The organism is Dactylosporangium vinaceum (assembly GCF_019904175.1).
Taxonomy (GTDB): domain Bacteria; phylum Actinomycetota; class Actinomycetes; order Mycobacteriales; family Micromonosporaceae; genus Dactylosporangium; species Dactylosporangium vinaceum.
Window position 1 is genome coordinate 8,382,040 of sequence record NZ_CP061913.1, and the last position, 461,373, is coordinate 8,843,412.

At 73.3% G+C, this 461,373-nt stretch carries 385 protein-coding genes, 5 pseudogenes and 1 riboswitch (2 of these 391 cut by a window edge); of the genes and pseudogenes, 151 read left to right on the forward strand and 239 right to left on the reverse strand.

Annotation, left to right across the window (positions count from 1 at the left end; genetic code table 11):
- The 4 genes from Dvina_RS37640 to Dvina_RS37655 all read right to left on the reverse strand — a co-directional run.
- Positions 1 to 11,718, reverse strand: the 5' portion of a protein-coding gene (locus tag Dvina_RS37640; RefSeq protein WP_223094318.1) for an SDR family NAD(P)-dependent oxidoreductase. It extends 8,913 nt beyond the left edge of the window; only the first 11,718 of its 20,631 coding nucleotides appear in the window; its start codon is at positions 11,716 to 11,718; the stop codon falls past the left edge of the window.
- A gap of 28 nt (positions 11,719 to 11,746) precedes the next feature.
- A complete protein-coding gene (locus Dvina_RS37645) occupies positions 11,747 to 12,889 on the reverse strand; it encodes an alpha/beta fold hydrolase (RefSeq protein WP_223094320.1) in 1,143 nt (380 codons plus the stop codon).
- Between the two features lie 75 nt (positions 12,890 to 12,964).
- A complete protein-coding gene (locus Dvina_RS37650) occupies positions 12,965 to 13,918 on the reverse strand; it encodes a chlorinating enzyme (RefSeq protein ID WP_223094322.1) in 954 nt (317 codons plus the stop codon).
- Between the two features lies 1 nt (position 13,919).
- Complete coding sequence (locus Dvina_RS37655) at positions 13,920 to 14,189, reverse strand: acyl carrier protein (RefSeq protein WP_223094324.1); 270 nt, start codon at positions 14,187 to 14,189, stop codon at positions 13,920 to 13,922.
- A gap of 232 nt (positions 14,190 to 14,421) precedes the next feature.
- Between Dvina_RS37655 and Dvina_RS37660 the strand changes: the two genes are divergently transcribed.
- From Dvina_RS37660 to Dvina_RS37680, 5 genes are read left to right on the forward strand one after another with little or no spacing between them, the layout of a single operon-like run.
- Positions 14,422 to 15,486, forward strand: a complete 1,065-nt coding sequence (locus tag Dvina_RS37660; RefSeq protein WP_223094326.1) for a PLP-dependent cysteine synthase family protein — start codon at positions 14,422 to 14,424, stop codon at positions 15,484 to 15,486.
- On the forward strand, positions 15,483 to 16,937 hold the full coding sequence (locus tag Dvina_RS37665) for an argininosuccinate lyase (protein ID WP_223094328.1): 1,455 nt from the start codon (positions 15,483 to 15,485) through the stop codon (positions 16,935 to 16,937). The genes Dvina_RS37660 and Dvina_RS37665 overlap by 4 nt, the downstream gene beginning before the upstream one ends.
- Positions 16,934 to 18,136 carry an ATP-grasp domain-containing protein gene (locus tag Dvina_RS37670; protein ID WP_223094330.1) on the forward strand — a complete coding sequence of 401 codons (1,203 nt, stop codon included), beginning with the start codon at positions 16,934 to 16,936 and terminating at the stop codon, positions 18,134 to 18,136. Before Dvina_RS37665 ends, Dvina_RS37670 begins: the two co-directional genes overlap by 4 nt.
- 17 nt (positions 18,137 to 18,153) lie before the next feature.
- Positions 18,154 to 21,330: a non-ribosomal peptide synthetase gene (locus Dvina_RS37675; protein WP_223094332.1), complete on the forward strand. Its 3,177-nt coding sequence runs from the start codon at positions 18,154 to 18,156 to the stop codon at positions 21,328 to 21,330.
- Between the two features lie 11 nt (positions 21,331 to 21,341).
- On the forward strand, positions 21,342 to 22,253 hold the full coding sequence (locus tag Dvina_RS37680; protein ID WP_223094334.1) for a GHMP family kinase ATP-binding protein: 912 nt from the start codon (positions 21,342 to 21,344) through the stop codon (positions 22,251 to 22,253).
- On the opposite strand, the gene Dvina_RS37685 is transcribed toward Dvina_RS37680, so the two are convergent.
- The 5 genes from Dvina_RS37685 to Dvina_RS37705 are packed head-to-tail and all read right to left on the reverse strand — an operon-like array spanning position 22,229 to position 39,846.
- Entirely contained in the window at positions 22,229 to 23,200 is a 972-nt protein-coding gene (locus tag Dvina_RS37685; protein ID WP_223094336.1) for a TauD/TfdA family dioxygenase, read from the reverse strand. The genes Dvina_RS37680 and Dvina_RS37685 overlap by 25 nt on opposite strands.
- Positions 23,197 to 35,730 (reverse strand): non-ribosomal peptide synthetase, encoded by a 12,534-nt coding sequence (locus tag Dvina_RS37690; RefSeq protein ID WP_246655583.1) that lies wholly within the window; start codon positions 35,728 to 35,730, stop codon positions 23,197 to 23,199. The genes Dvina_RS37685 and Dvina_RS37690 overlap by 4 nt, the downstream gene beginning before the upstream one ends.
- 1 nt (position 35,731) lies before the next feature.
- Positions 35,732 to 38,050 (reverse strand): ACP S-malonyltransferase, encoded by a 2,319-nt coding sequence (fabD, locus tag Dvina_RS37695; RefSeq protein WP_223094340.1) that lies wholly within the window; start codon positions 38,048 to 38,050, stop codon positions 35,732 to 35,734.
- Between the two features lie 18 nt (positions 38,051 to 38,068).
- Positions 38,069 to 38,917 carry a DUF6039 family protein gene (locus tag Dvina_RS37700; protein ID WP_223094342.1) on the reverse strand — a complete coding sequence of 283 codons (849 nt, stop codon included), beginning with the start codon at positions 38,915 to 38,917 and terminating at the stop codon, positions 38,069 to 38,071.
- A gap of 32 nt (positions 38,918 to 38,949) precedes the next feature.
- Positions 38,950 to 39,846: a DUF6039 family protein gene (locus Dvina_RS37705; protein WP_223094344.1), complete on the reverse strand. Its 897-nt coding sequence runs from the start codon at positions 39,844 to 39,846 to the stop codon at positions 38,950 to 38,952.
- 221 nt (positions 39,847 to 40,067) lie between these two features.
- Between Dvina_RS37705 and Dvina_RS37710 the strand changes: the two genes are divergently transcribed.
- Positions 40,068 to 40,454 carry a DUF3224 domain-containing protein gene (locus Dvina_RS37710; RefSeq protein ID WP_223094346.1) on the forward strand — a complete coding sequence of 129 codons (387 nt, stop codon included), beginning with the start codon at positions 40,068 to 40,070 and terminating at the stop codon, positions 40,452 to 40,454.
- 2 nt (positions 40,455 to 40,456) lie between these two features.
- The gene (locus Dvina_RS37715; protein WP_223094348.1) at positions 40,457 to 41,941 is read left to right on the forward strand and encodes a class I adenylate-forming enzyme family protein; all 1,485 of its coding nucleotides are present in this window, start codon (positions 40,457 to 40,459) and stop codon (positions 41,939 to 41,941) included.
- Positions 41,942 to 42,008: 67 nt separating this feature from the next.
- Here the strand turns inward: Dvina_RS37715 and Dvina_RS37720 are convergent, their stop codons facing one another.
- From Dvina_RS37720 to Dvina_RS37770, 11 genes are all read right to left on the reverse strand, one after another.
- Entirely contained in the window at positions 42,009 to 42,371 is a 363-nt protein-coding gene (locus Dvina_RS37720) for a DoxX family protein (protein ID WP_223094350.1), read from the reverse strand.
- Positions 42,372 to 42,399: 28 nt separating this feature from the next.
- Complete coding sequence (locus tag Dvina_RS37725) at positions 42,400 to 43,176, reverse strand: enoyl-CoA hydratase-related protein (RefSeq protein WP_223094352.1); 777 nt, start codon at positions 43,174 to 43,176, stop codon at positions 42,400 to 42,402.
- A gap of 5 nt (positions 43,177 to 43,181) precedes the next feature.
- Positions 43,182 to 44,414: a hydroxymethylglutaryl-CoA synthase family protein gene (locus tag Dvina_RS37730; protein WP_223094354.1), complete on the reverse strand. Its 1,233-nt coding sequence runs from the start codon at positions 44,412 to 44,414 to the stop codon at positions 43,182 to 43,184.
- Positions 44,415 to 44,433: 19 nt separating this feature from the next.
- The gene (locus tag Dvina_RS37735) at positions 44,434 to 45,291 is read right to left on the reverse strand and encodes a DUF6039 family protein (protein WP_223094356.1); all 858 of its coding nucleotides are present in this window, start codon (positions 45,289 to 45,291) and stop codon (positions 44,434 to 44,436) included.
- Positions 45,288 to 46,607, reverse strand: a complete 1,320-nt coding sequence (locus tag Dvina_RS37740; RefSeq protein WP_223094358.1) for a hypothetical protein — start codon at positions 46,605 to 46,607, stop codon at positions 45,288 to 45,290. Before Dvina_RS37740 ends, Dvina_RS37735 begins: the two co-directional genes overlap by 4 nt.
- 438 nt (positions 46,608 to 47,045) lie before the next feature.
- Positions 47,046 to 48,635, reverse strand: a complete 1,590-nt coding sequence (locus Dvina_RS37745) for an ABC transporter ATP-binding protein (RefSeq protein WP_223094360.1) — start codon at positions 48,633 to 48,635, stop codon at positions 47,046 to 47,048.
- Positions 48,632 to 49,417: an ABC transporter permease gene (locus Dvina_RS37750; protein ID WP_246655584.1), complete on the reverse strand. Its 786-nt coding sequence runs from the start codon at positions 49,415 to 49,417 to the stop codon at positions 48,632 to 48,634. Before Dvina_RS37750 ends, Dvina_RS37745 begins: the two co-directional genes overlap by 4 nt.
- Entirely contained in the window at positions 49,414 to 50,367 is a 954-nt protein-coding gene (locus Dvina_RS37755; protein WP_223094362.1) for an ABC transporter permease, read from the reverse strand. The genes Dvina_RS37750 and Dvina_RS37755 overlap by 4 nt, the downstream gene beginning before the upstream one ends.
- Complete coding sequence (locus Dvina_RS37760; protein WP_223094364.1) at positions 50,364 to 51,896, reverse strand: ABC transporter substrate-binding protein; 1,533 nt, start codon at positions 51,894 to 51,896, stop codon at positions 50,364 to 50,366. The genes Dvina_RS37755 and Dvina_RS37760 overlap by 4 nt, the downstream gene beginning before the upstream one ends.
- 234 nt (positions 51,897 to 52,130) lie before the next feature.
- The gene (locus Dvina_RS37765; protein WP_223094366.1) at positions 52,131 to 52,487 is read right to left on the reverse strand and encodes a nuclear transport factor 2 family protein; all 357 of its coding nucleotides are present in this window, start codon (positions 52,485 to 52,487) and stop codon (positions 52,131 to 52,133) included.
- A gap of 141 nt (positions 52,488 to 52,628) precedes the next feature.
- Entirely contained in the window at positions 52,629 to 53,171 is a 543-nt protein-coding gene (locus tag Dvina_RS37770) for a DUF1697 domain-containing protein (RefSeq protein ID WP_223094368.1), read from the reverse strand.
- A gap of 118 nt (positions 53,172 to 53,289) precedes the next feature.
- On the opposite strand from Dvina_RS37770, the gene Dvina_RS37775 reads away from it, so the two are divergent.
- Positions 53,290 to 54,102: a hypothetical protein gene (locus Dvina_RS37775; protein ID WP_223094370.1), complete on the forward strand. Its 813-nt coding sequence runs from the start codon at positions 53,290 to 53,292 to the stop codon at positions 54,100 to 54,102.
- Between the two features lie 51 nt (positions 54,103 to 54,153).
- Here Dvina_RS37775 and Dvina_RS37780 read toward each other — a convergent pair whose 3' ends face one another.
- Positions 54,154 to 54,969 carry a class I SAM-dependent methyltransferase gene (locus Dvina_RS37780; protein WP_223094372.1) on the reverse strand — a complete coding sequence of 272 codons (816 nt, stop codon included), beginning with the start codon at positions 54,967 to 54,969 and terminating at the stop codon, positions 54,154 to 54,156.
- Positions 54,966 to 55,391 (reverse strand): pyridoxamine 5'-phosphate oxidase family protein, encoded by a 426-nt coding sequence (locus Dvina_RS37785; RefSeq protein ID WP_223094374.1) that lies wholly within the window; start codon positions 55,389 to 55,391, stop codon positions 54,966 to 54,968. Before Dvina_RS37785 ends, Dvina_RS37780 begins: the two co-directional genes overlap by 4 nt.
- 162 nt (positions 55,392 to 55,553) lie before the next feature.
- Between Dvina_RS37785 and Dvina_RS37790 the strand changes: the two genes are divergently transcribed.
- Positions 55,554 to 56,420, forward strand: a complete 867-nt coding sequence (locus Dvina_RS37790) for a sucrase ferredoxin (protein WP_223094376.1) — start codon at positions 55,554 to 55,556, stop codon at positions 56,418 to 56,420.
- Positions 56,421 to 56,483: 63 nt separating this feature from the next.
- On the opposite strand, the gene Dvina_RS37795 is transcribed toward Dvina_RS37790, so the two are convergent.
- From Dvina_RS37795 to Dvina_RS37825, 7 genes are all read right to left on the reverse strand, one after another.
- Positions 56,484 to 57,341 carry a hypothetical protein gene (locus Dvina_RS37795; protein ID WP_223094378.1) on the reverse strand — a complete coding sequence of 286 codons (858 nt, stop codon included), beginning with the start codon at positions 57,339 to 57,341 and terminating at the stop codon, positions 56,484 to 56,486.
- Positions 57,342 to 57,690: 349 nt separating this feature from the next.
- Entirely contained in the window at positions 57,691 to 58,662 is a 972-nt protein-coding gene (locus Dvina_RS37800; protein WP_223094380.1) for an FkbM family methyltransferase, read from the reverse strand.
- A complete protein-coding gene (locus tag Dvina_RS37805; protein ID WP_223094382.1) occupies positions 58,659 to 62,336 on the reverse strand; it encodes a DUF3367 domain-containing protein in 3,678 nt (1,225 codons plus the stop codon). Before Dvina_RS37805 ends, Dvina_RS37800 begins: the two co-directional genes overlap by 4 nt.
- Positions 62,333 to 63,142, reverse strand: coding sequence for a glycosyltransferase family 2 protein (locus tag Dvina_RS37810; RefSeq protein WP_223094384.1), 810 nt, complete (start codon positions 63,140 to 63,142; stop codon positions 62,333 to 62,335). The genes Dvina_RS37805 and Dvina_RS37810 overlap by 4 nt, the downstream gene beginning before the upstream one ends.
- Positions 63,139 to 64,227: a glycosyltransferase family 4 protein gene (locus Dvina_RS37815; RefSeq protein ID WP_223094386.1), complete on the reverse strand. Its 1,089-nt coding sequence runs from the start codon at positions 64,225 to 64,227 to the stop codon at positions 63,139 to 63,141. Before Dvina_RS37815 ends, Dvina_RS37810 begins: the two co-directional genes overlap by 4 nt.
- A gap of 1 nt (position 64,228) precedes the next feature.
- Positions 64,229 to 66,325, reverse strand: coding sequence for a glycosyltransferase (locus Dvina_RS37820; RefSeq protein ID WP_223094388.1), 2,097 nt, complete (start codon positions 66,323 to 66,325; stop codon positions 64,229 to 64,231).
- Positions 66,326 to 66,554: 229 nt separating this feature from the next.
- On the reverse strand, positions 66,555 to 67,754 hold the full coding sequence (locus Dvina_RS37825) for a glycosyltransferase family 87 protein (protein ID WP_223094390.1): 1,200 nt from the start codon (positions 67,752 to 67,754) through the stop codon (positions 66,555 to 66,557).
- Between the two features lie 259 nt (positions 67,755 to 68,013).
- Between Dvina_RS37825 and Dvina_RS37830 the strand changes: the two genes are divergently transcribed.
- The gene (locus tag Dvina_RS37830; protein WP_425516479.1) at positions 68,014 to 68,892 is read left to right on the forward strand and encodes a universal stress protein; all 879 of its coding nucleotides are present in this window, start codon (positions 68,014 to 68,016) and stop codon (positions 68,890 to 68,892) included.
- On the opposite strand, the gene Dvina_RS37835 is transcribed toward Dvina_RS37830, so the two are convergent.
- A complete protein-coding gene (locus Dvina_RS37835; protein WP_223094394.1) occupies positions 68,816 to 69,787 on the reverse strand; it encodes a universal stress protein in 972 nt (323 codons plus the stop codon). The two genes, Dvina_RS37830 and Dvina_RS37835, sit on opposite strands and share 77 nt — an antisense overlap.
- Positions 69,784 to 70,767, reverse strand: coding sequence for an Acg family FMN-binding oxidoreductase (locus Dvina_RS37840; RefSeq protein ID WP_223094396.1), 984 nt, complete (start codon positions 70,765 to 70,767; stop codon positions 69,784 to 69,786). Before Dvina_RS37840 ends, Dvina_RS37835 begins: the two co-directional genes overlap by 4 nt.
- A 192-nt stretch (positions 70,768 to 70,959) precedes the next feature.
- Between Dvina_RS37840 and Dvina_RS37845 the strand changes: the two genes are divergently transcribed.
- Positions 70,960 to 71,859, forward strand: coding sequence for a universal stress protein (locus Dvina_RS37845; protein WP_223094398.1), 900 nt, complete (start codon positions 70,960 to 70,962; stop codon positions 71,857 to 71,859).
- Positions 71,860 to 71,907: 48 nt separating this feature from the next.
- On the opposite strand, the gene Dvina_RS37850 is transcribed toward Dvina_RS37845, so the two are convergent.
- The 12 genes from Dvina_RS37850 to hypF all read right to left on the reverse strand — a co-directional run bounded on the left by Dvina_RS37850 (position 71,908) and on the right by hypF (position 82,368).
- Positions 71,908 to 72,114 (reverse strand): DUF1918 domain-containing protein, encoded by a 207-nt coding sequence (locus tag Dvina_RS37850; protein WP_223094400.1) that lies wholly within the window; start codon positions 72,112 to 72,114, stop codon positions 71,908 to 71,910.
- Positions 72,115 to 72,280: 166 nt separating this feature from the next.
- A complete protein-coding gene (locus Dvina_RS55390; RefSeq protein ID WP_281428185.1) occupies positions 72,281 to 72,412 on the reverse strand; it encodes a hypothetical protein in 132 nt (43 codons plus the stop codon).
- A 111-nt stretch (positions 72,413 to 72,523) separates the two neighbouring features.
- Complete coding sequence (locus Dvina_RS37855) at positions 72,524 to 73,042, reverse strand: hydrogenase maturation protease (RefSeq protein WP_223094402.1); 519 nt, start codon at positions 73,040 to 73,042, stop codon at positions 72,524 to 72,526.
- Positions 73,039 to 74,340, reverse strand: a complete 1,302-nt coding sequence (locus Dvina_RS37860) for a Ni/Fe hydrogenase subunit alpha (RefSeq protein ID WP_223094404.1) — start codon at positions 74,338 to 74,340, stop codon at positions 73,039 to 73,041. Before Dvina_RS37860 ends, Dvina_RS37855 begins: the two co-directional genes overlap by 4 nt.
- Positions 74,337 to 75,110, reverse strand: coding sequence for an NADH-quinone oxidoreductase subunit B family protein (locus tag Dvina_RS37865; protein WP_223094406.1), 774 nt, complete (start codon positions 75,108 to 75,110; stop codon positions 74,337 to 74,339). Before Dvina_RS37865 ends, Dvina_RS37860 begins: the two co-directional genes overlap by 4 nt.
- Positions 75,110 to 75,925, reverse strand: a complete 816-nt coding sequence (locus tag Dvina_RS37870; RefSeq protein WP_246655585.1) for an FAD/NAD(P)-binding protein — start codon at positions 75,923 to 75,925, stop codon at positions 75,110 to 75,112. The genes Dvina_RS37865 and Dvina_RS37870 overlap by 1 nt, the downstream gene beginning before the upstream one ends.
- Positions 75,922 to 76,383: a Crp/Fnr family transcriptional regulator gene (locus Dvina_RS37875; protein WP_223094408.1), complete on the reverse strand. Its 462-nt coding sequence runs from the start codon at positions 76,381 to 76,383 to the stop codon at positions 75,922 to 75,924. The genes Dvina_RS37870 and Dvina_RS37875 overlap by 4 nt, the downstream gene beginning before the upstream one ends.
- Positions 76,380 to 77,492: a 4Fe-4S dicluster domain-containing protein gene (locus tag Dvina_RS37880; protein WP_223094410.1), complete on the reverse strand. Its 1,113-nt coding sequence runs from the start codon at positions 77,490 to 77,492 to the stop codon at positions 76,380 to 76,382. Before Dvina_RS37880 ends, Dvina_RS37875 begins: the two co-directional genes overlap by 4 nt.
- 97 nt (positions 77,493 to 77,589) lie before the next feature.
- A complete protein-coding gene (gene hypE / locus Dvina_RS37885) occupies positions 77,590 to 78,645 on the reverse strand; it encodes a hydrogenase expression/formation protein HypE (RefSeq protein ID WP_246655586.1) in 1,056 nt (351 codons plus the stop codon).
- Positions 78,642 to 79,757 carry a hydrogenase formation protein HypD gene (hypD, locus tag Dvina_RS37890; protein WP_223094412.1) on the reverse strand — a complete coding sequence of 372 codons (1,116 nt, stop codon included), beginning with the start codon at positions 79,755 to 79,757 and terminating at the stop codon, positions 78,642 to 78,644. The genes hypE and hypD overlap by 4 nt, the downstream gene beginning before the upstream one ends.
- Positions 79,754 to 80,014: a HypC/HybG/HupF family hydrogenase formation chaperone gene (locus tag Dvina_RS37895; protein WP_223094414.1), complete on the reverse strand. Its 261-nt coding sequence runs from the start codon at positions 80,012 to 80,014 to the stop codon at positions 79,754 to 79,756. Before Dvina_RS37895 ends, hypD begins: the two co-directional genes overlap by 4 nt.
- A gap of 5 nt (positions 80,015 to 80,019) precedes the next feature.
- Positions 80,020 to 82,368 carry a carbamoyltransferase HypF gene (gene hypF, locus Dvina_RS37900; RefSeq protein ID WP_223094416.1) on the reverse strand — a complete coding sequence of 783 codons (2,349 nt, stop codon included), beginning with the start codon at positions 82,366 to 82,368 and terminating at the stop codon, positions 80,020 to 80,022.
- Between the two features lie 214 nt (positions 82,369 to 82,582).
- Between hypF and Dvina_RS37905 the strand changes: the two genes are divergently transcribed.
- Complete coding sequence (locus tag Dvina_RS37905; protein ID WP_223094418.1) at positions 82,583 to 82,957, forward strand: hypothetical protein; 375 nt, start codon at positions 82,583 to 82,585, stop codon at positions 82,955 to 82,957.
- Positions 82,958 to 83,017: 60 nt separating this feature from the next.
- On the forward strand, positions 83,018 to 83,671 hold the full coding sequence (locus Dvina_RS37910; protein ID WP_246655587.1) for a hypothetical protein: 654 nt from the start codon (positions 83,018 to 83,020) through the stop codon (positions 83,669 to 83,671).
- On the opposite strand, the gene Dvina_RS37915 is transcribed toward Dvina_RS37910, so the two are convergent.
- Together Dvina_RS37915 and Dvina_RS37920 are read right to left on the reverse strand one after the other, a co-directional pair.
- Positions 83,592 to 84,473, reverse strand: a complete 882-nt coding sequence (locus tag Dvina_RS37915; RefSeq protein ID WP_223094422.1) for a cytochrome c biogenesis CcdA family protein — start codon at positions 84,471 to 84,473, stop codon at positions 83,592 to 83,594. The two genes, Dvina_RS37910 and Dvina_RS37915, sit on opposite strands and share 80 nt — an antisense overlap.
- Before the next feature lie 33 nt (positions 84,474 to 84,506).
- On the reverse strand, positions 84,507 to 85,022 hold the full coding sequence (locus Dvina_RS37920) for a TlpA family protein disulfide reductase (RefSeq protein ID WP_223094424.1): 516 nt from the start codon (positions 85,020 to 85,022) through the stop codon (positions 84,507 to 84,509).
- A 261-nt stretch (positions 85,023 to 85,283) separates the two neighbouring features.
- Between Dvina_RS37920 and Dvina_RS37925 the strand changes: the two genes are divergently transcribed.
- The 5 genes from Dvina_RS37925 to Dvina_RS37945 all read left to right on the forward strand — a co-directional run bounded on the left by Dvina_RS37925 (position 85,284) and on the right by Dvina_RS37945 (position 89,765).
- Entirely contained in the window at positions 85,284 to 85,637 is a 354-nt protein-coding gene (locus Dvina_RS37925; RefSeq protein WP_246656634.1) for a YciI family protein, read from the forward strand.
- A 17-nt stretch (positions 85,638 to 85,654) separates the two neighbouring features.
- On the forward strand, positions 85,655 to 86,863 hold the full coding sequence (locus Dvina_RS37930) for an RNA polymerase sigma factor (protein WP_223094428.1): 1,209 nt from the start codon (positions 85,655 to 85,657) through the stop codon (positions 86,861 to 86,863).
- A gap of 247 nt (positions 86,864 to 87,110) precedes the next feature.
- A complete protein-coding gene (locus Dvina_RS37935) occupies positions 87,111 to 88,283 on the forward strand; it encodes a hypothetical protein (RefSeq protein WP_223094430.1) in 1,173 nt (390 codons plus the stop codon).
- 121 nt (positions 88,284 to 88,404) lie between these two features.
- Entirely contained in the window at positions 88,405 to 89,280 is an 876-nt protein-coding gene (locus Dvina_RS37940; protein ID WP_223094432.1) for an MEDS domain-containing protein, read from the forward strand.
- On the forward strand, positions 89,277 to 89,765 hold the full coding sequence (locus Dvina_RS37945; protein WP_223094434.1) for an ATP-binding protein: 489 nt from the start codon (positions 89,277 to 89,279) through the stop codon (positions 89,763 to 89,765). Before Dvina_RS37940 ends, Dvina_RS37945 begins: the two co-directional genes overlap by 4 nt.
- A 67-nt stretch (positions 89,766 to 89,832) precedes the next feature.
- Here Dvina_RS37945 and Dvina_RS37950 read toward each other — a convergent pair whose 3' ends face one another.
- Positions 89,833 to 90,633, reverse strand: coding sequence for a MarR family winged helix-turn-helix transcriptional regulator (locus tag Dvina_RS37950; RefSeq protein WP_223094436.1), 801 nt, complete (start codon positions 90,631 to 90,633; stop codon positions 89,833 to 89,835).
- An 88-nt stretch (positions 90,634 to 90,721) separates the two neighbouring features.
- Between Dvina_RS37950 and Dvina_RS37955 the strand changes: the two genes are divergently transcribed.
- The 4 genes from Dvina_RS37955 to Dvina_RS37970 all read left to right on the forward strand — a co-directional run bounded on the left by Dvina_RS37955 (position 90,722) and on the right by Dvina_RS37970 (position 94,762).
- A complete protein-coding gene (locus tag Dvina_RS37955) occupies positions 90,722 to 91,480 on the forward strand; it encodes a type 1 glutamine amidotransferase domain-containing protein (RefSeq protein ID WP_223094439.1) in 759 nt (252 codons plus the stop codon).
- Positions 91,481 to 91,503: 23 nt separating this feature from the next.
- Positions 91,504 to 92,115, forward strand: coding sequence for an NADPH-dependent F420 reductase (locus Dvina_RS37960; RefSeq protein WP_223094441.1), 612 nt, complete (start codon positions 91,504 to 91,506; stop codon positions 92,113 to 92,115).
- Positions 92,115 to 92,720 carry a TMEM175 family protein gene (locus Dvina_RS37965; RefSeq protein ID WP_246656635.1) on the forward strand — a complete coding sequence of 202 codons (606 nt, stop codon included), beginning with the start codon at positions 92,115 to 92,117 and terminating at the stop codon, positions 92,718 to 92,720. Before Dvina_RS37960 ends, Dvina_RS37965 begins: the two co-directional genes overlap by 1 nt.
- A gap of 479 nt (positions 92,721 to 93,199) precedes the next feature.
- Complete coding sequence (locus Dvina_RS37970; RefSeq protein WP_380030701.1) at positions 93,200 to 94,762, forward strand: cellulose binding domain-containing protein; 1,563 nt, start codon at positions 93,200 to 93,202, stop codon at positions 94,760 to 94,762.
- A 194-nt stretch (positions 94,763 to 94,956) separates the two neighbouring features.
- On the opposite strand, the gene Dvina_RS37975 is transcribed toward Dvina_RS37970, so the two are convergent.
- The gene (locus Dvina_RS37975; protein WP_223094447.1) at positions 94,957 to 95,769 is read right to left on the reverse strand and encodes a GAF and ANTAR domain-containing protein; all 813 of its coding nucleotides are present in this window, start codon (positions 95,767 to 95,769) and stop codon (positions 94,957 to 94,959) included.
- Positions 95,770 to 95,834: 65 nt separating this feature from the next.
- Positions 95,835 to 96,542 (reverse strand): ANTAR domain-containing protein, encoded by a 708-nt coding sequence (locus Dvina_RS37980; RefSeq protein ID WP_223094449.1) that lies wholly within the window; start codon positions 96,540 to 96,542, stop codon positions 95,835 to 95,837.
- An 836-nt stretch (positions 96,543 to 97,378) separates the two neighbouring features.
- Between Dvina_RS37980 and Dvina_RS37985 the strand changes: the two genes are divergently transcribed.
- Positions 97,379 to 97,615 (forward strand): hypothetical protein, encoded by a 237-nt coding sequence (locus Dvina_RS37985; RefSeq protein ID WP_223094451.1) that lies wholly within the window; start codon positions 97,379 to 97,381, stop codon positions 97,613 to 97,615.
- A 175-nt stretch (positions 97,616 to 97,790) separates the two neighbouring features.
- Here Dvina_RS37985 and Dvina_RS37990 read toward each other — a convergent pair whose 3' ends face one another.
- The 4 genes from Dvina_RS37990 to Dvina_RS38005 form a co-directional block, all read right to left on the reverse strand.
- Positions 97,791 to 100,589: a cation-translocating P-type ATPase gene (locus Dvina_RS37990; RefSeq protein ID WP_223094453.1), complete on the reverse strand. Its 2,799-nt coding sequence runs from the start codon at positions 100,587 to 100,589 to the stop codon at positions 97,791 to 97,793.
- Positions 100,590 to 100,651: 62 nt separating this feature from the next.
- The gene (locus Dvina_RS37995) at positions 100,652 to 101,125 is read right to left on the reverse strand and encodes a universal stress protein (RefSeq protein WP_223094455.1); all 474 of its coding nucleotides are present in this window, start codon (positions 101,123 to 101,125) and stop codon (positions 100,652 to 100,654) included.
- Positions 101,126 to 101,238: 113 nt separating this feature from the next.
- Positions 101,239 to 102,153 (reverse strand): IS5 family transposase, encoded by a 915-nt coding sequence (locus tag Dvina_RS38000; protein ID WP_223094457.1) that lies wholly within the window; start codon positions 102,151 to 102,153, stop codon positions 101,239 to 101,241.
- Between the two features lie 112 nt (positions 102,154 to 102,265).
- Entirely contained in the window at positions 102,266 to 102,925 is a 660-nt protein-coding gene (locus Dvina_RS38005; RefSeq protein ID WP_223105940.1) for a DoxX family protein, read from the reverse strand.
- Positions 102,926 to 103,583: 658 nt separating this feature from the next.
- Between Dvina_RS38005 and Dvina_RS38010 the strand changes: the two genes are divergently transcribed.
- From Dvina_RS38010 to Dvina_RS38020, 3 genes are all read left to right on the forward strand, one after another.
- Positions 103,584 to 104,117: a DUF4232 domain-containing protein gene (locus tag Dvina_RS38010; RefSeq protein ID WP_223094459.1), complete on the forward strand. Its 534-nt coding sequence runs from the start codon at positions 103,584 to 103,586 to the stop codon at positions 104,115 to 104,117.
- A 68-nt stretch (positions 104,118 to 104,185) separates the two neighbouring features.
- Positions 104,186 to 104,605 (forward strand): RNA polymerase sigma factor, encoded by a 420-nt coding sequence (locus Dvina_RS38015; RefSeq protein ID WP_246656637.1) that lies wholly within the window; start codon positions 104,186 to 104,188, stop codon positions 104,603 to 104,605.
- Positions 104,598 to 105,353: a DUF4232 domain-containing protein gene (locus tag Dvina_RS38020; protein ID WP_223094461.1), complete on the forward strand. Its 756-nt coding sequence runs from the start codon at positions 104,598 to 104,600 to the stop codon at positions 105,351 to 105,353. Before Dvina_RS38015 ends, Dvina_RS38020 begins: the two co-directional genes overlap by 8 nt.
- 39 nt (positions 105,354 to 105,392) lie before the next feature.
- On the opposite strand, the gene Dvina_RS38025 is transcribed toward Dvina_RS38020, so the two are convergent.
- The 10 genes from Dvina_RS38025 to Dvina_RS38070 all read right to left on the reverse strand — a co-directional run bounded on the left by Dvina_RS38025 (position 105,393) and on the right by Dvina_RS38070 (position 117,896).
- Positions 105,393 to 107,033, reverse strand: coding sequence for an alpha-amylase family protein (locus tag Dvina_RS38025; protein WP_223094463.1), 1,641 nt, complete (start codon positions 107,031 to 107,033; stop codon positions 105,393 to 105,395).
- 72 nt (positions 107,034 to 107,105) lie between these two features.
- Complete coding sequence (clpB, locus tag Dvina_RS38030) at positions 107,106 to 109,742, reverse strand: ATP-dependent chaperone ClpB (protein WP_223094465.1); 2,637 nt, start codon at positions 109,740 to 109,742, stop codon at positions 107,106 to 107,108.
- Positions 109,733 to 110,023, reverse strand: a complete 291-nt coding sequence (locus tag Dvina_RS38035; RefSeq protein WP_246655588.1) for a chaperone modulator CbpM — start codon at positions 110,021 to 110,023, stop codon at positions 109,733 to 109,735. Before Dvina_RS38035 ends, clpB begins: the two co-directional genes overlap by 10 nt.
- The gene (locus Dvina_RS55395) at positions 110,020 to 110,991 is read right to left on the reverse strand and encodes a DnaJ C-terminal domain-containing protein (protein ID WP_223094467.1); all 972 of its coding nucleotides are present in this window, start codon (positions 110,989 to 110,991) and stop codon (positions 110,020 to 110,022) included. Before Dvina_RS55395 ends, Dvina_RS38035 begins: the two co-directional genes overlap by 4 nt.
- Entirely contained in the window at positions 110,981 to 111,556 is a 576-nt protein-coding gene (locus tag Dvina_RS38045; protein ID WP_223094469.1) for a nucleotide exchange factor GrpE, read from the reverse strand. Before Dvina_RS38045 ends, Dvina_RS55395 begins: the two co-directional genes overlap by 11 nt.
- A gap of 3 nt (positions 111,557 to 111,559) precedes the next feature.
- Complete coding sequence (dnaK, locus tag Dvina_RS38050) at positions 111,560 to 113,455, reverse strand: molecular chaperone DnaK (protein WP_223094471.1); 1,896 nt, start codon at positions 113,453 to 113,455, stop codon at positions 111,560 to 111,562.
- Positions 113,456 to 113,505: 50 nt separating this feature from the next.
- Positions 113,506 to 114,216: an Hsp20/alpha crystallin family protein gene (locus tag Dvina_RS38055; protein WP_223094473.1), complete on the reverse strand. Its 711-nt coding sequence runs from the start codon at positions 114,214 to 114,216 to the stop codon at positions 113,506 to 113,508.
- Between the two features lie 234 nt (positions 114,217 to 114,450).
- A complete protein-coding gene (locus Dvina_RS38060) occupies positions 114,451 to 116,157 on the reverse strand; it encodes an FAD-dependent oxidoreductase (RefSeq protein ID WP_223094475.1) in 1,707 nt (568 codons plus the stop codon).
- 135 nt (positions 116,158 to 116,292) lie between these two features.
- The gene (locus Dvina_RS38065; RefSeq protein WP_223094477.1) at positions 116,293 to 117,462 is read right to left on the reverse strand and encodes a zinc-dependent alcohol dehydrogenase; all 1,170 of its coding nucleotides are present in this window, start codon (positions 117,460 to 117,462) and stop codon (positions 116,293 to 116,295) included.
- Positions 117,459 to 117,896 (reverse strand): hypothetical protein, encoded by a 438-nt coding sequence (locus Dvina_RS38070; protein WP_223094479.1) that lies wholly within the window; start codon positions 117,894 to 117,896, stop codon positions 117,459 to 117,461. The genes Dvina_RS38065 and Dvina_RS38070 overlap by 4 nt, the downstream gene beginning before the upstream one ends.
- A gap of 324 nt (positions 117,897 to 118,220) precedes the next feature.
- On the opposite strand from Dvina_RS38070, the gene Dvina_RS38075 reads away from it, so the two are divergent.
- The 3 genes from Dvina_RS38075 to Dvina_RS38085 all read left to right on the forward strand — a co-directional run bounded on the left by Dvina_RS38075 (position 118,221) and on the right by Dvina_RS38085 (position 121,412).
- Complete coding sequence (locus Dvina_RS38075) at positions 118,221 to 119,381, forward strand: glutathione-independent formaldehyde dehydrogenase (RefSeq protein ID WP_223094481.1); 1,161 nt, start codon at positions 118,221 to 118,223, stop codon at positions 119,379 to 119,381.
- A gap of 442 nt (positions 119,382 to 119,823) precedes the next feature.
- Positions 119,824 to 120,351: a MarR family winged helix-turn-helix transcriptional regulator gene (locus tag Dvina_RS38080; RefSeq protein ID WP_223094483.1), complete on the forward strand. Its 528-nt coding sequence runs from the start codon at positions 119,824 to 119,826 to the stop codon at positions 120,349 to 120,351.
- Positions 120,348 to 121,412, forward strand: coding sequence for a sodium:calcium antiporter (locus Dvina_RS38085; protein WP_223094485.1), 1,065 nt, complete (start codon positions 120,348 to 120,350; stop codon positions 121,410 to 121,412). The genes Dvina_RS38080 and Dvina_RS38085 overlap by 4 nt, the downstream gene beginning before the upstream one ends.
- 42 nt (positions 121,413 to 121,454) lie before the next feature.
- On the opposite strand, the gene Dvina_RS38090 is transcribed toward Dvina_RS38085, so the two are convergent.
- Together Dvina_RS38090 and Dvina_RS38095 are read right to left on the reverse strand one after the other, a co-directional pair.
- The gene (locus tag Dvina_RS38090) at positions 121,455 to 121,883 is read right to left on the reverse strand and encodes a DUF3592 domain-containing protein (RefSeq protein ID WP_223094487.1); all 429 of its coding nucleotides are present in this window, start codon (positions 121,881 to 121,883) and stop codon (positions 121,455 to 121,457) included.
- A gap of 102 nt (positions 121,884 to 121,985) precedes the next feature.
- On the reverse strand, positions 121,986 to 122,324 hold the full coding sequence (locus Dvina_RS38095; protein WP_223094489.1) for an STAS domain-containing protein: 339 nt from the start codon (positions 122,322 to 122,324) through the stop codon (positions 121,986 to 121,988).
- A 247-nt stretch (positions 122,325 to 122,571) separates the two neighbouring features.
- On the opposite strand from Dvina_RS38095, the gene Dvina_RS38100 reads away from it, so the two are divergent.
- The 14 genes from Dvina_RS38100 (at position 122,572) to Dvina_RS38165 (ending at position 138,887) form a co-directional block, all read left to right on the forward strand.
- A complete protein-coding gene (locus Dvina_RS38100; protein ID WP_223094491.1) occupies positions 122,572 to 123,027 on the forward strand; it encodes a response regulator in 456 nt (151 codons plus the stop codon).
- Positions 123,028 to 123,435: 408 nt separating this feature from the next.
- On the forward strand, positions 123,436 to 124,734 hold the full coding sequence (urtA, locus tag Dvina_RS38105) for an urea ABC transporter substrate-binding protein (protein ID WP_223094493.1): 1,299 nt from the start codon (positions 123,436 to 123,438) through the stop codon (positions 124,732 to 124,734).
- 131 nt (positions 124,735 to 124,865) lie between these two features.
- On the forward strand, positions 124,866 to 125,750 hold the full coding sequence (urtB, locus tag Dvina_RS38110; RefSeq protein WP_223094496.1) for an urea ABC transporter permease subunit UrtB: 885 nt from the start codon (positions 124,866 to 124,868) through the stop codon (positions 125,748 to 125,750).
- Positions 125,747 to 126,841, forward strand: a complete 1,095-nt coding sequence (urtC, locus tag Dvina_RS38115) for an urea ABC transporter permease subunit UrtC (protein ID WP_223094498.1) — start codon at positions 125,747 to 125,749, stop codon at positions 126,839 to 126,841. The genes urtB and urtC overlap by 4 nt, the downstream gene beginning before the upstream one ends.
- Positions 126,838 to 127,671, forward strand: coding sequence for an urea ABC transporter ATP-binding protein UrtD (gene urtD, locus Dvina_RS38120; protein ID WP_223094500.1), 834 nt, complete (start codon positions 126,838 to 126,840; stop codon positions 127,669 to 127,671). Before urtC ends, urtD begins: the two co-directional genes overlap by 4 nt.
- Before the next feature lies 1 nt (position 127,672).
- Positions 127,673 to 128,356, forward strand: coding sequence for an ATP-binding cassette domain-containing protein (locus tag Dvina_RS38125; RefSeq protein ID WP_223094502.1), 684 nt, complete (start codon positions 127,673 to 127,675; stop codon positions 128,354 to 128,356).
- 103 nt (positions 128,357 to 128,459) lie between these two features.
- A complete protein-coding gene (locus Dvina_RS38130) occupies positions 128,460 to 130,139 on the forward strand; it encodes a purine-cytosine permease family protein (protein ID WP_223094504.1) in 1,680 nt (559 codons plus the stop codon).
- Complete coding sequence (locus Dvina_RS38135) at positions 130,139 to 130,756, forward strand: TetR/AcrR family transcriptional regulator (protein WP_246656639.1); 618 nt, start codon at positions 130,139 to 130,141, stop codon at positions 130,754 to 130,756. The genes Dvina_RS38130 and Dvina_RS38135 overlap by 1 nt, the downstream gene beginning before the upstream one ends.
- Positions 130,753 to 131,328 carry a TetR/AcrR family transcriptional regulator gene (locus Dvina_RS38140; protein WP_223094509.1) on the forward strand — a complete coding sequence of 192 codons (576 nt, stop codon included), beginning with the start codon at positions 130,753 to 130,755 and terminating at the stop codon, positions 131,326 to 131,328. The genes Dvina_RS38135 and Dvina_RS38140 overlap by 4 nt, the downstream gene beginning before the upstream one ends.
- Positions 131,329 to 131,624: 296 nt before the next feature.
- Positions 131,625 to 134,411 carry a hypothetical protein gene (locus Dvina_RS38145; RefSeq protein WP_223094511.1) on the forward strand — a complete coding sequence of 929 codons (2,787 nt, stop codon included), beginning with the start codon at positions 131,625 to 131,627 and terminating at the stop codon, positions 134,409 to 134,411.
- Positions 134,411 to 135,487 (forward strand): hypothetical protein, encoded by a 1,077-nt coding sequence (locus Dvina_RS38150; RefSeq protein ID WP_223094513.1) that lies wholly within the window; start codon positions 134,411 to 134,413, stop codon positions 135,485 to 135,487. Before Dvina_RS38145 ends, Dvina_RS38150 begins: the two co-directional genes overlap by 1 nt.
- Positions 135,474 to 136,940, forward strand: a complete 1,467-nt coding sequence (locus Dvina_RS38155; RefSeq protein WP_246655589.1) for an NYN domain-containing protein — start codon at positions 135,474 to 135,476, stop codon at positions 136,938 to 136,940. Before Dvina_RS38150 ends, Dvina_RS38155 begins: the two co-directional genes overlap by 14 nt.
- 168 nt (positions 136,941 to 137,108) lie before the next feature.
- Positions 137,109 to 137,945 (forward strand): hypothetical protein, encoded by an 837-nt coding sequence (locus Dvina_RS38160; protein WP_223094517.1) that lies wholly within the window; start codon positions 137,109 to 137,111, stop codon positions 137,943 to 137,945.
- A 396-nt stretch (positions 137,946 to 138,341) separates the two neighbouring features.
- Complete coding sequence (locus Dvina_RS38165; RefSeq protein WP_223094520.1) at positions 138,342 to 138,887, forward strand: hypothetical protein; 546 nt, start codon at positions 138,342 to 138,344, stop codon at positions 138,885 to 138,887.
- A gap of 100 nt (positions 138,888 to 138,987) precedes the next feature.
- Here the strand turns inward: Dvina_RS38165 and Dvina_RS38170 are convergent, their stop codons facing one another.
- A complete protein-coding gene (locus tag Dvina_RS38170) occupies positions 138,988 to 140,130 on the reverse strand; it encodes a hypothetical protein (protein ID WP_223094522.1) in 1,143 nt (380 codons plus the stop codon).
- 128 nt (positions 140,131 to 140,258) lie between these two features.
- Between Dvina_RS38170 and Dvina_RS38175 the strand changes: the two genes are divergently transcribed.
- Positions 140,259 to 142,103 (forward strand): M14 family metallopeptidase, encoded by a 1,845-nt coding sequence (locus Dvina_RS38175; RefSeq protein WP_380030717.1) that lies wholly within the window; start codon positions 140,259 to 140,261, stop codon positions 142,101 to 142,103.
- A 41-nt stretch (positions 142,104 to 142,144) separates the two neighbouring features.
- On the opposite strand, the gene Dvina_RS38180 is transcribed toward Dvina_RS38175, so the two are convergent.
- Positions 142,145 to 143,419 carry a glycoside hydrolase family 140 protein gene (locus Dvina_RS38180; RefSeq protein WP_223094526.1) on the reverse strand — a complete coding sequence of 425 codons (1,275 nt, stop codon included), beginning with the start codon at positions 143,417 to 143,419 and terminating at the stop codon, positions 142,145 to 142,147.
- Between the two features lie 96 nt (positions 143,420 to 143,515).
- On the opposite strand from Dvina_RS38180, the gene Dvina_RS38185 reads away from it, so the two are divergent.
- Genes Dvina_RS38185 through Dvina_RS38215 form a run of 7 tightly spaced genes read left to right on the forward strand, consistent with a single transcriptional unit; the run spans position 143,516 to position 152,214 of the window.
- A complete protein-coding gene (locus Dvina_RS38185) occupies positions 143,516 to 145,144 on the forward strand; it encodes an extracellular solute-binding protein (RefSeq protein ID WP_223094528.1) in 1,629 nt (542 codons plus the stop codon).
- A 13-nt stretch (positions 145,145 to 145,157) separates the two neighbouring features.
- On the forward strand, positions 145,158 to 146,057 hold the full coding sequence (locus tag Dvina_RS38190; RefSeq protein ID WP_223094530.1) for an ABC transporter permease: 900 nt from the start codon (positions 145,158 to 145,160) through the stop codon (positions 146,055 to 146,057).
- On the forward strand, positions 146,057 to 146,947 hold the full coding sequence (locus tag Dvina_RS38195; RefSeq protein WP_223094532.1) for a carbohydrate ABC transporter permease: 891 nt from the start codon (positions 146,057 to 146,059) through the stop codon (positions 146,945 to 146,947). The genes Dvina_RS38190 and Dvina_RS38195 overlap by 1 nt, the downstream gene beginning before the upstream one ends.
- Positions 146,931 to 149,303 carry a glycoside hydrolase family 2 protein gene (locus Dvina_RS38200; RefSeq protein ID WP_223094534.1) on the forward strand — a complete coding sequence of 791 codons (2,373 nt, stop codon included), beginning with the start codon at positions 146,931 to 146,933 and terminating at the stop codon, positions 149,301 to 149,303. The genes Dvina_RS38195 and Dvina_RS38200 overlap by 17 nt, the downstream gene beginning before the upstream one ends.
- A 27-nt stretch (positions 149,304 to 149,330) precedes the next feature.
- A complete protein-coding gene (locus Dvina_RS38205; RefSeq protein WP_223094536.1) occupies positions 149,331 to 150,071 on the forward strand; it encodes a FadR/GntR family transcriptional regulator in 741 nt (246 codons plus the stop codon).
- Between the two features lie 2 nt (positions 150,072 to 150,073).
- A complete protein-coding gene (locus tag Dvina_RS38210) occupies positions 150,074 to 151,462 on the forward strand; it encodes a D-apionate lactonase family protein (protein WP_223094538.1) in 1,389 nt (462 codons plus the stop codon).
- Positions 151,459 to 152,214: an SDR family NAD(P)-dependent oxidoreductase gene (locus Dvina_RS38215; protein WP_223094540.1), complete on the forward strand. Its 756-nt coding sequence runs from the start codon at positions 151,459 to 151,461 to the stop codon at positions 152,212 to 152,214. The genes Dvina_RS38210 and Dvina_RS38215 overlap by 4 nt, the downstream gene beginning before the upstream one ends.
- Here Dvina_RS38215 and Dvina_RS38220 read toward each other — a convergent pair.
- Genes Dvina_RS38220 through Dvina_RS38240 form a run of 5 tightly spaced genes read right to left on the reverse strand, consistent with a single transcriptional unit; the run spans position 152,201 to position 157,359 of the window.
- The gene (locus Dvina_RS38220) at positions 152,201 to 153,352 is read right to left on the reverse strand and encodes a four-carbon acid sugar kinase family protein (RefSeq protein ID WP_223094542.1); all 1,152 of its coding nucleotides are present in this window, start codon (positions 153,350 to 153,352) and stop codon (positions 152,201 to 152,203) included. The genes Dvina_RS38215 and Dvina_RS38220 overlap by 14 nt on opposite strands.
- Positions 153,353 to 153,360: 8 nt before the next feature.
- The gene (locus Dvina_RS38225; RefSeq protein WP_223094544.1) at positions 153,361 to 154,326 is read right to left on the reverse strand and encodes an NAD-dependent epimerase/dehydratase family protein; all 966 of its coding nucleotides are present in this window, start codon (positions 154,324 to 154,326) and stop codon (positions 153,361 to 153,363) included.
- Between the two features lie 2 nt (positions 154,327 to 154,328).
- The gene (locus Dvina_RS38230; RefSeq protein ID WP_223094546.1) at positions 154,329 to 155,414 is read right to left on the reverse strand and encodes a transketolase family protein; all 1,086 of its coding nucleotides are present in this window, start codon (positions 155,412 to 155,414) and stop codon (positions 154,329 to 154,331) included.
- Positions 155,414 to 156,289 (reverse strand): transketolase, encoded by an 876-nt coding sequence (locus Dvina_RS38235; RefSeq protein WP_223094548.1) that lies wholly within the window; start codon positions 156,287 to 156,289, stop codon positions 155,414 to 155,416. The genes Dvina_RS38230 and Dvina_RS38235 overlap by 1 nt, the downstream gene beginning before the upstream one ends.
- A gap of 35 nt (positions 156,290 to 156,324) precedes the next feature.
- Positions 156,325 to 157,359, reverse strand: a complete 1,035-nt coding sequence (locus Dvina_RS38240) for an alcohol dehydrogenase catalytic domain-containing protein (protein ID WP_223094550.1) — start codon at positions 157,357 to 157,359, stop codon at positions 156,325 to 156,327.
- Between the two features lie 90 nt (positions 157,360 to 157,449).
- Here Dvina_RS38240 and Dvina_RS38245 point away from each other — a divergent pair, with 90 nt between their 5' ends.
- Positions 157,450 to 158,895 (forward strand): hypothetical protein, encoded by a 1,446-nt coding sequence (locus tag Dvina_RS38245; protein WP_223094552.1) that lies wholly within the window; start codon positions 157,450 to 157,452, stop codon positions 158,893 to 158,895.
- Between the two features lie 157 nt (positions 158,896 to 159,052).
- Positions 159,053 to 160,327, forward strand: coding sequence for an aminotransferase class I/II-fold pyridoxal phosphate-dependent enzyme (locus Dvina_RS38250; protein WP_223094554.1), 1,275 nt, complete (start codon positions 159,053 to 159,055; stop codon positions 160,325 to 160,327).
- Here the strand turns inward: Dvina_RS38250 and Dvina_RS38255 are convergent.
- Entirely contained in the window at positions 160,324 to 161,067 is a 744-nt protein-coding gene (locus tag Dvina_RS38255; RefSeq protein ID WP_223094556.1) for a class I SAM-dependent DNA methyltransferase, read from the reverse strand. The genes Dvina_RS38250 and Dvina_RS38255 overlap by 4 nt on opposite strands.
- Before the next feature lie 64 nt (positions 161,068 to 161,131).
- Here Dvina_RS38255 and Dvina_RS55825 point away from each other — a divergent pair.
- Together Dvina_RS55825 and Dvina_RS38260 are read left to right on the forward strand one after the other, a co-directional pair.
- Positions 161,132 to 161,464, forward strand: a pseudogene (locus Dvina_RS55825) (hypothetical protein); the annotation flags it as partial.
- 70 nt (positions 161,465 to 161,534) lie between these two features.
- Positions 161,535 to 163,331 carry a transglutaminase TgpA family protein gene (locus Dvina_RS38260; RefSeq protein WP_223094558.1) on the forward strand — a complete coding sequence of 599 codons (1,797 nt, stop codon included), beginning with the start codon at positions 161,535 to 161,537 and terminating at the stop codon, positions 163,329 to 163,331.
- Positions 163,332 to 163,412: 81 nt separating this feature from the next.
- Here Dvina_RS38260 and Dvina_RS38265 read toward each other — a convergent pair whose 3' ends face one another.
- The 3 genes and pseudogenes from Dvina_RS38265 to Dvina_RS55835 form a co-directional block, all read right to left on the reverse strand.
- Positions 163,413 to 164,444, reverse strand: coding sequence for a LacI family DNA-binding transcriptional regulator (locus Dvina_RS38265; RefSeq protein ID WP_223094561.1), 1,032 nt, complete (start codon positions 164,442 to 164,444; stop codon positions 163,413 to 163,415).
- A gap of 13 nt (positions 164,445 to 164,457) precedes the next feature.
- Positions 164,458 to 164,610 (reverse strand): hypothetical protein, encoded by a 153-nt coding sequence (locus Dvina_RS55830; protein WP_425516580.1) that lies wholly within the window; start codon positions 164,608 to 164,610, stop codon positions 164,458 to 164,460.
- A 15-nt stretch (positions 164,611 to 164,625) separates the two neighbouring features.
- Positions 164,626 to 164,742, reverse strand: a pseudogene (locus tag Dvina_RS55835) (hypothetical protein); the annotation flags it as partial.
- Between the two features lie 35 nt (positions 164,743 to 164,777).
- Between Dvina_RS55835 and Dvina_RS38275 the strand changes: the two are divergent.
- A complete protein-coding gene (locus Dvina_RS38275) occupies positions 164,778 to 167,030 on the forward strand; it encodes a DUF8189 domain-containing protein (protein WP_223094565.1) in 2,253 nt (750 codons plus the stop codon).
- A 7-nt stretch (positions 167,031 to 167,037) separates the two neighbouring features.
- Here the strand turns inward: Dvina_RS38275 and Dvina_RS38280 are convergent, their stop codons facing one another.
- Genes Dvina_RS38280 through Dvina_RS38290 form a run of 3 tightly spaced genes read right to left on the reverse strand, consistent with a single transcriptional unit; the run spans position 167,038 to position 169,612 of the window.
- Complete coding sequence (locus Dvina_RS38280) at positions 167,038 to 167,130, reverse strand: winged helix-turn-helix domain-containing protein (protein ID WP_223094567.1); 93 nt, start codon at positions 167,128 to 167,130, stop codon at positions 167,038 to 167,040.
- A gap of 38 nt (positions 167,131 to 167,168) precedes the next feature.
- Entirely contained in the window at positions 167,169 to 168,464 is a 1,296-nt protein-coding gene (locus Dvina_RS38285) for a glycosyltransferase family 2 protein (RefSeq protein WP_223094569.1), read from the reverse strand.
- A gap of 5 nt (positions 168,465 to 168,469) precedes the next feature.
- Positions 168,470 to 169,612 carry a glycosyltransferase gene (locus Dvina_RS38290; protein ID WP_223094571.1) on the reverse strand — a complete coding sequence of 381 codons (1,143 nt, stop codon included), beginning with the start codon at positions 169,610 to 169,612 and terminating at the stop codon, positions 168,470 to 168,472.
- 35 nt (positions 169,613 to 169,647) lie between these two features.
- Between Dvina_RS38290 and Dvina_RS38295 the strand changes: the two genes are divergently transcribed.
- Complete coding sequence (locus Dvina_RS38295) at positions 169,648 to 169,905, forward strand: acyl carrier protein (RefSeq protein WP_223094573.1); 258 nt, start codon at positions 169,648 to 169,650, stop codon at positions 169,903 to 169,905.
- Here Dvina_RS38295 and Dvina_RS38300 read toward each other — a convergent pair.
- The 3 genes from Dvina_RS38300 to Dvina_RS38310 are packed head-to-tail and all read right to left on the reverse strand — an operon-like array spanning position 169,880 to position 172,757.
- The gene (locus tag Dvina_RS38300; RefSeq protein ID WP_223094575.1) at positions 169,880 to 170,551 is read right to left on the reverse strand and encodes a hypothetical protein; all 672 of its coding nucleotides are present in this window, start codon (positions 170,549 to 170,551) and stop codon (positions 169,880 to 169,882) included. The two genes, Dvina_RS38295 and Dvina_RS38300, sit on opposite strands and share 26 nt — an antisense overlap.
- Positions 170,552 to 170,559: 8 nt before the next feature.
- Entirely contained in the window at positions 170,560 to 171,486 is a 927-nt protein-coding gene (locus Dvina_RS38305) for a 3-oxoacyl-[acyl-carrier-protein] synthase III C-terminal domain-containing protein (RefSeq protein ID WP_223094577.1), read from the reverse strand.
- Positions 171,483 to 172,757 (reverse strand): condensation domain-containing protein, encoded by a 1,275-nt coding sequence (locus Dvina_RS38310; RefSeq protein ID WP_223094579.1) that lies wholly within the window; start codon positions 172,755 to 172,757, stop codon positions 171,483 to 171,485. Before Dvina_RS38310 ends, Dvina_RS38305 begins: the two co-directional genes overlap by 4 nt.
- Before the next feature lie 142 nt (positions 172,758 to 172,899).
- Between Dvina_RS38310 and Dvina_RS38315 the strand changes: the two genes are divergently transcribed.
- Both Dvina_RS38315 and Dvina_RS55400 read left to right on the forward strand, forming a co-directional pair.
- Complete coding sequence (locus tag Dvina_RS38315; protein ID WP_246655590.1) at positions 172,900 to 174,522, forward strand: class I adenylate-forming enzyme family protein; 1,623 nt, start codon at positions 172,900 to 172,902, stop codon at positions 174,520 to 174,522.
- Positions 174,523 to 174,720: 198 nt separating this feature from the next.
- Positions 174,721 to 175,890 (forward strand): LPXTG cell wall anchor domain-containing protein, encoded by a 1,170-nt coding sequence (locus Dvina_RS55400; protein WP_223094583.1) that lies wholly within the window; start codon positions 174,721 to 174,723, stop codon positions 175,888 to 175,890.
- A gap of 137 nt (positions 175,891 to 176,027) precedes the next feature.
- On the opposite strand, the gene Dvina_RS38325 is transcribed toward Dvina_RS55400, so the two are convergent.
- The 4 genes from Dvina_RS38325 to Dvina_RS38340 all read right to left on the reverse strand — a co-directional run bounded on the left by Dvina_RS38325 (position 176,028) and on the right by Dvina_RS38340 (position 180,766).
- Positions 176,028 to 178,499 carry an FtsX-like permease family protein gene (locus tag Dvina_RS38325; RefSeq protein WP_223094585.1) on the reverse strand — a complete coding sequence of 824 codons (2,472 nt, stop codon included), beginning with the start codon at positions 178,497 to 178,499 and terminating at the stop codon, positions 176,028 to 176,030.
- Complete coding sequence (locus Dvina_RS38330; RefSeq protein ID WP_223094587.1) at positions 178,496 to 179,221, reverse strand: ABC transporter ATP-binding protein; 726 nt, start codon at positions 179,219 to 179,221, stop codon at positions 178,496 to 178,498. Before Dvina_RS38330 ends, Dvina_RS38325 begins: the two co-directional genes overlap by 4 nt.
- Positions 179,218 to 179,799, reverse strand: a complete 582-nt coding sequence (locus tag Dvina_RS38335; RefSeq protein WP_223094589.1) for a PadR family transcriptional regulator — start codon at positions 179,797 to 179,799, stop codon at positions 179,218 to 179,220. Before Dvina_RS38335 ends, Dvina_RS38330 begins: the two co-directional genes overlap by 4 nt.
- A 61-nt stretch (positions 179,800 to 179,860) precedes the next feature.
- Positions 179,861 to 180,766: a hypothetical protein gene (locus tag Dvina_RS38340; protein ID WP_223094591.1), complete on the reverse strand. Its 906-nt coding sequence runs from the start codon at positions 180,764 to 180,766 to the stop codon at positions 179,861 to 179,863.
- A 51-nt stretch (positions 180,767 to 180,817) separates the two neighbouring features.
- Between Dvina_RS38340 and Dvina_RS38345 the strand changes: the two genes are divergently transcribed.
- Complete coding sequence (locus tag Dvina_RS38345; RefSeq protein ID WP_223094593.1) at positions 180,818 to 181,045, forward strand: hypothetical protein; 228 nt, start codon at positions 180,818 to 180,820, stop codon at positions 181,043 to 181,045.
- Between the two features lie 66 nt (positions 181,046 to 181,111).
- On the opposite strand, the gene Dvina_RS38350 is transcribed toward Dvina_RS38345, so the two are convergent.
- Together Dvina_RS38350 and Dvina_RS38355 are read right to left on the reverse strand one after the other, a co-directional pair.
- A complete protein-coding gene (locus Dvina_RS38350; RefSeq protein ID WP_223094595.1) occupies positions 181,112 to 181,795 on the reverse strand; it encodes a DJ-1/PfpI family protein in 684 nt (227 codons plus the stop codon).
- Between the two features lie 85 nt (positions 181,796 to 181,880).
- Positions 181,881 to 182,288, reverse strand: a complete 408-nt coding sequence (locus tag Dvina_RS38355; protein ID WP_223094597.1) for a MarR family winged helix-turn-helix transcriptional regulator — start codon at positions 182,286 to 182,288, stop codon at positions 181,881 to 181,883.
- A 66-nt stretch (positions 182,289 to 182,354) separates the two neighbouring features.
- Between Dvina_RS38355 and Dvina_RS38360 the strand changes: the two genes are divergently transcribed.
- Complete coding sequence (locus Dvina_RS38360) at positions 182,355 to 182,720, forward strand: DUF4175 domain-containing protein (RefSeq protein WP_223094599.1); 366 nt, start codon at positions 182,355 to 182,357, stop codon at positions 182,718 to 182,720.
- A complete protein-coding gene (locus Dvina_RS38365; RefSeq protein ID WP_223094601.1) occupies positions 182,717 to 184,249 on the forward strand; it encodes a multicopper oxidase family protein in 1,533 nt (510 codons plus the stop codon). The genes Dvina_RS38360 and Dvina_RS38365 overlap by 4 nt, the downstream gene beginning before the upstream one ends.
- On the opposite strand, the gene Dvina_RS38370 is transcribed toward Dvina_RS38365, so the two are convergent.
- From Dvina_RS38370 to Dvina_RS38385, 4 genes are all read right to left on the reverse strand, one after another.
- Positions 184,239 to 185,276 carry a lysylphosphatidylglycerol synthase transmembrane domain-containing protein gene (locus Dvina_RS38370; protein ID WP_223094603.1) on the reverse strand — a complete coding sequence of 346 codons (1,038 nt, stop codon included), beginning with the start codon at positions 185,274 to 185,276 and terminating at the stop codon, positions 184,239 to 184,241. The genes Dvina_RS38365 and Dvina_RS38370 overlap by 11 nt on opposite strands.
- Positions 185,277 to 185,366: 90 nt before the next feature.
- Positions 185,367 to 186,296: a M56 family metallopeptidase gene (locus Dvina_RS38375; RefSeq protein ID WP_246655592.1), complete on the reverse strand. Its 930-nt coding sequence runs from the start codon at positions 186,294 to 186,296 to the stop codon at positions 185,367 to 185,369.
- The gene (locus Dvina_RS38380; protein WP_246655593.1) at positions 186,293 to 186,673 is read right to left on the reverse strand and encodes a BlaI/MecI/CopY family transcriptional regulator; all 381 of its coding nucleotides are present in this window, start codon (positions 186,671 to 186,673) and stop codon (positions 186,293 to 186,295) included. Before Dvina_RS38380 ends, Dvina_RS38375 begins: the two co-directional genes overlap by 4 nt.
- Before the next feature lie 60 nt (positions 186,674 to 186,733).
- Complete coding sequence (locus Dvina_RS38385) at positions 186,734 to 187,351, reverse strand: DedA family protein (RefSeq protein ID WP_223094605.1); 618 nt, start codon at positions 187,349 to 187,351, stop codon at positions 186,734 to 186,736.
- 218 nt (positions 187,352 to 187,569) lie between these two features.
- On the opposite strand from Dvina_RS38385, the gene Dvina_RS38390 reads away from it, so the two are divergent.
- Positions 187,570 to 188,400: a hypothetical protein gene (locus tag Dvina_RS38390; RefSeq protein WP_223094607.1), complete on the forward strand. Its 831-nt coding sequence runs from the start codon at positions 187,570 to 187,572 to the stop codon at positions 188,398 to 188,400.
- A gap of 330 nt (positions 188,401 to 188,730) precedes the next feature.
- Here the strand turns inward: Dvina_RS38390 and Dvina_RS38395 are convergent, their stop codons facing one another.
- The 3 genes from Dvina_RS38395 to Dvina_RS38405 are packed head-to-tail and all read right to left on the reverse strand — an operon-like array spanning position 188,731 to position 191,293.
- The gene (locus tag Dvina_RS38395; RefSeq protein ID WP_223094609.1) at positions 188,731 to 189,147 is read right to left on the reverse strand and encodes a cupin domain-containing protein; all 417 of its coding nucleotides are present in this window, start codon (positions 189,145 to 189,147) and stop codon (positions 188,731 to 188,733) included.
- Entirely contained in the window at positions 189,144 to 189,983 is an 840-nt protein-coding gene (locus tag Dvina_RS38400) for a phosphoenolpyruvate hydrolase family protein (RefSeq protein ID WP_223094611.1), read from the reverse strand. Before Dvina_RS38400 ends, Dvina_RS38395 begins: the two co-directional genes overlap by 4 nt.
- A 2-nt stretch (positions 189,984 to 189,985) precedes the next feature.
- Positions 189,986 to 191,293 carry a Tm-1-like ATP-binding domain-containing protein gene (locus Dvina_RS38405; RefSeq protein WP_223094614.1) on the reverse strand — a complete coding sequence of 436 codons (1,308 nt, stop codon included), beginning with the start codon at positions 191,291 to 191,293 and terminating at the stop codon, positions 189,986 to 189,988.
- A gap of 84 nt (positions 191,294 to 191,377) precedes the next feature.
- Between Dvina_RS38405 and Dvina_RS38410 the strand changes: the two genes are divergently transcribed.
- Complete coding sequence (locus tag Dvina_RS38410; RefSeq protein ID WP_223094616.1) at positions 191,378 to 191,554, forward strand: hypothetical protein; 177 nt, start codon at positions 191,378 to 191,380, stop codon at positions 191,552 to 191,554.
- Positions 191,555 to 191,726: 172 nt separating this feature from the next.
- On the opposite strand, the gene Dvina_RS38415 is transcribed toward Dvina_RS38410, so the two are convergent.
- From Dvina_RS38415 to Dvina_RS38445, 7 genes are all read right to left on the reverse strand, one after another.
- Complete coding sequence (locus Dvina_RS38415) at positions 191,727 to 193,994, reverse strand: bifunctional lysylphosphatidylglycerol flippase/synthetase MprF (RefSeq protein ID WP_223094618.1); 2,268 nt, start codon at positions 193,992 to 193,994, stop codon at positions 191,727 to 191,729.
- Entirely contained in the window at positions 193,991 to 195,307 is a 1,317-nt protein-coding gene (locus Dvina_RS38420) for an alpha/beta hydrolase (RefSeq protein ID WP_223094620.1), read from the reverse strand. The genes Dvina_RS38415 and Dvina_RS38420 overlap by 4 nt, the downstream gene beginning before the upstream one ends.
- Positions 195,304 to 195,576: a hypothetical protein gene (locus Dvina_RS38425; protein ID WP_223094622.1), complete on the reverse strand. Its 273-nt coding sequence runs from the start codon at positions 195,574 to 195,576 to the stop codon at positions 195,304 to 195,306. The genes Dvina_RS38420 and Dvina_RS38425 overlap by 4 nt, the downstream gene beginning before the upstream one ends.
- 93 nt (positions 195,577 to 195,669) lie before the next feature.
- Complete coding sequence (locus Dvina_RS38430; RefSeq protein WP_246655594.1) at positions 195,670 to 197,268, reverse strand: alkaline phosphatase D family protein; 1,599 nt, start codon at positions 197,266 to 197,268, stop codon at positions 195,670 to 195,672.
- Positions 197,269 to 197,309: 41 nt separating this feature from the next.
- Positions 197,310 to 198,431: a Gfo/Idh/MocA family protein gene (locus Dvina_RS38435; protein WP_223094624.1), complete on the reverse strand. Its 1,122-nt coding sequence runs from the start codon at positions 198,429 to 198,431 to the stop codon at positions 197,310 to 197,312.
- The gene (locus Dvina_RS55840; protein WP_223094626.1) at positions 198,428 to 199,540 is read right to left on the reverse strand and encodes an FAD-dependent oxidoreductase; all 1,113 of its coding nucleotides are present in this window, start codon (positions 199,538 to 199,540) and stop codon (positions 198,428 to 198,430) included. The genes Dvina_RS38435 and Dvina_RS55840 overlap by 4 nt, the downstream gene beginning before the upstream one ends.
- A 308-nt stretch (positions 199,541 to 199,848) precedes the next feature.
- A complete protein-coding gene (locus Dvina_RS38445; RefSeq protein ID WP_223094628.1) occupies positions 199,849 to 200,445 on the reverse strand; it encodes a TetR/AcrR family transcriptional regulator in 597 nt (198 codons plus the stop codon).
- Between the two features lie 118 nt (positions 200,446 to 200,563).
- Between Dvina_RS38445 and Dvina_RS38450 the strand changes: the two genes are divergently transcribed.
- Complete coding sequence (locus Dvina_RS38450) at positions 200,564 to 201,301, forward strand: SDR family NAD(P)-dependent oxidoreductase (protein WP_223094629.1); 738 nt, start codon at positions 200,564 to 200,566, stop codon at positions 201,299 to 201,301.
- Between the two features lie 14 nt (positions 201,302 to 201,315).
- Complete coding sequence (locus tag Dvina_RS38455; RefSeq protein WP_223094631.1) at positions 201,316 to 202,209, forward strand: alcohol dehydrogenase catalytic domain-containing protein; 894 nt, start codon at positions 201,316 to 201,318, stop codon at positions 202,207 to 202,209.
- On the opposite strand, the gene Dvina_RS38460 is transcribed toward Dvina_RS38455, so the two are convergent.
- Both Dvina_RS38460 and eccB read right to left on the reverse strand, forming a co-directional pair.
- Positions 202,199 to 203,401, reverse strand: a complete 1,203-nt coding sequence (locus tag Dvina_RS38460; RefSeq protein ID WP_223094633.1) for a cysteine desulfurase-like protein — start codon at positions 203,399 to 203,401, stop codon at positions 202,199 to 202,201. The genes Dvina_RS38455 and Dvina_RS38460 overlap by 11 nt on opposite strands.
- A gap of 73 nt (positions 203,402 to 203,474) precedes the next feature.
- Entirely contained in the window at positions 203,475 to 204,848 is a 1,374-nt protein-coding gene (eccB, locus tag Dvina_RS38465; RefSeq protein ID WP_223094635.1) for a type VII secretion protein EccB, read from the reverse strand.
- Between the two features lie 97 nt (positions 204,849 to 204,945).
- Here eccB and Dvina_RS38470 point away from each other — a divergent pair, with 97 nt between their 5' ends.
- Positions 204,946 to 206,103, forward strand: coding sequence for a type VII secretion protein EccE (locus tag Dvina_RS38470; protein WP_223094637.1), 1,158 nt, complete (start codon positions 204,946 to 204,948; stop codon positions 206,101 to 206,103).
- Positions 206,100 to 206,747: a hypothetical protein gene (locus Dvina_RS38475; RefSeq protein ID WP_223094639.1), complete on the forward strand. Its 648-nt coding sequence runs from the start codon at positions 206,100 to 206,102 to the stop codon at positions 206,745 to 206,747. The genes Dvina_RS38470 and Dvina_RS38475 overlap by 4 nt, the downstream gene beginning before the upstream one ends.
- 20 nt (positions 206,748 to 206,767) lie before the next feature.
- Here Dvina_RS38475 and Dvina_RS38480 read toward each other — a convergent pair whose 3' ends face one another.
- Positions 206,768 to 208,732 carry a hypothetical protein gene (locus Dvina_RS38480; RefSeq protein ID WP_223094641.1) on the reverse strand — a complete coding sequence of 655 codons (1,965 nt, stop codon included), beginning with the start codon at positions 208,730 to 208,732 and terminating at the stop codon, positions 206,768 to 206,770.
- Between the two features lie 108 nt (positions 208,733 to 208,840).
- Here Dvina_RS38480 and Dvina_RS38485 point away from each other — a divergent pair, with 108 nt between their 5' ends.
- On the forward strand, positions 208,841 to 211,570 hold the full coding sequence (locus Dvina_RS38485) for a putative alpha/beta hydrolase (RefSeq protein ID WP_223094643.1): 2,730 nt from the start codon (positions 208,841 to 208,843) through the stop codon (positions 211,568 to 211,570).
- A 57-nt stretch (positions 211,571 to 211,627) separates the two neighbouring features.
- On the opposite strand, the gene Dvina_RS38490 is transcribed toward Dvina_RS38485, so the two are convergent.
- From Dvina_RS38490 to eccCa, 7 genes are all read right to left on the reverse strand, one after another.
- Positions 211,628 to 211,963: a hypothetical protein gene (locus Dvina_RS38490; RefSeq protein ID WP_223094645.1), complete on the reverse strand. Its 336-nt coding sequence runs from the start codon at positions 211,961 to 211,963 to the stop codon at positions 211,628 to 211,630.
- Positions 211,964 to 211,975: 12 nt separating this feature from the next.
- Positions 211,976 to 213,562, reverse strand: coding sequence for a hypothetical protein (locus tag Dvina_RS38495; protein ID WP_223094647.1), 1,587 nt, complete (start codon positions 213,560 to 213,562; stop codon positions 211,976 to 211,978).
- A 12-nt stretch (positions 213,563 to 213,574) separates the two neighbouring features.
- On the reverse strand, positions 213,575 to 213,916 hold the full coding sequence (locus Dvina_RS38500) for a hypothetical protein (RefSeq protein ID WP_223094649.1): 342 nt from the start codon (positions 213,914 to 213,916) through the stop codon (positions 213,575 to 213,577).
- Between the two features lie 62 nt (positions 213,917 to 213,978).
- Positions 213,979 to 214,278, reverse strand: coding sequence for a hypothetical protein (locus Dvina_RS38505; protein WP_223094651.1), 300 nt, complete (start codon positions 214,276 to 214,278; stop codon positions 213,979 to 213,981).
- A 16-nt stretch (positions 214,279 to 214,294) separates the two neighbouring features.
- Positions 214,295 to 214,615: a hypothetical protein gene (locus tag Dvina_RS38510; protein WP_223094653.1), complete on the reverse strand. Its 321-nt coding sequence runs from the start codon at positions 214,613 to 214,615 to the stop codon at positions 214,295 to 214,297.
- A 38-nt stretch (positions 214,616 to 214,653) separates the two neighbouring features.
- Positions 214,654 to 215,271 (reverse strand): hypothetical protein, encoded by a 618-nt coding sequence (locus tag Dvina_RS38515; protein WP_223094655.1) that lies wholly within the window; start codon positions 215,269 to 215,271, stop codon positions 214,654 to 214,656.
- 68 nt (positions 215,272 to 215,339) lie between these two features.
- Positions 215,340 to 219,314: a type VII secretion protein EccCa gene (gene eccCa, locus Dvina_RS38520; RefSeq protein WP_223094657.1), complete on the reverse strand. Its 3,975-nt coding sequence runs from the start codon at positions 219,312 to 219,314 to the stop codon at positions 215,340 to 215,342.
- A 126-nt stretch (positions 219,315 to 219,440) separates the two neighbouring features.
- On the opposite strand from eccCa, the gene eccD reads away from it, so the two are divergent.
- On the forward strand, positions 219,441 to 220,832 hold the full coding sequence (eccD, locus tag Dvina_RS38525; protein WP_223094659.1) for a type VII secretion integral membrane protein EccD: 1,392 nt from the start codon (positions 219,441 to 219,443) through the stop codon (positions 220,830 to 220,832).
- Positions 220,829 to 222,094, forward strand: a complete 1,266-nt coding sequence (mycP, locus tag Dvina_RS38530) for a type VII secretion-associated serine protease mycosin (RefSeq protein WP_223094661.1) — start codon at positions 220,829 to 220,831, stop codon at positions 222,092 to 222,094. Before eccD ends, mycP begins: the two co-directional genes overlap by 4 nt.
- A gap of 230 nt (positions 222,095 to 222,324) precedes the next feature.
- Here mycP and Dvina_RS38535 read toward each other — a convergent pair whose 3' ends face one another.
- Both Dvina_RS38535 and Dvina_RS38540 read right to left on the reverse strand, forming a co-directional pair.
- A complete protein-coding gene (locus tag Dvina_RS38535) occupies positions 222,325 to 222,867 on the reverse strand; it encodes a 3-hydroxyacyl-ACP dehydratase FabZ family protein (protein ID WP_223094664.1) in 543 nt (180 codons plus the stop codon).
- Positions 222,864 to 223,202, reverse strand: a complete 339-nt coding sequence (locus Dvina_RS38540) for a 3-hydroxyacyl-ACP dehydratase FabZ family protein (protein WP_223094666.1) — start codon at positions 223,200 to 223,202, stop codon at positions 222,864 to 222,866. The genes Dvina_RS38535 and Dvina_RS38540 overlap by 4 nt, the downstream gene beginning before the upstream one ends.
- Positions 223,203 to 223,368: 166 nt before the next feature.
- On the opposite strand from Dvina_RS38540, the gene Dvina_RS38545 reads away from it, so the two are divergent.
- Positions 223,369 to 224,157, forward strand: a complete 789-nt coding sequence (locus Dvina_RS38545; RefSeq protein WP_223094668.1) for a DUF4097 family beta strand repeat-containing protein — start codon at positions 223,369 to 223,371, stop codon at positions 224,155 to 224,157.
- 11 nt (positions 224,158 to 224,168) lie between these two features.
- On the opposite strand, the gene Dvina_RS38550 is transcribed toward Dvina_RS38545, so the two are convergent.
- The 22 genes from Dvina_RS38550 to Dvina_RS38655 form a co-directional block, all read right to left on the reverse strand.
- Positions 224,169 to 225,413 (reverse strand): cation:proton antiporter, encoded by a 1,245-nt coding sequence (locus tag Dvina_RS38550; protein ID WP_223094670.1) that lies wholly within the window; start codon positions 225,411 to 225,413, stop codon positions 224,169 to 224,171.
- Positions 225,414 to 225,416: 3 nt separating this feature from the next.
- The gene (locus Dvina_RS38555) at positions 225,417 to 226,244 is read right to left on the reverse strand and encodes an ABC transporter permease (RefSeq protein WP_223094673.1); all 828 of its coding nucleotides are present in this window, start codon (positions 226,242 to 226,244) and stop codon (positions 225,417 to 225,419) included.
- Positions 226,241 to 237,814, reverse strand: a complete 11,574-nt coding sequence (locus Dvina_RS38560) for a non-ribosomal peptide synthetase (RefSeq protein ID WP_223094675.1) — start codon at positions 237,812 to 237,814, stop codon at positions 226,241 to 226,243. Before Dvina_RS38560 ends, Dvina_RS38555 begins: the two co-directional genes overlap by 4 nt.
- A gap of 19 nt (positions 237,815 to 237,833) precedes the next feature.
- On the reverse strand, positions 237,834 to 238,814 hold the full coding sequence (gene sbnA, locus Dvina_RS38565; RefSeq protein ID WP_223094677.1) for a 2,3-diaminopropionate biosynthesis protein SbnA: 981 nt from the start codon (positions 238,812 to 238,814) through the stop codon (positions 237,834 to 237,836).
- A gap of 4 nt (positions 238,815 to 238,818) precedes the next feature.
- The gene (gene sbnB, locus Dvina_RS38570) at positions 238,819 to 239,853 is read right to left on the reverse strand and encodes a 2,3-diaminopropionate biosynthesis protein SbnB (RefSeq protein ID WP_223094679.1); all 1,035 of its coding nucleotides are present in this window, start codon (positions 239,851 to 239,853) and stop codon (positions 238,819 to 238,821) included.
- 114 nt (positions 239,854 to 239,967) lie between these two features.
- On the reverse strand, positions 239,968 to 241,560 hold the full coding sequence (locus tag Dvina_RS38575) for a tryptophan halogenase family protein (protein ID WP_223094681.1): 1,593 nt from the start codon (positions 241,558 to 241,560) through the stop codon (positions 239,968 to 239,970).
- Positions 241,561 to 241,610: 50 nt separating this feature from the next.
- Positions 241,611 to 242,771, reverse strand: coding sequence for an acyl-CoA dehydrogenase family protein (locus tag Dvina_RS38580; RefSeq protein WP_223094683.1), 1,161 nt, complete (start codon positions 242,769 to 242,771; stop codon positions 241,611 to 241,613).
- Complete coding sequence (locus Dvina_RS38585; protein WP_223094685.1) at positions 242,765 to 243,457, reverse strand: hypothetical protein; 693 nt, start codon at positions 243,455 to 243,457, stop codon at positions 242,765 to 242,767. The genes Dvina_RS38580 and Dvina_RS38585 overlap by 7 nt, the downstream gene beginning before the upstream one ends.
- Positions 243,454 to 244,371 carry a beta-ketoacyl-[acyl-carrier-protein] synthase family protein gene (locus Dvina_RS38590; protein WP_223094687.1) on the reverse strand — a complete coding sequence of 306 codons (918 nt, stop codon included), beginning with the start codon at positions 244,369 to 244,371 and terminating at the stop codon, positions 243,454 to 243,456. Before Dvina_RS38590 ends, Dvina_RS38585 begins: the two co-directional genes overlap by 4 nt.
- A 1-nt stretch (position 244,372) precedes the next feature.
- Positions 244,373 to 244,639, reverse strand: coding sequence for an acyl carrier protein (locus Dvina_RS38595; protein ID WP_223094689.1), 267 nt, complete (start codon positions 244,637 to 244,639; stop codon positions 244,373 to 244,375).
- A 14-nt stretch (positions 244,640 to 244,653) separates the two neighbouring features.
- Positions 244,654 to 245,916, reverse strand: coding sequence for a type III PLP-dependent enzyme (locus Dvina_RS38600; RefSeq protein ID WP_223094691.1), 1,263 nt, complete (start codon positions 245,914 to 245,916; stop codon positions 244,654 to 244,656).
- Positions 245,906 to 247,318 (reverse strand): preATP grasp domain-containing protein, encoded by a 1,413-nt coding sequence (locus Dvina_RS38605; protein WP_246655595.1) that lies wholly within the window; start codon positions 247,316 to 247,318, stop codon positions 245,906 to 245,908. Before Dvina_RS38605 ends, Dvina_RS38600 begins: the two co-directional genes overlap by 11 nt.
- Positions 247,319 to 247,327: 9 nt before the next feature.
- Entirely contained in the window at positions 247,328 to 248,254 is a 927-nt protein-coding gene (locus Dvina_RS38610; RefSeq protein ID WP_223094693.1) for a 3-oxoacyl-[acyl-carrier-protein] synthase III C-terminal domain-containing protein, read from the reverse strand.
- A gap of 143 nt (positions 248,255 to 248,397) precedes the next feature.
- The gene (locus tag Dvina_RS38615; protein WP_223094695.1) at positions 248,398 to 249,096 is read right to left on the reverse strand and encodes a 2-hydroxychromene-2-carboxylate isomerase; all 699 of its coding nucleotides are present in this window, start codon (positions 249,094 to 249,096) and stop codon (positions 248,398 to 248,400) included.
- Positions 249,096 to 249,833 (reverse strand): 3-oxoacyl-ACP reductase FabG, encoded by a 738-nt coding sequence (gene fabG / locus Dvina_RS38620; RefSeq protein WP_223094697.1) that lies wholly within the window; start codon positions 249,831 to 249,833, stop codon positions 249,096 to 249,098. Before fabG ends, Dvina_RS38615 begins: the two co-directional genes overlap by 1 nt.
- Positions 249,830 to 250,930 (reverse strand): beta-ketoacyl synthase N-terminal-like domain-containing protein, encoded by a 1,101-nt coding sequence (locus Dvina_RS38625; RefSeq protein ID WP_223094699.1) that lies wholly within the window; start codon positions 250,928 to 250,930, stop codon positions 249,830 to 249,832. The genes fabG and Dvina_RS38625 overlap by 4 nt, the downstream gene beginning before the upstream one ends.
- Entirely contained in the window at positions 250,927 to 251,895 is a 969-nt protein-coding gene (locus Dvina_RS38630) for a thioesterase family protein (RefSeq protein WP_223094701.1), read from the reverse strand. Before Dvina_RS38630 ends, Dvina_RS38625 begins: the two co-directional genes overlap by 4 nt.
- On the reverse strand, positions 251,892 to 252,722 hold the full coding sequence (locus Dvina_RS38635; RefSeq protein WP_223094703.1) for an alpha/beta fold hydrolase: 831 nt from the start codon (positions 252,720 to 252,722) through the stop codon (positions 251,892 to 251,894). The genes Dvina_RS38630 and Dvina_RS38635 overlap by 4 nt, the downstream gene beginning before the upstream one ends.
- Entirely contained in the window at positions 252,719 to 253,957 is a 1,239-nt protein-coding gene (locus tag Dvina_RS38640) for a beta-ketoacyl-[acyl-carrier-protein] synthase family protein (RefSeq protein WP_246655596.1), read from the reverse strand. The genes Dvina_RS38635 and Dvina_RS38640 overlap by 4 nt, the downstream gene beginning before the upstream one ends.
- Positions 253,958 to 253,997: 40 nt before the next feature.
- Positions 253,998 to 254,261, reverse strand: coding sequence for an acyl carrier protein (locus Dvina_RS38645; protein ID WP_223094705.1), 264 nt, complete (start codon positions 254,259 to 254,261; stop codon positions 253,998 to 254,000).
- 133 nt (positions 254,262 to 254,394) lie between these two features.
- Positions 254,395 to 255,153 (reverse strand): AfsR/SARP family transcriptional regulator, encoded by a 759-nt coding sequence (locus tag Dvina_RS38650; protein WP_223094707.1) that lies wholly within the window; start codon positions 255,151 to 255,153, stop codon positions 254,395 to 254,397.
- Positions 255,154 to 255,170: 17 nt separating this feature from the next.
- Entirely contained in the window at positions 255,171 to 255,929 is a 759-nt protein-coding gene (locus tag Dvina_RS38655) for an AfsR/SARP family transcriptional regulator (protein ID WP_223094709.1), read from the reverse strand.
- 491 nt (positions 255,930 to 256,420) lie between these two features.
- Here Dvina_RS38655 and Dvina_RS38660 point away from each other — a divergent pair, with 491 nt between their 5' ends.
- From Dvina_RS38660 to Dvina_RS38675, 4 genes are all read left to right on the forward strand, one after another.
- Positions 256,421 to 257,662: a cytochrome P450 gene (locus Dvina_RS38660; RefSeq protein ID WP_223094711.1), complete on the forward strand. Its 1,242-nt coding sequence runs from the start codon at positions 256,421 to 256,423 to the stop codon at positions 257,660 to 257,662.
- Positions 257,663 to 257,783: 121 nt separating this feature from the next.
- The gene (locus Dvina_RS38665) at positions 257,784 to 257,999 is read left to right on the forward strand and encodes an MbtH family protein (protein ID WP_379993041.1); all 216 of its coding nucleotides are present in this window, start codon (positions 257,784 to 257,786) and stop codon (positions 257,997 to 257,999) included.
- A gap of 18 nt (positions 258,000 to 258,017) precedes the next feature.
- A complete protein-coding gene (locus tag Dvina_RS38670) occupies positions 258,018 to 258,959 on the forward strand; it encodes an ATP-binding cassette domain-containing protein (RefSeq protein ID WP_223094713.1) in 942 nt (313 codons plus the stop codon).
- A gap of 21 nt (positions 258,960 to 258,980) precedes the next feature.
- Complete coding sequence (locus tag Dvina_RS38675; RefSeq protein ID WP_223094715.1) at positions 258,981 to 259,835, forward strand: winged helix-turn-helix domain-containing protein; 855 nt, start codon at positions 258,981 to 258,983, stop codon at positions 259,833 to 259,835.
- 167 nt (positions 259,836 to 260,002) lie between these two features.
- On the opposite strand, the gene Dvina_RS38680 is transcribed toward Dvina_RS38675, so the two are convergent.
- From Dvina_RS38680 to Dvina_RS38695, 4 genes are read right to left on the reverse strand one after another with little or no spacing between them, the layout of a single operon-like run.
- Entirely contained in the window at positions 260,003 to 261,325 is a 1,323-nt protein-coding gene (locus Dvina_RS38680) for a hypothetical protein (protein ID WP_223094717.1), read from the reverse strand.
- 58 nt (positions 261,326 to 261,383) lie between these two features.
- Positions 261,384 to 262,055: a sensor domain-containing protein gene (locus Dvina_RS38685; protein ID WP_223094719.1), complete on the reverse strand. Its 672-nt coding sequence runs from the start codon at positions 262,053 to 262,055 to the stop codon at positions 261,384 to 261,386.
- Entirely contained in the window at positions 262,052 to 262,285 is a 234-nt protein-coding gene (locus Dvina_RS38690) for a hypothetical protein (RefSeq protein WP_223094721.1), read from the reverse strand. The genes Dvina_RS38685 and Dvina_RS38690 overlap by 4 nt, the downstream gene beginning before the upstream one ends.
- A gap of 17 nt (positions 262,286 to 262,302) precedes the next feature.
- Positions 262,303 to 262,593 carry an ArsR/SmtB family transcription factor gene (locus tag Dvina_RS38695; RefSeq protein ID WP_223105949.1) on the reverse strand — a complete coding sequence of 97 codons (291 nt, stop codon included), beginning with the start codon at positions 262,591 to 262,593 and terminating at the stop codon, positions 262,303 to 262,305.
- 181 nt (positions 262,594 to 262,774) lie between these two features.
- Between Dvina_RS38695 and Dvina_RS38700 the strand changes: the two genes are divergently transcribed.
- From Dvina_RS38700 to Dvina_RS38715, 4 genes are all read left to right on the forward strand, one after another.
- Complete coding sequence (locus tag Dvina_RS38700; RefSeq protein WP_223094723.1) at positions 262,775 to 264,976, forward strand: MMPL family transporter; 2,202 nt, start codon at positions 262,775 to 262,777, stop codon at positions 264,974 to 264,976.
- Between the two features lie 238 nt (positions 264,977 to 265,214).
- On the forward strand, positions 265,215 to 265,673 hold the full coding sequence (locus Dvina_RS38705; RefSeq protein ID WP_246655597.1) for a flavin reductase family protein: 459 nt from the start codon (positions 265,215 to 265,217) through the stop codon (positions 265,671 to 265,673).
- 47 nt (positions 265,674 to 265,720) lie between these two features.
- Positions 265,721 to 266,743: a methyltransferase gene (locus Dvina_RS38710; protein WP_223094727.1), complete on the forward strand. Its 1,023-nt coding sequence runs from the start codon at positions 265,721 to 265,723 to the stop codon at positions 266,741 to 266,743.
- 223 nt (positions 266,744 to 266,966) lie between these two features.
- Positions 266,967 to 267,845, forward strand: a complete 879-nt coding sequence (locus Dvina_RS38715) for a DUF4352 domain-containing protein (protein ID WP_223094729.1) — start codon at positions 266,967 to 266,969, stop codon at positions 267,843 to 267,845.
- Here the strand turns inward: Dvina_RS38715 and Dvina_RS38720 are convergent.
- From Dvina_RS38720 to Dvina_RS38730, 3 genes are all read right to left on the reverse strand, one after another.
- Entirely contained in the window at positions 267,832 to 268,893 is a 1,062-nt protein-coding gene (locus tag Dvina_RS38720) for a DUF3616 domain-containing protein (RefSeq protein ID WP_246655598.1), read from the reverse strand. The genes Dvina_RS38715 and Dvina_RS38720 overlap by 14 nt on opposite strands.
- A 152-nt stretch (positions 268,894 to 269,045) precedes the next feature.
- Positions 269,046 to 270,611 (reverse strand): polysaccharide lyase family 1 protein, encoded by a 1,566-nt coding sequence (locus tag Dvina_RS38725; protein WP_223094733.1) that lies wholly within the window; start codon positions 270,609 to 270,611, stop codon positions 269,046 to 269,048.
- A 186-nt stretch (positions 270,612 to 270,797) separates the two neighbouring features.
- Positions 270,798 to 274,040 (reverse strand): fibronectin type III domain-containing protein, encoded by a 3,243-nt coding sequence (locus Dvina_RS38730; protein ID WP_223094735.1) that lies wholly within the window; start codon positions 274,038 to 274,040, stop codon positions 270,798 to 270,800.
- Positions 274,041 to 274,113: 73 nt separating this feature from the next.
- Between Dvina_RS38730 and Dvina_RS38735 the strand changes: the two genes are divergently transcribed.
- From Dvina_RS38735 to Dvina_RS38760, 6 genes are all read left to right on the forward strand, one after another.
- Positions 274,114 to 274,464, forward strand: a complete 351-nt coding sequence (locus tag Dvina_RS38735) for a DUF6916 family protein (RefSeq protein ID WP_223094737.1) — start codon at positions 274,114 to 274,116, stop codon at positions 274,462 to 274,464.
- A complete protein-coding gene (locus Dvina_RS38740; RefSeq protein WP_223094740.1) occupies positions 274,461 to 274,940 on the forward strand; it encodes a GNAT family N-acetyltransferase in 480 nt (159 codons plus the stop codon). The genes Dvina_RS38735 and Dvina_RS38740 overlap by 4 nt, the downstream gene beginning before the upstream one ends.
- The gene (locus Dvina_RS38745) at positions 274,937 to 275,458 is read left to right on the forward strand and encodes a phage tail protein (protein ID WP_223094742.1); all 522 of its coding nucleotides are present in this window, start codon (positions 274,937 to 274,939) and stop codon (positions 275,456 to 275,458) included. Before Dvina_RS38740 ends, Dvina_RS38745 begins: the two co-directional genes overlap by 4 nt.
- A gap of 10 nt (positions 275,459 to 275,468) precedes the next feature.
- Positions 275,469 to 275,960, forward strand: a complete 492-nt coding sequence (locus Dvina_RS38750) for a phage tail protein (protein ID WP_223094744.1) — start codon at positions 275,469 to 275,471, stop codon at positions 275,958 to 275,960.
- 10 nt (positions 275,961 to 275,970) lie between these two features.
- Positions 275,971 to 276,501: a phage tail protein gene (locus tag Dvina_RS38755; protein WP_223094746.1), complete on the forward strand. Its 531-nt coding sequence runs from the start codon at positions 275,971 to 275,973 to the stop codon at positions 276,499 to 276,501.
- 91 nt (positions 276,502 to 276,592) lie between these two features.
- Positions 276,593 to 278,920 carry an FG-GAP-like repeat-containing protein gene (locus Dvina_RS38760; RefSeq protein WP_223094748.1) on the forward strand — a complete coding sequence of 776 codons (2,328 nt, stop codon included), beginning with the start codon at positions 276,593 to 276,595 and terminating at the stop codon, positions 278,918 to 278,920.
- Here Dvina_RS38760 and Dvina_RS38765 read toward each other — a convergent pair.
- From Dvina_RS38765 to Dvina_RS38815, 11 genes are all read right to left on the reverse strand, one after another.
- Positions 278,891 to 279,160, reverse strand: coding sequence for a hypothetical protein (locus tag Dvina_RS38765; protein WP_223094750.1), 270 nt, complete (start codon positions 279,158 to 279,160; stop codon positions 278,891 to 278,893). The two genes, Dvina_RS38760 and Dvina_RS38765, sit on opposite strands and share 30 nt — an antisense overlap.
- A 13-nt stretch (positions 279,161 to 279,173) precedes the next feature.
- Positions 279,174 to 280,169 (reverse strand): hypothetical protein, encoded by a 996-nt coding sequence (locus Dvina_RS38770; protein WP_223094752.1) that lies wholly within the window; start codon positions 280,167 to 280,169, stop codon positions 279,174 to 279,176.
- 262 nt (positions 280,170 to 280,431) lie between these two features.
- Positions 280,432 to 280,593, reverse strand: a complete 162-nt coding sequence (locus Dvina_RS38775) for a hypothetical protein (protein WP_223094754.1) — start codon at positions 280,591 to 280,593, stop codon at positions 280,432 to 280,434.
- A 94-nt stretch (positions 280,594 to 280,687) separates the two neighbouring features.
- Entirely contained in the window at positions 280,688 to 281,371 is a 684-nt protein-coding gene (locus Dvina_RS38780) for a GOLPH3/VPS74 family protein (protein WP_223094756.1), read from the reverse strand.
- Between the two features lie 31 nt (positions 281,372 to 281,402).
- Entirely contained in the window at positions 281,403 to 282,680 is a 1,278-nt protein-coding gene (locus tag Dvina_RS38785) for a sensor histidine kinase (protein ID WP_223094758.1), read from the reverse strand.
- Positions 282,677 to 283,348 carry a response regulator transcription factor gene (locus Dvina_RS38790; protein WP_246655599.1) on the reverse strand — a complete coding sequence of 224 codons (672 nt, stop codon included), beginning with the start codon at positions 283,346 to 283,348 and terminating at the stop codon, positions 282,677 to 282,679. Before Dvina_RS38790 ends, Dvina_RS38785 begins: the two co-directional genes overlap by 4 nt.
- An 18-nt stretch (positions 283,349 to 283,366) precedes the next feature.
- Positions 283,367 to 284,647, reverse strand: a complete 1,281-nt coding sequence (locus Dvina_RS38795; RefSeq protein ID WP_223094760.1) for a cation:proton antiporter — start codon at positions 284,645 to 284,647, stop codon at positions 283,367 to 283,369.
- Positions 284,644 to 285,975, reverse strand: coding sequence for a cytochrome P450 (locus Dvina_RS38800; protein WP_223094762.1), 1,332 nt, complete (start codon positions 285,973 to 285,975; stop codon positions 284,644 to 284,646). The genes Dvina_RS38795 and Dvina_RS38800 overlap by 4 nt, the downstream gene beginning before the upstream one ends.
- A complete protein-coding gene (locus Dvina_RS38805) occupies positions 285,972 to 286,997 on the reverse strand; it encodes an alpha-hydroxy acid oxidase (RefSeq protein WP_223094764.1) in 1,026 nt (341 codons plus the stop codon). The genes Dvina_RS38800 and Dvina_RS38805 overlap by 4 nt, the downstream gene beginning before the upstream one ends.
- Positions 286,987 to 288,528: an NAD(P)-binding domain-containing protein gene (locus Dvina_RS38810; protein ID WP_223094766.1), complete on the reverse strand. Its 1,542-nt coding sequence runs from the start codon at positions 288,526 to 288,528 to the stop codon at positions 286,987 to 286,989. Before Dvina_RS38810 ends, Dvina_RS38805 begins: the two co-directional genes overlap by 11 nt.
- Before the next feature lie 5 nt (positions 288,529 to 288,533).
- Positions 288,534 to 290,024 (reverse strand): aromatic amino acid ammonia-lyase, encoded by a 1,491-nt coding sequence (locus Dvina_RS38815; protein ID WP_223094768.1) that lies wholly within the window; start codon positions 290,022 to 290,024, stop codon positions 288,534 to 288,536.
- Between the two features lie 63 nt (positions 290,025 to 290,087).
- On the opposite strand from Dvina_RS38815, the gene Dvina_RS38820 reads away from it, so the two are divergent.
- Complete coding sequence (locus Dvina_RS38820) at positions 290,088 to 291,638, forward strand: NAD(P)-binding domain-containing protein (protein WP_223094770.1); 1,551 nt, start codon at positions 290,088 to 290,090, stop codon at positions 291,636 to 291,638.
- Complete coding sequence (locus Dvina_RS38825; RefSeq protein WP_223094772.1) at positions 291,628 to 292,995, forward strand: class I adenylate-forming enzyme family protein; 1,368 nt, start codon at positions 291,628 to 291,630, stop codon at positions 292,993 to 292,995. The genes Dvina_RS38820 and Dvina_RS38825 overlap by 11 nt, the downstream gene beginning before the upstream one ends.
- A gap of 61 nt (positions 292,996 to 293,056) precedes the next feature.
- Here Dvina_RS38825 and Dvina_RS38830 read toward each other — a convergent pair whose 3' ends face one another.
- From Dvina_RS38830 to Dvina_RS38860, 7 genes are all read right to left on the reverse strand, one after another.
- Positions 293,057 to 293,356 carry a hypothetical protein gene (locus tag Dvina_RS38830; RefSeq protein ID WP_223094774.1) on the reverse strand — a complete coding sequence of 100 codons (300 nt, stop codon included), beginning with the start codon at positions 293,354 to 293,356 and terminating at the stop codon, positions 293,057 to 293,059.
- A 128-nt stretch (positions 293,357 to 293,484) separates the two neighbouring features.
- On the reverse strand, positions 293,485 to 294,147 hold the full coding sequence (locus Dvina_RS38835) for a response regulator (protein ID WP_223094776.1): 663 nt from the start codon (positions 294,145 to 294,147) through the stop codon (positions 293,485 to 293,487).
- Entirely contained in the window at positions 294,144 to 295,229 is a 1,086-nt protein-coding gene (locus Dvina_RS38840) for a sensor histidine kinase (RefSeq protein ID WP_223094778.1), read from the reverse strand. Before Dvina_RS38840 ends, Dvina_RS38835 begins: the two co-directional genes overlap by 4 nt.
- Complete coding sequence (locus Dvina_RS38845; RefSeq protein WP_223094780.1) at positions 295,226 to 296,068, reverse strand: CPBP family intramembrane glutamic endopeptidase; 843 nt, start codon at positions 296,066 to 296,068, stop codon at positions 295,226 to 295,228. The genes Dvina_RS38840 and Dvina_RS38845 overlap by 4 nt, the downstream gene beginning before the upstream one ends.
- 83 nt (positions 296,069 to 296,151) lie before the next feature.
- Positions 296,152 to 297,045 carry an AIM24 family protein gene (locus tag Dvina_RS38850; RefSeq protein ID WP_223094782.1) on the reverse strand — a complete coding sequence of 298 codons (894 nt, stop codon included), beginning with the start codon at positions 297,043 to 297,045 and terminating at the stop codon, positions 296,152 to 296,154.
- Between the two features lie 2 nt (positions 297,046 to 297,047).
- The gene (locus Dvina_RS38855) at positions 297,048 to 297,845 is read right to left on the reverse strand and encodes an AIM24 family protein (RefSeq protein WP_223094784.1); all 798 of its coding nucleotides are present in this window, start codon (positions 297,843 to 297,845) and stop codon (positions 297,048 to 297,050) included.
- A 36-nt stretch (positions 297,846 to 297,881) separates the two neighbouring features.
- On the reverse strand, positions 297,882 to 298,562 hold the full coding sequence (locus tag Dvina_RS38860; RefSeq protein ID WP_223094786.1) for a hypothetical protein: 681 nt from the start codon (positions 298,560 to 298,562) through the stop codon (positions 297,882 to 297,884).
- A 173-nt stretch (positions 298,563 to 298,735) separates the two neighbouring features.
- Here Dvina_RS38860 and Dvina_RS38865 point away from each other — a divergent pair, with 173 nt between their 5' ends.
- The 4 genes from Dvina_RS38865 (at position 298,736) to Dvina_RS38880 (ending at position 304,100) form a co-directional block, all read left to right on the forward strand.
- Positions 298,736 to 300,304: a condensation domain-containing protein gene (locus Dvina_RS38865; protein ID WP_223094788.1), complete on the forward strand. Its 1,569-nt coding sequence runs from the start codon at positions 298,736 to 298,738 to the stop codon at positions 300,302 to 300,304.
- A 65-nt stretch (positions 300,305 to 300,369) separates the two neighbouring features.
- On the forward strand, positions 300,370 to 300,933 hold the full coding sequence (locus Dvina_RS38870) for a cyclase family protein (protein WP_223094790.1): 564 nt from the start codon (positions 300,370 to 300,372) through the stop codon (positions 300,931 to 300,933).
- The gene (locus Dvina_RS38875) at positions 300,930 to 302,720 is read left to right on the forward strand and encodes a thiamine pyrophosphate-binding protein (RefSeq protein ID WP_223094792.1); all 1,791 of its coding nucleotides are present in this window, start codon (positions 300,930 to 300,932) and stop codon (positions 302,718 to 302,720) included. The genes Dvina_RS38870 and Dvina_RS38875 overlap by 4 nt, the downstream gene beginning before the upstream one ends.
- A 9-nt stretch (positions 302,721 to 302,729) precedes the next feature.
- Positions 302,730 to 304,100 (forward strand): exonuclease domain-containing protein, encoded by a 1,371-nt coding sequence (locus Dvina_RS38880; RefSeq protein ID WP_223094794.1) that lies wholly within the window; start codon positions 302,730 to 302,732, stop codon positions 304,098 to 304,100.
- A 64-nt stretch (positions 304,101 to 304,164) separates the two neighbouring features.
- On the opposite strand, the gene Dvina_RS38885 is transcribed toward Dvina_RS38880, so the two are convergent.
- On the reverse strand, positions 304,165 to 305,322 hold the full coding sequence (locus Dvina_RS38885; RefSeq protein WP_223094796.1) for an FAD-dependent monooxygenase: 1,158 nt from the start codon (positions 305,320 to 305,322) through the stop codon (positions 304,165 to 304,167).
- 112 nt (positions 305,323 to 305,434) lie between these two features.
- Here Dvina_RS38885 and Dvina_RS38890 point away from each other — a divergent pair, with 112 nt between their 5' ends.
- Positions 305,435 to 306,085 (forward strand): TetR/AcrR family transcriptional regulator, encoded by a 651-nt coding sequence (locus Dvina_RS38890; RefSeq protein WP_223094798.1) that lies wholly within the window; start codon positions 305,435 to 305,437, stop codon positions 306,083 to 306,085.
- A 136-nt stretch (positions 306,086 to 306,221) separates the two neighbouring features.
- On the opposite strand, the gene Dvina_RS38895 is transcribed toward Dvina_RS38890, so the two are convergent.
- Complete coding sequence (locus Dvina_RS38895; RefSeq protein WP_223094800.1) at positions 306,222 to 306,740, reverse strand: GtrA family protein; 519 nt, start codon at positions 306,738 to 306,740, stop codon at positions 306,222 to 306,224.
- A 70-nt stretch (positions 306,741 to 306,810) separates the two neighbouring features.
- Here Dvina_RS38895 and Dvina_RS38900 point away from each other — a divergent pair, with 70 nt between their 5' ends.
- A complete protein-coding gene (locus tag Dvina_RS38900) occupies positions 306,811 to 307,068 on the forward strand; it encodes an acyl-CoA-binding protein (protein ID WP_223094802.1) in 258 nt (85 codons plus the stop codon).
- A gap of 101 nt (positions 307,069 to 307,169) precedes the next feature.
- Here Dvina_RS38900 and Dvina_RS38905 read toward each other — a convergent pair whose 3' ends face one another.
- The gene (locus Dvina_RS38905; protein ID WP_223094804.1) at positions 307,170 to 307,880 is read right to left on the reverse strand and encodes a TioE family transcriptional regulator; all 711 of its coding nucleotides are present in this window, start codon (positions 307,878 to 307,880) and stop codon (positions 307,170 to 307,172) included.
- 775 nt (positions 307,881 to 308,655) lie between these two features.
- On the opposite strand from Dvina_RS38905, the gene Dvina_RS54785 reads away from it, so the two are divergent.
- The 3 genes from Dvina_RS54785 (at position 308,656) to Dvina_RS38920 (ending at position 311,056) form a co-directional block, all read left to right on the forward strand.
- Positions 308,656 to 308,835 carry a trypsin-like serine protease gene (locus Dvina_RS54785; protein WP_246655600.1) on the forward strand — a complete coding sequence of 60 codons (180 nt, stop codon included), beginning with the start codon at positions 308,656 to 308,658 and terminating at the stop codon, positions 308,833 to 308,835.
- A 23-nt stretch (positions 308,836 to 308,858) separates the two neighbouring features.
- The gene (locus Dvina_RS38915) at positions 308,859 to 310,451 is read left to right on the forward strand and encodes a mucoidy inhibitor MuiA family protein (RefSeq protein WP_223094806.1); all 1,593 of its coding nucleotides are present in this window, start codon (positions 308,859 to 308,861) and stop codon (positions 310,449 to 310,451) included.
- 68 nt (positions 310,452 to 310,519) lie between these two features.
- On the forward strand, positions 310,520 to 311,056 hold the full coding sequence (locus Dvina_RS38920) for a snapalysin family zinc-dependent metalloprotease (protein WP_223094808.1): 537 nt from the start codon (positions 310,520 to 310,522) through the stop codon (positions 311,054 to 311,056).
- Here Dvina_RS38920 and Dvina_RS38925 read toward each other — a convergent pair.
- Positions 311,044 to 311,862, reverse strand: coding sequence for a PH domain-containing protein (locus Dvina_RS38925; protein WP_223094810.1), 819 nt, complete (start codon positions 311,860 to 311,862; stop codon positions 311,044 to 311,046). The two genes, Dvina_RS38920 and Dvina_RS38925, sit on opposite strands and share 13 nt — an antisense overlap.
- Positions 311,863 to 311,964: 102 nt before the next feature.
- On the opposite strand from Dvina_RS38925, the gene Dvina_RS38930 reads away from it, so the two are divergent.
- On the forward strand, positions 311,965 to 312,663 hold the full coding sequence (locus tag Dvina_RS38930; protein WP_223094812.1) for a class I SAM-dependent methyltransferase: 699 nt from the start codon (positions 311,965 to 311,967) through the stop codon (positions 312,661 to 312,663).
- Here the strand turns inward: Dvina_RS38930 and Dvina_RS38935 are convergent.
- From Dvina_RS38935 to Dvina_RS38955, 5 genes are read right to left on the reverse strand one after another with little or no spacing between them, the layout of a single operon-like run.
- On the reverse strand, positions 312,660 to 314,999 hold the full coding sequence (locus tag Dvina_RS38935; protein WP_223094814.1) for a glycoside hydrolase family 95 protein: 2,340 nt from the start codon (positions 314,997 to 314,999) through the stop codon (positions 312,660 to 312,662). The two genes, Dvina_RS38930 and Dvina_RS38935, sit on opposite strands and share 4 nt — an antisense overlap.
- Entirely contained in the window at positions 314,980 to 316,917 is a 1,938-nt protein-coding gene (locus tag Dvina_RS38940; protein ID WP_223094818.1) for a beta-galactosidase, read from the reverse strand. Before Dvina_RS38940 ends, Dvina_RS38935 begins: the two co-directional genes overlap by 20 nt.
- A gap of 5 nt (positions 316,918 to 316,922) precedes the next feature.
- Positions 316,923 to 317,885, reverse strand: coding sequence for a carbohydrate ABC transporter permease (locus tag Dvina_RS38945; RefSeq protein WP_223094820.1), 963 nt, complete (start codon positions 317,883 to 317,885; stop codon positions 316,923 to 316,925).
- A complete protein-coding gene (locus Dvina_RS38950; RefSeq protein ID WP_246655601.1) occupies positions 317,875 to 318,861 on the reverse strand; it encodes an ABC transporter permease in 987 nt (328 codons plus the stop codon). Before Dvina_RS38950 ends, Dvina_RS38945 begins: the two co-directional genes overlap by 11 nt.
- A 24-nt stretch (positions 318,862 to 318,885) precedes the next feature.
- Positions 318,886 to 320,559 (reverse strand): type 2 periplasmic-binding domain-containing protein, encoded by a 1,674-nt coding sequence (locus tag Dvina_RS38955; protein ID WP_223094822.1) that lies wholly within the window; start codon positions 320,557 to 320,559, stop codon positions 318,886 to 318,888.
- A 251-nt stretch (positions 320,560 to 320,810) separates the two neighbouring features.
- On the opposite strand from Dvina_RS38955, the gene Dvina_RS38960 reads away from it, so the two are divergent.
- Positions 320,811 to 323,087 (forward strand): glycoside hydrolase family 3 C-terminal domain-containing protein, encoded by a 2,277-nt coding sequence (locus Dvina_RS38960; protein ID WP_223094824.1) that lies wholly within the window; start codon positions 320,811 to 320,813, stop codon positions 323,085 to 323,087.
- On the opposite strand, the gene Dvina_RS38965 is transcribed toward Dvina_RS38960, so the two are convergent.
- Positions 323,068 to 325,857: an AfsR/SARP family transcriptional regulator gene (locus Dvina_RS38965; protein WP_223094826.1), complete on the reverse strand. Its 2,790-nt coding sequence runs from the start codon at positions 325,855 to 325,857 to the stop codon at positions 323,068 to 323,070. The genes Dvina_RS38960 and Dvina_RS38965 overlap by 20 nt on opposite strands.
- Positions 325,858 to 326,244: 387 nt before the next feature.
- On the opposite strand from Dvina_RS38965, the gene Dvina_RS38970 reads away from it, so the two are divergent.
- The 3 genes from Dvina_RS38970 (at position 326,245) to Dvina_RS38980 (ending at position 330,272) form a co-directional block, all read left to right on the forward strand.
- Positions 326,245 to 327,060: an AfsR/SARP family transcriptional regulator gene (locus tag Dvina_RS38970; protein ID WP_223094828.1), complete on the forward strand. Its 816-nt coding sequence runs from the start codon at positions 326,245 to 326,247 to the stop codon at positions 327,058 to 327,060.
- 173 nt (positions 327,061 to 327,233) lie between these two features.
- On the forward strand, positions 327,234 to 328,643 hold the full coding sequence (locus tag Dvina_RS38975) for a cellulase family glycosylhydrolase (RefSeq protein ID WP_223094830.1): 1,410 nt from the start codon (positions 327,234 to 327,236) through the stop codon (positions 328,641 to 328,643).
- A 120-nt stretch (positions 328,644 to 328,763) separates the two neighbouring features.
- Positions 328,764 to 330,272 (forward strand): family 43 glycosylhydrolase, encoded by a 1,509-nt coding sequence (locus Dvina_RS38980; RefSeq protein WP_223094832.1) that lies wholly within the window; start codon positions 328,764 to 328,766, stop codon positions 330,270 to 330,272.
- 135 nt (positions 330,273 to 330,407) lie between these two features.
- Here Dvina_RS38980 and Dvina_RS38985 read toward each other — a convergent pair whose 3' ends face one another.
- The gene (locus Dvina_RS38985) at positions 330,408 to 330,923 is read right to left on the reverse strand and encodes a TlpA family protein disulfide reductase (RefSeq protein WP_223094834.1); all 516 of its coding nucleotides are present in this window, start codon (positions 330,921 to 330,923) and stop codon (positions 330,408 to 330,410) included.
- Between the two features lie 69 nt (positions 330,924 to 330,992).
- On the reverse strand, positions 330,993 to 331,184 hold the full coding sequence (locus Dvina_RS38990; protein WP_223094836.1) for a hypothetical protein: 192 nt from the start codon (positions 331,182 to 331,184) through the stop codon (positions 330,993 to 330,995).
- Between the two features lie 164 nt (positions 331,185 to 331,348).
- Here Dvina_RS38990 and Dvina_RS38995 point away from each other — a divergent pair, with 164 nt between their 5' ends.
- Positions 331,349 to 332,062: a GntR family transcriptional regulator gene (locus tag Dvina_RS38995; RefSeq protein WP_223094838.1), complete on the forward strand. Its 714-nt coding sequence runs from the start codon at positions 331,349 to 331,351 to the stop codon at positions 332,060 to 332,062.
- On the opposite strand, the gene Dvina_RS39000 is transcribed toward Dvina_RS38995, so the two are convergent.
- From Dvina_RS39000 to Dvina_RS39010, 3 genes are read right to left on the reverse strand one after another with little or no spacing between them, the layout of a single operon-like run.
- Entirely contained in the window at positions 332,011 to 332,742 is a 732-nt protein-coding gene (locus tag Dvina_RS39000) for an aspartate/glutamate racemase family protein (RefSeq protein ID WP_246655602.1), read from the reverse strand. The genes Dvina_RS38995 and Dvina_RS39000 overlap by 52 nt on opposite strands.
- A 38-nt stretch (positions 332,743 to 332,780) precedes the next feature.
- Entirely contained in the window at positions 332,781 to 334,301 is a 1,521-nt protein-coding gene (locus Dvina_RS39005) for an NCS1 family nucleobase:cation symporter-1 (protein ID WP_223094842.1), read from the reverse strand.
- 53 nt (positions 334,302 to 334,354) lie between these two features.
- Positions 334,355 to 335,017 carry a TetR/AcrR family transcriptional regulator gene (locus Dvina_RS39010; RefSeq protein WP_223094844.1) on the reverse strand — a complete coding sequence of 221 codons (663 nt, stop codon included), beginning with the start codon at positions 335,015 to 335,017 and terminating at the stop codon, positions 334,355 to 334,357.
- Positions 335,018 to 335,126: 109 nt separating this feature from the next.
- Here Dvina_RS39010 and Dvina_RS39015 point away from each other — a divergent pair, with 109 nt between their 5' ends.
- Positions 335,127 to 335,852: a Crp/Fnr family transcriptional regulator gene (locus tag Dvina_RS39015; protein WP_223094846.1), complete on the forward strand. Its 726-nt coding sequence runs from the start codon at positions 335,127 to 335,129 to the stop codon at positions 335,850 to 335,852.
- Between the two features lie 4 nt (positions 335,853 to 335,856).
- On the opposite strand, the gene Dvina_RS39020 is transcribed toward Dvina_RS39015, so the two are convergent.
- A complete protein-coding gene (locus tag Dvina_RS39020; RefSeq protein WP_223094848.1) occupies positions 335,857 to 336,534 on the reverse strand; it encodes a Crp/Fnr family transcriptional regulator in 678 nt (225 codons plus the stop codon).
- A gap of 126 nt (positions 336,535 to 336,660) precedes the next feature.
- Here Dvina_RS39020 and Dvina_RS39025 point away from each other — a divergent pair, with 126 nt between their 5' ends.
- Positions 336,661 to 336,987 carry a putative quinol monooxygenase gene (locus Dvina_RS39025; protein WP_223094850.1) on the forward strand — a complete coding sequence of 109 codons (327 nt, stop codon included), beginning with the start codon at positions 336,661 to 336,663 and terminating at the stop codon, positions 336,985 to 336,987.
- Positions 336,988 to 336,993: 6 nt separating this feature from the next.
- Here the strand turns inward: Dvina_RS39025 and Dvina_RS39030 are convergent, their stop codons facing one another.
- From Dvina_RS39030 to Dvina_RS39050, 5 genes are read right to left on the reverse strand one after another with little or no spacing between them, the layout of a single operon-like run.
- The gene (locus Dvina_RS39030; RefSeq protein ID WP_223094852.1) at positions 336,994 to 338,733 is read right to left on the reverse strand and encodes an Hsp70 family protein; all 1,740 of its coding nucleotides are present in this window, start codon (positions 338,731 to 338,733) and stop codon (positions 336,994 to 336,996) included.
- Between the two features lie 28 nt (positions 338,734 to 338,761).
- Positions 338,762 to 339,607 carry a PIG-L deacetylase family protein gene (locus Dvina_RS39035; protein ID WP_223094854.1) on the reverse strand — a complete coding sequence of 282 codons (846 nt, stop codon included), beginning with the start codon at positions 339,605 to 339,607 and terminating at the stop codon, positions 338,762 to 338,764.
- Between the two features lie 35 nt (positions 339,608 to 339,642).
- Positions 339,643 to 340,722 carry an alanine racemase gene (locus tag Dvina_RS39040; protein ID WP_223094856.1) on the reverse strand — a complete coding sequence of 360 codons (1,080 nt, stop codon included), beginning with the start codon at positions 340,720 to 340,722 and terminating at the stop codon, positions 339,643 to 339,645.
- Positions 340,719 to 341,555: an amidohydrolase family protein gene (locus Dvina_RS39045; RefSeq protein ID WP_223094858.1), complete on the reverse strand. Its 837-nt coding sequence runs from the start codon at positions 341,553 to 341,555 to the stop codon at positions 340,719 to 340,721. Before Dvina_RS39045 ends, Dvina_RS39040 begins: the two co-directional genes overlap by 4 nt.
- Entirely contained in the window at positions 341,552 to 343,126 is a 1,575-nt protein-coding gene (locus tag Dvina_RS39050) for an N-acyl-D-amino-acid deacylase family protein (RefSeq protein ID WP_223094860.1), read from the reverse strand. The genes Dvina_RS39045 and Dvina_RS39050 overlap by 4 nt, the downstream gene beginning before the upstream one ends.
- 6 nt (positions 343,127 to 343,132) lie before the next feature.
- Between Dvina_RS39050 and Dvina_RS39055 the strand changes: the two genes are divergently transcribed.
- Positions 343,133 to 343,513: a RidA family protein gene (locus Dvina_RS39055; protein WP_223094862.1), complete on the forward strand. Its 381-nt coding sequence runs from the start codon at positions 343,133 to 343,135 to the stop codon at positions 343,511 to 343,513.
- Positions 343,514 to 343,521: 8 nt separating this feature from the next.
- Here the strand turns inward: Dvina_RS39055 and Dvina_RS39060 are convergent, their stop codons facing one another.
- From Dvina_RS39060 to Dvina_RS39100, 9 genes are all read right to left on the reverse strand, one after another.
- The gene (locus Dvina_RS39060) at positions 343,522 to 344,385 is read right to left on the reverse strand and encodes an IclR family transcriptional regulator (protein ID WP_223094864.1); all 864 of its coding nucleotides are present in this window, start codon (positions 344,383 to 344,385) and stop codon (positions 343,522 to 343,524) included.
- Positions 344,386 to 344,407: 22 nt separating this feature from the next.
- Positions 344,408 to 345,397: an ABC transporter ATP-binding protein gene (locus Dvina_RS39065; RefSeq protein WP_223094866.1), complete on the reverse strand. Its 990-nt coding sequence runs from the start codon at positions 345,395 to 345,397 to the stop codon at positions 344,408 to 344,410.
- Positions 345,398 to 345,476: 79 nt separating this feature from the next.
- On the reverse strand, positions 345,477 to 346,469 hold the full coding sequence (locus Dvina_RS39070; protein WP_223094868.1) for an ABC transporter ATP-binding protein: 993 nt from the start codon (positions 346,467 to 346,469) through the stop codon (positions 345,477 to 345,479).
- Positions 346,466 to 347,338 (reverse strand): ABC transporter permease, encoded by an 873-nt coding sequence (locus tag Dvina_RS39075; RefSeq protein ID WP_223094885.1) that lies wholly within the window; start codon positions 347,336 to 347,338, stop codon positions 346,466 to 346,468. Before Dvina_RS39075 ends, Dvina_RS39070 begins: the two co-directional genes overlap by 4 nt.
- A gap of 11 nt (positions 347,339 to 347,349) precedes the next feature.
- Positions 347,350 to 348,381 carry an ABC transporter permease gene (locus Dvina_RS39080; protein WP_223094887.1) on the reverse strand — a complete coding sequence of 344 codons (1,032 nt, stop codon included), beginning with the start codon at positions 348,379 to 348,381 and terminating at the stop codon, positions 347,350 to 347,352.
- The gene (locus Dvina_RS39085; RefSeq protein ID WP_223094889.1) at positions 348,381 to 349,976 is read right to left on the reverse strand and encodes an ABC transporter substrate-binding protein; all 1,596 of its coding nucleotides are present in this window, start codon (positions 349,974 to 349,976) and stop codon (positions 348,381 to 348,383) included. The genes Dvina_RS39080 and Dvina_RS39085 overlap by 1 nt, the downstream gene beginning before the upstream one ends.
- A gap of 53 nt (positions 349,977 to 350,029) precedes the next feature.
- Positions 350,030 to 350,881, reverse strand: coding sequence for a fumarylacetoacetate hydrolase family protein (locus tag Dvina_RS39090; protein ID WP_223094891.1), 852 nt, complete (start codon positions 350,879 to 350,881; stop codon positions 350,030 to 350,032).
- Positions 350,868 to 351,740 carry a Gfo/Idh/MocA family protein gene (locus tag Dvina_RS39095; protein ID WP_223094893.1) on the reverse strand — a complete coding sequence of 291 codons (873 nt, stop codon included), beginning with the start codon at positions 351,738 to 351,740 and terminating at the stop codon, positions 350,868 to 350,870. The genes Dvina_RS39090 and Dvina_RS39095 overlap by 14 nt, the downstream gene beginning before the upstream one ends.
- Positions 351,737 to 352,738, reverse strand: coding sequence for a Gfo/Idh/MocA family protein (locus Dvina_RS39100; RefSeq protein WP_223094895.1), 1,002 nt, complete (start codon positions 352,736 to 352,738; stop codon positions 351,737 to 351,739). The genes Dvina_RS39095 and Dvina_RS39100 overlap by 4 nt, the downstream gene beginning before the upstream one ends.
- A gap of 134 nt (positions 352,739 to 352,872) precedes the next feature.
- Between Dvina_RS39100 and Dvina_RS39105 the strand changes: the two genes are divergently transcribed.
- From Dvina_RS39105 to Dvina_RS39115, 3 genes are all read left to right on the forward strand, one after another.
- Positions 352,873 to 354,195: an aspartate aminotransferase family protein gene (locus Dvina_RS39105; RefSeq protein ID WP_223094897.1), complete on the forward strand. Its 1,323-nt coding sequence runs from the start codon at positions 352,873 to 352,875 to the stop codon at positions 354,193 to 354,195.
- A 74-nt stretch (positions 354,196 to 354,269) separates the two neighbouring features.
- On the forward strand, positions 354,270 to 355,487 hold the full coding sequence (gene hisD, locus Dvina_RS39110; RefSeq protein ID WP_223094899.1) for a histidinol dehydrogenase: 1,218 nt from the start codon (positions 354,270 to 354,272) through the stop codon (positions 355,485 to 355,487).
- The gene (locus Dvina_RS39115; protein ID WP_223094901.1) at positions 355,484 to 356,107 is read left to right on the forward strand and encodes an SGNH/GDSL hydrolase family protein; all 624 of its coding nucleotides are present in this window, start codon (positions 355,484 to 355,486) and stop codon (positions 356,105 to 356,107) included. The genes hisD and Dvina_RS39115 overlap by 4 nt, the downstream gene beginning before the upstream one ends.
- Here the strand turns inward: Dvina_RS39115 and Dvina_RS39120 are convergent.
- The gene (locus Dvina_RS39120) at positions 356,104 to 357,117 is read right to left on the reverse strand and encodes a zinc-dependent alcohol dehydrogenase (protein ID WP_223094903.1); all 1,014 of its coding nucleotides are present in this window, start codon (positions 357,115 to 357,117) and stop codon (positions 356,104 to 356,106) included. The two genes, Dvina_RS39115 and Dvina_RS39120, sit on opposite strands and share 4 nt — an antisense overlap.
- Positions 357,099 to 357,998, reverse strand: coding sequence for an SMP-30/gluconolactonase/LRE family protein (locus Dvina_RS39125; RefSeq protein ID WP_223094905.1), 900 nt, complete (start codon positions 357,996 to 357,998; stop codon positions 357,099 to 357,101). The genes Dvina_RS39120 and Dvina_RS39125 overlap by 19 nt, the downstream gene beginning before the upstream one ends.
- Positions 357,999 to 358,025: 27 nt before the next feature.
- On the opposite strand from Dvina_RS39125, the gene Dvina_RS39130 reads away from it, so the two are divergent.
- Positions 358,026 to 359,732 (forward strand): IlvD/Edd family dehydratase, encoded by a 1,707-nt coding sequence (locus Dvina_RS39130; protein WP_223094907.1) that lies wholly within the window; start codon positions 358,026 to 358,028, stop codon positions 359,730 to 359,732.
- Positions 359,733 to 359,838: 106 nt separating this feature from the next.
- Here the strand turns inward: Dvina_RS39130 and asnB are convergent, their stop codons facing one another.
- Positions 359,839 to 361,704, reverse strand: coding sequence for an asparagine synthase (glutamine-hydrolyzing) (gene asnB, locus Dvina_RS39135; RefSeq protein WP_223094909.1), 1,866 nt, complete (start codon positions 361,702 to 361,704; stop codon positions 359,839 to 359,841).
- A gap of 91 nt (positions 361,705 to 361,795) precedes the next feature.
- Here asnB and Dvina_RS39140 point away from each other — a divergent pair, with 91 nt between their 5' ends.
- Together Dvina_RS39140 and Dvina_RS39145 are read left to right on the forward strand one after the other, a co-directional pair.
- Positions 361,796 to 363,211 carry a cytosine permease gene (locus Dvina_RS39140; protein WP_223094911.1) on the forward strand — a complete coding sequence of 472 codons (1,416 nt, stop codon included), beginning with the start codon at positions 361,796 to 361,798 and terminating at the stop codon, positions 363,209 to 363,211.
- On the forward strand, positions 363,208 to 363,867 hold the full coding sequence (locus Dvina_RS39145; protein ID WP_223094913.1) for a hypothetical protein: 660 nt from the start codon (positions 363,208 to 363,210) through the stop codon (positions 363,865 to 363,867). Before Dvina_RS39140 ends, Dvina_RS39145 begins: the two co-directional genes overlap by 4 nt.
- A gap of 4 nt (positions 363,868 to 363,871) precedes the next feature.
- Here Dvina_RS39145 and def read toward each other — a convergent pair whose 3' ends face one another.
- The gene (def, locus tag Dvina_RS39150; protein ID WP_223094916.1) at positions 363,872 to 364,414 is read right to left on the reverse strand and encodes a peptide deformylase; all 543 of its coding nucleotides are present in this window, start codon (positions 364,412 to 364,414) and stop codon (positions 363,872 to 363,874) included.
- A gap of 48 nt (positions 364,415 to 364,462) precedes the next feature.
- Here def and Dvina_RS39155 point away from each other — a divergent pair, with 48 nt between their 5' ends.
- The gene (locus tag Dvina_RS39155) at positions 364,463 to 364,939 is read left to right on the forward strand and encodes a winged helix-turn-helix domain-containing protein (protein ID WP_223094918.1); all 477 of its coding nucleotides are present in this window, start codon (positions 364,463 to 364,465) and stop codon (positions 364,937 to 364,939) included.
- Here Dvina_RS39155 and Dvina_RS39160 read toward each other — a convergent pair.
- The 4 genes from Dvina_RS39160 to Dvina_RS39175 all read right to left on the reverse strand — a co-directional run bounded on the left by Dvina_RS39160 (position 364,936) and on the right by Dvina_RS39175 (position 371,162).
- Complete coding sequence (locus Dvina_RS39160; RefSeq protein ID WP_223094921.1) at positions 364,936 to 367,029, reverse strand: diguanylate cyclase; 2,094 nt, start codon at positions 367,027 to 367,029, stop codon at positions 364,936 to 364,938. The two genes, Dvina_RS39155 and Dvina_RS39160, sit on opposite strands and share 4 nt — an antisense overlap.
- Before the next feature lie 138 nt (positions 367,030 to 367,167).
- On the reverse strand, positions 367,168 to 369,210 hold the full coding sequence (locus tag Dvina_RS39165; protein WP_223094923.1) for a beta-galactosidase: 2,043 nt from the start codon (positions 369,208 to 369,210) through the stop codon (positions 367,168 to 367,170).
- Positions 369,211 to 369,287: 77 nt separating this feature from the next.
- The gene (locus Dvina_RS39170) at positions 369,288 to 370,484 is read right to left on the reverse strand and encodes an MFS transporter (protein WP_246656641.1); all 1,197 of its coding nucleotides are present in this window, start codon (positions 370,482 to 370,484) and stop codon (positions 369,288 to 369,290) included.
- Positions 370,485 to 370,535: 51 nt separating this feature from the next.
- A complete protein-coding gene (locus Dvina_RS39175) occupies positions 370,536 to 371,162 on the reverse strand; it encodes a DUF4232 domain-containing protein (RefSeq protein ID WP_223094927.1) in 627 nt (208 codons plus the stop codon).
- A 228-nt stretch (positions 371,163 to 371,390) separates the two neighbouring features.
- Here Dvina_RS39175 and Dvina_RS39180 point away from each other — a divergent pair, with 228 nt between their 5' ends.
- On the forward strand, positions 371,391 to 372,155 hold the full coding sequence (locus tag Dvina_RS39180; RefSeq protein WP_223094929.1) for an IclR family transcriptional regulator: 765 nt from the start codon (positions 371,391 to 371,393) through the stop codon (positions 372,153 to 372,155).
- 85 nt (positions 372,156 to 372,240) lie between these two features.
- Here Dvina_RS39180 and Dvina_RS39185 read toward each other — a convergent pair whose 3' ends face one another.
- Together Dvina_RS39185 and Dvina_RS39190 are read right to left on the reverse strand one after the other, a co-directional pair.
- Positions 372,241 to 372,525 (reverse strand): hypothetical protein, encoded by a 285-nt coding sequence (locus tag Dvina_RS39185; RefSeq protein ID WP_223094931.1) that lies wholly within the window; start codon positions 372,523 to 372,525, stop codon positions 372,241 to 372,243.
- Positions 372,477 to 372,689, reverse strand: coding sequence for a glycosyltransferase (locus tag Dvina_RS39190; RefSeq protein ID WP_246655603.1), 213 nt, complete (start codon positions 372,687 to 372,689; stop codon positions 372,477 to 372,479). The genes Dvina_RS39185 and Dvina_RS39190 overlap by 49 nt, the downstream gene beginning before the upstream one ends.
- 82 nt (positions 372,690 to 372,771) lie before the next feature.
- Here Dvina_RS39190 and Dvina_RS39195 point away from each other — a divergent pair, with 82 nt between their 5' ends.
- Entirely contained in the window at positions 372,772 to 373,899 is a 1,128-nt protein-coding gene (locus Dvina_RS39195) for a glycosyltransferase (RefSeq protein WP_246655604.1), read from the forward strand.
- Positions 373,900 to 373,919: 20 nt separating this feature from the next.
- Here Dvina_RS39195 and Dvina_RS39200 read toward each other — a convergent pair whose 3' ends face one another.
- The 3 genes from Dvina_RS39200 to Dvina_RS39210 form a co-directional block, all read right to left on the reverse strand.
- A complete protein-coding gene (locus Dvina_RS39200) occupies positions 373,920 to 375,044 on the reverse strand; it encodes an FAD-dependent oxidoreductase (protein WP_223094937.1) in 1,125 nt (374 codons plus the stop codon).
- 98 nt (positions 375,045 to 375,142) lie between these two features.
- On the reverse strand, positions 375,143 to 375,814 hold the full coding sequence (locus tag Dvina_RS39205) for a TetR/AcrR family transcriptional regulator (protein WP_223094939.1): 672 nt from the start codon (positions 375,812 to 375,814) through the stop codon (positions 375,143 to 375,145).
- Between the two features lie 145 nt (positions 375,815 to 375,959).
- Positions 375,960 to 376,538, reverse strand: coding sequence for a polysaccharide deacetylase family protein (locus Dvina_RS39210; protein ID WP_223094941.1), 579 nt, complete (start codon positions 376,536 to 376,538; stop codon positions 375,960 to 375,962).
- 266 nt (positions 376,539 to 376,804) lie between these two features.
- Here Dvina_RS39210 and Dvina_RS39215 point away from each other — a divergent pair, with 266 nt between their 5' ends.
- The 4 genes from Dvina_RS39215 to Dvina_RS39230 all read left to right on the forward strand — a co-directional run bounded on the left by Dvina_RS39215 (position 376,805) and on the right by Dvina_RS39230 (position 379,989).
- Positions 376,805 to 377,884: a LacI family DNA-binding transcriptional regulator gene (locus Dvina_RS39215; RefSeq protein ID WP_223094943.1), complete on the forward strand. Its 1,080-nt coding sequence runs from the start codon at positions 376,805 to 376,807 to the stop codon at positions 377,882 to 377,884.
- 208 nt (positions 377,885 to 378,092) lie between these two features.
- Positions 378,093 to 378,617, forward strand: coding sequence for a TetR/AcrR family transcriptional regulator (locus tag Dvina_RS39220; protein ID WP_246655605.1), 525 nt, complete (start codon positions 378,093 to 378,095; stop codon positions 378,615 to 378,617).
- Positions 378,618 to 378,693: 76 nt separating this feature from the next.
- The gene (locus tag Dvina_RS39225; RefSeq protein WP_223094947.1) at positions 378,694 to 379,278 is read left to right on the forward strand and encodes a TetR/AcrR family transcriptional regulator; all 585 of its coding nucleotides are present in this window, start codon (positions 378,694 to 378,696) and stop codon (positions 379,276 to 379,278) included.
- A 123-nt stretch (positions 379,279 to 379,401) separates the two neighbouring features.
- Entirely contained in the window at positions 379,402 to 379,989 is a 588-nt protein-coding gene (locus Dvina_RS39230; RefSeq protein ID WP_223094949.1) for a DoxX family membrane protein, read from the forward strand.
- 72 nt (positions 379,990 to 380,061) lie between these two features.
- Here Dvina_RS39230 and Dvina_RS39235 read toward each other — a convergent pair whose 3' ends face one another.
- Positions 380,062 to 381,096, reverse strand: a complete 1,035-nt coding sequence (locus Dvina_RS39235; protein WP_223094951.1) for an aldo/keto reductase — start codon at positions 381,094 to 381,096, stop codon at positions 380,062 to 380,064.
- A gap of 100 nt (positions 381,097 to 381,196) precedes the next feature.
- On the opposite strand from Dvina_RS39235, the gene Dvina_RS39240 reads away from it, so the two are divergent.
- The 4 genes from Dvina_RS39240 (at position 381,197) to Dvina_RS39255 (ending at position 383,828) form a co-directional block, all read left to right on the forward strand.
- The gene (locus Dvina_RS39240; RefSeq protein ID WP_223094952.1) at positions 381,197 to 381,772 is read left to right on the forward strand and encodes a TetR/AcrR family transcriptional regulator; all 576 of its coding nucleotides are present in this window, start codon (positions 381,197 to 381,199) and stop codon (positions 381,770 to 381,772) included.
- Positions 381,773 to 381,817: 45 nt separating this feature from the next.
- Complete coding sequence (locus tag Dvina_RS39245; protein ID WP_223094953.1) at positions 381,818 to 382,324, forward strand: SigE family RNA polymerase sigma factor; 507 nt, start codon at positions 381,818 to 381,820, stop codon at positions 382,322 to 382,324.
- A 30-nt stretch (positions 382,325 to 382,354) separates the two neighbouring features.
- Positions 382,355 to 382,993 carry a hypothetical protein gene (locus Dvina_RS39250; RefSeq protein ID WP_223094955.1) on the forward strand — a complete coding sequence of 213 codons (639 nt, stop codon included), beginning with the start codon at positions 382,355 to 382,357 and terminating at the stop codon, positions 382,991 to 382,993.
- Positions 382,994 to 383,108: 115 nt separating this feature from the next.
- Complete coding sequence (locus Dvina_RS39255; protein ID WP_223094957.1) at positions 383,109 to 383,828, forward strand: hypothetical protein; 720 nt, start codon at positions 383,109 to 383,111, stop codon at positions 383,826 to 383,828.
- Between the two features lie 3 nt (positions 383,829 to 383,831).
- Here the strand turns inward: Dvina_RS39255 and Dvina_RS39260 are convergent, their stop codons facing one another.
- From Dvina_RS39260 to Dvina_RS39290, 7 genes are all read right to left on the reverse strand, one after another.
- Positions 383,832 to 384,575 (reverse strand): SDR family oxidoreductase, encoded by a 744-nt coding sequence (locus Dvina_RS39260; RefSeq protein ID WP_281428192.1) that lies wholly within the window; start codon positions 384,573 to 384,575, stop codon positions 383,832 to 383,834.
- Entirely contained in the window at positions 384,551 to 385,711 is a 1,161-nt protein-coding gene (locus tag Dvina_RS39265) for a glycoside hydrolase family 88 protein (RefSeq protein ID WP_223094959.1), read from the reverse strand. Before Dvina_RS39265 ends, Dvina_RS39260 begins: the two co-directional genes overlap by 25 nt.
- The gene (locus Dvina_RS39270) at positions 385,698 to 386,378 is read right to left on the reverse strand and encodes a hypothetical protein (RefSeq protein ID WP_223094961.1); all 681 of its coding nucleotides are present in this window, start codon (positions 386,376 to 386,378) and stop codon (positions 385,698 to 385,700) included. The genes Dvina_RS39265 and Dvina_RS39270 overlap by 14 nt, the downstream gene beginning before the upstream one ends.
- 5 nt (positions 386,379 to 386,383) lie before the next feature.
- The gene (locus Dvina_RS39275) at positions 386,384 to 387,277 is read right to left on the reverse strand and encodes a carbohydrate ABC transporter permease (RefSeq protein WP_246655606.1); all 894 of its coding nucleotides are present in this window, start codon (positions 387,275 to 387,277) and stop codon (positions 386,384 to 386,386) included.
- Entirely contained in the window at positions 387,274 to 388,176 is a 903-nt protein-coding gene (locus Dvina_RS39280; protein WP_223094963.1) for a carbohydrate ABC transporter permease, read from the reverse strand. The genes Dvina_RS39275 and Dvina_RS39280 overlap by 4 nt, the downstream gene beginning before the upstream one ends.
- 66 nt (positions 388,177 to 388,242) lie before the next feature.
- A complete protein-coding gene (locus Dvina_RS39285; protein ID WP_223094965.1) occupies positions 388,243 to 389,550 on the reverse strand; it encodes an ABC transporter substrate-binding protein in 1,308 nt (435 codons plus the stop codon).
- Positions 389,547 to 391,424: a DUF2264 domain-containing protein gene (locus Dvina_RS39290; RefSeq protein ID WP_223094967.1), complete on the reverse strand. Its 1,878-nt coding sequence runs from the start codon at positions 391,422 to 391,424 to the stop codon at positions 389,547 to 389,549. Before Dvina_RS39290 ends, Dvina_RS39285 begins: the two co-directional genes overlap by 4 nt.
- 154 nt (positions 391,425 to 391,578) lie before the next feature.
- Between Dvina_RS39290 and Dvina_RS39295 the strand changes: the two genes are divergently transcribed.
- The 8 genes from Dvina_RS39295 (at position 391,579) to Dvina_RS39330 (ending at position 401,725) form a co-directional block, all read left to right on the forward strand.
- A complete protein-coding gene (locus Dvina_RS39295; protein ID WP_223094969.1) occupies positions 391,579 to 393,312 on the forward strand; it encodes a heparinase II/III domain-containing protein in 1,734 nt (577 codons plus the stop codon).
- Positions 393,309 to 394,412 carry a substrate-binding domain-containing protein gene (locus Dvina_RS39300; protein ID WP_246655607.1) on the forward strand — a complete coding sequence of 368 codons (1,104 nt, stop codon included), beginning with the start codon at positions 393,309 to 393,311 and terminating at the stop codon, positions 394,410 to 394,412. The genes Dvina_RS39295 and Dvina_RS39300 overlap by 4 nt, the downstream gene beginning before the upstream one ends.
- Positions 394,413 to 394,461: 49 nt before the next feature.
- Positions 394,462 to 394,923 (forward strand): SRPBCC family protein, encoded by a 462-nt coding sequence (locus Dvina_RS39305; RefSeq protein WP_223094971.1) that lies wholly within the window; start codon positions 394,462 to 394,464, stop codon positions 394,921 to 394,923.
- Positions 394,924 to 395,107: 184 nt separating this feature from the next.
- Positions 395,108 to 396,217, forward strand: coding sequence for a LacI family DNA-binding transcriptional regulator (locus Dvina_RS39310; RefSeq protein WP_223094973.1), 1,110 nt, complete (start codon positions 395,108 to 395,110; stop codon positions 396,215 to 396,217).
- 228 nt (positions 396,218 to 396,445) lie between these two features.
- Positions 396,446 to 397,819 carry a glycoside hydrolase family 43 protein gene (locus tag Dvina_RS39315; protein WP_223094975.1) on the forward strand — a complete coding sequence of 458 codons (1,374 nt, stop codon included), beginning with the start codon at positions 396,446 to 396,448 and terminating at the stop codon, positions 397,817 to 397,819.
- 79 nt (positions 397,820 to 397,898) lie between these two features.
- Positions 397,899 to 398,741, forward strand: a complete 843-nt coding sequence (locus tag Dvina_RS39320) for an alpha/beta hydrolase (RefSeq protein WP_223094977.1) — start codon at positions 397,899 to 397,901, stop codon at positions 398,739 to 398,741.
- A 441-nt stretch (positions 398,742 to 399,182) separates the two neighbouring features.
- The gene (locus tag Dvina_RS39325) at positions 399,183 to 399,959 is read left to right on the forward strand and encodes an SDR family NAD(P)-dependent oxidoreductase (protein ID WP_223094979.1); all 777 of its coding nucleotides are present in this window, start codon (positions 399,183 to 399,185) and stop codon (positions 399,957 to 399,959) included.
- 89 nt (positions 399,960 to 400,048) lie between these two features.
- A complete protein-coding gene (locus Dvina_RS39330; protein WP_223094981.1) occupies positions 400,049 to 401,725 on the forward strand; it encodes a protein kinase domain-containing protein in 1,677 nt (558 codons plus the stop codon).
- Positions 401,726 to 401,780: 55 nt separating this feature from the next.
- Here Dvina_RS39330 and Dvina_RS39335 read toward each other — a convergent pair whose 3' ends face one another.
- Positions 401,781 to 402,572: an SDR family oxidoreductase gene (locus Dvina_RS39335; RefSeq protein ID WP_223094983.1), complete on the reverse strand. Its 792-nt coding sequence runs from the start codon at positions 402,570 to 402,572 to the stop codon at positions 401,781 to 401,783.
- 92 nt (positions 402,573 to 402,664) lie between these two features.
- On the reverse strand, positions 402,665 to 403,492 hold the full coding sequence (locus Dvina_RS39340; protein ID WP_223094985.1) for a patatin-like phospholipase family protein: 828 nt from the start codon (positions 403,490 to 403,492) through the stop codon (positions 402,665 to 402,667).
- A gap of 61 nt (positions 403,493 to 403,553) precedes the next feature.
- Between Dvina_RS39340 and Dvina_RS39345 the strand changes: the two genes are divergently transcribed.
- Complete coding sequence (locus tag Dvina_RS39345) at positions 403,554 to 404,153, forward strand: pentapeptide repeat-containing protein (RefSeq protein WP_223094987.1); 600 nt, start codon at positions 403,554 to 403,556, stop codon at positions 404,151 to 404,153.
- Here Dvina_RS39345 and Dvina_RS39350 read toward each other — a convergent pair.
- Positions 404,106 to 405,263, reverse strand: a complete 1,158-nt coding sequence (locus Dvina_RS39350; protein ID WP_223094989.1) for an MFS transporter — start codon at positions 405,261 to 405,263, stop codon at positions 404,106 to 404,108. The two genes, Dvina_RS39345 and Dvina_RS39350, sit on opposite strands and share 48 nt — an antisense overlap.
- Position 405,264: 1 nt before the next feature.
- Positions 405,265 to 406,434: an MFS transporter gene (locus Dvina_RS39355; protein WP_223094991.1), complete on the reverse strand. Its 1,170-nt coding sequence runs from the start codon at positions 406,432 to 406,434 to the stop codon at positions 405,265 to 405,267.
- Between the two features lie 362 nt (positions 406,435 to 406,796).
- Here Dvina_RS39355 and Dvina_RS39360 point away from each other — a divergent pair, with 362 nt between their 5' ends.
- Genes Dvina_RS39360 through Dvina_RS39370 form a run of 3 tightly spaced genes read left to right on the forward strand, consistent with a single transcriptional unit; the run spans position 406,797 to position 410,401 of the window.
- Positions 406,797 to 407,597 carry an alpha/beta fold hydrolase gene (locus tag Dvina_RS39360; RefSeq protein ID WP_281428194.1) on the forward strand — a complete coding sequence of 267 codons (801 nt, stop codon included), beginning with the start codon at positions 406,797 to 406,799 and terminating at the stop codon, positions 407,595 to 407,597.
- A gap of 3 nt (positions 407,598 to 407,600) precedes the next feature.
- The gene (locus Dvina_RS39365) at positions 407,601 to 410,051 is read left to right on the forward strand and encodes a SpoIIE family protein phosphatase (RefSeq protein WP_223094993.1); all 2,451 of its coding nucleotides are present in this window, start codon (positions 407,601 to 407,603) and stop codon (positions 410,049 to 410,051) included.
- A gap of 2 nt (positions 410,052 to 410,053) precedes the next feature.
- Positions 410,054 to 410,401, forward strand: coding sequence for an STAS domain-containing protein (locus tag Dvina_RS39370; RefSeq protein WP_223094994.1), 348 nt, complete (start codon positions 410,054 to 410,056; stop codon positions 410,399 to 410,401).
- A gap of 179 nt (positions 410,402 to 410,580) precedes the next feature.
- On the opposite strand, the gene Dvina_RS39375 is transcribed toward Dvina_RS39370, so the two are convergent.
- The 3 genes from Dvina_RS39375 to Dvina_RS39385 form a co-directional block, all read right to left on the reverse strand.
- Positions 410,581 to 411,567, reverse strand: coding sequence for a hypothetical protein (locus Dvina_RS39375; RefSeq protein WP_223094996.1), 987 nt, complete (start codon positions 411,565 to 411,567; stop codon positions 410,581 to 410,583).
- A 91-nt stretch (positions 411,568 to 411,658) separates the two neighbouring features.
- The gene (locus Dvina_RS39380; protein WP_223094998.1) at positions 411,659 to 412,036 is read right to left on the reverse strand and encodes a hypothetical protein; all 378 of its coding nucleotides are present in this window, start codon (positions 412,034 to 412,036) and stop codon (positions 411,659 to 411,661) included.
- Between the two features lie 76 nt (positions 412,037 to 412,112).
- The gene (locus Dvina_RS39385) at positions 412,113 to 413,123 is read right to left on the reverse strand and encodes a C40 family peptidase (protein ID WP_223095000.1); all 1,011 of its coding nucleotides are present in this window, start codon (positions 413,121 to 413,123) and stop codon (positions 412,113 to 412,115) included.
- 6 nt (positions 413,124 to 413,129) lie between these two features.
- Positions 413,130 to 413,275: riboswitch (cyclic di-AMP (ydaO/yuaA leader) on the reverse strand.
- Positions 413,276 to 413,452: 177 nt separating this feature from the next.
- Here Dvina_RS39385 and Dvina_RS39390 point away from each other — a divergent pair.
- The 3 genes from Dvina_RS39390 to Dvina_RS39400 all read left to right on the forward strand — a co-directional run bounded on the left by Dvina_RS39390 (position 413,453) and on the right by Dvina_RS39400 (position 415,576).
- The gene (locus tag Dvina_RS39390) at positions 413,453 to 414,016 is read left to right on the forward strand and encodes a winged helix-turn-helix domain-containing protein (protein WP_223095002.1); all 564 of its coding nucleotides are present in this window, start codon (positions 413,453 to 413,455) and stop codon (positions 414,014 to 414,016) included.
- The gene (locus Dvina_RS39395; RefSeq protein ID WP_223095004.1) at positions 414,013 to 415,215 is read left to right on the forward strand and encodes an MFS transporter; all 1,203 of its coding nucleotides are present in this window, start codon (positions 414,013 to 414,015) and stop codon (positions 415,213 to 415,215) included. The genes Dvina_RS39390 and Dvina_RS39395 overlap by 4 nt, the downstream gene beginning before the upstream one ends.
- Positions 415,216 to 415,315: 100 nt before the next feature.
- Positions 415,316 to 415,576, forward strand: coding sequence for a hypothetical protein (locus Dvina_RS39400; protein WP_223095006.1), 261 nt, complete (start codon positions 415,316 to 415,318; stop codon positions 415,574 to 415,576).
- Positions 415,577 to 415,629: 53 nt separating this feature from the next.
- On the opposite strand, the gene Dvina_RS39405 is transcribed toward Dvina_RS39400, so the two are convergent.
- The 4 genes from Dvina_RS39405 to Dvina_RS39420 form a co-directional block, all read right to left on the reverse strand.
- Positions 415,630 to 415,929, reverse strand: coding sequence for a MoaD/ThiS family protein (locus Dvina_RS39405; RefSeq protein WP_223095008.1), 300 nt, complete (start codon positions 415,927 to 415,929; stop codon positions 415,630 to 415,632).
- Positions 415,926 to 417,041, reverse strand: coding sequence for a WD40/YVTN/BNR-like repeat-containing protein (locus Dvina_RS39410; RefSeq protein WP_223095010.1), 1,116 nt, complete (start codon positions 417,039 to 417,041; stop codon positions 415,926 to 415,928). The genes Dvina_RS39405 and Dvina_RS39410 overlap by 4 nt, the downstream gene beginning before the upstream one ends.
- A gap of 166 nt (positions 417,042 to 417,207) precedes the next feature.
- Entirely contained in the window at positions 417,208 to 418,659 is a 1,452-nt protein-coding gene (locus Dvina_RS39415; RefSeq protein WP_223095012.1) for a peptide MFS transporter, read from the reverse strand.
- Positions 418,660 to 418,708: 49 nt separating this feature from the next.
- Positions 418,709 to 419,602, reverse strand: coding sequence for an alpha/beta hydrolase (locus tag Dvina_RS39420; protein WP_246655608.1), 894 nt, complete (start codon positions 419,600 to 419,602; stop codon positions 418,709 to 418,711).
- Positions 419,603 to 419,724: 122 nt separating this feature from the next.
- On the opposite strand from Dvina_RS39420, the gene Dvina_RS39425 reads away from it, so the two are divergent.
- The gene (locus Dvina_RS39425; protein ID WP_223095014.1) at positions 419,725 to 420,972 is read left to right on the forward strand and encodes an alpha-amylase family glycosyl hydrolase; all 1,248 of its coding nucleotides are present in this window, start codon (positions 419,725 to 419,727) and stop codon (positions 420,970 to 420,972) included.
- A gap of 45 nt (positions 420,973 to 421,017) precedes the next feature.
- Here the strand turns inward: Dvina_RS39425 and Dvina_RS39430 are convergent, their stop codons facing one another.
- Complete coding sequence (locus Dvina_RS39430) at positions 421,018 to 421,947, reverse strand: L,D-transpeptidase (protein WP_223095016.1); 930 nt, start codon at positions 421,945 to 421,947, stop codon at positions 421,018 to 421,020.
- A 107-nt stretch (positions 421,948 to 422,054) separates the two neighbouring features.
- Between Dvina_RS39430 and Dvina_RS39435 the strand changes: the two genes are divergently transcribed.
- Positions 422,055 to 422,789 carry a siderophore-interacting protein gene (locus Dvina_RS39435; RefSeq protein WP_223095018.1) on the forward strand — a complete coding sequence of 245 codons (735 nt, stop codon included), beginning with the start codon at positions 422,055 to 422,057 and terminating at the stop codon, positions 422,787 to 422,789.
- A gap of 147 nt (positions 422,790 to 422,936) precedes the next feature.
- Here the strand turns inward: Dvina_RS39435 and Dvina_RS39440 are convergent.
- A pseudogene (locus Dvina_RS39440) lies at positions 422,937 to 423,845 on the reverse strand (YndJ family transporter); the annotation flags it as partial.
- Between Dvina_RS39440 and Dvina_RS39445 the strand changes: the two are divergent.
- A complete protein-coding gene (locus tag Dvina_RS39445) occupies positions 423,844 to 424,557 on the forward strand; it encodes a FadR/GntR family transcriptional regulator (RefSeq protein WP_223095020.1) in 714 nt (237 codons plus the stop codon). The pseudogene Dvina_RS39440 and the gene Dvina_RS39445 sit on opposite strands and share 2 nt — an antisense overlap.
- Entirely contained in the window at positions 424,554 to 425,801 is a 1,248-nt protein-coding gene (locus Dvina_RS39450; protein WP_223095022.1) for an MFS transporter, read from the forward strand. The genes Dvina_RS39445 and Dvina_RS39450 overlap by 4 nt, the downstream gene beginning before the upstream one ends.
- A gap of 118 nt (positions 425,802 to 425,919) precedes the next feature.
- Here the strand turns inward: Dvina_RS39450 and Dvina_RS39455 are convergent, their stop codons facing one another.
- From Dvina_RS39455 to Dvina_RS39485, 7 genes are all read right to left on the reverse strand, one after another.
- Positions 425,920 to 427,320, reverse strand: coding sequence for an MFS transporter (locus Dvina_RS39455; RefSeq protein ID WP_223095024.1), 1,401 nt, complete (start codon positions 427,318 to 427,320; stop codon positions 425,920 to 425,922).
- The gene (locus Dvina_RS39460; RefSeq protein ID WP_223095026.1) at positions 427,317 to 429,089 is read right to left on the reverse strand and encodes an IucA/IucC family protein; all 1,773 of its coding nucleotides are present in this window, start codon (positions 429,087 to 429,089) and stop codon (positions 427,317 to 427,319) included. Before Dvina_RS39460 ends, Dvina_RS39455 begins: the two co-directional genes overlap by 4 nt.
- Entirely contained in the window at positions 429,086 to 429,655 is a 570-nt protein-coding gene (locus Dvina_RS39465; protein WP_246655609.1) for a GNAT family N-acetyltransferase, read from the reverse strand. Before Dvina_RS39465 ends, Dvina_RS39460 begins: the two co-directional genes overlap by 4 nt.
- Before the next feature lie 83 nt (positions 429,656 to 429,738).
- Positions 429,739 to 431,016, reverse strand: coding sequence for a lysine N(6)-hydroxylase/L-ornithine N(5)-oxygenase family protein (locus Dvina_RS39470; protein ID WP_223105958.1), 1,278 nt, complete (start codon positions 431,014 to 431,016; stop codon positions 429,739 to 429,741).
- 17 nt (positions 431,017 to 431,033) lie between these two features.
- Positions 431,034 to 432,527, reverse strand: a complete 1,494-nt coding sequence (locus Dvina_RS39475) for a pyridoxal phosphate-dependent decarboxylase family protein (protein WP_380028779.1) — start codon at positions 432,525 to 432,527, stop codon at positions 431,034 to 431,036.
- Positions 432,508 to 433,746 carry an MFS transporter gene (locus Dvina_RS39480; protein ID WP_246655610.1) on the reverse strand — a complete coding sequence of 413 codons (1,239 nt, stop codon included), beginning with the start codon at positions 433,744 to 433,746 and terminating at the stop codon, positions 432,508 to 432,510. The genes Dvina_RS39475 and Dvina_RS39480 overlap by 20 nt, the downstream gene beginning before the upstream one ends.
- The gene (locus Dvina_RS39485; RefSeq protein WP_223095030.1) at positions 433,743 to 434,453 is read right to left on the reverse strand and encodes a siderophore-interacting protein; all 711 of its coding nucleotides are present in this window, start codon (positions 434,451 to 434,453) and stop codon (positions 433,743 to 433,745) included. The genes Dvina_RS39480 and Dvina_RS39485 overlap by 4 nt, the downstream gene beginning before the upstream one ends.
- Before the next feature lie 54 nt (positions 434,454 to 434,507).
- Between Dvina_RS39485 and Dvina_RS39490 the strand changes: the two are divergent.
- From Dvina_RS39490 to Dvina_RS39495, 3 genes and pseudogenes are all read left to right on the forward strand, one after another.
- Positions 434,508 to 436,475 (forward strand): annotated as a pseudogene (locus Dvina_RS39490) (penicillin acylase family protein); the annotation flags it as partial.
- Between the two features lie 24 nt (positions 436,476 to 436,499).
- Complete coding sequence (locus Dvina_RS54790) at positions 436,500 to 437,060, forward strand: GNAT family N-acetyltransferase (protein ID WP_246656642.1); 561 nt, start codon at positions 436,500 to 436,502, stop codon at positions 437,058 to 437,060.
- 123 nt (positions 437,061 to 437,183) lie between these two features.
- Positions 437,184 to 438,791: a sensor domain-containing diguanylate cyclase gene (locus tag Dvina_RS39495; RefSeq protein ID WP_223095032.1), complete on the forward strand. Its 1,608-nt coding sequence runs from the start codon at positions 437,184 to 437,186 to the stop codon at positions 438,789 to 438,791.
- A 1,019-nt stretch (positions 438,792 to 439,810) separates the two neighbouring features.
- On the opposite strand, the pseudogene Dvina_RS54795 reads toward Dvina_RS39495, so the two are convergent.
- A pseudogene (locus Dvina_RS54795) lies at positions 439,811 to 450,649 on the reverse strand (fibronectin type III domain-containing protein); the annotation flags it as partial.
- 232 nt (positions 450,650 to 450,881) lie between these two features.
- Between Dvina_RS54795 and Dvina_RS39565 the strand changes: the two are divergent.
- A complete protein-coding gene (locus Dvina_RS39565) occupies positions 450,882 to 451,148 on the forward strand; it encodes a hypothetical protein (RefSeq protein ID WP_223095034.1) in 267 nt (88 codons plus the stop codon).
- 241 nt (positions 451,149 to 451,389) lie between these two features.
- Here the strand turns inward: Dvina_RS39565 and Dvina_RS39570 are convergent, their stop codons facing one another.
- Entirely contained in the window at positions 451,390 to 452,754 is a 1,365-nt protein-coding gene (locus Dvina_RS39570; protein ID WP_223095036.1) for a cation:proton antiporter, read from the reverse strand.
- A 336-nt stretch (positions 452,755 to 453,090) separates the two neighbouring features.
- Here Dvina_RS39570 and Dvina_RS39575 point away from each other — a divergent pair, with 336 nt between their 5' ends.
- The 3 genes from Dvina_RS39575 (at position 453,091) to Dvina_RS39585 (ending at position 455,269) form a co-directional block, all read left to right on the forward strand.
- The gene (locus Dvina_RS39575; protein WP_246655611.1) at positions 453,091 to 454,176 is read left to right on the forward strand and encodes a zinc-dependent alcohol dehydrogenase; all 1,086 of its coding nucleotides are present in this window, start codon (positions 453,091 to 453,093) and stop codon (positions 454,174 to 454,176) included.
- Positions 454,177 to 454,328: 152 nt separating this feature from the next.
- The gene (locus Dvina_RS39580; protein WP_223095038.1) at positions 454,329 to 454,532 is read left to right on the forward strand and encodes a cold-shock protein; all 204 of its coding nucleotides are present in this window, start codon (positions 454,329 to 454,331) and stop codon (positions 454,530 to 454,532) included.
- A 140-nt stretch (positions 454,533 to 454,672) separates the two neighbouring features.
- Positions 454,673 to 455,269 (forward strand): rhomboid family intramembrane serine protease, encoded by a 597-nt coding sequence (locus Dvina_RS39585; protein ID WP_223095040.1) that lies wholly within the window; start codon positions 454,673 to 454,675, stop codon positions 455,267 to 455,269.
- Here the strand turns inward: Dvina_RS39585 and Dvina_RS39590 are convergent.
- The gene (locus Dvina_RS39590) at positions 455,257 to 456,012 is read right to left on the reverse strand and encodes a helix-turn-helix domain-containing protein (protein WP_223095042.1); all 756 of its coding nucleotides are present in this window, start codon (positions 456,010 to 456,012) and stop codon (positions 455,257 to 455,259) included. The two genes, Dvina_RS39585 and Dvina_RS39590, sit on opposite strands and share 13 nt — an antisense overlap.
- Before the next feature lie 87 nt (positions 456,013 to 456,099).
- Between Dvina_RS39590 and Dvina_RS39595 the strand changes: the two genes are divergently transcribed.
- Together Dvina_RS39595 and Dvina_RS39600 are read left to right on the forward strand one after the other, a co-directional pair.
- Entirely contained in the window at positions 456,100 to 456,513 is a 414-nt protein-coding gene (locus Dvina_RS39595) for a nuclear transport factor 2 family protein (protein ID WP_246655612.1), read from the forward strand.
- An 88-nt stretch (positions 456,514 to 456,601) separates the two neighbouring features.
- A complete protein-coding gene (locus tag Dvina_RS39600; protein WP_223095046.1) occupies positions 456,602 to 457,465 on the forward strand; it encodes a hypothetical protein in 864 nt (287 codons plus the stop codon).
- On the opposite strand, the gene Dvina_RS39605 is transcribed toward Dvina_RS39600, so the two are convergent.
- The 5 genes from Dvina_RS39605 to Dvina_RS39625 form a co-directional block, all read right to left on the reverse strand.
- A complete protein-coding gene (locus Dvina_RS39605) occupies positions 457,348 to 457,923 on the reverse strand; it encodes a flavin reductase family protein (RefSeq protein ID WP_223095048.1) in 576 nt (191 codons plus the stop codon). The two genes, Dvina_RS39600 and Dvina_RS39605, sit on opposite strands and share 118 nt — an antisense overlap.
- A gap of 35 nt (positions 457,924 to 457,958) precedes the next feature.
- Positions 457,959 to 458,393: a hypothetical protein gene (locus Dvina_RS39610; RefSeq protein WP_223095050.1), complete on the reverse strand. Its 435-nt coding sequence runs from the start codon at positions 458,391 to 458,393 to the stop codon at positions 457,959 to 457,961.
- A 187-nt stretch (positions 458,394 to 458,580) separates the two neighbouring features.
- Positions 458,581 to 459,651 carry a Pecanex-like protein 1 gene (locus Dvina_RS39615; RefSeq protein ID WP_223095052.1) on the reverse strand — a complete coding sequence of 357 codons (1,071 nt, stop codon included), beginning with the start codon at positions 459,649 to 459,651 and terminating at the stop codon, positions 458,581 to 458,583.
- A gap of 251 nt (positions 459,652 to 459,902) precedes the next feature.
- Complete coding sequence (locus Dvina_RS39620) at positions 459,903 to 460,730, reverse strand: DUF1775 domain-containing protein (protein WP_223095054.1); 828 nt, start codon at positions 460,728 to 460,730, stop codon at positions 459,903 to 459,905.
- A gap of 58 nt (positions 460,731 to 460,788) precedes the next feature.
- Positions 460,789 to 461,373: the 3' portion of a hypothetical protein gene (locus Dvina_RS39625; protein ID WP_223095058.1), read on the reverse strand. 123 nt of this gene lie beyond the right edge of the window; only the last 585 of its 708 coding nucleotides appear in the window; its start codon lies off the right edge, out of view — the gene reads right to left on this strand; its stop codon occupies positions 460,789 to 460,791.

The following is a 461,373-nucleotide window of genomic DNA, read 5'->3' on the forward strand; positions in this document are numbered from 1 at the left end:
GACGAAGACACCTGTCGACGGTTCCCGGGTGCTCTCGCCGAGACGGCCGGCCCGTTCGAGGAGCTCCCAGGCCGTCTCCAGGAACAGCCGCTCCTGCGGGTCGATGTTCTCCGCGTCGCGCGGGAGGATGCCGAAGAAGGCCGGGTCGAACTGGTCGACGCCGTCGATGAAGCCGCCCCACCGGCTGTAGGTCCGCTGCGCGGTGCCCTTGCGCGGGTCGAAGTGGGTGCGCCAGTCCCAGCGATCGGCCGGCACCTCGGTGACGCCGGTCCGCCCGTCGGCCAGCAGCCGCCAGAACGCCTCGACGTCCGGCGCCCCGGGATACCGCCCGGCGACACCGACAACGGCGATGTCCTCCTCCGCCACCTGCGTCTCGACCGGCGCGCTCGCCTGCTCCCGCGCCGGCGGTTCGGCCGGCGTTCGCACGGGCTCGTCGAGCCTCGGTGCCGCCGGGGCGGGCTCGGGGTGACCGAGGACGGCCGCGAGGCGATCGGCGTGGTGCTCGAGGAAGTAGGTCGCGAGGTCGGCGATCGTCATCTGCTCGAACAGGAGGGTGGCGGGCAGGGAGCCGAGGTCGCGCTCCAACCGGCCGACGATGTCGAGGCTGACGAGGGAGTCGACGCCGTAGTTCTCGAAGGTGACCCGGTCCTCCAGGCGACCCGCATCGAAGCGGAGCACCTCGGCGAAGACGTCCCGCACGTAGTCGCGCACCGCCGCCGGGGCAGGGGCCGCGGCGTCGGACGGGACTGTCGCGGCCGTCGCCACGAACAGGCACTGCTCCAGCCGGTCCGGGTCGGTGCCGGCAAACCCGAGGGTGCGCACGCCGACGAAGCCGGCCTCGGCCAGCGACCGCTGCCACTGACGGGGGCCGAGCAGCGGGGTGTGCCGCAGGCGGACCGCGGGGTCCTGGAAGCGCCACCAGCCCGGGGTGAGCCCGAAGGTCAGGGTGAGAAAGTGCGACGACCGGGTGACCTCGTTGACCAGCAGCAGCCCGCCGGGGGTCAGCAGCCGGCGCGCGTTGCCCAGGGTGGTGGCCATCCGGGCGGTGGCGTGCAGGACGTTCGTCGCCACGACGATGTCGTAGCCGTGCTCGGCGAAGCCCTGCGGGGCCGGGTCCTGCTCGATGTCGAGCCGTTGGAAGCGCACCGAGGGGTACCGCGGGCCGAAGGCGTCCTCGCCGCGGCGCAGGAACGCGGTGGAGACATCGGTGTAGCAGTAGTCGACCGGGGTGCCGTCGACGGCGGGCAGCACGAAGGCCGTGCTCGACCCGGTCCCGGCGCCGATCTCGAGGATCCGGGCCGGGCGCCCGAGCTCGCGGTGGAATCGCGCGGCCGCCGCGGCGACCTGCTCGGCGAGGAGCCGGTGGTAGTGGTCCGCCGACCGCTGTCCCCGGTAGACGCGCTCGACCAGGTCGGCCGAGCCGCCCGGGAACAGGACCTCGGTCGCCCCGCGGCTGCCGTTCAGCACGTCGGGAAGCGCCTCGACGCTGCGCGTCAGCAGCTCGACGTGCGGTGCCAGGTCGGGGTAACGGGCCAGCAGCGCGTCCGCGGTCACCGGGGCGTCCGGGCCCGTGCCGCTGTCGGTGAGCATCTCCGCGACGGCGTCGACGAGCCCTCGCCGCTCCGGCAGGGCGCGCAGGCGGGTGGCCAGCACCTCGCCCGACGTCGCCGTCGCGGGCCCGGCGCCGGCCTCCTCCAGCCGCCGGGTCACCAGGGCGACCGACAGCCGCTCCAGCTCGGCAAACGCGGCGCGGGCACGGGCGATCGGATCGGTCGTGCCGGCCTGCTCCGAGGGTGCCGGGGGCCGGACGCCCAGGCGGGCGAGTCCCTCGTCGTTCGCCTTGATCACCAGCGCCTTCGGCAGGCCGCCCGCGAGCAGGGCGGTGAGGGCGGCCATGCCCTCCGACGGGTCGATTGACCGCACGCCGAAGCCGGCCAGGCGCTGGGCGTGCCGCTCGTCGGCGACCACGCCCACGCTGCCCCAGTACCCCCAGTTGACCACCGACACCGGGAAGGCGCACCGGCGGCGCAGCTGCATGGCGTAGGCGTCCTCGAACGTGCTGGCCGCCGCGTAGTTCGCCTGGCCGGCCGCCGCGGTGAACGACACCGCGGAGGAGAAGAACGTCAGGAAGTCCAGCCGCTCGGTCCGCAGCGTCTCGCCGAACGTCACCGCGCCGGCGACCTTGGGTGCCAGAACGGCGTCGAGGTCGCTCTCGTCCATCCGCGCCAGGGTGCGGTCGCGCAGGACGAGGGCCGCGTGGAAGGCGCCGTGCAACGCCCCGAACCGCCGCCGGGCCTGCCGCACCGCCAGGCGCAGGGCCTGCGGGTCGCTCGTGTCGGCCGACAGGTACAGCCCCTGGCCACCGAGCTGCTCGATCTCGGCGAGCAGCGCGGCGGTCCGTTCGCCGGCGGCACTGCGGCCGATGATGACGAGCTTCGCACCGACCGTCCGGGCCAGGTGACGGCACAGCGCCTGCCCGATCCCGCCGGCACCGCCCACGATCAGGTAGGTGCCACCCGCCCGGAAGCCGGCTGGAGCGGATCGGCCCCGCACCGGTGTCACGTCGGCCGGGACCAGCGTGCGGACCAGCCGGCGGCCGGCACGCCAGGCGACCAGCCGCTCGGTGCAGCGCTCGTGGCGCAGTCGTTCGGCGATGACGGTCACCGCAGCGCTGTGCGACCCGATGTCGATGCAGCCGACGGTCCACTGCGGATACTCGGCGGCGATCGTCGCCGCCATGCCCTGCGTACCGGCTCCCGACGGGGTGACCGGGCCGCCGTCCACGTCGACCGCGCCGCTCAGGACGACCTTGAGCCGCAGCGGCCGGCGGGCGAACTCGTTGGCCAGCAGGGCCTTGACTGCCCGGAAGAGGGCCTTCTCCGATCCGGCCGCGCGCCGGCCGGCGAGGAAGTACACCTCGTCCGGGGCGGTTGCCAGCGCGAGGGGTGCGTCCTGCCATGCCACAGTGCTCGCCGCGGCTCCCCCGGCTCGATGGGCGGCGGCGATCGCCTCGGCCAGATCGGGCTGCTCCGGGCCGTGGATGACAAGCGCCCGGCCGGCGGTGACCGGGTCCGTGGCGAGCGGTGCGGCGTCCGCCCAGGACGGGACGTACAGGCCGATCGGGGGCTCCGGTTCGCGGACGGGGCGCAGGGCGAGGCCGGTCAGCCGGACCAGGACGCGGCCGTCGAGGTCGGCCAGGCGAACGGTGTAGGCGGCGCCGTCGCGGATCACGTGGGCGTAGCCGTGGGCCGGGACCGGGCCGAAGACGTCAAGTGCGGCGAGCGCGAACGGGACCTGCGCCCGGCCTTCGTCAGCCGTGAGCACCATGATGACCTGCAGCGCCGCGTCGAGTGGCACGGGGTGCAGCGGCCGGGTGCCGAGCTCGCGGGCGCGGGCCGGGGGCACGGTGATCGTGCCCAGAGCCTCGTTCTCGCCGTAGCGGACCAGGTCCAGGGCCTGGAACGACGGGCCGTAGGCGATGCCGGCCGCGGCGAAGGCCGGGTAGATGTCGGTTCGGGTGCGGATGTTCGCGCACCGTGCGGCGATGGCGACGGGGTCCAGCAGCTCGGCCACCGGCGCGGCGTCGGCCGGCGCCACGCGTCCGCGGGTGCAGGCGGGGCCGCCCGGCTGGGCCGACAGCTCGAACGTGTCGCCGTTCATGACCACCGCCGGCTCGCGGCGCTGGGTGACCTCGAACGGTCGCAGCCACTGCACCGACGTCAGCCGCAGCGAGTCCGCGGGCCGGGCCGACGCGGCGGCCACCAGCTCGAACGACGCTACACCGGGCAGGAGCGGGGTGCCGCCGATGACGTGGTCGGCGACGATCCAGTCCACCGGCCCGATACCCGGCTCGACCGAGGCCGCCGGTTCCACCGATGCTGCGGGTTCCACCGGCACCGCGGGTGTCGCGGAGACGGCCGGGGTCGCGGGGCCGGCGTCGATCCAGTGGCGCTCGCGGGCGAAGGGGTAGGTCGGCAGGCTCGTGCGCCGGCCGCCGCTGTCGGCGTAGAGGGCGTGCCAGTCGATGTCCTCACCGCGGACGAATGCGGCAGCCGACTCGTGCAGCTCGCCGTCGCCGCGGGGTTGCGAACGTCCTGCGGCCTCGGACCGCAGCAGCGGTACCAAAGACGGGAGATCAGCCACGACGAACGCCGCGCGGGCGGGAAGGTGGGCGCGGCCCAGCGCGAGGGTGAACGCGGTGTCGGCCAGGGAGTCGTGGCGCTCGAGGCGGTCGGCGAGGATGGTCAGGGAGCGGACAAGCGCGGGGCGGTCCAGCGCCGAGACCGGGACGAGCCACGGGCCTTTGTGCGCGCCCGCCGGGCGGGTCGGCGCGGGGGGCTCGGCGACGATCAGGTGCGCGTTGGTGCCGCTGAAGCCGAAGCTGCTGACCGCGCCGACGAGCCGGCCCGAGCTCCCCGGCCGCCACGGCTCCGCGGCGGCGATCGGGCGCAGGCGACCCCGGGTGAAGTCGATCTCCGGGTTGGTGGTGGCGTAGTGCAGCGAGGGCGGCAGGGTCCGGTGACGCAGTGCCAGCAGGACCTTCAGCAGGCCCGCCACGCCCGCGGCCATCGTGGTGTGGCCGATGTTGCTCTTGACCGAACCGATGCCGCAGGAGTCGCCGTCGGTGCCGAGCACCATGTCCAGGGCCCGGACCTCGATCGGGTCACCGAGCGGTGTTCCGGTGCCGTGGGCCTCCACGTAGGACAGCTCGGCGGGGCCGACGCCCGCCCGCTGCTGCACCCGGCGGATCAGGTCCGCCTGGCTGAGCGCGCTGGGGGCGGTGATGCCGTTGGTGCGGCCGTCCCCGTTGACGCCGCTGCCGAGGATCACGCCGTGCACCCGGTCGCCGTCGGCAAGGGCGCGGTCGAGACGCTTGAGCAGGACGGCGCCGCTGCCCTCGCCCAGCACGATGCCGTCGGCCGAGGCGTCGAACGGGGCCGAACGACCGGTGGGCGACAGCATCCCGGTCTTGCTGGTCAGCACGTGCATCCGCGGCGTCAGCATCAGCGCCACGCCACCCGCCAGGGCCGCGTCGCACTCACCGGAGCGGATGCTCTCGCACGCCAGGTGTACCGCGACGAGCGACGACGAGCAGGCCGTGTCGACGGCCATCGTGGGGCCGGTCAGGTCGAGCAGGTAGGCGATCCGGGCGGCCAGCACGGAGCTCGAGTTGCCGAGGAAGGCGTGCGCGGTCTCGCTCTGCTGCTCGGGGCGCAGCAGGTCGAGGTAGTCGCCGGCGGCGCAGCCGACGAAGACGCCCCAGCGGCGCTTGGCTCCACCGGTCAGCGCGTAGCCGGCGTCCTCGACACAGGACCAGGCGGTCTGCAGGAACAGCCGCTGCTGCGGGTCCATCGCCGCCGCTTCGAGGGGCGAGATGCGGAAGAACTGCGGATCGAAGAGGTCGACGTCGTCGAGCAGGGCGGCCCACTTGCTGTACGTGCGGCCGGGGGTGCGACGGTCCGGGTCGAAGTAGGTGGCCACGTCCCAGCGGCCGGCCGGGACCTCGCGGACGCTGTCCCGGCCGGTGACCAGGTTGTGCCAGAAGCTGTCCAGGTCGGAGGCGTCCGGGAACCGGCCCGACATCCCGATCACGGCGATCGGCACGGCCCGGTCGTCCATCTCCGGCCCGGTGACGGGGCTCGGCGACGGCGCTACGGCCACGGTCGGCGCTTCGGCGACGGGCGGTGCCGGTGTCGGTGCCGTCGGCTGCAGGGCGACAGCAGGCGCCGGTGTCGGTGCCGTCGGCTGCAGGGTGACAGCGGGTGGTGGTGCGGCGGGCGGCGCTTCGCTGACCGGCCGGAGGCTGACCAGGCTGACCGGTGCCGCCTCCTGCGGGGCGGGCGGCACGGCCCGGGGTGCCGCCGCCGTCGCTGCCGCGCGCAGGTTGCGGTCGCGCTCCAGCAGTTCGCCGATGTGCGCCACCATCTGCGGGATGGTGGGGTGGTCGTAGACGGCGACCGAGTCGATGTCGAGGCCGAAGGCGCGGTTCACCTCGCGGACCAGCTCGACGGCGCCGAGCGAGTCCAGGCCCATCTCGTTGAAGTTGAGCTTCGGGTCGATCTCCGACTTCTCGAGGTACAGGCTCGCGCACAGCACGTCCTGGACCACGGCGGCCACCGTCGCGGGGTCAGGCCCGGCCGGCGGCGCCTCGGCCGCGGGCTGCGGCACCTGGGCCGGGACCGGAGCCGGAGCGGGAGCAGGAGCCGGCGTCGTGCGGGGGGCGAGCGTCGCGACAGGGGCCGGCGCCGGCTCAGCCCGGAACCCGTTCACCTTCGCGAAGTGCTCCTGGATGCGTGACACCGAGTCGGCGCCGAAGACCTGGTCGTGCATGGCCGACTCGCGGACGATGACCGGCCGCAGCCGTTCGAGGGCCCGGTCGGCGAGGTCCCGCTTGAGCACCCGGACGGCGTGCGGGGCCTTCTCCGCGGCGGAGCGCGCCAGCCCGAGCGCGACGGCGAGGACGTCGGCCTGGGCGGCGAACGACACGTTCGCGCCGCGGCGCTCCAGCTCCGCACCCTCCAGCGGACGGCCGGTGAAGAACATCTCCGCCGCGACGACCGGGCCGAGGCGCTGCTCGAGAATGTAGGTGGCGCCCATCCCCGGCGTGAACCCGTACTTCATGAAGTTCGCGCTGTACACGCCTTCACGCGCCATGACGACCATGTCGGCATACAGCCCGAACGCCAGCCCGCCGCCGGAGGCGTGCCCGCGCACGGCGGCGATGACCGGCCTGTCGCAGCGCAGCATGCCCTCGTAGACGAACGGCGCGTCGGTGAACCGGCTGCCCCCACCGGCCAGGGTCTCCAGCGCGTCGGCGGTGGCGCCCATGCTGAAGACGGTCTCGGTGCCGGTGACGACGACGGCCTTGATCGCGTCGTCGGCGGCGATCCGGGCGAACGCGGACTCGAGGCCTTCCATCATGGCGGCGGTGAACATGTTCCGGCCGCCGTCGTCACGCATCGTCAGCAGCGCGATCCCCGGCTCGAGGACGCGCATCTCGACGCCCTCCCCGCCGCCGGCCCCCAGCTCCGGCGGGACCGCCGGCGCGATGGGCGGCGCCACGATCCGCACGTCCTCCTCGGGCCCCGCGATGATCCGCACCGGGTCGTCGGTCCGCCGACGCCGGCCCAGCCAGCAGACCTCCCGCTGGAACGGATACGTCGGCAGCGGCCGGCGGCGTGCCTGGCCGGTGGGCCAGCGGACCTCGCCACCGGCCACCCAGTGTGCGGCGACCTCGGCCAGCCGTCCCTCGCGCAGGGCCGCACCGCTGTCGGCGAGCCCGGCCTTCCCGCCCGCGGCGGAGGTCCAGAGGGCGTCGCTCGGTCCGGAGCGCAGGAACGTCGACAGGGTGTCGCGCAGCGCGGCGACGTCGGCCGCGACGATGGCGAGGCGGTTGCTCATCGGCGTGCGCCCGACCTGCAGCGAATAGGTGAGATCCGCCAGCAGCCAGGGGTCGTCCGCCGAGCCGCCGGCGGCGAGCTCGGCGATCGTGGTGTCCAGGGTGGCCGGGCCGCTCCCGGCGCGGCCGAGGCCGAGCCCGTCGAGGTGCCGGTTCAGCTCCTGCAGCCCCGCCGCGTCCAGCCCGAGGTCGCCGAGCGGTTCGCGGTGGTCCACCGCCTCAACCGGTACCGCCAGCATCTGCGCGACAGCGACGGCCACCCGCTCCTCGGCACCGGCCGAAGGCCGCCGGTCGGCCAGGAAGTCCACGTACTGCTGGGCATGCTCCCGCAGTGCGGCGTCGCTGCGGGCGGAGAGGACGAACAGGCACGCGCCGTCGGGACGCCCGGTGCGAACGGCCGCCTCGGGTGCCTCCTCGACGAGCAGGTGCGCGTTCGCGCCACCGGCGCCGAACGCGCTGATGCCGGCCCGCCGCGGGGTGCCGCCGGCGGCCTTCGGCCAGGCCGACCGCGTCTGCTGCACCCGAAACGGCGTGCCGGTGAAGTCAATCTTGGGGTTGGTGGTCGAGGAGTGCAGGGAGGGTACGAGCTCGGCGTGGCGCAGCTGCAGCAGCACCTTCGTCAGCCCGGCGATGCCCGCGGCGCTCTCGAGGTGGCCGATGTTGGACTTCACCGAGCCGATCGGGCACGAGCCGCTCGGCAGCCCCGCGCCGGCGAACGCCTGCCGCAGCCCCTCGACCTCGATGGGGTCGCCGAGGGAGGTGCCGGTGCCGTGCGCCTCGATGTACCCGATCGTGGCCGGGTCCCAGCCGGCCTGCGCCACCGCGGCCCGGACGAGTCCACCCTGGACCGACGGGCTCGGCACGGTGAAGCCACTCGTGCGGCCGGTGTGGTTGAGCGCCGTCGCGCGGATGACGCCGTAGATGTGATCGCCGTCGGCGAGCGCCCGGTCGAGCGCCTTGAGCACCACGGCACCCACGCCTTCGCCCGGGACGTACCCGTCGCCGTCGCTGCCGAAGCTGCGACACCGCCCGTCCGAGGACAGGAACTGCCCCTGCGCCAGCTGCAGGTACTTCTGCGGGTGGATTGTCACGTTCACCCCACCGGCGAGGGCAAGGTCCGACTCGCCCCGCCGGATGCTTTCCACCGCCAGGTGTACCGCAGTGAGCGACGACGAGCACGCCGTGTCCACCGCCATGCTCGGGCCGTGCAGGTCCAGACAGTAGGAGACCCGGTTGGCGATGGACGCGTGCATGGCCGGCGGGGCGACCCCACCGTCCTGCTCGGCCAGCAGCTGGTAGTGGTTCCACATCACGCCGACGTAGACACCGACGCTCTGGGCACTGCGCGAGCCCGACGCGTACCCCGCGTCCTCAAGCGCCCGCCAGGAGGCCATCAGGAACAGCCGCTCCTGCGGGTCCATCCGCCCGGCATCCTTGCGGGAGATCCCGAAGAACGAGAAGTCGAACCGGTCGACGCCGTCGAGGAACCCGCCCCATCGCCCGTACGTACGCCCGCCGGCGCTGCGGTCCGGATCGAAGTAGGCGGCATGGTCCCACCGCTCCGGCGGCACCTCGACGATGCTGTCGCGCCCGTCGGCCAGGTTGCGCCAGAACGCGTCAAGGTTCTCGGCCCCCGGGTACTGCCCCGCAAGCCCGATGATGGCGACCGCCGTCTCCCGATCGGGCACGACCACGGGGGAAGGCTCGGCGGCCTTCGCCACCAGGTGCGGCACCCGGTCCGGGTCGCCGTGCAGCACGGCCAGCACGCTCGGCCCGCCGGCAAGGGCCTGGGTCAACAGCTCCAACGCCACGCGCGTCGGCAGGGGCGTCATCCCGGTCCGGCCGGTGGAGCGCTCGACGGCTTCGGCGGACGGCCGCATGCCGCCGTCGCTCCACAGTGGCCAGGCCATCGCCAGTGTCCGGCCCGGGCGGTCGGCGCGGGCCGCGCGCTGCCGTGCGTAGGCCAGCTGGAACGCGTTGGCGTAGGCGTAATCGGCCTGTCCCGGATTCGGCAACACGGCCGACAGGGAGGAGAACAGCGCGAAGAAGTCCAGGGGGTCCCCGGCTGTGGCCCGGTCGAGATTGACGGTGCCGGCGAGCTTGGGCGCACAGGTCGCGAGCAGGTCACCGACCGGCTTGCGGAAGAACACACCGTCCCGGACGGCACCGGCGCAGTGCAGGACGCCGTCGATGCGCCCGAACGCCGCTCGGGCCGCCGCGGCCGCGGCATCGGCCTGCGCGGGATCGGTGATGTCGGCGCGGACATAGCGGACGTCCCCGCCGCGCGCACACCAGCCCGCCATCCGACGCTCCAGGTCCGCGGTCGCGGTGGAGCGCCCCACGAGCATGACCCGCGCGCCGTACCGCTCCACGAGATGCTCGGCCAGCAGCCCGGCGATGCCGCCCGCGCCGCCCGAGACGAGGTAGCTGCCCCCGGGCCGGAAGGACTCGGCAGCACCGGACGGCAGCGGCACGTCAGCCCAGCCCGGCGCCTGCCGGCGACCATCGCGGTACCGGACCCAGGACTCCTCGGCTTCGTCGGCCAGCTCGGCCGGCAGCACGTCGGCGAGCTCCAGCTCGGAGGCCTCCACGAGACGGACCCGCAGCGCCGGCACCTCGCCGGTGATCGTGGCGGCGAGTGCGGCGATGGCCTCCAGCTCCGGCGCGGCCGGCTCGGGGGCGACGACGGCGATCCGGGTGGGCCTCGTGAGCCGCCGCTCCACCAGGGCGCCGGCCAGCACCCACAGGGTCTCGGCGGCCGCGGTGGCGGGTCCGTTCCCGGGCCCGGCATCGACGATCTGGGCGTATGCGGTGATCTCCCGGCCGTCGGCGGCGAGCGCGTCGAGGAGCCGCCCGACCTGGCCGCGGTCCGTCGGGTCCAGCCGGAACCGGTCGGGGCCCAGCCGGTCGAAGCCCGCACCGACCATGACGGTGACGACGCTGCGCGCCCCGGCCCGGAGCCGCTCCACGAGCGCGGTGCCGCCGTTGATGACCAGCAGATCGCCGGGCTCGGTGCCGGCGGCGGTGATCGGCCGGTCGGCCCACAGTTGCCGCAGGCAGAACGCGGAACCGGAGTCAGCCGGCCGCGGCGTGGTCGGGGCCGGCTGGGGGTGGGCCGGCTGCGAGGCAGTGGGGATGTGGATGGTGTGGGCGCCGGCCAGGTGCCGGGCGAGGCTCGCCACATCGCCGTGCTCGAACAGCAGGGTGGGATACAGCGTGGCGCCCGCCAGCGTCTCCAGCTCCTCGCCCAGCTCGAGCAGCGCCACCGAGTCCAGGCCCAGGTCGTAGAAGCCGACGTCCACCGGCACATCACCGGCGGCGCGGCCGAGCCGCTCGCCGATGCGGGCTCGGAGGTGCCCCACCAGCGCGACCACCGGGTCCGCCGCCGGGACTGCCGGCTCCACAACGGGGTGCACCGGCTCCGCGGCCGGGGCGGGCTGTCGCGGGGCGGCGCCGAGGCGGGTGATCAGCTCCGGGTGGCGGATGCGTTTGCAGGACATCTCGCTGAACTCGGCCAGGAGGTGCCCGGCGCCGTCGTGCACCGAGTAGTCGTTGCGCAGCAGGTCGCCGGTCTTCGAGGGGCGCTCGGGGTGCGGGATGTAGGCGTACACCGTGCCACGCAGCCGGCCGGGCGCCCGGAAGTGTCCGATGTGGAACGGGATGAACGGCTCCTCGCCGACCTCCTCGTCCTGGCCGAACGCGGCCAGGGTGGAGGCGTCCATCTTGGCCGGGTGCAGGTGGAAGGCGTCCTCGTGGTCGGCCACCGCGGGGTCGAGGCGCAGCTCGGCCAGCAGGTACTCCGGCCCGCGGTACAGCCGGCCGAGGCACGTCATCGCGGCACCGTGACGGATGCCCTCGCGGCGGGTGCGGGCATACAGCAGGTCCATGTCGTCGACACGCACGGCGCCCGACTTGAGTGCGTCGATGTCGATGCGGGACACCGCCGTGCCCGGCTCGGCGAGCTCGGCGTGGCCGCCGAGACCGTCCAGCTCGGCGCGGCAGTTCTCCTGCCACGGGCCGTCCGGGGTGCCGTCGCACAGGGGGCGGCTGTCCACGCGGACCCGGGGTACCGGCTCGGACAGCACCACGGCGATCCGCAGCTCCCGGTCGTGGTCCTCGGTCGTGGTGACCGGGGCCGCGAAGCGGACGTCGCGCAGGGCGAGGCGCCGGTGGTCGAGCCCCTGGGCCGTCAGCACCCGGTAGACGATGTCCAGGAACGTGACCCCGGGCAGCACGGACACGCCGTGCACCCGGTGGTTGGCCATGATGAAATCCGAGTGGGTCAGCTGGATCCGACACTCGATGTCCTGCTCAGACATGCCGCTGTCTCCTTGCGGGGCTGGGGGCCTACGCCGCCGAGCCGGTCCCGGGCGCGATGTCGGCCCGGGAGTCAGCCAGGAAGTCGGCCAGGATCTGGCGCAGGCGCGGGCCCGCTCCGAAGACTGAGATGTGGTCGCCGTGCGGCTCGACCCGCAGGGTCGCGGCGGGCAGTGCGTCCGCGATCCGGTGGGAGCCGCCCGGGTGGGCCGTGTGGTCGTCGTCGCTGGTGATCACCAGGACCGGCTGGCGGACGCCGGGGATCAGCGCCGTGATGTCGGTGGTCATCGTCGCGCCGGTCACCAGGCAGTAGCGGTAGAACAGCTCCGCGGTCACGTACGGGTAGACCACCAGGTGCGCGACGTCGGCCGGTACCGCGGCGAGGGCCGTCTGCGCGAGCGCGCCGTTGATGGCGGCGGCGTCGTCGCGGCTCGTCGCGGCCATCGCCATGAGGGCCTTGAGATTGTCCTGGTGGGTGGTGGTCGGGCCGGGTGTGCCGGAGAAGTCGCCGTGCCACAGGCTGAGCGACGAGACCCGCCGCGGTGCCCGCTCGGCCGCCTGCAGCGCGATGACCGCGCCGCCGCACAGGCCCATCAGGTGGGCGTCGGGCAGGCCGTAGTGGTCCATGACCGCGAGGAGGTCGTCGGCCTGGGCCGACAGGTCGCAGGCCAGCGTGTCGAAGCCGGCGTCGGAGCACCGCGGGTCGAACAGACCCCTGGTCTCCCAGGTGATCACATAGTGGGTCCCGGCGAGGTGCCGCATCCACGGCTCGCAGAGCTGGGCCGGCATGCCGCACGCGGAGGCCAGGATGATCGCGGGCCGGCCGGGGTCGCCCGCGGCATAGGTCCGCAGCGTCACGCCGTCAGTGGTCCGCACCTCGGTCCTGGACGCGAGGAAGCCGTCCACCGCGGCACCGGCGCCGGCCAGCTCGGTGGCGTGGGCGTACGGCCGCAGGACGGCGTCGACGATGGGGTCGAAGCGGCCGGCCTGACCGGCGAGGGACAGGTCCAGGCCCAGCGAGGCGGCGATGGTCCGCAGCGCCTCGACGCTCGGCCCGGCCAGGGACGTGCGAAGGGGGTAGCCCGCCTCGGCGAGCGGCCGGAGCGAGGCCACCGCCGAAACGGCCGCGGCGGCTGAAGCAGCGCCGGCCGGGCGGATGTCAACTGCGGTCATCACTGCCTCCTTGGCAGTCCCGATGCCGCGCGGAGCGGTCTCACGCGCGGCACCTCTGAGCGACGTTCGGACGGCTCACCGAGTGGTGAACGGGTGACCCGTGGTGGTCTGGGTCGCGATGCGGTTGTACGGGTACTCGTTGACGCCGGACACGACGACCGAGCCGAACCGGTCGAGGCTGACCTTGCCGCCGTACTCGACGATCTCTTCGGTGTCGGGGTAGACGTGCACCGAGGTCGGCACGTAGCGGGTCGCGAAGCCGAGGCGCATCTCGTCGGTGGTGCCGTTGTGCGGCAGCGACGCGTGCATCAGCGTCGACCAGAACATGATGGCCTCGCCGGGGCGCATGACCATCGGCACGGCGAGGGACTCGTCGGGCTCGAAGTCCTCGTCGATCTGCAGCTCGCGGTAGTCGTAGCCGAAGAAGCCGCGCTGGACCCCGTTCTTCGCCTCGCGGTTGATGCGGTTGGGGTCGTAGTGCATCTTCTTCGTCTCGTCGTACATCATCGACTGGTGGGTGCCCGGCATGAACTGCAGGCAGCCGGTGTCGAGGTTCGCCTCGGTGAAGGCGGCCCACACGGTCAGGGTCCCGCCGAAGTGGACGTGCTCGTCGCCGGCCCAGACGATCTGCGGGCTGCCGGATGCGTTGGCGAACGTGTCGGCCTGGTGCCAGTCGGTGCCCTCGTCGCCGGGGTACTTCGGGAAGAACTCGGTGCGCCAGCACAGCACGTCCGGGCCCAGCACGCTGGAGACCTTCTCGACGATCTCGGGGCGGCAGATGTGGTCGGCCAGGAAGTCCGAGTCCATGTGCCGGTCGTAGTTGGAGATGTTGGTGTTGCCCGACTGCGCCGCCTCCTCCTGATAGATGGCGTTGCTGCGGTCCATCAGGGCGAGCCGCTCGCGGCGCCAGATCTGGCGCATCTCGTCGACCTCGTAGACCTTGAACGGCCCGTAGAATCCGTTCTTCTGGAACTGGTCCAGCTCCTCGGGCGTCAGCGCGAACTGGCGCGTGCCGATGTCCTGCGTCATGTCATGCTCCCTTGCTGTCGGCCGGCGCCAGGCCGGCACAGACGGCGATGTTGCGGGGGGTGGCCACCCCGGCGAGCGCCGCCGCGGACACCGTCACGTGCAGGTCCCGGTTGATCCGGGCGAGCACGAGCACGAACGACAGCGAGGTGGCTCCGTTGTCGAAGACGTCGTCGTCGAGGCCGAGCCCCGGCCGGGCCAGGACCTCACGGACGATCTCCAGAACCGCCGCCTCGGTGGTCCCCACCGAGGCGACAGCGAAGTCGGTTTCCATGGCATCACTCCTGTGCGGTTTCGTTGCCGCGTCGGCTGGGACCGGGTGCCCGGCCCCACGTTGCACCGAACGCTAGCCACCGTCGCGGGCCATGGTCTGTTCATTCTTGAGCACTTCCAAGGGCTCGGCGAGGCCGCGTGGACCTGCGCAGAACTGAGCAGACGACCGGATCCGGGGCGGTCAGAGTGATGGCGTCACGACGATTCCGTGCGGCGACTTCCGGGAGTTGAGAATGACGGTCAGCGCATTCGCCGAAATCACCCAGGCGCACCTGCTGCCCCGGATCGTGCGGCTCGGCGAGAACCTGTACGGCGCGGTGTTCGTACTGATGAAGCTCGTCCCGGCCCGGCACATCCTGCTCAAGGCGCACGACCGCGGGGCCATCGATCCCGACACCGTGATCGTGGAGACCACGTCGGGCACCTTCGGGCTGGCCCTGGCGATGCAGTCAGCGCTGATGCGCCGGCGCTTCATCGCCGTCAGCGACCCGGTGATCGACGCCAACCTGCACCGCCGGCTCACCGACCTCGGGACCCGGGTCGAGATCTGCGACCGGCCCCTGGCCGTCGGCGGCTACCAGGAGGCGCGGCTGCAGCGGCTCGCGCAGCTGCGGGCGGAGTTCCCCAACAGTTTCTGCCCCGAGCAGTACAGCAACCCGGACAACCCGGCCTCCTACGCGATCGTGGCCGAGCATCTGGAGCGCACCCTCGGCACCGTCGACTGCGTCATCGGGCCGGTCGGCTCCGGCGGCTCGATGTGCGGCACCGTCCGGGCGCTGCGATCGGCCCGGGACGACGTGCGGGCGGTCGCCGTCGACACGCACAGCAGCATGCTGTTCGGCCCCACCGACGGTCCGCGGGCGTTGCGCGGGCTCGGCAACAGCCTCATGCCGCCGAACCTGGACCACACGGTCTTCGACGAGGTCCACTGGTCGAGCGCGGCCGAGGCGTATGCGGCGACCCGGGACCTGCACCGCACCCACGCGCTGTTCCAGGGCCCCACCAGCGGCGCGGCCTACGGCGTGGCGAAGTGGTGGGCGCAGCGGCACCCCGACGCGCGGTGCGTCGTGATGCTGCCGGACGAGGGTTACCGGTACCAGGAGACGGTGTACGACGACGAGTGGCTGGCCGCCAACCACTACACCGGGCAGCCGGTCGCGCGGACGCCGGTGCAGGTGTCGCGGCCGACCGAGCCCGGCACCGGGTGGAGCTGGTTCGACTGGCGCCGCCGTTCCTACCTCGACGCCGTCGGGCAGGCGCCGCCGGTGCGGGCGGCGGACCTGGAGCCGGCGCCGTGACGGCGTCGACGGGCCGGATCGCCGCGACCGTGGGGCCGCGGACCCGGCGGATCGTCTACGGCTGTCCCACCCCCGAGCAGGTCGCCGAGGAGCTGCGCGCGATCACCCTGATCGACCGCGCCCACCTGGTCATGCTGGCCGAACGGAAGCTGATCGCCGCCGACGAGGCGGCCGCGCTGCTGCGCCACATCGACCGCTTGCGAGCCGACGGCTTCGGGCCCCTCCTCGAGCTGGACACCCCGCGCGGGCTGTACCTGGCCTACGAGGAGCACCTGATCGCGGTCCTGGGCATCGACGTCGGCGGGCGGCTGCACACCGGCCGGTCCCGTAACGACCTGAAGGCGACGATCACCGCCATGCAGGCGCGCACCGAGCTGCACGCGCTCCTCGCCGAGCTGATCCGGCTGCAGTCCGTGCTGCTGGGCCGGGCCCGCGCCCACCGCGACGTGGTCATGCCGGTCCACACCCACTTCCAGGCCGCGCTGCCGGTCACCTACGGCTACTACCTCACCGGGCTGGCCCTGGCGATCGGCCGCGACATCCGCGCCGTCCGGCGGGCCGCCGACGAGCTGCGCCGCTGCCCGATGGGCTCCGGCGCCGCCGCCGGTTCGGCGCTGCCGATCGACCCGGCCCGGGTCGCCGCCCTCCTCGGCTTCGACGAGCCGGCCCGGCACGCCCTCGACGCCGTGGCGAGCCGCGACGTCCCGCTGCGGGCCCTCGCCGCGGCCGCCGGCGCCGCCCTCACCGTCAGCCGGCTCGCCGCCGACCTGCAACTGTGGAGTACCGCCGAGTTCGGGTTCGTCGTGTTCCCGGATCGGCTCGTCGGCGGCAGCTCGGCCATGCCCCAGAAACGCAACGCGTTCCTGCTGGAGCACCTCAAGGCCAAAGCCGGTGTCGTGGTCGGCGCGTATACCGCCGCGGCCGCGATCACCCGCGGCACACCCTTCACCAACTCGATCGAGGTCGGCACCGAGGCCGTCGCCGCGACCTGGCCCGGCCTGCGGGCCGCCCTGGACTGCGCCGAGCTCGCCCAGTCGCTCGTCCTGGGCGCCCGGCCGGTCCCGCCGCGCATGCTGGCCGGTGCCGAGCACGGCTTCGTCGGCGCCACCGCCCTGGCGAACCGGCTCGTCGCGGACGGCGTGCCGTTCCGCGCCGCGCACCACCTGGTCGGCGACGCCGTGCGCCGGGCCACCGGACGCGGCGCCACCCGGCTGTCCGAGCAGGATCTCCCGGCCGGGCTCGCCGGCACCGACCACTCCATGGCCGCCCTCGTCGCGGACCAGCGGTACGGCGGCGGGCCGGGCGACTTCGGCGGAGGCTTCACCGCCGCCTACGAGGATCTCGCCGAGCACGCCCGGTGGCACGCCACGGCCCGGGACCGGCAACGCACCGCCGGGCGGGAGCTGACCGCCGCGGTCAGTGGCATCGTCGAACGGGCCGGGCGGCGATGAGCACCCCGTGGCTCGTGCTCGTGGAGAGCAACACGACAGGCACCGGGCGGCAGTTCTGCGCCGCGGCCAGGGCCCGTGGCCTGCGCCCGATCGTGCTGGCGAGCGATCCGTCGCGGTATCCGTACCTCGACGAGGACGGCTACGACCGGCGGGTGCTCGACACCGCCGACGCCGCGGCCGTCCTGCAGGCCTGCCACCGCCTGGGTGACGTCGCCGGGGTGACGTCCAGCTCCGAGTACTTCATCGCCACGGCCGCCGAGGTGGCCACGAAGCTCGGGCTGCCGTCCCCGGACGCGCCCGCTGTCGCCCGCTGCCGGCACAAGGACCAGCAGCGGATCGTCCTGGCCGGTGCGGGCGTGCCCGTCGCCGGCTTCCGGCTCGCCCGCGAACCGGCGCAGGCCGTCGCCGCCGGCCTCGGCTACCCGGTCGTCGTCAAGCCGAGCATGGGTTCCGGCTCGGTCGGGGTACAGCTCTGCCCGGACCGGGCCGCGGTGGAGCGCCACGCCACGGCTCTGCTCGACGCGCCGGTCAACGAGCGCGCCCAGGCCGTGCCCCGGCTCGTGCTCGTCGAGCAGTACGTCACCGGCCCGGAGTTCTCCGTCGAGACCTTCGACGACCGCGTGGTCGCCGTGGTGGCCAAGCACCTGGGCCCCGAGCCGCACTTCGTCGAGCACGGTCACGACGTGCCCGCCACCGTCCCGCCCGGCGTCGCCACGGCCCTGGGCGACACCGCCCTGGCCGCGATCCGGGCGCTCGGCCTCGGCTGGGGCGCCGCCCACACCGAGCTGCGCCTGTCCGCCGGCGGCCCGGTCGTCATCGAAGTGAACCCGCGCCTGGCCGGTGGCATGATCCCCGCGCTGCTGCGGCTCGCCCTCGGCGTCGACCTCGTCGACGCCGTCGTCGGCCGCGCCGCGGGCCGGGCCGTCGACGTCCGGCCACGGCCGCTGGCCCACGCCTCGATCCGCTTTGCCGTCGCGGACACCCCCGGCGTCGTGGCCGACCGCACGGGCCTCGACGCGGCGCGCGCGACCCCGTCGGTGACCGCGGCCGAGTTCACCGTGCCGGTCGGCGCCGACCTCGCGATCACCCATTCCTTCCGCGACCGCTTCGGCTATGCCATCGCGGCCGGTGAAGACCCCAGCACCACCGCCGACCGCGCCCGACGCGCCGCGGCCGAACTTCATGTCGTCACGCGCTGAACATTCGGGAGAGAGCCATGACCAGGATTCCACGGTGGACCGTCGCAGGTGCCGAGCCGGGCGCGGGCCTCGCCTGGCACGAGGAGACCGTGCCGGCGCAGCTCGCCGGCGCGGTGCGGGACCGGGCCGCGGCCGAGGGCCTCGACGTCGGCCGGCTCCTGCTGGCCGCGCACCTGAAGGTCCTCCGGGAGCTGACCGCCGAGCGGAGCCTGGTCACGCGCTACCGCACCGATGCGACCCGGTACTACACGGCCACGCTGCCCAACGGCGCCTGGCGCGGGATCGTCGCCGCGATCGAGACGGCCGATGGTGACGCCGAGACCGAGGTGGAGCTGGACCTCCGCGCGCTCGGCGGCGCCCCGCTCGCCGACGACGGCCCGGACCCCGCCACCGTGCTGTCGTTGGCGTACGTGCCGGACGGCGAGGCATACACGCTCTTCGTGGCGTATCGGCGCGACTGCCTCACCGAGGACTTCGCGGCCAGGGTGGCCGGCTACCACCTCGCCGCACTGCGCCTGCTGGCCGAGGACCTCGACGCCGACCACACCGCGCAGAGCCTGCTGTCCGACGAGGAGTCGGCCTTCCAGCTCGGCCCGCAGCTCAACGGGCCGGACCGGCCGCTGCCCGCCGAGCTGTTCGTCGAGCTGTTCGAGGCCCACGCGCAGCGGCGGCCCGAGGCGATCGCGGCGACCCACAACGACACGCGGTGGACCTACCGCGACCTCGACGACAAGGCCAACCACATCGCCCACGCCCTGCTCGAGCGCGGCCTGCGCGACGAGGACGTGGTCGCGGTCGTCATGGAGCGCAACCTCGACTGGCTCGCCGCCGCCCTCGCCGTGTTCAAGGCCGGCGGCGTCTACCTGCCGGTGCGGCCGGACTTCCCGGCCGGCCGGATCGCCACCCAGCTGCGCCGCAGCGACTGCCGGTTCGCCGTCACCGAGCCGGGCAGCGACGCCGTCCTGCACGCGGCCACCGCCGACCGCGACTGCAGCATCGTCGTGGCCCAGGAGACCTACGGCGATGACCGCCGCGGCAATCCGGGCGTGCCGATCCGGCCCGAGCAGCCGGCGTACATCTACTTCACCTCCGGCTCCACGGGCGAGCCGAAGGGCGCGATGTGCGAGCACGCCGGCATGCTCAACCACCTCTTCATGAAGGTGGACGACATGGCCCTGGGCGCCGGGGACGTCGTCACCCAGACCGCCTCCCAGTGCTTCGACATCTCGCTGTGGCAGCTCATGGCGCCGCTGCTGGTCGGCGGCGGGACCCACATCGTCGACACCGACGCCCAGCTCGACGTCACCCGGTTCATCGACCTGCTGGCCGCCGGTGGCGTCCAGGTGATCCAGATCGTCCCGGCGTACCTCGACGTCATGCTCTCCCACCTCGAGCGCGACCGCCGGGCGCTCGGCGACCTGCGGTCGGTGTCGGTGACCGGGGAGGCGCTCAAGCTCGGCCTCGTGCAGCGGTGGTTCGCGCTGTACCCGGGCATCGCGCTCGTCAACGCCTACGGTGCCACCGAGGTCTCCGACGACACCATGCACGCGGTGCTCGACCGGGTGCCCGACCGCGACCTCGCCATCGTGTCGGTCGGGCGGAGCCTGCGCAACGTCAACACCTACATCCTCGACGAGCAGCAGCGCCTGGTCCCGCTGGGCGCGCCCGGCGAGATCGCGTTCTCCGGGGTGTGCGTCGGGCGTGGGTACGTCAACGACCCCGAACGCACCCGCCAGGCCTTCACCACCGACGCCTACCGTCCCGGCACCCGGCTGTACCGCACCGGCGACTTCGGCCGCTGGCTGCCCGAGGGCACGATCGAGTTCCTCGGCCGCCGCGACGAGCAGGTGAAGATCCGCGGCTTCCGCATCGAGATCGGCGAGATCGAGAACCGGCTGCTGCAGATGCCCGGCGTGCGCGAGGCCGCCGTCGTCATCGACGGGCAGTCCGACCAGACCAAGAACCTTGTCGCCTTCTTCACCGGCCCGGACGCGCTGCAGCCCGCCGACCTGCGGGACTTCCTCGCCGCGGCGCTGCCCGAGTACATGGTCCCGGCGTACTTCCACCGCCTCGACGCGCTCCCGCTCACCGAGAACGGCAAGACGAACAAGAAGCTCCTCGTCGGGCTCGCCGGCACCTACGCGAAGGACGGCGCCGCCTACGTGCCGCCGGCCACCGACACCGAGCGGCGCCTCGCGACCGCCTGGGCCGAGGTCCTCAACGTCCTCGTCGGGCGGATCGGCCGCGGCGACGACTTCTTCCGGCTGGGTGGCACGTCGCTCGCCGCGGTGCGGCTGGTGGTCAAGCTCGACCGGCTCATCTCGCTGCGCCAGCTGGTCGCCCACCCGGTCCTGCGTGACCTCGCCGCCGCCATCGACGGGGCCGACACCCCGGCCGGACCGTCCATGTCCGGCCTGCTGCAACCGCTGTGCACCCCGAGCGGTACCGCTGCGGCGACCCTCGTCTGCTTCCCGTACGCCGGTGGCAACGCGGTCAACTTCCAGATACTGGCCCGCGAACTGGCCGGCTCCGGCATCGCGGTCGCGGCCGTCGAGCTGCCGGGGCACGACGTCGCCCGGGCCGACGAACCCCTCGCCGGGGTGGAGGACGTGGCCCGCCGGGTCGTCGACGAGCTCGGGTCCCGGGTCACCGGCCCGGTGCTGCTGTGGGGCCACTGCGCCGGCGCCGCCTACGCGCTCGCCGTCGCCCGGAGGCTGGAGCGGGCCGAGCGCCCACCGGCCCGGGTCTACCTGGGCGCGCTGCTGCTGGACGAGCCGGGGGCGCTGCGGGCCGAGATCGCCGAGCTGTCGGCGCTGAGCAACCCCGACCTCACCGCCCGGCTGCACCAGGACAGCGCCTACATCGAGCTCGACCTGCTCAAGTCCGAGCGCGCCGAGCTCGTCGGGCGCGCCTACCGCCACGACGTCTGCTCGACCAACCAGTACCTGATCGAGGCCCAGACCGCGCCGGCGGCTCCGCGCCTGCGCACGCCGGTCGAGGTGTTCGTGGCCGCCGACGACCCGACCACCACCGGGTTCCAGGAGCGCTACGACGACTGGCAGCGGCTCGCCGAGACGGTGTCGCTGCACACCCTGCCGGAGGGCGGCCACTACTTCATCCGCAGCCGGCCCGCCGACGTCGCCGTGCTGGTCGCGGCCACCGGTCTCGGCGTCTCCGCCGGTCACGCGGCCTGAGCGCGGCCGCGATGTCCAGCTCGATCCTGCCCGCCCCGGTACAGTCGCTGTACCGGGGCGCGACCGGCGTCAGCACCTGCTTCGGCACCTTCGGGGAGCTGCTGCAGGGCGTCCTGCCGGGGCCTGACGGCCACTTCCTCGTCACGCTGCCGGTCGCCCGGTGGACGATGGCCACCTTCCAGCTCGACCCCGGCGTCGCCGACGTCGAGGTCCGCCCGGCCCACAAGCGCAAGGCGCTGCGTCTGGCCGAGACGATCCTCGCCCAGGCCGGCGCCGCGTCCGGCGGCGTCCTCACCATCGACAGCAACCTGCCCGAGGGCAAGGGCATGGCCAGCTCGTCCGCCGACCTGGTGGCGACGGCGCGGGCCATGGCCAACGCCCTGCAGCTGGACATGACGCCGCACCGCATCGAGCGGCTCCTGCGCGACATCGAACCCACCGACGGGGTCCTCTACCCGGCGGTCGTCGCGTTCGACCACCGCAACGTCCGGCTGCGGTCGCTGCTGGGCTCGCTGCCCGCGATGACGATCATCGGCCTCGACGAGGGCGGCACCGTCGACACGGTGGCGTTCAACCGCATCGCCAAGCCGTTCTCCGCCGCGGACCGCGCCGAGTACGCCCGGCTGCTCGACCGGATGGCCGTCGCCGTGGCGTCCCGGGACCTGGCCGGGGTGGGCGCGGTCGCGACCCGCAGCGCGGTGATGAACCAGGCCCTGTGGCCCAAGCGGACCCTGCCGGCCGTCCTGGACATCTGCGCAGAGGTCGGGGCACTCGGCGTCGTCGCCGCGCACAGCGGCACCATGCTGGGGCTCCTGCTGGACACCGCCGACCCGGCCTATCAGGCGAAGACCGCGGCGGCGGTACGGGCATGTGCCGCCCTCGGCGGCGACGTGTCGCTCTACCGGTCGCTCAGCTTCGACTGACGGGTCGGCCGGTCCAGCCCGACGACGATCTGCCGCGGCCCCTCGAACGCCTCACGGCTGTGCGCCATCCGGATGTTGTCGACGACGAGCACGTCGCCGGCCCGCCAGGGGGTTCGCACCGTGTGCGCCGTGTAGACCTCGTTGATGAGGTCCACGGTCTCGCGGTCGAGGGGCTCGCCGTCGCCGCAGAGCGTGTTGAACGGCAGGCCGTCGCGGCCGAACTCCAGCATGAGGTACTCCCGGACCGCGGGGTCCATCGTCCACTCGTTGAGGAACGCGACCTGGTTGAACCAGACCCGCTCGCCGCTTATCGGGTGCGTGGTCACCGCGGGCCGCAGCCGGCTGGTCCGCAGCCCGCCGTCGGCGTCCCACCGCCACTCGACGTCACCGTCGCGCAGGTAGGCCTCCACGGCGGCGCGGTCCTCGGTGCCGAACGCCACCGGCCACGGCATGCTCAGGATGTCGTTGTGCGCGCGCAGCAGCCGCCAGCCGTGCCGGTCGAACCGGTCGACGAGCTCGGCGGGCAGGTCCCGCAGCACCGCGGCGCCGTCGGCCAGGGCCGTTGCGCCGCCCCGCTCGGGGGCGGCCAGGCAGCAGAACAGCTGCCGGGCCGGGTACTGCGCGGCGTAGGTCAGCTCGTGGTGCATGCACATCGGCTGGTCCGGCGGCCAGCTCGTCGAGGAGTAGACCCCGGGGGCGTAGCGCTCCCGGGGTGCGAACGCCTCCCGCTCGGTCATCAGCTCGGTGCTCAGGGCGCGGATCGCCGCCTCGGCGCCGAGCGGGTCGGTGATGCGGAGCCCGCGGACGAGCGCGGCGCCGTGCCGGTCCACGACGGCATCGACAGCCGCCCGGTGCTCGGCGAGCCAGGCCGCCGGCTCCGCTGCCGCATCCGCCGTCACGACGGCCGGGCGGCCGGCGACGAGCTCGACGTCCAGGACTGTGGTCATGACACTGCCTCCCGTGTGACGGGTCGAAAGGTGAGGTCGAGCACCGACGCGACGAGCGGTCGCGGCCGGCTCCGGCTGCCGCCGTTGCCGTGCTGCTTCGGCGTGGTCAGGGGCTCGGGCTCCGGAGCCGCCGACGAGGCCGGGCGGTCCCACCACAGCCGGCGGCGGTGGAAGACCGGGGCGGGCAGCGGCGCGCGAGCCGGCGACGACGCCGGGGCGGCCGCGGCGATGAGGTGCGCGTTGGTGCCGCCCAGCCCGAAGGCGCTCACCGCACCCACGCGGTCACCCGCCGGCCACGCACGCGGCTCGGTCACCGGGAAGAACGGCGACGCCGCGAAGTCGAACCGCGGGTTGGGGTCCGCGCAGTGCAGGGTCGCCGGGATCTCCGCGTGCTCGATCGCCAGCAGCAGCTTCAGCAGCCCCGCCACCCCGGCCGCACTGAGCAGGTGCCCCACGTTGGACTTGACGCTGCCGATGGCGCAGTACCCGGCCCGGTCGGTGTCCTCGCGGTACACGTCGGTGAGCGCCCGCAGCTCGATCGGGTCACCGATCATCGTCGCGGTGCCGTGCGCCTCCACCATGCCGATCTCGGCGGCGCGCCGGCCGGCCCGGGCCAGCGCGGCCCGCACGACCTGGCCCTGCGCCACCGGGTTGGGCGTGGTCAGGCCCATCGTGCGGCCGTCGTTGCCGACCGCGACGGCCTCGATCACCGCGTGCACCCGGTCGCCGTCGCGCACCGCCGCCGCGAGTGGCTTCAGCAGCAGCACGCCGCAGCCCTCGCCGGGCACGAAGCCGTTGGCGTCACGGGCGAACGTGGCACACCGGCCGTCGGGTGACAGGGCCCGGGCGTGGCTGAACTCGAGGTACGGCTCCTCGTCCAGGAGCACCTCGACACCGCCGGCCAGGGCGACCGGGGTCTCGCCGGCCAGCAGGCTGCCGATCGCCAGGTGCACGCTGACAAGCGCCGAGGAGCAGGCGCTGTCGACCACGAGCGCGGGCCCGCGCAGGTCGTACTGGTGCGCGACCCGGGCCGCGATGAAGTTCTGGTCACCGCCGAGCCCGGAGGCCGCGTCGGCGGTCCCGATCCGGCGGCGGTACCCCGACATCCTGGCCCCCATGAAGATGCCGACGTCGCGGCCGCGGAGCTCGTCGTCGGTGTACCCGGCGTCGCTGAGGCACGCCGCGGTCGCCTCGAGGGTCATGCGGATGGCCGGGTCGAGGTTCTTCGCCTCGTCGTCGGTCATGCCGAAGTATCCCGGGTCGAAGTCCTCGACGCCGTCGACGAAGCCGCCCCACTTGCTGACGCTGCGGCCGGTGGCGCGCTCGCGCCGGTACAGCTCGGCCACGTCCCACCGGCTCGCCGGCACCTCGGTGACGGCGCTGCCACCCTGTCGCAGCAGCCGCCAGAACGACTCCAGGTCCGGCGCTCCCGGCAGGCGGCACGCCATCCCGATCACCGCGATCCGCCCGTCGACACGGTCAGCGGCGGCGGTCGCGGGCGCAGCCGGCGGGGTCGATCCGGCCGGCCCGGCGACGGGTGCGCCGGCAACCGTCGCGCCCAGATGGGCGGCCAGCCGGTTGAGCGTCGGGTGCTCGAGCAGCAGGCTGGGCTCCAGCGGCTGCCCGAGACCCGCCTCGATCTTGACCAGCAGCTCCCCCAGCAGCACGGACTCGACGCCGAGGTCGCTGAACGTCGCGTCGTGATCCAGCTGCCCGGCCGGGATGGCAAGGCTTGTGGCGAAGATCCCGGCCAGCCACGGCGCGGGTCGCGCGACCGGAAGGGTGTCGACATGCGTCGCAGGCGGTTGCCCTGGCGACGCCGCACGACCGAGGTCGACTGTGCCCGCAGCGTCGGCCGGCCGGATCTCGTCCGGGACGGTGCGGTTGACCCGCAGGACCGCCTCGGCGTCGAACCCGCCCGCCGCCGCCGGGCACGGCAGCGTCACCGCGGCCGCGGGCATGGTCAGGATCCGCTCGAGGACCGCGAGACCGTCCGCGTCGCTCAGTGCGTCGAGGCCGACGACCGTGGCGGCGTCCGGCCGGGCGGTACCGCCGCCGGTCTCCCGCCACACGGGCCAGTTCACCGCGCGGAACCACGGCTGGCCGCTACGGACCCGGGCGGCGGCCGTGTAGTCGAGGTAGGCGTTCGCGGCCGCGTAGTCGGTCACGCCGGCCGCGAGCCGGCCGGCCGCCGAGCTCACCGAGGAGAACAGCACGAACCGGTCGAGCCGGTCGCCGCTCGTCAGGTCGACCAGCGTGTCCAGGCCGTCGCCCTTCGGTGCGAGGGTGGCGCGGACGCCGTCGAGGTCCAGACGGGCGAACGGCGCCGGCCCCTGGCTGCCCTGCCCCGCGCAGTGGATGACGCCGGCGATCGCGCCGAGGCCGGTGCGCACCTCGTCGAGGAACCCGCCGAGTTCGGCGCGCCGATCGAGGGGCCCGCAGTACACCATCACCTGGGCGCCGAGCCGCTCCAGCTCCTGGATGTGCCGCACGGTGGCGACGGCCGGCCCGTGCAGGTCGGGCCGTGACCAATCGTGGCGCGGCGGCAGGGACCGGACGCCCAGGACCGCGAGCCGGCGGGCGCCCCAGCGCACGAGCTGGTTCGCGACGAGTGCGCCGAGCCCACGGGTGCCGCCCGTGACGACATAGACCCGATCGGGATCGGGCCGCCACGCCGGGCCGGCGGGCTCTGCGACCGGGACCAGGCACGGCCGGTACCACTTCCCGCCCCGCAGGCAGGCCTCTCCCCACGGCTCGGCGGAGCGCCAGGCGGTGACGATGTCGGCCGCGGCGGGCCGGTCGAGGTCGACGACGGTGGCGTTGACCCACGGGTGTTCGGCCCCCAGGCTCCGGACGAACCCGGCCAGCCGCGCACCGGTCAGGTCGGGCGCCGCACCGGGCGAATCAAACAGCCCACTGGTCGTCTGCAGCACCCGCAGGCCGCCCTTGGGCCGGGCCGCCACAAGCTCCTGCAGCACCGCCAGCCGAGCCAGCCACGGCCCACCGTCCCGCTCTGCACCGGCATCATCCGAGAGCGCGCAGAGGTCCAGCAGGCCCGTGACCGCCGGCTCACGCTCCAACAGCCGCCGCACGGCCGTGCGCGCGGTCTGCGGGGACGTGAGGTCCCGGCCTTCGACGAGCCGGACCACCCGCGCGGGCCGCAGCTCGGCGGCGACGGCCTCGACGAGGTCGTGCTGCGAGTCGCGGTGCAGGCAGAGGATCGTCCCGGCGGCGTCGCGACTCGCGGCCCGGACCGGCGCCGGAGCGTCGATCGGCCGCCAGTCACGAGCCAGCAGCGGCACCGCGGGAGTGTCCACCGCTGACTCACCGATCCAGCAGTGCATCCGGGCGAAGGGGTAGTGCGGCAGGTCGACGATGCGCCCTCCGCCGGCCGGCGTCCAGTCCACGGCGGCGCCGTCCACCCACTGCTGGGCCGGCCCCGATCCGTTGCCGCCCCGCGTGATGACGTCCCGGTGGACCCGCCCGGCCGCGAACGCCGCCAGGACCTGACTCAGGTGCGCGACGCTCGTCGCCAGGACCGCCAGGCGCTCCGGCAACGCCTCCCGCCCCACCCGCGACGTGTAGGCGATGTCGGCCAACGCCGACGGATCCGTCAGGCCCTCGACGTGGACCGCGAGCCGCCCCGCCAGCTGCCGGAGCTGATCCGCGGTCCGCGCCGACAGCAGCACCGGCTGCGGTCCCGCCGCGACCGGCGGCCCGGCCGGTGTGGCGGGTGTGGCGTCGCCCGCCTCGACGATGAGGTGCGCGTTGGCGCCGCCGGCGCCGAAGGAGCTGATGCCCGCCCGCCGCGGCACTCCGGCCGGCCACGCCGCCGCCTCCCGCTGCACGCGCAGCGGGCTGCGGCTCCAGTCCACGTTGGGGTTGAGCTGCTCGGCGTGCCGTGACGGGGCCAGCATGCCGTGGCGGAACTGCAGCACCACCTTGGTGAGCCCGGCGATGCCCGCCGCCGCCTCCAGGTGCCCGATGTGCGACTTCACCGAGCCGATGGCGCAGCTGCCCGCAGCGAGCCCGGCCTCGGCGAACGCCCGGCCCAGCCCGTCGATCTCGATCGGGTCGCCGAGCGAGGTGCCGGTGCCGTGCGCCTCCAGGTATCCGATGCCGTCGGCACTGACACCGGCGTCACGCATCGCCTGGAGCACCACGCTGCCCTGCGCCACCGGGCTGGGGACCGTGTAGCCGTTGGTCTTGCCGTCGTGGTTCACGGCGCTGCCCAGCACCACGGCCAGGACCCGGTCGCCGTCGGCCCGCGCCCGGGACAGGGGCTTCAGCAGCACGGCGCCGACCCCTTCGCCGGGCACGAACCCGTCGCCACCGGCGCCGAAGCTGCGGCAGCGGTGGTCGCTCGACGCCATCCTCATGTCCCGCAGCTGCACGAACTTGTTGGTGTGCAGCGAGAGGTTCACCCCGCCGGCCAGCGCGACCTCGCACTCGCCGCGCTGCAGGCTGGCCACCGCGACATGGATGGCGGTCAGCGAGGAGGAGCACATGGTGTCGACGGTCATGCTCGGCCCGTTGAGGTCCAGGAAGTACGACACCCGGTTCGCGATGCCGGCGATCGCCGACCCGGCCGCGGGCCCGTCACCGCCGGAGGCGAGGCCGAAGAACGGATACTCGTTGTACATCGAGCCGACGAACACGCCGACCCGGCCGTGGTGCCGCTCGCGCAGCCGGGTCCTGGGGTAGCCGGCGCTTTCGAGGGTGTGCCATGCCACCTGCAGGAACAGCCGCTCCTGCGGGTCCATCAGGGCTGCGTCGCGCGGGGTGATGCCGAAGAACAGCGGGTCGAACGCGGCGACGTCGGCGAGGAACCCGCCGACCATCAGCTCCCGCGGCCCGTCGACGTGCCGCCGGTCCGCGGGCACCGGCCCGATCACGTCCCGCTCGCTCAGCAGGTTGCTCCAGAACTCGTCGAGGTCGTCGGCCTGCGGGTAGCGCCCGGCGATCCCGATGACCGCGATCCGGTCGTCGTCAGGCTCGCTGCGCGGTACCACCGTGGTCGTCCGTGACACCGGAGTCTCGCCGGTCACCAGCGGCGCGATCTCGGCGGCGACGCCGGCCAGGTCGCGATGGGTGAAGAACAGCGTCTTCGACACGTCGCCCAGGTCCTCGGCGAACCGCGCGTTGAGCTGCGCGATCAGATACGACGACAGCCCGTAGTCCTCCAGCGCGACATGCGTGTCGAGGCGCTCCACCGCGATCCCGGAGATCTCGGCGTACACGCGCAGCACGTAGTCCTCCGCCGGTCCCGGTGCGCCCGGCCGTCGCCGGTCCGGCGCCGGTGCCGGCACCGCCCCGAGCCGATAGGTATCGGTGGCGAACGGGTAGGTCGGCAGCGCAATCCGGCGGGCCCGCCCGGCCGGCCAGTACGCCGCCCAGTCCACCGGCCGGCCCGCCAGCCAGTCCGTGGCCGCCGCGTAGGGGTCCGGCGCCGTCGACGCGCTGCCGCCGGGCCGCGCGGTGCCGGTCGTGACGGCGGGTGGCCGGCCGCCCCGGGCGAGGAAGCCGAGCGCGGCCGTCAGCTCCGCTGTCGTCCCGGCCCGCACGACCGCCCGCTTCCCGAGGGGCAGGCGGCCGACCTGGAGCGTGTAGGCGATGTCGGTGAGGTCGGCCGGCCGGGCGAGCAGGTGCCGGTGCAGCCGCCCGGCGAGGTCGGCGAGCTGGGCGTCGGTCTGCGCGGACAGCGGTACCACCTGCGGGGCCGCGACACGCGACGGCTCGGACGGGCGCTGCGCGGCCCGGATGACCACGTGCCCGTAGGAGCCTGTGGCGCCGACGGCATTGATGAGCGCGCGGCGGGGCGGCCCGGTCTCCGGCCAGGGCGTGAGACGGCCGGCCGGTTCGACACCCGCGCCGGACCACGAGATCAGCCGGCTCGGGCGGCTCGACAGGATCGTCGGCGCAATCTGCGCCGCGCGCAGCTGCAGCAGGACCTTCGCCAGCTGCGACAGCCCGGCGGCCGCCTCGAGGTGACCGATGTTCGGCTTGACCGTGCCGATCGGGACGGGTGTACGGCGGGCGGCGAAGACGTCCGACAGGGCCTCGATCTCGGCGGCGTCGGCGAGGGTCGCCCCGGCGCCGGCGCACTCGACGTAGCCGATGTCCTCGACGTCGATCGCCGCCGCGGCAAGCACGTCGCGCAGGGAGCGGCGCAGCGGCTCGGCCTGCGGCGTGCCGAACCGGCCGGCCCCGCCGAAGTGCCCGATCCGGGTGGTCTCGACGATCCCGAGCACGTCGTCGCCGGCGTCGGCCCGGGCGCGCAGCAGGACCGCGGCGACGCCCTCGCCGGGCGACCAGCCGGCCTCGGTGGCGTCGAACGCGCCGTCCGGCAGTCCCTCGGCGAGCAGGCCGAGATCACGCAGGAGCTGCCCGTGGTACGGGTGGGTGAGCAGGTTCACCGCCGCCACGACCGCCGACTCGCACTCGCCCCGCCGCAGGCTCTCGGCCGCGAGGTGCAGGGCCGCCAGGGAGGAGGAGCAGGACGCGTCGACTGCGATGCTGGGGCCGGTGAAGCCGAAGAAGTGCGAGACCCGGTTGGCGGCGTCGGACGCGGTGGCCGAGACCGTGGCGGCCTCCCCGGCCCCGGCCCGGTCGGCGCCGACCTGCTGGTGGTCCTGCCACATCGCACCCAGGAACACGCCTGTCGAGCCGAGGCTGCCGGGGGTGTGCCCGGCGCGCTCCAGGCACTCCCAGACGGTGTGCAGCAGCAGGCGCAGCTGGGGGTCGAGACCGGCGGCCTCCACCGGCGACACGTGGAACAGCAGGCTGTCGAAGCCGTCCACATCGGACAGGTACCCGCCTATTGCACCGGCGTCGGCACCACCGGCGACGACCTGACCGTACCGGTGGGCGGGCACGGCAGTCAGCGACCGGGTCCCGCGGCTGAGGTTGCTCCAGAGCTCCTCGGGACTGTCCGCCCCCGGGAACCGCCCCGCAAGCCCCACGATGGCCACCTCGGCGGTCGGCCGCTGCGGCACGTCGACGGCGGCGCCAAGCGGCGGTTCGGCGGGAGCGAAGAGGGGCCGCTCGCCGGTGGCCGCGACCGCCGCCACCCCGGTGCCGGACCCGCCGAGGAACGCCTGCAGGTACACGTACCGTTCGTCCAGGCCGAACCCGGCCCGGACGGCGTCCAGGGCGACGTTCCCGATCGGGCACAGGCCGACACCGCAGGCGGTCTGGCCCAGCAGCAGGAGCTGGCCGAGATACCCGGCCTCCAGCAGCAGGAACCGCTCGCTGTCGGCGCCGTAGAGCGGTTCGACCGCGTCGAGCCGCCCGAACAGGTACAGCTCGAAGCCCGCCTCGTCGAACACGGGCCGGTTGTAGACGAAGTGGACGCTGCGGTCGAGCTCCGGCCGCGCGGTGATCAGCTGCAGGTCGTGCGCCACGGGGTGGTAGTAGTAGAGCCCCTCGGGCACACCCGCGACCCCGCCCGGCCGCACGTGCACATAGGCCTGGACGCCGTAGGTGTCGCCGGCCGAGGGGTACAGCCGGCGCCGCCGCCCGTCCGTCTCGACCTCCCGCAGCAGGCCCAGCAGCCGGGACAGCTCCCGGCGCTCGACGGCCCGGGCGCCGAACTCCCGGCGGCTGGCCCGCCAGTCGTAGTGCTCGCCGGCAACGTCGGCGGGCTCCAGGGACACGCAGACGCCGGCCGGGTCGGGCGTGCGCAGGTCCCAGCGGGCCCGCTTGAACGCATCCCGATCCGCCGCGGAGAAGAAGTCCACGGGCCCGGGCCGCGGCGGTGCCGCCGGCGGCTCTGCGGGCTGAGCGGCGACCGGCGCAAACCCGGCGGCAGGCTCGGCGGCGATCGGCTCCGGGCCGGCCGAAGGCTCAGTCGAGGGCTCGGTCAGGCGCTCGGTCGAGGGCTCGGTCAGGCGCTCGGTAGGGGGCTCGGCCGGGGCGCCGGTCAGGGCGAGGGCGATGCCGCGCACGGTCGGGTCGGCCAGCAGCGCCGACACCGGCACCTTCCGGCCGTGCCGGGCCCGCAGCGCACCGGAGACCTGCACCATCGTGAACGACGTCGCGCCCTGGTTCCAGATGTCCTCGTCGGGATCGAGGGTGCCGATGCCCAGCAGCTCGGCGAAGATCTCGCACAGCTCGGCCGTCAGGTCCCCCGCCGCCACCGCGTCCACCGGCAGCTGCGCGGCGACGGGCGTGGTGCCGGCACCGCCGGCGGTCGAGAAGACGTGGCGGCTGCCGGGCTCGACCGGCCAGGGCAGCCCGTCGCGGTCGAGTTTGCCGTTCGACGTCGCCGGGAACGTGTCGACGAAGGCCACGACGTTCGGCACCATGTAGTCGGGCAGCCCGTCCGCGGCGTGCCGGCGCAGGGCCGCCACCGTCGGCGGGGTCGCGGTCGCGGGCACGACGTAGGCGACGAGCTTGCGGTCGCCGGTCCGGTCCGCGCGGGCCAGCACGACGGCGTCCTTGACCTCGGTGTGGGCGCGCAGCCGGTGTTCGATCTCGCCGAGCTCAACCCGGAACCCGCGGATCTTCACCTGCCCGTCGGCGCGGCCGAGGAAGCAGATGTTGCCGTCGGGGAAGAAGCTGGCGCGGTCGCCGGTGCGGTACAGCCGGCCCCCGGGACGCACGTCGAAAGGGTCGGCGATGAACCGCTCGCCGGTGAGCTCCGGCTGGCGGTAGTAGCCGAGGGCCAGGCACTCCCCGCCGACGAACAGGTCGCCCTCGACGCCGACCGGGCAGGGCTCCATCGCCTCGTCGAGGACGTAGTAGCGGGCGTTGGCGATCGGCCGGCCGTAGGGGATGCTGCGCCAGGCGGGGTCGATCGTGCCGACGTCGAACCAGTTGGACCAGACCGTCGCCTCGGTCGCGCCGCCCAGGCTGACGATGCGGGCGCCGCCGAACAGCGCCCGCACCTCGTCGGGCAGCGTCAGCGGGGTGTAGTCGCCGCTGAGGTACACCAGCCGCAGCGTGTCCGTGCCGGCCGCGTCGCGCCGCCCGGCGAACAGCGGAGCGAGCTGGTTGAGCGTGGTGGGCGCGGAGTTCCAGAACGTCACCGGCTCCCGCAGCAGCACGTCGAGGAGCACGTCGGGATCGCGTTGCTCGCGCTCGTCGGCGATGTACAGCGACGCGCCGTAGCTGAGCAGGCCGAGGATGTCGAAGACGGACAGGTCGAAGCCGAGCGAGGTCACGCACAGCCCGACGTCCGCAGGCCCGAACCCGTGGGTGCGCTCGCACCAGTCGAGCAGGTTGAGCAGCGGCCGGTGCGCCACCGCCACGCCCTTGGGCTTGCCGGTGCTCCCGGACGTGAAGATCACATAGGCGGTGTCGTCCACCCCGCCGACGGGCTCCGGGTCGTCTTCGGATGCATCAAGGGTCTCGAGGTGTACCGCGGCGACGCCCGCCGGCACCGGCCATCCCTGCCGGTCGGCGCCGACGAGCACGAGGCCGATCGCGGCGTCGTCGAGGATGGTCGCGGCGCGGGCGGCGGGCAGCGACGGCTCCAGGGGCACGTAGAACCCGCCGGCCTTGAGCACGCCGAAGACCGCGGCGACCATGGCCGGACCGCGGGGCACGCTGATGCCCACCGCGACCTCCGGCCCGACGCCGCGGGCACGCAAGCCGTGGGCGATCCGGTTGGCGCGGGCGTTGAGCTCCCGGTAGGTCATGGTGCCGCCGGCCCAGCGCAGGGCGATCGCGTCCGGGGTCCGGTGCGCCTGCCGCTCGAACAGCCGGTGCGCCGGGATCTCGGCCGGGAACGGCCGGTCGGTGTCGTTCCACTCGTAGAGGATCCGATGGCGCCTGACGGCCGAATCGTCAGCGGTGGCGGCCAGCAGCCGGCGGTACCGCTCGAACATCTCGGTCAGCTGCCCCGGCGGGAAGTGGGCCGGGACCGTGTCCCAGTAGAAGCGCAGTTCGTCGCCGTCGTCGATGGCGATGCAGTCCAGCGAGACGTCCGGGGTGCAGGTCAGCCACGGGCCGAGCCGGACCCCCGGCGGCAGCGGCTGCTCGGACAGGTCCAGAATCCCGGTGTAGACCACGGGGAGGTCGAAGTGGCCGCCGCGGCGCTCCCGCATGACGCGCCGGCGCAGCTCCGTCAGGCCGTTGACCGCATCGGCGTGGGTGTCCTCGTCGAGCACGGCGCGGAACCTGGCGGCCTGCTCCCACAGCGGCAGTGTCGCGTCGGTGCGCGTGACCCAGCTCAGCGCGGTGTACTCCCCCGGCCGGTACCGGGCCGTGTCGTCGGTCCACCGCACCACCGGCACGCTGAACGGCGCCGGGTAGGAGCCGGCCAGGGCCTCGGTGAACGCCGCGGCGAGGATGTCGTCGGGGTGCAGGCCGGCCCTCTCGATCCGGGCCCGGATGGCCCGCCAGCCGGTCAGCCGGCCTTCCAGACGCTCGTGCGGCAGCCGCGCGACGGGCGTCGCGGGCTTCGCCAGCGCGGGCCCGCCGGCAAGGGCCGCCACCCGGGCCCGCCAGTGCTCGATCGCCGCCGGGTCGTTGCCGCGACCGCTTCGATACTGCGCGTGCGGCGCGGCCGGCACGGATTCGGCCGACGGATCGGCGTAGAGGCGCAGCAGCTCACGGACGAGGAAATGGATGCTGCGGCCGTCGAGCACGGTGAGGTCGGTGACGAGGTGGACGATCGCGGTCGCGGACCCGTCGGTGGTCACGAACACCTCGGACTGCGGACCCCGCCCGAGCGGCATGGCCTGCCCCGTCGTCCGGTCCCGCAGCTCGGCCAGGAACGCGCCGGGGTCCGGCAGTGCGGTGAGGTCGATGACGGGGATGTGCCGGCGGCTCGGGGTGTCGGCGCCGACGGCGAGGACCCCGTCGTGGGTGACGACGGTGCGCAGCGCGTCGTGGGCCCGCACCAGCCGCAGCCACGCCGACTCGAGCCGCGCCGGGTCGAGGTCGTCGACCTCGAAGGAGTGGCTCACCTGGCAGCCGTCCCAGGGTGCGGCCTCGCCGAGGCTGCGCGGCACGAAATAGGCCTGCTGCAGCTCGTTGAGCCCGCGGAGCTCCGGCTCGGTGAGGCTCAGGTCGGCCAGCGCGTTGACGAACGTGGCGAACAGCCGCTCGAGGGTGCCCGGGGCGAACCGGCCGGTCGCGACGTCCCAGCGCAGGTGCAGCTCGCCGCCCTCCTCCCACATCTGGTGGTCGAGTGCGACGCCGGTGGTCTGGCTCAGCGCGTAGGTGGCGGCGCGGGCAGGCTGGGCGGTGCCGAGCAGGCTGGTGAACACGACCGGCAGCTCGACAGTGGGGGCGGTGCGGTCCCGGCCGCGGACCGCGCGCAGCGCCGCCACGCCGGAGACGGCGGCGTGGCCGAGCGCCTCCCACAGCTGGGCGTGGACGGCCGCGACCGCCTGCGGCAGCGGCCGGTCGAGGGTGTCGCCGAGGGGCAGCACGAGGCTGGAGGTGAAGGGCCCGGCGACGGTCTCGGCGTCGCCCGGCAGGCGGGTGCGGTCGTTGGTGGTGAGGACGACCGAGAAGGGGCGGCCGGCCCGGTGCCAGCCGAACGCCTCGGCGAACAGGGTCAGCACGACGGCGGTCGGCGACACCTCCCAGCGGCGGGCGAGGTCGTTGAGGACCGTCCACTGGGCCCGGTCCAGCTTGCCGGTCAGCGCGGTCCGGCGGTTCCCGTGCGGCTCCGGGCCGGCCGGCCGGACCAGGTCGGGGCCGCCGGGCAGGCCGGCGAGGCGCTCGGCCCAGTAGTCCAGGTGCCGGCGGTGTTCGGGGCCGCGGCGCTGCGCGGCGAGGGACAGCACGCACTCGCGCACGGTCACCGCCGGTGCGGCCGGGCGGTATGCGCTGTCGGCGTAGCAGGCCCACAGGTCATCGAGCATCAGGGCCAGGCCGTGCCCGTCGGTCAGGATGGCGTCGATGCTCACGTGGACGGTCGACGGACCGGTCGGGGGCCGGGTCACGGCCAGTGTGTGCATCGGCCATACACCCGGCTCGTAGCGGTGGTGGGACAGCCGGTCGCGGGTCGCCCCGACGTCGGCGCCGTGCTGCACGGCGATCTCGGGTGCGCTCGCCCGCTCCTGCACGCGCTGCCGGCCGTCGTCGGTGAGGACGGCGCGGAGCATGTCGTGCCGGTCGACGACCCGCTGCCAGGCCGCCCGCAGGCGGGGCACGTCGAGGTCGTCGACCTCGAACTCGCGGTAGACGTGGCAGCCGATCGGGTCGTCGCCGAGCAGCGGGTCCTTGCTGATGAGGTACGCCTGCTGCAGGTCGCTGAGCGGGAACGGCTCGTGCCGCTCGCCGGCGGCCGCGGTGCCGGTGGCCTCGGTGCTGGTGGCCGGGCCGGCCACCGGCTCCGGCCGGGCCTCCTCCTGCACGCGGGCCACCAGGTCGGCGACAGTGGCGCACCGGCCCAGCCACTGGACCGGGATGTCGACGCCGAACGCCGTGCGGAGCTGGAACCACAGGCGCGTGGCGGCCAGGGACTCCAGCCCGCGGTCGGCGAGGCTGGTGTCGAGGTCGGGGGCCGCGCCCGGCGGCAGCAGGGGGCCGAGGATGGCGAGCACCGCGGCTGGGATGTCTTCTGTCCGCACGTCATTCTCCCGAGTTCGACCAGGTCCGCAGTGTGCCGTCGAGCAGGTGCGCCGCGCCGTCCATGAGCAGGTCGGCGATGGTGTCGACATGGCGTTGCCGCCAGTCGTGCAGCGGGGTGCCGGCGACGAGCCGGTTGAAGGCGCCGAGCGCCGGCCCGCAGTGGATCTGATAGTTGACCGTGCCGCCCGATACGCCGGGCTCGCCGGCCAGGGCCAGCCGGGTGGAGTGCACGAAGTACCAGCGGAAGACGAGGGCCATCCGCGCCTTCGGGCTGCGCTCGGCCCGGTCGAGGTCGGCCGGCCGGTGCTTGCGCAGGTACTCGCGGGTCTCGTCCCACACCTCGGCGAACGTCCGGCGGAAGTACCGCTCCTCGATCGTCCGCCGGGTCTCGGGATCGATGTCGTCGAGCCCGTCGTACTGCCGGTACACCTGGTAGAGCTTGTTGGCCCGGGCCGGGAAGAGGGTGCCCTTGCGCACGACCTGGACCCGCGCGCCGAGCTCGAACAGGTCGCCGGCCGGGGCGTAGGCGGTGTCCTGCACGTCCAGGCCGGCGAGGAGGTCCTTGACCGCGTCGGAGGTGCCGGCCTCGACTGTGCACTGGTTCACCGAGCCGGTCACGACGAAGTCGGCGCCGAGCACGAAGGCGGCCGCGGCGGCTTCCGGGGCGCCGATGCCGCCGGCGGCGCCGATCCGGATCCGGGTGGGGTAGCCGTGCCGTCGCATCGCCTCGTCGCGGAGCCGGCCCATGGCGGGCATGAGGGCGTAGGGGCTGCCGGCGTCGGTGTGCCCGCCGGAGTCGGCCTCGACGCAGATGTCGGCGGCGACGGGGAGCAGGGCCGCGGCGGCGGCCTCGGCGGCGGTGAGGGCACCCTCGGCGACGAGCCGGTCGAGCATGGCCGCGGGCGGCGGGGCCATGAACGCGGCGGCGACCTCCGGCCGGGAGACCTTGGCGACGACGTGCCGGGCGGCCCGGGCGACGCCGTCGGTGCCGATGGCGGCGCCGGTGTAGCGAAAGTGCAGCAGCGCGGGGGTGAGCTGCAGAAAGCTCGCGGCCTCCACGTGCCGGACGTCGTGGCGCAGGTAGAGCGCGACGAGCTCACGTTCGGCGGCGGGGTCGTCGGGGACGGCGAGGAGGTTGACGCCGAAGCGGGCGCCGGCACCGAGCCTGGCACGGATCTCCCGGATGCCGGCGTCGATCTCGTCGAGGGTGAGGCCGCCGGTGCCGAGGAAGCCCATGAGGCCGGCCTTCGCCATCCGGATCACCAGCGCGGGCGAGGCGATGCCCTTGAACATGGAGCCGGCCAGGTAGGCGTGCCGCACGCCGTAGTCGGCCCGGAACTCGGCCGAACCCAGCGCCGCCGCGGTGATGCGGCCGGGCCGGGGCGTTGCCGCCGGCTCCGCGGGCTCGGGGACCGCGGGTGCGCCGATCACTGGCGCGCAGGCCGCGGGCGCCGGGGTGGCGGGGGCCGGGCAGGGCTGGGCCTTGGCCTCGTTCCACAACTCGGCCAGGACCCGCCCCGGGCCCACCTCGACCAGGTCGGTGACGCCCGCGGCGAGCAGGTGGCTCATGCTCTCCCACCAGCGCACCGGGCTGTCCACCTGCCGGCCCAGCAGGTCGCCGACCCCGCCGGCCGGATAGGGCAGCGCCGTCACGTTGGCGATGACCGGGATCTGCGGGTCCCGCAGGGCGAACGCCGTCAGGAACTCCCGGTACTGCGCCGCGGCCGGCGCCATGTGCCGCGAGTGGAACGGCGCGCTGACCCGCAGCTTGACGCACCGCCCGGCCCCGGCTGCGGTGATCGCCTCGGTGGCGCGTTGCAGCGCGAGGTCCGGGCCGGACAGCACGACCTGGCGCGCCGAGTTGCGGTTCGCCAGGTCGATCTCGTGCAGACCCTCCCGGTGCAGCAGGTCGGCGAGCCGGTCCGGCTCGACGCCGACGACGGCGACCATGCCGCCGTCGCCGGCCTGGCTCATCAGCTCGCCGCGGCGCTGCACGAGCCGCACGCCGGTGGCGAAGTCGAAGCAGCCGGCCGCGAACAGGGCGTCGTACTCACCGAGGCTGTGCCCGGCGAGGAAGTCCGGGGCGGGCTCGCGCTCCCGGCGGTCGAGATAGCTCAGCGCGTTGACCACGAACAGCGCCGGTTGCACATGGCGCGTGTCCTTCAGGCCCGGTGCGGCGTTGGTCAGGCAGAGCTCGCGGACGCGGTAGCCGAGGATCTCGTCCGCCTGCCGGCACAGGTCCGGATAGCGGTCCAGGACGTCGGCTCCCATGCCGCGGCGCTGTGCGCCCTGCCCCGCGAATACCCACGCTACGGCCATCTCGGCCACCTCCTCGGGTCAGGCCTGCTGCCGGGTGGCGTACAGGCCCCAGTGGTGCGGGGTGAGGGCGATGTCGCTGACCGAGCCGTCCACGAAGGTGCCGGGCCGGCCGTCGTCGGCGAACGCGTCCTGCTCCAGCAGCCGCTGGTAGGTCGTCAGGTCGCGCAGGTGGATCAGCCAGTGCAGCTGGTCGCCGCCGAAGGCCTCCTCGTAGGCGAAGGCGCTGGCCTCGCCGGCGAAGTTCTTGTTGATGTTCTCGACCAGCTCGCGGGCGATCTGCCGGGCCTCGGCCCGGAAGCCGTAGCCGACGGTGGCCGAGCGCAGCAGCACGATGCCGGCGTTGCCGGAGTGCAGCAGCTGGCCCTCGGGCTGCGCGGTCTGCTCGCCGGCCACCGGCACCGTGTCGCGGCCGGTGCGGCCGGTCCAGGTGTGCGGCAGCAGCACGTTGGAGCGCATGCTGCCGTCGACGAACAGCCGGTCCCACGCGCCGGCGCCGCTGTCGGTCTGGACCCGCTCCTTGGCGACGGACTCGCGGTAGGCGCGGTCCTGGTCGCCCATCTCGACCATGCCGTAGTAGGTGTCCAGGGACCGCAGATGGATCAGGAAGTGCAGCCGGTCCTCGTAGCCGAATGTCTCCTCGTACACGAAGGCGGTCGCGTTGCCGGCCTGGCGGGCGTTGACGTGCTTGGCCATCTCGCGGGCGAAGACGCGGCCCTCGTTGCGGTACTCCGAGCGCAGCTGGCCCACCTTCTGCACGATCACACCGGCGTTCGCCGAGTGCAGCAGCCCGGCCGCACCGGCCTCGACCTGATGCTGGGCCGGGGGCACGATCTGGGCGCGCCGCTCGGCGGTCATCGAATCGGTCATGTCCTTCTCCTCTCGTTCTCGGGTTCCGGCGCTCAGCGCAGGGGGGTCAGGGCGACGTCGACCATGGAGCCCTCGACGAAGTACCGGGCCCAGGTGCCGCCACCCTTCTCCGGTGCGATGCGCTCCCGGAAGTAGATGTCGCGGACCTCCTCGTCGCTGACGTGCAGCTTCAGCAGCCGCATGTAGGTGGTGAGGTCCTTGAGGTGGATCAGCCAGTGCAGCCGGTCCGCGGTGCCGAAGCCCTCCTCGTAGACGAAGACGGTGCATTCGCCGGGCAGGTTCTTGTTGATCGACTCGGCCACCTCGCGGCCGAATGCCCGCGCCTCGGACCGGAAGTCGTAGATGATCTGGCCGGTGCGGTGCATGACGATGCCGGCGTTGCCCGAGTGCAGGATCTGCTCGTCCGGCAGCGCCGTCTGCTGGCGGGCCGGCGGCAGCGCGACGGGTCCGGCGCTGCGGTGCACGGTGCTCTGCTTCTCCAGCTTGCCGTCGACCTTGGTGCCGTACATGCCCCAGAACTGCGGCAGCATCACGGTCTCGGTCACGCTGCCGGCCTCGAACAGCCGGTTCCAGGCCGCCGGTCCCTGCCCGGTGAGCGCCTCGTCGTCCAGGCTGACGAGCGGGTAGTAGGCGTCAAGCGAGGTCAGGTGCAGCAGGAAGTGCAGCCGGTCCTTGGTGCCGAAGGTCTCCTCGTACACGAACATGCTCGCCTCGCCGGCCAGCTTGGTGTTGATCCGCTCGGCGAGCTCGCGGGCGAACGTCCAGGCCTCCTCGCGCAGCTCGGCGCGCACCTGGCCGATCCGCTCGACGACCACGCCGGAGTTCGCCGAGTGCAGGACGTCCTCGCTCGGCAGCGACGTCTGGTGCTGGGCCGGCGGCACGATCCGCTCACGTCGCTCGTGCACCTCCACGACATGCTCAACGGTCATCTCGATGCTCCTCGCAGGTGTTTGGCTTCTGGCGGCCGATACGTCGAGACGCTAGTGAGCCGGCCCCGCCTGAGCTGCTCAACACTGAGCAAGGCCGGGCCCGCGACAGGAAGTGCTCAGTTCTGAGCACCGCCGCAGCGACTCCGGTCGCTACCGTCGGAAACGTCTATGATGGTCGGGCATTTGTCCGAAAAGAGAACCTCATCGAGGAGTGCGGTCCCATGCCCAGTCTGGCCAAGAGCTCATTCACCATCGACAACCGTGACAACACTCCGGTGGAGTGGAACGGCGGGCCGATGACCCGCGCCCGGTGGACCAAGACCTTCACCGGGGAGCTGACCGGCACCAGTGTCGTGGAGCTGATCCTGCTCGGCCCGGACGGCGACGGCCCGGCCATCTACCTCGGCGTGGAGCGGTTCGACTGCGAGCTGGCGGGCCGCAAGGGCGGCTTCCTGCTCATCCACTCGGCCTCCATGCTCGGCGAGGCGCACGAGGCCAGCTGGACGATCGTGCCGGGCTCCGGCACGGGCGAGCTGGCGGGTCTCAGCGGCCGTGGCGAGATCACGCCGGAGCACGACCTCATCCTGCATTACGACCTCGAGGAGTAACCGTGACCCAACCAGCCGGCCCACCCGCCGCTGCGCAGCTCGCCGTCGTCCCCGACCTGCTGGAGCGGCGGGCCGGGGAGGATCCCGACGGGATCGCGTTCATCGTCGACGGACACGCCACACTGTCCTTCCGCGAGTGGGAGACCCGGTCGAGGGCGGTGGCGCACTCGCTGCTCGACATGGGCGCCGGCCGCGGCCGGCGCATCGGGCTGCTGTTCGCCGGGCTCGACTGGATCGAGTATGCGGTCGCCTACCTCGGGGTGCTGCGCACCGGAGCGACGGCCGTGCACATCAACGACGCACTGCCCCCGGCCGAGGTTCGCCGCCGCTTCGACGAGTGCGGCGTGGCCCGGCTGGTGCACGCCGACCGGCTGGTGCCCCCGGCCGGGTTCGACGGTACCACCCACCCGCTGTCCACTTTGGACACCGGCACCGACCTTCCGCTGTCGGTCGCCATCGATCCGGCCGACATCTCCGACGTGCTGTACACCTCGGGTACCACCGGCCCGGCGAAGGCGTACACCGTGCCGCACGGCAACCTCACCTTCGGTAAGCAAGCCGCGGCCACCCGCGACTTCCGGGTCGCCGGTCACATGCTGGTGCCGATGACGCTCGGCACCAGCACGAGCGCGACATGCGTCAACTCCGCCCTCTCGGCCCCGGCCGTGTCGGTGGTGTGCGACCCGGACGACATCGACCGGATGGGGCAGCTCATCGAGCAGTTCGCCATCCAGTCGCTGGCCATCACACCGTGGATCGCGATCCAGCTGCTCGCGGCGGACATCGCCGGGCGCTACGACGTGTCGTCGGTGACGATGGTGGCCTCGGGGTCCTCCCCGCTGCCGCCGCCGATCGCCCGCGCCGTGCTCGCGGCGTTCCCCGGGGCCCGGATCATGAGCGCCTGCTCGCAGTCCGAGGCCGGGCCGGCGCTTGTCGTCAACATGTTCGACCCGGCCAAGCCGCTGTCGGTCGGCCGGCCCACCCCCACGACCGAGCTGCGGCTCGTCGGCGCCGACGGCGCGGAGGTGCCGCAGGGCGAGGTCGGCGAGATCTGGCTGCGCCATCAGGCACCGCGCCGGCTGTACCTCAACGCGGAGCTCCACCGGGGCGACGAGGGCTGGTACCGCACCGGCGACTACGGCCGCCTCGGCGACGACGGCAGCCTCTACTTCTTCGACCGCGGTGTGGACATGCTCCGCACCGCCGACGGGCCGGTGTCCACCATCGAGGTGGAGGCCGCCCTGTACGAGCACCCGGCGGTCCGGGAGGCGGCCGTGTTCGGCGGCCCGGACGGCGAGGTGCTGGCCGCGGTGGCGCTGAGCGACCCCGACGCCCTGGCGGAGGTCGAGGCGGCGACGGCGGGGCGGCTGGCGCCCCACCAGGTTCCGGTGCACATCCTGGCGCTCCCGACTCTGCCGCGCAGCCAGAACGGCAAGGTCCTCAAGCGCGAGCTGCGCGAGCAGGCCGCGCTCACCGCAGCGCGATAGCGCAACAGCGCAGTGGCCCCCGGAGAAGTATCCGGGGGCCACTGCTGTCGGTCGTGCTGCGAAGCGGTCAGAACCGGCCCCAGGCGACGAACGCGGCGAGGACCAGCAGGACGGCGTTGGGGGCGATGGTGGCGTACTGCTCCCGCCGGAGCATGCCCGGCACAGAGGTGAGGCACAGCAGGCCGAGGACGACCGCGGCGACCGGGGTGAGGACGGTGGCGACCCCGGCGAGCCAGGGCACCACGACCCCGATCGCGGCCAGGACCTCCACGGCCCCGAGCGCCTTGAGCGCCGGCTCCGGGAACTCCTCGACCCACGCCATCTGCGGGTTCTTGAGCAGCTTCAGCTTGGACTGCGCCAGCTTGCCGGCGCCGACGGCGATGAAGGCCGCGGCGAGCACGGCCTGGACGATCCACAGTGCCACGTTCATGGCGTTGTCTCCTAGTTTTCGTTGTCGGCTACCGGGCCTCCCACGGCAGCCGCTGGTGGCTGGCGAATGCGGCAATGCGGTGCTGGACCGCCGGTGACGACATCAGCCGGGAGAACTCCGCGACCGCCACCCGGCGCTGCTGCTCGGCCGGGAAGCACAGGTCGCCGAAGTATCGCTTCGCGGCGCCGACCGTGCTCTCGTCGAACTTGGTCAGCCGGCTGGCCAGGCGGCGCAGCGCCGGCGCCGGGTCGTCGGCCACCTCGTCGACGAGGTGGAAGCGCTCGGCCTGCCCGGCCGGCACCGACAGGGTGCTGAGGGTCATCGCGTAGGCGGGCTGGAAGCCGGTCCGCCGGATCAGGAACGGCAGGACACAGCAGGGCAGCAGGCCCCACAGCGCCTCGGGAAGACCGAACGTGCTGGCCGGGGTCGCGTACACGAGATCGCCGGCCGCGACCAGCCCGACGCCGCCGCCGGTGACCCGGCCGTCCACGAGGGACACCACGAGCCGCGGCACCGTCGTGATGCGGTGCAGCAGGTCGAAGAACGCCTCGCCGCCCCGGGCCGCGATGTCGTCGCGGTTGCTGCCGTTGCGGGAGGCGGACTCGAAGTCCATGCCGGAGCAGAACACCGGCCCGGTGGCCGCGAGGGTGACGATCCGCAGGTGCGGCGAGCGCTCGGCCAGATCCAGGACGGCGTGCAGCTCCGCGAGGAGGACGTCGTTGATGCTGTTCTGGCGCTCGGGCCGGTTGAGCACGACCCGCAGGACCTCGCGCCGCTCCTCGACGATCAATGCCTGGAAGTCCATGGTCTTCAGCTCCAGCGGTACTGACGGTGGAAGTTCTCGACCCGGTCGAGCACCAGCAGCCCCCGGCCGGCGACATGGCTGTCGTAGACGCGCCCGTAGGGCGAGACGTCGTACTTGTGGTCCTGCACGCCGCACATGCGGTGCAGGCTCAGGTCGCTGATCAGCTCGTACTCCGGCATGCTCAGCGGGTAACGGTCGGCGATGGCCGCGGCGATCCCCTGCCGGGCCAGCAGTGCCTTGCCCGCAGGTGTGACGACGCCGCTGTAGAACTCCGAGGCGCAGCCGGAGCCGTAGGAGAACAGGCCCAGCCGTTCGGGCCGGGTGATGTCGGCCTCGTCGATCAGCGAGCACAACGCCAGGTACAGCGAGGCCGAGTAGACGTTGCCGACCCGGGTGGCGTACGTCAGGCACGGCGCCACCCGCGCGGCGAAGTCCGCCTCGACCTGGGCCGGTGGCGCCGGCCGCTCCTTGCGCCGCAGCCGGCGGTAGGCGCTCTTCACCATGCCCGCGAACGGGGTGTGGAAGACGAGGTGGTCGAAGGTGTCCAGGAGGTCCGCCGCGCCGACGCGTTCGCGGTAGGCGGCGAAGCTGTGCTCAAGGCATTCCATGTAGGACATCAGCGACAGGTCCGAGTCCCCCGCCTCCAGGTCCGGGCGGGGCCGCAGCGTGTCCATGACCTCGAAGCTGTGGTACCCGTTGGCGCCCGGGTCGAGGGCGAGGATCTCGGCGTCGCGGCCGACAAGCATGGCCACCGCGCCCGCACCCTGGGACGGCTCCCAGTAGGTGTTGCGGGCCGCGACGCTTGCGGAGTCGGCCGCGATCACCAGGGCCCGCGCCCCGGGGACCGGGCTGGCGCCGATGATCGCCGCGGCCGACTGCAGCGCCGCGGTGCCGCCGTAGCAGGCGTGTTTGACCTCGAACGACCGGCACCGCCGGCCCAGCCCGAGGTAGTGCTGGATGTAGGTGCTGATCGGCTTGCCGAAGTCCAGCCCGGACTCGGTGCCGACGATGATGAGCTCGATGCGGTCCCGCTCCTCGTCGGTCAGGGCCTGCACGAGCGGGCGGGCCGCGTTCACCGCGTTGGTGACCGGGTCCTCGCACGGCAGGTTCACCGACTTGCGGTCCATCATCAGGTTCGCCGACCGCCGGTCGTCCAGCCCGCGGGCCTCGAAGAGCTGCGGTACGCCCAACGAGGCCCGCCCCACGTAGGCATTGATCGCCTCGATGCCCACTGTCATGACCGATGCTCCGCCCGGCTCAGTGCGTGCCGGTGGAGTACGGCACGAGCAGGGTGTCCTGCAGGGTGCCCGGGACGAACAGGCCGCCCCAGTTGCCGCCGCCGAGCGCCGCCGGGACACGGGTGGCGTCCAGCAGCTCGCGGTAGCCGGCGTCGCTGCGGCCGAGCTCCTCCAGCTGCGCGTAGTCCTCGAGGGAGCGCAGGTGGATGAGCCAGTGCAGGGTGTCCTGCCGGCCGAAGATCTCCTCGTAGAGGAAGGCCGTCACGACGCCGGGCAGCGCCTGGTTGACGTAGTCGGCCCACTGGACGCCGAAGTAGCGGCACTGCTCGCGCAGCTCGTAGCGGGCCTTGCCGGTCCGCAGGAGGACCGCGCCGGCCGTCGCCGTGGTCAGCTGGATCTCGGCGGGCTGCGCGGTCTGGTACTGCGCCGGGTCGGCGAACACCTCGGCCGGGTCGATCTCCCCCTCGGGCGGGTGGCCGAAGCCGTGCTGCGGGCAGAGGATGTTCTCCTGGAAGGAGCCCGGGGTGAACATCCGCTCCCAGTTGCCGCCGCCCTTGCCGGGCAGCCGGTCCAGGGTGGAGATGTCCTGGTAGTCACGGTCGTGGTCGACGAGCTGCAGCAGCCGCTGGTAGTTGTGCGGCGACTTCATGTGCACGAACCAGTGCAGGCGGTCGCGGACCCCGAACACCTCGCGGTAGAGGTAGGTCGAGATCACCCCGCTCTGCGAGTTGTTGAGGTAGCGGACCAGGTCGACGGAGAACTGGCCGCCCTCCTCGGCGAAGGCGTACTCGAGCTGGCCGGTGCGGTGCACGGTGAACCCGCAGTTGGCGGAGTGCAGCTCGCCGGTGGCCCGGTCGGCCTCCACGGCGGCGGTCATGACGCCACCGCCGTCTCGCGCAGGCGCGCCAGTCGGGCGGCCTCCCGGGTCATGGCGAGGGTGTCCCGGCGGCGGCGGTCCCGGCGGCCGCGGTACAGGCTGCGGATCCACAGGGCGACGCCCCAGCCGTTGACGCCCAGGCCGAGAATCGCGACGGTGGCGAAGTCGATGGAGTTGAACCGCGAGTCGCCGCCGGTGACGTACAGGATCGCCTGGTACAGGTAGCCCCAGAGGACCGGCAGGCCGGCGAAGAAGAAGACCCCGACGGAGATGAACCGGCCGGCGATCCAGATCAGCGAGTAGGCCCGGATGGCCCGCATCTCCCGCTTGGGGATGGCCGACTGGTCGACCCGCGGCAGCGACGGCCTCAGGCGCTTGACCTGGTTGCGCAGGAAGTCCTCGGTGTCGACCATGAGGCTCTTGCAGTTGAAGGCCGTGGCGAAGACGTAGTAGCCGTCGGTGCGCAGGAAGAAGAAGAACTGCCAGCCGACCCGGATGAGCGCGGTGAGGACCAGCGCCGTGGACAGCAGCGACAGCCAGTAGGGCAGGCTGACGTAGCCGTGCCGGCCGAACCACAGCAGTGCGATCAGCAGGGCCGCGGTCGTCGCGTCGGCGATCAGGCCGATGGTGAACGCCAGGTAGCGGCGGCGCTTCGGGGCCAGCCAGATGCCTGTCATGTCGGTCTGCGCCACCAGGACGTACAGCTGGTTGCCGACCTCCATGTTCGCGGTCACGCCGGCGGCGCGGGCGGCTACCACGTGGGCGATCTCGTGGATCATGACGCTGCCCAGCGACAGGATCATCGTGGCCCACGTCAGTGCGGCGAAGTACTCCGGGAACAGCAGGGACTTGCCCGGCACCGGCATGAGGCCGGGGTCGTCGACGGCGAACCACAACCCGGCGGCCATGATCGCGGCGCAGCCGAGCAGGACCGGCCAGCCGACCAGCTTGCGCGCGGCGCTCGGGGAGAGCCAGTGCAGGCTGACGGAGCGGCCGTGGGTGTGGACGTGCTCGGACGCCGGCACGGCCTTGACGGCGGCCTCTTCGGTGGCGTCGGCCGGCTGCAGGAAGCCCTCGTCGTTCAGCGCGGTGAGGAAGTCCTCGATGTCCGGCGCCTGGCCGTGCTTGCTCTCGAACAGCCCGGCGGTCTCCCCCACTGACTTGCCTTCGGACAGCCAGTTCAGGATGTCCAGCCCCGGGGCGGGGATCTCCAGGAAAACGTGTTGCTCGACCAAACCGATGTTGACCGTGTCGCCGTCGCGGTGGTGCGTGAACGGCCGCACCTTCACGAGAGACCCGGGCGGGTAACCGGCCATCTCCTCGACCTCATTCCCGAATGTGACTGTTTGGTGGGTACATGTGCCAGCGGGAGCCAGGCCGGATGCTCTCGGGCATCCGGGCCTGACTCCCGCCAACGGAAGGATGGTGCTGTGGTGCGCTGGGGCAGCTGTGCAGCTGTTCAGCTTCAGTTGGCCGCGGCGCAGGCGGCGGCAACCGCGCTGGTCTTCACCGACTCCAGCTTGCGAACCGAGATCTTCATCATGTTTCTTCACCTCCTTCGTTCTCACGGAGGATGGCGCTGTGGTGCGGCGGTTCAGGTGTTCAGTTTCAGTTGGCCGCGGCGCAGGCGGCGGCGACCGCGCTGGTCTTCACCGACTCCAGCTTGCGAACGGAGATCTTCATCATGTGCATTCACCTCCTTCGCTTTCTCTGTGCTGGGAACAGTTTGCCTGGCGCGCACCCCGGGCTTCTGCTCACTTGTGCGCATGCCCGGAAACTGTTGTGCGCCAGGACGTCTGCGGGCCGGACGCGACCGCGCCGACCAACGAACGCGTCCAGGGATGTTGCGGGGAAACGAGAACCTCACCGACCGGGCCGCCCTCGCAGATGGCCCCGTCGAGCAGCACGAGCACCCGATCAGCCAGCCGGGCGACCACACCGAGGTCGTGCGAGACGAACAGCAGGGCCAGATCGAGCCGGTACCGCAGGTCGGCCAGCAGGCGCAGCACATCGGCCTGCACGCGGGCGTCCAGGCTCGCCGTCACCTCGTCGCAGAGCAGCACGTCGGGTCCGGCGGCCAGGGCTCTCGCGATGCCGACCCGTTGACGCTGGCCACCGGAGAGCTGCCCGGGGTAGCGCCCGGCAATCCCGTCGTCGAGGTCCACAAGGGACAGCAGACGGGTCACCTCGGCGTCGGCGGCGTCCCGGTCCAGCCCCCGCAGCCGCCGCAGCGGCCGCGTCAGGGTGGCCCGGACGGTGCGGCGCGGGTTCAGCGACAGCGAGGTGTCCTGGGCGACGAGCTGGATGCGCCGGCGCTGCTCGACCGTCCGGCCGCGCAGCGTGGGCGGCAGGGCCTGGCCGTCGAGCTCGACGGTGCCGCCGTCGGGCCGGTGGTGGCCGGTGATGGAGCGGGCGAGGGTCGTCTTGCCGGCGCCGGACAGTCCCAGCAGGGCCACGCACTCGCCGCGCCGCACCTCCAGCGAGACGCCGGCGGCGGCCACGACCGGCCGGCGCCGGCCGTGGCCGGCCGTGAGATCGCGGACCCGCAGGATCGGTGTCCCGGTCCGCGGCGGCTCCGGCGGCCCGAGCCGCCGCTCGTGGGCCTCGGTGATGTCGGGCACCGCCCGGACGAGCTCGGCCGTGTACGGGGCGCTGGGGGCGCCGAGCGTGGCCTCCCGCGGGCCGTCCTCGACGATCCGGCCCTCGCGCATCACGATCAGCCGGTCGGCCATACGGGCCACGGCCGGCAGGTCGTGGCTGATGAACACCAGGGTGATGGCCCGGTCCTGGACGAGTGCGGCGATCTGGTCCAGGACCTGACGCCGGGTCAGCGCGTCGAGGCCGGTCGTGGGCTCGTCCAGGACGAGCACGCTCGGCTCGGTGGCCAGGACCCGGGCCAGGGCGAGGCGCTGCTGCTGGCCGCCGGAGAGCTGGTGCGGAAAGCGGCGCTGGAACGCGCGGTCCGTCGGCAGCCCGACCCGGTCGAGGTGGGCCGGCACGTCGGCGCCGGCCCGCACCTCGCGCAGCTGGCCCGCCACGCGGATGGTGGGGGTGAGCGTGGACGGCGGGTCCTGCGGGAGGTAGGCGATGACGCCGCGCCGGTAGGCGCGCAGCGCCGGGCCGCTCAGCGCCGCCAGGTCCTGCCCGCCGACGCTTACCCGGCCCTCGGCGCGGCGCAGCCCCGGCCGCACCGCGCCGAGCAGGGCGAGGGCCAGGGTGGTCTTGCCGGAGCCGGACTCCCCCACGATGCCGACCCGTTCGAGGGGCCGCACCGACAGCGTCACCCCGTCCAGGACGGCGCGGGCGTTCATGTCGACAGTGGTGAGACCCTCGATCTCGATCATGCCGGGATCCGAGCGGTGAGCCGGTCCAGGGTCAGGTTGGCCGTCACGGTCAGGGCGGCCAGGGCCACCGCGGGGACGATCATCCCCCACGGCGACAGCGTCACGCCCTCGATGTTCTGGCTGATCATGGCACCCCAGTTCGGTTCGTCGGGGCCGAAGCCGAGGAAGCCGGCGGACGCGGTGATGAAGATGGCGATCGCCAGCCGGCTGCCCGCGTCGGCGAGGATCGGCCGCGCGATGTTCGGCAGGATCTCCAGGGTCATCACGGCGACCGGGCCGTCGCCGAGCCCCACGGCCTGGTCGACGTAGCCGGTGCGCACCGCCTGCCGGGTCGCGGCCCGCGCGATGCGGGACACGAACGGCACGCCCGTCGCGACGATGACCGCGACGAGTGTGGCGGCCGAGTAGCCCCAGCCGTGCAGCAGCATGAGCAGGATCAGCACGGGCGGGATGGCCAGCAGCAGGTTGTCCAGCCGGGACACCACGAAGTCGACAGGCCCGCGCAGGTATCCCGCGAGGACGCCCAGCGCGGTGCCCAGCAGCATGGTGAGCACCGTCCCGAGCACCGGCAGGACGACGAGCATCCGGCCGCCGTGCAGCAGCCGGGACCAGACGTCGCGGCCGGCGTAGTCGGCCCCCAGCGGCAGCCCGGCCCCGCGAGTGGCGTAAGGCATGGCGATGATGCGGCCGGGTTCCCCGGTGTCGAGCCACGGCCCCGCGACGGCGACGAGCACCGCCACGAGGCCGGGCAGGAGCCACAGCCACAGCAGCCGCCGCCTCACGGCGCGGTCCGCAGTCTCGGGCCGGCGAGCGTCGCCAGCAGGTCCGCGAGCAGCAGGCAGCCGACGATGACGACGGCGAGCAGCAGGCCGACGCCCTCCAGGACCGGGGTGTCGTGGTGGCGGACCGCGTCGACGAGCGTCTGCGACAGACCCGGATAGCTGAAGACGCGCTCGACGACGGCGGTGCCGCCGAAGAGCGCGCCGATCAGCCAGCCGAACGTCTGGGCACAGGCCGGCACGGTCGCCGGCAGCAGATGCCGCAGCACCACCCGCCGCTCGGGGAGGCCGGCGAGCCGGGCCGCGTCGACGTACGGCGCCGCGTCGGCGTCGATGACGGCGGCGCGCACGATCCGGCTCGCCCAGGCCGCGGCGAACAGGGTGAGGGACAGGACCGGCAGGATGAGGATTTCCGGCCGGTCCAGCGGCGTGCCGCCGAATGGCACCAGCGACACCGACGGCAGCACGCCGAGCACTGTCGAGAACAGCAGGACCAGCAGGCCCGCGGTGACGAACTGCGGGATCGACACCACCGCCACCGCGAGCGCCGACAGCAGCCGGTCGAGCCGGCTGCCCGGGCGCAGCCCGGCCGGCACGCCGATCGCGGCGGCGAGCAGCACGGTGAGCACGGTGGTGACGGCGACCAGCAGGACGGTGTCACGCAGCGGGGTGGCCACGAGCTCCCAGACCGGCCGCCGGTCGACCAGGCTGTGCCCGAGGTCGCCGTGCAGCGCGCCGAGCAGCCAGTCGGCGTACTGCTGCGGCAGGGGCCGGTCCAGGCCCAGCTCGGTCCGGGCCGCGGCGAGGTCGTCGGCTGTCACGTTGACGCCGAGCGAGGCGCCGGCGGCGTCGCCGGGCAGCACCTGCGACCCGGCGAACAGCACGATCGAGGCGGCGCCCACAGTGCCGGCCGCGGTGGCCAGCCGGCGACCCACGGCCAGGACGAGGCTCATGCCAGCTGAGCCGTTCCGAAGGTCGGCAGCAGGCCGCGTCGCTGGACGCCGCTGATGCCGGGCTTGGACGCGTCCAGCTGGTCCTGGTAGGCCCAGAGGATGTCGCCGCCGGTGTCGTAGAGCTCGTGCTGCAGCCCGTCGAACGCCGTCGCGCGGGCCTTGTCGTCGACGATGACCTGGGCCGCCTGCAGCCGGGCCCAGTAGTCGGGCCCGGTGCCCGTCACGTTGAACACCGAGTGCTGGCTCGTCACGTTGGCCAGGTGGGTCGCCGCGGGGCGGTTGGCGTAGTAGAACGTCTGGAACGGGTTCTTCGCCAGGCCGGGCAGGTCGGCGTAGAACGAGTCGACAGGCACCGGGTTGATGGTCAGCGTGACGCCGGCCTCGGCCAGCTGCTGGCCGAAGAGGCGGGTCGCGTCGAGCATGCCCGGCACGATGTCGGCGGCCCGGATGGTCAGCTGGGTCACGCCGGCCGCCTTGAGCAGCTCCCGGGCCTCGGCGATGTTCCGGGACCGGTCGCCCAGGTCGGTGGGGTATCCCGGCAGGCCCTTGCCCACCAGGTCCTGCGCCTCGGACGCCATGCCCAGCAGAGCGTTCTTCGTCAGCTGGGGGCGGTCGACGGCCAGCCGCAGTGCGCGGCGCACCCGGGGGTCGTTGAACGGGGCCAGGTTCTGGTTCATCGCGAAGCTCAGCGCGTTGGCCGTCACCGTCCCGCCCCGCTGGAGCAGGACCGCGTGGTTGCCCTTCTCCGCGGCGGCGCCGACCGCGCTGATCCCGACGACGTAGTCGGCCTCGCCGCTCTTGAGGGCGTTGAGCCGGGCGGCCGGGTCGGCGATGCGGATGAACTCCAGGCCGCGCACGCTCGGCTGCGCGCCCCAGTACGCCTCGTTCGCGGTGAGCCGCACGTTCTGCCCGTCGACGCTCTGCAGCTTGTACGGCCCGGTGCCGATACCCGCGCTGAAGTCGGTCGTGCCGTCGGGGAAGACGAGGGAGAACGTCGACAGCACGCCCTCCTTGAAGTCGCCCCGGGGCCGCTTGAGCGGGATCTCCACGGTGCGGGCGTCGAGGGCCTTCATCCCGGCGAGGTCGACGTCGGCGTAGACGGAGGCCCGGTTGCCGGGCGGCGTGGCGAGCGAGCGGATGCTGTAGACCACGTCGGCGGCCTTGACCGGCTGTCCATTGTGGAACTTGACGCCGTCGCGGAGGCGAACCGTCCACTTCGTGGCGTCGGCGTTGGGCTCCGCGGACTCGGCCAGCACGAACAGGTACTTGTCGTTGTCCAGGGACATCAGCCCCTCGTAGAGGTGGTACGCGACCATGCTGCTGGTGCCCTGGCCGACCGAGCGGGGGTCGACACCGATGCCCTTGGTCGGGTCGGTGGACGCGATCCGCAGCCGTTCGGCGGCCTTGGGCGCGGCGGGGGCGTTGTCGCTGCTGCAGCCGGCCACCACCTCGGCGCCGGCGGCGGCGATCACGGTGGCGCCGGTGGCCTTGAGGAATGCGCGCCGGTCCAGGCGCGGGGTCTTGGACATGTCGATGGCTCCCGGTCTCGCAGGTGGACGGTCGCCGGGCGCGGACGCACAGGTCCTCACGGCCGGCGGACCGGGCCCCTCGGGCCCGGTGCTTCCACCTACGAGCCTGGCAGCCGAAAATCGGGCTGCCTGCTCAAATCTGAGCGGGCCTCACCATCACGGGAACGGGATTGCACAAAGCTCGCCCGCAAGCGGTCTGCTTGCGGGCGAGTGGCCTCGGCATGCGCCCTGCGGTCACGCCCACCAGTCCCGGACGCCGCCCTCGTCGCAGCCGAACTGGCGCCAGATCTTGTCGTCCTTGATCACGTAGGCGCCGAAGGCGACGATCTCCTCGCCCTTCACCCGCATCGTGGTCCGCGTCATGATCATGTCCTCGGAGTGGACGTACTCGTCGACCCGGACGAACTCCATCTCCAGGCCCTCGTACTGCTTGAGCAGGTCGCGGGCGGCCTCGCGCCCCTTGATGACGCCCTGGAAGCGCAGCGACTCGATCTCGGGGTGGTAGGTGTCCATCAGCGCGTCCATGTCGCCGGTCATCAGACACTCGATCTGCTTGGCGAAGACGGGGTGAAGGTCGGTCATCTGCAGCATGCTCTACTCCCTGGCCGCTTGTGCGTCGCGGCCGGAGACCCGGCCGCACTGCCACTCTGGCCGCGCGAGGGGGGCGAGGTCTGCTCACTATCGCGCAGCCGGCCCGGTCAGGTCATGCAGTCAGGTCGTGCAGTCCCGCGCTCATGCGCCGAGCATCGCGGCCAGCTTGGTGACGGTGTTCCAGTTGCGTGCGGTCACGGTGACCTTCAGCCGCTTCTCGACCTGCGGCCCGACCATCGGGGCGTCGGAGACGCCGTCGGGGCACCACTGGTAGATCACCCGGTCGCCGAGGACGATCCGCTCCGGGTCGAGCGTCGCGGGGTCGAACTCCGCGAGCAGCGCCGGTGCCGGGACGTCGGACAGGAAGTGCGCCATCATCCGCGACCCGTTGGTGGCCACCTCGGCGAGCGGGTGCCCGTCGATGACCGCGCGCAGCTCGGGACCGGTACGCACCAGGCATCGCACGGTCATCCCCAGCTCGTCCTGGATCGCCTGCTCGATCCGCGCCGCCACCTGATCGGGCGCGGCGTCGTCGGCGCAGGTGAACACCGCGTTGCCGCTCTGCAGCAGCGTGGCCACATCGGTGAAGCCCAGCGAGGTCAGCAGCTTGCGCAGGTCGGCCATGGCGACCTTCTTGTTGCCGCCGACGTTGATGCCCTTCAGCAGTACCGCATAGCCGGCCACGACCGCATCTCCCCTCCGAAGCGGCCCACCTGCTCAATTCTGACCAGGCCGGTGAGCCGTAGGACCTGACGATATACCCACGATCTCCAGCGCTCTCGCCACCGAAAGGACCGAGCCGATGACGACGCCCGACTCATACCACGTGCTGCGCAAGTCGGACAGCGGCGGGCTCATCCTCGCCGCCGACTTCGCCGCCACCGGCCGCACCACCGCCACGTTCCACGACCTGGTCGACCTCCTGGAGGCCGACCACACCATCTGGGAGACCGCGCCCCTGCCGTACGGCACCGAGCCCGGCAAGACCGGCACGGACCAGGTCGACCGTTGGGAGCGCGACGTCCGCGACAGCGGGCTGCCCGTGCATGCGGTCATCGGCTTCTGCGGCGGCGGTGTCTACGCCGCCGCCCTGACCGAGCGGGTCGCGGCCTGGCAGGAGGCCCCCCGCCTCATTCTGCTCGACCCCGGCATCGTCAAGCGCACCATGCTTGTGGAGCACGTGGAGGGCCTCCTGCGCCGCCTCGGCGGCACGTTCACCCCGCAGCTGCTGGCCGAGGCGACGGCGGCCCTGCGCACGGCGGACGAGACGGCCGCCGATCCCCTCCAGCTGGCGGCAAACCTCGCCGCGTGGTGCAACGACGTGATCGTGCCGGGACTGCGGCGTGCCTTCCACAGCGCCCAGGCCAGCACCGACTTCGTCCAGCTCATCGTCGGCTACCTGCACTGGCTCGGCGGCGCCGCGACGCTCGACCCGCGGGCGCGGTGGCGCACCGCGACGGCGCTCAACTCCGCCAGCCTCAACTTCGGCCTGCACCTGGCCTCGCCGGAGGAGCGACCCACGCTCGTGGGCAGCGCCACCTACTACGACGTCCAGCACGGCGACCTGATGCGCACGCCTGAGATCGGCCAGGCCGTCGACGCGCTGCTGGCCTGACAGTGCACGCGAAGGAGGGCGGGCCGGCCGGCCCGCCCTCCTTCGCTTGTTCTAGCGCTCGCCGAACGTATATCGGATCCGGTGCGACAGGCGGATCACGCCGTCGGCCGCCCGGAACTCCCGCAGCCGCTCGGCGGCGGCGGCGCGGACCCGCGGCCGGTCCTCGGGCGCCAGCCGCTCCCAGGTGGCGCGCTGCCCGTGGGACCAGGACCACTCGTACCACTGATCGACGTCGGCGAAGGCCACGTCGAGGTCGAACGCCTCGGTCCGCACCTTGCGGAACCCGGCGGCGGTGAACAGCCCCTCGACGCCCTCGTCGGTCGCGAACGGGCTCGGCGCGGCGAAGGCCGGCACCGGCAGGTACGGCCGGAACACGTCCTGCAGCCAGCCCGCCCCGGACTCGGCGAAGGTCGACACTCCCAGCCGGCCGCCGGGGACCAGCAGCTGGTGCCAGGCGCGCAGGGCGGCCACCGGCGCGGGCAGGAAGAACAGCACGAACGAGGCGGCGGCCACGTCACAGGAGCCGGGCGGCAACGCCGGCGCGCCGGCGTCGTCGACCAGGACGTCCACATTGGCCAGCCCGCGGGCCCGCGCGTCGGCGAGGGTCGCGGCGACCATGCGCGGTGCCAGGTCGATGCCCGTCACCCGCCCGGCCGGGCCGACCGCGTCGGCGAGCGCGAACAGCGCCGCCCCGCGCCCGCAGCCGATGTCCAGCGCCCGCTGCCCGGCCGCCGGCCCGAGCCGGGCGACCAGCTCACGCGCGATCGGCTGGAACCACGACACACCGACGCTGTCGTAGGTGTCGGCGACCCGGTCGAAGACGGCGGCGACCCGGGCCCGGCGCTCGGCCGCCCGCAGCACGCTCATCGTGCACCCCAGGCCGGCCGGGCGGCGTTGTCGAGGGTGCTGCGGATGCTCAGCGGCCGCAGCTGGAGCATGACCCGCCGCTGCGGCACCGGTGCGCGGTACGGCACACCGCGGTACCGCTGCGAAAGCCTGTCGATGTGTGCCCCGGCCCCGTCCTCGGTGCTGCACACCAGCTCGGTCTCGGCGTGGACCACCTTGTGCATGTCGTCCGGGGCGATCAGCAGCAGCGAGGCGAGGCCGTCGCGCTCGAGGTGCTCCAGCCAGCGCGCACCCCGCCAGCTGTTGAGCCAGAAGTGCCCGTCGCGGTACTCGTACCAGGCCGGGTTCATCTTCACCCGGCCGTCGCGCCGTCGCGTGCCCACCACGACCGGCATGACCTCGGCCAGGAAGGCCGCCGTCGCCTCGCTGATCTGCTCGACCATGCCACCACGATGGCTTGCGGCCGGGGTCTGCGCAGCTCAATTGTGCGCAGCCGCCACCCTCACACCGTCCTACCTTCGAGCTGCACGCGCGACGATCCCGGCCCATCGACGACAAGGTGACCACGTGTGGCAGGGGGCGAAGCGACAGCTGATAGGAGTCGTATGAGTACGCAGGTGCGGCCGGCGGCGTCCTGGGACCGGGGCTGCCCGACCGCGTGCACCCGGCTGTCGCTGGACCGCGGCGAGCAACTGAGTCTGCCCGGGCCGCCGGTCACCGGCTGGGTTCTGCTGCAGCTGCCCGGGCCGTGGGGGCCGCAAGCCGCCGGTGACAGCCCCGCCGTGCCCGAGGCGCTGCGCGCCGCCGCCCGGGACCGGGGTCTGCGCCTCGGCCTCATCCGCCGTCACGGCCAGCGGCCGTCCGGCCCTCGGCTGCGGGCCTTCCTGGCCTCGCCGAACGGGCCCGAGCCGATCCTGGAGCAGCTGCCGCTCGACGATGCGCTGCGCCTGCCGCCCCGCGCGCTGGACGCGGTCGCCGCCGGCGCTCCCAGCGGGCTCGGGACGATCATCGACCGGCCCATCTTCCTGGCCTGCACACACGGCCGCCGGGACGCCTGCTGCGCCCGTCTGGGCCGGCCGGTGGCCCAGGCGCTCGCCGCCGTCGCGGCCGACCGCACCTGGGAGAGCACCCACATCGGCGGCTGCCGGTTCGCCGCAAACGTGGTGAGCCTGCCCTCCGGTGTCTACTACGGACGGTTGTCGCCGCAGGACGCGGCGGCCGTGGTCGCGGCGAGCGACACCGGCCGGATCGCCGTGCCGTGGTACCGCGGGACCGCCGGGCTGCCGGCCGCCGCCCGGTCCGCCGACGCGTTCCTTCGCCGCTTCACCGGGCTCAGCGGCCGCGACGAGATCCACATGGTCGGCTCTCGCGGCCTCCCCGGCGGCCTCGAAGAGGTCGAGTTCGCCACGCCCCGGGGCCGCTTCGTGCTGCGCCTGCGGCAGCACGACGTCGTCTCGATGACGGTCCGCTGACATCGGCGCGTCCGCGGCCGCCCGGACGGTGGGCCGGCGATCGGTCCGCCGGCCCACCACCGCTCAGCTGTTCAACAGGGCGTAGACGTCGGCCGGCATCTCTTTGATCACCCCGGTGGGCTTCGCGACCGGCTTCTGCGCGCTGTAACCGGTTACATCAATGGCCCACGTTCCCGCCGGGAAAGTCTCCGTCGCCGGCATTGCCAGCTCGAGGTGCGCGAGCCGGCCCTTGTCGTCCAGCCGGGCGGTGAACGGCACCGACTTCGCCGCATTGCCCATGATCGTGACTTCGCGGGCCGGATAGCCGATCGTGTTCCCGGCCCGGCTCAGGTCCACCGTGCCGGTGATCTGCCGGGCGTCGCCGCCGGCCGTCAGCACCGCCGCGAACAGCTTCGTCACGCCTGTCACATCGGGGTCGCTCAGGTCGGGTCCGAGCCGGTCGTCCTTGATCCGGCTCAGGTCGGTGTGCATCCACGTCTTGCCGTCGAACAGCACCTTCGCGTGCCGCAGGCCGTCGGCGACGGGCTTCATCTGCGCGCCGCCGGCCTCGATGTCGGCCAGTTCCCGGTCGATGTCGGCCGGGTTGACGGCCAGGCGCAGCCAGTGATCGGCGCCGACCGTGCGCAGCTCCGAGGACCCGTTGTCGTCGCGGTTGCGTGACGTGATCGTCGAGCTCCGGCTGGGCAGGTGCACGACGCCCTCGGTGTGCGCGGCCGGTGTGTCCGAGGTGAACGCGTAGTCACCGGCCGCCAGCCCTGACGCGGCGGCGGCCAGCGCGGCCCTGGGGTCGGCCGCCGAGGCCGACGCCGACCCGGCCGGCTCCGGGCCGGACACCGTCTTGTCGCCGCCACAGGCGGTCAAGGCCAGCGCGGCAACCCCGGCGACGACGATCGTGAGGAGTGGATCTCGGTGCTTCTTCATGCCCGGAACCCTAGGCAGCATCCACCCGGCCGGCGGCCGAGCCCCGGCCCGTCCCGCATCCCGGTAGCCCGCGCGGGAGCGACAAGGCCCTGAACCGTTCGATCGCCTCCGACGGTCACGGGCGTCGAGCCGAAACGCATGGTCCGATCGGGCCCTTACCGTTCAGTTGGATGCCGGCGGTCCTCGCACTTTCGCCATGCCGTAGGCCGTCACGGTCGAGGTCGGAACCCGGGCTCGTCCGGTTGAATGCACATGACCGGCGCGGCGGCACGTGGCACCCGCCGGGTGTCGTCGCCCACCGCAGCACGGCAGCCGCCGCGCCGGCCTCGCTGCGCGCGCGACGCGGGCTTCAGGCGCCGCGCTCGACCCGTGCGCCCGTGACCGGCCCGGTCCGGTCCGGGCGCCGGTGCGCCTCGATGATCTCCAGGTGGGCCGGGTCGACCGCGGCGACCAGATTGAGGTTGACCCGGCGGCCGGCGTACGTCGTGAGCTGCTCGCGGGTGCAGGGCCACAGCCGCCGGCGCGGCTCGTCGATCACCAGGACGTGCCGATACTCGGCGAAGATGAGGTCGAGGAGCTCACTCGGCGCGAAGCCCGCGTTGCGCAGGTGCTCGGGCACGAACTCCACGAGCAGCGTCGGGCGGCATTCGCGCAGCACCCGGGCCGCGCCGCGCAGGACGAATCCGTCGAAGCCCTCGACGTCGATCTTCAGCAGGTCCACCGCCGACCCGGCGCCGAAATGCTCCGACAGCGTGGTGACCGGCACCGGCAGCGAGCCGCGGCCACCGCCGACCACTGCGGCGGCGAGCGAGTGGTTGCCGGCGCCCGACGCCAGGTGGATGACCGTCGACCCGGGCACCTCCCCCACCGCCGACGGCTCCACGGCGACCCGGTGGGCGCAGCCGTTCTGCGCGAGGTTGCGCCGTAGCAGTTCCAGGTTCGCCGGCACCGGCTCGAAGGCGGTCAGTCGTCCGCCGGGCGGCAGGCGCACCGCCCCGGCGCAGGTGTAGATGCCGATATTGGCGCCGACGTCCACGACGGCGATGCTCGCGGCGGCAAGCCGTTCGAACAGGTCCAGCTCGATCGACTCGTAGAAGCCGCCGAGCAGGCCCGCCGTGAAGACGTGATCGTCGGGCGGCAAGGTCAGCCGCAGGCCGCGGAAGTCCACCGTGCGTTCCTGCCCGCCCAGGGCCGCCGCCACGGTCTTTCGGTAGGCCCATCCAACAAGCGCCAGCCGTTGCGCCGGCGTGTTGGCCAGCACCCGGCGGGCCAGCTTGATCGCGGCGAGCGGCGCTCGATGCCGCAGCTTCGGCAACGTCATTGCGCCACCTCTCTCGTCGGGCGCCGGGCGGCGCCGGGACCGGGCCGGCGACGGTGCCACCCGCGCGCCACGAACGGGCCGGCGAGGAGCGCGATCACCGCCAGGACGGCCAGCATCGAGGTGAGCGACGCCAGCATGCTCCAGCGGCTGGGCGCGTAGGTCAGCGTGAGGTCGGCATCGCCGGTGCCACTGATCAGCCAGCCGTTGGCGTAGCCGGAGACCATCAGATGCCGCGCCGACCAGCCCGGCGGCAGACCCGTCACCTGCCAGCCGGGCGCGTACGACTCGGGCAGGACAAGCGTGAACCGGCCCGCCGCGGCTCGGACCTCGGCCCGGTAGCGCGATGGTGACACGCTCGTCGTCACCACCCTCGGCCCGGCCGGTGCCGCCTCGCCGGCGGGAACGATCCGCACCGTGACCAGCGCGACCCGGGCGACGGTGACGTCGCGGTACGCCATCCGGCTCGCCACCATGCCTGTCGCATCGGCGAACACCTGCGGCGTCAGGCTTGTCGTGCCGCTCGGCACCCGTACCAGTGCCGTCATGGTCTGCCAGGCGCCGCTGCGGGTAAGCGGCGGGGTGGCGGCACACCGCCCGGCCGGCCCCTGCATCAGGCAGACCTTTGGCGTCTGGCCGAAGTCGCTGCGGTAGCCGGCGACGAACCGGTAGGTCGCACCCGGGATCACCGGCACGGGGGTGAGCTGGGCGCACCGGCCGGACGTCGGCGCTTCGAGCTGGAGCGTGCCATCCGGCTGGAGCGGGATGCGGTGCCCGTCCGGGCGCCAGCCGGGCGCGGCGGCGGGATCGGCGCAGTCGGCGTACTCGGCGTCGGGGGCGGCCCCCACGACGGACCGGCGCACGGACATCGTGTGCCGGCCGGCGGACAGGGACACCGCCGACGACGGCGCCGTCGCGGGCAGGACGGCCGATCCGGCCGCGCGCAGCGGCGTCACCTCGAGGTCGCGGAACTCGGCCGACCCGGCTCCGCCCGCCGACTCGGCCCAGAGGTACAGACGGGCCGCGATCACGTCCGGCCGCAGCCGGGTGACGGCGCTGTACTGCGCCCATCCGGGCCCGCTCGGCCGGGCCGGCAGCGGTGCGCAGCGGGCGGGGCCGTCCTGCCAGAGGCACACCCCGGCCGTCGCGCCGCCGGCGGTGCGGACCTGGAACCGGACCCGGTAGACCCCCGCGTCCGTGAGCCGGACCGCGGCCGCCGCACAGACCCGACCAGTGCGCACGGGCAGCCGTAGCGGGCTCCCGGCGGCCGGCCGCTCGAGATCGCCGACCGGATCACCCGGGTCGCCGGTGCAGTCGGCGGCGGTGCGCAGCGGCCCCGCCAGCCCCGCGCCGGGCGCCGTCGCCCAGGCCGTCACCGTGGTACCGGACCCGGCGACGAGCGCGTCGTCGGCCGGCAGTGCGTGCAGTACTCCGTCGGCCTCGAGCCCTACGACGTCGGCGAGGGCGACGGGTACCTGGACCGGCGGCCGGCCCGGCACGGGTGCCCCGTCGACGGCGACGCTGTCGGCATCGGTGAGCGTCAGCCGGCCGTCGGCCGCGCGGACCCGGTAGGCGGCCTCCGCATCGGGCCGCTCGAGCCGGTACCGGCCGGCCGCCGCCAGGGTGAAGACGAGATCGGCCGGGTCCGCGCTGACGCCGGTGAACGCGTCGACCGGCTGGCCGGGATCGGCGGTGACCGCCTCGTCGGCGGGCAGCGCCGCCACCGCCCGGGCGAGCGTGCCGGCGTCCGGTGCCCGCAGCCCGCTCAGCCGGCCCGGCGCGGACACCGTCCCGGCGCTCGACACGTGGTACAGCGTGGCCACCCCGAAGCGGCGCATCGTCCCGCCGGCGTCGGCCCCCAGGGCGACAAGCGCGGCGTCGAGCCGGTCCGGGTCGGCGCTGAGCCGCCCCTCGTAGGAGGTCGACACCAGGTCGTGCCGGACGACGACGGTGTCGACGCCGAGCGCTCGCAGCGCGCCGCGCCACGTCGGCTCGTCGTGCGTGAGCAGCGCCTCCTGGGCCGCGACGAGCAACTCCTTCACCACGGGGAGGTCGTCGAAGTACCCGCCGGGCAGCAGGTGCAGCGTCGGCCGGTCGAGCAGCTGGGCCGGTATCGCGTCCACGCCCCGGTACCCCCAGTCGGTCGTCACCATGTAGTGGCTCAGGTTGACCGGCAGCGTGAGCACCTTGCCCGTGCCGGGTGCCGCGTTGACCTCGGCGGCCAGCTCGTACCAGCCGTCCGGAATCAGCACCCGCGATCCGGGCATCCCGCCGTGCGCCCGCTCCGGCAGCGCTGAGCCGGTCCACATCGGCGACGGGTACGCCAGCGCGCCCAGCACCGCCCCAGCGACGATCACCCGCGGCGCGACCCCCAGCAGGCGCGGCGGCACCCGGCCGAACACCGGATGGCCGCGCAGCCAGGGGGCCGTCGCGAGCCTCGGCGCGAGCGCGACGGCGCGGTCGATCGCGAGCGCCGCCAGCGACGTGTAGATGAGAACCGTCGGCACGCCGAGCTTGCTGGCCGGGTCGCGGATCAGCCACATGCCGGGAACGTGGTCGTACAGCCACAGGTTCACACCGCCCACCCGGGCGGACCGGACGCCTGTCGACAGGAACAGCAGGACCAGCCCGACACCGGCCACCAGCCACGCGGCCCGCCGCCGACGGCCAGGTGCGAGCAGCACGCCGGCCAGGGCCAGCAGCGGGAGCAGCCAGTGCAGCTTCACGCGCAGGCCGCCGCCCAGCGACCGGGCGTAGGGAAACAGGTCGGCGAGGTTCCAGGCCCAGTTGGCGTTCAGCGTCACGACGTTGGCCGTGCTGTTGCGGGCATGGGTCCATGCCCAGTCGCGCACGTCGGTCACCGCGGAGAACGCCAGGCCGGCCGGCGAGAGCAGCTGGTGCGCGAACGGCAGGATCCACCACAGGTTGAGCAGCAGCACCCACGGCGCCGCCCGGACCAGCAGCCGGCCCGCGCGGTGCAGCGCCGCCCGGCCACCGACCAGCCCGGCCGCGGCCGGGACGAACAGGACGGTCAGGATCGCCATCAGCAGCCACGGCGGGTTGAGCGCGACGTACGACGCCGGCAGGGTGGCCGCGGCGAAGGCCACCGGCCGGACCGGACGCCCCGCCGCCGCGCGGACGGCCATTCCCGCCAGGAGCCCCGTCAGTCCGATGGTCAGCGGCGGCAGCGGGTTGGGCAGCCACACCAGCAGGTACACGTTGAAGGCGGCGAGCAGGCCGGCCGCGCCCACCGCCGCCGGCCGGCGCACCCACCCTCCGGCCAGGTAGGCGGCGCCGAACGTGCACAGCCCGAAGCACAGCGCGTAGAGCACCCATTGTGCGGCGGGCGCGCCCAGGCCGAGGCGGGCCGAACCACGCAGCAGGAGCACCTCGACCAACTGCAGGCTCGCCGTCGAGGTGGATCCGGCGCCGGTCGCCTGGTGGCTCCACGAACCGCCGACCTCCGCGGTCAGGCTGTCGCGGACGAATGGCGCGATGTCGCCGTTGGCGACGAACCGGCCCCGGGAGAACCAGGTAAGGGTGGCCAGGACGGTGATCACGACAGGTATCTCGTACGCCACGAACGCGAACCGCCGGACCAGCCGGCGTCGTGGCGGGCCGGGCAGCGGCAGCGGCTCCACGCCGGCCCGGCCGGGCAGGGTGATCACGCCGCTCACGGCCGCACCCGTCCCTCGGACGCGCCCAGCGCCAGGCCGCTCCACTCGAACGCCTTGAGCAGCAGCAGCCCGGCGAAGTGGTGCGGGGCGCGAAGCGCCAGCAGCGGGTGCGCCAGCAGCGCGGGCCGGCCGAGCGGACGCGGCGCGGCCGAGCGGGCCTGCCGGTAGCGTGGCAGCCAGCGGCCGTAGTAGCGCTTCTTGCGAAACGCACGGCGCAGGCCTACGCGGCCCTCGTCGTGTAGGACGAGCGACGCGACCCGACCGATCCCGTAGCCCGCCGCCCGGACCCGGTCGGGCAGCTCCCAGTCCTCGAAGGCGGTGAGATGCTCGTCGTACCCGCCGAGGTCGAGCAGGACGCGGCGGGGAAAGGCCCGGGCCGCCTCCACCCGGCCGTCGCCGAGGTACAGCCGCTTCTCCAGGGCGCGGCACTGCGCCAGGAAGCCCTGGCCGAACGCGAGCTCCGGCAGGACCAGCGCGCCGATGCCCGGCTCGGCTTGGAAGGCGGCCAGGACGTCGGCGAGCACCGTGTCGGTCAGCACCATGTCGGCGTCGATGAAGACGACGTACTCGCCGCCGCTCATCCGCCAGCCGTGGTTGCGCTGCGCGCTGCGCTCGGGGCCGGCGACGACGACGGCGTCCGCGTGCCGCCGGGCGATGTCCCGGGTCGTGTCGCCGGAGTGGTTGTCCACGACGATCAGTTCGACGTTGCGGTACGTCTGCGCGCGAACGCTCGCCAGGCAGCGCTCCAGCGTCCGCTCCGCGTCGCGGGTCGGCACCACCACGCAGACGCGCGGGCCGGTGGTCATCGGGCCTCCCAGGAATGGCGGGCGCCGTCGCCGGCGATGATCTGGTCCAGGACCGCCGCGGCGACGGTGTCCCAGTCGGCCGCCCCGCCGCGCCATCCGTGCCGGGCCGAGGCGGCGGTCCAGGCGGGCAGGCCGCGTTCCAGGGCGGCGGCCAACGCGGCCGGGGTCGGCTCGACGAGCACACCGCCGGCGGCCGGGACGGAGTCACGCAGTCCGGGACGGTCGTAGCCGACCGTCGGGGTACCCATGGCGGCCGCCTCGTCCACCACCAGCCCCCACCCCTCCCGGACCGAGGTCACCACCAGCACGTGGGCCCGGGCCAGCAGCTCGTCGCGCTCGGCCCGGCCGACCCGGCCGAACAGCGTCACGCCGGGTCCCGCGGCAGCGGCAAGCGCCGCCCGCTGCGGCCCGTCGCCGATGAACCACATCTGCGCGGCCGGCACCCGGGCCCGGAGCCGGTGGAAGGCGGCGAGGGCCGCCAGCGGCCGTTTGTTGCCGGCCAGCCGGCCCAGGAACACCACTGTCGGCTCCGCCTCGCGGGACACGTCCGGCCGCGGCCGGTGCACGACGCCCGCGGGCACGACGGTGACGTCGCGCAGGCCGTATCGGCGAAGCGAGTCGCGGCTGGACGCCGAGACCGTCAACACCCGCACGTCGCGGTAGCGCCGCAGCCACGCCGGCTCCAGGACGTAGCGGCCGAGCAGCGCCACCGGCAGCGGCATCTCGTAGCGCCAGATCTCCCGGCAGACCTGGTGGATCAGGGCCACGACCGGGGTCGGGCCGGCCCACGCGGGACAGCCGAACGGCCGCGTGTTCACCTCGTCGACGACGACGTCGAACCGGCCGGAGCCGGCGCCGCGGTAGTAGTCGCGAGCCGCACCGTAGACCCCCATCCGGCTGCCCCGGCGCACCACGCGGACGCCGTCGACGTCCTCGGTCGACGGGGCGCCGTCGACGGCCGCGCAGCACAGCGTCACCTCGTGCCCGGCCGCGACCCAGCGCCGGGCGATCTCGTGGGTGTAGACCTCGGCGCCGCCGGCCCGCGGGTGCCGCAGGTCCTTCCAGTTGCAGACCAGGATGCGCATGTCAGCGGACCTCGCTCAGCGCCGGCCGCAGCGGCCCGTCGGCGCGGTTGACGGCCGACGCCCCGGACGGGCGCGGATACCGGGTCGGCATACGCAACCGCCAGGCCAGCCGTACGGTGTCGCCGAGCATCCGCACCACCGCGCCGGGGGTCACGGTGGTGCGATCCACCCGGTACAGGCTGATCGGCGCGGCCAGGATGCGGCGGTACCCCAGCCGGCTGGCCAGGGCCAGGATCTCGACGTCGAGTACGAAGCGCTGCTCCACGCAGTAGGGCAGGATGTCGGCGATCAGCTCACGCCGGAAGACCTTCAGGCCGACCTGCGTGTCGCGGACGGGCAGGGACGGGAACAGCACCTGGATCAGCAGCCTGTACCCAGCCGAGCACATGTTGCGCGTCCACGAGGCGTCGGCGTCGACAGTCGTCAGCGGGTGACTCTTGTCCCCGACCACACCGTCCGGCGCGTAGAGCTCGACCAGCCGCACGAACGAGCGCCACAGCCGCGGGTCGAGGTCGCCGTCGGCGCCGATGAACCCGAGGTACCGGCCGCGGCCGGCCAGCAGGCCACGGCGCAGTGCCGCGCCCTTGCCCTGGTGCACGGGCAGCGCCAGGCATCGCACCGTCGGCCCGAGAGAGCCGATGCGGCTGCCGCTGCCGTCCGAAGAGCCGTCGTCGACCGCGATGATCTCGTAGCTGATGCCACACCCGCGCAGCTCGTCGCGCAGGTGCAGCAGGTTGGCGCGCAGCGCTGGGCCCGGGTTGTAGTACGGCACGACGACGGTCAGGTCCACGCCCTCGTCGGTGGCCATCGGCGCACCCGCGCCGGCACGCGCGACGGCCGGCGGGATGTCGCGCAGGGCCGCCCACGTCGCGGCGGCGAGCGGCAGTACGGCCGCCGGGAGCATGACGACCGCGAGGGCCAGCGGGCTGCCGTGCCAGATCGCGGCACCGGCGGCCGCCACCGGCAGGCCGAGCCAGGCGGCCCCGGCACCGAACCGCGATCGCGCGATGTTGTACTGCACCACGACCCACAGCAGGCCGATTCCGAACGTGCCGACGGCCATGACCGCCATCACCGGTACCGGCACCTGGAAGGTCCGGCCGAAGACCAGCGGCACCAGCCACGGGCTCAGGACGGTCAGCGCGGTCATCGCGGGACCCAGGATGGCCGCCGCGGCGAGCAGCGCCCGGATGAGCAGGCGGCGGGAGCGGGCCGTGTCGAGCGCAGCGAATGCCGGCAGCAGGGCCATGGAGATCGCGTGCGGCCCGTACAGCGCACCGTGCAGCGCCGTCGCCGCCGCGGAGTACCGCCCCGCGACCACGGGATCGAGCAGCTGGCGCGCGGCGATCGTGTCGACACCGGTCAGCAGCCACAGGCCCGAGTAAGCCAGGACCCCTGTCGCGGCCGTCCCGGCGCCCAGCCGCAGCGACACCGCGGCCGAGGTGTCCGAGCGAGGCCGCCGGCTGGCCCGATACAGCGCGAACGCCTGCACCGAGTCGGCCGCGACCGAAGCGGCGACCGCCCCGCAGACGCCGAACCCGGCCTCGATGAACAGCACCGCGACGCCGAGACGCACCACTGTCGAGCCGACCGCGACGACGCCGACGACGCCGAATCGCCGCCGGCCGCACAGCAGGCCCCAGGGCACCACGGTGGCGGCGAGTGGCAGGCAGTACAACGACAGCAGCAGCGCCGGCCAGATCGAGTCGAGCCGCAGGGCGCGCATCAGCAGCGGCGACGCCAGGGCCAGCAGGCCGGTGCCGAGCGCCCCGAGGGCGAGCGCCCGGCCGAGCAGCACCCGCCCGTCGGCCTGCCGCCCCGACTCGGCCAGCCGCGCGGTGCGGGTCGTCACCAGCGACTGCAGCCCACTGGCGGGCACGGTCAGCAGCGTGATGAACACCAGGAGCGAGCCGAAGACACCGTAGCTCGCCGGCCCGAGCAGCCGGCTGACCACGACGTGGAAGCAGAAGTTCCCGCCGCCGGCCACGGCGAGCGCGAGCATGAACGCCAGGCCACCGGCGCGGGTCGCCGACCGGCCGGGAAGCCCGGGCGGCGCGGGACGGCCCCCGATGTCGTCGACTGCGGCCTTTCCGGCCATGATCCCCCCTGAGACTTCGATGAAGATGTGCGCTCACCGCCGGACCGTCGGGCGCCTCGGCGGCACACGGTGCCGCCCCGGACGGTGCGGTCCAAACCCGGCAGATCGCCATGAGCCGAAGGGCGGGGTCGCCGGGTGCCGACCGGTCCGCGGCCCCATCACCGGCAGCCTGCGAGCCGTATCCCGGGGTTCCCGCGAAGCTCGTCGCTGCCCCGCCGGGTGCGCGAGCTCAGACCGGCGACGTGGCGACCGCGGCCGGCAGCGGCTCGCGGGCAGTCGGCTGCACGGGCAGCACCGGCGGCGGCGCCGGTTCGCCCCGCCATGTCCGCAGCAGCAGCAGGGCGCCGGCAACCGCCATCCAGGCGAGCGGTTTGGCGGCCTGCCGGTAGCCCGCATGACCGCCGTCGAGGAAGTCCACACCAATGAACTGCAGCGGGCGCACCAGCGGCACCAGCGCGACCCAGAACCAGACCGAACGCGCGACCGAGCCGCGCACCGGCGCGCTCGCGACGAGGGGCAGCAGGACGATCAGCGGGTAGTAGCCGAACGCGGGCGTGCCGGCCAGGAACGTGCCGATCATGACTATCGCCGACGTGTCGACGAGGCGCAGCCGCTCGTCGCCACCGGTGCGCCAGCGCCGCGTCGCCGCGGCGACCGTGGCGGCGACCACCGCGATCCGGACCATCGCCAGCGCTACGCCGTCGATGCCGATGCGCGGCAGCATGGCGGCCAGCGACGAGTCGTACGGCCGCGCGAAGTCGTCCTGGCCGCCGAGCAGGAACGGCACGGTGCGGGTGAAGAACAGGGCCGGCTCCGGCAGCAGCGGCGTCACGATCGCGCAGATCGCGATCGGAATGCCGGCCGCCACGCCCAACGCCCGCCACTGCCGGGCGAGGAGGAAGATCAGGCCGATCGGCACCAGCATCGGCTTGACGGCGATCGACACCCCGATCACCACGCCGGCGGCGATCCACCTCCCGCGCCCCATCAGCAGCAGGGCAACCGCCATCAGCGCCGCCACCGGCGCCGTCCAGTTGCCCAGTTCGACAACGCTGACTGTGGGGGTGAACAGCGCGAACGCGGCTACGCCGGCCACGCCGAGCCAGGAGCGCAGGCCGGAGCCGAACATCCGCAGCGCTGCCCACCAGCCGAGCAGCAGCAGGGCCGCCAGCCCCCAGGGGAACAGTCGCTCCAGCCACCGGTCCGACAGCGGAGTCAGCAGCAGCACGAACGGCACGCTCGACGGCGGGTACAGGAACCGTTCGGACTCGTACGGCGAGACACCGTCGTACAGGCGGCGGACCGCGTCGACCACCAACCGGTTGTCCATGCTGTGCATCGGGCCGTACAGCGAGATGCGTACCAGTTCCTGGACCAGGAGCGCATAGGCACCTGCGAGAGCGACCCGGGGCGCTCGGCTCGTGAGCATGGCGAGACCGTAGCCATCGCCCGGGTGAGCGTGCCGGGTGAGTTTGCGTCTCACCCCGGCCGTCGACCGGCGGCGTCAGGTCGAGGTCGTCAGGATTGCGTCCGTGCATGCCCCGGCGCATCGGCCGCCGCTGTGTGCGCGGCGGCGCGACGAGGCGGTCATCGCCGCCGAATGCCGCGCCGCCGGCGAGGCGTAACCGCATCAGCACCGGGTAGCTCGCCGCGACATGGAGCCCGCGCGGCAGCGAGGGGGTTTGCGGGTGAACAGCGATCCGACGGTCGTGGTGGGTGTCGACGGCTCGCCGTCGAGCCTTGCGGCGGTGGCGTGGGCGGCGGCCGACGCTGCGCGGCGCCGGTGCCGGTTGGAGGTGGTGCACGCGTACATCTGGCCGACCGTGTATGCGCCAGTGCCCGGCCCGGTGCTCTCACCCTACGAAGACGGTGTGCGCGAAGCGGCCGAGCGAGCACTCACCGACGCCGCGGAGCACGCCCGAACGGTGTCGCCGGGGCTCGCGGTGCGCACGGACCTGCGGCTGCAGGGGCCGTCGGCGGCGCTCGTCGAGGCTTCCCGGCATGCGGTGACGGTAGTGGTCGGCAACCGCGGCCACGGCGGCTTCACGAGCCTGCTGCTCGGCTCTGTGGGTGCCGCGCTCGCCGCCCATGCGGCCTGCCCGGTCGTCATCGTCCGGCATGACGTCCGTCCGCTCAGCGCGGAGGCGGGCCGGGTTCTCGTCGGTGTCGACGGCTCCCACGATGCCGAACTGGCCCTGCGGTTCGCGTTCGAGCAGGCGTCGTACCGCGGGGTCGGGCTGACTGCGGCGCTTGCCTATCAGTGGCCGGCGTCAAGCGGGCCGGGTGACATGTTGCCGCTGCCGTACGACCAGGACGATCTGCGGGAGGACGAGCAGCGGGCGCTGGCCGAGTCGATGGCCGGGTGGGCGGGAAGGTACCCGGACGTCGACGTGCGGCACACCCCCGTCCAGGGTCGGCCCGCCGCGGTCCTGACCGCGCTGTCGGCGGGCGCGGAGCTGCTCGTCGTCGGCAGCCGCGGTCGTGGCGGCTTCACCGGTCTGCTGCTGGGGTCGGTGAGCCAGGCGGCCATCCGTCACGCTGCCTGCCCAGTCGCTGTGGTCCGGTAGCAGCGGTGTGCGCCGCCGTGACGGGGGCCGTGGACGCCGGCTGCCGGCGGATGATGAGCACGGGGCAGTCGGCGCGGTGCAGCAGCCGCAGCCCGACCGATCCCAGCAGCAGCCCGGCGAATCCGCCGTGACCACGGCTGCCGACGACGACGAGCCGCGCCCGCCGCGACCTGTCGCACAGCACGTCGGCCGCGTCGCCGGCGACGCCGTGGACTTCCCATGGCACCTGCGGATGCCGCTGTCCCGCCGCCGCCACGTGGGCGGTCGCCGCTTCCCCGAGCGTCCGGCGGGTCTCGGCAGTGTCGTACAGCAGCGGCGGCAGACCGACGGCCGGCGGCCCGATCGGCGTCTCGATCGCCCGGACCGCGACCACGTCGCAGTCCCAGCGGGCCGCCTCGATGAAGGCCGACTCCAGCGCGGCATCGGCGGACGGCGACCCGTCGACGCCGACGAGCACGCCACCGGACGGGTCCGCTCTGCCCCGCACGACCACGACCGGGCAGGTCGCGTGGGTGGCGACCTGCTGGGCGACCGAGCCGAGTACCGCGCCGACGGCCTGGTGCCGGCCGCGGGTGCCGACCACGAGCAGCTCCGCGGCGTGTCCGGCGCGGAGCAGGACCTCGGCGGGGTGCCCCAGCGCAGCCTCCGCAGTGACGTCGAGGCCCGCCGCGGCGGCCGCGGCCGCGCGAGCCGCGTCGGCCGCGAGCATCTCGGCCAGCTGCTGGGCGGTCTCGGCCAGGTCGCCGCGCGGCGCGAACACCGCCGGCACCTGCCAGTGGTAGGCGAGCACGACCCGCAGCGACGCACCCCGCCGATGGGCGGCGAGCGCGGCCCATCGCACCGCCTCCAGCGACGGCGTCCCACCGTCCACACCGACCACGACCTGACGGCTCATGACACGTCCTCACCGGCGTCCGGTGCCTCGGTGACGGGCTCAGCGGCGGGCCGGCGCAGGCTCGCCGGCGGCTCGGCCGTCGGCGCCACACCGAACCGCAGCACCAGCTGTGGTTGGCCGGGTGGCTGCAACAGGCTGCGGACCAGCACGCGGGCGCCGGGGATCTCGATGACGTCACTCATCGGCGAGCCCGTCAAGCCCTGCGCGGTCGCGGTCAGCCAGACCGCGCTCACCGCCTCACCGGCGACCAGCCAGTCCACCGGCTCGTCACCGGCGGTGGCCACCACCATGTAGACCGCGCCGGCGTCATCACCATCGCCGGGCGGCAACGCGGCTTCGCCGCCGAGGCCGAAGTCCCGCACCGGTACCGGCCGGGCGGCAGGCCCGGCCACCGTACCGGGTGGTACGCCGTCGCGGGCGTCCGCTCCGCGGTGCGTCCACCGGTGCAGCTCCGCGGCGGCCCGCGCGTCGTGCGCGCCGACCGTCTGCGCGCCCCGGGCGGCATAGCCCAGGTACACCACGTCCTGGTGCGGCAGCTGGTGCAGCCGCGCACCCTCGGACGCAGCGGCTGCCCGCAACCGGGACAGCACCTCGCCAGGCACCGGCACGCCGGCGGCGAACAACCGTCGGTCGGTGTGCCGCAGCTGCATGCTGCGGCACGTGTCGAGGCTCTCCGGTGTCGCGGGCCGCGCCCGGCAGTCGTGGATCCTGGCCAGCAGCGCCGGCCGGGCCCGGTCCGGGAGCCGGTCGACGGCCGGTTCGTATCCGGCGGCCGCGAGGGCGACCCGGGCGTGATGCAGCGCCGCGCCACAGCTGATGGTCATCAGCCGCCCGTGGCGGTCGACGTCCGGCAACCGCCGGTCCAGGTCGGCGTAGAGGTCGAGGACATCGTCGTGCACCTGCCAGCGCCACGGCTGGCTGTTGAGGACCGATGGGGCCAGCCCGGCGTCCCGCGCCGCCTGGTGCAGCACCGTGCTCATCGCGCAGTCCTCCTCAGCTCGGCTCGACGCGTGATGGGTTCCCGCGTGGGCTGCGCTGCCCGGCCGGTCGCGTTTCACGCCCGGCGCGGGACGAAATCACCTCGGCGTTCCCGCAATACGGTTTGCCGCACAACCGGATGCCGGACGCACGATGGACTGGGAACAGCGCCGCAACGGCACAGGGGGTGTGCGATGGCGTACAGGTACGGGCCGGTCGTCGTCGGTGTCGACGGATCACCGGACAGTATCGGTGCCCTGCGGTGGTCCGCCGACGCCGCGTGCCGCTGGAACCGGACCCTCATCGTCGTCACCGCGGTCAGCCACGACGACGACGAGGGCGAAGCGATCGCGGTCCGGGCCGCAGCCGAGGCCCGCCGGTGGCGGGTCGGGATCGAGACCACCGGCCGCGTGCGACGCGGCGAACCGATCGACGTCCTACGCGGTTACGCCGAAGACGCCCGGCTCGTCGTCGTCGGCGGCCGCGGCGCAGGCGGTGGCGGCGGCAGACCCCTCGGGACCGTCAGCGCGGCCCTCGGCGCCCGTGCCGATGCACCCGTGCTGATCGTCCACAACGGGAGCCGTTGGGCGGCAGCTGATGCAACCATGCCCCGGCACGGCCCGGTCGTCACCGGCTTCGACGGCTCCGACTCCGCCCGGCGCGCGCTGCGGACCGCCTTCGAGGAGGCAGCGTCACGCTGCGGCCGCCTGGTGATCCTGCAGGCGTGGCCGCACCCGGGCCTGTGGCGGCCCGGAGATCAGCGCGGCGTCGACCTCCGCGCCGAGGAGACCGCCGTCCACCAGGCGTTGCGCGAGGCGGCAGCGCCCTGGTGCCGGGAGCATCCACTGCTGGAAGTCGAGGTCCGCGGCGAGCCGGGCGATCCCGTCCCGGCCCTCGCCGCCGCGTCGCAATGGGCGTCGCTGCTGGTCGTCGGCACGCGCTGCCCGGCTGACCGGGTGCAACCGACGAGCCCCTCCGTGGCCGCTCAGATCCTGCAGCACGCTGTCTGCCCGGTCCTCGTCGCGCACGGCCCCTGCCATGCCGCCTCGCAGCACTCGGCGCCGGCCGCGGCGGGCCGCGGATCGACGCCGTGATGCCGGCGGACCGGACGCTGTGCGTCGCCGATCATCGGCCGGTGCTCGTCAGCGCGGCGGCCGGCTGCTGTGTGCCGGCTCGATCCGGCAGTCGGACCCGGGGAACAGCAGCGCCTCATGCTCGGTGTCGAGCCAGCGCACGACATATGGTGGTGTGCCGTCCTCGTGCCGCAGCGCCGTCACGACCCCGATGCGTTGATGGTCGCTGACCCGCCGGCCCTCTTCGATGATGCGGTCGCCGATGTGCGCTTTCATGTCTGGCCGCCTTCCGTGTCTACTGTGGCTACCGGGTAGGCCGGAGATTCGTCTTCGGGCATCCCGGCGATCACGCTGCCCCGCATGTCACGGCCTATTCGCCGGCCGCCGGAACTCCACCTGTCGCACCACCCGAGACCTCCGCCGCGCCACGGCGTCCGGTTGTTCAGGTGGGTGCCAGGCCGACCTCGCGCAGCGCCTCGCGGGCCAGTTCGGCGGCGCGTCGCTGCGCTGGGGTGATCGGCTGTTGCAGCAGCAGCAGGACCGCGGTCGCCAGGGCCTCGATACGTCGTTCCATGCACGCTGTTCGCAGTGCGGTGTCGCGGGTGTCAGTGGTCGGCGCCGGTGGCGCCGGAGTGGTGGTCGGCATCGTCGTCGCGCCTCGCTTCCCGATCTCGCGGGTTGCTCCTCATCCCCACTGTCCACGCCCTGACGGTGGTCGTTCAGGGTCTTTGGTCCCGCTCGCCCGGACCGCCGCCCGCGCTTCGGCGGTGACCTGCTCGGCGACCAGGCCGGCGGCCGCCTCGACAGCGGGCGACAGGTGCGTGCCGAAGCCCGTGTCGGCTGCTTCCACGGCGTACACGACCAGCCGTTCGGGAAGTCTCCCCAGCGCGGCGGCCAGGGCGATCGCTTCGCCGGGGTCGGTGGCGTGGGTGCTCGTGGCTGTGCGGTGGTCGGTCTGCAGCCATGGGACGACAAGCCGGTGGATGCGGCCCGGATGCGACGGGTCCGCGGTGATGGCGTCGATGAGGACGGCGAGGCGGCGACGCTGCCACAGCAGGATGAGTGCGCCCGCTTCGCCGTCGCTCTCGGCGAGTGTCGCTCCGGGCAGGCCGGCGGCGCGCAGGCGGTGGATGACGGCGGAGCCGACGCCGTCGTCGCGCCGGTACGGGTTGCCGACGCCGATGATCACCACGTCGGGTCTCATCGGCGCCGCACCCTGAGGTCGAGGAAATGGGTGGCACAGGAGATGCACGGGTCGTAGTTGCGGATGGCGTGTTCACAGGCGGCGGTCAGCCCTGCGTCGTCCAGGTCGAGGCGGTCCTGGACGAGGCGGCGCAGGTCGTCCTCGATCGCCGGCTGGTTCTGCGAGGTCGGTGGGACGATCCTGGCGGTGCGGACGGCACCGTCGGCGTCGAGTTCGTAGCGGTGGAACAGCACACCGCGCGGGGCTTCGGTCGCGCCGTAGCCGGTCGCGGCGCGCGCCGGCACCGGCACGCCGGCCGGCGTCGGCGGCTCGTAGGCGTCGATGATGCGTAGGGCCTCGTCGACGGCGTAGACGAGCTCGACGGCGCGGACGATGATGCTGCGGAACGGGTTGTCGCATCGCCCGTGCAGACCGGCCGCTTCGGCGGCGCCCCGGGCCACCGATGACAGTGCCGTGTGGTTGAGCGCGTACCGGGCGAGCGGACCGGTGAGGTACCGGCCGGCGCCGGCCAGGGCCGCGTGCAGCGCCGTCGAATGCGGCGCCTGCGTCTCCACGATGTGCGACTCGAAGTCGCCGACCGCGAACGCGCGGCCGGTCGACGTGCGAGGCTCGCCGCGGTCGATCGGATACCGGCCCGGATCGGTAAGCGCAAGCAGGGTGTGATCGGTGGTGAAGTCGGGGAAGTCGAACCCGGCGACCCACTCGACGGTGGCCAGGGCGTGCTCGAGCGCGGGACGCAGTGTGTCGCGGGCCAAAGCCTGCAGATCGGCCGGTGCCGGGGCGCGGTGGAACCCGCCGACGCGGACGTTGACCGGGTGGATGGCGCGGCCGCCGACGAGCTCGAGGATGGCGTTGCCGGCCTGTTTGAGCGCCAGGCCGCGTTCGACGGCGGTGCGGTGGTCCCGGGCCATCTCGACCACGCCGGGGTAGCCGAGGAAGTCCGGGGCGTGCAGCAGGTAGACGTGCAGGGCGTGGCTGGCGATCCATTCGCCGCAGTACAGCAACCGCCGGAGCTCGCCGATCGCGGCGCCGACGTCGACGCCGCAGGCGTCCTCGATCGCCGCGCAGGCGCTCATCTGGTAGGCGACGGGGCAGATGCCGCAGATGCGGGCGGTGATGTCGGGTGGTTCGGTGTGGCCGCGTCCGGCGAGGAACGCCTCGAAGAACCGGGGCGGCTCGTAGATGCGCAGCTGCACGCCGGTGACCGTGCCGCCGTCGACGCGCACGTGCAGTGCCCCTTCGCCCTCCACCCGGGCGAGGGCCGAGACGTGCAACGCGCGGTCGTGGCGGTGGCTCACGGCCGCTGCCCCTGTTCGGCGGCGGCCTGGAACTCCGGGCGGGCGACGTGGAAGGTACGGAAGACCCGCCCGACGTCCTGCGGTGACATGCCGTGGGCGCGCAGCGACCCGACGAGGGCGTCGGTGTTGGGTTCGGCCATCGGGCCGAAGCAGCCGTAGCAGCCACGGCTGTATGCGGGGCAGATGGCGCCGCACCCGGCCCGGGTGACCGGTCCGAGGCAGGGGGTGCCGTCGGCGACGGTGATGCATGTGGTGCCGCGGACCTTGCACTCCTGGCAGACGCTGTGCACCGGCAGGCCGGGGCGGCGCTCGGCGAGGACGGCGGCCAGCACCCCGATGAGCTGCCGGCGGTCGATGGGGCAGCCGGGCAGTTCCAGATCGACGCGGACGTGCGCCGAGATCGGCGTGGACTGTTCGAGGGTGTCGATGTACTCCGGTCGGGCGTAGACAAGCGACCGGAACGCTGCCACGTCGGCGAAGTTGCGCAGGGCCTGCACGCCGCCGGCGTTGGCGCACGCGCCGATCGTGACGAGCATCCGCGACTGCTGCCGGATGTCCTGGATGCGCGCGACGTCGGCGTCGGTGGTGACCGAGCCTTCCACCAGTGACACGTCGTAAGGGCCGGGCGCGTCCGCGCTGGAGGCCTCCAGGAAATGGGAGATGTCGAACCGCCGGGCGAGCGGCAGCAGTTCGTCTTCGCAGTCCAGCAGGGTGAGCTGGCAGCCGTCGCAGGAGGCGAACTTCCACACTGCCAAAGTCGGTCGGTCCATCACAGCTCCCTGATCGCCAGCAGCGGCAGCGCACGGTCGCAGCGGGCGACCGGCCCGTCCCGGCACAGCAGCAGCGGCCCGAGCTGGCAATGTCCGCAGTGCCCGGTCCCACAGTGCATGTTGCGTTCCAACGACAGCCACACCCGGTCCGGGGCAACGCCACGCCGGAGGAGGTCGCGGGCGGCGAACCGCATCATCACCTCCGGCCCGCACAGGTAGCCGGCGGTCCGGGCCGGGTCGGTGCGCAGGCCGTCGTAGAGTGCGGTGACCACGCCGACGCGGCCTGTCCAGTCGGCGGCGGCACGGTCAACAGTCGCGAGCACGTCAATATCCGCGGCGCGCCAGGTGTCGTACTCGTCGGGATAGAGCAGCCCGTCGGGGGTTCGGGCGCCGATGAGGACCGCGACCCGGCGGTAGCGTGCGCGGTCGGCGGCGGCGTAGCGGATCAGCGGCCGCAGCGGTGCCAGGCCCAGCCCGCCGGCCACCACGACGAGATCGGCGCCGACCCGGGCCGGCAGTGGCCAGCCCTGCCCGTACGGGCCGCGGACGCCGAGCATCCGACCGGGCTGCAAGGCGTGCAGCGCTGCGCTTGTCGCGCCGACGGCCCGAACCGTGTGCAGGAGGCCGGCCGGGCCGTACCGGCCGGAAACCGAGATCGGCACCTCACCGACGCCGAACGCGTACAGCATCGCGAACTGGCCGGGACGGAACACCGGCAGCGGCCGGTCAACCGGTTCCAGGGCGAGGGTGACGGTGTCGGCGGTCTCGGCAAACCGATCCATGACCCGGTACCGGGCCGGGGTCATCGTGCTCATGCCGGTTCGCGGTACAGGTCCAGCAGCCGCATCCGGGTGGCCTGCATGCGGTCCACGACAACGGCCGTGAACCGCCGGGTCAGCTCGTAGCCGAAGGCCGGATCGGCATCGCACAATCCCCGCACGCCCGGCCCGGCCAGGGCGATGGCCAGGACCGGACCGAGGGTGACCGCGCCGAAATGCCACCGGTACGGCGGGAACAGCCAGGACCAGCCCTGCACCGAGCCGGGGCCGAGGGTCTCGACGATGACGTCGCCACGGCCGGGCAGCCTGGTGTCGAGGTTCACGTACCCGTCACGGATGAGCCACCAGCGGTCGGCCCGGCCGTGCTCCTCGAAGACCCTCGTGCCGGCCGGCAACGGGACCCGGCGGGCCCAGTGCGACAGCCGTTCCACGTACGCCGGCGGCAACCCGGTCAGGAACGGGTGCGCCACCATCAGGTCGTAGGTGCTGCTCATGGCGGGCCTCCCGAGCCGGTTGGCGGGTGGGTGTGCAGGGCCTGCAGCTCGGCTGTGACATCGATGCCGACCGGGCACCAGGCGATGCACCGGCCGCGGCCGACGCACCCGGATTCGCCGAACTGGTCGTGCCAGGTGCCGAACTTATGGGTGATCCACTGCCGGTAGCGGGCGTCGCGGGACCGGCGGACAGGCCCGCCGTGCAGGTGGCTGAAGTCCAGGTCGAAGCACGACTCCCAGGTCTGCCAGCGTTCGGCGTGATCGCCGGTCAGGTCGGTGGTGTCGCTGACGGAGGTGCAGAAGCAGGTCGGGCACACCATGGTGCAGTTACCGCAGGCCAGGCAGCGGTCGGCGACATCGCCCCACTGCCGGTCCTCGCGGTGCGCGGCCAGCAGGGTGCGCAGGTCGGTGTCGGGCAGCGTGCGGCCCATCCGGTCCGCGGCGGCGCGCACCGCGCCCGCGGCGGCGCCGACATCGCCCGGCGTCGCCGTCGTGGACGGCACCTGGCCCAGCAGGGTCTCGCCGGTCGGGGTGCCGGCGGTGGCGAGGTAGGCGCCGTCCCGTCGTTCGGTGAGCACGATGTCGTAGCCGGCGTCCGCCGCGGGGCTGCCGCCCACGGACACGCAGAAGCAGGCCCCGCCCGGCTCGGTGCAGTTGACCGCCACGATGAACAGATCGCTGCGGCGGGCGGCGTACCGGTTGCCATCGCCGAGGACCTGGTCGAGCACGCCGATGGCGCGCAGGTCGCAGGGCCGCACCCCGACGAGCGCCAGCCGGCGCGGCGCCGGCGGGTCGTCGGTCATGGCGAAGTCGTCGCCGGTGCGGGTAGCTGTCCACAGCAGGTCCCGGGCCGGGTGCAGGACCTGCTTCCACGACTGCGGGCCGGAGGTGTGGGTGAACGCCAGCCGCGCGTCACCGGCGTGCAAACGGTAGGTGCCTGCCTCGACCTCGGTCTGCCGCCCGTAGGGCAGTTGTGCCGCTTCATCGATCTCGGCCAGGACGATCGCTTCGTTGCGGACGGTCGGGCCGACGATGGTGCGACCGTCGCCGTGCAAGACCCTGAACAGGGCCTGCAGGTCCGGCAGCAGCACCGGGTGCTCGTCGCTCATCGCGGCCCTCCAGGGGTTGAGCTCGTGCAGTCATGACAACGCCGACGCCGTACGCCGGCCGGGGCGGTTCGGCCCGGCCCTGCGCCGGTCGGCGGCGTCAGCAGATGCGGGGCAGTTGCTCACCGACGAGCGGGTCCACGATCCGGCGACCACCGACGACCGTGCGCAGCACCACCCGACCGGGATGCTCCGCCACCACCCGCCCGACCGCGACCGTGTGCTGACCTTCGACGGTCGACCGCATAGCGGCGAGGAGGCCATCGGCCGCGTCCGCCGCCACGATCGCCGCCAGACAGCCCTCGCCGGCCACGTGCAGCGGGTCCAGGCCGAGCAGGTCGCACGCCGCGGCGACGGGCCCCGGCACGGGCAGCGTCACCTCGTCGATCTCGACGCCCACCCGTGAGGCGACGGCGATCTCGTTGAGTGCCGATGCGACGCCGCCGCGGGTCGGGTCCCGCATCGTGTGCACCGCCGGACCCGCCGTGGCGATCATCGCGACGACGAGCCGGTGCAGGGCCCGGGTGTCCGAGACGATGGCCGAGTCGAACCCCAGGGCTTCGCGGGCGCCGATGATGGCGGTGCCGTGCGCGGCGATCGGCCCGGACAGCAGCACCACGTCCCCGGGGCGGGCGGCGGCTGCGGACACGGCGGCGCCGGGCAGCCGGCGGCCCACGCCGGTGGTGGTCACGAACAGACCGTCGGCGCCGCCGCGCCCGACGACCTTCGTGTCGCCCGTGACGATCCGCGTGCCGGCGGCCTCGGCGGCCGTGGCGGCGGAGGTACAGATCCGAGACAGGTCGGCGACGGGGACGCCTTCCTCGATGACGAAGGCCAACGCGAGCGCGACGGGCGCGGCGCCCATCATCGCCAGGTCGTTGATCGTGCCGTGCACGGCCAGAGTGCCGATGTCGCCGCCGGGGAAGAACAGCGGATCGACCACGTACGCGTCGGTGCTCAACGCGAGGTGGGCGCCGTCGACGCTGAGCAGTGCGGCGTCTTCCGGTACCGCACCGGCCGGGCCGAAGGCGGGGAGGATCACGTCGTGCAGGAGTTCGGCGGACAGTCGGCCGCCGCTGCCGTGCCCGAGGAGCACCGTGCCGGGTCCGGGCCGCGGCGGCGGACACGTCATCCGGGCCGGGTCGGCGACGCTCATCGTGGCCGCCCTTCGCCGGCGTGCAGCGGGGTGCGGCCGGCGGTGTAGAACGCAGCGCAGGTGCCTTCCGTGGACACCATCGGCGCGCCGAGCGGAGAACGGGGTGTGCACTGCCGGGCGTAGGCGGGGCAGGCGGTCGGCACCGCCGTGCCGCGCAGAATGTCCCCGGCGATGCACGCCGGGTGCTCCTGGGCGGCGGGCTCGGTGATCCGGAACCGGCGTTCGGCGTCGTAGGCGGCGAACTCGTCGGTCAGCATCAGGCCGCTGGCGGCGATGGTGCCGATCCCGCGCCAGGCCCGGTCACCGATGCGGAACACCCGCCGGATGGCGTCCTGCGCCGCGGTGTTGCCCGAGCGGCGCACCGCGCGGGCGTACTGGTTCTCGATCTCGGCTCGACCGTCCTGCAGCTGCCGTACGGCCATCAGCACTCCTTCGAGCAGGTCGAGCGGTTCGAAGCCGGTCACCACGATCGGCACCCCGTACGTCGCGGCGATCGGTTCATACTCGGTCCAGCCCATGACGGCACACACGTGCCCGGCCGCCAGGAATGCCTGCACCTGGCAGTCCGGCGCGTCGAGGATCGCCGTCATCGCCGGCGGCACCAGCACGTGGCTGACCAGCATGGAGAAGTTCGTCAGCCCGAGCTGGTGCGCGCGCAGTACCGCCATGGCGTTGGCCGGGGCGGTGGTCTCGAACCCGACGGCGAAGAACACCACGTCACGGTCGGGCCGATCGGCGGCGATGTGGACGGCGTCGAGCGGCGAGTACACCACCCGGACGTCGCTGCCGTGGGCCCGCACCGTGAGCAGGTCGGTGTCGCTGCCAGGAACGCGCAGCATGTCGCCGTAGGAGGTGAACACGACCCGGTCCCGACCGGCGATATCGAGGGCCTTGTCGATGAGCTCGAGCGGGGTGACGCAGACCGGGCAGCCGGGACCGTGGATCATCCGTAGCCCGGCGGCCAGCAGCTCGTCGATGCCTTGGCGCACGATGGTGTGGGTCTGCCCGCCGCAGACCTCCATCACCGTCCACGGCCGGCGGGCGGTGCGCCGGATCTGTTCCAGCAGCTGCCGGGCGAGGACGGGGTCGCGGTATTCGGCGAGGTACTTCACGCGCCTGCCTCCGGGGTGAGCTCGCGTTCCAGGAGATCTCCCATCGCCTGCAGCAGCTGCAGGGTCCGCAGGGCCTCGGCCTCGTCCAGCCGGCTGATCGCGAACCCGACGTGGACCACGACGTACTCCCCGATCCGGACGTCCGGGACGTAGGCAAGGCAGACCTGCCGTTGCACGCCGCCGAAGTCGACGGTGCCCATCGTCAGGCCGCTGCTGTCGTCGACGGCGCTCACCCGCCCGGGCACACCGAGACACATGGGAGTCACCCGTCCTGCAGCTGGGCGGCTGCGACGGCCGCCTGCCCGTAGCTGATCCCGCCGTCGTTGGCCGGGATCTGTTCGTTGACCAGCGGAGTGAGACCGGCGGCGGACAGCCCGGCGATGAGCGCCTCGATGAGGAGTTGGTTCTGCATGACGCCGCCGGACAGGCAGACGGTCGATGTTCCGTGCTCGGCGGCGGCGTCGCTGCACACGGCGACGGTCATCGCGGCGATCGTGGCGTGGAACGCGGCGGCGAGCAGCCCGACGGCGGCCTCGTCCCGCAGCGCCTCCAGCAACGTCAGCAGGGTCGGCACCGGGTCGTACACCACCAGGTCGTCGCGGGTGGCGAGCCGCCACGGCAGCGGCGCCGCACCGGTGTGCCCGGCCGCGAGGGCTTCGAGGGCGGCAGCGGCCTCACCCTCGTAGCCGGCGTCGTCGCGGACCCGGAGCAGTGCGGCGACGGCGTCGAAGAGCCGACCGGCGCTGGACGCCTGCGGGCAGTTGACGCCCGCGGCGACCATCCGGCGCACCGTCGCAACCTCGAGCGGTGGCAGCCGCGCAAGGAACGGCCCGGCCAACCGCCCGGCGCGTGCGAGGGAGGTGTCGTCGAACGCTTCTGCGCCGAAGAGGTAGCCCAGCGCCATGCGGGCCGGCCGGCGCACGGCAGCCGCCCCGCCGGGCAACGGTGCCCGGCCGAATCGGGCCAGCCGCCGGTAGGAGCGCAGGTCGGCCAGCAGCACCTCGCCGCCCCACAGGGTGCCGTCGTCGCCGAGACCGAGCCCGTCGTAGGCGACGCCGAGATAGCGGCCGGTGATCCCGTGCTCCGCGGCGCACGACGCGACGTGCGCGTGATGGTGCTGCACACCGACCCGGCGTACCGAAACCGTCTGGGCGTACTGCGTCGACAGGTAACCGGGGTGCAGATCGTGCACGACCACGGCCGGCTCGACGCCGGTGACCCGCGTCAGGTGCGCCAGGTGGTCGGTGAACGCCGTCATCGTCTCCTGCTGCTGCAGGTCGCCGGTGTGCGGGCCGACGATCGCGGTGCTGCCGCGGGCCAGGGTGAAGGTGTGCTTGAGCTGCGCGCCGACGGCAAGCAGCGGCTCGGGCGCGGCGATCGGCAGGCCGAGTGGGGCCGGGGCGTAGCCGCGGGCCCGGCGCACCAGCGACGGCCGGCCGGCCACGACGCGGGCCACCGAGTCGTCGTACCGCGCCCGGATCACCCGGTCGTGGCCGAGGAATCCGTCCGCGACCCCGGCCAGCCGGTCCACGGCCTCGGCGTCGTCGACCGCGATCGGCTCGTCGGCGACGTTGCCGCTGGTGGCCACCAACGGCCGGTCCAGATCGTGCAGCAGGAGGTGGTGCAGCGGCGCGGCGGGCAGCAACAACCCCAGCGTGTCGGCCCCGGGTGTCACTGTTGCGGCGAGCAGACGGTCAGGGCGGGCAGTCAGCAGGACGACCGGTCGGGGCACGGACGCCAGCAGGGCCGCCTCCGCCGGGCCGACGGGTGCCAGGCGGCCCGCGGCGGTCAGGTCGGCCACCATCACGGCAAATGGTTTCACCGGACGTTGCTTGCGGGCCCGGAGCCGGGCGACGACCGCCTCGTCGGTGGCGTCACACACGAGCTGGTACCCGCCGACGCCTTTGACCGCGACGATCCCGCCGTCACGCAGCAGCGCAACAGCAGCCTGCAGGGCCGGCTCGCCACCCTCGGCGCCGTGACCGCCGGCCGGTCGCCAGGTCAGCTCCGGACCGCAGGCCGGGCAGGCGATCGGTTCGGCGTGGAAACGCCGGTCGGCCGGGTCGCGATACTCCGCAGTGCAGGCGCGGCACATGGCGAAGCGGCGCATGGACGTGACGGCCCGGTCGTACGGCAGGCCGCCGACGATCGTCGCCCGCGGTCCGCAGTCGGTGCAGTTCACGAACGGATACCGGTACCGGCGGTCGCCCGGGTCGAACAGCTCGGCCACGCAGGCGGCGCAGGTGGCCAGGTCCGGCGGCACCAGGCCCGGTCGGTCGTCGAGGCCGCTACGGGGCTGTTCGGCGGACGCGATGACGTGGAAGCCGCTGCCGTGCATCGGCCCGTCCCCGGCCGGTGCACCGATGCGCACCTGACGGAGGCGGGCCTGGGGTGGAGCGTCGGTGCGCAGCCGGGCCGACAGTCGGCGCATCGCGTCGGCGGATCCGGCCGCCTCGATCACGACGAGGCCACCGTCGTTGCGGACCCAGCCGTCCAGACCCAGTTCCCGGCCGAGGCGATACACGAACGGGCGGAACCCGACGCCCTGCACCGTGCCGCCGACCTCGATGCGCCGCGCCACCCGGCGCGCTGCCGCCGCAGTCCCGCGCATCGCGCCTCCAGCCAGCCGGTCACCTCGTGCAGCCCAGTCTCGTCCGGGCCGCTGCCGGTCGGCGGCTGTTTCGGGCCGGGCTCACCCCGCTTTCCCCCGCATCAGCGGCGAGCTCCCGGTCACGCCGGCCTGTCCGACCGCACCGGTGGTTGGTTCCTGTGTGGCGGGGCAGGTACCGGCAGTACCGATCAGCACCGTCCGAGAGGAGCGCACCATGCAGACCCAGCAGCACCCGGCCCGCGACGATCCCGCCCATGGGTTCACCGTCGCAGCGGTCTGCCGGCTCCTCGCCCGAGCCGCCGTCGCCGCCGTCCACGCGCCGTCGGTCCTCAACACCCAACCATGGCGCTGGCGGATCGAACACGACACGGCTCTGCTGTACGCCGACCGCGACCGCCGGTTGCCGACCATCGATCCGGACGGGCGGCTGCTCACCCTCAGTTGCGGTGCCGCCCTGCACCACGCCTGCGTCACCCTCGCCGCCGAGGGCGCCGACTTCGCTGTCGAGCCGCTGCCCACCGACCGCGGCCCCGATGCGATTGCCGTGGTGCATTACCGCGGGCCCGCGCTACCGCCACCACTGGCCTAGCCGCTCGCCGACGCGATCATGGCACGCCGCTCCGACCGGCGACCATTCGCCGCCCGGCCCGTGCCCGACGAAGCGCTCAACCCGCTGCGCAGCGCCGCCGAACGCTGCGGCGCGCACCTGCAGGTCGCCTGGGCCCGGGACCTGGGCGACATGGCGGAGGCCGCCGCTCAAGCCGCCCAAGCCGCGCTGACCGACCCCGCCTACCGCGCGGAGCTCGCCGCCTGGCTCCGCCGACCCGGCGAAGGCCATGACGGCGTGCCCACCGACACGCTCAGCACCGGCGGCCGGCGCAAGGTACCGCTACGCGACTTCACCGCCACCGGCTACCCCAGTGGGCTGCACAGCACCAATGACCTCGACGACCAGCACGCCCGCTACGGCATCATCGTCACCGACGGCGACGGCCCCGGCGACTGGCTGACCGCCGGCGTGGCGCTGTCCGCCGTGCTCCTCACCGCCACCGCCGAGCAGCTGGCCACCTCCACGATGAGCGACCTGGTCGAACACGGCACCGCCCGGCACACCGTCCGCCGGGTCCTCGGCGGCGTCGGCTACCCCGCGATCGGCGTCCGGATCGGCGTCCCGGCCGACGACACGCTGCCGGCCCGCGCTCCCCGCCGACCAGCGGCCGAGGTCATCGAGGTCGTCGCCGATCCGCCGTCTCCCTCTGCCGGGTGCGCCGGCGCGCCCACCAGACGGCCGCCCCGGCGATGAGCAGCACCACGCCGAATCCGGCCGCGACCGTCGGCACGCCCAACCGGGCGACCGCGTCGGCCAGGCTGCCCTGGACCGCGAGCGCGGCACCGACCACCGTGTCGTCGGGTGAGCCGCCGCGTAGTACCCGGACTTCGTACCACCCGTAGTAGGCGACGTAGAGGCCGGCGACCGCCACCACCACCCCGCCCGCCCGGGAGATGAGCGGGGCCAGGCGGCGCATCCGGGCGATCACCGATTCGCGCGCGAGCGCCAGGCTGATGGCGGCGGTACCGACGACCATGCCCATCCCCACCGCGTACCCCACGAACAGCAGCACCGCCGCGCCGAGGGAGCCGGCCCGGAAGGCCGACACCACGATCGCCAGGAACGGCCCGACGGTGCAGCTCAGCGACGCGAGGGCGTAGCCGGCGCCGAAGGCCACCATCGACACCACGGAGCGGGTGACCGCCGGGCCCCGCCCGGCCAGCCAGCCGATGCCGGGCAGATGGCGCCCGGCGAGCAGCCACAGGCCGAGCCCGCTCACCGCCAGGCCGAGCACGATCGTGAACCACGGCAGGTGCTCCTGCACGGTGCCGGCCACCGGCGCCAGGACCAGCCCGAACAGTCCGAACACCGCGACGAACCCGGTCACGATCCCCGCGGTGCTCGATGCCGCCCGCGCCACCGCGGCCGCTCGCGACCGCTCGCCGTCACCTGTCACGAGCACGGTGAGGTACACCGGCAGCAGTGCGAACCCGCAGGGATTCAGCGCCGCGAGGGTGCCCGCGGCGACCGCGAGCGCGAGCGGCACGTCACCCATGGCGTTCAGGAGGCGTCTCGGCCCGGTGCGCGGTCACCGGCTCTCCAGCAGCGCCGCCACCCTGTCCGGAATTTCGTCCGGCTGCAGCGTGCCGTGGCCGGTCACCCGCCCCGAGGCGTCGATCAGCACGAACGTGCTCTGTGCCGTGATGCCGAAGTGCTTCCACACGACACCCGGCTCGTCCGACAGGTTGGTGATCGACTCGATCTTCGCCAGCCGGACGAACTCCGGCATCGCCTCCGCCTTGTCCAGCCCGGCGACACCGACGACGGCCACCCGGTCACCGAAGCGTTCCGCGGCCGCCCGCACGCCCGGCGCCTGCTGCAGGCACACCGGGCACCAGGGCGCCCAGAACCACAGCACGACCGGCTTGCCGGCGAGCGATCGGCCGTCGAACGCCTTGCCGTCCAGCGTGGTCGCCGAGAAGTCCAGCGGCGCGCTGCTCGCCTTCGGCGCCTGAGCTGCCGGTGTGGTACCGCCCCCACCCGCCCCGCAGCCGCTGACGAACAGGATCCCGACGACGAACAGCAAACCGAGCCGACGCACCATGATGGCCACTCCGTCCGCGCTACAAGGGCGGGCCAAGCATACGACCGGCCCGGAGGACCACACCCTTACAGAACGATGAACGCGGCAGCGCCGATGGGGTTGACACGCCCGCTTCGAGCACCCGGCCGAACGGCAGTTCCGCAGCCGGGCGGCGGGAAAGAATGTCGGCGGGGATGTCGAGAACGACGACGGCGGCTCCGACTGAGGCCCGACGCCCGCGACGCGGGCACGACGAAACGGAGGAAACCCGGCGTGAAGTACATGATCATGATGTTCGGCGGACTCGGCGCCTCACTGGCCGAGCGCAGCCCCGACTGGATCGAGCGGATGCAGGCCGCCATGATGCGGATGGACACCGAGCTGCGCACGTCCGGCGAGGTCGTGGAGAGCCGCCACCTGACCGACCCCACCCAGGCGACCACCGTGCGGTTCGCCGACGGCGCGCCCGCCGCGACCGACGGGCCGTTCGCCGAGATCAAGGAGTCCCTCGCCGGATACTGGATCCTCGACTGCAGCCACGAGCGCGCGCTGCAGATCGCGGCGCAGGTCGTCGCCGTCACCGAGTATCCGATGGAGGTCCGCCGCGTCATGGACGAGCCACCCGCCCAGGACTGAGCCGCCGAGGATTGACGATGACCACAGCGATTGAGGACCTGCTGCGCGGGCTGGCGCCGCAGGTCCTCGGCGTGCTCGTCCGCCGACACGGGCAGTTCGACGCCTGCGAGGACGCAGTACAGGAAGCGCTGCTCGCCGCCGCCGTCCAGTGGCCGGCCGACGGGATACCCGAACGGCCCACGGCGTGGCTGTGCACCGTCGCCGCCCGGGCACTTGTCGACACATGGCGCACCGACAGCGCCCGCCGCCGCCGCGAGGCCGCCGCCGCGGTCGACCCGGCCAACGAGCCACCGGACAATCCGGACGACACCCTCACCGTGCTCCTGCTGTGCTGCCACCCGGTCCTGTCCCCACCGTCACAGCTCGCCCTCACCCTGCGCGCCGTCGGCGGGCTGAGCACCGCGCAGGTCGCCGCGGCGTTCCTGGTCCCGGAGGCGACGATGGCCCAGCGGATCAGCCGCGCCAAGCAACGAGTCCGCGACGCCGGCGCGCGCTTCGCACTGCCCGGCGCCGCCGAGCTGCCCGCCCGGCTCACCGTGGTCGCGCACGTGCTCTACCTGCTGTTCAACGAGGGCTACACCGATCTGCACCGGCCCGACCTGGCCCGGGAGGCGATCCGTCTCGCGCGGCTGCTCCACCGGCTGCGGCCCCGCGACGGCGAAGCCGCCGGGCTGCTCGCCCTGATGCTGCTCACCGACGCCCGCCGCACCGCCCGCACCGACCCCGACGGCATGATCGTGCCGCTCGCCGAGCAGGACCGCCGCCGTTGGGACACCGCGGCGATCGCCGAAGGACAGGCGTTGCTCGCCCGCACCCTGGGCGCCGGGCCCATCGGGCAGTACCAGATCCAGGCCGCCATCGCCGCCGTGCACGACGAAGCACCGACCGCCGCCGACACCGACTGGCCGCAGATCCTCGCGCTCTACGACGTCCTGCACCGCGTCGCCCCCGGTCCGCTCGTCACCCTCAGCCGCGCCGTCGCGGTCGCCGCCGTGCACGGCCCCGTCGCCGGCCTCGCCGAGCTCGGCACCCTCGACCACGACGGCCGCCTCAGCCACACCCACCGCCTCGACGCCGTCCGCGCCCACCTGCTCGAACTGGCCGGCGACCCGGCCGCCGCCCGCGACTGCTACCTGCGCGCCGCGCGGATGACCGCCAGCCTGCCCGAGCGGCGGTACCTCACCCGGCGGGCGGCCCGCCTGCCGGGCCCTCCAGGAGCGATCTGAGCCGAGCCCCTTCGAGGTCGGCAAGACCTGTCCGGGGCGCTCATCGTGAACGTCGCCGCCCGCATCGCGTCCAGGAGTGCGCCGTCGGTGCGTGGCCGACAAGCAGCACACATCGGTCGGAGACCATCCCTATCGGACAAGGTCAAACACGTTGAGCGGCCGGGCGATGGAGGCCCGGCCCACCGCCTGTAACCCCGTTCCGTATCAGCAAGCGCACCCAGTTGTTCCTACGGAAGGGAATCACAGCATGAGACCACCTCTCCTCCCGGCGGCCCTGGCCGCCATCGCGGCCGCCGTCATCGCGGCGCCGTCGGCGGCCGGCGCGGCCGGCACGGGGTCCATGTGGTCGGTGGTGAAGAGCGTCAACGTCACCACCGGTACCTTCGCCCATAACGAGCTGGTGAGCGTGTCCGCGCTGTCCGACACCGACGTGTGGGCGGCCGGGTTCTCCAACACGTCCACCAGCAGCCACAATGACCGGCCCCTGATCGAGCACTGGAACGGCACCGCCTGGACGGTGACCCCGGCCGGCGCCGCCGACATCATGCTCCGCGGCATCAGCGCCGACGCGGCCGACGACGCCTGGGCCGTCGGCGAGTCGTTCGACGGTCAGGCGCTGCTGGCCGAGCACTGGAACGGCGTTGCCTGGAGCAGCGTCGCCCTGCCCGTGCCGCCGGACTCGCTGCGCGCCTCCATCCAGGGCGTGACCGCGCTGTCGCCGGCGAACGCGTGGGCCGTGGGCTGGTACTCGAACAGCTCGCTCAACCTGCCCCTGATCGAGCACTGGAACGGCAGCGCCTGGTCGGTCGTACCCGACGTGCCGCGCCAGGTGGCGGAGTCCAACTTCCTGCACGCCGTCACGGCGGTGTCGGCCGACGACATCTGGGCCGTGGGCGAGTACTTCCAGGGCGGCTCCGCCACGCTGCTGCTGCACTGGAACGGCACGGCCTGGTCGGTGGTCAAACCGGCCCAGCTGGGCACCGGGGAGAGCAACGCGTTCCCGGTCGCGGTATCGGCCGTCGCCGCCGACGACGTCTGGGCCACCGGTCAGCGTTCCCGCACCGGTGACGACGGCGTGACCCGCGCCGAGCCGTACGCCATCCACTGGAACGGCACCCAGTGGACCGAGGTCGGCACGCCACTGCCCACCACGCCCAGCGCGGCGTTCGCCTTCACCGGCGTCGCCGCGGTGTCCGGAAACGATGCATGGGCCGTCGGGATCGACGGCAGCGGCGCCTTCGCCGAGCACTGGGACGGCACCGCCTGGACCCGCGCCGCACTGCCCGCACTCGGCACCGCCGGCAGCGCGCTGTTCGGCGTGGCCAGGAGCGGCCCGTCGAGCCTGTGGGCGGTCGGGGACAACCACCCGAAGAGCGGCCTGAGCACGCAGACGCTCACCCTGCACACGACGCAGGGCTGACCCGGCCCGGGGCGCCGGAGTCGCTCGCCGGCTCCGGCGCCCCGTCCGCGTCGCGGGAATGACACAGGGCCCGGTTGGGTATCGCCTTCTCGCGGGGCAGGAGCGCCAGGAAGGAGTGCCGGTGGGGCAGCCGACGCAGGTCGCAGACATCCAGGCGGGCGGGCACGCCTGCCTGACGTTCAGCGACCCTGACGAGCGTCTCGACCTGCTCGCCGTGTTCGTCGCCGCCGGGCTGGACGAGGGGCAGCGGGTACTCTGTTTTACCGATGCCGTCGCACCGGACGCGTTGACCGATGAGCTCGGCCAGCGCGGGATCGAGGCGGCCGACGCGGTCGGCCGTGGTCAGCTGCGGATCACCGACTGCGCGTCAGCGTGGCTGGGGGTGGACATCGGGACGGCGCAACACATGGGTGAGGTGCTCAGGGTGCAATTGCGAGCCGCCGCTGATGACGGCTATGCCGGTCTGCGGGTCTCCGCCGACATGAGCTGGGCGGTCCGGCCGCATACCGCCGCGCACGAGCTGCTGCGCTTCGAACGCGACGTCGCCGACGGGTACCGCGACGGTGTGGCCGACGGGCGGCTGACCACGCTGTGTGAGTATGACCGCGGCAGCTTCGACCCCGTCACGCTCGCCTTCGCCGCCGACGTGCACAGCCAGGCCGTCGCCGCGCAGGTCTACCACGAGGACCCGCTGCTGCGGATCTGCCGCCAGTACCGCCCGGCCGGCATCCGCGCCGCGGGCGAGCTGGACTCCGGCCACCTGGAGCAGCTGCGTACCGCGCTGGCCGAGACACTGCGCCTGGACGAGCACCCGCACGTGAACCTGCGCCGGGTGCGCTACCTCGACGCCGCCTGCGCCGCGGCGATCATCCAGGCCGCCCACGAACTTCCCGCCGCCCGGACCATGCACGTGTCGTGCGGGACGCTGCCCGCCACGGTCCTGCGCCTGGCGGGCGCGGTTGACGTTCCCGGCCTGCGGGTACGCGTGACGCCGTGACCGCGCCCGAACCACCCCGGCCGAGCACCGGGCCGTCGTCGGCGAACGCCGCGGACACCGAGCGGGCGCCGGCACCGACGGTGGAGCTCGAGCAGCCGTTCGCCGTCGGCGACCTGTACACCGTGCGCGCCGCGGTCAGCGCCCACACCGACGCGGCCGGCCTGCCGCAGCCCACCATCGACGCGCTGCTCATCATCGTCGGTGAACTGACCGGCAACGTCCTGCGCCACGGCGGCGGCGCCGGCCGGTTGACCGTGTGGCGCACCGGCAGCGACATCATCTGCCAGGTCAGCGACCACGGCCCGGGCATCACCGACCCCGACAACGCCGGCCGCACCCCGGTGCCGATCACCGCCCTCGGCGGCCGCGGCCTGTGGATCGTCCGGCAGCTCGCCCGTCACCTCGACATCGTCACCACCCCGCACGGCACCACCATCACGGCCACCATCCCGCTCGATCAGCCGGCAGCCGATACGGCGGACTGACGGCCGATCCGCGGGCTCACCGCGTGCTTGGCGCTCAGCAGGGGCCGCTCCGGTCGGGGATCCGCGGTCAGCGGTCGGCGGTGGCGATCGTCAGGGCCACCTCACGGTCGCCCCGGAGCAGGCGCAGCGTCGCCGTGGCGCGCGCGGCCGCGAGGGCGGCGTGCAGCGACGCTCCATCGCGGGTCGGCCGGTCGTCGACGGCGACCAGCAGATCGCCGGCGGCGACGCCGGCGAGCGCCGCGGCGGTGCCCGGCGACACCTCGAGGACCAGCAGTCCGGCCACGTCGGAGAGGCCCACGGCGGCCCGCCGGGCCCGGGCGAGCGGGGCCGGCTCGAGCAGCAGGCCGAGTGGCCGGGCCGCGTCGACGGTGTCGCGCTCGAGCGACGTCAGCAGCCGGCGCAGGAGGCCGGCGAGCTGGTCGCGTTCGCCGTCGTCGAGGGCGGAGAGCAGGCGGTCCTCGTTGCGCAGGTGCACGGGGGCGACGTCCTCGAAGAGGCGATGGCCCTGTTCGGTGAGGCCGATGAAGGTGACCCGGGCATCACGCTCGTCGCGCTCGCGCGCGACGATGCCCTTGTTGACCAGGCGGTCGATGCGCACGCTGACGGTGCCCGACGTCAGCCCGAGCCGGGTCATGAGCCGGGCCTGCGGCAGCCGGAAGGGCTCGCCGCAGCGGCGCAGGGTGACGATGACCTCGAAGTCGGCCGGGGTGAGGTCGTAGCGGTCGAACACGGCGGCCAGCTCGGTGTCGAGCCGGGCCCGCAGCCGGCCGATCCGGGTGACGATGCCGACCGGCCGCACATCGAGGTCGGGACGCTCGACCTTCCACCCGTCGATGATCTCGTCGACGGAGTCCCGCTCACCAGCCATGACGCAAGCGTAAATCAGTACCGCTCGACGGGAATGCTTGAATTCAAAGTTTGTTACATGCACTATCAGCGCGAACCCGAGGAGCATCATGATCAGCAATGGCGACAGCCACCACATGCGCACCGATCAGATCGGCACCCGACGCAAGCACGTCGTCATCGTCGTGGCGAACCCGGCGACCAACCAGCACGGATGGCCTGTCGGGTTCTGGGCGGCCGAGCTCACCCACCCCTACTACGAGCTGACCGAGCGCGGCATCGACGTGACGATCGCGAGCCCGGACGGCGGCCGCGTCGAACCGGACGCGCTGTCGGACCCCCGCGACCCGAGCCGCTGGTCGGCTGAGGACCTGATCTCCATGGGCTTCCTCAACACACCCGAGCTGGCCGCCAAGCTCGCCGACACGCCCGCGGTCGCCGACCTCGACCTCGACCGGTGCGACGCGCTGCTGGTCGCCGGCGGCCAGTCGCCGATGTTCACCTACCGGGGCCACGCGGGCCTGGCCGGGGCGATCCGGACCGTGTACGAGGCCGAGAAGCCGGTGGCCGCCTACTGCCACGGCCTGGCCGCCCTGGTCGACCTGCGGCTCTCCTCGGGCGAGTACCTCGTGGACGGGCTGACGGTGACCGGCTTCAGCGACGTCGAGGAGGAGTACGGCAACGCCGCCACCGGCGTCGAGATCATGCCCTGGCGGCTGGAGCCGGCCCTGCGCGAACGCGGCGCGAACTACGTCTCGGCCGGCCTGTTCAAACCGTTCGCCGTCCGGGACGGCCGGCTCGTCACGGGCCAGCAGCAGTACTCGGGCCGGCGCGTGGCCCACCTCATCATCGACATGCTCGGCGTCTGAGACCCGCCACCAGGAGGCACCGCATGGATCTGCTCGTCATCGGCGCCGGCCCGGTCGGCCGCGCCCTCGCCCGCCCGTGGTCCGCGGCCGGACACGCCGTGAGCGTCGCCGTCCGCGACCCCGACGATCGCAAGCACGACGCCTACCGCGCCGAGCACCGCCTCGTCGGCACCGGCGAGCTGCCCCCGGCCGACGCCGTCGCGATCGCCGTACCAGGGGCGCAGCTGCCCGCCCTGCTGGAGGCCAACGGCCCGCAGCTCGACGGCCGCCTCGTCATCGACGCGACGAACACGCCCGGCGGCGCGCGCATGCATCAGCTGCCGCTCCTCGCCCAGCGGCTGCCCAGCGCACGGCTCTTCCGCACCTTCACCATCACCGGCTGGGAGAACTTCGTCGCCGACGTCGCCGGCGAACGGCCCGACATGCTCTATGCCGGGCCGGACGGCGACGATCGCGCCACGGTCGAGCGCCTCATCACCGACGTGGGGCCACGGCCGTTGTGGCTCGGTGACGGACCGGCCGCCGCCGACGCCCTCGACGGGCTCACCCGGGTCTGGTTCGCCCTTGCGATGGGCCGCGGTCACGGCCGGCACCTCGCATTCCGGGTCCTGGCCCCGCAGCCGAAGCCCGCGTGATGCAGCCGGAGCGGCTGAGGACCCTCGCCGACGGCATCTTCGCGATCGCCCTGACGCTGCTGGTGCTCGAACTGCCGGTACCCCTGCACAGCACCGACCTGGGGCACGACCTGCTGCCGCAGTGGCCGTTCTACGCCGCCTACGTCGTCTCCTTCGTCACCCTGGGGATCGTCTGGATGAACTACCACGCCCTGCTCGACGGGGTCGGCACCGTCGACCGGGCACTTGTCGAACTGAACCTCCTCCTGCTGCTCTTCGTCGCGGTCGTGCCCTGGCCGACGGGCCTGCTCGCCGAGTACCTCCGCGAGCCGGACGGCCAGAGCAGCGCCGCCGCGATCACGTACGGCGCGGTCATGACCGCGATGTCCGGCACGTTCACCCTCATCTGGATACGGCTCGCCCGGGCCCGGGACCTGCTGCACCCACGGGCCCGGACCCGCCTGCGCGGCGCGCTGCGACGCTCCGCCGTCGGCCCGGCCGCCTACGCCGCGAGCACCGTCATCGCGGTGTTCAACGCGACGACGGCCTTCGTGCTGTTCGCGGCGGTCGCCGTGTACTTCGCCCTGTCCGCCCGGCGCCGCCCGACCGAGCCCGCACCTGGGTGAGCGTCCGGATCGCCCGGCCCGAGCCGCGGCCGCACCGGAGGTCTCCGGTGCGGCCGCGTAACTTTCATCGGTGGCGAGCAGGATCGGACGGCTCCCCGGGGCCCGGCCCCGCGGGCCGGACGGCAGGCCGCGGTGGCGCGAGCGCCGCCCGCCCGGCGAGTGCGCGCGGCACGCTCGCGACCTTCATTGACGCTCATTGTTGTTAGCGCTAACATCGCCAGCCAGTCATCACGCTCGCGCAGGTCATGGCCGCTGGTACCGGCGGCTCGGCGACGCTCGCAGGCCGCATCGGCGCTGTCGGCGCCCGGGTGGCCGGCCGTTGCCGGCCAGATCCCCGGTCCGGGCCGCGGAGGGGCGTCGTCTCACGTCGAGGAGTCCGCATGGTTGTTATGGGTACCCCTGAATCGGGCGGCGCGGAGCCGTCGGCCCGGTCCGATACGCGTCGCCGCGTCCCGCGGCGGCGCCGGTCGGTCGCGGAAGTGATCGCGGTGCTGCTGCTGGTCGCGGTCGGGGGCTGGTGGGTCGGTGCGCGCACGGCCGGGCCGGCGTACGCGCTGGGCAACGGTCTGGCACTCACCCCGCCGATGGGGTGGAACGACTGGAACTCCTACGGTTGCAGCGTCTCCGACTCGCTCATCAGGCAGACGGCGGACAAGTTCGTGTCCTCGGGGCTGGCCGCGGCCGGATACCAGTACGTCAACATCGACGACTGCTGGATGCAGCACAGCCGTGACTCGTCCGGCAACCTGCAGCCGGACTTCGCCAAGTTCCCCAGCGGCATCTCGGGCGTCGCCGCGTACGTGCACTCGAAGGGCCTGAAACTCGGCATCTACGAGGACGCCGGCACCGCCACCTGCGCGGGCTACCCGGGCAGCCTGGGGCACGAGGCGCAGGACGCGCGGCTGTTCGCGTCCTGGGGCGTCGACTACCTCAAGTACGACAACTGCAACAACGCCGGGCAGACCAGCCAGCAGCAGTACATCGCCCGCTACACGGCGATGCGCGACGCGCTGGCGGCGACCGGGCGGCCGATCGTGTTCAGCATCTGCGAGTGGGGCTCCAGTTCCCCGTGGACGTGGGGCGCCAACGTGGGCAACCTGTGGCGCACGACCGGCGACATCAGCGCGTCGTTCTCCAGCATGCTGTCCATCTACCGGCGCAACGTGACGCTCGCCCAGTACGCCGGCCCCGGCGCGTGGAACGACCCGGACATGCTCGAGGTCGGGCGCGGGATGTCCACCGAGGAGGACCGCACCGAGTTCAGCCTGTGGGCGGAGATGGCCGCGCCGCTGCTGGCCGGCAACAACCTGGTCACCGCGAGCGCCACCACGCTGTCCATCCTGGGCAACAAGGCCGTGATCGCGGTCGACCAGGACCCGCTGGGCAAGCAGGGCCGGGAGGTCAGCTCCTCCGGCGGCCTGCACGTGCTGACCAAGCCCCTGTCCAACGGGGACGCCTCGGTGGTGCTGTTCAACGAGAACTCCGGGGCCGCGACGATCAGCACCACCGCGGCCGCGGTCGGCAAGACCGGCTCCGCGACCTACACCCTCAACGACCTGTGGACCGGGGCCGTCAGCAGCACCACCGGGACGATCAGCGCGAGCGTCCCGGGGCACGGGGTGGTCATGTACCGGATATCGGGCGGCAGCAGCAGCCCGTCGCCGTCGCCGAGCGGCTCCGCGTCGCCCAGCCCGTCACCGTCGTCGTCCGGTTCCGGCGTGCCTGTCGCGTGCCGCGTGTCGGATGTGATCAGCAAGTGGGACACCGGGCTGACCGCGAACATCACGATCACCAACAGCGGCAGCGCGACGCTCAGCGGCTGGTCGCTGGTCTTCACCCTCCCCGGTGGACAGACGATCAGCAACGGGTGGAACGCGACATACAGCCCGTCGAGCGGACAGGTGACGGCGACGAACGTCAGCTACAACGGCACGCTGCCCCCGGGCGGCTCCACGACCATCGGCTTCCAGGCCACGCACACCGGCAACGCGGCCGCCCCGACCGCCTTCGCCCTCAACGGCGCGCCCTGCGCCGTCTCGTGAGCGACACCACGCCCCTTCGGCAGCACCCGGCACCCACCGCCGACGTGTAGGCAGAACGGCCGGGAAGAGACGCACCGCCGGTCAGCCCGTCCCAGGCCGGGACGGGCTGACCGCGCACGGCTTCGCGACCCGGTGACCGACCGGGAGCGCAAACATGGCGATTGCCGGTAGCTGCCGGTAGATCGGTCCGAGCATCACGAGGACGCGCCGGGTCGCGGGCCGGCGGGTGCGGCGGGCGGGGCCGGCCGCGATGCGCGATGCCGGCCGGCTTGCCCGGGGTGCGCGGATGCCTGGCCGGCGTGTGGGTCGAGTGGTGATTCGGTGCCGTTGATGACGGCTTGGGCGGTGTCGGCGAGGCGGCGGTTGCGGTTGCGGGCGCTGCCGCGCAGGATGTCGAACGCGTCAGGCAGGCTGACGTGCAGGCGTTCGGCGATCAGGCCTTTGGCCTGTTCGATCAGGACGCGGCTGTTGAGCGCGGTCTGCAGCTGTTCGGTGAGCACGTCACGGTGGTGGATGGCCCGTTGCTGCAGCAGCCCGACGGTGGCGATGTCGGCCAGGGCCTGCCCGATACGCAGCTTCTCAGCGTCGAGTGGTCCGGGTGCGACGGTGAAAAGGTTCAGCGCGCCGAGGACGTCGTGGCGCAGCCGCATGGGCAGGGCGTGCACGGCGGCGAAGCCGACCTCGGCGGCGGCGGCGGTGAACCGGGGCCACTGCCCTGCGGTGGGCAGGTCCACGACGGACACCGGCGTGGCGGTGCGGAAACAGTCAAGGCACGGGCCCTGGTCGGTCTGCAGCTGGAACAGCTCCAGCAGGCGGGTGCGTTCCGAGGACGCGGCCACCACCTGCAGGGTGCCCTGCCCGTCGGTGAGCAGCAGCCCGGCGGCGTCGACGTCGAGCAGTTGCACACACCGCACGGTCAGGGTGTGCAGAAACTCGAGCAGGTCGAAGTCGTCGACGAGCGTGTCGGCCATTTCCACGAACGCGTCGGCTAGCAGGGGCTGGACCATCTCATGACACCTTCGTTATCTCATCGGACGACGGTTGGTGGGGTGCGGATCGTGCACGGCGGCGCTCAGGCGTCCCCCGCGCCGGCCACAGTCTCCGCGTCGGGGTGGAACCGCAGCCGCCGGGCCACGACGCTGGCGGCCACGTCGCGCAACCGCTGGTCGTTGGCGTAGGCGTAGGCGCGCAGCCGGATCAACGCCACCGTGGCGCTGACCCCGGCCTGCGCGATGATCATGCCGGTGGCCTGGTGGACCTCCGGGTGCTGCAGCGCGGCTCCCTCAGGCCGGCGATCGGCGGTCCAGGCCGTCGCGGCGTCCAGCAGCAGCGCGCACGCGGTGTCGGCCAGCAGCAACGTGTCGGCCAGCTGGTCGGGCTCCAGCGCCCCGGCGTCGGCCCGGTAGAGATCCATGACGCCCACATGGACCCCGCCGACCTGCAGGGGCAGCGCGAACGCGGCATGCACCCCGGCGTCGAGGGCGGCCGGCGCGAACACCGGCCAGCGCGCCTGCCAGGCGTCGTCGCCCAGGTCACCGGCGAGCGCGGGACCGTCGGCCAGGCCGTCCACGCCAGGCCCTTCACCAAGCGTGGTGGTCAGCTCCTCCATGTCCCGGGCGACCAGGTCGCTGGTGTACAAGGTCTCGCGGGGCGACGCGGCGAGGACCACAGTGATCGCGGCGGCATCCACACCACTGGCCGTAATACTCACCGCCCCCACATGCTCAACCGTCGCGGCACCACCGCGGGCCTGCTCAGCCACGAGCGTCCACAGACGCATCCGACGATCAGGGGTCACCGGGGCCCCCCGACGCCGGCCGCCGGGCGGGCCCGGTCGGGGTGACCGGGTGGCATGAGCCGGCCGGCATGCACCTGGCGTATCACGATGTGGAGTTCTGCTGCGCGGGCATCGGCAGGAACCCAGCAAGCGATCGCTGCTGCGGGACCTGCGGACAGCGTGACGGCGGATGTCGTCACAGCCAATGCGGTCATGGATCCACGCCCCAAACGGGGGGACACGCCGGGCATCTCGGCAGGGTGGACATCGCTGCTGAAACGCCGGACATCACTGGTCATCAACCGCAAGGGTCTGGGCGGTGGCGTGGGACACGGATTTCGACAGAGTCAGCCTGCGCAATCCGATACCTGCTTTCACGCTACGCCAATCACGCACCGGCGCACAGGTCCAGACGACCCGGACACCACACCGTCTGAAGGTAATGTTCTCGTCGGCCCCCCTGCTCACCGTGTCCATCTCGCCGGCCCCACTGCCGGACCGGCGCCGTCGAGCGTAGGGTGGAGCTACCGCTCTGGTCCCCGGTGGCCGTCCGATGCGCGCCCATGCATTCCACACCGCAGCTGCCGTGCCCGGATGCCGTCCCCGCCGCCGCCACACCCTGACGTTCCGCCGCGGCACACGCCGCCGACGGCGAGACCGGCCACGTCCGCGGTCTCAACATCGACGAAACCATGCAGCGCGACGTCACCAGGCAACACGTCGAGAAGCTGCCACCCATTCACCGATCGCGCAGCGCATCGCCGCATTCGAACGCATGACACAAGGTCTGTCGGTGCAGTCCGGGGAAAGCCCCGCGCGCGCCTCGGTCGGGAGTTGACATGATCATATTGGTACTGATCGCGGTGGTAGCCTTCACCAGCTGGGTCGTCCGCATGCACGCGCCCGGCGCCTTCCGCCCAGCACCGGCGTCCGACGCCCAGCCCCGCCATCAGAACCCGGCCCGCTGCTGCGCCCTGTCGGACGACGAGCCCACCGGCAGCCATGCCGAGCCTCTGGCCTGGACCGCACTGGACGACCACCAACTCAACCGGCTCCTCAAAGACTCGTCGCCCTGAACCGCACCCGGTGCCGAGCCGGGGCGAAACGTTCGTCAGCATCGCCCATCGTCACGAGTCGGCGCCGGCCGGATCGTCGCTGTCATCGTCCGGATCTGTGCGGCTCGGCGCCGTCACCACGAGCCCAGGCCGCCGGACATTGATGGTCCGGCTCGCGAGAGATCCACGGCGCAGGTCACGTTCCCCGGACAGCGACGTGGTGACGGTTGCGCCGCAGCCAGCGGATCACCTCGTCGGCGCCCCAGACGATGATCGGGAACGGGGCGATGACCGCCAGCTGGGCAGCGCTGAGAGCGGCGGTGCCGAAAATGTCCTGCAATGGTGGGGCGTAGATGACCGCGGCGGTGAAGACCAGCTCGAATGCGATCCCCCAGAGCAGGAACCGGTTGGTGAGCAGGCCGACTGTGAACAGCGACGCGCGGTCCGTCCGGGCGGCGAACGCGGTGCCGATCTGGCAGGCGACGATGCCGGCGAACGTGATCGTGGTGGCCTGCAGGTAGGCGTGGTGCAACGCAGTACCGACGCCTGTGGGATCGCCGGGGTGCCAGCCGGCCCGCCACAGCGTGAACAGGTAGCCGCCCATGACCAGGAGCGCGGAGACCCCGCCGAGCAGGAGCCAGGCGCGGATCAGCAGAGCCCGGTCGATGACTCCCGCGGTACGGGGGCGGGGTGCCCGGTCCATCAACCCGGGTTCGGCCGGTTCGCGGCCCAGCGCAAGGGCGGGCAGGGTCTCGGTGCCGAGGTCGATGGCGAGGATCTGCAGCACGGTGAGCGGCAAGGGAATCGCACCGCCGGACACGGCGAAGATCAGAAACGGTACGACCTCGGGGACGGCGTGGGCGAAGATGTAGAGCACGAACTTGCGGACGTTGGCGAAGACCCGGCGGCCGGCGTCGACGGCGGTGACGATGGTGGCGAAGTTGTCGTCGGTGAGGACCATGGTGGCGGCTTCGCGGGCGACGTCGGTGCCGGAGCGGCCCATGGCCACGCCGATGTCCGCGTGGCGCAGCGCGGGGGCGTCGTTGACGCCGTCGCCCGTCATCGCCACGGTTTCGCCCTGGGCGCGCAGCGCCTCGCAAATGCGCAGCTTCGCCTCCGGTGAGACCCGGGCGAAGATGATTTCATCGTTGCCGGTGAGGATCGTGTCGAGGGTGGCGTCGGTGAGCCGGTCGAGCTCGTCGCCGGCGATGATGCGCCGGCCGTCGTGGCCGATGCCGACCTGCCGCGCGATCTCCCCGGCAGTGGGGCCGTAGTCGCCGGTGATGACATGGATACGGATTCCGGCCCGGTGCGCGTCGGTGACGGCCGCGGCGACGCCGTCGCGAGGCGGGTCGACCATCGCGACCAGTCCGAGCAGGGTGAGCCCTGACTCAGCCTGCTGCCGATCGGCCGGGGCCCCTCGGGCGGGCTCCAGGGTTCGGGTCGCCACAGCGAGCACCCGCAGACCCCGGGCGGCGTAACGGTCGAGGGTCCGCTGCAGTTCGCCGCGGAAGGTGTCGTCGAGCAGCTGCGGTCCCTGCGGGTCCAGCACCTGCGTGCAGCAGGGCAGGACGGTCTCCAGGGCGCCTTTCGTACACACGACCAGCGCTCCGGCCTGATCGGTCACGGTCGACATCCGTTTGAGATGCGTGTCGAAGTGGAAGACCGCCCGCACGGCCGCGTCGCGGGCCGCGGGTGTGACAGCGACCTTGAGCTCGTCGGCGAGACGCAGCAGCGCGAGTTCTGTGGGGTCACCGGACCCGGCCGGTTGCGTGCTGCTCTGAGCCTGTGCGGTGGTACAGGCCGCCGCGGCGGCGGCGAGCCCCCGGGCACGGGCGTCGTCGACCGTGGTAGTGGTGTCGTACTCCGCGCCGGGCAGCCACAGTTGGGTGACCCGCATCCGGTTCTCGGTGAGGGTGCCGGTCTTGTCGGTGCAGATCACCGTCGTAGAGCCGAGGGTCTCCACTGCCGAGAGCCGTTTCACCACCGCGCCGCGGCCGGCGAGTTCTCGCACTCCCGCGGCGAGGGCGAGGGTGATGGTGGGCAGCAGCCCCTCGGGGACATTGGCCACGATCAGGCCGATGGAGAAGCTGATCGCCGCGGCCCAGCCCAGTCCGGCCCACACCCCGACCGGCAGGAACAGCACCCCGACGACGACCGCCACGAGGGCGATGATCCAGGTCGCGCGACGGACCTGCCGCTCCAGCGGGCTGCGCTGCGCGGGTCCCCGCTGCGACAGGGCGGCGATGCGCCCCAGTTCGGTGTGCATGCCGGTGCGGGTCACCACGGTGCTCGCTTCACCGCCGGTGCAGGTGGTGCCGCTGAACACCAGATCGCCGGCTTCCAGCAGCGACGTGGCCCCGTCCGCCGGCTCGGCCGACCTCGTCACCGGCAGCGACTCTCCGGTCAGTGCGGACAGGTCCAGCGTCAGTGTGCCGTCGATGACGCGGGCGTCGGCGCAGACCCGGTCGCCCTCCGCGACCACCAGCACGTCCCCGGGGACCAGGTCCCGGGCGGCGACCTCGGACCGGACGCCGTCGCGGATCACTCGGGCCCTTGGGGGCAGGAACGCCGCGAGGGCCTCCACCGCCCGTTCGGCCTGCATCTCCTGCACGAATGCGAAGCCGGCGTTGAGCAGGATGACCGCGACGACCGCGACCGCGAGGGCGGGGGTCCCACCGAACCAGGCCAGGACCGCCGCCAGCGCGAGCAGGACGGCGAGGGGTTGGGTGAACTGACCGAGCAGTTCCTGCGGCCAGCGCCGGGCAGCGCGGCGGGTGAGTGTGTTCGGGCCGTAGACAACCTGACGCCGGGCGGCCTCCCGGGTCGACAACCCCGACCGGGACGTCCGTAGGTCCCGGAACAGGTCGACGAGCGGGCGACGCTCGTCGACCGTCTCCGCGGTGTCGGTGTCGGTGTCGGTGTCGGTGTCGGAGCGGTCCGCGCTGCGCGACGGCGCGGTGACGGCCTCGATGCGGGGGGGGGAAAGGACCATTCGGTGCTCCTCCTGGACTGCCGGTCAGCACCGCCGTCCGGGCCGGCCCGGCTGCGGCGTACCTACTCGGACGGTTCGGCGTGCTGCGGGACGACCAGGACGGGGCACGGTGCGTGCTGCACGCAGTGCTGGCTCACCGAGCCGAGCAAAATTCCGGCGAACGTGCCGTGTCCGCGGCTGCCGAGGACCAGCATGTCCGCGCCGGCGGCCGCGTCCAGCAGGACCTGCGCGGGGTGTCCCCGCGTCACGCGGGTACGGACCTGCACGGGTTGCTCCTGCCGGTCGGTGACCTCCGCGACCGTTTCGGCAAGGACCTTGTCGGTGATGGTGGCGATGCTGTCGCCCTCGTAGCTGATGGGTACGCCGCCGAAGGAGTAGCCGACCAGCGCGGGGTCCTGCCAGGCGCTGACGGCCTCGACCGCCGCGCCGATCAGCCGGGCCTGGGTGAGTGCCCAGCGCAGTGCCGACTTGGAGTGCGCGGAGCCGTCGACCCCGACGACGATGCGCCGGTCCTGCGGTTCGTGGTGCTCGTTCATGGCGACCTTCTCCAGGTTGATGTGGCCGCCCCGGTCGGGTCCGATCGCCCAGGCGCCGGACCCGACGGAGCCGCCCGAGAGGTACGGACGACCCGGTCTGCGGGCCGATGTGGCTAGCCCGTGTTTCGTAAGGCGCGGAGCCATTGGCTGATGGCGGCGATGACGACTGTGGCTTCGAAGCGTACGGCGAGCTTGTCGTAACGGGTGGCCATGGCGCGGTGCTGTTTGAGCTGGTTGATGCCACACTCCACAGCGTGACGCAGCCGGTAGACGATCGGGTCAAAGGCGGGCGGACGCCCGCCTTTAGACCCTTTGGCCTTGCGATGCGCATCCTGGTCAGCCTTACTCGGGATGCACACCCTGATACCGCGCCGGCGCGCGTACCCACGATTGCCCTTGCTCGTGTACGCCTTGTCCGCCAAGACCAGATCCGGCCTGCTCCTTGACCGGCCACCACCAGCCCGCCGCACCGCGATCCGTTCCAGGACCGCAACGAACTGCGGACTGTCACCCCGCTGACCAGCCGTGATGACCACCGCCAAGGTCTTACGGCCCTGCTCAGACGCCAGATGCGTCTTCGTGGTGAACCCGCCACGCGAACGCCCGAGCCCATGATCCGCCGGTTCGTCCTGCACCCCGCCCGGCGGCTCCTGCTGCAGGTGCCCATCCCGGCGGGCGCCCGCCGCATGCTGGTGCGCCCGGCTCACCGTGGAGTCGACACTCACCGTCCACTCGATGCTCCCAGCCGCGTCACCCACGGCCTGCAACGCCGCCAGCACCTCAGTCCAGGTCCCGTCGCGCTGCCAGCGTCGAAACCACCGATACAACGTCTGCCACGGCGCATACACCGGCAGCACATCCCGCCACGGCACCCCTGTCCGGACCCGCCACCGGATCCCATCCACCACATCTCTGCTGGCCCATCTCCGCGGACGCCCACGACCGCACGACACAGGCAGCAACGGCTCCAACACCGCCCACTGCGCGTCGGTCAGGTCATGGCGCCTCGCTGCCGCTACGCTCGGCACGAGGTCTCCGGTCTGGTATTCGGTTTTGCTTGGTCGCTAAACCACCTACCGGAGACCTCCTCAGTTATCGATCACCGCCACACCGCAACATCAACCCGTTACGAAACACGGGCTAGCGCAGCCAGGGGGTGCGGCGCACCAGCGGCAGGGCGGTCCAGGCGCGGCCCAGCCCGAGGGTGTTGCCGGCGCCGAGCAGGGTCAGGACGATCAGGATCGCGGCGTAGACGAGATGCTCGTCCATGAAGGGGTTGCTGGACGGCGGAAGCACGGCGGTCCACATCATGACGGTCAGCAGGGCGCCGCCGGCGGCGGCGAGCCGCATTCCGACGCCGAGCAGCAACGCCACGCCGATGGCCAGGAGTGCGCCCAGGAACAGCAGGTCGGCACCGGCGGTCCCGGCGATGGCGTGGTAGAAGCCGCTGAACGGGCCCTTGGCCGCGCCCAGGAATCCGTTGGTCGGGCTGCCACCGTTCATCCAGGCCCGCGCCGACGGGGTGGCGAACCCGAGCCCGAAAACCTTGTCCAGGAACGCCCAGAAGAAGATCCAGCCCAGCGCCAGCCGGATTCCGGCGAGCACATACCGGGCGGCGGTCGCCGAGCGGACGCTCTCATGGGCCGTCGAACCGGAGGTCCGGCGATCACCGGTGGTCCGGATGGCGCCGCCGGGCATGGCGGGCCGCTGGCCGACGACCTCCCGTTGCCCGGTGGGCGGGTCGACGGTGCCGGTGGCGTTGCGGGATGCGGTGCTGTGATCGTTGGCGATGTTGACCATCGCGCTCACGTTTCCTTCGCATTGCTTGTGGATCGCGTCCCGCAGCGCGAGCGCTTGCGGGCAGAACATCGGGATCGCCTCGACGCGACAGGAGCGCACCGAGCAAGGACTGGGATGCGCGAGACCGAGATGCCGGCGTCCCGGAAGGGAACCGCCAGCGCTCGACGGCCACCAGGGACCGGAGCGACACCATTGTCCTACGCCTCATCGCCGCGGAAAGCGTCGCGGCTCGGGGCCGGGTCTGCTCAGGTGGACGGGCGTAGGATCGGAGCCAGCCGAGTCTCCTCGTGGGCACCGGACAGCGCCCGCGCCGCGCAGTTGACCCACGCGGCCGGCCAGTGCGGTCCGCACCCGACGGCCGGGACCATCAGGCCGTCCAGGAGCTCCGGCAAGAACCCGGATACCAGATGCGTCTGCCGCTCCACCTTCGTCATTGCGCGCGCCCCAGTTCGTCTCTGATCGACGCCAGACCCGAATCGTCGGGCCGGAGGCGTTCTGCTGGAACCGCCACCGCGCCGACCGCGGTGACGAACGGCGACGGGGCCGGTGCTCACTCCGCCGGTTGCTCGATTTTGTGTCGGCTTGCCGATAGAGCGGTCGCGGAACCGTCCGGGTACGCCGGGCGTGATCGCTGCATACACCGATGTGAGGAGTGCTGATGATCAGAGTTGCTGGGCTTGTGGCGGTGCTGCTGCTGGGCGGGTGCGCGGCGACGGTACAGACGGCGTCGGCTTCGTCTTCGGCTCTGCCGTCGGCCTCGCCCCTGCCGTCGTCGGCGGCCTGCCGGCGGACCAGCGGGCTCACGGTCACGCTCGGCCGGGGGGAGGCCGGGGCCACGCACCGCAGCGTGCGGCTGGTCTTCACCAACACCGGGACCGCGCCGTGCCGGACCAAGGGCTATCCCGGCGTCGATGCCCTCGATGCGGGCGGCGCCCGGGCCGGGCGGGCCGAGCGCACGCTCGGCGGCTACCTGGGCGGACCGCGCGTGGTGCAGCCGGTCACCATTCCGGCCGGCGGCCGGGTATCCGCGCTGGTGGAGGGCTCGGCGGCGCCCGCGGACGGCTCGTCGTGCACCGGATACGCCAAACTGCTCGTCACGGCGCCCGACGACACCGAGTCCACGACGCTGCCCTGGGACACCGACACCTGCGCCGACCTGCAGGTGCACCCGGTGGAGGCGGGTGGCGCCTGAGCGGGCCGGCCGACTTCGACGACTTCTACGCCGGCACCTACCGCCGCGTGGTCGGGCAGCTGTATGCGATGGTCGGCAACCTGAGCGAGGTGGAGGACGCCGTCCAGGAGGCGTACACGCGGGCCTGGCAGCGCTGGGGCCGGCTGCGCGCGTACGCCGACCCGGAGGCGTGGGTCCGCACTGTCGCATACCGGGTGGCCGTGAGCAGCTGGCGCAAGGCCGTCAACCGCGTCACCGCACACCGCCGGCACGGTCCCCCGGCGGACGCGCCGGAGCTGGACCCGGGCCTGCTCAACCTGGCCGCAGCGCTGCGCAAGGTGCCACCCGACCAGCGGCGGTTGCTGGTGCTGCACTATGTCGTCGGGTTGAGCGTCGAGGCCATCGCCCAGGAGACGGGCACCCCGACCGGCACCGTCAAGTCGCGGCTGTCCCGCGGCCGGGCTGCGCTGCGCGCCGAACTGCAGGAGGAGGCGGAGCACGATGTCTGAGCGGGACCTCCAGCGGCTCACCGACGCGGCCGCCCGGGCCGCGGCACCACCACCGGTCGCGGCGATCCGCCGCCGGGCCCGCCGCCGGCGCGCGGCACGGGTCACGGCGGCCGGCGGCGGGGTGGTCGCGGCGGTGATCGCCGTGACACTCGCCGTGTTGCCGCAGGCCCCGACCCCTCAGCCGCCGCCGCTGGCCAGCTGGTCGGTGGCTCCCCCGGTCGTCGCACCGACCTCGCCGCCGGCCGCCGGGTCGCCCTCCGCCACGGGCTCGGCCCGCGCGACGCGCTCGCCCGCGGACACGGGCTCGCCGCCCACCTCGAGCCCGCCGCCGGCGGACTCCAGCGTGCCCTGCCGTACGGCGACCGGTCTGCGGGTCACGACGAGCCCGCACGGCGGCGGCTCCACCCACCGCGGCCTGACGCTCGTGTTCACCAACGCCGGAGTTCGCCCGTGCCGGATGACCGGCTACCCGGGCGTGGCCGCGCTTGACGGGTCCGGAGCCCAGATCGCCCAGGCCAAGCGAACCCCGCGTGGCTATCTGGGCGGTGCGGGCGAGGTCCGGACCATCACCATCCCGGCCAACGGCAAGGCCGAGGCGACCGCGGAGGCGCTGGCCTTCAACCCGGACGGCGGCGCGTGCACGGCGTTCGCCGCCCTGCTGGTGACCCCACCCGACGACACCGCCCCGACCCGGGTGCCGTGGGACACCGACGCCTGCGCGGATCTCGAGGTCCACCCGGTCGCCTGACGGCGCCTCCCTCGCTGCACCGCGGAGGGCGGGGAGGCGTCACCCGCGACTGCGGCGCAGCCGAATCCAGCGGTACCCGTACCCGTCGACCTCCAGCTCCGTCAGGTCGCGCAGCGGGTACTCCCGGTCGCTGAACACCTCCACCGGCAGCTCGTCCTCGTCGGTCTGCAGCCGCAGGCACACCTTCGCCGGCCGCTCGCCGAGGTTGTGCACGAACATGATCGAGCCGCTGGACGCCTGCGCGCGGTGCACCATGATGCACGGCGTGCCCACCGGCACGACGACGTGCTCACCGGTCCCGATCTCCTCGCACTCGCGCAGCGTGTGCAGCATCCGCTCGAACCACAGCAGCAGCGAGTCGGCCTCGCGACCCTGGTCCGTCGCATTGACCCGCTCGTACCCGAAGGGCCCGGCCTGCACGACGGGCCGGATGAGCGCGTCCGGCGCGGCGGTGGAGAACCCGGCGTTGGGCGTGGCCGACCACTGCATCGGGGTGCGGATCGCCTCACGCTCGGGCAGGCTGAGGTCCTCGCCCATGCCGAGCTCGTCGCCGTAGCGCAGCACCGGCGTGCCGGGCATCGTGAACTGCAGGCTGTAGGCCATCCGCAGCCACCGCTCGTCGCCGAGCATCGGCGCGAGCCGGCGCCGGATGCCGCGCTCGTAGAGCCGGTGGCGGCGGTCCGGGCCGAACGCGGTGAAGACGTCGGCCCGCTCCTCGTCGGTGAGGCCGGACAGGTCGACCTCGTCGTGATTGCGCAGGAACGTGGCCGACTGCCCGTGGCGGGGCAGGGACGACAGCTTGCGCAACGCCGCTATCACCGGCTGCGGGTCGTGCCGGGCCAGGGCGAGCATGAGTGCCTGGTTGAGCCGGAACGCGAACAGCATCTGCAGGCGGTTCGCGGCGCCGTCGGCGTCGCCGAAGAACAGCCGCTGCTCCTCGTTGGGCACGTTCGCCTCGGCCAGGAACACCGCGTCGCCGCGCTGCCAGGACACCTGCTCGCGCAGCTCGGTGAGGAACCCGTAGTCGCGGTCGCCGGGATCGACGCCCGGCGCGGTGCGTTCGATGACGAACGGCGCCGCGTCGACCCGGAAGCCGCTCACCCCGAGCCGCTCCCAGAACGCGACGATCTTGCAGATCTCGTTCTGGACCTCGCGGTTGCGGATGTTCAGGTCGGGCTCGAAGTCGTAGAAGCGGTGGTGGTACCACGCGCTGGCCTGATCGCAGTACGTCCACGTCTCCCGCTGCACGCCCGGGAACACCATGCCCTCGCTGCGGTCCGGCGGCTCCTGCTCCGACCACACGTACCAGTCGCGGAACGGTGAGCGCGGGTCGGATCGCGCGGAGACGAACCACGGGTGCTCGTCGCTCGTGTGGTTCACCACCAGGTCCAGCATCACGCGCAGGCCCCGCTCGTCGGCGACGTTCATGAACTGCGCGAAGTCGCCGAGGCTGCCCAGCGCGGATTCGACGTCGTAGTGGTCGGTGACGTCGTAGCCGCCGTCACGGCCCGGGCTGGGGTGGATCGGCCCGAGCCACAGGGCGGTCGCCCCGAGCCGGCTCAGGTAGTCCATCCGGCTGACCAGGCCCTGCAGGTCGCCGATGCCGTCGCCGTTGGAGTCCTGGAAGGTTCGCACGTCGAGGCTGTAGATGACGGCGTTGCGATACCAGCGCTCAACCACGGTGCCCACCTCCCGATCTGCCGTACGGCGACGCGGACACAGCGTCGTCACCGCCCGGCGCGAGCCGGGCGGTCAGGTGGTCGCCGAGGCCGTCGCCCGCTCGTCGGTCCAGTCGATGTCGATGCCCTCGGGCCCGCGGTCGACGGTGATGGTCGCGCCGTCGAGGACGTCGCCGGCCAGCAGGGTGCGGGCGATGCGGGTCTCGACCTCGCGCTGCAGGAAGCGGCGCAGCGGGCGGGCGCCGAACACCGGATCGAACCCGGCCTCGGCGATGAAGCGCCGGGCCGCCTCGGTGACCCGGACGGTGATCCGCCGGTCGGCGAGGCGGCGGCGCAGGTCGTCGAGCAGCAGGTCGACCACCCGCTCGATCTCCGGCAGGGTCAGGGGCTTGAAGAGCACCGTCTCGTCGATGCGGTTGAGGAACTCCGGGCGGAAGTACTCGCGCAGCGCCGTCATGACCGCCGCGCGGGCCTCGTCGGTGAGCCGCCCGTCCGGGGTGACACCCGCCAGGAGGTGCTGCGATCCGAGGTTGCTCGTCATGATGACCACCGTGTTGCGGAAGTCGACGGTGCGCCCCTGCGCGTCGGTGAGCCGCCCGTCGTCGAGCAGCTGCAGCAGGGTGTTGAACACGTCGGGATGGGCCTTCTCGATCTCGTCGAGCAGGACTACCGAGTAGGGCTTGCGGCGCACCGCCTCGGTCAGCTGTCCGCCCTCCTCGTAGCCGACGTAGCCGGGCGGCGCCCCGACGAGCCGGGACACGGTGTGCCGTTCCTGGTACTCGCTCATGTCGAGCCGCACCATGTTGTCCTCGGTGTCGAACAGCGCTGCGGCAAGGGTCTTGGCCAGCTCCGTCTTGCCGACGCCGGTGGGGCCCAGGAACAGGAACGAGCCGATCGGGCGGCGCGGGTCCTTGATACCGGAGCGGGCGTCGATGACAGCGTCGGCAACGACCTGGACGGCCTCGTCCTGGCCTACGACCCGCTCGTGCAGGATGTCCTCCAGGCGCAGCAGCTTGTCCCGCTCGCCCTCCAGCAGCCGGGAGACGGGGATGCCGGTCCAGCGGGCCACGATCCCCGCGATCTCGTCGGGCGTGACGACCTCACGCAGCAGCCGGTGCCCGCCCTGCTTGGCGGTGAGCCGCTCCTCCTCGGCGTGCAGCCGCCGCTCCAGCTCCGGCAGCCGGCCCAGCCGCAGCTCCGCGGCCCGGTCCAGGTCGTAGCTGCGCTCGGCCGCCTCGGCCTCCCGCCGCACCCGCTCAGCCTCCTCACGCAGCGCCTGCACCTTGCGGATCGCCTGGCGTTCGGCGTTCCACTGGGCGCGCATCGCGTCGACCTCGCCGCGCAGGTCGGCGATCTCCCGCCGGATCTGGTCAAGCCGGGCGGTGCTCGCCGGATCGTCCTCCTTCGACAGCGCGGCCTCCTCCATCTCCAGCCGCAGCAGGCGCCGGGCCGCCTCGTCGAGCTCGGCCGGCTGCGAGTCGATCTCGGTTCGCAGCATCGCGCAGGCCTCGTCGACGAGGTCGATCGCCTTGTCCGGCAGGAATCGGTCGGCGATGTACCGGTGGGACAGCTGGACGGCGGCGATGAGCGCGCCGTCCTGGATGCGCACGCCGTGGAACACCTCGAGGCGCTCCCGCAGCCCGCGCAGGATGGTGACCGCGTCGTCCGGGCCGGGCTCCGGCACCAGGATGGGCTGGACCCGGCGTTCGAACGCGGCGTCCTTCTCGATGTGCCGGCGGTACTCGTCGAGGGTGGTCGCCCCGATCATGCGCAGCTCGCCCCGGGCGAGCATCGGCTTGAGCATGTTCCCGGCGTCCATCGACCCCTCGGCCGCGCCGGCGCCCAGCACGGTGTGCAGCTCGTCGACGAACAGCAGGATCCGGCCCTGCGCGGCGGTCACCTCGGCGAGCACGGCCTTGAGCCGCTCCTCGAACTCGCCGCGGTACTTCGCCCCGGCCACCAGGGAGCCCATGTCCAGCGCGAAGATCGTCTTGTCGCGCAGGCCCTCCGGAACGTCGTTGTCGACGATCCGCTGCGCGAGCCCCTCGACGATCGCGGTCTTGCCGACCCCCGGATCGCCGATGAGGACCGGGTTGTTCTTCGTCTTGCGCGACACGATCTGCACGACGCGGCGGATCTCCTCGTCGCGGCCGATGACCGGGTCGAGCCGGCCGGCGCGGGCGTCGGCGACGAGGTCCCGGCCGTACTTCGAGAGCGCCTCGTAGGCGGCCTCCGGGTTCGCGGAGGTGACCCGCTGCGCCCCCCGCACCTCGGTGAGCTGGTTGAGCAGCCGCTCCCGGGTGACGCCGAGGTCGTGCAGTGCCCGGCCCGCGTCGGTGGAGACGCCCTCGTCGACGAGCGCCAGGAGCAGGTGCTCGACGGAGACGTACTCGTCCTTGAGCCGGGCGGCCTCGCGTTCGGCGGCGTCGAGGGCAGCGGCGAGCCGGCGGGTGACTGTCACCTGGCCGGCCTGGGCTCCGGGCCCTGTCACACTCGGGCGGCGCCGCAGGTCACGTTCGACGCGGTCGCGCAGCTGTTCGATGTCGACGCCCAGGCCGGTGAGCAGCCGCACCGCGACACCGTCCGGATCGTCAAGCAGGCCGACGAGGAGGTGCTCGCCGTCGGCGTCGGGGTGGCCGTGCCGCCTGGCTGCCGCCTGGGCGGCCTGCAGCGCCTGTTGGGACTTCTCGGTGAGCCGGTTCAGGTCCATGGCCGCCTCCGGAGTTGCGCCTCGAGTTCGTCGATGCGGGCGAGCAGGTCGAGCACGATGCCGACGGCCGCGTAGTTGAGCGGCAGTCCGGCGTGCAGCCGGCGGACGCGGGCGACCTGGACGAGCTGGGTGCGAGCGAAGCAGCGGTCGCCGCGCTCGTCGATGTGCGGCTCCAGCAGGCCGAGCGCGACCAGCCGGGCGATCAGGTCCGGGTGCAGCCCGGCGGCGGCCGCGAACGCGTCCGCGGACAGGTAGGGGCGGCGCATCAGGGCGTACGTCATCGGTCACCTCGCGGGTTGTACGACGACACCGTCGCCAGTTCCTCGAACAGTCGCCGTTCGGCGTCGCTCGGCTTCGGCGGCACCATGATCCTGACTTCGGCGTAGAGGTCGCCGGGCGTGCCGCGCGGGTTCGGCAGGCCCCGGCCGCGCAGCCGCAGCCGCCGCCCCGACGAGGTGCCCGGCGGGATGTCGACCCGCAGGGTGCCGCCGGGCGTCTCGATCGGCACCGTGGCGCCGAGCTCGGCCTCCCACGGCGTCACCGGGGTTTCGACGTTGATGTCACGCCCGCTGAGCTTGTACCGGGGGTGCGGCGCGATGTGCACCACCAGGTACAGGTCGCCGGCCGGTCCGCCGCGGGCGCCGCCGGAGCCCTGGCCCGCGAGCCGGATCCGCTGCCCCTCGGTGACCCCGGGCGGGATGGTGACCTCGTACTCGCGGGTGCGGCCGCCGGGGCCGCCGGGCAGCGTGACGCGGCGGCGGCCGCCGTGGTAGGCGTCCTCGACGCTGATGGTGATCTCGGCCTCGGTGTCGGCGCCGGGCACCGGCCCCCGTCCGAAACGGTCGCCGCCCCGGCCCTGTCCCCCGCCGAAGATGCTGCCGAGCAGGTCCTCGAGGTCGACCTCCTCCCCGAGGCCGCCGCGGCCGCCGCGACCGCCGAAGCCGGCGCCCTGGCCGGGAGGCCCGGCTCCGGCCGACGCGCGCTGCCGCGCCCCGGCGCGCTCATCGATGTCGTCGGGTACCTGCCGCCATCGCGAGCCGAACCGGTCGTACTTGCGGCGGCTTTTCGGGTCCGACAGCACGTCGTAGGCCTCGGTGACGTCCTTGAACCGGTCCTCGGCCCCGGGCTCCTTGTTGACGTCCGGATGGTTGCGCCGAGCCAGCGTGCGGTATGCGCGCTGGATCTCCTCCGGCGTCGCGGTCCGTGCGACGCCGAGGATCTCGTAGAAGTCGCGCCGGTCAGCCGCCATCGGATTCCCGATCCGGGTCGGGCCCGTCGGAGCGCTCCTCAGGGCGGCCGGCGCGGGCCACGGCCACGACGGCCGGGCGCAGCAGGAGCGTGTCACCGCCGTAGCCCGGACGGATCACCCGCACGACAGTGCCGGGTGGGACGCTCGGCTCCTCGACCGCCTCGGCCGCCTCGTGCCGGGTCGGGTCGAACGGCTCACCTATCGCACCGACCGGGCCGAAGCCCAGGCGGGCCAGGACGTCTGTCGCCTGGTCGCGGACCTGGGCCACGCCCTGCACGATCGCCTCGGGATCGGCGCCGGCGTGGTGCAGCGCGAGGTCGAGGCTGTCCAGCACGGGCAGCCACGCCGCGGCGACCCGCTGCCGCTCCGCGGCCACCCGCTCGGCCGTCGTCCGCTCGGCCCGCTTGCGGGCGTTGTCGGCGTCGGCGATCGCCCGCTGGGCCCGGTCCCGCACCTCGGCGAGCGCGGGGTCCTCCGGCCCCGCCGCCGCGGTCCCGGGCCCGTCCGCCTGTCGCGCCGGGTCATCGGTGGCGGCGCGGGGCCCGTCGCCGTTGCGCTCGGCCATGGCTCACCCTCCGCTGAAGTCGGCGTCGATGACCTCGTCGTCCGCCGCTGATCCGGCGGGCCGCCCGGCCTCCTCGCCTGCCTCCTGCCCCTGACCGGCTCGCTGCTGGGCCGCGGACTGCAGGGCGAACAGGATCTGCCGGAGCTCGTTGGTGAGGTGCTGCACCCGGTCCGGCGGTGCCTGCTCGTCGACGGCCTGCCGGGCTTCCTGCACGAGCATCTCGGCCCGGGCCCGCTCATGTTCGGGGACCTGCTCGCCGAGTTCGCCGAGGCGGCGTTGCACCTGGTGCGCGACGCTGTCGAGCTCGTTGCGGGCGCCGATCTCCTGACGCACCTGCTGGTCCGCGGCGCGGTGCTGCTCGGCTTCGCGCACCATCCGCTCGACCTCGCCCTTGTCCAGCGTGCCGCTCTCAGTGACGGTGATCGTCTGCTCGGCGCCGGTGTCCTGGTCCTTGGCAGACACGTTGAGGATGCCGTTGGCGTCGATGTCGTAGGTGACCTCGATCTGCGGTTCGCCGCGCGGCGCGGGGCGAATGTTCTCCAGCCGCATCCGCCCCAGGACCCGGTTGTCGGCGGCGCGCTCCCGCTCGCCCTGCAGCACCACCACGTCCACGGCCGGCTGGTTGTCATCCGCGGTGGAGAACGTCTCGGTGCGGCGGGTCGGGATCGTGGTGTTGCGCTCGATGACCTTCGTCATCAGCCCGCCGAGCGTCTCCACGCCGAGCGACAGCGGGGTGACGTCGAGCAGCACGACGTCACGGACGTCGCCCTTGAGCACGCCGGCCTGGATCGCCGCGCCCAACGCGACGACCTCGTCCGGGTTCACCGTCATGTTGGGGTCCTTGCCGCCGGTGAGCCGGCGCACGAGGTCCTGCACGGCCGGCATCCGGGTCGCGCCGCCGACGAGGATCACCTCGTCGAGGTCGTCGGCCTCGACGCCGGCGTCGCGCATCGCCTGGCGCACCGGGCCGTTGGTGCGCTCCAGCAGGTCGTGGGTGAGCTCTTCGAACGTCGCGCGGGTCACCGTCGCCGTGAGGTGCTTCGGGCCGGCCGCGTCGGCGGTGATGAACGGCAGGTTCACCTGGGTCTGCGCCACCGACGACAGCTCGATCTTGGCCCGCTCGGCGGCCTCGGTGAGCCGCTGCAGCGCCTGCGGGTCCTGGCGCAGGTCGATGCCCTGCTCCTTGCGGAACTCGTCGGCGAGGTAATCGACGAGCCGATGGTCGAAGTTGTCGCCGCCCAGGTGCGTGTCACCGGACGTGGAGCGGACCTCGACGACGCCGTCACCGACGTCGAGGATGCTCACGTCGAACGTGCCGCCGCCCAGGTCGAACACGAGCACCGTCTCGTGACCCTGCTTGTCCAGGCCGTAAGCGAGGGCGGCCGCGGTGGGCTCGTTGATGATCCGCAGCACCTCGAGGCCCGCGATCCGGCCGGCGTCCTTCGTGGCCTGGCGCTGGGCGTCGTTGAAGTACGCCGGAACGGTGATGACCGCCTCGGTGACCTTCTCGCCGAGGTACTTCGCGGCGTCGTCGGCGAGCTTGCGCAGGATCTGCGCGGAGACCTCCTCCGGCGAGATCCGCTTGCCTCGCACGTCGAACCGGACCATCCCGTCGGGCCCGGGCACGACGTCGTACGTGACGGTCTTGGCCTCTTCGGTGATCTCGTCGAACTTCCGGCCGATGAAGCGCTTCGCGGAGTACACGGTGCCCTTGGGGTTGAGCACCGACTGCCGCCTGGCCAGCTGGCCGACAAGCCGCTCACCCGTGTCGGTGTAGGCCACCACCGACGGTGTGGTCCGGCTGCCCTCCGCGTTCGGTATGACTGTCGGCTGGCCGCCCTCGAACGCGGCGATCACCGAATTGGTCGTGCCCAGATCGATCCCTACGGCCCTGGCCATGACCAGCTCCCTTCCTCAATACCGCTGACGTCCGCACCGCCACCCTCCGGTCAGCTCCGCTGGCCCGGGTTCGGCCCGCCTCGCGGCTGGCCGCCGGACTGCGGCGAGCCGGACTGCGGCGAGCCGGACTGCGGCGAGCCGGACTGCGGCGAGCCGGACTGCCGGCCCGTGCTCTGCGCCGCCTGCTGCTGATCCGGGGCGGGCCGGCCGGACTGCCTCTCGCCCTGCGCCGCCTGCTGCCGATCCTGGGCGCCTCGGCCGGGCTGCCTGTCGTCCTGCGCCTGGATCTCGATCCGGCGCGGCTGCGCGTCCCTGGCCTTGGGCACCGTGACCGTGAGCACGCCGTTGCGGTAGGCGGCCTGCACCCGGTCGCTGTCGATGTCACCGGGCAGGTCGATCATGTACTCGAACTCGCCGGTCTGGCGTCCCTGACGACGCACGACGCCGCCGCGGCCACGCTCCTCGAAGGCGCCGGAGATCCGCAGCTCCTCGCCGCGCATCTCGAGGGTGATGTCATCCGGGTTCACGTTGGGCAGATCGACGTCGACGACGTAGGCGTCCTCGGTCTCCTCCACGTCGACCGGCGGCGACCAACCGGCCGGCCCACCGATCCCGGCCTCACCACTGATGAGCGACTGGATGAGCTGACCGAACCTGCTGTTGAGCTCGTCCACCTCGCGGCGCGGGTCCCAGCGGTACACCGGCGCTCCGGCCGCCGAGCCGCCGCGGCGCTGCCGGGAGGAGAAGGGTGCGAGTGTCATCGTCGGTTCCTTTCGGAGTACGAATTGCGCCTTTCCCCAAGCATCGTGCGGGCCGGGGCAGTGCACTTCCCTACACCCGGATGACCGCCGGCCCGGCCCCTTCGGTGGTGCCGATGTCAGTGCCGGCGCGTGGGCGCCGAAGCCGGCCGGCTTGAGCGTTCGGCGTCCGCGGCGGCTTCGGCGACGATCGCACCGCGCGTCCGCCGGGCCGGCCCCGGCCGCAGGGCTCCGCGGCTACGTGCCGTCGCCGACGGCACGGCCGGTGGTCTGCAGATACGTCCAGACCAGTTGCACTGCCGCGACACCTTCGGCCGCCGCCGAGGTGAGCCGCTTGATCGACCCGCTGCGCACGTCGCCGGCGGCGAACACCCCGGGCAGGCTGGTCTGCAGTAACGGCCGTCCCGGCTGACCCGACTCGTCGGCGTCCGGGCCCGTGAGGATGAAGCCGTCCTCGTCGGTGGCGACCTTGCCGGCGAGCCAGCCGGTGCACGGCTGCGCACCGATGAAGACGAACAGCGCACGGGCCGGGAGTGCATGGCGCCGCCCGGTGCCCCTGTCCTGGATCACGACCGTTTCGAGGCGCTCCCCGCCCAGCAGTTCGCGCACCTCGGTGCCGGTGTGCGTCTCGATGTTCGGCGTCACGGCGATCCGGTCGACCAGGTAACGCGACATGGTCTCCGCGAGGTCGCGGCGGGCCAGCAGGTGCACGACAGGCGTGTACCTCGCCAGGAACAGCGCTGCCTCGCCGGCCGGGTTGCCGCCGCCCACGACCGCGACCGGTTCGTCGCGGCAGCACAGTGCCTCCGACCGGGTCGCCGCGTAGTAGACGCTGCTCGCCTCGAACGTGCTGAAGCCCGCAGCGTCGAGCTTGTGGTACCGGGCGCCGGTGGCGATCAGGACGGCCCGGGCCGTCACCTCGCCGCCGTCGTGGAGCTCGACGACGTAGTTGCCTTCCCGTTCCCGCAGCCCGCACGCGCGAGCCGGCATGTTGAAGGTGGCACCGAGTTGACAGGCCTGCACGACCGCCCGCGCGGTCAGCTCCCCGCCGGAGATCCCGGCCGGGAAGCCCGGATAGTCCTCCATCCGCGAGGATCGCCCGGCCTGGCCGCCGCAGGCGAACTCGTCGAGGGTGACCGTCACCAGCCCCTCCGAGGCGCCGTAGACGGCGGCGGCGAGGCCGGCCGCGCCCGCCCCGACGACGGCCAGGTCGCACACCGCGACGCCGGACGCGGGTGCGGGCGCGGGTGCGGGTCCGGGTGCGGGTCCGGGTGCGGGTCCGGGTGCGGGTAGGCCCACCGCCCGGGCGATCTCCGCGTCGCTCGGGTTGTGCAGCACCTGCCCCGCCGGGCCGATCACCACCGGCGTCTGCTCGGGCCGGACGTGCAGGCCGCACAGGAGCGCCTCGGCATCCGGATCCCGCTCCAGATCGACCCACTGGCACGCGATGTGGTTGCAGGCGACGAAGTCGCGCAGCCGCCGGCTGTCGAGCGAGAACCGGGATCCGATGAGCCGCAGGCCGCCGACCCGGCCCATGAGCAGCACACGGCGGCTCAGGTACGCCTTCAGGATCAGGTCGCCCAGGGCCGGGTTCCGCTCGACAACGGACTTGAGACGGTCCACGGGCACCCTGAGCACCTCGCCGGGCTCACGCACCCGCAAGGTACGAGCGGCCGCCTGGCCGGTGATCAGGCTCAACTCTCCCAGGAACCGGGTGGGTCCGTGGACGGCGACGGAGCGTTCGTCGTCGCCGGACCCGTCGACCTCGGACACCGTGCCGGCGAGCACCGCGATGAAGTCGTAGTGCTCCTCGCCGGCGTGGACGAGTACCTCACCCGCCCGGGTCCGGTGCCGCCGGCCTTCCGCGGACAGCGCCGCGACCTGGGTGTCATCCAGGCTCGGATAACCGCCGACGCGGTCAGGTGTCTCGACCAGCATGTTCATGTCCACCACCCGATAGCAGCTCGGCAAGCCACCCGCAGCGTTGCCCGCAACCGTCGCCGCGTGCCGTGTCGTCGGCACGACAATCGTCGACTCATGGCGAGCGGGGCCGGATCACCCGCTCCGGGTGAGCGGCCGTCACGGCACGAAGACGGTCCGGACGCAGCCGTCCTCCTTGCGCTTGAAGATGTCGTACCCGGTCTGGCCCTGCTCCAGCGGCATGGTGTGGGTCGCCAGGTGCTCGGTCGTGAGCTCGTCCTTCGCCATGCGGTCCAGGAGCATGGGGATGTACCGCTGACCGTGCATCTGCGCCCCCCGCACCGTCAGTCCCTTGTTCATCAGCGCACCGAGCGGAAACTTGTCCACGAACCCGGCGAACACGCCGAGCACGAAGACGCTGCCGCCCTTGCGGCAGTTGTAGATCGCCGAGCGCACGGCGGCCGGGCGGTCGGTCTCGAGTCGCAGCTGCTGCTTCGTCTTGTCGTACACATGCTGCGGGCCGGGCGTGTGCGCCTCCATGCCGACCGCCTCGATGCACACGTCCGGGCCGCGGCCGCCGGTGCGCTCGAGCAGTTCGGCTCCCACGTCGACGGCCGTGTAGTCGAGCGTCTCGGCGCCGATGTGCCGGCGGGCCATGTCGAGGCGGTAGTCGAACCGGTCGATGACGATGACTTCCGCCGCGCCCAGCAGCATCGAGGCGCGGGCGGCCATCTGGCCGACGGCACCGGCTCCCCAGACCGCCACGACGTCGCCGGGGCGCACACCGCCGAGGTCCGCGCCCATCCAGCCGGTCGCGGCCGAGTCGGACGCGAACAGGGCCCGCTCGTCACTTACCGCCTCGGGCACGGCGAACGCCCCGACGTCGGCGAACGGCACCCGGATGTACTCGGCATGGCTGCCGGCGTTGCCGCCCATCGCGTGGGAGTACCCGAAGCACCCGCCCGGCGCCGCACCCCACAGCGACTCGGTGATGTCCGGGTTGGTATTGCCGTTGTCGCACAGCGAGTACTCCTCGCGGCGGCAGTACCAGCACTGCCCGCACGCGATGAACGACGACACGACCACCCGGTCGCCGACGCTGTGCCTGCGCACGCCCGGCCCGACCTCGACGACCTCACCGAGGAACTCGTGGCCGAGGACGTCGCCCTGACGCATGAACGGGATGTACCCGCCCAGCAGGTGCAGATCCGAGCCGCACGTCACCGTCCGGCCGACCTTCAGGATCACGTCGCCGCTGTTGCGGATCTGCGGGTCCGGCACCGTCTCGACGCCTACCTTGTTCACGCCCTGCCACACCAACGCCCTCACAACCGGCCCTCCTCACGTCCGTGCTTCGTCGCGTACGCCAGCGGCGCGGAGCGCAGCGTCGGCCTGGTGGTCGCCGGTGCGTCCGGCTTGAGCACCTCACCGACCTCGACAATCGACCGCGCCTCGCGCAGCGCCGCTCGCAGCCGCCGCACGCGCTCGGGATCGGCGGCGGCCGCGACCCGGGCCGCCAGCTCCGTACCCCGATCCCCCGGCGCCGGCTGGACGCGGACCTCCACCGGGAAGCCGAGATCGGCCAGCGGCGGTGGCAGCGGATCGAGCTGATCGGGCGAGCAGTTGATGGTGACGCTGTGCCAGCGGTCGGGCCCGGTGGTCCGGCGCCGCCTGGCGACCGCGGCGCTGCCCGCGATCGCACCGGCTCCCACAGCGGCCAGGGCGACGGCGGCCGGGAGCGGCCGGACTTGGAGTCTACGCATGCGACGCAGCTACCCGGCATCCGTGCGACGACACGTCACGGACCCCGGCCTTTTGCCCGCTCCTGCTCCGGCGGCGGCTGCGCCGGACGCCCGTGGGAATCCGTCCTGCCCGAAGGCGTTTCCTCGTCCTCACTCGCGGCAGGTCAGGTTGTCGAGGGCGGGCCGCGCGACGATTGGACCGCAGCCCGACCGCGGAGGTCGCGACCGCGGCTGGCCGGTTGCACACAACAGTGTACGGCCACGCAACGACGCGAAGCGCGTATGTACTGGAGATCTCGGCCCATGTCCGGAGCCGGGACGGGCACCGACGAACGGGGAAACGTCATGAAGGCAGTGGTGTACGAGGGGCCGCGGCAGGTGAGCGTCAAGGATGTGCCGGACCCGCGGATCGAACGTCCGACCGACGTGCTGGTGCGGATCACGTCGGCGAACATCTGCGGCTCGGACCTGCACATGTACGAGGGCCGGACCGACTTCGAGCCGGGTCGCTGGTTCGGGCACGAGAACCTCGGCCAGGTGGTCGAGACCGGCGACGGCGTCGACAAGATCCGCAAGGGCGACTGGGTCGTGCTGCCGTTCAACATCGCGTGTGGGCACTGCAAGAACTGTGAGCGTCAGCTGACGAACTACTGCCTGACCGCCCAGCCGGACCCGAAGATGGCCGGCGCCGCCTACGGCTTCGCCGACATGGGCCCGTACGGCGGCGGACAGGCCGAGCTGCTGCGCGTGCCCTGGGGCGACTTCAACTGCCTGCGGCTGGGCGAGGACGCCGAGCAGCGCCAGACCGACTACGTCATGCTCGCCGACATCTTCCCGACCGGCTACCACGCCACCGAGATGGCCGGCGTACAGCCCGGCGACCAGACCGTCATCTACGGCGCCGGGCCGGTCGGGCTGATGGCCGCCCTCTCGGCGACCATCCGCGGCGCGAGCAAGGTGATGGTCGTCGACAGGCACCCCGACCGGCTCCGCCTGGCCGAGTCGATCGGCGCGATCGCCATCGACGACTCGAAGACCGACCCGGTCCAGGCCGTGCTCGACCAGACGATGGGGCTCGGCGCCGACAACGGCTGCGAATGCGTCGGCTACCAGGCACACGATCCCAACGGCCAGGAGCACCCCAACCTGACGATGAACCGGCTTGTCGCCTCCGTGCGCTTCACGGGGAAGATCGGCAACGTCGGCGTCTTCGTGCCCGAGGACCCCGGAGCGAGCGACGAGCTGGCGAAGCACGGCAAGCTCGCCTTCGACTACGGCATGTTCTGGTTCAAGGGCCAGCAGATCGGCAGCGGCCAGGCCCCGGTCAAGAAGTACAACCGGCAGCTGCGCGACCTCATCGTCGCGGGCAAGGCCGAACCGTCCTTCATCGTCAGCCACGAGCTGCCCCTCGACCGCGCACCGGACGCCTACGAGCACTTCGACAGGCGCGACGAGGGCTGGACGAAGGTCGTCCTGCACCCCGCGATGGCCGGAGCGCGTGCGTGACGACCGGGCGTCGGCGCCTGGCGTGCGACGGCTGAGCGCCGATCGCGCCGACACCAGGCTCCCTGTGGGACGGTGGCGCACCCGGCTCGGGGGCGCCACCGTCGACCGGCCTACCTGCCACGCGGATTCAGAATGAGCGCCTGAGGGGCGGCGGCCTTCATCCGGGTGTTGAGCCAGGCCGGCTGGCGCGGCATGTCGCCGGCGGCGTCGCGGGCCAGCCGCAGCAGCTCGTGATCGCGTAGCCCCGGGTTCGCCGCCCCCAGATGTCGGCGATCCGGTCACTCATGTCGATCCTCCGCCTCTCCTCGTCCGGCATCCGGTGTGCAGTGGAGCGCCGGCGCACCGGCCCGGCGGCCGCGCACCACCACGCACCTGGCGCCATCGGGACCACGATCGGCAATACCCGTGCTTAGCGCATCTATGCGCTGGGCATGGAAGTACCGTGACCCGCTCCCATGAACCTGAAGCCGACGATCGCCTCGTCGAGGCGTTCCTGACCGCGAGCCGGGTGCTGGTGGCCGTCGCGGTCCGATCCCTGCCCGCCGGAGACGCCGAGATCACGCTGCCGCAGCACCGGGCCCTGGTCGTCCTCGCCTCGCGGGGCCCCCAGCGCATCGCCGACCTGGCGGACACCCTCGGCATCAACAGCTCCAACGCGACACGCAACTGCGATCGGCTGCAACGCCGCGGGCTCGTGCGCCGTGACCGGGACGACGACGACCGCCGCGCCGTGCGGGTCTCGCTGACCCAGGACGGCCAACGCCTGGTGGAGCAGATCACCATCGTCCGCCGGGCGGAGATCAGCCGCATCCTCAACGCCATGCCCGGCCACGCCCGCGGCCCGCTGCTCGCCGCGCTGGGTGCCTTCACCGATGCCGCCGGAGAGGTACCCGAACAGAGCTGGTCACTGGGTTGGGGTACCGACTTCGACACGCCGGCCGCCCCCGCCTCGGAAGGTCGACGCCGATGAGCTCCCTCAACTCGTGGCTGCTCCTGGTGATCTTCCTCGGCTGCGCCGCGGCCATCTGGATCGCCGGAATCACACTGTCCGACACCACCGACGTGCTCTCCCAACGACTGCGCCTGGGCAGCGCGCTGGGCGGCGTCATCCTGCTCGCCATCGCCACGAACCTGCCGGAGATCGCCATCACCGCCGGTGCGGCGCTCGCCCATCAACTGGACGTGGCCGTCGGCAACATCCTCGGCGGCATCGCGCTGCAGACCGTCGTGCTGGTGGTCCTGGACGCCGCGGGTGTGCGGCCGCGCAAACCCCTGACGTACCTCGCCGCGTCGCTCACGCTGCTGCTGGAAGGGGCCCTGGTCGTCGCGCTGCTGCTGGTCGTGGTCATGTCCACCCAGCTGCCGGCGTCGCTCATCGCGGTGCGGCTCACCCCCGGCGCGGCACTCATCGCCGTGCTGTGGGGGCTGGGGCTGCTCCTGCTGCGCCGCGCCGGCAACGGCCTGCCCTGGCACGAAGGCGGTTCGGCCCCGGACAGCCAGGACAGGCCGAAAGGTCACTCGAAGACCACCAAGGAGCAGCAGGCGACGCAGCGGGGCGTCGGCACCGGCCGGGCCGCGCTGGTGTTCGGCGTCGCCGCGGCCGTCACCCTGGTCGCCGGCGTGTTCATCGAACGCAGCGGCGAGGAGCTGTTCGGCCGGTTCGGCATGTCGGGCGTGCTGTTCGGGGCCACGGTCCTGGCTGCGGCGACAGCACTGCCGGAGCTGTCGACCGGCCTCACCTCGACGCGGCTCGGCGACTACCAGCTCGCCATCAGCGACATCTTCGGCGGCAACGCCTTTCTGCCCGTGCTGTTCCTGTTCGCCACCGTCCTGTCCGGGCAGGCGGTGCTGCCCCGTGCGCATCACAGCGACATCTACCTCACCGCACTCGGCGGCCTCCTCACCATCGTGTACATGATCGGCCTGGTCTTCCGCCCGCAACGGCAGTACGCCCGCATGGGCGTCGACTCCATCGCCGTGCTGCTGCTGTACTCGATCGGCATCACCGGCCTCGCGTTCATCGCCGCCTGACGACAGCGGTTGCGAGCGTGAGGAGCGCCGGCAGCGCGCCGGTCACGCCGGCCGGGCCGCCCGGGTCTGCCGGATGCGCAGCCAGGTCGTCAGCACAGCCAGGGCCAGCAGGGCGGCGGCGCCGATCCAGAAGAACCGGGCACCTTCCGGGCCGGCCGGGTGGCCGGCCTGCTCGACCGGGTCGAACGGGTTCTGCGGGTCGTAGCGGATGTCGAGGCGCTCGCCCTTGCGCAGGTCCTTGGTGCAGGTGTCGCACGGCACCTCGGGGCGTTCGCCCTTGCCGGTGACGAAGGTGACCCTCGTGCTGTGGCCGTGCTTGCCGGGCGTGCCCTGCTCCGCCACGACCGCCCCGGTGGTGATGCCGAACCGGTCGAGCCGCTCCCCCTTGTCGGCGAAGTACCAGCCCAGGAGGCCGCTGCCGACGGCGAGGAGCAGCAGGACCACCGGAGTCACGCGCGACACCCTGTTCATGCGCACACCATAGGCCGGGCGGCCAAGCGATGACCGTCAGCGCGGTGTCGCGGCGGTGGCCGGGGGTCGGACGTCCCGCCGCCGGCCGCGTCGGGTGGGGCGTCAGGCGAGCGCCGGCGGCGGGTCGTCGAGGCTCAGGACCTTGTCGAGCCCGGTGATGGCGAACCGGGTGCGCAGCCAGGGCGTCACCCCGTCCAGCACGAGCGCGCAGCCCAGTGCGGCGGCGGCACTGTGGGCGGCGAGCAGGGCCACGATGCCGGAGGAGTCCATGAACGTGAGGGCGGCCAGGTCCAGGCACAGCGTCGTGGGGCGGTCGGCCAGCGCCGCGGTGACGGCGGCGCGGAACGCCGGAGCGGTGTTGTAGTCCAGGTCGCCACGGGCGACAACGGTGGCCGTCCCGGCCGGTCCGGTGTGGACATCGACGTCCAGGTTCACGCTCACCTCAGCTCACGTTGTCGCACGCACATCGGCACAGCTCGGTCGAAATACCCGGCGGTGTACGGCACGAAACGGCTCGATTGGCGCGCCGCCGAGCATGTCGCTGAGGTCGGCGGATGGGTCCGGCCGCCGAACGGGTGACGGCGGCGGCCCGTAGGCAGTCGCCGTCCGGCGCCGTACAGTTACCGCCAGACCGCTTCCTCGCCGATCGGGAGACCCCGGCGCAGGACCCTTCGGAGGGAACCGCGCCATGCCGATCCTGCACCGTGCCGCGCCGGCGCACATCCTGCTCGTCGAGGACGATCCCGGCGACGAGCTCATGGCCCGGGAGGCGTTCGAGGACGACGCCCTGGACAGTGAGCTGCACGTGGCCCGCGACGGGGAACAGGCCCTCGACTTCCTCTACCGGCGCGGCGACTTCGCCGACGCCCCGCGGCCGGACTTCATCCTGCTGGACCTGAACCTGCCCCGGGTCGACGGCCGGCAGGTCCTGCGCCAGATCAAGAACGACGCGACAGTGGCGAGCATCCCCGTCGTCGTCCTGACCACCTCGGCCGCCGTCGAGGACCTCCTCGCCTGCTACGACACGCACGCCAACGCCTACATCACCAAGCCCCAGGGCTATGAGGAGTTCATCGGCGTCGTGCGGCGGATCAACGAGTTCTGGCTCGACACGGTGCGGCTGCCCAACGAGGAAGCCGAGTAGGCCCAGGGCGGCGGTCGTCGCCGACCCGACGGCGTTAGCGGCAGGGGCCGATGCCGGCTCCGCCCGCGCTGCGCCGGCGCCGGCCCGCGTGTCAAAAGTATGCCATCGCTCTGACTGGCGACTCGCGCACGGCAGAACTCTGACATCTCCCCTCTGACATCTTCGGTGCTTCGCCGAGGCCAGCGCGGCTTCGCCAGGTTCCGGTTACATAGTTGGAACGGTCGAGAAATGTCAGAGTAATGACACTGGACCAATCTGCTCTCACCTGCAGCAGCCGGCTGCATCTCGTTGGCGGTTCCGGGCGGTGCCCGAGACGCCGGCGGTTCGGCCCGGGACGTGGGAACGGCATCGTTCGCCGTGCGCGGACCCGGCGTCACGCCTCCTTGACCAGGAACGGAGTTGCCGCATATGTCCATCACCAGCAAACGGCTGCGCACGCTTGTCGCCACGGGTGCCCTCGCAACGAGCGTCGCCCTCGTGCTCGCCGGCTGTGGCGCTCGCGCGGGCGACGAAGCGTCCGCCAGTAGCAAGTCGGCCGGGCCGAGCTGCGTCGATACTTCCGGCAGTACCATCAAACTCGGCTTTCTCAACTCCCTGACCGGCGGGATGGCGATCTCCGAGAAGACCGTCTCCAACGTGCTGCACATGGCCGCGGACGAGATCAACGCCGGCGGCGGCATCCTCGGCAAGAAGATCCAGTACGTCCAGGAGGACGGCGCCACCGACTGGCCCACCTTCGCGGAGAAGACCGAGAAGCTGCTGACCCAGGACTGCGTCGGCGCGATCTTCGGCGGCTGGACCTCGTCCTCGCGCAAGGCCGTCAAGCCGGTCGTCGAGAAGAACAACGGCCTCTTCTTCTACCCCGTGCAGTACGAGGGCCTGGAGGCGTCGCCGAACATCTACTACACCGGTGCGACGACGAACCAGCAGATCATCCCGGCGATGGACTTCCTCGCCTCCAAGGGCGTGAAGAAGCTGTTCCTCGCCGGCAGCGACTACGTCTTCCCGCGCACCGCGAACGCGATCATCAAGCTCTACGCGGCCAAGCTCGGCATCCAGATCGTCGGTGAGGAGTACGTGCCGCTCGACAAGGACGACTGGACCACGCAGGTGGCGAAGATCAAGGCGGCCAAGCCCGACTTCATCTTCAACACCATCAACGGCTCGTCGAACGTCGGCTTCATCAAGGCCTACTACGACGCCGGCCTCACCGCCGCGACGACGCCGATCATCTCGGTGTCGATCGCCGAGGAGGAGGCGCCGGCCATGGGCCACGAGGTCACCGGCCACTACGCGTCCTGGAACTACTTCCAGTCACTCAAGAGCGACACCAACCCGAAGTTCATCGAGAGCTGGAAGGCCTACCCCAAGAGCAGCGGCGTCACGTCCGACCCGATGGAGGCCGCCTACATCTCGCTGTACCTGTACAAGGCCCTCGTCGAGGCGGCCGGCTCGTTCGACGTCAACGCGGTGAACGCCGCCGCGAAGAAGAACACCATCACGTTCGCGGCGCCGGAGGGCACTGTCACCCTCGACGGCGAGAACCACCACATCTCGAAGCCGGGTCACATCGGCCGGATCAACGCCGCCAACCAGTTCGACATCGTCTGGTCCTCCGACAAGTTCATCAAGCCCGACCCGTTCCTCAACGGCTACGACTGGTTCCCGGCGAACGTCCGCGACCAGCTCGTGAAGGCCGCGGGCTGACCGGCACCCGCTGAACCCGCACGCGGGGTCGCGTGTCGCCTGCGCCAGGCGGCCCCGCGTGCACGCCGCGGCCTTCCTGGTCGGCCCGAATCCCCTCCGCACACCCACTTCCGCACAGAGAGCGAGAGCACGTGGACGCACTGATCCCACCGCTGCTGAACGGTAGCGCACAGGGTGCGCTGCTCCTGCTCGCCGCGCTCGGCCTCTCGCTCACGTTCGGTCAGATGGGCGTGATCAACATGGCACACGGCGAGTTCCTCATGATCGGCGCCTTCACCGCCTACCTCGTCCAGCAGGTGATCGACTCCAGCGACCTGTCCATCCCGGTCGCGCTGCCTGTCGCGTTCGTCGTCGCCGGGCTGTTCGGCCTCCTGCTGGAGGTCAGCATCATTCAGTGGATGTACCGCCGGCCCCTGGACACCCTGCTCGTCACGGTCGGCGTCAGCCTGATCCTGCAGCAGGCGGCGCTGCAGATCTTCCCGTCGCAGGGCGTCCCGGTGGAGAAGCCGGGCTGGCTCGACGGGCAGTTGACGATCCTCGGCTACGACTGGCCGCTGCGGCAGGTGTTCACCATCGTGCTCGCGACCGTCTGCGTCGCGGCGCTGGCGGCCTGGCTCAAGTACACCTCGTTCGGCCGCCGCATCCGGGCGACAGTGCAGAACCGGGACCTCGCCGAGGTCGCCGGGATCTCCACCCGCACCGTCGACCGCCTGACCTTCTTCATCGGGTCGGGCCTGGCCGGAGTCGCGGGCGTCGCCGCGTCGCTCGTCGGCGGCACGAACTCGCAGATGGGCGCGCAGTACATCATCCCGGCCTTTCTCGTCGTCGCGGCCGGCGGCATCGGCCAGCTCAAGGGCACCATCGTCGCCGCGTGGGCGGTGGGCGTCGTCCTGTCGTGCCTGGCCTACTGGACGACCGGCAGCCTGGCGCAGGTGTTCGCCTTCGTCCTCGTGATCGTCTTCCTGCAGGCGCGGCCGCAGGGCCTGTTCACGGTACGGACCAGGAGCCTGGTATGACCAGACTGAAGCCAACCTTCTCCCTGGTGGGCATCGGGGTGTTCGCCGTCCTGCTCCTCGCGGTCGCTCCCCTCGTGCTCACCGATCACTGGCTCGGCAACCTCGGCAAGTACTGCTGCTGGGCGATGGCCGCCGTCGGCATCGGCCTGGCGTGGGGCCGCGGCGGGATGCTCGTGATGGGGCAGGGGGTGTTCTTCGCCCTCGGCGCCTACTCGATGGCCATGCACCTCACGCTGGAGACCGCCGGTGACGGGGTCCCGGGGTTCATGGTGCTCTACGACCCGCTCGCGCCGCTCCCGGCGTTCTGGGAGCCGTTCCGCAGCACGGCGTTCACGCTGGTGGCGATCGTGGCGCTCCCGGTGGTCGTGGCCGGCATCCTCGGCTACGCGCTGTTCAAGCGCCGCGTCAAGGGCGCGTACTTCGCGATCCTGACCCAGGCGCTCGCCGTCGCGCTCGCCACCCTGATCAGCTCCACGATCCGCGAGACCGGCGGCGACACCGGGCTCAGCGACTTCAAGTACTTCTTCGGCTTCGTCCTGAATGACCCGGCGAACCGCAGCATGGTGTACCTCATCGCGGCCGGGCTGCTCGTCGTGTGCCTGCTCGTGGTGTGGCAGCTCTACCGCAGCCGCTTCGGCGAGCTCCTCGTCGCCACCCGGGACGCCGAAGAGCGCGTGCGCTTCCTCGGCTACGACCCGGCCAACATCAAGCTCGTCGCCTTCGTCGTGGCGGCGCTGATGGCAAGCATCGGCGGCGCGATGTTCGTGCCCATCGTCGGCATCATCACGCCGGCCGAGATCGGCGCCGCCGCCTCGATCCTGATGATCGCGGGCGTCGCCTTCGGCGGCCGGGCCTCGCTCTTCGGCCCGGCGCTCGGCGCGATGGCGGTCGGCTGGGGACAGTCGAGCCTCGGCTCCACGTGGCCCGACGGCTGGACGTACATCATCGGCCTGCTGTTCATCGTCGTCATCCTCTTCCTGCCCAAAGGGCTGTCGTCGCTGCCGGCCAGGTTCGCGGCGGCACGGCGGGGCCCGGGCGAACAGCGCGCGGCGGCGACCGCGACCCGGCAGCTCGAGGAGGCGAAGTCGTGACCGAAGCCTCACTCGTCGTCACGGACCTGCACGTCGAGTTCTCGGGCTTCGTCGCCGTAGGCGGCGTCTCCTTCGACGCGCACCCCGGCGAGGTCCGGTTCCTCATCGGCCCGAACGGCGCCGGCAAGACGACATGCATCGACGCCATCACGGGACTCTCGCCGGCCACCGGGTCGGCGCGGCTCGGTGAGCAGGAGCTGCTCGGGCGGCCGGTGCACAAGATCGTCCGGCTCGGGATCGGCCGCACGTTCCAGACCGCCAGCGTCTTCAACGAGCTCTCGGTCCTGCAGAACCTCGACATCGCCGCCGGACGCCACCGCCACTGGTCCTCGCTGCTGCGGACCCGCCGCGGCGTCGACCCGTCGATCGAGCAGGCGCTGGAGGAGACGGGGCTCGCCGGCGAGCTGGCCACGCCCGCCGGCATCCTGTCGCACGGGCAGAAGCAGTGGCTGGAGATCGCGATGCTGCTCGTGCAGGACGCCAGGGTGCTGCTGCTCGACGAGCCGGTCGCCGGCATGAGCCAGGACGAGCGGACCGCGACCGGGGAGCTCCTGCAGCGCGTCGCGGCGAAGCGCATCGTGCTCGTGGTCGAGCACGACATGGACTTCATGCGCCGCTTCGCCACGCGCGTGACGGTGCTGCACCAGGGCAAGGTGCTCTCACACGGCACGGTGGCCGAGGTGCAGGCCGACCCCAAGGTGCAGGAGGTCTACCTCGGCACGGCGGGCGCCGCGACCACCGACGCCATGGCGGTCGTACCCGAAGCGGCGGCCGTCGAGCTCGCGAGCGCGCCGGAGATGGCCGCCAGTACGCAACACGAGGGGGACTGACATGCTCGAGCTCACCGACATCGAGGCCGGCTACGGGCGCACGCGGGTGCTGCACGGCGTGACGGTGCCGGCCGGGAAGGTCGTGGCCGTGCTCGGCCACAACGGCGCCGGCAAGACGACGCTGCTGCGGGTCGCGATCGGGCTCATCAAGCCGACGAAGGGCCGCGTGTTCTTCGACGGCGAAGACATCGCGTCGCTCGCCCCCAACCGGCGCGTCGCTCGCGGCATGGCGTACGTCCCGCAGGGCCAGCAGGCGTTCGGCCAGCTCACCACGCTCGAGAACCTGCAGCTCGTCGCCGACGGACGCCGGCGCGGCAAGGCCCTCATCGAGGCCCAGCTGGCCCGCTTCCCCGCGCTGGAGCAGTTCGCCGCCCGCAAGGCGGGCCTGCTCTCCGGCGGGCAGCGCCAGCAGCTCGCGATCGCCCGCGCCCTGATCACCGAGCCGAAGCTGCTCATCCTGGACGAGCCGACCGAGGGCATCCAGCCCACGATCGTCGCCGAGATCGAGCGCACCATCGTCCAGCTGGCCGCCGAGGGCATCAACGTGCTGCTCGTCGAGCAGCACATCGGCTTCGCCCTCGAGGCCGCCGAGCGCTACGTCGTGCTGGCCTCGGGCTTCGTCACCCGGACCGACGAGGGCGGCTCGGCCGCCGTCTCCACCGTGCGGGCCGCCATGGCGATCTGAACCGGCCGATCTGAACCGACACTGCCGGTTTCCGGGCCTGCAATACCGCTGTAACAACCAACCCGGAGGATGCCCCACGCCCGGCGCGTGAGGGGATGCCACTGTGAGCAGGACAGGCAACGCGCGTGCGGCCGCGGAGGACAGCCTCGAGGACTACGCCTTCCGATACGTGCCGCGCACCTTCCGGCGCTGGAGCGCGGCCACGGTCGGCGCGACGGCCCTCGGGTCCATCGCGTTCCTCGCCGACTTCTCGATCGGCGCGACGATCGGCATCGACCACGGCACGGCCAACGCCATGCTCGGCATCCTGTTCGCGTCGGTCATCATCGTCATCGTGGGCGTGCCCGTCGCCTACTACGCCGCCCGCTACAACCTCGACCTCGACCTCATCGCCCGCGGCTCGGGGTTCGGCTACTACGGCTCGATCATCACCACCGTGGTCTTCGCGGGCTTCACCTGCATCTTCTTCGCCCTGGAGGGCGCCATCATGGCGCAGGGGTTACAGGTGGCGACGGGCACGCCACTGTGGCTCGGCTACCTCATCTCGACGGTCGTGGTGATCCCTATCGTGATCTACGGCATGCGTGCGCTGGAGCGCCTGCACTTCTGGACCACACCCCTGTGGCTCGCCCTGGCCCTGGCCCCGCTGCTGTGGATCGTCGTCTCCGACCCCGGCTCGGTGAGCGCCTTCACGTCGTTCAACGGCAACTCCGACGGCTCGATCAGTTTCGGCGCCATCGTCTCGAGCGCGGCCGTGTGCTTCGCGCTCACCCCGCAGCTGGCCGAGCAGATCGACTACATCCGCGCCATGCCGCCGCGCACGCCGGCGAACGCCCGCTCGTGGTGGACGGCGTTCTCCCTGTCCGGCCCGGGCTGGGTCATCTTCAGCAGCACCAAGCAGGTGATCGGGGTGTTCCTCGCCGTCTACGTCCTCGTGAAGGTCGATCCGGCCCTGGGGCACTCCGCGACCGAGCCGGTCAAGCAGTTCGTCGGCATGTACCAGACCCTGTTCCCCGACTGGCTCGCCGTCGTCCTCGCCCTGGTGCTCATCGTGGTCGCGCAAGTCAAGATCAACGTGACGAACGCCTACTCGGGCTCGCTCGCCTGGTCGAACGTCTTCACCCGGGTCGCGAAGCACTACCCGGGCCGCACGATCTTCGTGCTGCTCAACCTCGTGATCGCCTACGGGCTCATGATGCTCGACGTCTTCACGCTCATCTCCTTCGTCCTGAGCCTGTACGCGAACGTCGTCATGGCGTGGCTGGTGACGATCGCCACCGATATCGCGATCAACAAGTGGGTACTGCGCATCTCGCCGCGCTTCCCGGAGTTTCGCCGCGGCATGCTGCACGACTGGAACCCGGTCGGGCTGGTGTCGGTCGGGCTCGCCTCGGTGCTTTCGCTGCTCGCGTTCGCCGGGCTGCTCGGCCCCGCCGTCAAGCCGTTCTCGGTGCTCATCGCGATAGGCGTCGCGTTCGTCACCACGCCCGCCATGGCCCTCGCCACGCGCGGGCGCTACTACCTGCGCCGCCGCTCCGACGGCATCGACTCTCCCCTGTTCGACGAGCACGGCAACCCCTCGGGCGAGCGGCTGCGCTGTCACGTGACCGGGTACATGTTCGAGCGACCGGATATGCTGGCGTCGGCTCAGCGAGGGGCGCACGGCCAGGTGCAGTACGTCTCGTCGCTGGCGCTGACGCTCGACGATTCCGATCGCTACGTGCTGCCGCCGGAGGTCACCGGCCCTTCGCACTGGGCGACCGATCGAGGCAGGGGAACGTGATGGAGGAGTCGGTCGACACCGCGACCGCGATTCTGGCGAGCGCGGCGGTGCTGCTGCGTGAGCACACGTTCGACGACATCTCCTACCGCGCCCTTGCCGACGAGGTCGGCATCTCCGAGCGCACGGTCTACCGCCAGTACCCGACGCGGGCCCACCTGCTCGCGGCGCTGTCGACCTGGATCGAGCAGACCCATTTCCCGCTGCCGCCGTTCGTGACCGTCGCCGACTTCCGCGCCGCCGTGCACGAGCGCTTCCGCGCCTTCGACGCGTTGCCCGCGTACGCGTTCGTCGGCGCCCGGGCGTCCACGATCTCGCTGACGCTCGACGCCGAGCCCGCCTACATCACGCGGGCGATCGAGGCGATGCTCGACGTGGCGGCCTCGACGCTCAACCGGCGGGATCGGCGGCGGGTCGCGGCTTCCCTGCGGTACTTCTCCTCGGCGATGTTCTGGGCGCGCCTGCGCACGGGCTTCGACATGGACGCCGCCGAGATCTGCGACGCGTTCGACCGCGCCGTGAGCACAGTGCTCGCGCGGCTCCCCGATGCGGCATCCGGCGACACGGGTCTGGCCGGTGAGCAGCGCGGCCGGCCGGCGGCGCTGTGGGCCCGGCCGTGAGCGGTTCGCCGTCCGGCCCCGCGCTGAGCGGCACCCAGGCGGCGATCCTGGCCGCCTACGCCGAGCTGATCGAGGAGGTCGGCAGCGACGACGTGTCGTACCGGCTCGTCGCCCGCCGGGCCGGCATCGCCGAGCGCACGGTGTTCCGCAACTACCCCACGCGGGTCGACCTGCTGCTGGCGACCGCGGCCTGGATCGAGGCGACGGTGTTCGTCCGCGAGGAGTCACACTCGATCTTCGACATCCCCCTCGCGATCCGTGACGCGATGCAGCGCTACGACGCCCGGCCGGAGCTCGCGCACGTCGTCGCCGAGACCACGATGCGCGGCGTGAGCGGCGCGGCCCCATCGCTCGGCCGGGCGCACCTGGAGCGGCTGCTTGACGCCGAGGTGCCGTCCCTCGACGCGGCGCAGCGCCGCGCGGTCGTCGCGGCGCTGTCCCACCTCGACTCCGCCGCGACCTGGGTGACGTTCCGCCGCGAGTTCGGCATGGACCGGCGCGACATCGCCGACGCGGCCGCCTGGGCGGCGGAGGCGGTGCTCGACAGCATCCGCGACCGCGTCGTCCCGTAGGCGCCGGACCCGGTCGGGCCTGTTACCCCGCCTCCGATGCCGGGTCCCGGCGGCGGGTCAGGCGACCCCAGAAGATGATCAGCGCCTGGAAGCCCCGGACCGTCTACCGGCCTCCAGCCGCCCGACGCCGCCTGTCCGTCAGGTACTGGTGCGGAGGCAGGGCTCGGCTGTCATGGCGGCGGGAGGCGCGACATGGGCGCAGGGAGATCGATGGGTGTAGCTGTCGGTGTGGCTGTTGCAGCATCGGCGGTTTGTCTGGTCGCCAGGGTCGGCCCGGGCTCCATGGCAGTGCTCGCATGAAAGACTGGAAAGGCGAGCTCGATGAGGTGGTCCGCCTCAATCGCTGGGCCGGCCCGGAACACGCGGCGAGCCGATTTCAGCAGGTCGTCGAGCATTGCCCGCCGAACGAACTGTACGCCCTGGAGCCACTGGTGGCGGCCGCACTGAAGAGCTTTCCGCTCGGGCACCGGCAGCGGATGAACGCGTTTCTCGCGATTCGCCGGATGGCGCGCCCGACGCCCCGGCCCGCCCCGGCTCCAGGTCCGGCTCTTGCCGCTCACGAACCCGTAGACGAAGTCCGGGCAGCCGGAGGCGGCGTCGGCGAAGAAGACTTCATCGGCCGGGTCGATGAAATCTCCGCACTGCTGGACAACGTGCACCCGGGTGAAGCGGAGAAGGCGTTCCGGCTGCTGATCGCCGACTTGTCCGACGATCAGCTGCTCGACCGCCAAGACGCACTGTTCGACGTTGTCGAGCTGTTCCTGCCCAAGCGCCGCCGTGCGCTGGTCACGCTGCTCGACGACCTGCTCGACGCTGTCGACGTGCCGGCGCCTGCGGTTGAGCCGGTGACCCCACCCGTGCCGGAGCCGGAGCCGGAGCCGGTGACCATACCCGCGCCGGCGGCGATCCGGCCGGCTCCACCAATACCCAGGCGCCCACCCAAGAAGCCCGTTCCGCGGCTCGACCCGACGACCCGCGACTACAACTTCCGTCAGTTCAACGGCGCCCTGGATGAACTCGGCCGGTCACACATCTTCCAGTGGGCAACGTTCTACCGGGACGTCATCTCCGAGTATTTCGAGGCGTTCCTGGAGGCCGGCGACCAGACGCGAGTGCTGGCAACCGCGAAGTCGGCCCTGCTCAGCCACTCGAGCCAGATCTTCACCAAGGGCTACAAGCACATCACGACGAATCAGAGCGCGCCGGCCGCCGACCCGGTACACAAGTCGTTGGCGGGATTGCAGCGCTTCCTCGACCTACCGCTGGAGTTCTATTCCACGCGCCTCGCCGACGCGCACCGTGCCGGGTCCACGAAGTCGCTGCGGCGTCTCGCATCGGCGTTCATGTCCGGCATCCTGATGGGCTTCGGTGAGGCCGAATTCGACCAGACCGGCGAGAAGGTCCTGCCCCGATTTCCACGGTCCTGGGCGCACGTGCTGCCATTCCTCACCGTACCGGACCTGCGCGAACTGATCACCGAGCTGCAACCCGGGATGTTCCGTGAGCTGGTTCGTGACACGGTGATGCCGCTGGCCGACACGCTGGACAAGCTGGTCGACGAGGATCCGGAGAATGCGCCGCTGCCGGTGCTCTCGCAGTGCATGGCCAGACCGTACCGACTCGAGGTTTCGCTGCAGTTGCCGCCGAACGTCAGTGACTCCCGGTCGATCGACGTGCAGTGTTACTTATCGCCTGACGTGACCCGATCACTGATCGAGGACGCGTCCGCACGCGCGGTCAGCGTGGTGATCACACGACTGCGGTCGGATCTGCGCGGAGTGATCGAGCCGGTCGACCGGCTCGCCGATATCGTGGTGGCGGCCGAGAGCGCGAAGGCCGAGGACCAGGTCAAGTCCACGCTCGAGCGGATCATGTACTCGCGCACCGCGGACTCCAAGCAGGACCGGCCAATCACCTGGAATTCCGCCCAAAGCTTCCCGCTGGAGAGCCCGTTCCTGGCGACGACCTACAACCATGTGTACAGAGGCAGCGTCCGGGCGCTGATGCAGTCGTTCGAGCGGCGCAACGGCGTGCGGTTATGGTGCAGCGTCCGCCGCAGCGGCAAGACCACCGCGTGCGCCTCGGACCTGGGTTCGACCACCGGGCAGACGGTCGTGATCACCCAGACCTGTGATGACACCGGCCAGTTGGCCGGCGGTGGTGTCGTCTACGCCCGGGTTTTGGAGGCGCTGGGACGCAGCCGGCAGCTGCCTGACGACTTCGTCATGCAGGCGGTCATCGCGTGCCAGTCCGGAGAGCCCGGAAACGTCGCGCGATACGTGCTGGTGCTCGACGAGTACGAGACGCTGTTCGGCACGCTCTCCAACTATCTCGAAGAGCGTCCGGCGCTGCGCTATCTGGTCGTCCAGCCGCTGCTCAACCAGCTCGTCCGGTTCACTCGCGACAACCTGCTGGTGTTCATGGGTCAACAGCCGAATGCGCACTACATCCTGCTCGACCAGAATCAGCTCAGCCCGGTCGTCGAGCAGGACTCGTTCCCGCTCTTCACGCACGATGTGGCTCGGCCGCGGGCCGGGGAGTTCTTCGAACTCATCCGCAAGGTCATGCGGGACGCGGAGTTCGAGCCGGAGTTCGTGACAATGGTGTACGGCGAGACCGGCGGTCATCCGTTCCTCACCGTGAAGCTGCTCGTCGCTTTCATGGACTGGCTGATACAGGGCCGCTACAAGGTGTCCGACCTCAACCCGGTCCGGGCGGACCTGTTCGCCACGTTCGCCAAGGAGAACCTGACACGTGGCCAGATCCTGCGCAGCAAGCACTACGACTTCTTCCAAGGCGCGGCCGAGGACCACCTGTCGACTGTCGGGCGCCGCAAGAATCGCTGGCTGCATGACGTTTACACGGTGCTGCGCCGCATAGGGCTCGACTCGTCGACCACGATGTCATGCTCCGAGACCGACTACGAGGTGCTGGCCGAACGCTCCGGCATCCATTCGCCACTGCGCCTGTTGGCGAATGCCTGCGACGCCAACTTTCTGGCTTTCGACGGCGGGACGGTCCGCCCGCGGATTCCATTGCTCGCGCGGATCGCGGCCGCCGTAACCCCGGAAATGGAGGGTTGATGAGCGATACGAGACATCTCGCGACCGAGGTCGCCGCGACAGTCCGCCGCCTGTTCGGTGATGCGCCGGGGCCGATGGCGGCATACTGGCTCGCGGTCGACGGCAGCCGCTCGCGCGACGACTACGCGCGCGAGCTGGCCGCCGAGCTCGCTGACCTGCCGATCATTCCGCTGGTGATACGCAGCGAGCGCTTCGACGATCCCAACGCGATCACCATCGAGCTGGTTCACATTCTCGACCGGAACCGGCACGCGTGCGAGGCAGTCCTCAGCGCGCAGATTCACCAGCGGTTCGCGGTGATCCTGCTGGCCCGTCGAGAGCTTGGTATCTCGCAGTCCTCATCCCCGGTGTCGCTGCCCGAGTGGGTGCCCATGCTGGGAGGAACCCTTATCGATTGTCAGATCCGCGACCTCTCCCGGCGCGTCGAGATCGCGCTCAACGCCCGGGAACTCGACCTGGCCGAGTTGAGCCGGCGGTTGTTCGCGGTGGAGGAGGCGCTGATTCGCCGCTTCCAATGGGTGCAGGGCGAGCACCCCGAACGGTCCGCCGATCTGTACGGCGTGCTCGGCGGCTCACGCGATCCTGGCTGGCTCGACGTCCTCGCCAAGGCCACGAAGGGCGTGAAGGGCGTCACGGACAAGGACGGTTATCGCCCCAAGGTCCGCGACCGCCAGGCGTTGGTCGCGCGACTGTGGGAGGTCGCTGCTCAGCGTCCCGCGATGCTCCTGAGCTGCGCCCGCGGCCTGGGCCGCGCACTCGCGATCGACGACGTGCAGGGCGCACCCGCCTGGCGATTGTCTTTACTGAGCGTCGTGAACGGGTCTACCAAGACGGCAGACTCGCCTGACACCAGGTTTGCGCTCAACGCCATCAGCACCATCGCCGGGGCGTGCGAGTACCTCACGTGCGCTGCGCATACCGACGGCCATTTCCGCTATCCGGATGTGCTGTTGCGGTTCTTCGTCGATGAGATGTGCCGAAGCCTCGGTGACGTGGAGCGCTTTATCAATGGGCTCGACCAGACCTGGGCGCCGATTCCAGTCCCTACTGAGGAGGCCATTCGTGGCATCGTTTGAAGGCGGCGTGCTGCTGGTCGACTGGGAGAACCTTGCCGGCGCGCTCATCGACCGGGGGAAGGTCGCCGATCGACGCATCGTCGACGATCTCTGGGAGTACTCGTACCGACAGTTCGGCGGCCAACTCCAAGCGCACATGGCCGCCGCCAAGTTCGATCCGACGATCGTCAAGGCCATGCGTGAGCACATGATCGAACGCAACGACGTGCAGAGCACCAAGGAACAGGCGGACATTCAGCTCACCGTGCTCGCTATGGACTACCTCCATCAAGGCTGCCGCCGCTTCATCCTGGTGACCGGCGACCAGGATTTCCTGCCGTTGATCCTGCGGATGCACCGGGACAACAGCGAGCTCATGGTGATCTACGGTGATCCGAGCCGGCTGGGGGCAGAACTGCGGCGCACACTTGCCGATCCGCAGCACGGCCTGAGCTCCGACGACATCGGCTCGATCACCAAGCTGCGGGAACCGCGTCGCGACACGGGGAGCCGTTCGCTGCTCGGCCTGCTCGAGCTGCAGCGGCGAGGCACGATCCTGGGCGGTCTGGACCGGGCCGGCCGAATCGGCATGCTCGCCCGCTGGGGGGTGCTCGAGAACGAAGACGAGAACACATACTGGGCGTTCGTCGACGGGATGTGCGAGAAGATCCTGCGGATCGACGCTGCGAAGAAGACGGCCACCGGCTGGGGTCCGCAGAACATGACCCGGACGTATATCAACCTCGGGTCGGGCCGCTACGCCGAGGTGCGGTCGATCGACTACGCGATCCGCGTCCTTGCCGCCCGGGCGCGGGGACTGCCGCTGGCCGGCTTGCGCACCGGACCGTTCGCGGCGGACGACGGCTCGCTGCTGACCCGGACCATCGACGCGCTGGCCGGCATCGGGCTGGTTCGGCGGGGTGCCGACAACGCCTATGCCGTCACCGAACCGGATCTTGCGGCCGGTTATCTGGAACCGCTATGGCGGGTTTACGCGGCGGTGAGCGCGGAGTGCTACCGGCGACAGGCGCGCAGCTTGCCGTACGGACAGGTCGAGTCGCTACTCGGCCGGGGTGGCGTGGGTCAAGGCCCTGAGCGCCGAGCCGCCGGCCGAATCGCCGCCGCCGTGCGGTATGCCGGCGCGGCCGGTGTCATCGACGCTGTAGCGGTCGATGGCAAACGTCATGCGATAGCTACCAACTCCGCGTTCTGCAGGCCGTTCGAACACGCCTATCACGAGCTCTACCGCGCGTTCGCCGATCGGCTGGAAGCACCGATTCCGGAGCAGGAGGTCTTGGGCTTCATGGAGGAGAGCGATCGAGTTAGATCGGAGCCGGTGTTCGGATTCGATCAACGCGACCGGCATCGGGTACTCCGTATCCTCGCGCAGTCACATTTGGCCGTGCAGCGGGACAGTTTGGTGACAATCACCCGATCGCGCTGGGGCGAGGCCGGGGCGTCGCTCCGTACGTAATGGAAGGGCGCACAGTAGTGGACAGCGGCACCTCGGGCTGGTAAGCTGAATCCACAGGGGAGCAGTGGATGGTAGCGGCGAGAATACAGTAGCCGCTCAACCCGATCTGACTCGATACCCGGCCCCAGCCTTATGGTTGGGGCTTTCTTCTTTTCACGGAGCGTGGCCGTGGCCTACAGCGCCGTCGTTCGGCGACTGCTGATCTCATGTCCCAGCGATATTCCTCGCACCGACCTCGCTGTCGTACATCAGGCAATCACTCGATGGAACGGCGTCTACGGCGAGCAGTTCGGCGCGGCCGTGGTGCCGATCTCCTGGGGTGAAAATGCTGCCGCCGAATTCGGCCGGCCGCCTCAGGATGCAATCAACGAGCAGCTCGCCGACCGCTGTGACTGCTGTCTGGCACTATTCGGCAACCGCATGGGCACGCCCAGCGCGATCGCCGAATCCGGCACGGCGGAGGAGATCGAGCGGCTCAGCAACGGGCAGAAGTACGTCGGCATCCTGCGCTCACGCCGCCCCATCAACCCTGGCACGATCGATCTCGCCGAAGCGGTCCGGCTGGAGGCCTATCTTAAGAGTCTCCAACGCACCTCACTGATCCTCGAGTACGCCGACGACGCCCAACTCGCACGGCACGTTGACACGATGCTGTCCGTCGTCATCTCGCGTGACCAAGGACGAGCGTCCGACCTGCTGACCAAGTCGCGGGTAGCCGAGGTGTGGGCGCGGCTCGTCCGCGAGGGCAACCAATGGCTGCTCGTCCTGCACAACACCGGGGACGCGGTGGCCAGCGAGGTGACGGTCGCGGTCGACAACGCGCAGTGGAGAATCATGACCGACCATCACGAGATGGCACCGTTGGTGCAGGCACTCCCACCAGGCGGCGAGATCCGGTTCTTGGTGATCGCTGGCTTCAGCGCACCCCGGACAGCGTTGTGCACCGTCACTTGGAAGGACGAGCGAGGTCGGCAGACCAATTCGGCTTCCGTACGTCTGGTCTAGGCGGCAACTCGTCGCTGGTGTTCAGGCTCCTGCCCGTCCCTACGCGCCGCGGGTTCAGCGGCTACGTTGCCATGGCAACAGAATCCGTCGAGCTCCCGCTCGATTAGTAATACAGACTCCGAAGCCGTGTCCTCCTCGTCCACTCCGCGCGGCTGGCAGCCAGCACCGCTGTCGGATACGGCAGCTACGTGGCTGCTCACCACATTGCTCACCGCACCAGCTCAGCGCTGCCGCACCCGCGATTCGCGGTTGTCGCCACTCACCCGCAACCACCGCTGGCCGGTCGGTCCAGCACCGCTCGCCGACGCCTCAGTCCGTTCCCGGGCCGTCAGGCAGGTGGTCGTACACCGGACAGAAGGTACGTCCGCCTACTCGTGAGTAGCGAAACTCGGATGCATGAACGTCTTCGCACCTTTTACTGGAATGCTGCTGCTGCCCGATAAAGCGCCCTTCGGTAGTGTCTCGCCGGTCACGCTCGCCGATGGCCGGCCGATTGCCACCATTCGCTGGCACAACTGGTCGATGAGCGCGCGGTACGAGATTCTCGACCCGGTCAACGGGGCCGTGCTGGCGGCCGGGTCTCGCAACGGCCTGGGGTCTCGGGAGTTCCAGCTCACCGATGCCTGGAACCGGCCGCTGCTCAGCCTCAAGCTCAGCCGGTGGGGGGCGGCCCGGCCGGGGACGCTCGCCGTGGTCGGCGGGCGGCCGCTCACCACCCAGGGCAACTGGACCGCGCGGCAGTTCACGGTCACCGACGAGCAGCAGCGGCCGGTCGCCCGGATCGTCAACAACAGCCCGCTGCTGTCGCTGCGGCCGGACGGGCTGGTGTTCGAGCTCATGGCTCCGGTCATGTCCGTCGTGCACGCGATCGGGCTGGCGCAGTCGATGCGGGCGGCCGTGGAGAGCGAGCGGGGCAGCGGCGTGTCCATCAGCTTCGGCTGACGCGGAAGCCGGCCGGCCGCGGCGCCCACCGCGGCCGTCCGGCCACCTATCGTGAGCCGGGCCGGGTGGAGGTTGACGCTCGAGCTCCGGTGGCGCCGGCTCACGGCGTGACGGCGCGGCGGCGGCGGATCGCGACGAGGAGTCCGGCCGTCGCGGCGGCAGTCACGGCCAGGGTGGCCACGGCGACGCCGCCCCAGAAGAACGGCCACGAGCGGCGGCTGGGCCGCAGCAGCAGCGACGACGTGTCGCCGCAGTCGACGATGCCGATGATGATGGCGTCGACCCGGAGGGTGCCGACGTATCGGTAGGTCGTGCCGTTGTACGTCACCGTCTCCGGGTCGCCGAGCGGCCGGTCGGCCCGCCACCGGGTGACGTGCGGTGTCTTCTGTTCGCGGACCGAGCACCTGTCGCGGCTCGGGATGTCGCCCTTCTCGTCGGCGTAGAGCGCGTATTCGGTGGTGGTGTTCATGACCCGGCTGACCAGGCCCTTGCCCTCGGTGCCGATGTCCGGTGGGTCGAAGGTCTCGGCGAAGCCGAGGGACAGGCCGGTCAGCCCGCCCAGGAGGCACGCGGCGAGCGCCACGGCCACCGGCGGCACCACGAACATGTACATGCGCCGCGACGGGCCTCGCGCCGGCACCGGACCCGGCGTCCGAACCGGCGTCGCGGAGGGAGCCACCGGGACGGCGGCCCGGCGGCGGCGGCGCAGGATCAGGCCGGTCACCAGGACGGCGAGGCCCACGAGCCCCAGCAGCGTGCCGGTGGCGGCGACGGCACCGAGGTACCACAGCGGCGCCCGGCTCGGCACGACCAGAAAGTCGGCGGGGCCGCACTCGACCGACAGGAACGCCTTGGTCCGGTCGCCGCGCAGTGTGCCGTAGTAGGTGAAGTCGTAGTCGCCCGACTTCCCGCCGGCCCGGGTGTCGAAGTGCGTGATCTTCTCCGGCGCGGTCACGGGCCGCTCGCCGCGGCGGACCGTCCAGGTGTCGGGCGCGTCGGCGATGTTGCACTGGATCGACTCCGACCAGGTCTGCTCGGCCGGCTGATAGATCCAGTAGTCGTCGCCCTCGTTCATGTCGAAGATCGAGTAGCCCTTGCCGCCGATGGACGAGGCCAGCTCGATGCCCTGGCCCGAGCGGGAGACGGGGCCGAGCAGGAAGCCGCCGCCGACCCCGCACACGAGCAGGGACAGGACGAGCAGCAGACCACCGGCGACGGTGGCGACGGGGCGACGAGGACGCACGACCGCGGAACTTAGCACCTGCGGCGCCGCGGTGCTGCCCGGCGGGTTATGGCCAAAGACGTATGTTGATTCGACCATGATTTCGGTGGTCCTCTGGATGCTCGTGTACCTCCACCACCCAAGGAGGCTTGATGAGCCGAACCCGGAGGCTCAGCGCGGTGCTCTCGCTTGTCCTGGCGTCGAGCGGTGCCCTGATCGTCGCGGCCGAACCCGCGGCGGCCGACACCGCCGAGACTGCCTCGCCGTATCTGGTCGACGCGGTCACCACCCTCGAACAGCGCAACCGGATCGCGGCGAGCGGCGCGGCGCTCGACGGCGTCGAGCACGGCGTCGCGGACATCAGCGCGACACCGTCCGAGGTGGCGTGGCTGCGGCAGCAGGGGTTCACCGTCACGAAGGCGCTGCGCCCGGCGGGTCCGCCCGGGCCGCCGACCGTCCAGGACTTTCCGTCGGCCGACTCGCAGTACCACAACTATGCCGAGATGACGGCCGAGCTCAACCAGGCGGTCGCCGACCACCCGGCCATCCTGCGCAAGACGAGCCTCGGGACATCGTACGAGGGGCGCGACATCCCGCTGATCAAGATCTCGGACAACGTCGCCGCCGACGAGAACGAGCCCGAGGTCCTCTACACGGCGCACCAGCACGCGCGTGAGCACCTGACCGTCGAGATGGCGCTCTACCTCATCAAGCAGCTCACCGACGGCTACGGCACCGACGCGCGGATCACCGGCGTGGTCGACTCGCGCGAGATCTGGATCGTGCCGGACATGAACCCGGACGGCGGCGAGTACGACATCGCCACCGGGGCCTACCGGTCGTGGCGCAAGAACCGGCAGCCCAACGCCGGCAGCAGCAACGTCGGCACCGACCTCAACCGCAACTGGGGGTACAACTGGGGCTGCTGCGGCGGATCGTCGGGGACCACCAGCTCGGAGACGTACCGCGGGGCGTCGGCCTTCTCGGCGCCGGAGACCCAGCGGGTGCGCGACTTCGTCCTGGGCCGCCGGGTCGGCGGTGTGCAGCAGATCAAGACCCACATCGACTTCCACACGTACGGCAAGCTGGTGCTCTGGCCGTTCGGGTACACGACGGCCGGCACGGCGCCGGGGCTGGACGCCGACCAGGAGGCGACGTTCCGGACCCTCGGCGTGCAGATGGCCGCCACCAACGGGTACACCCCCGAGCAGGCCAGCGACCTCTACATCACCGACGGCACCATCGACGACTGGCTGTGGGCGGAGCAGGGCGTCTGGTCCTACACGTTCGAGATGTACCCGTCGGGCAGCAGCGGCGGCGGCTTCTACCCGCCCGACGAGGTGATCGCCGCGCAGACCGCGCTCAACCGGGAGGCGAGCCTGCAGATCGCCGAGTACGCCGACTGCCCGTACCGGGTCATCGGCAAGGAGGCCCAGTACTGCGGGGCCGGCGCCACCACCGTCTGGTCCGACGACTTCGAGACGGGCCGCGGCTGGGTCGCCAACCCCAACGGCACCGACACCGCGGTCACCGGTGCCTGGGAGCGCGGTGACCCCGAGGCCACCGACTCCAGCGGGCCCAAGCAGCTCGGCACCACGGTCAGCGGCAGCAACGACCTGGTGACGGCCCGGCTGGCCGGCGCGAGCGCGGGCGCCAACGACGTCGACGGCGGCACGACGAGCATCCGCTCGCCGAGCATCGCACTGCCGGCGAGCGGGACGCTGACGCTCGGCTACTCGTGGTACCTCGCCCACGCCGACAACGCCACGGCGGCCGACTTCTTCCGGGTCAGCGTGGTCACGAGCAGCGGCACCACCGTGCTGTTCACGGCGGCCGGGGCGGCCACCGACCGCGACGCCGCCTGGTCCACGGGCAGCGCCGACCTGACGCCGTACGCGGGCCAGAGTGTCCAGATCCTCTTCGAGGCCGCGGACGCCGCCACCGCCAGCCTCGTCGAGGCGGGCGTCGACAACGTCACCGTCCGGCAGGCGTAGCCCGCAGCGGGGTCCCCGGGCCCGGGGACCCCGCTGCACGTTCAGCCGCTGAACAGGACAAGGGTGTCGGCGAGGTACTCCGGCTGCTCGACCACCGTGCGGCCGCCGCCGAACCGGACGACCGGGTGGTCGCGGTTGCGGGCGCCGAGGTTCCAGCTGCTGACCCGGTATGCGGACAGGTCGAGGTCGAGCGTGACCGCGAACGGATGCGGCAGGTAGAGGGCCGCGCGGCGCGGGCTGTCCTGCACGGCGAAGCACGCGCCGCTGCGGTCGTCCACGACCAGCTCCGGGCGGACCCGCAGGTCCCACAGGTCGTGCTCCTCGACGATGCGGCGCAGCAGGCCCACGTCCCAGGCGCCGTCGAAGCGCAGCGCGACGTCGGCCGGGAACGGGGTGCCGGAGAAGTGCTCTCCGGAGAACGGCTCACCCGGCCGGTGCCACGGCCAGACACCGTGCGCGCCGTAGCCGAGGCCCGCGCCGGAGCCGGCCAGGACCGACGTCCAGGACGCGAGCCGGACGTTGGCCGCCGTGTGCCGGCCCCGGCCCTTGCCGTAGCCGTGGCCCTCGTAGACCGGCTCCATGCTGACGATCGGGCGGCGCACCGGCATCCGGCGCAGGGCGTCGCCGTTGTTCACCGGCTGCACGCTCCAGTCGTCGTCGTGGCCCGCCTGGTAGCCGTAGAAGTCGACCAGGTCCCCGTCGGCGAGCACGGCCGGCGGTGTCACGAACGGGGCGGGGTGCAGCGTGCGCAGGTTGTCCGGCGCCCGGTCCCGCAGCCTGCGCAGTACGAATGCATAACGGTCGGTTGACTGCGGATCGGTGAAGTTCTCGTCCCCGCTGGCCGCGAAGACGACGCCGAGGTCGGCGAACGCGTCGACCACGCGGTCGACGTGCGCCGCGGTCTGCTCCTCGGTCATGACCAGGCCGGGCGTGAGCGCGGCGCCCCAGGTGCCCGGCACGAAGTTGCACCACAGGACCACGAGGATCGGCACCATCCCGTGCTCCACCGCGGTCTCGAGCATCCGGCGCGCATTGGCGAGGTAGGCCGGGTCCGGCGCGTCGAAGTCCCAGGAGCCGTCGGGGCGCACCGCGAACGGCTCGCGCTCGCCCGGCGCGGCGGAGCGGTCGTGCGGGATCGGCAGCACGTTGATGTTCACCGCGTTGAATCCCTGCCGCCGGCGCAGCCGCAGGTACGCGACCCACTCCTGCTCCGTCGGGCGGACGAACGCGGCCCAGAGGGTGTCGGCGAGCAGGAACGCGGGCGCGCCGTCGATCAGGAAGCGGGGAGCATTTGGGTCGATTGTCACGGTATGCATGGACAAGTCCTCGGCTTCGAAACCAGGTGTTTACATTTCCTCGGCTGGCATGTCAGCATACGGCATTCCACCTGACCATCGAGAAGGGGAGACAGCATGGATCGCCTCAGCCGCCGCAGCTTCCTGGGTCTGACCGCTGGTCTGGCCGCCGGTTCCGTGCTCGCCGCGTGCGACAGCGGCAGCGCCGGCCCCGGCCCCGCCACCGGCGACAACTCCAGCGTCAAGCTGCCCCGGTACACCCCGCCGCCCGCCCTGCCCGGCCAGCTCGACAGCAAGGTCCCGGGGGTGCCGACGGCCTATACGCAGTACCCGGCGAGCCCGGCCAGGTCGGTGCGCACCCCGCCCGGCTCAGGCGGCACCGTCAGCACGATGCAGGTCAACTTCGGCGACCCGCCGCCGGCGAACAACGCGTGGCTGGAGGCGCTGCAGAAGGACCTCAACGTCACGCTCAAACAGACCTTCACCACCGACAGCGACCTGCCGCAGAAGACCAACACGCTCATCGCCGGCGACATCCCCGACATCATGTACGTGCACCTGCAGAAGGTGCCGTCCGCGCTCAAGGCCGTGCAGCAGGGCGCGTTCATCGACCTGACGAAGTACGTCGGCGGCGACGCGGTGCAGGACTACCCCAACCTCGCCGCCCTGCCCGAGATCACCTGGCGCAACTCCGCGGTCGGCGGCGGCCTCTACGGCGTGCCCCGCCCGGTGCCGGCGGCCAACACCGGCCAGCCGCTCTACCGCGACGACTGGCTGCAGAAGCTGGGCGGGAAGGCGCCCACCAACGCCGACGAGATGGCCACGATGCTCAAGGCGTTCTCCACCGGCGGGAAGTTCGCGTTCGGCGCCATCACGCCCTGGGACCAGGAGCTGATCCTGTCCATGTTCGGCGTGCCCAACCAGTGGCGGCGCAACGCCGACGGCACGCTCACCAAGGACATCGAGACCGACGAGTTCGCCGCCGCCGTCGAGTGGCTGGCCAAGCTCTACCAGGCCGGCGTCTTCCACCCCAACGCGGTCGGCAACGGCTGGAGCGAGGCGCAGAAGCTGTGGGTCGCCGGCACCACCGGCTTCTTCGGCGGCAACATCCTGGCCTCGATGACGTACCTGCGCGGCACCCCGATCGACGGCGTGCCCGACCCGGTGACGGCGATCAAGCCGTTCATCGCGCCCGGCAGGGACGGCGCCTCCAAGCCCGGCTTCTACGAGGGCCCGGCCGGCTTCGGCATGTTCTCCATCCCGTCGCGCCTCGGCAAGGACGAGAAGAAGGTCCGCGAGCTGCTGGGCATCCTCAACTACTTCGCCGCGCCGTTCGGCAGCGCCGAGTACACGCTCATCAACTACGGCGTCCTGGACCACAACTACACGATGGTGGACGGCATCCCCACGCCGTCGACCGAGCCGAAGCTCGTCGCCGAGCTCAGCGGCCAGTACGTCAACAGCCCGGGCGAGGCGACGATCTACATCCCGGGCCCGCCCAACCAGTCCGAGCCGGTGCAGCGGTACTTCGAGCAGGTCCAGCCCAACCTCGTGCGGGACCCGACGATGACCAAGGTCTCGGCGACGAACATCGCCAAGGGCAAGTCGCTGACGGACATGATCCAGGACAACTTCAAGCAGTTCGTCAGCGGCCGCCAGCCCCTGAGCAAGCTCGACGAGTTTCGCAAGACGTGGAAGGCGCAGGGCGGCGACGCCGTGCGCCGCGAGTTCCAGGACGCCAAGTAGAGGTGGCGCCGCGATGACGACCGCGACCCGCGTGCTCCGGGAACGGTGGATGTACCTGTTCATCGTCCCCGGCGTGCTCTACTTCACCGTCTTCCAGTACGTCCCGATGATCGGCAACCTGGTCGCCTTCAAGGACTACTCCCCGTTCATCGGCTTCGCCGCCAGCCCGTGGGTCGGCCTGCGCAACTTCACCGAGCTGTTCGGCGACGCGGAGTTCACCAACGCGCTGCGCAACACGCTGCTGATCAGCCTGCTGCAGGTCGTCGTGGCCTTCCCGGCGCCGATCCTGCTCGCCCTGCTGCTCAACAGCCTGCTGTCGGAGCGGGTCAAGCGGTTCGTGCAGTCGGTGGTGTACCTGCCGCACTTCTTCGGCTGGGTCATCGTCATCTCGATCTGGCAGGCCGTCGCCGGCGGCGTGGGCCCGGTGGCCGACCTGCTGCACGCGCTGGGGTTCGGGCAGCAGAACCTGATGGCGAACCCGGACACGTTCCTGGGCCTCGTCACCGCGCAGGTCGTGTGGAAGGAGATCGGCTGGGGCACCATCATCTTCTTCGCCGCGATCTCCGCCATCCCCCTCGAACGCTACGAGGCGGCCGCGGTCGACGGTGCCGGCGGCTGGCGGCGGACCTGGCACATCACGCTGCCCGGCATCAGCGGCGTCATCGTGCTGCTGCTCATCCTGCGCCTCGGCACCGTGCTCAGCGTCGGCTTCGAACAGCTGCTCCTGCAGCAGCAGGCGGTCGGGGCCGGCGCGGCCGAGGTCGTCGACACCTTCGGCTACTACCGCGGCGTCGTCGGCGGCGAGTGGGGCCTGGCCACCGCGGCCGGGCTGTTCAAGGGCGTCATCGGCACCGTCCTGGTGATCGCGGCCAACCGGATCGCGAAGCGCACCGGCAACGGAGGGCTCTTCTGATGGCCGTCACGCACCGCCCCCCGTGGATGGCCACGCCCCGGTGGCCGCTGCAGACCCTCAAGGCCGTCGTCATCGCCGCGATCGTCCTGGTGATGCTGTACCCCTTCATCTACGTGGTCGCCGGGAGCTTCGCCGCGAACGCGCACAGCATCCTCGGCGGGCTGCTGCCGGAGGACTACTCGCTGCAGGCGTACCGGCAGATCTTCGGCGGCGACGTCGTCCTGCGCTCGCTCGCCGTCTCCGTCGCCGTCACCCTCGTCGGCACCGCCCTGTCGATGGTCGTGTCGATCGGCATGGCCTGGGGCCTCACCCGCACCCGGGACGTGCCGGGCACCCGGTTCGTGCTCTACGCCGTCATCGGCACCATGCTGTTCACGGCCGGCGTCATCCCCAACTACCTGCTCGTGAAGTCGCTGGGCCTGATCGACTCGTACCTGTCGCTGATCCTGCCGGTCGTGGCCAGCGCCTTCAACATCGTGGTGCTGCGCAACTTCTTCATGGAGATCCCACGCGACATCGTCGACTCGGCCCGCATCGACGGGGCCGGCGAGTGGCACATCCTGGTGCGCATCGTGCTGCCGCTGTCCAAGGCCGTGCTCGCCGTCGTGGCGCTGTTCTACGCGGTGGGGTACTGGAACGACTTCTTCAACGCCCTGCTGTACCTCGACGACTCGCAGAAGTGGCCGATCCAGCTGGTCCTCAACCAGTACGTGATCCGCGGCGAGAGCCTCAGCACCTCGGCCCAGGCGAGCGCGGCCGCGGCCCGGCTGCCCGCCGAGTCGCTCAAGATGGCCGTCGTCGTCATCGCCACCACGCCGATCCTCATCGTCTACCCGTTCCTCCAGCGGTACTTCACGAAGGGCGTGCTCACCGGTGCGATCAAGGATTGACGGCGGCTGGACGCTGCGGGACTCCACCGGCCGGGAGTTTCCGGCTACGGTCCCCGGCTGCGTGCACACGGACCTGCTCGCCGCCGGGGCCATCGCCGACCCGCACCTCGGCGACAACGAGGTCGCCACGCAGTGGATCGGGCACCGGGACTGGCGCTACCGGACCACCTTCGACGCCGCCCCGGGCGCCCGGTCCGACCTGGTCTTCCACGGCCTCGACACCCTGGCCACCATCACGTGCAACGGCGTCGAGCTGGGCCGGACCGAGAACATGCACCGCAGCTACCGCTTCCCGGTCGACGGGCTGCTGCGCGCCGAGGGCAACGAGCTGACCGTCGAGCTCGCATCGGCCGAGCGCTTCGCCGCGGCGCGGACCGCCGAGACCGGCGGCGACTGGCCGAACCCGTTCCACCGGCCCTATCCGGTGATCCGCAAGATGGCCTGCAACTTCGGCTGGGACTGGGGGCCGGACCTGGTCACCGCGGGCATCTGGCGGCCGGTCGAGCTGCACACCTGGCACACGGCCCGGCTCGCGTCGGTGCGCCCGGTCGTCACCCGGGCCGGCGACACGTGGACCGTCACGGTGCACGTCGAGCTCGAGTACGCCGACGGGCCCGCGGACGTGACGGTCGAGGCGTCGGTGGCCGGGGTGCGGGCCTGCGCACCGGGGCCGGGCGCCATCGCGCTGACGGTGACCGACCCGGCGCTCTGGTGGCCGGCCGGGCACGGCGAGCAGCCGCTGTACGAGCTGGAGGTGCGACTGTCCACAGGGGATAGCTGGCGCCGCCGGATCGGGTTTCGCACGGTCGCGCTCGACACCGGCGACGACGAGATCGGCAGCCGGTTCGTGCTGCTCGTCAACGACCGGCCCGTCTTCGCCCGCGGCGTCAACTGGATCCCCGACGACACCTTCGTGACCCGCACGGGGCCGGGCGAGTACCGGCACCGGCTGACCCAGGCCCTCGACGCCAACGTCAACCTCGTGCGGGTCTGGGGCGGTGGACTGTACGAGACCGACGCCTTCTACGACGTGTGCGACGAGCTCGGACTGCTGGTGTGGCAGGACTTCCCGTTCGCCTGCGCGGCGTACCCGCAGGACGGGCGGCTGGCCCGCGAGGTCGAGGCCGAGGCGCGCGAGGCGATCGTGCGGCTCGCCCCGCACCCCAGCCTGGCCCTGTGGAACGGCAACAACGAGAACATCTGGGGCTGGTTCGACTGGGACTGGCGGGAACCGCTGCGCGGCCGGGCCTGGGGCGAGTCCTACTACCTGGACCTGCTGCCGCGGCTCGTCGCCGAGCTGGACCCGTCCCGGCCGTACTGGGCGGGCAGCCCGTACTCCGGCTCGATGGACCGCCACCCGAACGACGACCGGCACGGCGTGAGCCACGTGTGGAACGTCTGGAACGAGGAGGACTACCTGGCCTACCGGGGGCGCACGCCGCGGTTCGTGGCCGAGTTCGGCTACTCGGGGCCGCCGACCTTCTCGACGTACACCCGCGGCATCGGTGACAGCGCGGACGGGCATCAGAAGGCGGCCGACGGTGACGCCAAGCTCGACCGCGGCCTCGCCGACCACTTCGGCACCGGCCGGGCCGAGCTGGAGTTCGACGACTGGCTCTACCTGACCCAGCTCGTCCAGGCCCGGGCCGTGCAGGTGGGTGTCGGGCACTTCCGCTCGGCCCAGCCGACCTGCATGGGTACCGTCTGGTGGCAGCTCAACGACTGCTGGCCCGGCCCGTCCTGGGCGGTGATCGACGGCGACCGGCGGCGCAAACCGGCCTGGTACGCGCTGCGGGACATGTACGCGCCCCGCCTGCTGAGCATCCAGCCGGGCCGCGCCGGGCTCGAACTGGTGCTGGTCAACGACACCGACGAGGGCTGGGCCGGCACGGCCGCGGTGACCCGGCACGACTTCGACGGCCGGGCCCTCGCCGCCGGCACCGTCGCGGTGTCCTGCCCGCCCCGGGGCGTGCGCCGCTTCCGGCTCCTCGGTGAGCCCGGCCGGCCGGAGCGGGAGCTGCTGCGGGTCGCGTTCGACGGGCGCACGGCCGACTGGTTCTACCGCGAGGACCGCGACCTCGAGTACCCGCCGGCCGAGTTCACCGCCACCGCCGACGCGGACGGCGTCACCGTCACCGCGGCCACCCTCCTGCGCGACCTCTGCCTGTTTCCGGACCGCCTCGACCCGGCCGCCGAGACGGACCGGATGCTCGTCACGCTCCTGCCCGGGGAGACCGCCCGGTTCGCGCTGCGCGCCGCCGCCCCGCTGCCGGCGGCCGCGCTGGTGAGCGCCCCGGTGCTGCGGTGCGTCAACGACAGGTACCGCTGTGCACAGGAGGGAGCCCGTTTGGCATGATGGAATACCACAATCCAGGGAGGTGCAGTGACCGACGAAGCCGTCCAGTTCCCCACGCTCGAACGGGCGCCCACGCTGTCGGACCGGGTGACCGACAGCGTGCTGCAGATGATCTCGAGCAACGCCCTGAAGCCGGGCGACCGGCTCCCGTCCGAGCGCGACCTCGGCGTGCGCTTCGGCGTCTCCCGCACCGTGGTGCGCGAGGCCCTGCGCTCCCTCGCCGCGAAGGGCGTCCTCGACGTCCGGTCGGGCAGCGGCGCGGTCGTGGCCCGGGTCGGCGTCGACACGGCCAGCCAGACGCTGCGGCTGTTCGTGCAGGGCTCCCGCGCGGGCACCGACGGCGACCTGCTGCGCTACGAGCAGATCAACGACGTCCGGGAGATGCTCGAGACGCGGGTCGCGCGGATCGCCGCCCGCGAGGCGCAGGCCGCCCACCTCGACCGGCTCCGCGACCTGCACGCGCAGATGGAGGCGGCCAAGGACGACGTCGAGCTGGCCTCGTCCCTGGACGTGGCGTTCCACCGCCAGATCGCCGTGGCCACCCGCAACCCGCTGTTCGTCGTCATGCTCGACTCGATCGAGCCGGCGCTGCTGGAGATCCGGCGCAAGACCCTCGGCTCGCCCGACCGGCCGGACAAGGCGCTGCGGGCGCACGCGCTGATCCTCGAGCGCATCGTGGCCGCCGACCCCGAGGGCGCCGAGCGGGCCATGAACGAGCACCTCGCCGACTCGCGGGCGGTCTGGGCCGCGCTCGGGGGTGCCGTCTAGCCATGCGCCTGGCCACCGGCGGCGCCGCGGTCACCGTCGCCGACAACGCCCTGCGGGACGTCCGCATCAGCGGCTTCCGCGCGCTCGACGCGATGATGGTCACCGTTCGCGACGCCGCGTGGGGCACCTACCCGGCCGACGTCCGCGTCGTGGCCGGGTCGGCGACGGGGGCCACGCTGCTCGGCGTCCACGGCGACGTCTTCCGCTGGGAGGGCACCGTCGAGCTGGGCCCCGCCGCTGTCCGGTTCGAGATGCGCGGCACCGTCCTGCGCGACGTGGACAGCCGGCGCATCGGCGTGTGCCTGCTGCACCCGCTCGCCCTGGCCGGCCGGGCCATGCACACCGACATCGGCTCCGGCACGTTCGGCGTCGCGATCGACCCGCACCCGCCGGCCACCGGCTTCCGCGTGCTGCGCTACGACGCCGGCGTGCCCGTCACCATCGAGCTCAGCGACGTGTTCGAGATGGAGGACCACCGCAACTGGTCCGATCCCGGCTGGAAGAGCTACTCGCCGCCGCTGACCGGGGGCGGTCCGCGCCGCTTCCGCGCGGGCGAGGAGCTCCATCGCAGCGTCACGGTCAGCGGGCCGCTGACCTCGGTGCCTTCCATCGAGGTGTACGGCCGCGACTGCATCGATGTGACGCCGGCGACCCTGGCCGCGGGGCCCCTGCCCGCGCGCGTCGGCGCCGTCGCGCTGATCTCGGACTCGGCGGCGTGGCTGCGCGCGGCGGCCGAGCGGGTGGCCGAGCGGGGTGCGACACGGGTGGCGGTCTTCGACCCCGCGACGCACACGACCGCGCCGGGCACGGCCGCGCTCGTCCGCGCGGTGCTGCGCGACGGCGGGTGCGACGCCCCGGTCGGCGGCGGCTCCCGGGCCCACCTGGCCGAGCTCAACCGGCTCACCGGCGGCGGACCGCAGGACTGGGACTTCGTCACCTTCCCGATCACCGCCCAGGCCCACCACAGCGACACGCCCTCGGTCCTGGCCACCGTCCACGCGATGCCGTTCATGGTCGAGCAGGCCGCGCGGATCGCGCCGGGCCTCCCGCTCGTGGTCGGGCCCCTGGCGCTGCGGCGCCGGGCCGACGCCAACTCCCCCGCTTCCCCGCTCGACCCGCCCGATCCGCGCGAGGCCTCCCCCGCCGGCGCGGCCTGGCTGCTCGGCAGCGTCATCGCCCTGCGCCGCGCGGCCACCGTGACAGTGCTGTTCGACGGTGCGCCGGGCGGGCTGCTGCGCCGGCTGCACGCCCTGCGCGGCCGGCCGTTCATCGGGGTGCCGACCGGCGACCCGGACATCCTGGCCGCCACCGTGCCCGGTGAGGCGACGTGCACCGCCACCCTGATCCCCGGCCGGCCCGCGGCCACCATCACCGAGGAAGGCCACCTATGAACCGGTTGTCCGGCAAGGTCGGCGTCATCACCGGCGCGGCGGGCGGCATCGGCGCCGCGGCGGCCCGGACCTTCGCGGCCGAGGGCGCGGTGGTCGGCCTGCTCGACCGGCCCGGCCACGCCCTCGATGCGCTGGCCGCCGAGCTCGGGCCGGCCGCGGTGGCGCTGCCCGCCGACGTGACGGGCGAGGCGTCGGTGGCCGCCGCGTTCGCCGCCTGGGCCGGGGCCCACGAGCGGGCCGACTTCGTCTACGTGTGCGCGGGGCAGCAGCTGCACGACGTCGACGGCCGGGCCGGGGACGTGTCCCTCGACACCTGGGAGCGGACCATCGCGGTGAACCTCACCGGGGCGTTCCTCACCGTCAAGCACGCGCTGCCGGCGCTGTGCGCGGCCCCGTCGGGCTCGCTGATCCTGTGCGGCTCGCCGACGGGTCTGAGCATGTCCGGCGGGGGCAACACCGCGTACGGCGCGTCGAAGGCGGGCATGATGGCCCTCGCCCGGATCGTCGCCGCCGACTACGCCGCCGAGGGTGTGCGGGCCAACATCATCGTGCCCGGCACCACCCGCACCCCGCTCATCGAGCCGCTGCTGGCCGACCCGCAGGTGCACGCCGCGCTGCTGGCCGGCGCCCCGATCGGCCGCCTGGGGACCCCGGCCGACCTGACCGGCATCGCCGTGTTCCTGGCCGGCGACGAGTCCCGCTACGCCACCGGCGCCACGTTCGCCGTGGACGGCGGCCTCACCGTGCGCTGAAGTAGCCGACCATCCGGGCGAGGGTGCCGGCGTCGCCGATGTTGCCCGGCACGACCGCCAGGGGCACCCCGCCGACCTCCCACAGCGGGATGCCGGTCTCGAGCTGGCCGCGCACCGTGGCCACCGCCCCGCCGAGGCCCGTGGTCGCCACCTCGGCCGAGGTGATCCCGCCCTTGCTGATGACGGCGTCGACGGCCGGCGCGACAGCGCGGGTCACCGCCATCAGCCCGGCCATCACGGCGGCCCCGTCGGCGAGGCTGCCGTGCTCGGCCCGGCGCCGCCGCTCGGTCGTGACGACGGCGATCCCGGTCGCGGCCAGCCGCTGCCGGGCCTGCGCCACGATTGCCGGCGCGGGCGCGCCGGCGCCGTCGGTCGGCAGCTCCAGCCGGGGCAGGCCGAGGGCGTCCAGCTGGGCGGTCGCGGCGGCGGTGTGCGACCCGCAGACCACCAGCAGCCGCTCGGCCCGGGTGGACGGCCGGACCAGCCGGCCGGGCACACCCCCGATGCGCGCGGCCAGCGGGGCGGCGCAGCGCACGACGACGTGGCGACCGGCCGCCCGGGCCGCCGCGAGCCCGGCGACGATCGGGGCGAGGTCGGCGTCGCACTCCACGTCGGGGATGACGACGCCGCCGTCCGGGGTCTCCAGCAGCGCGGCGCGGAGCGGGCCGCCGCGCCTGACGAGCGTCACCGGGCGCCGCCCGCCGAGCTCGTGCACCCAGTCGGTCATCGTGCGGGCGGTGAAGCCGAACACCGGATCGCGGGCGAACTCGGTGTCGGCGACGTTGACCGCGGCGCCACCGGCGGTGAGGTAGTGCACGCCGCCGACCGTGACCCGCCCGGCGGCGGGGTACGCGGGCACGATCAGGCCCACGCCCCGGCGCAGGCCCAGCGCCCCCATCTCGGCGAACACGTGCCCGCGCAGCGTGGAGTCGCCGCGCAGGACGAGGTGGTGCCCCGGGCCGATCCGGTCGCGCAGCCCGGCGACGAGCGCGAAGGCGGCGTCGCGGGTCAGCGCCCGGGTGTTGGTCAGCACGTAGACACACGCGCTCCCGGGCGGCAGCGGGCCCACCGCGGCCGGGCGCAGCAGCACCTCGACCCCGGCCGCGCACTGGGTGCCGGTCGGGTCGTCGTCAAGCACGACGACTGTCATCGCCCGGCCGGCCAGGCCGCGACGATGCGGTCGTAGGTCGCCCGCTCGGACGTGTCGACCGGGCCCGGGGTGCGGTGGCGCAGGCCCTCCGCGATGCCGCGGGCCCAGGGGACGGTGGAGGCGAAGCCGAGGTCGCGGGCGGCGGCGGTGCAGTCGAAGACGTTGTCGTACTGGAAGTTGTGCACGCACCAGAACGCGGCCTGCGGCGCGAGCTCACCCAGGACCGCGACGGGGATCTTCACGAAGTGCGGCTCGACGCCGAGCGCGTCCGCGACCGCGCGCCAGTACTCCTCGAACGTCAGCACCTCCGCCCCCGTCACGTTGTAGGCCCGGCCCGCGGCGGGGCGCGCGGTCGCCGCGACGAACGCGCGGGCCACGTCGTCGCGGTGCCCGGCGGCCCAGCGGCTGGTGCCGTCGCCGTGCAGGATGACCGGCTGCCCGGCGATCAGGCGCTCCACGGCCAGGTCGAAGGAGCCGATCGACGCGACGGCGTGGTCGGCGTAGGTGGCGGCCGGCCGCAGGATCGTGAGCGGCAGCCCGGCCGCGCGCAGGACCTCCTCGCTGCGGGCCTTGTCGTGGGCGTAGGCGAAGGCCGGGTCCGGTGCGCGCTCGTGCCGCTCGTCGACGGGCAGGTAGTGGGCGGGCTTGGTGTAGACGTCGACGGTGCTGCACATGACGTAGTGCGGCGTGCGCCCACCGAACGCCTCGATCGCGGCCCGGGCGTCCGCCGGGGTGTAGCAGAGCATGTCCACGACGGCGTCGTGGCCGTCGCCGTGCGCGTCCCAGGCCGCCCCGAGGGCGTCCACGTCCGCGCGGTCGCCGTGGACCGTGGTGACCGCGTCGCCGAACGGCGGGGCGCCGGTGCCCCGGTTGAGCAGCGTGACGCGGTCGCCGCGGTCCAGCAGCCGCCGGGTGATGGCGGTGCTGATCAGGCCGGTGCCGCCGAGCACGAGGGTCCGCACGGTCAGCGGCGCAGCACGGCGGCGCGGTCGTCGGCCGTCCACAGCGGCTCGGCGACCAGCCGGGTGGTGGCCCGGCGCTCGTGCATGCGCCGCGCGACGGTGGCGATCCCGGCGCCGTCGAGGCCGTAGTAGCGGTACAGGTGGGTCGGCGGGCCGACGAGCGCGAACTCGTCGCGCAGGCCGTGCTTGTGCACAGGCGTGCCGACGCCCGCGGCGGCGAGGGCCTCGACCGTCAGGGTGCCGAGGCCGCCCTCGACGGTGTGCTCCTCCACGGTGACCACGCTGCGGTGGGCGGCGGCGAGCTCGGCGACCGCGGCGGCCGGGAACGGCTTGAGCGTGTGCACGTCGGCGACCGTCGCCGCGACACCGTCGGCGGCCAGCGACCGGGCGGCGGCGAGCGCCTCCTGGACCATGACGCCGGTCGCGAGCAGCAGGACGTCGTCGCCGCGGGCCAGGACGGTGGGCCGGTCGAGGCGGAGCTGGTCGACGCCGGTGTAGACGGTCTGCTCGCGGCCGCGGCCGATGCGGAAGTAGACCGGGCCGTCGTGCTCCACGGTGCCGCGCAGCAGGGCCTCGGTGGCGACCGGGTCGGCCGCCGAGACCACCATCAGGCCCGCGACCGCGCGCAGGGCGGCGATGTCCTCGGTCGCGTGGTGCGACGTGCCGAAGAAGCCCATCGAGATGCCGGCGTGCGTGCCGAGGACCCGGACCGGCAGCCCCGGGTAGGCGAGGTCGGTGCGGATGTTCTCGTAGCCGAGGATCGCCGAGAAGCAGGCGAACGTGCACACGTACGGGATGAGCCCGGTGGTGGCCAGGCCGGCCGCGGCGCCGAGCATGTTGCGCTCGGCGATGCCGTAGTAGAGGAACCGCTCGGGGTGGCGGGCGCCGAAGACGGCCAGGCGGGTCACGTACGTCAGGTCGGCGCAGCCGACGACGATGCGGGGGTCGGTGTCGGCCAGGTCGGCGAGGACCCGCCCGGCCGCGAAGTCGGCGCCCTCGTCCCGCCCGACGTGGTCGAACGAGGCCGGATCGCGCAGATCGGCGACGTTGCGCGAGCCGTCGGGGGCGATGTTCATGGCGGTGCGCATCAGTGGCCCTCCCGGTGGAACATGCGGCGGATCGACGCGACGGCGCGGTCGCGGTCGACCCCGCCGAGGTAGCCGACGTGCCACTCGGCCATGCCCTCGATGAAGTCCACGCCCCGGCCGGCGACGGTGTCGGCGACGAGCACTGTCGGCGGCCCGTCGGGGTCGGCCGCGCGCCGCTCGTCGAAGGCCCGGTAGGCCGCGAGCAGGTCGGCGTGCGAGTGCCCGTCGACGCGCTCGGCGTGCCAGCCGAACGCGGCGAAGCGCCCGTCGATCGGCTCGAAGTCGAGCAGGTCGCGGGTGAAGCCGTCGACGCTCACCCGGTTGACGTCGACGATCGCGAGCAGGTTGGCCAGGCCGCGGTGGCCGGCGTAGGCGGCGGCCTCCCAGACCTGGCCCTCGTTGAGCTCGCCGTCGCCGAGCAGCACCACGACCCGGCTGTCACGGCCGGCCAGGCGGACGCCGTCGGCCATGCCGGTGCCGATCGACAGCCCGTGGCCGAGCGAGCCGGAGGAGAAGTCGATGCCCGGGATCTTGCGCATGTCCGGGTGGTCGCCGAGCGGGCTGCCCAGCCGGGTGAAGGTGCCGAGCGTGCTCTCGGGGAAGAAGCCGAGATCGGCCAGGATCGGGTAGAGCGCCGAGCAGGCGTGGCCCTTGCCGAGCACGAACCGGTCGCGGCCCGGCCACTGCGGCTCGCCGGGGCGCACCCGCAGGAAGCCGTAGTACAGCGAAACCAGTATCTCCATGCAGGAGAAGCTCGGCCCGTAGTGCCCGGAGCCGGCCACCTCGACGAGCTCGAGATTCGCCAGGCGCATCTCGATGCTGCGCTCCCGTAGCCGCGACACGACGTCCGTATCGGCGGCGAGTGCCTCAGTCATGCAATCCCCTCCTGGATTGGTATATTGGCATGCCATCACTCCAGCAGGCAAGAGATGACCACCTTCTCGGCCTCGTGCGGGTTCGCCACCGCGAAGCGGATCGCCGCGGCGACCTCGGTGAGGCCGAACTCGTGGGTGACCCAGTCCGCCACCACCCCGGCCCGGCGGGTCACCAGGTCGACGGCCGCCGGGAACTCCCCCGCCGAGTTGCGGGAGCCGAGCAGGTTGAGCTCCTTGCGGCTCAGGTCGCTGACCGTGAGCGCGACCTCGGCGGTGGAGATGCCGACAGCGACGACGGTGCCGGAGTGGGCGACCACGTCGACGGCCAGCCGCAGCAGCGCCGGCACGCCCGTCGCCTCGATGACCACCGCCGCCCCGGCACCGCGCGTGAAGCCGGCGACGGCGGCGGCGAGGTCCTCGGCGCCGGTGTCCACGACCCGGGCGGCCCCGGCCCGGCGGGCCAGGTCGAGCCGGGCGGCGATGCGGTCGGCGGCGAGCACCCGGGCGCCGCGGTCGGCCGCGGCGAGCACGGCGGCCAGGCCGATCGGGCCCGCCCCGAGCACCACGACGTCGTCACCGGGCCCGACCCCGCCGCGACCGACCGCGTGCAGGCCGATGGCGACCGGCTCGCTCAGCACCGCCACGCGGGCCGGCAGGTCACCCGCGGGCACCAGCTGGTCGAGCGGGACGGCGACGTGATCGGCCAGCCCGCCGGGGACCTGGACGCCCATGACGGTGACGGCGACGCAGCAGTTGGGCCGGCCGCGGCGGCACGGGAAGCAGTGCCCGCAGCCGCGCAGCGGGTTGACCACCACCCGGTCGCCGACGGCGAGCGGGCCGCCGCTGTCCGCGGGCAGCGCGGCGACCACCCCGGCCATCTCGTGCCCCTGCACCTGCGGGAAGACGGCGTAGGGGTGGGTGCCGTCGAAGATGTGGTAGTCGGAGCCGCACAGCCCGACCGCCTCGACCCGGACGACCGCCCGCCCCGGCGAGGGGCTGGGCGTCTCGACGGTCCGGAGCTCCAGGCGCCCCGGGGCCAGCGTGACCGCGCTCCGCGATGTCTGCGTCATAGCCAGCAGCATACGCGGCGTTGACATACAGCATGTGGCATACCATCATACGGATCCTGTCAGATCGATACCGATAAACAGGAGGGCACCATGAGACTCCGCAGCTGGCTTGCCGCCACAAGCGTGCTGGCGGCAGGCGTCGGTGGCGCGATCGCCGTGCAGTTCTCCGCATCGGCGGCCACCAGCACCATCGAGGACACCAGCACCACCGGCGTCGCGTTCGCCGGCACCTGGGCGGCGTGCAGCGGCAACTGCGCCAAGGCCGCCGACAACAGCTTCAAGTGGACGTCCACGGCCGGGTCGAGCGTCACCGTGAGCTTCACCGGCAACCAGATCAAGCTCTTCGGCATGACCGAGCCGTGGGACAACATCGCCACGGTCGCCATCGACAACGGCGCCACCACCGACGTGGACTTCTACACGCCCGCGGTCTCCGCCACGACCGTCCAGGTGTACTCGTCACCCGCCCTCACGCAGGGCAGCCACACGCTCAAGCTCACCATGACCAGCCGGCGCAACCCGGCCTCGAGCGGCGGCAGCTCGATCACGTTCGACAAGGCCGTCGTCACCTCCGCCACCACCACCCCGCCGCCGGCCACCACCTACGTCAGCGGCCTGCCGTGGAACTCGGGCGTCGGCCCGCAGGACCAGAGCACGGCCAGGGTCACCGACTTCGTCAACCTCCGCGGCGCCCCGGTGGACAACGTCGTGCTCTTCCCGGCCCGGGACAACTGGTCGGTGATGAGCGCCGGCTGGGACATCGCCTCCGGCCTGCCGAGCGGGTTCAACGCCGCGAAGCAGGACCTGGTCGCCACCGTGCCGCTGTGGCCGGGTGACCGCTCCGTCGGCAGCACCGGCAGCCAGGCCGACTGGCAGGGCCTGGCCAACCGGATCAAGGCGGTCGACGCCAACGCCTACGTCCGCCTCGGCTGGGAGATGAACCTGCCCGGCTGGCACTGGAAGGTCGGCGACGGCACCAAGAACGACTACGACGGCAACCTGATCCCGGACAACCGGGCGCAGTGGCAGGCCGCGTTCATCCAGGCCGCCCAGTGGATCAAGGCGGCCGCCCCCGGCCTGCGCATCGTCTGGAACCCCAACTACGGCGCCGACCAGACCTGCACGAACTGCACGCGCACGATCTTCCAGAACGTCAAGCAGTACGTCGACGTCTACGCCATCGACACCTACGACGCCTGGAACCCGGACCTCGGTACGGCCGGCACGAGCGAGCACATCGCCCGCCTCACCGACACCATGAACTACGCCGCCGCCAACAACAAGAAGTGGGCGATCCCGGAGTGGGGCCTCGGCTGCAACACCTCCGGGTGCCAGTGGGCCGGGCACGCCGGTGGCGACAACCCGCAGTACATCCACGACTACCTGACGTTCTTCAAGAACAACTCGGCGAACCTGGCCTTCGAGTCCTACTTCGACGAGCCGGGCTCCTACATCCGCTCGGCGCTGTCGGTGACGCCGATCGGCCCGAACGCCCCGGCGAAGTACCGGGCCGACATCACCGCCTACAAGGTCTGAGCACCACGAGGGCGCCGGAGCACTTCGGCGCCCTCCGCGGCGTGACCACCGGAGTGCATGGGCGACGGGGGTATTCCGCATCACGTCGCAGAACCCTCCCGTGGCGGCACCCGTGTACCGATTGGCGACATCGGTACACGACCGCGAAGGGACGCACATGGCGAAGGCCGACGACATGCTCCAGGCGCTCGACGAGCTGATCTCCGACGGGGTACGGCGGGGGCTGGTGCACAACACCGCCGAGGACGAGCGGCTCGACGGGCGCCTGATCACCGTGGGCGGTGCGCCGATGGTGAACTTCGGGTCGTGCAGCTACCTCGGGCTGGAGACGCATCCGGCGCTGAAGGCCGGGGTGATCGACGCCGTGGAGCGGTTCGGGACGCAGTTCTCCTCGTCCCGGGCGTACCTCTCCTCGCCCGGCTATCCGATCGTGGAGGACGCCCTGGCCCAGCTGTTCGGGCGGCCCACGATCCTGGCCCCGAGCACCAGCATGGGCCACCTCGCCGCCATGCCGGTGGTCATCGGCGGCGACGACGTGCTCCTGCTCGACCACCAGGTCCACCACAGCGTGCAGACCGCCGCGAAGCTGGTGCAGGCCCAGGGCACGCGGGTCGACCTGCTCCCCCACAGCGACCTGCGCACCCTGCGCCGGCGCCTCGAGGAGCTGGGCGGCTCGCACCGGCGCGTCTGGTACGCCCTCGACGGCCTCTACAGCATGTACGCCGACTTCGCGCCGTTCGCCGCGCTCAACGAGCTGATGGCCGAGTTCGGGCAGCTGTGGCTGTACGTCGACGACGCCCACTCGTTCTCGTGGACCGGGCACCACGGCCGTGGCCGGGCGCTCGGGGAGCTCAGCGCCCTGGCCCTGTCCCGCAGCGTCGTCGCGGGCTCGCTGAACAAGTCGTTCGCGGCCGCGGGCGGCGCGCTGACGTTCCCCGACGCCGAGATGCGCCGCCTGGTGTTCGCGGTCGGCGGGCCGCTCATCTTCTCGGGCCCGGTCCAGCCGCCGATGCTCGGCGCGGTGCTCGCGTCGGTCCGGCTGCACCGCACACCCGAGGTGGCCGCGCGGCAGGACGTGCTGCTGGAGCGCATCCGGCTGTTCAACCGGCTCGCGGCCGAGCACGGGCTGCCGGTCGTGAGCCGCAGCGAGGCCCCGATCCGGTGCATCGGCGCGGGCGGGCCGCGGGTCGCCTACAACCTCACGGCCCGGCTGCGCGCAGCGGGGTACTTCACGGATGTCGCCACGGCACCCGCGGTACCGTCGAAGCGCTCCGGCTCCAGGATCACCATCACCGCACATCACGGCGCGGCTGATGTCCTGGGGATCGTCGAGGCTCTCGCCGACGCCCTCCCCCGGGCCCTCGCCGAGGAGGGCGAGAACGTGACGACCCTGCGCCGGGCGTTCCACCGCCAGCTGCAGCGGGCCGCCTAGGGCAGGACCGGCTTCTCCCAGACGGACACGTGCTGGGCGCTGTCGCTGGTGAACGGGGCGCCGTGCCAGTCGGCCCAGCGCTCGCACAGGTGCAGCCCGGCGAGCTGGGCCATCAGGTCCAGCTCGGCCGGCCACACGTAGCGGAACGGGATCGAGCGGAAGCCGCCGCGGCCGTTGACGACCTCCACGTAGTTGGAGCTCATCGACTGGGTCGCGACGTCGTAGAGGTCGTAGGCCCAGCGGGTCTCGCTCGCGTGGAACGGCACGGCGTCCTGGCCCGGCGGGAGGCGGCGCAGGTCCGGCATCATGACCTCGATGACGAACCGCCCACCGGGCTGCAGGTGCGCGGCGACGTTGCGGAAGCACGCGACCTGGGCCGCCTGCGTCGTCAGGTTCATGATCGTGTTGAAGACGAGGTAGGCCACCGAGAACGCGCCGTCGACGGTGGCCGTGGCGAAGTCGCCGATCGTCACGCCGACCGCGTCGCCGCCGGGCTTCTCGCGCAGCCGGGCGACCATGGCCCGGGACAGGTCGATGCCGTGCACGGGGACGCCGCGGGCGGCCAGCGGCAGGGCGATCCGGCCCGTGCCGATGCCGAGCTCCAGCGCCCGGCCGCCGTCGGCGAGGCGGACGAGGGCGTCGACGATCGGCTCGACGACCGCGGGGTCGGCCATGTCCGCCGACGACTCGTCGTACCGGGCCGCGACCCGCTCCCCGAAGTACCCATCCTGATCGATCACCGCAGGACCCTATCGCGGGCCCGCGCGGAGGCAACCTCGACCCGGGGCCAGGCGTTCTATTGACATGGACCAACGCGTGCGGCTGACCCCCGTCGCTCTCGGCGCGGCCGCGCTCGCCGCGGTGCCGCTCGTCAACGTCGTCGGCGGCTATGCCTGGGCCTGGCAGTCGGCGCTGGTCCTGACGGCGATGGGGCTCGCCGGGATGCTGGCGCGGCGGCTGCGGTGCCCGGCCTGGCTCGCGAGCGGTGCGATGGCGGCCGCGGCCCTGGCCGGGCTGGCCTGGCTGTCCGGGGACCGGCCCGGCGAGCTCGCCGGCCTGGGGATCGCGGACCTGCGCCGGTTCGCCGCGCCGGTCGACGAGCACGACGGGGTGCGGTTCCTGACCGTGGCCGGGGTCGCGGCGCTCGGGCTGGTCGTCGACGCGCTGGTGGTGCAGGCGCGGCGGCCGGCGCTGGCCGGGCTGCCGATTGCTCGCGGTCTACACGGTGCCGGTGGCGGTGCTCGACGAGTCGACGAGCTGGTGGCCGTTCGCGCTCGGGGCGCTCGGGTTCGTGTGGCTGCTCGGCACCGACCGGATCGCCCTCGTGCGCGGGTTCGGCCGGCACTTCGGCGGCGACGGGCGGCCCGCCGCGGCGTCGCTGGCCGCGGCCGGGCGGCTGCTCGGGCTCATCGGCGTCGCCGTCGCGGTGGCGCTGCCGTTCCTGCTGCCGGCCGCGCTGCCCGCCCACCGCCCGTGGGAGGCCGGGGCCGGCACGTCCGGGCGCGGCGACGCCGGCTCCGTCGACCTGCTCGCGCTGCTGTCCGGCGAGCTCAACCGGCCGCAGCGGGTCGACCTGCTCGAGGTCACGAACGTCGACGACGCCGCGCCCGGCAACCTGCGCCTCGCCGCGCTCGAACGGCTCACCAGCCAGGGCTTCGAGCCGCTGCCGCCCGGGGCCGCCGGGCCCGTCGCGGCCGGCCTGCCCCGCCCGGCCTGGGGTCCGCAGGTGCAGGCCGGCGCCCATCGCGCCGACATCCGCATCGGCGAGCGCTTCCACACCGGCACACTGCCCGTCTACCCGTGGCCGACCGGGGTCCGGGGCGTCGACGGGAGCTGGCTGTTCGACCCGCGGACGCAGATGGTGTACTCCGGCACGCGCACCACCGCCGGCCTGCGGTACACGGTCGAGTACGTCCGGCCGGAGGTCACCCCCGAGCAGCTGCGGCGCGCGCCCGCCGTGGACCCGGACGACCCGGCCCTGCGCGACGTGCTGAGCGTGCCGCCGAACCTGGTCGTGCAGTCCCTGCTGCCCGGCCTGCTCGCCGGGCGGGCCACCGAGCTCGACCGGGTCGCCGCGATCAAGGACTTCTTCGCCCCGGCCAACCACTTCGTCTACGACACGACGACCGGTCCGGCGACGGGCGGCGCCGCCATCACGGACTTCCTGCAGAACCGGCGCGGCTTCTGCACCCAGTACGCCGCCGCCTTCGCCTGGCTCCTGCGCGCGGCCGGCATCCCGGCCCGGGTGGCGATCGGCTTCGCCCAGCCCGCGGCCGGCGCCGGGCGGACGACCACGCTGACCAACCACGACCTGCACGCCTGGACCGAGGTGTACTTCCCCGGCTACGGCTGGCTGCCCTTCGACGCCACCCCGCCCGCCGCCACCGCCGCCCCCTCCCCGGCCCCGACGGCCCCGGTCAGTGCCACCGCGGCGCCCGGCCCCTCCGCCGCGGCCGTCGCGCCGACCGGCCCCGGCGCGGCACCGGCCGGGCCCGCGGCGCCCCCGTGGGCACTCAGCGGCCTCCTGCTCGCGCTGCTGGCCGCGCCCGCGCTGACCCGGGCCCATACGCGCCGGCGGCGGCGGCGCACCCGGGAGGCGTGGGCGGAGCTGCTCGACACGATGACCGACTACCGGATCGGGCCCGGCGGCGCCGACACCCCGCGGACCGTCGCCGGGCGCCTGAGCGGGCTGGGCGGCCGGGCCGCCGACGGCGTGCGCGCGCTGCAGCGGGCCGAGGAGCACGCCCGCTACGCGGCCCGGCCTTTGCCCGCCGGCGACCCGGCCGGCGACGACCTGTTCGCCGCCGTGCGCGCGGTCCGGTCCGGGCTGGCCCGGCTCGCGACGCGCCGGGCACGCCTGCGCGCCGCCGTGCTCCCACCGTCCGTGCTGCGGCGCTGGCGGGCCCGGCTCACGCTCAGCACTCCGTCACCGTCGGCCGGCCGTCGAGGAACGCGATCATCTGCAGGACCAGGAAGTTCCAGTTCTGGAAGTGCCGCGTCATGATCGGTTCGCCGCTGTCCGGGCATCCGGTGCCGGCGCGGATGCTGCACCTCGGGGAGATCGCCGGGCACGATGCGCCGGGTCTCAGGAGTGCGGCTGGCCGCTCGTGCTGGCCCGGACGACGAGCTCCGGTGTGAACACCTCGTGCTGGACCGCACCGGACTCGATGTTGCGCAGCAGCAGGTCGACGGCCACTGACCCGAAGTCCTCGTGCGGGGTGCGGATCGACGACAGCGGCACGATCGACGACTCCGCATACTCGATGTCGTCGTAGCCGATGACCGCGATGTCCTCCGGAATCCGGACCCCGGCCATGACGAACGCGTGCATGATGCCGATCGCCAGCAGGTCGTTGACGGCGAACACGGCGTCGGGGCGCAGCGCCGGGTCGCGGCTCACGATGCGGTGCCCGACGGCCCGCCCGGCCCGGATGGTGCGCTCGGCGATGTCGACGACCTCCAGGGTCGCCGTCCCGGCCTCGCGCACGGCCTGGCTGGCGCCCTGCAGCCGGCCGGCGACCTGCTGGATCGACAGCGGCCCGCCGACGAAGGCGATCCGGCGGCGCCCGATCGACAGCAGGTGCTCCCCGGCCAGGCGGCCGCCGACGACCTCGTCCACCGACACCGAGGGCTGCTTGTCGGAGACCGCGCGGGCGCCGATGAGCACGTTGGGGGTGCCGCGCTGGCGCACCTCGGCCAGCCGGTCCTCGAGGCGCTCGAACGACGCCACGAGCAGGCCCTTCACCCGGTAGCGCTCGAACAGCCCGATGTACTGGTCCTCGCGCTCGCGATTGCCGTGCGCGTTGACGACGAACACGGCCAGCCCGTGCTCGGCCGCCCGGGTCTCCACGCCCTCGACCAGGGTGAAGAAGAACGGGTTGGCGAAGTCCGGCGCGATGTACGCGATGGCGTTGCTCTCCCCGAGCCGCAGCTGCCGGCCGACGATGTTCGGGACGAACCCGAGCTCCTGGATCGCGGAGCGGATCCGCTCGGCCTTCTCGTCGGAGACCCGCTCCGGATGGTTGAGGTAGTGCGAGACCGTGCCCAGCGCGACGCCCGCGTGCTTCGCCACCTCGCGAATGCCGACCTTGTTCACGCCGCCGCCCCGCTCGCTCAACTACCCAGACCTTTCACGGTGCGATGGACTCTCGCGGCACGAGCCGGAAGCGCGGACGCACACCGGTCAGGACGCGCTGGACATCATCCACCATGTATTCGAAGAATCGCGCCTCGGCGGCGTCCGTCACCCCCGCGATGTGCGAACTGAGGAACACGTCAGGCATTGTGCGCAGCGGCGAGTCGATCGGCAAGGGCTCCGGCTCGACGACGTCGAGGCCGGCTACTGAGCGGTGCCGGTGCCTCCAGCGCGGAAGTCCGGCGTGGAGGAGTACCCCCGCAGGCTCTGCTATTGTCACTCTAAGTGATCAACTCATAGCACGGGGTGATGGTCATGCGGGGCAGGCTCGGAATGGTCGCGGCGACCGTTGCCGTTGTGGTCGGTGGGGTCGGCGCCGTGGCTCGGGCCGCGCCCGGGGAGGGGACCGTGTACGGCGATGCCGGGGCGGTGTACTCCGGGTACGTCGTGCAGCTCAAGGATGCCCCCGGGGCCCTGGACGCGGCCGCCGCGGCGGACCTGGTGTCCGCGCGGGCCGCGGATCTGGCGCAGCGGTTCGGGGGGACGGTGCGCGAGCAGTACAGCAGCGCGCTGTCCGGGTTCGCGATCGGCGGGATCAACGAGACGCAGGCCCGGCAGCTCGCGGCGGCGCCCGAGGTGGAGCGGGTCGAGCGCAACGTGCTGATCCGGCGGGCGGCGCGACCGCCGGTCACCGCCACCGGCACGCAGAGCGGGCCGTCGTGGGGGCTCGACCGGATCGACCACCACGAGCGCAGCATCGACGGCGCGTTCGACTATCCGAACACGGCGCCGGGGGTCACCGCGTACATCGTCGACGGCGGGATCCGGATCAGCCACAACGACTTCGCCGGGCGGGCCGCCTACGGGCGCAACTTCGTCGACCGGGTCACGAACCCGATAAACGACCCGGCCAACGCGAACAACAGCAACGACCCGGCCAACGCCAACGACTGCGACGGGTACGGCACCCACGTGGCCGGCACGGTCGGCGGGACCACCTACGGCGTGGCCAAACAGATCGCCCTCGTCGCGGTCCGGGTGCTCGACTGCCTCAGCGCCGGGTTCATCTCCGAGATGGTCGGCGGCATCGACTGGGTCACCGCGCACGCCCAGCATCCGGCCGTGGCCGTGTTCGACGTGTGGACCGCCCGGACCATCCTCATCGACGCCGCCGTCCAGCGCTCGATCGGCTCCGGGGTGACCTGGGTGGCGCCGGCCGGGGACTGGTACGAGGGCGGGTACAACGCCTGCTACTACTCGCCGGCGGGCGGGGCCGACACGATCGTCGTCGGGGCGTCGAGCTACTACGACAGCCCGGCCTACTACTCCAACTACGGCGGCTGCCTCGACATGTGGGCGCCCGGTGACAGCATCCCGGGCGACGGCATCGCCTCGGACGTGGACCAGACGACGATGAGCGGCTCGTCGATGGCGGCGGCGTACGCGACCGGGGCGGCGGCGCTCATCCTGCAGGCGCACCAGAACTACACGCCGACGCAGATACGCAACGCGCTCGTGCAGAGCTCGACGGTCGGCGCCCTGGACATGAAGGCGATCCCGGCCTACGCGTCGGCGGCGAGCCAGAACCGGCTGCTGTACGTCCGCCAGGCCGAACCGTCGCGCCCGGTCGGCAAGACCCAGACCCTGTTCAACCCCAAGTACGGCACCACCGAGGTCTACGCCCGCTCCGACAACGCCGACCACCTGATGTACGCGTACTGGTCCCGCGACTGGTCGGCCTGGATGGACCTGGGCGGGCCGATCGTCGGGGACCCGGCGGTGCTGTACAACCCGAACTACGGCACCACCGAGGTCTACGCCCGGCTGTCGAACAACCATCTCGGGTACCGCTACTTCCTCGGCGGCTGGTCCTCGTGGATCGACCTCGGCGGCAGCCTCGCGGGCAACCCGTCAGTCATCTTCAACCCGCACTCGGGCACGACGGAGGTGTACGTCCGCACGGCCGCGAACTCCCTCGCCTATGTCTACTACGCCGGCGGCTGGTCGGGCTGGACCGACCTCGGCGGGAGCCTGACCGGCGACCCGGGCGTCCTGTACAACCCGAAGTTCGGGACCACGGAGGCCTACGCGGTCACCGGCGGCGGGCTGGCGTACCAGTACTACCTCGGCGGCTGGTCGGGCTGGACCGGGCTCGGCGGCACGGTCCAGGGCACGCCGGCGGTGCTGTACAACCCGCGCTACGGCACGACCGAGGTCTACCTGCGCACCGCCGCGGACCAGCTCGCGTACGTGTACTACCTGGGCGGCTGGTCGGCGTGGACGCCGCTCGGCGGCGCGCTGGACCAGGACCCGGGCGTCATCTACAACCGCGCCTCCGGCACGACCGAGGTGTACGTCCACACGCCCGCCAACACCCTGCAGTACGTGTACTACCTGGGCGGCTGGTCGGGCTGGAACGACCTCGGCGGCACCACGGCGGGCAGCCCGGCGGTGCTGTACAACCCGCGCTTCGGCACCACTGAGGCGTACACGCTGGCCCAGGACGGGCACGCCTACTACAAGTACTACGCCGGCGGCTGGTCCGACTACATCGACATCACCGCCTGACCCGGCGTCACGGCAGCGGATCGAGGCGGTAGCCCCGGCCGTGCACTGTCTCGATGACCGCCGCCGCGCCCAGCTTCGCGCGCAGGTTGGAGATGTGCACGTCGAGGGTCCGGGAGCGGCCGGTCCGCGGCCCGGTGTCTACCGGACCGAGAGCACCGTGCGTCCGCCGGAGGCCGCGGTCGCCACCTTGAAGTGGGAGCCCAGCAGCTCGGCCACGTAGCCGAGGTCGGCGACGAACGGCAGCGGCAGCAGCGTGGCCGGGTCCGGGCCGCCGTCGGTCGCGACGAGGTCGATCCGGTCGGCCTTCATCAACCCCTTGGTGACGAAGAGGTTCAGGTCCTCCGGCATCATGAAGCGCCACAGGTCGATGTTGACGATCCGCTCGAACTGGCCGGTCTTGAAGTGCTGCAGCATCAGGCCCAGCAGGTGCCAGTTGGTCGGCGACGGCTCGGCGGCGTGGTCGAACGTGTGCGAGCCCTCCCCCAGGGCCAGCCCGGCCACCCCGAACCCGATGGCCAGCGTGCGCGTCGACGCCAGGTCCTCGTCGCCCGCCGGGCGGCCCAGGCCGAGGCGGCGGCAGGCGGCGATCGCGTCGCCGTACAGGCGCACGCGGCCCAGGATCTCGCCGAGCGTGCCGGGGCTGTGCATCGCCTCGAAGTCCCAGCGGCGGTGCTTGCGGGTCACGTAGCCGATGTTGTCCAGGGTGGCCAGCAGCGCGCGGGTCGGGCGGTAGTGCGGCAGGTGGTACGCGACAGCGTCGTCGCTGAGCGCGAACACCTCCGGCGCGCCGCCGTGGTGGTGGAACACCCGGTAGAACAGTTCGGTGTCCTCCAGGCCCCAGCGGACCATCGCCTCGTCGAAGCCCCCGACCGCGGCGAACGTGGCCCGGTCCATCGACACGTTGTGGCTGAAGCCGAGCAGCCACGGCGCCCGCTGGAAGTCGGCCCGGTGCTGCGGCAGGACCACGTTCACGTCCCGGGGATCGCCGCGGTATCCGTCGAGCATCGCGGCCGTCAGCGGCTCGCCGCGACGCAGGGCGTCGACCCCGGCCCAGTCGATGTCGAAGCGCCGGCCCAGCAGCACGCCCGGGCGGCCCCCGCGTCCGGCGTGGAAGCCGGCGTGCAGGCCGAGCAGGTCCGGGTGCGCCACGGTGTCGGAGTCCAGGAAGACCAGGACGTCCGCGCGCGCCGCGGCCGCGCCGGCGTTGCGGTTCGCGGACCGGCCCCGGTTCTGCTCGGCCCGCACGCACGCGATGGTGAGGCGGTCGGCGTACTTGTCGGCCACCGGGGCGAGCGGGGCCGGCGAGCCGTCATCGCACACGATCACCTCGAACTCCCCGGCCGGCAGCGTCTGCCGGGTGAGCGACCCGAGCGTGACGTCCAGCTGCGAGGCGTTGTCGTAGGCGGGAATGATCACGCTCAGGCGGACCGTCATCGGGCTCACCGTTCCTTTCGGGCCAGGGTTTCGAGGTGCGCGACGGCGGCCTCGGCACCGCCGGCGGCCGGGAACGAGTCGCCGATCGTGCGCGCGCCCGCGCGGTAGGCGGGGTCGTCGAGCACTGTGGTGACGGCCCTGCGGAGCTCGTCGGCGCTCAGGCCGATGAACGGCACCCGGATGCCGGCGCCGGCCGCGGCGACCAGGTCGGCCACGGCGGGCTGGTCGTAGCGGATCGGGGCGACGACGAGCGGTACGCCGTTGGCGAGGGCCTCGCCGACGATGCCCATGCCGCCGTGGCTGACCACGGCCTGCAGGTGCGGCATCATCCGCAGCGTCGGGACCCGCCCGGCGACCAGGATGTGCGCGGGCGGGTCGGGCACCGCGCCGGCCGGGGCGATGAGCACCGCCTGCAGCCGGTCGCCGAGGTCCGCCAGAGCGCGCACGGCGGTGCCGAAGAACTCCCGGTCGACGCCCTCCGCGAGGGTGCCGACGGTGATGAGCACGTGCCGGCGGCCGGGGTCGAACCACTCCCAGTCGAAGCCGTCGTAGGCCGGGCCGCGGCCGAACGCGGGGCCGACGAGCACGCAGGAGTCCGGCAGCGGCGTGGGACCCAGCAGGGCGGCGGTGGTGAAGGCCAGGACCAGGTGCGGCGAGAAGAGGACCTCGGCGACAGTCCCCGGCGGCAGGCCGGCCTTCTCGCGGAGCCGGTCGAGGTGGGGCCGGGCCAGGTCGTCGGCGCCGGGCCCGCGGGTCAGTTCGAGCGCGCTCGGGGCGAGGGTGGCCCAGGGCAGGCCGTGGCGCAGCGCCACGAGGGCGCCCGCGAACGCGTGCTGGTCGGCGAGCAGGACGTCGGGGCGGTACGCCGCCACCGCCCGCTCGACCGCCGGCAGCGTGAAGCGCGCCATCGGTACCAAATAGGACTCCCACACGAACCGCAGCGCCTCGGGCCCGTGGCCGTCCTGCTCGGGGTAGTAGCGCGAGCCCGTCGGATGGATCTGCGCGTCCGGACCGACGAGCGGCCGCAGGTAGGACTCCGGGCCGCACCAGGCGACGTCGTGCCCGGCCCGCTGCAGTGCCGCGGCCACCGCGAGCGGGGCGTTGATGTGCCCGGCCAGTGGGAGTACCACCAAAAGGAATCGACTCATTTGACATCCATGTGCGGCGCTGTTGTCATGTCGGCATGGTGGAGCTCAGGCAGCAGGTGGTCTCGTCGATGTCGGATCTGCTCGTGCGGATGCTGCGCCTCGACCGGCCGGTCACCGAGGCGTCGCAGCTGGAGGAGGAGCTGGGGATGAGCTCCTCGCAGGGGGTGCAGCTGATCCTCGACCTGGAGCGCGACCTGTCCATCATGATCGACGTCGAGGACCTCGAGCAGGAGGAGCTGGCCACCGTGGGCGAGCTCGCCGACTACATCACCGCTCACGCGACGCCCCAGTAGCGAAGGTCGCGGTGCACCGGTAGCGTAGCGCCGGGTCGTAGCGCTCGATCGTCGCCGGCAGCTCCCACCAGCCGGCGGTGAGGGGCCGGCCGTCCGGATCGCCGGCGGCGTCGGTGTGCACCCGGATCTCGCCGACCCGGACCGGGCCGGGCTGCGCGCTGCACACCAGCGCGACGCCGGCGTTGCGCGCGGTCACCGGGGCCGGATAGTGCACTGTGGACTGTTCGAGGATCAGCAGCAGGGCCCGCCGGCAGGTGCCCGAGCCGATGTAGGAGCGGATCAGCCGCAGGGCGGTGAACGGCGCGGCGACGCCCTGGTCGCAGACCGCGAACGAGCGCGGGTTGCCGGGACAGACGTGACTCAGGTAGGTCGCCGCCGCCCGGCCCGGCCGCACGTCGGGCACGTCGAACGCCAGGACCAGCAGGTCGACGGGCTCGTCCGGGCCGACGGCGGCACCGATCAGCGCGGCCCCCATCTCCCCGTACGACTGCCCGGCCCCGGTGGCCAGCAGGTCCTCGTCGAGCGGCAGCCCGTGGGGGCGCACCATGTCGGCCAGGTATGTCCCGATGGCCGCCCGATGGTGCGGCGCCCGCAGAAACTCGCAGTCGTCGTCGAAGGTGCGCCGCTCGACCCGGTTGATGTACACGGCGGCCCCTAGTGCTCCAGGACCATCGCGGAGAACGTCGCGCCGAGCCCGGCCCCGGCGGCGGCGACGAGATACCGCTCCCCCGGGCGTAACCGGCCCCGCTCGCGCGCGGTCGCGTAGTTGACGAACATGTCGGCGCAGAACATGTGCCCGGTGGTGAGCACGTTGTCGATGAGCACCTGCTCCGGTGGTACCTCCAGCGCCTTGGCCACCCGCCGCCAGGACCCGAGGTTCACGTTGTGGGGCAGGATCACGCTGAGCTCGCCGAGCTCGACGCCCGCATCGTCGAGCGCAGCCTCGATCGCCGCAGCCATGGAGGGCGTGTAGCCGCGCTGGAACAGCGGTGCCACGTCCTCCGGCTCGCCGTCGAAGTCGCCGCGCTCCAGGCTGGCGTAGGCGAGCAGCCGGTCGCGCGGGCCGTCGAGGCTTATCAGGCAGGCGGCCGAGCCCTCGGAGAAGATGGAGGTGCCGTCCAGCATCCGCGAGTCGCGGGTGAACGCCTTCTCCCCGGCCAGGACGAGCGCGAGGGCGTCCGGCTCACCGCACTCCGCGAGCAGCCGGCCCGCGAGGTCGACGGCGAGCAGCCCCGTCGCGCACGACTGCTGGGTCACGGTGAACGCCTCCGCGTGCCGCAGTCCACGCTCGGCGCAGAGCTGGTGCAGCGGGTTGACCGGATACGGCACCACGACCGGGAACGCGCGGGCGTGCAGCACGAACCGCACCCGGTGCTCGTTGCCGCGCAGGGCCTCCAGCCGGTCCACTGCCGCACGGAGCAGGTCCAGCAGCGAGCCGTCGTCGCGCCGCACCGCGGTGAGCTTGTGGAACCGCTCGAACATCGCGACCTGGATCGGCGACAGGCTCAGCTCGTCGGCGAGGTCGGCCACCCGGACCTGCCGGGGCGGCAGGTATGTGGCGACCGCCTCGATCGCGGTCACCGCGCCACCGCCGCGTCCACGGCGACCGCCTCCATCTCGCGGAGCACCGCCTCCAGGTCGGCCGGGGCGAGGTACCGGGTGTCGGTCCACGCGCTGAGCTCGATCACGCCGGCGGCGTCCTCGGCGTTGACGAACAGGCGCTCGGTGGGCCTGTCGGTCCGCCGCCGCCAGGTGAAGGTGGTCGTGGCGAGCGCCCCCTTGACGTCGGCCGCGGACGGGGCGTCACCCGTCGTGCGGTCCATCCGCCGGTCGTTGAAGAAGCAGCCGAGGTCGAGCTCCTCGCCGCGCTCCCGCGCGACCCGGGCGATCAGCTCGGCGCGGGCCCGCGGGTCGTAGTAGGCGTGCTTGTAGACGCTCATGCCCCGGCGCTTGCTGCGGACGAGCGCACCGTCCAGGGTCTCGCCCTCGACGTCGAGCACCCACAGGCCCGTCTGGTTGACGGGGGCGAACACGTCGGCCAGGTGTGTGTGGAACCGGTTGCCCACCACGAGCTGCAGCACGACCGGGCCGGCGCCGGTCACCCGGTTGAGGGCCACCGCGAACACGGCCAGCAGCGGCGCGCTCGCCCCGGCCGCGCCCGGCGCGACGACCTGCAGCGCCAGGTACAGGGCCCGCGACCGGAACACGGCCTCCCAGTAGCGCGGGGTGCGCGCATCGGACGACGGCGCGAACCGGCGGGCCGGGATCGCCCGCAGCTGCTTCTCCCAGTAGGCCATCGAGGCCGCGCTCAGCCGCCGGGCCTCCTCGCCGCGCTCCCACTCGGCGAGCTCGACGGGCCGCATCCCCTCGCCCCGGACCGTGCGGGCGAGCGCGTCGAGGGCCAGGTGGCAGTACACGCTCACGAGCAGGACCGGCACGCCTCGCTGGAGCACGAGCGCCGTGGCGACCGGCCAGTCCTCGGCGTGGTCGTGGCCGCGTTCGCTGAAGCCGTCCCGGATTTCGGCCGCCACGGCCGACGGGTCACGACCGGCGGCCTCGAAGACCTCGAGCACCGTCTCGCCCTCCGCCGCCACGACCTGGCGGGGTTCGCCATCCGCCCCAACCGCCAAACGGGTGCGCATCGAGTCAAACCGCTGCATCCTGTCCCGCAGACCGGCGACCACGGACTCGATCGTGGTGAAAGGTTCAAGCGGCTCCACGAACGAGATGGGCAGCCAGGAGCGCTGCTGCACCATCGCGGTCCAGATCTCGCGCTGCCCCCACGTCAGCTCCGCCGCACCCGAGGTCAACGCGTGGAACGGCACGACGATCCGGCGTAACGCGCTGTCCAAGGCCCGTCTCCTCGCAGACGTCGGTGCCGCCGAAGTATGACCGCCGTCCGGGGAATACTTCAATATTTACATTCACGGAAGCCCGGTGGTATCAAGTAGCGCGCACTCTGCCCGACGTCGGCCGCGAACGAGGGAGATGACCGTGGGCTTACCCGCCCTTCGCACCAAGCTGATCGCCGACGCCGATCTCGGCGCCGGCAACGTCCTGGCGAAGCTGCGGGAGCACGGTGTGGCCCCCGACGAACCGACGATCACCTTCGATGTCGAGGTCGACGGCCACCCGGCCTGGACCGCGCTGACCTTCGGCGAGCTCGATGAGCGGGTCGCGGCCCGCGCCGCCTGGCTGCAGGCCCGCGGCATCGGCCGGCGCGACCCGGTCGCCGTCTACGTCACCTCGGCCGCCGACGTGTTCCTCAACTTCCTGGCGCTGACCCGTCTCGGCGCGATCCCGGCCCTGATGAACGGCAACATGCCCGGCGACGTGGCGGTCGAGTACATCCAGCGGCTGGGCGCGACAGGCGTCATCGCCGACGCTGTGCACGCGCCGCTGCTGGGCGCGCAGCCGGTGTTCGCGGCGGCCGAGACGGGCACCGGCGATCCGGGCGCGGCGCCCGAGCATTTCCGCCACCATGCGGACGATCCGATCGCCATTACGCATTCCTCGGGTACCACCCGAATGCCGACGCCCGTCGTGCACTCCCACAGCAGCCTCTTCGCGGCGATCCGGGCCATCCGGCTGACGGAGCCGCGCTCGCACGAGCCGGTGCGGCACATGTCGGCCCTGCCCGCCGCCCACGCCGCCGGGATCATCACGCTGCACCAGGCCCTCTGCAACCGCTACGAGCTGCTGTGCCTCTCCGCCCAGGGCGGCCCGTTCGGCCACAACGGCTCCGCTGTCGTCGACGCGATCGAGCGCTGGCGCCCGACCGGCGTCTTCGGCTTCGCCGTGACGTGGGCCGAGATCGCCGCCCTGGACCTCAGCGGCCGCGACCTCGACTCGGTCCGCGTGTGGTTCAACACGGGCGACTGCGCGCACGAGGCGCACGTACGCAAGCTCATCGCCATCGGCAGCCACCCCACCTGGACCCGCGAGGGCACGGTCACGGTCGCCGGCTCCCGCTTCACCGACGGCATCGGCTCGACCGAGATGGGCCACTCGGCGTTCCACGTCACCCACCGCCAGGGCAGCGAGCACTACGACCGCTGCGTGGGCAGGCCGTATCCGTTCGCGGACGTGGCGCTGCTCGACCTGTCGACCGGGCGGCCCGTGCCCGACGGCGAGGTGGGCCACGTGGGCCTGAAGTCGCCCACCCTGGCCCCGGGCTACTGGAACGACTCGGTCAACACCTACCGCAACCGCCTCGACGGCTACTACCTGACCGGCGACCTCATGTACCGCCACGACAACGGCTGCTACCACCACGTCGACCGCGCCGTGGACGCCGTCGACCTGGGCGACGGCCAGTGGCTCTACACCGCCCTGGCCGAAGAGCGCATCCTGGCCCGCTGCCCCGACATCCGCGACTGCACGGTCGTCGCCCGCCGCACGGCGACCGCCGTCGACACCGACGTCCTGCTGATCCTCGCCCCGGGCGCCGACCCCACCATCGACCGCACCGAGCAGATCCGCGCCGCCATGGGCGGCCCGGCCGCCGCCACGGTCCGCAGCGCCCCCGTGGTGCAGGAGAACGACATCGTCCTGGGCCCGACGGGCAAGGTCCGCAAATTCCTGATGCGCCAGCGCCACCTGGCCGCCACCCGCTGACCCCCGCCGCACCGACCCGCGCCGGGGGCGGTGGCGGGCAGGGCTGTCGGGTGATCGGGCAGAGATCGGGGCTGGGCGGACCGGCAACCCGGGCAGACCTTGTGGGCAACCGGATCGCTACCGCACAGTGACTGCACCGGCCGAGATCACTCTTCGGAGTTGGCCAGTGACTCACAGTTCGCTGTTCGGAGGTACGTCATGCACAAGTGGGTGTTGCGGGGCCTGGTGACCGCCGGGTTCGCGGGCGGCGTCTGGCTGCTGAGCGCGGGGGCCGCGCAGGCGGCGGACGCGCCGGGGCACGGCGGTGTCGCATCGGTCGGCCTGCGCGGTTCGGGGGCCTCCGTCACCGTGGGTGGGGTGGCGAGCGTCAACGTGGGGACCGGCACCGGTGTCCACGCCGGCGGACCCGGCTCGGGCGGGGCGTCGTCGCCGGGCGGCGGCGGCCTCCAGGTCGGCGTCGACCTCGGCGGCGCACCGTCGACGGCGGGCGGCAGTGGCACGAGCAGTGGCAGCGGCACGAGCAGTGGCAGCGGCACGAGCAGTGGCAGCGGCGGCAGTGGCACCAGCGGCGGCGGGCTGCAGGCCGGGGTCACGGTCGGCACCATCGCGAACGTCCAGGCCGGTGTGGCTCAGTCAGGTGTGCAGGTGACTGTCGACCTCGGCGGCACCTCGGCCGCGGCCGCGCCGATCGACGTGGTCGTCGGGGCCGGCCCTGCCTCCGTGAACCTGAACCTCGGCGGCGGCGGCGGGGTGAACGGTGGCGCCACGATCGACGACATGCTCGACGTGGACGTGACCGGCGACCTCGGCGACCCGTCCCTCACGCTCTCGGCCGACCTGGGTGACGAACTCTCGGCCGGCGCGGTGCTCGACCTCTCCGGTGGCGTCTCCGCCGCCGCCGACCTGAGCACCGGCACCGACGCGGGCCTGAACTTCACCGTGGACCTCCTTCCCGCGATCACCTCGGAGACCACCGGCCCGGGCAGCGGCGGCACAGGCACGGGTAGTGGTGGCACAGGCACGGGTAGTGGTGGCACAGGCACGGGTGGCGGCGGCGGCACAGGCACGGGTGGCGGCGGCACAGGCACGGGTGGCGGCGGCACAGGCACGGGTGGCGGCGCGGGTAGCGCGGGCCCGGGCAACGGCACCGGAGCTGGCGCCGGCTCGGGTGGCGGCACCGCCGTGAACGCGGGCGGCGGTGGGGTGAGCGCGGGTGCCGTCACCGCCGTCGACCTCACCACCGCCGACGCCGACGCGCTGCAACCGGGCGCGCTGCCCGTCACCGGCGTGCAGACGGCCGGCCTCGCGCTCGCCGGGCTGCTCATGATGGGCCTGGGGCTGCTGCTCCTGCGCCGCCGCCGGTACTGACCGGCCGGGCCGCACCGGGTCGCCGGTGGGACACGCGGGCTGCCACGGCACATCTCCCCGCGGCCCCACCGGCGATCCACCGTGTCGGGGGCTCTGGCCGCCGCCCCGATCGCGGCTCGCCGCGCCGGTGCCGGCGGTCACTCCAGTGGCTGGCGGGCGATCGTGCGGGGCTCGCGGCCGGTCAGCAGCCAGCCGCCCAGGTAGGCGGCCAGCGGCAGGCCGGCCAGGATCGCCGCCAGGTTCAGCAGCGGCGGGTGGGCCAGCCAGTGCAGTTCGGCGTGGTACCAGGCAAGCACCGCCAGGTATGCGCCAGCCGTGCCGATGACCGCGCCCATCAGCGCCAGCGAGCCGGCGGTGGCGGCGGTGAGGGCACGGCGGGTCCGGCGGCGGGCGCCGGCCGCGGTCAGCGTGCGCAGGTCGCGGGCGGTCTCGCTGCGGATCAGCCCGACGGTCATGGCCAGCACGGCCAGGGCCAGCGCGATGCCGGCCGCCGTGGCCCGGGTGGCCAGCTCGGCCTGGTCGCGGCCGGTCGGGCGGGACTCGATGCTCAGCCCGCCCGCGGCGGCGGACTGCTCCGCCCGGTCGATCTGGGTGGCCGTGAGCGCCGACGGGGCGTCGAGCAGCCAGCCCACCGGCTGCGAGCTCAGGTGCAGGGCGGCCACGCCGTGCTCGGTGATGATGGCGTTGGGCAGGGACGTGTAGGCGGGCAGCGGCACCTGTTGCAGGACCGGCCGCCAGCCGGAGTTGCGGCCGGGGACCACGTCGTAGCCGTCGATGCTCGCCCGCGGGGTCAGCAGGTCGGCGTCGGCGTGGATGGTCGCGGGGTCGATGCCGTAGTGGGCCAGGAGCTCCGGCGTGGCCACGAACAGGCCGATCATGTCGCGGCTGCTGTAGACCACGCCGCCGGGCTCACCCGGGCCGGGCTCGTGCGGCTTGGCGAGGGCGGCGACCGGGCGGCCGCCGCGGTCGAGGGGCCAGGCGGGGTCGGTCGCGCCGACGAGCGGTACCAATGCGGCGTCCGGCACTGCGGCGGCGATCGCGGCGGCCCGGGTCCGCAGCGTGTCCAGCTGCGGCCCCTCGACGGCCGGGACCGGGCCCGCCAGGCCGCCGTCGGACAGCCAGATCACGGCCTGGTCGGCGGGGAGGTTGCCGCCGGTGGGTGCGGCCGCCTTGGCCACGGTGACGGCGGCGGTCAGGGTGACGACGGCGGCGATGCCGGCGGCGAGCGCGATCGCGGCCAGCGCGGCGCCCGAGCGGGACCGGTAGCGGGCCAGGTCGCGCAGGGCCAGCCGGGACGCCAGGGGCGCGTGGCGGGCCAGCCGGCCGAGGGTGGCGATGCCGGCCGGGGCGAGCAGCAGCAGCGCGACGGCCGTCACCAGCACGCCCCCGAGGATGTACGGCACCTTCGTCTGCTGCGCCAGGACCAGCGCGGTCAGCCCGGCGGCGAGCAGCACGGCGCCGAGGGCGGCGAAGCGGTGGGCCGGGCGCGGCGGCGCGGGGCGGGCCGAGAGGGCGGCGACGACGGGGATGCGCGCGGCCGCGCGGGCGGGTGCCCAGGCGGCGGCGACGGCCGTGACGATCGCCAGGAGCACCGCCACGAGCACCGCTCCCCACGGCAGGTCGAACCGGTCGATGCGGTGCCCGAGCGGCTCCTCCAGCAGCGGCCCCAGCCCGATCCACGCCACGGCGCCGGCCGCGGCCCCGGCGAGCGCGCCGGCCCCGCCGACGACCGCGCCGTTGGCCAGCAGCACCAGCCGGATGTGGCGGTGGCCGGCCCCGACCGCGCCGAGCATCCCCAGCGCGCGCAGCCGCCGCTGGGCCATGACGGTGAAGCCGGCGACGGCGAGCAGGCCCACGAACACCAGCCCGATCGCGCCGAGGACGAGCACCAGCACGCTCGCGGCGCCGGCCTCGCCGCCCGGGCGGAGCTGGGTCGAGGCGCCGTCGGGGCGCGGCTTCGCCCGGTACTGCGCGTCGGCGGCCCGGATCAGCACGTCGACCCGGCTCAGCGCCCCGGCCTGCCCGGGTGCGACGAGGGCGAACGCGTCGCGCAGGTCGAGCGGGTTCTCGACCAGGCCGACCACGGTGCGGTCCCGGTCGCTGCGGTGCCAGACGCCGCCGAGCCGCAGGCCCAGCGCGTCCGCGACCCGCCGGGTGAGGGCGACCTCGGCCGGGCCCTGCGGCCAGCGGCCCTCGTCGAGGTGGAGCATCACGGCGCCGTACGGGCCGGCCGGGTCCTGGGCGCGCACGTCGAACCCGTTGGCCGAGCCGGGCAGCGGCACCTTCTTGCCGTGCTCGATGACGTCCACGGTGCCGAACGAGCCGCGCAGCGTGGCCAGCCCGGCCGCCAGCCGCGGGTCGCCGCCGTCGAGGGACACCAGGTGGTCGGCGGTGCCGAAGACGCCGGCCGCGGACGGCGCGTTGGCCGCGACGGCCAGGCCGACGGTGGTGGCGGCCACGGCCAGCGCGAGCAGGGCCAGGACGATGGCCTGCTGGCGCCACTCGCGCCGGAACAGCCGCCAGGCCCAGCGGGCCACCGCCCGGCGGGCCGCCATCCCGCCGTGGCCGGAGCCGAGCGCGATCGGCCGCTCCTGGACCGCGGCGCTCATCGGCTCGCCTCGCCGGTCAGCAGGGACTCGGGGCCCGGGCGCGGACCGGTGCGGTCGACCAGGCGGCCGTCGCGGATGAACACGACCCGGTCGGCCCACGAGGCGAGCTGGGCGTCGTGGGTCACCATGACCGCGGCCAGCCCCCGTTTGCAGGCCGCGAGCATCATCCGCATGACCGCCTCGCCGTTGACCGAGTCGAGGGCGCCGGTCGGCTCGTCGGCCAGCAGCAGCCGCCGCTCCCCCACGACGGCCCGCGCGATCGCCACCCGCTGCCGCTCGCCGCCGGAGAGCTGGTCGGGGAAGCGGCCCGCCCGGTCGCCCAGGCCGAGCTCGTCGAGGGCCCGCAGCCCGGCCGCGCGGGCCGGGCCGGCGCGCAGGCCGTCGAGCTCGAGGGGCAGGGCGACGTTCTCGGCGGCGGTGAGCCCGGGCAGGAGATTGAAGTCCTGGAAGACGTAGCCGATGGCGCGCCGCCGCAGCCGCGCCCGGTCGTCGCGGGACAGCGCCGACAGCGGCTGCCCGGCGACGAGCACCTCACCGGCGCTGGGCGTCTCGAGGGCGCCGGCGATGGTGAGCAGCGTGCTCTTGCCGGAGCCGCTGGGCCCCATGACGGCGACGAGCCGGCCCGCCTCGACGCTCAGGTCGACCTCGCGCAGGGCGTGCACCTCGTCGGCACCGTCCACATAGGACTTCGACACGCCGCGCAGCTCCAGGACCCCGGTCATCGCCGCGCCCCCGCCCGGCGGCGGATCTGCGCTCCGGCGGGGCGGGCCGGCGCGGGCGGGTCGAGCGCGGCCCGCCGCAGCCGGCCGTCGGCGGTGTCGAGCCAGCGCACGACCGAGTCGAGGCGGAAGAGCTCGGCGTCGACGACCAGGGCGAGCCCGAGGTCGAGGTCGCCCTCCTCCTCCTTGAGCCGCGTCCACTGCTGCATCAGCTCCAGCAGGTATCGCCGATGCTCCTGGATGATCCCGTGCACGTCGACGCCGGGCAGGCGCACCGCGATCAAGATCTTGATGACGAGCTCGTCGCGCGGGGGCGACGCCAGGTCGGGCGGCGTGCGCAGCCAGACCGCGAGCTCCTCGGCCCCGTCGGCGGTGATGTGGAAGCCCTTCTGCGGGCCGGGCTCGGCCTCGTCGTCGGACTCGACAAGGCCGTCGCGCTCCAGCCGCTGCAGGGTCGTGTACACCTGCCCGACGTTGAGCGGCCACACCTCGCCGGTGCGCGCCTCGAACTCCTCGCGCAGCTGCAGCCCGTACTTGGGCCCCTCGTTTAGGAGCGCCAGCAGAGCGTACCGAATCGACATGCCGAGTAGCATACTCAGTATAATTCCGGGAAACAACCCTCGGGAGCCGGGTCGAAACAGCTCAGGCGCGAATGCTCCGGTGGTACTGCAGCGGCCCGCCCTCCCCCGGCGCGGCGCCCACGTGGAACAGGTAGGCGGTGACCACGAGCTCCGGCCGGCCCGACGGCCCGTCGAGCAGGGTCACCGCCGGGTTCGCGATGGCCGCGCTGCCGCCGTGCGTCCGGATCGGCAGCGGCCAGGCCTGCTCGGCGGCGACGTCGTAGAGGTAGGTCCGCCAGGTGTGCCAGCCGCCCGGCTCCGTCTGGCCCTCGATGAGCAGGTAATCCCGGCCCTTCCAGGTGAACGCGTCCCGCCCGCCGATGTTGCCGCGCACGCCCCACCACTCCAGGGCGGCGTCGAGCCGCGGCTCGGGGCGGGCCGACCAGTCGGCGAACCCGGTCAGCACGCCGCGCGCCTGCCGGTCGACCTTCCCGCGCCGCCAGTAGTGGAACCCGACGTCGATGTGCGACCGGTCGGCCGACACCGCGTAAATGTTCGGGGTCCCCTCCGCGTGCCTGCGCTTCGGCACCTGGGTGTGCGGCGCGTCGAACAGCCGCAGCGCGCGCCCGGCGAGCAGGTCGGCGCGGCTCGTGTAGTCCAGCAGGCGCAGCCACGGCGGGGTGCCGGCCCCGCCGGCCTCGACGGCGACGAGGAACCCGCCGTCGGGCATGGCCACGATCGTCGGCTGCGACGCGAACCCGTCGAGCCGGGCCCGCCACGTCCACTCGGCCAGGTCCGGCGAGGTGGCCACGTGGACCTCGAAGCGGCTGTCGCCGACGCCGCAGTGGTACACGGCCAGGTAGCCGCCGGCCGGGTCGGCGATGACCTTCAGCGTGTCCATGGTCCGGCCCTGGTTGTCGCGCACGTCATAGCGGACGGTGGCGCTCGTCACATCGCACAGCGCGTCGATCAGCTCCGGCTCCGGCATCGCGCCATTGTCTCAAGCGCGCCACAGGTCCGCCCGGTTACCGTTGCCGCCATGACCTCGGTGCTGACCTGCGCAGCCATCGCCGCGGCGGCCTGGCTGCTGTCCCTCGGCCGCCGCCGCTGCACCGACCGGTCAGCCGCAGGGCCCACCGCGCCGCAGCCCCGCCCCGGCCACGCCCGACCGCACGCGCCGCGCCGGATCCGGTTCCGGGCCCGCCGCCCGGCCGCCGGACGCCCGGGCCGGCGCACCCGGCCACCGGCCCGCGGCTCCCGCAGCTGACCGGGCCGCCGCCGCAGCCGATCGGCGGCGGCCCTCGGCGGCGGCACCGGATGGGCCGAGCCGCGTTCAGACCGGGAGCGGGGCGTGGCCCGTGTTGCGCCACACGACGCCGCGCCGCTCGTGCTCGAAGAAGGTCTCGACGGCGTGGGCGACGCGGGGGCCGAGCTCGCGCTCCAGGATGTACAGGCCGAGGTCCAGGCCGGACGTGACGCCGCCCGCACTGAGGAGGTCACCGTCGTCGACGATCCGGGCCGCGACCACCTGGGCGCCGGTCGCGGCGAGCGCCTCCAGGCCGAGGTGGTGGGTCACCGCGGGGCGGCCCGCGATCAGCCCGGCCATCGCCAGTGCCAGGGAGCCGCCGCAGACGGTGGCGACAGTCACCTCGGGGTGGTCGAGGGCGGCGCGCAGCAGCGGCGCCGCGGGCGAGCCGGCGAACCGGGCCAGCAGCATGGGGACCGTCACCACGCCGTCGCCGGGCTCTGCGGTGCTCGGCCCGCTGGCGCCCGGCACCACGACATAGCCCGGCCGGTCGGGCCGCAGCGCCGCGGTCGCCCGCAGCGTCAGGCCGCGCGTGCCGCTCACCACGTCCCGCGGCCCGTCCACGGCGACGAGCTCCACATCCAGCGCGCGGCCGGCCCCGCCGTCCGGGCCGGCGCCCCCGGCCAGGTCACCGCCGGCCGCGAGCACCTCGAACGGGGCGACGACGTCGAGCGGGTCGAACCCGTCGAACAACACGATCTGTACCAACATGGCGTCGATCGTGGCCGGGCCGGCGCGGCGCGGCCAGTGGCCGCAATGCCAGGCAGCAACGGGTTTCGGCCGCCGCGGCCCGGGGCTAGGCGTCGAGGAAGCGCCGGAGGTGGTGGCGCAGGGCGTCGCGCTCGTCCGCTGTCATGTGGGCCATGAGCTCGTCGTTGACCTCGGCCGCCACCCGCTCGGCCGCGGCGAAGCGCTCGCGGCCGGCGTCGGTGAGCTCCACGACGTTGACCCGCCTATCGCTCGCCGACGCCCGCCGGACGACGAGACCGCGGGCGGCGAGCTCGTCGATGGTGCGAGTCATCGTCGACTTGTCGCTGCCGGTCCGCCCGGACAGCTCGCGCTGGCTCTGCGGGCCGGCCCGGTGCAGGTTCAGCAGCACGCCGAAGTGGCGGCCCTCGATCTCCAGCGGGGCGAGTGCGGCAGAGAACGCGTCAGCCGCCCGCCGGCCGGCCCGGCGCAGCAGGGGCCCCAGGGTGTACTCCACGCCGCCCACTCTAGTCGCATCTGATACCTTCTCGCATGAGAACATCTCAACGGGGAGGGTAGAACCATGTACTACTGGCCGTTCCGGATCGTCATGAGCGCGGCGGCGGTGATGCTCGTCGACCAGGCGGTGTTCGCGGGACAGTTCCTGGCCGGCACCTTCGGGGCACTGCACACGCACCGGGTCAACGCGACCTACAGCGGGATCGCCGTCCTCGTCGCCGCCGTCGCCGCCGTGCCGATCCACCGGCCGGGGCGCGGGCCGCTGTGGCCGGTGCTCGCCTGCCTCGGCCTGTTCGGGCTCATCGCCCTGCAGATCGCGCTCGGCTTCGCCCGCCTGCTGGCCCTGCACGTCCCGCTCGGCGTGGCGGTCATCGGCCTGGCCGCGGCGCTGGCCATCTGGTCCTGGCGCCCCACACGGAGCGCGGCATGAGGCGGCGGGCGCTGCTGGGGCTGCTCGCGGCGGTGGGCGGGGTGGGAGTACCACTGCTGCGCGGCTGGAAGGGCTCGACGTCCACCGGGCTGCTGCTGCCGAGCCGCCGCCCGCGGCCGGAGCCGTTCGCGGTAGCGCTGCCGATCCCGCCGGTGCTGCGGCCCGCCCGGTTCGACGCGGAGGGCGAGCACTACGAGATCGTGCAGCGGGTCGCCGCCGTGGAGATCCTGCCCGGGCTGTCGACGCAGATCTGGGGGTACAACGGCAGCCTCCCCGGGCCGACGATCGTGTCGCGCTCCGGGCGCCCGGTCACCGTGCTGCACCGCAACGAGCTGCCGGTGCCGACCGTCGCGCACCTGCACGGCGGGCGGACACCGGCCGCGTCCGACGGCTACCCCACCGACCTGCTGCTGCCCGCCGGCTCGACCGGCCATGCCGCGCACCTGCCGGCGATGTCCGACCCGCAGGCCGTCATCACGAGCGGGTCGCGGCTGTACTCGTACCCGCTCGACCAGCCCGCCGGCACGCTCTGGTACCACGACCACCGCATGGACTTCACCGGCCCGAGCGTCTGGCGGGGCCTGGCCGGCTTCCACCTCGTCACCGACGCCGCCGAGGACGACGTGCCGCTGCCCCGGGGCGCGCGCGACCTGCCGCTGATGGTGATGGACCGCTCGTTCGGCCCGGACGGCGAGCTGCTGTATCCCAGCGTCGACCCGGGCCTCGTCACGCCCGGCGTCACCGGCGGCTTCGGGGCGGGCGTGCTCGGCGACGTCATCCTCGTCAACGGTGCCCCGTGGCCGGTCGCCGACGTGGACGCCGCCCGCTACCGGCTGCGGCTGCTGAACGCGTCGAACGCGCGGCGGTATCGGCTGGTGCTCGACCCGCCCGGGGCGCTCGTGCAGATCGGGGCGGACGGCGGGCTCCTCGAGCGGCCGGTGCGCCACGACGCGGTGGAGCTCGCACCGGCGCAGCGGCTCGACGTGGTCGTGGACTTCAGCGGGTACCCCATCGGGCAGGACGTCACCGTCCTGAACACCTTCGGCGACGGGCCGACCGGCCGGGTGATGCGGTTCCGGGTCGTGCGCGCGGCCACCGACGACACCGCGGTCCCGGCGGCGCTGCCCGGGGAGCCGGGGCTGAGCCCGGGTCCGGACGCGCCCGCCCGGACCATGCAGTTCCGGCACGCGACGGTCGGGGGGATGGCCGGCTGGGCGGTCAACGGGGCGCCGTTCACGCCCGGCGCCGTGCACGCACGGGTGCGCCGCGGCGCGGTCGAGGTGTGGCGGCTCGCCAGCGACTTCCACCACCCGATCCACCTGCACGGCGCCACGTTCCGCGTCCTCGCGCGCAGCAACGGCGGGCCGGGCCCCTACGACGCCGGCTGGCGCGACACGCTCGACCTGCGCCCGGCCGAGCAGGCGACGATCGCGGTGCGGTTCGGCTCCGACCCGGGCCGGTACGTCTTCCACTGCCACAACCTCGAGCACGAGGACATGGCCATGATGGGCAACGTCGTCATCGAGTGACCGACAGGCTCGGCCGCGGGACACCGCGCGGCGTGGGCAGCGGCGCCGGTGTGGGGACGAGGGCCGCGTCGTTCGCCTTGCCCGCCCGCCAGCACAGCAGCCCGACCGGCAGGTCGATCCAGCACGAGAGGATGCGGTAGAGCAGCACCGCCGCCGCGGCCGGTGCGGCCGGCGCTCCGGCGGCCGTGAGCGCGACGAGCAGGCTCGCCTCGATCACGCCGATGCCCCCGGGCGTGGCCGGGATCTGGCGGAGCAGCTGGGCGATGAGATACCCGGTCGCGATCGTCGTCGACGGCACGTCCAGCCCGGCCGCGCGCACGGCGAAGACCAGGCAGAGCACGTCGGCCGTCCAGTTGAGGACCGCCATCGCCAGCACCGTCAGCCACCGCCCGGTCGGCACGGTGAACGCCAGCGCGACGGTGTGCCGCAGCGTGGCCCAGACCCGCGCCACCCGCCCCGCGCCCTCGGCGGCCTCCGGCGCCGCCACGGTCCGCGGCGCCCCACCGGCCCGGCGGACGGCGCGGGCGTGCAGCAGGCCGAGCACGCCCGCGCCGAGCACGCCGCCGACGATCCCGAGGACCTGCGCGGAGGGGCGGGCGATGAGCAGCACGTTCGCCGCGTAGAGCAGCGCCAGGCCCACGAGCGAGGCCGCGCCGGAGAGCAGCATCACCGCCGCCGCGACCGCGCGGGTGGCGCCGCCGGCCCGGAAGCGGCCGAACGCGTACCCGGCCGAGACCGCCGAGCCCGCCGGCAGCGCGGCCGCCATCGCGGAGCGGGCGTAGGTGAGCCCGAGCGAGGCGCCGGGCCCCATCCGGGCGCCGAACGCGGCGAGCAGCTGCCGCTGCTGCTCCGAGAACGCCACCATCGCCACGACCGAGAGCACCGCGGCCGCCGCGAGCCAGCCGGTCCGAGCCGTGCGCAGCGCCTCCCAGGTGGCCGCCGGGGACGGCAGGTGCCCCCGCAGCTCCAGCCCGGCCACGACCACGCCGGCGACGAGCAGTCCGGTCCGCCAGTACCTCACCTTCACGCCTTCATCGTCGGCAGCCACCGTAAGAGCGAATCCGGGTGCCGGTTAAGAATTGCGTGAGAATTCCGCCGCAGGATTGCGCGGCTGCGCTCAGCCGGTCGGCAGCCAGGCTTGCAGCAGCGCCGCGAACTCCGCCACCGCGGCCGCCGCGACAAGCAGCGAGAGCGCCGAGACGCAGGCCGAGCCGCTGACCGTGAAGCCGCCCTGGCGCAGCCGGCCGGAGGTGGGCCGGACGAGCGCCTCGACCCGGCACACCGTGCTGGAGCCGCCGATGCCCAGCGCCGCCTCGGGGCCGTGGGCGGCCAGCGCGACCTTGGCGATCGTGTGGGCGACCAGGCGGCGGTCGGCGACGGTCCGGGCGGCGTCCTCGTCGGCGCTGCGCTCGACCAGGAGGTCGACGGCGGCCGCCACCGGGCGCAGCAGCGGGTTGATCGCGGTGGCCAGCCCGGCGGCGGCGGTCGTGCGGTCGTGGCGGTGGCGCAGGTGGGCCCGCTCGTGGGCCAGGACCGCGCGGCGCTCCCGGGCGTCGAGCAGCCGCAGCAGGCCGCTCGTCACCAGCACGTGCCCCCGGCGCCCGGGCACGGGCGGCACGGCGACCGCGCGCGGGCTGTCCCAGTCGGCGACGAGCAGGTCGCCGTCGGCCGGCCCGGCGGCGTGCAGCGACCGGGCGACGGCCCGGCGGCGGTGCCGCTCGGACGCGGCCCGCCAGCCGATCCACAGCAGCAGCCCGGCCGCGCCGACGGCGAGCGGGTCGGGGATCGGCTCGGGCAGCGGCTGTCCCCCGGCCGCGGCGGACACGTGCGCGTAGCGCTCGATCGCCGGCACGTCGTCGGCGAGCGTCGCCGCCACGAGCAGCAGGCAGACCAGGCCGGACCCGGCCGTGACCACCGCCCCCGCCGCGAGCGCCCGCGCGGCCCGCTCCGGACGGCCGTCCCGGGTCGCGATCCGCGCGAGCGGCCAGAGGGCTACCGGCAGCAGCAGGACGGGCAGCAGCACCGGCACGTGCACGAGCCAGGTCACGGCGCGCCTTCGGCGGACTCGCGCAGCAGGGCCCGCAGCAGCTCGGCGTCGGCCGGGTCGAGCTCGGCGGTGAACTGGCGCAGCACCGCCGAGCGGTCGCCCGGCCCGTCGAGCGCCGCCCGCATGCTCCGGGCCGCCGCTGTCGCCCGGTCCTCGGCCGGGAAGTACTCGTGCCCGCGCCCCCCGGCCAGGCTGGCCCGCCGCCGCGCCCGCCCCTTCTCCAGCAGCCGGGTCAGGATCGTCTGCACGGTGTTGTACGCCCGCTCCCCATCCAGCCGCTGCTGCACCTGCGCCGGGCTCAGCGGCCCGTCCGCGGCCCACAGCACCGCCATGATCTCCGACTCCAGGGAGCCCCAGGCACGCCGATCCGAAGTCACCCGCCCACGGTACCCGCCCGCCGGCCCCTGCCTACGGAAGGAGGCGGGCGCCGCGGGCTCCTACCGCGTCCGCGCGCGCGACCGGGAGCGGGCCCGGAGGAGCTCGACAGCGATCGGGACGACCGAGACCACCACGATGCCGATGAGGATGAGCTCGATGTTGTCGCGGACGAAGGCGATCTGGCCCAGGAAGTAGCCGAGGACCGTCACGCCGCAGGACCACAGGATGCCGCCGAGGACGTTGTAGATGACGAAGGTGCGGTAGTGCATGCCGCTGGCCCCGGCGACGATCGGGGTGAAGGTGCGCACGATGGGCACGAACCGGGCCAGGACGATCGAGCGGGCGCCGTAGCGGTCGAAGAACTCCTGGGCCTTGCGCAGATTCGACTGCTTGAACAGCCGCGCATCCGGCCGGCGGAACAGCGACGGGCCGACGCGGCGGCCGAACATGTACCCCACCTGGTCCCCGGCGATCGCGGCGACGGAGATCAGCAGGCACACCAGCCACAGCGGCTGCTGCAGGTATGTGCCGGAGGCGACAAGCAGGCCGGCGGTGAACAGCAGCGAGTCGCCGGGCAGGAAGAACCCGATCAGCAGGCCCGACTCGGCGAACACGATCGCGAGGATGCCGATCAGGCCGAACGTCGAGATCAGGTACTCCGGGTCCAGGAAGTGCACGGCGGGACTCCTACCACTTGTAGGTGATGTCCCTCTGAACCGTACCGGCCGTTTCTGTAAGGAAGCTGGAAAGGGCGACTCTGAAAATTTCAGCGCGTTTCGGCAGGCCGGCTGGGTTGCCGAAGATTTTTTGAACCCTGGCCGCGACGGTCGCCGTACCACGCGACGAGACCGCCGGCGGACTCACGAAATCCCACCTGCTGAAGGGTCGGCCTCATATGTCCACAATCGACACTCCGACGAATCCGTGGCGGAAGCGGCTGCTGATCGGGGGCGGCGCGGCCGCGGTGCTCAGCGTCGGGCTCGGCCTCGGCGTCGCCGGCGCCCAGACCAACACCGGCGCGAGCGGCTCACCGGGCAACATCGTGTGCCCGACGGTGTCGGACCGGCTGCCCGCAGTGCCCGTGGAGGCCAGAGCCGAGGTCGAGCGCAACCTGCAACTGCTCAACACGCAGGTCGCCGAGGCCAACCAGCGGCTGGTCACCAGCCAGGGCCAGGGCGGCCCCAACTTCGTCAACAACGCCATCCTCGGCCCGCTGAAGGACAAGCGGGTCTCGACGATCGACCGGATCGCGATCGCCATCGGCCGCCACGCGGCCAAGCCGACAGGCCTGGACTCCCTGGCCGGCTGCCAGCTCGTGAAGGGCCAGCCGCCCGCGACGGCCGTCGTCCCGGCCCCGGTCGTGACGAGGACGACCACGGCGACCCGCACGACCGCGCCGCCGGCCGGCAACGCGGGCGGCGGCAACCAGGGCGGCGGCACCATCGCCTGCCCGTCGGTCGCCGACAAGCTGCCCGCGATCCCGGCCCAGGCCCAGGAGGAGGTCGACCGCAACCTGACCCTCCTGCAGACCCAGATCGCCGAGGCCGAGCAGCGCCTCGCCACCAGCCAGGGTCAGGGTGGCCCCAACTTCGTCAACAACGCCATCCTCGGCCCGCTGAAGGACAAGCGGGTGGCCACCATCAACCGCATCGCCACCGCGATCGGCCGGCACGCCGCCCGCCCGGAGGGCCTGGCCGAGTCCCTCTCCACCTGCGCCCTCGCGTAGACGCCGCGGCCCGGCCCGGTTGACGCGCACCCGCTCAACCGGGCCCCGGCGACATCAGCGATCCGCCCGGCCGTCGGCTCGCCGGGCCCGACCGGCTCCCCGGAACCACCGGATCCGGGCGCACGGCCGGCGGTAGGTCGAGGGCAGCGGCGCCGGACGCTCCGCGCGGCTGCCTCGCGTCCGGGCCCGAGCCGGTCCCGCGTCGCCTATGCGGGACCGGCCCCCTGTACCCCACTCGGTGCAGCGCTGCGATGAAACGTGTCAAACGGCTTGCCGGCCGGCGCCGTCGGCGGGGTCGCCGGTACAGGTGGCCGGGCGGGAACACCGGCATCAGCGGACCTGGCTCCAGGCCGGGGCGACGCCGGGCTCGATGATGCGGGCGTCGGGCAGGCCGTCGAGGCCGGTCTCGGCGCCGCCGGGGGTGTAGACGACCACGAGCCGCAGCGGGCGCCACGTGGTGTTGTAGGTGGAGTGCAGCGTGTTGGCCGGGATGTATACGGCGTCGCCCTCGCGGATCGGGAACGCCGGGCCGTCGCCGATCGTCTGCTCGCCCTCACCGGAGATCACGTAGATGACCTCCTCCTCGTTCGGGTGCACGTGCGGCGCGTGGCCCTGGGCCGGGTAGACGATCACCTCGCCGGTCGTCAGCCCGGCGCCCTCGTCGAGGTGCGGGGTGACGAGCCACTTGATGGTGCCCCAGTCGAACACCCGCGTCGGGTTGTCGTCGGGGCGGCGGAAGGTCGTCATGGGGGCTCCTGATCCGTGGCGGAGATGGACTTGAACGCGACGAGCTGGGCCTCGATGGCCCGCTCGGTGGGCAGCCGCTCGACCGACGATGCGCCGAAGAAGCCGACGACCCCGGTGGTGTTGGCGAGGATGTAACGGGCGTCGTCCGGCTCGGCGATGGGGCCGCCGTGGCAGAGCACGATGATGTCGGGGTTGACGGCCACCGCCGCGTCGCGCATCGCCTGCACCCGCTCGGCCGACTCCTCGAGGCTCAGCGCCGTCCGCGCGCCGATCGAGCCGCTCGTCGTGAGGCCCATGTGCGGCACCAGGACGTCGGCCCCGGCGTCGGCCATCGCCGCGGCCTGCTCGACGTCGAACACGTAGGGCGCGGTGAGCAGGTCGCGCTCGTGGGCCAGCCGGACCATCTCGATCTCGAGCCGGAAGCTCATGCCCGTCTCTTCGAGGTTCTGCCGGAAGACGCCGTCGATGAGCCCGACGGTCGGGAAGTTCTGCACCCCGGCGAAGCCCAGCGCGGCGAGCTCGTCGAGGAAGCGGCCCATGACCCGGAACGGGTCGGTGCCGTTGACGCCGGCCAGCACCGGCGTGTCCCGCACGATCGGCAGCACCTCCCGGCTCATGTCCACGACGATCTGGTTCGCGTCACCGTAGGCGAGCAGCCCGCTGAGCGACCCGCGCCCGGCCATCCGGTAGCGGCCGGAGTTGTAGATGATGATCAGGTCGGCCCCGCCGGCCTCGGCCGCCTTGGCCGAGATCCCGGTCCCGGCGCCGGCACCGATCACCGGCCGTCCGGCGGCGACGGTGGCCCGCAGCCGGGCCAGTGCGGTCGTGCGGTCCATGCTCAGGCCTCCACTCTCGCCGAGCGCGCCGCGACGAGCGCGTGCAGCCGGTCGGCCGCCGCGACCGCGAGCTCGGCATCGTTGATGTGCAGCGGCGAGTCGACGACCTCGACGCCGCTGCCGGCGACCGCGCCGAGCACCGCGTCGAACAGCGCCGCCGAGGCCTCCGCGTCCTGGAACGGCATCTCCGGCGCGTCGAGCGCGGAGACCCCGCCCCGCGGCACGACGAGAACCGCCGGCCCGGCGGCGGCCGCGAGCTTGTCGCCGATCCGCCGCCCGAGCTCGGCGTTCTCGGCCGGGGTGGTGCGCATCAGCGTCACCGTCGGGTTGTGCACGAAGAACTGCCGGTCGGCGAAGGCCGGCGGCACCGTGTCGCGCGGGCCGAAGTTCACCATGTCGAGCGCGCCGAGGCTCACCACCTGCGGCAGCCCCGCGGCCCCGGCGGCGGTGAGCCGGTCCGGCCCGGCGGTGAGCACGCCGCCGACGAGGTCGTCGGCGAGCTCCGTGGTCGTCAGGTCGAGCACACCGGCGAGCAGGCCCGAGCGGGCCAGCCCCTCCAGGGCCCGGCCGCCGGAGCCGGTGGCGTGGAAGACCAGCACCTCGTAGCCCAGCTCCTCGAGCCGGGCCCGGGCCGCCTCGACGGCCGGGGTGGTGACGCCGAACATCGACGCGGCGACGAGCGGGCGGTCGTCGGCGGCCGGCTCGCGCCGCGCGTAGGCGCTCGCCATGGCCGCGATCCCGGCGGCGGCGTTGCCGAGAATCGCCCGGGAGATCTGGTTGATGCCGGCGATGTCCACGACGCTGTACATCATCGTCACATCGGCGGCGCCCACGTACGGCGAGACGTCCCCGGCCGCCATCGTCGACACGATGAGCTTCGGCAGCCCGATGGGCAGGTCGCGGACGGCCCGGGCGGCGATTGACGACCCGCCGCTGCCGCCGAGCGCGAGCACGCCGTGCACGGCGCCCCGGGCGACGAGCGGCCCGAGCACGGCGGCCGCCCCCTCACCCATCGCGGTGACGGCGACGCCGCGGTCGTTGCCCTCGCGCAGCGCGGCGATGCTGGTGCCGGCGGCCGCCGCGACCTCGTCCGGCCCGATCGCGCTCGCCGATGCGCCCGGCGACAGCGCCGCGGGCCGCCCGGCCGCCGGGCGGGTCCCGGCGTCGAGCACGAGCACACCGACGCCGTGGCCGGCCAGCTGCGCGGCCACCCACTCGTATTCGGCGCCCTTGGTGTCGAGCGTGCCGACCAGGGCGACTGTCGGCTGTTCGAAGGCGCCTGTCATGTCCGGGCCGCGGGGCTGGAGCATCGGGGTGTCGTGAGTCGGGTCACCCGCCCATCCTGAATCCCGAAATGAAACGTGTCAACCGCGCCGGCGGCAGGCGATCCGCCCGTGGACGGCCGCGGTTCGGGCCGGGATCGAAGCGGCGGCGAGGGCGCCGACCCGGTCGAAGCGGGCGTCGAGCGCCTCGTCGCCGTGGTGGACGACGAGCAGGCCACGACCAGGCGGCGGCCGGCCTCGTCGAGGTCGGCGAACGGCTCGTCGACGAGGTACACGTCCGCGTCCTAGCACAGCAGCGCGATCCTGAACGTGCGCCCGAGCGCAAGGCGCTCATCGGCGACGCCGCGCTCACCAACCGCGGCACGATCGCGCCGCCGGCTCCGGCCGCGATCGGCCCGCTGCCGACCGTGTTCGACCGCAACGGCCGCTGCCTGCCCCGGTCTGGACCGAGGCCTGACGCTCACGAGCGCAGCAGCCGCCGGGCGAGGCGCACGCCCTGCCCGGCGGTCAGGCCCGGCAGGTACGCGCGCAGGACCGCGGAGCCGATCGCCGGGAGGGCGGCCGGGTCGGTGTAGGCGAGGTACAGCGGCCGGTACTGCGGCTGGAACTTGGCCTTGAACGCGAGCAGGGCGCGGAAGCCGTAGACCGGCTCCAGGCGGGTTGCGGCGCGGTCCAGCAGGTGCGGCAGGCCGGTCGGCGGGGGCGGTTCGCGCAGGGCGAGCGGGACGCCGGAGAGGCTCACGTATTCGGCGCCCTCGTCGCGGAACTGCTGGGCCGCGGTGGCGATCAGGAACTCCATGACACCGTTGACGCCGCCCGGGATGCGGCGCATCACGTCGAGCGTCCAGGCGTTGACGGAGCCCTCGCAGTACACGGGAAGCCAGCTCGTCATGCCGTGCACAGTGCCCTCGGCGTCCACGGCGACCAGGCAGCGGACCTCGTCGTCGCTGAGCTCGTCGACGCCGCCGAGCGTGAAGCGCATCTCGGGCAGGCCCTTGGCCTGGCTCCACTCGGCGGAGACGGCCCGGATCTGGGCGGCGATGGCCGGTGGCGCGTCGCGGAAGCGGTGCCACTCGGCGTGCAGGCCGTCGCGGGCGGCCCGGTTGATCGCCGTCCGCACGTCCTGCCACTGCCGGCCGCGGAACGTCAGCGCGGGCAGCCCGACCCGGGTCTCCTCGGCGACCTGCACGAGGCTCCAGCCGGCCGCGGCGAGAGCGGCGGCGGTCTCCTCGTCGATGCTGTAGAAGCACGGCCGCCAGCCGCGGGCCAGGCAGTCGCGGCTGAACTCGGCCATCGCCGCGGCCCGGCGCTCCGGGTCGCCCACGGGGCCGCCGAGGGTCAGCGCGACCGCCGAGTGGACCCGGTAGGCGATGGCGGTGCGGCCGTCGGCGCTGAACCAGTACGCGTTGCCGGGCCAGGTCAGCATGTACGACAGCGCGCCGCCGCCGTGCTGCACGAGCAGGCGGCGGGCCCGCTCGGCGGCGTCGTCGGCGACGGGGCCGCGGTCGCCGCCGTAGGTCCGGGCGATCCCGGTGAGCACGGCCAGCCAGGCCGCGGTCCCGGCCCAGCCGAGCAGCACCGTCGCGGCCGGGGAGCGGGCCAGGAAGGCCGGCGGCATGGCGTCGAGGTACCCGACCGGCAACAGCCGCGTCGGCAGGTCGAGCAGCAGCCCGGTGAAGGACGGCACGGGCTCGAAGTCGTAGCGCAGCAGCCAGCCACCGCCCAGGTACACCAGGCAGGACAGCACCGGACCGCCGGCGCCGAACAGCCAGGCCGCGCGCACCCGGCGCGGGTCCGAGCGGGCCGGGAAGAGCCGCCGGTGCGCCACCAGCAGGCCGGCCACCACGAGCGGCAGCGCCACCGACGCGACGACGGCCACCGCCTCGGCCGGGTCGTCGAACGGCTCACCGGGCGCCCGCAGCCGCGCCACGAGGTCGAAGGCGAGCGCCCCGGCCAGCGCGAGCACCAGGTTCGTCGCCACGGCCAGCCACAGCCCGAGCCGCCGCCCCCGCCGCAGCCCCTCGGCCGCGAGCAGCAGCAGCGCCACCGGTAGTACCGACAGCAGCAGCGGCCCGAGCCCGTCGGCGCGCACCTGCGCGACGAGCGAGCGGCACTGCGCGCCGAGCTCGGGGTCGGTGCACGCGGCCTGCAGGTCGGCCAGGTCCGGCGGCGCGGCCAGCACCACGAAGCGCAGCGCGGCCAGCGGCCCCCACGGCGCGGCCAGGGAGGCCACCAGCGGCCCGGCGGCGCAGGCGGCCACCACGAGCGCGAGCAGCGTGCGCCGCTCCGGCGCCCCCGGCGGCTCCGGGTCAGCCGGGGCCCGCCGGCGCAGCAGCGGCCCGGCCGCCAGCCCGGCGCCGGCGCAGACCACGAGCGCGAAGTCGGCCGGGCGGCCGGCGTAGAGCAGCATCATGCACGCGGGCACCAGCAGCAGCCGGGTCCGCCGCCGCCACAGCGGGGTCAGCACCGCGCTGCCGGCCAGGATCAGCCCCAGCACCGCGGGCAGCGGCCCGATCTCCAGCAGCGTGCCGAGCGGCGTCGGGGCGGCGAGCGGCGGCACCCACCAGCCGGGGACGCGGGCCAGCACCGCCAGCAGCACCGCCGCGGCCGGCACCGCGCCGCACTCCAGCAGGGCCAGCACGGCGGCGGTGCGCCACCGGCCGAGGCGCCGCACGACGGGCAGCGCCAGGCCGAGCCCGGCGACGGTGGTCACGATGACGGCGATCAACGCGGTGCCTCCTCGGTGAGGCCCAGGCGGGCGGCGAGTGTCGGCAGGGCCACGACGAGGCCCTGCCCCCAGACGGCCCAGCTGTGCCCGCCCGGCAGCTCCCACCACCGCACCTGCATCCCGGCGCCCTCGCAGGCGGTCCGGATGATCTTCTGCTGCGGCCCGTATTCGGCGTCCTCCCGCCCGGCGACGATGAGCCCCAGGGTGTCGGGGAACTGCCGGGCCGCCATGATGTCGCGCGGGTTGACCCGGGCGAACGCGGCCGCATCGCCGCCGAACGCGGCGGCGACGGTGCCCTTGCGATCCCCCAGTGTCGGCTCGGCCTGCCCGGAGATGTCCAGGAACGTGGGGTACCGGTCGGGCCGCCGGACGCCGAGCTGCAGCGCGCACGTCCCGCCGTAGGAGTAGCCGCCGACCACCCAGTGCCGCGGGTCCGGGTCGACGCCCAGGTGGGTGCGCACCCAGTCGGGGACGTCATCGGCGAGGTACGTCTCGACGTTGCCGAGCTTCGAGTCCATGCACAGCGGGTTGGCCATCACGGAGCCGAGCCCGTCGGGCATGACCACGATCGGCGCGAGCCCGTCGTGCAGGCGGGCGAACTCGTTCATGACCGCCTCGATGTGCCCGCCGTCGAGCCAGTCCCGCGGGGTGCCGGGCTGGCCGGAGATCAGGATCAGGACCGGGAGCTGGGCGCGCGGCACCGACAGGTAGGCCGGCGGCAGGTAGATCCAGGCCGGCCGGGCCGCGAACCCGGAGCGCGCCCCCGGGATCGGCGTGTTCATCAGCCGCCCGTGCAGCCCGAGCTGCGAGGGCCGCCGCCACACCGCCACGAGCCCCCGCCCGGGCGCCGGCGCGACCACTGCGGGCGCGGCGACGGTGGCGTCCACGACGCTGATCATGTCGGACGGGCGCATGCCGAGCGCGGCCCGCAGGCTGTCGTACTGCCCGAACATCGCATTGATCTCGGAGGCGCACCCGGCCAGTGCGACAAGGGCCGCGGCCACCGCCAGCAGCCGCCGGACCCAGCCGCGGCCGGGCCACCACAGCGCGGCGAGCGCCACCCCGGCCAGGCCGAGCCCGGCCCAGACGAGCACCATCGTGGGCAGCGCGTCCGGGAACGGCCGCCAGACCCGGTCGACGACGTAGCCGCCGGTCAGTGCCAGGGTCGCGGCGACACCGCAGGCGACCAGGGCCCACCCGGCCCGGCGCCGGGCCGCGCCGTAGAGCAGCAGCCCGAGCGCCGCGATCGCCGCCGCGGACACCGCGAACGGCACGGGCCCGTGCAGGAGCGGCCAGTCGAGGGGCCGCTTCACTGCAGCCGCTCCTCCGGCCGGGGCCGCATCGGGTGCGGCGAGTGCGGGGCGCGCGGCCGGTGACAATGCCACGTTGAGCGCCGCCCGGGCGGCCCGGCCCGGTGCGAGGGCTTGATCGCCCGGGACAGGTCCCCGGCACACGGCGGTGTCGTGTAGTCGGTGCGCACCACCACGGGCGCCGACCGCCCCGCCGCCGCCGAGATCAGGTCGGCCGCCGCGCCCAGCACCACTGCCGCACCGAGCAACGCCGCCGCCATCCGAGTTCGCACACTCTCATGACGTTTTGATCGATGCGCCGGGTTCCTTCACCGGAGCAGGAATCTCCGGGCGGCGCTTCGATGCCGCCGCCCGGAGCCGTCCGGCTACGCGCTGTGCAGGGTCGAGGTGCCGGCCTCGGTGACGTAGGAGGCAGTCGTCGCGGTCGGCGCCTGGCGGACGTCGATGGTGTCGACCGTGCGGGCGTCGGTGCGCCACTCCCGGCGGTCCACGGTGCAGCGCAGGTAGCCGCGGCGGGAGCCGTCGAAGTAGCGGACGTGGGGGTTCAGGGTCGGGTTGAGGGCCTTGAGCGGGGCGTCGAAGGCGATCGGGAAGTCGGAGCTGATCGACGTGGCCGTGAACTCGACGGCCACCGGCGCCTGCTCCGGCCTGTCGAAGTCGATGCGCAGCTCGCTCATCCAGGTGGAGTGGATGTCGCCGGCCAGGACCACCGGGTTGCTGACCTTCGCGTCGGCCAGGTGCTGCAGCAGGCGGGTGCGCTGCGGGGCGTAGCCGTCCCACTGGTCGAGGTTGGCGATGATCGGAGGGACGCCGCCGGTCGGGTTGGGGAACTTGATCCGGCTCATCATCACCTGCTGGGCGATGACGTTCCAGCGGGCCGGCGAGTGCTCCAGGCCGTCGGCGAGCCAGCGCTCCTGGTCCTCGCCGGTGAGGGTGCCGGTGACGTTGGCCGTGCCGGCCTGCGCGAGGCCGAAGTCGCCCGGGAAGCCGCCGGGCTGGTCGCTGCGATACTGCCGGGTGTCCAGCACGTTGAGCCGGGCGAGGCGGCCGAAGTCGAAGCGGCGGAAGATGCGCAGGTCGGCGCGGCCGGGCCGCAGATCGGCGCGGATCGGCATGTGCTCGTAGTAGGCCTGGTAGGCCGCGGCGCGCTGGCGGGCGAAGTCGGCCGGCGACTGGTGCTTCGCGCCCGTGTCGTCGATCTCGTCGGTCAGGGCCGCGTAGTTGTTCTCGGTCTCGTGGTCGTCCCACGTGACGATCCACGGGAAGGCGGCGTGCGCCATCTGCAGGACCGGGTCGCTCTTGTACTGCGCGTGCCTCGCCCGATAGTCGCCGAGCGTGACGAGCTGATCGAGGCCCGGCGTCTGCGGTGTCGTGTGGTTGCGGTCGGCGAAGCGGCTCGACGGGTCGTACTCGTAGATGTAGTCGCCGAGGTGCAGTACCACATCCAGGTCCTCGGCCGCGACGCCCGCGTAGGCCGGCCAGTAGCCGTTCTGGTAGTCCTGGCAGTTGACGATGGCGAAGCGCAGGCGGCCCCCGTCCAGCCACGGCGGCGGGGCCGTCTTCGTGCGGCCGGTCGGGCTGATCGCGCCGAGCGCCCGGAAGCGGTAGCAGTACTCCCGCCCGGGAAGCAGGCCGCGCGCGTCGACGTGCACGGAGTGGGCCAGCTCGGGCCGCGCGAGCACGGAGCCGGAGCGGACGACCTTGCGGAACCGGTCGTCGAGGGCGACCTGCCACTCCACCTCGACGGGCCGGTCCGGCCGGCCGGCGCGCAGCAGGCGGGTCCACAGGATGACGCCGTCGGGTAAGGGGTCGCCGCTGGCCACGCCGAGGGCGAAGGGCGTGGCCGGGTCGCCGGGGTGGCCGTGCTCGTCGTGGCCGGTGTGTGCGGACGCCGCGGCGGCCGGCAGCAGCACCGCACCGGCCGTCACCGCCGCCCCGCCGAGGACTTGCCGTCGAGTCAGCATGGGCCCACCCTGCCTGTCGCATCCGAACACCGGCCTAACGCTCACTGCATTCTTCGCGGCGCGGGCAGCGTGATCCGGTGCGGCGCGCGCGCCCACGCCACGCCCAGCTCCGAGAACAGCGCCGGCGCCGCGACCGCGGCCTCGATCGTGTCGAGGACGCCGTCGATCACCAGGCCGCCGCCGTCCGGGTGCGGCCGCAGGAAGCGGCCGGGCACCGGGGTCGGGGGCGGTGCGGCCAGGACGGCCTCGAGGAGCCGGGTGAACGTCTCGGTGCGGGCCAGCCCGGCCACGAGCGGTGTGCTGCGGTCGGCCCGGTGGTCGAGGAGGTTGTCCAGGAGGGGGACGCGCGCCGTCGTGTGCCACTGGCCGCCCGCGCCGATCCGGTAGCGGTCGGCCGGGTAGGCGAGGCGGGCGCCGTCCGCGACGAGCTCGCCGTGCAGGAAGCGGTCGCTGCTCACCGTCACCGCGGCGAGCAGTGACACGCCGCCGGCCCCGGTCAGGCGCAGGCAGGCGGTGTCCTCGACCTCGATGGCGTGGCTGCGGTAGCGCTCCAGCTCCAGCACCAGCGGATCGCGCAGGCCGGCGGCCAGGACGGCCAGGCCCTGCATGACGCCGTGGGAGAACTGGTTGGCGATGGCCCCGTCCACGACGTCCTGATCGCCGAGTCGCCGCCGTCCGGCCCAGTCGGCGCGGGTGAAGTACGCGTCGGGGCGCCACCACGCACCGGCCACGGCCGCGTGCCGCAGGTCGCCGACCGCGTCGGTGAACGCGCCGAGCGACGCCGACCCGAGGGCCTGGAAGCCGACCTGGGCGGCCACACCGTGCCGCTGCAGGGCGCCGGTGAGCTCGGCGAACTCGCGTGAGCTACGCACGGCGGGCTTCTCGATGAGCAGGTCGGCGCCGGCCGCGGCGGCGGCGAGCGCGGTGCCGGCCCGGGCGTGTGGGGGCGTGGCGATCACGACGATGTCGGGCCGGGCCCGGGTCAGCATCGTGTCGACGTCGGTGAACTGGGGCACGCCCTCGACCGGCGCGCCCTCGGCGGCCTCGGCCGGGCGGCGTCCGGCCAGCGCCACCAGCCGCGCCCGCCCGGCGGCCGCCAGCCGGTGCACGGCCCGGCGGTGCACCAGGCCGTAGCCGTTCGGCCCGACGACCGCGACCCTCATCGGGCCAGCTGCCACGCGTCCTGCTCCGTGGGGGCGGCCGTGCCGAACTGCGCGACCACTTCCCGGGCCGCCTCCACCGACGTGGCGATCTTGCCGCCGAAGATGGACACCACGCGGTCGTCGAGGCGGCGGACCACCGTCGGGCGGGCGTCGGTGTCCTCGATGTGCGGCAGGACGGCCCGGACGGTGAACAGCGAGCCGATGTGCTCGGCCCGCTCGATGCCGGTGAGGAACGGCCGCGCGTGCTCGACGAACGAGGCGAACTTCGAGTGCGGCGTGTGGTGGATGCGCCCGTCGAGCAGCCCGGCGAGCTCGGCCGGGATGAGCGGATAGCGCCCGACGGTCGTGGCGTGGATGGCGTGCGTCACGTTGCCGAGCAGGAAGGTGCCGGTGCCGTCGTAGGGGTCGACGCACATGAACGGCCCGTCGAGGACGACCAGGCTGCGGTTGTGGTACTCGCGCGGCAGCCGCACCACCGGCTTCTCGCAGACCTCGTACTGGTAGTCCAGGCCGCCGCCCCGGATCGCCGCCTGGAGGTGGTTGAGGCTCGCGTAGGTGGCCAGCACCACGCGCTCGTAGTCGTCGAGGTCGGCCAGCTGCCGCGGTGACCGTACGTGCACGGCCACCCCCGCCGCGCCGAGCTTGCGCCGCGCGGACTCGCGCAGCACGGCCAGGTCCACGGCCTGCTCCGGCACGCGCAGCGACAGGTCGACCGCGCCGGGTCGCAGGAACGGCGGGCGCTCGTGGCGGTACTCCAGCCCCATCCGGTCGCAGAACTGCAGGTACTGCTCCGCCGAGACCAGGCTGTCCCGGCTCGCGATGGCCACGTAGTGCTCGTAGTCGGAGCGCACGGCGTCGGGGTACTCCGCGCAGAACGACGCCACGCCCTCGCGCACCTGCTCGACCGTGTCGGAGCTGCGCGGGTAGTGGTAGCCGTGGTGCAGCCGGCGCTGGTTGACGCCGCTCGCGCCGTGCAGCAGCTCGGGCGCGGCCTCGAACAGGTCCACCGCGTGGCCGGCCCGGGCCAGGTGCAGCGCGGCCGTCACGCCGAAGATGCCGCCGCCGACGACGGCCACCCTGTGTCCGCTCGCGGTCGCTCCCCGCTTCATCCATCCCCCGTTGACGTCGTCGATGTGAGTCCGACTCGGCGTTCATCCAACCGGGCCGCCGCGGTTTCGTCGAGCGCCAGGAGACGTGAGTTCGACTATTTTTCGAACCCCGGCGGCGGTACCGCGCATTCCTCACACGGACACCGGCGAAGGGAGCCGACGCGTGCGGGCCGAGCTCGAGCACGACAGCGTGCAGCATGGCGCATCCCGGCGGCCGGGGGACGGGCCGGGCCGTGGGAAGTTGCGCGGGGTTTCGGGGTGGTTCGTGCGGGTGGGGCGGCGCGGCGGCGCGGTCCTCTGACGGCGGCTCAGGGGCGGGGGACGGCGCGCAGGGCGATGTCGACAGTGGCGTGCAGCGCGGCCCGGTCGGCGCCGCCCGCCGCGTGCACCGCGTTGCCCTCGCTGACCACCATCACGTAGCGGGCCAGGGCCGCCGCGTCGGTGCCGGCCGGCAGGTCGCCCTCGTCGAGCGCGCGCTCCAGCCGCTCGGCCAGCGCGCGCTCCCCGGTGAGGCGGCTCGCGGCCAGGAACTGGGCGACCCGGCCGCCGTCGCTGCCGCCCGCGAGGCCGCCCTGGATGGACAGGCAGCCGGCCGGCCGGTCGGTGCGGGTGAGGGCGTCGGCGTTGGCCCGCAGGAGGTGCTCGACGACCGCGAACGCGGTGGGCTCGGCGATCGCGGCCCGGACGTAGGCCATGTCGACCTCGGCGTAGCGGGCGACGGCCCGGCGGAACAGCGCGTCCTTGTTGCCGTACGCGGCGTACAGGCTCGGGCGGTTGATGCCCATCGCCTCCGTCAGGTCGCTGAGGGAGGCGCCCTCGTACCCCTGCCGCCAGAACACCTCGACCGCCCGGTCCAGGGCCGCGTCGGCGTCGAACGCCCGCGGCCGCCCGCGCTCCCCGGCCATCCGGCATCTCCCCCTTATTCCCGCGGCACCCGTGACGCTCTTCATCTTAACTGATCGGTACAGAAGTGCTACATTCAATTTCGTACCGATCGGTACACAACCAGAAGGAGCAGTCACCATGAGCAGGACAGCCCTCGTCACCGGCGCGACCTCCGGCATCGGGCTCGCCGCCGCGCAGCGCCTCGCCGCCGACGGCACCCACGTCTTCCTGACCGGCCGGCGCCAGGACGCGCTCGACGCGGCCGTCGCCGCGATCGGCCCGGACGCCACGGGCGTGCGCGCCGACGTCGCCGACCAGCAGGACCTGGAGCGGGTCGCCGCCGCGATCCGCGAGCGCGGGCAGGGCCTCGACGTCCTGTTCGCCAACGCCGGCGGCGGCGAGTTCGCCGCCCTGGGCGAGATCACGTGGCAGCACTACGCCGACACGTTCAACACCAACGTCGGCGGCACCCTGTTCACCGTGCAGGCCGTGCTGCCGCTGCTCAACCCGGGCGCGTCGGTGATCCTGACCGGGTCGAACATCGACGTGAAGGGCGCGCCCTCGTTCAGCGTCTACGCCGCCACCAAGGCCGCGCTGCGCTCGTTCACCCGCAGCTGGGCGGCCGAGCTCGTCGGGCGCGGCATCCGGGTGAACGCCATCGCCCCGGGGCCGGTCGAGACGCCGGGGCTGCGCGGGCTCGCCGGCGACCCGGAGGCGGCCGGGGCGCTGCTGCAGGGGTTCGCGGCCGGGGTACCGATGCAGCGCCTGGGCCGTCCGGAGGAGATCGCGGACGCCGTCATGTTCCTGGCCTCGGCGTCGAGCTCGTTCATGACCGGCGCGGAGCTCTACGTCGACGGCGGCGCGAGCCAGATCTGAAGGAGGGCGGCAGCATGCGAGCGATACTGACCACACGGTACGGGGCCCCGGACGTCCTCGAGGTCGGCGAGCTTGCGACCCCGCGGCCCGGGCCCGGGCAGATCCGCATCGACGTCGAGCTGGCCGGGGTCGGGCCGACCGATCTCGCCATCCGGGCCGGCCGCCTCACCGCGGCGTTCCCGTTGGCGCCCGGCGGCGTGCTCGGGTTCGAGGCGGCCGGCACGGTCGGGGCCGTCGGCCCCGGGGTGACCGACGCGGCCGTCGGCGACGCGGTGGCGGCGTTCCTGCCCGGCCTGGGCGGATACGCCGAGTCGGTCCTCGCCGACCTCTGGGTCCCGAAGCCGGCCGGGGTGGCCTGGGCCGACGCCGCCGCGCTGCCCGCCTCGGGCGAGGCCGCGGCCCGCGTGCTGGACCACCTGGGCGTCGAGCCGGGCGAGACGCTGCTGGTGCTCGGCGGCGCGGGCGCTGTCGGCACCATCGCCACGCAGCTGGCCGTGGCCGCCGGCGTGCGCGTCATCGCCACCGTGCGCGGCGAGGACTTCGCCGCCGTCGAGCGGCTCGGGGCGGTCCCCGTCGACTACACCGCGCCGCTGGCGGCGATCACCGGGCGGGTCGACGCCGTGCTCGACGCGACAGGCCGCAGCGACCTCGAGGCGGCCGTGCGGCTCGCGGGCGGCCCGCAGCGGGTGGTGACGCTCTCCGACCACCGCGGCCCCGGGCTCGGCGTCGTCCTGTCCGGCCCCGATCCGGTCCACGCCCGGGCCCGGCTGCAGCGCGCCATGACCGCCCTGGCCGGCGGCACGCTCGCGCTGCGCCCGCACGTCGAGCGCCCGCTCGGCGCGGCGGCGCGGGTGCACGCCGAGCTGGAGCAAGGCGAGCTGCGGGCCAAGGTGCTGCTCAGACCGTGAAGGCCCGCAGCCCGTCGACGACCCGCTCGATGTCGGACTCGCAGGTGTACGGCGCCAGCCCCAGCCGCAGGCCGTGCTCGTCATCGGGCACGGCCAGCCGCCGGAACGGCTCGTACGCGTAGAACGACCCGGCCGGCGCCAGCACGTCGCGGGCGTTGAGGAACTCGAACGCGTCCCAGGTCCGCCGCCCCGGCAGCGTGAGCAGCAGGGTCGGCGTCCGGGCCGCGGCCCGCGAGTGCACAACCACGTCAAGCGCGGCGAGGCCGTCCTCCAGAAGCCCCAGAAGCCTCGTCTCGTGTACCTCGACCGCCTCCCACGACGCCCGCAGCCGCCCCCGCCGATCGGCCGCGGCGCCGGGCGCGATGGCGGCGATGAAGTCCACGGCGGCCGTCGCCCCGGCCATCACCTCGTAGGGCAGCGTCCCCAGCTCGAAGCGCTCCGGGACCTCGTCGGTGGCGGGGAGCAACTTGTCGGGGTGCAGCGTGGCGAGCAGTTCGGGCGCGGCGGCCAGCACGCCGCAGTGCGGGCCCAGCAGCTTGTACGGCGAGCACACGAACAGGTCCGCCCCGAGCGCGGGCACGTCGATGAACGCGTGCGCGGCCAGGTGCACGCCGTCGACGTACACCAGCGCCCCGGCCGCGTGGGCGGCGTCGGCGATGGCCCGGACCGGCGGCCGGGTCCCGATGAGGTTCGACGCCCCGGTGACCGCCACGAGCCGGGTCCGCTCCGTGATGGCGGCCGCGACCGAGTCGAGGTCGACCTCCGACGTGGCCGGGTCGAAGTCGATCCACTGGACCACGGCCCCGGCCCGCGCCGCCGCCTGCACCCACGGCCGCACGTTGCAGTCGTGGTCCAGGCGCGTGACGACCACCTCGTCGCCGGCCCGCCAGGACCGGGCCAGCACCCGGGCGACGTCGTACGTCAGCTGCGTCGCACTGCGCCCGTAGACGATCCCGCCCGCCGGCACCCCGAGCAGGTCCGCGTACGCCGAACGGAACGCGGTCACCGCGTCGTCGGCGTTGCGCTGCGACAGCCCGGTCCGCCCGCGGTTGGACAGCGGCCCGGTAAGTGTCGCCGCCACCGCCTCCCCGACGGCCCGGGGCGTCTGCGTGCCCCCGGGCCCGTCGAAGTATGCGATCCCGGTGTCGAGGGCAGGAAAGTGACCGCGCAGCGCGGCGACGTCGTACGGCATGCCCACAACGAACCAGCCCGCGGCGCCGAAGTCCAGGGCCGGGCCCCGATTGCCCCGGCGCCGGCGGACATCGCTACCCGACGTACTCCTGGGCGGCCGCCTGCGGGTCGAGCGCCGGGCCGGACGGCAGCAGCGCGATGAACGGCAGCGGCAGGCGGGCGGCCCCGGCCGCGTTCAGCTGCAGGCGGGCCACCGCGTCCGCCGACACGATCGGGAAGCGCTGGCCGGACTCGGTCACCAGGTTGTAGCCGCCGTCCTGGCCGGCCGTCGTGGTCGCCTGGGCCAGCACGCCGGTGCCCGGGACGATCGCCACCGAGGTGGCCAGGAAGCTGTCGGTGCCGAGCTTCGTGGCGATCGGCGGGGCCGACGCGACGGACGGCATCGCCGGGGGCAGGCTCACGGTCGCGGCCCAGGCGGCGTCGCCCGGGGGCGTGCCCGGCGTGGTGCTGACGCACAGCGGCTGGCCGCGGACCGGGTCGACCGCCTGCGGCAGCTCCTTGGGCCAGCCCGGGCGGCCGGGCACCGCGCCCTTGGACGCGACCGCGTCGATCGCGCCCGCGCCGGCCTTCACCAGCCGGCTGTCCGCCGCGAGCAGCAGCGTCGCGGTCAGCGGCGTGATCGGGCTCAGCCCGTCGGTCTGGACGAGCGAGAAGTTGGGCCGCTGCCCGGCCACCTCGGTCTGCACCACGTCGCCGACGTTGGCCTTGACCGGCAGCGTGACCTTCGGCGCGGCGCCGTGCTGGACGGCGGGCACGGCGATCTCCGGCCCCTCCGGCAGGGTGTCGAGGACGCGGGCGGGCACCACCATCGGGCGGGCGTCCTGCAGCCCGAGCACGGCGCGGGTGTTGCCGGTCAGCCGGTAGCGCCGGCCCTGCATGACGAGCCAGGTCGTCCCGGCGTCCTCGGCCAGCACCGCGGACGTGCCGCCGAGCTCGCCGTCGGCCGGCGCGGGCGGCCCGGCCAGCACCAGGATCTCGGGGCGGACCACCTGCGAGCCCGAGGGCAGCACGCACACGGTCCACGGCCCGGTGCTCAGCTTCTGCGGCAGGCCGTCGGGCGCGCCGGGGATGCCGACCGGCAGGCCGCGGCGCTTGCCCTCCAGCGCGGAGGAGCGCACCTCGATGGGCTTGTTGCCGCCGACGAGCATCGCCGAGCTGAGGTTGAGCGCGGGGTGCAGGACGCCGTCGACCAGGACATACCGGTCGCCGCTGCCCTTCACGAGCACCGCACCGGACTCCGGCAGGCTCGGCCCGCTGCCGCCGCCGAGCAGCCCGGCGACGCCGAACCCGGCCATCACCAGCACCGCGATGACCGCGCTGCCCACGAGCGTCCGGTTGAGCCGGCGCTGCGGGTCCTGCCCGGCCTCGTCCTCGCCGCGGACCAGGCTCGTCACCCGCCGCCGGCTCTCGTAGTCGTAGGCTGCGACGTGGTCTCGGGTGGTCGCCATCGCGTCGGTTGCTTCCTCACCTGCGAAGTCGGGTTTTGCGAGTTCATCGTACGTGCACTTAAATCGATCCGATGACCGGAACGGGGGCGGGGGCGCAGTGACGGCACCACTACAGCAGCGGGCCCGGCCCCGCACCGGCGGCCGGCGGACCCGGATCGGCCGCGGCCGGCTCCTGGCCGTCGAGGCGGCGGTGGGCGCCGCGATCGCGGGCGGCGCGCTGCTCGGCGTGGCCGGCTACGTGCTGCTCGGGGCGGCCGCCGCGGTCCTCGCGGTCGCGCTGGCCCGCCGCGACGGCCGCTGGGTCACCGACCTGCTGGCCGCCCGGTTCCGGGTCTCCGCATTGCCTTCCCAGGCACCCGCGCCGCCCGCGCCCCGCACCGCCGGCGACCTCGGCGCCGTGGCCGTGATCGCCCCGCGCCTGGAGGTCGTGGAGTGCACGGACCGCAACGCCGACCCGATCGGTGTGGCCTGGGACGGCCAGGGCTTCGCCGCCGCCGTGGAGCTCGGCACCCAGACCCCGCTGCGGCTCGACCTGGGCCGGCTGGCCGCCTACGCGGCCGGGGACGACGTGCCACTGGCCGGCATCCAGCTCCTCGTCGAACAGCTCGGCGGCGCCCGCGCCAACGGCAACGGGCCGGGCCCTTCGCGCGATCCGTGGCCGGGCGCTGACGTACCGTTGATGCGAAGGGCTTTTCTGGCGCTTCGCTACGAGCCGATCTGGGCCCCCGACGCCGCGCGCAGCCGTGGCGAGGGCGGGTCCGACGGCGCCCGCCGGGCCGTGGCGGCGGCCCTGGCCCGCCTGCGCGTGCGGCTGCTGGCCCACGGCCTGGCCGCGACCCCCCTCGACGCCGCCGCCCTCATCCACACGCTGCGCACGGTCGGCGACCCGGCCCCGAAGGCGATCCTGCACCGCGACGGCTGGACCGCCGGCGCGTCCGAGCACCGCTGCCTCGGCGCCACGATCGCCTCGGCCGCCGACTGGCAGCAGCTCCTGCGGACCGCCGCCCACTCCCCCGCCGAGCGCGCCGTGCTGTCCCTGGCCGTGGAGCTGGACGGCACCTCGACCCGGACCAGGTCCGCGGTCCGCCTGATCAGCACCGACCAGGCCCGCGTCCGCGACGCCCGGCAGCAGGTCCTCGACACCGGCCTGGCGGTACCGCTCCCGGGCGCCCAGGCCGCCGGCGTCCTCGCCACCCTCCCCCTCGGCGGCGGCCCCCGCCCGCTCACCGGCGCGATCGGATGGACACCGCGATGAGCAGCCCCGACATCGACCTGGCCGCGCTCCCGGCCGTCCGCTGGCCCGCCCCGGCCGACGTCAACCTCACGCTCGACATCCCACCCGGCGGCGTGGTCCTGGGCACCGACAGATCCGGCCGCCCCGTTGCCGTGGCCGCCCTCCAGCCCCGCCCGGTGCGGATCGGCCTGCTCGGCCATCCGGCGTGGGCGACGGCGCTCGCGTACCGGCTGCTGGGCGTGGGCTGCCAGGTCGCGGTGCTGACGGCGGGCTCGCAGTACTGGGAGGCGCTGCGCTCGAAGGTCACCGGCCCGGCCCTGACCTGGCTGGACGCGCCCGGCAGCTGGCCCGCCGTCCCCGGCACGCCACCGACGACCTCCCCGGGCCCCCAGGTCCTCATCGTCGACTACCCGAGCGCACCGCCGCTCTGGGTGGGCGACCTCCCGTGGTGCACCGTCATGCACGTGACGAGCGACGCCCCCGAGGGCAACGACTTCTGGGCGAACGTCGACACCATGCTGATCACCGCCCAGGGCTACGCCGGCGTCATCACCCGCCGCTGGCCCCACCCCGACGCCGCCCAGGCCGACGACCTGCGCCCGGGCGAGATCGCCCTGGCCGACCGCCACGGCATCGTCCCCATCGTCTTCCCACCCACCCCGTGACCGGGCGTGAGCGGGCGCGCCTACGCCGGTAGCGGTGGGCGGACGTACACCGTGTTGCGCACGCCGCGGGTGGACAGGGAGCGGGTGAAGAGGCCGTGCATGCGGCCTGACTGCTCCGGCCAGCCCGCCCGGGTGTGGGCGGCCGTCACGTCGAAGGTGCGGCGGTCGCCGGTGGTGGCCAGCCAGTCGCCGATGCGGCGGGACAGTTCGGTGTTGCCGATCATCGGGCGCATGAAGGCCGTCGCCGTCGTCACCTCGGTCACCGTGCCGGTCGCCGGGGAGATGCGCAGCGCTATGCCGGCCCGGTGGGCCGCGGCCACCTCCTCGTTCATCACGCCCGGGATGGTCGGGGCCACGGCCGCGGGATCGGCCGGCAGGCCCGCGGCGGCCAGCACCGCGGCGACGAGCGCCGGCTGCCACCCGCGGACCTCGTAGTAGACCTTCACGCCGAAGCGGCCGTCGCGGCTCAGGCCCAGGCCGAGCTCCTGGCAGAACCCGTACCCGTCAAGGCCCTCGAGCACCCGCAGCGCCGGCGCACCCGCCGGTAGGCCCAGCCGGTGCAGGGCGGCCACGACCCGTTCCCGGGCCCGTCCGTCCGCCAGGTCGTGGTGCAGCGTGCTCAGGTACACCTTCAAGGTCTCACCGCCGCCGGTCGAGCTGTCGACGCCCGCCCACACCCAGAAGCGGCACCCCTCCGGCACGGGCAGCGAGGGGTCGACGAGCACGTCCACGGCCGGGCGGACGGCGTCCCACGCGGCGGTGCAGTCCAGCAGCGCGGCGGTGCGACCGATTGCCGCCAGGCCGCTCAGCGCCCGGGCGTGGGGCGGCAGGACCGGGTCGCCGATCTCGGTCGTGTACCGCAGCGACGGCTCCCCGTCCGTCGCCGAGAGCTCCATCGGCAGGCCGCCGGCCAGGCCGGACAGCTGGGCGCTCGGCCACGGCGCGGGTGCGGCCAGCGACTCGCGGGTCAGCTCCGCGAAGACCGACGCGGCGCGGTCCGGGTCCAGGCCGAGATCGGCGGCGAGCACGGCGACGGTCCGGTCGTAGCCGTGGCCGGTCCGGTCGCGCCCGGGCGGGCCCGTGAGGTCGCCACCGGCCAGGTCGGGGCCCGCGACGAGCAGGGCGCGCAGTGCGGTGGCGGTGGTGAAGACGCCGCGGGCGTCGTGGCTGCGCTCGGTGACGCCGCCGCCGGTCGGGCTGGGGACCAGCAGCTCGGCGTCGCCGGGCCAGCCGCCGCCGGGGCGCTCGGCGGCCAGGAGGGGCCGGGCGTCGGCGGGGCCCTCGGTGAGGGCGTAGGCGTGCAGCCACAGCGCGTGGCCGAAGGCGGTGGCGGGGGGCCGGACCGGCGCCGGTACCGGGGTCAGGCCCGGCCGCCCCGCGACAGTCCACGCCTCCAGCGCCAGCACCGTGGGGTAGCCGTCCTCGGCCCACCAGATGCTCGTCCACCTCCCCGGCGGGCGCTGCCAGCCCGCGATGAGCTTCGTCCAGCCCGCGGCCAGCTCGGCCCGGTCGAGCACGCCGGCCTCGTGGCGGGCCAGCAGGGCGGCCGCGCTGACGTCCGGGGTGGGCTCCGACCAGTGGCCCTTGCGGTACACGTCCGCATACGTGCGGTAGCCGGTCTCGCTCTCGTGGGCGGCCAGGAACTCGAGCGCCGCCGAGGGCACGGGGCGCCCGCGCGCAGCCAGCAGCCGCACGGCCCAGGCCGTCGAGTCGGCATCCGGCGCGACATTGCGGTGGTACCCCCACACGCCCCCGCCACCCGCGGCGCCGAGCAGCCAGTCGGCGGCGGCGTCGGCTCCCGCGGCGGCGGCCGCACGCACGGCCGGGGCCAGGTGCTCCGAGCGGGCGGCGGCGGCCAGCGCGGTGCCCGCGTAGCCGGTCACCCACGTGTCGGACGTCCCGACGGCCACCATGAAGTCGCTCCAGCTTCCGCGCGGATGCTGCAGCCGCCGGAGGTACTGCACCGCCCGGGCCGCGACCTGCATGCCGTTCCCCCGTTCACAACGATCTGTCGATGAGCCTCGACCTGCGATTATCGACGTGCATGGCAGAATACTGGGATCACGGGGTGTGTACCGACACGGGGAGCGTCGATGGCCGATTTTTCGCAGGAGTCGTTGGTGGCGGCCGCCGGGGTGGACCCCTGGAAGCTGCAGGCCAAGTTCGCCGCCGGGGATCCGGAAGAGATCTACGCGATGGCGAAGGGTTTCAACCAGGCGGCGGCCCAGCAGGGTGACGCGGTCACGCTGGCCACCAAGGGCCTCGAGACGGCCGGCGACGGATACAAGGTGAACAACGCGACGCCGATCGACGTGAACGCGCAGGTCGCCGAGGCGTCCAAGTCGCTGGGCAACAAGGGCGAGAACCTCGGCAAGATCGCGCGGCTGCTGTCGGAGACCGCGAGCGACCTGTCGCAGCGCACGGCGACCGCCAACACGCAGATCCAGACGCTCGTCAGCGACGTCAACGGGATCATCGGCGAGTGGAACCAGGAGGTCCGGCGGATGCACAACCTGCCGGAGTTCCAGCAGGACCGGCAGTCGTTCATGAAGCCGTACCTGGACCGGGCCGTGCAGAAGGTCAAGGACGCCGGCGTGCCACTGACGAAGTCCATCGCCGACTACGAGAAGTATCTGGCCGACCACCTCAAGTCGATGGCCGACCTCGGGTACATCCCGCCGAACGCGCTCGACGAGGGCCCGGGCGACGTCGACGTGCCCGACCCGACGGCCGCCGCCAACGGGACGGTCGCGGCGACGAAGCTGACCGACCCCAACGCGGCCAAGGCCGCCTTCGCGCAGAACACGCAGTACCTCGACCTGCTCAACAAGAAGGCGAAGGCCGGCGTCGCGCTGAGCGAGGCCGAGAAGAACTGGCTCAAGGGCTACTACGAGGCCGTCACCCCGCACTTCGGCGAGATCAAGGACTGGGCCGACAAGACGGCCGGGGTCAAGCCGGGCGAGAAGCCCAACCAGAAGGACCCGTTCGTCCAGATGGTCAGCCGGGTCGGCGACGGCTTCCTGAACCTCTCGCAGAACGTGCCCTACGACGAGCTGCCGAAGTCGGCCCGGGACATCATCGCCAGCAACCTCGGCGTCACCGACGCGGCGAACCAGGCCGGCTTCTTCGCCACGCCGGGCGAGCGGCACCTCCCCGAGCCGTGGCCGCCGAAGACCGACCCGGCGCTGCTGGCCGCGGCCGGGTTCACCGGGCTGCTCAACGACTACTCCAGCGACGACGTGAAGCCGAGCGCCGACCTGGCCTCGCACCTCAAGGACTCGTCGCTGCGCTGGAAGCACCAGATCAACGTCATGTACGCCAACTACAAGGCGGACTACCCGATCGCGAAGGCGTACGGCTACGGCGGCCCCGAGCTCTCCGAGGCCGACTTCAACAAGCTGATGCCGGACGAGCTGTCCTCCGACGCGCTCGGCGTGGTGGCCCGCAACCGCGACTACACCAACTCCTGGATCGTGAACAACGCGGCCGAGCGCCGCGAGGTCATGGGCATGAACTGGCAGTCCGGGCAGGGCGCGGCCGACGTGATCGTGTCGGCGACACTGCGCGGGCACGGGCTCGACGACACCCGGGCGGCCCAGGCCGGCCTGGCCATCGTGCAGGACGCGGCCACCGACTACGACGGCCTGGCGAAGATGGCCAACACACAGGTCAAGGGCGCCATCGCGAACGTCGGTGTCTTCTACCTCGACTCGTTCGCCAACTACGACACCGGCCCGAACCACGTCCAGACGATCACGCTGCCCAACGGGCAGACGATCTCGGGCTTCCAGATGGACGACGCGACCCGCGGCAACTTCCTGAAGTTCGTCGCGGCCAGCGACAAGGACATCTACACGCACTTCCGCGAGGCCACGCTGACCCGGGGCAGCGACTACCTGCAGATGGCGATGGCGGCCGGGCACACCGACCCGCACGACCCCGAGTACGTCAAGGCGATGAACAACGCCGTGCGGCTCAACGCCATGACCGACGGTGCGGCGGCCGGGGTGCTGCTCGACATGGCCCACGACGGCGCGTCCGACGACCAGCGCAAGAAGATGGCCGAGGACCTGGCCTACGCGCAGCAGATGTCCGACTACGAGGTCAAGCAGGGCTACGTCAAGGCCGTGAGCACGGTGTTCGACCTGGCCGGCCTGGTCACGCTACCGACCGGGGTGGGCACGGCGCTCGACGTCGGCTCGACCGCCTTCGGCATGATCACCGATGCCGCGATCCAGGAGCCGAAGGCGCCCGACCAGAACACCTACCTGACGAACCTGCAGGGGTACATCAGCGACCTCTCCAAGGCCCAGAGCGCCGACGCGGCCGCCCACGCCCGGGCCACGGACAACATGGTCGCGATGACGATCGACGCCAACGCCCGGGCCGGGCACCCGATCACCTACACCGACGCCTCGGGCAACGTGGTCCAGGTGAGGATGGACTCCGACGGGCAGTACCCGGAGTCGGTGGTGCAGGACATCTACAACAGCCAGCAGCCCTACACCCAGCAGCTCGGCGGGCACACGATCGACCAGCTCATCGGCGGCACGGAGTCGAACACCGACCAGCACGGGGGCGGTTCCCAGGCCCAGTTCTCGCAGTCCGCGTCGGGCACCCAGCCGCTGCAGGTCGGCTCGCTCAGCGACTCGGGCGGCAACTGGACCAACTCCGACGACCAGTACCGCATCTACTACGGCGACGAGACCCGCTTCCAGTACCACGAGCCGACCCAGTGGGACGGCGCCTACGTGGACAAGCAGGTCCCCGACAACAAGGGCGACTCGAAGACCACCGAGCCGCTGATCCCGGGCGCCAAATAGACGGAGCCGGGGACCGCCTGCGCGGTCCCCGGCCTCCCGTCCAGCGCGTTCGGGAGCTCAGGCCATCCCGTCGGCCACCGACCGGGACACGCCGTTCTGCGCGGCCACCGTGGTGACCTGGGTGAGGGTGTCGCCGGCGTCGGCGGTCACGTCGGCCCGCTGCCCGGAGACGTCGGTGTTCACCGACGCCGTCGTCGCGCCCCGGGCGTGCTCGGCCTTGGCCTGGTCGAGCACGTTGGCGAGCGCGCCGGCCGGGCCGACGTCGCCGAACGCGCCCGCCGAGACGAGGGTCCCGCTGACCGTCTGCCCGGCCGTGTCGGCCGCCTGGCTGGCCTGCCGGCTGATCCGGCCGCCCTGCCGCAGCTGCTCGGTGTCGTACGCCATGTCCGCCACGGCGACCTCCTCCTAGTCCTCGCCCAGCACGGGCGGGCCGGCCTGCTGGCCCGACGACCATACATCGTCCTCGACCAGCCAGTCGGGCCGCTTGCGCCGCTTGCCCGCCCGCTCGTCGGCCCCGCCGGCCTGGGTCGGCGGCAGGTAGGAGCCGCGGCCGCCGCTCTGGCCGGCCGCCCCGGCCCGGCCCGCGACCGGCTCCATCGGCTCGCCGGGCAGGCGACCCGCCCGGCCCCGGGCCGCGTTGGCCCGCGCCGCGGCGCTCGACCCGGCCCCGAGCGGCGGCTCCTCGGCGGCGCCGAAGCCCCGCCCGCCACCACCGCCGCCGCCACCGCGGCCGAGGGTCCGGGCCAGGCCCCGGTTGGTCCAGGTCGACTCCGGCTCGGTGATCAGCGACCGGCGCCGGTTCGCGCCACGGCCGCTGTCGGGCCCGCCGGCCAGGCCGCCCTGCATCGGCGGCACGAACGGGCGGCCGCCCTGGCTGGCCTCCTTGAGCGCCAGCTGCTCGGCCGCGTACGCCTTCGCCGCCATCTTGTCGGCGGCCTGCTGCTGCAGCTGCAGTGCGGCCGGGTTGCCGGGCGCGAGGCTGGGCGGCTGCAGCCCGCCGTACAGCCCCGTCAGGCCGCCACCGCCGCCCCCGCCGCCGGCGAGCACCGGGCTGAGGCCGGGCGCGCCGCCGAGCAGGCCGGTCGCCGGGTTGCCGCCCTCGAGGCCCTCGAGGCGGTTGGCGTACTGCTCCACGTCGCCGAACGGCTTGCCGGTGACCGGGTCGATCCAGCGGCCGGTCGTCGGGTCGAACTCCTGCCCGGTGGTCGGGTCGATCAGGTAGCCGGTCCGCGGGTCCTTGACCCAGCCGGCGAAGTCGCCGTCGCCGGGGCCGACCACTGACGAGCCGGGGAACTGCCCGTTGCCGACCTGCGTGCCGTTGCCGGTCGTCGTCGTCCCCGCGCCGACGGTACCGACGCCGACGATGGCCGCCGCCGCGCCGCTGCCATTCCCGTTGCCGTTGCCATTGCCGTTGGTGTCGTTCGACAGCGGCTGGGCGCCGCCGCTACCGCCGGTGCCGCCGCTGCCACCGGCGCCGCCGTTGTCGGCCGAGCCGCTGCCGGCCCGGGTCGGGGCGGAGTCGAGCGCGCCGGGCTGGAAGGCGTTGTAGGCCGCCGTCCACTTGGTCAGCTCGGCGTTGAGGACCTGCGCGGCCTGCTCCTCCCGGCGCTGGATGGCCTGGGCGCGGCCGACCGAGAGCGCGTCCTCCGGCCCGACGATCTTGTCGACGGCTGCGTTGAAGGCGTAGCTCTCCTCGTACATCGTCATCTGGGCCTGGCTGCCGGTCGTCGACGCCTTCGAGAGGCCCTCGGCGACGGCGGTGGCGTAGCCGCTGACGTTGCTCATCCAGCCGGCCACCGGGATGGCCCGGTCACCGAAGTTCTGGTACGGCTCGCCGTACTGCGCGGTGACCTTGTCCGCGGTCCCCTGCAGGTGGCCCGCGGCCGTGCGCAGCGCCTCGGCGAAGTTGCGCCAGGTGGTGGCCACGGACTCGAGCGAGTACGGCTCACCGCTCTCGATCTTTTCCTTGGCCGTCCAGTAGTCGTAACCCATGTTCGCTCCGGTCTACTCGAGCATCTGGCCGTGCCGGGCCGCCGCCTGGGTGGCCGGGTCGACGGCGTGCGCCAGCTGCGCCGCGGCGAGCGTGCGGCTGGCCAGGTCGGTCATGTCGATCCCGACCTTCTCCAGCTCCGCGGCCATCGACTTGTAGGCCGCGGACAGCCGGGCGAACGCTGCCGGGCCGCCGCCGATGTCGCCGAACGCGGCCTCGGGGATGAGGTTGCTCAGCAACTGCGCCTGCAGATCGGCCGGCTTCTGGTTCTTGCGTATCTCGGCGGCGGCCTGCTCCAAGCGGAGCGGGTCGAACACCTGCCGGCCGTTGTCAGTCCATCCGTACGACTCGCCCACGTCTTCCCTCCAGGCGACAGGACCTTACGGGCCGGGTGAGCCCCGGCCCGCTCTGCGTGTTGTCAGCCGGCGATGACCCGGCTCATCTGCTGGTTGGTGTCCACCGAGATGTTGCCGATGTTGTGCACCGCGACCTTCTGCTGGTTGAGGTCGGCGGTGTACTGCTGCGTCTTGGCGTGGTACTGCGCCGAGCGCTCGTCGAGCGACGAGCCGGTCAGCGCGTCGAGGGCCTCGGAGACCACGCCGTTGAGGCGGGTGCGCACGCCCTCCCAGATCCGGTCCCAGTCGGCCTGGGAGTTTCCGGTGATGTTCGCGATGTTCGCGATGTCCTCGTTCTTGAACTCGATGTAGCTGCTGGTCATAGTGGTGGCCCCTCTCTCACATACCCGACGCGACGGACGCGCCGGCACCGTTGCGGGCGGCCTGGGTGGCCTGGTCGGAGCCGGCTTCCGCGGTCGCCCGCAGCTTGGCCAGGTCGGCCTGGAGCTGGCCGAGCGTCTCGGACAGGGCCTTGCCGCCGCCGCCGAGGCCGTTGAACGTCGACGAGGTGATCTGCCCCGCCGGCGCCTTCATGGCCGCCTCGCTGAGCCCCGCCTGGGCGAGGATCTTCTGGGTCACGCCCTCCATCTCCTGGATGGCGCCGCTCACGACGTTCTCGGCGGCCAGCACGGCCGCCAGATCGATCTTTGCACCGGACACTTCGTACCCTCCTCAGGGTTGGGTTGCTTGCCGGTCGGTCACTGCAGAGCCGAGCACGACTCGGTCAGATGGTCCTCCGCGGTGCGCGCCTTCGCGTAGACGGCGAGCACCTTGGAGTCGTCCTTGGCCTTGGCCGCCGCGACGGCCTCGGAGATCGCCGCGTCCGCGTCCGCGAGGTCGCTGTACACGACGAAGCTCTCGGGCACCTTCGCGTCCTTCAGCCGGGACCGCGTCGTCGCGATGCCCCCGTGGTAACCCTCCGTCACGCTGACCGTCTCGGCCCACGTGTCGTCCGGCACCTTCTGTCCCCGCTGCACCCACTTGACCTGGTTGGAGGCCCACGAGGCGGCGAAGATGTGGATGTCGCCCTGAGCGTAGGTGCAGGTCGAGCCGGAGATCGGCGCGACGCCGGCCGGCCGGGTGAGGTTGCGCGAGGGCGGCTTGGTGTATCCCGACGGGGACGCCGCCGCCGAGGCGGAGGGCGTGGCCGGGGAGAGCGCCGGAGCCGGCTGGGTCGAGGTCACGCCCGCGCTCGGCGCGGTCTGCGGTGCGGGCTCGTCCGAGCAGGCGGCAGCGAGGGCGATGACCACCGTCGCCACGGCTGCGGACCGCAGGATCGTGAAGACCTTCAACAAACCGGCACCCCCGTCAGACACCTCTGTCAATATATCGACCCCGGGCAACCACTTGGGGCCATCTAAAGATTTACCTGAGGAAACTTTGATCAAACCGTTTCCGGACGAGCATCGAGACGCGCCATTTGTACCGGTACAGTGCCGAACTTCCGATGCACGAGCGTGCCGCGGCCCGGCGGCAGGGAGGCGGGCCGGACACCGAACATGGGCGCCTCGTCACGCGGCGCACTCATCACGACCGCCGGGAAGCTCAGCTCGCGCATCGCGCCGAGGAACGGGTCCATCAGCGCGCGGGAGGCGCCACCGGCCCGGCGGGCGACGTACGGGTAGAAGCCGATGTCGCGGGCCTGGGACAGAAACGGCAGCAGCGGCAGCAGCGGGTTGACCCCCGACGTGACGAGCTCGTAGTCGTCGATGAGCAGGTACACGTCCGGCCCCGTCCACCAGCTGCGGTTGCGCAGTTGCTGCGGGGTGACGTCGGCGCCGGGCAGCCGCCGGGTGAACCCGGTGACCAGGCCGGCCACCACGTCCTCGGCCTGCGCCTGGTTCGCCGCGTAGCCGAGCAGCGACTCGCCGTCGAACTCGCCGAGCATGCCCCGGCGGTAGTCGATCAGGACCACCTTCGCCTGCTTGGCCGGCCAGGTGTCGACGACCTGGCGGCCGACCACCCGCAGCGTCGACGTCTTGCCCGACTCCGCGTCGCCCAGCAGGACCAGGCCCGGCTCGCGCCACTCGAACTCGACCGGGCGCAGCCGCCGCCCCTCGAGGCCGAGCACGATGCCCCGTTCCCGCGACTCCTTCGGCAGGTCGGCGAACTCCACGAGCGCCGGCAGCAGCCGGACCCGGGGCGCGGCCGGGCCGTCCCAGTAGTCGGTGACCGCCTGCACGAGGCCGCTGATCCCCGCCGAGAGGTCGTCGACCTGGCGCCGCCTGTCGATGCGCGGTACCGCCGCCAGGAACTGCATCCGATCGGCACTGACGCCCCGGCCCGGGCGGTCGCCCGGCACGGCCAGCTGCGCCTTGCGGTCGATCTCCGAGTCGAGCGCGTCGCCGAGCTTGAGCTCCAGCTTGGTGCCGATCAGGTCGCGCAGGCCGAAGCGCAGGTCGAGCCAGCGGTTCGCGGTCATCACCAGGTGCACGCCATAGGTGAGCGACCGGGCGGCCAGGCTGACCAGGGCCGTCTCCAGGTCCTCGTAGTCCTGCCGCAGCACCGACCAGTTGTCCACGACGAGGAAGACGTCGCCGAACCGGTCGTCGCCGCCACCGCCGTCCTCGCGCAGCCGCCGGTAGTCGGCCATCGTGTCCACGCCCAGCTCGCGGAAGCGCCGCTCGCGGTCCTCGATGACCGAGGTGACCTCGGCGACGATCCGCCTGACGGTCTCGGCGTCCTGGCGGCCCGCGACCCCGCCGACGTGCGGCAGACCGGCCAGCCCGAACAGGGTGCCGGAGAAGTCGAGCGCGTAGAACTGCACCTCGGCCGGGGTGTGCCGCAGCGCCAGGGCGCAGATCAGGGTGCGCAGCAGCGTCGACTTGCCCGAGCGCGGGCCGCCCACGATGCCGGCGTGGCCGCCGGCGCCGGCCAGGTCCACCCAGAGCGGGTCACGGCGCTGGTGGAACGGCCGGTCGACGATGGCCACCGGCACCTTCAGCGGCGCCGCGAGCGGGTCGGCGCCGAAGCCGCGGCCCGGGCGCACCCGCAGCTGGGGCAGCAGCATGTCGAGGGTGTCGGGGGTGTTCAGCGGCGGGAGCCAGACGCGGTGGGCCGGGGTGCCCTGGCCGGTCAGCTGGCCGACCATCGTCGAGAGCACGGTCGGGCCGCCGCTCTCGACCTCGGCCAGGTTGACGGTCTGCGCCGAGTCGTCCTGGTCCGGGGCCGGCCAGCCCGCACCCAGCTCGGCCGGGGCGGGCGGGGCCGCCTGGTACTCCGCCCGGAACGCCCGCACCTCGAGCCCGCCGCCCAGCAGCTGGTCACCGACCTGCTCCTGGGTGCCGTAGGGCCCGGAGACGTAGGCCGCCCGGAACCGGCGCAGGTTCGCGCTCTCGCCCCGCATGTAGCCGTGGCCGGGCGCGCTGGGCAGGCTGTACGCGTCAGGCACGCCGAGCACCGTGCGGCTCTCCTGCTCGGTGAAGGTGCGCAGGCATATGCGGTACGACAGGTTGGCTTCGAGGCCCCGCAGGCGGCCCTCGTCGAGCCGCTGCGACGCGAGCAGCAGGTGCAGCCCCAGCGAACGGCCGAGCCGTCCGATCTGGGCGAACAGGTCGGCGAAGTCCGGTTTCTGGGACAGCAGCTCGGAGAACTCGTCGACGACGATGAACAGGCTCGGCAGCGGCGGCAGGTCGGCGCCGCGCTGGCGGGCCCGGTCGTAGTCGCGGATCGAGACCAGGTTGCCGGCCGCGCGCAGGATCTCCTGGCGCCGGTTCATCTCGCCGGACAGCGCCTCCTGCATGCGGTCGACCATCGTGAGGTCGTCCTGCAGGTTGGTGATGACCGCGGCGACGTGCGGCAGCCCGGACATCCCGGCGAACGTCGCGCCGCCCTTGAAGTCGACGAGCACCAGGTTGAGCTGGTCCGGCGGGTGCGTCGAGGCGAGCGCCAGCACGAGCGTGCGCAGCAGCTCCGACTTGCCCGAGCCGGTGGCCCCGATGACCAGGCCGTGCGGGCCCATGCCGTCGTACGCGGACTCCTTGATGTCCAGCTCGAGGACCCCGCCGTCGGCGGCGATGCCGAGCGGGGCGCGCAGCCTGTCGCGCAGCGGGCGCGGCGCCCACAGCGCGGTCAGGTCCAGGTGGCCCGGGTCGTCGACGCCGAGCAGGCCCGGCAGCGTCTGGTCGACCGTCGCCAGGTCCTCGGCCTGCGCGGTCGCCACGTCGAGGCGGAACTCGGCGATCTGCTCGGCCAGGGCCGCGGCCACCGCCGGGTGCAGGCCGTCCGGGCGCCCGAGCGCGGTGAGCGTGGTGCCGACCCGGGTGTCGAGCCGCCCGTCGGCGACGACCAGCTCGACGCCGTGCCCGCGGACCAGCTCGGCGGTGCGCCCGTCGAGGTCGATGACCGTCGCCGCCTGCAGCCCGTCCGGGTTGAGCAGCAGCTCCTGGCCGGTGGTCAGGCCGCCGTCGAGGACGATGAGCAGGTGCGGCAGGTCCGGGTCGACGGCCGCGTGCCGGTTGAACCCGGCCCGGTTGGCCAGCTCGTCCTCGAGCCACTCCTCCAGGGCGGTCATCGACGGGCTGACCAGGCGGACCGGCCCCGCGTGGTCGACCTCGGTGCGGTGCTGGGCGTGCGGCAGCCACTTCACCCACGCCCAGCCGGACGCCTCCGGGTCGCCGGTGCAGACGGCCACCCGCAGGTCGCCGGGGGCGTGCCAGGTCACCGCCTGCGCGACGAGTGCCCGGGCCAGCGCGCGGGCCTCGTCCCGGTCGCCCGAGAGCGCGATCGCGGCGTAGCGCCGCAGCGACAGCTGCACCGGCAGCTCGGGAACGGCCGAGTGGCTCGCGATGAACCGCCGCAGCGCGAGGGCGCACAGCGGGTCGAGGTCCTCCACCGGCCCGGACTCGCCGGGGACGAGCCGGGTGGCGAGATACTGGGTGCCCACGCCGAGCCGCAGCCAGCCGTAGTCGGGGTCGGTCACCCGCCGCTCCCACAGCCGGGCACCGGCCGCGGCCGCCCACAGCTGCTCGGGCGGCGGGGCCACCCACGCCGCGGCCTCCCGCTGGGCGTCCACCGTGCGCCGCACCCGCTCGCGCATCCGGTCCAGGTAGCGCAGGTAGTCGCGGCGGTTGTTCTCGGCGTCGGCGCGCTGGGTGGCCCGGGCCCGCAGCAGCGAGCCGGCCACCATCGCCAGGGACGAGAACAGGAAGAACGAGCCGGCGACGTACGTGATCGGGTTGCCGGGGGCGGCGAAGAGGTACGCCACCGAGCCGAGCCCGGACAGCGCGGGCAGCGCGGTCAGCCACACATTGCCGGTGTCCGCCTTGGTGAGCTCGGGCGGCGGCTGGAGCAGCACCTCACCCTCGGGCACGCTCGGCCGCGGAACCCGGGACGGGCGCCGGAACGCGGTCGTGGGCAACTTGACACCCCCGTGTCACGTACGGTGACCGTCGCTGCGGTCGGTGGCAGTCCTCGATCGACGAAGTTACCCTACGATCCGTTGTCACACAGTGTTCGAGCAGGCCGGATTGCCAACGGGGGAGCAATGACTCGGAGTGTTGCCGTACCACCGAAGGCCGATACCGGCCACGGCGGGGCATTCTGCCGCATCCGGCTGGCCGCGCCCGGCGTCCAGGTGGACCTGGCCGTGCCGTCCGCGGTGCCGCTGGCCCGCCTGCTGCCGATGCTGCTGCGCCAGGCCGGCCAGGCCGAGTCGGAGGCCGGCGGCTGGGTGCTGTCCACGGCCGACGCCGAGCGCCTCGACCCGCACACGACGCTGTCCGAGGCCGGCGTGCCCGAGGGCGGCCTGCTGATCCTGCACAGCGCGGCCGAGCGCACCGCGCCGCCGGTCTACGACGACGTGGTCGAGCTCATCGCCGAGGGCGGGGTCCGCCGCCCGTGGGCCACCCGCGAGCTGCGCCTGGCCTGCGCGGCGCTCGTCACTGTCGCAATGCTCGGCACGCTCGGCGCCCTGGCCGCCGCCGGCGGTGTCCTGCCCGGCGCCCTGGCCGGCGGGGTCGCCGCGCTGCTGCTGGCCATCGCGTGGGCGATGTCCCGGGCCGCCGACGACCAGCCCGCCGCGACGCTGGCCGCCGCGCTGGCCGCGCCCGCCGCCGCGCTCTGCGCCGCCGAGCTCCTGGGCGGCGGCTGGGGCCGCGGGCACCTGCTCATCGCCGGCGCCGCCGTCCTGCTGGTGGCCGCGGTCGCACCGGCCGTGGCGGGCGGCGGCGACCACGTGTTCGCCGCCCTCGGCATCATCGGCCTCGCCGGCGCGCTCGGTGCCCTCATCGCGATCCTGGCCGAGGCCCGCCCCGCGGCCGCCGCGGCCGTCGTCGCCCCGCTCGCCCTGGCCGCCATCACGATGCTGCCGACCATCGCCCTGCGCTCGGCCCGCCTCCCCCGCCAGCCCCTCCCCCGCACCGCCGAGGACCTCAGCCAGGTCCCGGGCCGCCTCGACCTGGAGCGGGCGACGCGGCAGGTGGCCCGCGCCCGGCAGCTGCTGTCCGGCCTCCTCGCCGGCTGTCAGGCGGTCATCGCCGTGGGCGTGCTCGTCCTGGCGGCCGACCAGTCGCTCTGGTCGCGGCTGCTGGCGGGGGTACTCGCCCTGCTCGCACTGCTGCGCGGACGGCTGTTCCGCGAGCGTGAACAGGTGGCCGCCGCGGTCCTGTCGGTGACCCTCATGCTGCTGGCCGGCGCGGGCATCCTGGTGGTCCGGTTCACCGGCCACCCGGTGGTCCTGGTGGGCGTCCTGGCCCCGGCGCTGGCCGTGATCGCGCTGCTGGCCGCGGTCATCGGGGGCCTCACGGGGCGGCGGCGGGCGACCCCGCGGCTGGCCCGCGGCCTGGACGTGCTGGAGACGACCCTGATGCTCGGCGTCGTGCCGCTGGCGCTGGCGGTCTGGGACGTGTACCGGACGCTGATGGACCTGCGGGCGTGAAGCTCCTCATCGGCCTGCTGACGGCCGCCCTGGCCGCCCCGGTCCTCAACCCGGCACCGGCGCTGGCCCCGGTGCCCTGCCGCAACCCACCGGCCCCGGGCCAGCCGCTGCCCGCCGGTGCGCCCCGCGACCCGATGATCGCCCGCCTGGGCCTGGAGCGCGCCTGGGAACTCTCGACCGGCGCCGGCGTCACCGTCGCGGTCGTGGACTCGGGCGTCGACGGCGACCAGCCGAAGCTGCGCGGCGCGCTCGCGGCCGGCTACGACTACCTCGGCTCCCAGACCCCGCCGGGCTGGCAGCGCATCGCCGGTGGCCTGGGCGACTGCGGTGACAACGGAGCGTCACACGGCACCGCGGTGGCTGCCCTCATCGCCGCCCGCCCGAGCGACGACGACCGGGTCATCGGCGTGGCCCCGGCCGCCACCATCGCTCCCGTCCGCTTCGTGGACGGCATCGACAACGCCGCCCCCGAAATGCTCGCCAACGCCATCCGCACCGGCGCCGACATGGGCCAGGTCCTCAACCTCTCCTTCGCCGTCCCGGTGGACCGCCAGCCGATCCGCGACGCCGTCCAGTACGCGTTGAGCCGCAACGTGGTGGTCGTGGCCGCCGCCGGCAACGAGTCCTCGAACGGCACCGAGAAGTTCTACCCCGCGGCCTACCCGGGCGTGCTCGCCGTGGCCGCGCTGAAGCAGGACGGCACTCCCCTGGCCCAGTCCAACCGGGGCGACTGGGTGGGTATAGCCGCTCCCGGTGAGGCCCTGACCGCCCCGGTCTCCGGCGGCGGCTACGCGGGCGTGAGCGGCACGAGCTTCGCCACCGCCCTGGTCTCCGGCACCGCCGCCCTGGTCCGCTCCCGCTACCCGGCCATGCCGGCGGCCGAGGTGGTCAACCGCCTGACCTCGACAGCCGTCCCCCTGGGCGCCACCCACGACGACCGGGTCGGCGCCGGCATCATCGACCCCTTCGCCGCCCTGACCGCTCTGGGCCCGCCGGCCCCCGGACCTCGGCCCTCCGGCAGCGCCGCGGCCCCGCCCGCCGCCGCCGGCAAGGTCCGCGTCCTGCCCCGGCCGGACGCGGGCGGCGGCGTAGGCGAGCGCTGGGGCGCGCTGCTGGGCATCGTGGGCATCCTGGTGCTGGCCGCCGTGCTGGCGTACCTGGGCCGCCTGTCCTGGCGGGCCGCCCGCAACCGCCGCACGGCCCCGGCCCGGCAGGCACCCGCCGACGACCCGCTGGACCCGCCCGACATCAGCCTCGCCTGACCACGGGCCCGCGGCACCCGACCCGGCCGAGCACGGCCGCGGCCCGCACGGCGGCGTGGCTCCCCGGCCGCCTGCCGGCTGGGGAACCGCGCGTCGTGCGGGTGCTCAGTCCGTGGATGCCGGGACCCGAACTCTCTCGGGACCAGGTCGCCCGAGCCCCGGCCGCGCCAAGCGTTGCAGGCGGGCGTTGCGGAAACGTTGTGAATTTGTTGGAGCCGATGGCCGGTGGGTCAGGCGGGGATGTCCGGGCGGGGCAGGACGGCCATGTCGCGCAGCGCCAGGACGAAGCTCGCGACCTGCAGGACCAGCTCGCCCGCGCAGGTCGAGCGGCCCGACAGGATCGACGTGTCGCCGATGGTCTTCACGAGCTCGACGTGGTGTTCGACAACGCTGCCCGGGTAGACCGGGACGCCGACGCGCAGGTCGTTGATGGCGCCCGCGAGCTCGACCTTGCCCGCCAGGACGTCCGGGTTCGGGGTGTCCCAGGCGGCCAGGATGACCGCGGCCTGGGCCCAGGACTCGATCAGGAGCGAGACCGGGTACGCGTAGGCGTTCTCGTCAGCCGACGGCGACATCGAGGCGTAGGCCGGTTCGTTGCCGGTCACCGCCTTCACCGCCGTCAGCGTGCGGCCGGGGTCGACCGAGGTGACGCGGTCGACCAGGAGGATCGAGCGGCGGTGCGGGATGGTCCGTTTGATCGAGGCCTGGCCGAAGAGGTCCATGATTCCCGTGATGTCAGCGAGCTCGGCAACTGCGGGGATGCTTGTGGTCATGCGAGGACTCCCGTCGCGTGGCGGAGGCGGATCTCGGCCACCGGGCCGGCGGACGTGGAGACGCTCGTCGTGCTGCGCAGGCCGTCCTCGGACGGGGTCAGGACGAGGTCGAGCTGCAGGTGGTCGCCCGGATACACCGGCTGCAGGAAGCGGGCGCGCTCGACGGCGACCAGGCGGGCCTGCTCGTCACCCAGCCAGCGGCGCACGGCCTGGTCGGCGAACTCCAGGACGAACGCGCCGGGGAGCACCGGGAAGCCCGGGTAGTGGCCGGTGAAGACGGGATCGTTGGGGTCGGCGATCACCTCCGCGCGCGCCGTGAGACCGCTCTCGTCCACCGGTGTGATCAGGCGCGGCGCCATCCTCGTGGGTACGGCGCGCCTGGTCACCGGCGGCACTGGACGTTCTTCGATCATGCTGGGAATCCCCTTCGAAACGGGTGCGGGCATGAACTGAAGCGCGTGAATATAGAGCGGCGATAGAGAAACTGGTTATACGTGGAGTATGCACAAGAATCGATATCAGCGTGGCCTGGCCGGGTTCTCGATCGGCCTCGTGGCCCTCGCCAACAGCTGTGGCGACGTCGGCGCGACGAACCGGCGCAGCCTCGACGACGTCGAGAAGGTCGCCGTCACGGCGATCAAGCTGGACGTCAGCAGCGGCAACGTGACGGTCCGGTCCGGGAAGGCCGGCGAGGTCAGCATCCACCGGACCCTGAAGTACGGCAAGACCGAGCCCAGCACCGCCAAGACCTACGACGTCGACGGCGGCGTCCTCACGCTGCACAGCGGGTGCGGTACCAACTGCGAGGTCTCCTACGACATCGAGGCTCCGCCCGGCGCCGCGGTCACCGGCCAGGGCGGCTCCGGCGACGTCAGCCTCACCGAGGTCGGCAAGGTCGACGTGAGCATCGGCTCGGGCAACATCACCGTGACCCGGGCCGGCGGGACGGTCCGCGCCGTCACCACGTCCGGCGACATCAAGGTCGAGGACGTCAAGTCGGCGCTCGACCTCAAGGCCGGCTCCGGCAACGTCTCCGGCAGCAAGCTCGGCGGCGGCGCGATCCTCGCGCAGAGCGGCTCCGGCGACATCCGCCTCACCCTGGCCACCGCCGGCTCGGTGAAGGCCAACGCCGGCAGCGGCGACGTCGAGCTGCGGGTGCCGGACGGCAAGTACAAGGTCATCACCCACTCCAACCCGGACGACACCAAGGTCGACGTCACCAACGACCCGAACGCCAAGGCGGTGCTCGAGGTCACCACCAACGGCGGCGACGTCCACATCGGACACTGACGCGGCCATGCCTAATGCCTGCTGCCGGTCGTCACGGCCGGCAGCGGGACGGCGGGCGCGGCGGCGACCCGCGAAGCGCGCCGGCGGCGATCGAACAGCGACAGCAGCGGCCCCGTCGCCGCCGTGGTCACCAGTGACATGACGACCATGAGCGTGAACAGGTACGGCCCGATCAGGCCCAGCTGCAGCCCCACCCCCAGGATGATGAGCTCGGTCAGGCCCCGGGTGTTCATCAGCGCGGCCAGCCGCCCGCTGTCCCGCGGCGACAGCTTCGCCAGCCGGGCCGCCGCGAACGTCCCCAGGCCCTTGCCGCCGACCGCGGCCAGCAGGATCAGGCCCAGGTCGAGCAGGCCCGCCCCGGCCACCGAGCGCAGGTCCACCTGCAGGCCGGCGACGACGAAGAAGACCGGGATCAGCAGCACGTTGCTGAACGACGAGAGCCCGGCGACGATCTCGGTCACGATCTGCTCCGAGCCCTCCCGCGGCATCAGCAGGCCGAACAGGAACGCGCCGAAGACGAAGTGCAGGCCCATCCACTCGGTGGCCGCGGCCGAGCTCAGGAAGCCGACGGCGAGCCCGCCGAGCATGGCCGGGGTGAGCCGGCCGCGGCGCGCGGCCGCGGCGAGGGTCCGGTGCAGCAGCGGGCGGACGACCAGGGCCATGATCGCGAAGTAGACCGGCAGCAGCAGCATCCGCAGCTGGGCGGGGCCGGCCGCACCGGCGAAGGTGACGATGCCGGCGAGCATCGTCCAGGCCAGGAGGTCGTCGACGGCCGCCGCGGCGAGGGCGAGGCCGCCCAGCGGGGAGCGCAGCAGGCCCCGATCGGTCAGGATGCGGGCCAGGACCGGGAACGCGGTCACCGACATGCAGGCGCCGAGGAACAGGATGGCCGGGGTGCCGTCGACGAGGCGCAGCGCGACCAGGATGCCCAGGCCGAACGGCAGCAGCATCGAGGCGGCCGCGACGGCGAGCGTGGGCCCGGTCTGCCGGCGCAGCGCCTTGCGGTCGATCTCCAGGCCGACGAGGAACATGAACACCGCGATGCCGACGTCGGCGAGGACGCTCAGCAGCGGCCGCACGTCACGGGGGAAGAGCGTGGTGCCGTGGAAGAGCGTGGGGCCGAGCAGGATGCCGGTGAACATCTCGCCGACGACCGGCGGCTGCCCGAGCCGGCGGGCGACCCCGCCGAGCACCCGGGCAACCGCCACGATCAGGGCGAGGTCGAACAGCACCACGCTGACCTGGTCGCCGTGCACGACTCAGGCTTCCGTCGAGCGGTACCGGCGCACGCTCACCCAGCAGGCGACCGCGAACAGCAGCCCGAGGGAGACGAGCGAGACCGCACCCGCGTGATCGGTGACCCAGCGCGAGGAGGCCGACGTCGGGTTGCCCCACAGGGTGCGCAGCACGTGCGTGACGGTGCTCAGCGGGTTCCAGGCGGCGACCGGGGCCAGCCAGCGCGGCAGGTTGTCGGCGGCCAGGAACGCGCTGGACAGGAACGGCAGCACCACGACGATCAGCGGGGCGATCGAGTCGACGCTCTCCGCGTCCTTCATCGACATGCCGAGCAGGACGCCCACCCAGAGCATGACGTAGATGAACACGGCCAGCACGGCGAACCCGGCGACGACCGCGAGCAGGCTCGCGTGCGTCCGCCAGCCGATCAGCACGCCGAAGCCGGTGACGACGGCCAGGCCGAGCAGCCCGATGAGCAGGTCGGCGATCGTGTGCCCGACGAGGAACGCCGAGCGCGAGATCGGCAGCGAGCGGAGCCGGTCGACGAGGCCGCGGGACATGTCGGTGGCCACGGCGACCGCTGTCGGGCCGACCCCGGCCAGGCCGACCTGGATGGCGACGCCGGCGAAGAGGTACTCCTGGTAGCTCCCCCCGCCCGGGATGACGATCGACTGCTTGAAGAGGTACCCGAGCACGATCATGGACACGAGCGGGTTGAGCGTCACGCCGATGAACCGGGCGGGGGTCCGGTACAGGTGGCGCAGCCGGCGGCCGACGACGGCGGCGACCTCCACGGCGAACGCGATCGGACGGGTGGGTCGACGGGGTAGGGCGACGACGGCTGTGGTCACGATGCCTCTTCTCCTTCCGTGCCGCGCATGGCGGCCGCAACGGCGGTGCCGATGGTCTGCAGGGGGCCGGGGTCCATCAGGTCGTCGTGGCCCAGCGGCATGAGCGTCGCGTCGACGGTGCCGACGAGCGCCTGCCACTGCGCGATCCGGGCGGCCACGGTCTCGTCGGTGAGGCCCTCGGTGGCCATGAAGAGCTGCATCGTCCCGGAGTAGCGGCCGGGCGAGTACACCTTCGTCAGCTCGGCGTGGGTGCGCACCGTCTCGATCATCGCCAGGATGCGCGCCTCACCGAGGCCCGCGAGCGGGCCGCCGGCCTCGGACAGGATCTCGACCACCAGCTCCCGGGTCAGCGGCTGGCCGCCGGTCTGCGCGCGGCCGACCAGGCCGAGCACCCAGCCCAGCATCGCCATCTCGTCCCCGTCGGGGTCGTCCGGCTGCGGCGGGTACGCGTCCAGGTTCGCCACCACCCCGACCGGCAGCCCGGCCGCCTCGAGCCGCGCCGCCATCTCGTGGACGAGGACGCCGCCGAACGACCAGCCCAGCAGGTGGTACGGGCCGTCCGGGCAGATCTTGCGGATCCGCTCGATGTAGTCGTCGGCGAGAGCGCCCACCGACTCCGGGGCCGGGGCGAGCTCGCAGATGGCCGGCGCCTGGATGCCGTAGACGGGGCGGTCGGGGCCGAGGTGGCCGACCAGGCCGACGTACGGGAGGCTGAACCCGACGCCGCTGTGCAGGCAGAACAGCGGCGGTAGGGCCGCGCCCGGCTGCAGGGTCAGCATCACGTCGAACGGGTCGCTGCCGCCCGCGCTGCGCACGTCTTCGAAGACCTGCTCCATCGCGGCCCGGCTGGCGGCGACGTTGCCCGCCTCCCCGAGCGCGGCGGCCAGCTCCTCCACGGTCTGGTGCAGGAAGATGTCGGCGACGGTCAGCGTGAGGCCGGCCTGCCGGGCCCGGTTGACGACCCGGATGGAGCTGATGCTGTCGCCGCCGAGCGCGAAGAAGTTGTCGTCGACGCCTATCGCGGCCCGGTTCACGCCCAGGATCTCGGCCAGGATGCCGCACAGCAGGTTTTCGGCAGGGGTGCGCGGGGCCCGCCCGGTGGTGGCCTCGAGGTCGGGCCGGGGCAGCGCCTTGCGGTCCACCTTGCCGTTCGCGCTCAGCGGCAGCGCGTCGAGGGCGACGACCGCCGACGGCACCATCGCGTCCGGCAGTGCGAGCGCCAGCAGCCGGCGCACCTCCGCCGGGTCCGGGCCGTCCGGCGCCACGACGAACCCGACAAGCCGCTGCTGCTGTACTGCCGCAGCCGCGTCGAGCACCCCGGGGAGCCGGCGAAGGGCCACCTCGACCTCGCCGAGCTCGATGCGCTGCCCGCGGATCTTCACCTGGTCGTCGGCCCGGCCCAGGAACTCGAGGTCGCCGTCGGGCCGCAGGACGACGCGGTCGCCGGTGCGGTACATCCGCTGCCCCGCGACGCCGCAGAACGGATCGGCGGTGAAGGTCACCGCGGTGCGCCCGGGATCGCCGAGGTAGCCGCGGCCCACGCCGGCCCCGCCGACGTAGAGCTCGCCGGGGACGCCGATCGGGCGCGGTCGCAGCCGCTCGTCCAGGACGTAGAGCCGGGTGTTGCGGATCGGGCGGCCGATCGGGACCCGGACCGCACCGATGTCGTCGACGGTGGTGAGCACGGCGTGGGTGACGTCGTCGGAGCACTCGGTCGGGCCGTAGGCGTTGACGAGCGGCGTGGCCGGGAACCGCTCGAGCCAGCGGCGGGCCAGGTCGGGCGGGAGCGCCTCACCGGTCGCCAGCAGGATCCGCGGCGGCGTGGCCGGTGCCACCTCGCCGTCGAGGGCCGCCCGCAGCAGCGACGGTACGACCTCCAGGATCTCGGCGTTCGTGGCGAACAGCGCGTCCGGGTCGGCCGCGCTCGCCCGGGAGACCGCGCGGACGGTGCCGCCGACGAGCAGGGGCGACAGCATCTGCCACACCGACACGTCGAAGGTCACCGGCGCGTTGTGCACCACGGTGTCGGCCGCGGTCAGCTCCAGGTCGGCGACCTTGGCCCGGAGGTGGTTGACCATGCCCCGCCGGTGCACCATCGCGCCCTTGGGCTTCCCGGTCGAGCCGGAGGTGTAGATGACGTAGGCGAGGTCGTCCGGGCCGCCGTGGATCGGGCCCAGGACCGGGTCGGCCTGGCCGTCGAGGAGCACCACGGAGCCGGCCAGGCGCTCGGCGAGCTCCCGGTTGGCCAGGTCGGCCACGACCACGTCGGCGCCGCTGTCGGCGAGGAGCCCGGCGATGCGGGCGTCCGGCGACTGGACGTCGAGCGGCAGGTACGCCGCGCCCGCCCCCAGCGCCCCGAGGACCGCCGTCACGTAGCCGGCGCCGGGCTCGGCCAGCACCGCGACCAGGCGGGCCCCGGCCAGGCGGCCGGACAGGTGCGAGGCCCGGCCGGCGAGCTCGGCGTAGGTGCACGGCCCGTCGTCGTCGAGCACCGCGACCGCGTCCGGCGTCGCCGCGGCGACCGTGCGGACGGTGGCCACGACGTCCTCGAACGCGGCGGCGTCCGACGGCCCGGTGCCCAGCGCGAGCAGCGCGGACAGCTCGTCGCCGGTGGGCGCGGTGAGCCTGTCGATCGGCGCGTCCGGGTCGGCCACGGCCGCGCGCAGCAGCCGCAGCATCCCGTCGGCGATGCGCCTGGCGGTCGGCTCCCGGAAGAGCTCGGTGCTGTACTCGAGCACGCCCCGGATCTGCGCACGCCCGCCGGTCGAGTGCTCGTCCAGCTGGAACGTGAGGTCGAACTTGGCCTTGGGCGACCAGACCGGCTCCAGGGCCGCCTTCAGCCCGGCGACCGGCTCGGGGCCGTCCTCCTCGTTCTGCAGCACCACCATGACCTGGAACAGCGGGTGGCGGGCCAGCGACCGGGGCGGGTTGAGCGCCTCCACCAGCAGCTCGAAGGGCAGGTCCTGGTGGGTGTACGCGGCCAGCCCGCGGTCCCGGGCCCGGCCGACGAGCTCGCGGAACGTCGGCTCGCCCGAGGTGTCGGTGCGCAGCACGAGCGTGTTGGCGAAGAAGCCCACCAGGTCGTGCAGGGCCTCGTCGGTGCGCCCGGCGATCGGGCTGCCGAGCGGGATGTCGGTGCCGGCGCCGAGCGACGTGAGCAGCGCGGCGACGGCGGCCTGGAACACCATGAAGACGGTGCCGCCGCAGTCGCGGGCCAGGCGGACGAGCTCGGCGTACAGGTCCGGGTCGACGGCGAACTCGACCTCGGAGCCGCCCTCGCCGGCCACGAGCGGGCGCGGGAAGTCCGTCGGCAGCGCCAGCTCGTCGGGCAGCCCGCGCAGGGCCTCGCGCCAGTACTCCAGCTGGCCCGCGAGCACGCTGTGTGGGTCGTCGGTGCTGCCGAGCACCGAGCGCTGCCAGAGGGTGTAGTCGCCGTACTGGACCGGCAGGGCGGCCCCGGCCGGCGCGCGGCCGGCGCTGCGGTCGCGGTAGGCGTCGAGCAGGTCCCGGGCGAGGGGCGCGAGGGACCAGCCGTCGAAGGCGATGTGGTGCAGGACCAGCTGCAGCACGTGCTCGTCGGGGCCGAGCGTCCACAGCGTCGCCCGGACCGGGATCGCGGTGGTGATGTCGAACGGGTGCAGGGCCTCCTCGGCCATGGCGGCCCGCAGCCCGGCCGGGTCGACCTTCGCCTCGCGCCACGGCGGCCGGGCGTCGACGGGGTCGAGCACCCGCTGGACGGGGTCGCCCTCGGCGTCGGGGAAGACGGTGCGCAGGCTCTCGTGGCGGTTCACCACGTCGTGCAGCGCCACCCGCAGCGCGTCGGGGCGCAGGGGCCCGGTCAGGCGCAGCGCGAACGGCACGTTGTACATGTCCGAGTTGCCCTCGGCCAGGTGGTGCAGGAACCACAGGCGCTGCTGCGCGAAGGACAGCGGCAGCCGCTGCGGCCGCGGATCGGCCGCGGCGAGGGGCAGCCGGGCCGAGTCGGCCCGGGTGACCCGGTCGGCGAGCGCGGCGACCGTGCGCGCCTCGAACAGCGCGCGGATCGGCAGCTCGACGCCGAGGGCCGAGCGGGCCCGGCTGACCACCCGGGTGACGAGCAGCGAGTGCCCGCCGAGCTCGAAGAAGTCGTCGTTGGCCCGGACCTTCGGCAGGTCCAGCACGTCGGCGAAGATCTCGGCGAGGATGCTCTCGATCGGGTTGAGGGCGGTGCGCCCGCCGGTGCGCACGGCGGCGCCGGCGTCGGGTAGCGCGGCCCGGTCGACCTTGCCGTGGGCGGTCACCGGCATCGTCTCCAGGACCGCGACCGCGCCGGGCACCATGTACTCCGGCAGCGCCTCGGCCAGCCGCTCGCGGAAGCCCTCGGGCAGCACCGGCCGCGGCGGGTCGAGCACGACGTAGCCGACGAGCCGCTTGCCGGCACCGTCCTCCTTGATGGTGGCGACGGCCTGCGCGACGCCGGGGATGCGCATCATGGCCGTCTCGACCTCGCCCAGCTCGATGCGGTACCCCCGCAGCTGCACCTGGTCGTCGGCGCGGCCGACGTAGTCCAGCTGCCCGGACGGCAGCCAGCGGACCAGGTCGCCGGTGCGGTAGAGCCGCTCCCCGGGGCCGCCGAACGGGTCGGCGACGAACCGGGCCGCGGTGACCGCCGGCTGGTTGAGGTAGTGCGAGGCCAGGTTGCCGCCGACGTACAGCTCGCCGATCGCGCCGACCGGGACGGGGCGCAGGTTCGCGTCGAGCACGTGGACGCGGTGGGCGGTGGTCGGGCGGCCGATCGGCGGGCGCCCGCCGGGGACGAGCGGGCCGAACGTGGTCGCGGCGAGCACCGTCTCGGTCGGGCCGTAGCCGTTGATCATCCGGTTGCTCGGGGCCCAGCGGGTCACGACCTCGGGCGGGCACGCCTCGCCGGACACGACCACCAGCAGGTCGGGCGGCAGGGTGCTGCCGGCCGGGAGCGCGGCGAGCAGGGCCGGCGGCAGGGCCGAGAGGTTGACGCCGCGCCGGTCGAGCACGTCGAGGAGCGGCTGGCCGGGGCCGCGGGCCTCCTCATCGGCGATGACCAGGCGGCCGCCGGCGGTCAGCGGCATGCAGATCTCCCAGATGGAGGCGTCGAAGCTGTACGACGCCATCTGGAGCATGCACGTGTGCGCGTCGACGCCGAAGACCCGGTGCAGGCTGCCGACCATCGCGGCGAGCTCGCGGTGGCCGACGACGACGCCCTTGGGCCGGCCGGTGGAGCCGGACGTGTAGATGATGTAGGCGGTGTCGTCGAGGTTCACCGAGCGCCGGGGCCGGGCCGCGGCGACGGGCAGGCCGTCCGCGGTGGGGTCGTCGAGCGCCAGGATCGCGTGGGCGCCGGGCAGCCGGGCCGCCTGCGCGGAGGGCGTGACGACGACGGCCGGCTGCGAGTCGGCGAGCATGTACTCGATGCGGTCCGGCGGGTAGCCCAGGTCGATCGGGACGAACGCGGCGCCGGTCTTCATCACCGCGAACATGCCGACGAGCATCGCGATCGAGCGCGGCATCGCCAGCCCCACGAGCGCGCCGGGCGCGGCCCCGTGGTCGGCCAGGAGCGCCGCGAGCCGCCCGGCCCGCTCGTCGAGCTCGCCGTAGCTCAGCTCCGCGTCGCCGTGGACGACCGCGACCGCCCCGGGTGTCCGGGCCGCCCACCGCTCCAGCATCGCCAGGGCGGTCTCGGCCGGCCGCTCGCTGACCGCGCCGTTCCAGTCGCTCAGCAGCGCCCGCCGCTCGTCGGCGGTGAGCACGTCGAGCCGGCCCAGCAGCGTGCCCGGGCGCTCGGCCACGGCCCGCAGCAGCCCCGTGAACCGCTCCAGCAGGGCGGTGACCGTGGCCTCGTCGAGCCGGTCGGCCCGGAACTGGGCCTCGAGGCGGATCTCCTCGCCGGGGTACACGCTCAGCGCGAACGGATACTCGGCGACCACGCGGGCCGTGCCGCTGTGGACCCGCAGATCCGGCACCAGGCCCTGCAGCGCCTGCACGTCGGCCGCGGGGTAGTTGTGGTAGCTGAGCACGGTGTCGAACAGCTCGCCGCCGCCCAGCGCCTGCACCTCGGCCAGGGGCAGGTGCAGGTGCTCCGTCAGCTCGAACTGCTTGCGCTGCAGCCCGGCCAGCAGCTCCCCGAGCGGCTGCGCGGGGTCGAGGCCGACGCGCAGCGGCAGCGAGGTGAGGAACGCGCCGAGCATCCGCTCGACGCCGGGCAGCTCCGAGGGCCGTCCGGAGTGCACGGTGCCGAAGACGACGTCCCGGCGGCCGGTGAGGCGGCCGAGCAGCACGGCCCAGCAGCCCTGCATGACGGTGCTGAGGGTGACGCCGTGGCGCCGGGCCCAGTCGGCCAGCTCCGCGGACAGCCAGGCCGGCACGTCGGCCGTCAGCACGGACGGGACGGTCCGGGCGGCCGGCTCGGCCGTGGCGGTGGCGGCGGTGGCGACCATGCGGGTCGCGCCGTCGACGCCGGCGAGCTCGGCCTTCCACCACGACCGGGCCCGGTCGGTGTCCTGCCGCTTGAGCCACTCGAAGTAGGGGCGGTGGGCCGGGGCCGGGGGCAGGGCGGACGGGTCGCCGCCGCGGCCGTACAACTGGAAGAGCTCCTGGGCGAAGACGGGCATCGACCAGCCGTCGAGCAGGATGTGGTGCAGCGTCCAGACCAGGCGCCAGTGCCGCTCACCCCAGCGGTAGACGGTGAAGCGCAGCAGCGGGGCCTGGGTCACGTCGAAGCGCTCGGCCCAGTCGGCGTCGGTGCGCCGGTCGAGCTCGGCCCGGCGCTCGGCCTCGGGCCGGCCGGTCAGGTCGACCTCGGTCCAGGGCAGCACGGCGGCCCGCGGGATCACCTGCACCGGCTCGCCCTCGACCCGCTGACGGAACGTGGCCCGCAGCGTGGGGTGGCGGCGCAGCAGCGCCTCGGCGGCCCGGCGCAGCGCAACGACGTGCAGGTCACCCTCGACGTCGACGACGGCCTGGAGCGTGTAGGAGTCCTGGAGGGTCGGGTCCGCCTGGAACAGCAGGCCCCGCTGCAGCGCGGAGAGCGGCAGCACGTCCTGGAGCCGGCCGTCGCGGCGCTCCCACTCCTCGATCTCGTGCTGGGCCGCGTCGACGAGCGGGAAGTCCGACGGCGTGGCGCCGCCGAGCCGCTCGGGCGGGGTGGTGGCCAGGGTGCGCAGGGCCCGCCGCCAGTCCTCGGCGATCGCGCCGGCCTCGGCCGTGGTGAGCACGCCGTCGGGCCAGACCCACTCGGCGACCAGGACCGGGCCGTCCGGCCCGTCCTCGGCGACCGCGGCGAGCTCCAGGCAGTAGCGCAGCGGCATCTGCGGGTGCGTGCCGAGCCCGACGACGCCGTCGCCCTCCGGTGACCACGCCGCGCCGGGCGCGCCAGCGGTGAAGCGGCCCAGGTAGTTGAAGCCGACCCGGGGCACGCCGGCCTTGGTGAGGATCGCCTGCGTCTGCGGGTTGAGGTGGCGCAGCAGGCCGTAGCCGGAGCCGTCGCCGGGCACCTGCCGCAGCTGCTCCTTGACCCGCTTGACCGCGCCGCCGACCCACTCCGGGTCGGCCGGGTCGCCGGAGCCGGCTTCGATCCGGGCCGGGAACGCGCTGGTGAACCAGCCGACCGTGCGGGACAGGTCCAGGTCGCCCTGGCGGCCGTGGCCTTCGAGCTCCACCAGGACCCCGCCGGTGCGGTGCCGGCCGAGGGCGACGGCCAGGGCGCCGAGCAGGATGTCGGAGACGTCGGCCGAGAACGCCTGCGGCACGGCCGCCAGCAGCGGCCCCGCCTCCTCGGCCGGCAGCCGCAGGCGCAGGTGGCGGGCGGTGGCGTAGACGTCCTCGGCGGGGTCCGGGGCGCGGGCCCCGAGCTCGGCCCGGGGCCCGGACTGCGCGAGCCGGGTCCAGGTGGCCAGCTCGGCGAGGGTCTCGGCGCTGCGGGCCCGCGCGGTGAGGTCGCGGGCCCAGTGGCGGTAGGAGGTGCCGGCCGGCGGCAGCGCGACCGGGTGCCCGGCGATCGTCGCCTCCCAGGCGGCCCGCAGGTCGGGCAGCAGGATGCGCCAGGAGACGCCGTCGATCGCGAGGTGGTGCACGACGAGCAGGAGCCGGCGCGGGAGCAGCACCGCCTGCACGACGACGCCGTCCTCGGGCCGCAGCCGGGCGCGGGCCGCCTCCAGCTCGGCCTCGGCGTCGTCCGAGTCGGCGACCCGCAGCAGGTCGGCCGCGCGCAGCTCGCCGGGCTCCGGGATGGACGGGGCCCATACGCCGGGGACCGGCACGCCCAGCTTCAGCCGCAGCGCGTGGTGGTGGTCGATGACGGCCTGCAGCGCGGCGGCCAGGTCGTCGGGGCGGACCGCGGCCGGCACGCCGAGGATCACGTGCTGGCTGAACCGGCGCAGCCGGTCGTCGAGCTCGGGCAGGTCCTCGCGGAGCTGGTGGGCGATCGGGGGCAGGTCGAGCTCGCCCGTCGCGTCTTCGGCGGCCCCGCCGGCCGGTGTGGTGGCGGCCCCGCCGGACGGCGCGGCCAGGGCGGCCAGGGAGCGCGGGGTCTTGGCCGCGAACACGTCGCGCACCGAGACGGCCAGGCCCGCGGCGCGGGCCCGGGACACGACCTGGATGCTGCTGATGCTGTCGCCGCCGAGGGCGAAGAAGTCGTCGTCGGCCTTCACCGCGGGCAGGTTCAGCACCTGGGCGAAGACGTCGACGATCGTGCGCACCGGGCCGTCAGCGGCGGTCGCGGGCGCGGCGGCGGCAACGGCCGACGGCGCGGGCAGCCGCTTGCGGTCGACCTTGCCGTGCGCGCTGAGCGGCAGCGCGTCGAGAATGACGACGGCCGAGGGCACCATCGCCTCCGGCAGCACCCGGGCCAGGCCGGCCCGGACCGCCTCGGCGTCGAGCTCGTCCCCGGCGGTCGCCACGACGTAGGCGACGAGCTGCTGGTGCCCGGTGGCCGAGGTGAGGGCCACGGCCACCGCGTCCTTGACGACGGGCAGCGCGCGCAGGTGCGCCTCGACCTCGCCCAGCTCGATGCGCTGGCCGCGGATCTTCACCTGGTGGTCACGGCGCTGCAGGTACGTCAGCTCGCCGTCGGGGCCGAGGACGACGAGGTCACCGGTGCGGTACATGCGGCTCCCGTCGGCGGCGAACGGATCGGCCGTGAACGTCGTCGCGGTCAGGCCGGGCTTGTGCAGGTAGCCGGAGCCGACGGCGGTCCCGCCGACGTAGAGCTCACCGGGGACGCCGGGCGGGACCGGGCGCAGCTCGTCGCCGAGCACGTAGAGCCGGGTGCCGCGCACCGCCCGCCCGATCGGGGCGTGGCCCGGGGCGAGGGTCCGCCCGGCCGGGATGAAGCCGTGGGTCACGTCGTCGGCGCACTCGGTCGGGCCGTAGGCGTTGACCAGGGGGATGTGCGGGTAGCGGGCGGCCCAGCGGCGGCACAGGTCGACGGGGAGCGGCTCGCCCGTGACGAGCAGCCGGCGCAGGCCAGGCAGGGCGGGGCCGGCGCCAGTCGCGTCCCAGGCGTCGAGCGCGGCCCGCAGCAGCGACGGTACGACCTCCAGGATCGTGACACCCGCCGTCGCGAACAGCGCGTCGGGGTCCATCGCGGTCGGCCGGTCCACGACGAGGGTCCGGCCGCCCGCGACGAGTGCGGCGAGCATCTGCCAGATGGAGATGTCGAACGTCACCGGCGCGTTGTGGATCACGGTGTCGGCCGGGCCGAGCCCGAGATCCTCGACCTTCGCCAGGAGGTGGTTGGCCATGGCGTCGCGGTGGACCAGGGCCGCCTTCGGCACGCCCGTCGAGCCGGAGGTGAACAGCGCGTAGGCGAGGTCGGCGCCGTCGCCGCGGGCCGGGGCGAGGCCGTCGGCCGGGTCCTGGGCGGCGTCGCTCACCACGAGCTCCAGGCCGCCGGCGGCCAGCTCGGCGGCCAGGCCCTGATGCGCCGCATCGGCGACGATCAACCGGACTCCGGACTCGCGCAGCAGCGTGGCCAGCCGGGCCTTCGGGGCGGCGACGTCGAGGGGCAGGTAGGCCGCGCCGGCGCCGAGAACCCCGAGGATCGCGGTGACGTAGCCGGGGCCCGGGTCGGCCAGCAGCGCGACGATGCCCGAGTCCGGCAGGCGGCGGGACAGTGCGCTGGCCCGGCCCACCAGTCCCGCGTAGGTCAGGGTGTCGACGGCGAGCGCGTCCGGGCGGGCGGCGGCGTGGGCGCGGACCCGCTCCACCAGGTCGAACAGGCCGCTCGCGGGCGGGCCGGCGAGGGCCGCGGTCTCGGCCTCGTCGGTGACGTCGAGGCGCCACAGGGGCAGGGCGGCGTCGAGCGCGCCGAAGCGGCCCAGGTAGGTGGCCAGGCGGCGGGCGTGGGCGGCGACCTCATCGGCGTCGTACAGCCCGGCGTTGCCGCTGGCGTGCAGCTCCAGGCCGCCGCCGGGGGCGTCGACGATTGTCAGCTCGAAGTCGTCGACGAGGCCGGTGCTGAGGTTGTGCACGACCACGGAGCACCGACCGAAGGTCAGCTCGGTCTGCTGCGGCAGGACGTTGACGAGCGGGCCGAACGGGCGCCGGTCGTCGCTGGCCAGCCCCATGTGGCGGCGGATGGCGCTGACCCGCAGCCGCTGGTGGCGCAGCAGCTTCGCCAGCTCCCTGGAGGCCGCGGTGACGAGCTCGCCGCGGGTCGTCGTGGGCGTGACGGAGACGTGCAGCGGGGCGGTGTTGGCGACCATGCCCGGCACGGCCCGCATCTGGCTGCCGACGCGGGCGGTCAGCGGCACGGTCAGCAGCGCGTCGGTGCGGCCGGTGAGGCGCTGGGTGTAGGCGGCGGCCGCGGCGAACAGCACCGTCGGCAGGGTGGTGCCGGCGGCGGCCGCGGCGTCCTTGAGCGCGGTCACGGTGTCCGGCCCGACCACCACGGTGCTGCGGGTGAACCGGTCGCCGGGCGTCCGGCCGGCGGCCGCGAGGGTCGTCAGCTCCGGTGTGACGGGGAAGCGCCCCCGCCAGTAGCGCTCGTCGCGCTCGGCCTGGTTCGAGGCGGCGTAGGTGGCCTCCGCCTCGACCAGGCTCCGCAGCGGCGGCAGCGTGCCGGCCGTGACGCCGGCGTAGAGCTCGCCCAGCCGCCGCCAGAACACCGTCTGGCTGAAGCCGTCGCAGAGGAGGTGATGAATGCACATGTAGAACAGCGACCGTTCGGGGCCGACGCGCAGCAGCCCGAGCCGGAACAGCGGGAACTCGTCCACGCCGAACGGCCGGTCGAGGTCGGCCCGCATCCAGCCGGCCGCCGCGGCGTCCGGGTCGGCCGCGCCGCTGAAGTCCACGGCGGCCAGCGGCAGCCGCTCCAGCGGCTCCACCACCTGGGCCGGCAGCCCGTCGGCGCCGGAGACGAACCGGGTGCGCATGCACTCGGCCTCCTCGGCCAGCCGGGCCGCGGCCGCGGTGAACGCGGCGTGGTCGAGCGGGCCGCGGATCTCCAGGTAGCCGGCCGTGTTGTAGGCGCGGCTGCCGCCGGACGCCTGCTCGTCGAACCAGATGTCCGCCTGGCCGGCCGACAGCGCAAGGCGGTCGGTCACGTGCGCACTCATCTCTGCTCCCCCGCTGGATTCAGCTCGTCGCCGGAGCCAGGTCCGCCGCCGCGGCGACCTCCGGCCCGAACACGTCGGTGACCCACTCGTCGTGATACAGCGTTTCGAGGTACTTGTCGCCGAGGTCGGGCGCGATCGCCACGGCCGTGAGGTCGGCGGCGCCGTGCTCGGTCAGCCACTGCACGGCGCCGTGCACGACGGTGCCGGTGGAGCCGCCGAACGGGAAGCCGTGGCGCAGCAGCGTCCGGCAGGCCCGGATCGCGTCCGGCTCGGCCACGTGCCGGACCTCGTCCACACAGGACTCGTCGAGCATCGGCGGGCGCACCGAGGTGCCGAGGCCGGGGATCATCCGGCGGCCGGGCGGCGTGCCGAAGGTGACGGAGCCGACCGCGTCGATGGCCACGACGCGCGCCGACGGGCGGTTCTCGCGGAGGTACCGCGCGCAGCCCATCAGGGTGCCGGTTGTCCCCGCTCCGACGAACAGCACGTCAAGGGCCGGGAACGCCTTGAGGATCTCGGGGCCCGTGGTGTGGTAGTGGGCGAGCCAGTTGCCCTCGTTCGCGTACTGGTTCAGCCAGACGTAGTCGTCGTTCTCGGCGCACAGGCGCTGGGTCAGGCGCAGCCGCGCACCGAGGAAGCCGTCGACCGGATGAGGGTCGGTGATCGTGATCACCTCGGCCCCGGCCGCGCGCATGAGCCGGCGGGCGCTGCGGGTGCAGCGGATGTCGGTCACGCACACGAAGCGCAGCCCCGCGCTCGCCGCGACCATGGCGAGGGCCACGCCGAGGTTCCCCGACGAGCTCTCGACAAGTGTCGTGTCCGGGCCGATGGTGCCGTCGCGCAGGCCGGTCCGGATCATCTCGACGGCCGGCTTGAGTTTGATGGAGCCCGCGAAGTTGAAGCCTTCGCACTTGAGGTACAGCGAGTGGCCGAAGCACCGGCGGAGATCGACGAAGAGGTCCTCCACGTTGAACTCCTGCGGCGTTGAGATCACAGGCACGCCGTCAACTCCCGTATCGATCCAGCTCGTGGAAGAAGTCGTCGACGTAGGTCAGGCCGCCGCCCTCGCGGACGCGGTCGTAGACCCACTTGCCGACGGCCAGGTCGAGCACGCCGAGGCCGAACGGCGAGAACACCACCGGCCGGTCCCCGGGCAGCATCGTGTGGCCCAGCAGGACGTCGTAGAGCGTGCCGTCGAGGAAGTCGCGGCCGCCCGTCTGCTGCTCGGTCAGGTGCACCGAGGTGCCGGCCTTCAGGCAGTGCTCGACGTCGTCGACGATGTTCGCCGAGGCCAGGATGACGGCCGGGTCGAGGTCGCGCAGCGAGACCCCGAGCACCAGGGGGTTGTGCGCGAACAGCTCGGCGTCGTGGACGTGCGGCGCACCGGCGACGGTGGCGAAGACGATCAGGTCGCTGGCGCGGATGAGGTCCTCGGCCGTCTCGTGGCGCACCGTGGTGGCGGGCCCGCCGCAGCGGGCCAGGTAGCCGGCGAAGGACTCGGCGTGCTGGGGCGCGAGGTCGAAGACGCCGACCTCGTCGAACTCCCAGCCGTTGCCGGCGAGGTAGGTGTGGATGTACCGGGCGATGAGGCCGGTGCCGATGAACCCGACCCGGGTCGGGCGGGGCTGGCTGCGCGCGGCGCTGAGGCGCTCGGCGGCCAGGGCGGCCGAGGCGGCGGTGCGCACCGCGCTGATGATGGAGCCTTCGAGCAGGGCGAACGGGTAGCCGTTGGCCGGGTTGTTCAGCAGCAGCGCGGCCGACGCCCGGGGCAGGCCCTGCTCGATGTTGCGCGGAAAGCTAGAGATCCACTTGAGCCCGTCGACCGGGGAGGACCCGCCGACCGAGGCGGGCAGCGCGATGATGCGCGACTCCGGCCGGTCCGGGAACCGCAGGAAGTACGACGGCGGGTTGACCGTGTCGCCCTCGCCGTGCCGGCGATAGGTCTCCTCGACAAGCGAGGTGACCGCCTTCTCCTGCCCCACCAGGGCCTGTGCGATCTGCGAGCCCGTTACGACCGCGAACGGCGGGCTGTTCTTCACGGGAGCTCCCTTCGTCGATTCGATCCTGTCGCCACCGGCTGACGCATCGCTGACCGGCGGCTGATCGGCCGCGGCGCCGGGCGTGGAGGTACGCCCGGCGCCGCGGCCATGGGATTACCTGCCGTGCAGCTGACGCAGGAACTGGTGCGTCGACGGCAGCGTGTCGATCAGCTCCCGCTGGGTCTTCTTGATCTGCTGGAACACGGCCTGGGCCGACTCGATCTGCTCGGGCCGGGCGGCCAGTGCGGGCAGCGCGTGGTCGGGCAGCTCGTCGAGGCCGGCGAGGATGCAGTAGTAGTTCGAGTTGTTCCAGAAGTTGCGGAACTCGGCCTCGAAGTTGGCGTAGTAGGTGCCCTCGTCGGTGATCGGCATGTTCACCGCGAGGCCGGCCCGGTACATCTTGATCTTCTCGGTGATGTCGTCGGCCAGCTCGAGGTCCTTGCAGGCCTTCCAGAACTCCGTGTCGTTGCGCGGGGCGAACGAGAAGTGCACCTGCAGGAAGTCGCGCGAGTCGTCGAACATCGTGTTGATCTCGGCGTTGAACCGGTCGATCAGGATCTGGTCGAAGTTCTTGTCCGGGAAGTGCTTCGCCAGCTGGAACAGCGCCGCGGTGATGAAGTAGATGCCGGTGGACTCCAGCGGCTCCAGGAAGCACGACGACAGGCCGATGCCGACGACGTTGCGGACCCAGGTGCGGCGGTTGCGCCCGGACCGGAACTTGATGTGGTTGAGCGGCTGGGTCTCGGGGTCCAGGCCCCACATCTTGCAGAACTCCAGCGTCGCGTCGTCGCGGGACTGGAACCGGCTGGAGAAGACGTAGCCGGTGCCGAAGCGGCCCAGCATGGGGATCTTCCAGGTCCAGCCGGAGGACATCGCGATCGAGGAGGTGTAGGGCTCCACGCCCGTGGCCTCGTCGTCGTTCGGGACCTGGGTGGCCACCGCGGAGTCGTTCATCAGGTGGTCGCTCATGTCCAGGAACGGCTCGCGCATCGCGCCGTTGATGAGCAGCGCGCGGAAGCCCGAGCAGTCGACGAAGAAGTCGGCCTCGATCAGCTTCCCGCCCTTGGTGCGCAGGCCGGTGACGTACCCCCGGTAGTCGATGACGGCCTCGGTCATCTCGTCCTCGACGTGGATGACGCCCTGCTTCTCGGTCGAGAAGCGCTTGAGGAACGCGGCGACGAGGTTGGTGTCGAAGTGCCAGGCGTAGTTCGTCCAGCGGGTCCCGTCGAGGTACTTCGGCGACAGGTTGCGGTCCATCACCGGGGGCTCGCGGTAGCAGGCGTAGTCGAACGGCTCATCGGTCCGGCCGGCCAGCCGGTCGGCCACCCAGTGGTGCGACAGCGGCAGGTTCTCGTGGTTGGGCAGCAGGCCGAACAGGTGGTAGTAGTAGTCCGGCTTGCCGTCGATCGAGCGCGGCGTCGACTGGCCCGCGCCGGGGGTGCGCCAGTTGAGGAACTTGATGCCCATCTTGTAGCTGGCGTTGACCTCCCGCATCCACTCGTCCTCGGGGATGCCGAGGAAGTCGAAGAAGGTCTTGTGCAGGTTGGGCACCGTCGCCTCGCCGACGCCGATCCGCGGGATCGTGGGCGCCTCGAGCACGGTGACCTTCACGTTGGGGCCGAGCGCCTTGCCCAGGTAGGCGGCGGACATCCAGCCCGCAGTGCCGCCACCCAGGATGACGACGCTCTTGATCCTCTGGTCTTCCACCGGGTTGGTCCTCACTTCTGTGTCGGGACGGGACTTTCGGTGCGCAGCCCCTACGCCGGGACCGGGTCGAGCCGGCCGGCGACGGTGGCGTGCGCGAGGTTGAGCAACTGCATGTGGCTGGTGCCTTCGAGGAACTCGGTGGCCCGGGCGTCCCGGGCCAGCTTGTCCAGGAGCGGGTGCTCCAGCCGGGCGCCGGGGCCGAAGTACGAGCAGGCGAGCGTCGTCGCGTCGATGGCGAGGCGGGCCCCGCTCAGCTTCGCCGCCGACGCCAGGTGACCGTCCTCGGGCCGCTCGTCGACGGCCGACGCGGCAAGTGTCACCAGGCGGCGCGTGCCGTCGAGCCGGCAGCGGAGCCGGTCGAGGTCGTGCCGCTCGCTCGCCGTCAGGTCGCGGCGGTTGTCGTTGACGTATCGCCAGGCGGCCCGGGCGATGCCCAGCGCGATGGCGGCCACGGCCGGGCGCAGCAGGTTGAACGTGCGGATGAAGCCCCACATCCCGCGCCGGCTGGGCGAGAGGTGGCGCCCGAGCACCTGCTCCGGCGGGATCGCGACCCCGTCGAGGCGGATGGCGCTCAGCATGAGCCCGCGCAGGCCGATGGTCGGGATGCGGTGCGCGGTGAAGCCGGGCGCCGTCGTGTCGAGCATGACGGCGCCGATGCCGAACGGGCCCGGTGCGGTACGTCCGAACACGACAGCCAGCTGCGCCCGCGCGGCGTTGCCGATGTAGCGCTTCTCCCCCTCGACAGTCACGCCGCCGTCCGGGGCCGGCGTGAACGAGGTGAGCATGGAGGCGGCGTCCGAGCCGCGGCCGGGCTCCGTGAGCGCGAAGCAGGTCCACAGCTGCTGCGCGGCCATCCGCTCGTAGAACCACGCCTGCTGGCGTTCGTCGCCGAGCACCTGCACCAGCACCCCGGCCAGCAGCGGCCCGGGTGAGGCGACGAGGACGCCGGCGTCGGCCGCGGCCAGCTCCTCCATGACGATGACGCGCTCGAGGGCGGTGGTGCCGTCGAAGGTGTACGGGCCGATGCGGTCCGGGGTCCGGTAGGCCGCGGGCACGCCCATCGTCGACAGGAACTTCACCCCGGCCAGGCCGAGGTGGTCGCGGATCGCCTCGGGGTCGCGGTCGACGGCCGGCGCGAGGGGGCGGAACTCGGTGCCCCACTCCCGCGCCTGGGCCCGCAGCAGGCGGTGCCGGTGGTCGATGCTCACCATGCCGGTGCCGTCCCGCAGTAGACCTCGGCGAGGACCTCGGAGAGGTAGGCGGTCTCCCCCGCGCTGCCGATGAGGTAGCCGCTCGCCCCGAGCAGCCGCGACAGCTCGCGGTCGGCCCGGGTCAGCCCGGCGTGCAGATACTGGGTGTCCGCGTCGGACATGACGTCCTCCTGGGCGCCGCGCAGCGTGGCGTCGACCTCGATGTGGATGGCCACCGCCTCGGCCAGGGCGGCCCGCACCAGCTGCTGCTGCAGCAGGGTGCCGCTGGTGCCGGTGCGGCGGGCGGCGAGGTACTGCACGCACGCCCGCCGCAGCCCCTCGGACAGCCCCAGCCGCAGCCAGAGCAGCCCGGTGCGCCACGCGCCGGCCGGCACCGCCGGGGCCTGCGCGACACCGACCGGGACCGTCACCCGCATCGCCACGAGGTCGCCGTCCGCCCAGGGCCCGCCCACGACGGGGATCTCGACGGCGGCCGACCGCGAGGCGCGCCGGCCGTTGCACCAGACCTCCTGCGCGGCCGCGGCCATCTCGGCCGGGACGAGCGCGTGCCCGCCCGGCCCGCACGGCAGCGCGTCCGGCAGCAGCGACGCGCCGAGCGACAGCAGCCCGGCGACCACGCCCTTCTCGCGGGCCGCGGCCCTGGTCTCCGGCCCGTTCAGCTTCGGCGCCCGCAGCACGGCGGTCACGGTCTCGCCGCCGGGAAATTGGCAAGGGCAACACCCAGATCGCCGGTCTGCGGGTCGTAGCTGACGAGCGCGGTCGCGGGCTGGACCCGGCCGGGGCCGTAGCCGTCGAGCAGGCCGAAGACGCCGGTGGCGCGGTAGCCGATCGGGGCGACCCGGGCCGCCGGTGACAGCCGGCCGAAGTCCACGCCGCCGCCGTCGACGAGCACCTCGCCCACCGGGCCGTGCCGCCGGTGGAGATCGGCAAGCGTGTCGGCGGCGGCGGCGAGCGCCTCGGCGGGCGCGATGCCGCTGCGGTGCTCGACGTGGATCGGCGCGCCGGTGCCGTCGGTGGTGAGCAGCAGGGCCACCCCGGCGTCGCCGGCCGGCGCGTGGTGCGCCGGTGACGTGCCGGCCGGGAACCGCTTCTCGTACGGCAGCGTCGCCTGGTCGAGGGCCAGGACGAGGATCCGGCGCCAGCCGTGCCGGCGGCCGTACTCGGCGGCCACCCGCAGGGCGGTGTAGGGCGCGCAGGAGCCGTTCTCCAGCAGCGACAGGGACAGCCGGTTGCCGGTGACCGCCTCGGTGAGGTGGGTCACGGCCGAATACCGGCAGTCCAGGTCGGGCGTGGCGTGCGCGACGACGCACAGCTCGACCGGCTCGCCGTCCGGCTCCACGGCCTCGGCCAGCACGCGGGCCATCTCCGCATACGTGTTGCCGGCCGGGCCGGCCAGCTCGGGGCGGTACGTCAGGCCGTACAGGCCCGTGAGGTCGGCGAAGTGCCGCGCCGAGAAGTCGTCGTCGATGCGCCGCACGCCGCCACCGGTGAACCGGCGGCGCACGACCCGCCGCAGGCCCAACCCGGCCCGCGGCGGCGCCGGCTCGGTCAGCGGCGCTGGTGTGGCCTCGAGGAGCGCTGGTGCGCCGGCCCGGTACATCTCAGCCTGCCTCGGCGATGACGAAGTCGGCGAGCGTGCGGACGGACTCGAAGTGGCCGAGCTGGAGGTTCTCGGTGTCGAACTCGACGTCGAGCTCCTCCTCGATCTTCAGCATCAGGTCGAGCACGCCGGTGGAGTCCAGGCCGAGCTCGTCGAAGAGCTTCGCGTCCTCGGTCACCGCGCCGGTGTCGGCCGCGATCACCTGGGGCAGCAGCTCGACGATGGTGGCCACGACCTGGTCGCGGTCGATGCTGGTGGTACGCGTCATGGTCGGCGGTCCCTTCAGTTGGGGAGGTGCTGCGCACGCAGGAGGTCCTCCGGCGTGTCGCGGTCTCGGATGATGTGGTGGCGGCCCTCGTGGACGAGGACCTCGGCCGGGTAGCCGTGGCTCAGGAAGTGCACGGGCGAGGCGGACGGGCCGTAGGCGCCCGAGCGCAGGATGCCGAGCAGGTCGCCGGGGCCCAGGTCGGGCAGCGCGGCCTTCTTCAGCAGCGTGTCGTTGGGGGTGCACAGCGGGCCGGTGACGGTCCACTCCCCCGTGGCCGGCTCGTCGATCCGGTTGAGCAGCCGCACCGGGAAGTTGCGCTTGACGAACGACCCGATGCCGACCGCGGCCATGTGGTGGTTGGTGCCGCCGTCGGAGACGGCGAACCGCTCGCCCATCGACGTCTTCACGTAGCGGACCCGGGTCACGTAGACGCCGGAGGTCGCGGTCAGGTAGCGGCCGAGCTCCATGACGATCCGGGTGTGCGGGTGGGCGTCGGCGAACGCGGTCAGGACCGGGGCGAGCGAGGTGGTGAGCACCTCGACGTCGAGATCCTCCTCGCCGTCGAAGTACGCGACCCCGAGGCCGCCGCCGACGTCGGCGAACTCCAGCGGGAAGTCGAGCGCCGTGGAGATCCGCTCGGCCAGGTCGAGGATGCGCACGGTGTTGGCCACCACCGCCTCCTCGCTGAGGATGCGGGTGCCCATGTACGCCTGAACACCGTGCAGCCGCACGTTCGGCAAGCGCTTGCCCAGGTCGGGCTCGGCCAGCAGCTGCTCCTCGTCGATGCCGAACTGCCGCGGCTTGCCGCCCATCGTCAGCCCGGAGCCCTTGACCGCGAAGCTCGGGTTGACCCGCAGCGCGACGTTGGCCCGCACGCCCCGCGCGCCGGCCAGCTCGTCGAGCAGCTCCAGCTCGCCGAACGACTCGACGATCACGGTGGCGATGCCGTGCTCCAGGCAGGCGTCGAGCTCCGCCCGGCTCTTGCCCGGGCCGAGGAACACGATGTCGCGGGGCGGCACCCCGGCCCGCAGCGCGGTCAGCAGCTCCGTCATCGACGAGACCTCGGCCCGCGCGCCCGCGCCGTGCAGCACGGCGCAGATGGCGATGTTCGGGTTCGACTTCAGCGAGAAGAAGATCTCCAGTCGGGCCGGCAGGGCGTCGTACAGAGCCCGCAGGCGCCCGGTGAGCTCCGCGCCGTCGTAGACGTACAGGGGCGTCCCGTACCGGTCGGCCAGCTCGCCGATGCCGATGCCCTGCACGCTGTACTCAGTGGCCATCCACCGCTCCATCCAGTGTCGCAAGCCGGCGCGTGACGTCCGCGTCGATCGCGTCCAGCTCCTCGACGGACCCGGCGATCACCACGCCGTAGAGCCGGCCGTCGAAGGGTTCGGCGGCCCGGGCGGCCGCGTTGACGGTGGCGAAGTTGTTGACGACCAGGCCGGAGCGGCCGGGCGCGGTCAGCAGCCGGTCGCCCAGGGCGGCCCGCACCTCGCCGAAGCCGACGGGGCCGGACAGCCGCATCGGGTAGTGCCGCGCCATCGCCCACCAGCCGGGGGCGAGGAGCCGCTCCTGGATGCGGGCCTGGTACGTCGACATGTTGTTGCGGGCGTTGATCTCGATGACCGGGTACAGCCGCCCGCTCGTGTCCAGCAGCGCGTCGACGCCGACGACGCCGTAGTACCCGTCGGTGGCCAGCCGCTCGCCGATGCGCTCGGCCGCCGTGCGGACCTCCGCCTGCACCTCGTCGGTGAGCCGGGCCGGCATGACGTGTCCCTTGTGGACACCGCGCTCGGTGAGCGCCTCCTTGACGAAGTCGAACGACGCGCGCCCGTCGAGCCCGACGGTGCACTGGTAGTTGAGGTCGGTCTGCTTGTCGACCCAGGACTCGACGATGAACGCGATGTGCTGGTTGCCGGTGCGCTCGGCCTGCTTGGCGATCATCCGGTACAGCCGCTCCAGGCGCTGCTTGCTGTCGATGACCTGCAGGCCCTTGCCGGAGACGCCGAACGCCTCCTTGACCACGACCTTGCGGCCGGTGTCGAGCAGGGCCGCGGCCTCGGGCAGCAGCCGGGCGAACTCGTCGACGCTCTCGGCCGTCCAGCCCTGGGGCTGGCGCAGGCCGAGCTCGTCGGCGACCTTGCGGCTGTACACCTTGCTGTTGACGTGGCGGCAGATCTGGGCGCAGGGCGCGGCCAGCCCCAGGCCGGTCTTCGCGGCCAGGGTCTCCTCGGCCGTGGAGACGCCGTGGGGCAGCAGCATGGCGCCCTGCTCGGCGAGCTTGGCCAGCCGGCCGAGGAGTACCTCGTCGGCCAGGACGGCGTCGGTGACGGTCGCTGTCCGGTCACCTTGTATGCGCTGGATGCTGAGGGGAGCGGCCACGTGGACGGTCGGCAGGTCGAAACCGGCGTCGGCCAGGTAGCGCAGGTACTGCTCGTCCGGCGGACGAGCCAGCACCACGTGGTCGTCGCCGCCGGCCAGCAGCACGGCGAACTCGTCCATCGCGTTGACCACGGCGGCCGCGCCGTCGGTGGAGAACTGCGGGAGACGCGGCTCGTCGCGGCCCCACTGGGCCTCCACCTCGAAGTTGCCGAGGAAGACCAGCGGGGTGTGCGCGGAGCCGATCAAGGTCTGCTTGAGGCGCCTCGAAAACGCCTCCGTTGGCTGCGGCATGTCGACCATCCTGTGTCGCTAGTGCTCGAAGACCATGGCGGCGAACGCCTGGCCGAGGCCGGCCGCGGTCATGAGGTACTTGTCGCCCGGGCGGAGCCGCCCGAGCTGCACGACCCGCTCGTGGTTGATGAACGGGTCGGCACAGAAGCAGTGGCCGGTCAGCGGCATGTTGTCGAGGAAGATGCGCTCCTTGGGCAGGCCCAGGTTGTCGGCCGCGACCGTCCACGACACCCGGTTGACGTTGTGCGGCAGGATCAGCGCGAGGTCGTCGAGCGTCAGCCCGGCCTCGTCGAGCGCCGCGTGGACGACTTCGGCCAGCGCGTCCTGGTAGATGCGCCGGGCGAACTTGGCGTTCTCCGGCGTCATGTCGATGAGGCCGTCGGTGCGGCCGTGCACGCGGGCCGCGTAGCCGAGCATGCGGTCCCGGTCGCCGTCCGCGCCGACGAGCACGGCGGCGACACCTTCGCCCATGACGGAGACGTCGACGACGACCTGGGTGAACGGGGTGGCCGTCTTGTCGCCGGCCAGGATGAGCGCGAGGGCGTCGGGGTCACCGTCCGCGGCGAGCAGCGTCGCCGCGACGTCGACCGCGAGCAGGCCGCTGGCGCAGCCGTGGTCGGAGACCGCGAACGTGCGGGCCCTGTGCAGGCCGAGCGCGTCGCGCACCTCGTGCAGCGGGCTGATCGGGTACGGGGCGGTGGTGCGCAGGCCCTTCGCCCGGATCACGTACTTGACCCGGTCCTCCTGACCGGCCAGCGCGTCGAGCTTCGAGGCGGCCGCGATGAGCAGCTCGGCCTCGGACTGCTCCGACTGGCAGATCCGGTCCAGCCCGTAGAGCCGGTTGAACCGGCGCAGCTGGTGGTGGTCCAGGCCCAGTGGCTCCTGGAGATCGGCGAGGGCGACAGTGTCGGGCAGGTATGTCGACACCGCGAGCAACGACGTCATCGGACTCCCTCCGGGCGGTTGGTGGCGAACGACTTCATCCTCAAGGGCCGGGCTGACCGGCCGCTGACGGAAGGCTGATAACGGAGAAAGCCCGGTGCGGCGGGCGCATCCGGGCTTTCTCCTGCGGCTGTACCGCAGCCGCGTTACCCGCAGCCGCCGGCGTGCCCGTCGTCGGAGCCCACGCCGAGGCCGACGGCGGCGCCGACGGACACGGGCATCGCCGGTGCCGGCGCAGCCCGCTCGCGCAGGTGCGCGGCGAACTCGGCGAGGCGGTCCAGGCCCCAGAACCGGCTGCGGGCGTGGACGAAGAACGGCACCCCGAACACGCCGTCGGTGCAGATCTGCTCCAGGATCGCCGCGCCCTGCAGCCGCAGTTCGGGGTCGTCGGCGGCGCCCGCCGCCGCGCCCGGGTCGAAGCCGAGCTCCCGGGCGATGTCGGCGACGGTCTCCCGGTCGCAGATGTCGCGCCCCTGCTCCCACCGGGCCCGGTAGGCCGCGGCGATGTACCCGGGCCCGCACCCGTGGCGCAGCGCGACCAGGTAGGCCAGGTGGGGTACCTCCCACACCGGCTCCCGGTCGATCGGCCAGCGCAGGGCCAGGCCCTCGCGCTTGCAGAGCCGGCCGACGTCCTGCAGGACGTAGAGGTGCTTGGCCCGGGACATCGCGGAGTAGGGGAACTTCGCCCGGCGCTGCTCCAGCATGGCCCGGCTGGCCTCGTCGGGCTCCCAGAACGGGACCCACTCCACCTGCTCCGCGATGTCGCGGTATTCGCCGAGCAGCCGGCGGTACGCCAGCCACGAGTACGGACTGCGCAGCGAGAAGTAGAACCGTGGTCCCGCCATCACAACACCAGCCCCCCGTCGACACCGAACGACTGGCCGGTGATGTACGCGGCCCGGTCGGAGACCAGGAACGCGACGAGGTCGGCCACCTCCTCCGGACGCCCCAGGCGGCCCAGCGGGATCCGGCCGGTGATGCCCGCCCGGTGCTCGCCGGACATCGCCGTGATCATGTCGGTGTCGATGAACCCGGGCGCCACCGCGTTGACCCGCACGCCGTAGCCGGCGAGCTCCTTGGCCAGCGCCTTGGTGAACCCGATGATGCCGGCCTTGGAGGCGGAGTAGTTCGTCTGGGTCGCGTTGCCGTAGACCCCGGCCACCGACGACATGGTGACGATCGCGCCGGCGCGCCGCTTCATCATGAGGAACGCCGCGGCCCGGCACAGGTTGAAGGTGCCGGTCAGGTTCACCCGCAGCACCGCGTCCCAGTCGGCCTCGCTCAGCAGGACGAGGGGGTTGTCCCGCACGATCCCGGCCGACGGCACGACCGCCGCGACCGGCCCGAGCTGGGACTCGGCCGCGCGGACGAACCTGTCGACGGCCTTGCGGTCGGCCACGTCCACCTGCACGGCGAGCACTGCCGCACCGAGCCCCTCGGCCTCGACGGTGACCTCCTTGGCCGCCTGCTCGTTGGACTGAAAGCAGAAGGCGACGTCGTACCCCTCCCGCGCGAGCGTGGTCACGACGTGCCGACCGATCCCGCGCGAGCCGCCGCTGACCACCGCGACCGGCCGGCTCACGCGACACCCTCCACTGTGGATGAGTTTGCGAACCGGAACAGCGCGCAGCCGACCGTGCCGGCCGGGTCGAGCCCGGTCACCAGCCCGATCCGGCCCCGCTCGGCGTCCCCGGCCGTGGCCAGCAGCGCGGCGATCTGCAGCGCGCCGGCCGCGGCGGAGCCGTCGCCGACCAGCCCGGACGCCCGGATCTGCGCCGGGGCGGTCCCGCCGAACACCGAGCGCAGGGCCGCCTGCTCGTGCTCGCCGAACCGGCCCGGCAACCCGAGCGGTGCGACGAGCGCGACGTCGGCGGCGTCCGCCCCGGCGTCGGCCAGCGCGGCCCGGACGCACGCGGCCAGGGTGTCGCCGGCCGTCTCGTCCGCGTGGAAGGCCATGAACCGGGTGCCGAGGACCTCGGCGACCGGCCCGCCGGGCACCGTGGCCGCCTCCCGGTCCTCGAGCAGCAGCAGGGCGCCGCCCTCGCCGAGGGGCTGGGGTTCACCGGCCGCGCGGCCGTGGTACTCCAGCCAGGACCGCTGCACCGAGTACTCCTCGGCCGCCCCGGTCAGCACCTGCCGGCAGTGCCCGCCCCGCCACAGCCGCACCGCGTAGGCGAGCGCCAGCAGGCCGGTGAGCCAGCCCCCGGCGATAGTCGCGTTGGGTCCGGTGATGTGATACCAGATCGCGCTCTGCCCGGCCGCCCGGTTCATGACCGTGTTGGGGAACCGGGCCGGGTCGACCCGGTAGGGCTTCTCTCCCGTGAGCGAGTCGCGGGTGAAGTCCATGATGCTCTGCACGCTGCCCGAGCCGGTGCCGAGCACCAGGCCGAGCCCGTCGCCGGAGGCGGCCGGGTCGAACGGCGCGTCCTTGAGCAGCTGCCCGACGAGCGCTACGGCGATCGCGGTGACCCGGTCCATCGAGCGGGTCCCCTTGGCTCCGAGGTGCTCCTTGGCGCTGAAGCCCGGGATGAGCCCGGCCCGGTCGAGCGGGACCGGCTCCTCCCCCGGCTCCAGGGTCCGCACCCCGGAGACACCGGAGCGCAGCCCGGCCGTGAACGGCTCCGCACCCAGCCCGTAGGCCGACAGGGCCGTCCAGGCCGAGACGACCGGCCGGCTCACTTCGACCCGTCCGCGTGGGTACCGCTGACCACCGCCAGGAGGGCGTCGTCGAAGTCGACGAGGCTCCAGTCGCGACGGTTCTCGATGACCGCCCAGCCGTGCGTGATCTTCCCGGTGGCCGTCTGGATCAGCGTGTCGCCGCGCTTGACGTAGGTGTCCATGCGCGCGGTGAAGGTGAGGCGCTTGTAGACGTCCTCGACGACGAAGACCGTGTAGAGGTCCTCCTCCATCTTGCACTCGTCGAGGATCGTGATCTGGTTCTGCGGTACCACCGGGATCCAGTTCTGCTCGTCGAGCATGAGCTTGATCGAGCGGCCGCGGTCCTCCATGAACCGGTCCAGGACCTCCTCCATCTGGCGCAGGTAGCCCGACATCTGCAGCCGCTCGGTGAAGTGGCAGTAGAAGTACCGCATGCGCGAGGACCAGCCCGTGGCGTTCTGGCCGGCGATGAGCGTCTGGATCGGGTCGGCGCCGGCGGGGAGTGCGATCTGCACGCCGCCGGTGCCGAGGCGGTCGACGGCGATCGGGGCGAGCTCGGCCGGGACCGGCTCGGCGTCCCAGCCGCGCGGGTCGAGGCGCAGGCTCACGCCGACCGTCGAGCGGGTGGCCTTGAGCCGCTTGCCGTCGCGCTCGACGAACAGCTCGACGCGCAGCTTCAGCTGGCCGCCCTCGATGCCGCGCGGGCTGACGACGGCGGTGGCGAGGTCGTCGATGTGGAACGCGTGCAGGATCCGGCTGTCGATGTCGACCAGGTCGACGCACAGGCCGTAGCGCTCGTAGAGCGTGCCGGCCGCGTAGCCGTGCTCGCGGAAGTAGCTCAGGACCGCGTCCTCGACCATGTAGTTGACGTGCTTGAAGCCGATCCAGGTGCAGATGTTGGAGCCCTCGTAGCGGGGGCGCACGTCGACCACGGTGTCCCCGGCGGCGAGCGGGGTGGCGGGCGGCGCGGACAGGGTGGCAGTCATGTGTGCTCCAGTTCGAGTGAGTGGTTGGCCCGTGCGGCACCGGGAAGTCCCCGGGCCCGCAGGAAGTCGCAGACCGCAGCGGCGAGCCGCTCCGGCTCCTGCAGCATCGGGAAGTGGCCGCAGTCCGGCAGCACGACCCGCAGCGCGTCGGGCAGGGCGGCGGCCAGCTGCGCGCCACCGGCGGCCGGCGCGGCGATGTCCCGGTCGCCGCCGATGACGAGCGCCGGGACCGTGACACCGCCCAGGTCGAGCAGCGGCGTGCGCAGGTACATGTCGAACCACTGCGTCCAGCCGTAGGGGCCGACCCGGTCCCGCAGCCGCTTGGCGAGCCAGTCCCGGTGCGTCTCGGAGTAGCGGGCCGCCTCGCCGAGCCGCAGCGCCTCGGCGAAGACGAGGTGGAAGTTGTTCAGGTAGTGGCTGATCGCCGGCCAGTCGAACGACTCGGCCTGCGAGCGGTAGAACGGGCTCACGAGCACCGCCGCCCGCGGGCGGATCGTGCCCTTGGCCAGCGCCTCGAGCACCAGCCCGGCCGAGAACGAATGGGCCACGACGATGTCGGCCGCCGTCCGGTTGACCAGGTCGGTGACGACCCAGCGCGGGTCGAACCGCAGCGGCCACAGCGGGTCGCCCAGGGCCTGCCAGGGCAGCTCGCTGTTCCACACCTCGCAGGCCGCTCCCGCCCGGTCCGCGAACCGCTCCCAGGCGGCCGAGTGCCCGCCCAGGCCGTGCAGCAGGAGCATCCGCGGGCGCCCGGCCGGGCCGGACCCGGAGAACTCCGGGTCCGGCACCGGGTGCCGCCAGGCGCGCCCGCCGGCGTCGGCACTCATCGGGGCGCCTCGTGGCGGTACCGGCCCAGGATGAGCACGGCGTTGTTCCCGGCGAAGGCCAGTGCGTTGTTCTGCACCACGTCGACGCTCACCCGGCGGGCCTCGTTCGGCACGCAGTCGATGTCGCACTCGGGGTCGGTCTCGCGGTGGTTGATCGTCGGCGGGATGAACTGCTCGTGGATGGCCAGCGCGCAGGCCGCGGAGGCCAGTGCGCTGGCCGCGCCCATCGTGTGCCCGATCATGGACTTGATCGAGATGGTGGGCGGCAGCTCCTTGAACACCTTGCGGATCGCGGCGACCTCGCTCACGTCGTTGGCCCGGGTCCCGGTGCCGTGGGCGGAGATGAAGTCGACGTCCTCCGCCGTGATCCCGGCGTTGCGGTGCGCCCGCCCGATGCACCGGGCCAGGCTGTCCGGGTCCGGCGCCACCGGGTGCAGCGCGTCGCAGTTGAGGCCGTAGCCGAGCACCTCGGCGTAGATCCGCGCGCCGCGGGCCAGCGCCGACTCCAGGCTCTCCATCACGAGCATCCCGGCGCCCTCGCCGGTGAGGATGCCCTTGCGGTCGCGGTCGAACGGCCGGCACACGTCCGGCGCGATGGTGCCCAGGCGGTAGAACCCGGTGAACGTCTTGCGGCACACCGCGTCCGCACCGCCGCTCAGCGCGATCTCCACGTCGCCGGTCCGGATGGCGTCGTAGCCGTCGCCGATGGCGTAGTTGCCCGCGGCGCACGCCGTCGGGATGGTCACCGCCTCCACGTCGGTGAGTTGCAGCTCCCGCACCACGGTCGCGGCCAGCCGGCCGGCCCCGCTGCGCCGGGCGACGACGCCGTCGAGCGACTCCGGCCCGGTCTGCAGCTGCCGGCCGATGAGCGTGTCGAGGTCACGGGACTCGCCGTCGGTCGTGCCGACCGAGACGAGCACCCGCCGGGCCCGCAGCTCGTCGAGCTCCAGCCCGGCGTCGGCGACCGCCATCCGCGCCGCGGCGGCGGAGAACTGGCTGGCCCGGCCCAGGGTGTCGGGGTCGAGGTTCTGAATCCACCGCTCGGGCTCGAAGCCCTCGATCTCGCAGCCCATCGCGTGCTGGAAACCGGTGGTGTCGAACGCCGTGATCGGCTTGGCGCCGCTGCGCCCGGCCAGGATGCCGGCGAGGAACTCGCCGACCCCGGCTCCGATGGGTGACAGGACGCCGAGTCCGGTGATGACGACCCGGCGTCCCGAAGGAATGTCTGCGCGCACCACTCGCTCCAATCGCCCGCCCTAGGCGCCTGCTGCGCGGTTACTTCGCGGCCGCGGCGTCGTCGACGACCGCGATGACGCCCTCGAGGTTCACCATCCGCGACAGCTGGTCCTGGTCGATCTCGATGTCGAAGGTGCGCTCCAGGGCCGAGAGGATCTCGATGGAGCCCAGCGAGTCGGCGTCGTGGTCCTCCTTGAACCGGCTGGTGGCGGTCACCTCGGCCGGGTCGATCTCGAGGATCTCGCAGACGATCTCCTTGATCTTCGCCTGGTAGTCCGCGGCGAGAGTGGTCGAGCTGGTCATGTCACGCTCCTGGCGGTCGTAAGGACTGGCGGGCGGCCCCGGCCTGAGGCCGCCCGATCGAACTCTGCGCCGCGCCGCTATACGATTTCTATATAGGGACGCGGGGGTCTGTAGCCGGCCGGTGGGCCGCTTTTCATTGCACGGCAAGGGGATCCGGCGCGCCGACGAGGATGGAGTGGTACACCTGGCGCAGCAGTGCGCCCGGGTCCAGTCCCAGCTCCTCGGCCAGGATCCGCCGGCCCTCCTGATACACACCGAGTGCGTCGGCCTGCCTGTCGCACCGGTAGAACGTGGTCATGAGCTGAGCCCGGAACCGCTCGCGCATCGGATAGCGGCGCACCAGGCTGGTGAGCTCGGGCAGCGACTGCACGTGCCGGCCCAGAGCCAGCTCGGCCTCGATGCGGCCCTCCAGCGCGGTGACCCGGGCCTCCTCCAGCCGCACCCACTCGGCGTCGACCAGGTGCTCGGTCGCGCCGGCCAGCGCGGGCTCGCGCCAGAGGTCGAGGGCGGCGCGCAGCCGGCGGGCCGCCTCCTCGTAACGCCCGGCCCGCAGCGCCGCGCTGCCGAGCAGGCTGTCGCGCTCGAACTGGGCGAGGTCGAAGGTGTGCGCGCCCGGGCGCAGGATGTATCCGGGCGCCCGGCGCTTGATGTCGACCCCCGGCCCGAGGATCTTGCGCAGCCGGGAGACGTACGTGTAGATCTGGGCGTTCATCGTGGCGGGCGGGTGCTCCCCCCACAGGTACCGGCTCAGCGTGCTGTCGGTGAGGTAGTGGTTGCCGGCGAGCAGCAGGGCGGCCAGGACGGTGCGCTGCTTGGCCCCGTCGATGGGCAGCTCCTCGCCGTCGCGGCGCACCTCGATCGGGCCGAGGATCCGATACTCCAATGTGGACATGTGACCGAGCCTTCGCATCAGCCGAGGACGCTGTCCCGGACGAGGATCTGGCGGTACAGCTGGTGCATCGCCGGGCCGGGCTCCAGCCCGAGGTCCTCGGCGAGCTGCTGGCGGGCGCGGTGGAAGACGTCGAGGGCCTCGACCTGGCGGCCGTTGCGATACAGGGCGACCATGAGCTGCTCACTGAAGCGCTCGTGCTCGGGGTATTCGGCGGTGAGCTGGCGCAGCTCGGTGAGCACCTGGCGGGTCTGGCCGACGGCGAGCTTGGCGGTGATGAGGTCCTCGTAGGTGCCGAGCCGGCGCTCGTTGAGCCGGGTGGCCTCGATCCGGCAGCGGGGGCCGTCGAGGGTGTCGAACAGCGCCGGGCCGCGCCACAGCCGCAGTGAGCGCTCCAGCAGCCCGATGGCCTCCTGCGGCTCGCGGGTGACGGCGGCCGCGCCGCGGTCGGCGAGGTCGTAGAACCAGTGGATGTCGGTGTCGGCGGGCGCCATCTCCAGCACGTAGCCGTGGTTGACCGTGCGCAGCAGCCGGTCACCGGGGCGGCCGGTGACGCTCTCGATGAGCTTGCGCAGCCGCACGACGTTGGCCTGCAGGGCGTTGCGGGCGTTGGCCATCGGCCGGTTCGCCCAGAGCTCGTCGACCAGCTGGTCGAAGGGCAGCGGCCGGCCGGCGTTCAGGGCGAGTAACGCCAGGACGGCGCGGACCCGCCGCGACGGCACGGCGACGAGCTCGTCGCCGTGGGCGATGGACAAAGAGCCAAGCAGATTGATCTTCACGAATTTCCTCCCCGTTGGACAGATCCCGGACAGGACCCGGCGGAGCGACCCGTTGCGGGGCGCTCTGAGGCACAGCACTCGTTGCCAAAGAATGGCGAAGGCTGGGCGTGCTCACGCGGAAGAATAGAAACTGCGGAGAGCCAAGAGACCTACCGGCCGACGTGTTCAGGCTCGGCGGCGCGAATGAGCGTTCGTCCGAAGTGTAGGTCGCACGCACTCCCGCGCACCCCCTGAAGGTCGCAATAGGGGTCCCCTAGGCTGCGAACATGCAGGTGACATAGGTCATTTCCACTATGTGACCTGGACCACACCGACCCGTTGATGGTATCGCCGACACTTACGAAGGTTCCGGCGGCTTCGCGCATTGCCGTAGCATCGCCAGCACCGTCCCGGCCGAATCCGGCCCTCACAGATTGCCCGTGCCACGGCCCGGGAATCGGACTAAGTATTCACTCTGGCCCGGCCCGAATCCCATCTCGTAAGGGACCGCCATGACCATCGGATCGTCAATTCCCGCACTCGACGCGGCCGCCGCCGACCTGGCCGCGGTCGACCTCGCCGACCCCGGCACGTTCATCGGCACCGACCTGACGGCACTGTGGGGGCGCTTCCGCGCCGAGCGGCCGGTGCACTGGAACGCGCCCGGCCCCGACCGGCCCGGCTTCTGGGCGGTCAGCCGCTACGAGGACGCCGTCGCCGTCTACAAGGACAGCCAGCGCTTCACCTCGGCCCGCGGCAACGTGCTGGCCACGCTGCTGCAGGGCCACGACTCGGCCTCCGGCAAGATGCTCGCCGTCACCGACGGGGAGCGCCACCGCGAGATCCGCAAGCTCATGCTCACGTCGTTCTCGCCGCGCGTGCTCGGCCGGGTCGCCGAGCAGGTCCGGGCCCGCACCCGCCGGCTCTTCGAGGGCGTCGTGGGCCGCGGCCCGCTCGACTTCGCCGCCGACGTGGCCGACCACATCCCGATCAACACCATCGGCGACCTGATGAACGTGCCCCAGGAGGACCGGCAAAAGCTCGTCGACTGGAACACCCAGACGCTCAGCCGCGACAGCGCCGAGCACGACGAGTTCGAGGAGCTGCTGGCCCGCAACGAGATCCTGCTCTACTTCTCGGCCCTGGCCGCCGAGCGCCGCCGCAAGCCGGGCGACGACGTCATCAGCGCGATGGTCAACGCCACCGACCTGACCCGGCCGCTGAGCGAGGACGAGATCGTCTTCAACTGCTACAGCCTCATCCTCGGCGCCGACGAGTCCAGCCGGATGTCCTCGATCGGGGCGGTGCTGGAGCTCTCGCGCAACCCGGAGCAGTGGAACGCGCTGATCAACGGCGACGTGGCCATCGAGACGGCGGCCGAGGAGGTGCTGCGCTGGACGACCCCGGCGATGCACTTCGGCCGGCGCGCGGTCACCGACGTCGTGCTGCGCGACCAGGTGATCCGCTCCGGCGACATCATGACGATGTGGAACACCGCCGCCAACTACGACGGGGCGGTCTTCGCCGACCCGGAGCGCTTCGACCTGGCCCGCACCCCCAACCGGCACATCGCGTTCGGCTACGGCCCGCACTTCTGCCTGGGCGCGTTCCTGGGCCGCACGCACGTGGCCGCCGTGCTGGAGTCGCTGCGCGACCTGGTCGCCGAGATCCGGCTCACCGGCGAGCCGAAGCGGCTGTGGTCCAACTTCGTGTACGGGTACAGCAGCCTCCCGGTCGAGCTGAAGGCGAAGTGAGCGGTCCGCAGCTCGCGACGGGGCCGTGACCGGCGCGCACCGGCCGCTCAGGCATCCGTCAGCCGGCGGTCAGCGCCGGGCCGGACGCTGAAGACCGTCGCCTTGAGGAGGGGATTTCACAGTGGCCGAGCTGAGCAACCCGTTCGACGATGCGGAGGGCTCGTTCCTCGTCCTGGTCAATCACGAGGACCAGCACTGCATCTGGCCGGCGTTCGCCGAGCTGCCGTCCGGGTGGACGGTCGCGCAGGACGCGGCCGGCCGCGCCGAGGCGCTGGCGTACGTCGAGCGCAACTGGACCGACATGCGCCCGCGCAGCCTCCGGGAGCGCGCGGCGTGAACCCGCCGGAGGGAAACCATGACTGAAGCGATTCTGGCCGAAGGGATCCAGAAGCGGTACGGCCGGACCGTCGCCCTGCAGGGTGTCGATCTGGCCGTGCCGGCCGGCTCCGTGCTCGGCCTGCTCGGGCCGAACGGCGCCGGCAAGACCACCACGGTGCGCATCCTCACCACGCTGCTGTCGTTCGACGGGGGCCGGGCCCTCGTCGCCGGCGTGGACGTGGCGAAGGAGCCGCACGAGGTCCGCCGGCGCATCGGCCTGGCCGGGCAGTACGCCGCGGTCGACGAGATCCTCACCGGCCGGGAGAACCTCATGCTGCTCGGGCGCCTGCTGCACCTCGGGCGCCGCGGCGCCCGGGCGCGGGCGGACCAGCTGCTGGAGCGCTTCCGGCTCACCGACGCGGCCGACCGGCCGGTGTCGACCTACTCCGGGGGCATGCGCCGCCGGCTCGACCTGGCCAGCAGCCTGGTGACCAACCCGCCGGTGCTGTTCCTGGACGAGCCGTCCACCGGCCTCGACCCGGCCGCCCGCCGGGACCTGTGGGCGGCCGTGCGGGACCTGGTGAGCGACGGCGTCACAGTGCTGCTCACCACGCAGTACCTGGAGGAGGCCGACCAGCTGGCCGACCAGATCGCGGTGGTCTCGGCCGGGCGGGTCGTGGCCAACGGCACGCCGGACGAGCTCAAGCGCAAGGTCGGCGGGGAGCGGCTGGAGATCGTGGTGGCCCGGCCCGGGGAGCAGGCCGCCGCGATCGAGGCACTGGCCCGCATGGCCAGCGAGCCGCCGTCGGTCGACAGCCGCGGCGTCATCGTCGTGCACCCGCGCAGCGGGCTCGACGGGGTCGTCGACGCGGGGCGCGCGCTGCAGGTCGCCGGGGTCGAGGTGGCGAGCTTCGCCCTGCGCGGGCCGACGCTCGACGACGTGTTCCTCAACCTCGTCGGCAGCACCGCGGACCGCTGAGCACGGCGGCGGTGAACGGGGATGCAACGAATTCACTTCACGGTGCAGGACCTCGCCCGGACCCGCCTCGGTCCGGGCTGCGGCCCGGTCGCCGAGACGGCCTACGCGCTCGACCTGCTCCAGCAGGGCCCGCCGCCGGTGTTCCGGGGCTGGCGTGAGCAGGTCTCCCGGCGGCTGCACAACTGGCCGTGGCCGCGGCCGACGGCCGCGGCCACCCGGGCCGGCCGGGCTCTGGTGGACCGGGCCGGCCCGCCCGACGACCCGGGTCTGCGCCGGGCCTGGCAGCTGCTCGTGGCGCCCTACTGGAAGTCGATGGCCGACTACCTCGGCACGGTCCGCGAGGCCCGGCTGCGCGCCGCCATCGGCGGCGGGGTCGAGCTGCTGCTGACCACCCTGCACCCGGACATCATCTGGCGTCCGCCGGTGCTGGAGTTCCCGCTCCTGCCCGACCGCGAGATCCACCTGCGCGGACGGGGGCTGGCCATCCGCCCGGCGGTGTTCCTCGGCGGGCCGGCCTCGATTCTGCTGCCCGCCGAGCAGCCCGACTCCGTCGTGCTCGTGGTGGCCACTCCGCCGGACGCGGCCCAGGCCGACTGGCTCTGGGCCGCCGAGGAGCACGAGGACGGCCTGGACCGCCTCGGCGCGCTCGTCGGGGCCACCCGCGCGGCCGCGCTGAAGGCGCTGACCGCCACGTGCACCACGGCCCAGCTCGCGCAGCGGCTCGGCATCACCTCGGCCGGGGCCAGCCAGCACGCGACGGTCCTGCGCCGCAGCGGCCTCATCACCACGCAGCGGGTCCGCAACACCGCACTGCACACCGTCACCCCGCTGGGCCTGGCGCTGCTCGGCTCCTCCGAGCTGGTGTCCTGCCCGTAACGACCTACCGCACAGCGAGCCGCCGGGCAGTCGCCCGGCGGCTTCTCGTCGTGGTCCGTATTCGGGGCACAGGCCGGCGGGCGGCAGAGAGGGTACGGGGGAACCCTTCTACCGCCCGCCGGGGTCCTACCGGGGCCGGGCGCCCGCGGGCCGCCCGTCCCCTCGTCCTACGCGACGTCGGCCGTGACGGCGTCGTCGTCGCGCGGCTGGGCCAGCTGGATGCGGCGGTGCTCGGCGTCGGTGTGCAGCACCTGGACCGCCACTACGCGCTCCGAAGTGGACAGCCGGCCGCCGTTGAGCTCGTCGCGCAGCGTCTCGCTCATCCGCGTGCAGTGCAGCATCGCCAGGGGGCCGTCCTCGTATCCGGCCAGCCGCAGCAGCACGAACCCGCCGCCGCGGCGCTCCTGGCGCTCCGGCGTCGCCTGGACGACCCGCCCCTCCAGCCGCGCGCCGATCGGCGGCAGCAGCGGGGTGACGGCCGCGACGGCGCCGAGCGGCATCGCGGCGGCCGGCCCGGCACCGGCCGGCTCGGCGAGCGCGTGCAGCTTCAGCCGGATCTTGCGCTCGGCCGGGTCGACGCTGCGGATCTCGACGTCCACGTCCATGTCCGGCGAGAGGTTGGCCTGGCGGGCCTGGGCGTAGCGGACGTAGCCGTTGATGCCGTGGGCGACCGACACGAACGCGCCGACGCCCTCGCGGAGACTGATGACGCGGCCGGTGTACGTGCGCCCGACCGGATACTCGGCGACGATCCGCGGCCAGGGGTCGATCTGGTCGGCCAGCAGCGTGTAGCGCGCGACGCCGTCCAGCCCGACGGTGGCCGCACCGTCCAGCCGCTCGCCGACCCGGAACAGCCGGCGCATGTCGGAGATGGTGCGGGCGTAGTCGACGTCGGTGCTGCCGAGCACCAGGCGGCGGCGCCGGCCCTCGTCGACGACCTGGACCGCCACCCAGTCCTTGGCCACCTCCGTCACGGTGCCGGGCAGCCACTGGGTGCCGGTGTGCTCCAGCGGCACCAGGTCGTTTTCCACCACCGGCTCGTCGCGGGCCCGCTCGACCTGGCTCTTGAGCTGCCGGGCCAGGGCGGCCAGGCGCAGCCCGCTCGGTGCGTAGAGCAGCACCCTGCAGGTCGCGGCCAGGTCGCGCGGGAGGTCCTGCTCGCGCTGGGCCAGGACGATGATGCGCTTGCCGAGCACCATGCCCTGCCCGAGCACCAGCGCCGGCAGCGGAGCCGGGGCGCTGCAGTCGACCACGACGAGCTCGGCGTGCTGGACGCCGCTCCAGAGCACCTCGACGGTGCCGTCGCCGGCGAACACGTCGTCGGCCCGCTCGACGGTCAGGCCGCAGTCCTGCAGTGTCGGCTCGTAGATCTCGTTGTACAGGGCGTCGAAGTCCATCAGTGTGCCGTCGGCGAGCCTGCGCCCGCCGTGGGGCACGGCGACGAACACCACGCCGGCCTTCGGTACTTCGCACCGCACCACGCTTGCCATTCCCCCGCCTCCCCGTTTGTGTGCCCGATCGGTTGACGCTGAGCCGGCGAGCGCCGGCTTACGCGGACGGCAGCGGACCCGGCCCGCGAAGGATCGCCTTCGCCTCGGCCAGCGGGTCCACGTACGCGCCCAGGAAGTACCGCACGGCGGCCGCATGGACGCGGGCGGCCGTGTTGAGCAGCAGCGCCGCGAACGGCGCCAGCAGCAGGAACACCACCGCGGCGACGAGGGCCGAGCCCAGGTCGTCGACGATGAACGACGCCGCGCCGGACCCGTGCCCGAGCAGGAGCCCCGGGCCGTAGTCGCCGTTCGGCACGGCCCAGTACCAGGCCGGCAGCAGTACCCCGGCCAGGACCGTCACCCACAGCCCGAGCGCTACCGCGTCGAGCGGCAGCAGGATCAGCAACAGCGGGATCAGGTAGACGACGTCGCGCCGGGTGGCCCGGTCGGTCCACCGGGCCCGGAGCCGGGCCAGCAGCCCCTCGTCGGGCAGCGTCGCGTAGGTGCCGATGACCCGCTCACCGAACAGCCGCGCCCGGGCCCGCTCGACCCCGGCGCAGCCGCGCACGACGATCGCGGCCCCGGCCAGCAGCGGTACGCCGAACACGACGATGCTCAGCGCGAACGAGCTCGCGAGCACCGCCAGTGCCACGGCGAACAGCACCGGGCCCACGACGAGGTAGCTGGCCAGGTACAGCGTCGCCCGCAACGGGTGCAGCCGGAGGCTCATCCGACGCTCCGCAACAGCTGCTCCACCGCCTGGACGCGGGCGTTGAGCGCGGCGAGCTGCTCATTGAGCGTTTCCTGGTTGGCCACGGCCTGCTCGGCGAGCCTGCGGTAGGAGGCCATCGCCACCGCGTCGGCCCGGTGCCGCTGCAGCCGGAAGTATCCCAAAATACTCGCCGTGATCCCGGCTACAACAATTAAGATAATAACGATGGCGGTAATGGCGCCGCCCATAGCAGTTTCCCTTCGGATCAGTCTTCCGCAAGCGCTGCCACGATGGCCTCGGTGTTCAGGTGAAGATCGAACGGCATCAACTCGTAGTACTTCATCGCCTTGCCGTCCTCGGACAGCTCCAGCTCGCCGCGCACCAGATTGGCCGCTTCCAACCGACCTAAGTGCATGTAGAGCAGGGGGCGTGAGAGCTCGAGCCGACGGGCCAGCTCACTGACGTGCACACGACCCCGGGCGAGCTCCGCGATGACGCGCAGCCGCTGGGCATGCCCAACGGCCGCGAGCACAGTCAGGAGATCTTCGCTGTTCAGGGTGACATCCTTAGAACTCGTTCATGTGTAAGTTGACACTGACAGGTGGTGCTCTAGACTGTCAATAGCTAGCCCACTCTTTCAAGTCTTCGTCTCTGGGAACCGCCGGCACGTCCGCCGCGCGGCGGCCGGCACCTGTCGCTCCGGTCGCGCATTCACCATTCACCCCGAGGGAGCAACGGTGGCTGACAAGAATCTCATTACGCGGGTCGCGCGCTGGAGCGCGACACACGCGTGGCTGGCCATTCTCGGCTGGCTCGCGTTCGTCGTGCTGTGCCTGGTCGTCAACGCGGCGGTGGGCACGGTTCCGGCCACGAGCAATGACTATCGCGTCGGCGAAGCGGGCCGGGCGGAGCAGATCACCACCGACGCCGGGATGCCCGGCGCGGAGTACGAGCGCGTGCTCATCACCGCCAAGGACGGCCAGACGGCCACGGCGGCCGATCTGGACGCCGCCGCCGCGGACGTGACCCAGCGGATGAAGGCCATCGACCAGATCCGGGAGGTCGGCGCGCCGCTGCACCACACCAACCCGGACGCGGTCCTCGTGCCCATCTACCTGAAGGCCGGCGACACCTGGGCCCGCGACAACATCCAGGTGGTGCTCGACACCACCGCCGGCGCCCAGGCCGCCCACCCCGGCCTGCGCATCGAGGAGACCGGCAGCGTCTCGATCGACAACGGCATCGACGTGCAGCTGGGCAAGGACCTGCAGCTGGCGGAGAAGATCACCCTGCCGGCCACCCTGATCATCCTGCTGCTCGTCTTCGGCGCGCTTGTCGCCGCGGGCATCCCGGTGCTGCTCGCCCTGTCGTCGGTCGTCGCCGCGATGGGCCTGGCCGGCATCGCCTCGCACATCGTCCCCGACGCCGGCGCCACCCGTAACGTCATCCTGCTCATGGGCATGGCGGTCGGCGTCGACTACTCCCTCTTCTACCTCAAGCGCGAACGGGAGGAGCGGGCCCGCGCGGGCGGGAAGATCAGCCCGGCGGCCGCCGTCGAGCTCGCGGCCGCGACCTCCGGCCACACGGTCCTCGTGTCCGGGCTCGCCGTCACCGCCGCGATGCTGGGGCTGTACATCGAGGGCGACGTCGTGTTCAGCTCGCTCGCGACCTCGTCGGTCATCGTCGTGCTCGTCGCGATGATCGCTTCTTTGACGGTACTGCCGGCCCTGCTGGTCAAGTGCAACCGCGCGCTGGACTGGCCGATGAAGCGCCGCCACCAGAGCGAGGACCGCCCCGGCCGGGTGTGGTCGGCGCTGCTGCGCCCGGCGGTGCGGGCACCGTGGATCACGCTCGCCGGCGCCGCGCTCGTCATGCTCGCGCTCGCCGTGCCGGCGCTGACGATGCAGGTGAGCCTGCCCGGCAACGCCAGCCTCCCGCACGAGGTGCCGCAGCTCAAGACCTGGGACCGGATGCTCACCCTGTTCCCGGCCTCGGGCGTGGTGCACGTCGTCGTGGTCAAGGCCCCGGCGGCCGAGGCCGACAACGTCAGCGCCGCGCTCACGCAGCTGGCCGCCCGGGCCGCGGCCGACCCGCTGTTCGTCAAGACCGACCCGGGGCCGGTGACGACCTCGGCCGACCGGACCGTCTCGCGCATCCTGATCCCGATCTCGTTCTCCAGCGACGCGCCGGGCGCCAAGGAGTCCCTGGACCACCTGCGCGGACAGCTCGCGCCGGCCAGCCTCGGCGCGCTCAACGGCGCCGAATACGCGGTGAGCGGCGACGTCGGGCGCGACGCCGACACCGTCAAGCGGCAGGAGGACCGCCTGCCCTGGGTGGTGCTCTTCGTCGTCGTGCTCACGTTCGTCGTGATGTGGGTGGCGTACCGGTCGCTCGTCATCGCCGCGATCGCCGTCCTGCTCAACCTGCTGTCGGCCGCGGCCGCGTTCGGCGCCCTCGCACTCGTCTTCCAGCACACGTGGGCCGAGCCGCTGCTCGACTTCACCTCGAGCGGGTTCATCGTGTCCCGGGTGCCGCTGTTCCTGTTCGTCATCCTGTTCGGCCTCTCGATGGACTACCACGTGTTCGTGGTGAGCCGGATTCGCGAGCTGGTCAAGCGCGGGGTGCCGACCCGGGAGGCGGTCTACGGCGGCGCGTCGAGCTCGGCCGGCGTCATCACCGGCGCCGCGCTGGTGATGGTGTCCGTGTTCGCCAGCTTCGTGTTCACGGGCCTGCTGGAGATGAAGGAGCTCGGCTTCGGCCTGGCCGTGGCGGTGCTGCTCGACGCCTTCATCATCCGGGTGTTCATGCTGCCGTCGCTGCTGAGCCTGCTGGGCCGGCACAGCTGGTGGCCGTCGCCGCTCTCGCGGGCCCAGGCCGCCCCGCCTGTCGAGTCGTCGGTGGCCGCCGGCGACAGTGACCGGCTGGGCGCCCGCGGCTGATCCTCCCGCGCCGCACCACGGCGCCGCTCGCCTCTCGGCGAGCGGCGCCTTTTCCTTGTGCGGCCCGGGATCGCGGTGCTTAAGGGTCCGGTTAATCACCTGTCCGGCCATCGAGGCGCTTCATATCCTCGAACAGTAGAACGTGACCAGTTCGCCCCGGTCCACCTGCGAGGTCCGAATGTTTGAGGCAGTACTCGGTCAGCGTCCCGCGGTATCCGTCGCCAGTTTCCGGGCGCTGATGTCCGAGTTCCCAACGGGCGTCTCCGTCGTCACCGCACTCGACGACGGGCAGCCGCGCGGCATGACCTGCTCGTCGGTCTGCAGCGTCACCATCAAGCCGCCGACCCTGCTGGTGTGCCTGCGGGCCGCCAGCCCGACGCTCGACGCGGTGCAGCGGTCCGGGACCTTCGCGGTCAATCTGTTGCACGGCAAGGCCCAGCCGACGGCGGAGCTGTTCGCCTCCGGCGACCCGGACCGGTTCGACATCGTCAAGTGGGTCCTGCCCGAGCCGGCGGGCGGCCCGCACCTCCCCGAGGACGCGCACACCGTCGCCGACTGCCGGGTGAGCCACACCCGCAGCGTCGGCGAGCACGTGGTCGTGTTCGGCGAGATCTTCGGCATCACCCCGGCCACCGCGGACCCGCCGCTGCTCTACGGCCGCCGGCAGTTCGCCACCTGGGCCGACGCAACCCCATAACACCAGCACCCCGACCAGGTCCCTTCGATGTGTGAGGACGCACGAGCATGAACGAATCGAGCAGCCTGCGGATTCGCCGGCTCTTCTACGGCAGCTGGATCGCCCAGGCGGTGTACGCGGCCGCGAAGCTGGACCTGGCCGACCTCATCGACGGCGGGACCCGCGACGTGGCCACCCTGGCCGAGCGGACCGGCACCAACCCGGAGGCCCTGTACCGCGTACTGCGCGCGCTGGCCGGGGAGGGCATCTTCACCGAGACCGGGCCCCGCGAGTTCGGGATGACCCCGGCCGCGATCGGCCTGCTCTCCACCGGCGACGACTCGGTGAAGAACCTGGCCATCTTCTACGGCAAGGAGGTGCACCAGGCGTACGGGCGCATCCTCGACTCGCTGAAGACCGGCACCCCGGCCATCGACGCGATCTACGGCATGACGCTGTGGGCGCACATGGAGCGCGACGAGGAGACCGGCGAGGCCTTTCGCCGGGGTATGGGTGCCACGACGTGGGACGAGCAGCTCCCACTGCCGCAGACGTACGACTTCAGTGGCATCAAGCGGCTGGTCGATGTCGGCGGCGGTGAAGGGACGATGCTCGCGGCCGTCCTGCATGAGCATCCGGAGATGACAGGCGTGCTCGTCGAGCTCCCGTCCGGCATCGACCGCACCAAGCGGCACTTCCACGAGGCCGGCGTGGCCGACCGGGCCGAGATCGTCGAGGGCAGCGCGTTCGACGTCCTGCCGCACGGTGACGGCTACATGATGAGCTGCGTGCTGCACGCGATGAACGACGAGAGCAGCGTCGTCGCGCTGAGCCGCATCCGCGACGCGATCGACCCCGACGGCCGCCTGATCATCCTCGAACGCATCGTCGCCGCGCCCGACGAGCCGAGCCTGGCCAAGATCCTCGACGTGTCGATGATGCTGATGAACGGCGGCCAGGAGCGCACCGAGGCCGAGTGGCACGGCCTGCTCGCCCAGGCCGGCTTCAAGCTCAGCCGGATCGTGGTGCTGCCGTACTTCAGCGGCGGCGCCGAGCTGGCCGCGATCGAGGCGACCCCCGTCCCCCGCTGATCCCCCTCCCCGCTTGTCACATTGCAGCGGCCGCGGCACCGGAGCCACGCGAATCGGCTCCGGTGCCGCGGCCGTTGCTTCGCAGCCGCCGCCCGCCGCCTGGCCGGCGCGCTCCTCCTGCGCCGTAACCAGGTCTGATTCACGAGGGCGGCGGAAAATACACAACTGTCGGTAGCTCGTCCGGCCGCTCAACGGGAGCCCGCCGCGGTCCTAGGTTGAGGCCATGGCCGGACGGAAGCGCGGTTCGACGAGGCGCAAAGTGATCTGGGGTGCGGTCGCCTACCTCGTCACGACGCTGGGGACGCTGCTGACCGACTACCTGACCAGGCTGCACATCAGCCCGCTGCTGGGCTCGGTGCTGGCCACCGCGGTCGGGCTGGTGCTCGTCGTGGTCGGCGTGCTCATCGACGCGGCCAAGGAGGGCGAGGCGCAGGGGGCTCCGGCCACCGCGGGCTATCCGCAGCCGTACTACGAGCCGTATCGGCCAGACCAGAGCGGTCAACGCGGTGGCGACGCTCAGACGTATCAGGGCGGGACCTATCTGCCCGCGAGCCGTCCGGGCCGGCGCAGCGCGGCGGGCGTCGCCGGGGTGCTCGCGCTCGTGCTGCTGTTCTGCGGCGGCGGCGGGTTCGCGATCGCCTACGGCGCCCAGTCGCTCGGTCAGCGGGCGATCGGCTGGCTCGACGAGCAGGCCAAGCCGGGCTGGGAGAAGAAGACCGAGGACCCCGGGCGCGAGCGGCTGGCCCGGGCCGCGTCGCGGACCGAGGGCGCGCTGAGCGTCACCGTCACCTCGGTGCGGGTGAACACCGAGGTCACGATGGTGACGATCACCGCGAAGAACTCCGGCACCGACTCGCTCAACCTGCCGGTGTTCAACAACGCCCAGCTCGGCGCGGCCGGGGCGAGCACGCTCGACGCCGATCCGGCAGCCGGCAGCTTCAGCGGTACCGTCGCCGCGAAGGGTCAGGCCACCGGCACGATCGTGTTCGACGGCGCGCTCCCGGCCGGCACCACCCGGGCGACCCTCTCGTTCGCGCACGTGCAGGGCAGCCTCAAGGGCCCGGACAGCATCTCGGTCGACATCGCGCTCACGGCATCTTGACGACGTCGGCCAGCACGGCGCCGTCGTCGGTAAGGCGGTAGCGGGCCGGGCTGTCGTAGACGACCAGGAGGCGGCGGGCGCCGGGCTCGCCGATGAGCGTGATGCCCTCGGCGTGGTCGTCGCCGTCGCCGTACGGGAGGTCGAGCTCGCGGCTCAGGTCCGCGGGGCGGATCACCTGCGGGGCGGCGGCGTGGGCGGCGTGGTGCCAGCGGTACAGGCGGACCGGGCCGTCCAGGTCCATCGACGGGCCCGTGAGCAGGAGCAGGTCGTTGCCGTCCGGGCACATGTCGCGGATGCCGAGGCCGTCCAGGGCCAGGACGTGCTTGCGGTACAGCAGGCCGTCGTCGAATGGGCGCAGGCGCAGGCGCTGCGGCTCGGCCGGGTCGGTGTAGGGGCGCAGCTCCAGCACGAACGCCCAGCCGCGCAGGACCGGGCCGCGCAGGCCGAGGTAGACGCGCTCGCCGTGCACGGCGATACCCTCGATGTCGAGGCCGTTGTCCTTGCCCGGGATGGCCAGGAACGGGGCCAGGTGCGGGTCGTGCGCCAGCAGCGCGCGCAGGTTGTCAGCGCCGCTGAGGACCGCCGCGCGCTCCTCGCGGCCGTGCCACTGCACTGACGGTACCGGCGACGGGAGGCCGGCCACCTCGGCGATCGGCAGGCGGACGAGCACCTGGCGGTTGTCCTGACCCTCGACCCGCGCGAGGCGCTTGAGCGGCTTGGCCCCGGCGTGGTGCGGCTTGATCTGCTTGCGCCGCAGGCTGTGCGAGCCGACCGCCCACAGGAACGGGCCCGAGCGGGCCAGGCCCTCGATGTCGGCCTCCGCGTCGGCGTCGGCGCCGGGGAGCGGCACGAAGTCGGCGAGGCGGAATGTGGTCTCGTCGGTGTAGGAGTCGCCGTCGCGCACCAGGCGCTCGACGGTGGCCGTCTCGTCGCCGGCGACCCACAGCACGCGGCCGTCGGCGCGCACCGCCGAGAGGTTCGTGTGCGTCGTCGCGGCCCGCGAGCGCTCCCCGAGGTACAGCCGAATCGTCGTGTGGTTCGTCGTCACCCTCTCATCGTGACACTGCCGCGACATCGGGCCGCTCACTTAGGGCCGTTCCCCGAGGAGCCGGGCGGCTACGGGCGACCTCCGGCCACCCGCTCACCGCGCACGCGACCGCCCGGTGGCCTGGATCGGCCACCGGGCGGCTGGGCGGGGTGTCAGGCGTAGGTCTCGAACTCGGCGATCTGCGGGGTACCGCTCGCGCCGGTGATCTCGAAGGTCACCTTCTTCAGCGACGTCTTCGTGAAGGAGACGGTGCCCGCGCCGGAGCCGGAGGCCAGGACCGCGCCGGTGTCGGCGTTGAGGACCCGGTAGCTGCCGATGCGGCCCGTCGCGCCGGACGCCTCGCGGATGGTGATCCGGGAGATCGAGGTGGCGGCGCTCCACTTGACGGAGATGGAGCCGGTGGTGCCGCTGGGCGACCAGTACGTGCTCAGGTTGCCGTCGATCACGTTGCCGTAGCTGGTGCCGCTGCCCTTGCTGGAGCCGTCCGCGCCGGCGCCGATGCTCAGGTTCGTGCCGCCGCCCTGCGTCGGGGTCGGGCCGGCCGTCCGGCTCGGGGTCGGGCTCGCGCTCGTCGGCCGGGGCGAAGAGGTGGTCGGGCCGGCGGTCGGGCTGGTCGGGGTGCAGCTGCCGTTCGACACCTGCAGGCCCTTGCCGGCGCCGGCCGTACTGGCCAGCACGCTCGGCACGCAGCTGGCCGGGTCGAGCGAGTAGGAGTAGGGGACGCTGATGGTGGTGGTCGACGTGACGTTGGGGCCGGCCGGGTGGTTCTCGGTGCCGGGGGCGCTCCAGGTCACGTTGTCGAAGATGTTGCCGCTGACCTGCCAGGAGCCCATCAGGTCGGTGTAGAACGTGCCGAGGACGTCGGCGGAGTTCTTGAAGTAGTTGTTGTCGACCTTGGCCTTGCCGCCGTCGCGCGGGTTGATGCCGGACTTGGTCAGGCCCAGGTAGTAGTTGTTGTAGATGTGGGCCGTGGCCGCGCGCAGCAGCGGCGTGCGCGAGTCGATGTTCTCGTAGATGTTGTGGTGGAACGTGACCGGGCCGTTGCCCGTGTCGCTGTCGCTGGAGCCGATGAGGCCGCCGCGGCCGGAGTTGCGCAGGGTGTTGTAGGAGACGGTGACGTACTTGGTGCCGGCCTTCATGTCGATGAGCGAGTCGTAGCCCTCGTCCTCGCCGCCGGACGCGTACAGCGTGTTGTGGTCGACCCACACGTTGCTGACGTCGCTCTCCATGCCGATCGCGTCGCCGCCGTTGGACGTGGGCGAGCCCGACTTCTTGACGTTGCGGACCGTCACGTTCTGGATGATGATGTTCTTGGCCTCGCGGATGTGGATGCCGATCTGGTCGAAGATCGCACCGCTGCCCACGCCGATGATCGTGACGTTGCTGATCTGCTTGAGCTCGATCACGCCGGCCGCGGTGTTGCAGCTGCCGGAAACCTTGGCGGTGTTCCCGACGGTGATGGTGCCCTCGACCTGGATCGTGATCGGGGTGGTGTCACTGGCCCGGCCGCACAGGGCCTGGTGGATGGCGGTACCGGTGGTCGCCTTCACCACCGCCCCGCCGGCCCCGCCCGTGGTGCCGCCGTTCTGCGTGGCGTAGCCCGTGACCCCGCCGGTCGCGGCGGCCGCCTCGGGCATCGCCTGCAACGCGACGAACCCGACACCGACCGCGCCCGCGGTCAGCACCGGCAGAAGCCGCCATGCGACTGCTCGCCTCATCTCGCCTCACCTTCGTCTGCAAACGCTTGGGGTGACCCCGGCTCCGGCTGTTGGCGGCAGCGGATCGAGGAAAGCGCTTTCCTTCGCCGGAGCATAGGAGTGAGTCGATTGCGAGGCAAGGGCCGCGGGTGATTTGCGGCATTTTCAGCATGTAAATTTCAGTGTTGCTGCAAACGTTTGTAACGGCTACTGCCTTACCGAACGCGCGGCCGCTCCGGCGAGCACGAGGGCCAGACCGGCGAGGACCATCTGTGCGAGCGCCAGCCCGGTCACGGGGAGCGTCGTCGGTGCGGGGGCGGCCGGGGCCGCCGCGGCCACCGTGAGCGCCAGTTTGAGCGCGTGGACGGCGCCGTCGGGGTCGGTCCCGAGGGCCACGAAGGAGTGCTCTCCCACCGGCAGGTCGGCCGGGACGGTGACGGGGACGGAGAACGCACCGTTCGCGTCGGCGGTCACGGTGGTGAGGACCGCCGGGGCGGAGTACACCGTGATGGTCACCGTCGAGTAGGGCGCGAAGCCGGTGCCGGAGATGGTGAGGCGCTTGCCGAGCTGGATCGTGCTGATCGGGCCCTGGTCGGTGACGAGCGTCAGGTTGGTGGCGGGGACGGTGGCCGGCGGGGTCGGGGTCGTCGGCTGCACGGCGGCGGACGGCCGGCTCGCCGGGGAGTCGCCGCCGTGGACGCCCTTGGCCACGACCGTGACGGTGTAGGACCGGCCGCCCTCGGCGCCCAGGACGCAGCTCGTGTCGGCGGCGCCGGTGGTCTCGCAGGTGGCCGGGCCCGGGGTGGCGGTGACGACGTATCCGGCGATGCCCGAGCCGGGGGCTCCGGCCGCCCAGGACACGGTGATGGACGCGACGCCAGCGGTGGCGGTCACGCTCGCCGGGGCGCCGGGCGCGACGCCGGGGGTGACGGTCGCGGCCCCGCCGGGCGCGGAGTCACCGGCCGGCGAGTGGGCGACGGCGCTCACCGTGTACTGCACACCGTTGGTCAGGCCGCCGACCGTGCACGTGGTCGCGGTGGCGCCGGACGCCGTGCAGGCCGCGCCGCCGGGCTGCAGCGTGGCGGTGTAGCCGGTGATCCCGGCCGTGGACGCGGGCGGGGCCCAGGTGACCACGGCCCCCTGGTCGGCCGGGGCGGCGCTCAGGTCCGTGGGCGCGGCGGCGACCGCGAGGGCGGTGACGGGAGCCGACGGGGCCGACGGCGCTCCTTCCAGCCCGGAGCGGACCGCGCTGACGGTGAACGTGTACTGCGAGCCCGGTGTCAGCCCGGCGACCGCACAGGGCGACCCGGCACAGTCCACAGTGGACCCGCCACCGGACAGCCGGTAGGAGTCCACGGTGCCGGCCGGCGGGGTCCAGGACACCGCGACCGCCCCCGGCCCGGTGACCGCCGCCGCGACGGCGGTCGGCCGGTCCGGTGCGGCCACCGCCACGACCGGGGCGGACGCCGCGGAGACGGGTCCCTGGCCGGCCGCATTGGCCGCCGTCACCCGGAACCGGTAGGCGCTCCCCGCGGTCAGGCCGGTCAGCGTACAGCCGGACGCGGAGCAGGTCGCCGGGGTGTACGGGCCGCCGTCGACCGAGACCTCGACGCCGTAGCCGGTCACCGACGGCGCTGGCGCGCTCCACGTCACCGTTAGCGCGCGGTCGCCGGCCACGGTGGCGCTCGGCGTCCCGGCCGCGGCAGGCACGTCCAGCGCGGTCACCGCGGCCGAGGCCGCCGACTGCGCGCCCTCGAGGCCGCCGGCGATCGCGGCCACGGTGAACACGTACTGCGAGCCCGGCGACAGCCCGGTCACGGTGCACGGCGACGCGGGACAGTCCACAGTGGTCCCGGACCAGTACACGCGGTAGGAGTCGGCGCCGCCGGCCGGTGGGGTCCAGGACACCGCGACCGACCCGGCGCCGTCGACGGCGGCCGTGACAGCCGTCGGCGCGCCCGGCGGGGTGCGGACCGTGACCGCGCCCGACTGGGCCTCGCCGTCGACGGTCGCCTGCACCGATCCGGCGCCGTCGACGGTGCCGGTGTACGTGGCGGTGGCCGTGCCCGTGCCGGACTGGATCGCCGCCTGCTGGGCCGAGAGCGTGCCCCCGGTCGCCGTCCAGGTCACCGGGGTGCCGGCGACGGCGCCGAGCTGGCCGGCGGGGACGTCGGCGGCGGCCGAGTCGGTGCGGAAGCCAGCGGTCGCCGTGGACGTGGCGCCGTCGAGGATCGACGACGGCGCGACGGCGACACCCAGCTGTAGGCGCGGCGTCGCGGTCAGGGTGCCGGCCGCGTTGACGGCGGCGTCGCAGCCGCTGCCGCCCGGGCCGGCGTTGCAGCCCCACCAGTTGCGGGTGGCGGTGAGCGCGCCGCCGCTGTGGTAGAGGCCGGGCGTGTTGCCGGTGATGCGGCTGTACGTCACGGACGCGCCGCCGGCCACGTACATGGCGCCGCCGAGGGCCTGCGCGCCGCCGCTGCCGGTCGCCGAGTTGGCGGTGAACACGGTGCGGGTGAAGGACGGTGCGCCGGACTGGACGTACACCGCTCCCCCGCGGGCGTCGGCGCCGCTGCCGGTGCCGGTGGCGGTGTTCGCGTCGAACGTCGTGTCGGTGACGGTCATCGGGCCCCCGGCCACGTCGGCCCGCAGGGCCAGGGCGGCACCGCCGTTCGGGGCCGCGCCCGGGCCGGACGCGCTGGTGTTGGCCATGGTGTTGGCCCGGAACACGCTGCCGTCGACGGTGAGGGTGTCGGTGGCGTGCTGGGCGGAGAAGTACACGCCGCCGCCCGCACTGCTGCCGGCGCTGTTGCCGCTGAACGTGCAGCCGGAGATCGCGAGGCTGCCGCCGGCCATCGCCACGCCGCCCCCGGGCGCGTTGGTGCGCCCGGCGCTGCTGTCGTTGACGTTGCCGCTGATCCGGCAGTCCGAGAGGGTCAGCGAGTCCGGGGTGGCCGCGCCCGGGGCACCGGCCAGGATGCCGCCGCCGCCCACGCCGTCGGTCGGCCGGCCGTTGCGGATCGTCAGACCGGACAGCGTGACGTCGACGTCGCCGGTCTCGGTCGGGTCGAGCTCGAACACGCGGTCGGCGGCGCCGCCGTCGACGATGGTGGCGGCCGCACCGGCGCCGGTGACGGTGACCTTCACCGCGCCCGCGCCGCCGGTCACCACGAGCGCGCCGAGGGTCAGCGGGTAGGTCCCGGCCGGGACGGTGACAGTGCCGGTGCCGGCGTTGCGGGCCCGGCACAGCGCCTCGCGCAGGGAGAGCTGCCCGTCGGCGCCGGTGCCGGTGGTGACCGCCGGGTTCGCGCACGCGCCGAGGTCGTCCCCGTCGGCCGTGGTCGTCACGGCGTGCGTGGCGGCGTGGGCCGGGCTCGCGACGGCGGCCCCGGCGACGGCGGCGAGCAGGACTGCCGCGCCCGCCCGGCCCAGCTGCTGCACCCTCCTGGTCATGGTGGAAATCTAGCTGATTTGGTGACATAAAGTGCTAATCTGATCACGCTGGGTAGATATGAGGGGGTGTGCGATGGTTTCCCGTCGAGAGACGCTCGTCGCCGGGGTCAGTGCGGCCGCCGGGATCGCGCTCGTCGCCCAGGCCAGCCGCCCGCTGCTGAGCCGGGCCCGGTTCGCGCCGCTGACCGGCGCCGGGTTCGAGCTCGAGGCGCTTGACGGCTCGAAGGCCCGGCACGCGGTGACGCTGCGGGACGTCGCGGGCACTGAGCACGCGTTCACGCTGGGCTTCGCGGCGAGTGCGGGCGTGGGCGAGGGGCTCTTCCGGGTACACCATCCGGATCTTCCGCCGGTTGAGCTGTTCATCGCGCCGGTCGGGCCGGACGGGGGCCGGCTCGAGGCGGTCGTGAACCGCAGCGGCCGGTGACGCCCGTCCTGCGCGCGGCCGAGGCCGCGGACGCGGACTTCCTGCGGACCGTGTTCGCCGCGGGCCGCGACGCCGAGGTCGCCGCGTTCGGCTGGCCCCCGCAGCGGGTGGCGGCGTTCCTGGCGATGCAGTTCGAGGCCCAGCGGCGGCACTTCCGGACCGGCTGGCCGCAGGCGATCGACTGGATCGTCTCCCTGGACGGGTCACCGATCGGCCGGTTCTACGTCAACCGCGGCCCGTGGGCGTTCACGGTGCTCGACATCGCGCTGCTGGCCGCGGCCCGGGGCGCCGGCATCGGCACGGCACTGCTGCGCGGGCTGCAGGCCGAGGCGGCCACGACGGGTGTGCCGATCGAGCTGCGGGCGCTGCCTGACAGCCCGGCGCTGCGACTGTACCGCCGGCTCGGCTTCGACGGCGGCCGGGTCGACGGCCAGCGGGTCGCGCTGCGCTGGGAACCTCTCGCGGTGGCGTCATGAGCAACCCCTACATCGGCGAGATCCGAATGTTCGCGGGCACCTTCGCGCCCGCCGGATGGGTCGACTGCAACGGCCGGCTCCTGCCCATCTCCGGCAACGAGGCACTGTTCAGCCTGCTCGGCACCGCCTACGGCGGCGACGGGCAGAGCACGTTCGGCGTGCCCGACCTGCGCGGCCGCACGCCGATGCACATGGGCGCCGGACCCGGCCTCAGTGCCCGGACCATCGGGGAGTCCGGCGGCGCCGAGACCGTCACGCTCACCGTGTCCGCCCTGCCGGCCCACGGCCACCAGCCGGCCGCCGCGGCCGCGTCCGGCACCGCCGACAGCCCGGCCGGCGGCTACTGGGCCACGATGCCCGACACGCCGTACGCGGCCGCCCCGGTGAGCCGGGTGCCGATGCACGGCTCCGCGCTCACGCCCGCCGGTGCCGGGCAGCCGCACGAGAACCGCCCGCCCTACCAGGCGATCCGGTTCATCCTGTCGCTGAACGGGATCTTCCCGTCGCCATCGGCTTAGGAGCGCCCGCATGGGAGATCAGTACCTGGGCGAGATCCGGATGCTCGCCTCGAACTTCGCGCCGAACGGCTGGGCGCTGTGCAACGGCCAGCTCCTGCCGATCGCCCAGAACCAGGCGCTGTTCGCCCTCCTCGGCACCGCGTACGGCGGCAACGGCTCGACCACCTTCGCCCTGCCCGACCTGCGCGGCCGCCGGCCCGTCCACGCCGGACGGTCCTATGTGGCCGGTCAGCCCGGCGGCACCGAGACGGTCACCCTCACCTCCACGCAGATGCCGGCCCATGCCCATGTACCGCGAGCGGCCGCGACGGGCACCCAGAACTCCCCGGGTGGCGGTGTGTGGGCCCCGCTGCCGGGCGGCTACGCGGCGTCCCCCGATACCAGCCTCGCCGCGGCGTGCGTGGCCGCCACCGGCGGCGGCCAGCCCCACGACAACATGGCGCCCTACCTGGTCCTCAACTTCGTGATCGCCATCACCGGCATCTTCCCGTCCCGCCCCTGAGGAGCCAGCGATGTCGGACCAGTTCCTCGGCGAGATCCGGATGTTCGCGGGCACCTTCGCCCCGACCGGCTGGGCGCTGTGCAACGGACAGCTCCTGCCGATCCCGCAGAACACCGCCCTCTTCTCGCTGCTCGGCACCGTGTACGGCGGCAACGGCACCACCACCTTCGCCCTGCCCGACCTGCAGGGCGCCGCCCCGCTCGGCACCGGCCAGGCCCCCGGCCTGAGCCAGTACGTCCAGGGCGAGACCGGCGGCGCCGAGACCGTCACCCTCCTCGCGACCGAGATGCCGCAGCACACCCACATCGCCCAGGCCGCCCCGGTCCGCGGCGACCGCAACAGCCCCGCCGCGGCCACCTGGGCCGAGGCCGCCCTGGGCCGGGTCAGGGACAGGCACTACGCGACCGCCCCGGACAGCACCGCGATGGCCGCGAACGCCCTGACCGTCACCGGCGCCTCCCAGCCGCACGACAACCTGGCGCCGTACCTGACACTGACGTTCATCATCGCCTTGACCGGCGTCTTCCCGACCCGTCCTTAGGGAGCCCGAACGGGGTTGATGCACGGGTTGGGCTCACGCGACAATGAGCCGCCCTGAGATCGACCACCCTTCGTGCTCCAAAAGGAACAGCGTGAGCAGACACCTCCGCACCGGCGCCGCGATCGTGATCGTGACCGCCGGCGCGGTCCTGGTCGCGGGGGCCGGGACGGCCTTCGCCGACACCCCGGGCCCCCTCTACGTCAACAACACCAGCGGGTCGAACTGCGCCGACAGCGGCACCGGCACGCTCACCCAGCCGTACTGCACGATCGGCGCCGCCATGGCCGCGGTGGTCCCCGGCCAGACGGTCAACGTGACCGGCACCTACAGCGAGCACGTGACGATCACCAGGTCCGGCACGGCCGGCCAGCCCATCACGCTGCAGCGTCTCGACTCCCGGCCGGCCCAGCTGAACGGCGCCGCCGCCGGGATCACCATCACCGGCCAGCACGACATCGTGGTCAACCGGTTGACGGTGTACAACGTGTCGAACGGGCCCGGGGTCGACGTGAGCAACTCCACCCGGATCACCCTGCAGACCGTCTCGGTGACCGCCGCGAACACCGCGGCGGTCGTGGGCATCCGGCTGGCCGCCGTCACCGACTCGTCGCTGCTCGGCGTCCGGGTCGGCGGAGGCCAGCTGACCACCGGCCTGAGCCTGGACGCCGCGACGAGCGGGGTGCTCGTCAAATCGGCGATCCTCGGCAGTGGCGTCGCCGCGGGCAGCAAGGTCGTCGACATCGCCGGCTCGGCCAACACGGTCGTCAACAGCACCGTCGGCGGCGGCGCCGTCGCCGGCATCGCCCTCGAGCCGGGCGCGCACGACAACATCGTCGCCAACGACTATGTGTACTCCGGCCGCGGCCTCGGGATCGTCAACACCGGCGCCACCGGCACGGCGATCACCAACAACTCGGTGACCGACAACTGCGCCGGCGGCATCCGCGTGTCCGGCGCATCGTCCGGAGTGTCGGTGCAGAACAACTTCTCCGACGCCAACGGCCCCACCCTCGCCGGCTGCGACACGTCGATCACGAACGCGGCCCAGATCGGGCTCTACGACGGCGCCGCGGGCACGACGGTGGTCGACTACAACTGCGTCGACTCGAGCAGTTCGCCGCTCTACGCCTGGAACACCCCGATGGGGTTGGCCGCGTTCCGCACGGCGTCCGGGCAGGCCGCCCACGACAGGGAGTGCCCGACAAACGCCGGCGCCCTGGACTCGGCCAACTCGGCCGCGCCCGGCTACCAGAGCACCGACACCCAGGGCCGTCCGCGCAAGGACGACCCGGCCACGCCCGACACCGGCGCCGGCCCGGTCACCTACGCCGACCGGGGCAACACCGAGTACATCAAGGGCCCGGACGCCCGGCTCGCCGTCACCGCGAACCAGCACACGCTGTCGATCACGGCGGACGCATCCGCGACGGTCCCCGGCTGGGCGCCTGTCGTGTCGTACACCTTCGACTTCGAGGACGGCACGACCGTCACCCAGGCGACGCCGATCGTCACGCACCAGTACGCGAAGCCGTCCGAGCACGTCGTGAGCCTCACCGTCACCGACGCCAACGGGATCGTCGGCACCACCTCCGCGTACACCCAGCTGTGGACGGCGGCCCGGATGAAGGTGGACTTCAACGGTGACGGCCGGACCGACATCGCCGGCCTCGACGCCGGCAGCAACGCGAAGCTGTACCCCGGCGACGGCGCCGGGAAGCTGACCGGCACCGGCACCGCGATGTGGGCGGCCGGCTATCAACCGGCCGGCTTCAAGTACATCGTCGCCGCCGACTTCAACGACGACGGCAAGACCGACGTCGCCGTCTTCAACACCAGCGGCAGCCTGTTCCTGTACCGCGGCGACGGCAGCGGCATGCTGGACCCCAATCTCTTCATCATGTGGAGCGGCGGCAGCTGGACCGGCTTCAAGCACGTCGAGGCCGGCGACTTCAACGGCGACGGCTACGTCGACATCGCGGGCATCGACGCCAACAGCGACCTGAAGCTCTACACCGGCAACGGCACCGGCCAGCTCACCGGCAACGACTCCGCCATGTGGCCGACCGGCGGGCTGTGGGCCGGGTTCAAGTACATCGTCGCCGGCGACTTCAACAACGACGGCAAGGTCGACGTCGCCGGGATCGACGCCAACAGCGACCTGAAGCTCTACACCGGCGATGGCACCGGCAAGCTGACCGGCACCGGCACCCCGATGTGGGCGACCGGCGGCCTCTGGGCCGGCTTCAAGCACATCGTCGCCGGCGACTTCGACAACGACGGCAACACCGACATCGCCGGGATCGACGCCAACAACGACCTCAAGCTCTACACCGGCAACGGAGCCGGGAAACTGACCGGCACCGGCGCCCCGATGTGGGCGACCGGCGGCCTATGGGCCGGGTTCAAGCTGCTCACCTGAGCACCCGGCCCCTGACGTCGGCGGGCTCTGGCCATCGTGGCCCGGGCCCGCCTCGTCGTCTTCGGGCGCGGTGCGCTCGGCGGTGTCGGCCTGCAGCGCGCTCAGGCGGGCCCGCAGGGCGGCGGTGAGCGACTCCGGGGTGGCTCCGGCGGCCAGAGCGGCGGCGCGGAGTGCCCGGAGTTCCGACTCGATCAGCCGGGCCAGGTGTTCGCGCTGCTCCGGCGACAGCTCGTTCGTCATCTCGCGAACGAGGCTACTCCGCGGGCGGGCCCAGGATGGCCAGGACGGTGCCGGTGATGCGGTCGACGACGGCCGGGTCGGCCAGCAGCGCGGCCACCCGCTCGTCCGGGGCGGGTGCGGTGCCCGGGACGCGGTCGAGCTCCTCGGTGCCCGTCCCGCCTGTGAACACCCGCCCGACCACGCTCCGTACGGCGTCGGCGGGGTCCTCGCCCCGGCCCAGGCGGCCCTCGATCGCGCGGACCGCCGCGTCGGCCAGGGCGTGCAGGTAGGCGTCGTCGCTGTCGGGCCGGCCGGGCGGGAGCAGGGTCCCGTCGTCTGCGCCGGCGGCCGGGCGATGCGCGGCAGTCACCGGGATCTCCTTCCGGCCGAGGGGCCGTTCGACGAAGTTGGCGTACCAGACCGCGCTCTGCCGCATCGCCCGCAGCACGGTCTCCACCTCGGCGCCGACCGTCGACTCACCGGCCGTCGGGTCGCCCGTGACCCGCAGCCGCAGCTCGGCCCAGGCGCCGAGGGGCCACAGCCCGGACCCGGCCGTCGTGGGCACGCCGACCCAGGTCAGCAGCTCGACGGCGAGGCGGGTGAGCCACGGGTCGCCGCCCAGGGCCCGGCCCAGCCACTGCGGCAGCCGCGGCCGCTGCAGCGCACCCCGGGCGCCCCGGCGGCGGCGGTGGGCGTCGACGGTGGCGGCGTTGATCCGGCGGGCGATCCACCCCTCCAGATTGCGGATCGGCACCTTGGCGTTGTGCAGCAGATCGTCGAGGACGGCCTCGACGTCGTCCTGGAACCGGTCCAGGCATTCCGGGCGCAGGCCGCGCACCGAGGCCGCGCAGGCCGGGTGGCTGCGCCGCAGTTCCATGGCCCGGGTGTGCCGCTCGAAGACGACGGGCCACACGATGTCATAGGCGCCGGCGGTAAGCCGCAGCCTTTGGCGTGCATCAATATCATTGGCCCGGACCGCCAGATTGCCGGAGCGGGCCAGGTCGCGCACCAGATTCGCCGAACCGGTCACCGGCCATTCCCTCCCGCGGAATTTGACGCTCAGCGTGCCCCAGTGGCCGCGCAGGGGAAAGACCGCGGGAGCAAAGATCCCACCTCGGGAAGGCAAGCAGAGGCGATCGGCTTTTCGCACTCCACCGCTCGGCGGGCGGCCCGGCTGATCGGCCAGCCGTGGGCGGCCATTCACTGCCGAATTCCGTGAGCAATTCACGGGCGCCGATGGCAAAGGCCCGGCGGTCCGCCATACGAAACAGCCGGCGCGCCGGAGGGACGGCTCAGCGCTCCTCGTGGCGCAGGGCGTGCAGGCGGGCCCGGACGATCGCCCGCACGTCGGCCGGGGCGGCCCCGGCGGCCAGCGCGGCGGCGCGGGCGGCGAGCAGTTCGTCGCAGAGCAGACGCAGCAGCCTCCGGCGCGCATCCGGCTCGATCGATGTCACACGTGCCTCCCAGCCCGTCGCTGTCCGCCCTGTACTGACGGACAGCGAGGGCGCGCGCCCGGGCCGCGGATCGGGCGCGCCGGGGCGGTGCGCGTCAGGCCCGGGCCGTGCCCAGAGCCGTCTGGATGGCCTTGACCAGCACCGCGACCACCAGGGCGACCGACGGGCGGATCGAGGACTCCTCCATGCTCACCGCGCCGGTGAACCCCGCGTGGTCGCTGATCTTGCGCAGCTGCTCGTGGGCGGCGGCGGCCTCGGCCCCGCGCAGGCCCAGTGCCGGCTCCATGCGCACCGCGGCCACGAGCGTCGCCAGGGCGGCGGTGCGCTCGTCGGGCTGGTCGTCGCCGATCAGCGCCTTGCTCAGCCGGTCGCGGATGTCTGCCTCGTAGGAGGGGTCAACGGTCGGGTACCGGTGCAGGTGGTTGAAGCCGTCGGCGGTCGTCTCGTCGACGTCGCAGATGATGTTGCGGGCACACAGGTCGGCCAGGACGCGGCCGCGCAGGCCGTGGCGGAGGCGCTGGAGCCAGGAGTCGGGGGTGTGCGGGGTGTCGGCGGCCATCCGGCCCAGGATCTCGTCCTCGATCGGCTCACCTGTCGGGTCGGCCTTGGTCACCACGAGCGTGCCCCCGACGTACGCGATCCGCCCCGCCAGCGCCAGCTCGACAAGCACGGCCGCGGCCATGCCCAGGTCGAGGCCGATGGTCGAGCCGGTGGCCTTCCCCGACTCGTTCTCGTAGGCGAGCAGGAGCAATTCCTCGGCCAACGCAACTGAACCCATGTCGGGGACGTTAGCGCGTGCCCGCCATTGGTCAAGTCCCCCGTCCGGCTGGGGCGGGATCGGCGCGGCGAAGCCAGCGAGGCCGCACCGTCCGGACATCATCACTCATCGAAAGCAAGGGGATACGGAACGCAAACTCGGCGCCGGAGCCGGGGCCGCTCCGGGCGGTGATCGTGCCGCCGTGGCCGGTCACCACCTCCTGCACCAGGGCCAGGCCGAGGCCGTGGCGGCGCTCCCCCGCACCCGCGCCGCGGTGGAAGCGGTCGAAGATCCGGTCGGCGTCGGCCGGGTCGAAGCCGGCGCCGGTGTCGCTGACGACGACCTCGGCCAGGTCGCCGCGGCGGGCGACGGTGACCGCGATCAGGCCGCCGGGCGGCAGATGGACCAGGGCGTTGGCCAGCAGCTCGCTGAACACCCGGCGCAGCGCCGACTCGATGCCGGCGACGAGCAGCGGGCCGCCCGGCGCGGTCAGGGTGATCGTCCGCCCGCCCTCGGCGGCCAGGTCGGACTCGGCGGCGACGGCGTCGGTCGCCAGGGCGGCCAGGTCGACGGGCGCCACCGCGGGCCGGGCGTCGGCGGCCAGGCGGGCCGAGAGCAGCAGCTCGTCGACGATCTCGCCGAGGCGGCGGGTGGAGGCGACCAGTCGGACCAGGTCGCGCTCCTGCGAGCCGCGGCGGGCCAGCAGCTGGGCCCGGGTGTGGACCTGGGCGATCGGGGTGCGCAGTTCGTGGCTGGCGTCGGCGACGAAGCGGCGCTGGCGGGCCAGGGCCTCGATGAGCGGGGAGACCGCGTGCCGGCCGACGAGAACCCCGGTGAGGACCGCGGCCAGGAGACCGACGAGGGCAGCGAGCGTGAAGGCGTACAGCAGGTGCCGCCGGTCGGAGAGCTGGAAGCGGGCGTCGAACACGACCTGCACGACGGTGTCGCCGCGGCGCTCGGTGTGGACGTAGTAGCGGGTGCCGTCGCGGGTCAGGCGGGAGTCGTGGGGGCGGCCGTCGGCGGCGACGAGCCGGGCGTCCTCCCACACCGGCAGGCCGGGTGGCGGCGGCGTGTTCGAGCCCAGGAAGGAGCCGTGGGCGAAGTAGAAGACCCAGGAGCAGGCGGGCGGGCCGGGCACGGTGCCGTTGGCCGCACCCCAGGCCAGTTCGCTGCTGATCTGGGCCTCCTGGCCGCGGACGAGCACCGCGTAGGAGATGCCGCCGGCCAGGGCCAGCAGCGCGGTGATGACCAGCCCGACGCCGACGCCGAGGCGCAGCCGGGCCCGGCGCACGAGTGCCGCCTCCGGCGCCGGCCCGAGCGGGGTCCTCACAGCGCCCCGAGCCGGTAGCCGAGGCCGTGGACGGTGCGCACGACCGAGCGGCCGAGCTTGCGGCGCAGATAGTACACGTAGGTGTCCACAATGGACGCCGCCGCGGCCTCGTCGAAGACCAGCCGGCGCAGCTGCGAGCGGGAGTGCACGGCGCTCGGCCGGCCCGCGAGGACGCGCAGCAGCTCGAACTCGCGGGCCGACAGCGCGACCCGGGTGCCGTCGGGCAGCACCGCGTCCCGGGCGACCAGGTCCAGCCGGCCGCCGCCGACCCGCAGCACCTCGCTGGGGCCGGGGACGCGCCGGACCAGGGCCCGGATGCGGGCCGAGAGCTCGTCGAGGTCGAACGGCTTGACCAGGTAGTCGTCGGCGCCGGCGTCGAGGCCGGCGATGCGGTCGCCGACGGTGCCGAGCGCGGTGAGCATGAGCGCGCGGGCGAGCACCGCGCGCGACCGCAGCCGCGTGACCAGGGCGAGGCCGTCGAGGGCGGGCAGCAGGCGGTCGATCACCATGACGTCGTACTGCCGGGTGAGCCCTAAGTGCAGGCCCCGCTGGCCGTCGGGCGCCCGGTCGACGACGTACCCCTCGTCGACGAGCGTCTCGGTCACCATCTCGCTGAGCTCCTCGTCGTCCTCGACGACCAGGAGCCGCGGGGCTTCCACCTCACGCACACCATGACAATGGCACTCTTATGGGGCGACCGGAGAGTGATCGATGTCTCTTTGTTGAACGCTTGCGGAATCGACGATCTTCGTCTCCCGGCGATCGATCCACGTCAGGACCGGGGTCGTCATGATCGTGGTGACGAGCGCGACGAGCACCAGCACGGTGAACAGCGCCGGGCCGACGATCCCGGCCTCCAGGCCGACGTTGAGGGCGATGAGCTGCATGAGCCCGCGGGCGTTCATCAGCGTGCCGACGCGCAGGGCCACGACGTTCGGCTCACCGCGCACCCGGGCCGCGGCCCAGCAGGCGCCGAACTTCCCGGCGATCGCGACGACCACGCAGGCGACCGCGAACAGCAGTACGGCCGGATCACTGAGCAGACCGAACTCGGTGCGCAGGCCGGAAAACGTGAAAAACAGTGGAAGAAACACGATCGAGGCGATCGGCGTCAGCGTGGCGACCACCCGGTCGGTGCGCTCGGTGTGCGGCATGACCACGCCGGCCGCGAAGCCGCCGAAGACCGCGTAGAGGCCGATCACGTCGGTGTACCAGGCGACCAGGAACAGCAGGGCCACGGTGCCCAGGAGCCGGCCCCGGTCGCCGATCCGGTCGCTCGTCATGAGCGTGCCCGCGACCCAGCGGCCGCCGAGCCACAGCACCACGACGAACACGACCGCGCCGCCCGCGGTGACGATCGCGCCGCCGGGCTTGCCGGAGGCGAACGCGAGCACGACCGCGAGCATGATCCAGGCGGCCATGTCGTCGAGGGCGCCGGCCGCGAGGGACAGCGAGCCGTGCCGGGTGCCGTCGAGGCCGCGCTCGGTGATGATCCGGGCCAGCATCGGGAACGCGGTGATCGCCAGGGCGACGCCGACGAACACGGCGGTGATCGCGACCGAGGTGCCCGCCTTGCGCACCGGGGCCAGGCCGTCGGTGCAGTACACCAGCAGCGCGCCGAGCACCAGCGGCGCGCTCACGCCGGCGACGGAGACCGCGCCCGCAGTCCCGGCCAGGCGGGTCGGGCGGTGGCCGGCGAAGGAGTACCCGGCCTGGAACATGAACAGCACGAGGCCGATCTGCCCCACGACGTACAGCACCGGCAGCAGCGGCGCCGGGAAGAGCCAGTGCTCCGCGCCGGGCAGCAGCAGGCCCAGCAGCGAGGGCCCGAGCAGCACGCCGGCCAGCATCTCGCTGACGACGGGCGGCTGGCCGACCCGGCCCAGCAGCCACGACACGCCCTTGGAGAAGATCAGGATGACCGCGACGGCGATGAAGAAGGCGGGTGCGAGCTCGGTGGGTTTCACGGGCGTACCTCCTCGAAGAAGGCGGAGCACAGACGGGCCCGCCGGGCGTCGAACACCATGTAGGTGCCGAGGACGAGCTGGACGACGGACCGCCCGGCCCCGGCCCACCGGTCCCGCAGCGCCTGAGCGGCGAGGCGGAGCCGGCCCGGGACCGGGGCACCGGCGGGCGTGAGATAGGCGGGGCCGCGGCTGGGCAGCGAGCGGGTGTGCGCGACCGCCGAGCGCAGGGCGTAGCGCCGCAGCACCTCCCGCGTCGCCGCCCGCAGCATGACCGGGGCCGCGCCGCGGGCGGGACAGGCCCGGTTGGCGACGATGCCGTAGGGGATGAAGTGCGCGTCGCGCCGCGCCACCCGCAGCCAGCGATCGGGGTCGAAGGCGTCGTCGGCGGCGGGCCCGGTGCGCTGGAACGCCAGGTAGTTGAACAGCAGCACCGAGCCGGCCGGCAGCGTCACCCGGTCGTCGACCACGATCGGGGCCGACGTGATCCGGTGGGCGATGCCGAAGAGCGGGTGCACGCGCAGGGTCTCGTCGACCGCCCGGTCCAGGGCCGCGTCGTCGTCGGGGTCCGGGACCGCGCCCGGGTGCTGGGCGAGACTGAGCAGGATGTGGGCCATCGCCTCGGACATCTGCACGACGGCGGTGTTGAAGAACGCTCCCTGGAGGTACCACGCCGTCTCCTGCGCGCTGAACCCGGCCGGCAGCACCACCGGGCAGGTGCCGTCCTCGACGCGGCCGCGCAGGTAGCGGGTGAGGCGGTCGCGGCGGTCCATGTGGCGCAGCGCCGTGGCCTTGAGGGCGCTGACGACGTCGTCGGCGTTGGCGACGATCAGCTCGACGGCGCCCGGCGGCGGCCGCTCGGCGAAGACCAGCTCGTAGTAGACCTCGGCCCAGATCGGCATCATGAGGTCGCGCAGCCGCACGTGGCTGGTGCGGGCGGCCGGGAGCGTGTCGAGGCGGCGGCGGGTGGCCCGGGTGGCGAGATCGTCGGAGCGGGCGTGCGGGACGGCGAGGACCTGGCGGGTGGTGCGGGCGACGAGGCGGTAGCGCTCCCCCGGCTCGAGGTGCTCCTGGTGCATCTGCGGCCCGGGGGCGAGCCAGTACCAGAACAGGTCGGAGAGCCCGGCCCCGCGGCTGCGTCCGTCGGCGGCCGGGTCGGCGTACACCCGCTCGAAGTGCTCGGCGCCGACGAGCGGCCCCGGGATCGCGATGCCCTCGGCGCCGTTGACCCGCCGGAAGATCCACTCGCGCAGGCCGACGACGACCGTCGGCAGCCACCACGGCACCGTCGAGACCGCCACGGCGGCGACTGCGGCGGCGATCCACGTCATGGGCTCACGACCAGGTCCGGCGGCACAGCGGCGGGGGTGCGGACGCCGGCCAGGGCGAGGACGCGGTCGAGGTCCTCGGCGAGCGAGTCGAGGACCAGCCGCACGCCGTCCGCCCCGCCGGCCGCGAGCCCCCACAGGACCGGCCGCCCGACGAGCACGGCGTCGGCGCCGAGGGCGAGCGCGGCCAGGATGTCGGCGCCGCGCCGCACGCCGCCGTCGACCAGGACCGGCAGCCGCCCGCCGACGGCCTTGGCCACGGCGGGCAGCGCGTCGGCGGTCGCGACGGCGCCGTCGAGCTGGCGGCCGCCGTGGTTGGACACGATCAGGCCGGACACGCCGTGCTCCACCGCGAGCTCGGCGTCGGCCGGGTGCAGCACGCCCTTGAGCACGATCGGCAGCCCGGTGATCCCGCGCAGCCAGCCGATCGCGGCCCAGCCGAGCCCGGCGTCCATCGCGATGTCGCGCACCGCGCCCGCCGCGTCGCGCAGGTTCTCGCAGCACAGGCCGGCCGGGAGGTCGTGGAAGCCGTTGCGGTGGTCGCGCTCGCGGCGGCCGAACACCGGCGAGTCCACGCTCACCACGAGCGCCCGGCACCCCGCGGCCTCGACGCGGCGCACGAGGGCGGCCGTGAAGTCGCGATCGGGCTGGAGGTACAGCTGAAACCACCAGGGCCCGGCGACCGCCGCGATCGCCTCGACGGGCGTGGTCGCCGCCATGCTGACCACGTAGCCGGCCCCGGCCGCCGCGGCGCCGGCGGCGGTGGCGAGCTCGCCGTCGCGGTGGGCGAGGCGGTGGAACGCGGTCGGCGCCACCAGGATCGGCGCGCGCAGCTCGGTGCCGAGCAGCGTGGTGCGCAGGTCGCGCGGGCCGGTGGCGCGCAGGACCCGCGGCACCAGCCGCACCCGCGCGAACGCCTCCTCGTTGGCGCGCAGGGTCCGCTCGTCCCCCGCGCCGCCCTCGAAGTAGTCCCAGTGCGCGGGCTCCAGCGCGTCGCGGGCCCGGGCCCGCAGCTCAGCGAGCATCGAGCTGCCGCCCGATGAACGCGACGAGCGGCTGCACGTGTACGGCCTGCCGGTTCCACTCGTTCTCGAGGTTCTCGGCCAGATGGTGTACCGCCACAACCTCGCCGTCGCGATACACGCGCACGACGGGATGCAGGTAGGCCGCGTCGTGCGCCTGCCCCACCGTGTCCTGCGCGATCCGGCTCACGCTGATGTCGAACGGGTCGACCTGGTCGTGCTCGGGGCCGTATTCCAGCGTCGTGACGAACGCGAGGGGCACGGTGGGGCCGTCCCGGAAGTAGTCGACCGGCACCTCCTCGAGGTAGGCCACCTGGTCGTCGTCGACCGTCACCACGTCGGCGAGGATCGCGAACTGCTGCCAGAGCGCCGACGTGCGGTTGATCCGCGCGATGATGGCCTCGGTGATCGCCTCCGGCGTGGCCTTGAGGGTCGCCGCCGGCCACGGCGTGTCGTGGTGGCGCGACTCGAGGATCCGGTGCAGCGCCCGCACGCCGTAGCGGAAGCCGTGGATGAACCCGCTCGTCGACTTCTTGAAGTCGCGCTGCTGGGTGAGGGTGCCGGCGAAGTACAGGCCCGACACGTTCACCGACTCGAACGCCGAGGTCTGCTCGGGGAACCGGTCCCTGATGACCAGGGCGGGCCGGGCCGTCTCGTCGAAGATGGACGCGTCGAAGCGGAAGCCCGTGCAGGCCAGCACCCGGTCGTAGGACAGCTCCTTCTCGACCTCGTTCGCCCGCGAGAAGCTGAACGTCACCTTGAAGCGCTCGCCGTCACGCTCGATGCGCTTGACGTTGCCGTCGAGGATCGCGTTCGAGGACTTCAGCTGGTACGTGTCCAGGAAGTTGTTGTTCACCGCCCGCAGGTGCCCGACGTAATGCGTGCGCCAGGCCATCCGCACCGAGCTCGGTCCGGCGACGTGGATGACGGCCGTCGTCTCCATGAGCGCGTCGGCGGTCTCGAACGCCGAGTTGCCCTTGCCGATGATGAGCACCCGCTTGTCGAGGAAGTCCCGCGGGTCGACCGACATGTCGGCGTAGTTGTCGGCGAGCTCGTAGCCCTCGATCGGCGGCTCGTAGGTCTTCGACACCCCGGTCGCCACGATGACGCGCCTGGCGCTGAACGTCGCACCGCCCGCCTCGACCGTGAACGTCTCGCCGGCCCGGGCGACCCGGGTCACGCGGGCGTTGTAGCGGACCTTCACCTTCGTGCGCTCGGCATAGTCGGCCAGGTACTGCAGCATGACGTCGGCGGCGGGGAAGTACCGCTCGGTGTAGCGGGTGAAGAGCAGCTCCGGGTCGTCGCTGAGGATCGAGTTCCAGTCGACGCGCAGGTTGAGCTCCGGGTCCGTGGTCCCGGTGTGCGGCTTGTTGATGGAGATCAGCGTCCGGTGCCGCGGAAACCGGGTGAAGAACGCCCCGGGCCGCTCCGCGCCCTCCAGCACGAGGTAGTCGCGCCGCCCGTCGCGCTCCAGGTGCGCGGCGAGCTGCAGCCCGGCCGGGCCGGCCCCGATGATCAGATAGTCGAGCGTCACGACTGTCACCTTTCGAACTCCTCGACGACGTCGGCGGCGCGCCGCACGTCGTCCTCCAACGGCCGGTCCGGGTCGATCGGGGCTATGGCGGCGCCGAGCGCGTCCAGCAGCGCGGCGCTCGCCGGGGCGGTCGGGGTACGGGCGCCGACGTGGGCCGCCTGGCGCAGGCCGAGCGCGAGCGAGCCGACCAGGATCCGCAGCAGCCGGGCCTGGTCCAGGGCCCGCAGCGCCGCCTGCGTGCCAAGCGGCACGACGTCCTGGTTGTGCAGGTTGGTCGGCAGGCTCTGCATGCTGGCCGGCACGGCGTCGCGGCGGATCTCGGCGACGATCGCGGTCGAGGCCAGCTGCACCCCCTGCAGGCCGTGCTGCTGGCCGGGGCCGGCCGCCAGCATCGGCGGCAGGCCGGTGTTGCGGTGCGGGTCGACGAGCAGGTCGAGCTGGCGCTCGGCCAGGTTGCCGACCTGGGCGACGACCATCGACAGCAGGTCGGCCGCGAACGCGGCGGGCTGGCCGAAGAAGTTGCCGCCGTGCACGACGGCGTCGTCGGCCGGGAAGAACAGCGGGTTGTCGCTTACCGCGCCGAGGTCGGCCGCCACGACGCCGTCGACGTAGCGCAGCGCGTCCTCGGCCGCGCCGAGCAGCTGCGGCGCGCAGCGCAGGCTGTAGGGCTCCTGCAGCGGCCGCCGCCCGGACGGTGTCAGGCCGGCGGCGAACCCGCGCATCGCGGCGCCGACGGCGACGACACCCGGGTGCCCGTAGGCGCCGAGCAGCCGCGCGTCGAGGAACTGCGGGTCGCTGCCGAGCAGGTCGGCCAGCAGGCAGGTGAGCCGCTGCACGCCCCGGTGGGCCGAGCGGGTCGCGGCCAGCGCGAGCGCGGCCGCGGCGGTGGTGAGCGAGGTGCCGTTGACGAGCGCGAGCGCGTCGCGGCCGTCGAGGGGCAGCGGCTCCAGCCCGGCCCGCCGCAGCGCCTCGGCCGCCGGGAGCCGCTCGCCGCCGACGTACGCGTGGCCGCGCCCCCGCAGCGCCTGGGCGGCCGCGCCGAGCGGGATCAGGTCGCCGCTGGCCCCGACCGAGCCGTAGCGGGGCATGGCCGGGACGAACGTCGTCGCGAGCGCGGCCGTGAGCGCGTCGATGACGTGGGGCGACACCCCGGAGGCGCCCCGGGCGAGGGACCAGGCCCGCACCAGCAGCGTCGCCCGGGCCACCGCCGGGTCGATGTCGGGGCCGTGCCCGGCGCCGAGGTGGGCCAGGGTGTTGTCGGCCTGGTCGCGCAGGTCGGCCCGGCCTGCGTAGCCGACGAGCGCGCCGAAGCCGGTGGTGCTGCCGTACACCGCGCGGTCGTCGCCGAGCACCTTGGCCAGGAAGATGCGCCCCGCCGCGACCTGCTCCCGCACCGCCTCGCCCGCCGTGACCCGGATCGGTCCGCGGGCCGCGAGGAGGTCGGCGACCCGCAGCGGGGCCCCGAGGTCGACCGGCTCGGTGGCAACGTGGTTCATGGGTGGGGACGCTAGAGACCGATTCTCAGAGGCCTCTGAAATCGTCTCGTTACGGTCCGCCGCATGACGCTGGACTACCTCATCATCGGCGCCGGGCCGGCCGGGCTGCAGCTCGCCGCCCTGCTGGAGCGCGACGGCCGCGACTACCTGGTGCTCGAGGCCGGCGCGGCGCCGGGAACGTTCTTCGAGACCTACCCGCGGCACCGGACGCTCATCTCGATCAACAAGATCTGGACGGGCTCGGAGGACCCCGAGTTCAACCTGCGCTCCGACTGGAACTCGCTGCTCAGCGACGACCCGGAGCTGCTGTTCAAGCACTACACCCGGCGGTACTTCCCCAAGGCCCCCGACCTCGTGCGCTATCTGGCGGACTTCGCCGAGCGCACCAAGGCGAAGGTCCGCTACAACGCCCGCGTCACCCGGGTCGCCCGCGCCGGTGAAACATTCACGGTCGACGCCGACGGTGCGACGTTCAGCGCCAGGCGCGTCATCGTGGCGACAGGCGTCTCGCAGCTCTACGTCCCGCCGATCCCGGGCGCCGAGCTCGCGGAGCGCTACGACACGGTGAGCGTCGACCCGGACGACTTCACCAACCAGCGGGTGCTCATCATCGGCAAGGGCAACTCCGCCTTCGAGACCGCCGACGCGCTCGTCGAGACCGCCGCCGTCATCCACGTCGCCGGCCCGCACTCGGTGCGGCTGGCCTGGCAGACGCACTACGTCGGGCACCTGCGGGCGGTGAACAACAACTTCCTGGACACCTACCAGCTCAAGAGCCAGAACGCGGTGCTGGACGGCACGGTCGAGCGCATCGAGCGGCGGGCCGGCGGCGGCCTGCGGATCGACTTCCGCTACGCGCGGACCGTGGAGCAGCTGCGGCAGCTGGAGTACGACCGGATCATCCTGGCCACCGGCTTCCGCTTCGACGCCGCCATCTTCGACGAGACGGCCCGGCCCGCCCTGGTCATCAACGACCGGTTCCCCGAGCAGTCATCCGCGTTCGAGTCGGTGAACGTCCCGGGCCTGTACTTCGCCGGCACCCTGACCCAGCAGCGCGACTTCAAGAAGTCGACGAACGGGTTCATCCACGGCTTCCGCTACGGCGTGCGGGCCCTGCACCGCATCCTCGGCCTGCGCCACCACGGCACCCCGTGGCCGGCGACGCCGCTGGAGCCCACGCCCGACGCGATCGCGGACGCCGTCATCGCCCGCATCAACGTCACGTCGGCGCTGTGGCAGCAGTTCGCGGTCCTCGCCGACGTCGTGCTCGTCACCGCCGCCTCGGCCGCCTACCTGCCGGAGGTGCCGGTGGCCTTCCTGCGCGACGGCGGGCTCGGTGACGTGCCGCTGGCCTTCGTCACGACGCTCGAATACGGCCCCGATCACGACACCGTCGACCCGTTCGACATCACCGTGCCGCGCATCGCCGAGAACGATGCGGCCGCCGCGCACGACGCCAGCTACCTGCATCCCGTCGTGCGGGTCCATCGCGGTGGGGCGGTGGTTGCCGAGCACCATCTCGCCGAGAACCTCGAGAACCATTGGGACCTTCCCGCGGTACACCAGCAGCCGTTGTCGTCGTTCATCAAGCACGTGCTCGCCGATGCCGGCTGAGATCTGGCCCCAGCCGGTGCTCGACCTGCTCGCCACCGGCGACGACCGGCCGGTGTTCGAGGACGGCGAGCGGGTCGTGACCGCCTTCGAGATGGCCGGCCTGGTGCGGCGGATCGCGGCCGGGCTGCGGGCGGCCGGCGCGGGACCCGGCACCGCGGTGGCGCTGAGCCTCGGCGTGACGGCGGAGGCGTTCGCGGCGAACCTGGCCGCATTCACGGTCGGCGCCACCGTCTCCGGCCGCTCGTTCGACGCCGGCGAGCTGCTGATCGCCGAAGCCCAGCTCGCGGCGCTGCTGGCGACGCCCGACGACGGCCGCCCGCTGCTCGCCGCCGGCCGCCCGGCCGACGTGGCCCGGCTGACCTGGACGAGCGGCAGCACTGGGCAGCCGAAGGGCTGCGCGCAGACCTACGCGGCGATGAGCGCGGCCTGGGCACCCTACCCGGACCGGTGGCCGCCGGCGATCGCGGAGCTGGCCCCGCGGCTGCGCCGATACCTCGTGTTCGGCTCCCTGTCGAGCCAGGTGATGCTCGAGTACGGCATCCTGACCCTCGCCGCCGGAGGGACGCTCGTCGCCGCCCGGCCGCCCGGCTTCCCCGGCATGATCGAGCGCCACCGCGCCACCGGCAGCGTCATCACCGTGGGCCGGCTGCATCAGCTGGTCCGGTCGCAGCGCGCCGACCCGGCCGACCTGTCGACGCTGCGCGCGCTGATGGTGTCCGGCTCGCCCCTCGAACCGGCCCGGCTCGCGGAGACGCTCGACGTGCTCGGCCCGGTCGTGTTCCACGGCTACGGGCAGACGGAGACCGGCATGATCGCCATGGCGACGCCCGGCGAGATGCTCGCCGATCCCCGGGTCCTGTCCTCGGTCGGGCGGCCACCGGACGTCCACGACATCGACATCCGCGACGGTGAGCTGTACGTGCGCACAGCGGCCCAGGCTTCGGGCTACTGGAACGACCCGGCCGAGACCGCCGACGTCTTCCGGGACGGCTGGGTCCGCACCCGCGACCTCGCGTCGCTCGACGACCGCGGCTACCTCCACCTGTCCGGCCGGGCCCGGGACGTCATCATCGTGCAGGCCAACCTGGTCTACGCCGGCCCGATCGAGCGCGTGCTCGGCAGTGACCCGGCCGTGGCCGAGGCCTACGTCGTGGGCCGCCCCGACGACGAGACCGGCGAGGCGGTGCACGCGTTCGTCGTCCCGGCCCCCGGCGCGATCCCCGACGTCGCCCGGCTGTCCGATCGCGTGGGCCGCGCGCTCGGCGAGGCCGCGGTCCCCCGGTCGATCCACGTCATCGCCGAGGTCCCGCTCGCGCCGAGCGGCAAGCCCGACAAGCGCGCGCTGCTCGCAGGGTGACCACAGCTGCCGGCGCTGTCCGCGGTACGCCGGGCGGCCCCGGTGGCGACGCACCGTGTGCTCAGTGCTCGTCGAAGCGGAGCAGAGCGTGGCGGGCCTCGTGGCGGGCGCGGCGGCGGTCCTGGCGGCGGAAGTGGAACCACTCGCGGTAGCCGTGGCTCTCGCGGCGCCGCATGTTGAAGGCCGCGGTGCCTGACCAGTGGCAGACGCCGTGGCGGGCGCCGGGCTGCGGGCGCACCGGTGTGGTGTCGCGGGGCAGGGTGCAGGGGGTCCAGCGGTGGTCGTGCACCGGGACGCATGTCGATCCGGGTGCGTCGACGACCTGCACCCACCAGGGTCGGGTCTTGTCGGTTCGGCTCATGGACGGGCACCTTCCGGCTCCGTGCAGCCCCGGTCCGGGGCCGTCACTAGATCGGGTGCATCGCCATCACCTCCATGGATTCGACTCGCTCAACGATATCGTGCGCCCCGGCCCGGCCCGGTGTGTCCTCAGGCGGAGACCACGCCGTGGCGGTACGCGTACACGACCGCCTGCACCCGGTCGCGCAGGCCGAGCTTGGCCAGGATGCGCGAGACGTACGTCTTGACCGTCTCCTGGCTGATCACGAGCCGGTCGGCGATCTCCCGGTTCGACAGGCCCTCGGCGATGAGGCGCAGCACCTCCAGTTCGCGCGGGGTCAGGGCGTCATCGGCGGGTGAGGGGCCGGCCGGGCGGATCCGGGCGGCGTAGCGGCCGACGAGCTGACGGGTCACGTCCGGGTCGAGCAGGGCCGCCCCGGCCGCCACGGTCCGGATGCCCTGCAGGAGGTGGGTGGCGGGGGCGTCCTTGAGCAGGAAGCCGCTGGCCCCGGCGCGCAGGGCCGCATAGACGTACTCGTCAAGGTTGAACGTCGTCACCACGAGCACCTTGACGGGGTCGGTGACCGCCGCACCGGCCAGCCGGCGGGTCGCCTCGATGCCGTCCAGGACCGGCATGCGCACGTCCATCACGACCACGTCCGGGCGCAGGGCGCGGGCCAGGTCGACAGCGGCCCGGCCGTCGGCGCACTCGCCGACGACCTCCAGGTCGGGCTGGGCGTCGATGATGGTGACGAAGCCGGTGCGGATCAGGACCTGGTCGTCGCAGACCAGCACCCGGATGGGGGCGCTCATGACGGGATGCGGGCGCGGACCGCGAAGCCGCCGCCGTCGCGCGGGCCCGCGCTGAAGTCGCCGCCCTGCTGGAGGACCCGCTCGCGCAGCCCGGCCAGGCCGTGGCCGCCGCCCTCCGGGACGGTGCCGGCGCGGGCCGGGCCGTCGGTCGTGATCTCCACGGTGGTCTCCAGCTCCGTGCGGTGCACGCGGACGGCGGTGGGCCGCCCGTGCGCGTGTTTCAGGGCGTTGGTGAGGGCCTCCTGCACCACCCGATACACGGTGATGCCGCCCGGTCCCGGCGGCCCCGTCTCGGTGAGCTGCACGGGCTGGCCGGCGTCGCGGGTCTGCTCGACCAGCTGCCGCAGGTCGGAGTGGTCCGGGTTGAGGACGTCGAGCAGGGTGCGCAGGTCCGCTATCGCGCGGCGGCCGGTGTCGGTGACCGCGGTGAGCGTCCGGTCGAGGCGCTCGGGGGCGGCGGTGAGGTACCGCGCCGACTCCGCCTGCACCACCATCGCCGTCACGTGATGGGTGACGACGTCGTGCAGCTCGCGGGCGATGCGCGTGCGCTCGGCGGCGCGGGCGGTCTCGGCGGCGTGCCGGCGGCGCTCGGCCTCGGCGGCCCGGTTCAGGCGCAGCCAGGCGCCGGTGCCCCAGGCCAGTGCCATGCCGAAGTAGAAGGTCGCGAAGCCGGCCACGCCCTCCGTGGACCCGCGGCGGTCGAGGAGCACGGCGAGTACGAGAAACGCCGCAGTGGTGATCGTGATCGTCAGGCGGCGGTGCCGGTCGAGGTGGGTGCCCGCGCTGAACAGGGCGATGGGCAGGGCGCTCCCGGCGACGGTGTGGTAACCGTGCAGCTGGTCGACGGCGAAGCCCAGGCCCACCAGCGCCAGGGCGACGGCGGGCCGGCGACGGCGGGCGGCCAGCGGGAGGGCCTCCAGGGCGATCACGGCCACCGCGAGCGCGTCGAGCGACCGGTCGGGCACCCCGCCGACCTGGGTGCCGTGGCTGTCGACCGCCGGGATCAGCGACAGGGCGGCGAGGAGCAGCCCGAACGGCAGGTCCCGGACCGTGACGTCGAGCCGGCGCCACCGATCGATCATCGGGTGAGCGTAGCGCCGGCCTCGCTGCCGGCCGGACGGCGGCTGCGGCGCGGCGTGATGCGCCCGCGGCGGTGGGCCAGCCACAGGAAGACGGCGGCGGTGAGCAGACCGGCGGCCAGCGCATACAGGCTGCCCTCGGGGCCGAAGCCGCCGCCGGTCAGCGCGGCCGGGCCGGACATGGTGGAGCGCAGCAGGCCGTCCGGGCCGCCGGTGCCGGACACGTCGGTGCCGAAGATGCCGCCCTCGGCGAAGTTCCAGCCGATGTGCAGGCCGATCGGGACCCAGAGGGTGCGGGTGGCGGCGTACGCGGCGCCGAGCATCGCGCCGGCCTCGACCGCGACGGCCAGGGCGCTCCAGACGGTGGCGTGCGGGTTGGCGATGTGCGACAGGCCGAACAGCAGCGAGGACAGCACGAGCGCGACCCAGGTGCCGGCCCGGTCCTCGACGATGCGGAAGATGATGCCGCGGAACAGCAGCTCCTCGGTGACGCACGCGGCCAGGGCGAACCCGAACAGCGCCACCGCCCCGCTCACGCTGCCGCGGCCGGCGACCGTGTAGCCGTCCAGGAACGCGATGTTCACGATGACGGCCGCGAACAACCCCGCCCCGATCACGAACCCCTGGGCCAGCCGGGGACCGGCCGCCCGCAGGCTCAGCTCGTCGACCGGGCGGTGCTCGGTGCGGCGCACGATCCAGGCGTAGGCCAGCAGCAGCAGCAGCACCGCGGTGGCCGCGCCGAGCCCGAGGGTCAGCGGCACGTTCCAGTCCGCCGCCGTGACGGCCGCGCTCCCGGCGAGCGCGACCGCCGCGACGACTACGAGTTGCAGGATGAGACGCATGCGCCGAACGGTATTGCCGGGCCGGGGGCGCGGTCGTCACCACACGGTGGACAGTTGCGGTAGCTCGCGCGGGGGATGCCCCGTTACCAGCGCTGCACTGTCGCGCCGGAGTTGCGGGTGATGCGCTCGGCGCTGGTGTGGTGGAACACCGACGACACCGCGACGCGGCCCGGCCCGATCAGGCGCAGCCACACGTTGCGCTGGCTGAACGACGAGCGCCACGACACCGTACCGGCGCCCCGCGGATACTCCAGGTGCAGGTGCATCTGGACCGACACGTCGCGGTACAGCAGCGCGCCCGGCTGCACCAGGATGGTCTCCCCCGGCGCGAGGTCGCGCAGGAACGTGTTGCCCGGCGAGTGCAGCAGCAGCAGGCCGGGGCTCTGCTGCGCCGAGAACAGGTCGCCGAACTGCCCGAGCGGATAGTGGGTCTCGCGGTCGTCGCCGGAGCCGGTGTCGTACCAGACGCCCGTCGGCTGCCAGGTGTAGGTGACGTTCCCGGTGGCCGTGAGGAACCGGTGCTCGCGCGTCCACATCGTGCGGCCCGGCATCAGCGGCAGCGCGATCAGCTCGCCCGGCCGGTCACCGGACAGCGCGACCCGCCCCGGGCCGCGGGCCTCCACCATGATGAGCGGCAGCCCGGACAGCATCCGGTTCCAGCCGCCGGACAGCGACGTGTTGCCCAGCTGGATGCCGGGCTCGGTCCACAGCAGCGCGTGGTGCGCGAAGTAGATCCACTCGGGGCCCATCAGCGTGAAGTCCGCGACGGGGACGTACTTGCCCTCGATCTGGACCCGCGACTGCCCGAACTGGATCCGGGCGAGGTCCTTGATCGGGGGCTGCTCGATCCAGCCGGAGCGGGTCACGACCTGGCGGATGTCGAGCGCGGCGCCGCAGCTCGGGCAGGACGGGCCGGCGGGCGGGTGAGGCATGCGGCAGTACCGGCAGACGGTGTACCCCTCGGGGACGGCGCTCATCGTCACTCCGCGTGGTGGTGGACGTACATCGACTGGATGCCGACGCGGCCGGGGCCGGTCATCTCGGCGAGGTACATGCCGCGCCGCATGAGGCCGGTCTTGACCGGCATCTGGACCGCCTGCATGCCGACCGACGCGTCCTTGTAGAGGAAGCCGCCCGGCTCGACGAGGATCTTCTCGCCGGGGCGCAGGAAGCGCTCGAAGACGTTGCCGTAGCCGTGCAGCACCAGCAGCCCCGGTGCGGCGGTGGTCACGAACCGGTCGAGGTACATGCCGTTGCCACCGTGCAGCACGTTGGCCAGGCCCTGGATGCGGATGAAGTCGTACCCGATCGTGTGCGTGGCGAGCAGGAACGCGTGCCCGCGCACGTCGATCTCCATGCCCGGGTGCAGCGGCAGCACCACGAGCTCGCCGGGCGAGTCCCGGGAGAACGCGACGCGCCCGGGGCCGTGGGCGAGGGTCAGCACGAACGGCATGCCCCCGAAGACCCGGCGCATCCCGCCGCCGGTCGGCATCGCGACAACCGGGGTCGCCTCGTCCTTCCAGAGCAGGACGTGATGCTCGAAGTACACCGCGTCACCGGGCGCGAGGGCCATGTCGATGACGGGCACCAGCTCGCCCTCGACCTGCGCGACCGAGTTGGAGAACCGGAACTCGGTCATGTCCCGCAGCCGGGGCGCCTCGCGCCAGCCCGAGTCGCTCACCAGGTTCGCCACGTCGAGCGGCGCGCCGCACGTCATACAGGAGGTGGCGCCGGGCGCATTCTGCAGCCGGCACCACTGGCATTCGATCCGCTCCACACGGCGGACGCTAATGCTCTTTCCTGAGAAAACGCCTTACTCGGCGGGTTGCGCTTCCCGTTCGTCCTCGTGCGAGGTGCGCTGGGCCGGGAGCAGCTCGCCGGCGACGGCCCCGCTCTCGTAGTCCTGCCCGGCGTCGACCTGTGGCTGGCCCACCCACAGGGCCCGCATCTGCTGCTGCATGAACGAGGTCAGCCGCGAGCGGTACTCCTGGTCGAAGCGCTCCAGGGCCTCGATCTGCTGCTGCAGCGCCTGCCGCTTCGAGGTCAGCCCGCCGACGACGTCCTCGTAGATCTGCTCGGCCCGCTGCTTGATGTTGTACGCATTGTCCTCGGCCTCGCGCACGATGTCCTCGGCGCGGGCCTGGGCGTCGGCGAGTACCTCTCCGGCGTTGCGCTCGGTCTCCCCGGCGTAGGCCTCGGCCTCGCGGGCGATCTTCTCGGCGGCCGCCCGGGCCCGCCCGAGGATCTTCTCGGCCTCGTCGCGCAGCGCGCCCGCCTGGGCCTGCGCCTCGGAGACGATCTGGCCGGCGCTGGCGTGGGCCTGGGCCTGGATCTGGTCGGCCTCGGCGATCGCCGTGTTGATGTGCTCCTCGGCGGTGCGCTGGGCCATGGTGAGCACGGCGAGCGCCTTCGCCTGGTCGTCGCCGCCGCCCTGCTGGGGCATGACGCCGGGCGCCATGCGGTCGTCGTACTGGCGCATCGCGTTCTGCGTCATGTCCCTTGTCCTCTCACCGAATGCCTCGCGCACAGTACCTGAGATACGTCGGCCCGCGGTACCGCCGAATCGCCGTAACCAGGCCCGAAGCCTCGGGGTTTGTCGGATTTTCGAAATTCGGCCCGTCCGGCCGGTCGATGGCGATCACTACGCCCGGTCCGGATGATCGATGCGTGCAGGTGATCCCCGTCGCCTTCCGCGGCGAACGCGCCGTCTCCGCCCCCCTCACCATCGGCCAGCTCAACGTCGCCAAGTGGCTGGCCGGCAGCCCGAACTCCCCGGCGGCGCTGCTCGACCAGCGGCTCCCGGTCCCGCCCGGCACGCCGCTGCCCGCCGTCGTGGCCGCCCTCGGCGCGCTGCTGAGCCGCCACGAGGGCCTGCGCAGCCGCTACACCATGGGTGACCCCGGCGAGCAGCGCGTCCTCGCGGCCGGCGAGGTGGTGCTGCGCGTCCTGCCGGCCACCGAAAAAGACCGTCTGGCCGACCTCGGACGCGCCGATCCGCTCGATGTGGCATCCGATCCGCCGGTACGTTTCCTCGCCGCCGGCACCGCGGAGTGCATCACCGACCTGGTGGCCGTCTACTCCCACCTGGTCGTGGACTTCCAGGCGCTCATGGTCGTGCACCGCGAGTTCGCGGCGCTGCTGCGCGACCCGGCGGCCCGCCTCGACGCCGTCGTGCAGCAGCCGGTGGACCGCGCGCACGCGGAGCGGCAGCCCAGCCGTCGCCGCCGCCAGGAGCAGGCCATGCGCCACTGGTCCCGGCACCTGCGCGCCGCGCCCGCCCACCTCTACGCCCGGCCGCGGGCCACGCCGGGCCCGGGCTCGGGCGCGTGCGGCATGTCGTCGCAGGCGGCCGCCCAGGCCCTCGACCACATCGCCGCCCGCACCCGGGTGAGCCGCCCCACGATCGTGCTCGCCGCGTGGTGCGCGCTGCTGCATCGGCGCACGGGGTACGACACCTGCCGTTTCGTGATGCTCTCGGCGAATCGCTTCGAATCCGATTTACGGGACTTCGTGGGCAGCCTGGCCCAGTCGACGTTCGTGGCGGTCGAGGTCGCCGGCGCCGGCTTCGACGAGCTGGTCCGGCGCACCTTCGGGGCCGTGCTCCAGGCCGGCGTGAACGGTGCATACCACGTGTATCGGCAGAGCGAGGGCACCCGGGCCGTGATGGCCGAGCGCGGCCTGGCCCCGAGCTTCGAGCCGCTGTTCAACAGCAGCGTGGTCGACACCCGCGGCTTCGACGCCCCACCGCCGCGCACCCCGGCCCCGACCGACCTCGCCTGGGCCGACCTGCCCCCGACGAACATCCTGCTCCGCTTCGACCTCGGCCAGATCGACGACACCGTGGTGGCCCGCGTCTGGACCGGCGACACCGGCCGGGTGACCCCGTCGGAGGCCCGCGAGCTGCTCCTGGCGCTGGAGCGCCTCCTGGTCGCGGCGGCCGCCGCGGACCTCGACCCGGCCGGCGTCACCGCGGCGCTGGGCCTGGAGCCGATCGAGCGCCCGCCGGGCTGGCACCTGATCGACGGCTGCTGGGTCGACCTGGCCGAGGTCCAGCGGCTGCTGGACGACGCGCTCGGCCCGGGCGCCGCCCGCCTGTCCGGCCCGGACCTGACCGCCCACCTCGCCGACCCGGCCCTGACCCCCGAACTGGCCCACGAGCGCTGCCTGTCCCTCCTACCGGGCCGCCACGCCGCCATCACCCCCCGCCGCTACGTCGTGGAGCCGCAGGACGCCTGACGCCTGGATGCCGGCCGCCGGGACCGGCGGGCTGCCGCGCCATTGACCGGACCACTCCTGCGGGCATGGCTGCGGGCGGCACCCACTTCGACGCGCCGATCCACTGGGTGACCGGACGGGACGGCGAGGACGTCGCCCAGGTGCTGGCGAAGCGGCTGATCGCGCCGGCCGTCGTCATCGACCGCGCGGCCGACGCCGCCGCCGACCCCGGGTACCTCCTCGAGATCGACGACGTCAAGGCATGGGAGCGCGAGCACGGCGCGCTGCCCGACGGGGGCTGGCTGCTGTACCGCACCGGCTGGGACGCCCGCGGTGACGACGACGCCGCGTACCTCAACGCCGGCAACACCCCCGGCATCTCGCCCGAGTGCGCGCGCTGGCTGGCCACGCAGACCCCGATCGCCGGGCTGGGCGTGGAGACGGTCGGCACCGACGCCGGGGCCGCGCACTCCTTCGACCCGCCGTTCCCGTGCCACTCGTTCCTGCTCGGCGCCGGCAAGTACGGCCTCACCCAGCTGCGCAACCTCGACCGCCTCCCGGTCACCGGCGCGGTCATCGTGGCCGGCCCCCTGCCGATCGTCCGCGGCTCGGGCAGCCCGGCCCGCGTCCTGGCCCTGGTCGAGCGGTGAGCCCCGGCACCGCGACGGTCAGCCGGAGGATCGGCGAGGCCCTGGCCGCCACCGGCGTCGACACGTGCTTCGGGGTGGTGGGCAGCGGCAACTTCCACCTCACCAACGCCCTCGTCGCCGCCGGCGCCACATTCGTCGCGGCCCGGCACGAGGGCGGGGCGGCGGTCATGGCCGACGCCTACGCCCGCACGTCCGGCAACCTGGGTGTGCTGAGCCTTCACCAGGGGCCCGGGGTGACGAACGCGCTGACCGGGATCGCCGAGGCCGCGAAGAGCCGCACGCCGATGGTGGTCCTCGCGGCCGACACCGGGGCCGCCGGCGCGCGCTCGAACTTCCGGCTCGACCAGGCGGCGCTCGCGGCCGGGATCGGTGCGGCCTACGAGCGGGCGGCCACCCCGGCCTCGGCGGTCGAGGACGTGCTGCGGGCGGTGCGCCGCGCCCGCACCGAGCGGCGCACAGTGCTCGTGAGCCTGCCATTGGACGTGCAGAATGCCGAGGCCCCGGATTCGGTACCGCGAGCCGAAGCGCCGCCACCGGTACACCTGGCGCATCCGGCGTCGGTCGACGCGCTGGCCGAGCTCATCGCCGCCGCGCACCGCCCGGTCTTCATCGCCGGCCGCGGGGCCCGCCACCCCGGCGCCGCGGCGGCCATCGAGGCCCTGGCCGAGCACTGCGGGGCGCTGCTCGCCACGTCGGCGGTGGCCAAGGGGCTCTTCAACGGCAGTCCCTGGTACCTCGACGTCGCCGGCGGCTTCGCCTCGCCCGCGGCGGCCGAGCGCATCGCGGGTGCGGACGCGGTCGTCGCGTGGGGCTGCGCGCTGAACATGTGGACCACCCGGCACGGCCGGCTCATCGCGCCCGGCGCGGCGGTGGCCCAGGTCGACGTCGACCCCGACGCCCTGCACACCGGGCTCGGCGTGCTGGGCGACGCGGCCGCGACGGCCACCGCGGTCCTGGCCGCGCTGAGCGCCCGCGGCCCGGCGGCGACCGCCTACCGGGCCGAGCCGCTGCCCAGCGTCCGCTGGCGCGACGAGCCGTTCGACGACCGCACCGGCGACGGCCGCATCGACCCGCGGACCCTGTCGATCGCGCTCGACGACCTGCTGCCGGCCGCGCGCACGGTGAGCGTCGACTCCGGCAACTTCATGGGCTACCCGTCGATGTACCTGTCGGTGCCCGACGCCGCCGGCTTCTGCTTCACCCAGGCGTTCCAGTCGATCGGCCTGGGCCTGGCCACCGCCATCGGCGCCGCCGTGGCCCGCCCCGACCGGCTGGCCGTCGCGGCCCTCGGCGACGGCGGGTTCCTGATGGGCATCGCCGAGCTGGAGACCGTCGTGCGCCTCGGCCGCCCGATGGTCATCGTGGTCTACGACGACGCCGCCTACGGCGCGGAGGTCCACCACTTCGGCCCCGGCGGCCACCCGCTCGCCACCGTCACGTTCCCGGACACGGACCTGGCCGCGATCGCCCGCGGCTACGGCTGCGCAGGCGTCGTCGTGCGCACCCGGCCGACCTGGCACCGGTCGGCGAGTGGCTGCACGGCCCCCGCGACCGCCCGCTGCTCATCGACGCGAAGGTCACCGCCGACCGCGGCGCCTGGTGGCTCGACGAGGCGTTCCGCGGCCACTGACAACTCCTCACAGCATGACCTCCGTCCTTTGCGGACGATGATCGGCAGTGTCGACCACGCGGAAGGGCGAGCAGCCACCATGGATCGTGCCGGACGGGTTGTGGGACCGGATCGGGTGCGGGCGGTGCTGCCGAGCGTGGCGGACCCGTTGACATAATGCATCGTCATGAGCGAATGGCATGGTCGTCGACCGACCCGGGCCGGGGCCGGTTCCGGGTCGACCGGCGGTGCCCGGCGGGGTCGCGGCGGCCCGGACGGCCCGTTCGTGGGCTGGGCCGACGGTCCGCTCTGCGGGCTCGACATCAAGACGACCGGCGGTGACCTGGAGACGGCCCGGATCGTCGCGATCGCCCTGGCCTTCGTTGGCGACAAGACGCCGATCGCCAATCTCGACGTCCTCGTCGATCCTGGTGTCCCGATTCCGGCCGAGGCGAGCGCGGTGCACGGGATCACCACCGCGCAGGTCCGCGCCCACGGGCTGCGGCCGGCGGAAGCGCTGCAACAGCTGGCCAACCGGCTCGGCGGTGCCTGGGGGTCCGGCCGGGCGGTGATCGGCTTCGACATCGCCCCCGCTCTCACCGTGCTGGACCGTGAGCTGCGGCGGCATCTGGGCGCCGGCCTCGCCGTGACCGGCCCGGTCGTCGACCCGCACGTCATCGACCGGACCCTGGAGCGCCGCGAAGGCGATCGGAGCTTGGCTGCGACGTGCCGGCACTACCACGTCCGCCACGGCGCGGACCACGACCCGGTGCAGGACGCGCTCGCCGCCGCACGACTGGCGTGGCGCCTGGCCAAGCGGCATCCGACCGAGGTCGGCCGCCCGACCGCGGCAGCACTGCACCGTGCGCAGATCGACTGGACCCGCACGGCGGCCGGCAGTGCCGCTGCCGACGCGGTCGACGGCGCCTGGCCGATGCGGCCCTACGTCGTCACCGACACCCGTGACCAGAAGGTCATCAAGGCGATCCACCACAAGATCCGCACCGACTGGGAGCACAGCCTCCGGACCAAGGGCCCGCAACCGTTCCGCCCCGAACTCCACATCGTCAACGACACCCGGGACGCGCATCCCTACTTCACGTCGATCCGCGTCCTGGCGAACAACATCGGACACGACGACTCGTTTTCTGTCGCGCTGATGGGCGCGCTGGCCAACTCGATGGCCGCCGACCGCGTGGTCGTCGCGTGGGAGCCACATGCGCTGGAACTGTCGACGTCGGACTTCCGGACGTCGGCGCCCCGCTCACCCGCCGGCCGTGAGCGGACCCTGATGGTTGTCGACCTGGTGAGCGGGCGGCTCGTCCGGTGGGCCAGATACCCGTACACCTCCGAGCGCGTCCATCCCGGCGACCGTCACCCGTTCGAGTGGGGGCGACCGGCGGTGGCCGATCGACCCACCGAGCCGCTGCCCGAGGTCATCGGGGATCTGGTCCGGACATGGCGCGAGCCCCCGCGCAGCCCGCAGGACCATTTCCACTGGATCTCCGAGTTCCGGCGGATGACCTACGACGTCACGGACGCTGTCCGGCCGCGGTGATCCGGGCTCCGGGCGGCGCAGCGGCCGGATCGGCAGCACCGCCCAGTCGTAGACCCGTTCCCCTTCAGTGCTCGCGGATCCGGGCGTTGCGAGCTGCGATCGCTCCGGCGGATTCGGGGCAGATCATGGGCAGACCGAACTTCTCGGTCTCGATCTGGATGCGCTCGGCGGTGGGGCGGAAGCTGCGCTCGTATTCGACAAACGCACTCTCGATGTCGCCACCGCTACGGCGGAATGCGTCATACAGTGCGGTTGCGCCGAGGATGGCGACGGAGCCGCCCATACCGGCGGCGGGCGAAGGGCAGTACGCGGCATCGCCGACGAGCGCGACCCGCCCGGACGACCAGGACGGCAACCGGTTCTGGCACAGCTTGTCGAAGTAGAAGTTGTCGGCATTGAGGGCCGCGTCGAGAACATCGGTGAACGGCTTGCCGGCATCGGCGAACTGGCCGCGGAGGATCTGCTTCTGCTCGTCGATGTCGTGATAGTCGTAGGCGATCTCCTGGTCGGAACGGAAGATGAAGACGACGTCGGTGGTGTTCTCGTAGGAGTTCACCAGCAGCGTCCGGCCGGGCGTGTTCTGGATTCGTGACGTCCAGGGCGGGATGAACGTGCCGTCCACCACGGTGACCGACGTGTAGTGGTGCAGGAAGTGGCTGTAGTCCGTCTCGGGCCCGAACCAGAGCCGGCGGACGTTGGAGTGGTTGCCGTCGCATCCCAACACCATCGTGAACTCGCGGTCCGGACCGTTGCGGAACGAGGCTCGGACACCCTCGGCGGCGGCGGTGAGCTCGGTGACGGAGTCGTCGAAGATCACTTCGACGGCGCCCTCGGTCTCGGCGAACAGGATCGCGAGGAGGTCGTCGCGGTGGATCTCGAGGTCGTCGTGGCGGTGGACCTCGAACGCGTCGATGACGATGGTCTCGGCCGTGGGCTCCGGTGCCATCTTCGCGATGGGCGCGCCGTCGATGTCGGCGAACTCGGTGGTGCGCGGCGGGAGCGCCTTGGCCCGAACGGCGGCGGCGATCCCCATCCGCTCGAAGATCGCCATCGCGTCGTTGCGGAGGTCGACCGGCGTGCCGCCCTTGCGCAGGCCCGTTGCGTTCTCGACAACGGTGACGTGATACCCGAGGCGCTGCATCCAGATCGCCGTCGTCAATCCTGCGAAGCTCGCCCCTGAGATCAGTACCCGTCCCGGCTGCTTCTTCGTGACCATTTCCATGACGTTGTCCTCCCGCTGTTCGGCGACGTGTAGTCGATCTTGTAGTGACTACACCTTTACGACGGTAGGACCAACTTGTAGTGACTACAAGATCAGTGGCATCATGGCGGACGTGACGAAGCCGACAGGTCGCCGGGAGCTCAGAAAACTGGAGATGCGGCAGCGCCTGGCCGATGCCGCGGCTCAGCTCTTCGCGGAGCACGGTTACGACGCCGTGTCCATCTCCGACGTGGCGACCGCCGCGGGCGTGGCGGTTCAGACTGTTTTCAACTACTTCCGGACCAAGCCCGACCTCGTCCTCGATCGTGCCGACGACATGCTCGAGCGCTCGCGCCGGTGCGTCGCCGAGCGCGACCGGGCGCTGACCCCGGCCGAAGCCCTCAGCGTGCAGGTGCATGAGGACATCGACCACTTCGCCGCACGGGACGCGTCCTTCGCCCGCGGTGAATTCCCCGCACAGTCCGTGGAGAGCGACTCCCTTCGCCGCTTCGCGCTGCAGTTCCGCTTCGACCAGGCCGAGGCGATCGCGGCAGCCATCGGCGAGACCGATCCGGAGATCCATGCTCTCGTGGCCCGCGCCCATGCCAGCGGTCTGATCACGGTGATGCAGGCCGTCACCGACCGGATCGGCGAGGCGATCCGATCGGGGGCGCACCTCGCCACAGTCGCCGCAAAGCTCCATGAGGATGCCGAGGTCACACTCGCAGACGCCGCCGAGACGTTCCGCGCCATCAAGGCCAGAGCGGCCGAGAACGTCCGATAGCCGGACGCCTTAGGACCGCGACACAGCCGCGGCGGGGCTGAGACGGGCCGGGGCGGGGCCGAGCCCGAGCCGGGGTGGGGCGGGGTGGGGCGGGGCGGGGCGGGGCAACACCGAGGCGGGGCCGGGCCGGCCGTCCCTAGTCCCGGGCGGCGACCGGGGCGGCGGGCGAGGCCGTCGCGTCGGCGGCGGCGACCGTGGCGGCCGGGGCCGGGCGGTCGCGGAACACCCACCAGCGCGACGCGGAGTAGGTGAAGCCGGCCACGAACGTCGCGGCGATCAGGCGGGCCACGCGGCCGTCGAGGCCCATGTGGAACAGGCCCGAGGTGACGCCGACGGTGATCGCGTAGTCACCGACGGCAACCACCGTATAGCGCAGCGCCTGGCGCCCTACCGGCGCGTGCGAGCGGAAGTTCACCGTCCGGTTCAGCAGGAAGTTGAGCGCGAACGCGGTCAGGTAGGCGATCGACACCGCCACCGGGAAGCGCAGATGCGTGAAGTGCCGCAGCAGCGTCAGCAGCACCAGGTCGACGGTGAACGTGAACGCCCCGAGCATCGCGAACCCGGCCAGCTCCCGCGGCAGGTACCTCCGCAGGCGCGGCGGCAGGCGCAGCACCCATCCGGTCAGCCGGTCGCCGGCGCGCTCCGCTGCGGTCATGCGGCCAATCCTGCACCACCGGGCCGAAGTTCCGGCAACGGCCCCGAGAACAGGAGCTAGGCTCGGGGGCATGTCGGTGAACGACGAGTTTCAGCAGGCCCAGGTCGACGTGAAGAAGCTCGGGGCCCGCCCCGCCAACGATGTGCTCCTGAAGCTGTACGCCCTGTTCAAGCAGGGCACCCAGGGCGACGCCACCGGCGGGCGCCCCGGCATGTTCGACCTGACCGGCCGGGCCAAGTACGACGCCTGGAAAGCCGTCGCCGGCACCCCGCAGGACGACGCGCGGCAGCAGTACGTCGAGCTCGTCCGCCAACTCCAGGGCCGATAGATGACAAATGGATGACTAGGCCCGCACCGCTGGCGCGAACCGCCCATCACAGCTAACATGATCGATGAGTCCGGCATCTTCCCCCGTGGATGCCGGACTCCTTACTGTCCGGCGAGGGTCCCCAGGTACTCGTCCAGGCGCCCGGCCCCGTGCAGCATCGCCCGGCCCCGCGCCGTGAGCCGGGCCCGCCACGCGCTCAGCGAGTCGGCCAGGGCCTCCGTGCCGCCGGCGTCGCGCACCTGCCGCACCACCGCCGCGATGTGCGCCAGCAGATACCCGCCCCGCCGCAGCAGATGCGCCAGCTCCGCGTCGCGTACGTCCGCCGGCCCGTACACCCGCTGCCGGGTCGCCCGGTCCCGCTCCGGCGCCAGGATCCCGGCCCGCTCCCACTTGCGCAGCGTCGCCGGGCGCACCCCCAGCCGGTGCGCCAGCGCCCCGATCGGCAGCGGCCCCGCGACCGGCGGCGGCAGCGGCGCGGCGAGGACCTTCACGGCCGCCGCCACCCCGTCGAGCGTCTCGCGGTCGCGCAGCAGCTGCGCGTGGCTGGCGTCGACCATCCGCAGCGCACCGTCCACGTCGCCGGCACCCACCAGCCGCAGCACCTCCCCGGCCACCGCGTGCCCGTGCGCCGGCACCAGCGCCAGGAACGCCCGTAGCGCCGCCGCGTGCACCGGCGTGTACCGCCGATAGCCGCTCGCCGACCGCTCGGCCGGCGGCAGCACGCCGTCCCGCTCGTAGTTGCGCACCGACTGCGCCGAGATCCCGTGCTCCCGCGCCAGGTCGACCGGCCGCTGCGACTTCACACCGAGCATTCCAGCACACCCGCGGAGCCGCTGGCGGGAGAGCGCTTCCCGGCGCCACCGCCGCCGAGCCGCTGTCGTCTGTCGCCCGGCCCGCCGGTGAGTGTAGGCTGACGCATCGACATCCGTAACTGGAGGTCACCATGCTGCGCACCCGCACCCGTGCCCTGCTGCTGTTCGCCGCCGCCGTCACCGCGCTCACCCCCGCCACCGCCGCCGAGGCGGCGCCCGGCGTGGCCGCGTTCCTGCACACGCCCGGCACGGCCTGGTGGCACGACCCCGTCGGCGGCCGGCTCACCGTCGGCGTGGACGACACCGTGTCCCCGGCCGCCCTGGTGCGCGCGGTCGAGCGGGCCGGCGGATCCGTGGTGCGCGAGCCCGGGATGCTGCGCAAGCACATCGCGGGCGCCGACCCGTTCTTCGGCGCGACCGGCGGGCGGTGCCTGATCGGCTTCAACGCCCGCTCGTTGCCGGACTACTACTTCCTGACGTCGGCCCACTGCGTGGCCGGCGTCGGCTCGACGGTCTACGCCGACAGCGCCCACACCGTCGTCCTGGGCACCGTGGCGACGAAGAACGTCTCGTCCGACTACGCGCTCGTGCACTACACGAACACGACGGTCCTCAAGTCCAGCGCCGTGCGCCTGCCGGACGGCACGCTCTCGCCGATCACCGGCTTCGGCTCCGGCTACGTCGGCCAGACCGTCTCCCGGACCGGGGCCAGCGGCCTGCACACCGGCCGGATCACCGCGCTCAACGCGACTGTCAACTACGCCACGGCACTGTCGTGGGCCTCATCCGCACCTCGGTCTGCAGCGAGCCCGGCGACAGCGGCGGCCCGCTCTTCGCCGGCACCACCGGGCTCGGGATCACCTCGGGCGGCAGCGGCAACTGCACGAGCGGCGGCACCACGTACTTCGCCCCGGCCGCCCGGGCGGCGACCGGCTACGGCGTCGGCCCGTGGTAGCGCGCATGGGTTAACGTGCCTGCGTGCAGAAGTCGCTTGACGCCGCCATCGTCGCGGTCACCGTGTACCCGTCCCAGGCGCGCGTCACGCGGCGCGGGCGGATCGAGCTCGAGGCCGGCGACCAGACGGTCGAGGTGGGGCCCCTGCCGCTGACCTTCGACGGCGACTCGATCCGGGTCAGCGGGCGGGGTCCGGCGACGGTGCTCGGTGTCGACGTCGTGCTGCAGCGGCGGGACCGGCCGGCCGACGCCACCGTCGGCGCCGTGACCGCGCAGCGGCAGCGCCTCGTCGACGAGGCGGACGAGATCGAAGACGCGGCGACAGTACTGCGGCAGCGCCAGACGTTCCTGACCGCACTCGGCGAGCGGGCCACCGGCGCCTACGCCCGGGCGCTGGCCGGCGGGGACACGGCGGCCGAGGCGGTCACCGCCTTCTCCGCGACCATGGGCGGCGAGCTGGCCACGGTCCTGGCCGGGCTGCGCGAGCTGGAGCGGCGGCGCAAGGACGTCACCGACCGGATCGCCGCGCTCGACCGGCAGCTGCGCGACCTGTCCGGCAAGCGGGAGCCGGACGCGCGCTTCGCCGTGATCGCGCTCGCCGTGGCGGAGCCGGGCTGGGTCGAGGTCGAGGTGTCGTACCAGGTCCCGGAGGCGGGCTGGCGCTCGACCTACGACGTCCGGCTGACCGGCGACACGCTGCAGCTGAGCTGGTTCGGCCTGGTCGAGCAGCGCACCGGCGAGGACTGGCCGGAGTGCGAGCTGGCCCTGTCGACCGCCCGGACCTCGGGCACGGCGACGATCCCCGAGCTTTCCCCGTGGTACCTCGACCCCTACATCGCACCACCGGTCTACGCGTCCCGGTCGTTCGGCGGCGCACCCGGCGGCCCGCCGCCGGCCCCGATGGCCGCGGCCGCTGCGATGGCCCAGCCGATGGCCGAGATGGCCCTCGACCTGGCCGCGCCGATGCGGCAGAGCCAGGCCCGGGTCGAGGAGGGTGCCACAGCGGCCACCTACCGGCCCGCCCGCGCGGTGGCCGTCCCCGCCGACGGCTCCACCGCCCGCGCGACGATCGCCGTGCTCGACCTGGCCGCGCGGCTCGATCACGTCACGGCGCCGGCCGAGTCGCTCGACGTACACCTGCGGGCCCTGACGACGAACTCCTCGGTTCACACCTTCCCGCCCGGCCCCGCCGCGGTCTTCCACGAGGCGGACTTCGTGAGCCGCACGACCCTGTCGGCGTGGGCCCCGGGTGAGGAGCTGGAGCTCGCCCTCGGCCTCGACGACCGGGTCCGGGTGGAGCGGGAGCTGACCCGCCGCACGGCGACGAAGGCGACGCTCGGCTCGACCCGCCGCCGCGAGGTCGAATACCGCACGACCGTCACGAACTACACCGGCCGCCCGATCCGTCTGACGGTGCTGGATCAGGTGCCGGTCAGCCGCCACGAGGGCATCACCGTGCGCGAGAGCGCTGTCGAGCCGCCGCCGGCCGAGCGCACCGACCTGGGCGTGCTCACCTGGCGGGCCACGCTGCCGGAGGGCCAGGCGTACACGCTGCGGCTCGGCTACCGCGTCGAGACCGCGAAGGGCATCGAGCTGTCCGGCTGGCGCGAAGGGTGATATGAGCAAGCTGACATCTATCGAATAATGTCTATGCGTCGTAGCGTGGGGCCCAAGGAGGTACTCCCATGCTCAAACGCAGATTGGCCGCCGCGCTCCTGGCCCTGGCCACCCTGGCCGGCATCCAGGTCGTCACCACCGCCCCCGCCTTCGCCGCCGTCCGCACCCTGTACTACGACTCCAGCCAGGCCCAGGAGTTCGTCGCCGTCGTCGATCAGGCCGCGAGCCTGTGGAACACGAAGGTGACGAGCGTCCGGTTCGTGAAGGTCGGCGCGGGCCAGAGCGCGAACGTCCGCGTCTACGCCGACAACGGCTGGCCGCGCACCTACACCAGCAGCCTCGGCAACGGGTACTGGTACATGGGCCGGGAGGCGGTCGACGACGGCTACTACAAGCTGCGCATCGCCACCCACGAGTTCGGCCACATCCTGGGCCTGCCGGACAACCGCACGGGCCTGTGCAGCGACCTGATGTCCGGCAGCAGCGCCCCGGTCTCCTGCACCAACGCCAACCCGAGCGCGGCCGAGGCGGCCCGGGTGCAGCGCAACTTCGCGACCGGGCTCGTCCCGGCCACCGACGGCGCCGAGGTCGTCTACATCGGCTGAGCCGGCGCCACCGGGGCCGCGCCACCGCGCGCGGCCCTGTGACCGGCCTGATGACCGGCCGCGCTCCACCGCGCGAAGCCGGCCCGGAGGCGCTCCAGCTCGGCCTCGGTGCCGATGCCGGCACGGTGCTCGGCCCGCTCGGCGTAGTGCCGCACGACGGTGGCGAGGAAGACGGCGTCGACGGCCAGCCAGGACACCGGCACGCGGCACGAGCGCGGCCGTGCGCCCGGGCCGCGGTACAGCAGCCGCATGCTCAAGCGCCGCGCCGGATGTGGGCCGCCCGGGAGCAGCTCGTCCCAGCCGATCTCCCGGGTCCGCAGCGGCCGCCGCACGGTGATGCCGGCCGGGGTCAGCCGCAGCCCGGTTCCCGGCAGCCAGACGATGGCCAGCGCGACCAGGATCGGCAGCGCCGGCAGCGCGAGGAGCCACAGGAGGGCCGGGTCGCCCGGCAGCCCGATCCGATCCGTGCCCGGCACCTTCTCGAACGGCACCGCGTAGCTGGCCGTCAGCATGAGCAGGATGGCCTGGAAGCCGGGCCCGGCCGGCGAGCCGGGCACCACGAACGCGGCGCCGTCGCCGGCGCGCGTGAACGTCGCCGGCGGCCGCAGCCACCGCCGGACGAGCACCGCGAAGGCAGTGGGCACACCGACCAGCACGATCAACCAGGTGCCGAAGCTCAGCAGCACGCCTGTCCACGCCGGCTCCATCCGCCAGAACATGGCCTGCAGGACCAGCGTGCGCACCGCGAGCGCGGCGAAACCACCCAGGCCCAGCCCGGTGATGGTGAGCTTCCAGGCGAACGGCATCGGCCGAGTGTAGGCGAGCGCCGACGGGCCGTATATCGACCGGTCCGGCGCGACGCCGTAGCCTGTGAGGCCGGGGGTTCCACGCCGTCGGCGGTGGAGGTGATGGCGCACGTGCCGGATTGGGACGATGCGGCGGACTGGTACGCGGAGATGCTCGCCGACCCGGCGAAGGGCTACAACGAGCTGGCCGCCCTGGTCGCGCTCGACCTGCTGGGCGACGTCCGCGACCGCGACGTGCTCGACCTGGGCTGCGGCGAGGGCCACGTCAGCCGCCGCCTGGCCCGCGCCGGTGCCTACGTGTTCGGCGTCGACCCGACGGCCCGGCTGGTGAAGCTGGCCCGCCAGGCGGAGCGGGCCGACCCGCTCGGCATCCGCTACGCGCTGGGCCGCGCCGAGCAGCTCGACGGCTTCGGCAACCAGACGTTCGACGCCGTCTGCGCCGTGCTGGTCCTGCACCACGCCGACCCTCTGGACGCGGCGCTGAGCGAGGCCCGGCGCGTCCTGCGCCCCGGCGGCCCGCTCGTGGCCGTCCTGCCCCATCCGCTGCTCGACCATCCCGGCGCCGGCTGGCTGGACGGCCGGCGCGCCGTGGGCCGCTACACGCAGGAGCGCTACTGGTCCACCTCGGACGGGGGCCCCGTGCAGGCCGTGCACCACGTCGGCTGGCACCACCGCACCCTGGCCACCTGGTTCAACGCCCTGGCCGCCAACGGCTTCCTGATCGAGCGGGTCGCCGAGCCGCTGGGCTGGGGCGACTGGCGTGACCTGCCCCGCTTCCTGGCGGTGCGCTGCTCGCGCTAGCCGATGCGATACTCGGTGCCGTTGCGGGCGGCCCAGCACAGCCGGTGCCGGCCCGGTGGCGCGCCCGCCACCTCGATCGTCGTGACGGGTGTGCCGTCGACCGTGTGCACCACTGCCGGTCCGGCCAGCTCGACGGTCAGGGGGCCGATCGCCCCGGCCACCACCGTCGCCGACTCCAGGCGCCCGTCCCGCCACGTGACGGCGGCCGTGTGGCCGCCCCGGCAGCGGATGCCCCGCACGGCGCCGGCGGTCCACTCGGCGGGCAGCGCGCGCAGCAGCGCGATCGCGCCGTCATGGCTCTGGACCAGCAGCTCGGTCAGGCCGGCCACGACGCCGAGGTTCCCGTCGATCTGGAAGATCTGACCGCTCGGCCGCCCGGTGTCGGGGTGCAGCGTCAGCAGCGACGTCGAGCAGAGGTCCCGGACGAGCGCGCCGATGGTCTCGGCGGCCAGGGCGGCGTCGCGGAGCCGGGCGGCCAGGCCCAGGATCCAGGCCCGGCTCCAGCCGGTGTGGCCCGAGCCGTGCTCCAGGCGGATCGCCAGGGCCCGGCGGGCGGCGGCGAAGTCGGCGGGGGTCCCGGTCTCGGTGATCCGGGTGCCCGGGAACAGGCCGTAGAGGTGGGAGAGGTGCCGGTGCCCGGGCTCCCGCGGCGGCCGCTCGTCGTACCACTCCAGCAGCGCCCCGTCCGCGCCGATCGGCACCTGCCGCAGGCCGCGCAGCGCGGTCGCCGCCTCGCGGGCCAGCGCGGCGTCGGCCGGGACCGGCCAGCGGGCCGACAGCGCCACGAACCGGGCGAGCACCTCCCGGGCCAGCTCCTGGTCGAGCGCGCAGCCCCAGGAGGTGGCGGCGAACCCGTCGGCGCCGAAGCGGAAGTGGTGCTCCGGGGACGTCGACGGGCTCAGCACCAGCGCGCCCTCGCCGTCCGGCACCAGCAGGTCGAGCGCGAACCGCGCGGCCGCCCGCAGCACCGGCAGCGCGGTGGCGCGCCCGAACCCGGCGCCGGCCCCGTAGACCAGGTGGTCCCACACGTGCGCGGCCAGCCACGGCAGCGCCGACGGCCAGTTGGACCACTGCGGGTCGCCCGGCACCGGCGCCGTGAACCGCCACAGGTCGCTGTTGTGGTGCACCGCCGACCCGCGGGCCGCGTAGTGGCGGGCGGCCGTGCGCTCCCCGGCGACGGCCAGGTCGCGGGTGAGCTGGAAGAGCGGCTCGTGCAGCTGCTCCAGCCCGGTGCTCTCGGCCGCCCAGTAGTTCATCTCGGTGTTGATGTTCAGCGTCCAGTTGCTGCTCCACCCGGGCCGCACGTCGGCGTTCCAGATGCCCTGCAGGTTTGCCGGTTGCGTACCGGGCCGCGACGACGAGATCAGCAGGTAGCGGCCGAGGTGGAACAGCAGTTCGGCGTGGGCCGCGGCCGCCGGGCCGGACAGGTGCAGGTCGGCGCGGTCGAAGAGGCGGCGGTAGTCCTCGACGTGCCGGGCGCGCAGGGCCTGCGGGGCGCGGGCCAGCGCGGCGGCCAGGCGGGCCACGGCGGCGGCGGTGAGCGACGCGCTGTCGGCGACCGGGCGGTGCTCGTGGCCGCGGAAGCCGGTCTCCACGGCCACGACGAGCAGCAGGCCCTCGGCGGTGCGGCGGACGGCGGTGGCCACGGCGAAGCCCATCCCCGCTTCCACGGTGCCGTCGGCGGCGGGAGTGTCGGTGGCGTAGACGACTGCGGGGTGCCGGTCGGCGACGTAGTTGGGCACGACGTGGGCGGGGGCGCGGCCCGTCCACACGACGCACGGGCCGGCCACGGGGTCGACGATCCGGGCCGCCGTGACGCCCGGATGGGGGCTGTGCAGCCGGGGAGCGACAGCGGCCGGGACGGTGCCGGCGCCCGTGGCGGTCACGACGAGGACGCCGTCCGCGGCGGAGGCGTAGGCGGCGAGGCGGATCGCGCCGGACGCGGCCGAGTACTGCGTGACCGCCTCGGCCTCGGCCAGATCCAGGTGGCGGCGGTAGCCGGTGATGGCCCGCTGGTCGCCGTGGCGCCACTCGAGCTGCCCCAGCGGCTGGTACGACTGCGTCCACGCGGTGCCCTGCAGCCGCACGGCCAGCGCCTCGGCCCGCGCGTGCTCGCCCGTGGCCACGGCCCGGCGCAGGGCCGGGAGGAGGTCGGCCGGGCCCGGGGCGCTCGGCGGCGGCAGGGGGCCGCCGGACCAGAAGGTGTCGGCGTTCAGGTCGATCAGCTCGATCCCGGGCCGCCCGTGCAGCATCGCCCCGAGCCGGCCGTTGCCGATCGGGAAGCCGTCCTCGAACTCGGCGGCCGGGGCGGTCAGCTCAATCCGGTATCGCGCCATCGATCCTGACCTCCACCGTGCCCGTGCCGTGGTCGAGCAGGAATACCACCGGGCCGCGGCGCACGGCCTCGACGCCCGGCGCGAGGCCGTCGAGCACCGGGCGGACGCCGGTGTCGGCGCAGACCCGGGCCAGCAGCCGGGCGAGCCCGCCGGCGGACGGGAGCGTGGCGACGTACCAGGCGGTCCCCGCCCCGAACCGGTTGCGCAGCACCAGCGGCCGGCCGTCGAGCGGGCCGCCGCGCGCGCGGGCGACGACGTCGGCGCCGGTGCTCTCGGCCCACTCGGCCCACGTGGCCGCGGTGAACGGGCCGAGCTCGTCCGACTCGACCTCGACCGGCTCACCGTCGGGCAGCGGCCAGTGCTCCTCGACCCGCACGCCGACGAGGTCGCGCAGCGGGCCCGGCCAGCCGCCGGTGTAGATCCGCTCCTCCGGGTCGGCCACCCCGCTGAACGGCCCGAGGACGAGCGTGCCGCCGCCGGCCACGTAGGCGGCCAGGTCGGCGGCCGCCGCCGTGGACACCTGGTACAGGTTCGGCACCAGCACCAGCCGGTAGCGGCCCAGGTCCCCGCCGGCCCGGGCGAAGTCGCAGGTGATGTTCGCGCGCCAGAGCGGCTCGTAGTAGTCGGTGAGGCGGTCGGTGTACCGGAAGCCGTCGTGCGGCTGGTGCGGCAGCTCGACCGCGCGCCAGGCGTCCCAGTCGAGCACGATGGCGACGTCCGCGGGGACCGGGGCGCCGAGCAGGCCGTCCACATCGGACAGTGCGGCGAGCTCGGCGCCGAGCGCGCAGGTCTCGCGGAACACGCGCGAGTCGGGGCCGGCGTGCGGCACCATGGCGCCGTGGGCCCGCTCCAGGCCCTGCCTCGACGCGCGCCACTGGAACTGCAGCACGCCGTCGGCGCCGCGGGCCACCGCCTGCAGCGACCACAGGCGGTGCAGCCCCGGCCGCTTCGGCGTGGAGACCGGCCGCCAGCTGGCCGCGCCCGGCGACTGCTCCATCAGCAGCCACGGGCCGGCGCCGAGGGAGCGCATCACGTCCTTGGACATCGCGCCGAGCATGGGGGCCCGGGGGTCGTTCGGGTCCGGGTAGGTGTCGAGGCTGACGAAGTCCTCCGCGGCCGCCCAGCGCCAGCCGTCGACGGGGCGGTAGAAGTCCATGAAGTTCGTGGTGACCGGCACGTGCGGGCCGAACGCGCGGACGGCGTCGCGCTCGGCGGTGAAGCACTCCCGCAGCAGGTCGTCGGAGAACCGCTGGAAATCCAGGTCCTGCTGCGGGTTGCCGATGTATTGCACGGTGCGCGGCGGGATCAGCTCCGACCACTGGGAGTACCGCTGCGACCAGACGCTCGTCCCCCAGGCTTCGTTGAGCGCGTCGAGGTCGCCGTAGCGCGCCCGCAGCCAGCCGCGGAACCGCTCCGCGCAGCGCTCGCAGAGGCAGACGGTGCCGAACTCGTTGCCGATGTGCCACAGGCGCAGGGCCGGGTGGCGGGCGTACCGGGCGGCCAGGGCCGCGGTGACGGCGAGGGCGGCCCGGCGGTATTCGGGCGCGCTCGGGCAGTAGTGCATGCGGGAGCCGTAGTGGCGGCGCACACCGTCCGGCCCCTGCGGCAGGGTGCCGGGGTGGCGGTGGCCGAGCCACGGCGGCGGGGACGCGGTCGGGGTGGCCAGCGCGACGCCGATCCCGGCCCCGTGCAGCAGGTCCAGGACCGTGTCGAGCCAGGCGAAGTCGTACTCCCCCGGCGCCGGTTCGAGGGCCGCCCACGCGAAGACGCCGACCGTCGCCAGGTTGACGCCGGCCTGCCGCATGAGGCGCACGTCGTCCGGCCACACCTCCGGCGGCCACTGCTCGGGGTTGTAGTCCCCGCCGAACAGCAGCCGCCCGCGGGTGGCGTCGGCGAGGCCGGGACCCCTGTCGCGCACCGGCCTCAACCCTTGATCGCGCCGACCAGCATGCCCTTGGTGAAGTGGCGCTGGACGAACGGGTAGACCAGGACGATGGGGATCAGGGTCAGCGTGACGACGGCCATCTGCAGGGAGAGCGTGGCGATCTCCTGGTGGCCGGCGTACTGGCCGGTGCCGGTCACGCCGGAGCCGGGCATGCTGGCGCCCTGCAGCGTGTACAGGTACATCACGACCTGCAGCGGCCACTTGCCGTTGTCGGGCAGGTACAGCAGCGCGTTGAAGAAGCTGTTCCAGTAGCCGACCGCGTAGAAGAGTGTGATGACGGCCATGACGGCCCGCGAGGTCGGCAGGACCACCGACCACAGGATCCGCCACTCCCCGGCGCCGTCGACGCGGGCGGCGTCGAGGAGCTCCGGTGCGGTGCTGCTGAAGAATCCGCGCATGACCAGGATGTTGAACACGGACACCGCGCTGGGCAGGATGAGCGACCAGTACGCGCCGTAGCCGCCGAGCCCGGACACCACCAGGAACGTCGGGATCAGGCCGCCGCTGAAGAACATGGTGACGACCAGGAACAGCAGGATGTACCGGTGGCCGAACGAGCCGTGCCGGGACAGCCCGTAGGCGCACAGCACCGTCACGACCATCGAGATGAGCGTGCCGACGACGGTGACGGCCAGGCTCACCAGCAGCGAGTGGGTGACGAGCTGGTTGGTGAAGATCTGGTGGTACGCCTCGGTGGTCAGCTCACCCGGGACTGTCACCAGCCCGCCCGCCTCGTTGATCGCGCCCTGGGTGGAGAAGCTGGTCAGCACGATCGACCACAGCGGAAACAGGATGAGCACGACCACGACGACGAGCGTGAGCCCCTTGACGCCCTGGCCGACCGGGCCGCTGCGCTCTTCCCAGACGGGGCCGTCGTGCTTGCGGCGGGGGCGCCGAGGCTCGACCTCGGGCGCCGTGACTGGTTCGGTTCTAACGGTCATCTCTGCGGTACAACCCGTCCTCGCCGAAGGCGTGCGCAAGCTTGTTCGCGGCCAGGATCAATATCAGGGACAGGACTCCCTTGAACAGGCCGGCGGCCGCGCCGTAACTGAAGTTGTTGTTGACGACGCCGTAGTAGTACGCGAACGTGTCGAGCACCTCCGCGGCGTCCCGGCCGACGGCGTCGCGCTGGATGAGCATCTGCTCGAAGCCCACCGTGAGCGCGTTGCCCAGCCGCAGCACCAGCATGAGCACGATGACGCTGCGCATGCCCGGCAGCGTGATGTGCCACATCCGCCGCCACTTGCCGGCCCCGTCGGCCGCCGCGGCCTCGTACAGCGACTGGTCGATGGCGGCGAGCGCGGCCAGGAACACGATGATGCCCCAGCCGGCCTCCTTCCACACCGCCTGCGCCGTGACGAGGTACTTGAAGGCGTCGGAGTTCGTCATGATGTCCCACGTCTGCCAGCCGTGCCGGCGCAGGAGGGCGTTGAGGGCGCCGGCGCCGCCGAGCATCTCCTGGAACACCGTGACGACGAGGACCCAGGAGAAGAAGTGCGGCAGGTACACGATCGACTGCACGAACGAGCGGACCCGCGCATTCGCCACCTCGTTGAAGAGCAGGGCGAGCGCGATGGGGACCGGGAAGTACAGCACCAGCTGCACGGCGCTGAGGACCAGGGTGTTCTCGAGCGCGTGCCAGAAGATGGTGTCGCCGAGCAGCCGCTGGAACTGGTCCAGGGCCACGTACGGGCTGTACCAGAAGCCGTTGTAGATGTCGTACTCCTGGAACGCCGTGATCAGCCCGACCATCGGGGCGTAGGCGAACACGGCGAGCAGGAGGACGGCCGGGAGCGTCATGATCAGCAGCGAGCGGTCCCGGCGCAGGTTCAGCTTCCAGCGCTTGGGGCGGGGCGCGGCGGAGCCGCCGGCCTGCTCGGCCGGCGGCGCCGTTTTCGCGGGGGTGGTCGCGGTCACTGTGCGCCTGATTTCCCTTGAGAATTACTTGCCGGTGCCGTACTTGCTGCGGATGTCCTCGTAGAACTTGCGCAGGTCGTCGCCGCCGGTCCGGCGCCAGTTCTCCACGGCGTCGGTCCACGCCGAGATCGGCTTGCGGCCGAGCTTGACGTCGGTGATGGTGTCGATCATCGGCTTGCCGAGCGAGCCGAACCGCGACGGCTCGCTGACGTTCATGCCGTAGAACAGCGGCTTGTAGACGTGCTTGACCATCTCGGCCTGCCAGGCGGCGTAGTCCTTGACGACCTGGGTCTGGCCGGACTGCACCACCGTGGCGGAGGCGGGGCAGGCCAGGAACTGGAAGGTGGTCGCGACCTCCTTGTTGCCCTGCTCGGTCAGCAGCGGGTTGCCGTCCTTCATGTTGTAGTCGGTGCCGGGCTGGCCGAAGTTGACGGTGAGCCACTCGGCCGAGCCGTAGGGCGCGGCCAGGTAGTTCGCGATGTTCAGCAGCTCCTTGACCTGAGCGTCGCTGAGCTTCTTGTTGAAGTAGGCGAACATCGAGGCGCCGTTGCCCAGCTCGATCCTCGGGTCGGAGCCCTTGGCGTTGAACAGCTTGAACGCCGCCCGCTGGTAGCCGGGGTTGGCCGCGCTGCCGGACTTGTTGTCGTCGCCGTTCCAGGCGCCGGTGCCGTCCGCGCAGATGAGGGACTTGCCGCTCCAGAACCGCTGCTTGCCGTTCTCGGTGTTGTTGGCGACCGCGTCGGGGTGCACGTAGCCGGCCTTGACCATCTTGGCGTGCCAGTTCAGCGCCTCGACGATGTTCTGCGTCTCGTAGCGGTGCACCAGCTTGCCGCCTTGGTCCTGCCACGGGTAGCTGCCGCTGCCGAACTCGAAGAGCTGGTTGATGTACGCCGCGTCGTTGCCGAACAGGTCGTCGAACGCCCACACGCCGGCCGACGCGTTGGTGAGCTGCTTGCCGAGGGCCTCGAGGTCGGCGATGCTCTTGATGTCGGCCGAGGCGCCGGCCTTGTCGAAGAGGTCCTTGCGGTAGTAGTAGGTGCCGGACACGACGGCGTTCGACGAGTAGATCGGCAGGCCGTAGAGCTTGCCGTTCCAGACGCCGGAGACCCAGGCGTTGGGCGAGAGCGCGGCGAGGTTGGGGTACTGCTTGACCTTGTCGCCGGCCAGGTACGGGGTCAGGTCGACGAACTTGTTCGCGACCGCGTCGCCGAAGCTCAGGTTCCCGGTGACCCACACCGGGATGTTGATCCAGTCCGGCAGCTTGTCCGCGGCGAACAGCGGCGGGAGCTTGTCACCGTAGGTGACGCCGTCGGCCGGCTGCATCTTCAGCGTCGCGCCGATCGCCTTGTTGACCGTGTCGTAGTAGACGTTGCCGCTGGAGGGCGGGATCGAGCCCCAGAGCGGGGTCATCGTCGTGTAACTACCACCGGAGCCGACAGCGCCGGTGACGGACTTCGGCGGGTTGGCCGGGTAGGTCAGGAAGGCCGGGTCGGTGGTGGCGCCGTTGACGCCGTTGGCCACCGGGATGTCGGGCTTGACCGAGCTGCTCGGCTGGTAGGCGGGCAGCGCCTTGCTCAGGTCGTCCTGGTTGGTCGTGCCCTCGTTCTTGGCTTTCGGGCTGCCGCAGGCGTCGAGTAAGGGCGCGGCGGCGATGACGGCGACGGACGCGAGCAGGCCGCGCCGGCTGAGGCTTGTCATGGGATGGACCACCCTTCAGAGGGATGGGATCGTGCGTGCGGACTGGGTGCGGGCGCCTCGGAGTTTCGAAAGGGGGTGTCGAAGCGCTTCGAAGCACAGACCCTAGGACATCGATCGGAGTGCGACAAGGACATCGAGGACGATCCCCGTCGCACAGGCGGATCCCGGGCCGATCGCATGAAAGTTGCGCGCAGTTGACACGCCGCCACCGGCCATCCATCATCGAAGCGCTTCGACGCAAAGGAGATCACGTGGTCGCCGACCTGCTCAGCCGGCTCACCCTGGCCGAGAAGATCGCCATGCTGCACCAGACCCAGCCGGCGGTACCGCGACTGGGCCTGGAGGAGTTCCACACCGGCTGCGAGGTCGTGCACGGCGCCGCGTGGATGGGCCGGGCCACGGTGTTTCCTCAGGCCGTGGGCCTCGGCGCGACGTTCGACCGGGCGCTGCTGCGCGCCGTGGCGACCGCGGCCGCGACCGAGGTGCGGGCCTTCCACCACGACCCGCCGCCGGGCGCCCCCCGGGCGTCACTGAACGTGTGGGGACCGGTCGTCAACCCGCTGCGCGATCCGCGCTGGGGCCGCAACGAGGAGGGCTACAGCGAGGACCCGCTGGCCACGGCCGAGCTGGCCGTCGCATACTGCGCGGGCCTGCGCGGACCCGACCCGGACGTGTGGCGGACCGCGCCGGTGCTCAAGCACTTCCTGGCCTACAACGTGGAGACGTCCCGCGACGTGATCGACGTCCGGGTGCCGGAGCGGGTGCTGCACGAATACGAGCTGCCGGTATTCGTGGAGCCGCTGCGCTCGGGCCTGGTGGCCGGCGTCATGCCCGCCTACAACCTGGTCGACGGCGTGCCCAATCACGTGCATCCACTGCTGGCGACGGTACTGCGGGCCGCGCACCCGGACGTCGTGATCTGCTCGGACGCCTACGCCCCCACCAACCTCGCGACGAGCGAGCACTACTTCCCCACCCACGCGGAGTCGCACGCCGCCGCCCTGCGCGCCGGCGTCGACAGCTACACCGACAACGGCACCGACCGCGCGCCGACGATCGAGCGGTTCACGCAGGCCCTGGCCCTCGGCCTGATCACCGAGGCCGACATCGACGCCGCCGTGGGCCGGGTCCTGGCCATGCGCGCGAGCACCGGCGAGTTCGACCCGGGCCGCGACCCGTACGCCGGCACCACCCGCGAGGTGATCGCCTGCACCGACCACGCCCGCCTGGCCGCGCAGGCCGCCCGCGCCGCGCTGGTGCTGCTGAAGAACGACGCCGGCGCCCTGCCGCTGCACGCACCGGCCACGGTCGCGGTCGTCGGCCCCCTGGGCGGCCGGGTCCTGCGCGACTGGTACAGCGGCAGCCTCCCCTACGCCGTCTCCATCGAGTCCGCCCTGCGCGACCGCCTCGGCCCGGACCGCGTCCTGGCCGCCGAGGGCCTGGACCAGGTCCGCCTGATCGCCTCGGACGGCCGCCACGTGCACGTCTCCCCGGACGGCGCCCTCGCGCTGGCCGACGGCCCCGGCACCGTGTTCACGCACCAGGACTGGGGCACGAGCGTCCAGTGCCCGCAGCCGGTCCACACCCTGCGTGCGTCCACCGGCTACCTCACGCTCGGCGACGACGGCGTGGTGTCGGCGACGGCCGAGACTCCCGACGGCTGGGTGGTCCGGGAGCTGTGGGAGTTCCACCCCGTCGAGGACGGCTACGCGCTGCGCAACCCGGCCGCGCCCGCGGACCAGCCCGACCTCGTGTTCCGCCTGGAGCGCGTCGCCTCCGGCCTGGCCGAGGCGGTCGCCGCCGCCCGTGCGGCCGAGCGGGCAATCGTCGTGCTGGGCAACGACCCGCACATCAACGGCCGCGAGACAGTGGACCGCGACGGCCTCGCTCTGCCCCCGGAGCAGGAGGCCCTGCTGCGGGCGGTGGCGGCGGCCAACCCGGCGACGACACTGGTCCTGGTGTCCAGCTACCCCTACGCCGTCGACTGGGCCGCGGCTCACGTCCCGGCCATCCTGTGGACCGCGCACGGCGGCCAGGAACAGGGCAACGCGATAGCCGACGCCCTGCTCGGCGCCTACAACCCGGGCGGCCGCCTCCCCCAGACCTGGTACAGCTCTGATGAGAAGCTCCCCTCCCCGCTCGACTACGACGTGATCGGCTCCGGCTGGACCTACCAGTGGCACCGCGGCACCCCCCTATTCCCCTTCGGCCACGGCCTGTCCTACACAACGTTCGAATACGGCCCCGTCACCGTCACCCCCGGCGACACGTCCTGGACCGCCACCGTGGCCGTCACCAACACCGGCACCCGCGAGGGCGACGAGGTCGTCCAGCTCTACGCCACCCCGACCGACTGGCCGGTCCCGGCCCCGCGCCGCCGCCTGGCCGCATTCGAGCGCATCACCCTGACGCCGGGCGAGACCAGGACGGTGACCCTGACCATCCCGGCGTGGGTCCTGTCCTACTGGCACGACGGCCGCCTCAACCCCCCGACCGCCGGCTACACCTTCACGACGAGCGGGGAGTGAGCTCGGCGGACAGGGCCGCGAGCTGGTTACGGACGGTCTCGGCCTCGCGGGCGCCCAGGCCCGTGAAGATGGTGAGCGCCTCACGGTAGTCCTGGCGGGCCCGTTCGCGGTCGCCGGCGGCTCGGCGGGTGTCGGCGCGGTGGGTCAGGACCAGGCCGGCGTAGAAGCGGGCGCCCGCGCTCAGGCCGGCCAGGGAGCGGTCGAAGCACTCGATGGCCTTGGCGTGGGCGCCCAGGTGGTGGTTGGCCACGCCGAGGGTGTCGTAGACGCCGGCCTGGGCCAGCTCGCCCTGGACGCCGGCCGCCGTGAACAGCTCCAGGGCACGCTCGCAGGTGGCGATGGCCTCCACGTAGCGGCCGGTCATGGTCTGGAGGGTGGCCACACCGCCGAGGGAGCGGGCCTCGCCCAGGGTGTTGCCGTTGCGGCGGTAGAGGTCGCAGGCCAGCCGGGTGTAGGTCATGGCCTCCTCGTAGCGGCCGGCGCCCTCGAGCAGCTCGCCCAGGGTGCCTGTCGCGTGGGCCAGGCCGTTGGCGTCGCCGAGATCGCGGTACAGCGAAACCGCCTCGCGCAGATGCTCGGTGGCCTCGTCGTGCTGATGGAGGCGGCCAAGTGTGCGGCCGAGACTGCGCAGGATGCGGGCCTCGACGGGGCGGTCGCCGGTGCGGCGGACCGATTCCAGCGCGGCGCCCAGGACGGCCAGCTTGTCCGGCCAGCGGCCGGTGCGCTCCAGGTAGACGACGCAGGCGCAGGCCAGCTGCCAGGCGTGCGACGGGTGGTCGGCCCGGGCCCGCTCGACGGCGGCGAGCAGGACGGCGCGCTCGGCGTCGAACCAGGCCATGGCCTGCTGACGGTCGGCGACGACGTCCGGGGTCACGGCGGGAGCGGCCGGGTCGATGGGCGTCGGCGTCTGGTTCGGGTCGAGCAGGAGCGTGGCCGGATACGCGGAGTGCACGAGATGGTCGAGCAGCCGGCTCAGCGCGGCGTCGCGCTCGGCGTCCGCGTCGGTCGACTCGGCCAGCTCGACGGCGTACGCCCGGATGAGGTCGTGCGCCGCGAAGCGCCCCGGTCCGGCCTCGTTGAGCAGGCTGGCCGCGCACAGGCGGCGCAGCGCCTCGCCGGCCGCCTCCGGTGGGACCCCGGCCAGGCTCGCCGCCGCGCCCACCGTCACCTCGGGGCCCGGGTGGACCGACAGCAGGCGGAACATCCGGGCGGTGGCGTCGTCGAGCACGCGGTAGGACCAGGAGAAGACGGCCCGCGGATCGGTCGCCGCGTCGACCCCGGCGAAGCTGTCCAGCGCCCGTCGGGCCCGGCCCAGCTCCCCGGCCAGCGCGGCCAGGGACGGCGTGGAGGTGACGGCGGCCCGGGCGGCCACGACGCTGAGCGCGAGGGGCAGCCCGCCGCAGCGGGCGATGACGTCGGCCACCGCGGCCGGGTCCGCGGCCACCCGCCACCGGCCGAGCCGGCGTTCCAGCAGGTCGGCGGCCTCGATGGTGTCGAACAGGTCGAGCATCATCGGGCGGGCACCGGCGGCGGCCAGGCCGGTGAGCGGGTCGCGGCTGGTGACCACGGCCAGGCAGCCGGTGCCGCCGGGCAGCAGCGGGCGGACCTGGGCGGCGTCGTGGGCGTTGTCGAGCACCACCAGGACCCGGCGGGCCGCGACCACGCTGCGGTAGAGGCTCTCGCGCTGCGCCGGGTCGGGCGGGATGTCGCGGGGGCGCACGCCGAGAGCGGTCAGCAGCAGGCTCAGCGCCGCGGGCGGATCGACCGGGGTGCGCACCGGATCGAAGCCGTGCAGGTTGAGGTACAGCTGGCCGTCGGGGAAGCGCTCGGACACGCTGTGGGCCCAGTGCACCGCCAGGGTGGTCTTGCCGATGCCGCCGGCGCCGCTGATGGTCACGACCTGGACATCGCGTTCGGCGTCGTCGGCGGGGAGCAGCTCGTCCATGCGGGCCAGCCACTCGGTGCGGCCCGCGAACCCGGCGACCCGGCTCGGGAGCTGGCGCGGGACGACCGCGGCGAACGGGGCCGGCTCCGCGGCCGGCGGCGGTGCGTCGTTGCGCAGCACGGCCAGGTGCAGGTCGCGCAGCTGCGGGCTGGGGTCGAGGCCGAGCTCGTCGGCCAGCACCTGGCGGGCGGACTCGAAGACGGCGGCCGCCTCGGCGCCCCGCCCGACGCCGACCAGGGCCCGCATGAGCTGGGCGCGGAAGGTCTCGCGGAGGGGGTACTGCCCGGTCAGCGCGCGCAGTTCAGCGATGGTGCCCTCGTGCCGGCCCCGGCTCAGCTCGATCTCGAAGCGCTGCTCCAGGGCCTGCAACCGCAGCTCCTCCAGCCCGGTGGCGTCGGCGGCCAGGGCCGGGACGGACTCCAGGCCGGCCAGGGCGGGTCCGCGCCAGAGGGCCAGGGCCGCTTCCAGGGACTCCAGGGCGCGCTCGGGCAGGGGCTCGGCGCGGGCCGTGGCGAGCAGCGACCGGAACCGGGCGGCGTCGAGCTCGCCGGGCTCCAGCCACAGCACGTACCCCTCGGGGCGGCGGCCGATGCGGTCGCCGCCCAGAGCCTTGCGCAGGTGGTGCACGTAGACCCGCACGTTGGCGTCAGCCCGCGCGGGCGGCGCGGAGCCCCAGAGCGACTCGACGAGGACCTCGGCCGAGACCGGGCGCCCGGCGTGGCAGGCGAGCACGGCCAGGAGGGTCCGTGGCTTGCCTCCGGGCAGTTCGACCGGCGCGCCGTCGTCGTCGATGACCTCCAGCGGCCCGAGCAGGCCGATCCGCACGGGTCAGGGCGTCCGGTTCGGCGTCGAGGTCGTGGGTGTGGGAGTGGGTGTGATCGGCGGGCGGGTCCCGTCCGGGCAGCGCAACTCACCGGCATCGGTGAAGCACGGCTGCTGCACGGCCTGCGCCGGTGGGGCCGCAACCACCGCTGCCGCCGCGCCGGCGGCCACGGCTCCGGCCGCCAGTAACGCGAGCACTAACCTTCGCATCTAGCCCCCCCAATAAGGTCGTGACTGGGACGGATCATACGACCCGGAACGACCGTTTGGGCATCCTCGATATTCGCCATCGACAACGCCTCAACGGACCTTTAACGGATTTGCAACGCGGCTCAGCCACGCTCCGCGTGGCGGTCGCCCGCAGACGGCGGGCCCGATAGGGGGTACGTCGTGACGGACGTAATTATACCGGCGCTGCGCTTCGGCATCCTGGGACCGGTGGAGATCCGGGCCGGCGACCGGCGGGTCGCCGTCACCTCGGCCAGGCAGCAGGCCCTGCTCGGTGCGGCATTGCTGCAGGCCAATGTCGTGGTGCCGACGGCCCGGCTGGTCGACGCGATCTGGGGCCACGAGCCGCCCGACACGGCCCCGGACCTGGTGCAGACCTACGTGTCGACGCTACGGCGCTCCATCGGCCGCCCCGGCGCCGGCTGCATCGTCACCCGGCCGCCCGGCTACCTGGTGAAGGTGGAGCGCGGCGCCCTTGATCTCCACGAGTTCGAGCGGCTGACCGCCGAGGCGGAGCGGGCCGCGGCCGCGGGCGACCACGAGGGCGCGACGCGGCGGCTGGGCGACGCCCTGGCCCGCTGGCGCGGCCCGGCGCTGGCCGGGCTGGACTCGCCGCTGTTCCGGGCGGCCGCGGCCCGGCTGGAGGAGCTGCGGCTGCTGGCCACCGAGCGGCGCTTCGAGTCGGCCGGCCACCTCGGCGACCCGGCCTGGATGGTGCCGGAGCTGACCTCGTTCGTGGCCGAACATCCGCTGCGCGAGGGCATGCGGGCCCTGCTCATGATGGTGCTGTACCGGCTGGGCCGCCAGGCCGACGCGCTGCGCGTGTATCAGCAGGGCTACGCCGTGCTGCGCGACGAGCTCGGCGTGGAGCCGGGGCCGCGGCTGCGCCAGGCCCACCGGTCCGTCCTGGACGGCGAGCCCGCCGACGCGCCGCGGGAGGCGCTTGCCGCCCGGGCGCCGGCCACCGCTCACCCGTAGTCGCCGGCCGGTCACCCGTACCTGCTGCCGCCCGCCCGGCCCACTCGAAGACGTTCACGCGCGGCAGCCGGGCCGTGGTCCGGCTGTATCTTTCAGCGCCCTTCAGCAGGCCAGCGGGCAACTCGAAGCGCTTCGATTGAGTTTCGAAACATCGCGGCGTAGTCACATACCTCATGAAGAGACGACTCACGATCTTTGGCGCGGCCGTCCTGGTGGTCGCCGCGTCGTTCGTGGTGTACGCCCAAGAGGCGTCCGCCGCCGTCGGGCTCCACACGAGCGGGCGCAACATCGTGGAGGCCAACGGCCAGCAGTTCATCATGCGCGGGGTCAACCACCCGCACGTCTGGTACACCGGCAACACACAGGCGTTCGCGGACGTGAAGGCGCTCGGCGCCAACACCGTGCGGGTGGTCCTGGGCTCCGGCAAGCGCTGGGGGCCGTCGAACGACGTCGCGAACGTCATCTCGCTGTGCAAGGCGAACAAACTCATCTGCGTGCTGGAGGTGCACGACACCACCGGCTACGGCGAGGACGGCGCCGCCGCCACCCTCGACGAGGCCGTGAACTACTGGATCAGCCAGAAGAGCGTGCTCGTCGGCCAGGAGAGCTACATCTCCATCAACATCGGCAACGAGCCGATCGGCAACAACAACCCGTCGCAGTGGACGGCCGCCACCGTCGCGGCGATCCAGAAGATGCGCAGCAACGGCTTCCAGCACCTGCTGATGGTGGACGCCCCGAACTGGGGCCAGGACTGGCAGAACGTGATGCGCGACAACGCGCAGCAGGTGTACGACGCGGACACGCTGAAGAACACCGTGCTGTCGATCCACATGTACGCCGTCTACGCCAACGCGCAGACCATCATCGACTACCTCGACCGGTTCCAGAACAATAACTGGCCGCTGGTGATCGGTGAGTTCGGCTGGCAGTTCCAGTCGGGCGAGGTCGACCACGAGACGCTCCTCGCGCAGGCCGACGCCCGCGGGCTGGGCTACATCGGCTGGTCGTGGAGCGGCAACACCGACCCGGTCCTCGACATGGCGACGAACTTCAACCCGAGCCAGCTCACCACCTGGGGCCAGCGCATCTTCAACGGCGCGCACGGCATCAAGGCCACCGCCAAGGAGGCCTCGATCTACGGCGGGGCCGCCAGCCCGTCGCCGTCGCGGTCCTCGGTCAGCGCGTCGCCGAGCCGCAGCGCGTCCACGAGCGCGTCGCCGTCGCGCAGCTCCGCCTCGCCGAGCCGCAGCGTCTCCGGCAGCGCGTCGCCGGGCGGCGGCCGGTCCTGCACCGCCGTGTACAGCGTCGTCGGGCAGTGGCCGGGCGGCTTCCAGGGCCAGGTGACGGTGACGGCCGGCGGCCAGGCCGTCTCCGGCTGGACGGTGAAGTGGACGTACGCCGGCGGCCAGACCGTCACCTCGTTCTGGAGCGCCGACGTCACCAGCAGCGGCGCGAACGTCACCGCGACGAACGTCGGCTACAACGGGACCATCGGGGCCGGGCAGAGCACCTCGTTCGGCTTCCTGGGCGCATCCGGCAGCACCAACCCGGTGCCCACCGCCACCTGCACCGCCGTCTAGGAACGCACCACGGGGGTCGAAATCTTTTCGGCCCCCTTAACAATTTGTCACAACATTGACCAGCATGAGTTGCGCGGTCCACCATCTCCGAAAGGCTTTTCGGAGACGAGGACGGATGAGATGAAGAGACCCGCCGCCGCACTCCTCGCGGCCGTGCTCCTACCGATCGCGGCCGTCACCTTCCAGCCGTCACCGGCGTCCGCCGCGCCGGTGACCTTCACCAGCACCGTCGTGCTGCAGGCCGGCGGCAACTGCGCCGAAGTGCCGGGCGGCGCCACGACCGCCGCGCTGCAGCTGCAGAACGCCGCCTGCACCGGCAGCACGCGCCAGAGCTACACGTTCACGCCGGTGCCGGGCACGACCGACCAGTACACCGTCGGCACTCTCACGGCCGGGTCCTGTGTGGACGTCTCCGGACAGTCCACCGCGGACAACGGCCTGATCATCCAGTACCCCTGCAACGGCCAGAACAACCAGCGCTTCCGGCTCCAGGCGGTCACCGTCGCGGGTGTCACCGGCACGTTCAACCTCGTCGGCGTGCAGTCCGGCAAGTGCGTCACGCCGGCCGCGGACAGCACCGCGGTGAACGCGAAGCTGGTGCAGCTGCCGTGCACGAGCGCGACCACGCGGGTGTGGCGGCTGGCCGGGTACGACCCGGGCACCGGCGGCGGCACCGGCAGGACGTTCACCAACCCGCTCGACCAGCAGGGCCCGGACCCGTGGCTGCAGTACTACAACGGCTACTACTACCTCGCGGCGACGACCTGGAACCGCACCATCACCATGCGGCGGTCCACGACGCTCGGCGGCCTGGCCACGGCCCCGGAGACGGTCATCTTCAACCTGACCCGCTCCAACGGCGCGGGCACGATGTGGGCGCCGGAGTTCCATCTGCTCAACGGGCCCGACGGCCAGCGCTGGTACATGTACTACGTCGCCGGCGCCGAGCCGTACAACCTGGGCACGCAGCGCATCCACGTGCTGGAGAGCGCGGGCCTGGACCCGGCGGGGCCGTACACCTTCAAGGCCGACCTGCTCGACCCGAGCCAGGACAACACGTGGGAGCTCGACCCCACCATCCTGCAGCTCAACGGCCAGCTGTACCTGCTCGGCACCTACTACACCGGCTCGCAGCCGATGTTCATCCGCCCGCTGTCGAACCCCTGGACGGCGAGCGGCACCCGGCGGCTGCTGTCCTCGCCCACCTACGGCTGGGAGACGGTCGGCGGCGCGGTGAACGAGGCGCCGGAGGTCATCCAGCACGGCGGTAAGACGTTCATCGTCTTCTCGGCCAGCCACTGCTCCACGCCCGACTACAAGCTGGGCCTGCTCACCTGGAACGGCGGCGACCCGCTGAGCTCGTCGTCGTGGGTGAAGACGGCCACGCCGGTGTTCCAGCGCAACAACGCGGGCGCCGTCTACGGCCCCGGCCACAACGGCTTCTTCAAGTCACCCGACGGCACCGAGGACTGGATGGTCTACCACGCCACCACGAACTCCGCGGGCAACTGCGACATGAACCGCAGTACCCGGGCCCAGAAGATCACCTGGAACGCCGACGGCACGCCGAACCTCGGCGTCCCCGCCGCGCTCAGCACCGCCCTCGCCGTCCCGTCCGGCGAGCTCTGACCCCACTCGGCACCCCCGAACCCGTGCTCCCGGTCCGAATCGGCCCTGCGAAGGCTGCCGATTCGGACTGGGCGGGAGATCGGTCCCGGCGTTGCTTCCTTCCCTGTGGCGCCGGGGCCGGTCTTTCCACGTCGTTCAGGTGAGCGCGGGCACCAGGTATCCGGTCGACTCGACGACACCCTCCTCGCGCACCATGACGAACGCCGGGAAGCCGCGCACCCCGAACGCCTGGGCGAGGGGGCCGCCGGGCTCCTCGAGCACCACCGCGGTGCCGCCGAGGCCCCGCAGGACCGGCTCGAGGTCGCCGCCGTCGCGGACCACTACCGCGTAGGCGTCGCCGTCATAGCGGGCCGCGGTGGCCCGGAAGTCGCCGAGGCGCTCGTGGCAGGCGGAGCAGTCGGGCGAGAAGAAGCCGAACAGCGTGGTGCCGCTCAGCGCGTCGCGGGACACCTTGCGGTCGTCCACAGTGGACGCGGTGAACTCGGCGACCCGCTCACCCACTGGCGTGGAGAGCACCGGCGCGGCCTCGGCCACGCCGCCCAGCCGCTGCTCGTAGGAGCGGACCCGGCGGACCACTCCGAGCACGACGATCAGGTTGAACAGCGTGAGCAGGGTGAGCAGTACGACGGCGACCAGTAGCGCGGTGGTCAAGGTTTCCTCCTGGTGGATGAGGCGACGGCGCCCGCCCGGGGTGGGGGCGGGCGCCGTCGCGACGGGGTGTCAGCAGGTGCCGGTGACACCGCAGGAGTAGCAGTGGTTCGGCACGCCCGAGCAGCCGTACATGCACTTCTTCTTGTACATCAGGCCGCCCGAGCAGTAGCAGATGTACCAGTCGTAGGTGCAACCGGCGTCCGCCGAGGGGGCCAGCCGCTGCATGACGCGGTCGGCGATTCGACCGAGGGTTTTGGCCATCGCTGCAATCCTCCCGTGTTGAGAACAGTGACGACGGGCAGCTTGATCGCACCATTGTTGTGTGTCAATGGAGGCGCTTCCCCATCGGTTGAATAGGTTTCGGGAATCCTGCCGGAAACACGCCGATAACGCGGCGCCGCTACGCTCCCCGGCGGGAGGTGCGCATGCCCGTTCCCCGGCGGCGCTCGGCGCTCGTCGCGCGGCTCACCGGGCCGCGGGGCGGCCGGTCCCAGGCCGCCATCCTCGATGACCTGCGGGCCTGCATCCTGGACGGCGACGTGCCGCCGGGCTCACCGATCCCGGTCGACGCCGTCGCGGCCGCGTTCGGCGTCTCGCGCATTCCGGTCCGCGAGGCGCTGATGACCCTGATCGGCGAGGGCCTCGTCGACCATCGCCCGAATCTCGGCTACCGGGTCGCGAAACTTACAGCGGAGGAGTTCGGGGAGATCTATCTCGTGCGCGAGGCGCTCGAGACGGCCGCGATGCGCGTGGCCGTCGGCCGGGCCCGCGACGAGGACCACGAGCGGGCGGCCGCCGCACACGCCGCACTGGAAGCCGCCGTGCGGGCCGGTGACGGGCGGGCGTACCACCGCGAGAGCCGCCGGTTTCACCTGGCCCTGATCCGGCCCTGCCGGATGCGCCGCCTGCTGCACATGCTCGGCACCGCCTGGAACATGACGGAGCCGCTGCAGCCGATGACCCACATCGGCCCGGCCGACCGCGAGCTGCTGCACCGCGACCACGCCGCCATGCTTGCCGCGTTCACCGCCCGCGACATCGACGCCCTGATCGCCGCCTGCGCCGCCCACCACGGACGCCTGCAGTCCTACATCGCACTGCTGCCCCGCGACACCGGCCTGTTCGCCGACTCCAGCTGAAACGTCGCCATCGCGCCGGTGTACCGCTTGGGCGGTGGCGCCGCGAACTCGCAGCGCTGCGAGGTGCGCAGTCCGAGCGCCACGAGCGACTGCACCATCAGCGTCGCCGCGGAGACGCCGTCGACCACCGGCACGCCGAGACGGTCGGAGACGGCCGCGCAGAGGCCCGCCATCCCGGCGCAGCCGAGCACGATGACGTCCGAGCCGTCCCGCTCCAGCGCGAGGCCGGCGAGGGCCGCGACCCGGTCGGCCAGGTGCGGGTCCGCCTCCAGCTCCAGCACCGGGATCTCGCAGGCGTGCACGCCCCGGCAGGCGCCCGGCGCGGTGTAGCGGGCGGCCAGGTCCCAGGCCCGGCCCCCGGTCCGGTCGAGGGTCGTCACCACGCTGAAGCCGCGCCCGAGCAGCGCGGCGGTGTGCATGGCGGCCTCGGCGATGCCGACGACCGGGCCGCGGGCCAGCTCCCGGGCCGCGTCCAGCCCGGGGTCGCCGAAGCAGGCGATGACGTACCCGTCGATCCCGCGGGTCTCACCGTCGGCGATCGCCGCGAGCAGCCCGGGCACGCTCAGCGCCTCGTCGTAGTGGCTCTCGATCGAGGCGGGCCCCATCGCCGACGTGACCGCCTCGACGCGCACGCCCGGGCCGGCGACGGCCCGGGCGCTCGCCCCGATCAGCGCGGTCATCGCCGCTGTCGTGTTCGGGTTGACGACGCGGATGTGCACTAGCCGGCGCTCGCCGGGGACGGTGCCTGCGGCCGGTAGGCCAGGGCCAGGTAGGTGAGCAGCCCCACACCCATGCCGATGAACCAGCTGTACTGGGCCGTGGTGTGCATGCCCGGGCCGGAGGACCACAGCACCGGCACCACCGCGATCACCGCGCCGACGACCGTGGCGATGAGCGCCGGCGGGTTGTAGCCCTTGCGGTAGTAGTACCGGCCGCCCGGATCGAGCGTGAACATCGCGTCCACGTCGACCTGCTGGCGGCGCACCAGGTAGTAGTCGGCGATCAGCACGCCGAACAGCGGCCCGATCGCGGCGCCGAGGATCTCCAGCGTGTAGTGGATGACGTCCGGGTTGTTGTACAGGTTCCACGGGGTGATCAGCACCGACCCGACCGCGGCGATCATGCCGCCCGCGCGCCAGCTGATGCGCTGCGGGCTGACGTTGGAGAAGTCGAACGCGGGCGAGATGAAGTTCGCGACGATGTTGATGCCGATGGTGGCGATCGTGAACGTCAGGGCGCCCAGGACGATGGCGAACGTGCTGTCGATGCGGGCCACCGTCTGGACCGGGTCGGTGATGAGCTCCCCGAAGACCGGGATCGTCAGCGAGGACGTGACGACGACCAGAATGGAGAAGGCCAGGAAGTTGACCGGCAGGCCGAGGAGGTTGCCGGTGCGCACCGCCCGGAACGACCGGCCGTAGCGCGAGAAGTCCCCGAAGTTCAGCATCGGGCCGGAGAAGTACGACACCACGAGCGCGATGGCTCCGAGCATGACGGGCAGTGCGTCGAAGCCGTGGTACTTCACCTCACCGAGGCTCAGGTCGATGGCGCCCCACCCGGCCCGGTAGATGAGGTAGCCGGCCAGCACCGCCATGACGACGTACACGGCCGGGCCGCAGAAGTCGATGAACCGACGGATCGTCTCCATCCCCGTCCAGAAGACCGCCGCCTGCAGCACCCACAGCAGCGCGTAGGAGCACCAGCCGAGCAGCGGCAGGCCGAGCAGGCCCCACCTGTCGGCGTCGGCGTAGGGCATCAGGCCCGGCCAGAGCTTGAGCACGACCACGTCAAGCGCGGCCGAGGCGAGGTAGGTCTGGATGCCGTACCACGCGACAGCGATCGAGCCGCGGATGATGGCCGGGACGTTCGCCCCGAGCACACCGAACGCCACGCGGTTGATGACGGGGTACGGTACCCCCGTGGCCTGGCTCGGCTTGGCGACGAGGTTGCAGAAGAAGTAGACGATGCCGATGCCCACGACCAGGGCCACCAGCACCTGCCAGCTCGTCAGCCCCAGCGCGAAGAGGCTGCCCGCCGTGACGTATCCGCCCACACTGTGCACGTCGGACATCCAGAAGGCGAAGATGTTGTACGCGCCCCACGTCTGCTTGCGCAGCGGCGCGAGGTCCTCGTTGGTGAGCCGCGGGTCGTACCCGGGCCTGACGTCCCCGCTGCCGACGGGCAAGCCGGCGGCCTCGACAAGATCCTGATGCTGCGGAGTTTCCAGCGTGTCGGCCATGCACCGACGCTAGGAACGACCTGTTTCAGCCGCGTGTTCGCAGATATATATCTTCAGCGTTTCAGCGCCTGCCGCACCGCCGTCGCGACCTGCTCGGGGTCGCGGGCGTCGCGCAGGACGATCACCATCGAGCCGCCCGCGTCGGGCGGGTCGGCGGCGAAGAGCTGGACCACCCGGGCCATTGCCGCGTCGAGCTCGGCCGCCGGGTCGCCCGCCTCGCGACGCAGCCAGCGGCGCAGGACGTGGTTGTGGGCGGAGACGACGGCGGCCGCCATGAGCTCGGCCCGCAGCGCATCGGCCGGGGCCGGGCCCATCCAGCCGGCGATGAACTCGCGGAACAGCCGCTGGTAGCGCGCCACGCTGGCGATCTCGCGGTCGCGCAGGGCGGCCACCCGGCTGGTGATCGAGTAGCGGCGGCGCGCCCGGTCGCCCTCCTCGACGTAGCTGAGCAGGACCAGCCGGACCGCGTCGGTCACCGCCGCGATGGCCGTGTCGGCGCTCGACGTCGCCAGCCGCTCCCGGACCGCGGCGATGAGCCGGTCGTGGTCCGGGAAGATCACGTCCTCCTTGGACCGGTAGTGCCGGAACAGCGTGGTCCGCCCGACGCCGGCCCGGTCGGCGATCTCGTCGGCGGTGGTCTGCTCGTACCCGCGCTCGTCGAACAGGTCGAGGGCCGCGTCCACCAGGCGCTGCTTCGAGGGGGTTGCGCTCACCATGCCATCCTTGCGCACCCCTCGGGCGCCCGTTGCCTAGACCCACGGTATCAAGTACCGTCCAAATGGTACTCGGTACCGCCAGCCCGAGGAACCCACGCGAGGAGGGGCCATGAGCCTTACCGTCCTGGAGAGCCGCGCGACCTCACTCGACAGCCGCGTGCTCGGCGCGGCCCTGCTCGACCACGTCGGGGCCGAGGCCGCCGACGACCTCGCCACCGAGTTCGAGACCGTCGAGGCCGGCCGCCGCACCGTGCTCTTCCGCGAGGGCGAGCCGGGCGACCGCCTCTACGTGCTGCGCTCGGGCAAGGTGAAGCTGTCCCGCCGCTCCAGCGACGGCCGCGAGGGGCTCCTCGCCCTGGTCGGGCCGGGCGAGCCGTTCGGCGAGGTCGAGCTGCTCGACGGCGGCCCGCGCACCACGACCGCCACCGTCGTGGCCGACGCCCGGCTGGCGCAGCTGTCCAAGACCTCGCTGTACCGCTGGATGGGGCGCCACCCGCAGGTCGCCGAGCAGCTCCTGCAGGCCGTCGCGCGGCGGATCCGGGGCAACCGGGCGACGGTCCACGACCGGCTCTTCAGCGACGTCCCGGGGCGCGTGGCCGGGCAGCTGATGCAGCTCGCGTACCAGTTCGGCGTGGTCGAGAACGGCACCATGCGGGTCGTGCACGACCTCACCCAGACCGAGCTGGCGCAGTTCGTCGGGGCGTCCCGCGAGTCGGTGAACAAGGTCCTGGCGCACTATGCGTCACGGGGCTGGCTGCGGCTGGAGAACAAGTGCATCGTCATCCTGGACGACGCACCCCTGGCCCGGCGGGCTCAGCACAAGCGCCGCCGCTGAGGCACTACACCCGCGCGCGGCGGGCGAGGCGCTCCGGGTCGGCGATGACCACGCTCTTGCCCTCCAGGCGGATCCAGCCGCGGGAGCTGAAGTCCGCGAGCGCCTTGTTCACGGTCTCGCGCGACGCCCCCACCAGCTGGGCGAGCTCCTCCTGGGTGAGGTCGTGCGTCACCCGCAGTACTCCCCCGTCGCGTATGCCGAACGGCCCGGCCAGCTGGAGCAGCTTCTTGGCCACCCGCCCCGGCACGTCGGTGAAGATCAGGTCGGCGAGCGCGTCGTTGGTGCGCCGCAGCCGCCGGGCCAGCACCCGCAGCAGCTGCTCGGCGATCTCCGGCCGCTTGATGAGCCAGGACCGCAGCGAGGTCTTCGTCAGCTTCGCGGCCCGTGAGTCGACGACGGCCGTCGCGGTGGCCGTGCGCGCCCCCGGGTCGAACAGCGCGAGCTCGCCGACCATGTCCCCGGGCCCCATGATGGCCAGCAGGTTCTGCCGCCCGTCGTGCGCCCGCCGGCCGAGCTTGATCTTCCCCTGCAGCACGATGTACAGGCTGTCGCCGGGCTCGCCCTCGTTGAACAGCACGTCACCGCGCCGGACCTCGACGTAGTCGAGCCCGCGTGCGAGCTCGTCGGCCGCCTCGCCGTCGATCCCCTGCATGATCCCGCTGCGGGCGAGCGCCTCGTCCATCGATGTCTCCCCCCACCGGCAATGCCGACCATTCTGGCACGCTTCCCCGCCCGAGGGCCGCAACCACATCTTTCTGCCGGTTCGGCTTAGGGTTCTGCTGAGGAAACCCACGACGGGAGACAGCTCATGATCTTCATTACCGCCAAGTTCCGCGTCCGGCCGGAGCACGCGGAAGACTGGCCGGCGATCGCGGCGGACTTCACGGCCGCCACCCGCGCCGAGCCCGGCTGCCTGTGGTTCGACTGGTCCCGCAGCCTCGACGACCCTACCGAGTATGTGCTGGTGGAGGCGTTCCGCGACGGCGACGCGGGCGGGGCCCACGTGCAGTCCGAGCACTTCCGGGCGGCGCAGCAGAAGCTCCCGCAGTATCTCGTGGAGACCCCGCGCATCGTCAGCACGTCCGTCGACCAGGACGGCTGGTCGCAGCTCGGCGAGCTCGCCGTCGAGCGCTGAAGACCCTCAGCGCACGGTCGGCTGTACCGTCGCCGCCTCGATCAGCTCGATGAGGTCGACCCAGTCCTCGATCAGCTGGGCGTGGTCGAGGCGGGCGAGCTTACGGCGGGCGGACCGGGCCGACGGCTCGCCGCGGTGCCGGCGCAGGATGTCGTCGGCCCGGTCGATCGTCGAGCCCGGGCCGATCAGGTCGTCGGTGCCGTCCAGGTCGAGGAAGACGGCGAGCTGGGCGGCCAGGTCCCGGCAGCGGCAGACGTATCCGGGCAGCCACGTCTCCGGCTCGGCGCCGAGGTGCTCGAGCAGCAGGTCGAGGTCGAAGCACAGGTCGTCGGAGCCGTCGTTGCGCACCCGGGCGGGGGGCACGCCGAGCAGCGGGTCACGCGGGCCGACCGCCGCGGCGTGCCGGGCCATGGCGTTCGGGTCGGCGAACAGCAGCAGCCGGCCCTCGTCGTCGGTCGGGAAGACGTGCTCGACGACGCCGAAGCCGGCGTGCAGCTGGCCGCGCAGCGTCACGCCCGTGAGCCGCGGCGTGCTCACCGTGATCAGCTCGACGATGGTGATCATCGCCGGCGGCCCGGCCGGCGGCGGTGGCGGCATGAGGACCACCGGCGGCGGCGCCATGACCATCACCGGCGGCGGGGGCGCGTATCCGGGCCCGGCCGGCGGCGCCGGGGCGAACGGCCGCACCGGGGCCGGGGCACCGGTCAGCACCGGGTCGATGCTGCCGGCCGCGACCACCAGCTCCGGCTGGTCGATGAGGGTGACCGGGGTGTTCAGCGCGCCCCGCAGCATGGAGCCGACGAGCGGCATCCGGCTGGCCCCGCCGACCAGGACCACGCCGCCCAGCGGCTGCAGCGGCACCGGGCACGCCTGGATGGTCATCGAGACGGCGTGCAGCGTGCGCTGGACGAGCGGCCCGGCCAGCTGCTCCAGCTCGGCCCGGGTCAGCACCTGCTCGCGCTCGACGAGCGGCACGAACAGCGTGGTCGTCGCCGTCCGCGACAGCATCTCCTTCGCGGTCCGCACGTCGTCCCAGAGCTGGCGCTGGGCCGCCCGGTCGGCGACGGTGACCGGGTTGTCCAGCCGCGACCACTGCTCCGGCGAGCCGCACCGGACCCGCAGCAGGGCCACGATCGACGCGTCCAGGTCGAGGCCGCCGAGGTCGTCGAGGCCGCCGCAGCACAGCACGCTCAGGTGCCCGGGCGGGGCGTAGCGGACGATCGCCACATCGAACGTGCCCGCGCCGAGGTCGTAGACGAGCAGATCGGACGGGCCGGTGGCGTGCCGGCGCAGGTGGAACGCGGCCGCCGCGACCGGCTCCGGCACCAGCCGGACGTTGTGCAGCCCGGCGGCCGCGGCGGCCCGCTGCAGCACCGCCCGCCGGTCGGGCCCCCACGCGGCCGGGTGCGTGAGCGTCACCGCGGCGGCCGGAGCACCCGCGGTGCGGGCCGCCTCGGCCGCCACCCGCCGCAGGAGCGCGCCGATCATCGGCTCGATCGCGGCGCGGTCGATGTGCCGCTTCGGGCTGGGCTCGAAGCGCTCCGGGTGCGCGCGAGCCGAGTGGATGGCGTCCCGGCCGGTCAGCAGGTGCCCAGCCGAATCCACTGCCGAACCCGCTGCCGGATCGGCGTAGACGGCCGAGGGCATCAGGGGCGTGCCGTCGAACAGGACGGGCTCCGTGGTGCCGTCGTCGCGGCGGAGGTAGGCGACCGTGGTGGACGTACCGAGATCGATGCCGAGTTCCACCGATCAATCAAAACAGGCCACCGCCACCTCACGGCAGCGGGTACTCCGCGCGCAGGTTGATGCGGCTGTAGTCGACGTGGCGGACCAGCGGGTCGGCCGCCCGGGCCGCGTCGGTCAGCGGCAGCGTCGCGTGGGTCTCGTTGTAGAGGCGGTAGTAGCCCTCGGCGAAGTTGACCCCGGCGGCCCGGCCCGCCTCCCCGTTGGCCGACTCGATGAGCTTGCGGGCGAACAGGCCCGAGTACCCCTGGCTGTCGAAGCAGTCCATCGCCGCGACCTTGCGCCCGACGACCGGTGTGATGTCGACGAACACGTCGTTGCGCACGCCATACAGGCTGAGCCCATCGATGGGGAACACCGGCAGGGACGTGAGGAAGACCTGCTTGACGTGGTACTCGGCCTGCCCGTCGAGGTTGCGCAGGTAGGCCCCGGCCCGGCCCAGTGCGGCCAGGACGGTGGTCGTGGCGACGGTGTGCGTGTTGGCCGCCATGACCGGGTTCTGCGGATAGTCGCAGATGATGACGTCGGGGCGCTCGGCCGCGATGTGCTCGGCGACCGTCTCCACGAGCCCCTCGTGCAGACCGGCCTCGCGGTCGTCGCGGTCGAGGGTGATGAGCCGGGAGATGCCGACGATCTCGGCCGCCCGCTCCAGCTCACCCTTCTTGAACGCGATGATCTCGTCGAGGCCGGCGCTCGCGATGGCCGTGTCGGGTGCGTCCTTGCGCCACTCCTCCGCGTAGCGGTTGGCGTGGATCCGGCCGCCGTGCGTGAGGATCAGCGCCACGATCTCGTCGCCGGCGTCGGCGTGGCGGGCCAGGGTGCCGCCGCAGTTGGTGATGGTGTCCGCCGGATGGGCGTAGATGGTCATGACCTTCATGCGGTCAGCTCACGTGAAACGCCGTTCCATGTCAATCAGTAGCGGGCGGAAATCTCCCACCGCTCGACCACCTGGTCGCCGCGGACGGCGTAGAGGTGGCTCCACATGTTGGTGGTACCGCAGGCGTGGTTGGGGATGATCCGCACCAGATCGCCCACGACCAGGGGCCGGTCCCCCGCGTCGGCGAGGAAGCCGTGCTCCTCGTTGGCGTCCACGAACGCGACGCCGGGCCGGTCGACGAGCCCGACCGAGCCGGCCGCGGCGATGGTGTCGGAGCTCATCGCCTTGATGCCGGCGTCGATGATCGGCCGCCCGGCCCGCTGCACCGACACGACCCGGGCCAGGACGGTCAGCGCGCAGTCGTCGATGGTGCAGGAGCCCAGCCGCATCTGGTTGGCGTCGAAGTACACGTACGTGCCGGGCCGCCCCTCGGTGACCCCGGCCGCGAACGGGGTCGAGGTGGCGCCGGGCGTCGAGCCGACCGACACGACCTCCATCGCGTGCCCGTCCGCGCGCAGCCCGGCGGCCAGCCTGGCCATCAGCTCCCCCGCGGTCCGGCCGGCCGCCTCAAGCGTCGGCCGGTCGGGCTGGGTCGCCAGGTGCCCCTCGTGGGTGAGCAGCCCGCGCAGCCGCAGCCCGGGCCGGGCGGCCAGCCGCGCCGCGACCTGCGGGACCCGCTCCGGGTCGACCCCGAGCCGGGCGTGGCCGGTGTTGATCTCGAGCACGAACGGCACGGTGACCCCGGCGGCGCTCGCGGCGGCCGACAGCGGCGCCGCGGCCTCCTCGGAGTCAAGCGCCACCGTGAGCCCGCCCCGCCGCACCGCGTCGATGACGAACGCGACCTTCGGCGGCCCGACCGGCGCGTGCGCCCACAGCAGGTCCGTCACCCCGGCGGCCTGCAGCCAGGCCACCTCGGCGGGCGTGGAGCAGGTCATCCCGAGCGCCCCGGCGTCGAGCTGCCGGCGGACGACCTCCAGGCACTTCGAGGTCTTGGTGTGCGGCCGCAGGCCCACCCCGGCCCCGGCGAACGCGGCCGCCATCCGGGCGATGTTGCGCTCCAGCCGGTCGAGGTCGACCAGCAGCGCCGGCGTCGGGAGGTCGGCGATGGACGTCATGCCGTCAGCCCCAGCGCCGCGCGCGGGTCGCCGTCGAGCAGCCACTCGATGGTGGCCGGCTCGATCGCCGGCAGCCCGCCCGGCCGCATCCGCGCGAGCCCGTGCAGGCCGTCGCGGGCCTCGGCCGGCGTCCACATCGGATAGTCGGAGCCGAACAGCAGCTTCGGCACCACGCCCCACTCCTGGGCCCGCACCAGGGCCATGAACCCGTCGAGGGGCCGCGCCCACGAGGCCGACACGTCGCCGAACACGTTGCGGTTCTTGCGCAGCACGACGATCGTCTCCCGCTGCCACGGATGCCCGAGGTGGGCGATGATCTGCTTCAGCTCCGGATGGCGCCGGGCGACGTCGTCGACGAGCAGCGGGTCGGAGAGCTCCAGGCGCCCCTCGGGGCTGGGCGTGGTGCCCATGTGCCACAGCACGATCAGCCGGGCCTCGGTCGCCGCCCGGAAGAACGCGTCGTGGACCTCGTCGCGGGCGTCGAAGTGGGCCAGCACCGGATAGAGCTTGACCCCGCGCAGCCCGCGGGCGACCCCGTCGGCCAGCTGGTCCATGACATCCGGGTCGCAGAGATCAAGGGCCATGAACCCCACCGTGTCGGTACTCGTCCGCGCGCAGAAGTCCTCGACGAAGGCATTGGGCGTCAGGACACCGGCGCGGGTGGCCCGCATCCCGAAGACGAACGCGAGGTCCACGCCGCCCGCGGCCATCGCCTCGTCGTACTGCTCGGGCGTGCGGTCGGCGTACTCGTGCCCGTAGACCGGCTGCCAGTTGCGGTGCCACTCGCAGCCCCAGTGCTCGGACAGGTGACAGTGGGTGTGAACGTCGATCATCCGGTGGCTCCTCTCGTGCGGTGCAGGACCCGCCCCGCCCGCCGGCCCGTGTGCCGCCCGCCGTGGACCGTCGGCACGCCGCCGACGAGGACCAGGTCGATGCCGGTGGCCAGCTGGTGCGGGGCGGTGAAGGTGGCGGTGTCGGCGATGGTGGCCGGGTCGAAGACGACGACGTCGGCGGGGGCGCCGGGCCGCAGGACGCCGAGGTGCGCCAGGCCGATGCGGCGGGCCGGCTCCGAGGTGCAGCGGCGCACCGCGTCGGGCAGGTCGGTCGCGTAGCGGTGCAGGTACCGCGGGAAGCACCCGTAGCTGCGCGGGTGCGGGACGCCGGCGCCGGTGACGCCGCCCGGGTCGAGGGCCAGCCCGTCGGACGCGACCACCGCCGCCGGGTGGGCCAGGACGGTGCGCAGGTCGTCCTCGCTGCGCCCGCCCGCGGTCATCATGGCCCCGGCGCCCAGCTCGGCCAGCAGGTCGAGGGTGGCGTCGGCGCCGCCGAGGTCCTCCAGCGTGCGCCCGACGACCGGGTCGCCGTCGCCCCGGCTGGTCCAGCTGACGGTCAGCTCGTCCCAGCCGGTGGGCCGGTCGACCCACGCCGCCTTCACCCGGGCCCGGACCGCGGGGTCGCGCAGCCGGGGCGCCCACGCGGCCGCCCCGCCCTCGAGCGCCCAGGCCGGCAGGAGCTGCGACAGTGGCGCGTTGCCGTGCACGTAGGGGTAGATGTCGACGCCTACCTCGATCCCGTCGGCGTTTGCCGCGTCGACGAGGTCGAGGGCGCCGCGGACCGCGCCCCAGTTGCGGCGGCCGACGGCGGCGAGGTGCGAGATCTGGGTGCGGCAGCCCGTCGCCCGCGCCACCCGGACCGCCTGCGCGACGGAGTCCAGCAGCCCGTCGTCGTAGCTGCGCACGTGCCAGGTGAACACCGCGCCGGCCGCGGCCACGACCCGGGCCAGGGCGACGAGCTCCTCCTCGCGGGCGTAGGTCAGCGGCGGGTACACCAGTCCGGTCGACAGCCCGAGGGCGCCGGCGCCGAGCGCGTCGGCCAGCAGCCCGCACATGCGCTCCAGCTCGGCGGGCGTGGCCGGCCGGTCGTCGAACCCGCAGACCCCGGCGTGCAGGGGTACATGCCCGACAAGCGCGGCGACGTTCACCGACGGACGGGCGGCGGTCAGGGCCGCGAGATAGCCCGGCAGGTCCGTCCAGCTCCACGCGATCGCCGGGTCGAGGTCCAGGTAGCTCACGGCCAGCCGGATGCCGTCGCGGTCGGCGCCGGCCGGCAGCGGCGCCACCCCGAGCCCGCAGTTGCCGACGACCTCGGTGGTGACGCCCTGGTGCACCTTGCTGCGCGCCTGCGGCCCGGACAGCAGCGTGAGGTCGGAGTGGGTGTGCAGGTCCACGAAGCCGGGGCAGACGATGCGGCCGGACGCGTCGAACGCCGTGGCGTCGGCGCGCAGGTCCGGCCCGATCGCGGCGATCCGCCCGCCACGGATCAGGACGTCGGCGACGACCCCCGCGGCCCCCGTGCCGTCCAGGACGGTGCCACCCTGGATGAGCAACGTGGAATATGGTTCCATGTGGTCATGATCGAACGTTTCCATCCCGCCTCCTTCGCCCCCGTCACCGTGCCGCTGTCACACGCCACGAAGGCCGGCGACTTCGTCTTCGTCTCCGGGCAGGTGCCCACGACCGCTGACGGCTCCATCTACATCGGCGACTTCGAGGCCGAGGTGAACCAGACCCTGGACAACGTCGAGGCGGTCCTCGCGGCGGCCGGCGCCCGGGCCGACCAGATCGTCAAGGTCAACGCGTTCCTGTCCAACGGGACGCTGTTCGCCCCGTTCAACGAGGTCTACGCCCGCCGCTTCGGCGCCGCCCCGCCGGCCCGCACCACCGTCGTCGTCGGGTTCGGCCGCGGCGACGTGCGGGTCGAGGTGGAGTGCATCGCCTACGTCGGCGACTGAGGAGGGCACTAGCGCTTGCCGGCGGGGCGCAGCGAGCGGTGCACGATGCGCAGGGCCGCGGTGAAGTCGGGGTCGTCGGCCATGGCCTTGGCGACCTCGTCGAGCGTGGCGACGTACTCCTGCTGCTTCTGGGCCGTGAACTCCCCCGCCGGCCCCGAGACGCTCACCGCCGCGAGCAGGTCGCCGCCGATGCGCACGCCGACCGCGCAGCAGCGCAGGCCGATGCTGCGCTCGTTGTCGTCGAGGGCGTAGCCGCGCTTGGCCGTGCGCTTGAGGTCCTTGCGCAGGTCGGCGAGGGTGGTGAGGGTGTTCTCGGCGAACGACGGGAACGGCTCGGCCGGCACCAGCGTCGCGAGGTCGTCGTCGGGCAGCTCCGACAGCAGCATCTTGCCGAGGCCCGTGCAGTAGGTGTGGTCGCGGGCCCCGAGCGCCGTGGTGAACCGCAGCGGGCGGTCCGGCTCGGCGACACAGATGTGCAGCACCTGGTCGCCGTCGAGCACGCCGAGGTTCGCCGTCTGCCCCGTGCCGAGCGCGACCGGGCGCAGGTACGCCTCGGCGACGACCGTCAGGTCGAGCGAGGAGACGTAGGCGCTGGCCAGCCGCTGCACCTTGTGCCCGAGGCGGTACGAGGGCCGCTCGTCGACCCGGACCACGTACTCCATCTCCGCCAGCACCGCGAGGAGCCGCACGAGCGTGCTCTTGGGCAGCGCGGTGTGCTCGCTGAACTCGTTGACGGTCAGCGGCTCCGGCTGCGCGGCCAGCATCTCCAGCAGCGCGAGGCCCCGGGCGAGGGCGTTGGCGTGGTAGTTCGCCGACGCGGGCCTGCTGTCGTCGACGGGCACCGGGCGAACGGTGCGGGTGGAACGGGCCATCACGGCCTCCTCGCGGGCGGTCCTACAGGGTGGCGGGCAGTTCGGGGAAGTGGCAGGCGCTCGGATGGCCCACCCCGATCCGATCGATCAGAGTAGGGGCCTGCTGTGCACAGACATCCTGGGCCTTCCAGCAGCGGGTGCGGAAGCGGCAACCCGACGGCGGGTCGGCCGGGCTCGGCACGTCCCCGGTGAGCGTGATGCGCTCCCGCTCCTCCCGGCCGACCGGCGTGGGGACCGGGATGGCCGAGAGCAGCGCCTGCGTGTAGGGGTGCGTGGGCCGGGTGAAGATGTCGGCCCGCGTGCCGGTCTCGACGATCCCGCCGAGGTACATCACCGCGACCCGGTGCGAGATGTGCCGGACGACCGACAGGTTGTGGCTGATGAACAGGTACGCCAGGCCGAGGCGGTCCTGCAGGTCGCGCAGCTGGTTGATGACCTGCGCCTGCACCGACACGTCGAGGGCGCTGACCGGCTCGTCGAGCACCAGCAGCTTCGGCTCGAGCGCCAGGGCCCGGGCCAGCCCGACCCGCTGCCGCTGACCGCCGGAGAACTCGTGGGCGAAGCGGCGGGCGTGCTCGGGGCGCAGCCCGACGAGCTTGAGCAGCTCGGCCACCCGGTCCGCGCCGCCGTCGCCGTAGCGGCCCTGGACCCGCAGCGGCTCGGCCACGATCTCGTGGACGGTCATGCGGGGCGACAGGGAGGCGTACGGGTCCTGGAACATGATCTGGATGTCCCGGCGCTTGGCCCGCAGCTGCGACTGGGGCAGCCGGGCCAGGTCGGCGCCCTCGAACAGGATCCGGCCCGCGGTCGGCTCGATCAGCCGGACCAGCAGCCGGCCGGTCGTGGACTTGCCGCAGCCGGACTCGCCGACGAGTGACAGCGTCTCACCGGCCGCGAGCTCCAGGTCCACCCCGTCGACGGCCCGCACCGCGCCCACCTGCCGGCGCAGCACCCCCTTGCGGATCGGGAAGTGCTTGGCGAGCCCCTCCACCTTCAGCAACGGCTCGGTCATGCCCCCTCCGCTTCGCTCCGGGCGCACGACCGTCGAACTGCGCCTCTTGTGACCGGCCCCTCCGCAAGCTCCGGACCGGTCACGCCAACTCCTCGTGGAAATGACACGCGCTGCGGCGGTCCGGGCTGATCTCGAACAACGGGGGCCGGTCCGTCCTGCACACGTCCCGGGCCAGGGCGCACCGCGGGTGGAACGGGCAGCCCGGCGGGGGCGCGGCCATGTTCGGCGGGTTGCCGGGGATGGGGTCGAGGCGGTCCGTCTCGGTGTCCATGCGGGGGAGGCTGGCCAGCAGGCCCAGGGTGTACGGGTGCCGGGGCTTCGCGAAGAGCTCGACGACGCCCGCGGTCTCGACGACCCGACCGGCGTACATGACGACCACCCGGTCCGCGAGCTCGGCGACGATGCCGAGGTCGTGGGTGATGAGGATCGTCGCGGCCCCGGTCTCCCGCTGCGCCTTCTGCAGCAGCTGGAGCACCTGGGCCTGGATGGTGACGTCCAGGGCGGTGGTCGGTTCGTCGGCGATGATCAGGTCGGGGTCGTTGGCGATGGCCATGGCGATCATCGCGCGCTGGCGCATGCCGCCCGAGAACTCGTGGGGGTACTGCTTCACGCGCTGCGCCGCATCGGGGACGCCGACGAGGCCCAGCAGCTCCACCGCCCGCGCCCGGGCCGCCTTCCGGTCCGGCTTGCGCTGGTGCAGCAGGACCGTCTCGGCGATCTGGTCACCGATGCTCAGCACCGGGTTCAGCGCGGTCATCGGGTCCTGGAAGATCATGCCGACCGGGCCGCCGCGGATCGCCCGCAACGCCCGCGGCGACAGCCCGCGCAGGTCCTGGCCGCGGAACGCGAGGGTGCGGGCGGAGACCCGGGCCGGCGGCTCGCGCAGCAGGCGCAGCACGGACATCGCGGTGACCGTCTTGCCGGAGCCGGACTCGCCGACCACGGCCACGATCTCACCCGCGTCGACCTCCAGGTCGACCCCGTCGACCGCGTGCACCACGGCGTCATCGGTCCGGAAGTCCACGCTGAGGTTCTCGATCCTCAGCAGCGGGGTGTGCGGCGACGCCGTCATGACTGCCTCGGATCCACGGCGTCGCGCAGGCCGTCGCCGATGAAGTTGACGGCCAGCACGATCAGCGCGACGGCCACGCCCGGGGAGACCCACAGCCACGGCTCGGAGCGGATGACCGTCAGGCTCTGCGCGTCGGTGAGCATGTTGCCCCAGCTGGCCGCGGGCGGCTGGACGCCGAGGCCGAGGAAGGACAGCGTCGCCTCCAGGGCGATCGCCTGGGCGACGGCCAGGGTCGCGGCGACGCTGACCGGGGGCAGCGCGGCCGGGATGATGTGCCGGCGCAGCAGCCAGAGCGCTCCGGCGCCGGTGGCCCGCGACGCGAGGACGTACTCCTGCTCGCGCAGGGACAGCGTCACGCCGCGGACGATCCGGCCGCAGACGGGCCACTGGAACAGCCCGATCGCGATGATCATCGTGACCACGCTGGGGCCGAGGACACCGGCGATGACGACGATGACGACGAGCGACGGGAACGACATGAACACGTCGGCGGCCCGCATGACCAGCCCGTCGACCCAGCCGCCGAGCAGCCCGGCGATGCCGCCGAGGACGGTGCCGATGACGACGGCGAGCGCGGCCGAGGCGATGCCGACGCCGAGCGAGACCCGACCGGCGAACAGCAGCCGGGACAGCACGTCGCGGCCTGTCGAGTCGGTGCCGAGCCAGTGCTCGCCGTTCGGCGCGGCCCGGGCGGCCAGCAGGTCGATCTGGTTGGGGTCGTGCCCGGACAGCGGCCGCGCGAACAGGGCGGCCAGCACCACCAGGAACAGCAGCGTGAGGCCGGCGACGGCCGCGGGGTTGCGCCGGAAGCGCCGCAGCGCGCCGCGGCGCGGGCCGGCCTCGGCCACCTCGACGACCTCGTCCGCCACCGCAGGGATTGTCATCGCAGCCTCACCCGGGGGTCGACGAGCGTGTACAGGACATCGGCGAGCAGGTTCGACAGCAGCACGAGAATGGCGATCAGCAGCGCGAAGCCGATGATCACCGAGTAGTCGTGCTGGTTGACCGAGCTCACCGCGAGCTGACCCATGCCGGGCCAGGCGAATACCTGCTCGATGACGACCGCCCCGGCCAGCAGCTGCGGCACGCTCGAGGCGACGACCGTGAGCAGGGGGATCAGCGAGTTGCGGAAGGCGTGGCGCAGGACCACCCGGCGGGGCGGTGCACCCTTGGCCTCGGCGGTGCGCACGTAGTCCGCCTGCAGCTCGGTGATCATCGAGCTGCGGACGTATCGCATGAAGGGCCCCGAGTTGCCGAAGCCCAGGATGAGCGCGGGCAGCACGAGGTGGCGGACCGTGTCCAGCAGGCTCGGCGCGGTCGGATCGGAGATGCCCGACGACGGCAGCCACTGCAGTTTCAGCGTGAACAGGTAGATGGCGATCAGCGCGACGAAGAACACCGGGATCGACACCGAGCCGAGGCTCACCACTGTCGCGGAGTAGTCGACGACGGTGTTGCGGCGGCGGGCCGCGGCGATGCCGAGCGGGATGGCGACAAGCAGCGAGATGACGAGCGCGACGCCCATCAGCTCGACCGTCGGGCCGATGCGCTCGCCGAGCACCTCGGTCACCGCGCGCCCGTTGAGCAGCGAGTAGCCGAGGTCACCGTGCAGCGCGTTGAGCAGCCAGTGCCAGTACTGCACCACCACCGACTGGTCGAGGCCGAGCTCGTGGCGCTTCTGCGCGATGAACTCGGCGCTGCCGGAGTTGAGCTGATCCGCCGGGACCTGCATGGCGATCGGGTCGCCGGGCGTCTTGTGCACCAGGCCGAAGATCGCGATGGTGATCAGGAAGAACACCAGCACGTTCACCAGCAGGCGCCGGACGAGGTACGCCCCCAATATTCGCTCAACTCCTCTCACGGTGAGCAGGCCCGGCGGGTGCGCGTGCACCCGCCGGGCCCGGCGTCTCATCAGCCGCTGATGGACCAGCCGGCCGGGTCCCAGAAGTTCGCGTCCTGGGAGCCAGGGGCCCGGAAGCCCTGGACCTTCTTGCTCACGCCCCACAGACCGTACGGGTTGTACAGCCACATCAGGTCGACCTGCGCGTTGGACTCGGCGGCCGCCTGGTCGTAGAGGCTCTTGCGCTGGGCCTGGTCGACCGTCTGGTTCGCCTGCGTCATCAGCTGGTCGAGCTTCTGGTCGCAGAAGAAGTTGATGTTGCCGCCGGCCGGGTACTGCTGCGCGCACGCCGTGATGACGTTGATCGCGGAGGAGTCGACGGCGTAGTTGCCGCCGCCGTACAGCGTCATGTCGTACGACTTGTCCTTGTACGTGCCCGCGATGTTGGCCGCCTGGATGTTCACCAGGTTGACCTTCACGCCGACCGCGGCCAGCTCGCTCTGCACGATGGTGGCGGTGGCGTCGCGGTCGCGCTGGCCGTGCACCCACTGGAGGTTGATCGTGCGGTTCGGGTCCCAGCCGGCCTCGGCCAGCAGCTGCTTGGCCTTGTCGACGTTCTTGGCGTAGTCGTTGAGCCCGGCCGGCGAGTTGGCCTTCGCGAAGTCCGACAGCCGGACCTCGGCCTTGCCCATCAGGACCGTCTTGACGATCTGCTGGCGGTCGACGGCGTAGAGGAACGCCTGGCGGACCCGGGCGTCCTTGAAGTAGTCCTTGGACTGGTTCAGCGCGATGCGCACGAACCCGGCGCCGGGCTTCTCCTGCGTCGTGACGCCGCTGAAGCCGGAGACGGTGGCCGCGTCGGTCGGCGAGTAGGAGGCGATGTCGATCCCGCCGTTGCCCAGCTGCGCGGTCGCGACGTCGGACGTCATCGGCTTGAGGTAGACATCCTTGATCTTTGCCGGACTGCGGTAGTTGGGGTTCGCCGTGACGTGCACATACTGATTGGTCTTGTACTCCACGAAGGTGTACGGGCCCATCCCGACAGTCGGTTTGCGGAAGAACTCGTCCTTGGCGACGGCGTCCGGGGCGTCCTTGCCGAGCACGTGCTCGGGCAGGATCCACGGGTAGCCGATGACGGCGAGCAGGCCGAAGTTGGGCTGGGCGGCCTTGATGACGAACGTGTCGTCATCGGGCGCCGAGAACCCGCTGATCGTCTGCGCCTTGCCGGAGGTGAGGTCGGCGACGCCCGCGACACCGGCGTAGCTGCCGGCGGTGGCGCTCGTCGTCTTCGGGTTGGCCAGCAGGTTGTAGGTGAACAGCACGTCCTTGGAGGTGAACGGCTGCCCGTCGCTCCACTTGAGACCCTTGCGCAGGTGGAACGTGAACGTCGTGGCGTCCGGCGACACGTCGTAGCTCTCGGCGAGGCGCGGCTGGAGCTTGTAGTCGGGGTCCACGGCGAGCAGGCCCTCGTAGACGAAGGACATGACCTGCGAGTCGGCGCCGTTGAGCGGGGCCAGCGGGCTGAACACGCCGGCGGGCTCCTGGTAGAGGTACACGTTCAGCGACGACTTGCCCGCCGCGGCCGGCGTGTCGGACTTCGGGCCGGTGCAGGCGGCCGAGGCGAGTAATGCCGCGACCGCGGCGCCGGCAAGGAACACCCGTTTCATGGGCACCTCATTTTGTATCTGGGGGTTGGCATGGGCGAGGGTGGGACGCGGCCTCAGGCCACCGTGTTGCGCAGCGTTCCCAATGGGCCCAGGTCGACCAGGAGCTCGTCACCGGGCTTGAGGTATTCACCGGTCGCCGCCCCGACGCCGGACGGGGTGCCGGTGAGGATGACGTCACCGGGCTCCAGGGTCATGAGCCGCGAGGCGTGGGCGATCAGCTCGGCCACCGAGAAGATCATGTCCTTGGTCGAGCCGTGCTGCCTTGTGACGCCGTTGAGGTCGAGGCGGATCGGGATCGCCTGCGGCTCGCCGGCCTCGTCGGCGCTGAGCAGCCACGGGCCGAGCGGCGCGAAGCCGTCGCACCACTTGCCGGCCAGCCAGTCGAAGAACCAGACGGCCTTGTCGTCGGTGTCGCGCTCGAAGCCGTAGTCGACGCTGCGGGCGGAAACGTCGTTGGCGGCCATGTAGCCGGCCACGTGGCCCAGGGCGTCCGCGACGCTCACGTTGCGGGCCGCGGTGCCGATGACGACCGCGAGCTCCGCCTCCCAGTCGACCTCGTGGCTGATGTCGGGCAGCGGGATGACGGCCCCGGGCCCGACGATCGACGTCGGCGGCTTCAGGAACAGTCGCGGCGAGAGGCGCGACTTGTCGAGCGGCTCCCCGCCCGTCTCCGTCACGTGGTCCTGGTAGTTGGCCGCGGCGGCGAGCAGCTTGCCCGGCCGCTGCAGCGGGGCCAGCAGCGTCACCTCGGCGACGCCGACCCGGGCCGTCGCCGCGGTGCCGGGCGGCAGGCCCTGCTCCACGAGGCGCTGCAGGTCTCCGTCGCCGAGCTCGGCGATCGTGGTGTCGTCGTCGAGGCGGCCGTGGCGCACGCCGCCGTCGCGCAGGTAGCTAACGAACCGCATCGAGCACCACTCCCCGGCTCTCGTTGATGGACTGCTGGGCCGCCTCGACGATGCGCTGCGCGCGGGCGGCGTCGCGCGGGCCGAGCTCGGCCCGGCCGGTGCGCACGCCGGCGGCGAGCACGTCGAGCAGCCGGTCGACGGTGCCCGGCCCGGTCCAGGCGGCTTTCGTCGCGGTCGTGGTCTGGATGTGCAGCGCGGGACGGGTCGCGTCGATCACCAACACCCCGTGCGAGCCGCTGATGCGGTACCGGTGCAGCAGCAGGCCCGACGCCGCGGTGCCGTGGACCGCCGGCACCCGGCCGCAGACGATCGTGCTGGTGACGCCGTGCTCGTGGTCGAGCTGGAGCGTGTCGAGCGGACCGCCGGTGGCACTGACCCGGGTGACCGCCAGGCCGAGCAGGTCGCAGACGATGTCGATCGGATACAGCCCCAGGTTGAGCAGCTCACCGCCGGGTGCGGGGTCGCCGCCGGCCACGATGAAGTCGCACTGGACGTTCCACGGCAGTCCGACGCGGCCGGCCCGGATCGCCGCCTTCGCCGAGCGCAGCGCCCCGCCGAGGCGCTGGTGATGGGCGGGCACGACGACCACACCGTGCTCGTCGGCGAGGCGCGCCAGGTGCTCGCACTCGGCGGCGGTGGCGGCGAGGGGCTTGTCGGCCAGCACGTGCCGCCCGGCCCGGATCTCCCGCTCGATCACCGCTGCGCGCCGGTCCAGCGCGACGGCCACCGAAACGACGGGCGCGGCCTCGTCCTCGACGATCGTGAACTCGGGGTGCCTGTCGAAGGCGGGGCGGTACATGTCGCGCTGATGGTTCTGGGTTCCGAGGCCGGCCTCGCCGAGCAGCCGCACGGGGATCATGCCAGCACCTCGTCGAGCGCGACCGTCTCGCCCGTCGCGATGGAGCGCTCGGCGGCCACGCCCATGGCGACCGCGAGCACCGCGTCGTCGACGGGCATGAGCGGCGGCGCACCCCCGATGCTGTCCAGCCAGGCCCGCAGCTGCACCGCGAACCCGTTACCGCCGGCCGCCGGCACGAGCGCCGGACCGCCCTCGGCGTAGAGCACCGCGGCCTCGCCGTCCCAGTCCTGGCGGACCGCGCCGCCGCTGCCCGCGACGAACAGTTCCCGCTGGTTGAACGAGCCCGGCCGGTGGGCCCGGCTCATCTCGCACACCGCGGTGGCCCCGTTCGCGTAGTCCACCACCATCTCCAGGTAGTCGTAGATGCCGAGCTCGGTGGCGGTCTGCTTGCGGCCGCGGGCGCGCACGGCGACCGGCCGGGCGCCCAGCCACCAGGTGGCCAGGTCGAGCAGGTGGACGCCGTTGTGCAGGGCGTGCCCGCCCGACTTGGCCGGGTCGTTGACCCAGGCGCTCCAGTCGGGCCAGATCCAGCCGCCGAGGATGGCCAGCCGGACCAGGAACGGCTCGCCGATGTCCGCGATCGCCGCCTTGACCGCGCGGCCGTAGTCGTAGGCGCGATGGGTGTGCGCGGCCGCCAGGACCAGGTCTTTTCCGGCGAACGCGGCCTGCAGGGCGCGCGCGTCTGCGACCGTGGTGGTCAGGGGCTTCTCGATGAGCAGGTGCTTGCCGGCGGCGGCGACCGCGGCGCCGATGCCGGCGTGCGTGAAGTTCGGCGTGCACACGATCGCGGCGTCCACGTCCGGCCACGCCAGGGCGGCGGCGAGGTCGCTCGCGTGCGGGATGCCGCCCTGCGAGCGGGCGAACGCGGCGGCCCGCCCGGGGTCGATGTCCACGATCCCGGCGATGCGGGCACCCGGTGTGACGGCTGCGGCAGCGCTGTGTGCATCGGCGATGAACCCGGCGCCGACCAGCAGAATGCCGACCTCGTCCGTAGCCACCCAGCCCTCCTTCGCGCTCGGTTCAGAACCTGTTTGGAACGTAGTTTCATGTCGCGCCGGAGCGCTGTCAAGGTCCACTCTTTCAACATGGAACGTCTTGCCATGTTGACACGAGGTGTTCTAGCGTCCCCGACATGCCCAGTGCACAACGGCGGGAGGCCCCGCGCGGACAGGCGATCGCCGAGCGGGCCGCCCGAGTCATCCCCGGCGGCGTCAACTCCTCCACGCGGTACATCGGCGAGCCGTACTCCTTCGCCGGCGCCGACGGCGCGTACGTGACGGACGCCGACGGCCGTCGCTACCTCGACTACCACGCCGCGTTCGGCGCCATCCTCCTCGGCCACAACCACCCGGTCGTCAACGACGCCGTCCGGGCCGCCCTCGGCGGCGTCGACCTGACAGGCCTCGGCGTGACCGAGGGCGAGGTGCTCCTCGCGGAGCGCATCGTCGAGATCATCCCGTCGGCCGAGTCGATGATCGCCACGATGAGCGGCTCGGAGGCCACCGCGCAGGCGATCCGCCTCTCCCGCGCGGCCACGCGGCGGGATCTCATCATCAAGTTCCAGGGCGGCTTCCACGGCTGGACCGACGCGGTCGCCCGCAACGTCATCTCCGCCCCCGACAAGGCCTACGGCCGCGACCCGCTCTCCGAGGGCATCCTGCCCCAGAACATCGACGCGACGCTCATCGCCGAGTTCAACGACCTCGAGTCGGTCACCGCCCACTTCGACGCCCACCCGGAGCGCATCGCCGCGGTCATCCTCGAGCCCATCCCGCACAACGTCGGCGCGCTGCTGCCCACCCAGGAGTTCGTCGAGGGCCTGCGCACCCTGACCCGCGACCGCGGCGCCGTGCTCATCTTCGACGAGGTCATCACCGGCTTCCGGCACGCGCTCGGCGGCTACCAGCAGGTCGTCGGGGTCACGCCCGACCTGACCACGTTCGGCAAGGGCATGGCCAACGGCTTCCCGATCGGCGGCGTCGCCGGCCGCCGCGACCTCATGGAGCGCTTCAACGGTCGCACCGGTGACGTCCTGATGGCCGGCACGTTCAACGGCAACCCGCCGGCCTGCGCCGCCGCCCTCGCCACCATCGGCTACCTCCAGGCCAACCCCGACTTCTACACCCGCACCCACGAGCTCGGCGCCCGCATGCGCGACGGCCTCGCCGCCATCACGACCGAGCTCGGCATCGAGGCCACCGTCGCCGGGTTCGGCGGGGTCTTCGCGGTGTACTTCGCCAAGGCCCCCGTCCTCGGCTACCGCGACCTGATGCGCAACAACGACGAGGCCTACGTCGCCTTCCACCGCGGCATGACCGAGCGCGGCTTCCTGATGCTGCCGATGGCCCTGAAGCGCAACCACGTCAGCGGTGCCCACACCGCCGCCGAGATCGACCTGACCCTCGAAGCCGCCCGCGAGGTCCTCGGCTCACTGCGACAGCTCCTGGAGGGATGATGCCCGTCTCGCTGAAGTCCCCTCGGGCAAGTGCGGCGACCGCTGTGGCCGGTGTCGCCGAAACCGTTGCCGCGGTGATCGCCGACGTCGAGGCCCGCGGCGACGACGCCGTGCGGGAATACTCCGAGAAGTTCGACAGGTGGTCGCCGCCCAGCTTCCGGCTGTCCGCCGCGGACATCGAGCGGATCGTCGCCGGCGTCGACCGCCAGGTCATCGACGACATCAGGACCGTCCAGCGCAACGTGGGCGACTTCGCCCGCAAGCAGCTGGAGTCGCTGCGGGACTTCGAGGTCGAGACCCTTCCGGGGGTGTACCTCGGGCAGCGCTCCATCCCGGTGTCCGCGGCGGGCGCCTACGTCCCCGGCGGCCGCTACCCGCTCGTCGCCTCCGCGCACATGACGGTCGTGACGGCCAAGGTGGCCGGGGTGCCGCGGGTCGCCGCCTGCACACCCCCGATCCGCGGCGAGATCCCGGCCGCCACCGTCGCCGCGATGCACCTGGCCGGGGCCGACGAGATCTACCTGCTCGGCGGCGTGCAGGCGGTCGCCGCCCTGGCCGTGGGCACCGGGTCCATCGCACCCGTCGACCTGCTGGCCGGGCCGGGCAACGCATATGTGGCCGAGGCGAAGCGCCAGCTCTTCGGCCGCGTCGGCATCGACCTGTTCGCCGGCCCGACCGAGATCCTCATCGTCGCCGACGACACCGCCGACCCGTTCATCGTCGCGGTGGACCTGCTCAGCCAGGCCGAGCACGGCCCCGACTCGCCGGCCATCCTGGTCTGCTCCAGCGAGGAGGTGGCCCGCAAGGCCCTCGCGCACGTCGAGGCGCTGCTGCCGGGGATGCCGACGAACGACTACGCCGGGCCCGCGTGGCGCGACCACGGCCAGGTCATCGTCACCGAGACCACCGACGAGGCGTTCGCGGTGGCCAACGCCTTCGCCGCCGAGCACGTCCAGGTCCTCACGGCCGAGCCCCGGCGGGCGCTGGCGCTCATGCACGACTTCGGCGCCCTGTTCCTGGGCGAGGAGACGTGCGTGTCGTACGGCGACAAGGTCATCGGCACCAACCACACCCTGCCGACCCGCGGCGCGGCGCGGTACACGGGCGGGCTGTGGGTCGGCAAGTACCTGAAGACCGTGACCTACCAGGAGATCACCAACCGCGACTCCAGCGTCGAGCTCGGCCGCCTGTGCGGGCGGGCCGCGCGCGTGGAGCTCTTCGAGGGCCATGCCCGCTCCGGCGACGCCCGTGCCGCGAAGTACGCCGGCGATCCCCTACCGTGGGCCGTATGATCTTCGGACCCGGCCAGCGCGTCCTGTTCATCGGCGACAGCATCACCGACGCCGGGCGCACCGGCCCGCTGCCACCCTATGGCGACGGGTACTTCAACCTGCTGCGCGCCCTCGTCACCGCCCGCCACCCGGACCTGGACCTGACCTGGCTCAACCGCGGCATCGGCGGCGACACCGTCCGGCACCTGCGCGGGCGGTGGCAGCGCGACGCGCTCGACGAGCGCCCCGACTGGCTGTCGGTCATGATCGGGATCAACGACGTGTGGCGCGCCTTCGGCGATCGCCCGCACGAGGCGGTACCGCTGCCGGAGTTCGAGACAACGCTGCGGGCCCTCCTGGCCGAGGCGGTGGAGTCGACGGGCTGCCGCCTGATCGTCGCCACGCCCTACCTCATCGAGCCGGACCGGTCCGACCCGCAGCGCGCCCAGAGCGACAGCTATGCGGCGGTGGTCCGGCGGGTGGCAACGGACCACGGCGCCCTGCTCGTCGACACGCAGGCGACGTTCGACCGCCTGCTGACCCACCGCCCGCCGTCGGCGTGGGCACCCGACCGGGTGCACCCCGGGCTGGAGGGCCACACGGCGCTGGCGCTGGCGTTCCTGGACGTCGTCGAAGGTTAGCGGCGGGGATCGACGAGCAGCTTCGGGCCCGGGCCGGCCGTCGCGGGACGGTGGCCGGCCAGGGCCGCGGGGACCTCGTCCAGGCCGATCGTGGCGCCCACCAGCGGTCGCGGGTCGACGGAGTGCCAGGCGTAGGCGGCGATGGCGCCCGGCAGGCCCGCCGACGCGCCCAGGATGCCGACCGCCGTGACGTCCTTCAGCGCGAGCTCGCGGGTGTCGACGGTGCTGGGGACCCCGGACAGGCCGATGTACACGATCCGGCGGCCCGGCTCCACCAGGTCGAGGGCGAGCGCCGGGGCCGTCGGGTCGTTCGTCGCGTCGACCACGGCGTCCCACGGGAGGTCCGGCCGCCGGGGATGGGTCCACGCCCCGTCGAAGCCGAGCTCCCGGGCCAGGGCCAGCTGCGCCGGGTCGCGCCCGAGCAGGTGGACCTCGGCCTTCGCGGCCCGCGCGAACAGGGCCGTCAGCAGGCCGATCGTGCCCGTGCCGAGGACCAGCAGCCGCCCGCCGGCCGGCAGCTCGGCGGCCTGGACGCAGCGCAGGGCGTTGCCGCCGGGCTCGACAAGCGCGCCGGCCGCCACATCGAGGTCGTCGGGCAGCTGGTGCAGGGTGCGCGCGGGCACGGCCAGCCGCTCGGCCAGGGCGCCGGGAGTCGCCCCGCGGATGCCGACCTCGTCGCGGGCGGCGCAGACGTGGTGGCGGCCCGAGCGGCAGCGCGCGCAGCGGCCGCAGCCGACCATCGTGTCGCCGGTGACGAGCCGGCCGAGCAGGCCGGCGTCGACGTCCGGCCCGATGTCCGTGACGACGCCGCACCACTCGTGCCCGGGCCGCACCGGATACGTCGTGATCCCGCTCTGCAGGTAGCTCAGCTCACCGGTGAACAGCTCGACGTCGGTGCCGCAGATGCCGGCCCGTTCCACGTCGACGACCACCTCGCCGGGCCCGGCGACCGGCTCGGGGACCTCGCGGACCGCGGCCGCGCCGGGCCCGGTCAGGACGAGGGCGCGCACGCCGGCACCACCCACGGTGTCGACGGCAGCCCGTGGGCGCCGACCTTGACGGTGAACAGCCGCCCCGAGTCCGGGTAGTCGGCCCGGCGCTCGCGCGGCACGCCCCGCGCGGCGGAGGTGATCACCAGCGTGTCCAGGTCGGGCCCGGCGAAGGTGACGCTCGTCGTGTGCAGTGCGGCCACCTCGACCACGCCCAGCAGCTCGCCGGCGGGGCTGCGGCACTCGACCCGGGCCCCGCCCCAGACCGCGATCCAGAGGTTGCCGGCGGCGTCGGTGCACATGCCGTCGGGGTGCCCGTCGCCCGCGATCGTCAGCAGGTCGCGGCGCTGCCCCACCGCGCCGGTCACCGGGTCGTACTCCCGCACCCGGACCAGCCCCGGCAGCGTGTCGATGCTGTAGAACAGGTCGCCGCCCGGGCTCCAGGCCAGCCCGTTGGACAGGCCGAGGTCGGCGTCGAGCACGGCGATCCCGGAGTCGTCCAGCCGGACCAGGATCTCCTCGTCCCTGCGGTCGTCCTGGGCCAGGCTGCCGACCAGGAACCGGCCGGCGGGGTCGACGGCCCCGTCGTTGAGCCGGCTCTGCCGGTCCTCGGGCAGCACCCGGGCCACCTCGGTTCGCGTGCCGTCGGTGCCCACGAGCGTCAGCGTGCGCCGCTCCGCGACGAGCAGGGCGCCGTCGGCGGTCACGGCGACCGCGCCGACCGTGTCGGCGAAGCTCCAGGACCGGCCCGGCTCGATGGTGCCCGACGGGTCGAGCGAGCCCTCATGGACCGTGTTGGCCAGGATGTCGACCCAGAGCAGCCGGTTTCGGGGCGCGTCCCAGACCGGGCCCTCGCCGAGCGCGTAGGTGGATTCGGTGGCGGGACGGGCGGGGTACCGCATACCCGGGACAGTACTACTCTCGAAGCCATGGCCGGGCGACGCAGTGCGCAGTGGTACGCCGGAGATGACCGGAACAGTTACATCCACCGAGCCTGGATGCGGCGGGGACTGCCCGCCGACGCATTCGACGGGCGTCCGCACATCGCGATCGCCAACACGGCGAGCGACCTGACACCGTGCAACGCGCACCTCGACGAGGTCGCGCGCAGTGTCGCCAACGGGGTGTACGAGGCCGGCGGCATCCCGCTCGACCTGCCGGTGGTCTCGCTCGGGGAGACCCAGGTCCGCCCGACCGCGATGCTCTGGCGCAACATGGCCGCGATGGCCACCGAGGAGATGCTGCGGGCCAACCCGATCGACGGCGTGGTGCTGCTGGGCGGCTGCGACAAGACGATCCCGGCGCTGCTCATGGCCGCCTGCTCGGTCGACCTGCCGGCGGTCGTGGTGCCCGGCGGCCCGATGCTCACGGGGACGTTCCGGGGTGTGCCGCTGGGGTGCGGTACCGACGTCTGGAAGCTCTCGGAAGAGGTCCGGGCGGGCACGCTGTCCGAGCGGGCGTTCCTCGACTCGGAGTCGTCGATGATCCGCAGCAAGGGCCACTGCAACACGATGGGTACCGCGTCCACGATGGGCCTGCTCGCCGAGGTCCTCGGCATGACACTGCCGGGCATTGCGGGCATTCCGGCCGCGGACAGCCGCCTGCTCGCCGCCTCCCACGCGACAGGCGTCCTGGCCGTCGATCTGGTCAACCGCGACCACCGCCCGAGCGCCGTGCTGACCCGCGGCTCGTTCCACAACGCGATAGTCGCCCTGGCCGCGCTGGGCGGGTCGACGAACGCGGTCGTGCACCTGCTCGCCATCGCCGGCCGCGCGGGCATCGACCTGACGCTCGACGACTTCGACCGCATCGGCGCGGAGGTACCGCTCCTGGTCGACCTCCAGCCGGCCGGCCGCTTCCTCATGGAGGACTTCCACCGCGCCGGCGGCCTGCACGCCGTCCTGGCCCAGGTCGCCGACCGCCTGGACCCGGCCGCGATCACGGTGACCGGCCGCCCCCTGGTCGAGCCGCTGCCCGCGGCCCAGGTCTGGGACGCCGAGGTCATCCGCTCCCGCGCCGAGCCGCTCCAGCCCCACGCCGGCATCGCCGTCCTGCGCGGCAACCTGGCGCCCGACGGCGCCGTCATCAAACCGGCCGCCGCCTCCCCCCACCTGCTGCGGCACCGCGGCCCGGCGGTCGTCTTCGACTCGGTGGAGGACCTGCACGCCCGCCTGGACGACCCGGCGCTGGACATCACCGCCGAGTCGGTGATCGTCCTGCGCGGCTGCGGCCCGAAGGGCTACCCCGGCATGCCCGAGGTGGCCAACACCCCGATCCCGGCCAAGCTCCTGGCCGAGGGCGTCCGCGACATGGTCCGCATCTGCGACGGCCGCATGAGCGGCACCGCCTACGGCACGGTGGTCCTGCACGTCTCCCCCGAGGCCGCCGCCGACGGCCCCCTGTCCCGGGTCCGCACGGGCGACATGATCGTCCTGGACGTCCCGGCCCGCACCCTGCACGTCGAGGCCGACCTGGACACCCGCGACCCGTCCCCGGAGTTCCTGGCCGCCCTGGCCCGCCCGAAGCGCGGCTGGGAACGCCTCTACGTGGACACCGTCCGCCAGGCCGACACGGGCGCCGACCTGGACTTCCTGCTGGGCGCCAGCGGCGACAAGGTCCCCCGCGAGTCCCACTGACGGCCGCCGCGGCGGCCGCCGTGAATGTCCTCAGTGGACTCCAGCGGCGCGACACCGACGGGGATGTCCGGCACGCGCACGGTGGGGTCATCCGGGTCGGGTCGTCCTACAGCTTCAGGCGCACCGGGCTGTGCCGCAGCCACAGGTCCAGGGCCAGGACCTGCTCGATCTGGCGGCGGGCCTGGCCGAACCCGTCGTGCTCGTACGGCGCGGCGGCGAGGTCGGCCACCCGGCGCCTGTCGAACAGTGAGGCCGCCGGGGAGTCGGCGGCGACGGTGACGAGCGCCTCGCGCAGGGCCTGCTCGTAGCGGGCGTCCTGCGTCGACGGGTACGGGCTCTTGGTCCGGGCCACCACCGAGGCCGGCAGCACGTCAGCGGTCGCGGCGCGCAGGAGGCTCTTCTCCCGGCCGTCGAAGGTCTTCAGCGCCCACGGGGTGTTGTAGACGTACTGCACCAGCCGGTGGTCGCAGAACGGCACCCGGACCTCGAGGCCGTGCGCCATGCTCATCCGGTCCTTGCGGTCGAGCAGGATCTGCACGAAGCGGGTCAGGTGCAGGTACGACATCTCCCGCATCCGCCGGTTGTGCGGGTCGGGGTCATCGCCGTGGTCGACCTCGGCGATCGCGTCGCGGTAGGCGGCCGCGCGATACTCGGGCAGCCGCAGCGACTCGTCGAGCGACGGCTCCAGCGCGCTCGTCACGAGCTGCGCGCCGCCCCGCTGGGCGTTGCGGACGCCCGCGATCTCGCCGAGGGCCAGCCACGGGAACGTCTCGGCCCGGACGATCGCCGGGACGTGGAACCAGGCGTAGCCGCCGAAGACCTCGTCGGCCGCCTCGCCCGACAGCGCCACCGTGGAGTGCTCGCGGACCGCCCGGAACAGCAGGTACAGCGACGTGTAGATGTCACCGCCCAGCGTCGGCTGGTCCATCGCGGCGACCACGGCCGAGCGGCTCAGCGGGTCCATCAGCGTGGCCGAGGACAGCACGATGTCCTCGTGGTCGACGGAAACGTGCTTCACCACGTCGTGGACGAACGGCGTGTCGGGCTCCGCCCGCATCGGGTCCGGGCGGAAGTGCTCGGCCTGGCCGGTGAAGTCGACGGCGAACGAGCGCAGCGGCCCCTCGCCGCGGCCGGTCAGCGCGGCGTTCGCGAGCGCGGTGATCGCCGAGGAGTCCAGGCCGCCGGAGAGCAGCGAGCACAGCGGCACGTCGGCGATCGTCTGCCGGGCCACGATGTCGTCGAGCAGCCCGCGGATCGTGCGCACGGTGGTCTCCCGGTCGTCGCGGTGCTCCGCGTAGGAGGGCCGCCAGTACTGCCGGCGCCGCACGCCGTCGGCGCTGACCCGCAGGTACGAGCCGGGGACGACCTCGTGCAGGTCACGGTAGAGCGCGTGGCCGGGGGTCTTCACGAACGCCAGCAGCTCGCGCAGGCCCTCGAGGTCCACGACCGCCTCGGCCTGCGGATGGGCGAAGACGGCCTTGGGCTCCGACGCGAACAGCAGCGACCCGGCCACGCCGGTGTAGTAGTACAGCGGCTTGACGCCCATCCGGTCGCGGACCAGCAGCAGGGTCTCGGTGCGGGCGTCCCAGAGGCCGAACGCGTACATGCCGTTGAGGTGCTCGACGAAGTCCTCGCCCCACTGCAGGTAGGCCCGGAGCACCACCTCGGTGTCGCTCCCGGTCCGGAACTCGTGCCCGTGCCCGCGCAGCTCGGTGCGCAGCTCGCGATAGTTGTACAGCTCCCCGCTGTACGTGATCGCGGCGTGCTCCACGGTCATCGGCTGGTCGCCGGTGACGAGGTCGATCACGGCCAGCCGGCGGTGGCCGAACGCCACCCGCTCGCGGACCCAGAGGCCCTCGGCGTCCGGGCCCCGCAGTGTCATCGTGCCCGTCATGGCCCGCACCGCGGCGGCCTCACGGCGCAGGTCGCGGCCGTCCGCGCCCAGAGCGACCCACCCGACGACTCCGCACATCGCAAACACCTTCCCCCGAGAGGCGGCTGTAACCGTCCTGAAACATAGTTCAGGCTTTTACGAATGTCGATGGTGAGAGGAAACTGTGGCGGTGACCGAAATCGTCAGCGAGATCAATGACGACTACTCGACGAGCCGCGACGGTGTGGTGCCGCTGTCGCAACGCAGGTCGCTCTACCACTTCACCGCACTATGGGTGACGATGGCGGCCGGCATCACCTACCTGTTCCTCGGATTCTCCTATCACGACGCGGGCCTGTCGCTCGGCCGGGCCGTGCTGGCCGGCGTCCTCGGCGCGATCTGCTACCTGGCTTACGCATTGCCCGCCGCCTATCTCGGATCGAGCACCGGGCAGACCCACGCGCTGCTGACCCGCTCGATCTTCGGCAAGCTCGGGTCCGGTCTCATGTCGGTCGTGCTGATCCTCATCGCCGCCGGCTGGACCGCGTTCGCGTTCAATGTCCTGGCCAATCTCTACGACGGGCTGTTCGGCTGGGGACACATCGTGGCGATCACGGTCGTGCTCGCCCTCGTCGGGATCGTGAACAACCTCTTCGGCTTCACCGGCATCACCGCATTCGCGCGGTATCTGGTCGCCCCGCTGATGATCATCTGGATCGGGTACCTCGTGATCAAAGGCGTCACCGACGTGCCGGCGGCGGCATGGAGCTTCCCGGGCGGCTCCGATCAGCTGTCCCTGCTGGCCGGCGTCGGTCTCGCGATCGGCTCGGTGATGTGGGGCAACGAGCCGGACACCTGGCGATACGGCCGTCCGCGGTTCTCGTGGCCGCTGCTGCCGTACACCATCGCGCTCTTCGTGGGTCTGGTCCTGTTCGTGGCGGCCGGATGGATGATGGGCTATCTTTCCAACACCAATGCCCTCGACTTCGGTGGCGCGTTCCGCTCCACCGTCGAATACTCGCTGTTCGGCGCGCTCTGGCTGGGCGCCATCCTGGCCACGGCGCTGCAGGTCGCGATCAACGACGGCAACTACTACGAAATGATCAACGCCGGGCAGAACCTGGCCGGCCACGCGCGCGGCTGGAAGCGCTGGTACACGTGCCTGGTCATGGCCGCCCTGACCGCGCTGTTCGCGTGGTGGTTCCCGCACCTGGAGGAGGACTTCTTCACCGTCGCGGGCTGGTCGGCGATCGCCCTGCCGAGCGCGACGGTCGTCATGTGCGTCGACCAGTTCGTCCTGCCGCGGGTGACGGGCGTGCGCCGCAACGTCGGGCGCATCCCGACCTGGCGCGCGGCCGGCTTCGCCAACTGGCCGGCGATCGTGTCCGTCATCGTCGCCATGCTGTTCGGCGCGTGGGGTCTGCAGCTCCTGCCGGGCCAGACGTCGGCGCCGGACCTGGGCCTGGTGCCGGTCGAGGCGTGGCTGCTGGCCGGGCTGCTGTACCTCGGCCTGGGTGCGCTGGCCACCGCCACGTCGGCCCGCGCCGAGCTGCTCGGCATTCCGCACACAGCAGGCGATCCCGTCCAAGAGGAGACACCGCGATGACAAGCGCCGCCGGCGACCTGCTGGAGCACGCCCGCACCGAGCTCGCCCCGGGCGAGGAGCACAACCGCCTGGTCCCCGCCATCGACGCGGGCACCGCGCCCCTGGCGGCGATCGGCGCGTTCGCCGTCGAGGAGCTGGCGCTGGTGCCGAGCGACCGCCGCTCGTTCCTGGCGCTGGCCGCGGCCGCCGCCGAGCCGGCCACCGCGGACTTCTTCGCGGATCTGGGCAAGGGCGAGAACATCGTCCTGGGTACCCTGCCGGCGCTGGCCGAGGCCGGAGGATTCGATGCGGCAGCCCGGCGGTCGTACCGGCGGCTCGCCGGGTGCCAGGCGTACCCGTCCTACCTGGCCTGGCTCGCCCTCAACGCCGATCCGGCCGCGGTGGTGCTCGCGGTGACGGCCAACTTCGCGGCCTGGGGCGGCTACTGCGCCACCCTGGCCCAGGCGCTGCGCCGCGAATACGGGCTGCCGGACGGGGCCTGCGGCTTCGTCGACTTCTTCGCGACGCCCGCCCCCGACCTGGAGCGGCTGGCCGAGCAGGCGATCCAGCAGGCCCTCGACGGCGGCAAGGCCCTGGACGCGGGCCTCGAATACGGCCGGATGCTGCAGGAGTACGAGCTGATGTTCTGGAACACCCTGGCCGACGCGCACCTCTGACGCGTCACTTCCCGTACAGCGGGTGCGGGCTCACCTTCACCAGCGGCGCCGGCCCGCCGAACCACGGCGCCGCACGCACGGCCCGCATGGCGGCCCGCCGGCGGGGCGTGTCCATGCGGTCGATGAACAGCACGCCGTCCAGGTGGTCGGTCTCGTGCTGCAGGCAGCGGGCCAGCTCGCCGGAGCCGACCACCTGGACGGGGTCGCCGCGGTCGGAGTGGCCCCGGGCGACGACGTGCTGCCGGCGGACGGTGTCGAAGTACAGGCCCGGCATGGACAGGCAGCCCTCGGGGCCGTCCTGCTCCTCGTCGTCGGGAAACTCCAGGACGGGGTTCACCAGGTGCCCGTGGACCCCGTCGACGTGGAACACGAACACCCGCTGCCCGACGCCGATCTGCACCGCGGCCAGGCCCGAGCCGCGCTCCGACTCCAGCGTGTCGAACAGGTCGCGGACCAGGCGGCGCAGCTCGGCGTCGAACGTCGTGACCGGGTCGGCCGGGGTGGTCAGCACGGGATCACCGAACGTACGGACCGGAACGACACTCATGCCGAGGCTCCTTTGCAAAGCGGCTTGCAAAGGAGCATAGTTGGCACCGTGACGCAGATTCAAGGCGCGCTCGACCATCCGGTGCGCGCCGCGCTCGTCGGCCTGCTGCGCGAGCGGGGCACGGTGACGTCGACCGAGGCGGCCCGGGCGCTCGGGGGCAGCTCCGGGCTGCACTCGTTCCACCTCCGGCAGCTGGCCCGGTTCGGCGTGGTCGAGGAGGTGGCGGCCGGCGGGCGGGCGAAGCCGTGGCGGCTCGTGGCGGTACCGTCGACCGATGCTTTGCAAAGCTCGTTGAACCGGGGGCTCGAGGACGAGAGCTATCAGCACTGGCTGGCGGTGCGGGACCGGGCCCCCGAGCACTGGCGGCGGGATCAGGCGTTCAGCGAGGTGGTGTACCTGACGCCGCAGGAGCTGACCGAGCTCGGCAACGCCGTCCGGGCGCTCGTCGCGGGTTACAGCGGGCGCTCCGGGCCGGGGCGCGGGGCGGTCGCGGCCGTGGCCCGGTTCTTCCCGCTGATCGACTAGAGGCCGCTCGTGCCGGCCGGTGTCGACAGCTTCTGGTGTACCGCGAGCAGGCGCCCGACCGCGCCCTGCTCATGGAGGGTCAGGAAGGCGTCGACCGCGTCGGGGTCGAACTGTGAACCCCGGCCCCGCAGCAGCTCGTCGCGGGCCCGGGCCTCGTCGATCGCGGCCTGGTAGGGGCGGTCGCAGCGCATCGCCGCCCACGAGTCGCACACCGCGATCAGGCGGGCCTCCGGGCGGATCGTGAGGCCGCGCAGGCCGTCCGGGTAGCCGCCGCCGTCGAAGCGTTCGTGGTGCTGGCGGATGATGTCGGCCACGGCGTCAAGCTCCGGCACGATCCGGGCCATCCGCGCCCCGAACTGGGGGTGCCGGCGCAGCAGCGCCCACTCCTCCTCGGTCAGCGGCTCGGCCTTGAGCAGGATCTCCCGCGGAATGACGACCTTGCCGACGTCGTGGAACCGGCCGGCCAGCCCGGCCCGCATGGTCACCGACTCGGAGCAGTCCATGTAGACGGCCATCGCGGTGGCCCAGCGGGCGATCGCCGCGCTGTGCTCCAGGTCCGACAGCCAGGCGTCGACCTCGTCGGCGGCCCGCTGGAGATATTCGAGGTGCACTGACTGGCCGATGAGCGCCGGGACGTCGGGCGCCGGTGCCGGCATCGGACACGCCCCGATGACGACCCGGTCGCGGCCCTGCATCTTGGCGCTGTAGAGCGCGCGGTCGGCCACCACCACCAGCTCCGTGTGCGTGGCGCTGTGGGCCGGGTAGCTCGCGGTACCGATGGAGACCGTGACCTTGATGTGGTTCTGTGCATCGAGCGTCACCGGCTTGTCGGCGACGCTGCGGCGCAGGGCCTCGGCCATGGGGGCGAGGGCGTCCGGCTCGACGCCCGGGACGAGCACCGCGAACTCCTCGCCGCCGTAGCGGGCCACGACATCGCCGGGGCGGGCGGCGCGGCGCAGGCGGCCGGCGATCTCGACGAGGGCGCGGTCGCCGGCCGGGTGGCCGAAGCGGTCGTTCACCGACTTGAAGTGGTCGACGTCGACGATGAACAGGGCGGTCGAGCCGCCGCGGCGGCCGGCCAGGGCGACCTCGGCCGGTAGGCGGCCCTCGATGAACCGGCGGGTCGACAGGCCGGTGAGCGGGTCGGTCACGGCGAGGCGGCGCTGCTCGATCGCGACGCCGGCCATCCGGCCCAGGGTCAGCAGGAACAGCACGGAGCAGGCGAGCGCGGCGGCCGGCACATCCTCGGTGACACCGCGCACCGACTGCACCATCAGGGCGGCCGGGGCGAGCACGGCCGCGGCGGCCAGCAGGACGAACCGGAACGGCCGGGACTCGTCACGCGGCGCCGGCGCCGGGTCGGCCAGCCCGGTCATGCCCGGGCTCAGCGCGGCGAGCCCGAGGGACAGGTTGGCGGTGAGCCAGATGGCGTCGAGGAAGTTGCCGGCCTCGTAGCTGCCGTGCAGCTGCTGGTAGCTGTAGATCGTGTCGGCCGCGGCGATCCCGAGCAGGTTGCCGACCAGCAGCACGAACGAGGCCGAGCGGGCGCCGGAGCCGATCAGCAGCCGGACGGTGACCGCGAGGAGGGCCAGGTCCATCACCGGGTAACCGATCTCGGCGCACAGGGCGAGCGCGCTGTCGCCGCGGTCGGCGGTCGGGTGGATCAGGAACATCCACGACAGCAGGGCGGCGGCGACGGCGAAGATGAGCCCGTCGAGCAGGCCGATCACGCTGCGCGGCTCGCGGCGGCGGATGAGCAGCACCAGCGCGGCCAGCAGCAGCGGATAGTGCGACAGGTACAGCAGGTCGGCGATCGACGGGAACCGCGCGATGCCCAGCACGTAGTGCGCGATGTAGAAGGCCGCGTCGGCGCTCGCGTAGACGAGCTGGCTCAGGCCCAGCAGGACCCACGGCCCGCGGACCCGCGGCCGGTTGCGGGTGGTGCCCCACCAGACGGCGATCGCGGCCGAGGTGCTGACGGCAAGGTACACGCCGACCCGCCAGTAGAGACCGGCTCCGCTCTCCGGGAGCAGAAAGTAGGTGGTAATGCCGAGAAAGCCGGTCAGCGCGTAGGCGAGACCAACAGTCATATAGGCGCTCCTCGATGCACTGCCGTTTTCGGCGGTGTGCCGCTGACACCGTAGACCATTGGCCATACCTCGCGCATACTGCGGTTGGCGTTGTTGGCGCTTCGCCGGATTTCTGATGCTTGCGCGGGGTTTTCCGGATTACTCGCGCCAGGCTCGGCGCCGTTCGAGGGTGACGCGGTCGACCGCGAGTAGTGGGCCGCTCACGCCGGACCGGCGCCGCTGGGCGTCGGCGGGCAGGTGCACCGGGTTGTCGGGGGCCAGCGGCAGTACGTGCAGCGTGGCCGTCCGCGCCGCCTCCGGGAGGCGGGCCGACAGGCGGGAACCGTCCCAGAACCGGTCGGTGGTGGGGTGGCCGTCGATGCGCAGTTCGGCCACGTCGCCGGCCCAGTCGATGTGGAGAATCGCGTCGGTCGGGCGCGGCGGGAGGGGCAGGCGGTAGACGGCGGCGCGGGCGTCGAACTCGGCGGGTGCGGGTGCCGACTGGCGGGTGCCGTGCACGCCGTAGATCGCCGGGACCGGGCCGGGCGGGCGCATCGGGATCACCTCGATCTCGATAACGGCCTCAGCGTCAGCCTCGGCTTCAGACTCGGCCGCGGCTCGGGACTCGGCCGCCTCGGCGGTTCGGGCGGTCGGCGGCGCGTCGGGGGTCGCCGGGGTCTCGGGCTGCACGGGCGTCAGGCGCAGCGGCTCGACGTTGTCGAAGTTGTAGATCAGCACCTCGGGCTCGGCGGCCGCGTGAGCGGTGATCCGGCCGGTGGCGTCCCAGCTCAGATCGGCGGCGGACAGGAGCAGGCGGCCGTCGCTGTGGACCCAGGCGCGGCCGGTGTCCTCGGGGGTCAGGGTCAGGACGTCGAGGCCGGGGAGCCGGTGCGGCGTGCGGCCGGGCTCGATGCGGTGTGTTTCCCCGAGTGTCTCCAGCTCGACCGGGATCCCCGCGTGCGCGCAGAGCACCAGTGTCGGCACCGGCCCGGGCAGGACGGTGAGCGCGGTCGCCGTGGCCCGGTCGATGCGCACGCCGCCGACCTCCAGGCCGAGCGGCCAGCGGGCCAGGGTGCCGGGCGGGATGTCGACTGTTCCGTGATGGGTCTCCAGCGGCACGTGCGGCTGGTGCCAGGAGATGAACCGGAACGGGCCGCGCGTCGCCTCGCGCAGCACGCCGGTGTCGGTGACGTCCGGCGGCACCTCGGCGGGCCAGGTCGTCGCGGCGCCGATCAGGTGCTCGGCGAAGGCGGTCAGGAACGCGTGCTGGCGCCGCAGCTCGGCGTGCGTCGGGCCGAGCAGGCCGGCCTCGCCGATCGGGGCGTGAAAGTCGTACCCGAGCGGCGGCACGTCATTCGGACAGCCCGACGCGTGCGACTCCTGGGTGCCGGGCGGGTTGGTGCCGCCGGCGTACATGTAGTAGCCCTGCCAGACCGAGCCCGCGGCGATCGCGTTGTGCGCGATGGCGGCGATGTCGAGGGCGGACGGCCGCGGGCGGCGGTGGTACGCGGTGGCCATGCCGCCGGCCAGCTCGCACGTCACGAACGGGTCGGACGCGGGCGGGCGGATGAAGTACTGCTCCCGGAACTCGCCGGGCCACGGCGCGCCGGCGTCGATCCAGAAGCCGTCGCCGTATCCGCTGTGGACCGGGAGTACCTCGCCGGCCGGTAGCTGCGCGCCGTCCCACGCGGTCGCCGTCCACAGCCGCGCGGTCAGGCCGCACCCGATGGCCAGCCGTTTCAGGGTGACCAGGTGCCCCGGCTGGTCGAGCAGCTCGTTCTCGACCTGGATGGCCAGGAAGTCCTCGCGCCCGCCGACCTGCCCGCCGATCCGGCCGAACCACTCCGCGACGAGGTCCAGGTACGCCGGGTCGTCAGTGCGGTGGCGCACCGGCGCGGCCTGCACCCAGTCGGGGAAGCCGCCGTTGCGCAGCTCGCCGTGGACCCACGGCCCGATCCGCAGCACGACCTCGAACCCGCCGGCCCGGCACAGGTCGACGAACGCGGCGAGGTCCAGATTGCCGCCGAAGCGCACCGCACCCCGACGTGCCTCGTGGTGGATCCATGGGACATATGTCGAAACGACGCTGACGCCGCCGGAGCGCATCAGGTCGAGCCGGCGCTCCCATTCCGGCCGCGGGACCCGGCTGTAGTGCAGTTCCCCCGAGACCGGGATCCATGGTCTTCCGTCGCGCCGCAGCATGATCGCAACGGTAGCGACAGTTCGGGCTGCAAGGGCCGGGGCATCCTGGCCGGCGGTCGCGGCGGCGCGGGGGCGGGTCAGTCGGTGGCGGGGACCGGGGCCGGGATCGCGGTGCTGCGGGCGATCATCAACCGCCACACGGCCAGCTGGACCACGGACAGGACCAGGGCGAACGGCATCAGGGTCCAGATGCCGGAGTGCTGGGCCAGCCAGCCGGCCAGCCACGGCAGGGCCGAGCCGCCCACCAGTGACAGGCCGTTCATGACGCCTATCGCGGTCGGGACCAGGCGGGCCGGGACGACCTGGGGCGTCACCGCCATCGCCGTCGGGAACAGTGGGCCCAGGAAGAAGCCGAGCAGCACGAAGCCGGCGGTGGCGAGGGGCGCGGTCGGGGCCGCCCAGAGCAGGGCCGAGCCCGCCGTCACGCCGATGAGGCAGAGGGTGGCCATGGCGGCGGGGGTCAGGCCGGCGCGGGTGGCGAGCGGGCTGATCAGGAAACGGCCCAGGGTGAGGCCGAGCCAGTAGCCGCTGACCGTGTATCCGGCCACCACGCCGGGCTCGGCGTGCTGCTCCACCAGGAAGGTGAACGCCCAGGTGCCGACGCCGATCTCCAGGCCCACGTACACGGCCAGGAACAGTGAGCCGAAGACCACGGCCGGGCTGCGCAGGGCGTCGGCGAAGACGCCTGTCGGGCGTGGGGTGTCCGCGGCGCGTTCGGCGGCGGGGGCCCGACGGGGGTACCAGAGCAGGAACCCGAGGCCCAGCGGCAGACACAGCGCGGCCAGGACGAGCCACACCGACGTCCACGGCAAGGACTGCAGCAGCCAGGCCGCCAGCAGCGGGCCCAGCAGCGCGCCGACGCCGAAGAAGGCGTGGAGGCGGTTGAGCAGCGTCGTCGCGTTCGGCAGTTCGGTCAGGTAGACGTTGAGGACGGCCTCCAGGTTGCCGGTGCCGTAGCCGATGAGCAGCTGCACCGCGACAAGCGCGGCGAACGGAGGGCGGGCGGCCAGGGCGACGGCGCCGAGGGCGTAGGCGGCGACGCCGATGACCAGGGCCAGGCGCACGTGCACGCGGTGCAGCAGGGCCCCGGTGGTCGCGCCGGCCAGCATGAAGCCGGTCGAGGACGTGAAGAACGTGAGGCCGATGGTGGCCTTGTCGACGCCGTAGTCGGCCATCTGGGCGGGGATCAGCACGCCGCTGACGCCGGCGTTGATGCCGACGAGCACGAATCCGGCGTACGACAGCAGCACCGGCGCCCGCACCGGGCGGCGCATGAGGTTCACCGCCAGATGGTACGGGCGCCGGGTCGGGCGCAGGCAGTGCCGCTACTGGGAAAGTCCGGCGACGACGGGGCCGACCTGGGCGCGGCCCACGCCGTCGGCCGAGCAGACGCGCTGCGGGGACGGCACGAAGTCCGCGGCGGTCTCGTCGGGCAGATACACCCGGTAGCCCCGGACGTCCACCGGCTTGCAGGCGTCGCCGAAGTTGCCGGGCTGGGGGCTGCGGACCTGCACGTGCGCGGACTGGCCCGACTCCAGCTTCACCTGCTTCGGCTCGACGCCGGTGTCCCGCTCGGCCGGCTGGTTCACCTGCTGCCCGCCGTCCCCGGTGACCCAGGAGACGCCCGGGTACCCGTACAGCGTGCACGCCCGGGACGAGGGGTTGGTGAGCACGATCCAGAGGTACTGGCTCCCCGCCGCGCCACCGCCCGGCGCGTCCTGCACCTTGAACGTGATGCCACCGTGACGGCAGCGATTCGTGACGTCACCACCGCCACCCGCGGACGCGGACGGTGCCGGGCCGGTCGACTGCCCCGACGCCGCGGCGGAGCCGGCGACCGGCGTCGTCGGCGCCCCGGAGGCGGCGGGCGCGGCGGCGGTACCGTCCCCACCGCCACACCCCGCGGCCGCCGCCAGGAGCATCATCAGCGGAAACACGGCTTTTCTACGCATGCCGGTCACCGTACCCGGATCGCGGCGACCCGATGCATCCCGGCGCCGGGCGACTCGGCCGGCCGCCGGCACCATCGCGCCGATGGTCTTCGTCCACTGTGGTCATCGGTCGGGGTGTGGGCATGCGGCGGCGGGGCGGAGCCGGCGGATGGGTCGGTGACCCCCTTGACTGATCCGGTCCAGGGCGGGGAAGCTTTCGGGGGAAAGCTTCCCCGGGGGGACACCGCCATGACCACCGGTAACGTCGCCGGCCGGACCGTGACCAGCCGTGTGCTGAGCCTGCTCGGCGCGTTCAACGGTGAGCACCGGCGGCTGAGTCTGTCGCAGATCAGCCGGCGGGCCGGGATGCCGCTCGCCACCACGCACCGGCTCGTGGGCGAGCTCGCGGCCTGGGGTGCGCTGGAGCGGGATGCGGACGGGCGATACCAGATCGGGCTGCGGCTCTTCGAGGTGGCCGCGCTCGCGCCGCGGGGGCTCGGGTTGCGGGAGGCGGCCATGCCGTATCTCGAGGACCTCTACGAGGCCACGCACCAGCATGTGCAGCTGGCGGTGCTCGAGGGCTCCGATGTCGTGTACGTCGAGCGGCTCTCCGGCCGCGGGGCCCTCGTCGTGCGCAGCCGGGTCGGTGGGCGGCTCCCCGCGCACGCCACGGGCGTCGGGCTGGTGCTGCTGGCCCACGCGCCGCGGGCGGTCGTCGAGGAGTACCTCGCCGGCCCGCTCGTCGCCTTCACCCCGTTGACGATCGCCGATCCGGGGCGGCTGCGCACCACCCTGGCCAAGGTCCGCCGGGCCGGCCACGCGGTGAGCGACCGCCAGGTCCAGATGAACGCCGTCTCCGTGGCCGCCCCGGTCCGCGACGTCGAGGGCCGCGTCGTCGCCGCGCTCTCGGTCATCGTGCCGTTCGACGGGCTCCAGCCCTCCGCCCTGGTGCCCGCCGTGGTCACCGCAGCCTGCGGCATCTCCCGCACCCTGCTCCGCTCCGCCGCCGCATAACCCCGCCCCACCCCGCGTCCGCGCCCGCTCGTGGCGGGCCGCGGCGTCCACGGGCGCACGGAGCGACCGAGCCGGGCAGGGCCGGTCAGGCGGTCAGGCGGTCAGGCGGGCCAGTTCGTCGATGACCGCGGCGGCGCCGTCCTCGGCGTGCAGTGCGGTGGCCAGCGCTCGGTATGTCGAGGCCCTCGGCGATGACGGCGGCGAACCAGCTGGGCGGGGTGACGAGCACCGCGTCGGCCTCGCGGGCGGCGGCGAGCATCGCTTGGGCGAGGGGGCGGGCGTGCTCGGCGACAATCGTGTTGACGGCGATCGTCATGCGGGTCAGGCCGCGGTCGGCGAACCGGAGGCGCAGGTGCTCCTGGGTGTCCATCGGCAGGAGGTGGAGCCGAGGCCGTGGCGGCGCACGAGCGGCTCGAAGACGGCGTGGGTGGCCACTGTGACGTTGTGGCCGGCCGCCTGCAGCCGCACGCCGAGCCCGGTGTAGGGAGCGACGTCACCGCGGCTCCCGATGGCCACGATTGCGACGCTCACCATCGTCACATCATCGGCCCCACTTCAACGTATATCGCTGCCGGGGGCTTGTGGCAAGACCCCCATACGCGGCCAGAATGCCCGGGTGCTGCTGCTTTCGACGATCGGTTCACGTGGCGACGTCCAGCCGTTGGTCGCGCTGGGGCTCGCCCTGCGCGATCTGCGGATCGAGGCCCGCTTCTGCGTGCCGCCCGACTTCCAGCCGTGGATCGAGGGTCTCGGCTTCGCCGTCACCCCGATCGGCCCGTCGCTGCGGTCGACGGCCGCCCCGTCCGCCGGCCGCCCGAGCCCGTCGGACCTGGCCGAGCTGGCCCGGCGGAGCGTGGTCGAGCAGTTCGCCACCGTGCACGCGGCGGCCGAGGGGTGCGACGGCATCGTGGGCGCGACGGCCCTGCAGATCGCGGCGCCGTCGGTGGCGCAGGTCCTCGGGGTCCCGTACCGCTTCCTCGCCTACTGCCCGATCGTGCTCCCGTCGCCGCGCCACTCGCCGTCCCTGTCGGTCCCGCGGCCAACGGAAAGCATGTTCGGTGCTCCGCTGAACGCGCACCGGGCCGCGCTGGGGCTGGATCCGGTCGCCGACACGCAGGCGCACGTGCTGACCGGGGAGCCGTGGCTGGCCTGCGACCCGGTCCTGGGTCCATGGCCCGGGCCGGGTGACGTGTGGCAGCCGGGGGCGTTGCTGGTGGCTGACGATCGGCCGCTCGACGACTCGGTGGAGCAGTTTCTGGCCGCCGGTAGCGCACCCGTGTACTTCGGCCTCGGCAGCATCCGCTCCCCCACCGCCGACCTGGGCGCCACGATGCTCGCCGCGGCCCGCGCGGCCGGGCGGCGGGCGATCGTCAGCGCGGGCTGGGCCGGGCTCGATGCGGGCGGCGACGGGCCGGACTGCCTCACGATCGGCGAGGTCAACCAGCAGGCGCTGTTCGCGCGGGTGGCGGCGGTGGTGCATCACGGCGGGGCCGGCACCACGACCGCGGCCGCTGCCGCCGGGGTGCCGCAGGTGGTGCTGCCGCAGGTGTACGACCAGCCGTACTGGGCGGCGCGCGTCGCCGCGCTCGGTGTCGGGGTCGCGGCGACACCCGACTCGCTGGGCGACGCCCTGCACCACGTGCTGGGGCACGGCCACGCCGACCGGGCCCGTGCGCTGGCGCCGCAGATCCGCACGGACGGTGCGAACCTGGCGGCGCAGCGCTTGCACGAGCTGCTGCGGTGACAGCGGCCGCCGCAACGGCGTCAGTGACCGGCGGCGTACGCGGCGAACCGGTCGATGAGGCTCTGCGGCGCGTCGTCGCGGAAGCAGATCTCCAGGTTGGCGTTGGCCTCGCGGGACGCCTCGGCGCCGCGCGGGAACATCGCCGTCTCGTACGCCGTCAGCGCCGCCTCCACGTCGCCCCGGCCGGCCGCGAGGGCCTTGCCGAGCTCGGCTCCGTCGAGCATCGCCAGGTTGGCTCCCTCCCCGGCGAACGGCGACATCAGGTGGGCGGCGTCGCCGAGCAGCGTCACGCCCGGCACCCGGTCCCAGCGCAGCCCGGCCGGCAGTACGTTGATGGTCCGCGGCGCCAGCGGCCCGTCGAACGACGTGATGAGCGAGACCAGCCGGGGCGACCAGCCGGCGAACTGCTCGACCAGCCGCGCCCGCAGGTCGCCGGGGCCGGCCGCCCAGTCCTCGGCCACCTTGAGCGCCGCGTAGACGTGCAGGCTGCCGTCGGTCTCGCGGTGGGCCAGGAACCCCTTGCCCGACCCGAGCGCGAACAGCATCCCGGCCCCGACGACCGCGGCCGCGTCCGGATACCGCGTGTCGGCGTCGGGCAGGTCGATGTCGAAGAACGTGATGCCCGCGTACGCCGGCCGGGCGTCGCTCAGCAGCGGCCGCACCCGTGACCAGGCGCCGTCCGCGCCGACAAGCACATCGGTGGTGGCCGTCGACCCGTCGGCGAAGGTCAGCTCGTGCCGGCCGCCGCCGGTCGCGGTGATGCCTGTGACCTTGCTGCCCCACCGCACCGTCCCGGCGGGCAGCGAGTCGAGCAGCATCCGGCGCAGGTGGCCGCGGTCGACCTCGGGCCGGCCGCGCCCGCCGTCGTCGGCCTCGTCGACCAGGACCTCGGCGTGCCGGTCGAGGATGCGCATCGCCTCGCCGCCCGGGTGGATGATCGCCTGGAACCGGTCCATCAGCCCGGCGGCGTGCAGCGCGACCTGGCCGTTGTAGTCGTGGATGTCGAGCATTCCTCCCTGGGTACGCGCGGTCGCCGACGCGTCCAGCTCGTACACGGTCGCCGCGATGCCGTGCACGTGCAGGACCCGCGCAAGCGTGAGCCCGCCCAGCCCGCCGCCGACGATCCCGATCTGCAGCTGTTCCATGAAACCGCTCCTTCTGGTGAGTGGTGCAGTTTGGCGAACGCGTTCGTGACGAACGCGTTTCCGATGGTCAAAAAAACATGGCGGCGGCGTCCCGGTGATCAGCGCGCCGCGGCGATGCCGTCGAGCAGCGCGTCGAACGCGAACCGGTACCGCTCCTCCCCCGTCCCGGAGAACAGCTCGTCGCGCACCCGGTCGATGCTCGGATACTCCGCCACCGCGGCCTCGCGGACCGCCATCGCCTGGAGGTAGACCTCCCCCTCGGCGTCCGCGGAGCGGTCCCGCGTCCCCTGCTCCACCGCCGTGGCCGTGGCCAGCTGCAACAGCAGGTCGACTCCCCAGGCCGCCGACCGCGCGGCCACCCCACCGGCCAGCAGGAGGCCGAGCAGCGAGTCGACGAACCGCAGGTAGTTCGGCCCGGACGGCCGCAGCGTGAGCACGGACCGGGCCAGGCTCGGATGTGCGAAGAGCAGGCGGGTGTACTGCGACAGCAGCGCGACGACACCGCCCCGCCATGCGATGCCGGCCGCGGGGGGCTCCAGACCGGACAGGAGCTCGTCGAGGAGTGCGCCGTGCAGCTCCGCGGTGTTGGTGACGTACACGTACAGCGAGGCCGGTCCGGTGTCCAGCTCCGACGCGAGCCGCCGCATCGTCACCTTCTCCAGCCCTTCGTCCCGCATGATCCGCAGCGCTACCGCGATCACGGCCGCCCGGCTCAGGGCGGCCTTCGCGGGGCGCTCACGCCGGCTGACCGGCACGCGACGAGGACTCATGAACACGATCGTAACGAACGCGTTCGTCAAGCGCCAGCCCCAATCGGGGAGACCCGCGTCGCAGCGGCCCGGGGAAGGTGGCGGGTGCGGGGAAGACGGCGGGTGCGGTGAGCCCCAGCACCGCACCCGCCGCGTCTCGGGGTCGTCACTGCGGCGCCACCGCCCGGCCGGTCTCCGGGCAGATCCGGCCCGGGTGCAGTCCCCGGCCGCGCAGGTCGGCCAGGATCCGCGGGACGGCGGCGATCGCCGCCGGGGACGTCTCGTGCAGCAGCAGGACCTGCCCGTCCGTCAGCCGGGCCGCCGACGCCACGATCTCGTCGGTGGTGGCACCGGCCCAGTCGCGGGAGTCGACGTCCCACAGGACCTCGGTCAGGCCCAGCCGGGCCGCGGCGGCGCGGACGGCCGGACCGGTCGCGCCGTAGGGCGGGCGGAACAGCCGCGGCACCGTTCCGGCGAGCTTGCGCAGCAGCGCCTGGGTGCGGCGCAGTTCCGCGCCGGCCCGGGGCGGCGTCAGGGTGGTCAGGTCCGGATGGGTCCAGGTGTGGTTGCCGATCCACAGCCCGGCGCGGCCGGCCGAACGCAGCAGGCGCGGGTAGGTGCGGGCGTTGCGGCCGATGGTGAACAGGGTCGCCCGCGCGTGCTCGCGGCGCAGGGTCTGCACCAGCGCGGCGGTGTGTCGCGGGTCGGGGCCGTCGTCGAACGTGAGCGCCACGTAGCCGGTCACCGGCCCACCTCGGGACGAATTTCCGGCGAGTCCCGCTGGGCCGCGCTCGCGCTGGTCGGGGGCGCGCAGCGCAGTCGCCGGCCGGGCCGGAGGTAGTGCCGTCTGGGTGCCATGACCGCCCCTGGGTTTCGAAACATTCGGCCCATTACCGGAAATGTTTCCTCACGGTACGACCGCCGCCGACGCTCGTCAATGGCCGGGCGGCGCCGGGATCGGAGCCCGCCGATGGTCACGGGTACCGATCGGCGCGGGCCTATGATTCGGTCATGACCGATGCGAATGCCCAGGGAAAGGCCCTGGGCCAGCCCGAAGGTACGCCGGGCAAGGGGGTCCGGCGGCCCCGCGGTTCGGTGACCGTGGCGGCCATCGCGCGGCTGGCGGGAGTGTCGCCGCCGACGGTCTCGAAAGTTTTGAACGGTCGTTCGGGCATCGCCGTCGACACCCGGGAGCGGGTCGAGGCGCTGCTGCGCGAGCACGGGTACCGCCGCACCGACGCCACCAGCGCGATGCCGATCGTCGAGGTCGCGTTCTCCGGGCTGGACAGCCACCTGGCCGTCGAGATCATGCGCGGGGTCGAGGGGGTCGTGCGCGACCGCGGGCTGACCGTCGGCTTCACCGACCTGCAGGGGCGGGCGCCGCGCGCCGGCCGGCGGACCGCCGACCTGCTGCTGTCCCGCCGGCCGACCGGGGTCATCGCCGTGCACTCGGCCTACCGGGGGCAGTACTACCAGCAGCTCACGGCCAGCGGCGTGCCGCTGGTGGTGCTCGACCCGACAGGCGAGCCGGTGCACGACACGCCCTCGGTCGGGACCACGAACTGGAGCGGCGGGATCGCGGCCGCCCGCCACCTGATCGACCTGGGCCACCGGCGCATCGGCGTCATCACCGGGCCCGCGCAGTTCATGTGCTCGCGGGCCCGGCTCGAGGCGGCCCGGGCCGCGCTCGAAACGGCGGGGCTGCCGCTGGACCCGGCTCTGGTGCGCAGCGGGCTGTTCGAGTTCGCCGACGGTGCGCAGCTCGGCGGGGAGCTGCTCGCCGGGCCCGACCGGCCGACGGCGATCCTGTGCGGCGACGACCTGCAGGCGCTCGGCGTCTACGAGGCGGCCCGCCGGGCGGGGCTGCGGGTGCCGGAGGACCTGAGCGTCGTCGGGTTCGACGACGTCGAGGTGGCGCGCTGGTGCGGGCCGCCCTTGACAACGGTGCGCCAGCCGTTCGCCGGGATGGGGCGGGCCGCGGCCGAGATGGTGTTGCAGCTGGCCACCGGGCAGCCGGTGGAGCCGTCGCGGGTCGAGCTGGCCACGTCCCTCGTCATCCGGGAAAGCACCGCGCCGCCGCCGCGGCGGTGAAACTTCCACCGAAAGGTTGCCGGAACGTTCCGGAAAGTGCCTGGCGATTGTCGAGTCGGATCTTCGGGTACGGTGTCCGCATTCCGGGGCAAGGCGACTTGGAGGTGAGCGGGTGGCCGAAAGGCCGTCCGGGCGCGGCGAAACTTACGGGGGGCAGACCCGTGAGCAACGAGCCGCGGACCGGCGCGAACGGCTGGTGGCGGCGGCGGTGCAACTGTTTGCGGCACGGGAGTACGACGACGTGACCGTCGCCGACGTGTGCAGTCTGGCCCGCGTCTCCAAACGGTACTTCTACGACCACTTCACCGACCGCGAGGCGCTCGTCCTCGTGCTGCACCGCGAGGTCAACGGCTGGCTCCTGACGCAGATCGCCGCGTCCGCGCCCCGCCGCGCGGACAGTCTCGACGGGGCGCTGCGCCCGATGCTGGCGACGCTCGTGCGCCTGCTGGCCGAGCATCCGCAGCGGGCCCGGATCATCTACATCAACGCGCCGCGCATGGAGCTGCGCCGGCGCGGGGTGCTGCGCGAGGAGGCCGACCTCTTCGGCCGGCTCCTGGCTCCGCTGGCACCGGCGCTGCGGGCGGACGTGGTGCGGTACAAGCGAACGATCCTGGCGCTGATCGCCGGCATCAGCGAGGTCCTCATCGACTGGGTCTGGCACGACATGCAGGACCCCGCCGATCCGCTCGTCGATCACCTGACGGGCCTGTGCGTGTCGATCCTGCGCAGCTGACGGCCGGCGACCGCCAATCCGGCCTCGACAAGTCAACGACCGTTTACAAGCGTCGGCGGGCAGGTACGGTGATCGGATGACCGCCACACCGGCCCGCCGGAGGGACGCCGCCAAGACCCGCGCGCTGCTGCTGCAGACCGCGCGCCGCCGGTTCGCGCAGCACGGGTACAGCACCACCACCCTGCGCGACATCGCCGACGAGGCCGGCGTGAACGTGGCGCTCATCGCCAGGTACTTCGAGTCGAAGGAGGGCCTGTTCGAGGCCTGCCTGACCGCCGCGGTCGACGAGATCAAGCGGGAGACCGGGGACGTGCCGCTGTCCGAGATCCACCTCATCATCGCCGACCAGGCGTCCCGGATCGGCTCGCAGGACCCGCCCAGCCAGCTGATGCTGCTGCTGCGCTCCTCCGGCGACGAGCGCGCCGACGAGATCCGCCGCGGCGTCCTGCGCACCTCGGCCGAGCGCCTCGCCGCCGCGGCCGGCCACCGGCCCGGCGACGACGAGACCCTGCTGCGGGCCCAGATGGTGCTCGCCGCGTCGCTGGGCATCGTCCTGCTGCGGTCCGTCGGGGCCATGGAGCCGCTGCAGTCGGCCGGCCGCGACGACCTCGCCGGCCCGCTGCGGGACCTGATCGCCGCGCTGCTGCCGGCGCGCCCGTAGGTCCCGGATCGACAGGGGCCGAACGTCCCGCACAGTGGGTCGCTTCGGCACCGGCGCTCACCCCGGCCGCGGCGCGAAGCTATTGGCACAGACAGCGAGCACGGCACCGGGAGGCCGAGAACCATGAGCACCCACACCAACCACGCAGCAGCCAGCCACCTCGAGCGGGTCGAGGCACCGGGACACATGCTCACCAAGGCGGCGGCGCGGGCCCTCGCGGTGCTGCGGTACGCCACCGGGTTCGTCTTCCTCTGGGCGTTCGCCGACAAGCTGTTCGGCCTCGGCTACTCGACCCCGTCGGCGCGGGCCTGGATCAACGGCGGCTCGCCGACCAAGGGCTTCCTCGCCTCGGTCGACGTCGGCCCGCTGCAGGGCTTCTTCCACACCATCGCCGGCACCTGGTATGCGAACTGGTTCTTCATGCTCGGCCTGCTCGGCATCGGCATCGCCCTGCTCGCCGGCGTCGGCACCCGCATCGCCGCCGCGTCGGGCGCCCTGATGATGGCCTTCATGTGGCTCGCCGAGTTCCCGATCGCGCAGCACACCGCGGCCGGCGCCCCCAGCGGCTCGACCAACCCGCTCACCGACTACCACGTGGTCTACGCGATCGCGCTCGTGGTCATCGCCCTGACCTACGCCGGGCAGACCTGGGGCCTCGGCAAGCTGTGGGCCAAGCTGCCCTTCGTCCAGCGCAACCGCTGGCTCATCTGACCACTGCTCTCCCCCCATCGGCGGCCGGCTCCCATGCACCACGGGAGCCGGCCGCCGATCTTCTGCTGCACGCTAGCGGCGGCGGGCGGTGGCGGCGAGCGCCGGCGTGCCGTACTCCCACATGTTGTCGGCGATGTCGACCGTCGCGGCGGGCGGGACGATCGCGTCGATCCGGTCGAGGACATCCGCGGACAGCTGCACGCCATCGGCGGCGAGGTACCCCTCCAGGTGCTCCATGGTCCGCGGGCCGATGATGGCCGACGTCACCGCCGGGTGCCGGACCACGAACGCGACGGCCAGCTGCACAAGTGTCAGCCCGGCCTCGTCGGCGAGCGCGCCGAGCGCCTCGACGGCGGCGAGCTTCGCGGCGTTGGCGGTGGCCCCGGCGTCGTACTTCCCGGCGCTGCGCCGGCGGGCGGCCGAGCCGGGGCCGGCGCCGGCACCGCCCGCGCGGTACCGGCCGGAGAGCCACCCGCCGGCCAGGGGGCTGTACGCGAGCACGCCGAGCCCGTGGCGGCGGCAGGCCGGGAGCAGGTCGTACTCGATCGCCCGGGTCAGCAGGTTGTACGGCGGCTGCTCGGTCCGGAAGCGGGCGTGGCCGCGCCGGTCGGCGACCCACTGCGCCTCGACGATCTCCGACGCGGGGACCTTCGACGCGCCGAACGCCCGGATCTTGCCCGCGCGCACCAGGTCAGTGAGGGTGCCGAGCACCTCGTCGACGTCCGTGGCCGGGTCGGGGACGCCTACCTGGTAGAGGTCGACGTGGTCGGTGCGCAGCCGGCGCAGCGAGGCGTCGAGGGACTCGATGATCCAGCGGCGGGACGCGCCGCGGTGGTTGGGGTCGTCGCTCATCGGCACCCCGAACCGGGTGGCGAGCACGACGGTGTCCCGCCGGCCGCCGGCCAGCGCCGCGCCGATGATCTCCTCGGACTGCCCCGCCGAGTAGCCGTCGGCGGTGTCGATGCAGTTGATCCCGGCGTCGAGGGCCCGGCGGACGATCCGCACGGCGTCGTCGTGATCGGCGTTGCCGAACGCGCCGAACATCATGCCGCCGAGGCAGAGCTGGCTGACGTTCATGCCGGTGCGGCCCAGCGGTCGATACTCCACGGTGCTCCCCTATCATGTGGACAGCCTGTCCACTTGCCCGTACACCGTAGCCACGAAGTGGATAGCCTGTCCACTTGTTCGTACTGCCCGGGAGTCCGCCGTGCCGCAGCCACCCCCCGCCGCCCGGCGCCCCGACGCCGAGCGCAACCGCGCCAAGATCCTGGCGGCCGCCCGCGCCGCGTTCGCCGACGCGCGGCTCGACGTCTCGATGGCCGAGGTCTCCCGCCGCGCCGGCGTCGGCATGGCCACCCTCTACCGCAACTTCCCCGGCAAGCGGGAGCTGCTGGAGGCGCTCTACAACGAGGAGACCGACTCGGTCTGCGCCGCCGCGGCCACCGTGCCCGGCGCCACCCCGGGCGAGCGGTTGCGGGCCTGGCTCGACGAGTTCTTCACGTTCTTCAGCAACAAGCGGCACATCGCGGCCTCGCTGCTCGAGCACACCGACCGGGCCGACCCGCTGTTCACCGGCAACCGCGCCCGGGTCACCGCCGCCGGCGCGCCGTTGCTGGCCGCCGCCCAGCACAGCGGCGAGATCCGCCGGGACCTCTCGATCGACCAGATCCTGGACCTGGTGCACGCCATCGCCGCGATCCAGGCCGACACCGCCTACGTCACGCCGATTCTGCGGGCCGCCCTGCGCGGTCTGGAATCGCGGGAGGAGCCGACCAACCGATGACACCGTCCGCTCGTCTGTCGGGTGTCAGGGATGGAAGGAGACGATGTGACGAACGAACGGGACGAGCAGTTCCGGCGCTACGTCCGGGAGCGAAGAGCCGAGCTGGTGCGCACAGCCCGGCTGCTCACTGCCGGTGACCATCACCTCGCCGAGGATCTGGTGCAGGCCACGCTGACGAAGCTGTACGTCAAGTGGCCCAGGTACCGCCGGGCGAGCAATCCGGGCGGCTACGTGTACCGCATCATGGTCAACACGCTGACCGACGAGCGGCGGCGGCCGGCCGCCCAGCGCGAGCGACCGGCGGCCGTGCTGCCGGACCTGGCGCAGGCCGAGCCGGACGTCGACCGCGAATCGGTCGACGAGCTCATCGCCGCGCTGCGGGGCCTCCCGCCGCGCATGCGGGCGGTGGTGGTGTTCCGGTACTTCCACGACCTGGACGTTGCCGCGACGGCGACCGCCCTGGGCTGCAGCCAGGGCACCGTGAAGAGCCAGACGGCCCGCGCGCTGGAGCTGCTGCGCGTGTCGCTCGTCCCGGTCGGCACCCGGCCCTGACGCCACATCACCACGACACAAGGGGCACCTATGGCATTCGACCTGCACGACCGCCTCGAGCACCTGGCCGGTCCGGCCGCGGCACCCGGCCCGGACACCGTCGAGGCCGACCTGGCCCGCGCCCGCACGGCGCTGCGCCGCAACCGTTTCACCCGCATCGCCGGCGCGTCGGGCGTGGCCGCGCTCGTGCTCACCGCCGCACTCGTCGTGCCGGGGCTGCACGGCTCCGGACCGGCGGCGCCTCCGGCCGGGGGCGGGGCCGCGACGGTACACCTGGTGGCCTATGAAGGCACGCAGCCGGCGGGCTTCACGATCGACCAGGTCCCGCAGGGCTGGGAGGTCCAGGGCGTGGACCGCGACGGCCTGACCCTCGCCCCCGTGGGCATCGCCGACCGGGACCCGCACTCGTTCGAGGGCAAGATCACCATCCTGGCCGAGCGGAGCGTCCCGGACGGCGTCGGCAAGCAGTCGGTGACCGTCCAGGGCCGCCCGGCGGTGCTGGCGGTCATGAAGGGCGACACGAAGCCCTCGACGCTGTTCGTCAAGCAGGACAACGGGGTGTACCTCGTGATCCAGGTCTGGCCGACGCTCGGCTGGACCGGCACCGACATCGTCAGCTTCGGCAACGGCATCCACATGGAGCCCGGCGCCCTGACGACCGCGGGCTGAGCGACACCGGCCGGCCCGGGCCCCGCGGACCCGGGCCGGCCGTATAGCCAGCGTTACCCCGAAGACTCCCGCGCGCGCGGTGTCCCCGCGCCGCCGGTGCGGCCAGGCTGACAGCGTGCGCAGACTCATCGCCCTCACCGCGGCGCTCATCGCCGCGTTCGTGCTCGCCCCCGGGCCCGTCGCCGCCCTCGGGACCGACAGCGGGTTCGCCGACCATTCCCGGTTCACCGCGGCGCTGCGCGAGGCGTTCGCCGGCTACTGGCAGACCGGGCGGCGGGGGCCGCAGCTGGACCGGCTCGTCGAGTTCTGGCTGCGCTACCACGTCGTCAAGGGCGCCCTCGCCGCGCTGGTCCTGGCCGTGCTCGTCCCGCTCGGGCTCCGCCTCGCCCGTCACCGGGGAAAGGCCGCCCTCGCGGGTCTGGCCGCCGTGACCGGGCTCGGCCTGCTGGCGCTCGTGACGGTCGCGGCCAACGTGCAGGGCGCCCTGGTCCCGCTCTCGTCGCTGCTGCCGATGGTGATCGGGAGCGAGCCGCTCGCGGGCGCGCCGGAGCCGGCCGTGCTCGGCGCGCTCGTCGCCGACTTCGGCCGCTACCACGAGGTCATGGCCGTCATCGCCGCCGTGCTCGCCATCGTCCTCGTCACCGCTGCGATCCTGCTGTGGCGCCGCTTCGCGGCGACGGACGCGGCCGAGCGGCGGACACGCCGGCTGCTCGGCGCGCTCGGCACCGTCACCGCGCTCACCGCCCTCGCCGTCCTCCTCGTCGTGGTGGCCAACGCGACCACCGCGGCCGACCCGGGGCCGGCGCTGCGGGCGTTCTTCGACGGCGGCTGGTGACCCTCAGCGGCCCAGCCAGCCGCCGTCGACCGGCAGGACGGTGCCGTGCACGTAGCGGGCCGCGTCCGAGCAGAGGAAGACGAGCGCGCCGGCCAGGTCGTCCGGCGTGCCCCAGCGGCCCGCGGGGATCCGGTCCGAGATCGCGGCGAACCGGGCCGGGTCGGCGCGCAGCGGTGCGGTGTTGTCGGTCTCGATATAGCCGGGCGCGATGGCGTTGACGTTGACGCCGCGCCCGGCCCACTCGTTCGCCAGGGCCCGGGTCAGCCCGACGACGGCGTGCTTCGACGCGGCGTAGGACGCGACGCCCAGGCCGCCCTGGAACGACAGCATCGACGCCACGTTCACGATGCGCCCGCCGCCGGCCGTCAGCATCCGGCGGCCCGCGGCCCGGCTCAGGTGAAACACCGCGTCGAGGTTGACGGTCAGGACCTCGTCCCAGTCGGCCGCGCTCATGCCGGCCGCCGGTGAGCGGCGGATGATGCCGGCGTTGTTCACCAGGATGTCGAGCCGGTCGAGCGACTCCACGGCGGCGGCGAGGGTGGCCGGCCCGGCCGTCGCCAGGTCGCACTCGATGAACCGGGCGGCACCGGGGGGCGCGGTCCGGCCCAGCCCGACCACGTCGGCGCCCGCCGCGGCGAGGGCTGTCGCGAAGCCCCGGCCGATCCCGCGGCTCGCCCCCGTGACGAGCGCGGTCCGGCCGTCCAGGCGGAAGGCGTCGAGGATCATCCGGCCGCTCCGGGCAGCCACGGCGCGGTCCAGCCGGGGCGGGCCGCGCGGGTCAGCGCCTCCAGGTAGAAGTAGTCGCCCCACAGGTTGCCCTCGTCGACGCCGACGCCCTTCGGCTTGTCGTAGACGCCGTGCAGGAGCAGCGCGTTCGAGTCGTCCCCGGCCGCGTAGCCGGCGATGAGGGAGGTCAGGATGCGGTCGGCGGCGTCGGCGTAGGACGGCTCCCCGAGCGCCGCGGCCAGCTCATGCAGGCCGCCGACGGCGATCGCGGCGGCCGAGCTGTCGCGCTCCTCGCCGCTGCCGTCGCCGAAGATCAGGTCCCAGTAGGCGACCTCGTCGGCCGGCAGGTGGGACAGGAACCGGTCGGCGCAGCGGCGGGCCGCGGCCAGCAGCGTCGGGTCGCCGGTGTGGCGGTGGTTGAGCGTGAAGCCGTAGATGCCCCACGCCTGGCCCCGGGCCCAGCAGGAGTCGTCGGCGTTGCCCTGCTCGGTCTCACCGCGCAGCGGGGCACCTGTCGCCGGGTCCCAGTAGAACGTGTGGAACGTGGTGTCGTCCGGACGCATGATGTGGTCGCGCAGCTGGAGCACGTGCCGGCGGGCGGCGCCGGCGTAGCGCTCGTCACCGGTGACCCGCGTCGCCCAGAACAGCAGCGGCGTGTTCATCAGGCTGTCGATGATGGTCCGGCCCCGCTGCGCCGGGTCCTGCAGATCGCCCCACGCCTGGATGATCCCGGCCGGCTCCAGCACCCGGGTCAGCAGGTGGTCGGCGGCGGCCAGCGCGGCCCCGCGGGCGACCTCGTCGCCGGTCCGGCTCCACGGGACGACGCACGACAGCGTGTACAGGAAGCCGAGGTCGTGTGTCTCGACGTCGACGCGGCCGTGGATGCGCTCGGCGAACCCGGCCACGTGCGCCGCGGCCTGCCGCTCGTAGCGGGCGTCGCCGGTGAGCTCGTGGGCCAGCCAGATCATCCCGGGCCAGAAGCTCGTGGTCCACCCGACGTTCGCGCCGGCGCCGAGCTCCGAGGGGCGCAGCCGATACCGCCTGTCGACAGTCGTGTCGCCCGGATACAGCGAGCCGAACTCGGCGAGGTTGGTGTCGATCGTGCGCAGTGCGGCTGTGACAGCGTCGCGGACGGAGCGGACGTCACGAGACGTCATGTGCGGTTTCTCCTTGTGGTTCCAGGGCGGCGCGCAGCGCGAACCGGCTGTTGGCCCAGACGACGTACAGCAGCGGGGCGGCCGCGAGACCGAGCGCGATCGCGGGCCGGGCGGTGAACAGGGTGAGCAGGAGCGCGAGGACGGTCAGCGACAGCAGCGTCAACGGCCAGGCGCGGATGCCGAGGTACGCCGACACCCGCGCGACGTCCCGCAGCCGCGCGGCGGGCCGCTCCGCCAGGGCCGCGAGCCCGAGCAGCGCCGCCGCGACCACGACGAGCATGCCGGTGGCCAGCACCGGGATCGCGACCGCACCGACGGGCCGGCCCCAGGCGGCGCGGGCGTCGACGCCGAGCACGACGAGCGCGCCGGCGGCGGCCGCGCCCAGCTGGACCGCCCGGCGCAGCGAGGCCCGCCAGGCCCGCGCGAACGTGGCCACGACGGCCGTCGACCGGCCGGCGCGGTAGCCGGCGAACACCGCGAACAGCCCGCACAGCCCCGGCGCGGCGAGCGGCGCGGCCAGGGCGACAAGCGGCCACGACCGCGAGGTGTCGGTGACGAGCGCGACGGCGAGCACCGGCGCGGCCCCGAGGACGAACAGCAGGTTGCCGGCCAGCGCCAGGTACACCACGTCGAAGAGTGTCCCGATGGTCTCGTGCCGCATGCGCATGCCGCTCACCCCTTGAGCCCGCTGGTGGCGAGGCCCTCGACGAAGTACCGCTGGCCGAGCAGGAAGATGACCGCGATCGGCAGCACCGACAGCACGGACCCGGTCATGATCAGGGCATATTCGGCGTTGTACTGCGAGATGAACGTCGAGAGCCCCAGCTGGATGGTGCGCAGGTCGGGGCTGCGCAGGTAGAGCAGCGGCCCGAGATAGTCGTTCCAGGTGCCGACGAAGGTGAGCAGCGTCAGGCTGGCCAGCGCCGGCATCGACAGCGGCAGCATGATGCGCCGGTAGATGCCGTACTCGCTCATGCCGTCCATCCGCGCGGCCTCGGACAGCTCCTCGGGGATCGTCTCGTAGTACTGCTTCATGAGGAACACCCCGAGCGCCGCGAACGCCTGCAGCGCGACGATCGACCACCGCGTGTCGGACAGCCCGGCCTTCGACATGAGCACGAACTGGGGCACCATGTACGACTGCCACGGCACCGCGATCGTGGCGACGTAGGCCAGGAACAGCGCGTCGCGGCCCCGGAACCGGATCTTGGCGAACCCGTACGCGGCGAAGCTGCCCGTGAGGACCTGCAGGAACGTGATGACGACCGCCAGGAACAGGGTGTTGCCCAGCCAGGTGCCCATATCCGACTTGTGCCAGATGTCGACGTAGTTCTGCCACACCACGGTGTCGGGGATCCAGGTGATCGGCGCGGTGAACACCTCGTTGTTGTGCTTCAGCGAGGACAGCAGCATCCAGAAGAACGGCAGCAGCAGGCCGGCGGCGGCGAGGAGCAGCACGAGGTACCCCAGCAGCCGCCAGAACGGGCCGACCCGCCGGCCACCACCGGACCCGGGAGCGGGGGCCGTCCCCGCGTCGAGCTTCGGCCCGTCGAGCAGTGTTGTCACGATGCCCTCCGCTTGTTCACGGCGAACTGCACGGCGGTGATGAGCAGGCAGATCGCGAAGAGCACGACCGAGATCGCCGACGCGTAGCCGAACTGGTTCTCCAGAAAGCCCTTCTGCCAGATGTACTGCGACAGCACGAGTGTCGACTGGCCCGGCCCGCCGTTGGTCAGCAGCAGGATGAGGTCGAAGACCTTGAAGCTGCCGATGGTGAGCATGACGGTGACGAAGAACGTGGTCGGGCGCAGGCCCGGCACCGTCACCGCCCGGAAGCGCTGCCAGGCGTTGGCGCCGTCGATGCGGGCGGCCTCGTAGAGCTGGGTCGGCACCGTCTGCAGGCCGGCCAGGAAGATGAGCATGTAGTAGCCCATCTCGCGCCAGGTGCCAACGATGATGACGGCCGGCATCGACCAGTCCGACGACACCGTCCAGCCCGGCGGGTGCGCGACGCCCAGGGCCCGCAGCAGCGCGTTGACCGGGCCGAACTCGGGGCTGAACAGCATGTTCCAGACCTGGGCGATCGCCACGATCGAGGTGATGTAGGGGAAGAACGCCACGGTGCGGAAGAACGCGACGCCGCGCAGCCGGCGGTTGAGCAGCAGGGCCAGCCCGAGCGCGGCGCCCATCGTGAGCGGGATGTGGAACACGGTGTAGACGACCGTGTTCCACAGGGCCGTCCAGAAGCTGTCGTCGTGCCACATCTGCTCGAAGTTGGCGACGCCGACCCACTCCGCGACCCCGAAGATGTTCCAGTCGGTGAACGCGTAATAGAACAGCGTGACCACCGGCACGAGCGTCAGCAGGGCGAAGCCGATGAAGTTCGGCAGGATGAACGACCAGCCGAGCAGCGCGTTGCGCACGGCGGGCCGGACGCGCCGGCGAGGCGGCGACAGGGTTGCCATGGAGGTCTCCCGGGGTGTGGGCCGCCGGTGCAGCAGGCACCGGCGGCCCGGGGATCTGGTGCGGGACTACTTGTTCAGGACCTCGTTCTTGGCCCGGTCCTGGGCGGCCTTGATCGCGCCGTCGACGTCCTTGCTGCCCGACAGCACCGCGGAGTGCATGTCGTTGAGGAGGTTCTGCAGGCCCGCCGTGTACTTCGAGACCGGGTTCTCGGGCCGGGTCTCGTGCGTGGAGAACGCGAACTTCGACACGTCGTCGCTCGGCATGCCCTTGAGCGCGAACAGGTCGCCGGTCACCGCGGCCGTGTCGGCCGGGGTGATGCCGATCCCGGCCAGGCTCTTGGCGCCCTGCTGGCTGGCCGCGTAGGCGAGGAACGCCTTGGCCGCGGCCACCTTCTGCTTGTCGATGCCCGCGTTGATGCCGAGCCCGGTCGGGTCGCCGAAGGTGATCGGCTTCTTCGACGTGCCGGTGGTGCTCGCGTCGAACTGCGGCGCCGGTGCCATGCCCCAGGCGAACGTGTCGGCGTCACCCGTCGACTGCTGCTTCAGCAGCGTGGCGATGTACCAGGTGCCCATGAGCATCATCGCCGCCGACTGCTTGCCGAACTGCGCCTGATACGTGAGCTTGTTCGTGGTCGCGGTGCCGAACGTCGGCTGGGCGCCCGCGGTCTGCAGGTCGAGCGAGCGGCTGTAGTACGGCTTGAGGTAGCCGAAGTCGCCGCTCTCCAGCTTGGCCCCGGGCGTCTGCGCGAGCGCGAAGCCCTGCACCGTCGACTGCCAGACGTGCTGGTAGTCGCCGAGCGCGCTGGAGCCGGCGCCCTTGAGCGCGGTGGTCAGCCGCTTCGCCGCGGCGGCGTAGTCGTCCCAGGTCCAGGAGCTGTCGGGGTACTGCACACCGGCCTTGTCGAACAGCGCCCGGTTGTAGAACAGGACCCACGAGTCCTGCCGGTACGGTACTGCCCACGTCTTGCCGTCGACCTTGTAGCCGGACAGGCCGCCGACCTTGTCGTCGAGCTTGCCGGCCACGTCGGAGACGTCCAGCAGCTGCTTGCCCGACTGGTACGTGTAGAAGTTCTTCAGGTTCTTCTGGATGTAGATGTCCGGGGCCTTCTTCGCCGCCAGGTCCGCGATCATCTGCGTGTCGTAGTTCGTGGCGTCGTACTCCTTGAGCTCGACCGTCACGTTGGGGTTGGCGGCGTGGAAGCCGTCGGCGAGGGTCTTGAACTCGGGAGTGGTGGCCAGGCTCCAGCCGGCCAGGCTGAGCGTGATCGGGCCGGTCGGCATGGTCTCCGGCGCGGCATCGTCGTCGCCGCAGCCGGCCAGCGTGAGTGCAAGGGCCGCGACGACGCTCACCGTGGCCGTGAACGAGCGCTTCATCCCTTCTCCTTCAGGGTGATGGGGTGTGGGGTGTCCGCGCCGTCGGGCCAGGTGACCCGCACGTGCAACGTTTCACCGGACTCGTCCAGCGTCACGGTGCACGGTGCCGGCGCGGGGGCGGTGCTGAGTTCGACGAGCGCGGCGAGCCACCGGCCCGGGCGCACGGGGTACTCGAGCCAGGGGATGCGGACCGGGCCGCCGAGGGGGCCGCCGTCGGGGCGCACGGCGATACCGCTTACCGATGGTGCGTCAGCTGTCAGGTCGACGACGGTGGAGGTGAGCCGGTCGCCGGTGACGGGCCAGCCGCCGACGCGCAGTGTCACGGCGTCAGCGCTCGGCCGGTCGACGCGGACGAGGCGGACCTCCCACGGGCCGCGCACGACCGAGTAGACGGTGATGTCGCCGGCGTGGCGGGCCGGGCCCGTCCGGCCGCCGCCGTGGTCGCGCTGCCCCGGCTCGGCCTCGACCCAGTGGGCGGCCGTGCGCGATCCGGCGATGCCCGCGGCACCGTCGAGGCGAACGTCAAGGGTGGTCAGGCCGGCCCGGTGGGTGTGGCGGCCGTCGCGGTCGACGAGCACCACCGACTGGTCGAGCGGATCGGTCCAGGCGGCCTCGTCCAGGACCGGGGCGGTCGCGGTGGAGTAGCCGATCCGGGCGTAGAGCGGCGAGTCGCCGCCGTCGGAGCCCTCGATGTCGTGGTCGGTGCCGTGGTTGACGACGCGCACGACACCGTCGCGGCGCGTGCCGGCCACGAGCCAGCCGGGCGCCACGATCGCGCGCAGCGTGTCGCGCTCCTCGACCGGCAGCGGCTCGGCCGGCGACGTCCACAGTGGATGCCCGGCCGGCAGCGCGATGCCGAGCAGCCCCTTGCTCGCCCAATACGGCGAGGCCGGCCCCGAATACGCCTGGGCCAGCCGCGGCCAGGGCGCGTGCCAGCCGACGGTGAGCAGGCCGTCCGCGCCGGGCGCGCCGTGGTCGGCGAAGTGCCGCACGATCCGCTCGGCCGCGTGGCGCAGGCGGCCCGGCGCCAGCGACGGCACCCCGGCCAGGCCGCCGACCCAGAACGGCGCTGCGGCGGCGAACCGGTAGATCAGGCTGCGGCCCTGCAGCAGCGGCGAGCCGTCGGCGCCGACCAGCTCGATCGCGTCGGTGAGGTAGCGGTCCAGGTCGGCCCGGTCGCGCTCGATGCGGCCCGCGGCCAGGTCCTCCGCGCCGGCCATCCGGGCCCACAGCGTCGGGTAGAGGTGCAGCGCCCAGCCGGTGTAGTGGTCGTAGGCGCGGCCGGCACCGTCGGCGAGCCAGCCGTCGGCACGGCGGAACGTGTCGTGGGTCGCGAGATCCTCGGCCACGTCGGCGGCCGACCAGGGCCCGCCGACGGAGCGCAGGAACGTCTGCACCACGAGCCGGAACCAGACCCAGTTGATCCGGGGGTACGTCGGGTCGCCGACGGCCGGCGCGAGGTATTCGACGACCCGCCCGCGCACGCTCGCATCGAGCCTCGACCAGAGCCAGTCCCTGGTCAGGTCCAGCATCAGCGCGATCGAGGCGGCCTCGACCTTCGCCTGGCCGTGCTCGTCCAGCCGGGTCCAGCGCTCGGGCGAGTCCGGGTCGGTGCCGGTGGCGAGGCCGGTGGAGTACCACTCGAGGAGCTCGGTCGCGACCGGCCCCTCGCCGCGGTCCCCCGCGATGCGGAACCCGGCCAGCAGCAACGTCCGGGCGAACCCTTCGAGGCCGTCGATCGCGCGGCCGTAGCCGCCCTCGGGGCCGGGCGGGGTGATCCGCGCGTGGCCGGGTGAGGCGTGCCGGCGGGCGGCCGCGAGCAGGCCGTCGGCGAACCGCAGCCAATCGTCGCGGAGCCACTCGGTTCCAGGCACGTCGCTGCCCTCCGGCTCATGTCGGCCAGGTGAACGGCCGGCGTTTCCGGGAAGTAAAACGCTCACAATCGACCATGTCAATCCCAAGAGACCCTACATATTCAAAAGTGATCTGATACGATCACGATCGCTCACACCCCCCTCTGAGGAGCCCATGTTCACGCTGCCGCCCTGGGACCCGTCGGCCGCCGACCCGCCGACGCTCGCCGCCCTGCGCACCCGGGCCGAAGCGGTCGCCGGCACGCCGTGGCCGGTGCCGCGCGCCCGGGACTACGCGCGGTACTTCCGCGACGGCGACCGCGACGCCTACGAACAGCTGATCTGGGCCCGCGACAGGCGCCTGAGCCGGGCCGTCGCCCTCGCCGCCGCCACCCGCTCGCCGGACTGGCTCGACGAGGCGGCCGACGGCATCCAGCTGCTGTGCGAGCAGAGCAGCTGGTGCTGGCCCGCCCACGACGACACGTTCAGCCGCCACGGCGCGGTGGTGCCGACCGTCACCGACCCCTACCTCGACCTCGGCGCGTCGGAGATCGCCGCCCAGCTCGCGTGGGCCGACCACGTGCTGGGCGAGCAGCTCGACGCCCGCGTCCCCGGCCTGCGCGCCCGCATCCGGCACGAGGCCGACGTGCGGGTGCTGACCCCGTTCGAGCACCGCCGCGACTGGCACTGGCTCGGCCTCGACGGGCCCGTCGGCAACTGGACGCCGTGGATTCACGGCAACGTCCTGGTCGCCGCGACGCTGGCCCCCGACCGGCGGCGGCGCGAGCGGCTGGTCGCGGCGGCCGTCGGCGGGCTGGAGCGCTTCGCGGCCGCGCTGCCCGAGGACGGCGCCATCGACGAGGGGTACTCCTACTGGTGGAACGGCGCCGCCCGGCTGCTCGAGGCGCTCGACCTGCTCGACCGGCCGATCGACGGGAAGCTGCGGGCCACTGTCGCGTTCCCGCACTCGGTGCATCTCGGCGGCCCCTGGTACCTCAACCACGCCGACGGCCAGGCCCGCCCGACGCTCGACCAGCCGTGGGCGGTGCTGCACCGGGCCGCCCGCCGGGCCGATGACCGCGCGGCCGAGGCGCACGCGGCCGCCCACCGGGTCCCCGGCGGCCCGGTGGCCGGCGAGGAGCAGGGCCTCGGCCGGCTGCTCCTGGCCCTGACCGACCGGGCCTGGCGCGACGCCGTCCCCGGGGCGGCCGGGCCCGTGGCCGGCGACGTGTGGTTCCCGTCGACGCAGGTGCTCATCGCCCGGGACCCGGCCGGGCTGACGCTCGCCGTCAAGGGCGGGCACAACGACGAGCACCACAACCACAACGACGTCGGCAGCGTGGTCGTGGCCCTGCGCGGGGTACCGGTGCTGGTGGACCCCGGGCGGCCGACGTACACGGCGCAGACGTTCTCCGACCGGCGCTACGAGCTCTGGACGATGCAGAGCGGCTGGCACAACACGCCGGTGCTGGGCGGCGCGTTCCAGGAGCCCGGGCGCGCGGCGGCCGCGGCCGGCGTCGTCGCCGCGGGTTCGGGGCTGTCGCTGGAGCTCGGCGCGGCGTATCCGGGCGGCCACCGGTGGCGGCGGGCGGCGCGCCTGGATCGCGCGTCCGGGCGCGTGACGGTGACTGACGCCTGGCACCTGGCGGGCCATGTGGGTGGCACCGAGATCCGCTGGATGATCGCGGGCACCCTGCGGGTCGATGACGGGCGGGCCGAGATCGACGCGCTCGACGGGGCCGGCACCGTCGTGCTGACCTGGCCGGCCCGGCACCCGTGGGCCGTTGTCGTGCGTGAGCTGGACGACCCCATGCTCAGCGACGTGTGGGGCGAGCGGCTCACCCGGCTGGACATCACCGTCGCGGAGCCGGTCGGTACCCTCGAACTGAGCATTGAGGAGCTTCGGTGAGCACAACTGACAACCGCGGGCCGCTGCAGGTGGAGCGCCGGACCAGGCTGCTGGAAGTGTTGCAGCGCCACGGCGTGCTGCGCATCTCCGACCTCACCGACACCCTTGGCGCGGCCGCCGTGACCATCCGCCGCGACATCGCCCAGCTCGCGTCCGAGGGCCTGGTCCGCCGCGTCCACGGCGGCGTCGCCCTGCCCGACGCCGACGACCCGGCCGTGGCCGCCGACGAGTCCGCGACGCAGCCGTCCGGCCGCTCGCTCGGCATGCTCGTGCCGTCCCTCGACTACTACTGGCCGCACGTCGCCCAGGGTGCCGAGGAGGCCGCCCGCGAGCTGGACATGCGCGTGGTGCTGCGCGGCTCGTCGTACGACGCCGGCGACGACCGCCCGCAGCTCACCCGCCTCGTGGACCAGCTCGCGGTCGACGCGCTCATCGTGACCCCGCGGATGCACGCCCCCACGGCCCCGGCCACCGTCGCCTGGCTCGTCGGCACCGGCCTGCCCGTCGTGTTGCTGGAGCGCACGGCGACGTTCGGCCCGCACCACGAGGTCCTCGAGTCCGTCGTCACCGACCACGCCCTCGGCGCCGCCATGGCCGTGCGCCACCTGGTGTCACTGGGCCACCGGCGGGTCGGCGTCGTGCTCGCCGAGAACAGCCCGACCAGCCCGCACGTCCACCGCGGCTGGCAGGAGGCGGCGGCCGAGTGCGGCCTCGCCACGGAGTCCACAGTGGACATCGCCGTGCCGGACGCGCGCACGCCCGAGTCGCCGGCCGCGCTGGACGCGGTGCTCGACAGGTGCCTGCGGACCGGCACGAGCGCCCTGCTGGTCCACGCCGACGCCGAGGCCATCGCGCTGGTCCAGCGCTGCGAGGAGCGCGGGCTGTCGGTCCCCGGCGACCTGTCGGTGGTCGCCTACGACGACGAGGTGGCCGGCCTGTTCAGCCCGCCGCTGACCGCCGTGCGCCCGCCCCGCCGCTCGATCGGCCGCGCCGCGGTCCGCCTGATCGCCGACCGCCTGAGCGACCCCGAGCGCCCGGCCCACCGCGTGGTCATCAGCCCCGCGCTGCGGATTCGCGGCTCCTCGGCTCCCCCGCACTGAGCCGGGGGCGCCGACCGCGGCGACCGCCGGCGCATGGTTCGATACGGCAATGACCGAGTTTCCGGAAACCGGGCGCGTCGTCAGCGCCGCCCGTGACATCGCCGCCCCGGCCGCGGAGATCTTCGAGCTCATCGCCGACCCCGCGCAGCAGCCGCGGTGGGACGGCAACGACAACCTGGCCGAGGCGGCCGGCGGGCAGCGGGTGCGCGGCGTCGGCGACGTGTTCACCATGACGCTGACGCGGGGCGGCGTGCGGGAGAACCACGTCGTCGAGTTCACCGAAGGGCGCCTCATCGCCTGGCGGCCCAGCGAGGTCGGAAAGCCGCAGCCCGGGCACCTGTGGCGATGGGAGCTCGAGCCCCTCGGCGCCGCCGGCACCCGGGTCACGCACACCTACGACTGGTCGCAGCTCACCGACGAGCAGCGCATCACCCGCGCCCGGGCGAACACGCCCGAGCGGCTGCGATCCTCCCTCGACCGCCTGGCCGGCCTGGCCGAGCAGGGCTCCTGACCCGCCACCGCCGCCCGCCCACCGCACGGGTCGGCGGGCCCTCCGGTGCCGCGGATCGGCCGCGGTGACCGCCCGGGCCGGGGCGTGACCGCTCACATGCGGCGCGGCCGCCGGTTGACGGTCCATCAGGGGCCACCTATGTTAACGGGCACGAAACAACTGGCGAGCCCGGAAGACCTGGTCCATGACGGAGCGGCTGTTCGGAGTACAGCGCCATGAGCGGCTGCTGAGCGAGCTGCGGCGCTCCGGGTCGGTGCGGGTCACCGACCTGGCCCGGGAGCTCGGGGTCAGCGAGCTGACGATCCGGCGCGACATCGCCGCACTGGCCGAGCGCAACCTGGTCACGCGGGTGCACGGCGGCGCCACACTGCCCAGCCAGGGCGCGCCCGCCGACGGGGCGCGGCGTACCCACAAGCGGCACTTCACGATCGGGATCGTCGTGCCGTCGCTCGACTTCTACTGGCCGCCGATCGTCGCCGGGGCCCGGGCCGCCGCCGCGGCCCTCGGGGTGGCGCTGCAGCTGCGCGGCTCGTCGTACGACCCGGACGAGGACCGGCGCCAGATCGGGCGGCTCGTCGAGGCCAACCAGGTCCAGGGGCTGCTGCTGGCGCCGAGCCTGGACGGCGAGATGATCGACTGGATCGGGCGGCTGCCGGTGCCGACGATCCTGATCGAGCGGCAGCCGCACCGGTGGACGGCGACGCCGCGGCAGCTGGAGTGGGTGCGCAGCGACCATGCGCTGGGGGCCGAGATCGCGGTGCACCACCTGCACCAGCAGGGGCACCGGCGGATCGGGCTCGTGCTGTCCCGCGGCAGCCCCACGTCGGACCATCTGCTGCAGGGCTGGCGGTCGGCCTGCGTGGAACTTTCCATCTCCGACGCGATGGTCGTGCGCGAATCCGTGGCCCTGACCGCGCGGGAGCACCGGCGCATCATCCGCGAGGTGCTTGCTGAGTGCCGGCGCGCGCAGATCACCGCCCTGATCGTGCACAGCGACCCCGACGCCGTGTCGGTCGCCCAGTTCTGCGCCGAGCACGGCGTGGCCATCCCCGACGACCTGGCCCTCGTGTCGTACGACGACGAGGTCGCGCACCTGGCCGAGCCGGCGCTGACCGCGGTGCGCCCACCGAAGCACCACGTCGGGCGGCTGGCGGTCGAGCTGATGGTGTCGCGGCTGATCGACGGGGACCGGCGGCCGTCCCAGCGGGTGCTCGTCGCGCCTGAACTCGTCGTGCGCCGCTCGTCGCTGTCGCTGGTCCGCAAGCCCGGCATGTTCGATGCTGTTCGTTCCTGAACTCCCGCGCTCGGCTGGTGGCGCGACCCGCGCGGTCGCCCCCGGTGCGGCGGCCGGCCGGCGCAGGGCCGCGCGTTCGTCGCTGCCCCACAGGCCGAGTCGAGCACCACGGCGGCGGCGCGGAGCTGCCGCAACGACGTACTTGACATCATCTATGTGACCGATAACATCGCTGCTACCCGCTGACTGACCGCCATTTGTTAGCGATAACACCCCTGAGGTGACCTCTTGAAGCGTCGCACCCTGCTGTCCGCCGCGGGCGCCGCCGTCGCCGGCGCCGCGCTGCTGCGTCCCGAGGACGCGTTCGCCGCCACGTACTCCGGATACGCCATGGCGTACTTCACCGAGTCCCCGACCATGGCCGCCGCGAACTACGGCCTGCACCTCGCCGTGAGCGGCGACGGCCTGAACTGGACCCCGCTCAACCAGAACAATCCGGTCGTCACGCCGACGCTGGGCAGCAAGGGCCTGCGCGACCCCTTCATCCTGCGCAAGCAGACCGGCGGCTTCGTCGTGCTCGCCACCGACCTCAACGGCACCGACTGGAACTACCAGAGCCAGTACATCCACGTGTGGGACTCCGCGGACCTGCGCACGTTCAGCGGATACCGGCTCCTCAAGGTCCACTCGCTGGCCACCCACGCCTGGGCGCCGGAGGCCTACTGGGACGCCGGCCGCGGGCAGTACGCGGTCGTCTACTCGGCCGTCACCGGCGGTCACAACGTGCTGATGGTGAACTACACGAGCGACTTCGTCACGGCCTCGAGCCCGCAGACGTTCTTCGACCCCGGCTACGACGCCATCGACGGTGACTTCGTGAGCGTCAACGGTGTCAACTACATGTACTTCAAGAACAACACGAACAGCACGCTGCTGGGTACCCGCTCAAGCTCGCTCAACCCCGGAAGTTTCAGCATCTACACGAGCGGTGTCGGCCCGGGCCGGGGCGTCGAGGCACCCCAGATCGTCAAGTCGAACACCGCGAACACCTGGTACATGTGGGGTGACACGTGGAGCCCCAACGGCCGCTTCTTCTGCTGGCAGACGGCTGATGTGGCAAGCGGCTCCTGGAGCCTGCTCAACGACCGGGCGTACACCCAGCCACTCAACTCGAAGCATCCCGGGATCACGCCCATCACGTCGTCCGAGCTGTCCGCATTGACGGCGAAGTGGGGCGCACCGGCGTGGAACCGGGTGAAGTCGTACAACTTCCCGGACCGCTACATCCGGCACGCCGACAGTGTGGGCCGCATCGATCCGTATCCGTTCGACCCCTACCAGGACCAGCTCTGGACCCTGGTCCCGGGCCTGGCCGACTCGGCCGGTGTCTCGTTCCGCTCGGTGAACTACCCGGACCGCTACCTGCGCCACTACAACTACGCCCTGCAACTGGCGGCCGGCGACGGCACCGCGGCCTTCAGGGCCGACGCGACGTTCTACCGGACCGCGGGCTTCGCCGACTCGTCGTGGACGTCGTTCCGCTCGTACAACTACCCCGACCGCTACCTGCGCCACTACAACTACGTGCTGCGCATCGACCCGATCACCAGCAGCTCGCCGGCGACCGACAAGCAGGACGCGACGTTCCGCATCGGCTACTGACCCCAGGGGTCCCGCGCCTCGGCCGGACTGGGGTGTTTCCCGGGTTCGAACGACGCGCGGGCCGTGGTGCGGTAGCTCCATGACGACACAGCAGCCTGTTCTGTTCATCCACGGGCTTTGGTTGCACGCCAGCTCGTGGGACAACTGGATCGCGCGCTTCCAGGAGGCCGGCTACACGGCCTCGGCGCCCGGGTGGCCCGGGGACCCCGACACCGTGGAGGAGGCGCGGGCCAACCCCGAGAGCATCGCCGACCACGGCATCGACGACGTCGTCGCGCACTACGCGAAGATCATCGAGGCGCTCGGCACCAAGCCGATCCTCGTCGGACACTCGTTCGGCGGCATGATCGCGCAGAAGCTGCTCGGGCAGGACCTCGCGGCGGCCGCCGTCGCGATCGACGCGGCGCAGATCAAGGGCGTGCTGCCGCTGCCGCTGTCGGCGCTGCGGGCGACGCTGCCGGTGTTCAAGAACCCGGCCAACCGGCACCGGTCGGTGTCGCTGACGGCGGACCAGTTCCGGTTCGCGTTCGGCAACGCGATCCCGGCCGAGGAGTCGGACGCACTGTTCGAGCGGTGGGCGATCCCGGCGCCGGGCAAGCCGCTGTTCGAGGCGGCCGCGGCCAACTTCGACCCGCACTCGCCGGCCAAGGTCGACACGGCGAACGAGATGCGCGGGCCGCTGCTGCTCATGATGGGCGGCAAGGACCACACCGTGCCCGAGGCCGTCACCAAGGCGACGCTGAAGCAGTACCGCCACTCCAACGCGATCACCGAGATCCTCGAGTTCGCCGACCGCGCGCACTCCCTCACCATCGACCACGGCTGGGGCGACGTGGCCGACGCCACGCTGAGCTGGCTGGCCAAGCACAGCGACGAGATCGCCCGGGCCGCGTCCGCAGGCGCGCCGGGTTCTGTCGCATGAGCGGCACGGAGCGCAGCGGAGTGGCCGCTCATCAGTGGTACAGGGTGGAGCTCAGGCCGGCGCCGGAGCCTGCGGAGGTGACGGCATGAGCGGTACGGAGCGCAGCGGAGTGGCCGCTCATCAGTGGTACAGGGTGGAGCTCAGGCCGGCGCCGGAGCCTGCGGAGGTGACGGCATGAGCGGTACGGAGCGCAGCGGAGTGGCCGCTCATCAGTGGTACAGGGTGGAGCTCAGGCCGGCGCCGGAGCCTGCGGAGGTGACGGCATGAGCGGTACGGAGCGCAGCGGAGTGGCCGCTCATCAGTGGTACAGGGTGGAGCTCAGGCCGGCGCCGGAGCCTGCGGAGGTGACGGCATGAGCGGTACGGAGCGCAGCGGAGTGGCCGCTCATCAGTGGTACAGGGTGGAGCTCAGGCCGGCGCCGGAGCCTGCGGAGGTGACGGCATGAGCGTGCGGGTGGCGGTTGTCACCGGGGCCGGGCGGGGTATCGGGCTCGCCGTCGTCCGCGCGCTGGCCGCCGAGGGTCTGCGCGTCGTGGCCGGGACCCGGACCGTCGGCGGTGAGCTGGAGAAGCTCGCCGCGGACGGCGCGGTGCTCCCGGTCGCGGTCGACTTGTCCACTGTGGATGGTCCGGCCCGGCTGACGGCAGCGGCCGTCGACGCGTTCGGGCGGATCGACCTGCTGGTGAACAACGTCGGTGCGGTACACCCGCGGCCGAACGGACTCCTCGACATCCCGGACGCCGCGTGGGTCGACACGTTCAACATCAACTTCCTGGCGCACGTGCGGGCCGTCCGCGCCGCCCTGCCCCACCTGTACGCGGCGGGCTCGGCGGCGGTCATCACGATCGCCTCGGTGAACGCGGCCCTGGCCGACCCCCTTGTCGTCGACTACTCCGCGGCCAAGGCGGCGCTCGTCAACTTCTCCAAGGCCATGTCCAAGGAGGCCGGCCCCAGGGGCGTCCGGTTCAACACCGTAAGCCCGGGCCCGGTCGCCACCGACCTGTGGCTCGGCTCCGGCGGCGTGGCCGACACCCTCGCGAAGGAGCAGGGCGTCGACCCGGCGAAGGTCGCGGCCGGGGCCGCGCAGCAGTCGGTGACCGGCCGGTTCAGCACGCCGGAGGAGGTCGCCGCGATGGTGGTCTACCTGGCCGGTGACCTGGCCGCCAACGTGACGGGCAGCAACTTCGGCATCGACGGCGGCCTGCTCAACGGCCTCTGACGGGCCGCCGCGCCGCAGGTCACCACTTGCGGCGCGGCGGACATCAGGCTAGGAATCTTGTGAATTTCCGGCCGGGTGGAGGGGGCGCGTTGATCGGCGCGGGAACGGTGCTGGCCGGGCGATACCAGATCGAGTCGCACATCGCCAGCGGCGGCATGGGTGACGTCTGGCTCGGCAACGACCGGGTCCTGGGCCGCACGGTGGCGATCAAGCTGCTGCGCGCCCCGTCGGGCGATCCGGAGTTCGTGGAGCGGTTCCGGGCCGAGGCCCGCACCATGGCCACGATCAGCCACCCGGGCGTTGTCGACGTCTACGACTTCGGTGACGATCCGGACGCCGGGGTCTACCTGGTGATGAAGTACATCGAGGGCGAGTCCCTGGCCCGCACCCTCGAACGCTCCCCGCGGCTCTCCCCGGCGGTGACGATGCGACTCGTCGCGGAGGCGGCCGAGGCGCTGCACGCGGCCCATGCCAAAGGCGTCACGCACCGCGACGTCAAGCCCGGCAACCTGCTCATCCGCCCGGACGGCACAGCGGTGCTCACCGACTTCGGCATCGCCCGATCGGCGGCCGCGACCCACCAGACGTCGACCGGTCTGCTGATGGGCACCGCGTCGTACATCGCGCCCGAGCGGGCCGGCGGCCAGCCCGCAACCGCCCGGTCCGACGTGTACTCGCTCGGCGTCGTCGCCTACCGCTGCCTCGCCGGCCGCCTGCCGTTCGAGGGCGAGAGCCTCCTGCAGATCGCGCTGCGGCAGGCCAACGACGAGCCCGCCCCGCTGCCGGACGACGTGCCGGCGGCGGTCGCCGATGTGGTGATGCGGGCCCTGGCCAAGGACCCGGCGCAGCGCTGGGAGTCGGGTGCCGCGCTGGCCACGGCGGCCCGGGCCGCCCTCACCGCCGACCCGACGCGCGCGGAGACCTCCGTTGCGGCGAGCCGGCGCCGGCTGCTCATCGGTGCGGCGGCGGCCGTGGCGATCGCGGCGATCGGGGCGGCCGCGGTGCTGCTGAACGGGGGCGGCGGTCCACCGAAGCCGGACACTGCCGCGCAGCCGGGCGCGTCGAACCCGGCCGAGCTGGCCGGGCTGGACGGAGTGTCGGCCGGCCCGAGCCCCGCGGGTGGATCGGCGGGCGCGTCGGCGTCGGCGCGCGGGTCGAGCGGGCCGGCGGTACCCACGGCGTCGAACTCCGCCCGCAGCGCCGCCGTCGTGCCGTCGATGCCCTCGGGCCTGACCGCGACCCCGCTGAACGCCGGCACCATCCGCCTGACGTGGACCGACAACTCCGGCAACGAGTCCGGCTTCACCGTGCTCAACGGCGCGGCCTCCCGCAACGCCGGCGCCAACGCGACGAGCTTCGACTGGGACGGCCTGGCCCCGGACACGTACATGTGCTTCAAGGTCCGCGCCTTCAACGCCACCGGCCCGTCGCCCTACTTCCCGGCCGCCCAGCAGGACTGGGTGTGCACCACCACGCAGGCCGGCACCGGCCCGACGCCCCCGAGCAACCTGTCGGCGACCGCGCTCTCGGCCACGGCGATCCGCCTGCAGTGGACCGACAACTCGCCCGACGAGTCCGGCTTCACCGTCATCAACGGCACCCTGTCGCGCACCGTCACCGCCGGCGTCACGTCATACACCTGGGACGGCCTGGCCCCGGGGACGTACATGTGCTTCAAGGTCCGCGCCTACAACCCGTCCGGCGTCTCGGCCTACACGCCCACCGCCCAGGAGAGCTGGGCCTGCGCCACGACCGCCGCCGTCTGACGGCGTGCTCCGTTCAGCACCTCCCGATCGGCGGCTTCCGATCGGCGGCTCCCCGTCAGCGGCGCAGATCATGACGCCGGTGCGTCGCCTTCTCGAGCAGGCCGCCCGGCAGCAGCCGGCGCAGCGGAAAGACGAGCGCGGCGTTGCTGCCCACCGCGTACAGCGCCTTCGGCCGCCCCGCCTCGACGGCCCTGACGATCGTCGCCGCCACCCGATCGGCCGAGGTGCCACCGGCCTCGTTCCGGTCGAGCGCGGCGAGCATCCGTTCGAAGTCGCCCTGGTGCGGCGAATCCTCCGCGGTGTACTTCGTGCGCCGCTCGCTGATCCCGGTGCTGATCGCCCCCGGCTCGACGGTGGTGAACCAGACGCCGAACGGTGAGTACTCGTGCCGCGCCCCATCGCTGAACCCCTTCAACGCCGCCTTCGAGGCGACGTACGACGAGCGGTAGGCCAGCGGAAACGACGCCAGCATCGACCCGACCATGACCACCCGCCCCCAGCCCCGCTCCCGCATACCGGGCAGCAGCAACTGCGCCAAGCGCACCGGCCCGAACACGTTCACCTCGAACAGCCGCCGCAACGCCGCGCCGGGCAGCTCCTCGAACGGCCCGGACTGGCTCTCCCCCGCGTTGTTGACAAGCACGTCGACCGGCCCGACCCGCGCGGCGAGGGCCTCGATCGACGCCTCATCACCGAGGTCGAGCGCCGACAGCTCCACCGGCGACCCACTCACCGCCTCAGGCCGCCGGCTGGTCCCGACCACCCGGTAACCCCGCGCCGCCAATGCGACAGCGGTCGCCCTCCCGATACCCGACGAGGCCCCGGTGACAAGCGCAGTACGTCCCATCGCAGCACCATACCGCCGCCCGCGCACCCATCCCGTCCAGCGCTTCCGCGCCCGGCTCGGCCGCCGGTGACGGCAACGGAAGCCGGCCCGGGCTACTGGACCCAGATCTTGCGGACGGCCTCGGCGAGGGCTGCCCCCTGGCGCAGGCCGGCCTCCACGGCGACCGCGCGGCGGGACGGGTCCAGGACGTTGGGGCCTATCGCTTCCAGGGCGGCCTCGTCCGGCTCGATGATCAGGGTGTGGGCGGCGCCGGCCTTCTCCACCTCGCGGTCGATCAGGGGGCGGATCAGGCCGCCGATGGGGGCGATGACGAGCAGCACCGTGGCGCCCTCGGCGAGGTCGGCGTTCGTGCCCGAGCGGACCCCGCCGTCCATGTAGCGCTTGCCGTCGATGGTGACCGGCGGGAAGACGCACGGCACCGCGCAGCTGGCGGCGACGGCCAGGTGGAGGGGTACACCCGAGGAAGGATCGAAGACGGCGGGCGCTCCGTCGGCGGTGTCGACCGCGGTGATGCGCAGGCTGCGGGCGGGCCAGTCGGCCACCGGGAGCTGGGCGGCCAGCCGGGCCACGTGGGCCTGCTCGTCGCCGGTCGGGGCGGCCAGGGCCATCCGGCCGATCTCGGCCATGATCTCGGCGCGGGGGCGGGAGCGATCGGCGAGCATGGCGAACGCGGCCATCGCCGGGGTGATGTCCACGGCCCGGGGCGGGCCGCCGGGGCCGGCGGTCGTCTGGGCGGCCACGGCGTCCTCCAGCGGGAGGCCGGCGGCCAGGACGCTGCCGACCACCGAGCCGGCGGACGTGCCGACGATCGTGTCGGCGTCGTCGAGCGTCACCCCGGCCCGGGCCAGGCCGCCGAGGATTCCGAACTCCCAGGCGATGCCGGTCATGCCGCCGCCGCCGAGCACCAGTGCTCTCGTCATTACCGAAAAGTAGCCCATCCGCTCACCCGGCACACCTGGGGTTCGCGGGGACGATGGAGGCATGCCGGCCCGTAGGAAGGTCGGCGGGCTGTCCCTCATCGCGCTCGCCCTGATGGTCGCGGTCCTGACCTGCCGCGGCAGCACCGGCGACACCGCGCACGGGCACCGCTGCGACAGACCCGGCGCGCTCGACCTGCACGGCCGGACGGTCACCGCCCTGGACCTGGCCGACCGGCCGCTGCGCTGCGCCAACCTGGAGGGCGCGGTGCTTGACGGCCCGCTGGGCTCGGCCGATCTGCGCGGCGCCAACCTGTTCCGGGCCACGCTGCGCGACAGTGCGCTGACCGAGGTGGACCTGCGCGGGGCCGACCTCGGCTCGGCGGTCCTGCGCGGCGGCACCCTCACCGACGTCGGCCTCGAGCGGGCCCGGCTGCAGGGCGCCGACCTGCGGGCCGTCGCGTTCCTGCGCACCGACCTCAGCGCCGCCGACCTGCGGGGCGCCGACCTCTCCGGGGCCACGCTCACCGACTCCAACCTGCGCGGGGCGCGGCTCGGCGGTGCGAACGTCGGCGGGACGAGCTGGGTCGACGCCGTGTGCCCCGACGGCACCAAATCAACCGGCGCGACCTGCGACGGGCACCTCGGGACCGCAACCGGCTGAGGCGGACCGGGAGGGCACCGGAGCGACAGCGCCCGCCAGCAGCAGCAGCGGGATCAGCCCGGCCATCGTGGGCAGCAGCCCCACGTACTCGGCCGACCAGCCGATCAGCGCCGGCCCCAGCAGGATGCCCGTGTAGGTGAACGTGGTCAGGCGGGCCACGAGCGTCGCCGGCTCGGCACCGGGCAGGCCGCCGGCCGCGCTGAACACCAGCGGGATCAGCACCGAGGAGCCCAGCCCGGCCAGCGCGAACCCCGCGACCGCGACCGGCGCCGACGGGGACAGCACCGCCGCGGCGAGGCCGGCCGCGGCGATCGCGGCGCCGCCGCGGAACACGGGCCGGCGACCCCGGCGCAGGCTCAGGCGGTCGCCGAAGAGCCGGCCAACGGTCTGGCCGCCCGTGTAGGCGGTGATGGCCGCGGCGGCCAGGCTCACCGACGCGTGGCGGATGTCGTGCAGGAAGATGCCGCCCCAGCCCAGTGCGCCGCCCTCGCAGATCATGAGCGCGGTGGCGGTCACGCCGAGCAGGAGCAGCGGCCTGGTCCACGGGGCGCGCGCGGCCGGAGCCGAGCCTCGGGCAGCGGTGCCGGCGGGCAGGTGCGGGCCCAGCAGCAGGCCGGCCGCGAGCAGCAGCGCGCCGGCGACGACCAGGTGGGTGGTCAGGGAGACACCGGCGTGGGCCAGGGCGGCCGTCGTCAGGGAGGCGAGCACCGCGCTGATGCTCCAGCCCGCGTGGCAGCGGTTCATGACGGGGCGGCCCCCGCGCTGTTCGACAGCGACGGCTGTGGCATTCATGGCCGCGTCGGTCGTCCCGTGTACCGCACCCAGCACCGCCGACCCGCCGATGTACCACCAGGGCCCGGGCGCCACGGCCAGACCGGCCAGCAGCAGCGGCATCACGGCGAGCGTGCAGCGCAGCATCGCCCTGGTCCCGACCCGCGCGGCCAGCGGGCCGACAAGCTGCATGCAGGCGATCGCCGCCAGGGCGAACAGCAGCCCGCTCAGCCCGAACTGCCCGTCGGTCAGGTGGTGGGCGGACTTGAACGACGGGGCCCGCACGATGTATGTCGACAGCGTCAGGCCGTTGAGGAAGAACACTGCAATCACGGTCACGTCATGCTGACGAACGGCCGGGCCCGGATCGGACATCCCGCAGCAGCGGATACGCGGCCAGCAGCGTGCCCGGCAGCAGCGCGGTGAGCGCGGCGAGCAGCAGGAACCCCGGCGCCCAGCCGAACCGGCCGACGCAGCCGCCGACCGCCGCCGCCCCGGCCGCGATCCCCAGCGCACTGGCCGAGTTAATCCACGTGAGCGCCTGCGTGTACACGGCCCGGTCGGTGACGGCCTGGACCAGCACCGCGCCGGGGATCAGGACCAGCGCGACGCAGCCACCGACGATGCCGTATCCGGCGACCATGGCGGGCACGCTGCCGACCCGGGCGAGCAGCGCGCAGCCGACGGTGACGACCAGGCTCGCCGCGAGCATCGACGGCGCCGGCCGCAATCGCCGGCCGGCCGCGCCGTACCCGAGCCCGGCGACCAGGCTCACCGCCCCGGCCACCGCCATGATGGGCCCGGCCAGTGCGCCCGCCCGGTGCGCGAGCGCGAACGCGGTGACGGCTACGCCGATGCCGCCGAAGAAGCAGCCGAGGCCCAGGTTGGCCGCGAACAGCGCCACGAAGCGACGATGCAGCAGGCGGCGGTCGACGAGGAGCCCGCGGGAGGGCCCGCCCGGCGGCGGTTCGCTCGCCGTTGCGGCCAGGACGCCGGCCACGCCCCCGCCCACCAGGAGCACCGCCAGAGCCAGGCCGGCCCGGGGTGCGACAGCGGAGCCGAGCGCTGTCACGAGCACCGGCCCGAGCAGGAAGGCGACGTCGTTGGCCGCACCTTCCAAAGCCAGCGCCGCGGACAGGTTGCCCCGCGGGCCGAGCACGTGCCGCCAGCGGGCCGCGGACAGCGCGCCGACCGGCGGGATCGTGGCGCCGGCCGCCGCCGCCAGCGCGGGGGCCGGCCAGGCCGGGGCGAGGATCAGCGCGGCTCCGCACACCACGTACGCGGTCGCCGTGATCGAGACGACGCGCCGCTGGCCATGGCGATCGATCAGGCGGGCCACCTGGGGGCCGGCCAGCGCCTCCGCTCCGGCGAACGCACCGGTGGCGGCGCCGGCCAGCGCGAACGATCCCGCGGCACCGTGCACGGCCCAGAGGATGGCGAGCCCGTGCATGGCCACGCCCACCCGGGCGACCACCGCTGGAACAACGAACGAGCAACGACCTGTCAGCACGGCAAACGCTCCGTACGAGCAGCCAGACAGGTCGGACTGGGACGTCAGCTCGCACCGGGAACCCTACAGCGGCGCGGGCCGCTCCCGCACCTCGGCCGCGGGCGGATCGCCCGCGGCCGGGCGTGGCCGCCGCGCCCGGTCGATCTCACCCGATGTGATCGCGAGCGCGGCGAGGAAGGCAGCCCATGTACTGTACCTGCGTCGTCACCGAAGGTGACGACAATCGGTCCGGGGATCTTTACCTGCTCCGGCGTCCCCCACTGCGGCGCCGCGCGGCGCGATGGGCGGAAAATGGCGGATACAAACCAGTAGCCATTTGACCCCTTGTTTGCGCACGGCGGGCACGAGTAGCGTCACTGGCCGTGAGCGTTGTGGAGCGGAACAACGTCCGGCTGCTCGGTCCCGAGAACGCCCCAGCCATGGTCTTCTCACACGGGTTCGGCTGCGACCAGAGCATGTGGCGATTCGTCGCGCCCCGATTCGCCGACGATCATCGCGTCGTCCTGTTCGACCACGTCGGCGCCGGCCGGTCCGATCTGGCCGCCTACTCCCCGGAGCGGTACGGCACGCTCGACGGCTACGCCGACGACCTGCTCGAGCTGCTGCACGAGCTCGACCTGCACGGCGTCGTGTTCGTGGGGCACTCGGTCAGCGCCATGATCGGGATGCTGGCCGCGAACAAGGAGCCCGCGCGGTTCTCGAAGCTCGTCATGGTCGGCCCGTCGCCGCGATACATCGACGACGACGGCTACTACGGCGGCTTCAGCGCCGGCGAGATCGACGAGCTGCTGGACAGCCTCGACAGCAACTACCTCGGCTGGTCGGCCGCGATGGCGCCGGTGATCATGGGCAACCCCGACCGGCCCGAGCTCGGCGATGAGCTGACCAACAGCTTCTGCCGCACCGATCCGGCCATCGCCCGCCGCTTCGCCGAGGTGACGTTCCGCTCGGACAACCGGGCCGACCTCGACCGGGTGAGCGTGCCGACGCTGATCCTGCAGTGCTCGGACGACGTCATCGCGCCGCAGGAGGTGGGGGCGTATCTGAACGCCCACATCCCCGGCAGCACCCTTGTCGTGCTCAAGGCGACAGGCCACTGCCCCAACCTCAGTGCGCCGGAGGAGACCTTCGCCGCCATCGACGGCTTCGTGCGGACGGGCTGAGGCGTGCCGGAGCCGCTGCCCGAGGAGAACGCCGAGGATCTCTACGACAGCGCGCCGTGCGGATACCTGTCGCTGCTCCCGGACGGCACGATCCTGCGCGCCAACCGCACGTTCCTGCAGTGGACCGGCTACCGCCGCGAGCAGCTGCAGGGCCGGCGCGTCCAGGAGATCTATGCGGTCGGCAGCCGCGTCTTCCACGAGACGCACCTGGCCCCGCTGCTGCACATCCAGGGCGAGGTACGCGAGATAGCCGCCGAGTTCCGCAAGGCCGACGGCACCCGGCTCGACGCGCTCGTGAACGCGGTGCTGCGGGCCGGGCCGGCCGGCAGCCAGGCACTCATCCGGATGATGGTGTTCGACGCCACCGACCGGCGCACCTACGAGCGGGAACTGCTCGCCCAGCGGCGCAGTGCCGAGCGCAACGCCACCCGGATCCGGCTGCTGCAGGAGATGGTGGTGCGCTGCGCCGCCGTCGAGCGGGCCGACGAGATCGTCGCGCCGATCATCCAGGTCGGCGACGAGGCGTTCGGGGCCACCGCGACGGGCGTGTGGGTGATCGACCCGCCCGAGGCGGCGCTGCGGCGGGTGGGCACCGAGCCGCCGCACGAGCTGATCTCGCTCGACGACCAGGCGCCGGAGGCCCGGGCCGTGGCGCTGCTCGACGTGGTCCGCCACGCCGAGGACGACGGCGGCCTGCGCCTGGTCTCGCCGCTGCTGGCCGACCAACGAGTGCTGGGAGTGGTGTCGTTCGTGTTCGCACCGCATCCCCCGGACGAGTCCGGCGCCACGCCCGGGCGCGCGTTCGGCGAGGACGAGATCGAGCTCATGCGCACCGTCGGCCGCCAGGCCGGCCAGGCCCTCGACCGCATCCGGCTGCTGGAGGAGACGACCCGGCGGGCCTGGCAGTCGGGGTTCCTGGCCCGGCTCAGCCGCGACCTCGACGAGACGGTCGGCTTCACCCTGCGCGCCGCGCGCCTGGTCGACCTGCTCGTGCCCGGGGTCGCCGGCTACGCCCAGATCGACCTCGACGCCGCCGGCGACCCGTCCGGCGAGCCGGCCTGGCAGGCGTGCGCGCCCGCGCGGCCGGGCGGCGGCTGGTCCATCCCGAACGACGTGCTCGCCTCGGTGCACGCGGCGGGCCGGGCGGGTACCCTCGCGGCCGTTCCATTGATCACCGCCGACGGCGCCCGCGCGATGGTGCTGCCCCTGCGGGCCCGCAACACGATCCTCGGCACGCTCCTGCTCGCCGGCGGCGACGTCGCCGGGGCCGGGCACGTGGGCCCGGAGTTCCTCGCCGACCTGGCCGACCGGGCCGGGCTGTCGCTCGACAACGCCCGCCTCGCCGAACGGGACCGGGAGGTCGCGCACACCCTGCAGCGCAGCCTGCTCACCGGCGAGTGGCCGGCGGACCCGCGCTACCACGTCGTCACCGCCTACCGCCCGGCCGTGCACACCCTCGAGGTCGGCGGCGACTGGTACGACGTCTTCGCCACGTCCACCGAGAGCGTCGGCATCGTCGTCGGCGACGTGGTCGGCCGGGGCCTGCACGCGGCAAGCGCCATGGGCCAGCTGCGCAGCGCCGTGCGCGCCCTCGCGAGCGCGCACGCCGGCCCGGCCGAGGTCCTGCGGCACATGGACGACTTCGTCTCGCACTTCGCGGCCGGGCAGATGACCACCCTGGCCTACGCCGACCTGGCCCTGGACAGCGGCGAGCTGCGCTACGCCTGCGCCGGCCACCCGCCGCCGCTGCTCGTCGGCCCGGGCGGGGTGCCGAGCTTCCTGTGGGACGCCCGCTCCGGCCCGCTCGGCGCCACCTCGGCCGGCCGGGCCCGCAGCGAGGCCCGGCTGACGGTGCCGCGGGGCTCCAGGCTGATGCTGTACACCGACGGCCTCGTGGAGCGCCGCGGCGAGCGGTTCCACCACGGCCTGGACCGCCTGGCCGCCGCGGCCGCCGAACACTGGCAGACGCCGCTGACCTCCCTCGCGACCCAGCTGAGCGACGCGATGCTCCCCGGCGGCGGCGGGCACGACGACATGTGCCTGCTGGCCCTGGACTTTGCTGACGCGCCGCCATTCCGGGCCGACGTACAGGCGCGGATGCAGTCCCTGGCCGGCTTCCGGGCCGCCCTGGACAACTGGCTGGGCCATCAGGGCATCGGCGAATACGACAGGTTCCGCGTCGTGCTGGCCACCGCGGAGGCTGTGGCGAATGCGATCGAGCACGGGTACGACCTCGACGAGACGCGCAAGGTGAACGTCCTCGCGCACGTGGACGGGGCCACCGTGTCGGTTCGGGTCAGCGACACCGGCCAGTGGCGCCCCCCGCGCGGCGCGCTGCAGCGGGGCCGGGGCTTGGCGCTCATCGGGCGCCTCATGGACGGGCTGGTCATCGACCGCGGCACGAACGGGACAACGGTCCTGATGCACCGCGGCACCGGGGGCGGGGAGCGCTGAACATGGACGGCGAGCGTCAGGTCCGGGTATTCACGACGGGCGGCTGCGAGGTCGTCCAGCTGCTCGGCGAGATCGACCACGCCTCGGCCCCGCTGGTGGAGCGCGACGTCCTGGTGAGCGTCCGCGCCGCCACCGGCGTGGTGGTCGACCTGACCGAAACCACGTTCCTGGACAGCGCCGGCCTGCTCTGCCTGGATCGCGTGGTCACCGCCTTCACCGACCGCGGCGCCCCGGTGCGGGTGGCCGCCCCGGCCGACGGCATGGTCCGCTTCACCCTTGACCTGATCGGCTTCATCCCCGACCTCCTGGCCGAGGACGTCGACACCGCAGTGGCCGACATGACGAAGTGACGTCGACCGCCACCGACAACGATCCATCTCCCGGCCCCTTCGACCGCAGCACGGCTCGCCGTTGCCCGGTCTGGGCAAGCGCACGCTCGTCGACGCCCAGCGAAGGGACGATCCCGTGGTCACCGGGGTCCCGGCGAGCGGGGTAACGGCGCCCGAAAAGCTCCGTGTTCATTGTCAGGTCAGTCGCTCGGCACCAGCATGTCGCGCTTCTCGGGGGTGCCGGAGAAGCCGCCGTACACGCGGTTGGGGCCGGTGACGAGCGGGCGCACGCCGGGCTTGGTCAGTCTGCGCACGGTCGTGCCGTCGTCGAAGCCGTTCTGGACGCAGCCGGCGTAGCGCATCGCGACCTCCGCGGTGCCGGTGGCGGACCGCACCAGCAGCAGGATGATCTCGTTGCCATGGGCCACCTCCGTGGCGCAGTCGGCCGGGTTGTCGGGGCCGCCACCGACCGGGGCCGCGGCGATCCGCTGGATCTCCTCGGCGGCCGCCGCGCCGTCCAGGCGCAGGCTGGAGAGCAGGCGCGGCGACGAGCGCGGGGCGGAGACCCCGTCCGGCAGGGGGTACTTGCAGACCGCCACCGACGTCACCCGGCGCAGGGTCGTGACGTCGGACGCCGGCGTGGGCCGCAGGTCCGGGCCGGTGCTGATCCGGTGGCTGGTCGGGCAGCCGGCGTCGTCGACCTGCACCCGATGGACGGTGGCGGCGATCCGGTCCTGCCACTCCTTCGGCGCCTGGATGATGACCTCGACACCGTCGAGCCGGACGGTCGCGCGGTCGCCTTCGCGGTCGGTGCCGTCGCCCTTGTCCGTGCGGTTGAAGCCGACGGTCCACCCGGTGTTGGCGATGAGGAGTCCGGCCGGTGGAGTCGTCCGGTCGACGCCGCAGCCGACGGCCGGGATCGGGGCGCCGGGCCGGGCGACCGCGGGCGGGTGGTTGCCCGGCTTGATGCACCACGCGTCCAGGCGCTGCGCCTGGCTGTCCCAGCCCCAGTCGCCGGGTACGCCGACCTCGACGCCGCCGTAGGACTCCCAGCGCCAGCCGTCCGGCCGGTCCGCCCGGTCGCCTGCCGGCTCGGCCGGAGCCGATGCCGCCGGAGCCGGTATCTCCGCCCGGCCGCAGGCCCCCACCAGCCCCACCGCCGCCACGACCGCCAGAAGTCTGCTCACGGCCCGCATCGCACTCCCCCGAGGTCCAGCCGACGTTTCCGGCGATCAGACGCGCACGGGACGTCCCCGGTTCCCGCCCGGGGCGCTGTGCTCAACGCGCGACCAGCGCCAGGCACACCAGCATCACGACGAGCGCAGCCCCGACGGCGGCGGGCTTCGTCCACGGGCGCCGCGGCGGCACCGGCAGGACGGCCGCGACGAGCGGCACCGCGACCGGCAGGTACACGAACAGGGCGAAGAAGAAGCCGAACACCGCCATCGGCACCAGCAGGATCGTGACGAGCAGGCAGGCGCCGCGCAGGTTGAGATAGTGCCGGAACACCAGCGGCGACGCGACAAGGGCCACGCAGATGAGGTACAGCGGCGACAGCTCGGGCAGGCTCCACATCAGCGGCACCGAGACGAGCACCGCGTAGACGACCCCGGCACCCACCGTGAGCCGATCCCAGTAGAGCGGCGGCCGTGACAAGACTTGAACGTGTTCAAACACGGGCCAAGAATAACCCCCCGGCACCGCGGCACCGGGGGGTTCTTCGTCACACGCGTTACGGCCGGCCGTACCCGTACAGGCTGTCGATGTCGATCGGCGCGACCTTGACCACCGTGCGGCTGTTGGGCGCATGGATGATCTGATTGTTGCCGATGTAGATCCCGACGTGCCCGAGACCGTTGTAGAACACCAGGTCACCGGGGACGAGCTGGCTGCGCGAGATGTGCTTGACCTTGCCCCACTGCTGCGCGGCGTTGTGCGGCAGCGAGACGCCGGCCGCCTTCCACGCGGCCATGGTCAGGCCGGAGCAGTCGTACGTGTTCGGCCCGGCCGTCGCGTAGACGTACCGCTTGCCGAGCTGGGCGCACGCGAACTTCACCACCGTGCCGGCCCCGCTGCCGCAGCCCGCCGTGGAGGAGGCGGAGGTCGAGGTCGTCGTCGTGGTGGTCGTCGTCTTCGTGGGCGTCTTGGCCTTGGCCGCCGCCGCAGCCGCAGCCGCGTCGGCCTTGCGCTGCATGTCGTCGAGCCGGGCGATGTCGCCCTCGATCTGCTTGCGCCGGGTCTCCAGCTCGGTCTTCTGCCGGGTCTGGGCGGCGAGCTGCTCGTTGAGCCGGTTCTTCTCGGTGTCGAAGGTGCCCTTCGCTGCGGAGTACGTGGCGATGTCGTGCTGCTGGTTGCGCGAGATCTGCTCGAGGGTCCCGACGCGGTCGACGAACCCGTCCGACGAGCTGGCCCCGAGCATCAGCGACAGGGTCCGCAGGTTGTTCCCGGTCTTGTACGCGTTGATCGCCACCTGCGAGGCCCCGGCTTGTGCGGCCTCCATGTCGGACTGCAGCGGCTTGAGGTCGCCCTCGAGCTTGGTGATCGCGGCCTGCGTGGCCGTCAGGTCCTCGGTGGTCTTGTTGTACTGCTCGACGACGAGCTCGAGGTCCTTGTTGCCCTTGTCGATCTTGGCCTGGATCTCGTCCGCCGAGGGATCGGCGTGCGCGGCGCAGGCCGGTGCGACCATTGCCGCGACCGCCAGCCCGATGAGCATCGAGCGCAGCGCCGTTCGTCGGATGAACACGGTTGTTCCTTCTTCCAGACCGTCTACCGGGTTAGCTGACGGGTTCGGGCGGAAAGAAGGTGCGCCCTACCGTGCGTGCACGGATTCACCCCGGGAACCTGGTTCCCCGGCTCCCGCGTCAACCCCGTCACCAGGCTCGACGCGCGACTCGGCGGTGCCGTCCGGGCCACCCAGGGGTTGGGCGGCGGTAACCGGCCGACGGACCAAACGTAACGACGACATCTCGATGACCGAACCCTCCTAATGGACTCTTAAGGCAGACGCAAAGATCCACATTTCTCGAAAGATGACTATCGACAGCTTTCTTTCGAGAGAATACTCTCGACGGCATGGCCGACGACACCCCGCGGACCCTGTCCGACCCGCAGACCCTCCGAGCGCTCAGCCACCCGGTGCGCCTGGCGCTGCTCGACGCGCTGCAGGAGGGCCCGCTGACCGCCACCCAGGCCGGCGAGGCGATCGGGGAGTCCCCGACCACGTGCTCGTTCCACCTGCGGCAGCTGGCCCGCTACGGCTTCGTCGAGGAGGCCGGCGGCGGCCGCGGCCGGGTCCGCCCCTGGCGGCTGGCCCATCGCGGCTGGACCGCCCCCGCCCAGCCCGGCAATCCCGCCTTCGCCCGCGCCCAGCAGGCTCTCGACCAGGTGCTCCTGGACCGGCTCCTGGCGCGCATCCGCCGATACGTCGACACCGCCCCGACGTACCCGGCGCAGTGGCAGGCCGCCGCGACCGGCCACACGTCGACACTGCACGTGACGGCGGCCGAGGCCGCCGAGATGGCCGCCGCCTACCGCCGGGTCACCGACGAGTTCCGCGCCCGCTGGGCCGACCGCACCGACCGCCCGGAGGGCACGCTCCCGGTCGAGGTCCTGTTCGGCGTCTACCCGGCGACATGAGCGCCCGCCGTCTCCTGCAGGAGAGGCAGTGCCGGCGGTTCTTCGCCGCCCAGACCCTGTCACTGCTGGGCGACAGCGCGCTCTGGCTGGCCTGCGGCATCTGGGTGAAGACGCTCACCGGCAGCAACAGCGCGGCCGCACTGACATTCCTGTGCTTCACCGCCCCGGCGCTGCTGGCCCCGGCGGCGGGCCTGCTCGTCGACCGCCTCCCCCACCGCCCCCTGCTCATCGCGGCCGACCTGGCCGGCGCCGCCATCCTCACCCCGCTCCTGCTGGTCCACGACCGCGGCGACGTCTGGCTCATCTACGCCGTGATGGCGCTCTACGGCCTGCTCAACATCGTGATCGCTCCGGCGCAGTCGGCGCTGCTGACGGTACTGCTGCCGCCGTCTCTGCTGCCCGACGCCAACGCCCTGCTCCGGACCGTCCAGCAGGGCCTGCGCATCCTGGCCCCACTGGCCGGCGCGGGCCTGTTCACGCTGCTGGGAGGCCACGCGGTGGCGCTGCTGGACATGCTGACATTCCTGGCCGCGGCGGTACTGCTCCGGCCGTGCGCACCCCTCGCGCGGCCCGACGCCACCGGCCGCGCCACCGCGCGGCCCGACAAGCGGATCAGCGCCGGTTTCCGCTTCCTGCTGTCCACCCCGCCCCTGCGCCGCCTGACCCTCGCGGCCGCCATCGCCACGCTGGCCTTCGGCACCGGCGAGGCGACCGTGTACGCGATCATCGACCGGGCCCTGCACCGCCCGCCGCAGTTCGCCGGCGTCACCCAGACGCTGCAGGGCCTGGGCGCCATCGCCGGCGGCCTCCTGACGGCGGCCGCCATCCGCCGCCGGGGCGAGCTGCACACCATCACGGCCGGCCTGGCGCTCCTGGCCGCGGCGACGCTGCTGCTGAGCACTCCGTGGCCGCTGCCGGTGCTGACCGGCATGCTCCTGGCCGGCGCCGCGTTGACGAGCATCGTCATCGCCCTGATCACGCTGCTGCAGCGCCAGGCGCCCCACCACCTCCAGGGCCGCGTGTACGCCGCGTTCGAACTCTGCGCCACCGCCCCCCAGACCGCCGGCCTGGCCGCGGGCGCCGCCCTGATCACAGCCCTGGACTACCGGCTGCTCCTGCTGGCGGCCGCCACCGGCCTCCTCCTGGCCACGGCCCTGCTGGCCACCCGGCAACGCACACCGGCACGCCGACCGACCTGAACCCCGGCCCCGCGAGCGCCCCCTCGGGCGAGCCCGCGCCCGTCACGAGACCGCGGACGGCGCCGGGCGCCAGGCGCCCGGCGGTGCGTACGATGCGGCCATGCAGCACATCGCCGTGACCGATCAGGGCATCACGATCACAGCGGTGATCGCTCCCGTGCTGTCCATGTACGGCAAGCAGATGCGGCCCGGCGCCACGGTGGTCAGCGAGATGCCGTGGGACGAGATCAGCGGGGTCTCACTCGACGATGCCGTGCTGACGGTGGACCTGGTCTTCGGCGAGTACATCGAGGTCCACGCGAGCGACGAGGGCTACGCCGAAGCCGTGCGTGAGCTCACCCGGGCCGGCCGGCTGCCCTGAGCGGGAGGCCGGCGGACGTGAACGGAAGCCGCCGGATGGGAGCGAAGGCCGCCTCAGCCGCCGGCCATCGCCCCGATGATCAGCAACGGCTCGCGTCCGGCGGCGACCGGGTCCGGCAGTGGCGTGTCCGGTGCGGAGTTGGAGAGGTCCTCCTCGCACGCGTAGAAGCGCACGAACGCCCGCCGCCGCCCGGTCCCCCGGTCGCGAAGCGTGCCCCGCAGCACCGGAAACCGCTCCTCCAGCGCGTCAAGCACGGCGCCGAGGGTCGTCGGCGGCCCCGGCACCGACAGCTCCACCTCGTGCCCGGCCCGGGCCAGGTTGCGCAGGTGCGGGGGCAGCACGACGCGGATCACGGCAGGACCTGCACCTCGACCGACAGCACCGCGGGCAGGTCGCGCACGATCGGCGCCCACGAGTCGCCGCTGTCGGCGGAGCAGTACACCTGGCCGCCGGTGGTGCCGAAGTACACCCCGCAGGAGTCGAGCGTGTCCACCGCCATGGCGTCACGCAGCACGTTCACGTAGCAGTGCTCCTGGGGCAGACCCCGGGTGAGCGGCTGCCATTCGTCACCGCCGGAGCGGGAGCGGTACACCCGGAGCCTTCCGTCGGGAACGTAGTGCTCGGAGTCGCTCGTGATCGGCACGACGTAGACGGTGTCCGGCTCGTGCGCGTGAACGGCGATGGGGAAGCCGAAGTCGCTCGGGAGGTCGCCGCTGATCTCCCGCCATGACTCGCCGCTGTCGTCGGTGCGCATGACGTCCCAGTGCTTCTGCATGAACAGCACGTCAGGGCGGGTCGGGTGCATGGCCAGCCGGTGCACGCAGTGGCCGACCTCGGCGTCCGGGTCCGGGATCTGGCCGGAGACGAGACCGCGGTTGATCGGCCGCCAGGTCTGCCCGGCGTCGTCGGACCGGAACGCTCCGGCGGCGGAGATCGCGACGTAGATCCGGTCGCGGTGGACCGGGTCGAGGATGATCGTGTGCAGGCACATGCCGCCGGCGCCGGGCTGCCAGCGCGGGCCCGACTCGTGGTTGCGCAGGCCGGTCAGCTCGTGCCACTCGCGGCCGCCGTCGGTGGAGCGGTACAGCGCGGCGTCCTCGCCCCCGGCGTAGACGGTGTCCGGGTCGTCGCGGGACGGCTCGAGGTGCCAGATGCGCTTGAACTCCCACGGCCGCGGGGTGCCGTCGTACCAGAGGTGCTCGCCGACCGCGCCGCGGTAGGCGAAGTCGTTGCCGACCGGCTCCCACGTGCGGCCGCCGTCGTCCGAGCGCTGGATCAGCTGCCCGAACCAGCCGCCCGACTGCGACGCGTACAGGCGGTCGGGGTCCGCGGCTGACGCGTTGACGTGGAACACCTCCCAGCCGCCGAAGTGCGGGCCGTCGACTGTCCAGTCCTTGCGCGTGCCGTCGGCGGTGAGGACGAACGCTCCCTTGCGCGTCCCCACCAGCACCCGTACTGCGGTCATGGCGCCACCTCCGCCCCGGATACTGCCACGGATCCACCCGCCTCGGCGCGGACAACGCCCCGAAGAGGTACCCGCGCCGCGGTCGTGCCGCGGCATCACCGTCGGCCGGCCGGCCGGGCGGCGCGGCCGCCGTGGCGCTACCGGACCGGGAAGAGCAGCGCCCGCCTCACCGCACGCCGCTCAGCAGCCGCCGGATCAGCGGCGTCAGCGCGGCCAGCAGCGCGCCGACGAGCAGGGCCGCGATGCCCAGGATGCCGAAGTACCAGGTCTCGTCGTCCGCGCTGTAGTAGCGGGCGAGCACCCCCGAGATCGCCGTGCCGAGCGCCACCGACAGGAAGAACAGGGCCACCGTCTGCGTGCGGAACGCGGCCGGCGCGACCTTCGTGGCCAGGGACAGCCCGACCGGCGACAGCAGCAGCTCGGCGACCGTGAACACCAGCAGAATCCCGGCCAGCGCGAGCAGCGGCGCGCTGTTCGGGCCGCCGCCGGCCAGCGGCAGGAACAGCAGGAAGCCCAGGCCCATGACGGCGGTGCCGGCCGCGAACTTGGCGGGCGTCGACGGCTGCCGGTCGCCCAGCCGGGTCCAGATCGCGGCGAACGTACCCGACAGCACGATGATGAACACCGGATTGATCGACTGCACCCACGACACCGGCATCTCCCACCCGAGGATCGAGCGGTCCAGCCGCTGGTCGGAGTACACGGTCACGACGGTGAACTGCTGCTGGTACAGCGACCAGAACACGACGCTGGCCAGGAACATCGGGATGAACGCGAGCATCCGGCGCCGCTCGACGCGGGTGACGGTCCGGGCGGTCAGGATGACGCCGAAGTACGCGACCGAGGCGACGGCGCTGACCACCACGACGATCGTCGCCAGGTGCCGCGCCGGCAGCAGCCCCATGACCGCGGCCCCGGCGATGACCGCCACCGCGGCCACCCCGGCCACCGCGACCAGCCGGCGGCGCTCGGGCGGGAGCGGGTTCGGCACCTCCCGGGCCGGCCCGGCCAGGCTCCGGCGCCCGAAGGTGTACTGCACCAGCCCCACCGCCATCCCCAGCGCGGCCAGCGCGAAGCCGTAATGGAACCCGGCCTCCTGCTGCAGCAGGCCCGTGAGCAGCGGCCCGGCCAGCGCCCCGAGGTTGATGCCGAGGTAGAACAGCGAGAACCCGGCGTCGCGGCGCGGGTCGTCCGGCGGGTACAGCCCGCCGACGAGCGCCGTCGCGTTCGCCTTCACCCCGCCGCTGCCCACGGCGATGAGGATCAGCCCGGCGGCCACACCGGTGAGCCCCGGCAGCACTGCGAGGCAGATGTGCCCGGCCATGACGAGCGCAGCGCTGGCGAACAGCACCCGTTCGGGTCCGAACAACCTGTCGGCCGCCCAGGCACCGAGGATCGTCGACAGGTAGACCGCCCCGCCGTACGCGCCGACGATGCTCGTGGCGGTGGTCTCGTCGACGCCGAGCCCGCCCCGCGCGGCCGAGTAGTACAGGTAGATGAGCAGGATGCCCTGCATGCCGTAGAACGAGAACCGCTCCCACAGCTCGACGCCGAACAGGTTCGCGAGCACCCTGGGCTGTCCGAAGAACGTCCGCTCCCGCGCCTCCCGCACCGTCATACCCAACGCGCCTACCCCCCACGGGCCGGGTCATGCCTCGCCGGAGCGATTAATCGCCGTCGATCCGCAGCAGTGCCGCCGCGTCATCCAGAAACCGGTCCTCGGCCGCGGCACAGGCGGGCGACACGTCACGCAGCGTCGGGAAGTTGTGCACCAGCCCCGGCTCGCAGCGGTGCACCACCGCCACCCCGGCCTCCCGCAGCCGGGCGGCGTACGCGTCACCCTCGTCGCGCAGCGGATCGTGCTCCGCCGTCACGATCACGGCCGGCGGCAGCTGCCGGAGATCAGTCCGCAGCAGGCTGACCTGAGCCGACTGCCGCAGCGCCGGATCGGGCAGCCACATCGCCACCCACTCGCGCAGCACGTCGGCATCGAGCAGCCACCCCCGCGCCTTCTGCTCGACACTCGCCGAGCCGAGCGAGGGATCAGTGTTCGGACAAACCAGAAGCTGAGCCGTCAGGTGTACCTCCCCGAGCACGCGGATCGCGGCAAGCATCGCGATCAGCCCACCGGCCGAGTCCCCCGCCACCGCCACGCCGCGACCGCCGCCGCCCACCGCCGCGAGCACGGCGACGGCATCGTCGACCGCCGCCGGCCACGGATGCTCCGGCGCCCGCCGGTAGCCGACCGCGACGACTGTCGCCCCGGTGGCCGCGGCGAGCCGCCGCACCTGCGGATCGTGCGTGTCCAGGTCCCCGAGCACGAACCCGCCGCCGTGGCAGTACACGATGACGGCGGAGCGCCCGGGCCGGTACACCCGCACCGGCACGCCGCCCAGCACCGCGTCGGCGGTGGCCATCGCCGGCCCCGGCCCGCGCAGCGCCGCCCGCGCCCGCGCCGCCCGGCGCAGCTCGGCAATGCTCGGTGCGGCACCGCCCGGCGGCGACGCGGCCGCCCGCAACACTGCGGCGAGCTGCTCATCGGCGATGAAGTCTGCGGGCACGGCCCCATGCTAGGGCGCCCGGCACCGCCGGCCCCGCGGTGTCCACGACCGGTTCGCCACCCACGAGCGCACGGCCTACGTGCGCCGCGGCCGGGCCTGGTGCCCGGACTAGCCTCACACGCATGAGGCGATGGTCCGACCATTCCATTTTCTGGCAGGTGTACCCGCTCGGCTTCACCGATGCGCTGAACGCGGCACCCGGGCACCGGCTGACCCGGCTTGTCGACTGGCTCGACTACGCCGTCGAGCTCGGGGTGTCGGGGCTGCAGCTCGGCCCGATATTCGCCGCCGAGACACACGGCTACGACACGCTCGACCACCTGCGCATCGACCCCCGCCTCGGCGACGACGCCGACTGGGACGAGCTGGCCGCGGCGTGCCGGGACCGGGGCCTGCGCCTGCTGCTCGACGGCGTGTTCAACCACGTCGGCCGCGGCTTCAAGGCCCCGGAGCACTGGTTTCGCCGGACCGGCCCGGCCCCCGACGACCTCGCGGTGTTCGAGGGCCACCACGGCCTCGTCGCGCTGAACCACGACGAGCCCGAGGTCCTCGCCTACGTCGTCCAGGTGATGGACCACTGGCTGCGCCGGGGCGCATCGGGCTGGCGGCTCGATGCCGCATACGCCGTCCCGCCCGGGTTCTGGCGCGCGGCCCTGGACCAGGTCCGCCCGCACCACCCGGAGGCCTGGTTCACCGGCGAGGTGATCCACGGCGACTACCCGGCCTACCTCGCCGCGAGCGGGCTCGACTCGATCACGCAGTACGAGCTGTGGAAGGCGATCTGGAGCAGCCTCAACGACGGCAACTTCTTCGAGCTCGCCTGGTCGCTGGAGCGCCACAACGGCGTGCTGGAGGCCGGGCTGCCGCTGACGTTCGTGGGCAACCACGACGTCACCCGCCTGGCCACCCGGCTCACCGACGACCGCCACCTCGGCCACGCCCTGGCCGTGCTGTTCACGGTGGGCGGCGCCCCGAGCGTGTACTACGGCGACGAACAGGCGTTCCGCGGCCTCAAGGAGGACCGCCCCGGTGGCGACGACGCCGTCCGCCCCGCGTTCCCGGCCGGCCCCGCCGACCTGGCCCCGTTCGGCTGGCCGGTGTACCGCCTCCACCAACGCCTCATCGGCCTGCGCCGCCGCCACCCGTGGCTCGCTCGCGCCCGCACCCGCCCGCAGCACCTGGCGAACACCGCTGTCGCCCTGGTCTCCACCGCCGCCGACGAGCGGATCGTCACGCTGCTCAACACCGGCGACACGGCGGTGACCTTCTCGGTCGACGTCACCGGCCTGGCCCTGGCCGAGTCGGACAACCCCGGCGACGCCCGGACCCTGACGACCGTCCCGCCGCACGGCTGGTCGATCCTCGCCTGAGCCGCACGGCGGCGGCGGCCGCCGCCGTGGGCTCGGGGCGGGGCGCTACTTGTTGCTCGGGACCGTGCCGCCGCCCTGCCAGGTGGTCCACGGCACGTTCCAGTCGCCGTACCCGTCCCAGGTGGGCATCGTCGGGCCGCCGGTGTTCGTGTACGTGATCGGGTCACCGATCTGCGCGAAGTCGAAGTACGACTTGGCGTTGGCCTCGGTGAGGTTGGTGCAGCCGTGGGAGGTGCTGCGCTGACCGATGTTGCCGCCGTTCCAGCTGGCCGAGTGGACGTACTCGCCGGAGTTGGTGATGCGCACCGACCACGGCACCTTCTCGTCGTAGCCATCGCCGACCATGCGCTCGACGGCGGACTTCCCCATCACGACCTTGGTGCCGTTGAACGTGGGCGTGCTCGCCTTGCCCAGCGACACCGGGAAGTCGAAGACCTGGTTGCCGTCCGAGGTGACGACCATCCGCAGGGTCTTGCCGTCGACCTTGCCGATGTTCGCCGGGCCGGTCTTGATGTCCATGGTCAGGCTGTTGTCGAACACCAGGCCGGGGCCGGCCGACCGGCCCTTCGCGGACAGATCCATGTGGATGGAGGCGTGCGCGGGCCAGAACTCGGCCGGGCGGTAGTGGGCCTCCAGCGGGTAACCCTCGTAGATCGCGGACTTCTGGAAGTACCACGAACCGTCGGCCGGCGCCCCGTTGACCGTCACCTGCGTTGCCGCCGCGAAGTCCTTCGCGCTGGTGATCGACGCCGACAGGTACGCGATGATCGGCATGCCGACCCCGTAGGTCGTCCCGTCCTTCTCGTACAGCCGGACGTGCACCGGCTTGCCCGATGGGGCGGGCGACGCCGACGGGCTCTGCGCGGCCGGCTGTCCCGCCGCCCCGGAAGCCCCCGGCGACTGCCATGCGGCCTGCGGCGACCCCCCGCCGCACGCGGACAGGCCGACGCCGAATGTGACCAGCACCACTGCCATCCGCCAATGCCGAGCAAATCTCATAGGACGACAATGCCCCGCCCGCGCCCATATCGCCAGCCGTACCCTACCGGCGGCGCCGGTGTCCCCCCGATAGGCTCGCGGCCGTGACGTACCCGCGCCGGGCGCCCCGGGCCGAGCTGCCCACCCGGGTCGAGGCCGTGCACGACGTCACGGCGTCCATGCGCCAGATCGACCTCGTCGGCCCGGACGTCCCCCGCCTCCGGCTGCACCCGGGCGCGCACCTCGTCGTGCGGGTGCCCACCGCAACTGCAAAGGCCCGCCGGGTGTACTCCATCTGGCGCCACAGCCCCGCCGAGTCCCGCCTGTCGCTGCGCATCGCCGTGCACGACGGCGGCGGCCCCGGCTGCGACTGGGCCCGCCGCGCCGCACCGGGCGACCGCGTCACCGTCGAGCCCCCGCGCAGCAAGATCACTGTGGTCGACGCGGCGGCGTTCCACCTGTTCGCCGGCGACGAGACGGGTGCCGTACCGCTCCTGGCCATGCGGGCCGCCCTGCGCACCGGCGACCGCCCGGTCGTCGGTGTCTTCGAGTGCGCCGGCCCGCAGGACGAGATGCCGGGCCGCGACGGCGTCCCCCCGCTGCCCTGGGTCCACCGCGGCACGGCGAGCGCGGTCGCCTCACGGGTGCTCCAGCACGCCGTCCACGACCTCGCCATTCCCTCCGCCGGCACCGGAGCCGCCTACATCGCGGGCGAGAGCGAAACCTGCCGCCTGATCCAGCGCACGCTCATCGAGCACCACGGCTTCCCCCGCCGCGCGGTCCACGTCCAGCCCCAGTGGACCGCGGGGCGCCCCGGCTTCGGCGCCGGCGCCGGCTGACCCGAAGCCCGGCGCGACCGGGCCGGCGGCCCGGGGTCCAGGGCCGGTTGACCGCAGGCGGCGCCAGGCCAGCAGCGTGCACAGCGCGAACCCGAGCGCGTTGGCCACGCCGTGGGTGGCCGCCATCCAGGTCAGCGACAGGTGCGGCACTGGCATCACGTGCCCGGCCGCCCAGTCCAGGGCCAGCAGCATCGTGGCGGCGAGGACGACGCCCGACACCGTCAGCAGCAGCCGGGCCGCCCGATCGCCGCCGCGGGCCGAGCGCCGGGCCGCCCAGGCGGCCAGCCACATACCGGCGGTGAGGACGGCGGCACCGGCGAACTCCACCCACTTCCCCAGGAAGAACCCGGCCAGCACGATGAGCGTGCCGCCCGGCACCGCGAGCGCCGCGGCCCGCCCGGCCCGGCCGCCGCCGCCCGCGACCAGCCCGGCCACCAGCGCCGCGGCGAAGCCGGCGTAGTGGAAGTGGGCCTCGGTGAGCGCGAGCGTGTCGAGCCGGAAGCCGAACAGCCGCAGCCCGGCCCGCTCCGCCACCAGCGCCGCCCCCGCGATCGCCGGCGTCACGAGCGCCGTCGCCACCGCAAGGTCCCCGCGAACGAGCCACCCCCGCCACCCGGCCACCGCCGGCGCCACCGATGCCTCCGTGAACTTTCCGCGGAGGAGCCACCGCGGCGCGCCGGCCGCCAGCACGAGCGCGACCGCCAGGTACGCGGCCGCGAGCCCGGTCGCGAGCGGCCCGCGCGGCAGCCACAGCGAGACCGCCCCCGGCACCGCTCCCGCGAACCACACCCACCGCCGGCGCAGCGGCCATCCACCGCCGCCCGCGATGAGCCCCAGCCCGAGCGGCACCACCACGAGCATGCCCAGCCCCACCAGCGCCGCCACGAGCAGCCGCGCCCACGCCGCCAGCCCCATCCTCGGCCTCCCCCGTTGTTGAACGTGTTCAAATCGAGGATAGCAACCTCGGCCCCGCGCGCGACCTGAGGGGGACGCCACACAACCGCGCAGGTCGGGCCCATTGTCCGACATTTGGCTCAATGGTTGACTGGGCATCATGGCCCGCCTCAGTCACGCCGTGTCCCTGGCCGAGCAGGTCGCCGGGCAGCTGCGCCGCCGGATCGCCGACGGCGAGTTTCCCGTCGGCTCCCTGCTGCCCACCGAGCTCGAGCTGACCCGTGAGCTCGGCGTGAGCCGCAACAGCGTCCGGGAGGGGCTGCGCTCCCTGGTGCATGCGGGCATCCTGGGCGCACGGGCCGGCTACGGAACGTTCGTGGTCGCCACAAGTGATCTCGCCCCCGCGCTGGCCCGCCGGCTGGAGCAGGACCGGGCGGCCGACGTGGCCGAGGTACGGCTCCTGCTGGAGCGCGAAGGAGCGCGGCTCGCGGCGGTCCGGGCCACCCCGGAGCAGGTGCACGGGCTCAGGGCGGCGCTGCGGGCCCGGGCGGACGCGGCCGACGGCGCGACCTACGCGGCGGCCGACATCGCCTTCCACCGGCTGCTGATGGAGGCGTCGGGCAACGCACTGCTGGCCGAGCTGTACCGGGGTGCGGGCGGCAACGAGCGGGACCTGCGGCACCTGAACGCGCCGGGTGTCGACATCGCCGCCTACCCGGAGCTGCCCGAGATCGACGCGGCGCACGCCGCGATCGTCGACGCCGTAGCCGCCCGGGATGCCGGCGCCGCGGCGGCCGCGGCCGAGCACATGGCCCGGCTGACCCACGAATTCGCCGTCCGCGAAGACGGCAGGACCCCGGAGCGCGACCGATGACCATCACCGAGACCCGCGCCGAGACCCGCGCGCTCAGCCCGGCACTCGTGCTGGCCGGGCTGCTGCTCGTCGCCGGCAACCTGCGGGCCGGCATCACGACCGTCGGGCCCGTCCTCGACGAGCTGCGCCGCGACCTCGGCCTGTCGTCGCTCACCGCGTCGGCGCTCATCAGCCTGCCGCTCGTCGCGTTCGCGGTGGTGTCGCCGTTCGCGCCCGCACTGGCCCGCCGGACCGGCATCGAGCGGGCGCTCGGCGGCGGGCTCGTCGTGCTGGCCGCCGGGCTGGTGGTCCGGTCGCTGCCGGGCCTGCCCCTGCTGTGGCTGGGCACGGCGCTGCTCGGCGTCGCCGTCGCCGTGCTCAACGTCGTCCTACCGGCCCTGGTCAAGCGCGACTTCCCGGGCCGGATCGGGCAGGTGACAGGCGCCTACTCGGTGGTCCAGTCGGTCTTCGCGGCGACGGCGGCGGGTGTGGCGGTGCCGGTGGCGGGCCTGACCGCGGCCGGATGGCGGCTCCCGCTCGGCATGTGGGCCGGGCTGGCCCTGATCGCGCTCGCGGTCCTGGCTCCGCAGCTGCGCCGGCGGACGGTCGCGCCGGAGCCGGCCCACATCAGGCGGCACGGGCCTCGTCGGTCCGGACAGGATCGGTCGCCGGCGGCTCCGGCGCCCGCGGCCGGGCGCAGCCCCTGGCGCACCGCGCTCGGCTGGCAGGTCACCGCGTTCATGGCACTGCAGTCCATCGGCTACTACATCCTCATCACCTGGCTGCCGTCGATCGAGAAGGCGGCCGGCATCGACGCGACCGCCGCCGGCGTGCACCAGCTGCTGCTCAACGGGTTCGGGATCGCGGGCAGCATCGGCTGCTCGACACTCATCGCCCGGCTGCGTGACCAGCGGCCGCTCGGCGTGCTCACCCCCGTCCTCTACGGGATCGCGGTCACGGGGATCCTGACCGCGCCGCAGTACAGCGCGGTCTGGAGCAGCCTGGCCGGCGTCGCGGGCGGCTTCGGCATCGTGCTCGCACTGTCGTTCTTCGGCCTGCGGACCGGCCACCACACGCAGGCGGCGGCGCTGTCCGGGATGGCCCAGGCGGTCGGCTACATGGTCGCCGCGGCCGGTCCGATCGCGGCCGGCGCCCTGCACGACGCCACCGGCTCGTGGACGCCGGCCCTGCTCACCGTCGTCGGGCTCGACGCCGTCCTGATCGTGTTCGGCTACCTCGCCGGGCGCAGCCGCACCATCGGGTAAACAGTCCACTGTGGACATAGGCGGGCCTGCGGCTCGGGAGCGGCTCCGGCACCCTGAGCCGATCCGCCGGACTGAACAGCGCTGTGCCCGGTCGAGGCCATCGTCGGCCACGGGTGGCTCATGCGTTCGCCCGGCGCAGCAGGAGGGCGGCCAGCCAGCCGCCGGCGAGGACCGCCCCGGCGCCGACGCCCTGACCGAGGGCCAGGGCCGCGGCGAACGCGTCCAGGACCGCGTGTCGCTCGGCCGCCATCGGCGCCGTGGTGAGGGCGGCCGGGAGCGGACCGGCGGTGGGCTGCAGCGCGGTGAAGCGGGCGTGCATGAGGGTGCCGAGCACGGCGACGCCGAGACTGGTGCCGAGCTCTGTCATCGTGCCCTCGACGCCCGCGCCCGCACCGGCGTCGTCGGCCGGGATGGCGCCGACGACGGCCTCCACCATCGCCGGGTTGGCCACGGCGCAGCCGGCACCCATCAGGATCAGGCCGGTCAGCAGGGCGCCGTAGCCGGGGCCGGCCAGCGCGACAACGGCGAGGCCGGCGGCGAGCAGCGTCATGCCCGCGGCGATGGCGAGCGGCAGGCCCGACACGCGGATCAGGCGCGGGCCGGCGCCGGTGGCGCTCAACGCCACGACGGTCAGCGCGAACGGCGCGACGTGCAGTCCGGCCTCCAGCGGCGAGTAGCCCCGGACGAACTGCAGCTGCATGGTGAGCAGGAACAGTGCACCGGCGCTGCCGAACGTGATGAGCAGGACCCCGGTGACGGCGCCGACGAAGCGGCGGTTGCGCAGCAACGCCGGGTCGAGCATCGGATGGCCGGTGTACCGCTCCCAGCGCAGGAACCCCACGAGGGTGAGCACGCCGGCGATCGCGGCCACCGGCTCGACGGCGATGATGGCGTAGACGATCGCGGTGGTCCCGAGCGTGGCCAGGGCCGCACCGACGACGTCGGGCCGGCCACCGCCCGCGCTGCGTGACTCCGGCACCTGCGCCCGGACCGCCGCCAGCCCGGCCAGCACCAGCGGCACGTTGACCAGGAAGATCGCGCCCCAGCGCAGGTGGGCCAGGACGAGTCCGCCGACGAGCGGGCCGGCGGCGAAGCCCAGGGCGTTCACCGCCGCCCAGATCGCGATGGCCCGCGGCCGTTCGGTCGCGTCGAACACCTGGATCGCCACGGCGAGGGTGCCGGTGATGAGCAGCGCGCCGCCGGCCCCCATGACCGCCCGGGCGGCGACGAGCTGGGCCACCGACCCGGCGAACCCGGCGGCCAGCGAGCCGGCCCCGAAGATCGCCAGGCCGAGCAGGAGCATCCGCCGCCGGCCGTAGCGGTCCGCGGCCGAGCCGGCGGCGAGCAGCAGCCCGGCCTGGGCGAGCGCGTAGGCGTTGATCGTCCACTGCACGCCGGCGGTGTCGGCCCGCAGCTCGGTGGCCAGCACCGGCACCGCCACGTTGAGCACGGTGTTGTCCAGCACGACGACGAGCTCGGCCAGGCACAGCACGGCCAGCACGAGCCAGCGCCGCGTCACGGCTTGAACGCGGCGAGCGGGTTGCGCAGTGTGCCGGCGAACTGCAGCGCCGCCGACGGGTCGGCCAGGTCGACCATCTGACGGTTGTCGCGCAGCTGCAGACGGTTGAGGCAGGACAGCGCGAACTCCGCCGCGAACAGGTCGTAGCGCGCGAACCGCTCGCGCAGGTGCGGTACACCCGACTGGTAATCGGCGACGCAGGCCGCGACGGTGCCCCAGAACTCGTGCTCCGGGAGGACGTCGCGCTCGGCGAGGATCGCGCTCAGGTAGCGCAGGAAACCGTCGAACACGTCGGTGAAGATGGACAGCAGCCGCAGCGGCTCGGGGACGTCGGCCCGGACCCGCTCGACCGCCGGCGGCAGCGGCGCGCCGGGGTCCATCACGACGATCTCCTCGGCGATGTCCTTGAGCAGCACCCGGGTCACCACGTCGCCGTCGAGGACCAGGATGACGTTCTCGCCGTGCGGCATGAAGGCCAGGTCGTAGGCGTAGAAGCTGTGCAGCAGCGGGGTCAGGTAGGCGTCGAGGTAGCGGCGCAGCCACGCGGCGGGCGCCAGGCCGGAGCGCTCGACGAGGGCGGCGGCCAGCGAGTGTCCGCGCTCGTCGACGTGCAGCAGCGAGGCCATGGTGGCCGGCCGCTCGCCGGGGGCGAGGCCCGGCACCGGGCTTTCCCGCCAGAGGGCGGCGAGCATTTTGCGGTACGGCGAGTAGCTGTCGGTGGCCGCCTCGAACTGCCGGTGCCGATAGCCGACGGCGGCCCGCTCCCGCAGGATGCCCACGCCTGTCGCCTTGAGCAGCTCGTCGCCGGCGATGAGGTCGGCCAGCCAGTCGTTGATGGCCGGCGTGGCCTCCATGTACGCGGCCGAGAGGCCCCGCATGAACCCCATGTTCAGCACCGAGATCGCCGTCTTGACGTAGTGCCGCTGCGGGTGGGAGGCGTTGAAGAACGTGCGGATCGACTGCTGGGCCAGGTACTCGTCCGGCCCGCGGCCGAGGACGACGAGCCGCCGGGTGGCCAGCTCACCGGCGAAGGTCACCGCCAGCCTGTTCCACCACTGCCACGGGTGGACCGGGATGAGCAGGTAGTCGCCGGGGTCGAGGCCGAGGTCGGCCAGCGTGGCGGCGAAGCCGGCGAGGGCGTCGTCGCCGAGCTCGGCCCGCAGGTGCCGGTCGTAGTCGGTGTCGGCGCTGCACGTGAAGGTGGCGTGGTCGCGGTGGGCGGCGAGCCAGATCAGCCGGACCGGCGCGGCGACCTCGGGGGCGTAGCGGTGGTAGTCGTCGACGCCGAAGCCGATGCGGCCGCTGTTGGCGACGAAGCCGGGGTGGCCCTCGGTCATGCCGGCCTCGATCGTCTGGAAGTCGGCGCCGGCCAGGTCGCGGGCGCAGACGCCGGCCCGGCTGCGCTTGTAGGCGCTGGAGGCGAGGGTCGCGGTGATCTCCTCGAGGTACACCGGCAGGATCTCGTCGCGCAGCCCGAGCGTCCGGCGCAGGTCCAGCACCAGCTCGACGGCGTCGACGGGCAGCTCGGTGCCGCCCCGCCGCCGGGTGATGCTGCCGGCGTCGATCTGCCACGTGTCCAGGGCCCGCAGCACCGCGGTGAAGCGGTACTCCACCGTGCCGTCGTCGCCGTGGACCACGTACGCGTCGCCGTCGGGCCGCGGCGTCAGCAGCCGCTCGTGGCTGAACTCGGCAAGCGCCTTGCGCACCAGCTGCCGGTTCGCGGCGGCCCAGTGGGCGGGGTCCAGGTGGGCGGTGGCGGTGAGGTTCACGCGGGCACTCCGGTTGCGGTGAGGAACTGCTCGCGCGTGCACACGCTCAGCAGTGCGGTCTTCTCGGGCTTGACGACCGGGCCGACGACGCGGAAGCCGACGGCGGCGTTGAGGGCGTGCACGGCGGTGTTGCGCACGTCGGGCTCGACGACGACCCGGCCGGTGGCCGGGTCGCTGAACAGCCACGCCATGACGGTCGTGATGACGCCGCGGGTGAAGCCGGGCACGGGCGTGCCGGCCGGCGCGGTGAGGAAGTGCATCCCGACGTCGCCGTCGCGGGCGTCGAAGAGCCCGGCGAGCTCGACCTGGCCCGGGTCGTAGCGCTCGGCCAGGAACGCGGGCTCGCCGCGGTACAGCCCGAGGAAGGCGTCGTGGTACGGGTGGGCCGCGATGCGCCGGTACTCGGCGGCGACGGCGGCCACGTCGGCGTCCTGCATCAGCCAGAACACCGCCTTCGGATGCGTCACCCAGCGGTGCAGCAGCGGTGCATCGGCGTCGGCGTCGAGCGGGCGCAGCCCGAAGTCACCGCGGCGGAACGTCACCGCGCTGCGCTGCGTACCGCTCACGCCCCCGCCTCCGCAAGCTCCGGCGGTGGCGCTCTTACCCTGCACCACCTGGTGAGCGGCCACTCCGCTGCGCTGCGTACCGCTCACGCCCCCACTCCGAACTCCTGGAAGGCGATGTGCTTCTCGATCGGGTAGTGCTCGCGGCCGAGCAGCTCGCGGATGATGTACGAGTTGCGGTAGGCGCCCATGCCGAGGTCGGGTGAGGTGATGCCGTGTGTGTGGGTGCCCCCGTTCTGCAGGAAGACCCCGCGGCCGGTCACGTCGACGCTGTAGTTGCGGGCCACGTCGAGCCGGCCCCGCCCGTCCCAGCGCAGCCGGTCCCGCACGCCGTCGAGGAAGGCGGGCGGCGTGAACCGGTAGCCGGTGGCCAGGATCAGCCCTTCGGTGGTGAGCTCGAACGTGCGGCCCTGCTCCTCGTGGCGCAGGCCGAGCGTGTAGGTGCCGCTGTGCGGGTCGTGCGCGGCGGTGACCAAGGCGGTGTTCGTCAGCAGCCGCGTCGGTACCGCACCGTTGGCGCTCTTGGTGTAGAGCAGGTCGTAGATCTCGTTGATCAGGTCGCTGTTGACGCCCTTGTAGAGGCCCTTCTGCGCGGACTCCAGCCCGTAGCGGGCCGCCTCGGGCAGCGCGTGGAAGTAGTCGATGTAGTCCGGCGACGTGATCTCCAGCGTGAGCTTCGTGTACTCCAGCGGGAAGAACCGCGGCGAGCGGGTCACCCAGTGCAGCTGGTAGCCGTGGGAGTCGATGTCCCCGAGCAGGTCCCGGTAGATCTCGGCGGCGCTCTGGCCGCTGCCCACGACGGTGATGCTGCGCTTGGCCCGCAGCGCCTCGCGGTGCTCGAGGTAGCGCGCGGTGTGCAGCACGTCGCCGCCCAGCCCGGCGCAGGCCGGCGGCACGTACGGCTGGGTGCCCGTGCCGACGACGAGGTGCCGGGCCCGGTGCGCGGTGGAGTCCCCGATGTGGACGGTGTAGCAGCCGTCGGCCGGGTCGTAGCGCACCGCGCTGACCGCCTGGCCGAAGCGCACGCTGCCGAGCCGCCCGGCCGCCCACCGCAGGTAGTTGCTGTACTCGCTGCGCAGCGGGTAGAAGCTCTCCCGGATGTAGAACGGGTAGAGCCGGCCGGTCTCCTTGAGGTAGTTGAGGAAGGAGTACCGCGAGGTGGGGTCGGCCAGCGTCACCAGGTCCGACATGAACGGCGTCTGCAGGTGCGTGCCCTCGACCATCATGCCCTGGTGCCAGCCGAACTCCGTCTGCGACCGGGCCTCCAGGAACAGCCCGTCCAGCTCGTCGATGGGCTCGATCAGGCAGGCCAGGCCGAGGTTGTACGGGCCCAGGCCGATGCCGATGACGTCGTAGGTGTGCACGGTGTCTCCAGCGCTCATCAGGCGTTGCAGGCGAGCATGGGGGCGGTGACGCGGTCGATGTAGTGCCCGGCGTGCCGGGCGACAAGCTCCAGGACGATGGCGATGTCCTCGACGGTGGTCTCGGGGTTGAGCAGGGTGAACTTGAGGAAGTGGCGGCCGTCGACCTTTGTGGCGGCCACCACGGCGGCTCCGGAGGCGGCCAGGGCCTCGCGGGCGTGCAGGTTCACCGCGTCGGCGTGGACCCGGCCCGGCCCGGTCGGCAGGTAGCGGAACACGACGGTGCTCAGCGACGAGCGGGTCACCACCTCGAACCGCGGGTCCTCGGCGAGCATGTCCCAGGCGGCGGCCGCCCGGTCGACGACGTCGTCGAAGAGCGCCCCGATCGCGTCGGCCCCCATGATCCGCAGTGTCATCCACAGCTTGAGCGCGTCGAAGCGGCGGGTCGTCTGCAGGCTCTTGTCGACCTGGTTGGGGATGCGTTGCTCGGCCATGCGGGCCGGGTTGAGGTAGTCGGCGTGGTAGGTGGCGTGGCGCAGCGCCTGCCGGTCCCGCACGACGAGCGCGCTGGAGCTCACCGGCTGGAAGAACGACTTGTGGTAGTCGACGGTCACGGAGTCGGCCCGCTCGATGCCGGCCAGCAGGTGCCGCCGGGTGGGTGAGACGAGCAGCCCGCAGCCGTAGGCGGCGTCGACGTGCAGCCACGCGCCGGCCGCCGCGCACTGCTCGGCGATCGCCGGCAGCGGGTCGATCGAGCCGAAGTCGGTGGTGCCGGCGGTCGCGACCACCGCCATGACGATCTGGCCGCGCTCGCGGCAGCGGACGAGCTCCCGGTGCAGGGCGCCCGGTCGCATCCGCCGGTCGGCGTCGACGCCCACGGTGACGACCGCGTCCGGGTCCAGGCCGAGCAGCTTCGCCGACTTCTGCACGCTGAAGTGCCCCGCTGCGGAGGCGAGGATGCGCAGCCGGGGCAGCACCTCGGCGCGGGGCAGCGCGACGGCGGCGAGCGCCTCCTCCCGGGCCAGCAGCAGCGCGTGCAGGTTGGACTGGCTGCCGCCGCTGGTGAACACGCCGTCGGCGGCCGGGCCGAAGCCGATGCGCGCGGCGGTCCAGTCGACGAGCCGCCGCTCGATCAGGGTGCCGCCGGCGCTCTGGTCCCAGGTGTCCATCGAGGAGTTGACGGCCGACAGCACCGCCTCGCCGAGCACGGCCGGGATGACCACCGGGCAGTTGAGGTGGGCCAGGTAGCGGGGGTGGTGGAAGTACACGGCGTCGCGCAGATACACGTTCTCGAGCTCGTCGAGCGCCGCGAGGGGGTCGCCCAGTGGCCGGTCCAGGTCGACCGCGCCGACCTCGGCCGCGAGACGGTCGGGCGTGATGCCGGTGAAGGGCCGCTCGGTGGTGGCGATTCGGGCCGCGACCCGCTCGACGCCGTCCATGAGGGTTCGCCGGTACCGGTCCGCCGTCGCATTGGTGAGCAGGTGCGCGCGGGCATCAGGCAGTCGCATGGTCATCCTTGAGCTGAGGGGCGGGAACCGGGGCCGGGCCGTGCCGGCGCTGATGGCGCAGGCCGAGGGCGATGCCCCCGGCGAGGACGGCGACCGAGCCGGCGGCCACCGCCGGGTAGCCGATCCACGCGGCGGCGGCCAGGCCGGCCGAGGCGGCGACGAACGAGACCGCCAGCCCCACCGCGGAGAGCATCGTGAAGTCGGTGCCGCCGGTCCGGGGCCGCGAGTAGTCCATGTTGACCGTGTAGACGACGACGTTGACGGCGGTGTACGCGGCCATGAACGCGCACAGGGCGAGTACCGTCCCGGCCGCCGGGGCCGCCCCGCCGAGCAGCGGCAGCAGCCCGAGCGCGGCCAGGGCCAGCAGGGACCCGGCCCCGGCGAGGACCCGGCCCCGCCCGAACCGGCCGACGAGCCCGCCGGCGACGAGCCCGGCGACGACGGCCGGGATGCTGACCACGACCCCCGTGACGGTGCCGATGCGGGCCTCGGACCACCCCGCGTCGACGAGCGCCGGGGTGACGAGCGCCCAGGCCGCGCCCGAGCCGACGTACAGCAGGGAGACCACGACGAACGTCCACTGCCGGGCGCCGGGCTGGCCGAACACCGACAGCAGCGCCCGGTAGGCGTCACCGGCACCGGGCAGGCGGTCGAGCCGCTCGGGCTCCCGGAAGCGCCACACCGTCACCAGCCCGGCCGCGGTGAGCCCGGCCAGCAGCAGCACCGCGGCGGCCCAGCCGAGCCGGTCGTAGGCGACGAGGCACACGCCACCGCCGAGCACGGTGCCGAGGGAGACCCCGGCCAGCTGCACGCCGTTGCCGGTGCCCCGCTCGTCCTGCGCCAGCAGCCGCACCGCTATCGCGTCGACGGCGATGTCCTGCGTGGCCGAGAGCAGCACGTAGACGGTGCACACGAGCACGACCGCGCCCAGCCGGGCGCCGGGCGGGTCGAACGGCAGGAGGGCCAGCAGCGTGACGACGAGCCCGGACTGCAGCACGAGCAGCCACGAGCGGTAGTGGCCGCGGGACCGGGAGCCGTAGCGGTCCAGCAGCGGCGCCCACAGCACCTTGAGGGGCCAGACGAGGCCGATGAGGGTGAGTGCGCCGAGCGTCTCCAGCGGGGTGCCGCCGGCCCGGAGGATCGCGACGAGGCCGATGGTGATGAACCCGACGCCGATGTACTGGGTGACGTACAGCATCAGCAACGTGATGGTGTGGCGGTTCACGCGGCGCTCCAGTAGCCGAGGGCGCAGACCCGGTGCTTGTCGACGCCGAGGTCCTTGCGCAGGTGCCGGGCCAGGGCCCGGGTGCTCGCCGCCTCGGCGGCCACCCAGTAGAAGGCGCCGTCGGCGTCGCGCAGCCCGGCCTTGACCGTGTCGAGCAGCAGCCGGCCGCCGTCCTGCCGGGGCAGCCAGTGCACGGTGTCGATGGCCCGGGAGCGGACCGGCAGCACCCGCTCGGCCTCGTGGGCGTACTCCAGCCACACGGTCGCGGGGCTGTCGCCGGCCGCGTCGAGGAGGCTGTTGACGGCCGGCAGCGACGCCGCGTCGCCGACCGCGAACACGTGGCGCGGGGGCGGGTCGGGCCAGCGGAAGCCGGTGCCCTGCACGGTGGCGTCGATGGTGTCGCCGGGCGTGGCGCCGCTCGCCCAGCGGGCCGCGCACCCGTCGTGCAGCGCGAAGACGAGGTCGAACGTACCGGTGGCGGGGTCGGGGTCGACGAGGGTGTAGGCGCGCTGATGGGCCTTGCCGTCGTTGTCGAACCACAGCCGGACCCACATGGTCGGGTGGATGTCGCACGCCTCGAGCAGGCCGCCGCCGTCGAGGCGCAGGCGGCGGTAGCCGTCGCCGACGGACTCGGTGCCGAGCACGGTCAGCCGGAAGTTCCGGCCGCCCATGGCTCGCAGCACGAGCGCTTCCCAGTTCCGCTGCACGCATCCTCCAGTTAGGCTGTCCTTAGTTAGGGGAGGGTAACCTAAGTGAAGCAATTGCACATCCACCGGGATGCGTGGGGAATCGCCCACCTGCGCGGCGACACCGCCGACGCGGTCGCCTACCTGCAGGGATACGCCGCCGCCACCGACCGGGCCTGGCAGATCCAGGTCGAGAAGTGGCGCGGTGAGGGCCGCCTCGCCGAGCGGCTCGGCCCGGCCGAAGTGCCGTGGGACCGCTTCGCCCGCCGGGCCCGGCTCGACGACACCGCCCGGCGCTGCTACGAGCGCCTCAGCCTGCCCACCCGGCGCTGGGTGCAGTCCTATGTGGACGGTGTGAACGCCGCGCTGGCCGTCACCCGCGCGCCCGAGTTCGAGCTGGTCGGCGCCCGGCCGGACCCGTGGCGGCCGTGGTCGCCGCTCGGCGTGTTCCTGGTCCAGCACATCCTGTTCGGCTCCTTCCCCAACAAGCTGTGGCGCGCCCACGTCAGCGCCACGCTCGGCCCGGCCGCGGTCGGCCTGTTCGACGGCGAAGGCCCGGCCGGCTCCGGCAGCAACGCCTGGGCGCTGGCCGGCGACCCCGCGACGGGCCGCCCGGCCCTCATCGCCGGCGACCCCCACCGCCTGCTCGAACTGCCCGGCATCTACCAGCAGGTGCGGCTGACCGGCCCCGGCTTCGACGTCGTCGGGTTCGCCTTCCCCGGCGTGCCCGGCCTGCCGCACTTCGGCCACGCCGGGCCGGTCGCCTGGGCGATCACCAACGCCATGGCCGACTATCAGGACCTCTACCGCGAGGAGCTGCGCCGCACCGGTGACCGGATCGAGGCCCGCGAGGCCGGCGGCTGGTCACCCGTCGCCGCCCACGTCGAGCACGTCGCGGTCCGCGGCGCCGCGCCCGTGCCGGTGGAGATCCTGGTGACGGCCCGCGGCCCGGTCATCGACTGCGAACGCGGCGGTACGGCGCTGAGCCTGCGCACCCCCGCCCACGTCGACGCGGACCTGGGGTTCGAGGCACTCCTGCCGCTCCTGCGGGCCCGCCGCGTGCAGGATGTCGAGGCGGCGCTGCGGCACTGGGTCGAGCCCGTCAACAGCGTCCTGGTCGCCGACCGCACCGGCACCGTACGGCAGCTCGTCGCCGGGCGCGTGCCGGTGCGCGACGAGCGCAACACGCGCGAGCCGGTGCCGGCCTGGGACCCGGCCTACCACTGGCGGCCCGGCAGTGCGCCGCGAGCCGCCGCGGACGTCGCCCGCCTGGCCGTGCACGCCAACGACCGCCGCCCCGACGTCGCCGCCCTCGCCCGCGACTTCGCCCCGCCGCACCGGGCCGCCCGCATCCGCGCCCTCCTCGGCGACGGCGTCCCCGCGAACGCGATCCACGTCGACGACACCGTCCCGCACGGCGTCCTGCGGGGGCTGCTCGCCCGGCTGCCCGCCCACCCGCTGCGCGACCGGCTGCTGGCCTGGGACGGCCGGATGTCCGCCGCCGGCCTCGACGCGGGGGCGTTCGCCGCCTGGCGCTCCGCACTGGCCCGCCGCATCGCCGCGCACCCGGTGCTGGCCCCGCTGCACGCACCGTCCGGGTTCGACGAGGTGTTCGCGCCGTGGACCGACCCGGCGAGCCGCATCGGCCTCGCCCTCGACGGGGTCATCACCGGTCTGCCCGCGCTCGGCGGCGATCCGCAGCCGGCCGCCGCGGCCGCGCTGGATGAGGTGGCCGCGGCCGGCTTCGGTCCGTGGGGCGAGCGCCACGTGCTGCACCCGGTCCACCTGGGTGTCCACCCGGCCGCCGCCGCGGCGCGCCTCGCCGTGCCGCTGTCCGGCGACACCGACGCGGTGCTCGCCACCTCCAGCGTGCCGGGCGTCTCCGACGCCTGCTGGCGCGGCCCCGTCGCCCGATACGTCTGGCACCTCGGCGACCGCGCGGCCGGCGGCTGGATCGTGCCTTTCGGCGCCTCCGGCGACCCCGCCGACGCGCACTTCGCCGACCAGCTCGAGCTCTGGGCCGCCGGCCACCTGATCCCGCTACCCCCCGCTGAGGAGCAACCACCGATGCTGTACCGCGAGGACCTTCCCGGCCTGGGCCGGCTGACTCTCACCACACTCGACCCCGCGGCCGACGCGGCACTCGTCCACGCCTGGGTGACCGAGCGCCGCGCCGCGTTCTGGGGCATGCTCGGCCACTCGGTCGACGACGTCCGCGAGATCTACGAGTTCGTCGACGGCCTGTCCACCCACCACGCTTATCTGATCCGCCTCGAGGACCACCCGATCGGCCTCTTCCAGAGCTACGAGCCCGCCGCCGACCCGGTCGGCGAGCGCTACCCGGTCCGGCCCGGCGACGTCGGCATGCACCTGCTCATGGCCCCCGGCCGGCGCCCCCCGAAGGGCCTGACCGAGGCCGTCGGCGCCGCCCTGGCCCGGTTCCTGTTCCAGGACCCGGCCGCCGTCCGCCTCGTCGTGGAGCCGGACGTGCGCAACCACCTGGCCCTGCGCCGCCTGGAGCTGTCCGGCTTCACGTTCGACGAGGAGGTCGACATGCCCACCAAGCGCGCCCGCCTGGCCTTCCTGACCCGCGACCGCTTCGAGCAGCGCTACGCCGTGGCCGGGTAGCGGCCCCGCAACGGCGAGCGGGCGAGGGGACGCGTCCGGGAGAACGCACATGTCGGCCGCGGGTGCGCCGATGCCACAGGTATGCGGGGTTCGACAGGAGCGGCGCCCGAGGAACGGCGCCGCATGGTCACCATGGCGGTCGTCGCCGTCGTGCTGGTGATCGGCGCCGGGCTGTCGGTGGTCACCGCGGTGCTCGTCCGGCAGGGCGAGCGCCGCTACGCCGGGCAGATGATGGACCGCTACACCGACGACGCCCTGGCCGCCGTGGCCGACGAGGTCGGCGACTACCAGCACACCCTGGCCGACCTGGCCGTCGGGCTGGGGGCCGAGACCGACCTGACGGCGGCCGACTTCGCCGCGCTCACCTCCGGCCTCAACCGCCAGCGGCTGCCCGCCGCGGCCGCGGTGACGTTCGTGGTCCCGGCCGCCGACGCCGGGACGGCCGCGCTGCAGGCCGACTGGCGGGCCCGCGGCGCGACCGACCTGACCCTCACCCCGGTGAGCCCGGTATTCGGCACCGAGCACGCCTTCGCCGTGCTCGACCGCTCCTTCGACGGGCGGAACACGATCGCGGGCCGCGACCTGAGCCAGGCCGCGGAGGCGATGGAGGCGCTGCGCATCGCCCGCGACTCGGGCGCGTTCGCCATCTCCCGCAGCTACGTGCTGCTGCGCGACCGCAAGCTGCCGGCCGCGGCCCAGCAGCGCTCGGTGACGCTCGTCCAGCCCGTCTACGGCTTCGCCGACGGCGGCTGGGACCCGCGGCAGTTCCGCGGCTGGATCGTGATCAGCCTGCGCGGCACCGACTTCATGACGGCCACGCTGCAGGCCCAGGCGCGCGGGTCCGTCCAGCTCACGCTCACCGAGCACGACGGCAACCAGCAGCAGCTGATCGCCACCGCGTCGGCCGGCACGCCCGAGGCCGGCACCGCGGCCCTCGACCGGGACCGGGTGATCGAGGTCGGGCAGCGCAGCTGGCTGCTCTCCGTCTCCCCCACCGACCGGCTGCTGTCGGCCAACGACCGGCGGATGACGTCACTGACACTCACCGGCGGCATCGTCGTCACCGTCCTGCTGGCCGTGCTCGTCGGCACCCTGACCAGCGCCCGCGACCGGGCCGTGGCCCAGGTCGCCGCGGCCACCCTGGCGCTGCGCGAGGACATCGCCCGCCGCGAGGAGACCGAGAGCCGGCTGCGCACCCGCGAGACCGAACTGCGTCACCTCGCGCTCCACGACCCGCTGACCGGGCTGGCCAACCGGGCCCTGTTCTGGGAGCGCGTCGAGCACGCCTTCGCCACCCACCAGCGGGCCGGGCGGACCTTCGCCGTGCTCTTCATCGACCTCGACGGGTTCAAGCCGGTCAACGACCGCCTCGGGCACACCGCCGGAGACGCCGTGCTGTGCCAGGTCGCCGAGCGCCTGCGCCGGGCCACCCGGTCCGCCGACACCGTGGCCCGGCTCGGCGGGGACGAGTTCGCGGTCCTGGTCGAGCAGCTGGAGACCCAGGGCGACGCCGGGATCGCGGCCCACCGCATCATCACCGCCGTCGAGCAGCCCCTGGAGCCGGGGGCCGGGCTGCCGGCGGCCGCTACCGAGCTGCCGGTGACGGCCAGCGTCGGGGTCGCGCTCAGCGGCGACGCGCTCGATGTCGACGACATCCTGCGCCGGGCCGACACGGCGATGTACGCGGCCAAGTCCAGCGGCAAGGGCCGGTACGTGATCGGCGACGCCTGAGCCGGCGCACCGCCCCGCGGCCGGCGCCCGGCAACCAGGGCGCCCGCGCCGAGCAGGAGCAGCACCAGACCGGCGAGGGCCAGCGCGGCGACCGGGTCGCCGGTCGCGGCCAGGCTGTCCGCGCCGTGGGCGGCCGGGCCGCCGGACGACCCGCCGTGGCGGATCGGCGCCCGCACCGGCCGGTGCACCGGCGCCGCCACCGGCTCGGCGGCCGGCGGCGTCACCGCAGGCGGCGTGAGCACCGGCGGCGTGCGGATCGGGTCGACGTCGAGCACCAGCGTGCGGATCGAGCCGTCCGGTGCCACGCCCTCGGCCATGAAGTCCACGTCGTCGCCGGTGAAGTCGGGCGGGACCTGCGCCCAGATGCTCGCCGTGCCGTCGTTGGCGACGGTCGGCGTGCCGAGCTCGTCGACCGACACGACCGGGCCGGCGGCGGCCTGGGCGGAGGCGTCGTCGTCGCGCTTCTTCACGTCGGCGTCGGCCGTCGGGTGCTGGTCGGCCGACCCCCTCGTCGTGAACACCGCGAAGCGGACCGACGAGTTCGGCGCGAAGCCCGACGCCAGCAGCGTGACCCCGTCGCCCGGGCGCATCGTGATGCTGCCCGAGCCCAGGTTGCTCTGCAGCGCGCTCGCCGCGTTGAGGTCCGGCGGCCACGTCGGCGTCGGCGGGAACGACGGCCGGGCCGCGGTCGTCGCCGACACCGCGGCCGAGTCCCTGCCGTGCAGGCCGTTGGCGACGACGTCGACGGTGTAGTCGGCGCCGATCGGCACGAACATCGTGCACCGGGTCGCCGTCGGCGAGGTCGTCACGCAGCGGCCGTTGCCGGACCGCGAGGTCGCGGTGAAGTGGCTGATGCCGGTGCCGGCGGTCGCGGGCAGCGACCACTTCACGACCAGGCCGCTGTGCCGCGCCGTGACCCTCACGTTCTGCGGCACGCTCGGGGCCGCGCTCGGGTACACCGCCGTGCTCGGCGCGCTCGGCAGCGAGTCGCCGAGCGAACCGTGCGCGACGACCGTGAAGGTGTACGCCAGCCCGTCGGTGAGCCCGGTGACAGTGCACGTGGTCGCCCCCGTCGTGGAGCAGGTGAGCCCGCCCGGCGTCGAGGTCACGGTGTAGCCGGTGACCGCCGGCCCGCCCGTGCCCGGCGTCCAGCTCACCGTGGCCTGGCCGGTGCCCGGCGTCGCGGTCACCGCAACCGGGCCGGCCGGGGCGACGCCGTTGGGGTCGAACGGCGGGGCCGGGACGACCGTGTTGGAGGGGGCGCTCGCCGCCGAGTCGCCGCCGGCCGAGTGCGCGACAACGGTGAAGGTGTACGCCACCCCGTTCGTCAGCCCGCCGACGTCGCACGTGGTGCCGGTGGTCGTGTCGCAGGTGAACCCGCCCGGTGCCGCGGTGACCGTGTAGCCGGTGACAGCGGGCCCGCCGGCCGGCGCGGTCCAGCTGACAGTGGCCGTGCCGGTGCCCGCGACCGCCGTGACCGCCGTCGGGACGCTCGCCGTGCTGCTCAGCGGCGTGACGGCCGAGCTGAACGTCCCGGCACCGGCCGTGCCCGGGTTCACCGAGCTGATCGCCCGGACCACGAAGCGGTAGCTGCGGCCGTTGGTCAGGCCGGTCACCGTGCACGAGGTGCCGGTGGTGGTGCAGGTCTGACCGTCCTCGGAGATGACCTCGTAGTGGTCGATGCCGCCGCCGGTGACGAGCGGCACCGACCAGCTCACGGTGGCCGAGCCGTTGCCGGGCACCACATTCACCGCGCCGACCGGGCCGGGCAGGTCGGCCCCGGGCGAGACCGCGGCCGACGGGTCACTGGCGCTCGACGAGCCGGTCGCACCGGTGCCGTTGGCCACGACGGTGAACGTGTAGGACGCCCCGTTGGTCAGGCCGGTCACCGTGCAGGTGCGCCCGGTGGTGGTGCAGCTCGCCCCGCCCGGAGCGGCGGTGACGGTGTAGACGTCCAGGCCGGCACCGGTGTTCGTCGGCACGTCCCAGCTGACGGTGGCCGCGCCGTTGCCGGGCGAGGCTGTCACGTTGTCCGGCCGGCCGGGCGGGCCGGGCACGACCGGCCCGGTGGTGGCCGGGTTCGACGCGCCGCCGGTGCCGTTGGCCACGACGCCGAACGTCACCGGGTCGCCCGGGTTGAGGCCGGTGATCGTGCAGCTGAGCCCGGTCGTGGTGCAGCTCTGGCCGCCGGGCGTCGCGGTCACGGTGTAGTAGGTGACGGCCGGCGTGTTCGGGTTGGCCGCGTTCCAGGACACGGTCGCGCCGAACGCGGCCGGGGTCGCGGTGGCGCCGGACGGCGTGCGCGGCGCGCCCGGCACCGTCGCCGGCGCGGCCGCGGGTGCGGAGGTGCCGGACGGCCCGGTGGCGACCACGGTGACGGTGTACGCCGTGCCGTTGGTCAGGCCGGTGATGGTGCAGTGCGTCGCGCCCGTCGTCGTGCAGGACGCCCCGCCCGGCTCGGCCGTGGCCGTGTACCCGGTGGCGGCGGCGCCGCCCGCGACGGGGGTGCCCGCGGTCCAGTTGACCACGATCTGCCCGTCGCCCGAGTTCGCGGTGGCCGCGGCCGGGGCCGGCGGCGGACCGGTGACGGCCGGGGCCGACGGCGCGCTCGGGGCCGACTGCCCGCCCGGCCCGGTGGCGACGGCGACGAACGTGTATGGCGTGCCGTCGGTCAGGCCCGTGAGGCTGCACGAGTCCGCGCCGGCGCCCGCGGTGCAGGTGGACCCGCCCGGGCTGGCCGTGACGGTGTAGCCGGTGACGCCGTCGCCGACCACGGCCGGCTCGGTCCAGCTGACGGTCACGGTCCCGGAGCTCGCGCCCGGCGCCGCGGCCACGTCGGTCGGTGCGGCCGGGACGCCGGCGCTCGGCGCCACCGTGGCCGACGGCGCACTCGGGTCGGAGGCGCCGCCGTTGCCGAGGGCCCAGACCGAGACGCTGTAGGAGGTGCCGTTGTCCAGGTTGTCGATGACGCAGCTGGTGCCCGCGGTCTCGCAGTCCGCGCCGCCCGGGTAGGCGACCGCGCGGTAGCGCTGCACGCCGGCCCGGCGGACCGACGGCGCCGTCCAGGAGACGCTTACCTGGCCGTTGCCGACGGTGGCGGTGACGTCCGTCGGGGGCTCGGGCGGGCCGGGCGTGGCCGCGGCCGTGATCGAGCCGGTGGAGTCCCCGCCGGCGCCGTTCGCCACGACGGTGAAGGTGTAGGCCGTGCCGTTGGTCAGGCCGGTGACCGTGCACGTGGTCGTCGCGGTGGTGCAGGTGGCGCCGCCGGGCGACGCGGCCACCGTGTAACCGGTGGCGGCCGGCCCGCCGACCGGCGCGGCCCAGCTCACCGCGGCGGTGGTGTCGCCCGGGACGACCGCCGCCCCGGTCGGCGCGGCAGGCGGACCGGGGATCACCGGGGCGGTGACGCCGGTCGCCGAGACGCCGGTGCCGCCGACGCCGACCGCGACCACCGAGAAGGTGTACGCGGTGCCGTTCACCAGCCCGCCGACGGTGCAGCTGGCGCCGACGCTGGTGCAGGTGGCCCCGTCCGGGGAGGCGGTCACGGTGTACTGCACGATCCCGGCGCCCTGGTTCGCGGGCGCGGTCCAGGACACGTCGGCGGTGCCGTCACCGGCGACCGCTGTGACGTCCGTGGGCGCGGCCGGCGGCCCCGGGGTCACGGCGACCGACGCGACGCTCGCGACCGAGTCCCCGCTCACGCCGTTGGCCACGACGGTGAACGTGTAGCCGGTGCCGCCGGTCAGGCCGGTCACGGTGCAGGTGGTCCCGGTCGCCGCGGTGCAGGTGGCCCCGCCGGGCGACGCCGTGACCGTGTAGCCGGTCACGCCCGCGCCGAGCTGCGTCGGGGCCAGCCAGGTGACGGTGGCCGCGCCGCTGCCCGGGGTCGCCACCACCGCGGTCGGCGCTCCGGGCGGGCCGGGCACCGCGCCGCCCGACGAGTACGCCGCAGCGGAGCTGCCCGTGCCGCCGGCGCCGACCGCGACCACGCCGAACGTGTAGGCGGTGCCGTCGGTGAGCCCGGTGACCGTGCACTGGTTGACGCTCGTGGTGCAGGTCGCCCCGCCCGGTGCGGCGGTCACGGCGTAGTTGTAGACGGCGGCTCCGGCGGCCGGCGGCGCCCACGCCACCAGGGCCTGGCCGCTGCCCGGGGTCGCCACGACGGCGGTCGGCGGGTTCGGCGGGCCGGGGATCACCGCGTTGGAGACGGCCGACGGGGCCGACGAGCCGACCGCGCCGGCGCCGACCGCGGCGACGGTGAACGTGTACGACGCCCCTGGCGTCAGCCCGTTGACGGTGCAGGACAGGCCGCCGGTGGTGCAGGTGGCCCCGCCGGGGGTGGCCGTGGCCGCGTAGTGGTCGACGGACGAGCCGCCGGCCGGCGCGGTCCAGGTGACGGTGGCGCTCGTGTTGCCGGCCACGGCACTCGCGGTGCCGGGGACGCCGGGCGGGCCCGGGTTCACGGCGCCGGTGACGCCGGCCGCCGAGACGCCGGTGCCGCCGACGCCGACCGCGACCACCGAGAAGGTGTACGCGGTGCTGTTGTCCAGCCCGCTGACCGTGCACCCGGCCGCGCTCACGGCGACGCAGAACGCGCCGCCGGGCGATGCGGTGACCAGGTAGTGGTCGATGCCGGCGCCCGCGTTGACCGGCGCGGTCCAGCTCACCAGGGCCGTACCGTTACCGGCGGCGGCACTGACGCCGGTCGGCGCGTCCGGCGGCCCGACGAGGACCGCGGCGGTCGGTGCGGACGGCGGCGCGTCGCCGCCGAGGCCGCTCGCCTGCACGGTGAACGTGTAGCCGGTGCCGGCGGTGAGCCCGGCGACGGTGCACGAGGTGCCGGTCGTGGTGCAGGTGAGCCCGCCCGGATCGGCGGTCACCGTGTAACCGGTGACGCCGGAGCGCAGGATGCCCGGCGGCAGCCACGACACCGTGACGCTGCCGTCGCCGGCGACCGCTGTCACGCCGCTGACGGCGTCCGGCGGGCCGGGCGTGATCGGCGCGGTCGGCAGGGTCGGCAGCGAAGACCCGGTGCCGGCCGGGCCGGCCGCGCTCACCACGAAGGTGTACGGCACCCCGTTCGTCAGGTTGTGCACGGTGCAGGTGGTGGCGCTCGTCGCGCATGTCGCTCCGCCCGGGGCGGCCGTCACGAGGTAGTGGTCGACCGCCCCGCCGGTGTTGGCCGCCGCGGTCCACGACACCGTCGCGCTCGCGTCGCCGCCGGCCGCCGTGACCCCGCTCGGCGCGCCGGGCGGTCCGGGGCTGACGGGGCTCGACGGATCGCTGGCGGCCGACAGGCCACCGGGGCCGGCCGCCGTGACGGTGAACGTGTAGGCGGTGCCGGGCGCGAGCCCGGGGACGGTGCACGAGGTGTCCGCGGCCGACAGCGTGGCGCACAGCGCGCCGCCCGGCGAGGCGGTCACGGTGTAGCCGGTGATCCCGGCGCCCACGCTGCCCGGCGCGGTCCAGGACACGACGGCCGCGCGGTCCCCGGCGGTGGCGCTCACCGCGGTCGGGGCGCCCGGGGCGCCCGTCACGCCGCCGGCCGGGGTGCTGGGCGGGGAGTCACCGGTGCCGGTGGTGCCATGAGCGACGACCTCGAAGGTGTACGCCACCCCGTCGGTCAGCCCCGTGATGGTGCACGAGGTCGCCGGGGTGCTGCAGGACGCGCCACCGGGCGTCGCGGTCGCCGTGTAGTGGTCGATCCCGGCGCCCGAGCCGGCCGGCGCGGTCCACGACACCGTGGCCTGGCCGCTGCCCGCCGCGACGGTGACGGCGGTCGGCGCGCCGGGCGGCCCGGGCGCGACGGTGTTCGACGGGTCGCTGGCCGGCGAGCTGCCGCCGGCGCCGTCGGCCGCCACGGTGAACGTGTAGCCGGTGCCGGGGGTCAGCCCGAGCACGACGCACGACGTGTCGGCCGGCGACAGCGTGACGCAGGAGGCTCCGCCGGGTGAGGCGGTCACCGTGTACCCGGTCACGCCCCCGCGCACGGTCACCGGAGCGGTCCAGGCGACGGTGGCGGTCTGGTTGCCCGCGACGGCGTTCACGGCCGTCGGCGGGTCGGGCGCGGTCGCCGGGGACAGCGAGCCGGCGACGCTGGGCAGCGAGTCACCGGTGCCGCTGGAGCCGACCGCGACGACCGTGAACAGGTAGCCGACCGTGGCCGTCAGGCCCGTGACGGTGCACGTGGTGTCGGCCGCGGTGGCCGTGCTGCAGGTGGCGCCGCCGGGCGAGGCGGTCACGACGTAATGGTCGATCCCGGCGCCGGCGTTGACCGGGGCGGTCCAGGTGATCACCGCGTCGGTGCCGCCCTGCGGGGTGACCGAGACGCCGGTCGGCGCGCCGGGCGGGCCGGCCGTCACCGGATTGCTCGGCGCGCTCGCGGTGCCGAGCCCGCCGGCACCGGTGGCCGTGACGGTGAACGTGTAGGCCGTGCCGCCGAGCAGACCGTTCACGGTGCAGGACAGGCCGGTGGTGACGCACGTGGCCCCGCCCGGGCTCGCGGTGACCACGTAGCCGGTGACGCCGGCCCGCGGGTCGGTGGGCGCGGTCCAGGACACGGCGGCCGAGTGGGAGCCGGCAACGGCGGTGGCAGTGCCGGGCGCGCCGGGCGCGCCCGGGGTCACGGCCGCGGACGGGTCGCTGGCGATCGACGAGCCGGTGGCGCCGACGCCGTTGGCCACGGCGGTGAAGGTGTACGCCGTCCCGTCGCTCAGGCCGCTGACGGTGCACGTGGTGAGGATCGTGGTGCAGGTGGCGCCGCCCGGGGAGGCGGTCACGGTGTAGCCGGCGACCCCGGCGCCGGTGCCGGCCGGCGCGGTCCACGACACCACGGCGCCGCCGCTGCCGGGCGCCGCGGTCACCGCGGTCGGCGCGTCCGGCGGGCCGGGGCGCACCTGGCTCGACGGGCCGCCGGCCGGCGAGGATCCGCCGGGTCCGGTGGCGACGACGGCGAACGTGTACGCCGTCCCGGCGGTCAGGCCGGTGACGGTGCACGACACGCCGCTGCTGGTGCATGTCGCACCGCCCGGCGCGGCGGTCACGGTGTAGTTCGTGACGCCGGCCCGGGTGGTGAGCGGCGCGGTCCAGGTGACTGTCGCGGCGGCGCTGCCGGGCGTGGCGACGATGAGCGTGGGCGCGTCCGGCGGGCCGGAGACGGCGGCCCCCGAGGTCGCCGGGGCCGAGGTGCCGGACGAGCCGGTGCCGTTGGTGACGACCGCGAAGGTGTACGCCACCCCGTTGCCCAGTCCGGAGACGGTGCAGCTGGTCGTGGCGGTGGTGCAGGTGGCGCCGCCGGGCGTGGCGGTCACGGTGTAGCCGGCGATCCCGGCGCCGGTGTTGCCCGGCGCGGTCCACGACACCGTGGCGCTGCCGTTGCCGCCGGCCACGGTGACGCCGGTCGGCGCGCCGGGCGGCCCGGGCGTCATCGCCGGCGACGGGCTGCTCGCCGGCGACGTGCCGCCGGGGCCGGCCGCGGTGGCCGTGAACGTGTAGGCGGTGCCGCTGAGCAGGCCCGGCACCGAGCACGAGGTGGTGGTCGTGGTGCAGGTGGCGCCGCCCGGGGAGGCGGTCACGGTGTAGGCGCTCACGCCGGCGCGGACGTTGGCCGGTGCGGTCCACGAGACCGTGGCCGCGCCGCTGCCCGGGGCCGCGGTGACCGCGGTCGGCGCGTCCGGCGGGCCGGGCTGGACACCGGCGGCGACGCTGGGCAGCGAGTCGCCTGTCGCCCCGATCCCGTTGGCGACGACCGTCACCTGGTAGGTCGTGCCGTTGGTGAGGCCGGTCAGGATGCAGGTGCGGGTGACCACGCCGGCGACGCAGGTGGCGCCGCCGGGCGCCGCGGTCACCGTGTAGCCGGCGATCCCGGCGCCGGTGTTGCCCGGCGCGGCCCAGGCCACGGTCGCGGTGGTGTTGCCGCCGGTGACTGTCACGGCGGTCGGCGGGGCCGGCGGGCCGGGCGTCACCGCTGTCGTGCTCGCGCCGGGCGACGCGCCCCCGGGCCCGTTGGCCACGACGGTGAACGTGTAGGGGGTGCCGCCGGTCAGGCCGGTGACGGCGCAGGCCAGGCCGCTGGTGGTGCAGGTGGCGCCGCCGGGGCTCGCGGTCACCGTGTAGCCGGTGACGCCGGCCCGCACGATGAGCGGCCCGAGCCAGGAGACGTCGACCGAACCGTTGCCGGCGGTGGCGGCCACGAGCGTCGGCGCGTCCGGCGCACCGGGCGTGGCCGGGCCGGTGTACCCGGCCGCAGAGGCGCCGGTGCTGCCGGTGCCGACCGCGACCACGGCGACGGTGTACGTCACCCCCGCGGTCAGGCCCGTGATGGTGCACGCGGTGCCGACGGCACTGCAGGTTGCCCCGCCCGGTGCGGCGGTGGCGGTGTAGTGGTCGATGCCCGCGCCCACGTTCGCCGGCGCGGTCCACGACACGGCCAGAGTGCCGTTGCCACCGGTCGCGGTGACGGCGGTCGGCGCGCCGGGTGGGCCGGGCGTCACCGGGCTCGACGCGGCGCCGGTCGACGAGCCGCCGGGGCCGTTCGCGACGACCGTGAACGTGTATGCGGTACCGCTGACGAGCCCGGCGACGGTGCACCCGGTGGTGGCCGTCGTGCAGCTGGCCCCGCCGGGCGAGGCGGTCACGGTGTAGTTGCTCAGCCCGGCCCGGGTGGTGCCGGGCGCGGTCCACGCGACGGCGGCGATGCCGGCGCCCGGAGTGGCGGTGACGGCCGTCGGGGCGTCGGGCGCGCCGGGCGTGCTCGCGGCCGACGGGTCGCTGGCCGGTGACGAGCCGGTGCTGCCGGTGCCGTTGGCGACGACGGTGAACGTGTACGGCGTCCCGGCGGTCAGGCCGCCGACGGTGCAGCCGGTGAGGGCGGTGGTGCAGGTGGCGCCGCCGGGGCTCGCGGTCACCGTGTAGATGGCGATGCCGGCGCCGCGGTTGACCGGCGCGGTCCACGACACGGTCGCGGCGGTGCCGCCGGGCGTGGCGGTGACGGCGGTCGGGGCGCCGGGCGGCCCGGGCGTCACCGCTGTCGTGGTGGTGCCGGTCGACGAGCCGCCGGGGCCGTTGGCGACAACGGTGACGGTGTAGGGCGTGCCGCCGGTCAGGCCGGTGATGGTGCAGCCGGTGAGGGCGGTGGTGCAGCTCGCGCCGCCCGGCGCTGCGGTCGCGGTGTAGCCGCTGACCCCGGCCCGCTGCACGAGCGGGGGGACCCAGCCCACGCTGACGGCGCCGTTGCCGGGCGTGGCGACGACGAGCGTCGGCGCGTCGGGTGCGCCCGGCGCGACGAGCGCGGTCGGGAGGCTCGCGGCCGAGTCGCCGGTGCCCGCGACGCCGTTGGCGACGACCTGGAAGGTGTACCCCACCCCGTCGGTCAGCCCCGGGACGGTGCACGAGGTGCCGCTGGTGGTGCAGGTCGCCCCGCCCGGGGCCGCGGTGACGGTGTAGTGGTCGATGCCGCCGCCCGGGTTGGCCGGCGCGGTCCACGACACCGTCGCCGAGCCCGGTCCGGCCACCGCGCCGGCACCGGTCGGCGAGCCGGGCGGGCCGGGCTTGACGGCTGTCACGGTGGTGGCCGTGGCCGAGGAGCCGCCGGTGCCGGTGGCCACGACGCCGAACGTGTACGCGGTGCCGAGGACGAGCCCGGTGACGGTGCACGAGGTGGTGACGGTGGTGCAGGTGGCGCCGCCGGGCGAGGCGGTCACCGTGTAGCCGGTGATCCCGGCCCGGGTCACGGCCGGGGCGGTCCAGGACACCACCGCGCTGCGGGCACCGGGCGTCGCGCTGACCGCCGTGGGCGCGTCGGGGGCGCCGGGGATCACGGGAGTGCTCGGGGTGCTCGGCACCGACTGGCCGGTCCCGCCCAGGCCGACGGCGACGACCGCGACGGTGTACTGCGTGCCGTCGTCGAGGCCGGTGATGGTGCACGACTGCTGCTGCAGGTTGACCGTGACGCAGGCGTTCAGGCCCGGCGTGGCCGTGGCGATGTACGCGGTGACCAGGTTGCCGGACAGGATCGGCGGGGTCCAGGAGACGGTGATCGCGCCGTTGAGCGCGGTGGCCTGGACGCCGGTCGGCGCGCCGGGCGGGCCGACGCTCGTGCCGGCCGACGTCTGCGTGGCCGGCGACGCGCCGCCGGGGCCGGTGGCGACGACCGAGAAGGTGTACGCCGTGCCCGCGCTCAGCCCCGTGACGGTGCACGAGGTGCCGCTGGTGGTGCAGGTCGCGCCGCCGGGCGAGGCGGTCACCGTGTAGCCGGTGATCCCGGCCCGCTGGATCAGCGGCGCGGTCCACGACACGGTCGCGGCACCGATGCCCGGGGCCGCGCCGACGAGCAGCGGCGCGTCCGGCGGGCCGGGCACCACGATGCTCGAGGCGAGGCTCGGCAGCGAGTTGCCGCTGCTGCCGGCGCCGTAGGCGACGACGGTGAACGCGTAGCCGGTGCCGTTGGCCAGTCCGCCGACCACGCAGCCGGTGCCGGTCGTGGTGCAGCCGGCGCCGCCCGGCGCGGCGGTCACCGTGTAGTGGTCGATGCCGGCGCCGGTCGTGGCGGGCGCGGTCCAGGAGACGGTGGCCGATCCGTCACCGGCGACGGCCGTCACGCCGGTCGGCAGGCTGGGCGGGCCGGGGCGCACCGAGTTCGACGCGGCGCTGGCCGCCGACGGGCCGGAGATGCTGGTGGCGACGACCGTGAACGTGTACGCCGTGCCGGGGCTCAGCAGCGCCACCGTGCACGACGTACCGGTGGTGACGCAGGTGCCACCGCCCGGCGACGCGGTCACGGTGTAGCCGGTGATGCCGGATCCGGGGCTGGCCGGCGCGGTCCACGACACGGTCGCGGCGGCGTTGCCGGGCGCCGCGGTGACGGCGGTCGGCGCACCGGGCGGCCCGGGGACGAACGCGGCCGACGGCTGGCTGGCGACCGAGTTGCCGGTCAGCCCGACCCCGACCGCGACGACCGTCACCGTGTAGCTGGTGGTCGGCAGCAGGCTCAGGATCGTGCAGCTGGTGTCGGTGGCGGTGAGCGTCGCGCAGGGCAGCAGGCCCGGGCTCGCGTAGGCCACGTAGTGGTCGATGCCCGCGCCGGCGAAGGCCGGGGGCGTCCAGTTGACGGTGGCGGTCAGAAACCCGGGGGTGACGGTGACGTTCGTCGGTGCGCCGGGCGGGCCGGGGGTCACGGCGCCGGTGACGGCCGCCGCCGAGGTGCCGGTGTTGCCCAGGCCGACGGCGACGACCGAGAACGTGTAGGCGGTGCCGCTCGTCAGGCCGGTCACGGTGCAGGTGAGCAGGGTGCCGGTGCAGGTCTGGCCGCCGGGGCTGGCGGTCGCCCGGAAGTAGTCGATGCCGGCGCCGCCGTTGAGCGGGCCGAGCCACGAGACCTGGGCCGAGTTCGCGAGGGCCACGGCGGCGACGGACAGCGGCGCGCTCGGCGGCCCGATGTTGACAGGCGGTGAGGCGGCGCTGGCCAGTGAGGTCCCGGCGCCGTTGACGGCGGTCGCGGTGACCTGGAACGAGTACGAGCCGCCCGGGGTCAGGCCGCCGACCGTGCACGAGGTGCCGGTCGTGGTGCAGGTCTGCGCGCCCAGGACGGTCGTCACGGTGTAGTACGCGATGCCGGCGCCGGCATTGCTCGGGGCGGTCCAGGTGACCACGGCCTGCTGGTTGCCGGAGGTCGCGATGACGCCGGTGGGCACGCCGGGCGGGTTGGGCGGGTCGACGACGGTGACCGTGCCGGCCGCGGTCGGGGCCGAGGTGCCGCCGACGCCGGTGGCCGTGAGCGTGACGACCCAGCTGCCGGCCGGGACGTTCGCGATGCTGCACGTCAGCGCGGCCGAGGTGCACGTCTTGACGGTGGCGCCCATGGTCGCGGTGAGCGTGTAGCCGCTGGCGCCGAGCGAGCCGAGCCAGGTCGCCGAGATCGCGTTGACGCCGCCCGCCACGGTGAGGACCGTGGGGGCGGCGGGGGCGGCCTCGATGTGCCCGACGCCACCGCCGGGCGGTGGCGTCGCGGCCCTGGTGACGGTGGCGGCCGGCGATGGCTGCGCGGCCCTCACGGTGCCGGTCGAGGGCTTGGTCACGGCCTTTGTCACGGGCTTGGTCACGGTGGTGCCCGGGGCCGCGGCGGTGCTCGCAGTGGTGCTCGCGGTGAAGGCCTTCGGCGGCGCCGGGACGGCCTTGGCGGGCACCGGCTTCGATGCCGCGGCCGCCTTGGCCGCGACCGGCTTCGATACCGTGGGCCTGGCGGCCGCGGGCTTGCTCGATGCGCCGGCCGCCGGGGCGGTGGCGGGCCGCGAGGCCTTGGCCGCAGCGGCGGCCGGACCCCTACTTGCATCGACGGTGGTCTTCGCCTCCGCGCGATGAGCAAGGGCCAGCAACACGAACCCGATGCCGACAGCGATGAACGAACCCAGCATGACGGTCCGCCGCATCGCGATGTGCTCGCCTGCAGCCATTCCGGCGCACCTTTCCTCCGGCTCTCACCCCGGAGCATCACCCATTCGAGATGATGTAGGTGCAGATATTTACGCGCTCAATCGTCCGACGAAACCTTGCCCGATCGCGTGGCGCGGCCGGGCCGATCGATGCGCGCGAGCCGTCCGGCCTAGTGCAGGTCGGCCGGTGCCGGTGCCGGCTGCGGTGCCGCCGCGAGTGCCTCCGCCCGCTCGCGTTCGGCCCTGGTGTACTCGACCCGGCTCATCGCGGCCCGCAGGATCGGCGGGCCCATCACGGAGGTGACGACGGCGATGAGCACCACCACGGTGTAGGTCGCGATGGAGAGCACCCCCAGCCGCAGGCCCGTGGTGGCCACGACCACCTCGACCACGCCGCGGGAGTTCATCCCCGCGCCGAGGGCGATGGACTCCCAGTGCGACAGCCGGCTGCCGCGCCCGCCGGCGTAGGCGCCGACGAACTTGCCGATGATGGCGATGGCCAGCAGCGAGACGCCGGCCACCAGCACCTTGGGGTCCCCGAGCGCGGTCATGTCGATGCGCAGGCCGGCGGTGGCCAGGAAGACGGGCGCGAGCACCGACAGCACGACCGTCCGCAGCGGGGCCAGATCGGTCCACAGCGGGCGGCCGGGCCTCGCGTCGAGCTCGCCCGGCCGCTCGCGGGTCCGCCCGATGAGGATGCCGGCGATGAACGCCCCGAAGAGCGCCTCCATGCCCATCGCCTGCGTCGCGGCCGCGCCGCCCAGGATCAGCACGACGGCGACCGTCATCCGCACCCCGCCCTCGCTGGAGCGGGCGGCGAGCTGCATGGCGTACTTCACCAACGGGCGGCCGACCACCAGCGCGGCGGCGAGGAAGCCCAGGAGGTATGCGACCGACAGCACCACCGAGCCGCCGCTGACACCGGTGGTGGCGGCGGCCGCGACGACGGAGAGCAGGAACCAGCCGATGGCGTCGTCGAACGAGCCCGCCGCCAGGGTCAGCTGGCCGATGTCGCGGTGCAGCAGGTTCATGTCGGCAAGCGTCTTGGCGATGACCGGGATGGCCGTCACGCACATGGCGACGCCGAGGAACAGCGCGAACACCCAGCGGTCGGTCCTGCCGGTCAGCAGCGCGGCCGGCACGACGAACCCGGCGGCCAGGCCGAGCGCGAGCGGCAGCAGCAGCCCGGACAGGCTGACCTTCAGGCCGGTCAGCCCGCGCCGGCGGATCATCGCGGTGTCGAGCTGCGCGCCGGTGACACCGACGAGCAGCAGCACGCCGACCTGGCCGACGGCGTCGACGAGGTGCAGCTGGCCGGCGTCGTTCGGAAACACCCACTGCATGGCGCCGGGCGCGAGGTTGCCGACCAGGGACGGGCCCAGGATCACGCCGGTGAGGAGCTCACCGACGAGCGCGGGCAGTTTGCACTTGACCGCGAGCCGGCCGAGGAGCAGCGCGACAAGCAGGAGCAGCGCGATCTGTACGAGAAATATCAGCAGACTGTGGGCCGGGAGGCTGGGCAGCGGATTCGTCAACTGTCTTCCCCTTCGTAGTGGAGACGCACGAGCCCACGTTGGCCAGCCCTATCGACCTTTGTCCATCCCCTACGTGGCCCCTGAGTAGGGATATTGCGGCGAATGGGTGGCATATCTCCGGCCTCCCCGGCGATCCTGACGCCGTCGTCGCCGGGCAGTAGGGGAGTCCCCGCTCCCCCTGCCGCCGCGATTCGCCGCGCGGGCGCGCGGGGCCCGGCCCCACCGCGAGCGCGGCCGTACGATCGTGACGGTGCCGCACGACCCGCACCCGGCCGCCCGCGGCGCCGAGCACGCGCCGGCGGTGCGCGACGGCCTTTCCCGTCAACTGTCTTCGGTTTGGAGGCGCTCGTGGTGCCCGACCCCGCGACCGGCACGCCCCTTGTCGACCCGCCGCCCCGGTCGATGAACACCGTGGCCCGGCTCCACGGCGTCCGCGACATCCGGGTGGCCACCGAGCCCGCGCCGGTGCCCGGGCCGGGCGAGAGCCTCGTGGAGGTGACGGCGGTCGGGCTGTGCGGGTCCGACCTGCACTGGTATGCGGAAGGCGGCATCGGCGACGCCCGCATCGCCCACCCCATCGTGGGCGGCCACGAGATGGCCGGCGTGGTCCGCGGCGGCCCGCTGGACGGGGTCCGGGTCGCCGTCGACCCGGCGATCCCGTGCCACCGCTGCGACATGTGCCGGGCCGGGCACCCGAACCTGTGCCGGGAGATCGTCTTCGCCGGGCACGGGCTTCGGGACGGAGGGCTGCAGCGGTACCTCACCTGGCCGACGGAGCGCCTCCACCCCCTGCCGCCGGGGCTCACCGACGCCGACGGCGCGATGCTGGAGCCCCTGGGCGTGGCCGTGCACGCCGTCGACCTCGGCCACATCCCGCTCGGCGCCGACGTCGCCGTCCTGGGCGCCGGCCCCATCGGTCTGCTGCTGATCCAGGTCGCCCGGGCCGCCGGGGCCGCCCGCGTCCTCGCGACCGACCCGCTCCCCCACCGCCGCGACGCCGCTGCCGCCTACGGCGCCGACGTGGTGCTCGACCCGCAGGCCGGCGACTTCACCGCCGGGCTGGCCGCGTTCACCGAGGGCCGCGGCGCCGACGTGGCCTTCGAGATCGCCGGCACCGACCCGGCCATCGCCGCCGCCGTCGAGGTTGTGCGCCCCGGCGGCCGGGTCGTGCTGGGCGGCATCCCGAGCACCGACCAGTCGGCGTTCCCGGCCGCGGCGGCCCGGCGCAAAGGTCTGACGTTCGCGATGGTGCGCCGCATGAAGGAGGTGTACCCGCGGGCCACGGCCCTGGTCACCGGCGGCCGGGTCGACGTCCGCGCCCTGGTGACCCACCGGTATGCGCTCACCGACGCGGCCGAGGCGTTCGCGGTGGCGAACGCCCGGAAGGGCCTCAAAGTGGTAATCGAGCCCGCCGGAGTGTAATGGCGCGGATTCCCAGAGTAATGTTTGTGGCCTTCAGGGTGCAGGAGGCCCTGCCGATAGCGTACTTTGCGCCCGGACCAGGTATGGTTCGCTCGGCGGGGGTTCATCCCAAACGGACTGGATGAGCTCAATTCCGCTTTCAGGAGGAAAGTGTGGCAAGCGGTACTGTCAAGTGGTTCAACTCCGAAAAAGGCTTCGGATTCATCCAGCAGGATGACGGCGGCGCGGACGTTTTCGTCCACTACTCCGCCATCGCCAGCACCGGATACCGGGAGCTGACGGAGGGTCAGAAGGTGGAGTACGAGGTGACGCAGGGCCAGAAGGGTCCGCAGGCGGAGAACGTCCGCGCCCTCTGATTCACCCGGCTCAAAACCCTGAGCGTCGCATTTCCGTGCGGCGCTCCGGTGTTTGCGAGCCCCCAAAGCTTCAGCAGCCGGAGCGATGGCCCCAGTACCTCGGGACCATCGCTCCGGCGTTTGGATGTACAACATAAGCCGTGAATGTCGTGCTGACGGTGCTCTACATCGGCTTCCTCGGCACCGCCGGCTGGGCCGGGTCCGGCCTGCGCGGCCCGCACCGGCCGATCGCCACCTGGGTCGTGTTCGCGACGGTTGCAGTGTTCTCGTTCCTGCAGCTCCTGGCCGCACCGGCGCTGTTCACCGCGCTCCGCCGTGACCGCACCGCCATCGCCGACGGTCAGCTCTGGCGCCTGCTGACATCCGCCGTGGTCCAGGACGGCGGCTGGCCCGGCACCATCTTCAACCTGATCGCCCTGGCCGCGCTCGGCCTGCTCGCCGAGCGGCTGTGGGGCACCCGGCGCTGGCTCGCCCTGGCGCTGTGCGTGCAGCTCCTCGGCGGCCTCTGGGGCCTCGTGGTCCAGCCGGTCGGCGCCGGCACGTCCCTCATCGACTTCGGCCTCGGCGGCGCGCTCGCCACCACCGCCGCCGTCGTGCACCGCAGCCCGCTCGCCGTCGTCTCGCTCGCGGCCGGCTCGGCGCTGCTCCTGCTGGGCGACATCCACGGCGGTGCCGCCCTCGCCGGCGCACTGTTCGCCCTGCTCACCGTGCTCCCCCTCCGGTCTCAGGCGAAGTAGGCCGCGCTCTGGGCGTCCGCGGGGTAGTACGACTCGATGGCGATCTCGTCGAGCGTGATGTCCATCGGGGTGCCGAATGTCGTGATCGTCGAGAAGAGCCGCAGCTCCCGGCCGTCGACACGGATGACCATCGGGATGGCGACGTCGGATTCGATGCCCGGCGGGTCGCCGCCCGGCGCGGGGGCCAGGAGCTCCTCGTAGAGCGCGGTCAGCTCCGGGTCCGGGTTCGTGGCCAGCTGGCGGCCGATCCGGCGGCGGAACAGGGCGCGCACGTCGGCCAGGTTGACGACCAGCCGGGCCAGGCCGCGCGGGTGCAGGCCCAGGCGGACCAGGTTGACCGGCGGCACCAGGAGGTCCGGGTCCACACCGGCCAGGAATCCGTCGAGGGCCCGGTTGGTCATGAGGATGTTCCACCGCCTGTCGAACACGAGCGCCGGATACGGCTCGTGCGCCGCGATCACCCGGCGGACCGCGTCGTGCGCGGCCGACAGCGCGGCGTCGTGCAGCGGGCGCTCCGGGAACCGCGGCGCGAAGCCGGCCGCGAGCAGCAGCCGGTTGCGGTCCCGCAGCGGCACGTGGAGCTGGTCGGCGAGCCGCAGCACCATCGCCGCGCTCGGCTTCGACCGGCCGGTCTCGACCAGGCTGACGTGCCGGGCCGACACGTCGGCGGCGATGGCCAGATCCAGCTGGCTGAGCCCCCGCCGATGGCGCCATTGCCGCAGCAGCTCCCCCACCGTGTACACGGTCCCGAAGCGTACAAAGACCGCCCGCCGACCGCCATGACATGGCAGTTCATCGACATCGCAGCGGCCCGCGGCAACACTGCGTCCATGTCCGACACCGAGAACCGCACACTTGTGCAGCGCGCACTCGCCGGCCTGGTCGAGCGCCGCGACGTCGCCGCCGTCGCCCCGTTCATGCGCGAGGACTTCGTCCATCACCGCCCGGACGGCGACGACTCGACGAAGGCCGAGTGGCTGGCCCGTGTCCAGGCCGCGTTCGGCCCCACCGACGGCATGCGGGTCGAGGTCCTGCACCTGCTGGCCGCCGACGACCACGTGCTCGTCCACTCCCGCCGCCGGCTGCCCGCCCCGGCGACCTCGGCCACCCCGGCCGCCGAGGTGGTGGTCGTGGACATCGTCCGGATCGAGGACGGCCTGATCGCCGAGGTCTGGGAGGTCATCGAGCCCGTCGCCAGCGCCGCCGCCGACCTCGAGTGGTGGGCGATCGGCGCAGCGGCCTGACCGCATCGCCCCGGCCGGGCGAGGTCCGGTCGCCCTGGACTAGCATCGGTCGCGGCGCGGGGGGCCGTGCTGCGAAAGGACCAGGCGGATGGCCGCCGCGCTGCAGGCTGACCCCGTTCGGACCCGAATCACCCGCCCCGGCTCCGGGGCGCGCACCGCCGCGGCCGTGGTCGTCGCCCTGACGCTCGCCGCGCTCGGCGCCGGCTTCGGGGCGCTGCTCGGCTGGCTCGGCGCGCCGGACCTGCCCACCGATGACGTGGCCGCGGCCATCGTGGCGCCGGCCGTGCCGGTCGCCGCCGACGGCACCGCCGCCGTGGTCACCGTCTCCGGCCGGCTGGGCGGACTCTACGACTACGAGCACCCGTCGGGCGCCTGGACCTGGCTGGTCGGCGACGACGACTACACCGCCGGCTCCGTCTGGCTCACCACCCCGGCCGGCGAGGACGGCGCGAGCACCGTCCGCATGATCGGCGACGCCCTCACCGCGCAGGGCTGGCGCGTCACCGACGATCCCGGCACCGGTCAGGTAAGCGCCGTGCACGGACAGCTGACGCTGCGGGTGTACTCCCTCGGCGACGACTCGTCGACGGTCCTCCGGCTGAGCCGCACGCAGCCCGGCCGGGTCTGGCCGCTGGCCGTCCTGGGCTACCTGGCCGGCCTGGCCGCGGGCTGGCTGGGGGGTCGCCGCTTCGCGGGCGGCCCGACCCCGGCCCGGGTCGCCGGCTGGGCCGGCGTGATCCTGCTGCTGCCCGGCACCGCGCTCACCACCGCGGGTCTTGTCCACGACGCGGTCGCCCGGGTGGCGGACGGCACCCCGCCGGCACTGTGGGGCGCCTACCTGTCCTCGGGCGTGCGGCTGCTCTCGACGACCGGCATCGCGCTGCTGGCCGGGGCCGTCGCGCTCGCCGCGTCGGCCCGCGTGGGGCGCTCCGTGAGGAAGCGGCGCTCGTGATAGATGAGGCGGCCGCCCCCGGTACCGATGCCGACGCTCGTCACCGATGCGATGAGCACTGTCGAGGCACCCACCGCAACGCGGTGCAGCGGCACGCAGCGCAGCACCGCCTGCGCCTCCAGGAGCGCCGGCTCGCCGGTCGGCAGGGTCGTCCAGCCCTGCTCGGGAGTGAAGCGCGGCCCGCCGGAGTGGGCGAAGTCGTGGGCCAGGTCGGCGTGTGCGGCGCCGAGCAGGTTCACGACAAGGCTGTCCGCGGCGGTGATGAGCTTGGCCGACGGCGAGTCCATGACCGAGAACGACAGCGCGGGCGGCGCCACGGACACCGAGGCGACGCTGGAGGCGGTCAGCCCGGCCGGGCCGTCGGGACCGGCGACGGAGATGATCGCGACTCCGGTCGGGTAGCCGCGGAAGGCGGCCTTGAACCCGGCGACCAGATCGACCTCGATGTTGACGCTCACCCACAGCAGCCTAAAACCTGCACTGCACTTGAGGTCTAGTCGGGCGTGAACAGACCCTGGATACCGACGATGATCGCGATCACACCGAAGACGGCCAGCAGCAGCGCCACGCCTGTCGGGCCGGCGGTCCCGGAGGTGGGCGGTGGTGAGGAGTGCGGTGGGCCGGGCGGCGAGTGCGGGGCCGCGGTGAGCGAGCGGCGGCCGGTGAGGCGGTCCCAGAGCAGCGCGAGCCCGACCCCGATGCCGACGATCTCGAAGATGAACAGGTGCGGGCCCGTCAGAACGTGGATGAGCAGATACGTCACGCCCATGGCCAGCGCGACGATGCCCACGATCCAGCCGAACGGCGCGACCCGGTCGGCGAAGCGGGCCAGGTCGTCGCCGACCCGCGGTATCCGCCGGAGCAGCGCGATGGCCAGCAGGAACCCGCCGGCGATGTTGGCCAGGTCGAGCAGCAGCGCCAGAATCACGCTCGGGATGCTAGCGGCAGATCGTCTGACACTCCTGCCGAGGCGGGCGGGAGCGGCGGATTCCGGCGCTGCGCCTGAAATTTTCAGCCGGCGGGACACCGGCCACCAGGCTTGCGGCCCACCGGCCGGGACGGCACGGCGAGGGGCGGGCCTGCACCAGGCCCGCCCCTCGCATCGTCCGGGTGGTTCAGTTGGTGACGGGAATCCGCACGGAGTCGAAGGCCGGGATCTCGTTGGCCTTCTGCATCATCGGGATGCGGTGCGAGCCGTCACCGGCCCAGGAGGCGCACTGGGCGGTACCCGTCGTGGGCATGCCCGTCACGTTGATGGTCACGGTGTCCGGGCGGGCGTTGCCGCCCTTGTCCTCGGTCGCCACGAAGAAGGCCGGGGCCACCGTCGGGTCGGGCGCCGAGCGGGTGTCGGCGAGCATCCGGCACGCGGTGTGGAAGTGGCCGCGGGTCAGGCCGTCCGGCGTGAGGAAGGCGCTCTCCAGGTAGTAGCCGCCGGCCGCGGCGCCCAGGAAGCGGTCGCGGACCAGGTTGCGGGTGCTGACCTGGAGCGTGAACGCCTGGCCCACACGCAGCCGCTGCGGGGCCCGGACGATGAGCAGCGTCGGGTTCTTGTCCTGGCTGCTGACCTCACCGAACGCGGTGCTCACGCAGCGCGGGGCGTCCTGGAACCCGGTGTGCGCCTGGAGCCGGCTCTCGCTGCAGTCGTTGCCGAGCGTGTCGAGGGTCGCGTTGTTGCTGCTGCCGGCGGACGGGACGCTCGTGGCGCCGTTGCCGCCGGTGTTGGTCGGGGCCGGGGTCGGGCAGTTCGGGTTGACCCGGCGCCACCGCGGGCGGCCGGAGACCTGGCCGTCGCCGAGGTGGTTGGTGACGTTCTTGCCGTTCTGCTGGCCGCCGCTGAGGTCACCGGCGGTCTGGTCGGTCTTCGGGACCTCACCGGCGGCCGGGTCGGCGCCCTCGGCCGAGGCGGCCGCCGACACTTTCGGGCTGGCCTTCGCGGAGCCGCCGGCGGCGCCGGTGCCCGGGCCCTTCGTCGTGGCGGTCGCGCACGGGGCGCTGCCGGTGGCGGGACGGCGGCGGGTGGCCGCGTCGGAGATCTGGGTCACCGTGAGGCCCGCCACGAAGGCGAGCGCCGCAGCACCGATCGTGATGACTCGTTTGCGCCAGACGGGAGGCTGAGGCCGGTCGTCGATCGAGCGGTCAGGCTCTTCCTCGGACCAGCCCCAGCGCGGTGCTGACCTTCGCTGCATGACGGAACCTCTCTCAGTGTTCTGACCGGCGCTCGGCGCCCGCCGGGGGTTGCGGCGTGACTATGGGGGTGAACCTGATATCCGAATGTCAACTTAGAAGCGATGATTGACCATCGTCAACCGTGCTGGGAATAACTAAGCAACACTAAAGACGCTCGCAAAACTTCGTTATAAATTTCCGAATTTGCGCAGGCCAGGGCCGATGTAGAAAGACAATTAACGACCCGGAAAGGCGATTTTAAGAAAGCGGACTACGGCGTGGTGGCCATGGTTTTGTCCGCGTCCTGGGAATCCGATTCAGCCGGCTCCTCGACATCGGTCGGCGCCGCAGCCGGGGCTGGTGTCCGGCGGTTCTGCAGCACCACGCTGACCACGGCGATCGCGGCGATGAACAGCAGCGCGACGAGGCTCCAGGTCAGATACGAGGTGCCGCCCGCGGGGTCGTCGCCGGCGTCGTCCACCTCCGCGGCCGGTGCGGCGTTTGCGTCGGCACCGCCGTGCGCGGCCGCGTGCCCGCCCTGGCCCGCCGGAGCGGCCTTCAGTGTGAGCGCCGGCGCCGGGGACTCGCCGGGCTGGCCGGTCATCCGCACCTGCGTGCCGTCGGAGTGCTGCAGCGTCACGGCGAACAGCAGCTGCTGCGTCTTCGGCAGCGGGCCGATGGAGAGGAACAGCTCGGTCGTGGCGCCCGGCGGCAGCGCCCGGCCCTCCACGGCGATCCACTTCACCCCGGTCGTGACCTCGGTGATCTGGTACCCGTGCAGGGACTCGAGCGGCTTGTCGACCTGCACGTTCGTCATGGCCGGGGCCCAGTCGTCGACCGACAGCGGGTACACCTCGGCGATCGGGCTGTCCAGCGGCATCTGGACGTCGATCTCGGTGATCGAGGCCGTGCGGCTGTCGTTGGTGACCCGGAACGTCACGTCGGCGCCGTCGCCCTGCACCGCCTCCGTCGGCGTGACCGTCACATCGGCCGCGGCGGGCGCGGCCACGCCGAGGAGGGCCAGAGCACCGGCTCCGGCGATGGCGGCGCGGACGGCCCACCGCGGTCGCCGCCGACTCTGATCCTGGTTGTACTCCACACCGGGTTGTTCGTGTCAGCGCGCCGCAGGGTTCAAAGCGAACGCCAGGAATCTTGATTCATTTCGACCGTTTGGCATCGACGCGGCTCAGGACGGTGCCGGTGATCCGGTTCCAGTCGGTGCGGAACTCGGGCCCGGTGCTGTGCTCGCCCACCCAATACACCGCGTAGCTGGTCAGAATGATGGCGTTGCCCTGCCCGACCACCGCCACGGCGACGTCGGCCGAGCCCGGGTACGTCGGCTCGTAGATCTTGTGCCGCTGGGTCACGAAACCCTTCCAGCCGCCCGAGACGAGCGGGTCGATCGTGATCGACTCGGTGTACCCGGCCTCGGAGGACTCCTTGGCCGGCCCGGCGCTGCGAGAGGCGGTCGGCGGGCACGCCTCCATCGTGTCCTGCAGCGACGTGAACGCCTTCTCCATCGCGGGCGCGTCCTTGTACAGCAGCCCGATCTGCTCGAACGCCTGCGCGCCCTTGTCGCCCTCGTCGGCCAGCACGCCGGTGACCACTGCCGGTGACCCCGGGATGGGCGGCCGGGCGGCGGCCCCCGGGCACAGCTGCATGATGCTGCTCGGCGGCGGGGTCTGCTCGGGGCGCTTCCAGGTCGAGCCGATGTCGGCCGGCTGCAGGACGCCCGCCTGCAG

Coding starts and splice junctions, on each gene's coding strand:
- Dvina_RS37645 (WP_223094320.1), bottom strand. CDS start 12,889: ATGACCGCAGTTGACATCCGCCCGGCCGGCGCTGCTTCAGCCGCCGCG.
- Dvina_RS37650 (WP_223094322.1), bottom strand. CDS start 13,918: ATGACGCAGGACATCGGCACGCGCCAGTTCGCGCTGACGCCCGAGGAG.
- Dvina_RS37655 (WP_223094324.1), bottom strand. CDS start 14,189: ATGGAAACCGACTTCGCTGTCGCCTCGGTGGGGACCACCGAGGCGGCG.
- Dvina_RS37660 (WP_223094326.1), top strand. CDS start 14,422: ATGACGGTCAGCGCATTCGCCGAAATCACCCAGGCGCACCTGCTGCCC.
- Dvina_RS37670 (WP_223094330.1), top strand. CDS start 16,934: ATGAGCACCCCGTGGCTCGTGCTCGTGGAGAGCAACACGACAGGCACC.
- Dvina_RS37675 (WP_223094332.1), top strand. CDS start 18,154: ATGACCAGGATTCCACGGTGGACCGTCGCAGGTGCCGAGCCGGGCGCG.
- Dvina_RS37680 (WP_223094334.1), top strand. CDS start 21,342: ATGTCCAGCTCGATCCTGCCCGCCCCGGTACAGTCGCTGTACCGGGGC.
- Dvina_RS37685 (WP_223094336.1), bottom strand. CDS start 23,200: ATGACCACAGTCCTGGACGTCGAGCTCGTCGCCGGCCGCCCGGCCGTC.
- fabD (WP_223094340.1), bottom strand. CDS start 38,050: ATGGCCGTAGCGTGGGTATTCGCGGGGCAGGGCGCACAGCGCCGCGGC.
- Dvina_RS37700 (WP_223094342.1), bottom strand. CDS start 38,917: ATGACCGATTCGATGACCGCCGAGCGGCGCGCCCAGATCGTGCCCCCG.
- Dvina_RS37705 (WP_223094344.1), bottom strand. CDS start 39,846: ATGACCGTTGAGCATGTCGTGGAGGTGCACGAGCGACGTGAGCGGATC.
- Dvina_RS37710 (WP_223094346.1), top strand. CDS start 40,068: ATGCCCAGTCTGGCCAAGAGCTCATTCACCATCGACAACCGTGACAAC.
- Dvina_RS37720 (WP_223094350.1), bottom strand. CDS start 42,371: ATGAACGTGGCACTGTGGATCGTCCAGGCCGTGCTCGCCGCGGCCTTC.
- Dvina_RS37725 (WP_223094352.1), bottom strand. CDS start 43,176: ATGGACTTCCAGGCATTGATCGTCGAGGAGCGGCGCGAGGTCCTGCGG.
- Dvina_RS37730 (WP_223094354.1), bottom strand. CDS start 44,414: ATGACAGTGGGCATCGAGGCGATCAATGCCTACGTGGGGCGGGCCTCG.
- Dvina_RS37735 (WP_223094356.1), bottom strand. CDS start 45,291: ATGACCGCCGCCGTGGAGGCCGACCGGGCCACCGGCGAGCTGCACTCC.
- Dvina_RS37740 (WP_223094358.1), bottom strand. CDS start 46,607: ATGGCCGGTTACCCGCCCGGGTCTCTCGTGAAGGTGCGGCCGTTCACG.
- Dvina_RS37745 (WP_223094360.1), bottom strand. CDS start 48,635: ATGATCGAGATCGAGGGTCTCACCACTGTCGACATGAACGCCCGCGCC.
- Dvina_RS37755 (WP_223094362.1), bottom strand. CDS start 50,367: ATGAGCCTCGTCCTGGCCGTGGGTCGCCGGCTGGCCACCGCGGCCGGC.
- Dvina_RS37760 (WP_223094364.1), bottom strand. CDS start 51,896: ATGTCCAAGACCCCGCGCCTGGACCGGCGCGCATTCCTCAAGGCCACC.
- Dvina_RS37765 (WP_223094366.1), bottom strand. CDS start 52,487: ATGCTGCAGATGACCGACCTTCACCCCGTCTTCGCCAAGCAGATCGAG.
- Dvina_RS37775 (WP_223094370.1), top strand. CDS start 53,290: ATGACGACGCCCGACTCATACCACGTGCTGCGCAAGTCGGACAGCGGC.
- Dvina_RS37780 (WP_223094372.1), bottom strand. CDS start 54,969: ATGAGCGTGCTGCGGGCGGCCGAGCGCCGGGCCCGGGTCGCCGCCGTC.
- Dvina_RS37785 (WP_223094374.1), bottom strand. CDS start 55,391: ATGGTCGAGCAGATCAGCGAGGCGACGGCGGCCTTCCTGGCCGAGGTC.
- Dvina_RS37790 (WP_223094376.1), top strand. CDS start 55,554: ATGAGTACGCAGGTGCGGCCGGCGGCGTCCTGGGACCGGGGCTGCCCG.
- Dvina_RS37795 (WP_223094378.1), bottom strand. CDS start 57,341: ATGAAGAAGCACCGAGATCCACTCCTCACGATCGTCGTCGCCGGGGTT.
- Dvina_RS37800 (WP_223094380.1), bottom strand. CDS start 58,662: ATGACGTTGCCGAAGCTGCGGCATCGAGCGCCGCTCGCCGCGATCAAG.
- Dvina_RS37810 (WP_223094384.1), bottom strand. CDS start 63,142: ATGACCACCGGCCCGCGCGTCTGCGTGGTGGTGCCGACCCGCGACGCG.
- Dvina_RS37815 (WP_223094386.1), bottom strand. CDS start 64,227: ATGCGCATCCTGGTCTGCAACTGGAAGGACCTGCGGCACCCGCGGGCC.
- Dvina_RS37820 (WP_223094388.1), bottom strand. CDS start 66,325: ATGGCCGGAAAGGCCGCAGTCGACGACATCGGGGGCCGTCCCGCGCCG.
- Dvina_RS37825 (WP_223094390.1), bottom strand. CDS start 67,754: ATGCTCACGAGCCGAGCGCCCCGGGTCGCTCTCGCAGGTGCCTATGCG.
- Dvina_RS37835 (WP_223094394.1), bottom strand. CDS start 69,787: ATGAGCCGTCAGGTCGTGGTCGGTGTGGACGGTGGGACGCCGTCGCTG.
- Dvina_RS37840 (WP_223094396.1), bottom strand. CDS start 70,767: ATGAGCACGGTGCTGCACCAGGCGGCGCGGGACGCCGGGCTGGCCCCA.
- Dvina_RS37845 (WP_223094398.1), top strand. CDS start 70,960: ATGGCGTACAGGTACGGGCCGGTCGTCGTCGGTGTCGACGGATCACCG.
- Dvina_RS37850 (WP_223094400.1), bottom strand. CDS start 72,114: ATGAAAGCGCACATCGGCGACCGCATCATCGAAGAGGGCCGGCGGGTC.
- Dvina_RS55390 (WP_281428185.1), bottom strand. CDS start 72,412: ATGGAACGACGTATCGAGGCCCTGGCGACCGCGGTCCTGCTGCTGCTG.
- Dvina_RS37855 (WP_223094402.1), bottom strand. CDS start 73,042: ATGAGACCCGACGTGGTGATCATCGGCGTCGGCAACCCGTACCGGCGC.
- Dvina_RS37865 (WP_223094406.1), bottom strand. CDS start 75,110: ATGGACCGACCGACTTTGGCAGTGTGGAAGTTCGCCTCCTGCGACGGC.
- Dvina_RS37870 (WP_246655585.1), bottom strand. CDS start 75,925: ATGAGCACGATGACCCCGGCCCGGTACCGGGTCATGGATCGGTTTGCC.
- Dvina_RS37875 (WP_223094408.1), bottom strand. CDS start 76,383: ATGAGCAGCACCTACGACCTGATGGTGGCGCACCCGTTCCTGACCGGG.
- Dvina_RS37880 (WP_223094410.1), bottom strand. CDS start 77,492: ATGAGCGACGAGCACCCGGTGCTGCTGCCGGACCTGCAGGCCCTGTTC.
- hypE (WP_246655586.1), bottom strand. CDS start 78,645: ATGAGCGTCGCCGACCCGGCCCGGATGACGTGTCCGCCGCCGCGGCCC.
- Dvina_RS37895 (WP_223094414.1), bottom strand. CDS start 80,014: ATGTGTCTCGGTGTGCCCGGGCGGGTGAGCGCCGTCGACGACAGCAGC.
- hypF (WP_223094416.1), bottom strand. CDS start 82,368: ATGCGCGGGACTGCGGCGGCAGCGCGCCGGGTGGCGCGGCGCATCGAG.
- Dvina_RS37905 (WP_223094418.1), top strand. CDS start 82,583: ATGCAGACCCAGCAGCACCCGGCCCGCGACGATCCCGCCCATGGGTTC.
- Dvina_RS37915 (WP_223094422.1), bottom strand. CDS start 84,473: ATGGGTGACGTGCCGCTCGCGCTCGCGGTCGCCGCGGGCACCCTCGCG.
- Dvina_RS37920 (WP_223094424.1), bottom strand. CDS start 85,022: ATGGTGCGTCGGCTCGGTTTGCTGTTCGTCGTCGGGATCCTGTTCGTC.
- Dvina_RS37925 (WP_246656634.1), top strand. CDS start 85,284: ATGATCATGATGTTCGGCGGACTCGGCGCCTCACTGGCCGAGCGCAGC.
- Dvina_RS37930 (WP_223094428.1), top strand. CDS start 85,655: ATGACCACAGCGATTGAGGACCTGCTGCGCGGGCTGGCGCCGCAGGTC.
- Dvina_RS37935 (WP_223094430.1), top strand. CDS start 87,111: ATGAGACCACCTCTCCTCCCGGCGGCCCTGGCCGCCATCGCGGCCGCC.
- Dvina_RS37950 (WP_223094436.1), bottom strand. CDS start 90,633: ATGGCTGGTGAGCGGGACTCCGTCGACGAGATCATCGACGGGTGGAAG.
- Dvina_RS37955 (WP_223094439.1), top strand. CDS start 90,722: ATGATCAGCAATGGCGACAGCCACCACATGCGCACCGATCAGATCGGC.
- Dvina_RS37960 (WP_223094441.1), top strand. CDS start 91,504: ATGGATCTGCTCGTCATCGGCGCCGGCCCGGTCGGCCGCGCCCTCGCC.
- Dvina_RS37965 (WP_246656635.1), top strand. CDS start 92,115: ATGCAGCCGGAGCGGCTGAGGACCCTCGCCGACGGCATCTTCGCGATC.
- Dvina_RS37975 (WP_223094447.1), bottom strand. CDS start 95,769: ATGGTCCAGCCCCTGCTAGCCGACGCGTTCGTGGAAATGGCCGACACG.
- Dvina_RS37980 (WP_223094449.1), bottom strand. CDS start 96,542: ATGCGTCTGTGGACGCTCGTGGCTGAGCAGGCCCGCGGTGGTGCCGCG.
- Dvina_RS37985 (WP_223094451.1), top strand. CDS start 97,379: ATGATCATATTGGTACTGATCGCGGTGGTAGCCTTCACCAGCTGGGTC.
- Dvina_RS37990 (WP_223094453.1), bottom strand. CDS start 100,589: ATGGTCCTTTCCCCCCCCCGCATCGAGGCCGTCACCGCGCCGTCGCGC.
- Dvina_RS37995 (WP_223094455.1), bottom strand. CDS start 101,125: ATGAACGAGCACCACGAACCGCAGGACCGGCGCATCGTCGTCGGGGTC.
- Dvina_RS38005 (WP_223105940.1), bottom strand. CDS start 102,925: ATGGTCAACATCGCCAACGATCACAGCACCGCATCCCGCAACGCCACC.
- Dvina_RS38010 (WP_223094459.1), top strand. CDS start 103,584: ATGATCAGAGTTGCTGGGCTTGTGGCGGTGCTGCTGCTGGGCGGGTGC.
- Dvina_RS38015 (WP_246656637.1), top strand. CDS start 104,186: ATGGTCGGCAACCTGAGCGAGGTGGAGGACGCCGTCCAGGAGGCGTAC.
- Dvina_RS38020 (WP_223094461.1), top strand. CDS start 104,598: ATGTCTGAGCGGGACCTCCAGCGGCTCACCGACGCGGCCGCCCGGGCC.
- clpB (WP_223094465.1), bottom strand. CDS start 109,742: ATGGACCTGAACCGGCTCACCGAGAAGTCCCAACAGGCGCTGCAGGCC.
- Dvina_RS38035 (WP_246655588.1), bottom strand. CDS start 110,023: ATGACGTACGCCCTGATGCGCCGCCCCTACCTGTCCGCGGACGCGTTC.
- Dvina_RS55395 (WP_223094467.1), bottom strand. CDS start 110,991: ATGGCGGCTGACCGGCGCGACTTCTACGAGATCCTCGGCGTCGCACGG.
- Dvina_RS38045 (WP_223094469.1), bottom strand. CDS start 111,556: ATGGCCGAGCGCAACGGCGACGGGCCCCGCGCCGCCACCGATGACCCG.
- dnaK (WP_223094471.1), bottom strand. CDS start 113,455: ATGGCCAGGGCCGTAGGGATCGATCTGGGCACGACCAATTCGGTGATC.
- Dvina_RS38055 (WP_223094473.1), bottom strand. CDS start 114,216: ATGACACTCGCACCCTTCTCCTCCCGGCAGCGCCGCGGCGGCTCGGCG.
- Dvina_RS38060 (WP_223094475.1), bottom strand. CDS start 116,157: ATGAACATGCTGGTCGAGACACCTGACCGCGTCGGCGGTTATCCGAGC.
- Dvina_RS38070 (WP_223094479.1), bottom strand. CDS start 117,896: ATGCGTAGACTCCAAGTCCGGCCGCTCCCGGCCGCCGTCGCCCTGGCC.
- Dvina_RS38075 (WP_223094481.1), top strand. CDS start 118,221: ATGAAGGCAGTGGTGTACGAGGGGCCGCGGCAGGTGAGCGTCAAGGAT.
- Dvina_RS38085 (WP_223094485.1), top strand. CDS start 120,348: ATGAGCTCCCTCAACTCGTGGCTGCTCCTGGTGATCTTCCTCGGCTGC.
- Dvina_RS38090 (WP_223094487.1), bottom strand. CDS start 121,883: ATGAACAGGGTGTCGCGCGTGACTCCGGTGGTCCTGCTGCTCCTCGCC.
- Dvina_RS38100 (WP_223094491.1), top strand. CDS start 122,572: ATGCCGATCCTGCACCGTGCCGCGCCGGCGCACATCCTGCTCGTCGAG.
- urtA (WP_223094493.1), top strand. CDS start 123,436: ATGTCCATCACCAGCAAACGGCTGCGCACGCTTGTCGCCACGGGTGCC.
- urtC (WP_223094498.1), top strand. CDS start 125,747: ATGACCAGACTGAAGCCAACCTTCTCCCTGGTGGGCATCGGGGTGTTC.
- Dvina_RS38125 (WP_223094502.1), top strand. CDS start 127,673: ATGCTCGAGCTCACCGACATCGAGGCCGGCTACGGGCGCACGCGGGTG.
- Dvina_RS38135 (WP_246656639.1), top strand. CDS start 130,139: ATGGAGGAGTCGGTCGACACCGCGACCGCGATTCTGGCGAGCGCGGCG.
- Dvina_RS38145 (WP_223094511.1), top strand. CDS start 131,625: ATGAAAGACTGGAAAGGCGAGCTCGATGAGGTGGTCCGCCTCAATCGC.
- Dvina_RS38150 (WP_223094513.1), top strand. CDS start 134,411: ATGAGCGATACGAGACATCTCGCGACCGAGGTCGCCGCGACAGTCCGC.
- Dvina_RS38165 (WP_223094520.1), top strand. CDS start 138,342: ATGAACGTCTTCGCACCTTTTACTGGAATGCTGCTGCTGCCCGATAAA.
- Dvina_RS38180 (WP_223094526.1), bottom strand. CDS start 143,419: ATGCATACCGTGACAATCGACCCAAATGCTCCCCGCTTCCTGATCGAC.
- Dvina_RS38185 (WP_223094528.1), top strand. CDS start 143,516: ATGGATCGCCTCAGCCGCCGCAGCTTCCTGGGTCTGACCGCTGGTCTG.
- Dvina_RS38190 (WP_223094530.1), top strand. CDS start 145,158: ATGACGACCGCGACCCGCGTGCTCCGGGAACGGTGGATGTACCTGTTC.
- Dvina_RS38195 (WP_223094532.1), top strand. CDS start 146,057: ATGGCCGTCACGCACCGCCCCCCGTGGATGGCCACGCCCCGGTGGCCG.
- Dvina_RS38210 (WP_223094538.1), top strand. CDS start 150,074: ATGCGCCTGGCCACCGGCGGCGCCGCGGTCACCGTCGCCGACAACGCC.
- Dvina_RS38215 (WP_223094540.1), top strand. CDS start 151,459: ATGAACCGGTTGTCCGGCAAGGTCGGCGTCATCACCGGCGCGGCGGGC.
- Dvina_RS38230 (WP_223094546.1), bottom strand. CDS start 155,414: ATGCGCACCGCCATGAACATCGCCCCCGACGGCTCGCGCAACGTCGCC.
- Dvina_RS38235 (WP_223094548.1), bottom strand. CDS start 156,289: ATGACTGAGGCACTCGCCGCCGATACGGACGTCGTGTCGCGGCTACGG.
- Dvina_RS38240 (WP_223094550.1), bottom strand. CDS start 157,359: ATGACGCAGACATCGCGGAGCGCGGTCACGCTGGCCCCGGGGCGCCTG.
- Dvina_RS38245 (WP_223094552.1), top strand. CDS start 157,450: ATGAGACTCCGCAGCTGGCTTGCCGCCACAAGCGTGCTGGCGGCAGGC.
- Dvina_RS38250 (WP_223094554.1), top strand. CDS start 159,053: ATGGCGAAGGCCGACGACATGCTCCAGGCGCTCGACGAGCTGATCTCC.
- Dvina_RS55830 (WP_425516580.1), bottom strand. CDS start 164,610: ATGCCTGACGTGTTCCTCAGTTCGCACATCGCGGGGGTGACGGACGCC.
- Dvina_RS38275 (WP_223094565.1), top strand. CDS start 164,778: ATGCGGGGCAGGCTCGGAATGGTCGCGGCGACCGTTGCCGTTGTGGTC.
- Dvina_RS38285 (WP_223094569.1), bottom strand. CDS start 168,464: ATGACGGTCCGCCTGAGCGTGATCATTCCCGCCTACGACAACGCCTCG.
- Dvina_RS38290 (WP_223094571.1), bottom strand. CDS start 169,612: ATGAGTCGATTCCTTTTGGTGGTACTCCCACTGGCCGGGCACATCAAC.
- Dvina_RS38295 (WP_223094573.1), top strand. CDS start 169,648: ATGGTGGAGCTCAGGCAGCAGGTGGTCTCGTCGATGTCGGATCTGCTC.
- Dvina_RS55400 (WP_223094583.1), top strand. CDS start 174,721: ATGCACAAGTGGGTGTTGCGGGGCCTGGTGACCGCCGGGTTCGCGGGC.
- Dvina_RS38325 (WP_223094585.1), bottom strand. CDS start 178,499: ATGAGCGCCGCGGTCCAGGAGCGGCCGATCGCGCTCGGCTCCGGCCAC.
- Dvina_RS38330 (WP_223094587.1), bottom strand. CDS start 179,221: ATGACCGGGGTCCTGGAGCTGCGCGGCGTGTCGAAGTCCTATGTGGAC.
- Dvina_RS38335 (WP_223094589.1), bottom strand. CDS start 179,799: ATGTCGATTCGGTACGCTCTGCTGGCGCTCCTAAACGAGGGGCCCAAG.
- Dvina_RS38340 (WP_223094591.1), bottom strand. CDS start 180,766: ATGCCGGAGCCGGAGCTGATCGACGCGCTGTGCGATGTGACGAGCGCC.
- Dvina_RS38345 (WP_223094593.1), top strand. CDS start 180,818: ATGACCTCGGTGCTGACCTGCGCAGCCATCGCCGCGGCGGCCTGGCTG.
- Dvina_RS38350 (WP_223094595.1), bottom strand. CDS start 181,795: ATGTTGGTACAGATCGTGTTGTTCGACGGGTTCGACCCGCTCGACGTC.
- Dvina_RS38360 (WP_223094599.1), top strand. CDS start 182,355: ATGTACTACTGGCCGTTCCGGATCGTCATGAGCGCGGCGGCGGTGATG.
- Dvina_RS38365 (WP_223094601.1), top strand. CDS start 182,717: ATGAGGCGGCGGGCGCTGCTGGGGCTGCTCGCGGCGGTGGGCGGGGTG.
- Dvina_RS38390 (WP_223094607.1), top strand. CDS start 187,570: ATGTCCACAATCGACACTCCGACGAATCCGTGGCGGAAGCGGCTGCTG.
- Dvina_RS38395 (WP_223094609.1), bottom strand. CDS start 189,147: ATGACGACCTTCCGCCGCCCCGACGACAACCCGACGCGGGTGTTCGAC.
- Dvina_RS38400 (WP_223094611.1), bottom strand. CDS start 189,983: ATGGACCGCACGACCGCACTGGCCCGGCTGCGGGCCACCGTCGCCGCC.
- Dvina_RS38405 (WP_223094614.1), bottom strand. CDS start 191,293: ATGCTCCAGCCCCGCGGCCCGGACATGACAGGCGCCTTCGAACAGCCG.
- Dvina_RS38430 (WP_246655594.1), bottom strand. CDS start 197,268: ATGCTGACTCGACGGCAAGTCCTCGGCGGGGCGGCGGTGACGGCCGGT.
- Dvina_RS38435 (WP_223094624.1), bottom strand. CDS start 198,431: ATGAGGGTCGCGGTCGTCGGGCCGAACGGCTACGGCCTGGTGCACCGC.
- Dvina_RS55840 (WP_223094626.1), bottom strand. CDS start 199,540: ATGAAGCGGGGAGCGACCGCGAGCGGACACAGGGTGGCCGTCGTCGGC.
- Dvina_RS38445 (WP_223094628.1), bottom strand. CDS start 200,445: ATGGCCGGGGAGCGCGGGCGGCCGCGGGCGTTCGACGCCGACGCGGCC.
- Dvina_RS38450 (WP_223094629.1), top strand. CDS start 200,564: ATGAGCAGGACAGCCCTCGTCACCGGCGCGACCTCCGGCATCGGGCTC.
- Dvina_RS38455 (WP_223094631.1), top strand. CDS start 201,316: ATGCGAGCGATACTGACCACACGGTACGGGGCCCCGGACGTCCTCGAG.
- Dvina_RS38460 (WP_223094633.1), bottom strand. CDS start 203,401: ATGCCGTACGACGTCGCCGCGCTGCGCGGTCACTTTCCTGCCCTCGAC.
- eccB (WP_223094635.1), bottom strand. CDS start 204,848: ATGGCGACCACCCGAGACCACGTCGCAGCCTACGACTACGAGAGCCGG.
- Dvina_RS38475 (WP_223094639.1), top strand. CDS start 206,100: ATGAGCAGCCCCGACATCGACCTGGCCGCGCTCCCGGCCGTCCGCTGG.
- Dvina_RS38480 (WP_223094641.1), bottom strand. CDS start 208,732: ATGCAGGTCGCGGCCCGGGCGGTGCAGTACCTCCGGCGGCTGCAGCAT.
- Dvina_RS38485 (WP_223094643.1), top strand. CDS start 208,841: ATGGCCGATTTTTCGCAGGAGTCGTTGGTGGCGGCCGCCGGGGTGGAC.
- Dvina_RS38495 (WP_223094647.1), bottom strand. CDS start 213,562: ATGGGTTACGACTACTGGACGGCCAAGGAAAAGATCGAGAGCGGTGAG.
- Dvina_RS38505 (WP_223094651.1), bottom strand. CDS start 214,278: ATGACCAGCAGCTACATCGAGTTCAAGAACGAGGACATCGCGAACATC.
- eccD (WP_223094659.1), top strand. CDS start 219,441: ATGACTCGGAGTGTTGCCGTACCACCGAAGGCCGATACCGGCCACGGC.
- Dvina_RS38535 (WP_223094664.1), bottom strand. CDS start 222,867: ATGACCACAAGCATCCCCGCAGTTGCCGAGCTCGCTGACATCACGGGA.
- Dvina_RS38545 (WP_223094668.1), top strand. CDS start 223,369: ATGCACAAGAATCGATATCAGCGTGGCCTGGCCGGGTTCTCGATCGGC.
- Dvina_RS38560 (WP_223094675.1), bottom strand. CDS start 237,814: ATGAGTGCGCACGTGACCGACCGCCTTGCGCTGTCGGCCGGCCAGGCG.
- Dvina_RS38580 (WP_223094683.1), bottom strand. CDS start 242,771: ATGGTGAGCATCGACCACCGGCACCGCCTGCTGCGGGCCCAGGCGCGG.
- Dvina_RS38590 (WP_223094687.1), bottom strand. CDS start 244,371: ATGTACCGGGCCGGCGCACCAGCGCTCCTCGAGGCCACACCAGCGCCG.
- Dvina_RS38595 (WP_223094689.1), bottom strand. CDS start 244,639: ATGACGCGTACCACCAGCATCGACCGCGACCAGGTCGTGGCCACCATC.
- Dvina_RS38600 (WP_223094691.1), bottom strand. CDS start 245,916: ATGGCCACTGAGTACAGCGTGCAGGGCATCGGCATCGGCGAGCTGGCC.
- Dvina_RS38605 (WP_246655595.1), bottom strand. CDS start 247,318: ATGGTCGACATGCCGCAGCCAACGGAGGCGTTTTCGAGGCGCCTCAAG.
- Dvina_RS38610 (WP_223094693.1), bottom strand. CDS start 248,254: ATGACGTCGTTGCTCGCGGTGTCGACATACCTGCCCGACACTGTCGCC.
- Dvina_RS38615 (WP_223094695.1), bottom strand. CDS start 249,096: ATGGCGGGACCACGGTTCTACTTCTCGCTGCGCAGTCCGTACTCGTGG.
- Dvina_RS38630 (WP_223094701.1), bottom strand. CDS start 251,895: ATGACTGCCACCCTGTCCGCGCCGCCCGCCACCCCGCTCGCCGCCGGG.
- Dvina_RS38635 (WP_223094703.1), bottom strand. CDS start 252,722: ATGAGTGCCGACGCCGGCGGGCGCGCCTGGCGGCACCCGGTGCCGGAC.
- Dvina_RS38645 (WP_223094705.1), bottom strand. CDS start 254,261: ATGACCAGCTCGACCACTCTCGCCGCGGACTACCAGGCGAAGATCAAG.
- Dvina_RS38650 (WP_223094707.1), bottom strand. CDS start 255,153: ATGTCCACATTGGAGTATCGGATCCTCGGCCCGATCGAGGTGCGCCGC.
- Dvina_RS38660 (WP_223094711.1), top strand. CDS start 256,421: ATGACCATCGGATCGTCAATTCCCGCACTCGACGCGGCCGCCGCCGAC.
- Dvina_RS38670 (WP_223094713.1), top strand. CDS start 258,018: ATGACTGAAGCGATTCTGGCCGAAGGGATCCAGAAGCGGTACGGCCGG.
- Dvina_RS38675 (WP_223094715.1), top strand. CDS start 258,981: ATGCAACGAATTCACTTCACGGTGCAGGACCTCGCCCGGACCCGCCTC.
- Dvina_RS38680 (WP_223094717.1), bottom strand. CDS start 261,325: ATGGCAAGCGTGGTGCGGTGCGAAGTACCGAAGGCCGGCGTGGTGTTC.
- Dvina_RS38685 (WP_223094719.1), bottom strand. CDS start 262,055: ATGAGCCTCCGGCTGCACCCGTTGCGGGCGACGCTGTACCTGGCCAGC.
- Dvina_RS38690 (WP_223094721.1), bottom strand. CDS start 262,285: ATGGGCGGCGCCATTACCGCCATCGTTATTATCTTAATTGTTGTAGCC.
- Dvina_RS38705 (WP_246655597.1), top strand. CDS start 265,215: ATGTCCGAGTTCCCAACGGGCGTCTCCGTCGTCACCGCACTCGACGAC.
- Dvina_RS38710 (WP_223094727.1), top strand. CDS start 265,721: ATGAACGAATCGAGCAGCCTGCGGATTCGCCGGCTCTTCTACGGCAGC.
- Dvina_RS38715 (WP_223094729.1), top strand. CDS start 266,967: ATGGCCGGACGGAAGCGCGGTTCGACGAGGCGCAAAGTGATCTGGGGT.
- Dvina_RS38725 (WP_223094733.1), bottom strand. CDS start 270,611: ATGAGGCGAGCAGTCGCATGGCGGCTTCTGCCGGTGCTGACCGCGGGC.
- Dvina_RS38730 (WP_223094735.1), bottom strand. CDS start 274,040: ATGACCAGGAGGGTGCAGCAGCTGGGCCGGGCGGGCGCGGCAGTCCTG.
- Dvina_RS38735 (WP_223094737.1), top strand. CDS start 274,114: ATGGTTTCCCGTCGAGAGACGCTCGTCGCCGGGGTCAGTGCGGCCGCC.
- Dvina_RS38745 (WP_223094742.1), top strand. CDS start 274,937: ATGAGCAACCCCTACATCGGCGAGATCCGAATGTTCGCGGGCACCTTC.
- Dvina_RS38750 (WP_223094744.1), top strand. CDS start 275,469: ATGGGAGATCAGTACCTGGGCGAGATCCGGATGCTCGCCTCGAACTTC.
- Dvina_RS38755 (WP_223094746.1), top strand. CDS start 275,971: ATGTCGGACCAGTTCCTCGGCGAGATCCGGATGTTCGCGGGCACCTTC.
- Dvina_RS38765 (WP_223094750.1), bottom strand. CDS start 279,160: ATGACGAACGAGCTGTCGCCGGAGCAGCGCGAACACCTGGCCCGGCTG.
- Dvina_RS38780 (WP_223094756.1), bottom strand. CDS start 281,371: ATGGGTTCAGTTGCGTTGGCCGAGGAATTGCTCCTGCTCGCCTACGAG.
- Dvina_RS38800 (WP_223094762.1), bottom strand. CDS start 285,975: ATGACGTGGATCGCCGCCGCAGTCGCCGCCGTGGCGGTCTCGACGGTG.
- Dvina_RS38805 (WP_223094764.1), bottom strand. CDS start 286,997: ATGCTCGCTGAGCTGCGGGCCCGGGCCCGCGACGCGCTGGAGCCCGCG.
- Dvina_RS38815 (WP_223094768.1), bottom strand. CDS start 290,024: ATGAACCACGTTGCCACCGAGCCGGTCGACCTCGGGGCCCCGCTGCGG.
- Dvina_RS38820 (WP_223094770.1), top strand. CDS start 290,088: ATGACGCTGGACTACCTCATCATCGGCGCCGGGCCGGCCGGGCTGCAG.
- Dvina_RS38825 (WP_223094772.1), top strand. CDS start 291,628: ATGCCGGCTGAGATCTGGCCCCAGCCGGTGCTCGACCTGCTCGCCACC.
- Dvina_RS38830 (WP_223094774.1), bottom strand. CDS start 293,356: ATGAGCCGAACCGACAAGACCCGACCCTGGTGGGTGCAGGTCGTCGAC.
- Dvina_RS38835 (WP_223094776.1), bottom strand. CDS start 294,147: ATGAGCGCCCCCATCCGGGTGCTGGTCTGCGACGACCAGGTCCTGATC.
- Dvina_RS38840 (WP_223094778.1), bottom strand. CDS start 295,229: ATGATCGATCGGTGGCGCCGGCTCGACGTCACGGTCCGGGACCTGCCG.
- Dvina_RS38845 (WP_223094780.1), bottom strand. CDS start 296,068: ATGCGTCTCATCCTGCAACTCGTAGTCGTCGCGGCGGTCGCGCTCGCC.
- Dvina_RS38850 (WP_223094782.1), bottom strand. CDS start 297,045: ATGAGCGCCGTCCCCGAGGGGTACACCGTCTGCCGGTACTGCCGCATG.
- Dvina_RS38860 (WP_223094786.1), bottom strand. CDS start 298,562: ATGACGCAGAACGCGATGCGCCAGTACGACGACCGCATGGCGCCCGGC.
- Dvina_RS38870 (WP_223094790.1), top strand. CDS start 300,370: ATGGCTGCGGGCGGCACCCACTTCGACGCGCCGATCCACTGGGTGACC.
- Dvina_RS38880 (WP_223094794.1), top strand. CDS start 302,730: ATGAGCGAATGGCATGGTCGTCGACCGACCCGGGCCGGGGCCGGTTCC.
- Dvina_RS38885 (WP_223094796.1), bottom strand. CDS start 305,322: ATGGAAATGGTCACGAAGAAGCAGCCGGGACGGGTACTGATCTCAGGG.
- Dvina_RS38895 (WP_223094800.1), bottom strand. CDS start 306,740: ATGACCGCAGCGGAGCGCGCCGGCGACCGGCTGACCGGATGGGTGCTG.
- Dvina_RS38900 (WP_223094802.1), top strand. CDS start 306,811: ATGTCGGTGAACGACGAGTTTCAGCAGGCCCAGGTCGACGTGAAGAAG.
- Dvina_RS38905 (WP_223094804.1), bottom strand. CDS start 307,880: ATGCTCGGTGTGAAGTCGCAGCGGCCGGTCGACCTGGCGCGGGAGCAC.
- Dvina_RS38920 (WP_223094808.1), top strand. CDS start 310,520: ATGCTCAAACGCAGATTGGCCGCCGCGCTCCTGGCCCTGGCCACCCTG.
- Dvina_RS38925 (WP_223094810.1), bottom strand. CDS start 311,862: ATGCCGTTCGCCTGGAAGCTCACCATCACCGGGCTGGGCCTGGGTGGT.
- Dvina_RS38930 (WP_223094812.1), top strand. CDS start 311,965: ATGGCGCACGTGCCGGATTGGGACGATGCGGCGGACTGGTACGCGGAG.
- Dvina_RS38935 (WP_223094814.1), bottom strand. CDS start 314,999: ATGGCGCGATACCGGATTGAGCTGACCGCCCCGGCCGCCGAGTTCGAG.
- Dvina_RS38945 (WP_223094820.1), bottom strand. CDS start 317,885: ATGACCGTTAGAACCGAACCAGTCACGGCGCCCGAGGTCGAGCCTCGG.
- Dvina_RS38955 (WP_223094822.1), bottom strand. CDS start 320,559: ATGACAAGCCTCAGCCGGCGCGGCCTGCTCGCGTCCGTCGCCGTCATC.
- Dvina_RS38975 (WP_223094830.1), top strand. CDS start 327,234: ATGAAGAGACGACTCACGATCTTTGGCGCGGCCGTCCTGGTGGTCGCC.
- Dvina_RS38980 (WP_223094832.1), top strand. CDS start 328,764: ATGAAGAGACCCGCCGCCGCACTCCTCGCGGCCGTGCTCCTACCGATC.
- Dvina_RS38990 (WP_223094836.1), bottom strand. CDS start 331,184: ATGGCCAAAACCCTCGGTCGAATCGCCGACCGCGTCATGCAGCGGCTG.
- Dvina_RS38995 (WP_223094838.1), top strand. CDS start 331,349: ATGCCCGTTCCCCGGCGGCGCTCGGCGCTCGTCGCGCGGCTCACCGGG.
- Dvina_RS39000 (WP_246655602.1), bottom strand. CDS start 332,742: ATGACCGCGCTGATCGGGGCGAGCGCCCGGGCCGTCGCCGGCCCGGGC.
- Dvina_RS39005 (WP_223094842.1), bottom strand. CDS start 334,301: ATGGCCGACACGCTGGAAACTCCGCAGCATCAGGATCTTGTCGAGGCC.
- Dvina_RS39010 (WP_223094844.1), bottom strand. CDS start 335,017: ATGGTGAGCGCAACCCCCTCGAAGCAGCGCCTGGTGGACGCGGCCCTC.
- Dvina_RS39015 (WP_223094846.1), top strand. CDS start 335,127: ATGAGCCTTACCGTCCTGGAGAGCCGCGCGACCTCACTCGACAGCCGC.
- Dvina_RS39020 (WP_223094848.1), bottom strand. CDS start 336,534: ATGGACGAGGCGCTCGCCCGCAGCGGGATCATGCAGGGGATCGACGGC.
- Dvina_RS39025 (WP_223094850.1), top strand. CDS start 336,661: ATGATCTTCATTACCGCCAAGTTCCGCGTCCGGCCGGAGCACGCGGAA.
- Dvina_RS39035 (WP_223094854.1), bottom strand. CDS start 339,607: ATGAAGGTCATGACCATCTACGCCCATCCGGCGGACACCATCACCAAC.
- Dvina_RS39040 (WP_223094856.1), bottom strand. CDS start 340,722: ATGACGTCCATCGCCGACCTCCCGACGCCGGCGCTGCTGGTCGACCTC.
- Dvina_RS39045 (WP_223094858.1), bottom strand. CDS start 341,555: ATGATCGACGTTCACACCCACTGTCACCTGTCCGAGCACTGGGGCTGC.
- Dvina_RS39050 (WP_223094860.1), bottom strand. CDS start 343,126: ATGGAACCATATTCCACGTTGCTCATCCAGGGTGGCACCGTCCTGGAC.
- Dvina_RS39055 (WP_223094862.1), top strand. CDS start 343,133: ATGATCGAACGTTTCCATCCCGCCTCCTTCGCCCCCGTCACCGTGCCG.
- Dvina_RS39060 (WP_223094864.1), bottom strand. CDS start 344,385: ATGGCCCGTTCCACCCGCACCGTTCGCCCGGTGCCCGTCGACGACAGC.
- Dvina_RS39065 (WP_223094866.1), bottom strand. CDS start 345,397: ATGACCGAGCCGTTGCTGAAGGTGGAGGGGCTCGCCAAGCACTTCCCG.
- Dvina_RS39070 (WP_223094868.1), bottom strand. CDS start 346,469: ATGACGGCGTCGCCGCACACCCCGCTGCTGAGGATCGAGAACCTCAGC.
- Dvina_RS39080 (WP_223094887.1), bottom strand. CDS start 348,381: ATGAGACGCCGGGCCCGGCGGGTGCACGCGCACCCGCCGGGCCTGCTC.
- Dvina_RS39085 (WP_223094889.1), bottom strand. CDS start 349,976: ATGAAACGGGTGTTCCTTGCCGGCGCCGCGGTCGCGGCATTACTCGCC.
- Dvina_RS39090 (WP_223094891.1), bottom strand. CDS start 350,881: ATGCGGTTCGTTAGCTACCTGCGCGACGGCGGCGTGCGCCACGGCCGC.
- Dvina_RS39095 (WP_223094893.1), bottom strand. CDS start 351,740: ATGATCCCCGTGCGGCTGCTCGGCGAGGCCGGCCTCGGAACCCAGAAC.
- Dvina_RS39105 (WP_223094897.1), top strand. CDS start 352,873: ATGCCCAGTGCACAACGGCGGGAGGCCCCGCGCGGACAGGCGATCGCC.
- Dvina_RS39115 (WP_223094901.1), top strand. CDS start 355,484: ATGATCTTCGGACCCGGCCAGCGCGTCCTGTTCATCGGCGACAGCATC.
- Dvina_RS39125 (WP_223094905.1), bottom strand. CDS start 357,998: ATGCGGTACCCCGCCCGTCCCGCCACCGAATCCACCTACGCGCTCGGC.
- Dvina_RS39130 (WP_223094907.1), top strand. CDS start 358,026: ATGGCCGGGCGACGCAGTGCGCAGTGGTACGCCGGAGATGACCGGAAC.
- asnB (WP_223094909.1), bottom strand. CDS start 361,704: ATGTGCGGAGTCGTCGGGTGGGTCGCTCTGGGCGCGGACGGCCGCGAC.
- Dvina_RS39145 (WP_223094913.1), top strand. CDS start 363,208: ATGACAAGCGCCGCCGGCGACCTGCTGGAGCACGCCCGCACCGAGCTC.
- def (WP_223094916.1), bottom strand. CDS start 364,414: ATGAGTGTCGTTCCGGTCCGTACGTTCGGTGATCCCGTGCTGACCACC.
- Dvina_RS39160 (WP_223094921.1), bottom strand. CDS start 367,029: ATGACTGTTGGTCTCGCCTACGCGCTGACCGGCTTTCTCGGCATTACC.
- Dvina_RS39165 (WP_223094923.1), bottom strand. CDS start 369,210: ATGCTGCGGCGCGACGGAAGACCATGGATCCCGGTCTCGGGGGAACTG.
- Dvina_RS39170 (WP_246656641.1), bottom strand. CDS start 370,484: ATGCGCCGCCCGGTGCGGGCGCCGGTGCTGCTGTCGTACGCCGGATTC.
- Dvina_RS39175 (WP_223094927.1), bottom strand. CDS start 371,162: ATGCGTAGAAAAGCCGTGTTTCCGCTGATGATGCTCCTGGCGGCGGCC.
- Dvina_RS39180 (WP_223094929.1), top strand. CDS start 371,391: ATGACCACCGGTAACGTCGCCGGCCGGACCGTGACCAGCCGTGTGCTG.
- Dvina_RS39185 (WP_223094931.1), bottom strand. CDS start 372,525: ATGGACACCCAGGAGCACCTGCGCCTCCGGTTCGCCGACCGCGGCCTG.
- Dvina_RS39190 (WP_246655603.1), bottom strand. CDS start 372,689: ATGGTGAGCGTCGCAATCGTGGCCATCGGGAGCCGCGGTGACGTCGCT.
- Dvina_RS39200 (WP_223094937.1), bottom strand. CDS start 375,044: ATGGAACAGCTGCAGATCGGGATCGTCGGCGGCGGGCTGGGCGGGCTC.
- Dvina_RS39205 (WP_223094939.1), bottom strand. CDS start 375,814: ATGAGTCCTCGTCGCGTGCCGGTCAGCCGGCGTGAGCGCCCCGCGAAG.
- Dvina_RS39215 (WP_223094943.1), top strand. CDS start 376,805: ATGACCGATGCGAATGCCCAGGGAAAGGCCCTGGGCCAGCCCGAAGGT.
- Dvina_RS39225 (WP_223094947.1), top strand. CDS start 378,694: ATGACCGCCACACCGGCCCGCCGGAGGGACGCCGCCAAGACCCGCGCG.
- Dvina_RS39230 (WP_223094949.1), top strand. CDS start 379,402: ATGAGCACCCACACCAACCACGCAGCAGCCAGCCACCTCGAGCGGGTC.
- Dvina_RS39250 (WP_223094955.1), top strand. CDS start 382,355: ATGGCATTCGACCTGCACGACCGCCTCGAGCACCTGGCCGGTCCGGCC.
- Dvina_RS39265 (WP_223094959.1), bottom strand. CDS start 385,711: ATGACGTCTCGTGACGTCCGCTCCGTCCGCGACGCTGTCACAGCCGCA.
- Dvina_RS39270 (WP_223094961.1), bottom strand. CDS start 386,378: ATGCGCATGCGGCACGAGACCATCGGGACACTCTTCGACGTGGTGTAC.
- Dvina_RS39280 (WP_223094963.1), bottom strand. CDS start 388,176: ATGGCAACCCTGTCGCCGCCTCGCCGGCGCGTCCGGCCCGCCGTGCGC.
- Dvina_RS39285 (WP_223094965.1), bottom strand. CDS start 389,550: ATGAAGCGCTCGTTCACGGCCACGGTGAGCGTCGTCGCGGCCCTTGCA.
- Dvina_RS39295 (WP_223094969.1), top strand. CDS start 391,579: ATGTTCACGCTGCCGCCCTGGGACCCGTCGGCCGCCGACCCGCCGACG.
- Dvina_RS39305 (WP_223094971.1), top strand. CDS start 394,462: ATGACCGAGTTTCCGGAAACCGGGCGCGTCGTCAGCGCCGCCCGTGAC.
- Dvina_RS39310 (WP_223094973.1), top strand. CDS start 395,108: ATGACGGAGCGGCTGTTCGGAGTACAGCGCCATGAGCGGCTGCTGAGC.
- Dvina_RS39320 (WP_223094977.1), top strand. CDS start 397,899: ATGACGACACAGCAGCCTGTTCTGTTCATCCACGGGCTTTGGTTGCAC.
- Dvina_RS39325 (WP_223094979.1), top strand. CDS start 399,183: ATGAGCGTGCGGGTGGCGGTTGTCACCGGGGCCGGGCGGGGTATCGGG.
- Dvina_RS39335 (WP_223094983.1), bottom strand. CDS start 402,572: ATGGGACGTACTGCGCTTGTCACCGGGGCCTCGTCGGGTATCGGGAGG.
- Dvina_RS39340 (WP_223094985.1), bottom strand. CDS start 403,492: ATGACGAGAGCACTGGTGCTCGGCGGCGGCGGCATGACCGGCATCGCC.
- Dvina_RS39345 (WP_223094987.1), top strand. CDS start 403,554: ATGCCGGCCCGTAGGAAGGTCGGCGGGCTGTCCCTCATCGCGCTCGCC.
- Dvina_RS39370 (WP_223094994.1), top strand. CDS start 410,054: ATGGACGGCGAGCGTCAGGTCCGGGTATTCACGACGGGCGGCTGCGAG.
- Dvina_RS39390 (WP_223095002.1), top strand. CDS start 413,453: ATGGCCGACGACACCCCGCGGACCCTGTCCGACCCGCAGACCCTCCGA.
- Dvina_RS39395 (WP_223095004.1), top strand. CDS start 414,013: ATGAGCGCCCGCCGTCTCCTGCAGGAGAGGCAGTGCCGGCGGTTCTTC.
- Dvina_RS39400 (WP_223095006.1), top strand. CDS start 415,316: ATGCAGCACATCGCCGTGACCGATCAGGGCATCACGATCACAGCGGTG.
- Dvina_RS39410 (WP_223095010.1), bottom strand. CDS start 417,041: ATGACCGCAGTACGGGTGCTGGTGGGGACGCGCAAGGGAGCGTTCGTC.
- Dvina_RS39415 (WP_223095012.1), bottom strand. CDS start 418,659: ATGACGGTGCGGGAGGCGCGGGAGCGGACGTTCTTCGGACAGCCCAGG.
- Dvina_RS39425 (WP_223095014.1), top strand. CDS start 419,725: ATGAGGCGATGGTCCGACCATTCCATTTTCTGGCAGGTGTACCCGCTC.
- Dvina_RS39430 (WP_223095016.1), bottom strand. CDS start 421,947: ATGGCAGTGGTGCTGGTCACATTCGGCGTCGGCCTGTCCGCGTGCGGC.
- Dvina_RS39445 (WP_223095020.1), top strand. CDS start 423,844: ATGGCCCGCCTCAGTCACGCCGTGTCCCTGGCCGAGCAGGTCGCCGGG.
- Dvina_RS39450 (WP_223095022.1), top strand. CDS start 424,554: ATGACCATCACCGAGACCCGCGCCGAGACCCGCGCGCTCAGCCCGGCA.
- Dvina_RS39475 (WP_380028779.1), bottom strand. CDS start 432,527: ATGACCATGCGACTGCCTGATGCCCGCGCGCACCTGCTCACCAATGCG.
- Dvina_RS54790 (WP_246656642.1), top strand. CDS start 436,500: ATGCTGTACCGCGAGGACCTTCCCGGCCTGGGCCGGCTGACTCTCACC.
- Dvina_RS39495 (WP_223095032.1), top strand. CDS start 437,184: ATGGTCACCATGGCGGTCGTCGCCGTCGTGCTGGTGATCGGCGCCGGG.
- Dvina_RS39595 (WP_246655612.1), top strand. CDS start 456,100: ATGTCCGACACCGAGAACCGCACACTTGTGCAGCGCGCACTCGCCGGC.
- Dvina_RS39600 (WP_223095046.1), top strand. CDS start 456,602: ATGGCCGCCGCGCTGCAGGCTGACCCCGTTCGGACCCGAATCACCCGC.
- Dvina_RS39615 (WP_223095052.1), bottom strand. CDS start 459,651: ATGCAGCGAAGGTCAGCACCGCGCTGGGGCTGGTCCGAGGAAGAGCCT.